Annotated in this window: 423 protein-coding genes, 1 other RNA gene, 9 pseudogenes and 1 riboswitch (2 of these 434 running past the window's edge); of the genes and pseudogenes, 228 read left to right on the forward strand and 205 right to left on the reverse strand. The window is 61.5% G+C overall.

Annotated elements, in window-relative coordinates; all coding sequences use genetic code 11:
• A protein-coding gene (pdxY, locus tag AB4O23_RS04350; RefSeq protein WP_065879229.1) for a pyridoxal kinase PdxY crosses the window boundary here: on the forward strand, positions 1 to 389 show its end. It extends 484 nt beyond the left edge of the window; only the last 389 of its 873 coding nucleotides appear in the window; its start codon lies off the left edge, out of view; its stop codon occupies positions 387 to 389.
• A gap of 131 nt (positions 390 to 520) precedes the next feature.
• On the opposite strand, the gene AB4O23_RS04355 is transcribed toward pdxY, so the two are convergent.
• A complete protein-coding gene (locus AB4O23_RS04355; RefSeq protein WP_017528630.1) occupies positions 521 to 1,006 on the reverse strand; it encodes an acyl-CoA thioesterase in 486 nt (161 codons plus the stop codon).
• A gap of 289 nt (positions 1,007 to 1,295) precedes the next feature.
• Here AB4O23_RS04355 and AB4O23_RS04360 point away from each other — a divergent pair, with 289 nt between their 5' ends.
• Complete coding sequence (locus AB4O23_RS04360) at positions 1,296 to 3,059, forward strand: cation:proton antiporter (RefSeq protein WP_017528629.1); 1,764 nt, start codon at positions 1,296 to 1,298, stop codon at positions 3,057 to 3,059.
• A gap of 22 nt (positions 3,060 to 3,081) precedes the next feature.
• Here AB4O23_RS04360 and AB4O23_RS04365 read toward each other — a convergent pair whose 3' ends face one another.
• The 3 genes from AB4O23_RS04365 to uvrD form a co-directional block, all read right to left on the reverse strand.
• Positions 3,082 to 3,489, reverse strand: a complete 408-nt coding sequence (locus AB4O23_RS04365) for an SMI1/KNR4 family protein (RefSeq protein ID WP_017528628.1) — start codon at positions 3,487 to 3,489, stop codon at positions 3,082 to 3,084.
• 132 nt (positions 3,490 to 3,621) lie between these two features.
• Positions 3,622 to 4,491, reverse strand: a complete 870-nt coding sequence (locus AB4O23_RS04370) for a Tim44 domain-containing protein (RefSeq protein WP_017528627.1) — start codon at positions 4,489 to 4,491, stop codon at positions 3,622 to 3,624.
• 225 nt (positions 4,492 to 4,716) lie between these two features.
• Entirely contained in the window at positions 4,717 to 6,900 is a 2,184-nt protein-coding gene (uvrD, locus tag AB4O23_RS04375; RefSeq protein WP_017528626.1) for a DNA helicase II, read from the reverse strand.
• A gap of 277 nt (positions 6,901 to 7,177) precedes the next feature.
• Here uvrD and AB4O23_RS04380 point away from each other — a divergent pair, with 277 nt between their 5' ends.
• The 3 genes from AB4O23_RS04380 (at position 7,178) to AB4O23_RS04390 (ending at position 11,478) form a co-directional block, all read left to right on the forward strand.
• Entirely contained in the window at positions 7,178 to 10,051 is a 2,874-nt protein-coding gene (locus AB4O23_RS04380) for an EAL domain-containing protein (RefSeq protein ID WP_017528625.1), read from the forward strand.
• 162 nt (positions 10,052 to 10,213) lie between these two features.
• Positions 10,214 to 11,080, forward strand: coding sequence for a transcriptional regulator HexR (gene hexR / locus AB4O23_RS04385; protein WP_003177007.1), 867 nt, complete (start codon positions 10,214 to 10,216; stop codon positions 11,078 to 11,080).
• 200 nt (positions 11,081 to 11,280) lie between these two features.
• On the forward strand, positions 11,281 to 11,478 hold the full coding sequence (locus tag AB4O23_RS04390) for a PA3496 family putative envelope integrity protein (RefSeq protein ID WP_080598153.1): 198 nt from the start codon (positions 11,281 to 11,283) through the stop codon (positions 11,476 to 11,478).
• On the opposite strand, the gene AB4O23_RS04395 is transcribed toward AB4O23_RS04390, so the two are convergent.
• The gene (locus tag AB4O23_RS04395) at positions 11,408 to 12,382 is read right to left on the reverse strand and encodes a LysR family transcriptional regulator (protein WP_017528623.1); all 975 of its coding nucleotides are present in this window, start codon (positions 12,380 to 12,382) and stop codon (positions 11,408 to 11,410) included. The two genes, AB4O23_RS04390 and AB4O23_RS04395, sit on opposite strands and share 71 nt — an antisense overlap.
• A gap of 195 nt (positions 12,383 to 12,577) precedes the next feature.
• Between AB4O23_RS04395 and AB4O23_RS04400 the strand changes: the two genes are divergently transcribed.
• Both AB4O23_RS04400 and oadA read left to right on the forward strand, forming a co-directional pair.
• On the forward strand, positions 12,578 to 13,993 hold the full coding sequence (locus AB4O23_RS04400; protein WP_010565910.1) for an acetyl-CoA carboxylase biotin carboxylase subunit: 1,416 nt from the start codon (positions 12,578 to 12,580) through the stop codon (positions 13,991 to 13,993).
• Between the two features lie 11 nt (positions 13,994 to 14,004).
• Positions 14,005 to 15,813, forward strand: coding sequence for a sodium-extruding oxaloacetate decarboxylase subunit alpha (gene oadA / locus AB4O23_RS04405; RefSeq protein ID WP_017528621.1), 1,809 nt, complete (start codon positions 14,005 to 14,007; stop codon positions 15,811 to 15,813).
• Positions 15,814 to 15,894: 81 nt separating this feature from the next.
• Here oadA and AB4O23_RS04410 read toward each other — a convergent pair whose 3' ends face one another.
• The 3 genes from AB4O23_RS04410 to AB4O23_RS04420 all read right to left on the reverse strand — a co-directional run bounded on the left by AB4O23_RS04410 (position 15,895) and on the right by AB4O23_RS04420 (position 18,953).
• Positions 15,895 to 17,205: an autotransporter outer membrane beta-barrel domain-containing protein gene (locus AB4O23_RS04410; RefSeq protein ID WP_460070073.1), complete on the reverse strand. Its 1,311-nt coding sequence runs from the start codon at positions 17,203 to 17,205 to the stop codon at positions 15,895 to 15,897.
• Positions 17,206 to 17,364: 159 nt separating this feature from the next.
• Positions 17,365 to 18,135, reverse strand: a complete 771-nt coding sequence (locus tag AB4O23_RS04415; RefSeq protein WP_017528619.1) for an amino acid ABC transporter permease — start codon at positions 18,133 to 18,135, stop codon at positions 17,365 to 17,367.
• Positions 18,132 to 18,953, reverse strand: a complete 822-nt coding sequence (locus tag AB4O23_RS04420; protein WP_017528618.1) for an ABC transporter substrate-binding protein — start codon at positions 18,951 to 18,953, stop codon at positions 18,132 to 18,134. Before AB4O23_RS04420 ends, AB4O23_RS04415 begins: the two co-directional genes overlap by 4 nt.
• A 111-nt stretch (positions 18,954 to 19,064) precedes the next feature.
• On the opposite strand from AB4O23_RS04420, the gene AB4O23_RS04425 reads away from it, so the two are divergent.
• The gene (locus tag AB4O23_RS04425; RefSeq protein WP_017528617.1) at positions 19,065 to 19,964 is read left to right on the forward strand and encodes a homocysteine S-methyltransferase family protein; all 900 of its coding nucleotides are present in this window, start codon (positions 19,065 to 19,067) and stop codon (positions 19,962 to 19,964) included.
• Between the two features lie 58 nt (positions 19,965 to 20,022).
• Here the strand turns inward: AB4O23_RS04425 and AB4O23_RS04430 are convergent, their stop codons facing one another.
• Genes AB4O23_RS04430 through AB4O23_RS04440 form a run of 3 tightly spaced genes read right to left on the reverse strand, consistent with a single transcriptional unit; the run spans position 20,023 to position 21,789 of the window.
• Positions 20,023 to 20,700, reverse strand: coding sequence for a GNAT family N-acetyltransferase (locus AB4O23_RS04430; RefSeq protein ID WP_017528616.1), 678 nt, complete (start codon positions 20,698 to 20,700; stop codon positions 20,023 to 20,025).
• 10 nt (positions 20,701 to 20,710) lie between these two features.
• Positions 20,711 to 21,157: a GNAT family N-acetyltransferase gene (locus AB4O23_RS04435; protein WP_017528615.1), complete on the reverse strand. Its 447-nt coding sequence runs from the start codon at positions 21,155 to 21,157 to the stop codon at positions 20,711 to 20,713.
• Positions 21,154 to 21,789, reverse strand: a complete 636-nt coding sequence (locus AB4O23_RS04440) for an FMN-binding negative transcriptional regulator (RefSeq protein ID WP_017528614.1) — start codon at positions 21,787 to 21,789, stop codon at positions 21,154 to 21,156. The genes AB4O23_RS04435 and AB4O23_RS04440 overlap by 4 nt, the downstream gene beginning before the upstream one ends.
• 90 nt (positions 21,790 to 21,879) lie before the next feature.
• On the opposite strand from AB4O23_RS04440, the gene pdxR reads away from it, so the two are divergent.
• Positions 21,880 to 23,433 (forward strand): MocR-like pyridoxine biosynthesis transcription factor PdxR, encoded by a 1,554-nt coding sequence (gene pdxR, locus AB4O23_RS04445; RefSeq protein ID WP_460062399.1) that lies wholly within the window; start codon positions 21,880 to 21,882, stop codon positions 23,431 to 23,433.
• A gap of 35 nt (positions 23,434 to 23,468) precedes the next feature.
• Here pdxR and AB4O23_RS04450 read toward each other — a convergent pair whose 3' ends face one another.
• Entirely contained in the window at positions 23,469 to 23,741 is a 273-nt protein-coding gene (locus AB4O23_RS04450; protein WP_026067317.1) for a hypothetical protein, read from the reverse strand.
• Between the two features lie 8 nt (positions 23,742 to 23,749).
• Between AB4O23_RS04450 and AB4O23_RS04455 the strand changes: the two genes are divergently transcribed.
• Positions 23,750 to 23,980 (forward strand): hypothetical protein, encoded by a 231-nt coding sequence (locus AB4O23_RS04455; protein ID WP_065879233.1) that lies wholly within the window; start codon positions 23,750 to 23,752, stop codon positions 23,978 to 23,980.
• Positions 23,981 to 24,197: 217 nt separating this feature from the next.
• On the opposite strand, the gene AB4O23_RS04460 is transcribed toward AB4O23_RS04455, so the two are convergent.
• The 5 genes from AB4O23_RS04460 to aspA all read right to left on the reverse strand — a co-directional run bounded on the left by AB4O23_RS04460 (position 24,198) and on the right by aspA (position 29,201).
• On the reverse strand, positions 24,198 to 24,377 hold the full coding sequence (locus AB4O23_RS04460) for a hypothetical protein (protein ID WP_217855566.1): 180 nt from the start codon (positions 24,375 to 24,377) through the stop codon (positions 24,198 to 24,200).
• A 14-nt stretch (positions 24,378 to 24,391) separates the two neighbouring features.
• Positions 24,392 to 24,784 (reverse strand): hypothetical protein, encoded by a 393-nt coding sequence (locus AB4O23_RS04465; protein WP_026067316.1) that lies wholly within the window; start codon positions 24,782 to 24,784, stop codon positions 24,392 to 24,394.
• 95 nt (positions 24,785 to 24,879) lie between these two features.
• Positions 24,880 to 25,863: an asparaginase gene (locus AB4O23_RS04470; protein ID WP_065879235.1), complete on the reverse strand. Its 984-nt coding sequence runs from the start codon at positions 25,861 to 25,863 to the stop codon at positions 24,880 to 24,882.
• A 77-nt stretch (positions 25,864 to 25,940) separates the two neighbouring features.
• Entirely contained in the window at positions 25,941 to 27,386 is a 1,446-nt protein-coding gene (locus AB4O23_RS04475; protein WP_017528609.1) for an alanine/glycine:cation symporter family protein, read from the reverse strand.
• 390 nt (positions 27,387 to 27,776) lie between these two features.
• Complete coding sequence (gene aspA, locus AB4O23_RS04480; RefSeq protein ID WP_017528608.1) at positions 27,777 to 29,201, reverse strand: aspartate ammonia-lyase; 1,425 nt, start codon at positions 29,199 to 29,201, stop codon at positions 27,777 to 27,779.
• Between the two features lie 182 nt (positions 29,202 to 29,383).
• On the opposite strand from aspA, the gene AB4O23_RS04485 reads away from it, so the two are divergent.
• The 5 genes from AB4O23_RS04485 to AB4O23_RS04505 all read left to right on the forward strand — a co-directional run bounded on the left by AB4O23_RS04485 (position 29,384) and on the right by AB4O23_RS04505 (position 33,192).
• Positions 29,384 to 30,292, forward strand: coding sequence for a LysR substrate-binding domain-containing protein (locus tag AB4O23_RS04485; protein WP_017528607.1), 909 nt, complete (start codon positions 29,384 to 29,386; stop codon positions 30,290 to 30,292).
• A gap of 343 nt (positions 30,293 to 30,635) precedes the next feature.
• The gene (purE, locus tag AB4O23_RS04490) at positions 30,636 to 31,127 is read left to right on the forward strand and encodes a 5-(carboxyamino)imidazole ribonucleotide mutase (protein WP_003176980.1); all 492 of its coding nucleotides are present in this window, start codon (positions 30,636 to 30,638) and stop codon (positions 31,125 to 31,127) included.
• A gap of 11 nt (positions 31,128 to 31,138) precedes the next feature.
• Complete coding sequence (locus tag AB4O23_RS04495; RefSeq protein ID WP_017528606.1) at positions 31,139 to 32,224, forward strand: 5-(carboxyamino)imidazole ribonucleotide synthase; 1,086 nt, start codon at positions 31,139 to 31,141, stop codon at positions 32,222 to 32,224.
• A gap of 108 nt (positions 32,225 to 32,332) precedes the next feature.
• The gene (locus AB4O23_RS04500) at positions 32,333 to 32,578 is read left to right on the forward strand and encodes a GlsB/YeaQ/YmgE family stress response membrane protein (protein ID WP_005792540.1); all 246 of its coding nucleotides are present in this window, start codon (positions 32,333 to 32,335) and stop codon (positions 32,576 to 32,578) included.
• A gap of 77 nt (positions 32,579 to 32,655) precedes the next feature.
• Entirely contained in the window at positions 32,656 to 33,192 is a 537-nt protein-coding gene (locus AB4O23_RS04505; RefSeq protein ID WP_017528605.1) for a DUF3299 domain-containing protein, read from the forward strand.
• A 57-nt stretch (positions 33,193 to 33,249) separates the two neighbouring features.
• Here the strand turns inward: AB4O23_RS04505 and AB4O23_RS04510 are convergent, their stop codons facing one another.
• The gene (locus tag AB4O23_RS04510; protein ID WP_017528604.1) at positions 33,250 to 34,149 is read right to left on the reverse strand and encodes a D-hexose-6-phosphate mutarotase; all 900 of its coding nucleotides are present in this window, start codon (positions 34,147 to 34,149) and stop codon (positions 33,250 to 33,252) included.
• A gap of 57 nt (positions 34,150 to 34,206) precedes the next feature.
• Positions 34,207 to 34,611: an acyl-CoA thioesterase gene (locus AB4O23_RS04515; RefSeq protein WP_003176975.1), complete on the reverse strand. Its 405-nt coding sequence runs from the start codon at positions 34,609 to 34,611 to the stop codon at positions 34,207 to 34,209.
• Positions 34,612 to 35,020: 409 nt separating this feature from the next.
• Between AB4O23_RS04515 and AB4O23_RS04520 the strand changes: the two genes are divergently transcribed.
• The 9 genes and pseudogenes from AB4O23_RS04520 to AB4O23_RS04560 all read left to right on the forward strand — a co-directional run bounded on the left by AB4O23_RS04520 (position 35,021) and on the right by AB4O23_RS04560 (position 45,981).
• Complete coding sequence (locus AB4O23_RS04520; protein WP_460062409.1) at positions 35,021 to 36,310, forward strand: MFS transporter; 1,290 nt, start codon at positions 35,021 to 35,023, stop codon at positions 36,308 to 36,310.
• Between the two features lie 256 nt (positions 36,311 to 36,566).
• Complete coding sequence (locus tag AB4O23_RS04525) at positions 36,567 to 37,556, forward strand: phosphate ABC transporter substrate-binding protein PstS (RefSeq protein ID WP_017528602.1); 990 nt, start codon at positions 36,567 to 36,569, stop codon at positions 37,554 to 37,556.
• Positions 37,557 to 37,986: 430 nt separating this feature from the next.
• Positions 37,987 to 40,020 carry an ABC transporter permease subunit gene (locus AB4O23_RS04530; protein WP_175404221.1) on the forward strand — a complete coding sequence of 678 codons (2,034 nt, stop codon included), beginning with the start codon at positions 37,987 to 37,989 and terminating at the stop codon, positions 40,018 to 40,020.
• A gap of 15 nt (positions 40,021 to 40,035) precedes the next feature.
• On the forward strand, positions 40,036 to 41,706 hold the full coding sequence (pstA, locus tag AB4O23_RS04535) for a phosphate ABC transporter permease PstA (protein ID WP_017528600.1): 1,671 nt from the start codon (positions 40,036 to 40,038) through the stop codon (positions 41,704 to 41,706).
• A 118-nt stretch (positions 41,707 to 41,824) separates the two neighbouring features.
• A complete protein-coding gene (gene pstB / locus AB4O23_RS04540) occupies positions 41,825 to 42,658 on the forward strand; it encodes a phosphate ABC transporter ATP-binding protein PstB (protein ID WP_017528599.1) in 834 nt (277 codons plus the stop codon).
• Positions 42,659 to 42,728: 70 nt separating this feature from the next.
• Positions 42,729 to 43,490 (forward strand): phosphate signaling complex protein PhoU, encoded by a 762-nt coding sequence (gene phoU, locus AB4O23_RS04545; RefSeq protein WP_135196225.1) that lies wholly within the window; start codon positions 42,729 to 42,731, stop codon positions 43,488 to 43,490.
• 166 nt (positions 43,491 to 43,656) lie between these two features.
• Positions 43,657 to 44,565: a response regulator gene (locus AB4O23_RS04550; RefSeq protein WP_017528597.1), complete on the forward strand. Its 909-nt coding sequence runs from the start codon at positions 43,657 to 43,659 to the stop codon at positions 44,563 to 44,565.
• Between the two features lie 388 nt (positions 44,566 to 44,953).
• Positions 44,954 to 45,254: pseudogene (locus AB4O23_RS04555) on the forward strand (helix-turn-helix domain-containing protein).
• A 55-nt stretch (positions 45,255 to 45,309) separates the two neighbouring features.
• Complete coding sequence (locus AB4O23_RS04560; RefSeq protein WP_068936561.1) at positions 45,310 to 45,981, forward strand: M23 family metallopeptidase; 672 nt, start codon at positions 45,310 to 45,312, stop codon at positions 45,979 to 45,981.
• 3 nt (positions 45,982 to 45,984) lie between these two features.
• Here AB4O23_RS04560 and AB4O23_RS04565 read toward each other — a convergent pair whose 3' ends face one another.
• From AB4O23_RS04565 to phoB, 3 genes are all read right to left on the reverse strand, one after another.
• On the reverse strand, positions 45,985 to 47,325 hold the full coding sequence (locus AB4O23_RS04565; protein ID WP_017528593.1) for a hemolysin family protein: 1,341 nt from the start codon (positions 47,323 to 47,325) through the stop codon (positions 45,985 to 45,987).
• A gap of 201 nt (positions 47,326 to 47,526) precedes the next feature.
• Positions 47,527 to 48,813, reverse strand: coding sequence for a phosphate regulon sensor histidine kinase PhoR (gene phoR, locus AB4O23_RS04570; protein WP_241665008.1), 1,287 nt, complete (start codon positions 48,811 to 48,813; stop codon positions 47,527 to 47,529).
• A 94-nt stretch (positions 48,814 to 48,907) separates the two neighbouring features.
• On the reverse strand, positions 48,908 to 49,597 hold the full coding sequence (gene phoB, locus AB4O23_RS04575) for a phosphate regulon transcriptional regulator PhoB (protein ID WP_003176964.1): 690 nt from the start codon (positions 49,595 to 49,597) through the stop codon (positions 48,908 to 48,910).
• A gap of 155 nt (positions 49,598 to 49,752) precedes the next feature.
• Between phoB and AB4O23_RS04580 the strand changes: the two genes are divergently transcribed.
• Positions 49,753 to 50,130 (forward strand): COG4315 family predicted lipoprotein, encoded by a 378-nt coding sequence (locus AB4O23_RS04580; protein ID WP_017528591.1) that lies wholly within the window; start codon positions 49,753 to 49,755, stop codon positions 50,128 to 50,130.
• A gap of 113 nt (positions 50,131 to 50,243) precedes the next feature.
• Here AB4O23_RS04580 and ubiA read toward each other — a convergent pair whose 3' ends face one another.
• Positions 50,244 to 51,134 (reverse strand): 4-hydroxybenzoate octaprenyltransferase, encoded by an 891-nt coding sequence (gene ubiA / locus AB4O23_RS04585; protein ID WP_017528590.1) that lies wholly within the window; start codon positions 51,132 to 51,134, stop codon positions 50,244 to 50,246.
• Entirely contained in the window at positions 51,134 to 51,697 is a 564-nt protein-coding gene (locus AB4O23_RS04590) for a chorismate--pyruvate lyase family protein (RefSeq protein WP_065879239.1), read from the reverse strand. Before AB4O23_RS04590 ends, ubiA begins: the two co-directional genes overlap by 1 nt.
• 196 nt (positions 51,698 to 51,893) lie before the next feature.
• Here AB4O23_RS04590 and AB4O23_RS04595 point away from each other — a divergent pair, with 196 nt between their 5' ends.
• The 3 genes from AB4O23_RS04595 to AB4O23_RS04605 all read left to right on the forward strand — a co-directional run bounded on the left by AB4O23_RS04595 (position 51,894) and on the right by AB4O23_RS04605 (position 53,714).
• On the forward strand, positions 51,894 to 52,061 hold the full coding sequence (locus tag AB4O23_RS04595) for a rubredoxin (protein ID WP_017528588.1): 168 nt from the start codon (positions 51,894 to 51,896) through the stop codon (positions 52,059 to 52,061).
• A 37-nt stretch (positions 52,062 to 52,098) separates the two neighbouring features.
• Positions 52,099 to 53,247 carry an NAD(P)/FAD-dependent oxidoreductase gene (locus AB4O23_RS04600; RefSeq protein ID WP_065879240.1) on the forward strand — a complete coding sequence of 383 codons (1,149 nt, stop codon included), beginning with the start codon at positions 52,099 to 52,101 and terminating at the stop codon, positions 53,245 to 53,247.
• 191 nt (positions 53,248 to 53,438) lie between these two features.
• The gene (locus tag AB4O23_RS04605; RefSeq protein ID WP_003176958.1) at positions 53,439 to 53,714 is read left to right on the forward strand and encodes an HU family DNA-binding protein; all 276 of its coding nucleotides are present in this window, start codon (positions 53,439 to 53,441) and stop codon (positions 53,712 to 53,714) included.
• 126 nt (positions 53,715 to 53,840) lie between these two features.
• On the opposite strand, the gene AB4O23_RS04610 is transcribed toward AB4O23_RS04605, so the two are convergent.
• The 15 genes and pseudogenes from AB4O23_RS04610 to tssA form a co-directional block, all read right to left on the reverse strand.
• Positions 53,841 to 54,503 carry a hypothetical protein gene (locus tag AB4O23_RS04610; protein WP_017528586.1) on the reverse strand — a complete coding sequence of 221 codons (663 nt, stop codon included), beginning with the start codon at positions 54,501 to 54,503 and terminating at the stop codon, positions 53,841 to 53,843.
• A gap of 13 nt (positions 54,504 to 54,516) precedes the next feature.
• Positions 54,517 to 54,987 carry a hypothetical protein gene (locus tag AB4O23_RS04615; RefSeq protein ID WP_460062421.1) on the reverse strand — a complete coding sequence of 157 codons (471 nt, stop codon included), beginning with the start codon at positions 54,985 to 54,987 and terminating at the stop codon, positions 54,517 to 54,519.
• Positions 54,988 to 55,073: 86 nt separating this feature from the next.
• Positions 55,074 to 55,306: pseudogene (locus AB4O23_RS04620) on the reverse strand (hypothetical protein); the annotation flags it as partial.
• A 152-nt stretch (positions 55,307 to 55,458) separates the two neighbouring features.
• On the reverse strand, positions 55,459 to 56,058 hold the full coding sequence (locus tag AB4O23_RS04625; protein ID WP_017530588.1) for a hypothetical protein: 600 nt from the start codon (positions 56,056 to 56,058) through the stop codon (positions 55,459 to 55,461).
• Between the two features lie 18 nt (positions 56,059 to 56,076).
• On the reverse strand, positions 56,077 to 60,531 hold the full coding sequence (locus AB4O23_RS04630; protein WP_460085227.1) for an RHS repeat-associated core domain-containing protein: 4,455 nt from the start codon (positions 60,529 to 60,531) through the stop codon (positions 56,077 to 56,079).
• A 12-nt stretch (positions 60,532 to 60,543) separates the two neighbouring features.
• Positions 60,544 to 60,978, reverse strand: a complete 435-nt coding sequence (locus AB4O23_RS04635; RefSeq protein ID WP_460062427.1) for a DcrB-related protein — start codon at positions 60,976 to 60,978, stop codon at positions 60,544 to 60,546.
• Positions 60,979 to 60,993: 15 nt separating this feature from the next.
• Positions 60,994 to 62,934 (reverse strand): type VI secretion system Vgr family protein, encoded by a 1,941-nt coding sequence (locus tag AB4O23_RS04640; RefSeq protein ID WP_065879245.1) that lies wholly within the window; start codon positions 62,932 to 62,934, stop codon positions 60,994 to 60,996.
• A gap of 157 nt (positions 62,935 to 63,091) precedes the next feature.
• Positions 63,092 to 65,746 (reverse strand): type VI secretion system ATPase TssH, encoded by a 2,655-nt coding sequence (tssH, locus tag AB4O23_RS04645; RefSeq protein ID WP_135196222.1) that lies wholly within the window; start codon positions 65,744 to 65,746, stop codon positions 63,092 to 63,094.
• Positions 65,739 to 66,782 (reverse strand): type VI secretion system baseplate subunit TssG, encoded by a 1,044-nt coding sequence (gene tssG, locus AB4O23_RS04650; protein ID WP_065879246.1) that lies wholly within the window; start codon positions 66,780 to 66,782, stop codon positions 65,739 to 65,741. The genes tssH and tssG overlap by 8 nt, the downstream gene beginning before the upstream one ends.
• A complete protein-coding gene (gene tssF, locus AB4O23_RS04655; RefSeq protein WP_017526781.1) occupies positions 66,746 to 68,605 on the reverse strand; it encodes a type VI secretion system baseplate subunit TssF in 1,860 nt (619 codons plus the stop codon). The genes tssG and tssF overlap by 37 nt, the downstream gene beginning before the upstream one ends.
• On the reverse strand, positions 68,602 to 69,117 hold the full coding sequence (gene tssE / locus AB4O23_RS04660; protein ID WP_026067178.1) for a type VI secretion system baseplate subunit TssE: 516 nt from the start codon (positions 69,115 to 69,117) through the stop codon (positions 68,602 to 68,604). Before tssE ends, tssF begins: the two co-directional genes overlap by 4 nt.
• Positions 69,118 to 69,189: 72 nt before the next feature.
• Positions 69,190 to 69,678: an Hcp family type VI secretion system effector gene (locus tag AB4O23_RS04665; protein ID WP_017526783.1), complete on the reverse strand. Its 489-nt coding sequence runs from the start codon at positions 69,676 to 69,678 to the stop codon at positions 69,190 to 69,192.
• A gap of 141 nt (positions 69,679 to 69,819) precedes the next feature.
• A complete protein-coding gene (gene tssC, locus AB4O23_RS04670) occupies positions 69,820 to 71,316 on the reverse strand; it encodes a type VI secretion system contractile sheath large subunit (RefSeq protein WP_017526784.1) in 1,497 nt (498 codons plus the stop codon).
• A 2-nt stretch (positions 71,317 to 71,318) separates the two neighbouring features.
• Entirely contained in the window at positions 71,319 to 71,825 is a 507-nt protein-coding gene (gene tssB / locus AB4O23_RS04675) for a type VI secretion system contractile sheath small subunit (RefSeq protein ID WP_017526785.1), read from the reverse strand.
• Between the two features lie 54 nt (positions 71,826 to 71,879).
• Positions 71,880 to 72,896: a type VI secretion system protein TssA gene (gene tssA / locus AB4O23_RS04680; protein WP_017526786.1), complete on the reverse strand. Its 1,017-nt coding sequence runs from the start codon at positions 72,894 to 72,896 to the stop codon at positions 71,880 to 71,882.
• Between the two features lie 395 nt (positions 72,897 to 73,291).
• Between tssA and tagH the strand changes: the two genes are divergently transcribed.
• The 13 genes from tagH to AB4O23_RS04745 all read left to right on the forward strand — a co-directional run bounded on the left by tagH (position 73,292) and on the right by AB4O23_RS04745 (position 90,858).
• The gene (gene tagH, locus AB4O23_RS04685; protein WP_065879247.1) at positions 73,292 to 74,680 is read left to right on the forward strand and encodes a type VI secretion system-associated FHA domain protein TagH; all 1,389 of its coding nucleotides are present in this window, start codon (positions 73,292 to 73,294) and stop codon (positions 74,678 to 74,680) included.
• 55 nt (positions 74,681 to 74,735) lie between these two features.
• The gene (gene tssJ / locus AB4O23_RS04690; RefSeq protein ID WP_017526788.1) at positions 74,736 to 75,245 is read left to right on the forward strand and encodes a type VI secretion system lipoprotein TssJ; all 510 of its coding nucleotides are present in this window, start codon (positions 74,736 to 74,738) and stop codon (positions 75,243 to 75,245) included.
• An 18-nt stretch (positions 75,246 to 75,263) separates the two neighbouring features.
• Positions 75,264 to 76,598: a type VI secretion system baseplate subunit TssK gene (tssK, locus tag AB4O23_RS04695; protein WP_017526789.1), complete on the forward strand. Its 1,335-nt coding sequence runs from the start codon at positions 75,264 to 75,266 to the stop codon at positions 76,596 to 76,598.
• A 6-nt stretch (positions 76,599 to 76,604) separates the two neighbouring features.
• Entirely contained in the window at positions 76,605 to 77,894 is a 1,290-nt protein-coding gene (locus tag AB4O23_RS04700) for a DotU family type VI secretion system protein (RefSeq protein WP_017526790.1), read from the forward strand.
• Entirely contained in the window at positions 77,891 to 81,391 is a 3,501-nt protein-coding gene (tssM, locus tag AB4O23_RS04705) for a type VI secretion system membrane subunit TssM (protein ID WP_068937569.1), read from the forward strand. The genes AB4O23_RS04700 and tssM overlap by 4 nt, the downstream gene beginning before the upstream one ends.
• Positions 81,388 to 82,041: a type VI secretion system-associated protein TagF gene (gene tagF / locus AB4O23_RS04710; RefSeq protein ID WP_017526792.1), complete on the forward strand. Its 654-nt coding sequence runs from the start codon at positions 81,388 to 81,390 to the stop codon at positions 82,039 to 82,041. The genes tssM and tagF overlap by 4 nt, the downstream gene beginning before the upstream one ends.
• The gene (locus tag AB4O23_RS04715; protein WP_065879249.1) at positions 82,042 to 82,761 is read left to right on the forward strand and encodes a PP2C family protein-serine/threonine phosphatase; all 720 of its coding nucleotides are present in this window, start codon (positions 82,042 to 82,044) and stop codon (positions 82,759 to 82,761) included.
• Positions 82,758 to 85,751, forward strand: coding sequence for a serine/threonine-protein kinase (locus tag AB4O23_RS04720; RefSeq protein WP_460062441.1), 2,994 nt, complete (start codon positions 82,758 to 82,760; stop codon positions 85,749 to 85,751). Before AB4O23_RS04715 ends, AB4O23_RS04720 begins: the two co-directional genes overlap by 4 nt.
• Positions 85,751 to 86,455 (forward strand): ABC transporter ATP-binding protein, encoded by a 705-nt coding sequence (locus tag AB4O23_RS04725; protein WP_460062443.1) that lies wholly within the window; start codon positions 85,751 to 85,753, stop codon positions 86,453 to 86,455. The genes AB4O23_RS04720 and AB4O23_RS04725 overlap by 1 nt, the downstream gene beginning before the upstream one ends.
• A complete protein-coding gene (locus tag AB4O23_RS04730) occupies positions 86,455 to 87,639 on the forward strand; it encodes an ABC transporter permease family protein (protein WP_017526796.1) in 1,185 nt (394 codons plus the stop codon). The genes AB4O23_RS04725 and AB4O23_RS04730 overlap by 1 nt, the downstream gene beginning before the upstream one ends.
• A complete protein-coding gene (locus tag AB4O23_RS04735; protein ID WP_017526797.1) occupies positions 87,632 to 89,344 on the forward strand; it encodes a formylglycine-generating enzyme family protein in 1,713 nt (570 codons plus the stop codon). Before AB4O23_RS04730 ends, AB4O23_RS04735 begins: the two co-directional genes overlap by 8 nt.
• Before the next feature lie 82 nt (positions 89,345 to 89,426).
• On the forward strand, positions 89,427 to 90,356 hold the full coding sequence (tagQ, locus tag AB4O23_RS04740; RefSeq protein ID WP_017526798.1) for a type VI secretion system-associated lipoprotein TagQ: 930 nt from the start codon (positions 89,427 to 89,429) through the stop codon (positions 90,354 to 90,356).
• Between the two features lie 124 nt (positions 90,357 to 90,480).
• Positions 90,481 to 90,858, forward strand: coding sequence for a hypothetical protein (locus AB4O23_RS04745; protein ID WP_017526799.1), 378 nt, complete (start codon positions 90,481 to 90,483; stop codon positions 90,856 to 90,858).
• A gap of 53 nt (positions 90,859 to 90,911) precedes the next feature.
• Here AB4O23_RS04745 and AB4O23_RS04750 read toward each other — a convergent pair whose 3' ends face one another.
• The 9 genes from AB4O23_RS04750 to exbB all read right to left on the reverse strand — a co-directional run bounded on the left by AB4O23_RS04750 (position 90,912) and on the right by exbB (position 99,521).
• Positions 90,912 to 92,312: an aminoacyl-tRNA deacylase and HDOD domain-containing protein gene (locus AB4O23_RS04750; RefSeq protein WP_017526800.1), complete on the reverse strand. Its 1,401-nt coding sequence runs from the start codon at positions 92,310 to 92,312 to the stop codon at positions 90,912 to 90,914.
• Between the two features lie 77 nt (positions 92,313 to 92,389).
• Positions 92,390 to 94,465, reverse strand: a complete 2,076-nt coding sequence (recG, locus tag AB4O23_RS04755) for an ATP-dependent DNA helicase RecG (protein WP_017526801.1) — start codon at positions 94,463 to 94,465, stop codon at positions 92,390 to 92,392.
• Between the two features lie 7 nt (positions 94,466 to 94,472).
• Complete coding sequence (locus AB4O23_RS04760; protein ID WP_003176928.1) at positions 94,473 to 95,396, reverse strand: hydrogen peroxide-inducible genes activator; 924 nt, start codon at positions 95,394 to 95,396, stop codon at positions 94,473 to 94,475.
• A gap of 113 nt (positions 95,397 to 95,509) precedes the next feature.
• On the reverse strand, positions 95,510 to 96,040 hold the full coding sequence (locus AB4O23_RS04765; protein ID WP_017526802.1) for an iron transporter: 531 nt from the start codon (positions 96,038 to 96,040) through the stop codon (positions 95,510 to 95,512).
• A complete protein-coding gene (locus AB4O23_RS04770; RefSeq protein WP_017526803.1) occupies positions 96,037 to 96,864 on the reverse strand; it encodes an FTR1 family iron permease in 828 nt (275 codons plus the stop codon). The genes AB4O23_RS04765 and AB4O23_RS04770 overlap by 4 nt, the downstream gene beginning before the upstream one ends.
• Before the next feature lie 3 nt (positions 96,865 to 96,867).
• Positions 96,868 to 97,203 (reverse strand): cupredoxin domain-containing protein, encoded by a 336-nt coding sequence (locus AB4O23_RS04775; RefSeq protein WP_017526804.1) that lies wholly within the window; start codon positions 97,201 to 97,203, stop codon positions 96,868 to 96,870.
• Positions 97,204 to 97,371: 168 nt separating this feature from the next.
• Positions 97,372 to 98,121: a TonB family protein gene (locus AB4O23_RS04780; protein ID WP_017526805.1), complete on the reverse strand. Its 750-nt coding sequence runs from the start codon at positions 98,119 to 98,121 to the stop codon at positions 97,372 to 97,374.
• Entirely contained in the window at positions 98,118 to 98,543 is a 426-nt protein-coding gene (gene exbD, locus AB4O23_RS04785) for a TonB system transport protein ExbD (protein ID WP_017526806.1), read from the reverse strand. Before exbD ends, AB4O23_RS04780 begins: the two co-directional genes overlap by 4 nt.
• Before the next feature lie 6 nt (positions 98,544 to 98,549).
• Positions 98,550 to 99,521, reverse strand: a complete 972-nt coding sequence (exbB, locus tag AB4O23_RS04790) for a tonB-system energizer ExbB (RefSeq protein ID WP_065879252.1) — start codon at positions 99,519 to 99,521, stop codon at positions 98,550 to 98,552.
• Positions 99,522 to 99,710: 189 nt separating this feature from the next.
• Between exbB and AB4O23_RS04795 the strand changes: the two genes are divergently transcribed.
• Complete coding sequence (locus AB4O23_RS04795; protein WP_223494914.1) at positions 99,711 to 100,562, forward strand: SDR family oxidoreductase; 852 nt, start codon at positions 99,711 to 99,713, stop codon at positions 100,560 to 100,562.
• 120 nt (positions 100,563 to 100,682) lie between these two features.
• On the opposite strand, the gene AB4O23_RS04800 is transcribed toward AB4O23_RS04795, so the two are convergent.
• The 6 genes from AB4O23_RS04800 to AB4O23_RS04825 all read right to left on the reverse strand — a co-directional run bounded on the left by AB4O23_RS04800 (position 100,683) and on the right by AB4O23_RS04825 (position 105,991).
• A complete protein-coding gene (locus AB4O23_RS04800; protein ID WP_017526809.1) occupies positions 100,683 to 101,426 on the reverse strand; it encodes a hypothetical protein in 744 nt (247 codons plus the stop codon).
• Between the two features lie 56 nt (positions 101,427 to 101,482).
• Entirely contained in the window at positions 101,483 to 101,863 is a 381-nt protein-coding gene (locus AB4O23_RS04805) for a RidA family protein (RefSeq protein WP_003176922.1), read from the reverse strand.
• Between the two features lie 36 nt (positions 101,864 to 101,899).
• Positions 101,900 to 104,005 carry a bifunctional GTP diphosphokinase/guanosine-3',5'-bis pyrophosphate 3'-pyrophosphohydrolase gene (spoT, locus tag AB4O23_RS04810; RefSeq protein WP_460062457.1) on the reverse strand — a complete coding sequence of 702 codons (2,106 nt, stop codon included), beginning with the start codon at positions 104,003 to 104,005 and terminating at the stop codon, positions 101,900 to 101,902.
• A gap of 60 nt (positions 104,006 to 104,065) precedes the next feature.
• Positions 104,066 to 104,329, reverse strand: coding sequence for a DNA-directed RNA polymerase subunit omega (gene rpoZ / locus AB4O23_RS04815; protein WP_003176920.1), 264 nt, complete (start codon positions 104,327 to 104,329; stop codon positions 104,066 to 104,068).
• A gap of 167 nt (positions 104,330 to 104,496) precedes the next feature.
• Complete coding sequence (gene gmk / locus AB4O23_RS04820; RefSeq protein WP_017526810.1) at positions 104,497 to 105,117, reverse strand: guanylate kinase; 621 nt, start codon at positions 105,115 to 105,117, stop codon at positions 104,497 to 104,499.
• 10 nt (positions 105,118 to 105,127) lie between these two features.
• Positions 105,128 to 105,991 (reverse strand): YicC/YloC family endoribonuclease, encoded by an 864-nt coding sequence (locus AB4O23_RS04825; RefSeq protein WP_065879254.1) that lies wholly within the window; start codon positions 105,989 to 105,991, stop codon positions 105,128 to 105,130.
• Between the two features lie 197 nt (positions 105,992 to 106,188).
• On the opposite strand from AB4O23_RS04825, the gene rph reads away from it, so the two are divergent.
• Positions 106,189 to 106,911 (forward strand): ribonuclease PH, encoded by a 723-nt coding sequence (rph, locus tag AB4O23_RS04830; RefSeq protein ID WP_017526812.1) that lies wholly within the window; start codon positions 106,189 to 106,191, stop codon positions 106,909 to 106,911.
• A 22-nt stretch (positions 106,912 to 106,933) separates the two neighbouring features.
• The gene (locus AB4O23_RS04835) at positions 106,934 to 107,302 is read left to right on the forward strand and encodes a DUF4870 domain-containing protein (RefSeq protein ID WP_017526813.1); all 369 of its coding nucleotides are present in this window, start codon (positions 106,934 to 106,936) and stop codon (positions 107,300 to 107,302) included.
• 58 nt (positions 107,303 to 107,360) lie between these two features.
• Here AB4O23_RS04835 and AB4O23_RS04840 read toward each other — a convergent pair whose 3' ends face one another.
• Complete coding sequence (locus AB4O23_RS04840) at positions 107,361 to 108,140, reverse strand: exodeoxyribonuclease III (RefSeq protein WP_003176915.1); 780 nt, start codon at positions 108,138 to 108,140, stop codon at positions 107,361 to 107,363.
• Positions 108,141 to 108,222: 82 nt separating this feature from the next.
• On the opposite strand from AB4O23_RS04840, the gene pyrE reads away from it, so the two are divergent.
• A complete protein-coding gene (pyrE, locus tag AB4O23_RS04845; RefSeq protein ID WP_460070048.1) occupies positions 108,223 to 108,867 on the forward strand; it encodes an orotate phosphoribosyltransferase in 645 nt (214 codons plus the stop codon).
• 138 nt (positions 108,868 to 109,005) lie between these two features.
• Here pyrE and argB read toward each other — a convergent pair whose 3' ends face one another.
• The 5 genes and pseudogenes from argB to coaBC form a co-directional block, all read right to left on the reverse strand.
• On the reverse strand, positions 109,006 to 109,911 hold the full coding sequence (gene argB, locus AB4O23_RS04850) for an acetylglutamate kinase (RefSeq protein ID WP_003176913.1): 906 nt from the start codon (positions 109,909 to 109,911) through the stop codon (positions 109,006 to 109,008).
• 20 nt (positions 109,912 to 109,931) lie between these two features.
• Positions 109,932 to 111,335: pseudogene (locus AB4O23_RS04855) on the reverse strand (phosphomannomutase/phosphoglucomutase); the annotation flags it as partial.
• Entirely contained in the window at positions 111,326 to 111,526 is a 201-nt protein-coding gene (locus tag AB4O23_RS04860) for a hypothetical protein (protein WP_065879255.1), read from the reverse strand. The pseudogene AB4O23_RS04855 and the gene AB4O23_RS04860, both read right to left, overlap by 10 nt.
• Before the next feature lie 66 nt (positions 111,527 to 111,592).
• The gene (gene dut, locus AB4O23_RS04865) at positions 111,593 to 112,048 is read right to left on the reverse strand and encodes a dUTP diphosphatase (protein ID WP_017526817.1); all 456 of its coding nucleotides are present in this window, start codon (positions 112,046 to 112,048) and stop codon (positions 111,593 to 111,595) included.
• A 5-nt stretch (positions 112,049 to 112,053) separates the two neighbouring features.
• Entirely contained in the window at positions 112,054 to 113,262 is a 1,209-nt protein-coding gene (gene coaBC, locus AB4O23_RS04870; RefSeq protein ID WP_017526818.1) for a bifunctional phosphopantothenoylcysteine decarboxylase/phosphopantothenate--cysteine ligase CoaBC, read from the reverse strand.
• A 163-nt stretch (positions 113,263 to 113,425) separates the two neighbouring features.
• Here coaBC and radC point away from each other — a divergent pair, with 163 nt between their 5' ends.
• Entirely contained in the window at positions 113,426 to 114,100 is a 675-nt protein-coding gene (gene radC / locus AB4O23_RS04875) for a RadC family protein (protein WP_017526819.1), read from the forward strand.
• A 26-nt stretch (positions 114,101 to 114,126) separates the two neighbouring features.
• Here radC and AB4O23_RS04880 read toward each other — a convergent pair whose 3' ends face one another.
• A complete protein-coding gene (locus tag AB4O23_RS04880) occupies positions 114,127 to 115,719 on the reverse strand; it encodes an ABC transporter substrate-binding protein (protein ID WP_017526820.1) in 1,593 nt (530 codons plus the stop codon).
• Between the two features lie 458 nt (positions 115,720 to 116,177).
• On the opposite strand from AB4O23_RS04880, the gene rpmB reads away from it, so the two are divergent.
• A complete protein-coding gene (gene rpmB / locus AB4O23_RS04885; protein WP_003176907.1) occupies positions 116,178 to 116,411 on the forward strand; it encodes a 50S ribosomal protein L28 in 234 nt (77 codons plus the stop codon).
• Positions 116,412 to 116,422: 11 nt separating this feature from the next.
• Positions 116,423 to 116,578, forward strand: coding sequence for a 50S ribosomal protein L33 (gene rpmG, locus AB4O23_RS04890; protein ID WP_003176906.1), 156 nt, complete (start codon positions 116,423 to 116,425; stop codon positions 116,576 to 116,578).
• Positions 116,579 to 116,650: 72 nt separating this feature from the next.
• Here rpmG and AB4O23_RS04895 read toward each other — a convergent pair whose 3' ends face one another.
• A complete protein-coding gene (locus tag AB4O23_RS04895) occupies positions 116,651 to 117,013 on the reverse strand; it encodes a cupin domain-containing protein (RefSeq protein WP_017526821.1) in 363 nt (120 codons plus the stop codon).
• Between the two features lie 229 nt (positions 117,014 to 117,242).
• Here AB4O23_RS04895 and AB4O23_RS04900 point away from each other — a divergent pair, with 229 nt between their 5' ends.
• Both AB4O23_RS04900 and AB4O23_RS04905 read left to right on the forward strand, forming a co-directional pair.
• Positions 117,243 to 118,736 carry an aldehyde dehydrogenase gene (locus AB4O23_RS04900; protein WP_460150401.1) on the forward strand — a complete coding sequence of 498 codons (1,494 nt, stop codon included), beginning with the start codon at positions 117,243 to 117,245 and terminating at the stop codon, positions 118,734 to 118,736.
• 148 nt (positions 118,737 to 118,884) lie between these two features.
• Entirely contained in the window at positions 118,885 to 120,033 is a 1,149-nt protein-coding gene (locus tag AB4O23_RS04905; RefSeq protein ID WP_460070044.1) for an MFS transporter, read from the forward strand.
• 57 nt (positions 120,034 to 120,090) lie between these two features.
• Here the strand turns inward: AB4O23_RS04905 and AB4O23_RS04910 are convergent, their stop codons facing one another.
• A complete protein-coding gene (locus AB4O23_RS04910) occupies positions 120,091 to 121,659 on the reverse strand; it encodes a phospholipase D family protein (protein WP_032883377.1) in 1,569 nt (522 codons plus the stop codon).
• 62 nt (positions 121,660 to 121,721) lie between these two features.
• Positions 121,722 to 123,146, reverse strand: a complete 1,425-nt coding sequence (locus tag AB4O23_RS04915; RefSeq protein ID WP_017526825.1) for an aminotransferase-like domain-containing protein — start codon at positions 123,144 to 123,146, stop codon at positions 121,722 to 121,724.
• A gap of 166 nt (positions 123,147 to 123,312) precedes the next feature.
• On the opposite strand from AB4O23_RS04915, the gene AB4O23_RS04920 reads away from it, so the two are divergent.
• Positions 123,313 to 123,537, forward strand: a complete 225-nt coding sequence (locus AB4O23_RS04920) for a DUF1127 domain-containing protein (RefSeq protein WP_026067179.1) — start codon at positions 123,313 to 123,315, stop codon at positions 123,535 to 123,537.
• On the opposite strand, the gene AB4O23_RS04925 is transcribed toward AB4O23_RS04920, so the two are convergent.
• Positions 123,538 to 124,830, reverse strand: coding sequence for an NAD(P)/FAD-dependent oxidoreductase (locus AB4O23_RS04925; protein ID WP_267863768.1), 1,293 nt, complete (start codon positions 124,828 to 124,830; stop codon positions 123,538 to 123,540).
• 115 nt (positions 124,831 to 124,945) lie between these two features.
• Here AB4O23_RS04925 and AB4O23_RS04930 point away from each other — a divergent pair, with 115 nt between their 5' ends.
• Entirely contained in the window at positions 124,946 to 125,299 is a 354-nt protein-coding gene (locus AB4O23_RS04930; RefSeq protein WP_017526828.1) for a YkgJ family cysteine cluster protein, read from the forward strand.
• An 8-nt stretch (positions 125,300 to 125,307) separates the two neighbouring features.
• Here AB4O23_RS04930 and AB4O23_RS04935 read toward each other — a convergent pair whose 3' ends face one another.
• A complete protein-coding gene (locus AB4O23_RS04935; RefSeq protein ID WP_003176896.1) occupies positions 125,308 to 125,796 on the reverse strand; it encodes an Lrp/AsnC ligand binding domain-containing protein in 489 nt (162 codons plus the stop codon).
• 156 nt (positions 125,797 to 125,952) lie between these two features.
• On the opposite strand from AB4O23_RS04935, the gene dadA reads away from it, so the two are divergent.
• The 6 genes from dadA to AB4O23_RS04965 all read left to right on the forward strand — a co-directional run bounded on the left by dadA (position 125,953) and on the right by AB4O23_RS04965 (position 132,048).
• Positions 125,953 to 127,254, forward strand: a complete 1,302-nt coding sequence (dadA, locus tag AB4O23_RS04940; protein ID WP_065879257.1) for a D-amino acid dehydrogenase — start codon at positions 125,953 to 125,955, stop codon at positions 127,252 to 127,254.
• Positions 127,226 to 127,579: a RidA family protein gene (locus AB4O23_RS04945; protein WP_068935998.1), complete on the forward strand. Its 354-nt coding sequence runs from the start codon at positions 127,226 to 127,228 to the stop codon at positions 127,577 to 127,579. Before dadA ends, AB4O23_RS04945 begins: the two co-directional genes overlap by 29 nt.
• Before the next feature lie 77 nt (positions 127,580 to 127,656).
• Positions 127,657 to 128,730, forward strand: a complete 1,074-nt coding sequence (gene alr / locus AB4O23_RS04950) for an alanine racemase (protein WP_068935995.1) — start codon at positions 127,657 to 127,659, stop codon at positions 128,728 to 128,730.
• Between the two features lie 116 nt (positions 128,731 to 128,846).
• The gene (locus AB4O23_RS04955) at positions 128,847 to 129,395 is read left to right on the forward strand and encodes a cupin domain-containing protein (RefSeq protein WP_003176893.1); all 549 of its coding nucleotides are present in this window, start codon (positions 128,847 to 128,849) and stop codon (positions 129,393 to 129,395) included.
• 182 nt (positions 129,396 to 129,577) lie between these two features.
• Complete coding sequence (locus tag AB4O23_RS04960; protein WP_017526832.1) at positions 129,578 to 129,988, forward strand: c-type cytochrome; 411 nt, start codon at positions 129,578 to 129,580, stop codon at positions 129,986 to 129,988.
• Between the two features lie 137 nt (positions 129,989 to 130,125).
• On the forward strand, positions 130,126 to 132,048 hold the full coding sequence (locus AB4O23_RS04965; RefSeq protein ID WP_460062479.1) for an acetyl-CoA hydrolase/transferase C-terminal domain-containing protein: 1,923 nt from the start codon (positions 130,126 to 130,128) through the stop codon (positions 132,046 to 132,048).
• Between the two features lie 125 nt (positions 132,049 to 132,173).
• On the opposite strand, the gene AB4O23_RS04970 is transcribed toward AB4O23_RS04965, so the two are convergent.
• Positions 132,174 to 132,743: a xanthine phosphoribosyltransferase gene (locus AB4O23_RS04970; protein WP_003176890.1), complete on the reverse strand. Its 570-nt coding sequence runs from the start codon at positions 132,741 to 132,743 to the stop codon at positions 132,174 to 132,176.
• A 58-nt stretch (positions 132,744 to 132,801) separates the two neighbouring features.
• Positions 132,802 to 134,811, reverse strand: coding sequence for a DNA helicase Rep (rep, locus tag AB4O23_RS04975; RefSeq protein WP_017526834.1), 2,010 nt, complete (start codon positions 134,809 to 134,811; stop codon positions 132,802 to 132,804).
• A 255-nt stretch (positions 134,812 to 135,066) separates the two neighbouring features.
• On the opposite strand from rep, the gene AB4O23_RS04980 reads away from it, so the two are divergent.
• A complete protein-coding gene (locus AB4O23_RS04980) occupies positions 135,067 to 136,731 on the forward strand; it encodes a putative bifunctional diguanylate cyclase/phosphodiesterase (protein WP_017526835.1) in 1,665 nt (554 codons plus the stop codon).
• 27 nt (positions 136,732 to 136,758) lie between these two features.
• Here AB4O23_RS04980 and AB4O23_RS04985 read toward each other — a convergent pair whose 3' ends face one another.
• Positions 136,759 to 138,162 (reverse strand): NorM family multidrug efflux MATE transporter, encoded by a 1,404-nt coding sequence (locus AB4O23_RS04985; RefSeq protein ID WP_460150403.1) that lies wholly within the window; start codon positions 138,160 to 138,162, stop codon positions 136,759 to 136,761.
• A 152-nt stretch (positions 138,163 to 138,314) separates the two neighbouring features.
• Between AB4O23_RS04985 and AB4O23_RS04990 the strand changes: the two genes are divergently transcribed.
• Both AB4O23_RS04990 and AB4O23_RS04995 read left to right on the forward strand, forming a co-directional pair.
• Positions 138,315 to 139,235, forward strand: a complete 921-nt coding sequence (locus AB4O23_RS04990) for a LysR substrate-binding domain-containing protein (RefSeq protein ID WP_460062485.1) — start codon at positions 138,315 to 138,317, stop codon at positions 139,233 to 139,235.
• 178 nt (positions 139,236 to 139,413) lie between these two features.
• Complete coding sequence (locus tag AB4O23_RS04995) at positions 139,414 to 141,390, forward strand: methyl-accepting chemotaxis protein (RefSeq protein ID WP_017526838.1); 1,977 nt, start codon at positions 139,414 to 139,416, stop codon at positions 141,388 to 141,390.
• Between the two features lie 41 nt (positions 141,391 to 141,431).
• Here AB4O23_RS04995 and AB4O23_RS05000 read toward each other — a convergent pair whose 3' ends face one another.
• Both AB4O23_RS05000 and AB4O23_RS05005 read right to left on the reverse strand, forming a co-directional pair.
• A complete protein-coding gene (locus AB4O23_RS05000; RefSeq protein WP_017526839.1) occupies positions 141,432 to 142,928 on the reverse strand; it encodes a YifB family Mg chelatase-like AAA ATPase in 1,497 nt (498 codons plus the stop codon).
• Positions 142,929 to 143,080: 152 nt separating this feature from the next.
• Entirely contained in the window at positions 143,081 to 143,341 is a 261-nt protein-coding gene (locus tag AB4O23_RS05005) for an accessory factor UbiK family protein (protein WP_017526840.1), read from the reverse strand.
• 422 nt (positions 143,342 to 143,763) lie between these two features.
• On the opposite strand from AB4O23_RS05005, the gene glnK reads away from it, so the two are divergent.
• The 4 genes from glnK to sutA all read left to right on the forward strand — a co-directional run bounded on the left by glnK (position 143,764) and on the right by sutA (position 146,548).
• Positions 143,764 to 144,102 (forward strand): P-II family nitrogen regulator, encoded by a 339-nt coding sequence (gene glnK, locus AB4O23_RS05010; protein WP_002555808.1) that lies wholly within the window; start codon positions 143,764 to 143,766, stop codon positions 144,100 to 144,102.
• Positions 144,103 to 144,136: 34 nt separating this feature from the next.
• On the forward strand, positions 144,137 to 145,474 hold the full coding sequence (locus tag AB4O23_RS05015) for an ammonium transporter (protein WP_017526841.1): 1,338 nt from the start codon (positions 144,137 to 144,139) through the stop codon (positions 145,472 to 145,474).
• Positions 145,475 to 145,684: 210 nt separating this feature from the next.
• Positions 145,685 to 146,110 carry a secondary thiamine-phosphate synthase enzyme YjbQ gene (locus AB4O23_RS05020; protein WP_017526842.1) on the forward strand — a complete coding sequence of 142 codons (426 nt, stop codon included), beginning with the start codon at positions 145,685 to 145,687 and terminating at the stop codon, positions 146,108 to 146,110.
• A 102-nt stretch (positions 146,111 to 146,212) separates the two neighbouring features.
• Positions 146,213 to 146,548, forward strand: a complete 336-nt coding sequence (gene sutA / locus AB4O23_RS05025; protein WP_017526843.1) for a transcriptional regulator SutA — start codon at positions 146,213 to 146,215, stop codon at positions 146,546 to 146,548.
• Positions 146,549 to 146,742: 194 nt separating this feature from the next.
• Here sutA and AB4O23_RS05030 read toward each other — a convergent pair whose 3' ends face one another.
• Genes AB4O23_RS05030 through lptM form a run of 6 tightly spaced genes read right to left on the reverse strand, consistent with a single transcriptional unit; the run spans position 146,743 to position 151,328 of the window.
• On the reverse strand, positions 146,743 to 147,438 hold the full coding sequence (locus AB4O23_RS05030; RefSeq protein WP_065879264.1) for an HAD family hydrolase: 696 nt from the start codon (positions 147,436 to 147,438) through the stop codon (positions 146,743 to 146,745).
• Complete coding sequence (xerC, locus tag AB4O23_RS05035) at positions 147,435 to 148,334, reverse strand: tyrosine recombinase XerC (protein ID WP_065879265.1); 900 nt, start codon at positions 148,332 to 148,334, stop codon at positions 147,435 to 147,437. Before xerC ends, AB4O23_RS05030 begins: the two co-directional genes overlap by 4 nt.
• Before the next feature lie 2 nt (positions 148,335 to 148,336).
• On the reverse strand, positions 148,337 to 149,053 hold the full coding sequence (locus tag AB4O23_RS05040; protein WP_065879266.1) for a DUF484 family protein: 717 nt from the start codon (positions 149,051 to 149,053) through the stop codon (positions 148,337 to 148,339).
• A gap of 13 nt (positions 149,054 to 149,066) precedes the next feature.
• Complete coding sequence (dapF, locus tag AB4O23_RS05045) at positions 149,067 to 149,897, reverse strand: diaminopimelate epimerase (RefSeq protein ID WP_065879267.1); 831 nt, start codon at positions 149,895 to 149,897, stop codon at positions 149,067 to 149,069.
• A 3-nt stretch (positions 149,898 to 149,900) separates the two neighbouring features.
• Positions 149,901 to 151,148: a diaminopimelate decarboxylase gene (gene lysA, locus AB4O23_RS05050; RefSeq protein WP_460062493.1), complete on the reverse strand. Its 1,248-nt coding sequence runs from the start codon at positions 151,146 to 151,148 to the stop codon at positions 149,901 to 149,903.
• Between the two features lie 9 nt (positions 151,149 to 151,157).
• Entirely contained in the window at positions 151,158 to 151,328 is a 171-nt protein-coding gene (gene lptM, locus AB4O23_RS05055; RefSeq protein ID WP_017526849.1) for an LPS translocon maturation chaperone LptM, read from the reverse strand.
• A gap of 238 nt (positions 151,329 to 151,566) precedes the next feature.
• On the opposite strand from lptM, the gene cyaY reads away from it, so the two are divergent.
• From cyaY to rnk, 3 genes are all read left to right on the forward strand, one after another.
• Entirely contained in the window at positions 151,567 to 151,899 is a 333-nt protein-coding gene (gene cyaY, locus AB4O23_RS05060) for an iron donor protein CyaY (RefSeq protein WP_017526850.1), read from the forward strand.
• Positions 151,900 to 151,901: 2 nt separating this feature from the next.
• Entirely contained in the window at positions 151,902 to 152,120 is a 219-nt protein-coding gene (locus AB4O23_RS05065; RefSeq protein WP_026067180.1) for a DUF1289 domain-containing protein, read from the forward strand.
• A gap of 131 nt (positions 152,121 to 152,251) precedes the next feature.
• Positions 152,252 to 152,665: a nucleoside diphosphate kinase regulator gene (gene rnk, locus AB4O23_RS05070; RefSeq protein ID WP_017526852.1), complete on the forward strand. Its 414-nt coding sequence runs from the start codon at positions 152,252 to 152,254 to the stop codon at positions 152,663 to 152,665.
• Positions 152,666 to 152,675: 10 nt separating this feature from the next.
• On the opposite strand, the gene AB4O23_RS05075 is transcribed toward rnk, so the two are convergent.
• The 3 genes from AB4O23_RS05075 to AB4O23_RS05085 form a co-directional block, all read right to left on the reverse strand.
• A complete protein-coding gene (locus AB4O23_RS05075; RefSeq protein ID WP_065879269.1) occupies positions 152,676 to 155,516 on the reverse strand; it encodes a class I adenylate cyclase in 2,841 nt (946 codons plus the stop codon).
• Positions 155,517 to 155,675: 159 nt separating this feature from the next.
• The gene (locus AB4O23_RS05080; protein ID WP_460062498.1) at positions 155,676 to 155,930 is read right to left on the reverse strand and encodes a TIGR02647 family protein; all 255 of its coding nucleotides are present in this window, start codon (positions 155,928 to 155,930) and stop codon (positions 155,676 to 155,678) included.
• Positions 155,931 to 156,025: 95 nt separating this feature from the next.
• On the reverse strand, positions 156,026 to 156,310 hold the full coding sequence (locus AB4O23_RS05085; protein ID WP_017526854.1) for a hypothetical protein: 285 nt from the start codon (positions 156,308 to 156,310) through the stop codon (positions 156,026 to 156,028).
• A gap of 125 nt (positions 156,311 to 156,435) precedes the next feature.
• On the opposite strand from AB4O23_RS05085, the gene AB4O23_RS05090 reads away from it, so the two are divergent.
• Positions 156,436 to 157,095 (forward strand): glutathione S-transferase family protein, encoded by a 660-nt coding sequence (locus tag AB4O23_RS05090; RefSeq protein ID WP_017526855.1) that lies wholly within the window; start codon positions 156,436 to 156,438, stop codon positions 157,093 to 157,095.
• A 64-nt stretch (positions 157,096 to 157,159) separates the two neighbouring features.
• Here AB4O23_RS05090 and argH read toward each other — a convergent pair whose 3' ends face one another.
• Complete coding sequence (gene argH, locus AB4O23_RS05095) at positions 157,160 to 158,554, reverse strand: argininosuccinate lyase (protein WP_017526856.1); 1,395 nt, start codon at positions 158,552 to 158,554, stop codon at positions 157,160 to 157,162.
• 502 nt (positions 158,555 to 159,056) lie between these two features.
• Here argH and AB4O23_RS05100 point away from each other — a divergent pair.
• The 7 genes and pseudogenes from AB4O23_RS05100 (at position 159,057) to rsd (ending at position 165,471) form a co-directional block, all read left to right on the forward strand.
• Positions 159,057 to 159,803, forward strand: coding sequence for a LytR/AlgR family response regulator transcription factor (locus AB4O23_RS05100; protein WP_017526857.1), 747 nt, complete (start codon positions 159,057 to 159,059; stop codon positions 159,801 to 159,803).
• 138 nt (positions 159,804 to 159,941) lie between these two features.
• Entirely contained in the window at positions 159,942 to 160,883 is a 942-nt protein-coding gene (gene hemC, locus AB4O23_RS05105; protein WP_017526858.1) for a hydroxymethylbilane synthase, read from the forward strand.
• A pseudogene (locus AB4O23_RS05110) lies at positions 160,880 to 161,630 on the forward strand (uroporphyrinogen-III synthase). The gene hemC and the pseudogene AB4O23_RS05110 overlap by 4 nt, the downstream one beginning before the upstream one ends.
• 41 nt (positions 161,631 to 161,671) lie before the next feature.
• Positions 161,672 to 162,799 (forward strand): uroporphyrinogen-III C-methyltransferase, encoded by a 1,128-nt coding sequence (locus AB4O23_RS05115; RefSeq protein WP_460062503.1) that lies wholly within the window; start codon positions 161,672 to 161,674, stop codon positions 162,797 to 162,799.
• Between the two features lie 5 nt (positions 162,800 to 162,804).
• The gene (locus AB4O23_RS05120) at positions 162,805 to 164,046 is read left to right on the forward strand and encodes a heme biosynthesis protein HemY (protein ID WP_017526861.1); all 1,242 of its coding nucleotides are present in this window, start codon (positions 162,805 to 162,807) and stop codon (positions 164,044 to 164,046) included.
• Between the two features lie 234 nt (positions 164,047 to 164,280).
• Positions 164,281 to 164,802 carry a disulfide bond formation protein B gene (locus AB4O23_RS05125; RefSeq protein WP_460150405.1) on the forward strand — a complete coding sequence of 174 codons (522 nt, stop codon included), beginning with the start codon at positions 164,281 to 164,283 and terminating at the stop codon, positions 164,800 to 164,802.
• 210 nt (positions 164,803 to 165,012) lie between these two features.
• Positions 165,013 to 165,471 carry a sigma D regulator gene (gene rsd / locus AB4O23_RS05130; RefSeq protein WP_135196218.1) on the forward strand — a complete coding sequence of 153 codons (459 nt, stop codon included), beginning with the start codon at positions 165,013 to 165,015 and terminating at the stop codon, positions 165,469 to 165,471.
• 53 nt (positions 165,472 to 165,524) lie between these two features.
• Here the strand turns inward: rsd and AB4O23_RS05135 are convergent, their stop codons facing one another.
• Positions 165,525 to 166,202 (reverse strand): FKBP-type peptidyl-prolyl cis-trans isomerase, encoded by a 678-nt coding sequence (locus AB4O23_RS05135; protein WP_065879272.1) that lies wholly within the window; start codon positions 166,200 to 166,202, stop codon positions 165,525 to 165,527.
• 192 nt (positions 166,203 to 166,394) lie between these two features.
• Between AB4O23_RS05135 and AB4O23_RS05140 the strand changes: the two genes are divergently transcribed.
• Entirely contained in the window at positions 166,395 to 167,483 is a 1,089-nt protein-coding gene (locus AB4O23_RS05140) for an AlgP family protein (protein WP_065879273.1), read from the forward strand.
• Here AB4O23_RS05140 and AB4O23_RS05145 read toward each other — a convergent pair.
• Positions 167,480 to 167,947: a TIGR02444 family protein gene (locus AB4O23_RS05145; protein ID WP_065879274.1), complete on the reverse strand. Its 468-nt coding sequence runs from the start codon at positions 167,945 to 167,947 to the stop codon at positions 167,480 to 167,482. The genes AB4O23_RS05140 and AB4O23_RS05145 overlap by 4 nt on opposite strands.
• A 50-nt stretch (positions 167,948 to 167,997) precedes the next feature.
• Here AB4O23_RS05145 and AB4O23_RS05150 point away from each other — a divergent pair, with 50 nt between their 5' ends.
• The 3 genes from AB4O23_RS05150 to AB4O23_RS05160 all read left to right on the forward strand — a co-directional run bounded on the left by AB4O23_RS05150 (position 167,998) and on the right by AB4O23_RS05160 (position 171,202).
• Positions 167,998 to 169,908: an ATP-binding cassette domain-containing protein gene (locus AB4O23_RS05150; RefSeq protein WP_460062507.1), complete on the forward strand. Its 1,911-nt coding sequence runs from the start codon at positions 167,998 to 168,000 to the stop codon at positions 169,906 to 169,908.
• Positions 169,908 to 170,480 carry a mechanosensitive ion channel family protein gene (locus AB4O23_RS05155; RefSeq protein ID WP_003176850.1) on the forward strand — a complete coding sequence of 191 codons (573 nt, stop codon included), beginning with the start codon at positions 169,908 to 169,910 and terminating at the stop codon, positions 170,478 to 170,480. The genes AB4O23_RS05150 and AB4O23_RS05155 overlap by 1 nt, the downstream gene beginning before the upstream one ends.
• Before the next feature lie 89 nt (positions 170,481 to 170,569).
• Positions 170,570 to 171,202 (forward strand): LysE family transporter, encoded by a 633-nt coding sequence (locus tag AB4O23_RS05160; protein WP_017530840.1) that lies wholly within the window; start codon positions 170,570 to 170,572, stop codon positions 171,200 to 171,202.
• Between the two features lie 78 nt (positions 171,203 to 171,280).
• On the opposite strand, the gene AB4O23_RS05165 is transcribed toward AB4O23_RS05160, so the two are convergent.
• Genes AB4O23_RS05165 through AB4O23_RS05185 form a run of 5 tightly spaced genes read right to left on the reverse strand, consistent with a single transcriptional unit; the run spans position 171,281 to position 174,691 of the window.
• Positions 171,281 to 172,021 (reverse strand): hypothetical protein, encoded by a 741-nt coding sequence (locus AB4O23_RS05165; RefSeq protein ID WP_017530841.1) that lies wholly within the window; start codon positions 172,019 to 172,021, stop codon positions 171,281 to 171,283.
• Between the two features lie 3 nt (positions 172,022 to 172,024).
• Positions 172,025 to 172,612, reverse strand: a complete 588-nt coding sequence (gene lpoB, locus AB4O23_RS05170) for a penicillin-binding protein activator LpoB (protein WP_460150407.1) — start codon at positions 172,610 to 172,612, stop codon at positions 172,025 to 172,027.
• 35 nt (positions 172,613 to 172,647) lie between these two features.
• Positions 172,648 to 173,019 carry a YcfL family protein gene (locus AB4O23_RS05175; protein WP_017530843.1) on the reverse strand — a complete coding sequence of 124 codons (372 nt, stop codon included), beginning with the start codon at positions 173,017 to 173,019 and terminating at the stop codon, positions 172,648 to 172,650.
• Between the two features lie 10 nt (positions 173,020 to 173,029).
• Positions 173,030 to 174,427 (reverse strand): COG3014 family protein, encoded by a 1,398-nt coding sequence (locus AB4O23_RS05180; protein ID WP_068935503.1) that lies wholly within the window; start codon positions 174,425 to 174,427, stop codon positions 173,030 to 173,032.
• A 42-nt stretch (positions 174,428 to 174,469) separates the two neighbouring features.
• Positions 174,470 to 174,691 (reverse strand): hypothetical protein, encoded by a 222-nt coding sequence (locus AB4O23_RS05185; protein WP_137220028.1) that lies wholly within the window; start codon positions 174,689 to 174,691, stop codon positions 174,470 to 174,472.
• Between the two features lie 2 nt (positions 174,692 to 174,693).
• Here AB4O23_RS05185 and AB4O23_RS05190 point away from each other — a divergent pair, with 2 nt between their 5' ends.
• Together AB4O23_RS05190 and AB4O23_RS05195 are read left to right on the forward strand one after the other, a co-directional pair.
• Complete coding sequence (locus AB4O23_RS05190) at positions 174,694 to 176,589, forward strand: FTR1 family protein (RefSeq protein ID WP_065879277.1); 1,896 nt, start codon at positions 174,694 to 174,696, stop codon at positions 176,587 to 176,589.
• Entirely contained in the window at positions 176,590 to 177,045 is a 456-nt protein-coding gene (locus AB4O23_RS05195) for a YaiI/YqxD family protein (RefSeq protein ID WP_017530846.1), read from the forward strand.
• A 35-nt stretch (positions 177,046 to 177,080) separates the two neighbouring features.
• On the opposite strand, the gene elbB is transcribed toward AB4O23_RS05195, so the two are convergent.
• Positions 177,081 to 177,746 carry an isoprenoid biosynthesis glyoxalase ElbB gene (gene elbB, locus AB4O23_RS05200; RefSeq protein ID WP_017530847.1) on the reverse strand — a complete coding sequence of 222 codons (666 nt, stop codon included), beginning with the start codon at positions 177,744 to 177,746 and terminating at the stop codon, positions 177,081 to 177,083.
• Positions 177,747 to 177,862: 116 nt separating this feature from the next.
• Between elbB and AB4O23_RS05205 the strand changes: the two genes are divergently transcribed.
• Positions 177,863 to 179,098, forward strand: coding sequence for a sterol desaturase family protein (locus tag AB4O23_RS05205; RefSeq protein ID WP_017530848.1), 1,236 nt, complete (start codon positions 177,863 to 177,865; stop codon positions 179,096 to 179,098).
• Here AB4O23_RS05205 and AB4O23_RS05210 read toward each other — a convergent pair.
• Positions 179,079 to 179,711 (reverse strand): DedA family protein, encoded by a 633-nt coding sequence (locus tag AB4O23_RS05210; protein WP_017530849.1) that lies wholly within the window; start codon positions 179,709 to 179,711, stop codon positions 179,079 to 179,081. The genes AB4O23_RS05205 and AB4O23_RS05210 overlap by 20 nt on opposite strands.
• A 207-nt stretch (positions 179,712 to 179,918) precedes the next feature.
• Here AB4O23_RS05210 and hemB point away from each other — a divergent pair, with 207 nt between their 5' ends.
• Positions 179,919 to 180,932 (forward strand): porphobilinogen synthase, encoded by a 1,014-nt coding sequence (gene hemB, locus AB4O23_RS05215; RefSeq protein ID WP_068935507.1) that lies wholly within the window; start codon positions 179,919 to 179,921, stop codon positions 180,930 to 180,932.
• 18 nt (positions 180,933 to 180,950) lie between these two features.
• Entirely contained in the window at positions 180,951 to 183,173 is a 2,223-nt protein-coding gene (ppk1, locus tag AB4O23_RS05220) for a polyphosphate kinase 1 (RefSeq protein ID WP_017530851.1), read from the forward strand.
• Positions 183,174 to 183,250: 77 nt separating this feature from the next.
• Here ppk1 and ppx read toward each other — a convergent pair whose 3' ends face one another.
• Complete coding sequence (gene ppx, locus AB4O23_RS05225; protein ID WP_017530852.1) at positions 183,251 to 184,753, reverse strand: exopolyphosphatase; 1,503 nt, start codon at positions 184,751 to 184,753, stop codon at positions 183,251 to 183,253.
• 478 nt (positions 184,754 to 185,231) lie between these two features.
• Between ppx and AB4O23_RS05230 the strand changes: the two genes are divergently transcribed.
• The 4 genes from AB4O23_RS05230 to AB4O23_RS05245 all read left to right on the forward strand — a co-directional run bounded on the left by AB4O23_RS05230 (position 185,232) and on the right by AB4O23_RS05245 (position 189,776).
• Positions 185,232 to 185,888, forward strand: coding sequence for a DUF1120 domain-containing protein (locus AB4O23_RS05230; RefSeq protein WP_026067497.1), 657 nt, complete (start codon positions 185,232 to 185,234; stop codon positions 185,886 to 185,888).
• A gap of 172 nt (positions 185,889 to 186,060) precedes the next feature.
• Positions 186,061 to 186,726, forward strand: a complete 666-nt coding sequence (locus AB4O23_RS05235; protein WP_460105754.1) for a fimbria/pilus chaperone family protein — start codon at positions 186,061 to 186,063, stop codon at positions 186,724 to 186,726.
• Entirely contained in the window at positions 186,716 to 189,208 is a 2,493-nt protein-coding gene (locus AB4O23_RS05240; protein WP_460063896.1) for a fimbria/pilus outer membrane usher protein, read from the forward strand. The genes AB4O23_RS05235 and AB4O23_RS05240 overlap by 11 nt, the downstream gene beginning before the upstream one ends.
• Before the next feature lie 136 nt (positions 189,209 to 189,344).
• The gene (locus AB4O23_RS05245) at positions 189,345 to 189,776 is read left to right on the forward strand and encodes a DUF1120 domain-containing protein (protein ID WP_460062518.1); all 432 of its coding nucleotides are present in this window, start codon (positions 189,345 to 189,347) and stop codon (positions 189,774 to 189,776) included.
• A gap of 4 nt (positions 189,777 to 189,780) precedes the next feature.
• Here AB4O23_RS05245 and AB4O23_RS05250 read toward each other — a convergent pair whose 3' ends face one another.
• From AB4O23_RS05250 to AB4O23_RS05265, 4 genes are read right to left on the reverse strand one after another with little or no spacing between them, the layout of a single operon-like run.
• On the reverse strand, positions 189,781 to 190,518 hold the full coding sequence (locus AB4O23_RS05250) for an amino acid ABC transporter ATP-binding protein (protein ID WP_460070035.1): 738 nt from the start codon (positions 190,516 to 190,518) through the stop codon (positions 189,781 to 189,783).
• Positions 190,505 to 191,155, reverse strand: a complete 651-nt coding sequence (locus tag AB4O23_RS05255) for an amino acid ABC transporter permease (protein ID WP_017530858.1) — start codon at positions 191,153 to 191,155, stop codon at positions 190,505 to 190,507. Before AB4O23_RS05255 ends, AB4O23_RS05250 begins: the two co-directional genes overlap by 14 nt.
• Positions 191,152 to 191,820: an amino acid ABC transporter permease gene (locus AB4O23_RS05260; protein WP_010207407.1), complete on the reverse strand. Its 669-nt coding sequence runs from the start codon at positions 191,818 to 191,820 to the stop codon at positions 191,152 to 191,154. The genes AB4O23_RS05255 and AB4O23_RS05260 overlap by 4 nt, the downstream gene beginning before the upstream one ends.
• 17 nt (positions 191,821 to 191,837) lie before the next feature.
• A complete protein-coding gene (locus AB4O23_RS05265; protein WP_017530859.1) occupies positions 191,838 to 192,623 on the reverse strand; it encodes a transporter substrate-binding domain-containing protein in 786 nt (261 codons plus the stop codon).
• A 254-nt stretch (positions 192,624 to 192,877) separates the two neighbouring features.
• On the opposite strand from AB4O23_RS05265, the gene AB4O23_RS05270 reads away from it, so the two are divergent.
• From AB4O23_RS05270 to AB4O23_RS05290, 5 genes are all read left to right on the forward strand, one after another.
• A complete protein-coding gene (locus AB4O23_RS05270) occupies positions 192,878 to 193,573 on the forward strand; it encodes a FadR/GntR family transcriptional regulator (protein WP_017530860.1) in 696 nt (231 codons plus the stop codon).
• A 120-nt stretch (positions 193,574 to 193,693) separates the two neighbouring features.
• Positions 193,694 to 194,023, forward strand: a complete 330-nt coding sequence (gene trxA, locus AB4O23_RS05275) for a thioredoxin TrxA (protein ID WP_017530861.1) — start codon at positions 193,694 to 193,696, stop codon at positions 194,021 to 194,023.
• 234 nt (positions 194,024 to 194,257) lie between these two features.
• Positions 194,258 to 195,517: a transcription termination factor Rho gene (rho, locus tag AB4O23_RS05280; RefSeq protein ID WP_003176825.1), complete on the forward strand. Its 1,260-nt coding sequence runs from the start codon at positions 194,258 to 194,260 to the stop codon at positions 195,515 to 195,517.
• Positions 195,518 to 195,673: 156 nt separating this feature from the next.
• On the forward strand, positions 195,674 to 197,140 hold the full coding sequence (gene ubiD, locus AB4O23_RS05285; RefSeq protein ID WP_017530862.1) for a 4-hydroxy-3-polyprenylbenzoate decarboxylase: 1,467 nt from the start codon (positions 195,674 to 195,676) through the stop codon (positions 197,138 to 197,140).
• Positions 197,140 to 198,108, forward strand: a complete 969-nt coding sequence (locus AB4O23_RS05290) for a CDP-6-deoxy-delta-3,4-glucoseen reductase (protein ID WP_017530863.1) — start codon at positions 197,140 to 197,142, stop codon at positions 198,106 to 198,108. Before ubiD ends, AB4O23_RS05290 begins: the two co-directional genes overlap by 1 nt.
• Here AB4O23_RS05290 and AB4O23_RS05295 read toward each other — a convergent pair.
• The gene (locus tag AB4O23_RS05295; protein ID WP_017530864.1) at positions 198,105 to 198,581 is read right to left on the reverse strand and encodes a hypothetical protein; all 477 of its coding nucleotides are present in this window, start codon (positions 198,579 to 198,581) and stop codon (positions 198,105 to 198,107) included. The genes AB4O23_RS05290 and AB4O23_RS05295 overlap by 4 nt on opposite strands.
• A 274-nt stretch (positions 198,582 to 198,855) precedes the next feature.
• On the opposite strand from AB4O23_RS05295, the gene AB4O23_RS05300 reads away from it, so the two are divergent.
• Positions 198,856 to 199,509 (forward strand): gamma-glutamylcyclotransferase, encoded by a 654-nt coding sequence (locus AB4O23_RS05300; RefSeq protein WP_017530865.1) that lies wholly within the window; start codon positions 198,856 to 198,858, stop codon positions 199,507 to 199,509.
• Here AB4O23_RS05300 and glpT read toward each other — a convergent pair.
• Complete coding sequence (glpT, locus tag AB4O23_RS05305; RefSeq protein ID WP_017530866.1) at positions 199,506 to 200,843, reverse strand: glycerol-3-phosphate transporter; 1,338 nt, start codon at positions 200,841 to 200,843, stop codon at positions 199,506 to 199,508. The two genes, AB4O23_RS05300 and glpT, sit on opposite strands and share 4 nt — an antisense overlap.
• 198 nt (positions 200,844 to 201,041) lie before the next feature.
• A complete protein-coding gene (locus AB4O23_RS05310; RefSeq protein ID WP_017530867.1) occupies positions 201,042 to 202,019 on the reverse strand; it encodes an NADPH:quinone oxidoreductase family protein in 978 nt (325 codons plus the stop codon).
• 150 nt (positions 202,020 to 202,169) lie between these two features.
• On the opposite strand from AB4O23_RS05310, the gene AB4O23_RS05315 reads away from it, so the two are divergent.
• Complete coding sequence (locus AB4O23_RS05315) at positions 202,170 to 202,577, forward strand: flagellar basal body-associated protein FliL (protein ID WP_017530868.1); 408 nt, start codon at positions 202,170 to 202,172, stop codon at positions 202,575 to 202,577.
• Here AB4O23_RS05315 and AB4O23_RS05320 read toward each other — a convergent pair.
• The 5 genes from AB4O23_RS05320 to AB4O23_RS05340 all read right to left on the reverse strand — a co-directional run bounded on the left by AB4O23_RS05320 (position 202,567) and on the right by AB4O23_RS05340 (position 209,993).
• The gene (locus AB4O23_RS05320; RefSeq protein ID WP_137220026.1) at positions 202,567 to 204,588 is read right to left on the reverse strand and encodes an acyltransferase family protein; all 2,022 of its coding nucleotides are present in this window, start codon (positions 204,586 to 204,588) and stop codon (positions 202,567 to 202,569) included. The genes AB4O23_RS05315 and AB4O23_RS05320 overlap by 11 nt on opposite strands.
• 82 nt (positions 204,589 to 204,670) lie before the next feature.
• Positions 204,671 to 205,789 (reverse strand): ABC transporter permease, encoded by a 1,119-nt coding sequence (locus AB4O23_RS05325; RefSeq protein ID WP_017530870.1) that lies wholly within the window; start codon positions 205,787 to 205,789, stop codon positions 204,671 to 204,673.
• The gene (gene rbbA / locus AB4O23_RS05330) at positions 205,789 to 208,512 is read right to left on the reverse strand and encodes a ribosome-associated ATPase/putative transporter RbbA (protein ID WP_065879282.1); all 2,724 of its coding nucleotides are present in this window, start codon (positions 208,510 to 208,512) and stop codon (positions 205,789 to 205,791) included. Before rbbA ends, AB4O23_RS05325 begins: the two co-directional genes overlap by 1 nt.
• Positions 208,509 to 209,474 carry an HlyD family secretion protein gene (locus AB4O23_RS05335; RefSeq protein ID WP_026067501.1) on the reverse strand — a complete coding sequence of 322 codons (966 nt, stop codon included), beginning with the start codon at positions 209,472 to 209,474 and terminating at the stop codon, positions 208,509 to 208,511. Before AB4O23_RS05335 ends, rbbA begins: the two co-directional genes overlap by 4 nt.
• Before the next feature lie 69 nt (positions 209,475 to 209,543).
• Positions 209,544 to 209,993, reverse strand: coding sequence for an EVE domain-containing protein (locus tag AB4O23_RS05340; RefSeq protein WP_017530873.1), 450 nt, complete (start codon positions 209,991 to 209,993; stop codon positions 209,544 to 209,546).
• A gap of 195 nt (positions 209,994 to 210,188) precedes the next feature.
• On the opposite strand from AB4O23_RS05340, the gene AB4O23_RS05345 reads away from it, so the two are divergent.
• Positions 210,189 to 210,338: a hypothetical protein gene (locus AB4O23_RS05345; RefSeq protein ID WP_017253679.1), complete on the forward strand. Its 150-nt coding sequence runs from the start codon at positions 210,189 to 210,191 to the stop codon at positions 210,336 to 210,338.
• A 7-nt stretch (positions 210,339 to 210,345) separates the two neighbouring features.
• Here AB4O23_RS05345 and AB4O23_RS05350 read toward each other — a convergent pair whose 3' ends face one another.
• The 4 genes from AB4O23_RS05350 to AB4O23_RS05365 all read right to left on the reverse strand — a co-directional run bounded on the left by AB4O23_RS05350 (position 210,346) and on the right by AB4O23_RS05365 (position 211,766).
• Positions 210,346 to 210,975, reverse strand: coding sequence for a 5-formyltetrahydrofolate cyclo-ligase (locus tag AB4O23_RS05350; protein ID WP_460150409.1), 630 nt, complete (start codon positions 210,973 to 210,975; stop codon positions 210,346 to 210,348).
• Between the two features lie 58 nt (positions 210,976 to 211,033).
• Positions 211,034 to 211,212: non-coding RNA, 6S RNA (gene ssrS / locus AB4O23_RS05355), on the reverse strand.
• A 30-nt stretch (positions 211,213 to 211,242) separates the two neighbouring features.
• The gene (locus tag AB4O23_RS05360) at positions 211,243 to 211,560 is read right to left on the reverse strand and encodes a cell division protein ZapA (protein ID WP_017530875.1); all 318 of its coding nucleotides are present in this window, start codon (positions 211,558 to 211,560) and stop codon (positions 211,243 to 211,245) included.
• Positions 211,557 to 211,766 carry a TIGR02449 family protein gene (locus AB4O23_RS05365; RefSeq protein ID WP_007982902.1) on the reverse strand — a complete coding sequence of 70 codons (210 nt, stop codon included), beginning with the start codon at positions 211,764 to 211,766 and terminating at the stop codon, positions 211,557 to 211,559. The genes AB4O23_RS05360 and AB4O23_RS05365 overlap by 4 nt, the downstream gene beginning before the upstream one ends.
• A gap of 139 nt (positions 211,767 to 211,905) precedes the next feature.
• Between AB4O23_RS05365 and AB4O23_RS05370 the strand changes: the two genes are divergently transcribed.
• The 9 genes from AB4O23_RS05370 (at position 211,906) to gcvH (ending at position 221,252) form a co-directional block, all read left to right on the forward strand.
• Entirely contained in the window at positions 211,906 to 212,463 is a 558-nt protein-coding gene (locus AB4O23_RS05370) for a YecA/YgfB family protein (RefSeq protein ID WP_015886444.1), read from the forward strand.
• Between the two features lie 20 nt (positions 212,464 to 212,483).
• Positions 212,484 to 213,806: a Xaa-Pro aminopeptidase gene (gene pepP / locus AB4O23_RS05375; RefSeq protein WP_017530877.1), complete on the forward strand. Its 1,323-nt coding sequence runs from the start codon at positions 212,484 to 212,486 to the stop codon at positions 213,804 to 213,806.
• Positions 213,803 to 214,990 (forward strand): 2-octaprenyl-6-methoxyphenyl hydroxylase, encoded by a 1,188-nt coding sequence (gene ubiH, locus AB4O23_RS05380; protein WP_460062531.1) that lies wholly within the window; start codon positions 213,803 to 213,805, stop codon positions 214,988 to 214,990. Before pepP ends, ubiH begins: the two co-directional genes overlap by 4 nt.
• A complete protein-coding gene (locus AB4O23_RS05385; RefSeq protein WP_017530879.1) occupies positions 214,983 to 215,468 on the forward strand; it encodes a DUF4442 domain-containing protein in 486 nt (161 codons plus the stop codon). Before ubiH ends, AB4O23_RS05385 begins: the two co-directional genes overlap by 8 nt.
• Positions 215,469 to 215,477: 9 nt before the next feature.
• Positions 215,478 to 216,695, forward strand: coding sequence for a 2-octaprenyl-3-methyl-6-methoxy-1,4-benzoquinol hydroxylase (locus AB4O23_RS05390; RefSeq protein WP_175404223.1), 1,218 nt, complete (start codon positions 215,478 to 215,480; stop codon positions 216,693 to 216,695).
• Between the two features lie 95 nt (positions 216,696 to 216,790).
• Positions 216,791 to 217,798, forward strand: a complete 1,008-nt coding sequence (locus AB4O23_RS05395; RefSeq protein WP_116078121.1) for an extracellular solute-binding protein — start codon at positions 216,791 to 216,793, stop codon at positions 217,796 to 217,798.
• Positions 217,799 to 217,961: 163 nt separating this feature from the next.
• Positions 217,962 to 219,578 carry an ABC transporter permease gene (locus AB4O23_RS05400; RefSeq protein WP_065879286.1) on the forward strand — a complete coding sequence of 539 codons (1,617 nt, stop codon included), beginning with the start codon at positions 217,962 to 217,964 and terminating at the stop codon, positions 219,576 to 219,578.
• A gap of 156 nt (positions 219,579 to 219,734) precedes the next feature.
• Positions 219,735 to 220,817, forward strand: coding sequence for a glycine cleavage system aminomethyltransferase GcvT (gcvT, locus tag AB4O23_RS05405; RefSeq protein WP_135196210.1), 1,083 nt, complete (start codon positions 219,735 to 219,737; stop codon positions 220,815 to 220,817).
• Between the two features lie 51 nt (positions 220,818 to 220,868).
• Positions 220,869 to 221,252, forward strand: a complete 384-nt coding sequence (gene gcvH / locus AB4O23_RS05410; protein WP_460062536.1) for a glycine cleavage system protein GcvH — start codon at positions 220,869 to 220,871, stop codon at positions 221,250 to 221,252.
• A 126-nt stretch (positions 221,253 to 221,378) separates the two neighbouring features.
• Here gcvH and AB4O23_RS05415 read toward each other — a convergent pair whose 3' ends face one another.
• From AB4O23_RS05415 to AB4O23_RS05440, 6 genes are all read right to left on the reverse strand, one after another.
• Positions 221,379 to 222,521, reverse strand: coding sequence for a DegT/DnrJ/EryC1/StrS family aminotransferase (locus AB4O23_RS05415; protein ID WP_068933704.1), 1,143 nt, complete (start codon positions 222,519 to 222,521; stop codon positions 221,379 to 221,381).
• A 163-nt stretch (positions 222,522 to 222,684) separates the two neighbouring features.
• Positions 222,685 to 222,999 (reverse strand): DUF2388 domain-containing protein, encoded by a 315-nt coding sequence (locus tag AB4O23_RS05420; RefSeq protein ID WP_003176799.1) that lies wholly within the window; start codon positions 222,997 to 222,999, stop codon positions 222,685 to 222,687.
• Positions 223,000 to 223,068: 69 nt separating this feature from the next.
• Complete coding sequence (locus AB4O23_RS05425) at positions 223,069 to 223,515, reverse strand: NfeD family protein (protein ID WP_017530886.1); 447 nt, start codon at positions 223,513 to 223,515, stop codon at positions 223,069 to 223,071.
• 10 nt (positions 223,516 to 223,525) lie between these two features.
• Positions 223,526 to 224,446, reverse strand: coding sequence for an SPFH domain-containing protein (locus AB4O23_RS05430; protein WP_003176797.1), 921 nt, complete (start codon positions 224,444 to 224,446; stop codon positions 223,526 to 223,528).
• Between the two features lie 77 nt (positions 224,447 to 224,523).
• Positions 224,524 to 226,203: a GspE/PulE family protein gene (locus AB4O23_RS05435; RefSeq protein ID WP_267863759.1), complete on the reverse strand. Its 1,680-nt coding sequence runs from the start codon at positions 226,201 to 226,203 to the stop codon at positions 224,524 to 224,526.
• 83 nt (positions 226,204 to 226,286) lie between these two features.
• On the reverse strand, positions 226,287 to 226,625 hold the full coding sequence (locus AB4O23_RS05440; protein WP_065879290.1) for a hypothetical protein: 339 nt from the start codon (positions 226,623 to 226,625) through the stop codon (positions 226,287 to 226,289).
• Between the two features lie 127 nt (positions 226,626 to 226,752).
• On the opposite strand from AB4O23_RS05440, the gene AB4O23_RS05445 reads away from it, so the two are divergent.
• A complete protein-coding gene (locus AB4O23_RS05445) occupies positions 226,753 to 227,223 on the forward strand; it encodes an Lrp/AsnC family transcriptional regulator (protein WP_116078127.1) in 471 nt (156 codons plus the stop codon).
• A 64-nt stretch (positions 227,224 to 227,287) separates the two neighbouring features.
• Here the strand turns inward: AB4O23_RS05445 and AB4O23_RS05450 are convergent, their stop codons facing one another.
• Positions 227,288 to 228,655: a CYTH domain-containing protein gene (locus AB4O23_RS05450; RefSeq protein ID WP_017530890.1), complete on the reverse strand. Its 1,368-nt coding sequence runs from the start codon at positions 228,653 to 228,655 to the stop codon at positions 227,288 to 227,290.
• A 158-nt stretch (positions 228,656 to 228,813) separates the two neighbouring features.
• On the opposite strand from AB4O23_RS05450, the gene argE reads away from it, so the two are divergent.
• The 10 genes and pseudogenes from argE to AB4O23_RS05500 all read left to right on the forward strand — a co-directional run bounded on the left by argE (position 228,814) and on the right by AB4O23_RS05500 (position 239,146).
• Positions 228,814 to 229,962 (forward strand): acetylornithine deacetylase, encoded by a 1,149-nt coding sequence (gene argE / locus AB4O23_RS05455; protein WP_267863758.1) that lies wholly within the window; start codon positions 228,814 to 228,816, stop codon positions 229,960 to 229,962.
• A 135-nt stretch (positions 229,963 to 230,097) separates the two neighbouring features.
• A complete protein-coding gene (argA, locus tag AB4O23_RS05460; protein ID WP_065879292.1) occupies positions 230,098 to 231,399 on the forward strand; it encodes an amino-acid N-acetyltransferase in 1,302 nt (433 codons plus the stop codon).
• Between the two features lie 575 nt (positions 231,400 to 231,974).
• Positions 231,975 to 233,301, forward strand: a pseudogene (locus tag AB4O23_RS05465) (OprD family outer membrane porin).
• 275 nt (positions 233,302 to 233,576) lie between these two features.
• Complete coding sequence (locus AB4O23_RS05470) at positions 233,577 to 234,215, forward strand: peroxiredoxin (RefSeq protein ID WP_015886425.1); 639 nt, start codon at positions 233,577 to 233,579, stop codon at positions 234,213 to 234,215.
• Positions 234,216 to 234,471: 256 nt separating this feature from the next.
• Positions 234,472 to 235,065 carry an NADPH-dependent FMN reductase gene (gene ssuE, locus AB4O23_RS05475; RefSeq protein ID WP_065879293.1) on the forward strand — a complete coding sequence of 198 codons (594 nt, stop codon included), beginning with the start codon at positions 234,472 to 234,474 and terminating at the stop codon, positions 235,063 to 235,065.
• A 93-nt stretch (positions 235,066 to 235,158) separates the two neighbouring features.
• Positions 235,159 to 236,127 carry a sulfonate ABC transporter substrate-binding protein gene (locus AB4O23_RS05480; protein ID WP_068933698.1) on the forward strand — a complete coding sequence of 323 codons (969 nt, stop codon included), beginning with the start codon at positions 235,159 to 235,161 and terminating at the stop codon, positions 236,125 to 236,127.
• A gap of 25 nt (positions 236,128 to 236,152) precedes the next feature.
• Positions 236,153 to 237,301 carry an FMNH2-dependent alkanesulfonate monooxygenase gene (ssuD, locus tag AB4O23_RS05485; RefSeq protein WP_017530896.1) on the forward strand — a complete coding sequence of 383 codons (1,149 nt, stop codon included), beginning with the start codon at positions 236,153 to 236,155 and terminating at the stop codon, positions 237,299 to 237,301.
• Positions 237,302 to 237,310: 9 nt separating this feature from the next.
• Positions 237,311 to 238,099, forward strand: coding sequence for an aliphatic sulfonate ABC transporter permease SsuC (gene ssuC, locus AB4O23_RS05490; RefSeq protein ID WP_017530897.1), 789 nt, complete (start codon positions 237,311 to 237,313; stop codon positions 238,097 to 238,099).
• The gene (gene ssuB / locus AB4O23_RS05495) at positions 238,096 to 238,902 is read left to right on the forward strand and encodes an aliphatic sulfonates ABC transporter ATP-binding protein (RefSeq protein WP_017530898.1); all 807 of its coding nucleotides are present in this window, start codon (positions 238,096 to 238,098) and stop codon (positions 238,900 to 238,902) included. Before ssuC ends, ssuB begins: the two co-directional genes overlap by 4 nt.
• A 28-nt stretch (positions 238,903 to 238,930) precedes the next feature.
• Entirely contained in the window at positions 238,931 to 239,146 is a 216-nt protein-coding gene (locus tag AB4O23_RS05500) for a TOBE domain-containing protein (protein WP_003176783.1), read from the forward strand.
• 128 nt (positions 239,147 to 239,274) lie between these two features.
• Here AB4O23_RS05500 and AB4O23_RS05505 read toward each other — a convergent pair whose 3' ends face one another.
• On the reverse strand, positions 239,275 to 239,904 hold the full coding sequence (locus tag AB4O23_RS05505) for a TetR/AcrR family transcriptional regulator (protein ID WP_460062544.1): 630 nt from the start codon (positions 239,902 to 239,904) through the stop codon (positions 239,275 to 239,277).
• 192 nt (positions 239,905 to 240,096) lie between these two features.
• The gene (locus AB4O23_RS05510) at positions 240,097 to 241,473 is read right to left on the reverse strand and encodes a glutamine synthetase family protein (RefSeq protein WP_003176781.1); all 1,377 of its coding nucleotides are present in this window, start codon (positions 241,471 to 241,473) and stop codon (positions 240,097 to 240,099) included.
• 278 nt (positions 241,474 to 241,751) lie between these two features.
• Between AB4O23_RS05510 and AB4O23_RS05515 the strand changes: the two genes are divergently transcribed.
• The 8 genes from AB4O23_RS05515 to AB4O23_RS05550 all read left to right on the forward strand — a co-directional run bounded on the left by AB4O23_RS05515 (position 241,752) and on the right by AB4O23_RS05550 (position 250,376).
• Complete coding sequence (locus tag AB4O23_RS05515) at positions 241,752 to 241,991, forward strand: hypothetical protein (protein ID WP_080598201.1); 240 nt, start codon at positions 241,752 to 241,754, stop codon at positions 241,989 to 241,991.
• A 79-nt stretch (positions 241,992 to 242,070) separates the two neighbouring features.
• Positions 242,071 to 243,429 carry a glutamine synthetase family protein gene (locus AB4O23_RS05520; protein WP_017530900.1) on the forward strand — a complete coding sequence of 453 codons (1,359 nt, stop codon included), beginning with the start codon at positions 242,071 to 242,073 and terminating at the stop codon, positions 243,427 to 243,429.
• 57 nt (positions 243,430 to 243,486) lie between these two features.
• A complete protein-coding gene (locus AB4O23_RS05525) occupies positions 243,487 to 244,851 on the forward strand; it encodes an aspartate aminotransferase family protein (RefSeq protein WP_017530901.1) in 1,365 nt (454 codons plus the stop codon).
• Positions 244,852 to 245,033: 182 nt separating this feature from the next.
• Positions 245,034 to 246,128 (forward strand): polyamine ABC transporter substrate-binding protein, encoded by a 1,095-nt coding sequence (locus AB4O23_RS05530; RefSeq protein ID WP_026067502.1) that lies wholly within the window; start codon positions 245,034 to 245,036, stop codon positions 246,126 to 246,128.
• A gap of 147 nt (positions 246,129 to 246,275) precedes the next feature.
• A complete protein-coding gene (locus tag AB4O23_RS05535; RefSeq protein WP_017530903.1) occupies positions 246,276 to 247,370 on the forward strand; it encodes a polyamine ABC transporter substrate-binding protein in 1,095 nt (364 codons plus the stop codon).
• 65 nt (positions 247,371 to 247,435) lie between these two features.
• Positions 247,436 to 248,578, forward strand: coding sequence for an ABC transporter ATP-binding protein (locus tag AB4O23_RS05540; RefSeq protein ID WP_460070030.1), 1,143 nt, complete (start codon positions 247,436 to 247,438; stop codon positions 248,576 to 248,578).
• A complete protein-coding gene (locus AB4O23_RS05545) occupies positions 248,575 to 249,495 on the forward strand; it encodes an ABC transporter permease subunit (protein ID WP_017530904.1) in 921 nt (306 codons plus the stop codon). Before AB4O23_RS05540 ends, AB4O23_RS05545 begins: the two co-directional genes overlap by 4 nt.
• A complete protein-coding gene (locus tag AB4O23_RS05550) occupies positions 249,492 to 250,376 on the forward strand; it encodes an ABC transporter permease subunit (protein WP_017530905.1) in 885 nt (294 codons plus the stop codon). The genes AB4O23_RS05545 and AB4O23_RS05550 overlap by 4 nt, the downstream gene beginning before the upstream one ends.
• A gap of 59 nt (positions 250,377 to 250,435) precedes the next feature.
• Here the strand turns inward: AB4O23_RS05550 and AB4O23_RS05555 are convergent, their stop codons facing one another.
• Complete coding sequence (locus AB4O23_RS05555) at positions 250,436 to 252,790, reverse strand: penicillin acylase family protein (RefSeq protein ID WP_460062548.1); 2,355 nt, start codon at positions 252,788 to 252,790, stop codon at positions 250,436 to 250,438.
• Between the two features lie 27 nt (positions 252,791 to 252,817).
• Entirely contained in the window at positions 252,818 to 253,393 is a 576-nt protein-coding gene (locus AB4O23_RS05560; RefSeq protein ID WP_017530907.1) for a DUF6436 domain-containing protein, read from the reverse strand.
• 99 nt (positions 253,394 to 253,492) lie between these two features.
• Here AB4O23_RS05560 and bipL point away from each other — a divergent pair, with 99 nt between their 5' ends.
• Positions 253,493 to 254,434 carry a phospholipase BipL gene (gene bipL, locus AB4O23_RS05565; protein WP_460063900.1) on the forward strand — a complete coding sequence of 314 codons (942 nt, stop codon included), beginning with the start codon at positions 253,493 to 253,495 and terminating at the stop codon, positions 254,432 to 254,434.
• A gap of 105 nt (positions 254,435 to 254,539) precedes the next feature.
• On the opposite strand, the gene AB4O23_RS05570 is transcribed toward bipL, so the two are convergent.
• Entirely contained in the window at positions 254,540 to 255,292 is a 753-nt protein-coding gene (locus tag AB4O23_RS05570; RefSeq protein WP_017530909.1) for a DUF2059 domain-containing protein, read from the reverse strand.
• 131 nt (positions 255,293 to 255,423) lie between these two features.
• Between AB4O23_RS05570 and AB4O23_RS05575 the strand changes: the two genes are divergently transcribed.
• On the forward strand, positions 255,424 to 256,056 hold the full coding sequence (locus AB4O23_RS05575; RefSeq protein ID WP_065879394.1) for a 2OG-Fe(II) oxygenase: 633 nt from the start codon (positions 255,424 to 255,426) through the stop codon (positions 256,054 to 256,056).
• 1 nt (position 256,057) lies between these two features.
• The gene (locus AB4O23_RS05580; RefSeq protein WP_017530911.1) at positions 256,058 to 256,543 is read left to right on the forward strand and encodes a 2-thiouracil desulfurase family protein; all 486 of its coding nucleotides are present in this window, start codon (positions 256,058 to 256,060) and stop codon (positions 256,541 to 256,543) included.
• Positions 256,544 to 256,575: 32 nt separating this feature from the next.
• Here AB4O23_RS05580 and AB4O23_RS05585 read toward each other — a convergent pair whose 3' ends face one another.
• The gene (locus AB4O23_RS05585; RefSeq protein ID WP_460085185.1) at positions 256,576 to 257,070 is read right to left on the reverse strand and encodes a transporter substrate-binding domain-containing protein; all 495 of its coding nucleotides are present in this window, start codon (positions 257,068 to 257,070) and stop codon (positions 256,576 to 256,578) included.
• 134 nt (positions 257,071 to 257,204) lie between these two features.
• On the opposite strand from AB4O23_RS05585, the gene AB4O23_RS05590 reads away from it, so the two are divergent.
• Positions 257,205 to 257,645 carry a DUF4399 domain-containing protein gene (locus AB4O23_RS05590; protein ID WP_017530913.1) on the forward strand — a complete coding sequence of 147 codons (441 nt, stop codon included), beginning with the start codon at positions 257,205 to 257,207 and terminating at the stop codon, positions 257,643 to 257,645.
• A 69-nt stretch (positions 257,646 to 257,714) separates the two neighbouring features.
• Here the strand turns inward: AB4O23_RS05590 and serA are convergent, their stop codons facing one another.
• Entirely contained in the window at positions 257,715 to 258,944 is a 1,230-nt protein-coding gene (gene serA, locus AB4O23_RS05595) for a phosphoglycerate dehydrogenase (RefSeq protein WP_003176761.1), read from the reverse strand.
• Positions 258,945 to 259,148: 204 nt separating this feature from the next.
• On the opposite strand from serA, the gene AB4O23_RS05600 reads away from it, so the two are divergent.
• The 4 genes from AB4O23_RS05600 to AB4O23_RS05615 all read left to right on the forward strand — a co-directional run bounded on the left by AB4O23_RS05600 (position 259,149) and on the right by AB4O23_RS05615 (position 263,336).
• Positions 259,149 to 260,543: an FAD-binding oxidoreductase gene (locus AB4O23_RS05600; RefSeq protein ID WP_065879297.1), complete on the forward strand. Its 1,395-nt coding sequence runs from the start codon at positions 259,149 to 259,151 to the stop codon at positions 260,541 to 260,543.
• Positions 260,544 to 260,554: 11 nt separating this feature from the next.
• Positions 260,555 to 261,220 carry a fumarylacetoacetate hydrolase family protein gene (locus AB4O23_RS05605; protein WP_017530915.1) on the forward strand — a complete coding sequence of 222 codons (666 nt, stop codon included), beginning with the start codon at positions 260,555 to 260,557 and terminating at the stop codon, positions 261,218 to 261,220.
• Between the two features lie 154 nt (positions 261,221 to 261,374).
• Positions 261,375 to 262,301, forward strand: coding sequence for an SdiA-regulated domain-containing protein (locus AB4O23_RS05610; RefSeq protein WP_017530916.1), 927 nt, complete (start codon positions 261,375 to 261,377; stop codon positions 262,299 to 262,301).
• A 120-nt stretch (positions 262,302 to 262,421) separates the two neighbouring features.
• Positions 262,422 to 263,336 carry an SdiA-regulated domain-containing protein gene (locus tag AB4O23_RS05615; protein ID WP_017530917.1) on the forward strand — a complete coding sequence of 305 codons (915 nt, stop codon included), beginning with the start codon at positions 262,422 to 262,424 and terminating at the stop codon, positions 263,334 to 263,336.
• A 36-nt stretch (positions 263,337 to 263,372) separates the two neighbouring features.
• On the opposite strand, the gene rpiA is transcribed toward AB4O23_RS05615, so the two are convergent.
• Positions 263,373 to 264,044: a ribose-5-phosphate isomerase RpiA gene (rpiA, locus tag AB4O23_RS05620; protein ID WP_017530918.1), complete on the reverse strand. Its 672-nt coding sequence runs from the start codon at positions 264,042 to 264,044 to the stop codon at positions 263,373 to 263,375.
• 137 nt (positions 264,045 to 264,181) lie between these two features.
• On the opposite strand from rpiA, the gene ilvA reads away from it, so the two are divergent.
• Together ilvA and AB4O23_RS05630 are read left to right on the forward strand one after the other, a co-directional pair.
• A complete protein-coding gene (gene ilvA, locus AB4O23_RS05625; protein ID WP_017530919.1) occupies positions 264,182 to 265,696 on the forward strand; it encodes a threonine ammonia-lyase, biosynthetic in 1,515 nt (504 codons plus the stop codon).
• Positions 265,697 to 265,739: 43 nt separating this feature from the next.
• Entirely contained in the window at positions 265,740 to 266,153 is a 414-nt protein-coding gene (locus tag AB4O23_RS05630) for a DUF2269 family protein (protein WP_017530920.1), read from the forward strand.
• 100 nt (positions 266,154 to 266,253) lie between these two features.
• On the opposite strand, the gene AB4O23_RS05635 is transcribed toward AB4O23_RS05630, so the two are convergent.
• The gene (locus AB4O23_RS05635; protein ID WP_068938091.1) at positions 266,254 to 266,910 is read right to left on the reverse strand and encodes a histidinol-phosphatase; all 657 of its coding nucleotides are present in this window, start codon (positions 266,908 to 266,910) and stop codon (positions 266,254 to 266,256) included.
• Positions 266,911 to 267,053: 143 nt separating this feature from the next.
• Between AB4O23_RS05635 and AB4O23_RS05640 the strand changes: the two genes are divergently transcribed.
• Both AB4O23_RS05640 and ptsP read left to right on the forward strand, forming a co-directional pair.
• Positions 267,054 to 267,533, forward strand: coding sequence for an RNA pyrophosphohydrolase (locus tag AB4O23_RS05640; RefSeq protein WP_003176750.1), 480 nt, complete (start codon positions 267,054 to 267,056; stop codon positions 267,531 to 267,533).
• A gap of 22 nt (positions 267,534 to 267,555) precedes the next feature.
• Positions 267,556 to 269,835, forward strand: a complete 2,280-nt coding sequence (ptsP, locus tag AB4O23_RS05645) for a phosphoenolpyruvate--protein phosphotransferase (RefSeq protein WP_017530922.1) — start codon at positions 267,556 to 267,558, stop codon at positions 269,833 to 269,835.
• Positions 269,836 to 269,893: 58 nt separating this feature from the next.
• Here ptsP and AB4O23_RS05650 read toward each other — a convergent pair whose 3' ends face one another.
• Positions 269,894 to 270,640: an NRDE family protein gene (locus AB4O23_RS05650; protein WP_017530923.1), complete on the reverse strand. Its 747-nt coding sequence runs from the start codon at positions 270,638 to 270,640 to the stop codon at positions 269,894 to 269,896.
• 122 nt (positions 270,641 to 270,762) lie between these two features.
• Here AB4O23_RS05650 and AB4O23_RS05655 point away from each other — a divergent pair, with 122 nt between their 5' ends.
• From AB4O23_RS05655 to AB4O23_RS05665, 3 genes are all read left to right on the forward strand, one after another.
• On the forward strand, positions 270,763 to 271,545 hold the full coding sequence (locus tag AB4O23_RS05655; RefSeq protein WP_017530924.1) for a sulfite exporter TauE/SafE family protein: 783 nt from the start codon (positions 270,763 to 270,765) through the stop codon (positions 271,543 to 271,545).
• Between the two features lie 80 nt (positions 271,546 to 271,625).
• Entirely contained in the window at positions 271,626 to 272,438 is an 813-nt protein-coding gene (gene lgt, locus AB4O23_RS05660) for a prolipoprotein diacylglyceryl transferase (protein ID WP_017530925.1), read from the forward strand.
• A gap of 52 nt (positions 272,439 to 272,490) precedes the next feature.
• Positions 272,491 to 273,324, forward strand: a complete 834-nt coding sequence (locus AB4O23_RS05665; protein ID WP_017530926.1) for a thymidylate synthase — start codon at positions 272,491 to 272,493, stop codon at positions 273,322 to 273,324.
• A gap of 63 nt (positions 273,325 to 273,387) precedes the next feature.
• On the opposite strand, the gene cadR is transcribed toward AB4O23_RS05665, so the two are convergent.
• Positions 273,388 to 273,828: a Cd(II)/Pb(II)-responsive transcriptional regulator gene (cadR, locus tag AB4O23_RS05670; protein ID WP_017530927.1), complete on the reverse strand. Its 441-nt coding sequence runs from the start codon at positions 273,826 to 273,828 to the stop codon at positions 273,388 to 273,390.
• 85 nt (positions 273,829 to 273,913) lie between these two features.
• Between cadR and AB4O23_RS05675 the strand changes: the two genes are divergently transcribed.
• From AB4O23_RS05675 to AB4O23_RS05700, 6 genes are all read left to right on the forward strand, one after another.
• On the forward strand, positions 273,914 to 276,160 hold the full coding sequence (locus AB4O23_RS05675) for a heavy metal translocating P-type ATPase (protein ID WP_017530928.1): 2,247 nt from the start codon (positions 273,914 to 273,916) through the stop codon (positions 276,158 to 276,160).
• Between the two features lie 15 nt (positions 276,161 to 276,175).
• A complete protein-coding gene (locus tag AB4O23_RS05680) occupies positions 276,176 to 277,039 on the forward strand; it encodes a LysR family transcriptional regulator (protein WP_017530929.1) in 864 nt (287 codons plus the stop codon).
• A 235-nt stretch (positions 277,040 to 277,274) separates the two neighbouring features.
• Positions 277,275 to 278,339 carry a putative 2-aminoethylphosphonate ABC transporter ATP-binding protein gene (locus AB4O23_RS05685; RefSeq protein ID WP_017530930.1) on the forward strand — a complete coding sequence of 355 codons (1,065 nt, stop codon included), beginning with the start codon at positions 277,275 to 277,277 and terminating at the stop codon, positions 278,337 to 278,339.
• Between the two features lies 1 nt (position 278,340).
• On the forward strand, positions 278,341 to 280,053 hold the full coding sequence (locus tag AB4O23_RS05690) for a putative 2-aminoethylphosphonate ABC transporter permease subunit (RefSeq protein WP_065879300.1): 1,713 nt from the start codon (positions 278,341 to 278,343) through the stop codon (positions 280,051 to 280,053).
• 22 nt (positions 280,054 to 280,075) lie between these two features.
• Entirely contained in the window at positions 280,076 to 281,098 is a 1,023-nt protein-coding gene (locus AB4O23_RS05695) for a putative 2-aminoethylphosphonate ABC transporter substrate-binding protein (protein WP_017530932.1), read from the forward strand.
• Between the two features lie 73 nt (positions 281,099 to 281,171).
• Positions 281,172 to 282,305 carry a TIGR03364 family FAD-dependent oxidoreductase gene (locus tag AB4O23_RS05700; protein WP_017530933.1) on the forward strand — a complete coding sequence of 378 codons (1,134 nt, stop codon included), beginning with the start codon at positions 281,172 to 281,174 and terminating at the stop codon, positions 282,303 to 282,305.
• Positions 282,306 to 282,333: 28 nt separating this feature from the next.
• Here AB4O23_RS05700 and AB4O23_RS05705 read toward each other — a convergent pair whose 3' ends face one another.
• Positions 282,334 to 283,701: a GTPase/DUF3482 domain-containing protein gene (locus AB4O23_RS05705; RefSeq protein WP_460062559.1), complete on the reverse strand. Its 1,368-nt coding sequence runs from the start codon at positions 283,699 to 283,701 to the stop codon at positions 282,334 to 282,336.
• On the reverse strand, positions 283,694 to 285,073 hold the full coding sequence (locus AB4O23_RS05710) for a DUF2868 domain-containing protein (RefSeq protein WP_460150412.1): 1,380 nt from the start codon (positions 285,071 to 285,073) through the stop codon (positions 283,694 to 283,696). The genes AB4O23_RS05705 and AB4O23_RS05710 overlap by 8 nt, the downstream gene beginning before the upstream one ends.
• A 69-nt stretch (positions 285,074 to 285,142) precedes the next feature.
• Here AB4O23_RS05710 and AB4O23_RS05715 point away from each other — a divergent pair, with 69 nt between their 5' ends.
• Entirely contained in the window at positions 285,143 to 285,655 is a 513-nt protein-coding gene (locus tag AB4O23_RS05715; protein WP_017530936.1) for a dihydrofolate reductase, read from the forward strand.
• Between the two features lie 76 nt (positions 285,656 to 285,731).
• On the opposite strand, the gene AB4O23_RS05720 is transcribed toward AB4O23_RS05715, so the two are convergent.
• Complete coding sequence (locus AB4O23_RS05720; RefSeq protein WP_017530937.1) at positions 285,732 to 287,123, reverse strand: L-cystine transporter; 1,392 nt, start codon at positions 287,121 to 287,123, stop codon at positions 285,732 to 285,734.
• Between the two features lie 243 nt (positions 287,124 to 287,366).
• Between AB4O23_RS05720 and AB4O23_RS05725 the strand changes: the two genes are divergently transcribed.
• Entirely contained in the window at positions 287,367 to 288,428 is a 1,062-nt protein-coding gene (locus AB4O23_RS05725; RefSeq protein WP_068938094.1) for a phosphorylcholine phosphatase, read from the forward strand.
• A gap of 184 nt (positions 288,429 to 288,612) precedes the next feature.
• Here the strand turns inward: AB4O23_RS05725 and ilvD are convergent, their stop codons facing one another.
• Positions 288,613 to 290,454 (reverse strand): dihydroxy-acid dehydratase, encoded by a 1,842-nt coding sequence (gene ilvD / locus AB4O23_RS05730; RefSeq protein ID WP_003176721.1) that lies wholly within the window; start codon positions 290,452 to 290,454, stop codon positions 288,613 to 288,615.
• 279 nt (positions 290,455 to 290,733) lie between these two features.
• On the opposite strand from ilvD, the gene AB4O23_RS05735 reads away from it, so the two are divergent.
• On the forward strand, positions 290,734 to 292,467 hold the full coding sequence (locus AB4O23_RS05735) for a DUF4153 domain-containing protein (RefSeq protein WP_460070019.1): 1,734 nt from the start codon (positions 290,734 to 290,736) through the stop codon (positions 292,465 to 292,467).
• Here AB4O23_RS05735 and AB4O23_RS05740 read toward each other — a convergent pair.
• Complete coding sequence (locus AB4O23_RS05740) at positions 292,442 to 293,626, reverse strand: MFS transporter (RefSeq protein WP_065879305.1); 1,185 nt, start codon at positions 293,624 to 293,626, stop codon at positions 292,442 to 292,444. The two genes, AB4O23_RS05735 and AB4O23_RS05740, sit on opposite strands and share 26 nt — an antisense overlap.
• A gap of 148 nt (positions 293,627 to 293,774) precedes the next feature.
• Positions 293,775 to 294,971, reverse strand: coding sequence for a class I SAM-dependent rRNA methyltransferase (locus tag AB4O23_RS05745; RefSeq protein ID WP_005792302.1), 1,197 nt, complete (start codon positions 294,969 to 294,971; stop codon positions 293,775 to 293,777).
• A 279-nt stretch (positions 294,972 to 295,250) separates the two neighbouring features.
• On the opposite strand from AB4O23_RS05745, the gene AB4O23_RS05750 reads away from it, so the two are divergent.
• Positions 295,251 to 296,063: an HDOD domain-containing protein gene (locus tag AB4O23_RS05750; RefSeq protein WP_175404224.1), complete on the forward strand. Its 813-nt coding sequence runs from the start codon at positions 295,251 to 295,253 to the stop codon at positions 296,061 to 296,063.
• A gap of 21 nt (positions 296,064 to 296,084) precedes the next feature.
• The gene (mutM, locus tag AB4O23_RS05755) at positions 296,085 to 296,897 is read left to right on the forward strand and encodes a bifunctional DNA-formamidopyrimidine glycosylase/DNA-(apurinic or apyrimidinic site) lyase (protein WP_223494982.1); all 813 of its coding nucleotides are present in this window, start codon (positions 296,085 to 296,087) and stop codon (positions 296,895 to 296,897) included.
• 117 nt (positions 296,898 to 297,014) lie between these two features.
• On the opposite strand, the gene AB4O23_RS05760 is transcribed toward mutM, so the two are convergent.
• The 5 genes from AB4O23_RS05760 to AB4O23_RS05780 all read right to left on the reverse strand — a co-directional run bounded on the left by AB4O23_RS05760 (position 297,015) and on the right by AB4O23_RS05780 (position 301,586).
• A complete protein-coding gene (locus AB4O23_RS05760; RefSeq protein ID WP_065879308.1) occupies positions 297,015 to 297,266 on the reverse strand; it encodes a YfhL family 4Fe-4S dicluster ferredoxin in 252 nt (83 codons plus the stop codon).
• 102 nt (positions 297,267 to 297,368) lie between these two features.
• Positions 297,369 to 297,848, reverse strand: a complete 480-nt coding sequence (gene coaD, locus AB4O23_RS05765) for a pantetheine-phosphate adenylyltransferase (protein WP_065879309.1) — start codon at positions 297,846 to 297,848, stop codon at positions 297,369 to 297,371.
• Between the two features lie 103 nt (positions 297,849 to 297,951).
• Complete coding sequence (locus tag AB4O23_RS05770) at positions 297,952 to 299,547, reverse strand: GMC family oxidoreductase (RefSeq protein WP_017530946.1); 1,596 nt, start codon at positions 299,545 to 299,547, stop codon at positions 297,952 to 297,954.
• Positions 299,548 to 299,584: 37 nt separating this feature from the next.
• The gene (locus AB4O23_RS05775; protein ID WP_017530947.1) at positions 299,585 to 300,130 is read right to left on the reverse strand and encodes a hypothetical protein; all 546 of its coding nucleotides are present in this window, start codon (positions 300,128 to 300,130) and stop codon (positions 299,585 to 299,587) included.
• 28 nt (positions 300,131 to 300,158) lie between these two features.
• Positions 300,159 to 301,586: a coniferyl aldehyde dehydrogenase gene (locus AB4O23_RS05780; protein WP_267863750.1), complete on the reverse strand. Its 1,428-nt coding sequence runs from the start codon at positions 301,584 to 301,586 to the stop codon at positions 300,159 to 300,161.
• Between the two features lie 146 nt (positions 301,587 to 301,732).
• On the opposite strand from AB4O23_RS05780, the gene AB4O23_RS05785 reads away from it, so the two are divergent.
• Complete coding sequence (locus AB4O23_RS05785; protein ID WP_017530949.1) at positions 301,733 to 302,404, forward strand: TetR/AcrR family transcriptional regulator; 672 nt, start codon at positions 301,733 to 301,735, stop codon at positions 302,402 to 302,404.
• 32 nt (positions 302,405 to 302,436) lie between these two features.
• Complete coding sequence (locus AB4O23_RS05790) at positions 302,437 to 303,291, forward strand: sulfurtransferase (protein WP_017530950.1); 855 nt, start codon at positions 302,437 to 302,439, stop codon at positions 303,289 to 303,291.
• Positions 303,292 to 303,347: 56 nt separating this feature from the next.
• Here the strand turns inward: AB4O23_RS05790 and AB4O23_RS05795 are convergent.
• The 4 genes and pseudogenes from AB4O23_RS05795 to AB4O23_RS05810 form a co-directional block, all read right to left on the reverse strand.
• Positions 303,348 to 304,339, reverse strand: a pseudogene (locus AB4O23_RS05795) (hydrolase).
• 71 nt (positions 304,340 to 304,410) lie between these two features.
• On the reverse strand, positions 304,411 to 305,028 hold the full coding sequence (gene rsmD, locus AB4O23_RS05800; RefSeq protein ID WP_017530952.1) for a 16S rRNA (guanine(966)-N(2))-methyltransferase RsmD: 618 nt from the start codon (positions 305,026 to 305,028) through the stop codon (positions 304,411 to 304,413).
• Positions 305,028 to 306,518: a M16 family metallopeptidase gene (locus AB4O23_RS05805; RefSeq protein ID WP_017530953.1), complete on the reverse strand. Its 1,491-nt coding sequence runs from the start codon at positions 306,516 to 306,518 to the stop codon at positions 305,028 to 305,030. Before AB4O23_RS05805 ends, rsmD begins: the two co-directional genes overlap by 1 nt.
• The gene (locus AB4O23_RS05810) at positions 306,511 to 307,866 is read right to left on the reverse strand and encodes a M16 family metallopeptidase (RefSeq protein WP_460085172.1); all 1,356 of its coding nucleotides are present in this window, start codon (positions 307,864 to 307,866) and stop codon (positions 306,511 to 306,513) included. The genes AB4O23_RS05805 and AB4O23_RS05810 overlap by 8 nt, the downstream gene beginning before the upstream one ends.
• Before the next feature lie 232 nt (positions 307,867 to 308,098).
• Here AB4O23_RS05810 and ftsY point away from each other — a divergent pair, with 232 nt between their 5' ends.
• From ftsY to rpoH, 4 genes are all read left to right on the forward strand, one after another.
• Entirely contained in the window at positions 308,099 to 309,490 is a 1,392-nt protein-coding gene (gene ftsY, locus AB4O23_RS05815; protein ID WP_460062572.1) for a signal recognition particle-docking protein FtsY, read from the forward strand.
• Positions 309,487 to 310,158: a cell division ATP-binding protein FtsE gene (ftsE, locus tag AB4O23_RS05820; RefSeq protein WP_460116489.1), complete on the forward strand. Its 672-nt coding sequence runs from the start codon at positions 309,487 to 309,489 to the stop codon at positions 310,156 to 310,158. Before ftsY ends, ftsE begins: the two co-directional genes overlap by 4 nt.
• A complete protein-coding gene (gene ftsX, locus AB4O23_RS05825; protein ID WP_017530956.1) occupies positions 310,155 to 311,177 on the forward strand; it encodes a permease-like cell division protein FtsX in 1,023 nt (340 codons plus the stop codon). Before ftsE ends, ftsX begins: the two co-directional genes overlap by 4 nt.
• A 135-nt stretch (positions 311,178 to 311,312) precedes the next feature.
• Positions 311,313 to 312,167 (forward strand): RNA polymerase sigma factor RpoH, encoded by an 855-nt coding sequence (gene rpoH / locus AB4O23_RS05830; RefSeq protein WP_003176698.1) that lies wholly within the window; start codon positions 311,313 to 311,315, stop codon positions 312,165 to 312,167.
• Between the two features lie 123 nt (positions 312,168 to 312,290).
• Here rpoH and mtgA read toward each other — a convergent pair whose 3' ends face one another.
• Positions 312,291 to 313,013, reverse strand: coding sequence for a monofunctional biosynthetic peptidoglycan transglycosylase (gene mtgA, locus AB4O23_RS05835; RefSeq protein WP_017530957.1), 723 nt, complete (start codon positions 313,011 to 313,013; stop codon positions 312,291 to 312,293).
• 74 nt (positions 313,014 to 313,087) lie between these two features.
• Between mtgA and AB4O23_RS05840 the strand changes: the two genes are divergently transcribed.
• The 4 genes from AB4O23_RS05840 to trmB all read left to right on the forward strand — a co-directional run bounded on the left by AB4O23_RS05840 (position 313,088) and on the right by trmB (position 315,320).
• Positions 313,088 to 313,462: a DUF423 domain-containing protein gene (locus AB4O23_RS05840; protein ID WP_017530958.1), complete on the forward strand. Its 375-nt coding sequence runs from the start codon at positions 313,088 to 313,090 to the stop codon at positions 313,460 to 313,462.
• A 79-nt stretch (positions 313,463 to 313,541) separates the two neighbouring features.
• Entirely contained in the window at positions 313,542 to 313,742 is a 201-nt protein-coding gene (thiS, locus tag AB4O23_RS05845; protein WP_017530959.1) for a sulfur carrier protein ThiS, read from the forward strand.
• Between the two features lie 48 nt (positions 313,743 to 313,790).
• The gene (locus AB4O23_RS05850; protein ID WP_017530960.1) at positions 313,791 to 314,585 is read left to right on the forward strand and encodes a thiazole synthase; all 795 of its coding nucleotides are present in this window, start codon (positions 313,791 to 313,793) and stop codon (positions 314,583 to 314,585) included.
• A gap of 9 nt (positions 314,586 to 314,594) precedes the next feature.
• The gene (gene trmB, locus AB4O23_RS05855) at positions 314,595 to 315,320 is read left to right on the forward strand and encodes a tRNA (guanosine(46)-N7)-methyltransferase TrmB (RefSeq protein ID WP_058426548.1); all 726 of its coding nucleotides are present in this window, start codon (positions 314,595 to 314,597) and stop codon (positions 315,318 to 315,320) included.
• A gap of 140 nt (positions 315,321 to 315,460) precedes the next feature.
• On the opposite strand, the gene AB4O23_RS05860 is transcribed toward trmB, so the two are convergent.
• From AB4O23_RS05860 to AB4O23_RS05900, 9 genes and pseudogenes are all read right to left on the reverse strand, one after another.
• Positions 315,461 to 315,784, reverse strand: a complete 324-nt coding sequence (locus AB4O23_RS05860; RefSeq protein ID WP_003176691.1) for a DUF3392 domain-containing protein — start codon at positions 315,782 to 315,784, stop codon at positions 315,461 to 315,463.
• 18 nt (positions 315,785 to 315,802) lie between these two features.
• Positions 315,803 to 317,005 carry a radical SAM family heme chaperone HemW gene (hemW, locus tag AB4O23_RS05865; RefSeq protein ID WP_460085169.1) on the reverse strand — a complete coding sequence of 401 codons (1,203 nt, stop codon included), beginning with the start codon at positions 317,003 to 317,005 and terminating at the stop codon, positions 315,803 to 315,805.
• A complete protein-coding gene (gene rdgB, locus AB4O23_RS05870; protein WP_026067507.1) occupies positions 317,002 to 317,598 on the reverse strand; it encodes an RdgB/HAM1 family non-canonical purine NTP pyrophosphatase in 597 nt (198 codons plus the stop codon). Before rdgB ends, hemW begins: the two co-directional genes overlap by 4 nt.
• A complete protein-coding gene (locus AB4O23_RS05875) occupies positions 317,595 to 318,029 on the reverse strand; it encodes a DUF4426 domain-containing protein (protein ID WP_017530963.1) in 435 nt (144 codons plus the stop codon). Before AB4O23_RS05875 ends, rdgB begins: the two co-directional genes overlap by 4 nt.
• A gap of 20 nt (positions 318,030 to 318,049) precedes the next feature.
• Positions 318,050 to 318,670, reverse strand: coding sequence for a methionine biosynthesis protein MetW (gene metW, locus AB4O23_RS05880; RefSeq protein WP_003234603.1), 621 nt, complete (start codon positions 318,668 to 318,670; stop codon positions 318,050 to 318,052).
• Positions 318,667 to 319,817 (reverse strand): annotated as a pseudogene (metX, locus tag AB4O23_RS05885) (homoserine O-succinyltransferase MetX). Before metX ends, metW begins: the two are co-directional and overlap by 4 nt.
• A gap of 126 nt (positions 319,818 to 319,943) precedes the next feature.
• Positions 319,944 to 320,531, reverse strand: coding sequence for a YggT family protein (locus AB4O23_RS05890; protein ID WP_065879314.1), 588 nt, complete (start codon positions 320,529 to 320,531; stop codon positions 319,944 to 319,946).
• A 25-nt stretch (positions 320,532 to 320,556) separates the two neighbouring features.
• Positions 320,557 to 321,375: a pyrroline-5-carboxylate reductase gene (gene proC / locus AB4O23_RS05895; protein ID WP_065879315.1), complete on the reverse strand. Its 819-nt coding sequence runs from the start codon at positions 321,373 to 321,375 to the stop codon at positions 320,557 to 320,559.
• 33 nt (positions 321,376 to 321,408) lie between these two features.
• Positions 321,409 to 322,095 (reverse strand): YggS family pyridoxal phosphate-dependent enzyme, encoded by a 687-nt coding sequence (locus AB4O23_RS05900; RefSeq protein WP_217855516.1) that lies wholly within the window; start codon positions 322,093 to 322,095, stop codon positions 321,409 to 321,411.
• Between the two features lie 57 nt (positions 322,096 to 322,152).
• On the opposite strand from AB4O23_RS05900, the gene AB4O23_RS05905 reads away from it, so the two are divergent.
• The gene (locus AB4O23_RS05905; protein WP_017530968.1) at positions 322,153 to 323,187 is read left to right on the forward strand and encodes a type IV pilus twitching motility protein PilT; all 1,035 of its coding nucleotides are present in this window, start codon (positions 322,153 to 322,155) and stop codon (positions 323,185 to 323,187) included.
• Positions 323,188 to 323,335: 148 nt separating this feature from the next.
• Here AB4O23_RS05905 and AB4O23_RS05910 read toward each other — a convergent pair whose 3' ends face one another.
• The gene (locus tag AB4O23_RS05910) at positions 323,336 to 323,971 is read right to left on the reverse strand and encodes a C40 family peptidase (protein WP_017530969.1); all 636 of its coding nucleotides are present in this window, start codon (positions 323,969 to 323,971) and stop codon (positions 323,336 to 323,338) included.
• Between the two features lie 250 nt (positions 323,972 to 324,221).
• Here AB4O23_RS05910 and AB4O23_RS05915 point away from each other — a divergent pair, with 250 nt between their 5' ends.
• Positions 324,222 to 324,650: an NINE protein gene (locus AB4O23_RS05915; RefSeq protein ID WP_017530970.1), complete on the forward strand. Its 429-nt coding sequence runs from the start codon at positions 324,222 to 324,224 to the stop codon at positions 324,648 to 324,650.
• A gap of 142 nt (positions 324,651 to 324,792) precedes the next feature.
• Here the strand turns inward: AB4O23_RS05915 and AB4O23_RS05920 are convergent, their stop codons facing one another.
• From AB4O23_RS05920 to gshB, 7 genes are all read right to left on the reverse strand, one after another.
• Complete coding sequence (locus AB4O23_RS05920) at positions 324,793 to 326,064, reverse strand: dihydroorotase (protein ID WP_065879316.1); 1,272 nt, start codon at positions 326,062 to 326,064, stop codon at positions 324,793 to 324,795.
• Positions 326,061 to 327,065: an aspartate carbamoyltransferase catalytic subunit gene (locus tag AB4O23_RS05925; RefSeq protein ID WP_017530972.1), complete on the reverse strand. Its 1,005-nt coding sequence runs from the start codon at positions 327,063 to 327,065 to the stop codon at positions 326,061 to 326,063. Before AB4O23_RS05925 ends, AB4O23_RS05920 begins: the two co-directional genes overlap by 4 nt.
• Positions 327,066 to 327,089: 24 nt before the next feature.
• The gene (pyrR, locus tag AB4O23_RS05930; RefSeq protein WP_065879317.1) at positions 327,090 to 327,596 is read right to left on the reverse strand and encodes a bifunctional pyr operon transcriptional regulator/uracil phosphoribosyltransferase PyrR; all 507 of its coding nucleotides are present in this window, start codon (positions 327,594 to 327,596) and stop codon (positions 327,090 to 327,092) included.
• A gap of 83 nt (positions 327,597 to 327,679) precedes the next feature.
• Positions 327,680 to 328,117 carry a Holliday junction resolvase RuvX gene (gene ruvX, locus AB4O23_RS05935; RefSeq protein ID WP_017530974.1) on the reverse strand — a complete coding sequence of 146 codons (438 nt, stop codon included), beginning with the start codon at positions 328,115 to 328,117 and terminating at the stop codon, positions 327,680 to 327,682.
• On the reverse strand, positions 328,117 to 328,686 hold the full coding sequence (locus AB4O23_RS05940; protein ID WP_017530975.1) for a YqgE/AlgH family protein: 570 nt from the start codon (positions 328,684 to 328,686) through the stop codon (positions 328,117 to 328,119). The genes ruvX and AB4O23_RS05940 overlap by 1 nt, the downstream gene beginning before the upstream one ends.
• 77 nt (positions 328,687 to 328,763) lie before the next feature.
• Positions 328,764 to 329,669: an energy transducer TonB gene (locus tag AB4O23_RS05945; protein WP_460070006.1), complete on the reverse strand. Its 906-nt coding sequence runs from the start codon at positions 329,667 to 329,669 to the stop codon at positions 328,764 to 328,766.
• 77 nt (positions 329,670 to 329,746) lie between these two features.
• Positions 329,747 to 330,700 carry a glutathione synthase gene (gene gshB / locus AB4O23_RS05950; protein ID WP_065879318.1) on the reverse strand — a complete coding sequence of 318 codons (954 nt, stop codon included), beginning with the start codon at positions 330,698 to 330,700 and terminating at the stop codon, positions 329,747 to 329,749.
• Positions 330,701 to 330,939: 239 nt separating this feature from the next.
• On the opposite strand from gshB, the gene pilG reads away from it, so the two are divergent.
• The 9 genes and pseudogenes from pilG to AB4O23_RS05995 form a co-directional block, all read left to right on the forward strand.
• Complete coding sequence (pilG, locus tag AB4O23_RS05955; RefSeq protein WP_003176671.1) at positions 330,940 to 331,347, forward strand: twitching motility response regulator PilG; 408 nt, start codon at positions 330,940 to 330,942, stop codon at positions 331,345 to 331,347.
• Between the two features lie 46 nt (positions 331,348 to 331,393).
• Positions 331,394 to 331,759: a twitching motility response regulator PilH gene (gene pilH, locus AB4O23_RS05960; protein WP_014720320.1), complete on the forward strand. Its 366-nt coding sequence runs from the start codon at positions 331,394 to 331,396 to the stop codon at positions 331,757 to 331,759.
• Positions 331,760 to 331,771: 12 nt separating this feature from the next.
• Positions 331,772 to 332,296 carry a chemotaxis protein CheW gene (locus AB4O23_RS05965; RefSeq protein WP_017530978.1) on the forward strand — a complete coding sequence of 175 codons (525 nt, stop codon included), beginning with the start codon at positions 331,772 to 331,774 and terminating at the stop codon, positions 332,294 to 332,296.
• A complete protein-coding gene (locus AB4O23_RS05970; protein ID WP_460150415.1) occupies positions 332,293 to 334,344 on the forward strand; it encodes a methyl-accepting chemotaxis protein in 2,052 nt (683 codons plus the stop codon). The genes AB4O23_RS05965 and AB4O23_RS05970 overlap by 4 nt, the downstream gene beginning before the upstream one ends.
• A 174-nt stretch (positions 334,345 to 334,518) precedes the next feature.
• The gene (locus AB4O23_RS05975; protein ID WP_065879319.1) at positions 334,519 to 340,335 is read left to right on the forward strand and encodes an Hpt domain-containing protein; all 5,817 of its coding nucleotides are present in this window, start codon (positions 334,519 to 334,521) and stop codon (positions 340,333 to 340,335) included.
• Positions 340,328 to 340,783, forward strand: coding sequence for a chemotaxis protein CheW (locus AB4O23_RS05980; protein WP_068938098.1), 456 nt, complete (start codon positions 340,328 to 340,330; stop codon positions 340,781 to 340,783). The genes AB4O23_RS05975 and AB4O23_RS05980 overlap by 8 nt, the downstream gene beginning before the upstream one ends.
• Positions 340,784 to 341,109: 326 nt before the next feature.
• The gene (locus AB4O23_RS05985) at positions 341,110 to 341,448 is read left to right on the forward strand and encodes a polymorphic toxin type 44 domain-containing protein (protein WP_080598202.1); all 339 of its coding nucleotides are present in this window, start codon (positions 341,110 to 341,112) and stop codon (positions 341,446 to 341,448) included.
• The gene (locus AB4O23_RS05990; RefSeq protein ID WP_065879320.1) at positions 341,426 to 341,845 is read left to right on the forward strand and encodes a hypothetical protein; all 420 of its coding nucleotides are present in this window, start codon (positions 341,426 to 341,428) and stop codon (positions 341,843 to 341,845) included. Before AB4O23_RS05985 ends, AB4O23_RS05990 begins: the two co-directional genes overlap by 23 nt.
• A gap of 58 nt (positions 341,846 to 341,903) precedes the next feature.
• Positions 341,904 to 342,169 (forward strand): annotated as a pseudogene (locus AB4O23_RS05995) (hypothetical protein); the annotation flags it as partial.
• 81 nt (positions 342,170 to 342,250) lie between these two features.
• Here AB4O23_RS05995 and AB4O23_RS06000 read toward each other — a convergent pair.
• Both AB4O23_RS06000 and AB4O23_RS06005 read right to left on the reverse strand, forming a co-directional pair.
• On the reverse strand, positions 342,251 to 342,880 hold the full coding sequence (locus AB4O23_RS06000) for a LysE/ArgO family amino acid transporter (protein WP_068938099.1): 630 nt from the start codon (positions 342,878 to 342,880) through the stop codon (positions 342,251 to 342,253).
• A gap of 22 nt (positions 342,881 to 342,902) precedes the next feature.
• The gene (locus AB4O23_RS06005) at positions 342,903 to 343,745 is read right to left on the reverse strand and encodes an isopenicillin N synthase family oxygenase (protein ID WP_460062589.1); all 843 of its coding nucleotides are present in this window, start codon (positions 343,743 to 343,745) and stop codon (positions 342,903 to 342,905) included.
• Positions 343,746 to 343,940: 195 nt separating this feature from the next.
• Between AB4O23_RS06005 and AB4O23_RS06010 the strand changes: the two genes are divergently transcribed.
• The 10 genes from AB4O23_RS06010 (at position 343,941) to madM (ending at position 352,067) form a co-directional block, all read left to right on the forward strand.
• Entirely contained in the window at positions 343,941 to 344,633 is a 693-nt protein-coding gene (locus AB4O23_RS06010; protein ID WP_017530985.1) for an NBR1-Ig-like domain-containing protein, read from the forward strand.
• 324 nt (positions 344,634 to 344,957) lie between these two features.
• A complete protein-coding gene (gene mdcA / locus AB4O23_RS06015; protein ID WP_065879323.1) occupies positions 344,958 to 346,628 on the forward strand; it encodes a malonate decarboxylase subunit alpha in 1,671 nt (556 codons plus the stop codon).
• A complete protein-coding gene (locus tag AB4O23_RS06020; RefSeq protein WP_017530987.1) occupies positions 346,629 to 347,462 on the forward strand; it encodes a triphosphoribosyl-dephospho-CoA synthase in 834 nt (277 codons plus the stop codon).
• Positions 347,462 to 347,761, forward strand: a complete 300-nt coding sequence (locus tag AB4O23_RS06025) for a malonate decarboxylase subunit delta (protein WP_014720312.1) — start codon at positions 347,462 to 347,464, stop codon at positions 347,759 to 347,761. The genes AB4O23_RS06020 and AB4O23_RS06025 overlap by 1 nt, the downstream gene beginning before the upstream one ends.
• Positions 347,754 to 348,596, forward strand: a complete 843-nt coding sequence (locus AB4O23_RS06030; RefSeq protein ID WP_460062592.1) for a biotin-independent malonate decarboxylase subunit beta — start codon at positions 347,754 to 347,756, stop codon at positions 348,594 to 348,596. The genes AB4O23_RS06025 and AB4O23_RS06030 overlap by 8 nt, the downstream gene beginning before the upstream one ends.
• Positions 348,593 to 349,351 (forward strand): biotin-independent malonate decarboxylase subunit gamma, encoded by a 759-nt coding sequence (gene mdcE / locus AB4O23_RS06035; RefSeq protein WP_017530989.1) that lies wholly within the window; start codon positions 348,593 to 348,595, stop codon positions 349,349 to 349,351. The genes AB4O23_RS06030 and mdcE overlap by 4 nt, the downstream gene beginning before the upstream one ends.
• Positions 349,345 to 349,941, forward strand: a complete 597-nt coding sequence (locus AB4O23_RS06040) for a malonate decarboxylase holo-ACP synthase (RefSeq protein WP_065879326.1) — start codon at positions 349,345 to 349,347, stop codon at positions 349,939 to 349,941. The genes mdcE and AB4O23_RS06040 overlap by 7 nt, the downstream gene beginning before the upstream one ends.
• Positions 349,938 to 350,837: a malonate decarboxylase subunit epsilon gene (mdcH, locus tag AB4O23_RS06045; protein WP_017530991.1), complete on the forward strand. Its 900-nt coding sequence runs from the start codon at positions 349,938 to 349,940 to the stop codon at positions 350,835 to 350,837. Before AB4O23_RS06040 ends, mdcH begins: the two co-directional genes overlap by 4 nt.
• 67 nt (positions 350,838 to 350,904) lie before the next feature.
• A complete protein-coding gene (gene madL / locus AB4O23_RS06050) occupies positions 350,905 to 351,297 on the forward strand; it encodes a malonate transporter subunit MadL (protein WP_065879327.1) in 393 nt (130 codons plus the stop codon).
• A gap of 5 nt (positions 351,298 to 351,302) precedes the next feature.
• Positions 351,303 to 352,067 carry a malonate transporter subunit MadM gene (gene madM, locus AB4O23_RS06055; protein ID WP_026067508.1) on the forward strand — a complete coding sequence of 255 codons (765 nt, stop codon included), beginning with the start codon at positions 351,303 to 351,305 and terminating at the stop codon, positions 352,065 to 352,067.
• Positions 352,068 to 352,096: 29 nt separating this feature from the next.
• On the opposite strand, the gene AB4O23_RS06060 is transcribed toward madM, so the two are convergent.
• Positions 352,097 to 353,017: a LysR family transcriptional regulator gene (locus AB4O23_RS06060; protein ID WP_017530994.1), complete on the reverse strand. Its 921-nt coding sequence runs from the start codon at positions 353,015 to 353,017 to the stop codon at positions 352,097 to 352,099.
• 144 nt (positions 353,018 to 353,161) lie between these two features.
• On the opposite strand from AB4O23_RS06060, the gene trhA reads away from it, so the two are divergent.
• Entirely contained in the window at positions 353,162 to 353,779 is a 618-nt protein-coding gene (gene trhA / locus AB4O23_RS06065; protein WP_460062597.1) for a PAQR family membrane homeostasis protein TrhA, read from the forward strand.
• Positions 353,780 to 353,822: 43 nt separating this feature from the next.
• On the opposite strand, the gene AB4O23_RS06070 is transcribed toward trhA, so the two are convergent.
• On the reverse strand, positions 353,823 to 354,725 hold the full coding sequence (locus AB4O23_RS06070) for a LysR family transcriptional regulator (protein ID WP_017530996.1): 903 nt from the start codon (positions 354,723 to 354,725) through the stop codon (positions 353,823 to 353,825).
• A 108-nt stretch (positions 354,726 to 354,833) separates the two neighbouring features.
• On the opposite strand from AB4O23_RS06070, the gene AB4O23_RS06075 reads away from it, so the two are divergent.
• The 3 genes from AB4O23_RS06075 to AB4O23_RS06085 are packed head-to-tail and all read left to right on the forward strand — an operon-like array spanning position 354,834 to position 357,364.
• Complete coding sequence (locus AB4O23_RS06075; RefSeq protein WP_460062600.1) at positions 354,834 to 356,075, forward strand: D-amino acid dehydrogenase; 1,242 nt, start codon at positions 354,834 to 354,836, stop codon at positions 356,073 to 356,075.
• A 10-nt stretch (positions 356,076 to 356,085) separates the two neighbouring features.
• The gene (locus tag AB4O23_RS06080) at positions 356,086 to 356,436 is read left to right on the forward strand and encodes a RidA family protein (RefSeq protein WP_137220012.1); all 351 of its coding nucleotides are present in this window, start codon (positions 356,086 to 356,088) and stop codon (positions 356,434 to 356,436) included.
• Between the two features lie 25 nt (positions 356,437 to 356,461).
• Positions 356,462 to 357,364 (forward strand): transporter substrate-binding domain-containing protein, encoded by a 903-nt coding sequence (locus tag AB4O23_RS06085; protein WP_137220011.1) that lies wholly within the window; start codon positions 356,462 to 356,464, stop codon positions 357,362 to 357,364.
• A 68-nt stretch (positions 357,365 to 357,432) separates the two neighbouring features.
• Here the strand turns inward: AB4O23_RS06085 and AB4O23_RS06090 are convergent, their stop codons facing one another.
• Both AB4O23_RS06090 and AB4O23_RS06095 read right to left on the reverse strand, forming a co-directional pair.
• Entirely contained in the window at positions 357,433 to 358,152 is a 720-nt protein-coding gene (locus AB4O23_RS06090) for a 16S rRNA (uracil(1498)-N(3))-methyltransferase (protein WP_065879331.1), read from the reverse strand.
• A 32-nt stretch (positions 358,153 to 358,184) separates the two neighbouring features.
• Positions 358,185 to 359,591, reverse strand: coding sequence for an adenosylmethionine--8-amino-7-oxononanoate transaminase (locus AB4O23_RS06095; protein WP_460062604.1), 1,407 nt, complete (start codon positions 359,589 to 359,591; stop codon positions 358,185 to 358,187).
• Between the two features lie 272 nt (positions 359,592 to 359,863).
• On the opposite strand from AB4O23_RS06095, the gene AB4O23_RS06100 reads away from it, so the two are divergent.
• Together AB4O23_RS06100 and AB4O23_RS06105 are read left to right on the forward strand one after the other, a co-directional pair.
• Positions 359,864 to 360,415: a cytochrome b gene (locus AB4O23_RS06100; RefSeq protein WP_017531002.1), complete on the forward strand. Its 552-nt coding sequence runs from the start codon at positions 359,864 to 359,866 to the stop codon at positions 360,413 to 360,415.
• A 32-nt stretch (positions 360,416 to 360,447) separates the two neighbouring features.
• A complete protein-coding gene (locus tag AB4O23_RS06105) occupies positions 360,448 to 361,026 on the forward strand; it encodes a YceI family protein (RefSeq protein WP_305393829.1) in 579 nt (192 codons plus the stop codon).
• Here the strand turns inward: AB4O23_RS06105 and AB4O23_RS06110 are convergent, their stop codons facing one another.
• Complete coding sequence (locus AB4O23_RS06110) at positions 361,027 to 361,974, reverse strand: LysR substrate-binding domain-containing protein (protein WP_068938106.1); 948 nt, start codon at positions 361,972 to 361,974, stop codon at positions 361,027 to 361,029.
• A 117-nt stretch (positions 361,975 to 362,091) separates the two neighbouring features.
• On the opposite strand from AB4O23_RS06110, the gene AB4O23_RS06115 reads away from it, so the two are divergent.
• Positions 362,092 to 362,463 (forward strand): nuclear transport factor 2 family protein, encoded by a 372-nt coding sequence (locus AB4O23_RS06115; protein WP_017531005.1) that lies wholly within the window; start codon positions 362,092 to 362,094, stop codon positions 362,461 to 362,463.
• A gap of 62 nt (positions 362,464 to 362,525) precedes the next feature.
• On the opposite strand, the gene AB4O23_RS06120 is transcribed toward AB4O23_RS06115, so the two are convergent.
• From AB4O23_RS06120 to ahcY, 4 genes are all read right to left on the reverse strand, one after another.
• A complete protein-coding gene (locus tag AB4O23_RS06120; RefSeq protein ID WP_017531006.1) occupies positions 362,526 to 364,412 on the reverse strand; it encodes a DEAD/DEAH box helicase in 1,887 nt (628 codons plus the stop codon).
• A gap of 221 nt (positions 364,413 to 364,633) precedes the next feature.
• On the reverse strand, positions 364,634 to 365,425 hold the full coding sequence (locus AB4O23_RS06125; protein ID WP_017531007.1) for a substrate-binding periplasmic protein: 792 nt from the start codon (positions 365,423 to 365,425) through the stop codon (positions 364,634 to 364,636).
• A gap of 119 nt (positions 365,426 to 365,544) precedes the next feature.
• On the reverse strand, positions 365,545 to 366,390 hold the full coding sequence (gene metF / locus AB4O23_RS06130) for a methylenetetrahydrofolate reductase [NAD(P)H] (protein ID WP_017531008.1): 846 nt from the start codon (positions 366,388 to 366,390) through the stop codon (positions 365,545 to 365,547).
• A 170-nt stretch (positions 366,391 to 366,560) separates the two neighbouring features.
• Positions 366,561 to 367,970 (reverse strand): adenosylhomocysteinase, encoded by a 1,410-nt coding sequence (gene ahcY / locus AB4O23_RS06135; RefSeq protein WP_017531009.1) that lies wholly within the window; start codon positions 367,968 to 367,970, stop codon positions 366,561 to 366,563.
• A gap of 21 nt (positions 367,971 to 367,991) precedes the next feature.
• A riboswitch (S-adenosyl-L-homocysteine riboswitch) is annotated at positions 367,992 to 368,097 on the reverse strand.
• Positions 368,098 to 368,295: 198 nt separating this feature from the next.
• On the opposite strand from ahcY, the gene AB4O23_RS06140 reads away from it, so the two are divergent.
• The 3 genes from AB4O23_RS06140 to AB4O23_RS06150 all read left to right on the forward strand — a co-directional run bounded on the left by AB4O23_RS06140 (position 368,296) and on the right by AB4O23_RS06150 (position 370,231).
• A complete protein-coding gene (locus AB4O23_RS06140; protein WP_017531011.1) occupies positions 368,296 to 368,685 on the forward strand; it encodes an acyl-CoA thioesterase in 390 nt (129 codons plus the stop codon).
• 114 nt (positions 368,686 to 368,799) lie between these two features.
• Positions 368,800 to 369,687: a formate/nitrite transporter family protein gene (locus AB4O23_RS06145; protein WP_065879334.1), complete on the forward strand. Its 888-nt coding sequence runs from the start codon at positions 368,800 to 368,802 to the stop codon at positions 369,685 to 369,687.
• Positions 369,688 to 369,844: 157 nt separating this feature from the next.
• Complete coding sequence (locus AB4O23_RS06150) at positions 369,845 to 370,231, forward strand: MAPEG family protein (RefSeq protein WP_116078186.1); 387 nt, start codon at positions 369,845 to 369,847, stop codon at positions 370,229 to 370,231.
• Between the two features lie 74 nt (positions 370,232 to 370,305).
• Here AB4O23_RS06150 and mltA read toward each other — a convergent pair whose 3' ends face one another.
• On the reverse strand, positions 370,306 to 371,502 hold the full coding sequence (gene mltA, locus AB4O23_RS06155; RefSeq protein WP_017531014.1) for a murein transglycosylase A: 1,197 nt from the start codon (positions 371,500 to 371,502) through the stop codon (positions 370,306 to 370,308).
• Between the two features lie 128 nt (positions 371,503 to 371,630).
• On the opposite strand from mltA, the gene AB4O23_RS06160 reads away from it, so the two are divergent.
• Positions 371,631 to 372,080 carry a c-type cytochrome gene (locus AB4O23_RS06160; RefSeq protein WP_017531015.1) on the forward strand — a complete coding sequence of 150 codons (450 nt, stop codon included), beginning with the start codon at positions 371,631 to 371,633 and terminating at the stop codon, positions 372,078 to 372,080.
• A 6-nt stretch (positions 372,081 to 372,086) separates the two neighbouring features.
• Here AB4O23_RS06160 and AB4O23_RS06165 read toward each other — a convergent pair whose 3' ends face one another.
• The 5 genes from AB4O23_RS06165 to AB4O23_RS06185 form a co-directional block, all read right to left on the reverse strand.
• Entirely contained in the window at positions 372,087 to 372,482 is a 396-nt protein-coding gene (locus tag AB4O23_RS06165) for a DUF1090 domain-containing protein (RefSeq protein WP_460069997.1), read from the reverse strand.
• 65 nt (positions 372,483 to 372,547) lie between these two features.
• On the reverse strand, positions 372,548 to 374,209 hold the full coding sequence (ligB, locus tag AB4O23_RS06170) for an NAD-dependent DNA ligase LigB (protein ID WP_068938109.1): 1,662 nt from the start codon (positions 374,207 to 374,209) through the stop codon (positions 372,548 to 372,550).
• 98 nt (positions 374,210 to 374,307) lie between these two features.
• On the reverse strand, positions 374,308 to 374,658 hold the full coding sequence (locus tag AB4O23_RS06175; protein WP_017531018.1) for a hypothetical protein: 351 nt from the start codon (positions 374,656 to 374,658) through the stop codon (positions 374,308 to 374,310).
• A gap of 221 nt (positions 374,659 to 374,879) precedes the next feature.
• The gene (gene metK / locus AB4O23_RS06180) at positions 374,880 to 376,070 is read right to left on the reverse strand and encodes a methionine adenosyltransferase (RefSeq protein ID WP_017531019.1); all 1,191 of its coding nucleotides are present in this window, start codon (positions 376,068 to 376,070) and stop codon (positions 374,880 to 374,882) included.
• Positions 376,071 to 376,088: 18 nt separating this feature from the next.
• The gene (locus AB4O23_RS06185; protein ID WP_017531020.1) at positions 376,089 to 377,084 is read right to left on the reverse strand and encodes an ArsR/SmtB family transcription factor; all 996 of its coding nucleotides are present in this window, start codon (positions 377,082 to 377,084) and stop codon (positions 376,089 to 376,091) included.
• Between the two features lie 259 nt (positions 377,085 to 377,343).
• Here AB4O23_RS06185 and tkt point away from each other — a divergent pair, with 259 nt between their 5' ends.
• The 6 genes from tkt (at position 377,344) to fba (ending at position 383,671) form a co-directional block, all read left to right on the forward strand.
• A complete protein-coding gene (gene tkt / locus AB4O23_RS06190; protein ID WP_460062616.1) occupies positions 377,344 to 379,341 on the forward strand; it encodes a transketolase in 1,998 nt (665 codons plus the stop codon).
• Positions 379,342 to 379,507: 166 nt separating this feature from the next.
• Positions 379,508 to 380,563, forward strand: coding sequence for an erythrose-4-phosphate dehydrogenase (epd, locus tag AB4O23_RS06195; RefSeq protein ID WP_460105772.1), 1,056 nt, complete (start codon positions 379,508 to 379,510; stop codon positions 380,561 to 380,563).
• 17 nt (positions 380,564 to 380,580) lie between these two features.
• Positions 380,581 to 381,744: a phosphoglycerate kinase gene (locus AB4O23_RS06200; RefSeq protein WP_017531023.1), complete on the forward strand. Its 1,164-nt coding sequence runs from the start codon at positions 380,581 to 380,583 to the stop codon at positions 381,742 to 381,744.
• A gap of 29 nt (positions 381,745 to 381,773) precedes the next feature.
• Positions 381,774 to 382,001 carry a hypothetical protein gene (locus AB4O23_RS06205; RefSeq protein ID WP_017531024.1) on the forward strand — a complete coding sequence of 76 codons (228 nt, stop codon included), beginning with the start codon at positions 381,774 to 381,776 and terminating at the stop codon, positions 381,999 to 382,001.
• Between the two features lie 61 nt (positions 382,002 to 382,062).
• Positions 382,063 to 382,395 (forward strand): MliC family protein, encoded by a 333-nt coding sequence (locus AB4O23_RS06210; RefSeq protein ID WP_017531025.1) that lies wholly within the window; start codon positions 382,063 to 382,065, stop codon positions 382,393 to 382,395.
• Between the two features lie 211 nt (positions 382,396 to 382,606).
• Positions 382,607 to 383,671 (forward strand): class II fructose-bisphosphate aldolase, encoded by a 1,065-nt coding sequence (gene fba, locus AB4O23_RS06215; RefSeq protein ID WP_003234513.1) that lies wholly within the window; start codon positions 382,607 to 382,609, stop codon positions 383,669 to 383,671.
• 62 nt (positions 383,672 to 383,733) lie between these two features.
• Here fba and AB4O23_RS06220 read toward each other — a convergent pair whose 3' ends face one another.
• Positions 383,734 to 384,027, reverse strand: a complete 294-nt coding sequence (locus AB4O23_RS06220) for a fructose-bisphosphate aldolase (protein ID WP_065879340.1) — start codon at positions 384,025 to 384,027, stop codon at positions 383,734 to 383,736.
• A 761-nt stretch (positions 384,028 to 384,788) separates the two neighbouring features.
• Positions 384,789 to 385,454: a polysaccharide lyase family 7 protein gene (locus AB4O23_RS06225; protein ID WP_065879395.1), complete on the reverse strand. Its 666-nt coding sequence runs from the start codon at positions 385,452 to 385,454 to the stop codon at positions 384,789 to 384,791.
• Between the two features lie 308 nt (positions 385,455 to 385,762).
• Between AB4O23_RS06225 and AB4O23_RS06230 the strand changes: the two genes are divergently transcribed.
• The 3 genes from AB4O23_RS06230 to AB4O23_RS06240 are packed head-to-tail and all read left to right on the forward strand — an operon-like array spanning position 385,763 to position 388,728.
• Positions 385,763 to 387,868: a putative bifunctional diguanylate cyclase/phosphodiesterase gene (locus tag AB4O23_RS06230; RefSeq protein WP_460069992.1), complete on the forward strand. Its 2,106-nt coding sequence runs from the start codon at positions 385,763 to 385,765 to the stop codon at positions 387,866 to 387,868.
• 43 nt (positions 387,869 to 387,911) lie between these two features.
• A complete protein-coding gene (locus AB4O23_RS06235) occupies positions 387,912 to 388,412 on the forward strand; it encodes a M48 metallopeptidase family protein (protein ID WP_017531032.1) in 501 nt (166 codons plus the stop codon).
• Positions 388,413 to 388,431: 19 nt separating this feature from the next.
• Positions 388,432 to 388,728 (forward strand): winged helix-turn-helix domain-containing protein, encoded by a 297-nt coding sequence (locus AB4O23_RS06240; protein WP_065879342.1) that lies wholly within the window; start codon positions 388,432 to 388,434, stop codon positions 388,726 to 388,728.
• Positions 388,729 to 388,801: 73 nt separating this feature from the next.
• On the opposite strand, the gene AB4O23_RS06245 is transcribed toward AB4O23_RS06240, so the two are convergent.
• Positions 388,802 to 389,254, reverse strand: coding sequence for a GNAT family N-acetyltransferase (locus AB4O23_RS06245; protein WP_017531034.1), 453 nt, complete (start codon positions 389,252 to 389,254; stop codon positions 388,802 to 388,804).
• 201 nt (positions 389,255 to 389,455) lie between these two features.
• Between AB4O23_RS06245 and AB4O23_RS06250 the strand changes: the two genes are divergently transcribed.
• The gene (locus AB4O23_RS06250; protein WP_017531035.1) at positions 389,456 to 390,199 is read left to right on the forward strand and encodes a substrate-binding periplasmic protein; all 744 of its coding nucleotides are present in this window, start codon (positions 389,456 to 389,458) and stop codon (positions 390,197 to 390,199) included.
• 4 nt (positions 390,200 to 390,203) lie between these two features.
• Here AB4O23_RS06250 and yccS read toward each other — a convergent pair whose 3' ends face one another.
• The 10 genes from yccS to betI form a co-directional block, all read right to left on the reverse strand.
• On the reverse strand, positions 390,204 to 392,387 hold the full coding sequence (yccS, locus tag AB4O23_RS06255; protein WP_068938112.1) for a YccS family putative transporter: 2,184 nt from the start codon (positions 392,385 to 392,387) through the stop codon (positions 390,204 to 390,206).
• A 159-nt stretch (positions 392,388 to 392,546) separates the two neighbouring features.
• Positions 392,547 to 393,725: a BaiN/RdsA family NAD(P)/FAD-dependent oxidoreductase gene (locus AB4O23_RS06260; protein WP_017531037.1), complete on the reverse strand. Its 1,179-nt coding sequence runs from the start codon at positions 393,723 to 393,725 to the stop codon at positions 392,547 to 392,549.
• A gap of 161 nt (positions 393,726 to 393,886) precedes the next feature.
• Positions 393,887 to 395,224 (reverse strand): ATP-dependent RNA helicase DbpA, encoded by a 1,338-nt coding sequence (dbpA, locus tag AB4O23_RS06265; RefSeq protein ID WP_241665007.1) that lies wholly within the window; start codon positions 395,222 to 395,224, stop codon positions 393,887 to 393,889.
• Positions 395,225 to 395,354: 130 nt separating this feature from the next.
• Positions 395,355 to 396,782 (reverse strand): multidrug transporter subunit MdtD, encoded by a 1,428-nt coding sequence (gene mdtD / locus AB4O23_RS06270; protein ID WP_017531039.1) that lies wholly within the window; start codon positions 396,780 to 396,782, stop codon positions 395,355 to 395,357.
• A 35-nt stretch (positions 396,783 to 396,817) separates the two neighbouring features.
• Entirely contained in the window at positions 396,818 to 397,708 is an 891-nt protein-coding gene (locus AB4O23_RS06275; protein WP_017531040.1) for an alpha/beta fold hydrolase, read from the reverse strand.
• Positions 397,709 to 397,902: 194 nt separating this feature from the next.
• Positions 397,903 to 399,219, reverse strand: a complete 1,317-nt coding sequence (locus AB4O23_RS06280; protein ID WP_460062628.1) for a TldD/PmbA family protein — start codon at positions 399,217 to 399,219, stop codon at positions 397,903 to 397,905.
• On the reverse strand, positions 399,219 to 400,661 hold the full coding sequence (locus AB4O23_RS06285; protein ID WP_460062630.1) for a TldD/PmbA family protein: 1,443 nt from the start codon (positions 400,659 to 400,661) through the stop codon (positions 399,219 to 399,221). Before AB4O23_RS06285 ends, AB4O23_RS06280 begins: the two co-directional genes overlap by 1 nt.
• A gap of 219 nt (positions 400,662 to 400,880) precedes the next feature.
• On the reverse strand, positions 400,881 to 402,575 hold the full coding sequence (betA, locus tag AB4O23_RS06290; protein WP_068938114.1) for a choline dehydrogenase: 1,695 nt from the start codon (positions 402,573 to 402,575) through the stop codon (positions 400,881 to 400,883).
• A 134-nt stretch (positions 402,576 to 402,709) separates the two neighbouring features.
• Entirely contained in the window at positions 402,710 to 404,182 is a 1,473-nt protein-coding gene (gene betB, locus AB4O23_RS06295) for a betaine-aldehyde dehydrogenase (RefSeq protein WP_065879347.1), read from the reverse strand.
• Between the two features lie 86 nt (positions 404,183 to 404,268).
• A complete protein-coding gene (gene betI / locus AB4O23_RS06300; RefSeq protein WP_003176593.1) occupies positions 404,269 to 404,862 on the reverse strand; it encodes a transcriptional regulator BetI in 594 nt (197 codons plus the stop codon).
• Between the two features lie 377 nt (positions 404,863 to 405,239).
• On the opposite strand from betI, the gene AB4O23_RS06305 reads away from it, so the two are divergent.
• Complete coding sequence (locus tag AB4O23_RS06305; protein ID WP_460147572.1) at positions 405,240 to 407,174, forward strand: BCCT family transporter; 1,935 nt, start codon at positions 405,240 to 405,242, stop codon at positions 407,172 to 407,174.
• Positions 407,175 to 407,324: 150 nt separating this feature from the next.
• On the opposite strand, the gene choV is transcribed toward AB4O23_RS06305, so the two are convergent.
• The 3 genes from choV to AB4O23_RS06320 all read right to left on the reverse strand — a co-directional run bounded on the left by choV (position 407,325) and on the right by AB4O23_RS06320 (position 410,362).
• Positions 407,325 to 408,503 (reverse strand): choline ABC transporter ATP-binding protein, encoded by a 1,179-nt coding sequence (gene choV, locus AB4O23_RS06310; protein WP_017531046.1) that lies wholly within the window; start codon positions 408,501 to 408,503, stop codon positions 407,325 to 407,327.
• Positions 408,500 to 409,345 (reverse strand): choline ABC transporter permease subunit, encoded by an 846-nt coding sequence (gene choW, locus AB4O23_RS06315; RefSeq protein ID WP_010207125.1) that lies wholly within the window; start codon positions 409,343 to 409,345, stop codon positions 408,500 to 408,502. Before choW ends, choV begins: the two co-directional genes overlap by 4 nt.
• A 69-nt stretch (positions 409,346 to 409,414) precedes the next feature.
• Entirely contained in the window at positions 409,415 to 410,362 is a 948-nt protein-coding gene (locus tag AB4O23_RS06320; RefSeq protein ID WP_017531047.1) for a choline ABC transporter substrate-binding protein, read from the reverse strand.
• A 572-nt stretch (positions 410,363 to 410,934) separates the two neighbouring features.
• Here AB4O23_RS06320 and AB4O23_RS06325 point away from each other — a divergent pair.
• Together AB4O23_RS06325 and gbdR are read left to right on the forward strand one after the other, a co-directional pair.
• Positions 410,935 to 412,311, forward strand: a complete 1,377-nt coding sequence (locus AB4O23_RS06325) for an L-serine ammonia-lyase (protein ID WP_065879348.1) — start codon at positions 410,935 to 410,937, stop codon at positions 412,309 to 412,311.
• Between the two features lie 438 nt (positions 412,312 to 412,749).
• On the forward strand, positions 412,750 to 413,853 hold the full coding sequence (gene gbdR, locus AB4O23_RS06330; protein WP_065879349.1) for a choline metabolism transcriptional regulator GbdR: 1,104 nt from the start codon (positions 412,750 to 412,752) through the stop codon (positions 413,851 to 413,853).
• A 98-nt stretch (positions 413,854 to 413,951) separates the two neighbouring features.
• On the opposite strand, the gene AB4O23_RS06335 is transcribed toward gbdR, so the two are convergent.
• From AB4O23_RS06335 to AB4O23_RS06355, 5 genes are all read right to left on the reverse strand, one after another.
• Positions 413,952 to 414,215 carry a hypothetical protein gene (locus AB4O23_RS06335; protein WP_017531050.1) on the reverse strand — a complete coding sequence of 88 codons (264 nt, stop codon included), beginning with the start codon at positions 414,213 to 414,215 and terminating at the stop codon, positions 413,952 to 413,954.
• A 224-nt stretch (positions 414,216 to 414,439) separates the two neighbouring features.
• Complete coding sequence (locus AB4O23_RS06340; protein ID WP_017531051.1) at positions 414,440 to 414,931, reverse strand: thioesterase family protein; 492 nt, start codon at positions 414,929 to 414,931, stop codon at positions 414,440 to 414,442.
• A gap of 50 nt (positions 414,932 to 414,981) precedes the next feature.
• Positions 414,982 to 415,947: an L-carnitine dehydrogenase gene (locus tag AB4O23_RS06345; protein WP_065879350.1), complete on the reverse strand. Its 966-nt coding sequence runs from the start codon at positions 415,945 to 415,947 to the stop codon at positions 414,982 to 414,984.
• Positions 415,948 to 416,004: 57 nt separating this feature from the next.
• Positions 416,005 to 416,892, reverse strand: a complete 888-nt coding sequence (locus AB4O23_RS06350) for a beta-keto acid cleavage family enzyme (RefSeq protein ID WP_460150417.1) — start codon at positions 416,890 to 416,892, stop codon at positions 416,005 to 416,007.
• 72 nt (positions 416,893 to 416,964) lie between these two features.
• The gene (locus AB4O23_RS06355; RefSeq protein WP_065879351.1) at positions 416,965 to 417,909 is read right to left on the reverse strand and encodes a choline ABC transporter substrate-binding protein; all 945 of its coding nucleotides are present in this window, start codon (positions 417,907 to 417,909) and stop codon (positions 416,965 to 416,967) included.
• Between the two features lie 193 nt (positions 417,910 to 418,102).
• Here AB4O23_RS06355 and AB4O23_RS06360 point away from each other — a divergent pair, with 193 nt between their 5' ends.
• Both AB4O23_RS06360 and AB4O23_RS06365 read left to right on the forward strand, forming a co-directional pair.
• Positions 418,103 to 419,047, forward strand: a complete 945-nt coding sequence (locus tag AB4O23_RS06360) for a GlxA family transcriptional regulator (RefSeq protein WP_068936247.1) — start codon at positions 418,103 to 418,105, stop codon at positions 419,045 to 419,047.
• Between the two features lie 68 nt (positions 419,048 to 419,115).
• Entirely contained in the window at positions 419,116 to 420,306 is a 1,191-nt protein-coding gene (locus AB4O23_RS06365) for an AAA family ATPase (RefSeq protein ID WP_017531056.1), read from the forward strand.
• A 34-nt stretch (positions 420,307 to 420,340) separates the two neighbouring features.
• On the opposite strand, the gene AB4O23_RS06370 is transcribed toward AB4O23_RS06365, so the two are convergent.
• Together AB4O23_RS06370 and AB4O23_RS06375 are read right to left on the reverse strand one after the other, a co-directional pair.
• On the reverse strand, positions 420,341 to 420,757 hold the full coding sequence (locus AB4O23_RS06370) for a DUF3010 family protein (RefSeq protein ID WP_017531057.1): 417 nt from the start codon (positions 420,755 to 420,757) through the stop codon (positions 420,341 to 420,343).
• A gap of 41 nt (positions 420,758 to 420,798) precedes the next feature.
• The gene (locus AB4O23_RS06375) at positions 420,799 to 421,200 is read right to left on the reverse strand and encodes a lysozyme inhibitor LprI family protein (RefSeq protein WP_017531058.1); all 402 of its coding nucleotides are present in this window, start codon (positions 421,198 to 421,200) and stop codon (positions 420,799 to 420,801) included.
• 219 nt (positions 421,201 to 421,419) lie between these two features.
• Between AB4O23_RS06375 and AB4O23_RS06380 the strand changes: the two genes are divergently transcribed.
• The 6 genes and pseudogenes from AB4O23_RS06380 (at position 421,420) to etfB (ending at position 429,166) form a co-directional block, all read left to right on the forward strand.
• Entirely contained in the window at positions 421,420 to 422,397 is a 978-nt protein-coding gene (locus tag AB4O23_RS06380; protein ID WP_017531059.1) for a dipeptidase, read from the forward strand.
• A 78-nt stretch (positions 422,398 to 422,475) separates the two neighbouring features.
• Positions 422,476 to 423,006, forward strand: coding sequence for a DUF5943 domain-containing protein (locus tag AB4O23_RS06385; protein WP_017531060.1), 531 nt, complete (start codon positions 422,476 to 422,478; stop codon positions 423,004 to 423,006).
• Between the two features lie 15 nt (positions 423,007 to 423,021).
• Positions 423,022 to 425,082, forward strand: coding sequence for a dimethylglycine demethylation protein DgcA (gene dgcA, locus AB4O23_RS06390; protein WP_460062638.1), 2,061 nt, complete (start codon positions 423,022 to 423,024; stop codon positions 425,080 to 425,082).
• 136 nt (positions 425,083 to 425,218) lie between these two features.
• The gene (gene dgcB / locus AB4O23_RS06395; protein ID WP_017530739.1) at positions 425,219 to 427,159 is read left to right on the forward strand and encodes a dimethylglycine demethylation protein DgcB; all 1,941 of its coding nucleotides are present in this window, start codon (positions 425,219 to 425,221) and stop codon (positions 427,157 to 427,159) included.
• Positions 427,159 to 428,380: pseudogene (etfA, locus tag AB4O23_RS06400) on the forward strand (electron transfer flavoprotein subunit alpha). The gene dgcB and the pseudogene etfA overlap by 1 nt, the downstream one beginning before the upstream one ends.
• Positions 428,381 to 428,395: 15 nt before the next feature.
• Positions 428,396 to 429,166, forward strand: coding sequence for an electron transfer flavoprotein subunit beta (gene etfB / locus AB4O23_RS06405; protein WP_017530741.1), 771 nt, complete (start codon positions 428,396 to 428,398; stop codon positions 429,164 to 429,166).
• A gap of 675 nt (positions 429,167 to 429,841) precedes the next feature.
• Here the strand turns inward: etfB and gbcA are convergent.
• The gene (gene gbcA / locus AB4O23_RS06410) at positions 429,842 to 431,137 is read right to left on the reverse strand and encodes a glycine-betaine demethylase subunit GbcA (RefSeq protein ID WP_460147284.1); all 1,296 of its coding nucleotides are present in this window, start codon (positions 431,135 to 431,137) and stop codon (positions 429,842 to 429,844) included.
• A gap of 284 nt (positions 431,138 to 431,421) precedes the next feature.
• On the opposite strand from gbcA, the gene gbcB reads away from it, so the two are divergent.
• Positions 431,422 to 432,522, forward strand: coding sequence for a glycine-betaine demethylase subunit GbcB (gbcB, locus tag AB4O23_RS06415; protein ID WP_017530743.1), 1,101 nt, complete (start codon positions 431,422 to 431,424; stop codon positions 432,520 to 432,522).
• Positions 432,523 to 432,592: 70 nt separating this feature from the next.
• Here the strand turns inward: gbcB and AB4O23_RS06420 are convergent, their stop codons facing one another.
• The gene (locus AB4O23_RS06420; RefSeq protein ID WP_460069985.1) at positions 432,593 to 433,633 is read right to left on the reverse strand and encodes a threonine aldolase family protein; all 1,041 of its coding nucleotides are present in this window, start codon (positions 433,631 to 433,633) and stop codon (positions 432,593 to 432,595) included.
• Positions 433,634 to 433,723: 90 nt separating this feature from the next.
• On the opposite strand from AB4O23_RS06420, the gene AB4O23_RS06425 reads away from it, so the two are divergent.
• From AB4O23_RS06425 to AB4O23_RS06465, 9 genes are all read left to right on the forward strand, one after another.
• Positions 433,724 to 434,452, forward strand: a complete 729-nt coding sequence (locus tag AB4O23_RS06425; RefSeq protein ID WP_065879356.1) for a TraX family protein — start codon at positions 433,724 to 433,726, stop codon at positions 434,450 to 434,452.
• A 170-nt stretch (positions 434,453 to 434,622) separates the two neighbouring features.
• Positions 434,623 to 435,876 (forward strand): serine hydroxymethyltransferase, encoded by a 1,254-nt coding sequence (glyA, locus tag AB4O23_RS06430; protein WP_460085137.1) that lies wholly within the window; start codon positions 434,623 to 434,625, stop codon positions 435,874 to 435,876.
• A gap of 22 nt (positions 435,877 to 435,898) precedes the next feature.
• Complete coding sequence (locus tag AB4O23_RS06435) at positions 435,899 to 437,149, forward strand: sarcosine oxidase subunit beta (RefSeq protein WP_010207084.1); 1,251 nt, start codon at positions 435,899 to 435,901, stop codon at positions 437,147 to 437,149.
• A gap of 15 nt (positions 437,150 to 437,164) precedes the next feature.
• Positions 437,165 to 437,467, forward strand: a complete 303-nt coding sequence (locus tag AB4O23_RS06440) for a sarcosine oxidase subunit delta (protein ID WP_017530747.1) — start codon at positions 437,165 to 437,167, stop codon at positions 437,465 to 437,467.
• Positions 437,464 to 440,481 carry a sarcosine oxidase subunit alpha gene (locus AB4O23_RS06445; RefSeq protein WP_460062643.1) on the forward strand — a complete coding sequence of 1,006 codons (3,018 nt, stop codon included), beginning with the start codon at positions 437,464 to 437,466 and terminating at the stop codon, positions 440,479 to 440,481. The genes AB4O23_RS06440 and AB4O23_RS06445 overlap by 4 nt, the downstream gene beginning before the upstream one ends.
• A gap of 78 nt (positions 440,482 to 440,559) precedes the next feature.
• A complete protein-coding gene (locus tag AB4O23_RS06450; RefSeq protein ID WP_017530749.1) occupies positions 440,560 to 441,192 on the forward strand; it encodes a sarcosine oxidase subunit gamma in 633 nt (210 codons plus the stop codon).
• 10 nt (positions 441,193 to 441,202) lie between these two features.
• Entirely contained in the window at positions 441,203 to 442,060 is an 858-nt protein-coding gene (gene purU, locus AB4O23_RS06455; protein WP_005792124.1) for a formyltetrahydrofolate deformylase, read from the forward strand.
• Positions 442,061 to 442,191: 131 nt separating this feature from the next.
• On the forward strand, positions 442,192 to 443,391 hold the full coding sequence (gene fdhA / locus AB4O23_RS06460) for a formaldehyde dehydrogenase, glutathione-independent (protein ID WP_017530750.1): 1,200 nt from the start codon (positions 442,192 to 442,194) through the stop codon (positions 443,389 to 443,391).
• Between the two features lie 184 nt (positions 443,392 to 443,575).
• Complete coding sequence (locus tag AB4O23_RS06465) at positions 443,576 to 444,148, forward strand: DUF2780 domain-containing protein (RefSeq protein WP_065879359.1); 573 nt, start codon at positions 443,576 to 443,578, stop codon at positions 444,146 to 444,148.
• Here the strand turns inward: AB4O23_RS06465 and AB4O23_RS06470 are convergent.
• Positions 444,145 to 445,032, reverse strand: a complete 888-nt coding sequence (locus tag AB4O23_RS06470) for an acyltransferase (protein WP_065879360.1) — start codon at positions 445,030 to 445,032, stop codon at positions 444,145 to 444,147. The two genes, AB4O23_RS06465 and AB4O23_RS06470, sit on opposite strands and share 4 nt — an antisense overlap.
• A gap of 173 nt (positions 445,033 to 445,205) precedes the next feature.
• Between AB4O23_RS06470 and rloA2 the strand changes: the two genes are divergently transcribed.
• Genes rloA2 through creD form a run of 4 tightly spaced genes read left to right on the forward strand, consistent with a single transcriptional unit; the run spans position 445,206 to position 449,248 of the window.
• Positions 445,206 to 445,706 carry a retropepsin-like aspartic peptidase RloA2 gene (gene rloA2 / locus AB4O23_RS06475; RefSeq protein ID WP_017530753.1) on the forward strand — a complete coding sequence of 167 codons (501 nt, stop codon included), beginning with the start codon at positions 445,206 to 445,208 and terminating at the stop codon, positions 445,704 to 445,706.
• Between the two features lie 9 nt (positions 445,707 to 445,715).
• Positions 445,716 to 446,384, forward strand: coding sequence for a two-component system response regulator CreB (gene creB / locus AB4O23_RS06480; protein WP_017530754.1), 669 nt, complete (start codon positions 445,716 to 445,718; stop codon positions 446,382 to 446,384).
• Entirely contained in the window at positions 446,384 to 447,823 is a 1,440-nt protein-coding gene (gene creC / locus AB4O23_RS06485; protein WP_017530755.1) for a two-component system sensor histidine kinase CreC, read from the forward strand. Before creB ends, creC begins: the two co-directional genes overlap by 1 nt.
• Before the next feature lie 51 nt (positions 447,824 to 447,874).
• The gene (gene creD, locus AB4O23_RS06490) at positions 447,875 to 449,248 is read left to right on the forward strand and encodes a cell envelope integrity protein CreD (RefSeq protein ID WP_460062647.1); all 1,374 of its coding nucleotides are present in this window, start codon (positions 447,875 to 447,877) and stop codon (positions 449,246 to 449,248) included.
• A 118-nt stretch (positions 449,249 to 449,366) separates the two neighbouring features.
• Here creD and AB4O23_RS06495 read toward each other — a convergent pair whose 3' ends face one another.
• The 4 genes in view from AB4O23_RS06495 to AB4O23_RS06510 are tightly spaced (at most 30 nt apart) and all read right to left on the reverse strand, a layout consistent with a single transcriptional unit that may run on beyond the window.
• Positions 449,367 to 449,996, reverse strand: a complete 630-nt coding sequence (locus AB4O23_RS06495; RefSeq protein WP_460062649.1) for a glutathione S-transferase family protein — start codon at positions 449,994 to 449,996, stop codon at positions 449,367 to 449,369.
• Positions 449,997 to 450,026: 30 nt separating this feature from the next.
• Complete coding sequence (locus tag AB4O23_RS06500) at positions 450,027 to 450,215, reverse strand: hypothetical protein (RefSeq protein WP_017530758.1); 189 nt, start codon at positions 450,213 to 450,215, stop codon at positions 450,027 to 450,029.
• On the reverse strand, positions 450,212 to 451,315 hold the full coding sequence (locus tag AB4O23_RS06505; RefSeq protein ID WP_068935664.1) for a PepSY-associated TM helix domain-containing protein: 1,104 nt from the start codon (positions 451,313 to 451,315) through the stop codon (positions 450,212 to 450,214). Before AB4O23_RS06505 ends, AB4O23_RS06500 begins: the two co-directional genes overlap by 4 nt.
• A gap of 17 nt (positions 451,316 to 451,332) precedes the next feature.
• A protein-coding gene (locus AB4O23_RS06510) for a TonB-dependent siderophore receptor (protein WP_135196583.1) crosses the window boundary here: on the reverse strand, positions 451,333 to 452,298 show its end. 1,464 nt of this gene lie beyond the right edge of the window; 966 of the gene's 2,430 nt are visible here — the last part of the coding sequence; its start codon lies off the right edge, out of view; the stop codon is at positions 451,333 to 451,335.

Consider the following 452,298-nt stretch of genomic DNA (forward strand, 5'->3'; position numbering starts at 1 on the left):
CGCTGTTCGATTGCCTGGCCATGGCCAAGGCGCTGCTGGCGCGCGGGCCCAAGGCGGTACTGGTCAAGCACTTGGATTACCCCGGCAAGCTGCCGGATGGCTTTGAGATGCTGCTGGTGACCGCCGATGGCAGTTGGCACCTGCGTCGGCCGCTGCTGGCATTTGCGCGCCAGCCGGTGGGGGTGGGCGACCTGACCTCGGGGCTGTTCCTGGCGCGGGTGTTACTGGGCGACAGCCTGCTGGCCGCTTTTGAGTTCACCGCCGCGGCCGTGCACGAAGTGCTGCTGGAAACCCAGGCCTGCGCCAGTTACGAGCTGGAACTGGTGCGGGCCCAGGATCGCATCGCCCATCCGCGCGTTCGTTTTGAAGCCACGCCGATCGGCCTGTAAGTACACAGAAACCAATGTGGGAGGCGGCTTGCTCCCGATAGCGATGGGTCAGACACCAGATGCAGTGACTGACACTCAGCAATCGGGAGCAAGCCCCCTCCCACATTTTGATGCGGTTTACAGATTGAGCCTTACAGCGCGTCTGCCTTGATTTCCTGGTAGCGCTTTTCCAGCTCCTGGCGGATCTGCCGACGCTGTTGGGCCTGTACGAACCGGCGCTTGTCTTCGCTGTGCTGGGGTTGCAGCGGCGGCACGGCGGCCGGTTTGCGCTGGTCGTCCACGGCGACCATGGTGAAAAAACAGCTGTTGGTATGGCGTACCGAGCGCTCGCGGATGTTCTCGGTCACCACCTTGATACCCACTTCCATCGAGGTATTGCCGGTGTAGTTGACCGATGCCAGGAACGTCACCAGCTCGCCGACGTGGATAGGCTCGCGAAAAATCACCTGGTCCACCGACAACGTCACTACATAACGACCGGCATAACGGCTCGCGCAGGCGTAGGCCACTTCGTCGAGGTACTTGAGCAAGGTGCCGCCGTGGACATTGCCTGAGAAGTTGGCCATATCAGGGGTCATCAATACCGTCATCGACAGCTGGGCGTTTCCGGGTTCCATAGCACACTCACGGGTTGTAGGCATTGGTTGGGGGCGCACCTCTGCGGATGCTGGAATCTTTGCGGCGCCATCCCTTACGGGACGCCAGTGGGCGGCTTGCCGTCACGCCTGGGCCGATCTGTTTCCATATATTGCACTGGCTTTTCGGTAGAAGTCGCGGTGTTAACCTTCAAAAGCCCATCGCAGGGTATTTCTTACGATCAAGGCAGACTTTTCCTTCCGCTCTTTGCGACTGTTCATGCGCGGGTGGACTTGGCAAAAGCGCCAGTACCAGCAAGGAGCCCTCGCCATGCACGCCATCAGCTTTATCCAGGACTTGGCCGTGATCATGCTGGTGGCAGGGGTGGTCACCGTCCTGTTTCACCGTCTCAAGCAGCCGGTGGTGCTGGGTTACATCGTCGCGGGCTTCATCATTGGCCCCCATACCCCGCCGTTCGGCCTGATCCACGACGAAGACACCATCAAGACCCTGGCCGAGTTGGGGGTGATCTTCCTGATGTTCTGCCTGGGCCTGGAGTTCAGCCTGCGCAAGTTGTTCAAGGTGGGTGCCACGGCATTTATCGCAGCCTTCCTGGAAATCATTCTGATGATCTGGATCGGTTACGAGATCGGCCAGTGGTTCGACTGGAACACCATGGACTCGCTGTTCCTGGGCGCCATCCTGGCAATCTCTTCGACCACCATCATCGTCAAGGCACTCAATGACCTGAAGATGAAAAACCAGCGCTTCGCCCAACTGATTTTCGGCGTGCTGATCGTCGAGGACATCCTGGGCATCGGCATCATCGCCTTGCTGTCGAGCATCGCCGTCAGCGGTACGGTGAGTTCCGGCGAGGTGTTCTCCACCGTCGGCAAGCTGTCGCTGTTCATGATCGTTGCCCTGGTCATCGGTATTTTGCTGGTGCCACGTTTGCTGGCCTATGTGGCCAAGTTCGACAGCAACGAGATGCTGCTGATCACTGTACTGGGCCTGTGCTTCGGTTTTTGCCTGCTGGTGGTCAAGCTGGAATACAGCATGGTGCTGGGGGCGTTCCTGATCGGCGCGATCATGGCCGAGTCCCGTCAGTTGATTAAGATCGAGCGCCTGATCGAGCCGGTTCGCGACATGTTCAGTGCCATCTTTTTTGTGGCGATCGGCTTGATGATCGACCCGCAGATCCTGCTGCAATACGCCTGGCCAATCGCGGTCATCACCGTGGCCGTGGTGTTGGGCAAGATGCTGTCCTGCGGCCTGGGGGCGTTTATCGCCGGCAATGACGGGCGCACCTCACTGCGCGTAGGCATGGGGCTGTCGCAGATTGGCGAATTTTCTTTCATCATCGCCGCGCTGGGGATGACCTTGCAGGTCACCAGCGATTTTCTATATCCGGTGGCGGTCGCGGTTTCGGCGATTACGACGCTGCTCACACCGTACCTGATTCGCGGTGCCGACCCGTTGTCATTGAAGATTGCCGCCGTGATGCCCCAGCGAATGAGCCGGGTGTTCGGCCTGTATGGCGAATGGCTGCGCAGTATTCAGCCGCAAGGCGAGGGCGCAATGCTGGCGTCGATGATCCGCAAGATCATCCTGCAGGTGGGGGTCAACTTGGCGCTGGTGATTGCGATCTTCTTCACCGGCAGCTTTTTCGCGGCGCGTATCGGCGGCTATCTGCAGGGCTGGATCAGCGATCCAAGCTGGCAGAAGGCATTGATCTGGGGTGGGGCATTGCTGTTGTCGCTGCCGTTTTTGATCGCCGCGTACCGCAAGCTCAAGGCTCTGTCGATGTTACTGGCGGAGTTGAGCGTGAAGCCGGAAATGGCCGGGCGGCATACCCAGCGTGTGCGCCGAGTGATCGCGGAGCTGATCCCCATTTTGTCGTTGCTGGTGATCTTCCTGCTATTGGCGGCCTTGTCGGCCAGTATTCTGCCGACCAACAAGTTACTGATGCTGATTACGGTGGTCGCGGCAGCAGTAGCGGCCGTGCTCTGGCGCTGGTTCATCCGCGTGCATACGCGGATGCAGGTCGCCTTGTTGGAAACATTGGATAACCACAAGGACACGCCGGAGCACTAATGGGAGCGGATGGGGGCCGTTATCAGCTTTCCAGCCAGACGTCCCGCGCCCAGTGCCACACCGATTCCCAGGTTTCTTCGGTAACGAGTTCTTCCTCGCCGGACCACAACACCACGGTGCCGTCTTCTTCTACGCAGTAGTAGTCGTCGCCGTCCTGGCAGATCGGGATCATGCTGCGATCAACGCCGGCATCCCAGGCATTGGCGGCCACATCCGGCAGGTAGGTGTGGGATTGCGGGTCGGTGATGGTCACCGGCTCCAGGCTGCCGTAGACCACGTCACTGACGGTCAGCAGGAATTCGCGGAAGACAAACGGGATATCGATGAACAGCTGTTCTTCGATTTCTACCAGTTGATCTTCGTCAGGTAGCTCCAGGGGAACCGGGACCGGTTCGTTGGCTTCACGCAGTTGTTCGATGATTTCTTCCACGGCCGGGATCCTCTTGCTAGATGGCGCGGTTAATAGGGGCGTTTTATACAGTAGCTCGCTATAAGTGCAACCGTGAAATAGAAAACCCCGGAACAGGTCCGGGGTTTTGTCAGCACTTGCTCAAGCGACGCATCAGCCGTTCTGGCGGATACCTGCGACCAGCCATGGCTGGTTGTCGCCTTGGGCGCGTTCCATATTCCAGCTCTCGCTGAACACTTCGCCCTGGTCGAAACGCGAAGTCTTCGACACGCCGCTGAAGGTCAGGGTGGCGATAGTCTTGTCGGCGCGATCATCCACGCCTTCCAGCTGTACGCGCAGGTCGTCGATGTAGGTCGACTGGAAGCCGTCGCCCAGGTCGGCGCGTTCGCGCTTGAGGAACTCCAGCAGTTGCGGGGTCACGAACTCGGAGATCTTGTCCATTTCGTTGGCGTCCCAGTGCTGCTGCAGGGACTGGAAGTGGCTGCGGGCCGCTTCGACGAAACGCTCTTCGTTGAACCAGGCCGGTGCGTTGATCACCGGGCGGGCTGCGGCAGGCGCTGACGAACCACCGAAGATCGAACCCATGGCCGGTTTTTGCTCGAACACTTCACGCTGCATCGGCGCGCCGGCTGGAGCCATGTGCTCCTGCTGCTTGCGACGACGGGCGGCGATAAAGCGGAAGACCAGGAAGGCAATGACGGCCATGATCAGGATGTCGAAGATTTGCATACCCTGGAAGCCGCCGCCCATGAACATGGACGCGAGCAGGCCACCGGCTGCGATACCGGCCAGAGGGCCCAACCAGCGCGAAGCCCCGCCGGCCTTCGCCGCGGCGCCAGCAGCACCGGCTGCGCCTGCGGTAGCGGCAGCACCGCCGGCAGCGGTGGATGGAGCCATTTGGCTGGTCTGGTGAGTCGGTGCCGCGCCCGAGCTTTTGCCGCCACCGAAGCGTTTGGCGTTGGCGTCAAGGCTCATCGTCAGGCCGATGCACAACGCCATGGCGATGCTAAGAAAACGTTTCATAAAGGGAATTCCCATTTGTGGATTGCACGCGCGCCATGTTGCACAGGTGTAATGACAGTGGCTAGCGACATAATGTTTCGGGCTTTTGCGTAAGACCAAATCCGAAGGGTCTGTAGGACTAATTACAGATATTGGCCCACGCTGCTCTAAAACAAGGGTGGGCCGATAATCTTCATGTTACGCAGTGTTTCATGATGGCGAGCGAGCGTGCACCCTCACCACAGGTCAGACAGCCTCAAGTTTGGCGTAACCCATCATCAGCCACTTGCTGCCTTCGGCGAAGTTCACCTGCACGCGAGCCTGGGCGCCGGCACCTTCGAAGTTAAGGATCACGCCCTCGCCAAACACCGAATGCTTGACCTGCTGGCCGAGGCTGAACGGGGTTTGCGGAATCTCGGAACCGGCGAACAGGTGGCTGGAGTGCTGCTGCTGGCCCCCGCCGAACGGGCGGCTGACGCTGTTGGAGAGGCGCACTTCCTGGATCAGGCCTTTAGGCACTTCACGTACGAAACGCGAAACCTTGTTGTAGGTCTCGCTGCCGTAAAGGCGTCGGGTTTCGGCGTAGGTCATCACCAGGTTCTGCATTGCGCGGGTGATGCCAACGTAGGCCAGGCGACGTTCCTCCTCAAGGCGGCCGGGCTCTTCCAGGCTCATCTTGTGCGGGAACAGGCCTTCTTCCATGCCCACCAAGAACACATACGGAAACTCCAGGCCCTTGGCGCTGTGCAAGGTCATCAGCTGGATGCTGTCTTCATGCTCATCGGCCTGGGTATCACCGGCTTCCAGCGACGCGTGGCCCAGGAACGCCGCAAGCGGGGTCAGCTCTTCGTCTTCCTCGGTGTTTTCGAACGCGCGCGCGGCGCTGACCAGTTCCTCAAGGTTTTCTACCCGGGCCTGGCCTTTTTCGCCTTTTTCCGCTTCGTGGTAGGCAATCAGCCCGGATTGCTCAATCACCGTCTGGGTCATCAAGTGCAGCGGCATGTCCGCACATTTGGCGGCGAGGTTCTCGATCAACTCGACAAACACACCCAGCGCCCCGGCGGCACGGCCGGTCAGGCCTTTGTTGGCGATCAGCAGGCGCATGGCTTCCCACATCGACACATCGGCATGGCGCGCGTGGTCGCGGATCGCTTCAACGGTTTTCTCACCGATGCCGCGCGCGGGGATGTTGATGACCCGCTCCAGTGCCGCATCGTTGCCGCGGCCTTCCAGCAAGCGCAGGTAGGCCATGGCGTTCTTGATTTCGGCACGCTCGAAGAAGCGCTGACCGCCATAGATGCGGTAGGGGATGCGCTCGCGCAGCAAGGCTTCTTCCAACACCCGCGATTGGGCGTTGGAACGGTACAAAATGGCGATATCGCTGCGCGCGAGGCCGGTCTTCAGCGCGCTTTCAATGGTTTCCACCACATAGCGCGCCTCGTCGTGCTCGTTGAACGCGGCGTAGAGGTTGATCGCTTCGCCTTCGCCGCCGTCGGTCCACAGCTCTTTGCCCAGGCGCCCGGTGTTGTTGGCGATCAAGGCGTTGGCGGCCTTGAGGATACCGGCGGTTGAACGGTAGTTCTGCTCCAGGCGGATGGTCACCGCGTCCGGGAAGTCTTCGGAGTACTGGTAGATGTTCTCGATTTTCGCGCCACGCCAGCCGTAAATCGACTGGTCGTCGTCACCCACCACCATCAGGCTGTCGCCGCCCTTGGCCAGCAGGCGCAACCAGGCGTACTGCACGGCGTTGGTGTCCTGGAATTCGTCCACCAGAATGTGGCGGAAGCGCTTCTGGTAATGGGCCAGCAAACCGGGGTTGTCGCGCCACAGGTCGAGGGCGCGCAACAGCAGTTCGGAGAAGTCGATCACACCGGCGCGTACGCAGGCAGCCTCGTAGGCTTCATAAATGCTGCGCATGGTGGCCAGGAACAGGTCGCCGCTGGCCTGGATATGTTGCGGGCGCAGGCCCTCGTCCTTCTGGCCGTTGATAAACCACTGCGCCTGGCGCGCCGGCCAGCGCTGTTCATCCAGCCCCAGCTCACGGATCACCCGCTTGACCAGGCGTTGCTGGTCATCGCTGTCAAGGATCTGGAACGTCTGGGCCAGGCCTGCTTCCTGCCAATGCGCCCGCAACAGGCGGTGCGCCAGGCCGTGGAAGGTGCCCACCCACATGCCGGCCGGGCTGATGCCCATCAACTGCTCGATGCGGTGGCGCATCTCGGCGGCGGCCTTGTTGGTGAAGGTTACCGACAGGATGGAATGCGGGGACGCGTTCTCGACCTGGATCAACCAGGCGATACGGTGCACCAGCACTCGGGTTTTACCGGAGCCAGCACCGGCCAGGACCAACTGACGGCCAACGGGGGCCGCTACGGCCTGGCGTTGGGCATCGTTGAGGGAGTTCAGCAAAAGAGAGAGATCATCGCGCATCGGCGCATTCTAGGGTGCCGGGGGGTGTCGGGCAAATCCCAATGCCGGGTGGTAGGCGCAAAATATCCGGCGCGCTCTGTGCCGGTCGACATTCTGCTTCGGGTGATGACCGGTCGGTCAAGGGACGCAGCCCGCGCCGGGTCTCGCTCAAGCGGTCTGGCCCCAAGCTTTGCGCGGTGTGACCGGGTAGTTTTTATGATGTGGAGCAGTTTGGCCCGGGCACTTGCTTGTGTATGCTCCGTCGACGTTCGGGCTCACCATTATAAGAACACTGCCTATGACCCTTAACACCGACCTGCACGGCCCCTCCATGGCGCCCGCGCAGGTTATTCGTAAACACTACGCCACTGAGATGGCGGTCGAGCGTACACGCCTGCTGTATCAAGGCTCGCTGCTGCCCACCTTATTAATGCTGGTAAACGGCCTGGTCTGCGCCTGGCTGCTCTGGACCCCCCAGCAATACGTGTTGGACAGCATCTGGCTGGTGTGGCTGCTGGCCTTGGTGGCGATGCGCGTCATTCAGGTGGCGGCCTTCGATTCAGCCATGCCCAGCCGCCAGGCCCAGCCGGTCTGGCGGCGTATGTTCATGCTCGGCTCGGCGGTCAGCGGGCTGACCCTGGCCACCGCCGCGATAGCCCTGGCCCCGGTGAACAGCTTCATGCAGCAAGCCTGGGTGTTCGGCCTGATCGGCGCGGCGACGTTGTCGGCCAGTGTGGCCTACGCGGTGAGCCTGCCGGCCTTTCTGTCCTTTGCCGTGCCGTGCCTGGTGCCGTCCATTGTCTACCTGTTATGGAATGGCGACCCGCAGCAACAAGGCTGGGGCGTGCTTGGCCTGATCCTGTTGGTGTCGCTGAACCTGGTGGCCTGGCAGGTCAACCGCCTGATCCAGCGTGAACTGTTACGGCGTTTCCAGAACCAGGCGCTGATTGAAAACCTGCAACAGGCGCAACAGCGTAGCGAGCAGTTGAATCAGGACCTGGTGCGTGAGGTCGAGCAGCGCCGTCAGGTCGAGCAAGAGCTGCGCAATGCACAAATCGGCTTGCAGGACCGTGTTGCGCAACGCAGCCAAGAGCTGGACGCCGCCAGCCTGGCCCTGAATAAAAGCGAAGCGCGCCTGGCCATGGCCCTGCAAGCCAGCGAACTCGGGCTGTGGGACTGGAACCTGCAAACCGACGAAGTCCACCACACTCAACTCAAAGAGCTGTTCGGCCTGGAGCCGGAATACGTCACCGCCATGCTCGGCCACCTCAAGCCGCGCCTGCACCCCGACGACTTGCCGCTGCTCAAGCGCGCGTTGGTGGAGCACCTTAAGGGGCGTACCGAGGATTACCTGGTGGAATACCGCGTGCGCCATGGCGACGGGCACTGGGTATGGATCGAAGATCGCGGGCGCGCCGTGGAGCGCGCGCCGAGCGGGCGTGTGATCCGCATGCTTGGCACCCGCCGTGACATCAGCGCGGGTAAAGCGCTGGAAGAACAGCAGCGGTTGGCGTCGACGGTATTCGAGGCCGCCAGTGAAGGCATCGTAATACTTGACCCGGATTACGCGCTGATCGCGGTCAACCAGGCCTTCAGTCGCGTCACCGGCTTTGAAATCGACGACATGCTGGGACGCAACGTGGTGGAACTGCCCAGCAGTCGCGACGCTCGGCGCCATTTTCCGGTGATCCGCCAAGCGTTGCTCAGCCATGGCACGTGGCAGGGCGAGTTGGTGGAAACACGCAAGAACGGCGAGCTGTACCCACAGTGGCTTCAGTTGAATGTGGTGCGCGATTTTCGCGGAAACGTCAGCCATATAGTGGGCTTTTTCGCTGATCTGTCGGCGCGGCGCGAATCCGAGGAGCGCATGCGCTACCTCACCCACTACGACGAATTGACCGGCCTGGCCAACCGCTCGCTGTTCCGCGAACGGCTGCGCGAGGCTCACCAGCGCGTCCGGCTGGGCGGGCGCAGCCTGGCGCTGCTGCATATCAACCTCGATCGTTTCAAATTGCTCAACGACAGCCTGGGCCATGAAGTGGCCGACCAATTGCTGCAAAAAATGGCCCGCCGCTTGATCAATGCCTTGCCGGAGGCGGACACCATTGCGCGCTTGTCCGCTGATGAATTCGCCGTACTGTTCGACGCCTATGGCAATCTGTCGAGTCTGGCGCGGGTGGCCACGCGCCTGCTGGCCAAGCTGCGGGTGCCGGTCACCGTGGAGGGGCATGAATTGGTGGTCAGCGCTTCAATGGGCGTAAGTCTGTTGCCGGATAACGCACGGGAAATTTCCGCGCTGGTCAGCCAATCGAACATGGCCATGCAACACGCCAAGCACCTTGGCGGCAATAATTTCCAGTTCTACACCGACAGTTTGCAAGCCAGCACCCTGGAGCGACTGCAGCTGGAAAACCACCTGCGCAAGGCTATCGACGAGCGTCAGTTGGCGGTGTTCTACCAGCCGAAACTGTGCCTGGCCACCGGCAAACTCAATGCGGCCGAAGCGCTGATCCGGTGGGAGCATCCGCAGTGGGGCATGGTGCCGCCGGCAGACTTTATCGGCCTGGCCGAAGAAACCGGCCTGATCGTACCGCTGGGCGAATTCGTGTTGCGGGAGGCCTGCTGGCAGGCCTGTGAATGGCAGCGCCAGGGCTTGGCGCCCATTCGGGTGTCGGTGAACCTGTCGGTGCATCAATTGCGCCAGGGCAAGCTGGTCAGCCTGGTGCGCCAAGTGCTGGAAGAAACCGGCCTGGACCCGCAGTACCTCGAACTTGAACTGACCGAAAGCCAATTGCTCGACAGCGTCGAACATATCATCGCGACCTTCCAGCAATTGCGCGACCTGGGGGTAAAGCTGGCCATCGATGATTTCGGCACCGGCTATTCGTCCCTCAGCTACCTCAAGCGCATTCCCGTGGACTACGTGAAGATCGACCAGACCTTTATTCGTGGGTTGGGGCAGGGGCGCGAAGACGCGGCCATCACCCGGGCGATTATTGCCATGGCCCACGGTTTGGCGCTCAAGGTCGTGGCTGAAGGTGTGGAGGATCTGCAGCAGTTGGATTTCCTGCGGGTGGAGCGCTGTGACGAAGTGCAGGGCTACCTGATCAGCCGGCCGATGCAGGCGGATGGGTTGGCGGATTTGTTACGTAAAAATGCAGATTTTCCCTAGTGGTGCCACGGCCGCCTTTGTGGCTACAAAGCGCCTGCCCTTTGAATCAGAGGGCAGCAGGGCGATTTAGTGATGCGTCGCACGGGCAAAACGGCAATTCTTGTAGTATAACTACAAGCTTGCTACATCCCCTGGCCCTGCCAATAACAAGAGTCCTGCCCTTTGAACCTGTTGCAACATATCGCCCAGTCGCGCCACCTGTTACGCAAATCGGAGCTCAAGGTTGCCGATCACGTGCTGCTTGACCCCGCGGCTGTGATGCACAGTTCCATGGCCGACCTGGCTCACAGCGTGGGCATCAGCGAGCCGACCATCGTGCGCTTTTGTCGCGCCATCGGCTGCTCCGGTTTCCAGGACCTCAAACTCAAACTGGCCCAGAGCCTGGCCGCCGGCGCCAGCTTCGGCCAGTTTGCGATTCACGAAGACGATTCCGTCGCCGATTACAGCCTGAAAATTTTCGACACCACCTTGCACACCCTGATGGAAGTGCGCGAGAAGCTCGATCCGGTGGAGTTGCAAAAGGCTGTGACGGCCATGTCCCAGGCCCAGCGCGTCGAGTTCTATGGGTTTGGTGCCTCCGGCGCGGTGGCGGCGGATGCGCAGCACAAATTCTTCCGCCTGCTGCTCACGGCGGCGGCTTACAGCGACCCACATATGCAGGCCATGTCGGCGGTGACGCTCAAGCCCACCGACGTGGCCATCTGCATTTCCCAGTCGGGCCGCTCCAAGGACCTGCTGATCACCGCCAACCTGGTGCGCGAAAGCGGCGCGTCGCTGATCACCTTGTGCCCGAGCCAGACGCCGCTGGCGGAACTGTCCACGGTCAACCTGGCGATCGATGTGCACGAAGACACTGAGATCTACACGCCGCTGACCTCGCGAATCGCCCATCTGGTGGTGATCGACGTGCTGGCGATGGGCGTGGCCATGGCGCGCGGGCCGAGCCTGGTCAACCACCTCAAGAGCGTGAAGCGCAGTTTGCGCAGCCTGCGGTTGTCGCCAAAATCGGTCAAAGCCCTGGACGACTGATACGGTCAAAATGTGGGAGGGGGCTTGCTCCCGATAGCGGTGGATCAGTCGACATACCCGATACTGGCACACCGTAATCGGGAGCAAGCCCCCTCCCACACTGGGTTCTCCAGCGTGCCCAGAATCTTCATCAGGCTGTCATCGTCGCGTCATCCCCCCAGGCCATCCTGAACTCCCGTAATCGCATTGGGAGACTCCAAATGGCCCGGCCCTACGAAGACAGCAACAGCTGCGTCAAAACCCGTCGTCAGCAGGAAGACCAGCGCCGCATGGCGTTCCGTCGCGCAATCGAAGACCGCTGCGATCAGCGCCAATTGCTCCAAAGCATCAGTGACTATCCGGAACTGCACTGGCAGGCACCCGCGGCTGCCCAGCGAAGCGCTCAGCCAACGCGCTGATCTGCACGCGTTCGCTGCGGATAAAGCCCAGGAACGCATGGGCCACCGGTGACAGACGCTTGGCCTTGGCCTGCACCAGGCACCAACTGCGGTACAGCGGCAGCTCTTCCACCGGCAGCTCCTTGAGCCCGCCGGTGGCCAATTCCATGTTGACCGCGTGGCGTGTCAACAACGCCACGCCCAGGCCGGCGCATACGCATTCGCGCTGCGCCTCGGCCGAGGCCACTTCCACCGTCTGGGTGAAGTGCACACGTTTTTCCTTGAAATACTCCTCGCACGCCAGCCGCGTGCCGGAGCCCGGTTCGCGGATGAGCAGGGTGTAGGGCTCCAGGTCCTGCAGGCGCAGCGGGCCTTGCAGGCTCAAGGGATGATCGAGTGGCGCCACGGCGACGATGGGGTTGTTGAGAAATGGCAGGAACTCCAGGCCCATGTCCTGGGGCACCATGGACATAATCACCAGATCATCTCGGTTGTCGGAAAGCCTGCGAATCACCTGGGCGCGGTTCACCACCGTCAGTTGCAACTGCACCTCCGGATGTTGGCGCTTGAAGGCGGCAAATAGGTGCGGCACGAAGTACTTGGCGCTGGATTCAATGGCCAGTTTCAACTGGCCTTGCAGCGAGCCCTGCATGTCCGAGAGCTGCATATCGAGGTTTTCCAGGCGCCCGAAAATATCGCGGCTGGCTCGCTGCAAGGCTTCGGCGGCCTCAGTCATGTAGAGTTTTTTGCCGACGTAATCGAACAGCGGCTGGCCGATCAGCTCTTCCAGCTGGCGAATCTGCAGGCTCACGGCGGGTTGTGTCAGGGACATTTCCTCGGCCGCCCGGCTGTAGGAGCGCAAATCGCACACTTCATTGAAGATCTGCAATTGACGCAATGTCATGCGCATCAGTGACTTACGCATTATTTGAATCCTCTCTCCCGGCCTAGTCGGCCAACTATAAGTCTTTACTTATACACAGCCCAATAATTATTGATTTTTGTTAATCCCTGCTGGGGCTTAGTGTGTGTCTCGCGACTGTCATGAAACATTTGGTCACGCGCCGACCCGGCTTCAGCGGGTCGAAGAACGCAGCAATTGGCTCAAGGGAATTTCCAAGTGATAAAAAAGATCCTGATCGCCAACCGTGGTGAGATTGCCGTACGAATCGTGCGTGCTTGCGCCGAGATGGGCATTCGCTCGGTCGCGGTGTATTCCGATGCCGACCGCCACGCGTTGCACGTCAAACGTGCCGACGAAGCCCACAGCATTGGTGCCGAGCCGTTGGCCGGCTACCTGAACCCGCGCAAGCTGGTGAACCTGGCCGTGGAAACCGGTTGTGATGCGTTGCACCCCGGCTACGGTTTCCTGTCGGAAAACGCCGAGCTGGCGGACATCTGCGCCGAACGCGGGATCAAATTCATCGGCCCGGCCGCTGAAGTGATCCGCCGCATGGGCGACAAGACCGAAGCCCGTCGCAGCATGATCAAGGCCGGTGTACCGGTGACCCCAGGCACCGAAGGCAACGTCGCCGACATCGCCGAGGCTCTCACCGAGGGCGACCGTATCGGTTACCCGGTGATGCTCAAGGCGACCTCCGGTGGCGGCGGTCGCGGTATTCGCCGGTGCAACAGCCGCGAAGAACTCGAGCAAGCCTTCCCTCGCGTGATTTCCGAAGCCACCAAGGCCTTCGGTTCGGCGGAAGTGTTCCTGGAAAAATGCATCGTCAATCCCAAGCACATCGAGGCGCAGATTCTCGGTGACAGCTTTGGCAACGTGGTGCACCTGTTCGAACGCGATTGTTCGATTCAGCGCCGCAACCAGAAGCTCATCGAAATCGCCCCCAGCCCGCAGCTGACCCCGGAACAGCGCGCCTACATCGGCGACCTGTCGGTGCGCGCCGCCAAGGCCGTGGGCTACGAGAACGCCGGCACCGTGGAGTTCCTGCTCGCCGAGGGCGAGGTGTACTTCATGGAGATGAACACCCGGGTGCAGGTGGAACACACCATCACCGAAGAAATCACCGGGATCGACATCGTCCGCGAGCAGATCCGCATCGCTTCCGGCCTGCCGCTGTCGGTGAAACAGGAAGACATCCAGCACCGTGGTTTTGCGTTGCAGTTCCGTATCAACGCCGAAGACCCGAAGAACAACTTCCTGCCCAGCTTCGGCAAAATTACCCGTTATTACGCGCCCGGCGGCCCCGGCGTGCGTACCGACACGGCGATTTACACCGGCTACACCATCCCACCGTTCTATGACTCCATGTGCCTGAAACTGGTGGTGTGGGCGTTGACCTGGGAAGAGGCCATGGACCGTGGCCTACGTGCCTTGGACGACATGCGCCTGCAAGGCGTGAAGACCACCGCCGCCTACTACCAGGAAATCCTGCGCAACCCGGAATTCCGTAGCGGCCAGTTCAATACAAGCTTTGTGGAAAGCCACCCTGAGCTGACCAACTACTCGATCAAGCGCAAACCCGAAGAGCTGGCCCTGGCCATCGCCGCCGCCATCGCCGCCCACGCAGGCCTGTGAGGACTATAAGAATGAGCAAGAAGATTTTTGTCACCGACACCATCCTGCGCGACGCTCACCAATCGTTGCTGGCCACCCGCATGCGCACCGATGACATGCTGCCGATCTGCGACAAGCTCGACAAAGTCGGCTACTGGTCCCTGGAAGTCTGGGGCGGCGCGACCTTCGACGCCTGCGTGCGCTTTTTGAAAGAAGACCCATGGGAGCGCCTGCGCCAATTGCGCGCCGCGTTGCCCAATACTCGCCTGCAAATGCTGCTGCGCGGCCAGAACCTGTTGGGCTACCGCCACTACAGCGACGACGTGGTCAAAGCCTTCGTCGCCAAGGCCGCCGTGAACGGCATCGATGTGTTCCGCATCTTCGACGCCATGAACGATGTGCGTAACCTGCGCGTGGCTATCGAAGCGGTGAAGGCAGCGGGCAAACATGCCCAGGGCACCATCGCCTACACCACCAGCCCGGTGCACACCGTCGAGGCCTTCGTGGCCCAGGCCAAGCAACTGGAATCCATGGGTTGCGACTCGATCGCGATCAAGGACATGGCCGGCCTGCTGACCCCGTACGCCACCGGTGAGCTGGTCAAGGCGCTGAAAGCCGAGCAGAACCTGCCGATCTTTATTCACTCCCACGACACCGCCGGCCTGGCCGCGATGTGCCAACTCAAGGCCATCGAAAACGGTGCCGACCATATCGACACCGCTATCTCCAGCTTCGCCTGGGGCACCAGCCACCCCGGTACCGAGTCGATGGTCGCCGCCCTCAAAGGCAGCGAGTTCGACACTGGCCTGGACCTGGAACTGCTGCAAGAGATCGGCCTGTACTTCTACGCCGTGCGCAAGAAGTACCACCAGTTCGAAAGCGAATTCACCGCGGTCGACACCCGCGTGCAAGTCAACCAGGTACCGGGCGGGATGATTTCCAACCTGGCCAACCAGCTCAAGGAGCAGGGCGCGCTCAACCGCATGAGCGAAGTGCTGGCTGAAATTCCGCGCGTGCGTGAAGACCTCGGCTTCCCGCCGCTGGTCACCCCAACCTCGCAGATCGTCGGCACCCAGGCGTTTTTCAACGTGCTGGCCGGCGAGCGCTACAAGACCATCACCAACGAAGTGAAGCTCTACTTGCAAGGCGGCTACGGCAAGGCGCCGGGCACTGTGAACGAAAAACTGCGTCGCCAGGCCATCGGCAGCGAAGACGTGATCGATGTACGCCCTGCTGACCTGCTCAAGCCGGAAATGACCAAGCTGCGCGGCGAAATCGGCGCGTTGGCCAAGTCTGAAGAAGACGTGCTGACCTACGCCATGTTCCCGGACATCGGGCGCAAATTCCTCGAAGAGCGTGACGCCGGCACCCTGGCGCCGGAAGTGCTGCTGCCTATCCCGGAAGCGGGCGGTGTGGCGCGCGCCGGCGGCGAGGGTGTGCCGACCGAGTTCGTGATCGACGTGCACGGCGAAAGCTACCGCGTGGATATCACCGGTGTCGGCGTGAAAGCCGAAGGCAAGCGTCACTTCTATCTGTCCATCGACGGCATGCCGGAAGAAGTGGTGTTCGAGCCACTCAACGAGTTTGTCGGCGGCGGCGGTAGCAAGCGCAAGCAGGCCACCGAGCCGGGCCATGTGAGCACCGCGATGCCGGGCAATATCGTCGACGTGCTGGTCAAGGAAGGCGACGTGGTCAAGGCCGGCCAGGCTGTGCTGATTACCGAAGCCATGAAGATGGAAACCGAAGTCCAGGCCTCGATTGCCGGCAAGGTGGTCGCTGTGCACGTGGCCAAGGGCGACCGGGTCAACCCTGGCGAAATCCTGATCGAAATCGAAGGCTGATTACCCAGCCTTCGACACTACCGTTTAAACCTCGGGGGGCATGTGCCCCCTTTTTTTGTCTGTTGTTCAGGCAATGCCGCCTTAGAACGCCATCGCCCATTGCCCCATCAACCCCTGGTTACGACTATGGCTGCCGAACTCGGCGGTGTAGGCCAGGCCCACACGGTGTTCAGCCGACAGCGCCATGTCCAGGCCGGTACGCAGCGCCAGACTGTCGCGGTCCAGAGCGGTGCCGTCGATGGTGAACTCACTGTTGAAGTCCTGACGTTTGTTCCAGGCAAATGACTGGCGAACGCGACTGTTGACGTCGCCATACAGGTGTTTCCATTGGGTGCTCAGGTGCGGTTTGAGGGTCATTTGGTTGCCCAGTGCAAAACCGTGGCTCAAGCGAAGGCCCAAGGTAGTGCTGAGGTTTTGCTGGGTTTGTGCACCCACGTCCAGTGCGCTGTAGCCGCCTTTTTCCCGAAAACGGTCACGCTGATAGCGCTGAAAACCAGCGCCGGCAAAGGGCTCGGCGTGCAAACCGCCCAGGTCCAATTGATAGCCCAACTCTGCGAATACGTTTTGGCTCTGGGCGTTGTACTGGCCCGTGAGATTTTCGCGGCGGTTAATAAAATCGAAATCGACCGTACGCTTGTTTTTCCCGGTATGGGCGCTGTAAAGCGCCCCCAGGCGCAAGGCCAGTGGTCCGTCCTGGCGCACGGCGTAAGCCCCCAGGTGCCAACTGTCCAGATCACCTTTGAAACGCGTGGCGTTCAGTTCGCTGCCGGACTTGCCGGCCACCACGCCGAGTCGCCATGCAGGGTCGATTGACCAGTCGGCACCCAGCAGCAGGCCCTGGCTGCGTTGTTTCAAGCCGGCACTGCCGTGCTGGGCATCGAGCTTGCCGCTATGGCCCAGGCTCTGGACCCATACGCGTCCTGTCTCGCTGGCGTGGTTGTCCAGCAGGCGCAGGGCCGACAACAGGCTGGCGTTCAATTGATTCATGCTGTTTTGAGTGGCGGTGCCCAGGTTGGCGTTCTGGGTGCCTGCCAGTTGCTCAAGCACGGCACCTATCCGACCTGGCTCCAAGGTGCCCAGGTACAGGCCGTAATTCTCAAGGCGGTTTTTTTCCCATTCATGCAGTTCGTCCGAGGCCAGCAGGGTTTGCACCGCGGAGTCCACCACTTTGGCGACGCTCAAACCGTTCCGGCTGGTGGCGGTGTTGGCGAAGTAGAAGTCTTCGGGTGTCGGCAAAGCCGGTTCGAAATGGTGCCTTCCACTGCTCACCGCAGCCGGCTCAAGCCATTCGCTGTCTGGCTCGATGTCGCCTCGTGCCTGCGCGTGTTGAGCGCTGAGCGCGCCGAGCGTCAGGGTGATGGCCATTGCGAGTTGTTTCTTTATGAGCGGCATGTAAACCCACCTCTTGATATATGAGGCGGGGAATTTAGCGGCGTACCGGGGGGATAAATGTCAGCCTGCGAGCCGCTCGTTTGCGGGAGATGTCTCTGGTCTGGCGCGATTAAAAACAATCAGCGATAGGGCGGGTCACGCTCGTTGTTTGGCGGCCGGTCACCCGCGCTTTACATAGCCCTTGCCATAATGACGCTCCATGCGCGCCTGGATCAGTTCCAACCCGAGCGACATCACCCAGTAGATGATCGCGGCCGTGGTGAGCATTTCAATGTAGCGGTAGCTGGAGCGGCCATAGGACTGCGCCAGGAACATCACTTCCCACACGCCCATCACCGAGATCAGGGACGAGTCCTTGAGCATGGAGATGAACTGGTTGGTCGCGGGCGGAATGATGGTGCGCATGGCCTGGGGCAGGGTGACGTGCCAGAAGATCGCACTGTCGCGCATGCCCAGGGCCAGGGCGGCTTCGCGTTGGCCGTGGGGAACGCCCAGGATACCGGCGCGGAAAATTTCGCTCAGGTAAGCGCCATAGTTCAGCGACAGCGCGATGATCCCCGCGACGATGGCGCCCGGCACCAGGCCCAGTTGCGGCAGGCCCAGGTAGATCAACAGGATCTGGATCAGCAGCGGCGTGCCGCGAAAGAACGAGGCGTAGAAACTGGCGATACCGAACGCCACGGCACTTTTCGACAGGCGCCCCAGGGCGGTGATAAAGCCCAGCACCGACGACGCGGCAATCGAGCACAGGCACAAAAACACCGTCAGTGCCGCGCCTTGCAGAAAACCGTTGGGCGCCAAGTGCAGGCCGACCAGGTTGGGCAGCTTGTCGAGGATGATCGAGAACTTCAGGTCAAAGCTCAGGAAGAAACCGGCAAACAGGGCGAACAGCGTCGCCCAGGTCAGGTACAGCCGTATGCGAAAGCTCATCGGCTGATATCGGCGCCGATCCATTTTTGCGACAGCTTGCTCAACGTGCCGTCCTGTTTCAGCTGGGCGAAGACTTCACGCACCTTGCTGTCCCACTGCGGGTCGCCTTTTTCGATGGCCACCGAGTTGGGCTCGGAGTACAGCGGTTCGCCGGCCAGCTTGAAGCGTTTGTCCTGGTTCAGGCGCGGTTGGGCGGTGACCAGGTTGGTGAGGATTGCATCCAGGCGCACGCCGGCGCCCAGGCCCAAGTCCTGGAACGCTACGTTGTCGGTATCGTACGGGGCGATTTGCACGTCCTCGAACGGGTACTGCAACTGCGTGTCTTCGGCGCCCTCGATCACCAGGTTCTTGTTCAGGTAGCTTTCATAGCTGGAGGCGCTGGTAAGGCCGACTTTCTTGCCGCTCAGGTCCTTGGCGCTGTGGATGCGATCGTCCTTGGCATTGACCACGATCACCGCCGGGGAAGCGTAATACTCCACCGGGAAATCAAACACCTCGGCGCGTGCCTTGCTTGGGGTCATCGAGCAGATACAAATATCGTAGCGCCCGCTCCAGCGGCCAGCGGCGATCACGTCCCACGAGGGCGTTTCCAGGCGCAGCTTAACGCCCAGCTTCTGCGCAACGGCCTTGGCCACGTCAACGTCGAAGCCGTCGAGTTGGTTCTGCTCATTGAGAAACGAGAACGGCGGGTAGCTTTCCATCAGCACGCCCACCAGCTCTTTTTTCTGTTCGATGCGGTCCAGGGTCGCGCCGGCGAAGGCCTGGGTAGAGGCCGCCAGTGTCATCAGGCCCAGGGCCAACAGGGATTTAAGTTTCACGGTGACACCTTTAGAAAAAAGAGTTGGTATGAAGCGGATCGAACGTATTAAATAGTTATAAGAACGACTCTCATAGTGAGTTATTTTCATAAGCTTATGAGTAAAAGGCATATGGACGAAAAAACCGTAATTCTCGATGGCGGCATGGGCCGTGAACTGCAACGCCGGGGCGCGCCGTTCCGTCAGCCGGAATGGTCGGCGTTGGCCTTGAGCGAGGCGCCGCAGGCGGTGGAGGCGGTGCACGCGGCCTATATCGACAGCGGTGCCGATGTGATCACCAGCAACAGTTACGCGGTGGTGCCGTTTCATATCGGTGAGGCGCGGTTTGCCGCCGAAGGCCAAGCGCTGGCTGCGTTGGCGGGTGAGTTGGCGCGTCGTGCGGTGACTGCCTCAGGCAAAAGCGTGCGGGTGGCCGGCTCATTACCGCCGTTGTTTGGCTCTTATCGTCCGGATTTGTTTGAAGCGCAGCGTGTGTCTGAGTTGCTCACGCCCCTGGTGCGGGGCCTGGCGCCGCATGTCGACCTGTGGCTGGCCGAAACCCAGAGTTCAATCGTCGAGGCGCGAGCGATCAAGGCCGGTTTACCAGAGGATGGCAAGCCGTTCTGGCTGTCGTTTACCTTGAAAGACGAAGACACCGACGAGGTCCCGCGCCTGCGCTCCGGCGAGCCGGTGGCGGACGCGGCCGAGGCGGCAGCGCAGTTGGGCGTGCACGTGCTGCTGTTCAACTGCAGCCAGCCGGAAGTGATCGGCGCTGCCATCGATGCCGCGCGCGAAACCTTCGAACGCCTGGGCGTGGCGATCCAGATCGGCGCCTACGCCAATGCTTTCCCGCCGCAACCCAAGGAAGCCACGGCCAACGATGGTCTGGACCCGCTGCGCGACGACCTCGACCCGCCCGGCTACCTGCACTGGGCCGCCGACTGGAAAGCCCGCGGCGCCAGTCATTTGGGCGGCTGCTGCGGCATCGGGCCAGAGCACATTGCGGTGCTGGCCCAGCATCTGAGCCAATGATTCACCGCCGATCATATGGGAGAGGGCTTGCTCCCTCCCACAATGGTTTGGTGGGGTGTTAAATCGGGGTACGGCACTCGGCCAGCGTTTTCAGCTGCCCTGAGCCTGCCTGGTTCGCCTCCGACAGCCACTTCTCAAACCCCGCCCCCACCGCTGGCCATTCCGAATCCAGAATCGAATACCAAGCGGTGTCGCGGTTCTGCCCCTTGACCACCATGTGCTGGCGGAACACCCCCTCAAAACTGAACCCCAAGCGCTCGGCCGCATATTTGGAGCGGGCGTTGCCGTTGTTGCATTTCCATTCCAGGCGGCGGTAGCCCTGATCGAATGCGTACTTGGCCAGCAGGTACACCGCTTCGGTGCTTTTGGGCGAGCGCTGCATCGGCGCGCCGAAGGTGACGTGGCCGATTTCGATCCGACCCTGGGCCGCAACAATGGACATCAGGCTGAGGATGCCCTGCACCTCGCCGCTGGCGCGGTCGACCACGCTGAAGAAATACGGATCGCTGTTGGCGGCATGGTTATTGAGCCACGCATCGAACGCGGCACGCTCGGCAAACGGCCCGTAAGGCAAGTAGTCCCACAATTTAGGGTCGGCGCCGGGGCCTTCGAGGGCTTGCCACAGTTGATCGGCGTGGCGCGCGGGGTCGAGTTTTTCCAGGCGGATAAAGCGCCCTTCGAGCAGAAGGGCCGAAGGCGCCGGGGCACCTTTCCAGTGGGCGAGGGAAGTGGACATGCTGCGCTCCTTAAAGACCTTTGCGAAATTGGATGAAACCCGGGCGTTCGGCGATGCGCTCATACAGTTGGATCGCGGTGGCGTTGGTCTCGTGGGTCAGCCAATGCACCTTACAGCAGCCGTCGGCCTTGGCGGTGGCGTAGACGAACTCGATCAGTTTGCGGCCCACGCCGGTGCCGCGTTGCGTCGGGCCCACGAACAGGTCTTGCAGGTAACAGGAATTCTCGATGCTCCAATTGGAGCGGTGGTAGATGAAGTTGACCATGCCCACCGCCTTGCCGGCTTGCCAGGCCAGCGCCGAATGGGTCGGTTCGTTGGCCTCGACCAGGCGTTGCCAGGTGCTCTGGGTCACGGCGTCCGGCAGTTCGGTGTTGTAGAAGGCCAAGTAGGCCTGCCACAGCGGCAGCCAGGCGGCGTAATCAGCGGCGCTGACCTGGCGAATTTCAATCGGGTTCATACGGGCTCCTTGGGAATGAAACGCGCGAGCGTCTGGTCACGCACGTCTTGGCTGGCGGTCAGGCCTTCGCGCACGCCGGCCATATCCGCCGCGCTGCGGTTCTGGCTGAGTTTGCGTTTGCCGATCAAGCGGTCGATCGGCAGGGCGAAGCCGACGATGGCCTTGAGCATGCCGTCGATGTAGTCGGCCGGTGCGTCGCTCACGGCCCAGGGTTGGGCGCGGCCGCTTTCGTGGCGCTCGGTCAGGGCGCTGACCAGCTTGAGCAGGCGTTCGGCGTCGGTGAACACCTCGGCTTTGCCGTAGGCATGCACGGCGATGTAATTCCAGGTTGGCACCACTTTGCCGTGCTCGGCCTTGGCCGGGTAAAACGCCGGGCTGATATAGGCATCGGCACCGGCGAAGATCACCAGGGCATCACTGCCGTTGTGTAAATCGCGCCACTGCGGGTTGGCCTTGGCCAGGTGCCCGTAGAGCGTGCCATTGGGGCCTTCATCCGGGTTCAGTAGCAACGGCAAGTGGCTGGCCTGCAGGCCTTGTTCGCCAAAGGTCACCACCTGCGCCAGGCGCGTGTGCTGGATCAGTTGCTGAATTTCAGGCAAGTCGTCGAGGGCGAAGGCGCGTGGTGTGTACATAAATATTTTCCTTGGCGAATGCCAGCATCCTAGGCAGGCTATTGGTTCGTTGTAAGAGCCATCTGTGGCTCATTTCATAGGTCCAATTTCATGCCCTCTTTACACGCACCTTTGTCGTTCAACCCCGCCGGCATCGAGCTGGACCGCAGCCAGGGCCTGACGCGTCAGCTATACCAGGCCCTGCGCCAGCGTGTGCTGGACGGGCGGCTCGCCAGTGGCACCCGTTTACCGGCAACCCGCGACCTGGCAACCGCGTTGTCGATCTCGCGCAACAGCGTAGTGCGGGCCTATGACCAGCTCTATGCCGAAGGCTTTATCGAAGGGCGGGTGGGCGATGGCACCTATGTGGCGCAGCTACCGACAAGCCGTGATGCGCCAAAAAAATTATCCACAAAATTGTCCACAGGGTTTTCAACAGGCTTATCCCCAGCCTTATCCACAATTTGCAGGAGTTCTTCGCCATCCGACGCAGAAAAAGTTATCCACAGCGCGGCGCTGGAGCGCCTGGAAAGCCATCATTTGCCGCTGCCTCCCACCGGTCCGCCACGGGCTTTCAGGGTGGGCGTACCGGCCTTCGACCTGTTCCCCTTTGAGGTGTGGGCCAAGCTGAATGCGGCTTTTTGGCGTAAACCGAACCTGCAGCAGCTGTGCTACGGCAACCCGGCGGGGGATGAGCGGCTGCGTGGTTTGATCGCGGCTTACTTGCGCAGCTCGCGAGGGATGCAATGCACGGCTGAGCAAATAGTGATCACCAGCGGCGCACAGCAGGCAATCAGCCTTTGTGCACAGCTGCTGGTCGCGCCGGGCGACACGGTGGCGATCGAAAACCCAGGCTATCGTGCGGCCGGGCACGCGTTCGCGATTGCCGGCGCGAAACTCCAGGGTGTGGCGCTGGACAGTGAAGGCATCGACTGCACTGCGCTCAACGCGCTCACCGATTGCCGCCTGGCCTACGTCACTCCCTCGCATCAGTACCCGACGGGCGTGGTCATGAGCCTGGCCCGGCGCCTGGAGTTGCTGGCCTGGGCCGAGCGCAGTGGCGGCTGGATCATTGAAGACGACTACGACGGTGAGTACCGCTACAGCGGTGCGCCGTTGGCCCCCTTGGCGGCGCTCGACCGCAGCGGGCGCGTGCTGTACGTCGGCACCTTCGGCAAGGTCGCCTTTCCCGCGTTGCGCCTGGGTTATCTGGTGCTGCCGCAGGGCAGTGTCCAGGCGTTCACGCGGCGCCGGGCGGTGGATGTGCGGCATTCGGAAGTCAGCACCCAGGCGGTGATGGCCGAGTTTATGGCTGCGGGGCATTTCCAGCGTCACATCCGCCGTATGCGCCGGGCGGCGTTGAGTCGGCGTAACGCGTTGCTGGCCGGCTGGCCCGCCGACGTGCCGGGCATGGGCAGCCTGCCCAGTGTTACGGCGGGGTTGCACCTGACCGTACGCGTCGACAGCCTGGCGCGTGAGCAATGGTTGCTGGCGCAAGCGCGTGAAGCGCAGGTCGAGATCACCGGGTTGAGCAGCTATTGGCTACCGGGCTCGCTCACCCCGGCCGACCAGCGTGCGGGGCTGGTGCTGGGCTTCGCCGCCGTACCCGAGGCGGCGGCCGCTGAGGCATTGGCCCGGCTGCGCACGGCGTGGCAGGTTGAATAATCACACGCGCCACGAACCAAGGCGTGATGAGAAGCCTAACGCCGTGAAGGCTCAAGCTTGAGAAATTCCGCCTGTAGCACCGGGCCGCTGAACTCGCGCAGTTTGGCCGGCTCCACCAGAAAGTCGGCGACGGCCCATGGCGACGGCAGTTCACCGGGGAATACATAATTGGTGTAGTCCGCGCGCACTGCGTCCGGCAGCCAGGCGACCACCGATTCACGCAGCTCGGGCGTTTGCCTGATTGCATACAGCAGGTTTGCCGGTGACGGGTATTGAACCAGTGCCGGGTCGAACAGCGGGCGATACAAAAGGCACTTTGCAGGGCCAGGTCGGCGAGGGTGAACGTGGTGGTTTCGACTTGGCCGGGCACGCTGAAGGTGCCCCAGAACACCTGGCTTCTGACTTGAATGCGCAGGCTGGCGAGGTCCAGGTACTTCGCCTCGGGGTGGTCTTTTATCAGCTCGGTCTTGAGCTGGTTCAGGGCGTCCTGGCGGATGTCAGGGATATCGTCCTGATAGGTTTTGCCGACGTTCAGGTTGTTGAGTGAGGCCAGGTCTTTGAGATGGCGTGCATAAAACTCCAGGTCCGAGGTAGAGGCCTCCTGGGTCAGCCAATCCGGCAGAGCCTCCTGGTACCGGCTTCACGATGGGCGTGCTGGCGGAGACGTCGAAGCGCGTATGGGCCTCGATTGGCAACGTGATCATGGCGCAGGCCTGGTGCGCGAAGAAGTCGTCGGTTGGTTCGTACAAGCGCCACAGCAGGCGTTAATACGGATCGAGGCGGTACATCAGCGTCGGCAGTGACGCGCCCAGTTGCGCCATGGTGTCGAACTTCTGGTAACCGTTGAGCAACGAGTGGCAGAGGATGACGGTTTTCCCGGCGGATTTTCCCACCAGTACGGCGATGAACACTTGGTGGGTATGGGTGATTGTATCGCCGCTCACCAAGTCGACATCGATCAGGCAGGCGCGGCTCTCGAAGCGGTTATTGCGCCGGTTCGCGGGGGCGGGTGAGTGGCCGGGTCGGTGAGCGGTTGCTGCGTGAGAAAGTGCTCGCCTTCGATGCATAGGGTCGGCAACTGAGTGATGGCTTGCCGGGCCAATATGTTGCTGAGGGTTTGATACTGCGGTGCGCCGGCAACGATCCGGTTGTCGACGAGCTTCCACGTCGCAGTGCCCATCAGCGCCGTGTCCGGGTTGATGTTCAGGTCAGGGTATTTTTCGTCCAGTGACTGGCGCAGCAGGTCGGCGGCGACTTCGCTGAGGGAGGGGCCGACGCATAACTGGGTCACCAGTTCCAGAGTCAATTCGTTTTCTTGTGCGTTCGGCGGGGTAGCGCGTAGATCGGTCATGGTGCAGGCCTGTCTTGCCAGTTGATGGAAACGCCCCGAGGCATACGCTCGGGGGGGCTCGATGCTAGGAAAGGGCAAGACAGGGCAGGCGGTGCTTATGTAGCGGGCTGTTCGGTGCCCAGGTCCAGTTCCACCAGGCGGCGCACTTGCGTGCTGGCAAGGCCCGCGCCGAGCAAGGCGTTGAGCTTGCCGAACGCCGCTTCGCGGGTCATGCCGCCACCGGACAACACGCCCACGTCCCGCAGGCGACTACCCGCCTCATACACATCCAGCTCCACACCACCTTCATGGCATTGGGTAATCGCCACGACCACCACGCCCTTGTCCTGCGCATGCTTGAGGCTGGCGAGGAACGCGGGGTTATCGCTGGGGCCGGTACCGCTGCCATAGCATTCCAGGATCAGCGCCTGGATGCCGCTGGCGATCAGCGCATCCAGTTGCGCGGCGGCGATGCCCGGCACCAGCGGCAGCACACCGATGTTGGCCAGGGCTTTGGGCTGGCGGTAATTCAGGGCCTCGGGGATTTGATCGGCCTTGGCCGCGCGGCTGCTGCGTTGCAGCGCTGCGAACGGGTTGCGCCCGAAACTACGGATTTTTGCGCAACGGGTCGGCGCCATCAGCGCGCCGTGGAAGTACAGATGTACGCCGGCCGCGAGGCCTTCACCCAGTGCTTGCAGCGCGCCGGTGACGTTTTCCCAGGCATCGCTGTCGGGCACGCCGGCCGGTAGCATCGAACCTGTGAACACCACCGGCGCCGGCAGGCCCAGCAGTTGGAAAGCCAAGGCCGCCGCGCTGTAGGCCAGGGTGTCGGTGCCGTGCAGGATCAGCACGGCGTCGCAGCCGTCGTCCACGGCTTCAACCACGGCGGTGCGCAGTTGCTGCCAATAGGCTGGGTTCATGTTGGCGCTGTCGATCAGTGGCGACATTTCCCGAAAGCGCCAGGTCGGCACGGTCACATCGGCAAGCTGTTCGCGCATGCGCGCTTCAAAACCGGATGCGGGGGCCAGGCCGTTGGCGCTGGCCTGCATGCCTATAGTGCCGCCGGTGTAGAGCACCATCACGTTGTTGGCTGATTGCATCAAAGAATCTCCTGAACGAAAAACGCCGCCGGGCCCAGAGCATGCCCAAGGCCGGGCGGCGTGTCATCTATCTACACTCAGCGTTGTACTTGAGCGTTCAGTTCAGCGGTTGCAACGGTATCCGGCTTCACTGGGTTGGCAGGCCAGGCCTTGCGATCCAGGTCCAGGTCAGGGAACTGGCTGGAATCGAATACCGGTGTCTTGATGCCCGCTGCGCGCTGGTTGTCGTAGTCGTTCAGGATGCGCATGGCAATCTTGAACAGGAACGCCAGGGCGAACAGGTTGACGAAGGCCAGCAGGGTCATGGTGATGTCGGCAAAGGCGAACACGGTGCTCAGGTTCTCGATGGAGCCCCAGAAGATCAGCACCAGCACCAGCGTGCGGTAGCCGATCAGCACCTTGCGGTTGTTGCCCACCAGGAAGCGCAGGTTGCTCTCGCCCAGGTAGTAGTTGTACATGATCGAGGTGAACACGAATAACGCCAGGGCCACCGAGATAAACATGCGGCCCCAGTCACCGACTACCGCCGCCAGGGAGTTCTGGGTCAGGGCAATGCCGTCGCCTTCAAAACCCGGGGTGTAGAAACCCGAAAGCAGGATCAGCAACGCGGTACAGGTGCAGATCACGAAGGTATCGAGGAACACGCTGAACGCCTGCACCACGCCTTGGGCGACCGGGTGTTCTACCGAGGCCACCGCTGCCACGTTAGGCGCACTGCCCAAACCGGCTTCGTTGGCGAACACGCCGCGCTTGACACCCATGATGATCGCGCTGCCCACCAGGCCACCGAAGGCTTGGTCGAGGCCGAAGGCGCTTTTGACGATGGTCGCGAGCATGGCCGGTACGTGGTCGAATTGCAGCACGATCACGTAGAGGGTCACGGCGATGTACACCAGGGTCTTGACCGGCACCAGCAGGTCGGCGATCGAGGCGATGCGCTTGATCCCGCCGATGAACACCAGACCCAGCAATACCGCCAGGGCCAGGCCGGTGTAGGTGGTGTCCAGGCCGAAGGCGTTGTTCAGCGAGTGGGTCACGGCGTGGGCCTGCAGGCCGTTGAAGGCGAAGCCGAAGGTCACCAGCAGCAGGAACGCCATGACCATGCCCAGCCAGCGTTTGTGCAAACCGTGCTGGATGTAATAGGCCGGGCCGCCACGGTAAGTGCCTTCCGCGTCGGTGCGCTTGTACAACTGGCCCAGGGAGCACTCGATAAAGCTCGAAGACATGCCCACCAACGCGGTGACCCACATCCAGAACACGGCACCAGGGCCACCCAGGGTCACGGCAATGCCGACACCGGCGATGTTACCGGCACCGACGCGGCCGGCCAGGCTGAGCATCAGCGCCTGGAACGAACTGAGCTGATCGGAGCTGTTCTTGAGGCTGTCGCGAAACACCGAGAACATGTGAAAAAAGTGACGCAGTTGAACGAAACGCGAGCGGATCGTGAAATAACCGCCTAGCCCGACAATGAGCGCGATCAGTACTTTCCCTGAGAGGAAGTCGTTGATGACTTCGAGCATGGAGTGTTCCTCGCTGATTTTTTAATGGCAAACGCAGGACGGGTCGACGCATCGCTCAGCACCAGGCAGTGCACGACGTTTCGATGCCAATCCTTTTGCGGGTGTTGTTATTCATGCGCTTTCGCTGCGTGCTGGCCGCTTGGTCGACGGCCGCAGACGCGAAGAGGGGCGGCACTATACCTAGGCGAACGTGATCCGTCTGCCCGTGCCGATTAAAGGTTTCAGCCAAGCTGTTACAGGGGAGGTGGGTTTGCAGGGCGATATTGGATTTTTTATGGGCGTCATTTCACAACCTCGAAGCAAAAAAAAGGGCCTGAAGAACGAGCCTTCAGGCCCTCAAAAGGTGAGAGGTGTCTAGTCCCTCAACCTGGTGAGCGGTGCAACAAACGCTTAGGCCTTCAGCGGGACCAAACGTGGAGCAATCATGTTTTCGGGGCGCAGGATGTCGTCGAGCATGGCGTCGTCGAGCAAGCCTTCTTCGCGCACCAGTTCCAGTACCCCACGGCCGCTTTCGAGAGCGATACGTGCGATACGGGTGGCGTTTTCATAGCCGATGTACGGGTTCAGCGCAGTGACCAGGCCGATGGAATGCTCCACCAGTTCGCGGCAGCGCGCTTCGTTGGCGGTGATGCCGACGATGCAGTGTTCGCGCAGCATGTCCATGGCGCGTTGCAGCAGGCGGATCGAGTCGAAGATCTTGAAGGCAATCAGCGGCTCCATCACGTTCAGTTGCAGTTGGCCACCTTCGGCGGCCATGGTCAGGGCCAGGTCGTTACCGATGACCTGGAACGCTACCTGGTTCACGGCTTCCGGGATCACCGGGTTGACCTTGCCGGGCATGATCGAACTGCCTGGCTGGCGTGCCGGCAGGTTGATCTCGTTGATGCCGGTGCGTGGGCCGCTGGATAGCAGGCGCAGGTCGTTGCAGATCTTCGACAGCTTCACGGCGGTACGCTTGAGCATGCCGGAGAACAGCACGAAGGCGCCCATGTCGGAGGTGGCTTCGATCAGGTCGGCTGCCGGAACCACCGGCTGGCCGCTGATGACCGCCAGGCGCTGTACGGCCAGGGCCTGGTAGCGTGGGTCGGCGTTGATGCCGGTACCGATGGCGGTGCCGCCCAGGTTCACTTCGGTGAGCAGCTCCGGCGCCAGGGTTTTCAGGCGCGCCAGGTCTTCACCCAGGGTGGTGGCGAAGGCGCGGAATTCCTGGCCGAGGGTCATCGGCACGGCGTCTTGCAATTGGGTGCGGCCCATTTTCAGCACGTGGCCGAACTCGACGCCCTTGGCGGCGAAGGCTTGGATCAGGCTGTCGAGGCTGGCCAGCAGCGCGTCATGGCCCAGCAGCAGACCCAGGCGGATCGCGGTCGGGTAGGCGTCGTTGGTCGACTGCGCCATGTTCACGTCGTTGTTGGGGTGCAGGTATTGGTATTCGCCCTTCTGGTGGCCCATGGCCTCCAGCGCGATGTTGGCGATGACTTCGTTGGCATTCATGTTGGTTGAAGTGCCGGCGCCGCCTTGAATCATGTCCACCACGAACTCTTCGTGGAAGTCGCCGCGGATCAGGCGAGCGCAGGCTTCGCTGATGGCCGCGTGCTTGGCTTCGCTGAGCTGGCCCAACTCGCGGTTGGCGTCAGCCGCTGCTTGCTTGACCATTGCCAGGCCGACCACCAATTTCGGGTAATGCGAAATCGGAACGCCCGAGAGGCGGAAGTTGTTCACCGCTCGCAGGGTCTGGATGCCGTAATACGCTTGAGCCGGTACTTCGAGTACGCCAAGCAGGTCTTTTTCTGTACGGAAAGATGCAGCAGAGGACATGACGGAAATCATCTCGATAAGGACCCGGAACTGGCCGGAACGCTGCGAATGCTAGGCTTGTACGAATTTTTGGGCCAATGCTGTTAAACACTGGCCTATGCATAAACGGCATAATGCAAGTGTGACCCGGCTATCATGGCGGGCGTGTGTGCCAAAATGGTGCGTACCCGTGGGAGGCAGTGATGAACCTTGAGAGCAAATGGCTGGAAGACTTCAGTGCCTTGGCCGCGACCCGAAGTTTTTCCCAGGCGGCCGAGCGGCGCTTTGTCACCCAGCCGGCGTTCAGCAGGCGTATCCGCAGCCTGGAAGCCGCGTTGGGCCTGACCCTGGTCAACCGCTCGCGCACGCCAGTGGAGTTGACGGCGGCGGGGCAGCTGTTTTTGGTCACCGCACGCACGGTGGTCGAGCAACTGGGTGAAGTGCTGCGCCATTTGCATCATTTGGAAGGCGGGCAGGGCGAAGTCATGCAAGTGGCCGCCGCCCACTCCCTGGCGCTGGGTTTCTTCCCACGCTGGATCGCGCAATTGCGCAACGAAGGCCTGAACATCGCCACGCGGCTGGTCGCCACCAACGTCGGCGACGCCGTGCACGCCCTGCGCGAAGGCGGCTGCGACTTGATGCTGGCCTTCTACGACCCGGATGCGGCGATGCAGATGGACGCCGAAATCTTCCCTTCGCTGCACTTGGGCAACACTGAGATGCTCCCGGTGTGCGCCGCCGACGCCGCCGGCAAGCCGCTGTTCGACCTGGAAGGCGAGGGCAGTGTGCCGCTGCTGGCCTACAGCGCCGGTGCGTTTCTTGGCCGTTCGGTACACCTGTTGCTGCGCCAGCGCGCGTTGCGCTTTACCACCGTGTACGAAACCGCGATGGCCGACAGCCTCAAAAGCATGGCCCTCGAAGGCCTGGGCATTGCCTGGGTGCCGCAACTGAGCGTGCGCGCCGAACTGGCGCGCGGTGAGCTGGTGGTGTGCGGCGGCCCGCAATGGCATGTGCCGCTGGAGATTCGCCTGTATCGCTGTGCGTTGGTGCGCAAGGCGAATGTGCGGTTGTTGTGGCGAAAGCTGGAAGGTGGCGCGGCGCACAGTACCTGAGCCCAATCTTGGGCCGAATGCAGGGCAAATGCGGGAGAGGCTTGCATCCCGATAGCGGTGTGTCAGGCGATGATTAGGACACTGAACCAGCGCTATCGGGAGCCAGCCCCCTGCCACAGGTTATTGCGCTGTTTCGCTGACTCTTAAGTCAATAAAACCGCCGGTTTGCGCGGTAAGACAGATGGTCATCCCAGGGGCTGTTTATCTGCGTTATTACGGTATACTGCGCGGCCTTCGGCCGGTCCAACCGGCCTTAATTCGTACACCAAGCCACGCCGGATTTCCCGCGTGGCTTGTTGTTTTTTGACGCGCCTGCGGGCGCCCAGAGAGAAGAGGCACGACGATGAGTGCATTGGTTGGCGTGATCATGGGCTCCAAGTCCGATTGGTCCACCCTTAGCCACACCGCCGATATGCTGGAAAAACTCGGCATTCCGTATGAAGTGAAAGTGGTCTCTGCCCACCGCACCCCGGATTTGCTGTTCCAGTATGCCGATGAAGCAGAATCCCGCGGCATCGAGGTGATCATCGCCGGTGCCGGCGGTGCAGCACATTTGCCAGGCATGTGCGCGGCCAAGACTCACCTGCCCGTGTTGGGCGTACCGGTGCAGTCGGCGATGCTCTCGGGCGTGGACTCGCTGTTGTCCATCGTGCAGATGCCGGCTGGCATTCCGGTTGCGACCCTGGCGATCGGCAAGGCCGGCGCGATCAACGCCGCGTTGTTGTCCGCCAGTATCCTGGGCGCCAAGCACCCGCAGTTTCATGCGGTGCTGAAAAAATTCCGTGCTGAGCAAACAGACAGCGTGCTGGACAATCCAGACCCACGTATCGCCTGAGGTTGTTGACGATGAAAATCGGTGTAATCGGTGGCGGCCAACTGGGCCGCATGCTGGCGCTGGCGGGAACCCCGCTGGGGATGAACTTCGCTTTCCTGGACCCGGCGCCGGACGCCTGTGCGGCCGCCCTGGGTGAACACCTGCGCGCTGACTACAGCGACCCGGACCACTTGCGCCAACTGGCCGACGAAGTCGACCTGGTGACCTTCGAATTCGAAAGTGTCCCTGCCGAAACCGTCGCATTCCTCTCCCAGTTCGTGCCGGTGTACCCGAGCGCCGAAGCCCTGCGCATCGCGCGTGATCGTTGGTTCGAGAAGAGCATGTTCAAGGACCTGGGCATTCCGACCCCGGCCTTCGCCGACATCCAGTCCCAGGCAGACCTAGACGCGGCCGTCGTCAGCATTGGCCTGCCGGCCGTGCTGAAAACCCGCACCCTGGGTTACGACGGCAAGGGTCAGAAAGTCCTGCGCACCGCCGCTGATGTGGCCGGCACCTTCGCCGAGCTGGGCAGCGTCGCCTGTCTGCTGGAAGGCTTCGTGCCGTTCACCGGTGAAGTCTCGCTGATCGCCGTGCGTGCCCGTGATGGTGAGATCCGCTTCTACCCGTTGGTGCACAACACGCATGTCAACGGCATCCTCAAGCTGTCCGTGGCCAGCACCGATCACCCGTTGCAGGCCCTGGCCGAAGACTATTCCAGCCGCGTGCTCAAGCAACTGGATTACGTCGGCGTGATGGCGTTCGAGTTCTTTGAAGTCGACGGTGGCCTCAAGGCCAACGAAATCGCCCCGCGCGTGCACAACTCCGGGCACTGGACCACCGAAGGCGCCGAGTGCAGCCAGTTCGAAAACCACCTGCGGGCGGTGGCGGGCTTGCCGCTGGGCTCCACGGCCAAGGTCGGCGAGAGCGCCATGCTCAACTTCATCGGCTCGGTGCCGCCGGTTGAGCGGGTGATGGCAATCGACGATTGCCATGTGCACCACTACGGCAAGGCCTTCAAGGCCGGGCGCAAGGTCGGCCACGCCAACCTGCGTTGCAAGGACCGCGCGACGCTGCAGGCGCAGATCCTCAAGGTCGAAGCGCTGATAGCCGAGCAATAATATGCCTGGCAATGGCGGGAACCATTCGGTCGCCGCCATCCTCTGATTGCAGGATGCCAAAGCCTGACTAGGCTTTGGCATGGCTCACACTAATCAGAGGGAAATGCCATGGGTATCATCGGAACCATCTTTATCGGCTTGATCGTCGGTCTGCTCGCGCGTTTCCTCAAGCCTGGCGACGACAGCATGGGTTGGATCATGACCATCCTGCTGGGTATCGCCGGCTCCCTGGCGGCGACCTACGGTGGTCAGGCACTGGGCATCTACCAGGCCGGCCAAGGCGCAGGCTTCATCGGTGCACTGGTAGGCGCCATTGTGTTGCTGGTGATCTACGGTCTGATCAAAAAGAAGTAATCAGCCGAAAAAGTCCTCTGCGCTGCGCAGGCGCAGAGGGCTAGAATGCTCGGCACTTGTACTTGCCGAGCCTCTCCATGCGCCGTCTTCTGTTAACTCTTCTCCTGCTGGGCTGTGGCCTGGCACACGCCGGTGAACTGCCGGAAACCGACTGGCTCGACCTGATGCCGCTGTCGGACCAAAAAGCCCTCGAGGCCATGCCCGAAATCGACCACAACTCCCCCGAAGCCCAAGGCACCTTTACCGATAAGGGCGGCCTGAAGCAGAGCAAAGGCTTGCCGGCGGTGATGTATTCGACCAAGACCGTGGCGGCCATGAACGGTAAGAACATCCGCATCGGCGGCTACCCGGTGCCGCTGGAGACCGATGCGAAGGGTCGCAGCACGTTGTTCTTCCTGGTGCCGTACCCCGGCGCATGCATCCACGTGCCGCCGCCGCCGCCTAACCAACTGGTACTGGTGCGTTATCCCAAGGGGTTGAAGCTCGATGATATCTACACGCCGCTGTGGGTGACGGGAACGTTGAAGGTGGAGAAGGTGAATAACGACCTGGCGGACGCGGCGTATGCGCTGGATGCGGGGAAAGTGCGGGTGGTGAAGGAGTCCGATCTCTAAGCTCTTGCGCAAAACAAATGTGGGAGGGGGCTTGCCCTCCCACAGTTAGAACGTTATCTACAGGGCGATCGCGGTGATGCTCACGCCCAGGGTGTGGCTTTCGCCGGGAGCCAAGGCCACCACGTCATCCAGCACATTTGCGGTCTCGATGCACAGCATGCCCTGCCAGCCATCGTCGGCCATGTCGTCAAACGCCTTGGCGCGTTCAGTCCAGGGGTTCCAGATCACGGTCGATTTCGAGCCTTGGCTGGTGAGCTGAATGCGGCGCTGCCACTCCTTATCGACGATGTGCAAAGCAGAGGGCGTATTGAGGTAGATGCGGTCGGTTTCGGCGCTGAAGTGCAGCAGGCCCGATTGCATTTTCTCGCTCCAGCCATCTGCGGTATCGATATACGTCGTGCCGTCCAGCCCCTCGACCTGCACGTTGCGTACGTCGCTCACGGCGAAGTAGGTGTGCAGTGCCTGGCTGAGCGTGACGGTGTCGGCACCACGGTTATGGCTGGTCAGGCGGATATGCAGGTGGCTGTCCAGTAACAAGCTCAACTTCAGGTCGACCTGATGAGGCCATCCGGGGAAGCCGCCGGCCGGGACCGGTAGTTCCAGCTCCACCCGCAGCGCTTGACCTTCAATCTTGGTCTCCACCAGCCTCCACATCGCGGTACGCACGAAACCGTGCGCGCCCGCAGGCTGATCACTTTGGCGCATTGCCTTCACGCTTTGCGGGTTGCGGTCGAACACACCAAACCACGGCCAGCACACCGGTACGCCGGTGCGGATGCCCTTGCCTTTCTTGAACACCGCTTCAGGGTTCGGCCAGATCAGCGGCTGCTCGCCCTCGCGCTGGTAACTGAAGATATGCGCGCCCTGTTGGGCTACCTTCAGTTCGGCACCGTTGTGGTGGATGAGCCAGCAGTCCAACTCGTCGATTTTCACGGTTTCAACGTGAGGCATAGGCATACACAGCACTCTCAATGACAGGCAATGGGGCAATGGACCGTCAAAACCCGGCGAGGTTTAACGCGCGCGCGACGGTACCGAACGTGTACGGCCGCTGCCGTCGATGGCGACGAAGACAAACACCGCCTCGGTCACCTTGCGCCATTCGCTGGACAACGGGTCGTCGCTCCACACTTCGACCATCATCTGGATCGAGCTGCGGCCGATTTCCAGGGCCTGGGTATAAAAGGACAGCTGCGCGCCCACCGCTACCGGTACCAGGAACGCCATGCGATCAATGGCCACGGTCGCCACGCGGCCACCCGCGACTTTGCTGGCCATGGCTGTACCGGCCAAGTCCATCTGCGCCACCAGCCAGCCGCCGAAGATATCGCCAAAGCCGTTGGTTTCACGCGGGAGCGCGGTGATTTGCAGGGCGAGATCGCCTTGCGGGATAGGGTCTTCTTGTTCGAGTTCGATCATGCCGGGGGGCCTCTGACCCGTGACGCTTCATGGGTATTTCAAGTGGATAGCCGTCTTGTAGAAAAACGTTTCAGCACCAACCTACACCGCTCGATGCGTTTCTCGTAAGGCGTACTAAAAAGGGAAGCTCTGCCAAATCGGCTGGATGGCACCCAACGACGTTTTGGCACAGCAGCCCCTCAAGACTGCGGGTTCTGCGCTTGCAAGGGCCGAGTATATCGGGACCCTGGCGCCACGACGACCTTCCGAGGCTCATTTGGTCGGTAAATAGACGCTGTATCGGGGCTTTTGCAAGCAACTGTTCTCCTGGCGCTGTGCTTTTACAAGCGATTTGCTATCTTGCCAAGCCCGCCGCCAATCACGGGCGTGCCGTCTTTATTACGCTGATTACTATAAGAGAAGCCTTGCCATGTCCTCCGTGCCCGCAAGCAGTGCGCAATCGTCGCGCCCGCTGACCCGCAACGACTATAAAACCCTGTCGCTGTCTGCCTTGGGCGGGGCGTTGGAGTTTTATGATTTCATCATTTTCGTGTTTTTCGCCACCGTGGTCGGAAAACTGTTTTTCCCGGCCGACATGCCCGAATGGCTGCGCATGATGCAGACCTTCGGTATCTTCGCCGCCGGTTACCTGGCGCGCCCGCTGGGCGGCATCATCATGGCGCACTTCGGCGACCTTCTGGGCCGCAAGAAGATGTTCACCCTGAGCATCTTCATGATGGCCGTGCCGACCCTGATCATGGGCCTGCTGCCGACCTACGCTCAGATCGGCCTGTGGGCGCCGATCCTGCTGCTGCTGATGCGCGTCATCCAAGGCGCGGCGATTGGCGGCGAAGTACCGGGCGCCTGGGTGTTCGTCTCTGAGCACGTACCGCCGCGCCACATCGGCTACGCCTGCGGCACCCTGACCAGCGGCCTGACCGCCGGGATCCTGCTGGGCTCGCTGGTGGCCACGGCCATCAACACTATTTATAGCCCGCAGCAGGTCTCGGATTACGCCTGGCGCATTCCGTTCCTGCTCGGCGGTGTGTTTGGCCTGCTGTCGGTGTACCTGCGCCGCTGGCTGCATGAAACGCCGATCTTCGCCGAAATGCAGCAGCGCAAGACCCTGGCCGCCGAGTTGCCGTTACGCGCGGTGCTGCGTGACCACCGGGGCGCCATCGTGCTGGCGATGCTACTGACCTGGTTGCTGTCGGCCGGTGTGGTGGTGGTTATCTTGATGACTCCTACCGTGTTGCAAACCGTCTACCACTTCAGCCCGACTGTTGCGCTGCAAGCCAACAGCCTGGCCATCGTCACCCTGAGCCTGGGTTGCATCGCCTCCGGCGCGTTGGCCGACCGTTTTGGGGCCGGCCGCGTACTCACGGCCGGTTGCGCGCTGTTGCTGGCGACGTCCTGGACGCTCTATCACAGCCTTCTGAGCCACCCCGACTGGCTCTTTCCGCTGTACGCGTTGACCGGCCTGTTTGTCGGCACCATCGGCGTAGTGCCGTATGTCATGGTCAAGGCCTTCCCGCCGGTGGTGCGTTTCAGTGGTCTGTCGTTTTCCTACAACGTGGCCTACGCCGTGTTCGGCGGGCTGACGCCGCTCGCGGTGTCGCTGCTGATGAAGGAAAGCGCCATGGGCCCGTCCTACTACGTGGCGGCCCTATGTGTGATGGGGATCGTGGTGGGTGGGTACCTTTGGAAGCGCGGGCGTTAACACTGGCCCGATGCCCCTGTGGAGAGGGAGCAAGTCCCTCTCCGCAATCAAGATGTTCCTTCAATGATTGCAGCGTATTTCTAAATTATCGCGTTACCTGCGCATCAACCCGTGTTTCCTCGCCTTTGCGCGCGCTTCTGTCCTTTCTTCCAATGCTGGCCTTTCATCTAATTGTCATATTCCGGACATAGAGTGTTCACACGGCCTACCGATACTTGGCCCCGATCCAACTATCCCTATCTGCTAGGAGTAAGGCATGAAACTGAAGCGTTTGATGGCGGCAATGACTTTTGTCGCTGCTGGCGTTGCGACTGCCAACGCGGTGGCCGCTGGTGTTGACCCGGCAATCCCGGCTTACGTTAAGACCACCGGTGTGTCCGGCAACTTGTCCAGCGTCGGTTCCGATACCCTGGCTAACCTGATGACCCTGTGGGCTGAGGGTTACAAAAAGGAATACCCGAACGTCAACATCCAGATCCAGGCTGCCGGCTCGGCGACCGCGCCACCTGCGCTGACGGAAGGCACCTCTAACCTGGGCCCGATGAGCCGCAAGATGAAGGACACCGAACTGGCTGCCTTCGAGCAGAAGTACGGCTACAAGCCAACCGCTATCCCGGTTGCCGTGGATGCCCTGGCCGTGTTCGTGCACAAGGACAACCCGATCCAGCACCTGACCATGGAACAAGTCGACGCGATCTTCTCCTCGACTCGCCTGTGCGGTGGCAAAGCTGACGTAAAAACCTGGGGCGACCTGGGTGTGACCGGTGACCTGGCCAACAAGCCTGTGCAATTGTTCGGTCGTAACTCGGTATCCGGCACCTACGGTTACTTCAAAGAAGAAGCCCTGTGCAAAGGCGACTACAAGCCTAACGTGAACGAACAACCTGGCTCGGCTTCGGTCGTGCAGTCGATCAGCTCTTCGCTGAACGGCGTCGGTTACTCGGGCATCGGCTACAAGACTGCAAGCGTGAAGACCGTGGCCCTGGCCAAGAAAGGCAGCACCGACTTCATCGAAGATACCGAAGAGAACGCCCTGAACGGCAAGTACCCGCTGTCGCGCTTCCTCTACGTTTACGTCAACAAAGCCCCGAACAAGCCTCTGGCCCCGCTGGAAGCTGAGTTCGTGAAACTGGTGCTGTCCAAACAGGGCCAGGAAGTTGTCGTGAAAGACGGCTACATCCCGCTGCCAGCCAAAGTGGCCGCCAAGGCCCTGGCTGACCTGGGTTTGAAAGAAGGCGGCAAGTAAGCCACCGGTAGAACCGCCTTGAGCCGGCTATCTGCGCGGGCTCAAGGTCAAGGCGGGTCTGCAGGACCTGGACCTCGCCTCCTAATTTTTCAGTCCGCTGCCAGCCCTGCTACGCGGCGGATTTCTTGCGTCACTGCATTGTCATCTTTCTGTCATACAGGATCGCTAGGGTGTGCGCATGAATGATCTGGCCAATTCCACCATGACGACGACTTCTCCTCCCAAGCGCATTGATTTCAATACGCCTGAGCTGCAACGCAAGCGCCGCATTCGCGCGCTCAAGGACCGCCTGACCCGTTGGTACGTGCTGGTGGGCGGCCTTGCCGTCCTCGGCGCTATCACCCTGATCTTCTTCTTCCTCGCCTACGTGGTCGCGCCGCTGTTCCAAGGGGCCTCGTTGACCAAGGAAGACGCGCTCACCCCGGCCTGGATCCAGGATGCCGGCAAGCCGTTGATGATCTCCCTCGAAGAACAGAACCAGGTCGCCATGCGGGTTTCCGACAAGGGCCAGGCGCTGTTCTTTGACATCGACACCGGCGCCGAACTCAAGCGCGTCGACCTGCCGCTGCCGGCCGGTAGCCGCGTGGCGTCCATCGGGGAAGACCAGCCGGGCAGCCCGCTGGTCATCCTCGGTTTGTCCAATGGCCAGTCGCTGGTGTTCCGCCACACCTACAAGGTGTCCTACCCGGACGGCAAGAAGACCATCACCCCGGCGATTGAATACCCCTACGGTGAAACGCCGATTGTGCTGGATGAGGCCGGTCGTCCGTTGGAGCACGTAGCGCTCAATGCCACCGACACCTCCCTGGTGGTGGCCGGTTCGGCGGGTTCGTACCTGAACGTGCTGACCCTGAGCCGCGAAGAAAACATGATGACTGGTGAAGTCACCAGCGAGCAGAAGCGTGTCGAGCTGCCGCAAATGACCGAGCCGGTAAAGGCGATCTTCATCGACCCGCGCCAGCAGTGGTTGTATGTGGTCAACGGCCGAGCCCTGGCCGACGTATTCAGCCTGCGCGACAAGAGCCTCAACGGTCGCTACAAACTGTTGGAAGACGGCAGCGCTGAAATCACCGCCAGCACCCAGCTGGTGGGCGGTATCTCGCTGATCGTCGGTAACTCCAAAGGTGGCCTGGCCCAATGGTTCATGGCCCGTGACCCGGATGGCGAACAGCGCCTGAAGCAGATTCGCACGTTCCAGATGGGCACTGCGCCAATCGTCGAAATCACCGCTGAAGAGCGCCGCAAAGGCTTCACCGCCCTCGATGCCTCCGGCAAATTCGGCGTGTTTCACAGCACCGCCCACCGCACCTTGCTGGTAGACCCGGTGGTCGATGGCCAGGGCGTGTTCGGCCTGTCGCCACGGGCCAACCGTGTGATCGTGGAAGCCGGTGGCAAGCTGCAACCGCTGCTGCTCGACAACCCGCACCCGGAAGTGTCGTGGAGCGCGCTGTGGAGCAAGGTCTGGTACGAAAACTACGACGAGCCTAAGTACGTCTGGCAGTCGACCGCCGCCAACACCGACTTCGAACCCAAAATGAGCCTGGCCCCGCTGACCTTCGGTACCTTGAAGGCCGCGTTCTACGCCATGCTGCTGGCTGCGCCGCTGGCGGTTGCCGCCGCGATCTACACCGCTTACTTCATGGCTCCGAGCCTGCGCCGCAAGGTCAAGCCGGTGATCGAGCTGATGGAAGCCATGCCGACCGTGATCCTGGGCTTCTTCGCCGGCCTGTTCCTGGCGCCGTATGTGGAAGGGCATTTACCCGGGATATTCAGCCTGCTGATGCTGTTGCCGATTGGCATCCTGGTCGCCGGTTTCGCGTTCAGCCGCCTGCCTGAATCCCTGCGCCTGCGCGTTCCCGATGGCTGGGAAAGTGCGATCCTGATCCCGGTGATCCTGTTTGTGGGCTGGCTTTCGCTGTACATGAGCCCGTACCTGGAAACCTGGTTCTTCGGCGGTGACATGCGCATGTGGATCTCCCACGACCTGGGCATCACCTACGACCAGCGCAACGCCCTGGTCGTGGGCCTGGCCATGGGCTTTGCGGTGATCCCGAACATCTACTCCATCGCCGAAGACGCCGTGTTCAGCGTGCCGCGCGGCCTGACCCTGGGCTCCCTGGCCCTGGGCGCCACGCCGTGGCAGACCATGACTCGCGTGGTGATCCTGACCGCCAGCCCGGGCATCTTCTCCGCGCTGATGATCGGCATGGGCCGCGCCGTGGGCGAGACCATGATCGTGCTGATGGCCACCGGTAACACACCGGTGATGGAGATGAACCTGTTCGAAGGCCTGCGCACTCTGGCGGCCAACGTCGCGGTGGAAATGCCCGAGTCGGAAGTGGGCGGCAGTCATTACCGCGTGCTGTTCCTCTCGGCGCTGGTGCTGCTGCTGTTCACCTTCATCATGAACACCCTCGCCGAGCTGATTCGTCAGCGTCTGCGCAAGAAATACTCGTCGCTTTAAGAAAGGTAGAAGTCTGTGAAACAGAACTCCCTGAATGGATGGTTCAAGAGCGGCGCCCCAGGCGTCTGGATCAGCGGTGGCGCGGTGGCCATCGCGGTCATCATGACTATTGGTTTGCTGGCTGTGATTGCGGTGCGTGGTTTGGGCCACTTCTGGCCGGCTGACCTGATCCAGGCCAACTACAACGTACCGGGCCAGGAAAACCATATCGTCATCGGCGAAGTGGTGCAGAAGGAAGAAGTGCCGCGCGAGCGCCTCAAAAGCGCGGGCCTGCCCGTGCCGGACCAAGGTCCGGAATTCATGACGCGTGAGCTGATCAAGGTCGGCAACCGCGACCTGAACGGCAACGACTTCACATGGATTGTCGGCGAATGGTTGAAGGACCAGACCAAGCCTGTGCAGTTGATGGCCATCGAGCGTCGTGAGTGGGGCAACTTCTACGGCACCCTGGTCAACGTCAAGCAGGATGGCAAGGTCATTGCTGAAGGCGAGGCCGCGTGGCCGGAGCTGCAAGCCCGGGTCGAGCGCGTCAACAAGCTGGCCGCGCAGCTCAAGAGCCTGGAAAAAACCGATATCGGCGCGATCAACGCCGGCCTGGAACGCATCCGCCTGCACGGTCGCAAACTGGAACTGGAAGGCAAGCTCGACGCCGCTGCCCAGGCCGATATGGATGCCGACCGTGCTGAGCTGAACGCGCGCTACCAGGACATCGAAGCACGCCTGGCCGACCTGCACGCCCAGTTCAACCGCGACGCGCTGACCGCCCGTGACGGCAACGGCAAGGAAGTGGAAATCGGCATCGGCAAAGTGGTGCACGCTTACCAGCCGAACGCCATGGGCACGATGACTAAGATCGGCTTCTACTTCAGCAAGGTCTGGGAATTTTTGAGCGATGACCCACGGGAAGCCAACACTGAAGGCGGGATTTTCCCGGCCATCTTCGGCACCGTGATGATGACCCTGATCATGGCGATGATCGTGACACCGTTTGGTGTACTGGCTGCGGTGTATCTGCGTGAATACGCCAAGCAGAACACCCTGACCCGCATCATCCGTATTGCCGTGAACAACCTGGCCGGCGTACCGGCCATCGTCTACGGCGTGTTCGGCCTGGGCTTCTTCGTGTATGTATTGGGTGGCTCGGTTGACCGCCTGTTCTTCGCCGAAGCCCTGCCGGCGCCGACTTTCGGTACCCCGGGCCTGCTCTGGGCGTCGCTGACCCTGGCGCTGCTGGCGGTGCCGGTGGTGATCGTGGCCACCGAAGAAGGCCTGGCGCGGATTCCTCGCACCGTACGTGAAGGTTCGCTGGCGCTGGGCGCGACCAAGGCGGAAACGCTGTGGAAGATCGTGCTGCCGATGGCCAGCCCGGCGATGATGACCGGCATGATCCTCGCCGTGGCCCGTGCCGCCGGTGAAGTGGCGCCGCTGATGCTGGTAGGCGTGGTGAAACTGGCCCCGTCGCTGCCGCTGGACGGCAACTACCCGTACCTGCACCTGGACCAGAAGATCATGCACCTGGGCTTCCATATCTATGACGTCGGCTTCCAGAGCCCCAACGTCGAAGCCGCACGACCGCTGGTCTATGCCACCGCGTTGTTGCTGGTACTGGTGATCGCCACGCTCAACCTGTCGGCGGTGTGGATTCGTAACCACCTGCGCGAAAAATACAAAGCGCTGGACAGTTAATTGGACCCCATGTGGGAGGGAGCAAGCCCCCTCCCGCACGGGGCCGCGTAATACGCAGAATTTGAGTCAACCGCTGCGGCGGTTTCACACAATGAATTGGTAGCACAGGGAGCATCCCATGCAACACGAAACCCATTCCCACGGCATCAACATGTCTGCCCTGGGTCGCGACAAGCAGAGCCTGAGCCTGGCCGAAGAAACCGTGGCCATCGAAGTACCGGGCCTGAGCCTGTACTACGGTGAAAAACAGGCGCTGTTCGACGTCAGCATGAATATCCCCAAGCAGCGCGTGACCGCGTTTATCGGCCCGTCGGGCTGCGGTAAATCCACGCTGCTGCGCACCTTCAACCGCATGAACGACCTGGTGGACGGTTGCCGCGTGGACGGCGCCATCAACCTCTACGGCACTAACATCTACCGTAAGGGCGAAGACGTGGCCGAGCTGCGTCGCCGGGTGGGCATGGTGTTCCAGAAGCCGAACCCGTTCCCCAAGACCATCTACGAAAACGTGGTCTATGGCCTGCGCATCCAGGGCATCAACAAGAAGCGCATTCTCGATGAAGCCGTCGAGTGGGCCCTTAAAGGCGCGGCGCTGTGGGATGAGGTCAAGGACCGCCTGCACGAATCGGCCCTTGGCCTGTCCGGCGGCCAGCAGCAGCGTCTGGTCATCGCCCGTACCATCGCGGTAGAGCCGGAAGTATTGCTGCTCGACGAACCCTGCTCGGCGCTGGACCCGATCTCAACCCTGAAAGTCGAAGAGCTGATCTACGAGCTCAAGTCCAAGTTCACCATCGTCATCGTGACCCACAACATGCAACAAGCAGCGCGGGTTTCCGACTACACCGCGTTCATGTACATGGGCAAACTGGTGGAATTCGGCGATACCGATACCCTGTTCACCAATCCGGCGAAGAAGCAGACCGAAGACTACATCACCGGTCGCTACGGCTAGGAAGCTGTGGTTCTGATTGCACTGACGCTGCGGTTCTCCGCACCTTACCGGACGCTCCAAGGACGCCAACATGATTAGCAAAGAAGGCCTTACCCATCACATCTCCGCGCAGTTCAACGCCGAGCTTGAGGAAGTGCGCAGCCACCTCCTGGCGATGGGCGGGCTGGTGGAGAAGCAAGTCAACGATGCGGTCACCGCGCTGATCGAGGCCGATTCGGGCCTGGCCCAGCAAGTGCGTGAGATCGATGACCAGATCAACCAGATGGAACGCAACATCGACGAAGAATGCCTGCGCATTCTCGCCCGTCGCCAGCCGGCGGCCTCGGATTTGCGTTTGATCATCAGCATCTCCAAGTCGGTGATCGACCTGGAGCGCATCGGCGACGAAGCCACCAAGATCGCCCGCCGCGCCATCCAGCTGTGCGAAGAGGGCGAGGCGCCGCGCGGCTACGTAGAGGTGCGTCACATCGGCGACCAGGTGCGCAACATGGTGCGCGATGCCCTCGACGCGTTTGCGCGCTTCGACGCCGATTTGGCGCTGTCGGTGGCGCAGTACGACAAGGTCATCGACCGCGAGTACAAGACCGCCCTGCGTGAGCTGGCCACCTACATGATGGAAGACCCGCGCTCTATCTCAAGGGTCTTGAGCATTATCTGGGTGCTGCGCTCGCTGGAGCGGATCGGCGACCACGCGCGCAATATCTCGGAACTGGTGATCTACCTGGTGCGCGGCACCGACGTACGGCACATGGGCCTCAAGCGCATGAAGGCTGAAGTTGAAGGTTCGGCCGATCAAACCCCTAATGTTCTGGGCGAACCTGACGATAAGTAAGTTGCCCGAGAAATTAACGCCCGGCCTTTGGTCGGGCGTTTTCGTTTGTGGCACCTTAATTTTTGCGAATCGGGTAAAAGAAATTCCGAACGTGACTGCAGAGTTTTGGCAAAATGCCATCAGTCAGGCGTTTTGCGTGCCGAAGTATTTATAGGATGAAGGGTCGATGAGTAAAGTCAGTGTATTGGTGGTGGATGACGCCTCGTTTATCCGCGACCTGGTGAAGAAGTGCCTGCGCAACTACTTCCCCGGGATCAAGCTTGAAGATGCGGTGAATGGCAAGAAGGCCCAGACCATCCTGATGCGCGAGTCTTTCGACCTGGTGCTGTGCGACTGGGAAATGCCGGAGATGTCCGGCCTGGAGCTGTTGACCTGGTGCCGCGAGCAGCCGCACCTCAAGGCCATGCCGTTCGTGATGGTGACCAGCCGTGGCGACAAAGAGAACGTGGTCCAGGCCATCCAGGCCGGGGTTTCCGGTTACGTCAGCAAGCCGTTCACCAACGAGCAACTGCTGAACAAGGTCAAGCAGGCCCTGCACAAGGTTGGCCGTCTCGACGCGCTGGTCGCCAGCGCACCGACCAAGATGAACTCGGCGTTCGGCAACGATTCCCTGAGCGCCCTGACCGGCGGCAAGCCTGAGGCCGTGCGTTCGGCCCCGGTTGCGGCGGTGGCTTCGGCCCCGAGCAAAGGCCTGCTCAACAGCCCACCGGTTCAAGCGCCAGCTGCCGCGCCGGCTGCCGGCCGTGGTCAGGGCCAGTTGCGCCTGTCCAGCGGCACCCAGCAATGCGTGATCAAGGCATTGAGTATCAAGGAAGCGCTGCTGGTGGTGCGTCGCGGCGACGTGTTGCCCCAGGTACTGGAAAGCGCCGTGCTCGATCTGGAACAAGGCGACAACGCCGAAGTGGCGCGCCTCAACGGCTACCTGCACGCAATCGTCGCCTTCGAACCCAAACCCGACAGCGATTGGCTGCAACTGACCTTCCGGTTTATCGACCAGGACGCGCAGAAACTCGACTACATCTCCCGCCTGATCGCACGGGGCACCGCGCAGAAGCATTTTGTGCCGGGTGCGTAAGCGCCTGAATATCGGAAATCGACCGGCTGTCTGATTCCCCATTTCTGGTTTGATTTATATCTGTTTCGATATAGTCTCTCGATAACGCTTCAGCGTTATCGAGCCTTTGCTATGCCTTGAAACAAACGTCCACCGCTTATGCCCGAACCGTCGATTAGGCTTTTTCTTTCCAGGAAAGGAGAGGCCAATGCCAAGGCACAAGGACGTAGTGTTTTTAGGAAGCTCGCTCAAGGATCTCAAAGCGTTCCCACTCGATGCCCGTAGGGCCGTGGGTTTTCAGTTGGACCTCTTGCAGCAGGGCGAACAGCCTTGTGATTGCAAGCCGATGAGAACCATAGGGCGGGATATCGAACTGGCTCGCGCCAGGTTGCAGGAGATAGGTTAAGCCATGACAAATCAAAACATTCACGGTGAACGTTTCAGCTCCGTCTGGGACGCGTTGGAAGATACCCCTCAGCAAGCCGCCAATATGCGGCTGCGTTCAAAACTGTTGTTGGAACTGTGCAAAACCATCCGCGGCTGGGGGCTTTCTCAAAAAAGAAGCCGCCCACAGACTGGGTATCAGTCAGCCCCGCCTCAACGACGTACTCACCGGCAAGATCGACAAACTTTCGCTGGATGCTTTGGTCAATTTGTCGGCAGCCGCGCAGATGAACGTGGATATTTGTTTTAAGGGGCTGCCAGCATAGAGCTGTCATCCACACTTGCTAACCTGCCGCTCAGTCATTTCGGAAGGTTCACACCATGCTCCTTCGCCTTTTACTGTGCTGCGGGCTGGCCTCGGTCACTACCTCGACCTTGGCCATGACCCTCTACAAATCCACCGACGCCAATGGCGTGGTGTTTTTCAGCGACCGGCACACCCCGGGCGCTCAAGCGTTTGAGCTGCATGAGCGCCGAGTCGAGCGTGTAAGACGACCGGTGCTCGACATGCCAAAACCCCTCTACCGACCGCAAGCCTACCGTTACCCCTTACCCTGGCGCGGCGGCCCGTTCCGCCTGACCCAAGGCCCCAACGGCAGCTTCAGCCACACCGACGCCAAGAGCCGCTACGCCATGGACATTGCCATGCCCGAAGGCACGCCGATCATTGCGGCGCGCAGCGGGGTGGTGGTGAAGGTCGAGAACGAGCAGGCGGGGCGCGGCAATGATGCCTCGGGCAATTTTGTGCGGGTGCAGCACGATGACGGCACCCAAGGCGTGTACCTGCATCTCAAGCAAGGGTCGGTCAGTGTGAGGGCGGGGCAGCGCGTGGCGGTGGGGAGCCCGCTGGCATTATCGGGCAATACCGGCAACAGCAGCGGGCCGCACCTGCACTTTGTGGTGCAGCGGGCCACCGAGGCGGGGTTGGTGTCGATCCCGTATGAGTTCAACCAACCCGTCGGCGCATTGCCCAACTTTGCGTTGGGCAATTGAGGGTCAGTCCAGCAGCAGCACCTTGGCCAGCACGATTTTTGGCCCTTTCATCTTTTTGATGATGATGCGCAGGCCTTCGACTTCCAGCACTTCTTCTTCTTCTGGCACGCGCTTGAGCGTGTCGTAGATCAACCCGGCCAGGGTTTCCGCTTCGATGTGGTCCAGGTCCACACCCAACAGGCGCTCCACCTTGAACAACGGCGTATCGCCGCGTACCAGCAGCTTGCCCGGCTGGTAGGCCAGGACGCCGCGCTCGGCCTTGCGGTGTTCGTCCTGGATATCGCCCACCAACACTTCCAGCACGTCTTCCATGGTCAGGTAGCCGATGATCTTGCCGTCGGCTTCTTCCACCAGGGCGAAGTGCGCGCCGCCCTTACGGAACTGCTCCAGCAACTGCGACAACGGCATATGGCGCGACACACGCTCCAGTGGGCGGGTCAGTTCGGCCAGGTTGAACGACTCGGGGAGGTGGTCCAGGGCTGCCAGTTCCAACAGCAGGTCCTTGATGTGCAGCAGCCCCACGAACTCGTTGCGCACCGCGTCATACACCGGGTAGCGGCTGAATTTGTGGCGGCGGAACAGCGCCAGGATCTCTTTGAGCGGGGCGTTGAAGTCCAGGGTCACCAGGTCTTCCCGGGAGTTGGCCCAATCCACCACTTCCAGCTCGCCCATTTCCACCGCCGAAGCCAGTACGCGCATGCCTTGGTCGCTCGGGTCCTGGCCACGGCTGGAGTGCAGGATCAGCTTGAGTTCTTCACGGCTGTAATGGTGTTCATGGTGCGGGCCGGGCTCGCCTTGGCCGGCGATACGCAAGATAGCGTTGGCACTGGCGTTGAGCAGATAGATCGCCGGGTACATGGCCCAGTAGAACAGGTACAGCGGCACCGCCGTCCACAGCGACAACAGCTCAGGCTTGCGAATGGCCCAGGACTTGGGCGCCAGTTCGCCGACCACGATGTGCAGGTAGGAAATCACGAAGAACGCCGCAAAGAACGACACGCCCTTGATCACTTCCGGCGATTCGACGCCCACGGCGCCCAACAGCGGTTCGAGGATGTGCGCGAAGGCCGGCTCGCCGACCCAGCCCAGGCCCAGGGAGGCGAGGGTGATACCCAGCTGGCAGGCCGACAGGTAGGCGTCGAGCTGGCTGTGGACGGTGCGCAGGATCTGCCCGCGCCAGCCGTTGGTGTGGGCGATGGCTTCGACCCTGGTCGAACGCAGTTTGACCATGGCAAATTCCGCCGCAACGAAAAAGCCGTTGAGCAGTACCAGGATCAGAGCAAAAAGGATCATGCCGAAGTCGGCGAAGAGTGTGGCGAAGGTGATACCAGGGGAAGGGTCCATGATGGGGTTTTGCAGGTTCCGTGTGTCAATAAGGGATGGCGGGTGGGCCTGAAAGGCAGGCGCAAGTCGGCCAATGTAGCCGCTGATGGGGCGCTTGCCTAGTGGTTGCTGCCGGGTGGGGTGTGGAATACACCCTCCAAAACGACACAAATCCACTGTGGGAGGGGCCCCCTCCCACATTGGGTCTTGCGTTGTTTCGAGTTATTCGTCATTCCCGACGAGGCGCGCACGGGTCACCTGCGTCGCCGGGAAATGGCAGGTAAACGTACTGCCATGCCCCAGCACGCTGCTGATTTCCAGGCGCGCGCGGTGGCGCAGCAACACATGCTTGACGATCGCCAGCCCCAGCCCGGTGCCGCCGGTGTTGGAGTTGCGGCTGGAATCGACGCGGTAGAAGCGTTCGGTCAGGCGCGGCAAATGCTTGGCGTCGATACCGATGCCGGAGTCCTGCACGCTCAGGTGCGCGCCTTGAGCGTCGGCCCACCAGCGGATGCGGATAGTGCCCTTGTCCTGGGTGTATTTCACGGCATTGAACACCAGGTTGGAGAACGCACTGCGCAATTCACCCTCACTGCCCTTGAGCATCACTGCCGGGTCGGCCTCCAGGCTGATCTGTTGCCCGCGCTCGCCGGACAGGGCCTTGGCGTCATTCTTGATGGTCTGCAACAGGCTTTGCACGGCCACCGGTTGGTTGTCCGACGGGTAATCCGTGGCTTCCAGCTTGGCCAGCAACAGCAGGTCGTTGAGCAGGGTCTGCATGCGCGAACCTTGTTGCTGCATCTGTTGCAGGGCACGGCTCCAGCGCGGGTTGATCTCGTCAACGTTATCCAACAGGGTCTCCAGGTAACCGCAGATCACCGTCAATGGCGTGCGCAGCTCGTGGGAAACGTTGGCGACGAAGTCTTTGCGCATCTGTTCCAACTGGTGGATGCGGGTCACGTCGCGCACCAGCATCAGGTGCTCGTTGTTGCCGTAGCGCGTCAGGTAGAGCTGGATGCGCACGCGGTCATTGGTCGGCGAGGGGATCTCCAGGGCTTCTTCGTAGTTGTCTTGCTCGAAGTACTCCTTGAAGCGCGGGTGGCGTACCAGGTTGGTCACGGGTTGGCCGCTGTCCTGGGGCGTCTTGAGGCCCAGCAGGGTTTCGGCCGCGCGGTTCCACCATTCCAGGTTGCCGTCGCTGTCGAGCATGATCACTGCGTCCTTGAGCGCAGCGGTCGACTCCTGCACCCGATCGATCACCGCTTGCAGGCGCCCGCGCACACGTTGGTCGCGGCGTTGCAGATGGTAGATGCTGTCGAACACCTCGCCCCACAGGCCGTAGCCGTCGGGTGGCGCTTCGTCGGGTTTGTGCTGGCGCAGCCATTCATGCAGGCGCAACAGTTGCTTGAGGGTCCAGCCCAGGTACAGGCCGATGCCGATAGCCAGGCTCCACCCGTAGTAGCCACTGATCAACCCCACCAACAGGCAGCCAGTAATCAACAAAAGCATGTGACGGATCAGGGTGCCATGCCAGTTCTGGTTCACTTGAACATGCGTCCTTGTCAGCTGTTAAGTCAGGCTCTTGAGTCACGAAGCGACGGGCTCAGCCCTTGGTGGAAAAGCGATAGCCGGTGCCGCGCACGGTTTGTACCAGATTCTCATAGGCATCGCCCAAGGCTTTGCGCAGGCGGCGGATATGCACGTCCACGGTGCGCTCTTCCACGTACACGTTGCCGCCCCACACCTGGTCCAGCAACTGGCCACGGGTGTAGGCGCGCTCCTGGTGGGTCATGAAGAACTGCAGCAGGCGGTATTCGGTAGGGCCCATCTCGGCAGGTTTGCCGTCGATGGTCACGCGGTGGCTGATCGGGTCCAGCAACAGGCCGCCGACTTCGATCGGCGCTTCGCCATCCGTCGGGCCGGCACGGCGCAGTACGGCTTTGAGGCGCGCGACCAGCTCGCGTGGAGAAAAGGGCTTGGTGATGTAGTCATCGGCGCCCACTTCCAGGCCCTGGATCTTGTTGTCCTCTTCGCCCTTGGCGGTGAGCATGATGATCGGAATGTCCCCGGTCAGCTCGTCGCGCTTGAGGCGGCGGGCCAGTTCGATGCCGGAGGTGCCGGGCAGCATCCAGTCGAGCAGGATCAGGTCCGGCTTGCGGTCGACGATAATGGCATGGGCCTGCTGGGAGTTCTCCGCCTCCAGGCAGTCGTAGCCGGCCATTTCCAACGCAACGGCGATCATCTCGCGAATGGGCGCTTCGTCGTCAACAATCAGAATGCTCCTGCCAACCATGCTCAAAAATCCTCTTGTCATTTAACTGTCTTGCGCCGCATTAGATAACGGAATTATTGCAGTCGTGTGACAGTAATTTAGTCGCTCGGGCAATTCACGGCACTCTGGACTACCCTTTGGGTCCGAATCCTGACAACCACAAAAGGAAGGTTCCGATGACTTACAGCACTGTTTCCTGGAAAGCCCTGCTGCTATCGGCGGTGATGACACTGCCAGGCCTGGCGTTTGCTGCAGAGCCGGCGATGACTAAAGAGGGGATGTTGGTGGATCACAAGGGCATGACGCTCTATACCTTCGACAAAGATGCCGACGGCAAGTCGGCGTGCAAGGACCAATGCGCGACCAACTGGCCACCGCTGAAGGCTGAATCCACAGATACAAAGACGGGCGATTGGACGGTTATTACACGTGATGACCAGACCAGCCAGTGGGCTTACAAAGGCAAGCCGGTGTACACCTACAAGGACGACAAGAAGGCCGGTGACAAGACCGGTGACGGCAAGGGTGGGGTTTGGCACATCATCAAGCCATAAGCCTGCGGCGCCGCTGAAAGCATCGGGGGGCAAGCCCCCTCCCACATTTGAAATGCGTTCCTCTGTGGGAGGGGGCTTGCCCCCGATGAGGTCCGACCAGGCACTGCAAAACCTCAGCGAACCGCGTAATCCACCACAATCCCGACAAAAATCGCCAACCCCGCCCAGTGGTTGTGTAAAAACGCCTTGAAGCACTTCATGCGGTCCCTGTCGCGGGTATACCAGAACTCCCACGCAAAACAGCCCGCCGCCGCCAGCAGCCCCAGGTGGAACCAGCCGCCCAGCTCAAACCGCACGCCCGCCAGCAACAGGCACACCAGCGCCAGGCCCTGCAACGTGAGGATGATCACCCGGTCGGCATCGCCGAACAGAATTGCGGTGGATTTCACGCCGATCTTCAAGTCGTCGTCGCGGTCGGTCATGGCGTAATAAGTGTCATAACCCACCGTCCACAACAGGTTGGCGATGTACAACAGCCATGCGGTGGCCGGCAGATCACCGGTTTGGGCGGTAAACGCCATCGGCATGCCCCAGGAAAACGCTGCGCCCAGCACCACCTGCGGGTAATAGGTGTAGCGCTTCATGAACGGGTAGCTTGCCGCTAGCGCCAGGCCGCCAAGGGACAGCAGGATGGTGGTGGCGTTGGTGAGCAATACCAGCAGGAAACTGATGCCCATCAGCAGCGCAAAGAACACCAGCGCCTCTTTTGAACTGATCTTGCCGCTGGCCAACGGGCGTTGTGCCGTGCGCTTTACATGGCCGTCGACCTTGCGATCGGCCCAGTCGTTGATCACGCAGCCGCCGGCCCGGGTGAGTATCACGCCCAGCACGAAAATCACGATATTAGCCAGCGACGGCGAGCCCTTGCCGGCAATCCACAGCGCCCACAGCGTAGGCCACAGCAACAGGTAAATGCCGATGGGCTTGTCCATGCGTGTCAACTGAATAAAGTCCCAGGCCCTGGGGTTCAAGCGGTTCAAGGACTTGAGCAAGCGTTGATACATCAGCAGTTCTCCGGATGGTCATGCAGCGCCTGCCAGAAGCCCGGCAGGAAGATCTCCGCCACCAGCACGCTCAGCCCCCCACGGTCGAAGCGCGAGCGGCGGGCCCATAGTTCGTCGGCCTGGTCGGCGGTCGGCAGCCAATGCCGGGGATAACGGCACACTTCGATCGCCCGCCGGGTGAATGCGCGGTCGCAGAACAGCAACTCCCCCAGCGAACGGCTGCCCAGTTCGTCCATATGCAAGCCGTCGCCCTGCAAGGCACTGCGTGATGCGACGCTTCGGGCAAATACCCACGGCTGGCCATGCCCGCGCAAATACACTTCGCGTACCCAGCCTACCGTGGCCGGGGCAAGCTCAAGGGCGGCACACTCATCGTCCCGCAGCGGCTGCCAGCCTTCGAACAGTGGCGTCACGCTGAAGCCATCGTTTGACAGCCGCGTCAGCCGTCGCGTCAGCGAGCCTTCATCGAACAGCCAGGCAAGGGCCAAAGGCGCGGGAAGAGGGCTCAGACGGCTCTGGGTCAGCCATCGGCAAGCATCGGGAAGGGCGATTGAATGCGGCACGGTGAGTCAGTATGGGCGGCAAAAGAGGCGGCGAGCTTACCATGGCACCTTGGACTTTTGCCGGGCAGAACCGGCGCCTTGCGTCGATCAGGCTTGCATCTGGCGCCCCCGATCAGTACAAAACGCCCTGAGCCGTGCGGCAACGCTGGATCCATCGACCGCCGGCCAATCTGCCTGGACCCTGAGGAAGCAAGTAATGAAGAAGTGGCAATGTATCGTCTGTGGCCTTATTTACAACGAAGCAGACGGCTGGCCGGATGACGGAATTGCGCCAGGCACGCGCTGGGAAGATGTGCCGGCCGACTGGCTGTGCCCAGACTGCGGCGTGGGCAAGATGGATTTCGAAATGATCGAAATCGGCTGATCTGAACATTTGAGAAACGTACTACAAGGAGAATGGAATGAACGCACCTGTCGTGATCATCGGCACAGGACTGGCCGGTTACAACGTGGCCCGGGAGTTTCGCAAGCTCGACAGCGAAACCCCCTTGCTGCTGATCACCGCGGATGACGGGCGTTCCTACTCCAAGCCCATGCTCTCCACCGGCTTTGGCAAAAACAAGGAAGCCGACGGCCTGAGCATGGCTGAACCGGGCGCCATGGCCGAGCAGCTCAAGGCCCAAGTGCGCACCCACACGCGTGTCAGCGGCATTGACCCAGGCCACAAGCGCCTGTGGATCGGCGAGGAGGCGGTGGCTTACCGCGACCTGGTCCTGGCCTGGGGCGCCCAGACCGTACAGGTGCCCGTCGAGGGCGATGCGGCTGAACTGATTTTCCCGATCAACGACCTCGAAGACTACGCGCGCTTTCGCACCGCCGCAGCCGGCAAGCGCCGGGTGCTGCTGCTCGGCGCCGGCCTGATCGGCTGTGAATTCGCCAACGACCTGATGCTTGGCGGCTATGAAGTCGACCTGGTTGCACCCTGCGAGCAAGTCATGCCGACCCTGCTGCACCCGGCGGCGGCCGCGGCCGTGCAGGCCGGGCTGGAAAGCCTGGGCGCGCGTTTCCACCTAGGGCCGGTGCTCAACCGTCTGCAACGCACGGCAAACGGGCTTGAAGCCCATCTTTCGGGCGGTAAAGTGATCCCCTGCGACCTGGTGGTCTCGGCCATCGGCCTGCGCCCGCGCACCGACCTGGCCGCCGCCGCCGGCCTGCAAACCAACCGCGGCATCATGGTGGACCGCCACCTCAAGACCTCCCACGCCAATATCTACGCCCTGGGCGACTGCGCCGAGGTCGACGGCTTGAACCTGCTGTATGTCATGCCCCTGATGACCTGCGCCCGCGCCCTGGCCCAGACCCTGGCCGGCAACGCCACCGCCGTCAGCTACGGCCCCATGCCCGTCACCGTGAAAACCCCGGCCTGCCCGCTGGTGGTCTCGCCCCCGCCACGCGGCACCGAGGGTGTATGGAGCGTCGAAGGCCAAGGCGCCGACATCAAGGCCCTGTGCCGCGACGCCAGTGGCCGCTTGCTGGGTTATGCGCTGACCGGCGCGGCCGTGATGGAAAAACTGGCACTCAATAAAGAACTTCCGCCGTTGTTGGCGTAAATACCGGTCGTTCTGTCGGAATAAGCATGTTTTTCACCTCAGAAAGGTCGCCGCGAGACTGGCGCGGCGTCCGGCGGCATGCCATCCTCATTCCCGTCTGCCGCAGAGTAGAGCCTGCGGCGCTTTGGGCGCCGCTCCGTCAGAGAGTGGCACGGACATAACAACAAAAAACCGTCAAAGAGGCTTCACATATGCGTAAACCAGAACTCGCAGCCGCCATCGCTGAAAAAGCGGATCTCACCAAAGAGCAGGCCAACCGCGTCCTCAACGCCGTTCTTGAAGAAATCACCGGCGCCCTGCACCGCAAGGACAGCGTCACCCTGGTAGGTTTCGGCACCTTCCTGCAACGCCACCGCGGCGCCCGCACTGGCAAAAACCCGCAAACCGGTGAGCCAGTGAAAATCAAGGCGAGCAATACGGTTGCGTTCAAGCCGGGTAAATCGCTGAAAGATACCGTTAACGCGTAACGCGCAGTACCGTCTCGAAGGGAGGCGGGGCGGTAAAGAAGATGGGCACGCCGATTGGGTCGGGTGCCCTTTTTTGTTGGGTACTGATGCGTATGCCGGATTAAGCCAGCCCGCCTAATCGCATTCTCAGGTGAATTGAACTAGGAAATAGCCGCCCACATCCCCTTCCTTCAGCTTTTTCGCTCGATTATCGGCGAACACATAGCCGATACCTCCACCGAATATTCCTTCGTGACTAGGGCTGATTTTTGCAATGTCGGCGTCGGTGAGTTGAGCCAAGAAATAGTAGCGAGGGCTTTCATACAAAGGGTCTTGCAACCATGCGGGGCGCCCAAGGGCCTTGCTGATACTCGCGCCACTGTCCAGGTCTTCCAATTCTTCCTCCATTTGTTCGGGAGTGAACGGTTGCTGGGCAATATACGTTCGCGGGATTGGATCAACCAACGCAGCGGGTGTGAGTTCGGAAGTCGCCAGTGCGTGAAGCAGAACTTGACTATGGCCAAGTTGGAGCTTTTCCATCTCGCTTTGTTGATGAACAGTCAACTTTCGTACAGACGATCGTGTGTACGTTTCGTCAGTTCGCTCAACGGAGACGAACACAGTAAGCGCCATCCCGGAGGGTATGAATGGGACGTCCAAGAACGTTGAGGTCATCGTAATCACCGGCAGCATAAGCTGACCGGTCTGCGGGTCTTTAGGCCACAACTCAAGGTCTGTAAGCCACGCACCTCCGCCTATTTGTCCAAGGTTATGGTCTTGCCCTGAGAGGATAATTTGATTGATACCCATAGCCGGTGATCCTTTAGAAACAACCTTTTCGTTTGGCGAATGACGTGGCAGAGCGCCTCGCCGTCCTGGCTTGTTGTTGCGTGATGATGCCGGTTTTGACCAGTGAGTTGTGTATGGCTTGGGACATGAGGCGAATCTCCAGCTTCCCGCGCTTAAGCATTTGATTGGGTCCCATCCCACGAGCGCGCCGCAAACGATTCTCCTCGGCATGCACCATGGCTGGTCTGGCTATGCCGATGCTCTTGCCGCAGGCGCAAGCCCTGCCAATCAAAGCGGGTTTCACCCAACGGATAACCGTTGCTGTCATGTTCGGTTTTAGCGATGCGCCGACCACGTCGTAGTGGTGGTGCAGGCCGCCCGCCGAGCTCTGTTCGGTGAGCAACTGGCCAAGGGCGTCGCGCTCCAGCCGATGGACGATGGGCGCGGGCGGTATCTCGGGAACGACGGCCAAACCACTGCCATACGGGGCCGGAACAGCGGTCACCGCAATCACATTGTCCAGCGGATCGTAGCGGTAGCGCTTGGCGCTGCCATCCAGGTCTTGCTGCTCGGTCAGCCGATCCCCTGCATCCCACGCAAACTCATGGCCAGGCCGACAACCGTGCCCACCACGGCGCCCAGCAGGAAACAACCGAGCCCGCCAGTGGCCACGGTAATCCCGGTGGCGGCAACCACCGCCGCAGTCGCCACTGCCGTTATCGCGATGTTAGTCGCCACTTCCAGCACACCGCCGGGATGTCGGCCATCATCGAAGTATGGGAGAGCGCATCGCCCATGCGGGCGGCCCAGAGTGCGTCAGACATGCGTGGTGCTCAGGGATGTGCCGATTCTATTGAGACTTTCCATAGTCAATCAGCTGCCATCGTGTGGTTAAGGCATGCTCATCAACGTTGTTTTCATGCGCGAATCTTCAAGGCAATCGACAGGCCGTACATTGTCTTTGGAACAACCTTTCTTAGCCGTAGAAGTAATCGAAGAAGCGTTCGAAGTTTTCCTCACCTAGCAACGGGCTCACTTCCTTGGTCAGCAATTTTACAAACTTGGGGGAAAGCTCGTCGTCATCGTTGTAAATGTCAAAAATGTCGAATTTTCCATGAACAATTTCGATAGTTTTGGCGAATGCCAGGAGGAAATCAGCGAGGGAATCGGCAATCTTGAACGGCTTGACGACATCGTAGCTCGCCCACACTGGAGTCCCGGCAGTATCCGTGACGGCGATAACCGGTTTTCCGCCGCCAATGTCATCCATGAAAACCAGATACTGAGCAGGCCAATTCCCATTTACCTGGGTCTTGTTCGAATCGCCGTCCCATTTATAGCCAACTTGGCCGTCTTCCAAAGTGCTCAAGTTGAAGAAGCAGATCGGCGTCAAACCGGTTTCAACTTCAACATCAACTGGCTCACAGTTATCGTAGAAATAGTCGGTTTCTGCCGAGCGCGGTAACGTCTGCGGCCATTTTGCGTTGGCATGGCTGCTTTTTTCGAAGCTACCTTCGATATCGAATTTTTTGTGGACGCGGCGCAACTCTTTAAATGCGTTGTCAAGGGCGCTCATGTTCTTCTCCAATGGAAATTATTTACCGCAGCCGGCTTTTCTGCCGGGTGTTCTAAGACGGTCGATCAATCGGCCTTTGCCTGAGTTGGCATAATTTTTTCGGTGCCCTTGAGGGCTGTTCAAATGTTCATCCACACCACTTGGGTGTCTCGAGTTTTGCAAGAAAACAATGTTCCTCGGGTCACCTTTCCAGGCCTTGCCTAAGGCGCCATTACCTTCGACGCTGTTGATATGGTGACCGGTGTAACCTGCTTTGGACATCTTTGAGTTCAGGCGGGCGTTACTCTTTGTATTTTTGATCAGCTCGCGTTCTTCATCTGTCCAGTTTCGTGAGCCCCCACCACGTAGAACCAGATCCCGTTCTTCGCCCCATGCTCTATTGATTGCCGTACCGCGGCCACCTGCTTTCGGGGTAACGGAAGCCTTGGGTTTGTAACGTATCAAATCCTCAGGATTCAAGCCGTAGGGGTCGATCCAGGTCAGCGGATTTGTTGAGTACAGGTAAAGGTTCAGGCCCCCTGCGAGGCCGATAGGATCGGGGGTAGTGAAACGGCCGATATCCGGATCGTAGAAACGGAATATGTTGTGATGCAAGCCGGTTTCACGATCCAGATACTGGCCCTGAAACCTCAGGTTTTGTTCTTCGATGTAGTAGGGTTCACGGATTTCTTGAACCGTATTTCCCCAAATTTGATAGCTGGCTTGCCAGACGGTCTGGCCTTCAGCTTCAGAGAGCAGTTCGGGCAGGCCGTTGAGATCATTGTGGTAATAGCGAACTTTCTGCTGGGTACCACTGCCATCAACGCGAGCGAGAGGCTCGTGGCTGTCGTCCCCGTATATGTAGAGGCTGGTCTGGGCGTGCTTGTGTTCTTGAAGCAGGCGCAGTCCATCCCAGGTAAAGCGGGTTTCGCTCAACAAATAGCCATTCCCGTCGTAGGTCGCCTTGGCAGTTCTTCGTCCTATAGGGTCGTAGGTCATTTTTACGACAGACCGCTGCCCGCCGTGCTCATTGTGGACCTCAGTCAAGCGATGTTCGGCGTCATAGACAAAGCGTTGGATGCCGCGATTTGCGCTACGTTTTTCGATCATTCGACCAAAACCATCATAACGATAGCGTTTGTCCTGATACGTCAGGACCTTGTTGTGTTGTATCAGTCCTGCACCCGGTTGCGCAGCATCGAGAAGGTTCGCAGCCGCATCATAGGTATAGGTTTCGCGTTGATCCACGAGATTGTCTTGGCTGGCGACCACCCGGTCGGTTGCATCGTAATGCAGCAGGTGCCTGCGTTGGCCGCTCGGCGTCTGTTCGAGCTTGCCAATCAGATTGTCGCTGGGGTCATACTCGAATTGCTTTTGTACCGCAGCAGGAAGTACCGATGCCCGAGCGATCTGGCCTCGTTCGCGGGAGCGCAACCGCCCACAACGGTCATAGTGATGACGCGTGCTGAGATGTCCTTGGGTACGCAGTACTTCGCGGTGCAAGCGGTCGCGCTCGAAGTCACTGATCACCTGGCCGTCGAGATTTATTTGATGGAGGTGCCCACTGCCGTAATGCAAGCGATTGAGCCAACGTCCGTCGGGCAGAAGAGTCTGGCTCAGGTTGCCGAGCTCGTCGTAATTATGTTTCAGGGCGCCAGTCGCGCTTTTCTCTTCGATCAGTTGACCAACGCTGTCGTAGTCAAAGTTGATCGCTTGTTGCCTGCCGGCATGGTCGGTAAATGTGACGGCCTTGAGTCGATCCAGCGAGTCGTAGGTGTATTCCGTTCGTCCATCATCAGTGATCTTGACCCGCAGACGGCCGACGGCGTCGCGCTCAAAGCAATGCACTATGGGTGCTTCGGGAGTTACAGCGACTGATGCCATTCCGCTGCCCAGAGGGGCAGGAATAGTTTCCATCCGTTTGATGTTGTTCAGTGCGTCGTAATGATAACGGCGCACGCTACCGTCCAGGTCCTGTTGTTCGGCCACGCGGTCGTTGGCATCCCAGGCGAAACGGTACCGTTCACCGTTTTCGTTGCGCAGAGCTCTAAGGCGGCCATAGCTGTCGTATTCAAAGTTGACTTGGCGGCCATGCGCATCAAGCCGCTGGCTGACCTGTCCCTGGCGATTGCGTTGATAGTACGTAGAGTGTCCGGAGAAGTCGGTATGCGCGATCAATTGACCGCTAGTATCGCGTTGAAAGTGTTCAATGCGCCCGTCAGGTAGCTGAGTACTCAGCAATAGGCCCCTTGGATCGTAAACAAAGGTTGTGCGCTCACCCAATGCATCGGTGACAGCCTGCAAATAGCCTCTTTCGTCATACTTGAAACGTGTCGGGTAACCTGAACAGTCAATATGTTCAATAAGTTGACCGAATGGGTTCCAGCGCATCCTTTTGCTTTTTCCCGCTGCGTCGATGACCTCCACCAACTGCCCGTGATCGTCATAGCGATACTGCGAAACACGACCCTGCGGGTCCGTTTCAGCAATGCAGTTACCTCGCTGGTCATAACGTAAGTGCCAGGTGTTGCCTTCGCTGTCCGTGCCAGATACTGGTAAAGCCCAATGCTCAAGCCACGTAGTGGATTCGCTGCGGCCAAGCGGGTCAGTCTCGCCGATCAGGTTGCCGGCTTCATCGTAGCTGTATTCAAAGCGACCACCCTGCGGATCGGTGGCACTGAGCAATTGGCGCTCGTCGTTCCACTCGAACAGCCAGGTTTGCCCGAGGTTATCGCTGTACCGAACGATCTGGTGCCGGGTGTTCCAGTGGCGGGTACTGACGCGTTGCAAGCCGTCGGTAATTCGCGTGATACCGGCCTGCAAGTCGTAGTCGAACTGGTAGGCGTCACCTTCGTCGGTCCAGTGCCGGACCACGCGCCATTCCACGTCTTCAACCAAGGCCCATTCGTAAAAACAGCGCAATCCAGCGGGCAACTGGTGCTCCACCATGCGCCCGCCGGCATCGTAGCTGAAGCGCCGCTGCACCTGGCCGGTGGCATCGCGGACCTCAGCCAGGTTGCCGATAGCGTCGTAGCCGTAGCTGACCAGCACTTCGCGGCGCTGGTCGGGGTACAGCCGTTCGAGCCGCACCACGTGGCCTTGATCGCGGATCAACTCCACTTGCACCAGATCGAACGTATCGCGCAGCCGGATCAGCCGCCCGGCGTCGTCATAATCGACGTGAATGCGGTTGTCGTTACGGTCGCCGAGCTGGCTGAGGCGCAGCAACGCCGGGCTGGCAGAGGGTTCAAACAAGCGATACAGCCCGTCATCGCTTTCGATCAGTAACTGCCCATTGAGGTGTCGCCGCACGGCCAGCCCTTCACCGGCACTGAACACCGCGCCACCCAAAGGGATGTAGCCCATGTCGATAGGGCGCCCCTGCTCATCGGTGTACACCAGCGTTTCGCCGCCCTCGGGATGTGGACGAACTTCGACGCACACCTCATACGGCACGCTCCAACCCGCGCCGAACAAACTGCCTGTGCGTTCGTCACGGCTGTTGTAGAAACGCTGCCAATCAATCGGCAGGATGCCAGGCAACACGAAGTCCAACTCATCATCGCCGCCCAACACCTTGGCGCCGGTGGCCGCATGCACCGGGTTCGACGAGCCCATCGCCGCGTTGGCCATCGCCCCCATCGCACTGCTGACGGCCATCGAAGCCGCGCCGCCGATCAACATGCAGGGCAACTTGCTGAAGAACTTGCCCTTGCCGCCCTTGAGCATCAACAAAGCCGTCACCGCCAGCCCGACGCCCGGTGTCTTGCCGCTGCGAATCTCACGCACCACCACCGAGCCGCCGCCAATGGTCACGTTGGAGGAGACCAGCCCCGACGAGACCACCGTTGCATCGCAGGTGCTGCGGTCACCGCTGCGCACCGCCGGTTGGCCATTGATGGTGACTTTTTCCGAACCCTCGGCCAGAAACTGCGGCGGCATCGGCGGATGCTTTGTGCACGTCACCTGATCCAGCGGCTTGGGTTCGGCGCCGGGGGCGGGCGTGGCCACCGTGGGGCGCCACATCTGCGAGAAGAAACTCTCGGCCATGTCCAGGAAGCTGGCTTCCGGCTCGGGCGCGGGCTCTTCCAGCTCAGTGCCGGCGGGTGCGACGTGAGAGGTGATCGCCCCGGCGGCGCGCGCGGCCGGAATGTTATTGGTCAGGGTGTTGGTTGAACCGGTGAGGATGTTCGCCTGTACCGTGGGCGGAAACAGGGCGTTGCTGAAGCTCTCGCATAAATTCGATAAGCCTTTGTCCGCGCCGGTCTTGCTCATGGCCAGGCCGACAACCGTGCCCACCACGGCGCCCAGCAGGAAACAACCGAGCCCGCCAGTGGCCACGGTAATCCCGGTGGCGGCAACCACCGCCGCAGTCGCCACTGCCGTTATCGCGATGTTAGCCGCCACTTCCAGCACACCGCCGAGGATGTCGGCCATCATCGAAGTATGGGAGAGCGCATCGCCCATGCGGGCGGCCCAGAGTGCGTCAGACATGCGGGCAACTCATCAGGAAATAGCGTCGAACGACAGCGAATTTTTAATCAACGCCCAATGCGCCGCCTCGGCATCCCCAAGCTTGTCCGCCTTCACATAACTCAAGGCGAGCATCTTGCGCGTGCCCGGTATCACCAGCGCCAGCTGATACTGGAACACCTCGTCGTTGCCCTTGTTGAACTGGCTGCGCAGCTCGATGCCTTCCACTTCCTGCGCGGCGCCCAAGCGCACGTCCACGCCCGGTTGATAGCGCAGCTCCTGCACTTGTTTTTCCAGGCGCTGGAGTTGGTCGTTGAAGTTGCTGTGCAGGGTTTCGCCGTCGGCCAGCAGGCTGCGGCTGACGATCAGGGATGTGCCCAGCTCAGGGAATTTGAGGATATTGATCGTCGCGTCCTGCAGCTCGCTCGCCGGCAGTTGGAACTGGAATTCGTTGATTCGGTACGTCATGGCAAACGGGTCTCGTCAGGAGCTTTTCGGCGCGGGGAACGCGGCTTTGATATTGGCGTCGATGCTGGCTTTCTGGCCCTGTCCATCGGGCGTGGCGCCAGGGCCGCCGCCGTTATTAAGGTGCAGCACGCCCTTGGTATTGAACTCGGCGTCGCCGCTGGCATAGAAGCTGATGTTCACGCCGGTGAGGTTGATCTGCCCGCTGGCATTCAACTCCAGGATGCTTTCGCCGCAGACCAGGCGCAGGTTTTCGCCCACCTCGATTACATAGCTCTGGCTGATGCTGTCGGTCTTGCGCTGGCCCACCGAGAGGATGTCTTCCTGCTTGACGATGCGCAGGCGGTTGTTGCCGATGGTCACCGTCTCGTTATGCCCAATGCTCTTATTGCGGTCATGCCCCACCGAATGGCTCTCATCCACCTCCACCACAATGTCCTGATTACGCTCGGCATGGATGTACAACTGCTCCAGGCCCTTCTTGTCCTCCATGCGGATTTCATTGAAGTTGGCCGGCGTGCCGCCTTTGCTCGAACGGCTTTTCATGCCGCTCTGGGTCGCGTTCTCGGGCAAATCGTAAGGCACCGTCTGCTCGGCGTTGTACACCCGCCCTGTGATGATCGGCCGGTCGGGGTCGCCTTCGAGGAAGCTGACAATCACTTCCTGGCCGATCCGTGGGATCTGCATGGAGCCCCAGTTCTTGCCGGCCCAGGATTGCGACACGCGAATCCAGCACGAGCTGTTTTCGTTGGATTGGTCGTGACGGTCCCAGTAAAAATGCACCTTCACGCGACCGTACTGGTCGGTCCAGATTTCTTCGCCTTTGGGGCCAACGACCAGGGCGGTCTGCGGGCCTTTGACCACCGGCCGATGGGTGGTGGGCAGGGTGCGGTAGCTTTGTTGCGCGGGGATGCAGGTCAGGCTGCTTTCAAACTGCGCCGAGCCTGAACCGCCGCCGCTTTCCAGGCTTTCCTGGACGATGTAGTAGCGGCAGCCGACGATCAGGTATTCGCGGTTCTGGTCCTGGCGGCTGAAGCCGGTGAGGCTGAACAGATGACCGGAGCCGAGGCCGCGGGCATTGCCGGCGAACTCAATCTGCTCATGCAAGGTTTGCAGGGCTTCGATACGGGTGCGTGCGTAGTGTTCGCCGTCGGCGCTTTGCACGTAGGTGCCGGGGTAGTCGTACAGCGGGTAGTCGCCGGCGGTGTGCGGGCGCGGCATGGCCGAGCGCACGTCGATGCTCGCGCTGGGGCGCTGGAAGTCGTAGTCGTTAAGCTCCAGCGAACCCGGCTGCACCTCCTGCGCCAGGTGCCAGTTGTGCATATGGTCGCGTTCGCGCTGTTGCTCGTCCTTGGGGTAATACGGGATCGACGCATAGCCCGGCACCGTGGTGTGGGCGCCATAGGCGTCGGCCAGTACCAGCACGTGACGGTCCTGTTCATGGCGGAAGTAGTAGTAGATGCCTTCCTGTTCCATCAACCGGCTGACGAAATCGAAGCTGGTCTCGCGGTACTGCACGCAGTATTCCCACTCGCGGTAAGGCCGGCTCAGGGCGTCTTCGAAGTCGGAAAACCCCAGGTCGCGGAACACCTGCTTGATGATCTGCGGGATGCTCAGGTTCTGGAAAATCCGGCAGTCCGAGGTGCGGCTCAGCAGCCAGAACCACGGGCGCAGCGTCACCTGGTAACTGGCGAATTGGCCCTGGTCGATGTTCTGGCTGCAACGCGCGACGATACCGTGGAAGTGCCGTTCGCCGCCGTCCGCCAGTTGCAGGCCGACGCTCATCGGCTTGCCCAGCAACTGGTTGAGGTCGATGTTGGCGTTCAGGGACGTCAGCTGCAGCTCATAGTTGAACAGCCGCCCCAGCTCTTCGCCGCCGCCCATTTCATTGAGCAGCAGCACATCCGGCCCGAGGGGGCTGTTGATCTTGGCCAGGCGTGAGGCTTGGTTGAATAGCATCGGTTAACCCGTAAATTGCTGAATAACTGACGAAACCGAATTCAAGTGTGGGAGGGGGCTTGCCCCCGATGGCGGTGAATCAGTTACCTGCTCTATCCACTGAGACACCGCAATCGGGAGCAAGCCCCCTCCCACATTTGAGCCGTGTTCTGTCAGGTCAATCGTTGAACTGGTAGTGCAATTCGTTATCCCGGCTGCCGATGCACACCCCCGCCAACGCCTTGCCTTCGAGCATGCGCGTGAGGAACTCGCGGCTCATGTCCGGCAGCAGGCTGTTGGTGAGGATGGTGTCGATCATGCGCCCGCCGCTTTCGGTTTCGGTGCAGCGCGAGACGATCAGGTCGACCACCGCGTCGTCGTAGTCGAAGGCCACCTTGTGGGTGTTCTCCACGCGCTTTTTGATGCGGTTGAGCTGCAGGCGGGTAATCGCCTTGAGCATCTCGTCGCTCAGCGGGTAGTACGGGATGGTCACCAGACGCCCGAGCAGGGCCGGCGGGAAGATTTCCAGCAGCGGCTGGCGTAGTGCCTTGGCGATTTCTTCCGGCTCGGGGATGTTCGCCGGGTCCTTGCACACGTGCGAGATCAGCTCGGTACCGGCGTTGGTGGTCAGCAGGATCAGGGTGTTCTTGAAGTCGATCACCCGGCCTTCGCCGTCTTCCATCACGCCCTTGTCGAACACCTGGAAGAAAATCTCATGCACGTCCGGGTGGGCTTTTTCCACTTCGTCCAGCAGCACCACGCTGTAGGGCTTGCGCCGCACCGCTTCGGTCAACACGCCGCCTTCGCCGTAGCCGATATAGCCCGGTGGCGCGCCCTTGAGGGTCGACACCGTGTGGGCTTCCTGGAACTCGCTCATGTTGATGGTGATCACGTTCTGCTCGCCGCCGTACATGGCTTCGGCCAGGGCCAGGGCGGTTTCGGTCTTGCCCACGCCGGAGGTGCCGGCCAGCATGAACACGCCAATCGGCTTGCTCGGGTTGTCGAGGCCGGCGCGCGAGGTCTGGATGCGCTTGGCGATCATCTGCAAGGCGTGGTCCTGGCCGATGATGCGTTTTTTCAGGTGCTGGTCGAGGTTGAGCACGGTTTCCAGCTCGTTGCGCGCCATGCGGCCCACCGGAATGCCGGTCCAGTCGGCGACCACCGAGGCCACGGCCTGGTAATCCACGGTCGGCAGGATCAACGGGGTTTCGCCTTGCAGCGCGGTGAGGCGCTGTTGCAGGTCGACCAATTGCGTACGCAATTGGTCGCTGCCGCTGTCCACCACGCCGGCTTTTTCACGCAGGGTCGCGCGGGTGGCGAGCAGCTCGTCAACCAGGGTTTTCTCTTCGGCCCAGCGGCTTTCCAGCGTGGCCAGGCGCTCGCGCTCGGCGCTCAGCAACGCTTCGCTGTTGCTCTGGCGCGCACCAATGGCGATGCCGATCGCATGCTCGCGGGCGATGATTTGCAGCTCGGTTTCCAGCGCTTCGATGCGGCGGCGGCTGTCGTCCACCTCCGCCGGCACTGCGTGCAGGCTGATGGCGACGCGGGCGCAAGCGGTGTCCAGCAGGCTCACGGATTTGTCCGGCAACTGACGCGCCGGAATATAGCGGTGCGACAGCTTCACCGAGGCTTCCAGGGCTTCATCGAGAATCTGCACCTGGTGGTGTTTTTCCATGGTCGAGGCCACGCCGCGCATCATCAGCAGGGCTTTGTCTTCCGACGGCTCGGCGACCTGTACCACCTGGAAACGACGGGTCAGCGCCGGGTCTTTTTCGATGTGTTTTTTGTACTCGGCCCAGGTGGTGGCGGCCACGGTGCGCAAGGTGCCACGGGCGAGAGCGGGTTTGAGCAGGTTGGCAGCGTCACCGGTACCGGCGGCGCCACCGGCACCCACCAGGGTGTGGGCTTCGTCGATAAACAGAATGATCGGCTTGGGCGAAGCCTGCACGTCTTCGATGACCTGGCGCAGGCGCTGTTCGAACTCGCCTTTCATGCTGGCGCCGGCTTGCAGCAGGCCCACATCCAGGCTGCGCAGCTCTACGTCTTTGAGCGCAGGCGGTACGTCGCCGGCGACGATGCGCAGGGCGAAGCCTTCAACCACGGCGGTCTTGCCCACACCGGCTTCACCGGTGAGGATCGGGTTGTTCTGGCGCCGACGCATGAGAATGTCCACCAGTTGGCGGATCTCTTCGTCGCGGCCCACGATCGGGTCGAGCTTGCCTGTGCGGGCCTGTTCGGTCAGGTCCACGGTAAAGCGCTTGAGCGCTTCCTGCTTGCCCATCGCGCTCGGCGCCATGGCGCCGCTGGCTTCGCCTGGAACTCCGGCATTGAAGCCGTCGCTGGCGCTCAGGGCATTTTCCGGCGAGTCGCCGACGTATTCGTCAAAACGTTCGCTCAGGGCCTCGGCCTTGATCTTGTCGAACTCCGACGACAAGCCCAGCAGCGCATGGCGCAGGCTCGGCGTCTTGAGAATGCCCAGCACCAGATAACCGGTGCGTACCTGGCTTTCGCCGAACATCAGGCTGCCGTACACCCAGCCGCGTTCAACCGCTTCTTCCACGTGGGACGACAGGTCGGTGATCGACGTCGAGCCGCGCGGCAGGCGGTCCAGCGCTTCAGTGAGGTCGCGGGCCAGGCGTGCCGGTTCCAGGTTGAACTGGCGAATGATGCGGTGCAGGTCCGAGTCTTGCAGTTGCAGCAACTGGTGGAACCAATGCGCCAGTTCCACATACGGGTTGCCCCGCAGTTTGCAGAACACGGTGGCGGCTTCGATGGCCTTGTAGGCCACGCTGTTGAGTTTGCCGAACAGTGCGGCGCGACTGATTTCACCCATGCTCTGGATTCCTTGAGGTGGTGGCTTGATCGGCGTAGTGCCGGGCCAGGATTAGGTCGTTGGCGTCATGCTCAGGTTTACCGAGCCAGGTATTGAAGCCCAGGCGAAACTGGCCGTTGAGTTGCAGTGCCGGGACTTCAGGTTGTTGCAAAACCAGGTTCAAGTCCCAGTCCAATTCATGGCCCAGGTACTCGGCCACCCACGCCACCAGCTCGTTGAATGGCTGATGGCCGGGCAGCATGCCCATGTAGTCTTCCAGCGTGAGCGGGCCCAGGCGGATGCGGAATTTATGCTGGCGGTCCCACACATGGCTACCCAGGCAAAAGTCCACGCCCAGGCGGTTGGCGCTTACGCCCACGCGGCTGCGCTCGGGCAGTTCCAGCCATTGGCCGACGTATTCTTCGATCTCCACCGGCAGGCCGAAATACTCGCTGAGAATCGCCTTGAGGCCGTCCGGGTAGCGGGTCTGCGCCGACAGGTGGCCGCTGTAATGCAGCTTCGCGGTGTCGGGAATCAGCCCTTGGTTGAGCAGGCTCGGCATGCCCCGGCCACTCAAGGCGGCGAGGCGCGCGGACCAATAGTCATCGTCCGGGCGGTCGTGGCTGACCGTCGGCCGCGCCTCGGCCCAGGCCCGATAAAACAGGCTGAGCAGGCGATGGTGGAACACGTCCAGGAACTGCTTGCTGGTGCTGTCGGCGTTGTTGCGCTGGCGCTCGCGCACGTATTCGGTGATGTGCAGCGGAAGCGGGCCGTTGGGGCCGCCAAGGCCGAAGAAGAACTGCTCCAGCCGCGCCGGCTTGCCATCGCCAGCGGGGTCGACGGCGGCCAGGGTCGCCGGGGCGAAGGTGCAATCGGCCTGTTGCCCCAGGCGCAGCGGATCATCGGCCAGGCGCAGGGAATGGCCCAGGCGCGGCAGGTGTGGCGATTCGCACTCGATACGCCGCAGCGCCTGGAAGAAATCGTATTCCCAGGGCGCCTGATGCATTGCATCCAAGGTACTCACAGGGTCGGACGACGTCCGGGCTTGGCTTTCCATCGCATGATCTCGCCGCGTTCGGTGGTACGGATCACCGTCTCGGTAAAACTGTTGATCGACACGTAGCGTGCCAGGAAACGTTCCAGCACCGCACCGAGCAGGAACACGCCGGTGCCGCGAAACGCGTTTTCATCGAATTCCAGGGTAATTTCCAGGCCGCGCCCAAACACAATCGGGCCGGGCATCGGCAGGCGTCGCGTCACCGCTTTGCTGCTGACTTCGCGCAGGCCTTCGATCTGCAATTGCAGCGCCGCGTCGTTGCTGTCTCCATACAGGCGCAACAATTCACGCAAGGCGCCCGCGCCCTGGCCCTGCTCGCTCAACGACAGGTAGTTGAGCGACAACTGGCTGATCAGGCGCCAGGCCTTGGCATCATGGGCGTGGCTGGCACGCGGGCGGCTGGGGCCTGCGACGCAACGCACGGCCAGTACCGGCGCGCTGTCGGCCAGGGTGAAGTCGGTCTTGCTGTTGCCCACGCTCATGAACAGCGGCAGGTCGCGATTGGTACACAGCGCGGTCACACCGAGTTGGCGCAGGTCATGGCCATACGGCGCCTGGCGGCTGTCCACCAGGCTGACAAAAGTTTCGCTGCCCACATAGGTCGAGCGCGGGCCATTGCGACGCTGCTCGCTGGACAGCACGCGCGGCTCGCGGCGCACCGTGTAATACGCCTGGTCGCGGCCATAACGCGAAGGGTCGCGTACCGCGTAGAACGGCAAGAACGGTTGCTCCGGCCCGGTGCCATGGCCGGTAAGGCCGGTCAACGAGTGGATCTCGAAATCCATTGGCCGCGTGCGGTCGGCGATGACGTGGTGTTCGTTGACCCGGTCGGACAAGTGGATACGGTCCACGCGCTTGGGGAACAGGTTGATCGCCGGCGTGCAGAACGGCAGGAATTGCGCCGCGCCGACGCTGCCTTCCAGGCTCGGTTCGTGGCGGTCGAACAGCACGATCAGCTCCAGCTCCTGGCCGTCGCAGCGTTTGACCGCACGGCTCAGTTCGGCGAATTCGACGAACAGGTAGCGGTGGGGCAGGGCGAAGTATTCCTGCAACAGCCGATAGCCCTGGAACGCCCGCGCCACCACCGGCATGGCCGCGTCGGCATCATCAAAGCCCCGGGAGCGCAACGCGTCTTGCCCCAAGCGCTCGACCCAATCGCCACCGGGCTTGCGCGCGAACACCGCGCAGGCATTGCCCAGCAATTGTTCGTAGAGGCGGAACGGCTGCTCGTCGGCACCGCTGAGGTACAGCGGCAGGTTGTCCAGATCAAGGCTGTTGAACGGTAATTCTGCGCCGGTGCGCAGGGTCAGGCGCAAGCCGGCCTTGGCTTTCGGTTCGCTGGCGGCCAGGCGCCCGAGTACGGTGGCGGGGTTGCCGAAGTATTCGGCGCTGCTGACCTGCAACGGCCACAATGTCACCGGATGGGCGGTGCGGTACTCGCAACAGGTCTGGGTTTCGCGGCCCAGGGCGGCCCGCAATACGCTGTCGCGCGGCAGCGGGAAACCGCTGGCCAGGGAGCCTTCATCGGGGTCGGTCTGCAGTTGCACCACGGTCATCGACGGGGTCGGCGCCAGGTAGTGCGGGTAGGCGATTTCCAGCAGGTTGTGGGTGAAGGTCGGGTATTCAGCGTCGAGCTTGAGTTGCACGCGCGCGGTGAGGTAGGCGAAACCTTCGAGCAAGCGTTCGACGTACGGGTCGGCGCAGTCCATACCGGACAGGGTCAGCCGACTGGCGATCTTCGGGTATTCCTTGGCGAACTCGGCGGCGCTTTCGCGCACGTGGTGCAGTTCCTGGTTGTACAGCTCCAGCAGGCGCGGGTTCATGGGCGTCTCCGCTGATCGGCGTTCACCACGCGCACATGACCGGACTCCAGGTCCAGGTCGGTTTGCAGCAGCAGGCGCAGCGGCACCGGCTGTGCCCACAGGTCGCCCTCGATCTCGAAACTCAGGGCGTTGTGGTTCATCTCGCCCTGGCCGACACGGGCTTTGACGCGCAGCGTGTGGCGCAGGATGCGCGGCTCGAACGTCGCAATGGCCTGGTAGATCAGGGCTTCCAGGGACTTGATGTCGACGCTGGAGACGCTGCTGCCCGCCAATGCCGGCAGGCCATAATTGACCACCGAGGTGCCGGCCGGGGTGTGCAGCGTGGCATCGGCATCGAGCAACGACGTGGTGTTGAGCAGCCACGCCAGGTCGCGCAGTACCGAGGCTTTCAATTGGGTCAGGGACAGCACGCGTTTGTCGGCGCTTTCCTTCGGGTTGGTCGGGTCGTCGTCGGTCAGCCGGTCCAGCAGGGACGGTTGCAGACGGTCGCGGGAAGCGATTTCAGTTACCACCAAAGCAGCTCCACGGACGGGTTGCGAGAGGGACACAATGGCCGTGGCACCGGGCCACGGCCACAAGGGCTATCAGCGCTTGGTGTTGGAACGGATGTTCCAGCCAAACTTGACCGCGCCGCCGTCTTTGGTGCCGTCGGCTTTCTGCGGCTGGTAGTCGACCATCACTTGGGCGAAGTTCAGGGTGACGTTTTCGGTCAGGCGGTCATCGGTGCCCGAACCGCCGGTGCTCAGCGAAGTCACCAGCACTTCTTCCAGGTTGATCACCATGTACTCGACCTGGCTTTCACCACCGGCCTTGCGCACGGTCAGCTTGACCTTGTCGATGTGTTTGCCGCTGGCGCACAGCATCATCAGGTTGGGCGAAGCCTTGTCGACGTACTTGGTCAGCGACAGGTCCTGGATGTTCACCTTGCCCGCGCCGCCGCCACCGCCTACATGCATGTTGCCGGACTGGGACATGCCCCAGCTCCAGTTCAGCACGTCGATTTCGTCCTTGTGGGCCTTGTCCATGGACTCGCCCTTGATGTCGCCGATCTTGATGAAAATATCAACAGCCATGTTTTCTCCCTGTGTGGCACCGGCCACTTGATTTGGTTTGTGTGGGAGGGGGCTTGCCCCCGATGCAGGCAACTCGGTCTGTCAGTCAAACCGAGATGATGCTATCGGGAGCAGGCCCCCTCCCACAGAAGAGCAAGTTACTTACGCGCCTTTAGCTGAAGGCAGCTTGGACACCAGGCGCAACGACACGGTCAGCCCTTCGAGCTGGTAGTGCGGACGCAGGTAGAACTTGGAGTTGTAGTAACCCGGGTTGCCTTCGACTTCTTCCACGATCACCTCGGCGGCGGCCAACGGGTGCTGGGCCTTGGTGGTTTCGGTGGAGTGAGCCGGGTCACCGTCGACGTAGTTCAGGATCCAGTCCTGCAACCAGCGTTGCATCTCGTCCTTCTCTTTGAAGGAACCGATCTTGTCGCGCACGATGCACTTCAAGTAGTGAGCGAAACGGCAGGTGGCGAACAGGTACGGCAGGCGCGCCGCCAGGTTGGCGTTGGCGGTGGCGTCCGGGTCGTCGTATTCGGCCGGTTTCTGCAACGACTGCGCGCCAATGAACGCGGCGAAGTCGGTGTTTTTCTTGTGCAGCAGCGGCATGAAACCGTTCTTCGCCAGTTCCGCTTCACGACGGTCACTGATGGCGATTTCGGTCGGGCACTTCATGTCCACGCCACCGTCATCGGTAGGGAACGTGTGCGCCGGCAGGTTTTCCACTTCGCCGCCGGACTCAATGCCACGGATGCGCGAGCACCAGCCGTAGTGCTTGAACGAACGGTTGATGTTCACCGCCATCGCGTAGGCGGCGTTGGCCCAGGTGTACTTGGCGCTGTCGGCGCCGTCGGTGTCTTCTTCGAAGGCGAAGGCTTCCACCGGGTCGGTCTTGGCGCCGTACGGCAGGCGCGCCAGGAAACGCGGCATGGTCAGGCCGATGTAGCGCGAATCTTCCGATTCACGCAGCGAGCGCCAGCCGGCGTATTCCGGGGTGGTGAAGATCTTGGTCAGGTCGCGCGGGTTCGACAGTTCCTGCCAGGAGCCCATGCCCATCACGGTCGGCGATGCCGCAGCGATGAACGGGGAGTGCATGGCCGCGCAGACTTTGGACAGCTCGCCCAGCAGCTCGACATCCGGCGGGGACTGGTCGAAGTAGTAGTCGCCCACCAGGCAACCATAAGGTTCGCCGCCGAACTGGCCGTATTCTTCTTCGTACATCTTCTTGAAGATCGGGCTCTGGTCCCACGCGGTGCCTTTGAATTTCTTCAGGGTCTTGTGCAGGTCCGGCTTGGAGATGTTGAGCACGCGGATCTTGAGTTGCTCATCGCTCTCGGTGTTGTTGACCAGGTAGTGCAGGCCACGCCAGGCGCTTTCCAGCTGCTGGAAATCCTGGTGGTGGATGATCTGGTTGACCTGGGCGGTGAGCTTGGCGTCGATGGCGGCGATGATCGATTCGATCGACTTGATCGCGTCATTGGACACCAGGTCGGTCTGGGCCAGCGCCTGTTCAGCCAAGGTGCGCACGGCGGTTTCCACGGCTTCGCGGGCACGCTCGGTCTTGGGCTTGAACTCTTGCATCAACAGCGAGGCGAACTCGCTGGTTTCTTCGGTGGCGCCCAGGTTGAGCGCGCCTTCGCGAACGGTATTGTCGGTCATGATTACTGATCCCCTGCAGGCTTCGGCGCGCTGGCAAGTGCCTGAAGCAGTGCCGGGTCCTTGATCGCCTTCATGATGATTTCTTCAGCGCCGGTCTTGCCGTCCATGTAGGTCAGCAGGTTGGCCAGCTGGGTGCGGGCTTCGAGCAACTGGTTCAGCGAGTCGACCTTGCGGGCCACGGCGGCCGGGCTGAAGTCGTCCATGCTCTCGAAGGTCATGTCCAGGCTCAGGTTGCCTTCGCCGGTCAGCTCGTTGGGTACGTGGAACGCCACGCGCGGCTGCATGGCCTTGAGGCGCGAGTCGAAGTTGTCGACGTCCACTTCAAGGAACTTGCGGTCGGCCACTGGGGCCAGCGGCTCGGCAGGCTTGCCGGCGAGGTCGGCCATCACACCCATCACGAAGGGCAGCTGGACCTTTTTCTCGGCGCCGTAAAGCTCGACGTCGTACTCGATCTGCACTCGAGGCGCGCGGTTGCGCGCGATGAATTTCTGAGAACTTTGCTTCGCCACGTTGCTGCTCCTGGTCGCTTGAGCGACGGTGTTGTTACTGCAAAGCCTGGCGACTTACTCGTCGTCCGGGCCACGCAGGTTTTCAAATTGGGACATGCCATCGGGAATCAGATTGCGCACGATCGCCGCAAAATCGGCGTGCACCAGATTTTTCGCGCGGTTCAACAACACCGGCAGCGGGCTCGAAGGCTCGTGCCGGGTGTAATACGCAAGGATCTTGTCGAGGCTGCGCAACACGTCATCGCGGCTGGCGATGTCGCCGACCGGGCGTGGTGCGGCAGGGGCGGCGAAGTCGACCGAGGGGGCATTGTCGTCACTGACGGCCTCGGGCTCGCTGCTGCTGTCGGTGCCTGGCACCGCTTGATTGAGAATTTGCAGGGCCTGCTTGAGCGGTTGCTTCAACAGGCTCAGGTCCACGCCCTGGGCCGAACCGACCTGGTCGTTGACCTGTTGTTCGATGGCTTCACAGGCCGAACGCGCGGCGCTCAAGGCGTCGCGGGTGGCCTGCAGGAGTTCGGGATCGCTGTCGAGGAACGCGGCATTCAACTGCTGCGCACCCAGTTGTTCGTCCGGGAAACTCATCAGGCCGCTGGCATTCAGGGCTGCGCGCAGGCTTACCGGGCCGAAGGTGCGCGAGCGCGTGAGGATACTTTCGCGCAACAGGCGAATGGTCGCGTCGCTGGTCAAGCCGGCCAGGGCGTTGATACGCACGGTAGGGTCGTTGTCGTCGTCCGCATCCAGGCGCGGGTGCAACTCGGCCCAGTATTCACGCAGGAGCGCATCGATCAACGTCAGGACTTCAGCCAGCCCGGCCACACCCTGGAGGGCGAGGGAGCTTTGCAGCAGGAAATGAGTGATGCGCAGGTCTTTGCTGCGCTGCAACAAGTCGAGGCTTTGCTGCTGGATGCTGCGCCATTCAGGCGGTTCAGCGGGCAGAACGGCGTCGCCCATGCTGCGCTCGGGTTGGCCCTTGGCATCACGCTCAAGCTGGAGAAATTGCGCGTCATACTCCATGTCTTCGCCACAAGGCGAAGTCGCGGAAACGGCGGTGAGCAGCAACGGCACATCCACTGAAATCGATCTCCCTATCAGCCCGTTAGATGACGGGCAATGCATGCATTAGTTGCGCGGTGAACTTTGCATGTTTTCTTGGTCATATAAGCACAGTGCTATTAATGTGCCATCATTGGTATTCAAGAAGTTGTGCATTTTTGGTGTAGTACTTATGCCTTGTCAAGGTAAGCTATTCGCCCTCTGTGACAGATGTGCGGTGCTTAACAACCTGCACGACCAACGGGTCGAACGGCGTACCGGGACAGGATTTTTGTCATAGAGCCCAGTTAAGATCAGCGATCATGCTGGCATCAGCAGGTTGGGGACGGCCGATTGCACGTCCTGATGGGGATTTCTCGGGGAGCGCCGTCCCGGGAATCGACCGCGCGCGAAGTAATCAGCAAGGAGGCAAGATGTCGCTGTGTTTGACTATTACTAGTTATCACAAGATTACCCCAGGGCAGTGCGCCGAAAAGTCCATGAACCAGGGCTCGATGGCGATCGGCCGCAGCTCGGATAATGACTGGGTATTGCCTGACCCAGAGCGCCTGGTGTCTTCCCAACATTGCGTTATTCAATACAAAGATGGCCGTTATTACTTAACCGATAACAGTACAAACGGTGTGGAGTTGGTCAGCGCCGGTATTCGCATGCGCCGGGGTAACAGCGAGCCGCTGCAAGACGGTGAGCTGATCCGCATCGGCGACTACGAGATCCAGGCGCGTATCGACTTCAACGTGCAAGCCGTTGATAGCCAACCGTTTGCCGGTGATTCGCCGAACAGCTTTGAAGCGCTGATGGGCGCCGTGGCCAGCCCGCCGACGCCCGCGCCAATGCCCACCCCGGTGATCGCGCCGCAGTTTCAGGGCGCCTCCTCCATGGACACCCTGCCGGACCTGTTCGACTTCCTCAGCCCCACCGCCGTGCCGCCGCCGACCGTGCCGGATCATGTGCCGTCCCAGCAACACGACTTCCGTGCGCCGACCCCGGTGGTTGTACCGGTGGCCGAGCCTGTGGTTGAAGCGCCGGTGGCCTCCGGTTCAGTGATCCCTGAAGACTGGGACCTGTTCGGCGACGCGCCCGCGCCCGCGCCGGTGGTGAGCGCTGCGCCGCTACCCACGCCGCCGCTGCCCTCACCACCGCCGCCGCCACCTGCAGCGGTGATCCCGCCGCCGCCCGTGGTCGAGCCTGTGCTGCCGGTGGCCGACAGCCAACAACCCGATCTGTTGCAAGCCTTCCTGCGCGGCGCCGGCCTGGACCAATTACGTCTGGACACTGCCCAGGCGCAAGCGCAGATGGAAAACATCGGCCGCAGCTATCGGCTGATGGTCGAAGGCCTGATCGATGTATTGCGTGCCCGCGCCAGTCTCAAGGGCGAGTTCCGTATGCAGCAGACGATGATCCAGCCGGCGGAAAACAATCCGTTGAAATTCGCACCGAATGCCGACGAAGCGTTACTGCTGCTCCTGCGCCACGGCAACCAAGCGTTTATGGCACCGGATATCGCCGTGCGCGACAGTTTCGATGACCTGCGTGCCCATCAACTGGCGGTGATGGCCGGGGTGGAGGCCGCGATCAAGCACCTGCTGGCGCGCTTCGAACCGGCGCAGTTGGAAGAACGCATGGGCAAGCCGGCCGGGCTGTCGAGTCTCTTCAACGGTTCGCGCCAGGCCCAGTACTGGCAGCAGTTCACCGAGCTCTATAGCAATATTTCCCGCGAGGCCCAGGAAGATTTCCAGGACCTGTTCGGCCGCGAATTCAGTCGGGCCTACGAAGAACACAGCGCACGACAGCGTCGCTGAACGCGGCGCGGCAACGGTTTCAACGGATAGCTAAGTACGTCATTGAGGACGCAGGATGATTCCCAGGTTTTTACTCGCAGTCGCCACCGCGCTGCTGCTGACGGCGTGCGCCAAGGAGGCCGCCAAGCCCGACGCCGCCGTCGAGGCAGAAGTGGACACCGCCGCCGTCGAGCTGCATTTCCACGCCATTTCCGGGCTTAACCCCGGCGCCAATGGCCAGGCCGCCCCGGTGCGCGTGCGCATTTTCGAACTGAAAAACGCCGCCACCTTTGGCCGCTCCGACTACTTCGCCCTGGCCGACCGTGCGCAATCGACCCTCGGCCTGGACCTGCTCGACCAGGATGAAGTGATGGTGCAACCCGGCCAACAATTGAGCATTCAGCGCGACCTTGACCCGTCCACGCGCCAGATCGGCTTGCTGGTGGGGTACCGCGAGTTGGACCGCGCGCAATGGCGCACCGTGATCAACGTGCCGCCGCGTCAATACACCGAATACCAGATCAGCCTTGATGTGCGTGCCGTGCGCGCCGACGTCGTGGTTACCCCATCCAGCCCTGCCCAATAAGAAGCAATCGGAGCCCCCATGTCTTGGAACAATCGCGTGGTCTGGTCGGAAGGCATGTTCATCGGAACGCAGCACTTCCAGCAGCATGACCGTTACCTGGAAAACCTGATCGACGCCCGCAGCCGCCCGTTGTCCGCAGGCAGCTGGGGCTTTTCCGAATTGCTGATCGACCAGGGCCTGCTGGCCCAGGGCAAGCTGGCGATCGTCTCGGCCCGTGGCCTGTTGCCCGACGGCACGCCGTTCAATATTCCCCAGGACGACCTGGCGCCGAGCCCGTTGAATGTCGACGACAACCTGCGCGACGGCCTGGTGTACCTGGCCTTGCCGCTCAAGCGCGCCGGCGCGCGCGACACGGTGGACGAAGGCGAAGCCCTGGAAGCCGCACGTTACGTGAGCCAGGTGCGTGAAGTGCGCGACGACAACGCACCGTTCGAAAACCGCGCGCCGGTGGCCGTAGGCTCGCGGGCGTTGCGCCTGCTGACTGCCCAGGATGGCATCAGCGACTACGCCGCCGTCGGCCTGGTACGCATCAAGGAAAAACGCGCCGACCGCGCCCTGGTGCTCGACGACACCTACATTCCACCCGTATTGGACGTGGCCGCGAGCAAACCGCTGAGCGCGTTTCGCAGCGAGCTGCTGGGCCTGTTGCATCAGCGCGGCGAAGCCCTGGCTGGCCGTGTAGTCGCCTCGGGTGCCGGCGGCGCTTCGGAGATCGCTGACTTCATGCTGCTGCAACTGGTCAACCGCGCCCAGCCGTTGATCCGGCATTTCAGCCAGTTGAGCCCGCTGCACCCAGAGCGCTTCTTCAGTGAACTGGTGAGCCTGGCGGGGGAGTTCTCGACGTTTTCCACCTCGGGCCGTCGGCCCCAGGAATACCCGCAGTACCAGCATGACGACCTGGCGTTGAGTTTCGCCCCGGTGATGGCGGCGTTGCGCGAGGCGCTGTCGATGTTGATCGACAGCAAGGCCACGCCTATTCCCATCGTGGAAAAAGCCTATGGCATCCACGTGGCGATGCTGGCGGACAAGACCCTGCTCGACAACGCCAGTTTCATCCTGGTGGTGCGTGCCGATGTGCCCGGCGAAACCCTGCGCGGGCGCTTCGGCCAGCAGAGCAAGGTCGGCGCGGTGGAGCACATCCGCGACATGGTCAACCTGCAGCTGCCGGGCATCGGCCTGGTGCCGTTGCCGGTGGCGCCGCGCCAATTGCCGTACCACGCGGGCAGCACCTACTACGAACTGGACCGGGGCAGCGAGCACTGGCAACAGTTGAGCAACTCCGGTGGTTTTGCCTTCCATATCGCCGGGCAGTTCCCGGGCTTGAACCTGGCCTTCTGGGCGATCCGAGGATAATCCGCGATGCATCCCAATGATGACGACCGCACCCAGTTCATGCCGCGTCCGGGTGGCCGCGCGCCGGAACCTGCGCGTGCTGAACCCGCGCCTTTGTCGATGCCGGCCGCGCCGATGCTCACCGGCAAAAGCCAAGGCCTCAACCCGCTGGAAAGCGCCGCGGGGCCGCTGTTGGCCTTGCTGACGCGCTTGCGCAACACCATCGCCCACCCGGCGCCGGCCAGCCTGCGCGCGCAGTTGCTGGCGTACCTGCGCCAGTTCGAAGAGCGCGCCGAAGCCGCCGGCGTGGCGCGTAACGAAGTGCTGTTGGCGCGTTACGCGCTGTGCACCGCCCTGGATGAGGCGGTGTTGAGCACGCCCTGGGGCAGCACCAGCGAGTGGGGCAAGCAAAGCCTTTTGATCACCGTGCACAACGAAGCCTGGGGCGGCGAAAAAGTCTTCCAACTGCTCGACCACTGCCTGCAAAGCCCACGGGAACGCCTGTATTTGCTGGAGCTGTTGTACCTGTGCATGTGCCTGGGTTTCGAAGGCCGCTACCGCGTGATGAACGACGGACGCAGCCAGTTGGAAGCCCTGCGCGAGCGCACGGCGGCGGCGATTCGCAGCGCCCGTGGCGAGCACGAGCGCGAGCTGTCGCCGCACTGGCGCGGCGTGACCGTGGCGCGGGACCGCCTGGCGCAATTCATGCCGCCGTGGATCGCCGTGGCCATCGGCCTGGCGCTGCTGCTGGCGTTGCTGTTCGTGCTGCGCATGTTGCTGGCGGCGCAGGCGGAACCGGTGTTCAAGAATATCCATGCCCTGGGCGAGATCCCGGTGCAGGCCATCGACCGTCCGGTGGCGCAGCCCAAAGTCATCGAGCGGCCGCGTCTGGCGGGCTTCCTGGCGGAAGACATCAAGGCCGGGCGCGTGGCGGTGGAAGACAAGGTCGACCGCTCCGTGGTGACCATTCGTGGCGATGAGCTGTTCGCGTCCGCCAGCTCCAGCATCGTCGATGACTACCAGCCGCTGATGCTGCGCATCGCCGACGCCGTGCGCAAGGTCAAGGGCCAGGTGCGCGTCACCGGCCACAGCGACAACCGCCCGATTGCCACGCTGCGCTTCCCGTCCAACTGGGCGTTGTCCGAAGCGCGGGCCAAGTCGGTGCTGGAAATCCTGGCGGCCAAGACCGGCCAGGCGGATCGCTTCAGTGCCGAGGGCAGAAGCGACACCGAGCCGCTGGCCACCAACAGCACAGCCGAAGGCCGTGCCCGCAATCGTCGGGTTGAAATCACCGTATTGGCGGAGGGCGTCGAGTGAAGGCGTTTTTCAGTTTCATGATTCGCTGGGTGATCCCGGTGCTGGGCCTGATCGCCCTGAGCCTGATCATCTGGTTTGTCGGGCCGTTGCTCGACGTGCTGGTGCCAGAAGGGCGCCGTTGGGCGCTGATCATCCTGGTGTTCGGGGTGTGGATCGCCTATCGCGTGTTCCGCATCGTCCAGGCCCGTCGCCAGGCTGCCGAAGTCATGCGCAGCCTCGCGGCGCAAACACCGGTCGACCCCAACAGTGTGGCCACCGCCGAAGAGCTGTCGACCCTGCGCGAGCGCATGGACGAAGCCCTCGCGCTGTTGAAAAAAGCCAAGCTCGGCGGTGATGAGCGGCGCAACCTCTATGAACTGCCGTGGTACGTGATCATCGGGCCGCCGGGCTCGGGCAAGACCACCGCGCTGGTCAATTCCGGCCTGCATTTTCCGTTGGCCGCGCAGTTGGGCGCCGGTGCGGTGCGCGGCGTCGGTGGTACGCGCAACTGCGATTGGTGGTTTACCGACCAGGCCGTCCTGCTCGACACCGCTGGCCGCTACACCACCCAGGACAGCAACTCCAAGGTGGATAAAGCCGCGTGGCTGGGCTTTCTCGACCTGCTGAAAAAGCAGCGCTCGCGTCGCCCCATCGACGGCGCATTCATTGCGATCAGCCTGTCGGATTTGCTGCTCGGTACCGACGCCGAGCGCGCCGCCCACGCCGCTGCGATTCGCCTGCGTATCCAGGAGCTGTACACCCAACTGGGCGTGCGCTTCCCCATCTACCTGATGCTGACCAAGCTCGACCTGGTGCCGGGCTTCATGGAGTTCTTCGACAACCTGAGCAAGGAAGACCGCGCCCAGGTGTGGGGCATGACGTTTGCCCTGGACGACGGCAAGAACAGCGACAGCCCGCTGGCCCATTTGCAAAGTGAGTTCGCCGGCCTCGAACAGCGCCTCAACGAACGCTTGGTGGAGCGCCTGCAACAGGAACGCGACCCGGCGCGGCGCGACCTGATCTACGGCTTCCCACAGCAGTTCGGCGCGTTGAAGGATTGCCTGCAAAGCTTCCTCGAAGGCGTGTTCAAACCCAACGCCTTCGAAGAGCGTGCGTTGCTGCGCGGTGTGTATTTCACCAGCGGCACCCAGGAAGGCAGCCCGATTGACCGCCTGATCGGCGCCATGGCCCAGAGCATGAACCTGGACCGCCAGCACCTGGCGCGCCAGAGCGGCACCGGGCGCAGTTACTTCATCGAAAAACTGTTTACCGCCGTGGCATTTGCCGAGCGTGGGCTAGTGGGGGTGAACCCGAAGGTCGAACGGCGGCGCAAGTGGATCGCCCGCGGCGTACTCGCGGCGACGGTGGCGACCGTGGTGGTGGTCAGTGGCTTGTGGTGGGTGAGTTATCGCGCCAACCAGGCCTATATCACCCAGGTCGACCAGAAGGTCGCGCCGCTGGGCCAGACCGTACAGAACCTGAGCCCGGCACAGCGCGAAGTGCTGGCCGTGCTGCCGTTGCTCAACGCGGTGAAAAACCTTGCGGGTGACTCGCCCAACTGGTCAGAGGGCCTGGGCTTGTATCAGGGCGACATGCTCGAAGCCGAGTCCGCCAGCGTCTACCGCAAGCTGCTGATCGCGGTGTTTGCGCCACGCCTGGTGACGCGCATCGAAGAACAACTGCACGGCGGCGGCAACTCGGACTTTCTTTACGAAGGCCTCAAGGCCTACCTGATGCTGGCCGACAGCGAGCATTACGACCCGGACTTCATCAAAGCCTGGATCGCGCTCGACTGGGACCGCAACTTGCCGCGCGACTTGCCGGCCGATCAGCGCCAGGCGTTGACCGGGCACTTGCAGGCGTTGTTCGAGCGCCACCCACCGAATGCGCGCCTCGACCCACGTTTGATCGACGATCTGCGCCGCCAACTGCAACAATTGCCGGTGGCCCAGCGTGTCTACGACCGGGTCAAGCGCCAGAAGCTGCCCGAGGGTATCCCGGACTTTCGCATCAACGAAGCCGCCGGTCGCGACGCCGCGCTGGTGTTCAGCCGCAAGAGCGGCAAGCCGTTGGGCGAGCCGTTGAGCGGGTTTTTCACCGCCAAGGGCTATCGCCAGGCGTTCCTGCTCAGCAGCCTGAACCAGACCGGCACCCTCGCTGAAGAGCAATGGGTGCTCGGCCGTGAGCAGGCCGATCAACAGAACGTGGTGAGCCTGGCCGCCGATGTGCGGCGCCTGTACTTCCAGGATTACCAGCGTCAGTGGGACGCGCTGCTCGCCGACATCGACTTTGTGCCCATCACCAGCGTGGCTCAGGCGGCTGACGTGCTGCGGGTGATTTCCGGGCCGAGCTCACCGCTGAAAAAACTGCTGGTGGCGGTGGCCAAGGAAACCGACCTGCAAGCCGAAGAGCGCCAACTGGCGGCCAAAGGTGTGCCGGTGGAAGGCGGTGTGGACAAGCTCAAGGAGCGCCTTGGCAGCCTGCTCGGCCAGGAACAACCCACCGCCAATGCCCCGCAGGCGGCGGATGATCCGGTGACTGCGCACTTTGCCGAGCTCAACAGCATCGTCAGCAAGAACGAAGGCGAACCGGCGGCCATCGATGGCCTGCTGTCGGACATGAATGCGCTGTATGTACAGGTCAGCGCCATGGTCGGCGCCAGCGGCGACGCCTTGCTCGGCGAGGCCAAGAACCAGGCGTCGGCCGCCGCCACGCGGGTCAGCCTGAATGCCGAGCGCCAGCCGCCATTGGTACAGGGTATGGTCAAGTCGGTGGTCAATTCCACCACCAACAGCATGATGGGCGGCGTGCGTAACCAACTGAACGCGGCCTGGGTCAGCGAAGTGGTCAACGTGTACCGCCAGTCGTTGGCGGGGCGTTACCCGATGTCGCCGGGCAGCACCCGCGACGCCACCCTGGATGACTTCGGCCAGTTCTTCGGCGTGGGCGGGGTGATGGACAACTACTTCCGCAAATACCTGCAACCTTACGTGGACACCTCCGCGCCGACCTGGCGCTGGCAGCCGGGCGCCGCGCAGAAGCTGGGGATTGCGCCGGGTGTGCTGCAAACCTTCCAGCGTGCCGCGACTATTCGCGATGCGTTCTTCAGGTCGGGGGGCACTCAGCCTATCGTGCGTTTCGAGCTCAAGCCGGTGTCGATGGACCCGACCATTACCCAGTTCCTGCTTGACCTCGACGGCCAGCAACTGAGCTACGACCACGGCCCGAGCCGCCCGGTAGCGATGCAATGGCCGAACCCCGGCAGCATTGGCGTGGTGCGTATTTCCATCATGCCGCCGTCGGCCAGTGGCCGTTCCGGCGTGACCCTGGATGGCCCGTGGGCGTGGTTCCGCCTGCTGGAGCAATCGGACCTCACCGCTGGCAACTCGCCGGACCGCTTCAACCTGCGTTTGCGGGTCGATGGCGCGAGCATCGCCTACGAGTTGCGCGCCAACAGCGCCTTCAACCCGTTCAAGAGTCGCGTGATCAGTGGCTTCAGCCTGCCGGAGCGGCTATGACGAGCCTGGGTTTCTACGGCAAGCTGGCCAGTCGCGGGGACTTTGTCAGCCGCGCCTTGCCCCAGAGTTTTATCGGCCCGTGGGACAGCTGGCTCGCGGCGGGCTTGCTCGCCAGCCAGAACAGCCTGGGCGGTGATTGGCTCAATGTGTACCTGGTCAGCCCGTTGTGGCGCTTTGTACTGGCGCCGGGCGTATGCGGGCCGGACGCGGCGACCGGCGTGGTGATGCCGAGTATCGACCGGGTGGGGCGCTATTTTCCGCTGGCGGTGGTGGCTTTGCTCGATCACAACAACAACCCCGCCTCCCTGGTGGGCGGGTCGGACGCGTGGTTCGAGCGGGCTGAAGAGTTGCTGCTCAGCACCCTGGACGCCGGCGCGACATTTGAAGGTTTCAACGACGGCCTCGACCGCCTCGGCGCGCCGACGGCTGAGCCGCGTGCGGTCGACAGCCGTTTCGCCAGCCTGCAACGCATGGCCGCCACCGAGCCCCATGGGCGCATGGCCGCGCTCGCCGAGCAGGCCTGCGAAGGCGCAAGCCTCTGGTGGGGCCGTGGCTCGCAACGTATTTCCCCTGGTTTATTGCGGTGTCAGGGCTTGCCCGCCGCCAGCGATTTTGCGCAGTTTTTGCTCGGACAAGAAGGTGTGGTGTAGATGGGGGCGACGTACAAATCCGCAAGCAAAAGCCATGTAGGCATGGTGCGCCAAGTCAACGAAGACGCGTGCCTGGACCTGCCGGAAAACCGCCTGTGGGTGGTGGCCGACGGCATGGGCGGGCATGCGGCGGGGGACTACGTCAGCAGCCTGATCGTCGACAGCCTGCGCAGCGTGCCGATGGGTCGCTCCCTCGACGAATACTCGGCGGCCTTGCGCAATGACCTGATCCGCATCAACGCTGCCGTGCGCGAAGAAACCGCCAACCGTGGCGTGACCATGATGGGCAGCACCGTGGTGGCGCTGGCCGCCCGTGGCTTGCGCGGCGTGTGTTTGTGGGCCGGTGACAGTCGCTTGTATCGCCTGCGCGACGGCGTGCTGGAGGGCATTTCCCGCGACCACAGTTATGTGCAGGACTTGCAGGACAGCGGCCTGCTCAGCGAAGCCGATGCCCGCACACACCCGCGCGCCAATATCGTCACCCGCGCCGTGGGCGTGGAAGCCCAGCTTGAGGTGGCGGTGCTCGATCTGCTGATCGCCCCCGGTGACAGTTACCTGCTGTGCAGCGATGGCCTGAACAAGACCGTCGAAGATCATGAAATCCGCGACGTGCTCAGCCACGACGCCCCGGATGAAATCGTGCGCAGCCTGGTACACCTGGGGCTTAATCGCGGCGCACCGGACAACATCACCGCCATCGTCGTGAAGGTATCGGTATGAATATCGTGATTCCGGGCTACGACATCGAAGGCGAGATCGGCGAAGGCGCGATGGCCAGCGTATACCTGGCAACCCAGCGCTCGCTGGAGCGCAAGGTGGCGTTGAAGGTGATGGCGGCGGCGCTGGCGGCCGACCCGACGTTCTGCGAGCGCTTCCTGCGCGAAGGCAAAACCCTGGCGCGCCTGTCGCACCCGCACACGGTGACCATCCATGACATCGGCAATGTCGGTGAGCTGTATTACATGGCCATGGAATACCTGCCCAACGGCACGCTCAAGGAACGCATCGCCGCCGGCATGACGCCGGAGCAGGGCGTGACCTTGATTCGCCAGATTGCCTCGGCGCTGGGTTATGCGCATGCCCAGGGCTTGGTGCACCGCGACGTCAAGCCGGCGAACATTCTGTTTCGCGCCGACGGCACGGCGGTGTTGTCGGACTTTGGCATTGCCAAGTCCCTGGATGACCGCACCCAGTTCACCCAGGCCGGTTTTGCCGTGGGCACGCCGAGCTACATGAGCCCGGAACAGGCGCGGGGCCAGGAGATCGATGGCCGCGCCGACCTGTATGCGCTGGGCGTGGTGTTGTACGAAATCCTCGTCGGCAAGCTGCCGTACAGCGGCACCGATGCGCTGTCTACCGCGCTGGCGCACCTGACCGAGCCATTGCCGGAATTGCCGGTGCACCACGGCCGGTATCAGGGCGTGCTGCGCAAGCTGCTGGCCAAGGACCCGGCCGAACGGTTCCCGGATGCGGCGGCATTGCTGCTGGCGCTGGAGCAACTGCCGGCGGATTCGCCGGAAGCCACGCTGGTGCGGCCGCTGCCTATTCCGATGAATTTTGATTTGGCGGGGATCACGCCGCAGTCCATCGAGATCCCCACCGCCAAACCCCAGCCGCAGCCGGAGCGCCAACCGGTGGTGACGCCGACGCAGCACAAGGCTGTGTCCGAACAGCGCCGTGGGCCGGTGTTGGCACTGGCGGCGGTAGCCGTGGCGGTGGCGCTGGCGATTGGCGGCGCGAGTTACTGGTGGTTGAGCGGTAGTGACGAACCGGCAAAACCGCCTGCAGCCGTTGTACCGGCAGCCACGCCGCCGGCCATGCCCCCCGCAGCGGTGGCCGAGGTGGATGGCGGCCAGCGCCCGCTGTTGATGGCCGGTAAAAAGACCCTGTTCCAACGTGTGCTGAGCAAGCCCGGCGCCAAGCTTTCCAGCGAGGCCGGCAGTGCGCCCGGCAAAGCGCTGCCGGCGTTCTCCGTGCTCTACGTGTACCAACGCAAAGACCTCGACGGCCAGCCGTGGGTGCGCGTCGGCGCCGCCACCGATGGGCGCAGCGACGGTTGGTTGCCGGCCGCCCAGGTCAGCGACTGGAAGCAGAGCCTGGTGCTCAAGTTCACCGAGCGCTCGGGGCGTGCGCCGGTGATGTTCCTGCGCCAACCGGGGGAAGTGGAAAAACTGCTCGCCGACCCCGCCGCCGCCAAAGGTGTGCTGGCCAAAGCGCAGAAGCACAGCGACGACAACGGCCAGGTCCTGGCCCTGGAACCGGCTGCCAGCGCGGTGCCGCAGAACCAGTTTTACCTGTTGCCGATCTTCGACTCCAAAGAGAGCTTCGACGAAAACGGCCAGCCGGTGCAGTTGCTCAATATCGCCTCCATCGACCCCGGCAGCAGCGCGGTGGCCAAGCCGGCCACGCCGGTCATCAATGCCAATGCCAATGCCGACGCCTTCCGCACCGCCGTGGTGCTGGTGGTGGATACCACCGTGTCGATGCAGCCCTACATCGACCAGATCCGCGATGTGGTACACGAACTGCAAACCCGTATCGCCGAGCGCGGCGAACTCGATAGCGTCAGCTTCGGCATGGTCGGCTTTCGCAACAGCACCCAGAAAACCCCCGGCCTGGAATACGTGGCCAAGACCCTGATCACTTTGGATCAGGGCCGCGACCCGCAGCGTTTCCTCGACATGGCGCGCCAGGTCAAAGCCTCCAGCGTGTCCAGCCATTCGTTCAACGAAGACGCGTTTGCCGGGGTGATGCAGGCGGTGGATGGCATGGACTGGTCCGGCTATGGCGGGCGCATCATCCTGCTGGTCACCGATGCCGGTGCGCTGCGCAAGAACGACCCGTTTGCCGCCACCCAGATGAACGAGGCCGAAGTGCGTCAGGCCGCGTTGGGCAAGCAGATCAAGATCTACGCCCTGCACCTGCGCACCGATGCCGGCAAGAAAACCCACGCCGGCGCCGAGAGCCAGTACCGCGTGCTCACCGCCGACGCCAACCCGCGGATCGGCGACCTGTACACGCCGGTACCGGGTGGCGATGTGCGCAAGTTGGGCGAGCGTGTCGACGAGATCGGCACCGTCTTCGCCAACTTGGTGCATCAGGTGCGCAGCGATACGCCGCAGCCGGTGCCGTTGCTGAGTGCCGCGCCAAGCCTGGCGGACAAAACCGCGGCGGTCGGGTATGCCATGCACATGGACTTCCTTGGCCGCAAGACCGCGAGCCAGGCGCCGCAACTGGTCAGCGCCTGGACCGCCGATCGCGACCTGACCAACCCGGCGCTGCCGGCGTTCCAGGTGTGTGTGATGCTGACCAAATTGCAGCTCAACGACTTGCAGCAGTCGCTGAAACTGATCGTGGACGCGGCGCGCAAGACCCAGACCTCGCCCAAGGATTTCTTCCAGGAAATCGCCAGTGCCTCGGCCTATATGAGCCGCGACCCGCAAGCCCTGCGCAAGGGCGGCAACCTGGCCGACGGCGGCATCCTCGGCGAATACCTGGAAGGCCTGCCGTACCGCAGCAAATCGCTGAACATGACCCAGGATTTGTGGTTGTCGTTGAGCGTGGCCGAGCAGGAAGACTTTATCGACGAGTTGGATTCGAAGATCCGCCTCTACGAAACCTTCCACAATGACGTGGCCAACTGGGTCCGTTTTGGCGATGCCGAGCCGGGCGATGCGTTGTACCGCGTGCCGTTGTCGACGCTGCCGTAATGCTGAACCTGAGCGCGGTGCACAAAAGACGGGGCGTCGGTAGCCAGCGTTATAGCCTGGTGATCCCGGCGCTGGCGCTGCGCGCGGGCGAGCAAGTGGCGATTGTGGGGCCCAGTGGTTGCGGCAAAAGCACCTTGCTGGACTTGCTCGCGTTGGTGCTGGCGCCGGACCAGGCGGGCCGCTTTGAATTCAATCAGCAGGACATCGGCGGCTTGTGGCGCGCCGGTCAGCAATCGGTACTCGCCGCATTACGCAGCCAGTACTTGGGTTATGTGCTGCAAACCGGTGGGTTGCTGGGGTTTCTCGATGTGCGCGGCAATATCGCTTTGTCCCGCCAACTGCTGGGCTTGAAGGACGATGGCAGCGTGACGCGTCTGGCCGAACAGCTGGAAATCAGCGACCAGTTGGCCAAGAAACCCTCGGCACTGTCGGTGGGGCAACGCCAGCGCGTGAGCTGCGCGCGTGCCCTGGCCCACGCACCGCAACTGGTGCTGGCGGATGAGCCCACCGCGTCCCTCGACCCGCTGAATGCCGAGCGCGTGATGCATGCACTGTTGGCCCAGGCCCGCGAATACCGCGCCGCCTGCGTGATCGCCACCCATGACGAACCCCTGGCCCGCGCCAGTGGCTTGCAGGTGCGGCGCATCAGTTGCCGCCGCGATGCCGACGGCGGCGTCACCGCCACCCTTGGGGAGGCGTGCTGATGCGTATCCCTTTGGTGGCGTCGCTGGCCTGGCAGGATTACCGCAACGATGCCTGGCTGTCGGCCTGTTCGGTGCTGGCGCTGGTGGCGGTGATCGCGCCATTGTTGGTGTTATTCGGCTTGAAATTTGGACTGGTTAGCAGTTTGACCGAACGATTGCAGACCGATCCGGCTACCCGTGAAATTATTCCGCTGGGCGGTGGTCGATTCAGCAGCACATTTATCGCGCAGCTGGGCCAACGCCCTGATGTGGCGTTTGCGCTGCCGCGCACGCGGCAGATCGCGGCGACGGCGCAGGTGGGAACGCTGACCCTGGAGATGCTGCCGACGGCGCCGGGTGATCCCTTGCTGGGCGATCTGGCGATGCCCAAGGGCCTGGACCAGATCGTGCTGAGCCACACCGCCGCCGAAAAGCTGGCGGCACGGCCTGGCGACATGTTGGAAACCCGCTTCGCGCGTCAGGTGGCTGGGCGTGTCGAGGAACAGCGCACGCGGGTGCGGGTGGTGGCGGTGTTGCCGTTGGAAGCCTTTGCCCGAGACGCTTTGTTCGCTGACCTGGGCTTGCTGGAAGCGGCGGAAGATTATCGCGATGGGCGCGCCGTAGCGGCGTTGGGATGGGCGGGGGAAGAGGTGGCCGTGGGCGAGCAGCGCGTGTATCCGGCGTTTCGCCTGTATGCGCGCAGCCTCACTGATGTGGAGACGCTGCGCGTGTTTTTCGCCGGGCAGAACCTGTTGGTGTCGACCCAGGCGAACACCATTGCCCAGGTGCAGTCGTTGAGCCGCAACCTGTCGGTCGTATTCTGGATCATCGCCGGGTTGGCGTTGGCGGGCGCTTTTGCGGCGATCTTCGCCGGGGCCCTGGCCGCTGTGGCGCGCAAGCGTCGGGAATTGTCGGTGTTGCGCCTGTTGGGATTTCCCACCGGTGGGCTACTGTTGTTCGTGGTGCTGCAGGCGCTCTATAGCGCAGGCTTTGCCGCCGTGTTCAGCGCCGGGCTCTATGGCCTGGCCGAGGCGGGGTTGAATACATTATTCGTGCAGGTGCCGGGCGAACACGCCAGTCACCTGCTGGCGCGCCACTACGGCCTGGCCCTGATTGCAGTCCTCGGCGTCAGTGCCGTGGCGGCAGCTTGCGGCGGTTGGCGAGTGGCGCGTATCCAGGCTTGCGAAGGAATCAGAGATGTATAAGTTACTGGGCGCCGCCGTGGCGCTGAGCCTGGCCTCGCTGGCCTGGGCGGATGAAGCAAGCGATAAACTGGACAACCCCAAACCGTTGCCGGACGACGTCAGCCTGCCGCTGCCGTGCGACGGCAATATGGTGTTCCGCTACGCCTACGTGCTGGCCCAGGGCACCCTGGATGACCGTGAGATCAGCCTCGGTTACCCCTTTGCCGAAGGCGAGGCGGGGTATCAGCAGTCGTTTATTTCCGGCTATCGCCGCGATTTCATCAACGGCCAGTTCACCCTCAAGGACTTGCCCAGGGACTGGAACAAAGTCATCGCGCCGCTGATGCCGAAGACCGACGCCAAGACCCCGCTCAAGCCCATGCTGTATTTCATCGGCAAGTACGAAGTTACCGCGCGCCAGTACGCCCAGGTGATGGCCCAGGCGCAGTCCCTGGCCAGTGGCGAGCCGGCCCCGGCCTGCGAGGCGCCCACCGGCATGGCCGGGCGTTTGCCCAAGGTGAAGCTGTCGCGCTTTGAGGCCGAGCGCTTCTCGGCGGTGTACAGCGCCTGGCTGATGAAATACCACCGTGAGTTGCTGCCGGTGAGCGGGCGCGGGACGTCGGCCGAAGACGGCGGCCTGGGGTTTGTGCGCCTGCCTACCGAGGTGGAATGGGAGTTCGCGGCACGCGGTGGCCAGGCGGTGAGCCGTCAGGACCTGGAAGGGCGGTTGTTCCCGCGCCGCGCCGAAGGCAGTGACAGCGACGGCCCGCTGGGCGATTACGCGGTGTTCAACCAGGTCGCCGGCGGCACAGGTCAGGCCGCGCGCTTGATGCCCATCGGCACCAAACTGCCCAACCCGATCGGCATGTTCGATGTGATCGGCAACGCGGCGGAAATGGTCCAGGAATCTTTCCAACTGGTACATGCCGGGCGCCGCCAGGGCACCTATGGCGGCTTCGTGGTCAAGGGCGGCAATTACCTGGAAGGCGAGGGCACGCTGTTTACCGGCATGCGCCGCGAATACCCGTTGTTCGCCGCCGACGGCACCGAACAAAGCAACGAAACCACCGGTTTTCGCGTGGCGATTGGCGCGCTGTCCGCGCCGCGCTCGCGCTACAAGGAGCTGTTCGCGCAGTGGCAAAAGGAAGGGCGCCTGGCGTCGCTGACCGACGCCATCGACGACGCCCAGGACCCCACCAAGCGCCTGGACAGCATCATCGCCGCCAGCGCCGACCCCAAGCTGCAAGCCGAACTGGGCCTGGTCAACGAAGAGCTCAAGCGCAACGTTTCGCTGATCGCCCAGCAACGCGAAGAGGCGGCGGGCAACCTGATTCAGTCTTCCGCGCTGGTGGCCGAGACCATCAGCAACTACAACATTCGCCTGGCCAACCTGCAGAAGAGCCGCCAGCAGGCCGTGGACAACAAGGACCAGGCCAGCGCGCAGTTGTTTGATATGGCCATTGCCAACGGGCGCAGCGCCCTCGACGGCGCGGTCGCGATTTACATCGACAACCTGGCCACCGGCACGCGCTACACCGATGCGGTGATCCAGGCACAGTTTCAACGGATCAAGGAAGAGTTGGATCGCAAGCCCGTGCTCGGTAAGAGCCTGGTCACGCGCGCGACACTATTCGTCAGCCATGTCGGCAATTACCGCAAACAACAGCGGGCCGACCCGGCGACGATCTTGAAGGAATTGCTCGCAGCGAGCGGTCAGCGGTCTTGACCGTTGGTTGCAGCGAGCTTGGAAGGGACTCAGGCGGCGGTTGCCGTGCTGGGCAAGTCAAACTTAGAAGAGAACACAACTTATGCTTTTTTCCCGTAAGGCGGTTTCCAAGCGTCATTTGCTGCTGATCGCGGCCGGCTTCAGCACGGTGCTGACCGGTTGTGCGACATCGCCGGCCTCCAAGGTCGCGTCCAGCACAAAAGTCGAGTACTACCCCAACTGCTACGAGCCGGTACAGCACCTGCGTGCCACCGATTCGAACATGACCAAGTCGGTTGTCACTGGCGCGGCCATCGGCGCTGCCGGCGGTGCCTTGCTGGGCGCCCTGACCGGCGACAAGGAAAAGCGCGGTCGTAACGCCGCGATCGGCGCAGCCGGTGGTGCCCTGGCCGGCGGCGCGGCGGGTTACTACACCGAGCGTCAGAAGCAGATCGCCGATGACAACCAGCGCATCGCCTCCTATGCCGCTGACGTGAACAAAAGCGCTTCCGATATCGATCGCAGCACGGCGTATGCCAAGGCGTCCCAGCAGTGCTACCAGAGCGCGTTCACCAAGCTGGTCTCGGACCGCAAGGCCAAGACGGTCAACGACACCGAAGGCCGCAAGCGCCTGGCGGAAATCGTCGCGGGCCTGAAGGAATCCAATGACCTGATCGTTGCGGTCAATGGCAAGGCTGCCGAAGACCTGAACAACTACACCCAGGCCTACGAGAAAGACCTGCAACAGGTCGGCGTGCAGCGTGCCGACGTGGTCACCGTGGCCAAGGCCGATGTAACGCCTGTCGTGCCGCCGGCCAACAAGAAGAAAGGCACCGGTACCAAGCCGCCGAAGAAGCCGCCGCTTCCAACCGTCCCTACCGAAGCGGTCTCCACCGAGAAAACCTTCCAGACCGCCCAGAACAAGCAGGATGAAAGCAAGAAAGTCGCCAGCGCCGGTAAGGCACAGATCGAAGGCACCTGCCGCGATCCAAACCTGGCCGACTGGGCGCCGGTGCCTTGCCCTAACGTTTGAGTAAGATGTTGCTATAAGCGTTAAACGCCAGCCGATCTGCGCCTAAAGCGCTAGATCGGTGGCGTTCTGCTTGCAATTGGTTACACTGCTGCGGCCACTTAATAATGACACCGAGGCCGCGTGCATGAAATTTCGTCTTCTCTTGTGGGTGCTGGGCCTGATGATGGGCAAAGCCAGCCGCACCAATCCTGCCTTCCAGCAACAGTTGGGTGACAAAGACCTGGCGTTCCAGTTGCAGACCCTCGACGGCAAGGTTGCCCGTCACTTCATCGTCAAAGACCAGCGTATTACCAGCCGCTCAGGGGTTCACCCGGCGCCGGCGTTCGCGATTGCGTTCAAGGATGCGGCCTACGGCTTCGCCACGATGCAGGCGAAGAATAAGCAATTGGCGTTCATGACGGGGATTCAGGACAAGTCGATCCAGATCAAGGGCAACCCGGCGCTGGTGATCTGGTTCCAGGGGTTGACCAAGTATTTGCGGCCGAAGAAAAAGAAGAACTGAGGTTTTTCAATAAAACCGAGTGGCTCCCGATAGCGGCCTGACAGGTTATACATTCAGCCTTGGCTGAACTGAGAGGCCAGCTCTCGCAACAGCACTTCGGCGTCCAGCACCTTGGCGACCACTTCCTCAGCCTTTTCGCGGCTCAAGCCCAGACGCTCCAGCAACGCATCCGGGATGGTTTCATCCGGCCCGGATCCAATCCCGCGGCTGCGCAACAGGCGCACGGCCAGGCACACCAGGTTCGGGTATTCGGCGTATTGGCCGTCGTAGGTCGGGTCGTGCTGGAAGCGCAGGGCGGTGGACAGTTCATCCGGCATGTCCCAATAGCGCATCAGCCAGGCACCGATCTGTTCGCGGCTGATGCCCAGCAGGTGCTGTTCCACGTAGCTGTGGCACAGGTGCGGGTTGACCTCCAGATGGCGGCAGATCAGTGAGAAGTGCGGCGGAAACACGTGGGCCAGCAGCAGGTAACCGAAGTTGTGCAGCAGGCCGGCGAGGTAAGTCAGGCCGGCTTCCGGGCGCTGGGCGCGGGGCATGGCACGGGTCAGGCCTTCGATCACGGCGGCGGTGTAGATCGACTGGTGCCAGTACGGCGTGGCCTGGTGGGGGTGATCTTTGGGCAGGCTCAGGGTTTTGCCCAGGGCCAGGCCCAGCGCCAGGTTGATGACCAGGTCAAAGCCCAGCACGCGGACGATGGCGTCTTCCACCGAGCGGATCTTGCCCGGTGATGCGTAGTACGGGGACGCTGCCCAGCTCACCACTTGAGCCGCCAGCGCCGGGTCGGTTTCGACCACGCCGGTGATGTCGTCGATGGTCGCATTGGGGTCCACGCGCAGCTTGATGATCTTTTGCGCGGTGTCGGCCAGCGGCGGAATCTCGATAGTCGCTTCCAGGCGCTGCTGAATGCGGCGCGCGGTGAACGCCTGCATGGCCTGAGTGATTTCCTCGCGGTCATCGTTGGGGCGGTCGAGGTTGGGGCGGATATTGCTCAGCGGCTCGCCGAACTGCGCGGCGCTGGCCTTGGTGAGCATGGTTTTGAAGGCGTCACTGGCGATTTCCAGCAGTAACCCGGCTTCGCCAGAGTGCACCAGCAGACTCGGCTCGTTGAGCAGGCTGCCTTCGTACAGACATGGCGAACTGGTAAGTGCCGGCAACCCGGGCAGCAGGCTCAGCTCATGCTTGTCCAGCATGCGCCTGACGCGTTCCGGCGGCACCGCCGTGAGGCGGCGGCCGGTGAGTTCGGTGAGGCGGTTGAGGTCGAGCAACTGGTTTTGCGGAAACAGCACCATCAGTGCGCCCACCGCATCTTCCAGCAGCACCGCCTGGACCTTTCGTGCTGGATTCAGGCCCGGATGTTCGATGACTTCCGCGTAGGGGATGGCGAGTTTTGCGAGCAGAGCCCGAATGACCGGCGGGGCGGTCAGTGGGGCTGTGGCGAGAGCAACTTCTGACATGGCCTGATCCAAATTCGTACAGTCACCGAAGTATAACCAGCTTGATACATCTGTAGGTCGCTTAAGTGAGTCAGGCGTCACACTTGGCCGTATTGCTGCCCGTGGCGCAGCCAGCGATCCAGCAGCGGGCTGACGTGATCCGGCCAGCGTTCCAGCAGGGCTTGCGCCGCATCGCGTACGGCAGGCAACAAATCGGCGTCACGCATCAGGTCGGCGACCTTGAATTGCAACAGGCCGGTCTGGCGAGTACCGAGCATTTCGCCGGGGCCGCGCAGTTCCAGGTCTTTTTCGGCAATGACAAAACCGTCGTTGGTCTCGCGCATGATGCCCAGGCGCTGACGGCCGATCTGCGACAGCGGAGGGTGATACAACAATACGCAGTGGCTGGCCGCACTGCCCCGGCCCACGCGGCCGCGCAGCTGGTGCAGTTGCGCCAGGCCCAGGCGCTCTGGGTTTTCGATGATCATCAAGCTGGCGTTGGGCACGTCCACGCCGACTTCAATCACCGTGGTGGCCACCAGCAATTGCAGATTGCCGGCCTTGAATTCGGCCATCACCGCCGCTTTTTCCACTGGTTTCATACGCCCGTGAATCAGCCCGACCTTGAGTTCGCCGAGGGCGCTGGTGAGGTCCTCGAAGGTGGTTTCGGCGGCCTGGCAGGTCAGCTCTTCGGACTCTTCGATCAGCGTGCACACCCAATACGCCTGGCGCCCTTCTGCGCACGCGCCGCGTACGCGTTCAATCACTTCCACCCGCCGGGTGTCGGTGACCAGCACGGTGTTGACCGGGGTACGCCCTGGCGGCAGTTCGTCGAGGATCGAGGTGTCGAGGTCGGCGTAGGCGCTCATGGCCAGGGTGCGGGGGATTGGTGTGGCGGTCATGATCAACTGGTGCGGGTTCATGCGCCCGCCCACGCCTTTTTGGCGCAGGGCCAGGCGTTGTTGCACGCCGAAGCGGTGTTGCTCGTCGATGATCACCAGGGCCAGGTTCTTGAACTGCACTTCGTCCTGGAACAGCGCGTGGGTGCCCACCACCATCGGCGCGCCGCCGGCGATCTGTTCCAGGGCCGCTGCGCGGTTCTTGCCCTTGAGCTTGCCGGCCAGCCATGCCACTTCCAGGCCCAGCGGTTCGAGCCAGCGCTTGAAGGTGATGAAGTGCTGCTCGGCAAGGATCTCGGTTGGCGCCATCAACGCCACCTGATAGCCCGCCTCCAGTGCCTGCAAGGCGGCGAGGGCGGCGACCACGGTCTTGCCGGCGCCCACGTCGCCCTGGATCAGACGCAGCATCGGCTCTTGCTGGCTGAGGTCGTAGGCGATTTCATTGCCAACGCGCTGCTGGGCACCGGTGGGCGCAAAACCGAGGTTGGCCAGGTATTGCGCGGGCAGGCGCGTGGCCTTGGGCATCGCCGGCGCGCGCAGGGAACGCATGCTTTCGCGCAGGCGCTGCTGGGACAACTGATGGGTGAGCAGTTCTTCGAAAGCCAGGCGGTGCTGGGCCCAGTGATGACCCAGGGCCAGTTCGTCGACATCGGCATCGGCCGGCGGGTTATGCAAATAGCGAATCGCGTCATCCAGCGGCGCCAATTGATAATCGCGGGCCAGTTCCAGGGGCAGCCAGTCGGGCAGGCTCTTGGGGCCGAGCATCGTCAGCGTCTGCATGCATAGCTGGCGCAGGCGCTGCTGGGTAAGGCCTTCGGTAAGCGGATAAATCGGCGTGAGGGTGGTGTCTACCGGCGGCGGTTCGTCGCCGGTAATCGCACGGTATTCAGGGTGGTAGATCTCCAGGCCGGACGCCCCGGGGCGCGCTTCGCCGTAGCAGCGTACGCGGGTACCCCGCTTGAGGCCGTCCTTCTGCGCGTTGCTGAAATGGTAGAAGCGCAGGCTCAGGCCGCCGGTGCCGTCCTGCAGGCGCACGACCAGGCTGCGACGCTTGCCCATCACCACGTCGGCGCCGCTGACCGTGCCTTCGACCACCGCATCCTGCCCAGGGCGCAATTGGCCGATGGGTACCACGCGGGTGCGGTCCTGGTAGCGCAGGGGCAGGTGGAACAGCACGTCCTGGAGGTTTTCCAGGCCGACCTTGGCCAACTTCTCGGCCATGGCTTCACCGACACCCTTGAGTGCCGTCACCGACACCTGCGACAACTCGGTCATACGGTTTTCAGCTCGCAGCGGCAGGCGGCTTGGCCACCGAGCATAGGCGGATCGAGTCGGCGAGGATCTCAATCGCTTTGGGCCGCGGGAAACTCGCGCGCCAGGCGATCGCCACGGTACGGAACGGCACCGGCGGCGTCAGTGGGCGCACTTCGATCACGCCGGGGGCGTAGTGATGGCTGTCCACCGCCGACAGCGGCAGGATCGAGATACCCAGGCCGGAGGCGACCATGTGGCGGATGGTTTCCAGGGAGCTGGACTCCACCGTGGTGTGCTTGGCGCCGTCGTTGCCCTTGGTGAGGGTTGGGCAGGCTTCCAGCACCTGGTCGCGGAAGCAGTGGCCTTCGCCCAGCAGCAGCAGGCTCTTGTCGTTGAGCAGCCCGGCGTCGATGGTGGTTTTCTGGGTCCACGGGTGGGAGGCGGGCATCAGCACCTGGAAGGGCTCGTCGTAGAGCTGCAGGGTGAGTACGTCCGCCTCGTTGAACGGCAGGGCGATGATGATCGCGTCCAGCTCGCCGTTGCGCAGTTTGTCGCGCAATACGTGGGTGAAGTTTTCTTCGATATACAGCGGCATCTGCGGGGCAACGCGGTGCAGTTGCGGGATCAGGTGCGGGAACAGATACGGGCCGACGGTGTAGATCGCGCCGACCTTGAGCGGGGCAGTCAGCTGGTTCTTGCCGGCCTGGGCCAGCTCGCGAATGCTCTGCGCTTGCTCCAGTACTTTTTGAGCCTGGGCCACGATACCTTCGCCCACGGGAGTCAGGCGCACGGCGCTTTTGCTGCGCTCGAAAATCAGCACACCGAGTTCGTCTTCAAGCTTTTTCACGCCCACCGACAGCGTCGGCTGGCTGACGTGGCAACGCTCAGCCGCGTGGCCGAAGTGTTGTTCTTGGGCGAGGGTCACGATGTAGCGTAATTCTGTAAGAGTCATAGCGGGCGTCCATGAGGTTGCGGGCCAAGCATACCGGCTGCAATCGATAGACGCACGTTATCAGACACAGTGGTGCTTACGACACCCGCTAATCGGCTGTCGTAAGCAGGGACTCAACTCTGTGGGTACTTGAATGTGAAGGTTTTGGTGAAGGGGGACCACCATTCAGGCACACCGGTTTCCTTGTCGACGTGATGGAAAAACCCCTTGATCTGCGGGCTTTCGTAGCGCAGTACCACGGTGTACGTGCCGGGGCCGTCCATCTTCACGTTGTTGGCATAATGGGCACCGTCTTTGGCGACCATCGGCAGCAGCGTGCCGATCTCCTTGTAGTCCGGCGCGCCTTGCTTGATCAGCGAGTAGGTGATGGTCAGGTACGGTACCCATTCACCGTTGGCCAGGCCGTACTTGTTATCGGCGGTGGCGTGGACGTCGGTTTCCAGGTGTACCGAGTCCTTGCTCATGACCATGCCTGGCGGCATGGGCGCCATTTCGATGCCCACCAGGTAGGACGATGCGATTTCCATGTCATTGGCCTGCACCGGGCCGCCAATCGGGTATTCGCGGGCTTGGGCGAGGGTGGACATGGCCGCGCCGCCGACGAGTATCAACGCGGCGGCCAAGGGTTTGCTCAAAGGTTTCATGGGGTAGCTCCGTGGGAGGTGGAACGTGAGTGAAGCAATCGACTGCCCGTCACCAGAAGCAGCAACGTGACCACCCAGGCAACCAGCTGAACACCCAGCGGTCGATCGGTGTAGCCCACCAGCGCTTGCAGCGCCCTGCCGGTGAGGCTGGCGTCGGACACCAGCCAGGAAGTGTCCCAGAGCTGATAGCCCCAGGCAGGAATCAGGTCGATACCGGCGAGGATCGCGGCGGCGCGTCCGGCCATACCGGCGGCGAGCAGCGCGATCATCCAGGCGGTGATCGAGAACAGGCGCTTGAGGCTGACGGCGATCAGGCCGCGATACAGCAGCCACGACAGGGCTGCGCCGGCGAAGATGCCAAGCACGCCGCCGGCCAGCATCGTCAGTGGGTCGGTGTGGGTCGAGGCGGCAATGCCATACAGGAACAGGACGATCTCGGAGCCTTCGCGCAACACCGCCACGGTGATCACCACAGCGAGCGCCCAGAGTGATTTTTCCCCACGCAGCACCGCATTGCCGGCGCTGCGCAGTTGTGCCGCCAGCTCACGTCCATGGGTGGCCATCCACAGGTTGTGCCAGCCGAGCATGAAGACCGCCACGATCAGAATCGCCGCGTTGAAAATTTCTTGACCGAACCCTTGCAGCGCCTGGGTGATTGCCCCGGTAAACAGCGCCAGAAGGCCCGCACCCAATACGCCTGCGGCGATCCCGCCGCCGATAAACAGGCCGCGTCGCGCCAGCCCCTGGGTGGCGGCCATGACGATCCCGACCACGATCCCGGCTTCCAGCACTTCGCGAAACACAATCAATAGACACGCGAGCATGGCCTACTCCTTCGCCGCGATGGCGGTGACCGTGCCTTTGGCCTGGTCTGGGTGGTAGTCATCGAAGAAGGTGTAGGTGCCTGGGTGCAGCGGGCCGGCGAACACCGTGACGGTGTTGCCGGGAACAATGATTTTTTCGAACTTCATGTCATAGCTTTCGAACTCATCGACGCTCTCGTCATGGCTGGTGAGCTGGATCCGAAAGCGTTCGCCCGCAGGCACTTCGAAGCTTGAAGGGGTGAAGGTGTGGTTTTGAATGTCCAGCGTGACCAGTCGATCGGCCTGGGCGGCGACCGGAAACGCAAGCAGGGCGAGGGTCAATCGGGCGAGGTTGCGCACACCGGCTATCCACTAATGAGAACTGTTCGCGGATGATTGGCGTTGCAATGAAGTGTTACAAGTGAAGATTGGGTGTGCACACAACCTGTTCAATCCCGGTTCAGGTTGAAGGCTGTGCGAGGGGAGGGAGCGGCAACCGTGGGCACCCGAGAGTGCCCACGCAGAGGCTTAGCGTCGACGTTTTTCGATGTTGTACACGAACGGTGCAACGATCTCGATACTGCCACCTTTCAACATGTCAGCCGGTGGCTTGGGCAGCGGTTGGGCACGACGGATCATGTCCAGGGTTGCACGGTCCAGGTCGGCGTTGCCGGAACGGCCCACCAACTCGTAGGACAGTACGTTGCCATCGGCATCGACGACGAATTTCAGGCGGTTCAGGCCTTCCTTGCCACGGGCCTGAGCGCCTGGCGGGTACTTCTTGTACTTCTGCAAGTGCGCCAACAGGGTGCCTTCCCAGGATGCCTTGGCTGCGATCTGCTGCGGCGATGGGCCAGGCACCGGCTGGGCCGATTTTTCAGCGGGCGCCTGGGTTGGCGGCGCGTCGCTCGGTGGGTCCTCGGAAGGTTTTTCCTTGGGCGGTTCGATCTTTTTCTCTACCGGCTTGGGCGGCTGAGGTTTGGGCTTGGGCTTGACCGGCTTAGGCACCTGGATCGTCGGCTTGGGCGCCTCGGCCAGTTTCGGCAAAGGCAACTCTTCTACCGGAGCGGGCGGCTGCGGCGGCGTGACCACTTTCGGCGGGGCCGGCGGCGGTGGCGCGGGCATCGGTGCCAGGTCGATGACCATGGCGGCCGGTGGCAGTTGCACCGTGCGCGGCGCCGACCAGTGGAGCGCGATGGCAATCGCGACGGCATGCACGCCCAGCACGACGGCGAGGCTGGTGCCATAACGCGTCAGTTTGTGGCGCGTCGTGATCATTTCTTGGCTGCCGTCTCAAGTCCGACCAGGCCCACCTTGAGGTAGCCGGCTGCCCGCAAGGCATCCATCACGCTCATCAGGTCGCCGTAATCCACGCCTTTGTCGGCCTGGAAGAAGATCGTCGTGTCCTTCTTGCCTTGGGTCTTGGCGTCGAGCACCGGGCCCAGGGTTTCGGTTTTCACTTCTTCTTCACCCAGGAACAGGCGTTGGTCCGCCTTGACGCTGAGGAAGATCGGCTTCTCCGGCCGCGGCGCGGGCTTGGCGCTGGACGCAGGGAGGTCGACCTTGATATCCACGGTGGCCAGCGGTGCGGCCACCATGAAGATGATGAGCAATACCAGCATCACGTCGATGAACGGCGTGACGTTGATCTCGTGGTTCTCGACGAGTTCGTCGTCGCCTTGATTCAAATGCAGGCCCATGGCCGATTACCCCACTTTCACCATGTGCGGTTGCGAGCTGCGCTCGGTAGGCAGGTGATCGAGGTCGCGGCTGACCAGCAGCAACACTTCTGCCGACGCGTCGGATACCTGGGCCTTGTAGCCGGCAATCGAACGGGCGAAGACGTTGTAGATCACCACCGCAGGGATCGCGGCAACCAGGCCCAGGGCCGTGGCCAGCAGGGCTTCGGCGATGCCGGGGGCAACGACGGCGAGGTTGGTGGTCTGGGTTTTGGCGATGCCGATAAAGCTGTTCATGATGCCCCACACGGTGCCGAACAGGCCGACGAAGGGGGCGGTGGAACCGATAGTGGCGAGTACGCCGGTGCCGCTGCTCATGTTACGGCCGCAAGCCGCTACCAGGCGCTCGAGGCGGAAGCTGACACGCTCCTTGATGCCTTCTTTTTCGCGGGTATTGGCCGACAGGCGCATTTCTTCCAGGGCGTCGTGCACCAACAGGTTGGCCAGTGTGCCTTTTTTGGTTGCGCTTTCACTCGCTTCCTTGAGGGTGGCCGCCTTCTTCAGGTGGACGATTTCAGTGCGCAGACGACGTTTGGCGCCCAGCAGTTCGAAGCCCTTGGCGATCCAGATGGTCCACGTGATGATCGAAGCGATGGCGAGGCCGATCATCACGGCTTTCACCACGACGTCAGCGTTCTGGTACATGCCCCATGGCGACAGGTCGTGGGCCATGCCCAGGGTGTTGTCTTCTTCCAGCACGACGCCGGTGTCTTGCGCGTCGGCGGGCGCGGCCGGGTTGGCGGCATCTGGCGCTGCGACAGGTGCGGCCGGGGCAGCGGCATTTTGCTCGGCGGCAACCGGGGTGGCTGGAGCGGTGGCATCAGCGAATGCGGCGGTCGGCGCCAGCAGTACGCTGAACAGCATCGCAGCAATCGCGCGCCAGGCGCGGGACGGGCTGTGAGGCTTGGTTGGCGAAGCGGGGGTTGTATTACGTGTCATGCTGGCCGGACCTGAGAAGAAAAAATGAGTGAGCGCCCTACCAGACCTAGGACGGTCGAGGACAAATGGGCGGTCATTATTGCAAGTAATTCTTGTTAACAGAAGTAATACAGTAACTTTATTTGTGCTTTTTCTGGCCGCCGGTCCGCTGTGAGGGCTAACCTAGACCTTTGAATACGGAGTTTTGTGATGTCTGCACCTTCTGTTGTGATTGCCGGATGCGGCGATGTGGGTAGTCGGCTGGCTAGCCAATTGCTGGCCTCGGAATGGGAGGTTCATGGCCTGCGCCGCGATATTTCGCGGTTGCCTGAGGGCGTCATCGGCATTGCCGGGGACCTGTTCAAAAAGGACTGCCCCGACACTTGGCCCATCGGCGGCGTGGATTATCTGGTGTATTGCGCCGCTGCGACGGATCACGACGAAGCCGGCTATCGCGCTGCTTACATTCAGGGTTTGAAGCACGTGCTGGAGTGGCTGGAAGACTACGGCCAGGCGCCCAAACACTTGCTGTTTGTGTCCAGCAGCAGCGTCTACGGGCAGCAGAACGGTGAGTGGGTAGATGAAGCCTCGGACACTCAGGCTAAGGGGTATTCCGGACAAGTCATGCTCGAAGCCGAGCAGGTTGCACTGAGCAGCGGCATACCCGCGAGCATTGTGCGCTTGACCGGTATTTACGGCCCGGGTCGCGAATGGCTGCTGACCCAGGTGCGCCAGGGTTACCGTGTGGCGGTGGACCCACCTTTGTATGGCAACCGCATACACGCCGATGACGCTGCGGGGTTGCTGGCGTTTTTGTTGCGTCATGTGGAACAGGGCGGTTCGTTGGACAAGGTCTACATTGGCGTCGACGACGCGCCAGCACCGTTGGCTGAGGTGGTGGCCTGGCTGCGTGACTATCTTGGGGTTACCGAGTGGTCCGAGGACGCCAGTGTGCGCCGTGCCGGCAGCAAGCAATGCAGCAATGCGCGAGCCAAGGCGCTGGGCTGGAAGCCGAGGTATCCGACTTACCGTGAAGGCTACGCGGCGATTCTGAAAGGCTGAAACGCGATCAAAAATGTGGGAGGGGGCTTGCTCCCGATAGCGATAGATCAGTCAAAGAGATGTCGACTGATGCACCGCTATCGGAGCAACCCCCCCACATTTGGATCTGTGTAGGGTTGCTTATTGCTTTTCAAGCAGCCACTGGCGGGGGCCGGGAGTGAACTGGGGCACTTCGTCCGTCCGCGCGGTATTGATCGCCTGGAATATCTCCAGTTGCTTGCCTTTACGCACAAAGATCCAAGGGTTGCCGACGCCGTTGAGCTGCAGCCAGATGCTGTCATAACCGCCGCTCATGGAGGCGCAGTCTCCGGCCAGGCACAGCGAATAGCGATCGACCCCCGGCAGGCCGGCGACTTTGCCGTCCGCCTGGAACTGTACGATAGCGCCGCTACCGAAGCCGTCGCTGATCTTCCAGTCGCCGCCCATATAGGCTGCGTACAGCGCACGTTCGAAGTTGGCACCCAGCGGTGCACCTTCCGGTGCGGGCTCTTTGGCGCGGGCAAACAGCTGTTCGGGCTCGTTATCGTTGGCCACCTGCAGCAGTTGTTTGCCTTTACGCTTGAGTTCGGTGGCGGAGCTGCCGTAGAAGTCCACGCTCCAGGCGCCGGATTTCTCACCGAGCAACTTGCCTTCCGCAACCTCGAAACCGTTGTAGTAGCGTGCCTGGGAGGCCTTGGTATTCACCTCCCATTCGAGGTTCGGGCCAAAGCTCTGCAACGCTTCACGCAAAGGGCCGCCCTTGGCTGCCGCATCGATGGCGACCTGATTGATCCAGGTGCCGCTCACATCCAGGTCGGCAGGGTTGCTGGCGCAGCCGCCGAGCATCAGGGCGAGCAACGAAGTGGCTACAAGCGCTTTGCGCATCATGAAATCCTTTTAAAACGAAGTCGGCGCAGCCTGTTAGAGGCTGCGCCGGGTTTTTACTCGATGACCAGAATCGCGTCCATCTCAACCTGCGCGCCCTTTGGCAGGGCAGCAACGCCGATGGCGGCGCGGGCTGGGTAAGGCTGTTCGAAGTACTTGCCCATGATCTCGTTGACCTTGGCGAAGTGGCTCAGGTCGGTGAGGAAAATGTTCAGCTTGACGATGTCCTTGAACGAACCGCCGGCGGCTTCGGCCACGGACTTGAGGTTCTCGAAGACCTGCACGGTCTGAGCTTCGAAGCCTTCCACCAGCTCCATGGTTTTCGGGTCCAGCGGGATCTGGCCGGACATATAGACGGTGTTGCCCGCCTTGATCGCCTGGGAGTAGGTGCCGATGGCGGCCGGGGCTTTGTCGCTGGTGATAACGGTCTTGGTCATTTATGACTCCTTGTAAGAGATGACTTATCTGAAAGGCTATGCCCGCATGCGGGTAATGCGGATCACACCGGTCAAGGCGCGCAGTTTCTTGATCACGCGGGCCAGGTGCACGCGGTCGTGCACGCTGACCACCAGCTGGACCACGCTGATGCGGCCATCGCGCTCGTCCATGCTGATTTTCTCGATATTGCCGTCAGCGGCGTTGACGCTGCTGGCCAGCAGGGCGATCAGGCCGCGCTGGTGCTCCAGCTCTACTCGCAGCTCGACGTTGAACTCGCCGGTGACATCCTTGGCCCAGGAGAGCTGGATGCATTTTTCCGGGTTGTGGCGGATTTCGGTGATGTTGCGGCAGTTGTCCAGGTGCACCACCATGCCTTTGCCCGCGGACAAGTGGCCGACAATCGGGTCGCCCGGGATCGGCGTGCAGCACTTGGCGTAGCTGAGCACCAGGCCCTCGGTGCCGCGAATCGCCAGCGGGCCTTCCGGGCTTGGCAGCTGTTCGCCTTCGCCGAGCAGGCGGCGGGCGACCACGTAGGCCATGCGGTTGCCCAGGCCAATATCTTCCAGCAGGTCTTCGATGGTCTCCTGGCGATACTCGTGGAGCATTGCTTGCACGCGCTCTTGCGGGATCTTGTCCAGGGCGCTGTCGAAACCGTTGAGCACCTTGTTCAGCAGGCGTTCGCCGAGGCTGATGGATTCGGAGCGGCGCTGCAGTTTCAGCGCGTGGCGGATGTGCGTGCGCGCCTTGCCGGTGACCACGAAGTTGAGCCACGCTGGGTTCGGCCGTGCGCCCGGTGCGCTGACGATCTCCACCGTGGAGCCGCTTTGCAGCGGCTCGGACAGCGGGGCCAGGCGCCGGTTGATGCGGCACGCAATGCAACTGTTGCCGACATCGGTATGCACGGCGTAGGCAAAGTCGACCGCCGTGGAGCCTTTGGGCAGCTCCATGATCCGGCCTTTGGGCGTGAACACGTAGACCTCGTCCGGGAACAGGTCGATCTTCACGCTTTCGATAAATTCGAGGGAGTTGCCCGCGCGTTGCTGCATTTCCAGCACGCCTTTGACCCATTGGCGGGCGCGGGCGTGGGTGCCTTTTGGCTGCTCGTCGCCACTGGATTTGTACAGCCAGTGGGCGGCGATGCCATTGTTGGCCATCTCTTCCATCTCGCGGGTGCGGATCTGGATCTCGATCGGTACGCCGTGCATACCGAACAGCGTGGTATGCAGCGACTGGTAGCCGTTGGCCTTGGGAATCGCGATGTAGTCCTTGAAGCGGCCCGGCAGAGGTTTGTACAAATTATGTACAGCGCCCAGCACGCGGTAGCAGGTGTCGACCTTGTCGACGATGATCCTGAACGCGTATACGTCCATGATCTCGTTGAAGGCCCGGCGCTTGCCGCGCATCTTCTTATAGATGCCGTAGATGTGCTTCTGCCGTCCGCTGACCTCGCCCTCGATCTCGTCGATCGCCAGGCAATGGCTCAGCGACTCTTCGATCTTGTTGACGATTTCCTTGCGATTGCCCCTGGCGCGTTTGAACGCCTGGTAGATGCGCGCCGAACGCATCGGGTGCATGGCCTTGAAACCGAGGTCTTCGAACTCGATACGAATGGCGTGCATGCCCAGCCGGTTGGCGATGGGCGCGTAGATTTCCAGGGTTTCCTTGGCGATGCGCCGGCGCTTTTCGCCGGACAGCACTTCCAGCGTGCGCATGTTGTGCAGCCGGTCGGCCAGCTTGACCAGAATCACCCGGATATCCCGGGCCATGGCCATGGCCATCTTCTGGAAGTTTTCGGCCTGGGCTTCGGCCTTGGTCTCGAAATTCATCTGGGTCAGTTTGCTGACCCCGTCGACCAGTTCGGCCACGGTCTCGCCAAATTGCGAACTGAGCGCTTCCTTGGCGATGCCGGTGTCTTCGATCACGTCATGCAGCATCGCGGCCATCAGGCTCTGATGGTCCATGTGCATGTCGGCAAGAATATTTGCCACCGCAAGAGGATGCGTGACATACGCCTCGCCGCTACGGCGGCGTTGGCCGTCGTGGGCTTGTTCGGCGTAGAAATACGCTCGGCGGACCAGGTTGACCTGGTCGGGGCCGAGGTAGGTCGATAAGCGATCGGCGAGGGCGTCTATGCTCGGCAAAGTGTGAACTCCTGCCGAAGGCTGTGACCCCGCGCCGTGCTACGTCGACCAGGCATAGGCTTAGACGGCCTCGTTGGACTCGTCCTCGAACGCTGCAAACAGCGGTTCGTCTTCAACGATTTCAGCGTTGGCAATGAACTCGTAGCTCATCAGGCCTTCAGCGATTTCGCGCAGGGCCACAACGGTAGGCTTGTCGTTTTCCCACTGGACCAGGGGCTCTTTGCCGCCAGTGGCCAGTTGACGGGCACGCTTGGTAGAGAGCATGACCAGCTCAAAGCGGTTATCCACGTGTTCTAGGCAGTCTTCAACGGTTACGCGGGCCATGGTATTCCTCGGAGCGAATGCAAGATGCGCGCTGCCCGGTTGGGCGAGCGGACTGAGCAGTTTAAAAAATCACCAGCGTTTAGGGAAGCGCTGATTTTTCTCAGGCCCTCGCAAAACCGCTACGAGTGCCAATGTAAAGGCCTTGCAGCGGTTTTGGGAAGGGCCATTCAACCCAGCAGTTCGGCGAGTAATTTGCCGAAACGCTGCTGTTGGCGCTTTTGCTGGAGCTGATTGGCGCGGAAAATCGCCTTTAGATCATCCAGTGCGTGGGAAAAATCGTCATTGATGATCAGGTAGTCGTAGTCGACGTAGTGGCTCATTTCGCTGACGGCTTCACGCATGCGGCCTTCGATGATCTCGTCGCTGTCCTGGCCGCGGTTGGTCAGGCGCTGGTGCAAGGCTTCAAGCGACGGCGGCAGGATGAAGATCGAGCGCGCCTGGGGCATCAGCTTGCGGACTTGCTCGGCGCCCTGCCAATCGATCTCCAGAATCAGGTCGTGGCCTTCGTCCAGGGTCTGCTGCAGGTGGCTTTGCGAGGTGCCATAGAGGTTGCCGAACACTTCGGCGCGCTCCAGGAAGTCACCGTGTTCGATCATCTTCACGAACTCGGTGCGCTCGACGAAGTGATAATGCACGCCGTTCACCTCGCCTGGGCGCATGGCGCGGGTGGTGTGGGAGATCGAAATGCGGATCTGATCGTTGGTGTCGGTCAGCGCCTTGACCAGGCTGCTTTTGCCCGCGCCCGAAGGGGCGGAAATGATGTAAAGGGTGCCGGTGCTATGGGTCATGGAGGTTGCCTTACTCAATATTCTGTACTTGTTCGCGCATCTGCTCGATCAACACTTTGAGGTTGACCGCAGCGGTGGTGCTGCGCGGGTCGAATGCCTTGGAGCCCAGTGTATTGGCTTCGCGGTTGAGCTCCTGCATCAGGAAGTCCAGGCGCCGACCGGCGGCGCCGCCGGACTTGAGCACGCGCCGCACTTCAAGAATATGGGTACTCAAACGGTCGAGTTCTTCGGCGACGTCGCTCTTTTGTGCCAGCAGGACCATTTCCTGCTCCAGGCGCACGGGGTCCAGGTCGGCCTTCATGTCGGTGAAGCGGTCGAGCACCTTCTGGCGTTGGGTGGCAAGCATTTGCGGGACCAGCTCGCGCAGGGTGACGACATCGGCTTCGATCGAAGTCAGGCGCTCGTTGATCAGGCGTGCCAGCTCGGCGCCTTCGCGTTCGCGGCCGGCCTTGAGTTCCTTCAAGCCCTGGTTGAACAGGGCCAGGGCTTCGGCGTTGAGGGTTTGCGGGTCGGTGGCGTCGGCCACCAGCACGCCGGGCCAGGCCAGCACTTCCAGGGGGTTGAGCGCGGCGGGCTGCTGGATCAGGCTGGCGATGGTTTCGGCGGCGGCGACCAGTTGCGCGGCGCGGTCGCGGTCGACCTGCAACGGTTTGCCGGTGGTCTCTTCGGTAAAGCGCAGGGTGCATTCCAGCTTGCCGCGGGATATGCCCTGGCGCAGGGCTTCACGCACGGCGCCTTCAAGGTCGCGGAACGATTCCGGCAGGCGCAGGTGCGGCTCCAGGTAGCGGCTGTTGACCGAGCGCAGTTCCCAGCTCAGGGTGCCTTGGGCGCCGGCTTTTTCGACGCGGGCAAAGGCGGTCATGCTGTGCACCATGGAGGTACCTCGCGTTGCAGTCCCGCAAACACGGGCTGATGGTTAAGAAGGCGCAGGATTGTAGCGCAGTGGGCCGAGCGCGCCCAAACAATGGGCAATAGTTGACCATTCGTAACCGAATTTTTTAGCAGTGCCCCGAATCGGCTCGCGGCTCTATAATGCTCGGCAGATTTTCGTCCCCCGTACAGGTATCCCCTATGAAACGTCCAAGTGGTCGCGCTGCCGATCAGCTCCGCTCGATCCGCATCACCCGCAACTACACCAAACACGCCGAGGGATCCGTATTGGTCGAGTTTGGTGATACCAAGGTGATCTGCACCGTCAGCGTCGAAAACGGCGTGCCGCGTTTCCTCAAGGGCCAGGGCCAGGGCTGGTTGACCGCCGAATACGGCATGCTGCCGCGTGCCACCGGCGAGCGTAACCAGCGTGAAGCCAGCCGTGGCAAGCAAGGCGGGCGTACCCTGGAAATCCAGCGTCTGATCGGCCGTTCCCTGCGCGCCGCCCTGGATATGTCCAAGCTGGGCGATGTGACCCTGTACGTCGACTGCGATGTGATCCAGGCTGACGGCGGCACCCGCACTGCATCCATCACCGGGGCCATGGTGGCCCTGGTCGACGCACTCAAGGTGATCAAGAAGCGTGGCGGCCTGAAGGGCGGCGACCCGCTCAAGCAGATGATTGCCGCCGTCTCGGTGGGCATGTATCAGGGTGAGCCGGTGCTGGATCTGGATTACCTGGAAGACTCGGCTGCCGAGACCGACCTGAACGTGGTAATGACCAGCACCGGTGGTTTCATCGAAGTGCAGGGCACCGCCGAAGGCGCGCCATTCCAGCCGGCCGAGCTGAACGCCATGCTGGCCCTGGCCCAGAAAGGCATGAACGAAATCTTCGAACTGCAAAACGCCGCACTGGCTGACTGAATCGGCCTCAAGGAGAAACGCCATGAATGACACTCAGCCACTGGTACCCACGCCGTCCTACGAGGCGCGCCAAGGGGCGATGCTGTGTCATTTTGCGGCGTTCCTGGGCTTTGTGTTCCCCTTCGGCAGCGTCGTGGGGCCACTGATCCTGTGGCAAATCAGGAAGGAAAAGGATGCGTTCATTGATGATCAGGGCAAGGAGGCCTTGAACTTCCAGATCACCGTGGCCATTGCCTGGCTGGTCTGCATGGTGCTGGCGTTCGCAGTCATCGGGTTTTTCCTGATGATCGCCCTGGCGATTGCGACGGTGGTGATGACGATCATTGGCGGTATCAAGGCCAACAAGGGCATTGCCTATCGTTATCCCTTTACCTGGCGCTTGGTCAAATAGCGAGCACCCACAAAAAAACCGACAGTGATGTCGGTTTTTTTGTGCCTGGAAAAGCACCTCAGATGGTCAGCGTCCAGTCGTAGTCCACGATCAGCGGCGCATGCTGCGAGAAGCGCGGCTGGCGCGGCAAGCGTGCACTGCGAACAAACCGGCGTAGACCTGGGGTCAGCAACTGGTAGTCGAAACGCCAACCCAGGTTGAGCATCTCAGCCTGTTCGTTGTCCGGCCACCAGCTGTACTGGTCGCCTTCGCGGCTGACTTCGCGCAGGGCATCCACATAGCCCATGTTGCCGACAATCTCGTCCATCCAGGCCCGTTCCGGCGCCAGGAAGCCCGGGGATTGCTGGCTGTCGCGCCAGTTCTTGATATCCAGCTTCTGTTGCGCCACGTACAGCGAGCCACAATAAATGTACTCGCGACGTTTGCGCCGCTGTTTGTCCAGGTAACGGGCGAAATCGTCCATTAGCTTAAACTTCTGGTTCAAGTCTTCATCGCCGTTCTGCCCCGAAGGGAGCAGCAAGGTCGCGATGCTGACCTTATCGAAATCGGCTTGCAGGTAGCGCCCGTAGCGGTCGGCTGTCTCGAAGCCGAGGCCGCTGATGACCGCCTTGGGTTGCAACCGCGAATACAAAGCCACGCCACCTTGGGCAGGGACTTCGGCATCGCAGGCATAAAGGAAGTAGCCATCCAGTTGGAAGGCTGGGTCGTCCAGTTCAAAGGCGGAGGCGCGGGTATCCTGCAGGCAGATGACGTCGGCATTCTGGGCTTGCAGCCAACTGAGCAAACCACGCTCGACTGCAGCCTGAATACCATTAACGTTCACACTGATGATCCGCATAAATGGCCCCAAAAATCGCGTGCGTGTATGATACACGCCGTCTACCTAATTAGCTAAATCCGTGGTATCTGAGGCTTTTTTCATGCAGGCGTATCAACGCGATTTCATTCGTTTTGCCATCGATCGCGGTGTTTTGCGCTTCGGTGAGTTCACTCTCAAGTCCGGGCGCACCAGCCCGTACTTCTTCAACGCCGGCTTGTTCAACTCGGGTTCGGCCCTGGCTCAGTTGGGCCGTTTCTACGCGGCGGCCATCGTTGAAAGCGGTATTTCCTTCGACGTGCTGTTCGGCCCGACCTACAAGGGTATTCCCCTGGCCGCCGCAACGGCCGTGGCCCTGGCGGAACATCATGGGCGCGATCTGCCATGGTGCTTCAACCGCAAGGAAGCCAAGGCTCACGGCGAAGGCGGTAGCCTGGTCGGCGCACCGCTGACTGGCGATGTGTTGATCATCGACGATGTCATCACCGCCGGTACCGCGATCCGTGAAGTGATGCAGATCATCGCTTCCCAGGAGGGTGCCAAGGCGGCCGGCGTGTTGATCGCGCTGAATCGCCAGGAGCGTGGCAACGGTGAGTTGTCGGCGATCCAGGAAGTGGAGCGCGATTTCGGCATTCCAGTGGTGAGCATCGTTTCGTTGAACCAGGTATTGCAGTTCCTGGAAGATGACCCGCAGCTCAAGCAGCACTTGCCGGCAGTGCGCGCGTACCGCGAGCAGTTTGGCGTCTGACACAGACCCAATGGTGTAAGAGCGCTTGTGTGGGGGCTTGCTCCCTTCCACAGGCGATCTCCACTTATTTGTAGAGTCAGCGCCCATAGAAAAGGCCCCGCTCAATTCGATTGAGCGGGGCCTTTTTGTGTTTGACGCTTAAGGACGCTTGCGGTTACTGATCAGCGTGCCCACGCCGGTATCGGTGAAGATTTCCAGCAGGATCGCATTGGGAACGCGGCCATCCAGGATCAGTGAGCTGCCAACGCCGCCTTGCACGGCTTCCAGTGCGCAGCGGATCTTTGGCAGCATGCCGCCGTAAATGGTGCCGTCGGCGATCAGGTCGTCTACTTGCTGGGTCGTCAAGCCGGTCAGCACCTTGCCTTGCTTGTCCATCAGCCCGGCAATGTTGGTCAGCAGCATCAGCTTTTCAGCCTTCAGTGCCTCGGCAACCTTGCCCGCCACCAGGTCGGCGTTGATGTTGTAGGACTCGCCATTGGCGCCCACGCCGATCGGCGCGATCACCGGGATGAAGTCGCCTTTGACCAGCAGGTTGAGCAGGTCGGTGTTGATGCCGATCACTTCGCCTACCTGGCCGATGTCGATGATTTCCGGCTGGGTCATTTCCGGCGTCTGACGGGTTACGGTCAGTTTTTTCGCGCGGATCAGCTCCGCATCCTTGCCGGTCAGGCCGATGGCGCTGCCGCCATGGCGGTTGATCAGGTTGACGATGTCCTTGTTCACCTGGCCGCCGAGGACCATCTCCACCACATCCATGGTCTGCGCATCAGTAACGCGCATGCCATCGATGAAGTGACTCTCGATCGACAAGCGCTTGAGCAGGTCGCCGATTTGTGGGCCGCCACCGTGGACCACCACCGGGTTGATCCCCACGGCTTTCATCAACACGATGTCACGGGCAAAGCCGGTTTTCAGCTCGTCGCTTTCCATGGCATTGCCGCCGTATTTGATCACCAGCGTCTTGCCGACGTAGCGTCGAATATAAGGCAGCGCTTCGGACAGGACCTTGGCGGTGTTGGCAGCGGCTTCGCGTTCGAGGGTCATTCAGGGCTCCGGTGCAAAAATCAGAACGGTAATTGGAGATCAGGGGCAACACGTTTCAACTGGGCGTGGAACACGTCCTTGATGCGCTGCAACTCGGCCTCGGTATCCGCCTCGAAACGCAGCACCAGCACCGGTGTGGTGTTGGACGCGCGAACCAGGCCCCAGCCTTTGGCGTAATCGACTCGCACACCATCAATGGAGGTCAGGTTGGCGCCTTCACCCCATTGCGCATCGTGCAGTGCGTCAATGATGCTGAATTTGCTCTCCTCGGTCACATGGATATTGATCTCTGGCGTAGAAATATCGTTCGGGAAGGTCTGAAACAGCTCCTGCGCCGTGGATTCTTCCTTGCTGAGGATCTCCAACAAGCGAGCGGCGCTGTAGATGCCGTCGTCAAACCCGAACCAGCGCTCCTTGAAGAACACGTGGCCGCTCATTTCGCCAGCCAACAGCGCGCCGGTTTCCTTCATTTTCTTTTTGATCAACGAGTGACCGGTCTTCCACATTAGTGGGCGGCCGCCATATTCCTTGATCAGCGGGGTGAGGCGGCGCGTGCACTTCACGTCGAAAATGATCTCGGCGTTGGCATTGCGCGCCACCACGTCACGGGCAAACAGCATCAGCAAGCGGTCGGCGAATACGTTCTCGCCAGTGTTTGTCACTACGCCCACGCGGTCGCCGTCACCGTCGAAGGCCAGGCCCACATCGGCGCCGGTTTCCTTGACCTTGGCGATCAGGTCCACCAGGTTCTCAGGCTTGCCCGGGTCCGGGTGGTGGTTGGGGAAGTTGCCGTCGACGTCGCAGAACAGCGGGACCACTTCGCAATTGAGGGCTTCGAGCAACTGCGGGGCGATCACGCCGGCCGCGCCGTTGCCGCAGTCCACCACCACTTTGAGGCGGCGCGCGAGCTTCACGTCGCCAGTGATTTCATCAGAGTAGCGCTGAAGAATGTCGACTTTCGTGACGCTGCCCGTGCCGCTGGTCAGGTCATTGTTCTTCAGGCGGTCATGCAGGGCCTGGATCTGTTCGTTGGCCAGGGTGTCGCCGGCGATGACGATCTTGAAGCCGTTGTAGTCCGACGGGTTATGACTGCCGGTGAGCATGACGCCGGATTTGCCGGCCAGGACGTTGGCGGCATAGTACAGCGCCGGCGTTGGCACCAGGCCCACGTCGCTGACGTGGCAACCGCTGTCGACCAGGCCCTGGATCAGCTGCTCCACCAACTCGGGGCCGGACAGGCGACCATCACGGCCGACCGAGACGTTGGGCTCGTCCTGGGCAAGGCTCTGGGCGCCGATGGCGCGGCCAATCCAGTAGGCGGTTTCGGCAGTCAGGGTCTTGGGCACCACGCCACGAATGTCATAGGCGCGAAAGATGCTGTCGGGGAACGTCGGGGCTACTCGGGCTGCGGTAGTCATCGCGGGGGGAACTCCATCTGAAAGGGGGCAAGGCTGGCCTGAATGGGGCTGGCCGGCAGGCTCAAACTGAAGGGTATGACGGTGTTTTCGGCAGAGAGTTCGTGGTGCAAAAGTGCCATCGGAGCTTGGGCTTCGTATTTTTGTTTGCGTAACCCGTTGATTTTCAATGGGAAATAACGCTGGTAAATTCCGCGCATTCTTCTTCCTGAAAGCCATGCGGTAGCGTCTGGCCGGACCAAAGGTGCCGGCCAGGGGCGGCGTGGTCAGTGGCTGCCGGAATGCCCAAAGCCGCCAGCGCCGCGTTGGGTCTCGTCGAATTCCTGCACCAATTCGAAGTGCGCCTGCACTACCGGTACCAATACCAGTTGGGCGATGCGCTCGCCGACTGCGATGTTGAACGCGGTCTGGCCACGGTTCCAGCACGACACCATCAACTCGCCCTGGTAGTCCGAGTCGATCAGCCCCACGAGGTTGCCAAGGACGATGCCGTGTTTGTGGCCCAGGCCGGAGCGCGGCAGGATCAGCGCCGCCAGGCCAGGGTCGCCGACATAGATCGACAGGCCGGTGGGGATCAGCAGGGTCTGGCCCGGCTCAAGGAGGGTGTCTTCCTTGAGCATGGCGCGCAGGTCCAGGCCGGCGGAGCCCGGGGTAGCGTAGGCCGGCAGTGGGAATTCGCTGCCGATGCGGGGGTCGAGGATCTTGGCTTGCAAAGCGTGCATGGAAATTAAACCTGGTTCAGCCGTTGGGCGATAAATGAGATCAGCTGTCGGGCAATCTTGCCCTTGCTGGTCTGGGCGAAAAGGGTGGCGTGCAGTTCGCGGTCAATCACGCTGCAGGCGTTTTCCTCGCTGTTGAAGCCGATGCTCGGGTTGGCGACATCATTGGCAACGATCAGGTCGAGGTTTTTGTCTTTCAATTTGCGCGCGGCGTAGTCCAGCAGGTGCTCGGTCTCGGCGGCGAAGCCGACACTGAACGGGCGGTCCGGGCGCGTGGCGATGGTTGCCAGGATGTCCGGGTTGCGCACCATTTGCAGGAGCAGGCCGTCGCCGCTTGTAGGGTCTTTCTTGAGCTTTTGCGGGGCAACCACTTCCGGGCGGTAGTCCGCGACCGCTGCCGAGGCGATGAACAGGTCGCAGGGAATGGCCGCTTCGCAGGCCGCCAGCATGTCCCGGGCGCTGACTACGTCGATTCGCGTGACCCGATCGGGTGTTGGCAAATGCACCGGGCCAGTGATCAAGGTGACGCGTGCGCCTGCCTCGACCGCGGCTTCGGCAAGCGCGAACCCCATTTTTCCTGAACTATGGTTGGTGATGTAGCGCACCGGGTCGATGTTTTCCTGGGTCGGCCCGGCGGTAATCAGCACGTGCTTGCCGGTCAGGGCCAGGTGTTGGAAGCACTCGGCGGCACACAGCGCCAGGTCGGTGGCTTCGAGCATGCGGCCCATGCCGACGTCACCGCAGGCCTGGCTTCCGGAGGCTGGGCCGAACACCTTCAGGCCACGGTTTTGCAGGAGTTGCGTGTTGGCCTGGGTGGCCGGGTCGCGCCACATGGCCTGGTTCATGGCCGGGGCGATGGCGACAGTGGCGTCGGTGGCCAGTACCAAAGTGGTCAGCAGATCATCGGCGATGCCTTGGGCCAGGCGGGCGATCAGGTCGGCGGTGGCCGGGGCGATCAGCACCAGGTCGGCCCATTTGGCCAGTTCGATATGGCCCATGGCGGCTTCGGCCGCCGGGTCCAGCAGGTCCAAGTGAACCGGGTGGCCGGACAAGGCCTGCATGGTCAGCGGGGTGATGAACTCGCTGCCGCCGCGGGTCATGACCACGCGCACTTCGGCACCGTGGTCCAGGAGCCTGCGAACCAACTCTGCGCTCTTGTAGGCGGCAATGCCGCCGCCGACGCCGAGAACGATGCGTTTCCGATACAGACGCTGCATTGGTTTGCCTTTCCAGTTCAGTGAAGCCAGTTCAGTGACGCCTGCGATCTCCCCTCCCCAGGTGAAATCGCATGCAAAAAAGAGGGCCTACGATAACACAGCGCCCGCCCAGCAACAGCGGCGGACGTGGCGTATATGGCGCACATAGGGAGAGGGAGGCGGGATGAGTATTCGCGATTGGCCGGCGGCGGAGCGGCCGCGGGAGAAGCTATTGGAGTGGGGCGCGGCAAGTTTGTCGGATGCCGAGTTGTTGGCGATTTTCTTGCGTACCGGGGTTTGCGGTAAAAGCGCGGTGGACCTTGCGCGTCACCTGTTGGCGCAATTTGGTGGCTTGCGCCCCTTGTTGGAGGCCAGCCAGGCGTTGTTCAGCCAGCAATTGGGCTTGGGGCCCGCCAAGTTTGCCCAGTTGCAGGCGGTGCTGGAAATGTCCCGGCGGCACATGGCCGAACAACTGCGCAGTGAATCGGTACTCGAAAGCCCGATAGCCGTGCGCAATTACCTCAAGGCGCTGTTGCGTCATGAGCCACACGAGATCTTCGGCTGCCTGTTTCTCGATTCAAAGCACCGCGTCTTGGGCTTCGAGGCTTTGTTCCAGGGCACTATCGATGCCGCCGTGGTTTACCCGCGGCAAGTGGTCAAGCGCGCCCTGGCTTACAACGCAGCGGCATTGATCCTGTGTCACAACCATCCTTCGGGAAGTGCGGAGCCGAGCGTGGCTGATCGAAAACTGACCAAAACCCTGCAAGGCGCCCTGGAGGTGGTGGATGTGCGGCTGCTGGATCACATCATCGTGGGGGATGGTGATCCGTTGTCGATGGCTGAATATGGGTGGATATGACCCCGCCCAGTGGGCGGGGCCTGCTATCAGGGCTTGACGCTGGCCTTGGAGAAATCCTGGCGCCCGAACGGGCTTACCTGGTACCCCTGGACGTTCTTGCGGGCCAGGGCAAACGCGGTCGGATGCGCCAACGGTAACCACAACGCCTGCTGCTGGATCTGCGCCTGAGCCTGTTGATACAGCTTGCTGCGCACGCCTTGCTCGCTGGTGGTCTTGCCGGCGCTGATCAGCTTGTCCAGGGCCGGGTCGCAATAACGGGCGAAGTTGGTGCCTGATTTGACCGCCGCGCAGGAGAATTGCGGGGTCAGGAAGTTATCCGGGTCACCGTTGTCGCCGGCCCAGCCCATGAACAGCAAGTCGTGCTCGCCGGCCTTGGCACGGCGAATCAGCTCGCCCCATTCGATCACGCGGATTTCGGCCTGGATGCCGACCTTGGCCAGGTCCGCCTGCAATAATTGCGCGCCCAGGTTCGGGTTGGGGTTCAGCAGGCTGCCGGTGGGGCGAGTCCAGATAGTAGTCTTGAAGCCATCCTTGAGCCCGGCGCGGTCCAGCAACACCTTGGCCCTGGCAAGGTCCTGGGGATAACCCGGCAAGTCCTTGGCGTAGCTCCAGGTATTGGGCGGGTACGGGCCGTTGGCGGCTTCGGCGGTGCCTTCAAACACAGCCTTGAGGTAGCTGGCCTTGTCGAACGCCAGGTTGATCGCCTGGCGCACTTCGGGCTTGTCCAGAGGAGGGTGCTGGCTGTTGATGGCCACGAATGCGGTCATGAAGGCTGCGGTTTTTTCCACCTTGAGCGCAGGATCTTTCTCTGCCTCGCCTACATCCAGCGGCTTGGGCGACAAGGCGATCTGGCACTCGTCGCGGTGCAATTTCTGCAAGCGCACATTGGCGTCCGGTGTAATGGCGAAGATCAAGTTATCCACAGCCGGTTTGCCGGCGAAGTAGTCCGGGTTGGCCTTGTAGCGAACCACCGCATCTTTCTGGAAGCGGCTGAAGATGAATGGCCCGGTGCCGATGGGCTGGCTATTGAGCTTTTCGGGCGTGCCGGCCTTGAGCAGTTTGTCGGCGTATTCGGCCGGGTAGATCGAGGCAAAGCCCATGCTCAGGGCTGCGAGGAAGGTGGAATCGGCGTGATCCAGGGTGAAGCGCACGGTCAGCGGGTCGAGGGCGTCGATCTTCTTGACCAGCGCAGGCAATTGCAGGGATTGGGCGTGAGGGAAGCCACTCTGGGCAATTTTGTGCCAGGGGTTGGCCGGGTCCAGCATGCGTTCGAAGCTGAAGCGCACGTCTTCGGCGGTCAGGCTGCGACTCGGGGTGAAATACTCGGTGCGATGGAATTTCACGTCCGGGTGCAGTTTGAAGGTGTACGTCAGGCCGTCCGGCGACACGTCCCAGCTGTCTGCCAGGCTGGGCACCAGTTTGCCGCTGGCGGCGTCGAAGTCCACCAGGCGGTTCATCAGCACATCTGCCGAGGCGTTGGTGGTGGTCAGCGAGTTGTACTGCACCACATCAAACCCTTCGGGGCTGGCCTCGGTGCAAACGCTCAGGTTGCTGGCGGCAGAGGCCAGCGGCGCGATTAAAAGAGGGGCAAGCAACAGTGGCAGGGCAGCGAGGCGCATGGTCGGTTTCCTTTGCAGATCGAAGGCCCATCTGCGAGTGCAGTCTGGAAAAGCCCTACCGTAGTGGTCTGATTGGCAAATGACTAGCCCATTTTTGCCTGTGCTTTTGGCTCAAATGCTGTTTTGATGGCGCCTCAGAGAGTTTCGCTGTGCGCTTTGCGGCGCGCGCGGGCGCTGAAAATCATTCTGTGCGACGAGCGGTCGGCTATGGCAGCGGCCCCTCCTGGCAACGGTTCAGGCATCAACGGGCGAGATTTACTGCGGTAAAAACATACTCGCTGTTGTTGCACCAAGGTCTTTCTGGTATAAAGCAGCGCTCTTTTCTAGGGGCCCGGTTCCTTCGCTTGTAGGTGTAGCCGGTAAGACCCTAAAGAAACGCGGCGCCTGGCGCCAAATGACTGAGAGATTAAGCGGCCAACCCATGCCGGGTTGGGCATGTGGTTTTAGAGGGCTGAGGCATGTCGAGAGTCTGTCAAGTTACCGGTAAGGGTCCGGTGACTGGGAATAACATTTCCCACGCAAATAACAAAACCCGTCGTCGTTTCCTGCCGAACCTGCAGCATCACCGCTTCTGGGTTGAAGAAGAGAAACGTTTTGTTCGCCTGCGTGTATCTGCCAAAGGCATGCGTATCATCGACAAGCGTGGCATCACTGTCGTGCTGGCCGAAATCCGCGCCGCCGGCAAGATCTAAGGAGCTCTATCATGCGTGAATTGATTCGAATGATCTCTAGCGCCGGTACTGGTCACTTCTACACTACCGACAAGAACAAGCGTACTACCCCGGACAAGCTCGAAAAGAAAATGTTCGACCCGCGCGTTCGCAAGCACGTGATCTACAAAGAAGGCAAAATCAAGTAATTGATTTTCTTCCTTGTGAAAAAAAGCCCGTATCTCACGATGCGGGCTTTTTTTTGCCTGTGTGTTTACTGATCAGGCTTTCTGTTCGAATACCACATAGATCTTGCGGCATGCTTCCAGTACTTCCCAGGTGCCGCTGAAACCGGCCGGAATCACGAAACGGTCACCGGCACGCAGGGTCTTGGCGTTACCCTCGGCGTCACGCAGCACCGACACGCCTTGCACAATTTCGCAGTATTCATGCTCGGTGTAGTTGACCGTCCACTGCCCGACTTCACCCTCCCAGACACCGGCGTTCATCTGGCCGCACGGGCTGTTGTAGTGGTTGTAGACCGTTTGCTCGGGGTCACCCTTGAGGATTTTTTCGGCGGCAGGGCGATAGCGTTCGGGCGCGGTGTTGGCTTGGCTGAAGTCGACGATGTCCTGGATGCTCATGTGCGTGTCCCGTCTGGCCTGCGGTTGGAGAGTCCAAAGTCTATGTTTATTAAAATGAACATCGCAAGGGCGTTTACCGCCGTTATGTCAAATATATTGAAACATCCCCAGCCGCTGGTTTAGGGTGGCAGCTGCCTTGCGCCGAACAGATGGCTGGCGGGCAAGAATGCTTTGAGGCTGCCGGGGCACATCGCCTGGCCCTTATATTCAATAAGAGGAGGACACTCGCATGACCACCCTGACCCGTGCCGACTGGGAACAACGCGCCAAGGATCTGAAAATCGAAGGCCGCGCCTACATCAATGGCGAATACACCGCCGCTGTTTCCGGTGACACCTTCGAATGCATCAGCCCAGTCGATGGCCGCCTGCTGGCCACCGTGGCCAGTTGTGACGCCGACGACGCCCAGCGCGCCGTGGAAAACGCCCGCGCCACCTTCAACTCCGGTGTCTGGTCGCGCCTGGCGCCGACCAAGCGCAAGGCCACCATGATCCGTTTCGCCGCGCTGCTCAAGGCCAATGCCGAAGAGCTGGCGCTGCTTGAAACCCTGGACATGGGCAAACCGATCAGCGACTCCCTCAACATTGATGTGCCCGGCGCGGCGAATGCGCTGAGCTGGAGTGGCGAGGCGATCGACAAGATTTACGATGAAGTGGCGGCCACCCCACACGATCAACTGGGCCTGGTGACCCGTGAGCCGGTGGGGGTTGTCGGCGCCATCGTGCCGTGGAACTTCCCCTTGATGATGGCTTGCTGGAAGCTCGGCCCGGCACTGTCCACCGGTAACTCGGTGATTCTCAAGCCGTCCGAAAAATCCCCGCTGACCGCCATCCGTATCGCGGCCCTTGCGGTTGAAGCAGGTATTCCAAAAGGTGTGTTCAACGTGCTGCCGGGCTACGGCCACACCGTTGGCAACGCCCTGGCGCTGCACATGGACGTCGATACGCTGGTGTTCACCGGCTCTACCAAGATCGCCAAGCAACTGTTGATCCGCTCCGGCGAGTCGAACATGAAGCGTGTGTGGCTGGAAGCCGGTGGCAAGAGCCCAAACATCGTGTTCGCCGATGCCCCGGACCTGCAGGCCGCCGCCGAGTCCGCCGCCGGTGCCATCGCTTTCAACCAGGGCGAAGTCTGCACCGCCGGTTCGCGCCTGCTGGTGGAGCGCTCCATCAAGGATACATTCCTGCCGCTGGTGATCGAGGCCCTCAAAGGCTGGAAACCCGGTAACCCACTGGATCCTGCGACCAACGTCGGCGCGCTGGTGGACACCCAGCAGATGAACACCGTGCTGTCGTACATCGAAGCCGGGCATGCCGATGGCGCCAAGCTGGTGGCCGGCGGCAAGCGTACGCTGGAAGAAACCGGCGGCACTTACGTCGAACCCACAATTTTCGACGGCGTGACCAACGCCATGAAGATCGCCCAGGAAGAAATCTTCGGTCCGGTCCTGTCAGTGATCACCTTCGACAGCGCCGAAGAAGCGGTGAAAATCGCCAACGACACCGTGTATGGCCTGGCCGCCGCCGTGTGGACCGCTGATATCTCCAAGGCGCACCTGACCGCCAAGGCCCTGCGTGCCGGCAGCGTGTGGGTCAACCAATACGACGGCGGTGACATGACCGCACCGTTTGGTGGTTTCAAGCAGTCGGGTAATGGTCGCGACAAGTCACTGCATGCATTCGACAAGTACACCGAGCTGAAGTCGACCTGGATCAAACTCTAAGCAACACCGCCGCTCAAATGTGGGAGGGGGCTTGCCCCGATAGCAGTGTGTCAGGCACCACAAGTGCTGGCTGATCCACCGCTATCGGGGCAAGCCCCCTCCCACACTGTTTTGTGTGTACTCAAGAATTATCCACAGGAGCGTGGCAATGCGTTGGGCGACTTATTTCGCCGTGTTGACCTCGGTACTCAGCGTCGACCTGGCGTTGGGTGTGAGCATGCCGCTGGTGTCCCTGCGCCTCGAAAGCTGGGGTTACGGCAGTTTCGCTATCGGTGTGATGGCGGCGATGCCGGCCTTTGGTGTGCTGTTGGGTGCCAAGGTTTCCAGTCGCCTGGCCTCCTGGCTCGGCACCGCCAACCTCATGCGTCTGTGCCTGTGGGGCGGTGCGGTGTCCATCGGGTTGTTGGCGATTCTGCCCAGCTACCCGGTATGGCTGGTGCTGCGGTTGATGATCGGGGTGATCCTCACCCTCGTGTTTATCCTTGGCGAAAGCTGGATCAACCAGTTGGTGGTGGAGCAGTGGCGTGGCCGACTGGTGGCGCTGTATGGCTGCAGTTATGCCTTGAGCCAGCTCTCGGGCCCCCTGCTGCTGGGTGTGATCGGCACCGATCATGACTACGGGTTCTGGGTCGGTGTGGGCCTGTTGCTGGTGGCCCCGCTGGCCTTGCTGGGTCGCACCGGCGCGCCCAGTGCGGAGTCGTTAAGCGTGACGTTCGCCGACCTCTGGCGCTTTTGCCTGAGTTTGCCGGCGATTGCCTGGGCGGTGGCGCTGTTCGCTGCGTTCGAGGCGATGATCCTGACGCTGTTGCCGGTGTATTGCCTGCAACAGGGCTTCACCGCCGAGATCGCCTTGGCGATGGTCAGCACGGTGGTGGTCGGCGATGCGCTGCTGCAATTGCCCATCGGTGCGCTGGCGGATTACCTGCCGCGCCGCACGTTGTTCCTGAGCTGTGCGGTGCTGCTGCTGGCGTCGAGCCTGGCGGTTCCGCTGTTGATGCACACGCTGCTGATCTGGCCGATATGGGTGCTGTTCGGCGCCAGCGCAGGCGGGTTATTTACCTTGTCGTTGATCCTGATCGGCGAGCGCTACCGTGACGATGCGCTGGTGCGCGCCAATGCCCACATTGCACAGCTGTGGGGCATCGGTTGCCTGATCGGCCCGCTGGTGGCGGGCGCCGGCAGCCAATGGATCAGCGGGCATGCATTGCCGTTTTTCATGGCGGCTGGGGCGCTGGGCCTAGTGCTGCTGTTGCTGCGCCAAGGGGCATTCGGCACCGCCCAGCCAGCCACGCCTTGAAATGCAATCAACTGTGGGAGGGGGCAAACCCCCTCCCACAGTTGATTCATTGTGTTTCTAAAGCATGCGCTCCAGGCCGACGGAAGTAGCGAACCAGGCATTGAACCTGCGCCACCAACTGCCCGGTTCGCGCGTGAGGGTATGCAACTGGCCGTTATCCTCGGTCACCCACACCACCTGGCCATCCTGCAATTTCGCCTCATAGCTCAGGGCTGGCGCCATGCCTTGCAGCGCCAGGTTGCGTACATGCTCCGCCAGCTCGGGGCTGTCGACCAGCACGCCGACTTCGGTGTTCCACAGCACCGAGCGTGGGTCGAAGTTGAAGGAGCCGATAAACGACTTGGTGCGATCAAAGATCATTGCCTTGCTGTGCAGGCTTGAATCCGAGCCCCGGAACGAACCGCGACGAAACAGGTGCGGCCCACTGCCGGCGCTGGGGTCGCCCGGCTGGCGGCGCAGTTCGTAGAGTTTTACCCCGTGCTCCAGCAGTGCCTTGCGATACGGCGCATAACCGCCGTGCACGGCCGGCACATCGGTGGCCTCCAGGGAATTGGTCAGCAGGCTCACCGACACGCCGGCGTCGGCGCGTCCCGTCAGATACACCAGCCCCGGCTGCCCCGGTACGAAATACGCCGAGATCATCATCAACTCGTGGTGGACGCCCTCAAGCTCCGGCCCCAGTTGGGTGGTCAGCAAAAGCTGCGGGTCCGGGTCGGCCTTGGCCAGCACCTTGCTCGGCGCATCCCACAGCGCCTGGTTCCAGGCCCAGATCAGCTCACGGCGCCAGATGTCCATGCGCGGCTGGGTCTGGTAGGTGCGCAAGCGGTTGTACAGCGCGTGATTCTGCTGGCGCGAGTCGGCCAGCGACGCTTGCAGGCGCACGCGTACAGCGGCCAGGTCGCCTTTTGAAGGGCGGCTTGAGACAAAGTCATCGATGGGTTTGCTCAGCGCGCTGTTCCAGTACTGATCGAAACTGTGCCCGAGTTGCTCGGCCACCGGCCCGACGCTGAGCATGTCGATATCGGTGAAGTTCAGGTTGGGCTCTGCGTCGAAATACTCATCTCCCAGGTTGCGCCCGCCGACGATGGCCACGCTGTTGTCCGCCAGCCACAGTTTGTTGTGCATGCGCCGGTGTTGCAGCGACAGGTTGAACAGGCGGCCCATCGCCCGCGTAACACCGGTGCTGCGCCCCAGGTGCAACGGGTTGAACAGGCGGATCTCGATCTTGGGGTGGGCGGCGAGGGTGGCGATGATCTGGTCGAGCCCGTCGCTGGTGGTGTCATCCAGCAGAATGCGCACGCGCACGCCACGATCGGCGGCCTTGAGCAGTTCATCCACGAGCATGCGCGTGCTGATGCCGTCGTGAACGATGTAGTACTGCAGGTCAAGGCTGGTCTGGGCGTTGCGGATCAGTTCGGCGCGGGCCATGAAGGCTTCGCTGCTGTTGGGCAACAGACGAAAGCCCGAGCGGCCCTGATAAGGCGCGGCCTGGGCCAGGATCGAGCGCCCGAACGAGGACTGAGCGGCCGGCAGCGCATCGCTGGGGATGCGCGGGGTACTCACGCCGGCACAGCCACCCAGCACCAGGGCTCCCAACAGGCAAAACGGTAATAGCCGTCGAATCATCAAGGGAGTCGCTTCCAGGTCAGGGCGGTTGTCGATATAGGACGGCTATTTCTCGCGAAAGGTCAGTCCGACGATTGCGCCAGCATTTTGCTCGCGGCGGCGCCTACCTTGCGCACGGCTTCTTCAATCTGCGGGGTAGGCTTGGCGCTGTAGTTCATGCGCAGGCAGTTGCGGTACTTGCCGGACGCCGAAAAGATACTGCCCACCGCCACCTGTACGCCTTGTTCTATGAGTATGCGGTTGAGCTTGAGGGTGTCGAAGCCGTCCGGCAGCTCTACCCACAGCATAAAGCTGCCTTGCGGCCGACTGGCGCGCGTGCCGGCGGGGAAGTAGCGGCTGACCCAATCGAGCATCAGGTCGCGATTACGCTGGTATTGGGTGCGCATTCGCCGCAAATGCGGTTCGAAATGGCCACCCTTGAGAAATTCGGCAATCGCGATCTGCGGCTGTGTGGCCGTCGAGCCGGTGCTGATGTATTTCATGTGCAGCACCCGTTCGAGGTAGCGCCCGGGGGCAACCCAGCCAATGCGCAGGCCCGGCGCCAGCGTTTTCGAAAATGAGCTGCACAGCAGCACGCGGCCATCTTCATCGAAAGATTTGATGGTGCGCGGGCGTGGGTAGCTGTAGGCCAATTCGCCGTATACATCGTCCTCTATGATCGCTACGTCAAAGCGCTGGGCCAAGGTCAGCAGCGCGCGTTTGCGCGCCTCCGGCATGATGTAGCCCAAGGGGTTGTTGCAGTTGGGGGTCAGCTGGATGACCTTGATCGGCCATTGTTCCAGGGCCAGCTCCAGAGCTTCCAGGCTGATGCCGGTAATCGGGTCGGTGGGGATTTCCAGGGCTTTCATACCCAGGCCCTTGAGGGTCTGCATGGCACCGTGAAAGCTGGGCGAATCCACGGCGACGATATCGCCGGGCTCACAGATGGCATGGATGCTGGCGGACAGCGCCTCATGGCAGCCGGTGGTGATGACGATGTCTTCGGCGGTCAGCTGGCAACCGGAATCCAATGACAGTCGGGCGATTTGCTCGCGCAGTTCCATACAGCCAAGAATATTGTCGTAATACAGCCCCGGCAGGTCCTGGCGACGGCTGACGCGCGCCAGGCTGCGCAGCAGCGGTTTGAGGGTGGGCGACAGTACATCCGGCATGCCGCGGCCCATCTGTATGACGTCTTTGCGCGGCACGGCGCGAATCAGTTCCAGCACCTGGTCCCACTGGGATATTTCCACCGGGCGTTGTGCCGGGCGGCCGACCTCAGGCAGGGCGGGCAGCTCACGGCCAACGGGCACGAAGTAGCCGGATTTCGGCTTGGGCATGGCCAGGCCGTTATCTTCCAGCAACCGATAGGCCTGCTGAACGGTGCTCAAGCTGACCCCATGTTCCACACTCAACGCCCGTACGGACGGAAGCCGGTCACCGGGGCGGTAGAAGCCCTGTTCGATGCGCGTGCCCAACAATTCGGCGAGGTTGACGTAAAGCGTCATGGCGGTCGCTCCCAAGAGACCAATACAGATGCAGGGAAAATACAGGATTCAGCCGCCGTCAGGCAGTATCTGTATGGATTTAATAAAAATAGGTTGAATCTGTAATGCTCTGGCCCGTTCGCCCATGCTCGTCACTCAAGGCAACACACCACTGAGGGGCAGCAAAATGAACGGTATGAGCGATGTGCGGCTGGCGTTACACAGTCAGGAGCTGGAGGCGGGACAGGAGCGCGCGATGGCCGCGCCGGCGAATAGCCGTTGGAACCTGTTCTGGCACCGTCGGCACACGCGCAAGGCTCTGCTGACCCTGACCCGTGAGCAACTGCGTGACATCGGCTTGACCGCTGAGCAGGCACGCCAGGAAGGGGTTAAGCCTTTCTGGCGCAGTTGATCAGACCAGCTCTTTGAGGCGGTGCCAGAGCATCCCCAGGGCCAGCAGCGGCGAGCGCAGGTGCTTGCCGCCGGGGAAGGTAATGTGCGGCACTTGGGCAAACAGATCGAAACGCCCCTGCTGCTGGCCGCTGATGGCTTCGGCCAACAACTTGCCCGCCAGGTGCGTGGCGTTGAGACCATGGCCGGCGTAGGCCTGGGCGTAATACACGTTGGGCTGGTCGGCCAGACGGCCGATCTGCGGCAGGCGGTTGGCGCCGATGCCGATCATGCCGCCCCATTGATAGTCGATCTTCGCGTCGGCCAGTTGTGGGAAAACGCGCAGCATTTTCGGTCGCATATAGGCGCCGATGTCCTGCGGGTCGCGGCCGGAATAGTGGCAGGCGCCGCCAAATAACAGGCGGCGGTCGGCGGACAGGCGGAAATAATCCACCGTCACGCGCTGGTCACACACGGCCATGTTCTGCGGCAACAGGTTGGCGGCCTGCGCTTGGCTCAACGGCTCGGTGGCGATGATGTAACTGCCGGCGGGCAGTACTTTGCCGCTCAAGTGCGGGTTGAGGCGATTGAGGTAGGCGTTGCAGGCCAGCACCAGGGTCTTGGCGCGCACATGGCCGTGCGCGGTGTGCACCCTGACCTCAGGGCCATAGTCGATACGGGTGACGTCTGATTGCTCAAACAGCCGCACGCCCAATTGCCCGGCGGCAGCCGCTTCGCCGAGCGCCAGGTTCAGCGGGTGCAGATGGCCCGATCCCATATCAATCATGCCGCCCACGTAACGCTCGGAGCCGACCACGCTGCTCATCTCGCTGGCTTGCAACAGGCGCACCGCATGGCGATAGCCCAGGCTGCGCAGTTCTTCGGCGTCTTCGGCCAGGCCTTGCAGGTCGCGGGGCTTGTTGGCGAGGTCGCAGTAGCCCCAGGTCAGGTCGCAGGGAATCTGAAAGCGCTCGACGCGCTCGCGCACGATCTCCACGGCTTCCAGCCCCATCAGCTTCATCTGGCGTACGCCGTCGGTGCCGATCACGTTGGCGAACTGGTCCAGGCCGTGGCCGACGCCGCGAATCAGTTGGCCACCGTTACGCCCGCTGGCGCCCCAGGCGATCTTGCGCGCCTCCAGCAACACCACGCTGAAACCGCGCTCGGCCAGCTCCAGGGCGGTGTTGAGCCCGGAGAAACCACCGCCGACCACGCATACATCGGCAGTCACTTCACCGGTCAACGCCGGGTAATCCGGTTGCGGCACGCTGCTGGCGGCATAGTAGGACGCGGTGTGCCGGGCGCTGGCGGTCATGGGGACGCTCCCTGTTTGGAAAATTTGACGCAGGATACAGCGGTCGGACGACGCTGTCTGCGCGCGGCGTTTTGCGTCAGAATCCAGGTCTATTCGCCCTCCGGTACCTGTTTCGATGAGTTGCAACAGTCAGAAAATCAGCGCGCTGCGCCGTCAGATTCCTTCGTTCGAATGCGTACCCGGTTGCCACGACTGCTGTGGGCCGGTAACGACGTCGCCCGAGGAAATGTCACGCCTGCCGCGTAAGACCGCCGCCGAGCAGGACGCGGCGATGGATGAGCTGAACTGCGTGCACCTGGGGCCCGCCGGCTGCACCGTGTATGACGAGCGGCCGTTGATCTGTCGGTTGTTCGGCACCACCAAGACCTTGCCGTGCCCTAATGGGCGGCGACCGGTGGAGTTGATCCATCCACGGGTCGAAAAGCAGATTCATGAGTACATGGCCAGTACCCGGCAAGTGCTGGTGTAGCGGTCCAGTCAGTCCGGAATTGGCAGGTTCAGGCTCTCTTTGACTTCTTCCATCACGATATAACTCTTGGATTCGCGCACGTGGGGCAGCTTGAGCAGGATATCGCCCAGCAACTTGCGGTATGAGGCCATCTCGGAAATCCGCGCTTTCACCAGATAGTCGAAGTCGCCGGAGACCAGGTGGCACTCCAGCACATGGGGCAGTTTCAGCACGGCGCGGCGAAACTCCTCAAAGGTATCGCCGGACTTGTAATCCAGGCTGATCTCGACAAACACCAGCAAACTGCCTTTTAAATGCTGCGGATTGAGCCGCGCGTTGTAGCCCATGATGATCCCTTCGCGCTCCAACCGACGCACCCGCTCAGTGCAAGGCGTGGTCGACAGCCCGACCTTTTCCCCCAGTTCCGTGAACGAAATTCGCCCGTCGGTCTGCAGGATACGCAGGATGTTGCGGTCGATCTTGTCCAGCTCCCGCTTGGTCTGGGTGTTGGTACGCATAGGGGATACGCCTCTGTAAAAAGGTTTTTTGCCGAGAATTGTCGCCAAATATAGGCATTTATATAGTGAAATGCACTGGCGATTGCTTTTTATACTGCGCTCATCATTGCTCGAAACAACACACGTCAGCGGCCAGGCCGCGATGAGGATATAAAAATGCGCGTTCTGGTCTTGGGTAGCGGCGTCATTGGTGTGACCAGTGCCTACTATTTGGCTCGGGCCGGTTTTGAGGTCGTGGTAGTCGACCGCCAGCCCGCCGCCGCCATGGAAACCAGTTTCGCCAATGCCGGCCAAGTGTCTCCCGGCTATGCCTCGCCCTGGGCCGCGCCGGGTGTGCCGCTCAAGGCCATCAAGTGGTTGCTGCAACGCCACGCGCCGCTGGCGATCAAGGCCACCGCCGATATCGATCAATACCTGTGGATGGCGCAGATGTTGCGCAACTGCACGGCCAGTCGCTATGCCGTGAACAAGGAGCGCATGGTGCGCTTGTCCGAGTACAGCCGCGACTGCCTCGATGAATTGCGCGCCGAGACCGGCATTGCCTACGAAGGCCGTAGCCTCGGGACTACCCAGTTGTTCCGCACCCAAGCCCAATTGGATGGCGCCGCCAAGGATATCGCGGTGTTGAAAGAGTCCGGTGTGCCGTTCGAACTGCTCGATCGCGCCGGCATTGCCCGCGTTGAGCCGGCCCTGGCCAGCGTCACCGATATCCTCGCCGGTGCCCTGCGCCTGCCTAACGACCAGACCGGCGACTGCCAGATGTTCACCACACGCCTGGCCGAGATGTGCAAACAGCTGGGTGTGGAGTTCCGCTTCGAACAGGACATCCAACGCCTTGACCAGGCCGGTGATCGCATCAACGGCGTGTGGATCGACGGCAAGCTCGAAACCGCCGACCGCTACGTGCTGGCCCTGGGTAGCTACTCGCCAAAACTGCTCAAGCCGCTGGGGATCAAGGCACCGGTGTACCCGCTCAAGGGCTACTCGCTGACCGTGCCGATCACCAACCCGGCGATGGCACCGACGTCGACCATCCTCGATGAAACCTACAAGGTCGCGATCACCCGTTTCGATAACCGCATTCGCGTGGGTGGCATGGCTGAAATAGCCGGTTTTGACCTGTCGCTTAACCCTCGTCGACGTGAAACCCTGGAGATGATCGTCAACGACCTTTATCCTCAGGGCGGCGATTTGGCCGAGGCCAGTTTCTGGACCGGCCTGCGTCCGACCACACCCGACGGCACACCCATTGTCGGTGCCACACCGTTCAGGAACCTGTTCCTCAATACCGGCCATGGCACCCTCGGTTGGACCATGGCGTGCGGTTCCGGTCGCTTGCTGGCCGACCTGATGGCCAGGAAAACCCCGCAGATCAGCGCCGCAGGCCTCGATATTTCCCGTTACGGCAACCACCAGGAGTCCGCAAAACATGTCAATCCAGCGCCAGCTCACCAATGAGCGCATGAGCCAGATCGTTGTCCACAGCGGTACCGTGTATCTGGCAGGGCAGGTCGGCGACGACATGAGCGCCGGGATTGAACAGCAAACCCGTGAGACCCTGGCCAACATCGAGCGTTTGCTGGATTTGGCCGGTACGGACAAGACCAAGTTGCTGTCGGTGACGATCTACCTGAAAGACATTGACGCCGATTTCGCCGGCATGAACGCGGTGTGGGACACGTGGTTGCCTAAAGGCGTCGCCCCGGCCCGTGCCACGGTTGAGGCCAAATTGTGCGAGCCGCAAATCCTCGTAGAGCTGTCCGTCGTGGCCGCGCTGCCTTAAACACGATCCCTCTTACGGTGCCGATGCTGTCTGTCGGTACCGTTTTTTTTCACTCCGCTGCCTAGAAGCCTGCCGCCATGCGTCCAGCCCGTGCCCTGATCGACCTCCAAGCCCTGCGCCACAACTACCAATTGGCCCGTGAAGTCACCGGGGCCAAGGCCCTTGCCGTGATCAAGGCCGATGCCTACGGCCATGGCGCCGTGCGCGTGGCCCAGGCGCTGGAAGCCGAGGCCGATGGGTTCGCCGTGGCATGCATCGAAGAGGCGTTGGAGCTGCGCGCCGCTGGCATTCGCGCGCCAGTGTTGCTGCTGGAAGGTTTTTTTGAAGCGGATGAGCTGGGGCTGATCGTCGAGCATGATTTTTGGTGCGTGGTGCATTCGCTGTGGCAACTGGATGCGATCGAACAGGCCACGCTGAGCAAGCCCTTGACTATTTGGCTCAAGCTGGACTCGGGCATGCATCGCGTGGGCCTGCATCCCAAGGATTACCACGCGGCTTATCAGCGCCTGCTGGCCAGCGGTAAAGTCGCGAAGATTGTGCTGATGAGTCACTTTGCCCGCGCCGATGAGCTTGATTGCGCCAGCAGCACCGAACAAGTGGCGGTGTTTGAAGCGGCGCGCCAGGGTCTGGCGGCCGAAGTCAGCCTGCGCAATTCACCCGCGGTATTGGGCTGGCCAAATGTGCTCAGCGACTGGGTACGCCCGGGCATCATGCTGTACGGCGCCACCCCATTTGGTGAAAACCAGGCTCTGGCCGCGCGCTTGCAACCGGTGATGACCCTGGAATCGAAAGTGATCTGTGTGCGCGAACTGCCGGCTGGCGAGCCGGTGGGCTACGGCGCCCGGTTCGTTACGCCCAAGCCGATGCGTATCGGCGTGGTTGCCATGGGCTACGCAGACGGCTATCCGCGTCACGCGCCCACGGGTACGCCGGTGCTGGTGGCCGGGCAGCGCAGCCAGTTGCTGGGGCGTGTGTCCATGGACATGCTGTGTATCGACCTGACGGATGTGCCTCAGGCTGGCCTTGGCTCCACGGTAGAGCTGTGGGGCAAAAATATCCTCGCCAGCGACGTCGCGGTGGCCGCTGACACCATCCCCTACCAGATCTTCTGCAACCTGCGCCGGGTGCCAAGGCTCTATTCCGGCGCTTGACCGCCGCGCACGAACACAGCTGCCTGGGATTTAGGCCCAAGTGTTGTAAATACTGAACGCTGTCGCCATGATAACGGCCAATTACAACAACGCCTGAATCCTAGGAGGCTCCCGCATTGGACGTCGGCGAACGACTGCAATCCATCCGTAAGCTGAAGGGTCTTTCCCAGCGTGAACTCGCCAAGCGTGCGGGTGTCACCAACAGCACCATTTCGATGATCGAAAAAAACAGTGTCAGCCCCTCGATCAGCTCCTTGCGCAAGGTGCTGGGCGGCATCCCCATGTCGATGGTCGAGTTCTTTTCCGAGGAGATCCTCCAGGAAATTCCGACGCAGATCGTCTATAAAGCCAATGAGCTGATCGACATCTCCGACGGCGCGGTGACCATGAAATTGGTAGGTCGGGCGCACCCTAGCCGGGCCATCGCGTTTCTCAACGAAATCTACCCGCCGGGCGCTGATACCGGCGAAGAAATGCTCACCCACGAAGGCGAGGAAACCGGGATTCTGGTGGAGGGCCGTTTGGAGTTGGTGGTCGGACTTGAAACTTTTGTGCTCGAAGCCGGCGATAGCTACTACTTTGAAAGTACCAAACCCCATCGTTTTCGCAATCCGTTCGACGTACCGGCGCGGCTAATCAGCGCAGCCACACCCGCGAACTTTTAAGAATAGAGGCGTCCTGCCAGCGTTGCAGAGGCTCCCACAGCAGTATTCCGCGAGACTGAATCTCCCTTTATTTAATAGGGTTGTTTCGGCCAGGCGGGCTAACCGTTATACTTTCGCCGCCTGCGAAACCGTGGCCGCAGGCGTGAATAGCCACCATTGAGGGTGAACGCGTGAACCTAATTATGAAAATGCTGGCTGCACCAGCAACCGTACTGGCCCTATGGGCTGTCAGCGCTCAAGCTGCGACCAATGATGAAATTGCCAAACGCCTGGAGCCTGTCGGCCAGGTTTGCGTCCAGGGCCAGGAGTGCAAGGGCATGGAAGTCGCCGTTGCAGCGGGCGGTGGCGGCGCGAAAACGCCGGACGAGATCATCGCCAAACACTGCAATGCTTGCCACGGCACTGGCCTGCTGGGCGCGCCGAAAATCGGCGACAAAGCCGCCTGGAAAGAGCGCGCCGACCACCAGGGCGGTCTCGACGGCATCCTGGCCAAGGCGATCACCGGGATCAACGCCATGCCGCCCAAAGGCACCTGCGCGGATTGCTCGGATGACGACCTCAAAGGCGCTATCAAGCAGATGTCTGGGTTGTAATCAGTCAATCTTCGCCAAAAATGCCGCTTACGAGCGGCTTTTTTGTACCTGTCATTCAGGTTTTGCGCTGTTCATTGCAGCAAAGACCCGGCAAGCTCGGTCGAACCCCTATTCATGGAATGTTCGGGAGCAGTCGGATGGTGCAGTTGTGTTCAATCGAGCAAGCAGTTGACGACGTACTGGCGCGCTTGCCGGCGCATATCCACATGGGCATGCCGCTGGGCCTGGGTAAGCCCAACCTGTTCGTCAACGCGCTGTACCGGCGAATCGCCCAACTGCCGGAGCGCGCGCTTACGATTTACACCGCCCTGAGCCTTGGCCGGCCAACCCTGGGTGACGGGTTGCAGAAGCGCTTTCTCGAACCCTTCATCGAGCGGGTGTTCGGTGACTATCCCGAGCTGGATTTCCTCGCCGACATGCATAAAGACAGCCTTCCAAACAACATCCACGTACGGCAGTTCTTCATGCAGCCCGGCAGTTTGCTGCACAGCACGTCGGCCCAGCAGGATTACGTCAGCAGTAACTACAGCCACGCCGCCCGCGATATCAATGCCGCTGGCTTGAATCTGGTTGCACAATTGGTGGCCAGCAGCGCCGAGCATCCGGACCGCCTGAGCCTGAGCTGCAACCCCGATATCAGCCTTGACCTGCTGCCGATGATCGAAAAGCGCCGCGACGCGGGCGAAACCATTTTGATCGTCGGCCAGGTCCACACCGACTTGCCCTACATGCCTGGCGATTCCGAATTGGGCATGGATGCGTTCGACTACCTGATCGATGCCAAGGACAGCACCACGCTGTTTTCCACGCCGAATATGCCGGTGGGGTTCCAGGATCATTTCATCGGCCTGCACGCCAGCACCCTGGTGCGTGATGGCGGCACCTTGCAGATAGGCATCGGTTCCATGGGGGATGCGCTGACCGCCGCCTTGCTCGCGCGCCAGGCCGACAACGAAGCCTACCGCCTGCTGCTGACGGACCTTGATGTGTACCAGTGGGCGCCGCTGATCAGCCGTGAAGGCGGTGTCGATCCCTTCGCCCGTGGCCTCTACGGCTGCAGCGAGATGTTCGTCAACGGCCTGCTGGTGCTGGCGGATGCGGGGATTGTGCGACGCAAGGTTTATCCGGATGTGGCGACTCAGGAGCAGGCCAACGCCGGCTTGCTGGACGATGCGGCGCAGCCCGATGGGGTGTCGATACACGGTGGTTTCTTCCTGGGCCCCCGCAGTTTTTACCAGCGCTTGCAGGAAATGACCCACGCCAAGCGCCTGCAATTCAACATGACCCGCATCAGCTACATCAACGAGCTGTACGGTCAGGAAGAACTCAAGCGTTTGCAGCGCCAGGATGCGCGGTTTATCAACAGCGCAATCATGGTGACCTTGCTCGGCGCGGGCGTCGCGGACCAGTTGGAAGACGGTCGCGTACTCAGCGGCGTGGGCGGGCAATACAATTTTGTTGCCCAGGGCCATGCATTGGACGGTGCGCGCTCGATCCTGATCTTGCGCAGCTGGCGCGAGTCGGCGGGGGAGGTCAGTTCCAATATCGTCTGGGACTACGGCCACTGCACCATCCCCCGGCACCTGCGGGATATCGTCATCACCGAGTACGGAATTGCCGACTTGCGGGGGCAGACGGACGCCAAGGTGATCGAAGCACTGCTTACTATCAGCGACTCACGCTTCCAGGCCGACTTGATCGAGCAGGCGCAAAAGGCCGGCAAGTTACCCAGGGGCTTTCAGTTGGATCCACGTTTTGCCGACAACACGCCGGAGCGCCTCAAAGGCATTCAGGCGCGGCATAAACGCTTGTTCCCGGAGTACCCGTTGGGCAGTGATTTCACCAATGAAGAGCGGGACTTGTTACGGGCGCTGAACTGGCTCAAGAGTAAGTTCAAGCTGACGGAGGTGCTTGAGCTGGGCAAGGCCGCGCTGGATGCTCCGGAGCCGGAGGCGTTTCCCAGGCATCTGGAGCGGATGCGGCTGGATAGGCCGGAGGGGCTGAAAGAGGATCTCTATCAGCGCTTGTTGCTGGCGGGCTTACAAGCAACCGCGCACTGAAAACCAATATAAAACCAAATGTGGAAGGGGGCTTGCCCCGATAGCAGTGGGTCAGCCAATACATTTGGTGACTGATACACCGCTATCGGGAGCAAGCCCCCTCCTACATTTCAAGCGGTGTTGCCTCAGATAAAGGTGACAACCCCACCTGCCAGCGACTTCACCCGCGCCAGCGACTCAACCCGATAGCCCTGCGCATCCAGCTCCGCACGGCCACCCTGGAACGACTTCTCGATCACGATCCCCAGGCCCGCAACGGTCGCGCCGGCCTGCTTGATGATCGAAATCAGCGCCTGGGACGCCTTGCCGTTGGCCAAAAAGTCATCGATCACCAACACGCGGTCGCTGCTGGTCAGATGACGCGGTGAGATCGCCACGGTGCTCTCGGTTTTCTTGGTGAAGGAATACACCGTCGCCGACAGCAGGTTTTCGGTCAGGGTCAGCGACTGCTGCTTGCGCGCAAAAATCACCGGTACGCCCAGGTTCAGGCCGGTCATGATCGCCGGGGCGATACCCGAGGCTTCGATGGTGACGATCTTGGTGATGCCCGAATCCTTGAACAGCGCGGCGAATTCGTCGCCGATCAGTTTCATCAGCGCCGGGTCGATCTGGTGGTTCAAAAAGGCGTCGACCTTGAGTACCTGATCGGAAAGCACGATGCCTTCTTCGCGAATTTTTTTGTGCAGTGCTTCCACGGAAAGCTTCCTCTAATGGCGCGGTGCGCGCCGAAAGTAGATTAAAAAGTAGTCGATTCTAGCGCTTTAGCATTGCGCGTATATCCGCCAGGGCGGTATTGCCGCGAACGGCCTTCACCTCGGTCGGGGTGTCGTCATTGCCTTCCCAGGCCAAGTCATCCGGCGGTAGTTCGTCGAGGAACCGGCTGGGGGCACAATCGATGATTTCGCCGTATTGCTTGCGCTTGGCGGCAAAGGTGAAGGCCAGGGTCTGACGCGCGCGGGTAATGCCCACGTAGGCCAAGCGCCGTTCCTCTTCGATGGTGTCGGCTTCAATACTGGAGCGGTGCGGGAGGATTTCTTCTTCCATGCCCATGATGAACACGTAGGGAAATTCCAGACCCTTGGAGGCATGCAAGGTCATCATCTGCACACCTTCGGCGCCGTCTTCCTCTTCTTGCTGGCGCTCAAGCATGTCGCGCAGCACCAGCTTGCCGATGGCGTCCTCGACGGTCATTTCGCCGTCTTCGTCTTTTTCCAGGGTGTTCTTCAGCGCTTCGATCAGGAACCAGACGTTGCCCATGCGGTAATCCGCGGCCTTGTCGCTGGAGCTGTTGGTGCGCAGCCAGTTCTCATAGTCAATGTCCATGACCATGCTGCGCAGGGCGCTGATCGGGTCTTCCCCGGCGCATTGTTCGCGCACCTTGTCCATAAAACGCTTGAAGCGCGACAGACGATCGGTGAAGCGTGTGTCCAGGTGTTCGCCCAGGCCGATTTCATCGGTGGCGGCGTACATCGAGATCTTGCGCTCGGTGGCGTAGTTGCCGAGTTTTTCCAGCGTCGTCGAACCGATCTCCCGACGTGGGACGTTGATCACCCGCAGGAAGGCGTTGTCGTCGTCCGGGTTCACGATCAACCGGAAGTAGGCCATCAGGTCTTTTACTTCCTGGCGTCCGAAAAAACTGTTGCCGCCCGACAGGCGATACGGCACCTGGTGGTGCTGCAATTTCAGCTCGATCAGCTTGGCCTGGTAGTTGCCGCGATACAGGATCGCAAAGTCGCTGTAGGGCCGGTCGGTACGCAAGTGCAGGCTGAGGATTTCCACGGCCACGCGCTCGGCTTCGGCGTCTTCGTTGCGGCAACGGATCACGCGGATCTCATCGCCATGGCCCATCTCGCTCCACAGCTGTTTTTCAAACTCGTGGGGGTTGTTGGAGATCAACACGTTGGCGCAACGCAGGATGCGGCTGGTAGAGCGGTAGTTCTGCTCCAGCATCACCACTTTCAGGGACGGGTAGTCGACCTTGAGCAGCATCAGGTTTTCCGGGCGGGCGCCGCGCCAGGCGTAGATCGATTGGTCATCGTCGCCCACCACGGTGAACTGGTTGCGCGTGCCGATCAGTAGCTTCACCAGCAAATACTGGCTGGCGTTGGTGTCCTGGTATTCGTCCACCAGCAGGTAGCGCACCTTGTTCTGCCACTTTTCAAGGATGTCGGCGTGTTCCTGGAACAGCTTGACCGGTTGCAGGATCAGGTCATCGAAGTCCACCGCGTTGAACGCCTTCAGCGTGCGTTGATAGTGGGTGTAGACGATGGCGGCGGTCTGTTCCTTGGGGTTGCGTGCGTTTTCCAGGGCTTGGGCGGGCAGGATCAGGTCGTTCTTCCAGGCGCCGATCATGTTCTTGATCTCGTCAACGCCGTCGTCGCCCGCGTATTCCTTCTGCATGATGTCGGTCATCAGGGCTTTGACGTCGGTCTCGTCAAAAATCGAGAAACCCGGCTTGTAGCCCAGCCGCGCATGCTCCTTGCGGATGATGTTCAGGCCCAGGTTGTGGAACGTACACACGGTCAGGCCCCGACCCTCGCCACCCTTGAGCAGGGTGCCGACACGCTCTTTCATCTCGCGCGCGGCCTTGTTGGTAAAGGTCATGGCGACGATGTACTGCGCGCGGATGCCGCAGTTCTGGATCAGGTGCGCGATCTTGCGGGTGATCACGCTGGTCTTGCCGGAGCCTGCGCCGGCGAGCACCAATAGAGGGCCGCCGACATAGTTCACGGCTTCTTGCTGCCGGGGATTGAGTCGGGACATACAGAGTTCAGGGAGTCGTTGTTCAAAAGGGCGGGCATTTTAACAGGCTGGCGAGATTCTGCTGCTCTGGATCGACGGTGTGACGTACCACTCGATCTAAATTTGCCGCTTTTGCTACTTTGCCGCAGGATGTATTAGTTTTTAAGACAATTGCTTACAGCCTGCGTATTTGATAACCCCTGTCATTGGTGATTGTCAGGTCGCACGTCATAATGCCCGCCGCCAACGAATTTTTGCAGAGTCTAGGGAGCTAGCTTGTCTACGCCTGTCGAACCCTTGCGTTTGCTGCTATTGGCCGATGCGCCTGAGTGGGCAGCTTTGTTGCGCGAGTGCCTGGCGCCGATGGGCGAAGGGGCTGTGCTGATCAGCGCACCCAACTGGGACTCGGTGAGTCGTCTGTTCGATGACGACCAAAGCGCCGTGCTATTGACCACGCCCAGCCTGCAGCCCGGGCCTGGCCGTTGCAGCCTGCCGTGCGTGTTGCTGCTGGAAGAGGAGCCGTTGGTAGCGCCGTTGGGCGTCAGTGATTGGCTGATCCATGATGGATTGGACGCCGACACTGTGCGCCGTTGCCTGCGCCATGTGCGCGAGCGTGGTGTGCTGGAAAACACCCTGCAGCGCCTGGCCGAGCAAGACCCGCTCACCGGTATCGCCAACCGCCAGGGTTTCCAGACCCTGCTGGCCGCGCGGCTGGCCGAGAACGAAGGTCGCGGCCTGGCCCTCGGTCACCTGGACCTCGACAATTTCCGTCACGCCAACGACGCCCTCGGCCACCAGGCCGGCGACCGGTTGATCCTGCAGGTGGTCTCGCGGCTCAAGAACCAGCTTGAGGTCGGCGACCAACTGGCCCGCCTGGGCAGCGATGAATTTGCGCTGTTGATCGACACCCGCCGTGCGCCCCAGCGCGCCGAATGGATGGCCGAGCGCATTACCGAAGCGATGGCCGAACCTTACTGGGTAGATGGCGAAAGCCTGCTGATCGGTTGCAGCCTGGGCGTGGCGCATGCCCGTGCGCGCGCCGGCGCCGACCCGCTGATGTGGCACGCCCATATCGCCATGCAGCAAGCCAAAAGCACTCAGGGCTGCACCTTTCATATCTTCAACGAACGCATCAACCGCAATGCGCGCAGCCTGGCCGACCTGGAAAGTGAACTGCGCCGTGCCCTGCGTCGCGATGAGTTGGAGTTGCATTACCAGCCACGCCTGGATCTGGACGATGGGCATATCGTCGGCCTTGAGGCCCTGGTGCGCTGGCGCCACGGCGAACGCGGCCTGTTGCCCCCCAGCGAATTCGTGCCCCTGGCCGAACAGAGCGGCCTGATCGTACCGCTGGGCTACTGGGTGATCTCCCGGGCCCTGCGCGACATGCAAGACCTGCGCGAACGCGGCCTGCCGCCGCTGCACATGGCGGTCAACCTGTCGTTCCGCCAGTTCCAGGACAGCCAGTTGCTCTCCACGCTCAGCCGGCTGATCAGCGAGCGCGGCGTGGAGGCGCAGTGGTTGGAGTTCGAGCTGACCGAAACCGCCGTGATGCGCCGCAGTGACCTGGTCAAGCAGACCATGGATGCCCTCGGTCGCCTGGGTGTGCGGTTTTCCCTGGATGACTTCGGTACCGGTTTCTCATCGTTCGTGCACCTCAATAGCTTGCCGATCGCCTTGTTGAAGATCGACAAGAGCTTTGTCGGCGGCATGGAAGAGCGCGAAGAGAACCGCAAGCTGGTACACGCGATGATCAACCTGGCACACAATCTCAACCTGGAAGTGGTGGCCGAAGGCGTGGAAACCCCGGAGCAACTCGCGTTGCTGAGGCTGTTTGGCTGCGACCAGGCCCAGGGTTACCTGATCAGCAAACCGTTGCCGCTGCCGGAGTTGGTGGAGTACTTGAAGTTCGACAAGGGCCAGCAGGCGTTACTGGGTTGAGCTGTAAACCCAACCCAAGTGCCCGCGCTAGTCAGGTTGCATGGCTGGGAATTTCGCGTGTACTTGCGGTTCCTGGCGAATCATTCGCTTCATCTTCGCTTCAAACGCCCAAGTCAGGCTGACCGCTGCACACGCCAGGCCCAACGCCAAACCCCACCACACACCGGTCGGCCCCCAGCCCAGGGTGAAGGCCATCAGCCAGGCCGAAGGCGCGCCGATCAGCCAGTAGCATCCCAAGCCCACCAGAAAGGTGGTCTTGGCATCCTTGAGCCCTCGGATGCAGCCCATGGCGATGGTCTGCACGCCATCGAACAGCTCGAACCAGGCCGCGACGGCCAACAGGCTGACTGCCAGCACGATCACGTCGTGGAACGCCGGGTCGTCATGGTCGAGGAAGAGCCCGATCAAAGGGTCGGAAAACAGCCACAGCACGGCGGCAAATCCCAACATCACCGCCGCGCCAAAACTGATCCCCACTCGCCCCGCCATGCGCGCTTGCAGCAATTGCCCGGCCCCATAGTGCTGGCCGATGCGCATGGTCACCGCGTAGGACATGCCGGCCGGAACCATGAACGCCACCGAGACAATTTGCAGGGCGATCTGATGCGCCGCCAACTGCGTACTGCCCATGGTACCCATGCACAGCGCGGCAAAGGCGAACAACCCGACCTCCACCGCGTAGGTGCCGCCAATCGGCAGGCCCAGGCGCCACAATTCGCGCAGATAGTGGGTGTTGAGGCGCAGCAGGCCGTTGCTCAGCGGGTAGGCAGCGTAGGCGCGGTTGCTGCGGATGTACCACATCAGCGCCAGCGCCATGCCATTGGCGACGATGGCGGTGACCAGGCCGATGCCCATCAAGCCGAGTTTCGGCAGGCCGAACATGCCTTCGATCAGCGCGTGATTGAGCAGGTAGTTGAGCACCGTGCCGCCGAGGCTGATCACCATCACCGGGGTGACCTTGCCGATGGCACTGGTGAAGCCGCGCAAAGCCATGAAGCTCAGGTAGCCGGGCAAGGCGAACGGCAGCACCGTGAGGAACTGTCCCGCCGACTGCACGTTGGTTTCGGTCTGGCCGAACATCAGCAGCACCGGTTTGAGGTTCCATAGCAGCAAGGCCGCCGCCAGGGCCATCAGCCAGGCAAGCCAGAGCCCGGCCTGGGTCAGGCGGGTGGCGCCTTCGATATCGCCGGCGCCGTGACGGATAGCGACCAGCGTCCCCACGGCGGCAATCACGCCGATGCAGAAGATCGACACGAACGAATAACTCGCCGCGCCCAGGCCGCCGCCAGCCAGGGCTTCCGGGCTCAGGCGCGCCATCATCAAGGTGTCTGTCAGCACCATCAACATGTGCGCCAACTGCGAGGCAATCAGCGGCCCTGACAGCCGCAGAATGGCCCAGAGTTCGGTACGTGCCGGATGCTGCATGATCATCACGCTCAACAAATCAGAGGGTTGGGAGAGGGTTGATTCTCGGCGCTCTGCGCCCAATGCACAAAGGGATAAAAGCGATCGTTCGCATGATTAAAACTCATGCCTGATTGATTCTGGTAGGGTTCGGGCATTGCGCTGTCGGAGCTTTCAACATGTCTCGTCGTCTTCCTCCTCTGTATGCCTTGCGCGCATTTGAAGCGGCCTCCCGGCACCATTCCTTTACTCGCGCCGCTGAAGAGCTGTCGATCACCCAGAGTGCGGTGAGCCGGCATATCCGCACCCTGGAAGAACATTTCGCCTGCCGCCTGTTTCAGCGCAGCGGCCGCAATTTGCAGCTCACCGAAGCCGCGCGCCTGCTGTTGCCCGGCGTGCGCGAAGGGTTTGCCGCACTGGAACGGGCCTGCCACACCCTGAACGCCGAAGACGACATTTTGCGCATGAAGGCGCCGTCGACCCTGACCATGCGTTGGTTGTTGGCGCGGCTCAGTCGCTTCCGGGCGTTGCAGCCGGGCAATGAGGTGCAACTGACCAGCGCCTGGATGAGCGTGGATGAGGTGGATTTCAACCAGGAGCCTTTCGATTGCGCGGTGCTCTTGAGCAACGGGCATTTTCCAGCGGATTGGGAGGCCTGCTATCTGTTCCCCGAGCTGTTGATTCCGGTTGGCGCGCCGAACTTGTTGAGCGACGGGCCTTGGGATGTAAACCGCCTGGCCAGCGCCGAGTTGCTGCACCCCACGCCAGACCGTCGCGACTGGCGCAGTTGGCTGGAGCGCATGGGGTTGTCGTCCCAGGTTTCGCTCAAGGGCGGGCAGGTGTTCGATACGCTTGAGCTGGGCATGATCGCCGCCGCCCGTGGTTACGGCGTGTCCATGGGCGACCTGCTGATGGTGGCCGAAGACGTGGCCCAGGGGCGTTTGAGCCTGCCGTGGCCGACCGCGGTGGCCAGTGGGGAAAATTACTACCTGGTGTGGCCGAAAACCCGTCCCGGTGGTGAACGCTTGCGGCGCCTGGCGGATTTCCTTCAGGGCGAAGTGCAAGCCATGGTCCTGCCGGCGGTCGAGCGCCTCGATTGAGGGGGTTGCAGGCCTGGCGCGCAACCGTTTGCGTGATACCCCTGCGACTCGCTCAAGTATTGCCGAGCGCCGCCGAAGTAGGTGTGTTGGCACCATCGTCCTCCAACGTTTCCCACCAGATAATTTGCCGAGCAGCGCTATGAGATCAGGATGATCCTGGCCTCGGCCAGGAGCAGTCATGTCTCAACCTCGCGCCCGGATCGCCTCCCAGTTAGGCCTCGCATTAGCCTTGATTCTGGCTGTCGTCATCAGCGGCAGTACCGTTTTCGCCCTGCGGTCCCTCGATGCCGCCAACCTCGATACCCGCGAGGAGCACCTGGCCAGCGAAGCGCGTTTGCTCGCCGACCAGCTCAATACCTTCCACAGTACGTTGCGCGAAAGCACCCAGCGCCTGACGGGGTTGTTTGAGAAGCGCTTCAGCGCCGGGCTGTCAGTGCAGGCCGATCACCCGGTCACCGTGGCCGGGGTGCAGACGCCGAGCCTGTTGCTGGGCAGCGAAGTGCTCAACAACAACTTCACCGAAGTAGACGAGTTCAAGCAAATGTCCGGCGGCGTGGCCACGGTGTTCGTGCGCAGCGGCGACGACTTTATCCGCGTCAGCACGTCCCTGACCAAGCAGGACGGCAGCCGCGCGATCGGCACCGTGCTTGATCGCCAAGGCCCGGCTTACCAACGTGTTCTCGGTGGCCAGGCCTATATCGGGCGAGCAGTGTTGTTCGATCGGTCCTATATGACCCAGTACAGCCCTGTACGCGACGCCGGCGGCAAAGTGATTGCCGTGCTGTTCATCGGGTTTGACTACACCGACGCTCAGGCCGCGCAGTTCGAAAACCTCAAGCGCTTCCGCATCGGCCAGACCGGCTCCCTGGCGTTGCTCGACGAGCAGAAGCGCTGGCTGGTACCGCCGGCGGGTGTACAGGCGTTGGATCAGGCGGTGCCGGTGATGTTGGATCTGGCCAAGACCCCTGGCAAAGGCCGCTTCTGGAGCGACAAGAACGAAGATTTCTACAGTGTTTCGGTACCCTTCGACGGTGGCCCTTGGGCCGTGGTTGCGAGCATGCCGAAAGCTGAAATCCGCGCGGTTACCTGGGCGGTCGGGATTCGCCTGGTGATCGGCAGCGTGCTGGCGATGCTGCTGGCGGTGGGTGCCACGGTGTGGCTGCTGCGCAGCAAGCTGCAGCCGCTGAGCGACCTGGTGCGCCAGGCCGAAGCCTTGGGCGCGGGTGATTTGAGTGCACGCCTGAACGTGTCCAGCCATGACGAAATTGGCCAACTGGCGCGCAGTTTCAACCAAATGGGTGAAGCGCTGTCGACCATGGTTTCCCATATCCGCAAGGCAGCCGAAGAGGTCAATAGCCGTGCCCAGGCGCTGTCCGGTTTGTCTGGCGGTGCTTATGACGGCATGGAACAGCAGTCCGGCGAGATCACCAGCATGGCCGGCGCGGTTGAGGAGTTCAGCGCCACGTCGCTGAATATCGCCGACAATATGGGCGCCACCGAGCGCCTGGCCCAGGAAAACGCGCAACAAACCCGTATCGGTCGCAACTCGATGCAAGAGGCGTCGTCGTCCCTGGAACACATCGCCACCGCCCTGAACAGCACCGCGTCCGTGATCAACACCTTGGGCCAACGCTCCCAGGAGATCGGCGGAATCGTCGGCGTGATCACCTCCATCGCCGAGCAGACCAACCTGCTGGCGCTCAACGCCGCCATCGAAGCCGCACGGGCCGGTGAACAGGGTCGCGGTTTTGCCGTGGTAGCCGACGAGGTGCGCAACCTGGCGTCGCGTACCCGCGAAGCCACGGATGAGATTTCCGGGATGATCCAGAGCATCCAGAAGGAAACCGGCAATGCCATCAGCACCATGGAGCACGGCAATGCGCTGATGCAGGAAGGCCTGTCGCGCAACGCCGACGTGGCCTCGGCCCTGGCACGTATCGACGAGCAAAGCCGCTCGGCCGGTCAGCAGTTCGCAGCGATTACCACCGCGACCCAGGAGCAAAGCAGCACCGCGACCTTGCTCAGCAGCAACTTGCAGAGCATCGCGCTGGCCAATAGCGAGCAGCGTGAAGTGGTGTCGAATTTGGCGATTACCGCTAAGGAGTTGGAAACGTTGGCGGCGGGCCTGCGCCATGAAGTGGATCGGTTCCGCTGAGATTACGCTGTGCAAAATGTGCGAGGGGGCCTACGCCAGACTCAAGTGATTGCTGGGGGCCGGTATTGCAAGGCCTCCTTGAGATGATCGCGGGTGATCGCCTGCACCTGATCCAAGTCCGCCAGAGTGCGTGCCACCTTGAGTAGCCGATGTGCTGCGCGCAGCGACAACGTCAGCCGCTCGCAGGCACCCTCCAGCCAGCTTTCATCGGCTTTCAGCAATTGGCAGTGCTCGCGCAGGCTCGGTAGATCAAGGAAGGCATTGGCGCAGCCCTGGCGCCGTTGCTGACGGTCCCTGGCTTCGGCCACGTGGGCCGAGGCTGTAGCCGTCGTGTCACCGGCCTGCCGGGTTGGATTCAACGCGGTTGTTTCACGTGCCACGGTAAGGTGCAGGTCGATTCGATCCAACAGCGGCCCGGAGAGCTTGTTTCGATACCGCTGGATTTGCTCCGGCGTGCAGCGACAGCGCCCACTGGGTTCGCCCATATAGCCGCAAGGGCAGGGGTTCATGGCCGCCACCAGTTGGAAGCGCGCCGGGAAACTCACTCGGTCGCGAGCGCGGGAAATCACGATATGTCCCGACTCCAGTGGCTCGCGCAGCACCTCCAGTACTTTGCGATCGAACTCTGGCAATTCATCCAGGAACAACACCCCGTGATGCGCCAGGGTAATTTCCCCTGGCTGCGGTTTCGAGCCGCCACCCACCAGCGCCGGGCCTGAAGCGGAATGGTGCGGCTGGCGAAACGGCCGGTGTGGCCAGTGGCTCAGCGGCGCGAGGCTGACCACCGATTGGATCGCCGCCACTTCCAGAGCCTCCTGTTCGCTCAGTGGCGGTAGCAAACCGGGCAGGCGGCTGGCGAGCAAGGTCTTGCCGGTGCCCGGTGGCCCGCTGAACAGCAGGTTATGCGCACCCGCCGCTGCGATCAGCAATGCACGCTTGGCGGCGAGCTGGCCCTGCACTTCGCTCAAGTCTGGGTAGGGCTTGTTCAGGTACAGCAAGCCATCGGATTTGTAGGGCTCAATCGGCACCTGCCCATTCAAGTGCGCTACCACCTGCAGGAGGTGATCCACCGCTATCACCTTCAACCCGCAAGCCAGGCAGGCCTCCTCGGCATTCGCCCGCGGCACTATCACGGTGCGCCCGGCCTTGCGCGCCGCCAATGCGGCTGGCAACACACCTTTGACCGCGCGCACTTCACCGGACAGCGCCAATTCGCCCAGGCATTCGACCTCATCGAGCATCAACGCCGGTACCTGCACGCTGGCCGCCAGAATCCCCAAGGCGATGGCCAAATCAAAGCGCCCGCCGTCCTTGGGCAGGTCGGCGGGCGCGAGGTTGAGGGTGATGCGGCGCGAGGGATATTGCAGGGCACTGTTGAGGATGGCGCTGCGCACGCGGTCCTTGCTTTCCTTGACGGCGGTTTCGGGCAGGCCCACCAGGGTCAGGGAAGGCAAGCCATTGGCCATGTGCACTTCTACGGTGACGGCGGGGGCTTCGACGCCGACCTGGGCGCGGCTGTGGACAATGGCGAGGGACATGCTCGTTCCTTGAAATGGGGGGCCGCTTCCTGCGGTTTTTCAAGGGTAGACGAGGTGGGGAAGAGCGAAGCGCGGAGGTTTTACAGAACGTATCCAGAGAAAAAGGTGACGCGCGTGTGGAGGGAGCCAGCCCCCTTCCACACGGGCTGCGTTTATTCAGCGGGTGGTGTTAACCGCGCTTCCAACTCCGCGACTTTCGCTTCCAGGCTCTCCAGCCGCGCACGCGTGCGGGCCAGCACCACCATTTGGCTATCAAACTCTTCTCGGCTTACCAGGTCGAGCTTGCTGAAGCCACTTTGCAGCAAGGCCTTGAACTGGCTTTCGATTTCATTGCGGGGCAGCGGGGTTTCGCCGCTGAACAGGCGAGAGGCATGGCCGCTCAGGGCGTCGAGGAGGTCTTTGGGCGCGAGCATGGGAAATATTCCGGAAAACTGTTGGCGGGCAGTGTATCACGCAGCGTCTATAGTCTTTTTCACGGCCTGCGGCGCACGCTTTTCGCGCATCGCGCCGGACGGCGGCGCACTGTTTTCGTGCGCATTGCGGCCGCCAGACAGCCCTGCGGGTGGGCTTAAGTGGGCAATGGACTGATTTCAGTGGTTTTTACGGAGCTGGCAAGGTTTCTGCTTAGACGATCATGACCCATGCACTGATGCAGTCGCTGTGACGAATGCAGTGCGCCGACGGATCAGGGGTACAGGTTTCGTCACCAGTGGTTAGCTGGCGTCGCAATGGCAACTGCCCTTGCGACGATGCGTTACAAAGCCAGGCACTGCGCTTAGACTTGAGACGGGTTTGTTTTCCTGGGGCAAGTCCACCAATTCGGGAGAGAGTTTTCATGAAGCTAGTCACTGCCATCATCAAGCCGTTCAAGTTGGACGATGTACGCGAGTCACTGTCCGAGATCGGCGTGCAGGGCATTACCGTTACTGAGGTCAAGGGCTTCGGTCGGCAGAAGGGTCACACCGAGCTGTATCGCGGCGCGGAATACGTAGTCGATTTCCTGCCGAAGGTGAAGATCGATGTCGCCATTGACGACAAGGATCTTGACCGGGTTATCGAGGCGATAACCAAGGCGGCCAACACCGGCAAGATCGGTGACGGCAAGATCTTCGTGGTCAATCTGGAACAGGCGATTCGCATCCGTACCGGCGAAACCGATACCGACGCAATCTAAGCCGCCAAACCCCAACGCCCCAGGAGAAAACAATATGACTCTGCGTAAATTCGCAGGGCTCGGAGCCCTGTTGTCCATCGTAATGCCAAGCCTGGCCATGGCGGCAGACGAAGTGGCTGCTCCAGTCCTCAACTCCGGCGACACCGCCTGGATGCTGACCGCCACCGCACTGGTGCTGTTCATGACCATCCCGGGCCTGGCGCTGTTTTACGGCGGCATGGTCCGCTCCAAGAATATTCTGTCGGTGATGATGCAGTGCTTCGCCATCACTGGCCTGATCAGCATCCTGTGGGTCATCTACGGTTACAGCATCGCGTTCGATACCACCGGTATGGAGCAGGGCGTAGTCAACTTCAATTCCTTCTTCGGCGGCATGGGCAAGGCGTTCCTGGCGGGTGTCACTCCGGCCAGCATCACCGGGCCTGCGGCGCTGTTCCCGGAAGCGGTGTTCATCACTTTCCAGATGACCTTCGCCATCATCACCCCGGCGCTGATCGTCGGTGCGTTCGCTGAGCGTATGAAGTTTTCCGCAATGCTGATTTTCATGGGCATCTGGTTCACGCTGGTCTATGCGCCGATCGCGCACATGGTCTGGAGCGGCAACGGTGGCCTGATGTGGGACTGGGGCGTGCTGGACTTCGCCGGCGGCACCGTGGTGCACATCAACGCCGGTGTGGCCGGCCTGGTAGCTTGCCTGGTACTCGGCAAGCGCAAGGGCTTCCCGACCACACCGATGGCCCCGCACAACCTCGGTTACACCCTGATCGGTGCGGCCATGCTGTGGATCGGCTGGTTCGGCTTCAACGCCGGCTCGGCTGTGGCGGCCAACGGCACTGCGGGCATGGCGATGCTGGTGACTCAGATTGCAACTGCCGCTGCGGCGCTGGGCTGGATGTTCGCCGAGTGGATCACTCACGGTAAGCCAAGCGCACTGGGCATCGCCTCGGGTGTGGTGGCTGGCCTGGTCGCGATCACGCCGGCCGCCGGCACCGTGGGCCCGATGGGCGCACTGATCATCGGCCTGGCGGCGGGTGTGGTGTGCTTCTTCTGTGCCACTACTCTCAAGCGCAAGCTGGGCTACGACGATTCCCTGGATGCCTTCGGCGTACACGGCATTGGCGGTATTCTCGGCGCGATCCTTACCGGTGTATTCGCAGCCCCTTCTCTGGGCGGTTTCGGCACCGTGACTGATATCGCGGCTCAAGTCTGGATCCAGTGCAAAGGCGTCGGTTTCACCGTGATCTACACGGCCATCGTCACCTACATCATCCTGAAGGTGCTGGACATGGTCATGGGCCTGCGTGTCAGCGAAGAGGAGGAGGCTGTTGGCCTCGACCTGGCGCAACACAACGAACGCGGCTACAACTTGTAAGTACGCGAAAAAAAGATGCCCGGCTTGCCGGGCATTTTTTTGTCTGGCGTTTGTCAGTCATAACAAGCTGTGCCGGTTTTGCGTCGAGTTTGTGATAGGACGCACACGGCACTTTTTAGCGTGCGAATGTCTTACAGGCATGTAGGCGTATTCGGCACTTTGTTTTTTCCCAGAGCGCGCTAGAATGCGCGCCGATGGGCGGAGAACTGTATGTGGCAACAGACCCTGATAACCCTGCGGGCCAAGCCTCGGGGCTTTCACCTGGTAACCGATGAGTTGCTTGCCGGCCTGCCTGAGTTGAAGGCGTGTCGTGTGGGCCTGTTGCACCTGTGGTTGCAGCACACTTCGGCCTCGTTGAGTGTCAACGAGAATGCCGACCCGGCGGTTCGCCGTGACTTTGAGCGTTTTTTCAACTCGCTGGTGCCGCAAGGCCGGGCAGGTTTCGAGCACAACGACGAAGGTCCGGATGATCTGCCGGCGCATTTCAAGGCCAGTCTCCTGGGCTGCCAGCTGAGTTTGCCGGTGAAGGCCGGCCGCTTGGCGATGGGGACCTGGCAAGGTGTTTATCTGGGCGAGCACCGTGATCATGGCGGTGCTCGTAAAGTCCTCGCCACCTTGCACGGTGATGAGGCATAGGCCACTGGTTATCCGGTGGACGTTGATTTTTTTCCGGCAGCCTCGACAGAGGATGAAGCTGGGCTATAACTAATCTGCTTTTCGCAAGTCATGAGGTAGAACATGAGCGACGATGATCTGGAAAACGACGACCTTGAAGTAGGTGAGGACGACGAGGCTGAAGACGGTCTTGATGCGGCAGCAGTTGACGACGTTGCTGAGGACGCCGATGAAAGTGGTGGCGACGACGCCGCGCCCAAGGCCAAAGGCAAAGCCAAGGCTGCTGTTTCGGTAGATGAACTGCCGAGCGTTGAGGCCAAGAACAAAGAGCGCGATGCCCTGGCCCGCGCGATGGAAGAGTTTCTTGCCAAAGGCGGCAAAGTGGTCGAAGTCGAGCCCAATGTGGTTGCCGACCCGCCCAAGAAGCCGGATAACAAGTACGGCAGCCGACCTATCTAAGCTCTGCCACCTGCTTGTCAGAAAACGCCCGCCGTCGCTGCGGGCTTTTTCATGGCTGATGATTTATCCGGGCCTTGTGGTGTTCTAACTGTGGGAGGGGGCTTGCTCCCGATAGCGGCAGGTCAGTCGACTCCTCCATCGACTGTCACTCTCCTATCGGGAGCAAGCCCCCTCCCACATTTTGATCGACAGTGTTACTGCCAACTCTGCAGCAACGCAGGCAACTCCGTCAGGCTACGAATTTCTGCATCCGGGCGCTTTGATGCTTCCCACACTTTGCCCGTCGGGTTAAACCACACCGCCCGCAACCCGGCCAGCTGTGCCCCGGCGATGTCATCCCCAGGGTGATCGCCTACATGCACTGCCGCACCGGCGTCCACGCCACCGCGCTGCAACGCCTCTTCAAACAAGCGCGCATCCGGCTTGGCGATGCCGATATCTTCGGCACGTAGCGCGAAGTGAAAATAGTCCGCCAGGCCCACGCGCTGCACATCCGCATTGCCGTTGGTGATCACCCCCAGCAAAAAGTGCTGGCGCAGGGCTTTCAACATGGGCTCGGCTTCAGGGAATACGGTGAGTTGATGGCGCGCATCAATGAACGCCTCAAAGCACACATCCGCCATTTCCCTGGCCTCAGGCTGTGGATAACCCGCCTCTTCAAACGCGTGGATCAGTACGCGGTGGCGCAGGAGGCTGATGCGGTGTTTCAGCTCGGGGTGACGCTGCAGCACCTGCTGGCGCAGGCTGGCGAAATGTTCCAGCGGCAGGTCGCCCACCTTGGTGGCGTTAATCGCCAGCCATTCGCGCATCGACGCTTCGGCGCTGATGATGACCGGTACGTTGTCCCAGAGCGTGTCGTCCAGGTCGAAGGTGATCAGCTTGATACTCATGAGTCGCCGCCCTTGATGCGTTTGGCCCGTGGATGGGCGCTGTCATACACCGTTGCCAGGTGTTGGAAGTCCAGATGGGTGTAGATCTGGGTGGTCTTGATATCGGAGTGGCCGAGCAGTTCCTGCACGGCGCGCAGGTCCTGGGACGACTCCAGCATGTGGCTGGCAAAAGAATGCCGCAGCATATGCGGGTGCAGGTTCTGGCCCAGTTCGCGTTCGCCGGCGGCCTTGACCCGCACCTGGATCGCACGAGGCCCCAGGCGCCGGCCTTGCTGGCTGATAAACACCGCATCGTCCTTGGGGTTGGCCAGCGCTCGCAGCGGCAACCACAGTTGCAACGCTTCGCGGGCCTTCCTGCCCACCGGCAGCACGCGGGTTTTGCTGCCCTTGCCCAGCACTTGCACCAGGCCGTCCGCCAGGTCCAGTTGGTCGATGTTCAGGCCGGTAAGCTCCGACAGGCGCAGGCCCGAGGAATAGAACAGCTCAAGGATCGCCTGGTCGCGGTGGGCGAGGAAGTCATCCTCCACGGCGCCATCGAGCAATTGCAGGGTGCGGTCGGTGTCCAGGGTCTTGGGCAGGCGTCGCTCGCCCTTGGGCGGAGACAGGCCGTTGGCCGGGTCGTGGTCGCACAGGCCTTCGCGGTTGAGGTAGTGATAAAGCCCACGTACTGCCGACAGCAGGCGCGACAGACTACGGGAAGACTGACCTTGCTGATGCAGGCGCGCGATCAGGCTGCGCAGGCTTTGGATATCCAGGGCTTTCCAACTGGTGACCTGTTGTTTTTCGCAGTACGCCAGAACCTTGTTCAAGTCCCGGCGGTAAGCTTCCAGCGTATGGGGCGACACTTGGCGCTCATTGCGCAGATGCGCGCAGTAAGCGTCCAGTTGTCGTTCCATGGTTAGCGCACCGCGCGCAGGGCGGTGGTGAAGCGTGGCAGGACGCGGCCCAGCACTTCGGCTATGTAAGTCAGAAACAGTGTGCCCACCGAGCTTTTGTAGTGCGCAGGATCGCGGCTGGCGATGGCCAGTACGCCATGCAAGCCTTGATGGCTGAGGGCGACCACGGCGGTGGAGCCGATCTGCTTGCGCTGTTCGGCGCCAAACAGGAAGTCCAGCTCATGCTCGCGCAGGGTGCCGCTGATAGTCTTGCCCTCGGACAACAGCCCGCCAATCGCGGTTTGCGCTTCGCTGCCGCTGACCCAGCGACCCACCGGCATCGGGTTGTCGCTGAACAGGATCAGGCTGACAAACGGCACCTGGAAGTCCTGGCGCAGGCTGTCTTCCACGGCAATCACGGTTTCTTCCAGGCTGGTGGCATCCATCAGGCCAAGAATCAGTCGACGGGTCTTTTCGAACAGGCGGTCGTTGTCGCGGGCTACTTCCATCAGGTGCGAGAGCTTGTGGCGCATTTCAATGTTGCGCTCGCGCAGGATTTTCATCTGCCGCTCCACCAGCGACACGGTATCGCCGCGCTGGTGGGGTATGCGCAGCGCCGGCAGCAGTTCTTCGTGTTCGACGAAGAAGTCCGGGTTAGCCTCAAGGTACGCCGCGACAGCAGCGGCCTCCAGACTTTCGCTTGGGGTAGCTTGGGCGGGTACTTGAGGCTTATCGGTCATTAGCTTGGCTCACTCATAAACGGACCTGTCCTTCGTATACACGCGAGGCCGGCCCGGTCATCAGCACCGGGTGGCCAGGGCCTGCCCATTCGATGGACAAGCGTCCACCGGGCAGGTCGATCAGCAGCGGCGAATCCATCCATCCCTGGCTGATCGCGGCCACGGCAGCGGCGCAAGCACCGGTGCCGCAGGCCTGGGTTTCGCCGGCACCGCGTTCCCATACGCGCAATTGCGCGCGGGAACGGTCGATCACCTGCAGGAAGCCCACATTGACCCGTGCCGGAAAGCGCGGGTGGTGTTCGATCTTCGGGCCCAGTTCATGCACGGGAGCATTGTTGATGTCGTGGACCCGCAGCACGGCGTGGGGGTTGCCCATGGACACGGCGGCGATGTCCAGCGATTGGCCATCCACGTCCAGTGCATAACTGACGGCCTGCTCACTGGCCTGGAACGGAATATCCGCCGGCACCAGGCGCGGCTCGCCCATGTTGACGCTGATCTGGCCGTCGTTGCGGATGTCCAGTTCGATCACGCCGCTCTTGGTCTCGACGCGGATCTGGCGCTTGGCGGTCAGGCGCTTGTCCAGCACAAAGCGCGCGAAGCAGCGGGCACCGTTGCCGCACTGTTCCACTTCGGAGCCGTCGGAGTTGAAGATCCGGTAACGGAAATCCACCTCCGGGTTGCTCGGTGCCTCGACGATCAGCAACTGGTCAAAACCAATCCCGGTATGCCGGTCGCCCCACTGTTTGGCGTGTTTGGGCAGGATGTGCGCGTGCTGGCTGACCAGGTCGAGAACCATGAAATCATTACCCAGCCCGTGCATCTTGGTAAAACGCAGCAGCATGGCTTACTCCGGCAGCAGGCTTTCGCCAGCATACAACTCGGCTACCGTCTCGCGGCGACGCACTTCAAACGCTTGATCACCGTCCACCAGCACCTCGGCGGCACGCCCGCGAGTGTTGTAGTTGGAGCTCATGACAAACCCATAGGCACCGGCCGAATGCACGGCCAGCAGGTCGCCTTCTTCGAGGGCCAACTGACGATCCTTGGCCAGGAAGTCGCCGGTTTCGCAGATCGGGCCGACAATGTCATACGCGCGCGCTTCGCTGTTGCGAGGCGCAACGGCCGTGACGTTCATCCAGGCCTGGTACAGCGCCGGACGGATCAGGTCGTTCATCGCCGCATCGACGATGGCGAAATCCTTGTGTTCGGTGTGCTTGAGATACTCGACCTGAGTCAGCAATACACCGGCGTTGGCGACGATATAGCGGCCCGGCTCGAACATCAGCGTGAGGTCGCGGCCTTCGATGCGCTCGCGTACGGCAGCGATGTAGTCGGCAATCAGCGGCGGCTGTTCGTCGCGATAACGTACGCCCACACCGCCACCGAGATCGATGTGGTGCAGATAGATGCCACATTCGCCGAGGCGGTCGATCAGCGCCAGCAGGCGGTCGAGGGCATCGATGAACGGCGGCAGGGTGGTCAGTTGCGAGCCGATATGGCAGTCGACGCCCAGCACTTCCAGGTTCGGCAACTGCGCGGCGCGGATGTACACGTCCTCCGCGTCGGCAATGGCGATGCCGAATTTGTTCTCTTTAAGACCGGTGGAGATGTACGGGTGGGTGCCGGCATCGACATCCGGGTTGACGCGCAGGGAGATCGGTGCGCGGACGCCCATCTCGGCGGCCACGACTTGCAGGCGCTCCAGCTCGTCGGTGGACTCCACGTTGAAGCAATGCACGCCGACTTCCAGGGCGCGGCGCATGTCTTCGCGGCTTTTGCCGACGCCGGAAAATACGATTTTGTCAGCCTGGCCGCCGGCGGCCAGTACACGTTCCAGCTCGCCACGGGACACGATGTCGAAACCGGCGCCCAGGCGCGCCAGGACATTGAGTATGCCGAGGTTGGAGTTGGCCTTGACCGCGTAGCACACCAGGTGAGGTACGCCGTTCAGCGCGTCGGAGAACGAGCGATATTGCGCTTCGATATGCGCACGGGAGTACACATAGGTCGGCGTGCCAAAACGTTCGGCAATCGCGGACAACGCCACGCCTTCCGCGAACAGCTCGCCGTCCCGGTAGTTAAAAGCGTCCATGGAGTTCCCTTATTCGAAGGTGTCGTGCTTATGCGCTTTGGATGGCTTTTGCGACGATTGCGCCTGTTCATTCGGGTCTTTGCTGTCATCGGGCAGGTACAGCGGGCCTTTTTGACCACAAGCACTAACGAGGCAAGCGACCGCGACGAGCGCAGCAAGGGAAGAGATCAGGCGCTTCATGGCGAAATCCTTGAATATGCATTAATTGCGCCCGAGTATACCGACCACCCGCCAGCTTGCCTATGCGCTGGAATACCCGTCCGGCGGGGGTTTGCCGACACGACTGAGAAGCGGACTACGCTGGTTGGGGATATTTCACGCCGTCAATCGCGTTGAAATCGGTATCCTTTGCAATCGGCGAAGCTCGCCCGTATCGTGCGGCGCTTGAGCAAAACCAGACACTTTTGAGGTTGCCACAATGAGTTTGACCGAAGCCCGTTTTCACGACCTGGTGGATGCCACCCAGGAGAAGCTGGAAGATATTTTCGACGACAGCGACCTGGATGTGGATCTGGAAAACTCGGCCGGCGTGCTGACCGTCAAATTCGAAAGCGGCCAGCAATTGATCTTCAGTCGCCAGGAGCCTCTGCGTCAGCTATGGCTGGCGGCGCGCTCAGGCGGCGTTCACTTCGACTACGACGAAGAAAGCGGCAAATGGCAGTGCGACAAGAGTGAAGAGTTGCTGGGTGAGATGCTCACGCGACTGGTGCAGGAATACACCGGCGTCGAGCTGGATTTCGACGAGATCTGATGGTGAGTGAGCCTGCAACCGTACGCCCGCCCAAGCCGCTGTTCAGCAATGTCAGCCCGGCGGTGCCCTCACCTTGTATCAGTTTGTGTCGGCTGGATGAGCAAAAAGTCTGCCTCGGCTGCTTCCGGCATGTGGAAGACATCCGCGAATGGCGCTCCGCCGACGATGCCCGGCGCCGAGTGATCTGCGCGCAGGCCGCGCAGCGCAAGGCAAACGCCTGAGGCTGTCTTGTTTATTTGTGACGCTGTGGTAGTGTCCGGGTACGCCTCAACTCATCGAGGCCCGTGAGAACCCCGCCTTTTCCTGGCGGGGTTTTGCTTTTTTGTGCAGAAAAAAGGAGTCTGCCTGAATCATGACCACCGCACCGTCCATCATCCTCACCCGCCTTGACGTGCAGCGTCTGGAGCAATTGATCGACCGCTTGGGCGACGAATTTCCCGGCGTCGAAGCGTTGCAAGCCGAACTCGACCGCGCCGAAGAGGTGGTGGGTCACGATGAAGTGCCTGCGGGTGTCGTGACCATGAACTCCAGTGTGCATTGCCGGGAACAAGGCAGCGGCAAGGATTACCACCTGACCTTGGTCTACCCCAAGCACGCGAATGCCGACGAAGGCAAGATTTCGATCATGGCGCCAGTCGGCAGCGCCTTGCTCGGCCTGCAAGTGGGGCAGCACATCGATTGGCCGGCACCCGGCGGCAAGACCCTCAAGCTTGAATTGCTCAGCGTCGAAGGCCAGCCCAAAGACGGCGGCGCGTTTCCTCTGTGAAGGCGTCGCGCTAGATCTGGCTTAACGCCTCGTTGAGCGACAGTTCCAACTCGGCTTTATAGCGCAGGTACAGGTTGCTCGGGCTTTGCACGTCACCGAGCAGGCCCGACAGGTCGAGGTCGGTGATATAGCAGCGGTAGCGCTCGGTCTCCCGGCGCTGCCCGATGATCTCTTGGGCGACCACGGCAAATAGCTGGTCGCCGAATTCCAACTCACAAAACTCCCGCTGATTACAGTACAAGGTAATGCCTACCTGACCAGGCGAGGCCTTGCCGATAATCGCCTGCACGTCGTAAAACGGTTTATTCGCCGGGTTTTGCGGCGCCGGCCGAGGTTCGATGCTGCGTGCGCGATTGCCGCCAGACGGCAACAGTTGGTAATACAGGGTTTGCACCGCACCCGTCGGCTGTTGCGGGTCCAGCGTGGAAAGCGCGTCGCGACGGTAAATGATCGACTGAAGGAAGCGCTGCAGCGGTGCCAACAGGCTCTGCTCATCATGAAACGGCAGGCGCTGCTGCCAGAGCGCGTTGAATTCATCCAGTACATACAGCTCGGCAAAACCTTCATTGACCCGGTAAAACACTTGCACGCAGTCGGGCATGCCCATGGGCAGCAAGAGTGCCAGGTCATGGTCTTCCAGGGCCATGGCGTCCAAGTGCAGCGGGCTGTAGCTGGCCAGCTCTTCGCTGAGGTAGGCGATCAATGCGTCCCGGGTCGCCAGTGACACGTGGGTGGCTTGGCCCGGTATCAATTCCATCACGTGATAATGCTGCTGCACCTGCAGCAAATAGCGGTGGTTGGACTGGCCCAGCAGCAGGTGCTGCGCGGTCTCGAAGATTTCTTCCACGCGTTGGGCAATGAACTGCGCGCGGTTGTGACAGAAGCAGCGCACCCGCAACCGTGGCAGGTGGTCCGGCGGCAATTGGTTGAGGTAATCACGCAGGCAGTCTAGCAAGGCGTGCGGGCCGTCGTAGCGGCTGACCATGACCTCGTTCCAGCTGTTGAGCGTGACCTGGTCCAGGGTCAGCACCAGGTTGTCGCGCACTCCGGCGTAACTGAGGGAGTCGGTGCGCTCGGTGGTCATCAGAATGTTCAGGTCACGGTGATGCTTGAGCGGGTCGACGCCGACGTTGATCAGCAACAACACTTCCTCGGGCACCGCCGAGCGCAGCAGGCGGACTTCATCGACGCTGCTCAGGGGCAGGGCGACAGTCTGTTGCAGGCTGCCCAGCAGGTTGAACAGCTCGAACTCGGTCATGTCGCTGGTGCCGGGATGCAGCGCCAGGCGCGTGCTGCTGTCGATCACGCCATTACGATGGCACCAAGTGAGCATCTCCAGCAGGTCGCGGCTGCGCTTGATCGGTGCAAAGTGCTCCCATTCCAACGCGGTGAGGTTGCCGTTGTAGAGGCCCCAGTGGTGTTGGCCGGGCTCCTTGCGATTGGGCGAATGCACCAGGGTCAGGGTGTCTTCGGCCAAATCCGGGGCTATACCGGGGTTGATGAATTCGACTTTGCCCGCCTTGCGCTCGAAGGCCGCATACAGGCGTCGCCCAAGTACATTGAGGTCGCGCTTGTTGATCAGGCTGACGGTTTGCTCGGTGCGAGCGAACTGGGTCAGGAAGCGGTAGCTGTAGTTCAGTTCAGCGACCAGGGCGCGGCGTTCAGAGGCGACCTGGCGTACTTTCCACTGGCTGCGGCTGTCCAGCAGGGCCAGTTGGCGCTGGTCCCAGCCCCATTCGTGGGCCAGTCGCTCCAGCAGCAAACGCTGCCAACTGGGGGTGCGCTGACCGGCGCTGAGTTTGCGGTTGACCTTCAGATACAGCGCGCGCCGCACCAGCTCCAGGCGCTCGGGCTCGTTGCGCGCCTTGAGGTATTCCTCAATGCGGCGGTACACCACGATGTACGGGTCCAGCTCATCCAGATCCACCTGATTGGCAAATACCGCCCGCTTGAAACGCAGGCTCAGGCACTGCACGTTCGGGTGTTCGCTGGCGTAGACCTCGGTCAACAGCAGCTTGAGCACCGACTTGTAGGGCGACTCGATGCCCTTGAACAGTTGCCACAGCCCAGCGCCGATGAATTCGCCCGGAGGGATGCGCGCCAGGTGGCCGAGGTCGAGGGTTTCATCAGCGCGGATAAACCGCTTGGAGATCAGCGTGTGGGTAAATTCGGAGTACCGGCGTTCTTCGTACACAGGCACCAACCACCAAATCGGCGTGCGCCCGGCCAGCCAGATGGCGGTGCGGTAGAACTCATCCAGCAACAGGTAATGCTGGGTGGTGCCACAGTCATCGGAGCTCAGTTGGGTATCGCGCTCGCCCAGCACAAAGCGCGTCGGCTCGATCAGGAAGAAGTGCGCCTCGGCGCCCATGCCCAGGGCCCAGGTTTCGAGCAGTTGGCATTTCTTGCGCAGTTCGGCCAGTTCGCTCTCACCCAGACCGGGGGCATGGCACACCCACACGTCCATATCGCTCTGGTCCGCCTGCGCCAACGTACCAAGGCTGCCCATCAGGAACAGGCCATGGATCGGCCTGGGCTGATTGACCGGGCGCGGCTTGTAAGAGAACGAACGGGTCAGGCGCTGAGCTTCGGTAAGGGCCTGGGCGTCGGGTTCGAAATTGGACAGGCCGGCTGGCGTGCTGCCTGACACATAACCGGGCAGCAGCGGGTGATTGACGTGGAAAAACAGCGGCAGCAGGGTCAACACGCTTTGCTGACGCGGCGTCAGCCCCTCGACGGCCCTCGCCATGCGGCCTTCATTGAGGGCCATGAAGCGCGCACGCAATTGGCCCAGCACCTTGCGGTCGATGCCTTCGTCCAGGTCGGGGCGGATTTCATGGGTGCGGGTCATGTCGAACTCGGTGGCTCGCAGGCCCGACGTGGGCGGCCGTGTAGGAGTTTACAGACAGTAGCGTAGGAGGTTTAGAGGGAAATGGTTTTTGGCGTCAATTTTCATCCCGGCAAAGCCCTCGGAATCCGCAGGAGGCGGACTCCATGGGCGGGATGAGTATCAGGCGGCTTCTTTGGTGCTGGCAGTGGTCAGAATCGTCAGCAGAGTTTGGGCCTGCTCGGCGGCGTCCCGGTCAAGGCTGGTCAGGTAGCCTCCGTCCGGTTGATCGATCAGTCCTTTGGCATGGAGGCGCTTGGCAGCGGCGATGGCAGTGGGAGCAGCGGTCTGGTGGACTTTCAGACCTTCCTTGGTGCTGTCCAAGGGAAAGAGTACAAGGATTTCCAGTTCGGCAACCAACTCAGGGGTATACGACATAAGGACTCCAGACTTTCTAAAATTTATTAGAGGCTAGCAGGCCATAAGGTGAACGCACTTTGCCGAACTGTCCAGCGTGTTGCTGCGTGCCGGGATTATTCCTTTTCAGGCGGCAGCTCAGGCAGTGCCCGCAGCGCTGTTTCATACCATTCGGTATTGAAGGCGCGGTCGTCGTCCAGCATGGCGTCGATTTCGAACGCCAGCACGTGAGCCATGAGATTCAGGATTTCTTCACGGTCATAACCCACCAGGGTCAATTTGTTGAAAGTGGCCTTGGCCGCCGGCGGGTTGTCGCTTTCGATCTGGTTTTCGATCGCTTCGATCAGCGTGGTTTCGGTGAATTCTTCTTCGTCGTTGTCGATATCGGTCGGCTCGCTCATGGCAGGCTCCTCAAGGAAAGGGCGCCAGTCTACCCCCATTCAGCCAGGTGATGCTGCTGGTCAGGTCGGCGGCTTGGATCTATAACTCTTGCAGCCAACCCCGCACACGGCCTGGAGGCTTTGCGATGCTCAAGCTTTACGGATTTTCGGTCAGCAACTACTACAACATGGTGAAACTGGCGCTGTTGGAAAAAGGGCTGCCCTTCGAAGAAGTGCCTTTTTATGCCGGGCAAACCCCCGAAGCCCTGGCAATCAGCCCGCGCGGCAAGGTGCCGGTGCTGGGTGTGGAGCAAGGGTTTATCAACGAAACCAGCGTGATCCTCGAGTACATCGAGCAGACCCAGCAAGGGCCCGCGCTGCTGCCGGCTGACCCGTTCCAGCGAGCCCAGGTGCTGGCGTTGTGCCGGGAAATCGAGCTGTACATTGAGTTGCCTGCACGGGCGTGTTTTGCCGAAGCGTTTTTCGGCATGCAGGTGCCAGAGGCGATCAAGGAGAAGTCCAAGGCTGAATTGCTGCTGGGCGTCGGTGCTTTAGGTCGGCACGGCAAGTTCGGGCCTTTTGTGGCCGGGGAGAGCTTTACGATTGCGGACCTGTATTTCATGTACAGCATGAACCTCGCCTTAGGCGTGGGCGAGAAGCTGTTCGGGATGGATTTGCTGGCTGAGTTGCCGAAGGCGAAGGGGTTGCTTGCGCGCCTGAATGAAATGCCCAACGCGCAGAAGGTGGAGGCGGGCAGGCAGGCGGCGATGCCGGCGTTCATGGCGATGATTGCGGCCAAAAAGTAAATGAGGAGCGTCGTAAGACGAACTAAATGTGGGAGGGAGCAAGCCCCCTCCCACATTGTTTGGTTTAGCGGCTGGCGAGCAACGCCTGGCCGCGCACCACCGCTGCCTTCACCTGAGCCGGCGCCGTGCCGCCCACATGGTTACGGGCATTCACCGAGCCTTCAAGGGTCAGTACGGCAAACACATCCTGCTCGATCTGGTCACTGAACTGGCGCAGTTCTTCCAGGCTCATTTCCGCCAGGTCCTTGCCGGTGTCCACGCCGTATTTCACGGCATGACCGACGATTTCATGGCAGTCACGGAACGGCAGGCCGCGACGCACCAGATAGTCCGCCAGGTCAGTTGCGGTGGAGAAACCGCGCAATGCCGCTTCACGCATGATGGCGTGCTTGGGCTTGATCGCCGGGATCATATCGGCAAAGGCACGCAGTGAGTCGCGCAGGGTATCGGCGGCGTCGAACAGCGGCTCCTTGTCTTCCTGGTTGTCCTTGTTGTAGGCCAGGGGCTGGCCTTTCATCAGGGTCAGCAGGCCCATCAGTGCGCCGAAGACACGGCCGCTCTTGCCACGCACCAGTTCCGGCACGTCGGGGTTTTTCTTTTGCGGCATGATCGAGCTGCCGGTGCAGAAGCGGTCCGGCAGGTCGATGAACTGGAATTGCGCGCTGGTCCACAACACCAGCTCTTCGGAGAAGCGCGACAGGTGCATCATCGCGATGCTGGCGGCGGCGCAGAATTCGATGGCGAAGTCACGGTCCGACACGCCATCCAGGGAGTTGCCGCCGACGGCGTCGAAGCCCAGCAATTGCGCGGTGTATTCGCGGTCGATCGGGTAGGTGGTGCCGGCCAGCGCGGCACTGCCGAGGGGCATGCGGTTGGCGCGCTTGCGGCAGTCCACCAGGCGCTCGTAGTCGCGGCTGAGCATTTCGAACCAGGCCAGCAGGTGGTGGCCAAAGGTTACCGGTTGCGCGGTCTGCAGGTGGGTGAAGCCGGGCATGATAGTGCCGGACTCACGTTCGGCCTGCGCCAGCAGGCCTTGTTGCAGGCGGGTGATTTCAGCCAGGATCAGGTCGATTTCATCGCGCAGCCACAGGCGGATATCGGTGGCCACCTGGTCGTTACGGCTACGACCGGTGTGCAGTTTCTTGCCGGTCACACCGATGCGATCGGTGAGGCGGGCCTCGATGTTCATGTGCACGTCTTCCAGGTCGACGCGCCAGTCGAACGTACCGGCTTCGATCTCACCGCGGATGGTGGTCAGGCCGTCGATGATGCTGTCGCGCTCGGCATCGGTCAGTACGCCGACCTTGGCCAGCATCGTGGCGTGGGCGATGGAGCCCATGATGTCGTGGCGGTACAGGCGCTGGTCGAAGGTGACGGAGGCGGTGAAACGGGCGACGAAGGCGTCGACGGGTTCACTGAAGCGGCCGCCCCAGGACTGGTTGGTCTTGTCGGTGCTCATGGGTTCGCTCGTGGTCTGCTTAATAGAGAGGCATGGAAGTGTGCCGGCGATAATAACAGGGTTGCCCGTGGAGGCGGTGCTGCGGGTGGTCGGCATTTTTATTTGTGCAAAGGATGGCTAAGTGCCTTGCCGTCGAACGCGTCCAGGACGAGACTGGAGACAGGGACGAATTGAAACGATATTTGACGATTGAGCAATGTCGTCGCAGTGAGCGTCTACAGTGGACTGATAGTGTGTGAATGCACCAAAGTCGGGTAATGCGGTCAGAACCTGACTATCCATTTAACAGGGGGGTATTCGGATTGTGTATCAGCAAACCCTACGACGATGCCCGACGGCGGCAGGCCATGGGCGCCCTTGAACCGGTCCGGGTAAATTTGGGTGCCGCTGTCGGGGCACTTTTTGCCGCTCGCGCTAGTCTTAGCGTGGATCGCTGTGACGCAAGTCACCGCACCTGTCTACGCTATCCTTGTGCGAGACTCACGCAGGAATCCAGCGCAATATGAATGTCCTGATCGTTGATGACGAACCCCAAGCCCGCGAGCGACTGAGCCGTTTGGTCAGTGAACTCGAGGGTTATACAGTCCTTGAACCGAGCGCCACCACCGGTGAGGAGGCGTTGACGTTGATCGACAGCCTGAAGCCGGATGTGGTGTTACTCGATATCCGCATGCCTGGCCTCGATGGCCTGCAAGTCGCTGCTCGCCTGAGTGAGCGCGAATCGTCCCCGGCGCTGGTGCTGTGCGCCGCTCACGAAGAGTTTGCCGAACAGTCGCTTGAAGCCAGCGGCGTGAGTTTTGTGAGCAAGCCAGTGACAACCGAGGCCTTGCTCAAGGCGTTGAAAAGAGCCGAGCGTCCCAATCGCGCCCAACTCGCTGCCCTGACGCAGCCCGCCGCCCAAAGCGGGAACGGGCCGCGCAGCCATATCAGCGCACGTACACGCAAAGGTATCGAACTGATCCCCCTTAACCAGGTGGTCTACTTCATTGCCGATCACAAATACGTGACCCTGCGCCATGAGGCTGGCGAAGTGCTGCTCGATGAGCCACTCAAGGCGCTTGAGGATGAGTTCGGCGATCGCTTCGTACGTATCCACCGCAACGCGCTGGTGGCTCGCGAGCGCATCGAACGCCTGCAACGCACCCCGCTTGGGCACTTTCAGCTGTTTCTCAAAGGCTTGAATGGTGACGCCTTGATCGTCAGCCGACGGCATGTCGCCGGCGTGCGCAAAATGATGCAGCAGCTTTAGCCTGAGGGCTGTGGCGATGGGTGCATTCCTTATCCCGGTGCGACGTGGCCAGGGAGGCCCCGCACTTGCTGATTCAAATCAAGGCGTATTTGCCTGAGCTGTTATTATCTGCCGTATCTATTCAGTACGGATTGATCCATGTCCTCTCGCGAAATCCGCATCGCCACCCGTAAAAGTGCGCTGGCCTTATGGCAGGCCGAATACGTCAAAGCACGCCTCGAGCAGGCTCACCCGGGCCTCAAAGTGTCTCTGGTGCCCATGGTCAGTCGCGGCGACAAGCTGCTCGACTCGCCGCTCTCGAAAATCGGCGGTAAGGGCCTGTTCGTCAAGGAACTGGAAACCGCGCTGCTGGAAAACGAAGCCGATATCGCCGTGCACTCGATGAAAGACGTGCCCATGGACTTCCCGCAAGGCCTGGGTTTGTTTTGCATCTGCGAGCGCGAAGACCCGCGTGATGCCTTTGTTTCCAACACTTACCAATCCCTGGATGAATTGCCTTTGGGCAGTATCGTCGGCACCTCCAGCCTGCGTCGCCAGGCTCAGTTGCTGACCCGTCGCCCGGACCTGCAGATTCGCTTTCTGCGCGGCAACGTCAACACCCGTCTGGCCAAGCTGGATGCCGGCGAGTACGACGCGATCATCCTCGCCGCCGCCGGCTTGATCCGTCTGGGCTTCGAAGACCGCATCACCTCGGCCATCAGCGTTGAAGACAGTTTGCCGGCGGGTGGGCAGGGTGCCGTGGGCATTGAATGCCGCACCGCCGATACTCAAATACATGCGCTGCTCAAACCGCTTGATCACCCCGACACCGACGTGCGCGTCACGGCCGAGCGCGCCCTGAACAAACACCTGAACGGTGGCTGCCAGGTGCCGATCGCCTGCTACGCCGTGCTCGAAGGTGAAAACCTGTGGTTGCGTGGCCTGGTGGGTGATCCGGACGGCGGCACGCTGTTGACCGCCGAGGTACGTGGGCCACAGTGCGATGCGACGGCCTTGGGTATTCAGGTGGCCGAAGCGCTGCTGGAAAAAGGCGCCGGCACCATTCTGCAAAAAGTCTACGGTGAGGCCGGTCCACAGTGAGCGGTTGGCGAGTGCTGCTGACGCGCCCGGCCGAGGAGTCGAAGGCCCTGGCGTCGTCGTTGTCCGAAGCTGGAATCTTCAGCAGCAGCTTGCCCTTGTTGGAGATCGAGCCGTTACCCGTTACCGCTCAACAGCAGGCAGTCTTCCATGACCTGGGTCGCTACTGCGCGGTGATTGTTGTCAGCAAGCCCGCCGCGCGCCTGGCCGTGCAACGGTTGGATCAAGCATGGCCGTCACTGCAATGGTTCAGCGTCGGCGCTGCCACCGCGCAAGTACTGGCCGACAAAGGCCTGGATGTTAAGTATCCCCCTACTGGCGACGACAGCGAGGCCTTGCTTCAATTGCCTGCGTTGCGCGAGGCTATTGCACGGCCTGGTGCGCGGGTGTTGATCCTGCGTGGCGAGGGCGGTCGAGAGCTGCTGGCGCAGCGTTTGGGCGAGAGAGGTGCTAGTGTCGACTATCTGGAGTTGTACCGCCGTTTCCTTCCGGCTCTATGACGACGGTGTATTGATGCGACGCATCCAGTTGGAACGCTTGAACGGCCTGGTGGTCAGCAGTGGGCAGGGTTTTTCGCACCTGCACGCCCTGGCAGGCGCCGATTGGCCAGCGGTGGCGCAGTTGCCGTTGTTCGTGCCCAGCCCGCGGGTCGCCGAGATGGCACGGGCTGCTGGCGCAGAAAAAGTTGTGGATTGTCGCGGTGCGAGTGCCGCGGCTTTGTTAGTGGCGTTGCGCAGCACTGCCCCCTGAGGCCGGCCGCTCCCACTCTCTGATACGCAAAGGACGGATACGTGAGCGAAACAGCCTTGCCTAAAGATGAAGCCCAACCCGCACTTGATGCGCCGGTTGAGTCACCGGTCCCTGCGCCGCGCCGTGGCAATGGCCTGGCAATGGTTGCCCTGTTGCTGGGTGTCGCCGGCGTTGCCGCCGGCGGTTGGGGGATCTGGCAGGTCCGTGCCCTGCAAGCCAGCAGCCAACAACAGCTGGGCCAGGTGCAGACCCTGGATGACCAGTCCCAATCCCTCAAGCAGAGCCAGCAGCAACTGGCCGCGCGCCTGGCCCAATTGCCGCCCGCCGATGAGCTGGAAGAACGTCGCCGCCTGGTGGCCCAACTGCAGGGTGACCAGCAGCGCCTCAGCCAGCGACTGGAAACCGTGCTGGGTGCCAGCCGCAAGGATTGGCGCCTGGCCGAGGCCGAGCATCTGATTCGCCTGGCGAGTTTGCGCTTGTCCGCCCTGCAAGATATCAACAGCGCCCAGGCACTGGTTCAGGGCGCCGATGAAATTTTGCGTGAGCAGAGCGATCCTGGCGCCTATGCGGCTCGTGAACAATTGGCCAAGAGCCTGGCCGCCCTGCGCAGCACCGAGCAGCCTGACCGCACCGGGCTTTATCTGCAATTGGCCGCCCTGCGTGATCAAGTGGTGCAGCTGGCGGCCATCGCGCCTGAATACCAACTCACCGAGCCTGCCTCCGAGGGACGCCTGAACACCGACACAGATAACCGGTGGGGCCGGTGGTGGGAGCAGATTTCGCGCTACTTCCGCATCGACTTCAACCCTGACGACAACATCCGTCCGCTGCTGGCCGGTCAAGGCTTGAACCAGGTGCGCCTGGCCTTGAGCCTGGCCTTGGAGCAGGCGCAGTGGGCAGCGCTCAATGGTGAGGCGGCGGTGTATAGCCGCTCGCTGGGCGAGGCACGCAGCGTGTTGCAGGACAACTTCAACCAGGACAACCCGCAGAGCAAGGCGATGCTGGCGCGTATTGCCGAGCTTGAGCCCAAGGCTGTCTCGGTAGTGACGCCGGACCTGGCCGCCAGCCTGGCCGCGGTGCAGGCCTATCTTGAACGTCGTCATTTGTCTGCGGACGAAGCCAAGGCGGCGGCCGGCAAGCCGGCGGCCACGTCGGCGAAGCAGGAGTAGAGCCGATGAAGCGTTTCTATGTGATCCTGGTGCTGGCGATTGTGATCGCCCTGGCCCTGGCGGTGGGCGTTTCAAAACACACCGGCTACGTGCTGATTACTTATCCGCATGTGCTGCATTACGAGTCGAGCCTGTGGGCGACCTTGGTGGCGGTGTTTGTCATCGGCCTGGCGATCTACCTCATTCGCGTATTGCTGAGCCTGCTGGGCACCTCGGGTGGCGTGGTCAACCCGTGGTCGCGGCGTAACCGCAGCCGCCGCGTACAGATCGCCATCGAACAAGGTCAGATGGACCTCGCCGAAGGCCGCTGGGCCGCCGCCGAACGGCACCTGCACCGGGCCGCCGAGGCCGAGCGCCAGCCATTGCTGTACTACCTCGGTGCGGCACGGGCGGCGAATGAGCAGGGTCGTTATGAGGAGTCGGACGGTTTGCTTGAGCGTGCCCTGGAGCGCCAGCCCCAGGCTGAATTGGCGGTTGCGTTGAGCCATGCGCAGCTGCAATTGGACCGTGGCGATACGGACGGCGCACTCACCACCTTGCAGGCGATGCACGAGCGGCATCCCCATAACGCTCAAGTGTTGCGTCAATTGCAGCGTCTGCACCAACAGCGGGGCGACTGGTCATCGGTAATCCGCCTGCTGCCCCAGTTGCGCAAGGACAAGGTGTTGCCTGCCACTGAACTGGCTGAGCTGGAGCGTCGCGCCTGGGGTGAAAACCTGACCCTGGCGGCCCAACGCGAAGAGCAAGGCGAAGCGGGTTTGCAATCTCTTGAGCGAGCCTGGCAGCAACTCACCGCCGCCCAGCGCCAGGAGCCGCAATTGATCCTGGCCTATGCCGAACAGCTGCGCCAATTGGGCGCCGACGCCACGGCGGAGGAGGTGTTGCGCGGTGCGATCAAGCGCGGTTATGACAGCCACCTGATCCGGCTCTATGGGCTTTTGCGTGGCAGCGATCCGGCCCGCCAATTGAAGTTCGCCGAAAGTTGGCTCAAGGATCACCCAGCCGACGCCAGCCTGCTGCTGACGTTGGGCCGCTTGTGCCTACAAAACAGCTTGTGGGGCAAGGCGCGGGACTATCTGGAAAACAGCCTGCACGTGCAGCGCAATCCGGAGGCGTGTGCCGAGCTGGCGCGCTTGTTGGCCCAGTTGGGCGACACCGAACGTAGCAACCAGCTGTTCCAGGAAGGCCTGGGGCTGTTGGATAACCGCTTGCTTGCATCTGCGCTGCCAGTCCCTTCCCGGGCTTGATGTAGGAAAGGAGCCGAGTTGAACTCAGATTCATCTGCGAACCAGCCCTGATAAATCGTGAAAACGCGATTTTAAGGGCTTTGCAGCAAACTCCTACGTTCTGTTGCTAGAAGTCCTCCTCCTTCTGGTGGGATGTCCTAACGCTTTAACGGAATAGTCTCCTCTGGCACGTATTGAAAGCGGTCAGGCCTTTCCTCTACCGTAACGACCTATCTTTTGCGGTGCGGATAAAGCATGTCTTTGGCCCCTTCACGCTCCTTGTTTTTCCTCGCGTTCATGGCGGGTGCGCTGACATTGGGCGCGTCCTTTTATCTAGAGTTCGGTGCATCGTTGCGCCCCTGCTTCCTATGCCAGATGCAGCGCGGGTTTCTGGCCGTCTTCACGCTGATCAATCTGGTCGCGACCCTCCACAACCCCCGGCGCGTGGCCATCTACCTGTACGGGCTGGCGGGCATGACCTGTGCGTTACTGGGCGCTGTCACCGCAGTGCGGCAGATGCTGTTGCAAAATGCCGCACCGGGCCAGGCCGCCGATTGCTGGCCCAGCCTGAGCCACATGATCGAAAACCTGTCGCTGTGGCAGGCGTTGCAATCAACGGTCAAAGGCACGGTGGATTGTGTTGAAATCAACTGGACCCTGTTTGACTTGAGCCTCCCCGAATGGAGTTTGCTGTTCTTCCTCGGGATGTTCGCTCTGGGCGTCATGCACTTTTCACACTTGTTTTTCAGCCGGCATGTACGCCAGGTCGGGTACTGAATGCCGCGCGCAGATTGTAGGGCGGGATTAAACACTTGTATGAACTTTCTCTCCTGCGTACCTTGAAGCCATGGTCATGCGGGCATAATCTGGCCCGCACGCATTATCGAAACCGTTTGTCCGAGTCGGCTATGCCCCGCAGCTGTTTTATCTTTAAGCATTAGGGGGGGCATCAGGCGGCAGCGCCCCTATTAGGGAAGAGAGATCATCATGTTGGAAAGTTGTCAGAATGCTCAGGAACGCTGGGGTGGGGTGCATAAGCTGATCGACACATGGTTGAAGGCACGTCACGAACTGATTCGGACCTTTGATACTCTCGGCGCAAAGCCCGAGGCATTGGCTAAGAATCGCGAACCGCTACAAGATTTCTGTGGCGTGTTGGTGGACTATGTGTCGGCAGGGCATTTCGGCGTCTATGAACAACTGACCAAGGAGGCGCAAGCCTTCGATGATCAGCGTGGCCTGAAGCTGGCCGAAACTATCTACCCGCGTATCGATGTCATCACCGAGAAGCTGTTGGCGTTCACCGACCTGTGTGATGCCGGTGAGTGTGTCGCCGAAAAATTCAAAGAATTGGGTGCGCTGCTCCACGAGCGTTTCGAGCTGGAAGACTGTCTGATCGAAGTGCTGCACAACGCCCACAAAGAAGAACCCGCCACTCAGGCTTGAACCTTGAGGGCGAAGTAAAAAACGGTGCGCATGGCGCACCGTTTTTTATTGGGTCAATGGCGAGTACCGAGCAATTCGATCTCGAATACCAATGGCGTATAGGGCGGGATCAACTCGCCGGCACCGTCGGCGCCATATGCCTGTGCCGAAGGAATCACCAGGCGCCATTTCGCGCCCACCGGCATCTGCTGCAAGGCGCTGCTCCAGCCGCTGATCACACTGTCCAGGCGAAACCATTGGGGCTGGGTGCTCTGATCGAATACCGTGCCATCGGGCAACCGACCTACGTATTTCACCTGGACCTGGTCGCTGGCGGACGGCTTACTGCCGGAGCCAGGGGATAGCTCGGTGAGCAGGATGCCATCCGCCAATTCGCGCACCCCTTTTGATGACTTTTCCCTGGTCAAAAACTGCTGTTCGGCTGCCAACGCTTTTTCACTTTCAGGCGCCGGCGCGTCGGCTTCATTTTGCGCTTCGTGCTGGGCAAGAATCTGTTCGATGCGTGCGTTATCCAGTGCCAGCGGCTTGCCTTGATAGGCTTGCTTGAGGCCGTCGATCAGAGCTTGGATCTGTAGGTCCGGGACTTCCTGGCGCAGGCGTTCACCGAGGCTGGCACCCAGGCTGTAGGCGAGGTCGTGCTGATTCTGTTCAGGGTTTTTTGCGGGCGCTTGCTCGTTCGCATTGGCGACAGAAATCGCCAAGCCAAGCATAAGAAAAAGGTAACGCGACATGGGCATTCTCCCGCCGAAAGTGCGACGGATTATGCCAGTGTGAAGGGATAAAAAGTGCCGCGTATTTTCGTTATATAAATAAGAATTTTCGTACGGTGCAACGCAAGGCAAACGATACTGTCAACATGCGCTAGCGGCGGTAAGAGCAGAGGGCTAGTATGAGCCGCACCCACGTCAGCCAGGAGGTAAACCATGTCGGCCAAACAGAAGCCTGTTAATACCCCGTTGCACTTACTCCAACAACTGTCGGGCAGCCTGCTCGAACATCTGGAAAGCGCTTGTTCCCAAGCCTTGGCCGATGCAGAAAAACTGCTCGCCAAGCTGGAAAAACAACGCGGTAAAGCGCAAGAAAAGCTGCACAAATCCCGTACCAAACTGCAAGACGCCGCCACTGCCGGCAAGGCCAAGGCACAAGCCAAAGCCAAAGATGCTGTCAAAGAACTTGAGGACCTGCTCGACGCCCTCAAGGATCGCCAAGCCGAAACCCGCGCCTATATTTCCCAACTCAAGAAAGATGCCCAGGAAAGTCTGAAACTGGCCCAGGGCGTTGGCCGTGTGAAAGAAGCTGTAGCGAAAGTGCTGGGCGCGCGTACACCGGCAAAAGCTGCCGCGGTGAGCACGGCAAAAAAGCCAGCCGCTAAACCCGCTGCTAAAACTGCTGCCGCCAAACCAGCCGCGAAGCCAGTTGCTAAAACCGCTGCCGCCAAACCAGCCGCGAAGCCAGTTGCTAAAACCGCTGCCGCCAAACCAGCCGCGAAGCCAGTTGCTAAAACCGCTGCCGCCAAACCGGCTGCGAAGCCAGTTGCTAAAACCGCTGCCGCCAAACCGGCTGCGAAGCCAGTTGCTAAAACCGCTGCCGCCAAACCGGCTGCGAAGCCAGCTGCCAAAACCGCCGCTGCCAAACCCGCCGCGAAGCCGGCTGCCAAGACCGCCGCTGCCAAACCAGTCGCGAAGCCAGCTGCTAAAACCGCTGCCGCCAAACCCGCCGCGAAGCCGGCTGCCAAAACCGCCGCTGCCAAACCGGCCGCAAAGCCAGCTGCTAAAACCGCTGCCGCCAAACCAGCCGCGAAGCCAGCTGCCAAAACCGCCGCTGCCAAACCGGCCGCAAAGCCCGCTGCGAAACCAGCCGCCAAGCCAGCCGCTAAACCTGCTGCCGTCAAACCAGCACCGGCCAAGCCAGCAGCTCCAGCGACCCCGGCAGCCACCACCGCTCCAACCGCATCGGCCAGCAGCACGCCTGCACCGGTAGCGCCAAGCACCACCCCAACCAGCGCTTCCTAAGTGCCGGTGGCCACGACGCGCAACTGCTGCAGCGCGTCGTGGTCAAGGTTGGCGGCATCCTCAGCCGCCAGTCCTTCCAGCCATCTCTGTTGATCGGCACCCTCGTTTGATGGCCATTGCTGTGCCAGAACATCGAGGCGCATCAACAATTGCCGTTCCGCATCCAGTTCCAGGGCTTTGACCCTTTCACGTAACGCGGCCAGTCGTTCATCCTTCCCCGCCATGGCTCGCCATTGCACACGCACCTGTCGCAACGGTTCGATCACCTGCGCCTGCCAGGGCCTGGCGATCTGCTGGAGCGCCTCTATACGCTCGGCCGTCAGCGCCACCCCGCGTTGTTCCAGCCAGGCCCCACAAAGCAGCAGGCACACATCCGCCCCTTGTTCCTGCAGGCTCAGGCAGGCGGCTTCGACGCCCGGGCGGGCATAGGTCGAGAGGGCAAAGCTCCACAGGTCAGCGCACATATTCACACCCAAGCCAGCGGCCAACGAAGCTGGTAGACTCCGCCGCCATTATGATCCGACTTCAAAGCCTAACATTACAGCGTGGCCCGCAACGTCTTCTCGAAGACGCCGAGCTGACCCTGCACGCCGGTCACAAAGCCGGCCTGATCGGTGCCAATGGCGCCGGTAAATCCACGTTGTTTGCCCTGTTGCTGGGTGAACTGACCCCGGACTCCGGCGACTGCCTGCTGCCGGCCGACTGGCGCATCGCCCATATGCGCCAGGAGATCGACACCCTGGACCGCATCGCGATCGACTACGTGCTCGATGGCGACCTGCGTCTGCGCCAGGTGCAACACGACCTCGCCGAGGCCGAGAAAGCCCAGGACGGCGCCGCCCAGGCCCGGTTGCACTCGGAGCTGGACAGCGCCGACGGCTATACCGCCGATGCTCGCGCCCGCAAGATGCTTGCCGGCCTTGGCTTTACCAACGAACAAATGGATCGCCCGGTCGCGGACTTCTCCGGTGGCTGGCGCATGCGCCTGAACCTGGCGCAGGCACTGATGTGCCCTTCGGACCTGTTGCTGCTCGATGAACCGACCAACCACTTGGACCTCGATGCGATCCTGTGGCTGGAAGATTTCCTCAAGAACTACCAGGGCACTTTGTTGCTGATTTCCCACGACCGGGATTTCCTCGACGCCGTGGTCGACAACATCGCCCACGTCGAACAGAAGAAAATCACGCTCTACCGTGGCGGCTACTCCGCGTTCGAACGCGCGCGTGCCGAGCGCCTGGCCCAGCAGCAACAAGCCTACGAGAAACAGCAGGCGCAGCGCGCGCACATGGAAAGCTACATTGCCCGGTTCAAGGCCCAGGCCACCAAGGCCCGCCAGGCCCAGAGCCGGATCAAAGCGTTGGAACGCATGGAGGAGCTGTCGGCGGCCCACGTCGATTCGCCGTTCGATTTTGTGTTCCGCGAGTCGGTGAAAATCTCCAGCCCGCTGTTGGACCTGTCCGATGCTCGCCTGGGCTACGGCGACAAGACCATCCTGGAGAAGGTCAAACTACAGCTCACGCCAGGTGCGCGTATCGGCCTGCTGGGCCCGAACGGCGCGGGCAAGTCGACGCTGATCAAGAACCTGTCGGGCGAACTCGAACCGTTGGCCGGCCGCTTGACCCGTGGCGAGAACACGGTGGTGGGCTACTTTGCCCAGCACCAGTTGGACTCCCTGGACTCCAAGGCCAGCCCATTGCTGCACCTGCAACGCCTGGCGCCGACCGAGCGCGAGCAAACCCTGCGGGACTTCCTCGGTGGTTTCGATTTCCGTGGCGCGCGTATCGATGAGCCGGTGCTGAACTTCTCCGGCGGCGAAAAAGCCCGCCTGGCCCTGGCTCTCATCGCCTGGGACCGGCCGAACCTGCTGTTGCTCGACGAACCGACCAACCACCTGGACCTGGAAATGCGCCTGGCGCTGACCATGGCCTTGCAGGAGTTCAGCGGTGCGGTACTGGTGGTGTCTCACGATCGCCACTTGCTCAAGAGCACCACCGATAACTTCCTGTTGGTGGCCGACGGCAAAGTCGAGGAATTCGATGGCGACCTGGACGACTATGCACGCTGGCTGACGGATTACCGTCTGCGCAATGCGCCGGCGAGCAACACCCCGGTCAACCCGGACAAGACCGACAAGAAAGCCCAGCGTCAGGCCGCCGCCGCGTTGCGTCAGCAACTGGCGCCGCACAAGCGCGAAGCCGACAAGCTGGAAGCCGAGTTGGGCAAGGTGCATGAGCGCCTGGCCAAGATCGAAGCCAGCCTGGGCGACAGCGCCGTATACGAGGCGGCACGCAAGGACGAGTTGCGTGACCTGCTGGCCGAACAGGCCAGGCTCAAGGTGCGCGAAGGCCAATTTGAGGAAACCTGGATGGAAGCCCTCGAACTGCTCGAAACCCTGCAAGCGGAGCTGGAGGCGCTGTCCTGATGGAAGCGTTACAGCTGCCGCTACCGGCGCAATGGATAGAACCGGTATGGATCGGCGTGCAAATCCTGCTGATCCTGTTGGCCGGTTACCTCGCGCAGCGCTTCGTTGCCAAAGGCCTGACGCGCCTGGGCGAGCGTTACCCGTTCCCGCCGCAATTGCTGATGCCGCTGCGGGGTGGCTTGCGCTGGCTGATCATGGGCAGTGCGCTGATCTTCGTGCTGGGCCGCCTGGGCGTGTCCGCCACGGTGCTGTGGACGGCGCTGTCGGGGTTTGTCGCGGTCGCCGCCGTGGCGTTCTTTGCCATGTGGTCGGTGCTGTCCAACCTGTTGTGCGCCATCCTGATCTTTACCGTCGGGCCGTTTCGCCTCGGTGACATCGTCGAGCTGGTGGATACCGTCGACAAACCCGGCGTAAAAGGCCGGGTCGTGGCGATCAATCTGCTCTACACCACGCTGATCGAGGTGGAAGCGGCGGGCACCGACAGCGCCATTGTGCAGGTGCCTAACAGCCTGTTTTTCCAGCGCTCCGTGCGGCGTTGGCCTGGCACCCACGTGTTTCCGGGCGATCGCTAGTATTCACATCTTGTAAAAATCTATAGCCAGCCCTCGGTCGGCGGAGTTAGCTTAAGGCCACAACAGCAAACTCCCCTCCGAGGTGTGCAATGGCGCTCGATACGTGGCTGGCCTTTTTCCTGGCCAGCTGGATCATTTCCCTTTCTCCTGGCGCCGGCGCTATCGCTTCGATGTCCAGCGGCCTGCAATATGGTTTCCTGCGCGGCTACTGGAACGCCATTGGCCTGCAACTGGGCCTGGCGATGCAGATTGCCGTGGTGGCCTGTGGGTTGGGAGCCATTTTGGCGACGTCGTCCACGGCGTTCTATGCGATCAAATGGTTTGGCGTGGCCTATCTGGTGTACCTGGCCGTCAAGCAATGGCGTGCGCTGCCCATGGACATGAGCGATGACGCGACCCCGCGCCCCGTGGGCAAGCCGATGGCGATGATGTTCCGCGGCTTTCTGGTCAACGCCAGTAACCCCAAGGCCCTGGTGTTCATGCTCGCGGTACTGCCGCAGTTCGTGAACCCGCAGGCGCCGTTGCTGATCCAGTACCTGATGTTGGGCGCGACCATGATTAGCGTCGATATGATCGTGATGGCCGGGTACACCGGGCTGGCATCGAAGGTGTTGCGCCTGTTGCGCACGCCCAAACAGCAAAAACGCATGAACCGTACGTTTGCCGGGTTGTTCGTGGGGGCTGCGGGCTTCCTTGCCAGCTTGCATCGCGCAACGGCCTGACTGACGAAACCGAATCAAAATGTGGGAGGGGGCAAGCGCCCTCCCATATTGGTTTTGTGTTGCCTGGAGGACTACCGCTCAGCGCAATATCTTCGGCGCTTCATCCCGTGGCAGGTTGTTGCGCAGCACTGGCTGGCCGGGGTCTTGGTAGCCGCCGCCCAGTTGTTCCGCCAATTGGCGCGCCACATCCTCACCCAACGCTTTCGACACTTCTTTGACCACCCGCGGCCGGTTGAGGCTCACGCGCACGTCGCGGCTGTTCACCAACTTGGTGTCCTGGCCTTCACCCATGGCGGTAAACGCCGAGGTGATTTCGAAGGTGCGTGTGTTGATCAAACTGAAGTCCGCCACCAGGGTCAGGCCCAGCACCGCCGAGTAGCTGTTGGTGTGGTCCAGGGCGTTGATGTCCTGGGTGAAGTCGATGTCCGACAGCGTGCCGAACAGCACGTAATCCGCGCCTTTGAAGTGACCGGCCTTGATGCGCTTGATCACGTCATAGACGTCACCCTTGGCATCGGCGGTGTAGGGCGTGCCTTGCACCAGTTGGAACTGGCGGGACTTGAGGATCTCGCCCTTGATGTCACCGCTGAACTTACGCAGCTCGGTCTGTTCGATGTAGCTGGTACGGCTTTCATACTCGCTGTAGTTCGAGGCGCCGCTGGCGTGGTAGCTGCTTGCCTGGAAGTTGTTGCTGGCCGAGACCTGGTGGATGTATTCCTCGACCCGCGCCTCGTAGGCCAGGTCGGTCACCGCGATCTTCGGCGCGGCCGAGGCGCCAAAGGCGCACAACAGGCCGATCATGCCTATCCATGCACGCATTGCTTAGCGCTCCGTAGTCTTGCGGATTTCTTTTTCGTCCATCCACTCGGCCAGGTCGCTCTCGACGTCGATCAACTGCAGGCTGAATTTGTAAAAGACGTCCTTGTAGTCCGAGCTGCGCTTGACGATGGAGCTGATGGAGCCTTCCAGGCGGTACTTGGCCGCGACCATGTTGCCGGTCTTGCTCACAGTGGTCTTTTTGTACAGGCCGCTCTGGTTCTGCAGCTTGAGCTGGTCAACCTGGCTCTGCATGTCGGTGTTGTCACTGGCAAAGCGTGCGGTGCCGGTCTTCATCAGCTGGGTTTTGATCGACGTGGTGATCTCACGGGTGTCGATGTACTCGCTGGTCTTGTTCTTCACGTCGTACACCTGGACTACCGGGCGGCCGTGCAGGATGCCGGATTGGGCCAGGGAGCGGGTCATGCTTTCGGCGATCATCTGCAGATCGGTGGAACCGAACTCATTGGTCACCGTTTCCACGGCCTTGGTGTCGCCGTAGTTAATGTTCTTACTGCCCAGTACCGGCGAAGTATTGGCGCAGCCGCTGACCAGTACGGCAACCACGGCGAGAATCGAAAAGCGTGCAAACATGGGGAAATCTCTCTGGCGCTTAAGAAGGGGACGGCTCAAGGGGTTTTGACTTCAAGACGGAAATCCGCCGCCTGGGGCAAGTTGGCGATGGCCGGCAGGAACGTCGCCTGGTTGGCGTACAGGTTCAGCACTTTCCAGGTGTCTTCGTCGCCCACCGGGAAACCGTCGGCACCCAGCCAGGCGAAGCGGTAATACATCGTCTGGTTGCTGCTGGTGATGTTGCTCAATTGCACCTTGGCGGTGAGGAAGCCGTTTTCGCGCGCAACGCGAATGGCGCCGACCGCGATGCCCTTGAACTTGCCCATCACCACGATTTTGCTCGCGGCGCTGCCGGGCTCCGGCGGCGGCGGGGTGGCGCAGCCGGCGAGCAGGACCAGCGCCAGGGCGCCGAGGATGAAGTGACGCATAGCGTGCTCCTTACGGTTGTTTGAGGGTGGCAATGGCCTGGGGCGGTGTGCTCGGTATGACATGGGCCGCGAGGCCGCCGGCGAATACTTGATTGCCGACCACGCGCAGGGTGATCACTTGGTAGCGCTGGTCGGCCTTGACCGTCACCAGCGTGCCACCCAAGGCATTGGGCAGGCTGACTTGATGCTCGCCGTGCTTGAGGCGCAGGCGGGTCACTTGGGTCATGTCCGGCAGGGTGCGCCAGGTGCGGGTGTCGGCGCCTTCGGTCACGGCCGAGGCGATGCCCAATACCAGGCCGGCCATGGGGTTGGTCTTGTTCAAGTTGTTTTGTGCCACGCCGCGGGTCACCGCGCGCACGGTGGTCCGCAGGATGATCCCCGGCATGTCATCACGCAGTGCGCGACGCGACATGGCGGTGGTGCTGTTGAGCGCAGTGAGGTTCTGTTGCTGTCCATCGACGCCGATCTGGGCAAAGGTGGCGGTGGATGTATCGGCCTTGATCACCGGGAACGACAGCGGGGTAATCACCAGGTTGCCGTTGATCGGGATCGGCAGCGGCAGGCGGATCGAGTCGCGGGCCGGGGCCAGGCCGCTCTGCACCACAATCAGCACCTCGGTTTCATTGGCGCCGACCTTGGATTTGTCCAGATCCAGCAAGGCCTTTTCCAGCAACGGCGTATTCGGGCGTAGCTCGGCGGCCTTGCGGTAGCCGGGGGCGGCCAAGTCTTTTTCGCCGAGGGCCTCGTAGATGAAACCTGCCAGGTAATGGCTGAACGCACTCTGGTAGCTGTTTTTGAGGCCGACCACTTCCGGCGCGTTCAGGGCTTGCACCGGGTAACCGCTCAGGTCTTTCATCTGGGTGGTCACGCCTTCACGCTGGGCTTCGTCCTCGCGCTTGAGGTATTCCTTGTCGCGCAGGTCGGCGATCACGGCTTCGCGTTCGTGGGTCTTCTTGATCTCGGTACGCGCGCCGTCGAAGTCATTCAGGGCCAGCAGGTTGAGTGCCATCTGCGTGGTCAGCATGACTTTTTCGTAGTCATAGCCTTCGTAGCGACGCACCTTGTCGTTGGCCAGGAAACTGCCGAACTGGGACAGGTACTTTGCGCTGTCGAACTTGACCGACTCTTCCCACTTATAGACTTGCAGGTCGGCGCTGCGCCAGGCGGTCTGGCTGCCGGTCAGGTCGCCCTTGGCCCGCAACAACTCGCCCTTTTCGAAGAAATAGAGCAAGTCCTTGTCTTGGCTGGTGTTGTTTTTTTCCAGCAGGGTCAGGGCGCCGTCGACATTGCCGGTGGCCAATTGCTGGTTAGTGGCTTGCAGCTCGGTGTCGTAGCTGCGAAACATCGAGCAGCCGCTGAGCAACGTCACCGCCGCGAGCGCGAGCGGAGTTAAGGCGCGAAATGCCATGCAGCTTCTTCCCTGAAAGTGATCAACCGATATGGTGATTCCTCATAAAGACGAGGAACGAAAATTCCCTTTCGCACTAACAGGGCGCGGCATTATAAGCGCCATTACTGGCAAAACAATGGCTTTTTGCTGTGTTGTTCGCGGTAAAAATGCCACTACTGCGCCTAAAATCTCAGCGCGCGCACGCGCCAAATCACATACGCCTTGAGTCAAAGCCCTTAAAGCTGAACAATATGTTACTTCTTGTTTCCCTTTGAGATTCATTCATGACTGCCCCCTTCCGTTTTCTCGTCTGGCTGTTGTTGCCGGCGTTGATGTCGTGCAGCGTCAACCTGTTGGCCGCAACTGCCGAGGGCGCCCCCCAGGCACTGCATTTGCTGGACTACATTGGTGCTGACTACCCGCCAACGGTGGAGGCGGGCAAGGTGGTGGATGATTCGGAATACCGCGAGCAGGTGGAGTTTCTCGGGGTATTACAGGGCCTGGTGGCGGACTTGCCGCAAAAACCCGAGCGTGCCGAGTTGGTAAAGGGCGTTGATGAATTGCTGGCGGCGGTCACCGCCCACCAGGACGGTGCGACCGTTGCCCGCCAGGCCCGTCAGTTGGGCGCCAAGCTGGCGGTGGCGTATGAGGTCAGCCAGGCCCCGGCCATCACGCCCGACCCCACGCGGGGTGCGCCGCTCTACGCCCAACAGTGTTCGGTATGCCACGGCACTACCGGTGCCGGTGATGGCCCGGCGGGCGTAGGCCTCACGCCGCCTCCCGCGAACCTGCACGATGCCGCACGCCTGGACCGCCTGAGCCTCTACGCGATCTACAACACGTTGGGCCTGGGTGTCGAAGGCACCGACATGCCGTCCTTCGCCGACCAGTTGGACGACCGCCAGCGCTGGGACCTGGCCACCTACATTGCCGGCTTCACGGCCGACCCCGCTGCGGCGAAAAGCGAGCAGCCCTTCAATCTCGCCGACTTGGCGCGCCAAACCCCCAACGAAGTGCTGGCCGCGCAGGGGCCCGACGCCGCTGCAACCTTCCGTGCCCAGCGTGCGCAACCGCCGCAGGTCAAGCGTGGCCCTGCGCAGTTGCTCGACTACACCGCGACGACGTTGGACAAGAGCCTCGCCGCGTTCCGTAACGGCGATCACGAGCAAGCCTACGACCTGTCCGTAGCGGCCTACCTGGAAGGCTTCGAGCTGGTGGAAAGCTCGTTGGACAACGTCGACGCCAACGTGCGCAAGGACACCGAGAAGGCCCTGATGGCCTACCGGCAGTCGTTGCAGGACGGCTTGCCGATCGAGCAGGTGCAGCAACGCCTGGACGTGGCCAAGGGCAAACTTACCGAGTCCGCCGGTTTGCTGGGCAGCGATGGCCTGAGCTGGTCGTTGAGTTATATCTCGGGCCTGCTGATCCTGCTGCGCGAAGGTCTGGAAGCGATTCTGGTGCTGGCGGCGATCCTGGCGTTCCTGCGTAACACCGGCCAGCAGTCGGCGGCGCGCAGCGTCAACGCGGGTTGGGGGTTGGCGCTGCTGGCCGGTTTGGCCACCTGGGCGTTGGCGGCCTATGTGATTGACGTGAGCGGCGCCCAGCGCGAACTGCTCGAAGGCTGCACCGCGCTGTTCGCCAGCGTCATGGTGCTGTGGCTCGGCGTATGGATGCACGACCGGCGTCACGCCGCCGCGTGGCAGGACTACATCAAAAGCAGCCTGGTCGGCGGCGGTGGGCGTTTTGGCTTTGCGCTGCTGGCGTTCTTCTCGGTGTATCGCGAGCTGTTCGAGGTGATCCTGTTCTACGAGACCCTGTGGCTGCAATCCGGCCCGGCCGGGCACAACGCGGTGCTGGCGGGTGGCGCCACCGCGCTGGTGCTGTTGGTGGGCCTGGCATGGATCATCCTGCGTGGTTCGGCGAAGCTGCCGCTGGCGTTGTTCTTCGGTATCAACGCTGCACTGCTGTGCGCGCTGTCGGTAGTGTTTGCCGGGCATGGCGTCAAGGCGCTGCAAGAAGCCGGCATCTTCGGCACACGGCCGGTGGCGTTCTTTGACTTCGATTGGCTGGGCATTCACGCCGATGCCTATTCGCTGAGTGCGCAGGCCGTGGCGATCCTGGCGATTGTGGTGTTGTATGGCCGCAGCCGCCTGGCGGAGAAACGCCGGGTGGTGGCGTAGGTGCGCGTATGGATCGATGCTGACGCCTGCCCTCGGGCAGCCAAGGACCAGGTGGTGAAATTCGCCCTCAAGCGCCAGTTCGAGGTGGTGCTGGTGGCCGGGCAGAGCCAGATCAAGCCGAGTTTTGCCTGCGTGAAGCTGATCGTGGTGCCCAGTGGCCCGGATGCGGCCGATGATTACTTGGTAGAACACGCCGTGCCGGGTGAGCTGGTGATCTGCAGCGATGTGCCGTTGGCCGACCGGCTGGTGAAGAAGGGCGTCACGGCCCTGGACCCTCGGGGCAAGGAGTTCAGCCCCGCGAACATGAGCGAGCGCCTGGCGGTGCGTAACCTGTTCACCGACCTGCGCGAGCAGGGCCGGATGGGCGGTGGCCCACCGCCCCATGGGGAGAAAGACAAACAGGCGTTCGCCAACTCGCTGGACCGCATCCTCACTCAATTGATGCGCCCGGCCTGAGCCCGCTCATTACCATTTAGTGCTCTGTCAGTTGATCAGTCGTTCTCGTGGGTCAGCTCCAGCACCCGATCCACCAGCTTGTTGATGCCCGACGCCACCTCACTGATGTTCTTGCCGAGCATATAAGCCGGCGTGCTCACCAGCTTGCGCGCCGTGTCTTCGACGATGTCTTCAACCGTGCATTCCTGGTGCGTGGCGCCCATCTTGTCCAAGGCGGCGGCGGTGTCGGGACAGTTGCCGATAGTGCAGGTCACGCCCGGGCCGTAGATTTTTGCGGCCAGGGCCGGCGCGATGCAGATCAGCCCCACGGGTTTGCCGGCTTCGGCAAAGGCTTCGGCCAGCGCCAATACCTGCGGATTAACGCTGCAACCGGCGCCTTCCCCGGCGAAATTCGACAGGTTCTTCGCCGCGCCAAACCCGCCGGGCACGATCAGTGCGTCGAACTGGGTGACGTCGGCCTCGCCGATGTTCTTCACGGCGCCGCGGGCGATGCGTGCCGACTCCACCAGTACATTGCGCGACTCGGGCATTTCTTCGCCGGTGAGGTGGTTGATGACGTGCAGTTGCGCAATATCCGGCGCAAAACATTCCACCTGAGCGCCGCGCTGGTCCAGGCGCAGCAGGGTGATTACGCTTTCATGGATCTCGGCACCGTCGTACACGCCGCAGCCGGAAAGGATCACTGCAATCTTTTTGCTCATGGGCATTTCTCCTGAGGTCTTGGCGCTAAATGTCTACTAATTTGTAACCTGTTGCCAATGGGATCTCGCGCGGCTGCACCTAATCTTGATGTAACAAAAATAGACCGGACCAGACCATGGACTTCGTGCCTTACGCGGTACCGTTTTTCATCGCCTTGATCGTGGTGGAGCTGCTCCTCGACCGCTGGCGGGGCCAGCGCAACTACCGGGTAGCGGACGCCATCAACAGTCTCAGTACCGGCGTGCTGTCCACCACCACCGGGTTGTTGACCAAGGGGGTAGGGCTGCTGACTTACGCATGTGCCCTTAAATACCTGGCTGTGGTTGAACTGCCCGCCCAACGTGCATGGACCTGGGTGTTTGCCTTTGTGTTCTATGACTTCTGCTACTACTGGCTGCACCGCATGGGCCACGAGCGCAATATTTTGTGGGCCGCGCATTCGGTGCATCACCAGAGCGAGGACTACAACCTCAGCACCGCCCTGCGCCAGACCAGTACCGGTTTCCTGCTGAGCTGGATTTTCTACCTGCCCCTGGCCGTATTGGGCGTGCCGTTGGTGGTATTTATCAGCGTGGCTTCGCTCAACCTGCTGTACCAATTCTGGGTACATACCCGCCACGTGCCCAAGCTCGGCTGGTTCGAGTGGTTCTTTGTCACACCGTCCAATCATCGGGCCCACCATGCACAGAACGCTCTCTACATGGATCGCAACTACGGCGGGGTGTTCATTCTTTGGGACCGGCTGTTCGGTACGTTCCAGGAAGAAGACGACAACGAACCGGTGATTTTCGGCGTGACCACGCCCTTGGCCAGTTGGAACCCGCTGTGGGCCAACCTGCAGTTTTACGCGCAGCTGTGGAGTGATGCGCGGCGCACCGAACGCTGGCGGGACAAGCTGCGCATCTGGTTTATGCCCACCGGCTGGCGCCCGGCCGATGTAAAGGCCAAATACCCGTTGGCCAAGCCGGACCTGAGCCAGTTCCGCAAATTCGACGTGCCGCTGGAGGCGCGCCAACAGGTGTATATCGCCCTGCAGTTTGCGGTGTATGTGGGGTTTGGCAGCTACTTGATGAATTTTGGCGAGGGGCTGCACAGCTCAGCGCTGGTCCTGGGCTGGAGTGTGATGGCACTGGGGCTCTTTACCCTGGGCGTGGCCCTGGAGAACCGGCCGTGGGCGTTGAAGGCCGAGTGGGCACGCCTGGCGCTGAATGTACCGCTGGTATGGCTGGCACCGCTGGTAGGGCTGTGGCCGGCCAGCCACTTGGGCTGGCTGGGTTTGTCGAGTTACAGCCTGCTCAGCGTGATCGGTCTTTACTGCTGCCGGGGCCGGGTTACTCGGCTGGCGTCTTAGGCGTTTGCACCGGGGCCGGTTCGGCGAGCTGGGCCTTGGCGTCGGCACAGGCCTGGCGGGCGATACGCGCGTTTTTGAAACGGCGGCGCAGCCACAGGCCGAAGCCCAGTAACAGCAAGGCTCCCAGTACCCACAGCTCGTATTTCTTGACGCTGCCGAGCATGCCTTCAAGGACCGCGCCAAAATGGTAGGCCGCAGCGCCCAGCGCGGCGGCCCAGATCGCGGCGCCGATGCCGTTGAGCACTAGATAGCGCAGCGGTGGGTAGCCGGAAAGGCCAATCGCCACCGGCATGACGGTGCGCAACCCGTACACAAAGCGGAAGCTCAGCACCCAGATATCCGGATGTTTGCGGATATGTTCCAGGGCCTTGTCGCCCATCAATTGCCAGCGCGGCTTGCGCGCCAACAGCTTGCGGCCATGCTTGCGGCCCATGTAGTACCAGAGCTGGTCGCCGGCGTAGCTGCCAAAGAAGGCAACGACCACCACCAGGTTGATATCCATGTAGCCACGGAATGCCAGGAAGCCTGCGAGAACCAAGATGGTTTCGCCTTCAAAGAAGGTGCCCAGGAAGAGGGCAAAGTAGCCGAAGTCATGCAGAAATTGTTGAAGCATGGTCTGGGTGCTGGCGAAATGAACGCGCAGCCTACGCCTTCGTGAACATTCATGAAAGTATCGAGATGTGTCACGAAGTGAACAATTCCTACATAAACGACGAATGCGACTACAGGTCGCATCGTTAAGCACAACTGTAATACCTTCGTCATAATGGCCGCTTATAACTGCAACGCTCGCCCGTAAAACCGGGCTCAGGAGTCTGTCGTGAGCTTTACCCCTGCCAATCGTCTGTTCCCTGCTACCCGGCTGCGTCGCAATCGTCGTGATGATTTTTCGCGCCGTCTGGTACGTGAAAACGTACTGACGACGAATGATCTGATCCTGCCGGTTTTCGTGCTCGATGGTGAGAATCGGCGCGAAGCCGTGGCGTCGATGCCGGGGGTGGAGCGTTTGACCATCGATTTGCTGCTTGAAGAAGCGGCGAACTGGGTCGAGCTGGGGATTCCGGCGTTGGCGCTGTTCCCGGTCACGCCTTCGGAACTCAAGTCCCTGGACGCTGCCGAAGCCTGGAACCCGCAGGGCATTGCGCAGCGCGCCACCCGTGCCTTGCGCGAGCGTTTCCCGCAACTGGGGGTGATCACCGACGTGGCGTTGGACCCGTTCACCACCCACGGCCAGGATGGCATTCTCGACGAAGACGGTTATGTGCAGAACGACATTACCGTCGATGCGCTGGTCAAACAGGCCCTGTCCCACGCTGCCGCGGGCGCCCAGGTGGTTGCACCGTCGGACATGATGGACGGCCGCGTCCAGGCGATTCGCGAAGCGCTGGAACTGGCCGGCCACGTCAACGTGCGAATCATGGCCTATTCAGCCAAGTACGCCAGCGCCTATTACGGCCCGTTCCGTGACGCGGTGGGCTCGGCCCTCAACCTGGGCCAGGCCAACAAAGCCTCCTACCAGATGGACCCGGCCAACAGCCATGAAGCCTTGCACGAAGTCGCGGCCGATCTGGCCGAAGGCGCCGACATGGTAATGGTCAAGCCGGGGATGCCCTACCTGGACATCCTTTGGCGGGTCAAAGACGAATTCAAGGTGCCGACCTTTGTCTATCAGGTCAGCGGCGAATACGCCATGCACATGGCTGCAATACAAAATGGATGGTTGAGTGAAGGGGTGATTCTTGAATCCCTGACGGCCTTTAAACGTGCCGGGGCCGATGGCATTCTGACTTACTTTGCCGCCCGCGCCGCCCAATTGCTTAGAGAGCAACAATAGCCCTCACAGGAACACTCGATGAATACCGAAGGACTCTCCGAAGTTGCAGTAAAAGACGCTCACCCGGTGATTGAACAAGTCGCCGAAACCCCACCGGAGCTGGAGCCTGCGCCGCCTGCCGCGGTGGCCGAGCCGCCCGTGCCGGCCCCGGTGGTCACGGTGACCAACCTGGATGACAGCAGCCTGTACATCCATCGCGAGCTGTCACAACTGCAATTCAACATCCGCGTGCTGGAGCAGGCGCTGGATGAGTCCTATCCGCTGCTGGAACGGCTGAAATTCCTGCTGATTTTCTCCAGCAACCTGGATGAGTTCTTCGAAATCCGCGTGGCCGGTCTCAAGAAGCAGATCACCTTTGCCCGTGAACAGGCCGGTGCCGATGGCTTGCAACCGCACCAGGCCCTGGCGCGCATCAGCGAGCTGGTGCACGGCCATGTAGACCGCCAATACGCAATTCTTAACGACATCCTGCTGCCGGAACTGGAAAAACATCAGGTTCGTTTTATCCGTCGCCGCCACTGGACCACCAAGATCAAGACCTGGGTGCGCCGTTATTTCCGCGACGAGATCGCGCCGATCATCACCCCCATCGGCCTCGACCCAACGCACCCGTTCCCGTTGCTGGTGAACAAGAGCCTCAACTTCATTGTGGAATTGGAAGGTATCGACGCCTTCGGTCGCGATTCCGGCCTGGCGATCATCCCGGCGCCGCGCTTGTTGCCACGGATCATCAAGGTACCGGAAGAGGTAGGGGGGGCTGGCGACAACTATGTATTCCTGTCGTCAATGATCCACGCCCATGCCGATGACCTGTTCCAAGGCATGAAGGTCAAGGGCTGCTACCAGTTCCGCCTGACCCGTAACGCCGACCTGGCGCTGGACTCCGAAGACGTCGAAGACTTGGCCCGCGCCCTGCGCGGCGAGCTGTTCTCGCGGCGCTACGGCGATGCGGTGCGCCTGGAAGTGGCTGACACCTGCCCTAAACACCTGTCGGACTACCTGCTCAAGCAGTTCAACCTGGGCGAGACCGAGCTGTACCAGGTCAATGGCCCGGTGAACCTGACGCGCCTGTTCAGCATCACCGGGCTGGACAGCCACCCGGAGCTGCAATACACGCCGTTCACCCCGCAGATCCCGAAACTGCTGCAAAACAGCGAGAACATTTTCAGCGTGGTGAGCAAGCAGGACATTCTGCTGCTGCACCCGTTCGAGTCCTTCACCCCAGTGGTCGACCTGCTGCGCCAGGCCGCCAAGGACCCGCACGTTCTGGCCGTGCGCCAAACCCTGTACCGCTCCGGCGCCAACTCGGAAATCGTCGATGCGCTGGTGGACGCCGCGCGTAACGGCAAGGAAGTCACTGCGGTGATCGAGCTGCGTGCGCGGTTCGACGAAGAGTCCAACCTGCAACTGGCCAGCCGCCTGCAAGCGGCCGGTGCGGTGGTGATCTACGGCGTGGTCGGCTTCAAGACCCACGCCAAGATGATGCTGATCCTACGCCGCGAAGCCGGTGAGATCGTGCGTTACGCGCACTTGGGCACCGGCAACTATCACGCCGGCAACGCCAAGCTCTACACCGACTACAGCCTGCTGACCTCCGACGACGCCTTGTGTGAAGACGTCGGCAAGCTGTTCAGCCAGTTGATCGGCATGGGCAAGACCTTGCGCATGAAGAAACTGCTGCACGCGCCGTTCACCCTCAAGAAGGGCATGCTCGACATGATTGCCCGCGAGACCCAGTTTGCCCTTGAGGGCAAGCCGGCGCACATCATCGCCAAGTTCAACTCGCTGACCGATCCGAAGATCATCCGCGCGCTGTACAAGGCCAGCCAATCCGGCGTGCGTATCGACCTGGTGGTGCGCGGCATGTGCTGCCTGCGTCCAGGCATCGTTGGCGTGTCGCACAATATTCACGTGCGTTCGATCATCGGCCGCTTCCTGGAGCACACCCGGGTGTTCTACTTCCTCAACGGCGGCGAAGAGCAGATGTTCCTCTCCAGTGCTGACTGGATGGAACGCAACCTCGATAAGCGCGTGGAGACGTGTTTCCCGGTAGAAGGCAAGAAGCTGATCATGCGGGTCAAGAAGGAGCTGGAAAGTTACCTCACCGATAACACCCACAGCTGGAGCCTGCAGTCGGACGGCCGCTACGTGCGCAACACGCCGACCGGCAACCAGAACCCCCGCAGCGCCCAGGCGACGTTGCTGGAGAAACTGGGTAGCCCGATTCTGGCGGTGAACTAAGCCCAGACACGGTCTGGAACATGTGGGAGGGAGCAACCCCCCTCTCACATTTGGTTTACGGTGTTGTTTGGATCGAGTCAGCGCACGTTCAGCGTGAACCCCACCCGCGTCAGCCATTCCGCTTCCTGGGCGAAGTCCGCCTGGGTCAGCTGGTTTTCATCCAGCCAGCCTTTGGGGAACATCACATCCAGGCTGTCGCCATCGGCGCGCAGTTTGACCTGGGGCATTTCCTGGGTGCCACGGATGTGGTGGAACAGGATCGCAAAGCGCAGCAGCGCGCACAGGCGAATCAGCTTGATGCCTTCATCACCGAACTCAGCGAATTTGTCCTTGGGGATATTGCGACGGTGGCCGCGCACCAGCAGCGCGAGCATCTGTTGGTCTTCCCGGGAGAAACCGGCCAGGTCGGAGTGCTCGATCAGGTAGGCGCCGTGCTTGTGGTAATGGTAGTGGGCGATATCCAGGCCCACTTCATGCACCTTGGCGGCCCAGCCCAGCAGTTCGCGCCATACGCCGTCTTCCAGGTCCCAGTCCGCGGCCACCTGATCGAAGGCGTGCAGGGCTTTGCGCTCCACGCGCATCGCTTGCTCCAGGTCGACGTGATAACGCTCCATCAGCGAGCTGAGGGTGCGCTCACGCACGTCTTCGTGGTGATGGCGGCCGAGCAGGTCGTAAAGCACCCCTTCACGCAGTGCGCCGTCACAGTGGTCCATGCGTTGCAATTCGAGGGCGTCGAAGATCGCCTCGAGAATCGCCAGGCCGGCCGGGAAAATGGTACGACGGTCGGGCTTTATACCGTCGAAGTCGATTTTCTCGGCATCGCCCAGCTTGAATAGCTTGCGTTTGAGCCAGGCCAAGCCTTCGGCGTTGACCTCGCCGGTGCCGTGGCCGCCGGCCTTGAGTGCCAGGCCAATGGCGCGAATGGTGCCGGACGAGCCGATGGCTTCATCCCAGGTCAGGCGGTGCAGGGCGTGCTCGATGCTCATGATCTCCAGCCGTGCCGCCGTGTAGGCCTGGGCATAGCGCGCCGGGGTGATCTTGCCGTCCTTGAAATAGCGTTGGGTGTAACTGACGCAACCCATCTGCAGGCTTTCGCGCAGCAGCGGTTCGAAGCGCTGGCCGATGATGAACTCGGTACTGCCGCCGCCGATGTCCGCCACCAGGCGCTTGCCGGGGGTATCGGCCAGGGTGTGGGATACGCCGAGGTAGATCAGGCGCGCTTCTTCGCGGCCGGAGATGACTTCTACCGGGTGCCCGAGGATTTCTTCGGCGCGGCGGATGAATTCGCCACGGTTGCGCGCTTCACGCAGGGCGTTGGTACCGACAATGCGCACGGCGCCCAGGGGCATGCCGTTGATCAACTGGGCAAACCGCTTGAGGCAATCGAGCCCGCGCTGCATCGACTCTTCATTGAGCTGGCGTGCGTCGTCGATCCCGGCGGCCAACTGCACTTTTTCGCCGAGCCGCTCAAGGATGCGGATCTCACCGTTCTGGGCCTTGGCCACGACCATGTGAAAGCTGTTGGAGCCCAGGTCTATGGCGGCGATCAGGGACAGATTCTTGGCTTGGGATTGCGGCATGGTTTGGGGGTCTCGGTCGATAACCTGACCATCGTGCCACGATCGACCGCTGGAGCCAACGCGTTGTGCTGGGTGAATCATCTTATCGGTGTCTGTGCGTAGGATTTGCCAGGGGTGTAGGGCGAGTTACTTTGGAAGTAGTGAATGGTTTCCAGAGTAAGTAAGGGAAAATGAAAGTGTAGTGCTTATAATGCGCTGTTCGACTTTCCCTACGCGTGCGCCGATTTTTTATTTGAAATATTTCATTCTGGGCTACGTGAGCGCTCATTGAGGCGTACAACGATTTTTCCCCGTTCTGACGATAATCAAGGGGCTTTCTTGTTTTTTGTGAATCACTAAAAGGTGAGACTGCGCCACGGCAATGATGCCGTGGTGTTATTTGTTTGTGGCTTTTTACGTCAGGGATTGTGTCTTGGGGAAGCGGAGCTTCCGGCCCTTAATAAATAGTGCCTGTTAATTTTCTAATAACGGGTAAAGCATGAAAAAAGTATTTGGTTTGGCAATGGGTCTTACGTGTCTGGTCGCCAGTGTGGGCGCTTATGCCACGACCACCCCGACCGGTAATCTGATCGTTAAAGGTACGATCTCGCCCGCTGCTTGCAATATCAGCATCGGCGCCGGCGGGATCATCGACTACGGCACTATCCGGGCCGCGGAATTGTCCTCGACGAACTTCAACCCGCGTGAAGAGCGCACCACTGCGCTGTCGGTCAATTGCGGCCATACCCCTGCAAGGTTCGGCCTGACCGTCACTGACCTGCGGGCCGGCACCAAGGTCGCGGGTATATTGGGCGCCGGTTACACCGAGGCCCAGAACTATGGCCTGGGCGCACCGGGCGGCAGGCGTACCGGCGGTTACTCGGTGACCCTCAGGAACCTGAGCTCCGGCGCTGTGGCGCTCGCCCCGATCGTGCGCTCGAGCACTGCCTCCGGCTGGTTCGCCGGCGACGGCAAGGTCTCCCAGGCGCCGAGCCAGCATTCCTGGCGCAGCGGCAGCGTTATCGCACCTGCTGCGATCTCCCAACTCAACGGTGTTATTGCGGTACGGGCGGTGATCAATCGCGCCAGCGCTTTGGACCTTACCGGCAATGTGGCGCTGGATGGTCACGCCACGCTGGTATTGAATTACATCTAAGCGCGTGAATAACAGTCGACAGTAACTTCGGTAGTCAATGAACTCCTGGTGTGCTGTTGGCTGTTTTTAATGTGTTCAAAAACTGAGTGCCTCATTGTTTGTTTATTAATGTTCCAGGGAGAACTCGGTGAGCAGTTTTTCAAGAGTAGTTTCTTGTCTGTCGTTTTGTGTGATGTTGCTGTTGCAGGGTTCAGTAAGTGCCGATGGCATGCTGCCTGAAACAACGGTCGTGATTCTTTATGAGGACGATGGCGAGGCCACTATCAATATCAAGAACACGGACTCCGGGCCGGCGTTGTTGCACTCCGTTATTGAAAATGTGCCCGAAGATCCTGAACCCCTATTGATTGTTACCCCGCCCATCGCTCGCGTAGAGGCTGGAGACACGCAACTGGTACGGTTTATCAGCACCTTGAAGACGCCGCTCAAGACCCAGCGTCTGAAACGTGTTTCGTTTGAGGGCATTCCCCAGGCGCGTGCCGCTGGCGGTGCGACCATTGGTATCACCTTGCGCCAGAATCTGCCGTTGATTTTGCACCCCGCAGGCTTGCCTCGGCATCAGGCGCCGTGGGAGCTGCTCAAGTGGAAGCGTCAGGATGATCGCTTGAGCGTGCATAACGACAGTGCCTATGTGGTGCGGCTGGGGTTGGAGGTGCAACTGAACCCGTTGAACCAGACGGGTTTGCTGCCGCGCAGCTATATCCTGCCCGGTGAAGTGCTGGTGCTCCAGACCGAAGGCGCGCTGTCCAAGGTTTCCTCGGTGGTACTGCAGCCGGCCACGTTGTTCGGCTTTGCGGTCGATCACTACCAGGCGGATGTGCTGGGCCATGAAGGTTAAGGGGGCGCTGACCGGTGTGAAGGTGCGCCACCCAGGGTTGTTCATGGGGTTGGCGACGCTGTGGGCAGCCCCAGGTTTCGCTTCGGCGGTTGAGCTGGGAGAAGGGTTTGATCTTGCGGCCTTGGCCAGCTACGGCATCGACCCGAAGGTCTCGGACTACTTTCGCAGCGCGGCGCGTTTTCGCGAGGGTGCGCAGGTGGTGGGGCTGCGGGTCAACGGTAACCCTCTGGGGTTGGTCGAGGCGCGTTTCGACTATCAGGGGCAGCTGTGTTTCACGCCGGGCCTATTGGAAAAAGCCGGTTTGAAAGTGCCCTCGGCCATCGTGCAGTCGGGTATCTCGGCCGAGCAGGCGTGTCACGATTTTGTCGGTGAGTTCCCGACCACCCTCATCAGGTTGCAGCCGAGCAGTGAAGAGGTGGCTTTGATCGTGCCCACGCACTCCCTGCGTGAGCCTGAATGGCAGGCGGGGAGCTTTGCCGACGGCGGTGGGGCGGCCTTGCTCAACTACGATGTGCTGGGGTTTGATGCGCGCTCAGACAGTGGCCACAGCCGTTTTGTCTCGGCTTACACGGAGGCGGGGTTCAACCTGGGCAACTGGGTGGTGCGCAGCCGGCAATTCTCTATCTCCGATAACGGTAAAAGCCGCACCCACCATGTGCAGGCTTACGCCCAGCGTGATGTGGCCGCCTTGCGGTCGACGTTCCAGGTGGGGCAGATTTCCACCAGAAGCCCTGTGTTCGGTGGGGTTCAGTTGTCCGGCCTGCAGCTGTTTCCCGACGGTATCTCTCGCATGGGTGCCGATAAAGGGGTTGTCGTGGAGGGTTTGGCCCACAGCCAGGCCCGTGTAGAGGTGCGCCAGTCCGGAGCGCTTATCCATACCACCCTGGTACCTGAAGGCCCGTTTAGTCTGACAGGCCTGCCGTTGCTCAACGGCACCAGTGACCTTGAAGTCAGTGTGATCGGTACAAGCGGCGGCACGCGCAGTTTCGTGGTGCCGGCGGCGTCTTTTGGCGCGGCTGTCGTCATCACCCCGGGTTTTGACTTCGCCCTTGGCCGGGTGCGAGAACAACAGGTCGGTGGCAAGGAGCCGCCAGTCGTTGCCATGGGCAGCGGCACCTGGGGCCTGGGCAGGCAGTCATCCGTGGGTTTTGGCCTGTTGAGCACGGATGAATATCAGTCGGCCGGTGGCACCTTGAGCAGTGTGTTTTTCCAGCGGGTTACCGTCGCCGCCCGGCATACCTTGTCGCGCGATCGCGAGGGCGGTGTTGAGGGCAGTCGTAGTGCGCTGTCCTTGAGCAGCCCGCTGGCGGCCAAGGTTGACATGAGCCTGAGCGCGACGACCCAGACCCAGGGTTATCGCGATGTGATCGAGGCTGGCCGATCCCTGAAAAAAGACGATCTGCAGACGCGCTTCCAGCATCAATACACTGCGGGATTCAACTGGGCTGACCCGGTCATGGGCGCCTTTTCGGTCAGTTATTCGCGCAGTTCACAGTTTGACGGCCAGGTTGCCGAACATGTCTTCGCCTCATGGGCCAAGGGCTTCAGGCAGGTCGATGTGGCCCTGATCGCCGATTCTCAGGTGGGCGCCTCGCGTCGACGCAAGCCCGCAGGCCGGGCACGCAGCGCGAGTGATGAGGTGTCACCGCAGGGGCTGTCCTTGCGCCTGCAAGTCACGATTCCCCTTGGCGACGATCGCCGCCTCACGACCTACGCCAGCCGCCGCAATGGGCGGGCTGATAGCGGGGCGGCGTTGTCCGAACGGGTCAACGACTACGTGAACTATGAAGTGGGCGTGGAGCGAGACGTGCGGGATCGTCAGCAAGCGGTCCGCGCCAACCTGGACGTAATGCCGCGTTACACCCGGGTGGGCCTGGGGATGAATCGCACCCCCACGAGCACCAGCTACAGTGGGCAACTGCAGGGCGCGGTGGTGGCTCACGAGCGCGGCCTGACCTTTTCTCCCTACGCGGTTCAGGACACCTTCGGTGTGCTTTCGGTGGGTGATGTGTCGGCGGCCAAGGTCTCAACGCCGCAAGGCCCGGTGTGGACCGACTACCGTGGGCACGCGGTGATTCCTGGCTTGCCGGCCTACACCACCAGCCATCTGGAAGTGCAGACCCAATCCCTGCCCAAGCGGGTCGACCTCAAGAACGGCACCAAAATCCTCGCGGTCGGGCGCGGTTCATTCAATACCGTTGATTTCCCGGTGGTGAATGTTCGCCGGGTATTGCTTGAGGTCCAGGATGAACACGGCCGGCCATTGCCTCAGGGCGCCTCGGTGTTGGGGCCGGACAACAGGTTCCTGACCAGTGTGGTGGGGGATGGCCTGATTTTTCTGAACGATATGGATGACGGGCAAACCCTCAGCGTTTCGCTGCCGAACGCCTCTCGCCCCTGTGTGCTGCAACTGAACCTAGCGTCGCAACCCCAAAAGGACACGCTTTATGAAACGGCTTCGGCGGTCTGTCGTGCGCAGTAACGCGGTTGAACGACCTGCGCGCAAGGTGCGCGCGGCACTTGGCTACGTGCTGTTGGCTTTGTTGGGGATGGCTGCCAGGGAGGGAGTGGCGCAGGAGTGTCGTCTTTCGCTCAGTCAACCGAAGGTGGATTACGGCGTGCTCAGGCGCACAGAGCTGCTGGATGAGCAAACCAGCGGCCGCAACATCGTCCTGGGCAAGCGAACCCTGCAACTGAGCGTCTTGTGCGCCGAGCCGGGCACGGTTGCCTTGCGTTTTACCGGCGCCCCGGCGGGTGCGCAGGGCTTTCGATTCGGCCGCCACGGCAGCTTTACCCTGGCGCTCAAGAACGCCCAGGTCGACGGTCGCGCGGTAGAGTTGAGCGCGGCGCAACCGACAGACGTATCGGCCGGCGGGCTGCTGTTGCCCGGCCAGGTGGTGATCGCCAAAGCGGGCGGAACACCACTGGCCGGAAAACGCTTTTCGGCTCAAGTGCACATCGACACCTATTTGCCGCCCGATGCCGTTTCCGTGCGCCAGGAAACCCAGTTCGAGGGGCAGGGGCACTTTGAGTTACTGCCAGGCGGCTGAGGGTTCAGGCAAGCAGATCGCCGGTGCCAATAAAATTGGCCAATTCGGCGGTTCTCGGGTTCGCGAACAAGGTCTTGGGATCGCCGACTTCATGCACCTTGCCCTGGTGCATGAACACCAGCTTGTCCCCCACTTCCCGGGCGAAGCGCATTTCATGGGTCACCATGATCAGCGTCATGCCGTCCTTGGCCAATTGGCGCACCACGCTGAGCACTTCATTGACCAACTCCGGGTCGAGGGCCGAGGTGATTTCATCGCACAGCAGCACCTTGGGTGACATCGCCAGTGCGCGAGCGATAGCGACGCGCTGCTGCTGGCCGCCGGACAGACGATCAGGGAAGGCGTCGAATTTCTCGCCCAGCCCAACGCGTTCCAACATCTGCTTGGCCAACTGGGCGGCCTTGACCTTGGGCATTTTCTGCACCACCTGCGGCGCGAGCATCACGTTTTCGCCCACGGTCAGGTGCGGGAACAGGTTGAACTGCTGAAATACCATGCCGACTTTTTGCCGCAGGCTGCGCAGGTCGGCGCGCGCTGCGTCGAGGTATTCGCCGTCGACTTCGATAACCCCATCGTTGATCGATTCCAGGCCATTGAGGGTACGCAACAGGGTGGACTTACCCGATCCGCTGCGCCCGATGATCGCCACCACCTGGCCTTCTTCAACGGTCAGGTCAATGCCTTTGAGTACGTGATGGTCGCCGTAGTACTTATGCAGGGCGGTAATTCTAAGCAGAGGCATGCAGTCTCCTTTCCAGGTAGCGCGCACTGAGGGACAAGGGGTAGCAGAGCAGGAAGTAACCGAGGGCCACCAGGCCATAGACCATGAAGGGCTCGAAGGTCGCGTTGGCGAGCATGCCGCCGGTCTTGGTCAACTCGGTAAAACCGATGATAGAGGTCACAGCGGTGCCCTTGACGACCTGCACCGAGAACCCCACCGTCGGCGCGACTGCGATGCGCAGCGCCTGCGGCAGGATCACGTAGCGCAATTGCTCAAGCGGGTTCAGGGCCAGGCTGGCGGAGGCTTCCCACTGCCCATGGGCGATGGAGTCGACGCAGCCGCGCCAGATTTCGGCGAGATAGGCGCTGGTAAACAGCGTCAGGGCAATCGCCGCCGCCAACCAGGGCGAGATATCCACCCCCAGCAAGGCAACGCCGAAGAACACCAGGAACAGTTGCATCAATAGCGGCGTGCCCTGGAACAGCTCGATATAGGTGCGCGCAACATTGCGCGCGAAGGCTTTGCGGCTGATGCGCAAGGTCATCACCAGCAGGCCGATCACGCCGCCGCCGATAAACGCCACCAGTGACAGCAACAGCGTCCATTGCAGGCCGGTGAGCAGGTTGCGCACGATGTCCCAGAACGAAAAATCACTCATCGGCTGTTCCTCATCACAAAACGACGGCCGATCCAGTTGAGCAACTGGCGAATCATCAATGCCATGCACAGGTACACCAGGGTAGTCAGGGCATAGGTTTCAAACGCGCGAAAATTGCGCGATTGGATAAAGTTGGCGGCAAAGCTCAGCTCCTCGGTGGCGATCTGTGAACACACCGCCGAACCGAGCATGACGATGATGATCTGGCTGCTCAGTGCCGGCCACACCTTGCCCAGCGCGGGCAGCAGCACCACGTGGCGGAATGCTTCGAAGCGCGTCATCGCCAGGGCTGCGGCGGCTTCCAACTGGCCACGCGGGATGGCCTGGATACCGGCGCGGATGATTTCGGTGGAGTAGGCCCCCAGGTTGATCACCATCGCCAATACGGCGGCTTGCCACTCGGTGATCTTCAGCCCCAAAGACGGCAGGCCGAAGAAGATGAAAAACAGCTGCACCAGAAACGGCGTGTTCCGGATCAATTCGACATACACGCCGAAGCACCAGGCGAACGGCTGGATCTTCCACGCTCGCACCACTGCGCCGACGGTGCCCAGCGCCACCCCCAGGATCGCGCCGATAGCCGTCAGCTCAAGGGTGAACAGCGCGCCGCGCAACAGCAGGTCGGTGTTGGCCAGCACCGGTACAAAGTCAAATTGATACGCCATGGGTCAGCTCCGTCGTATCAAAGGTCGGCGGGCAGCGGCTCTTTCAGCCATTGCATCGCGTTCTTTTCCAGGCTGCCATCGGCCTTGGCCGCGACCAGGATCTGGTTGACCTTCTCCAGCAACGCCGGCTCGTTTTTGTTCACGCCCACGTATACCGGTGAATCCTTGAGCTTCACCTTCAGCGCCGGTACGCGTTTGGGGTTGCGCTCGCTGATCGCGACCATCACCACGTTGCCGCTGGCGATCAGGTCAACCTGGCCGGCCAGGTAGGCGGCGATGGTTGAGTTGTTGTCTTCGAAGCGCTTGATGGTGGCTTCCTTGGGCGCCACGGCGGTCAGCTCGATGTCTTCGATGGCGCCACGGGTCACGCTGATGGTCTTGCCCTTGAGGTCGTCAGTGCTGCTGATGGCAGCGTCAGGCGGGCCAAACACGGCCAGGTAGAACGGCGCGTAGGCCTTGGAGAAATCAATGACCTTTTCCCGCTCCGGGTTCTTGCCCAGGCTGGAAATCACCAGGTCGACCTTGCCGGTGGTGAGAAACGGGATGCGGTTGGTGCTGTTGACCGGGGTCAGCTCCAGCTTGACCTTGAGCTGGTCGGCCAGCAGCTTGGCGGTGTCGATGTCCAGGCCACGGGGTTTCATGTCGGGGCCGACCGAGCCGAACGGCGGGAAGTCCTGGGGCACGGCAACCTTGAGGGTGCCACGGGCGACGATGTCGTCCAGACCGTTGGCCTGGGCGGGAGCCTGGCTGAGCATCAGGCTGGCAAACAGGGCAGTGAGCAGGGCGCTGTAGCGCTTGGTCATGACAACTCTCCGAGAAGGGCGAAGGGATTTCTACAAATGCTCAGTGCACAGCCCATGCCAGCACCCTCGCAATCGTCTGCAAGGCCGGGATTTGTTGAGGTCGGGTGGTCTTACTGGTCTGAACAGTTCCTGGCCGTTTCGCACCCTTTTCGAGCGTTGGCAAAACCTTGCGAGCCCCTTTGGGGCGTGGCTTGCCGCCGGCCGCGAATAGCTTTACAACTAGCCGCTCAGTTGTCTGGAACCTTGAGTTTTTTATGAATTCCATCGCCCAAGCCGTACCGGAGGCGGCCCTGCAGGCCATCCGCAAACTGATCAAGGAGCAGGGCTTTGGGCCGGGCGATGCGCTGCCGTCCCAGCGCGAACTGGCACTGCAGTTGGGCGTGAGCCGGGCGTCGTTGCGTGAGGCGTTGTCATCCTTGAGTGCCTTGGGCGTGGTGAGCGTGCAGCCGGGCAAAGGCGTGTTCGTGCAGGCGGCGGACGAATCGCCGGGGTTTGCCTGGCCTTTCGCGGCCCAGGCTACGCCATTGGATATTTTCCAGTTGCGCTACGCCCTTGAAGGGTTTGCGGCGGGGCTGGCGGCAGTGACCTTGACGATTGATGAACTCGACAGCCTGGAGGATAACGTCGAGGCAATGCGCAAGGTGCTCAAGGCCGGTGACTTCGAAGCGGCCGCGCGGCTGGACTTCGAATTCCACCAGCGCATCCTGATGGCCAGCGGCAACCAGGCGATGGTGAGCATTCTGAGTGCCAGCGCGGAGGTGTTTTTGGAGAGCCAGAAACTACCGTTCATCCGGCCGGAGCGGGCCATGGAGACTTGGCAGGAACACCGCAAGATCCTGCGCGCCCTGGCCCGGCGCGCCAGCGCGGCGGCGCAGAAAACCATGCAGGAACATGTACGTAATGCGGCATTGCGTACAGGTATTGCCTTTGTGACGCCAGTGACGCCCTGATCGGCTCATACCCAAACTCATGCGCCTCTATAGCAAGACTCCATCAGAGGCGGCTTCCTGAACGGGGGAAGGGCGGCTATGATGGGCAACGTTTTTTTTGCTTACAATCCGGAGACATCCATGAGCAACGATCTTATCAAGCACGTCACCGACGCGACCTTTGAGGCCGAAGTACTCAAGGCTGCTGGCCCGGTGCTGGTTGACTACTGGGCTGAATGGTGCGGCCCTTGCAAAATGATCGCTCCGGTTCTGGACGACATTGCGACCACTTTCGAAGGCAAGCTGACCATCGCCAAGCTGAACATCGACGACAACCAGGAAACCCCGGCCAAGCACGGCGTGCGCGGTATTCCTACGCTGATGCTGTTCAAGAACGGCAACGTCGAAGCCACTAAAGTGGGCGCGCTGTCGAAGTCCCAGCTGCAAGCTTTCCTCGACGCCAACATCTAAGCGTCGTCAAAAAAGCCCCGCAAATCGCGGGGCTTTTTCGTAAAACAGGGCTAGACGCTCCGAAACTCAGGTGGTACATTCGGCCCCGCACTGGTTTCTCCACTGCCCCCTGCAAGCCGTCGCCGACGCACTCCTTTTCGATTAGTACGCGATCCTGTCGCCTTCTCCGCGGCGCGGCCTCATTAAGCCAAAAGCTTAATTTCCCCCCTCCATAAATGATTACGTCATTCCTATATGAATCTGACTGAACTCAAGCAAAAGCCGATTACCGACCTGCTCCAACTGGCCGAAGAAATGGGCATAGAAAATATGGCCCGTTCGCGCAAGCAGGACGTGATTTTCTCCCTGCTCAAGAAGCACGCGAAAAGCGGCGAGGAAATCTCCGGTGATGGCGTGCTGGAGATTCTCCAGGACGGCTTCGGCTTCCTCCGCTCCGCAGACGCTTCCTATCTCGCCGGCCCAGACGATATCTACGTCTCGCCGAGCCAGATCCGTCGTTTCAACTTGCGCACCGGTGACACCATCGTTGGCAAGATCCGACCTCCGAAGGAAGGCGAGCGCTATTTCGCCCTGCTCAAAGTCGACACGATCAACTTTGATCGTCCGGAGAACGCGAAAAACAAGATTCTCTTCGAGAACCTGACCCCGCTGTTCCCGACTGTGCGCATGAAGATGGAAGCCGGTAACGGTTCCACCGAAGACTTGACCGGCCGTGTGATCGACCTGTGTGCGCCCATCGGTAAAGGCCAGCGTGGTTTGATCGTCGCACCGCCGAAAGCCGGTAAGACCATCATGCTGCAGAACATTGCAGCGAACATCGCGCGTAACAACCCTGAAGTTCACCTGATCGTGCTGCTGATCGATGAGCGTCCGGAAGAAGTGACCGAAATGCAGCGTACCGTGCGCGGCGAAGTGGTTGCCTCGACGTTCGATGAGCCGCCAACCCGCCACGTGCAGGTTGCCGAAATGGTGATCGAGAAGGCCAAGCGCCTGGTCGAACACAAGAAGGACGTGGTGATCCTGCTCGACTCCATCACCCGTCTGGCCCGTGCCTACAACACCGTGATCCCGAGCTCCGGCAAGGTATTGACCGGTGGTGTCGATGCCCACGCCCTGGAGAAACCGAAACGTTTCTTCGGCGCCGCGCGGAACATCGAAGAAGGCGGCTCGCTGACCATTATCGCCACCGCGCTGGTTGAAACCGGCTCGAAGATGGACGAAGTGATCTACGAAGAGTTCAAGGGCACCGGCAACATGGAATTGCCTCTGGACCGTCGCATCGCCGAAAAACGCGTGTTCCCTGCGATCAACATCAACCGCTCCGGCACCCGCCGCGAAGAGTTGCTGACCGCCGACGACGAACTGCAGCGCATGTGGATCCTGCGCAAGCTGCTGCACCCGATGGACGAAGTAGCTGCCATCGAGTTCCTGATCGACAAGCTGAAAACCACCAAGACCAACGACGAGTTCTTCTTGTCGATGAAGCGCAAGTAATACGCCGCTGTTGGTCCGAAAAAATGGCGCCCCCTGGGGGCGCCATTTTTTTTGCGCGTTTTTTAAACGCATTCCGCGCTCAAATGCACGTCGATAAGCTGCCAGCTGCCCTCAGAGCAGGTAGGATGTACGCCTATTTTACGGGTGGCATGGTTAATGAAATTCAAGGATCTTCGGGATTTCGTGCAGCAACTTGAGCAGCGCGGAGAGTTGAAACGTATCCAGATGCCGATTTCCCCGGTGCTGGAAATGACTGAGATTTGCGACCGCACCCTGCGTAACAAGGGCCCGGCGCTGCTGTTCGAGAACCCGACCGGCTACGACATTCCGGTGCTCGGCAACCTGTTCGGCACCCCCGATCGCGTGGCTTTTGGCATGGGCGCCGAGTCGGTCAGCGAGCTGCGCGAGATCGGCAAGCTGTTGGCCTTCCTCAAGGAGCCCGAGCCACCCAAGGGCTTGAAGGACGCTTGGTCGAAGCTGCCGATCTTCCGCAAGATCATTGCCATGGCGCCCAAAGTGGTCAAGGACGCGGTGTGCCAGGAAGTGGTCATCGAGGGCGATGACGTCGACCTCGCCATGCTGCCGGTGCAGACCTGCTGGCCCGGCGATGTCGGGCCACTGATCACCTGGGGCCTGACTGTCACCAAAGGCCCGAACAAAGATCGCCAGAACCTCGGTATCTATCGCCAGCAAGTGATCGGCCGTAACAAGGTGATCATGCGCTGGCTGAGCCACCGTGGCGGTGCCCTGGATTACCGTGAATGGTGCGAGAAGCACCCGGGCAAGCCATTTCCGGTCTCCGTGGCCCTGGGCGCCGACCCGGCCACCATCCTCGGCGCCGTGACCCCGGTGCCGGACAGCCTGTCCGAGTACGCCTTCGCGGGCCTGTTGCGCGGTAACCGTACCGAGTTGGTGAAATGCCGTGGCAACGATCTGCAAGTGCCGGCCACTGCGGAAATCATCCTTGAAGGCGTGATTCATCCGGGCGAGATGGCCGATGAAGGCCCTTACGGCGACCACACCGGCTATTACAACGAAGTCGACAGCTTCCCGGTGTTCACCGTGGAGCGCATCACCCACCGCATCAAACCGATCTACCACAGCACCTACACCGGTCGTCCGCCGGATGAACCGGCCATTCTCGGCGTGGCGCTCAATGAAGTGTTCGTGCCGATCCTGCAAAAGCAATTCCCGGAAATCACCGATTTCTATCTGCCGCCCGAAGGCTGCTCTTACCGCATGGCCATCGTGACCATGAAGAAGTCGTACCCAGGGCATGCGAAGCGGGTAATGCTCGGTGTGTGGTCGTTTTTGCGACAGTTCATGTACACCAAGTTCGTTATTGTCACCGACGACGACATCAATGCCCGCGACTGGAATGATGTGATCTGGGCCATCACCACGCGCATGGACCCCAAGCGCGATACGGTGATGATCGACAACACCCCGATCGACTACCTCGACTTCGCGTCGCCGGTGTCTGGCCTGGGTTCGAAGATGGGCCTGGACGCCACCCACAAATGGCCGGGTGAAACCACTCGCGAGTGGGGCCGGGTGATCGTCAAGGATGAAGCCGTGACCGCGCGCGTCGATGCGATCTGGAAAGAATTGGGAATAGATTGATGCGTGTGACCCTGCAACCTTCCGGCGCTGTGCTGGAGCTGATCCCAGGCGAGCGAATCCTCGAAGGCGCGCGTCGCCTGGGCTACGAATGCCCCCAGGCGTGTCGCAATGGCGTATGCCATGTGTGCGCTGCGTTGCTGGTGGAGGGCAGGGTGCGGCAAGCCGATGAAGTGCGTGACCATGGCGAGTTCTACACGTGCATCGCCGAACCGCTGGAAGACTGCATTGTGTTGTGGGACGGCGTGTTGGCGCCGGGAGAATTGCCGTTGCGCAAGTTGTCATGCCAGTTGAGTGAGTGCGTTGAGGTAGGGGGCGATGTATGGCGCGTGCGCCTGCTTGCGCCTGCCGGCAAGCTCGTGCGTTACCACGCGGGGCAATACCTGATGATCGAACGGGAAAACGGCGAGAAGTCCGCCTTTTCCCTGGCCTCGGCGCCCCATGCAGGCCGCGAGCTGGAACTGCATGTACTGGCCCGCGAAGACAGTGCCCGCAACCTGCTGGAGCAACTGCAACGTAACCGGATGGCCCGCATCGAGCTGCCATTTGGCGATACCCACCTGGCCGAGCTGCCGGACGGGCCGCTGGTGTTGATCGCCGCCGGCACTGGCATGGCGCAGATGCACAGCCTGATCGAACATTGCCGGGCTTCGGGCTTCAAGCACCCGGTGCATCTGTACTGGGGCGTGCGTCGCCCGGAAGATTTCTATCGGATCGAACATTGGGAACAATGGCGGCAACTGCCCAACCTGTTCCTGCACAAAGTAGTCAGCGATTTGTGCGGCTGGGAAGGGCGCTGCGGCTTATTGCATGAAGCGGTGTGTGAAGACATTACCGACCTCAAGGGCGTGCATGTGTATGCCAGCGGTTCACCGGCGATGATCTATGGCACCCTGGATGCGCTGGTCGACGCCGGCATGGATGCGCACCAGATGCGCGCCGACGTATTCGCCTACGCGCCGCGCCCTTAGAAACGCACGCCGGCGGTCAGCATCGCCGCATTCAAACCCAGCAGCACCAACTCACTGGAGACGGGGCCGAAGTTCACCCCCACGGCAGGGATGATCGCCGGCGCTACGCCAAAACGGTTGAGCGGGATTTTGTCGCGGTACTTGCCGCGATAGCCCTGCAGTGCGCCTGCGGTCACCTTCACGTAGAGCGGTGAATCGGCGATGTCATAGCGTTTGCCGGCGTAGACGTAATACGAGCGCTGGCTGAACGAGTTGCGAAACGTCGCCCCGCCATACACCAACCCCGATGCTTCGTTACGCTCCAGGTTGATCAAATCCTGATGATTGTTGTGCTTGGGATCCGGCGAAAAGTGCCGGGTGTAAAGGCTGGTTTGTGCGTACCAGAAGCCTTTGTCGTCTTGAGTGGTCGCGTCGGTAGCCAGGGCGGCAGTGGCCTGCAGCAATAGCAGCAAACCGGAAAAAAGATGTTTCATGCATCGACCTCGGTAGTCGTTTGAATGGGCGGCTAGTGTGGGTCGCTAAACCCGTGCAGTTTGGCGGGTAATGGCCGGAGGGGCCTGAACCTGCGCTGAAAATATTGCCGCCTATGCTTATGCATTTAAGGTATTACTTCTGTAGGAAAAATCTCATTAGGCTATAAGTAGACGGAAGGCGGTTTTTTTACGCCATACGGTTCCAGCGCTTCGGTTCGATTACGGTAAAGTTGCTTACAACTGGTAACACTCAGGAGGCGCACCGCTTTTCGCCATGACCGCCATAGAAACCGATCTTCTGCAATTGGCTTACCCTCCGCGGCTCGATCTGGGGCCGCAACTCACTCACGAACAGTTGATGAGCTCGATGCAGGCCACCATGGGCCGGCATAAAGGTGGGCCGGTCTGGCTATTTGCGTACGGTTCGCTGATCTGGCGCCCTGAATGTTCATCGAGCGAGCGTGTGCGTGCGCGGGTCCATGGCTATCATCGCGGCTTGTACCTGTGGTCTCACGAGCATCGGGGGACGCCGGAATTGCCGGGGTTGGTGTTCGGTCTGGACCGCGGCGGCTCGTGCAGCGGGTTTGCCTACCGCTTGCCGGAAGACCAGTTGGAGGCCTCGCTTTACGCCTTATGGCAGCGCGAGATGCCTTACCCTTCCTACCGGCCGCACTGGCTCAGCTGCCGCCTCGAAGATGGCAGCCAGGTGCAGGCTTTAGGGTTTGTATTGGAGCGGCACTTGCCCAGCTACGCCGGTAACTTGCCGGATATCGTGCTCAACCATGTGCTGCAAAGCGCTTGCGGGCGTTACGGCACCACTCGCGATTATGTCGAGCAGACCGTGAACGCCCTGCGCAGCCACGCCATGCCAGATAAGAATCTGGAGGCGCGGCTCAAGCGTTGTGCCAAGGGTTGCCCAGGCGATTAACGCGCCGAGCTGACGCTATTGGTGTGCCACAGCGTCGGGACCAGGAAGGCGATCGCCAGCAGGCACGCGCCGATCAACAGGACGAAACCGCCGTCCCAGCCGAAATGGTCCACGGTGTAGCCCATGGCCGCGCTCGCGGCCACCGAGCCGCCCAGGTAACCGAACAGCCCGGTGAAGCCCGCAGCCGTGCCGGCGGCCTTCTTCGGTGCCAGCTCCAACGCCTGCAGGCCGATCAGCATGACCGGGCCGTAGATCAGGAAACCGATGGATACCAATGCGATCATGTCGACCATTGGGTTGCCCGGCGGGTTGAGCCAGTACACCAGGGTCGCCACGGTCACCAGCGCCATGAACACAATGCCGGTCAGGCCGCGGTTGCCACGGAAGATTTTGTCCGACATCCAGCCGCATAGCAGCGTGCCCGGTATGCCCGCCCACTCATAGAAAAAGTAGGCCCACGACGACTTGTCGACCGTGAAATGCTTGGCTTCCTTGAGGTAGGTAGGGGCCCAGTCCAGCACGCCGTAGCGCAGCAGGTAGACGAAGACGTTGGCGAAGGCGATGTACCACAGCATTTTGTTGCGCAGCACGTATTTGACGAAGATTTCCTTGGCGCTGAATTCTTCTTCATGGCTGGCATCGTAGCCTTCCGGGTAATCGTTCTTGTACTGTTCGATAGGCGGCAGGCCCACCGATTGTGGGGTGTCGCGCATGGTGATGAAGGCAAACGCCGCCACCAGCAGGGCCACGGTGGCCGGGACATAGAATGCTGCATGCCAGTCGTTGAACCATGCCATGCCCAGCAGGAACAGTGGGCCGATCAAGCCGCCGCCGACGTTATGCGCCACGTTCCATACCGACACCACGCCGCCGCGTTCTTTCTGCGACCACCAGTGCACCATGGTCCGCCCGCTTGGCGGCCAGCCCATGCCCTGGGCCCAACCGTTGATGAACAGCAAGATGAACATCATGGTCACGCTGGAGGTGGCCCAGGGCGCGAAACCGAAAATGAACATCACACCCGCCGACACCAGCAGGCCGAAGGGCAGGAAGTAGCGCGGGTTGGAACGGTCCGACACCAGGCCCATGAGGAACTTGGACAGGCCGTAGGCAATCGCGATGGCCGACATCGCCAGGCCCAACTGACCCCGGGTGTAACCCTCGTCGATCAGGTAAGGCATGGCCAGGGAGAAGTTCTTGCGCAGCAGGTAGTAGCCGGCATATCCGAAGAAAATACCGGCGAAGATCTGCCAGCGCAGGCGTCGGTAGGTGCTGTCTATTTTTTCTTCAGGCAGGGGCGCCTGGTGTGCGGCAGGGCGAAAGAAAGCAAACATTCAAGAGCTCCAAATTTCTTGTTTTGACTGCGGATGCGAATGTTACAGTTTCGTTACCGAAAATAGCATCGCCTCTTGGCGGCAAACACAGGAAATGAGAGCAATTGCATGTTCTCTTACGAACATGTCGCGAATAGGTAAGACGTGGTCGGTATCGAGTTCTGCAGGGCCCTGGAGATCCAAATGTGGGAGGGGCGCTCAGCGGGTCTGGACGACCACCTTGCCCACCGCCTTACGCTGCCCCAGATCATTGATAGCCTGCGCGGCCTGTTCCAGCGGATACACCTGCGACACCAGTGGCTTGAGCTTGCCCTCGCCATACCAAGTGAACAGTTGCTGGAAGTTCGCCGCATTATCCTGCGGCTGGCGCTGGGCGAACGAGCCCCAGAACACCCCCACCACCGCCGCACCCTTGAGCAGCGCCAGGTTCACCGGCAGCTCGGGAATGCGTCCGCTGGCAAAACCCACCACCAGCAAACGGCCATTCCAGGCAATGGCGCGGATGGCCTGGTCGAACAGGTCGCCGCCGACCGGGTCGTAGATCACATCGGCACCGTTGCCGTCGGTGAGGCGCTTGATCTCGTCCTTCAGGCTGGTTTCGCTGTAATTGATCAGTTCATCGGCACCGGCGGCCTTGGCCACGGCGAGTTTGTCGGCGCTGCTGGCGGCGGCGATCACGCGAGCGCCCATGGCTTTGCCGATTTCCACGGCGGCCAGGCCCACGCCGCCGGAGGCGCCGAGTACCAGCAGCGTCTCGCCGGGTTGCAGGTTGGCCCGCTGCTTGAGCGCGTGCATCGAGGTGCCGTAGGTCATGCTGAAGGCGGCAGCGGTATTGAAGTCCATGCTCGGCGGGATCGGCAGCACGTTGTAGCCCGGCACCGCGACCTGTTCGGCAAAGCTGCCCCAGCCGGTGAGCGCCATGACCCGGTCACCCACTTTCAGATGGCTGACCTTTTCCCCCACCTCGCTGACCACGCCCGATGCTTCGCCGCCCGGTGAAAACGGAAAGGGTGGCTTGAACTGGTATTTGCCTTCGATGATCAGCGTGTCCGGGAAATTCACCCCTGCTGCGTGCACATCCAGCAGAATTTCATTCTTCTTGATCGCCGGGCTGGCTGTCTCTTCCAGCACCAGGGTTTCGGCGGGGCCGAAGGCTTTGCACAGCACAGCTTTCATCGGGCTATTCCTTTTGGTGTAGTGGCCGATAAGTGTAGAAGGGTGCGCCCCCGGGTCAACGAGCATGCCCCGACCTGATAAGTCGCCATAAGCTTGTACTCAGCCTTGCTAGCGTTATGCTACCCGGCAACCGAATTCGAGGAATGAACTGTGAAAGCGTGGATCCTGTTGATGCTGGCCCTGACCCTGCCGATGGCAGCCCAGGCCGAAGAAGCCAAAGAAGGCGAGGCGCCGAAGGTCAGCTATATCAGCCTGAGCCCGCCTTTCGTGGGTAACTACGGCCTGGACGGCACGGCGAAACTCAAGGTGTTCAAGGCCGATATCGCCTTGCGCGTGACCGGTACCGAAGCCGCCGCCGCCGTCAAAGCCAACGACGCGTTGATTCGTAACCAATTGGTGGCGCTGTTCACCCAGCAGACCAACGACGCTATGAGCACTGTCGAAGGCAAAGAGAAACTGCGTCAGGAAGCCCTCAAGCAAACCCAGCAAGTAATGAACGACGAAACCGGCAAGCCGGTAGTGGAAGACCTGTTGTTCAACAACCTGATCATTCAGTAGCCGGCGGCGTCACACCCCAGATCTTCAGCAACGCTGCGCTGAAGGATGGCTCGAGCACGCGGTTGCCGTGGCCGCTGAGGTGGTTTGAGTCAAAAAACAATGGCTTGGCGTTTGCGTCATAGGCCGAGCAGATCGGGCCGGGGCACAGCAGCGGTAGCGGATCCCAGGCGTGCAACGCCGGATAGCTTGCCTGCAGCTGTTGCAACAACGCCATTTGCGGCGCGCGGAGCCGTTCAAGTTGGTCCCGCGCCATCGTCAGGCCAGGCGCGCAGACGGGGTTCATGCGGTTGAACGCATCCGAGCAGCGGTTGGGCGCGGCCTTGAACAGCGGCTTGGGCGCATCGATCAGCACAGTCAGCTGCGCGTTCTGCAAACGGCTTAACAGCGCGTCGGCGGCCAATCGCGCCGCTTCAATGTTATCGGCCGTCAGTTCGCCCAAAGCGTCATCGACCATGGCGGCCTCACCTTCGCGCCACGCCCGTCCGGCCAGCTCCGGCATGCGCAGCGAGGCGAGGAATACCACGTCGCCCGGCTTGGCGCGGGCCAAGATCTCCTGGAGTTGGGCTTCTCGCAACGCCGCGCAATGTGCAGGGTCCGGGCCGATCAGGCTGGCGACGCCGCAACCGCCTTGTTCGTACTCCGTCACGGTTACCCCCAGTTTGAGCGAGACGAGCTTGAGCAAGGTGCGGTAGGCCGCGGTATGCGAATCCCCCATGACGAACAATTGCCGTCCCTTCAGGCGTGGGTCGTCGAGGCGGGCAAAATCTTCCTGGGGATAATGTTTGTAGGCGTACCAGGTATAGGTATCGCGGGTCTGGCTGAGTGACAGCGTCGATGGGTTGACCGACACCCACAGCGCACCCAGCCACATCGGGCCGGTGACACTCAAACCGGCCGCAAACGTGAACCCCGCCTTGCGTTGCACCGCCGAGTGGCCGCTACGGATCGGTGTTTCTATCCAGTGATAGGACGCTGCCGCAAGCAGCGCCACCAGCACCGGGTAGAGCCACTGCACGATCAGCAGCTCCATCCCGACGGTCCAGCGCAGGAACACCGCGACCGGCCAGTGCCACAGGTACAGCGAATAGGACAGCCGGCCGATATACGTCGCCAATGGAGTTTGCAGCACGCGCTGCAACGCACCGGGCGAGCTGTCGGCGCGCAATACGATCCCCGCGATCATTAACAGCGAGCCGGCCACGGTGACCATGGCCCAGGGGTAGGGAAACTGCCGGGGTTGGGCGAACAGGAAACCGACCATCACCAAGCCCAGGCCACCGATCAACAGGGCAGGGGCCAGCCGATTGAGGCGGGGCGTGACATCGCGGGTGCCGATGGCTTGAAACAGGATGGCGCCGGCGGCCAGCTCCCAGAAGCGCCCAGGCAACAGGTAAAACGCCGACAGCGGCGCGACCTTTACCTGATACGCGCCGATGATCATCGAGGCAATCGCCAGCAGCGGCAGCACTGCCCAGGCAAACCCGACCCGTTGCCGATAACGCAGCCATATAAAGAACAGCGCGGGGAATATCACATAGAACTGTTCCTCAACCCCCAGTGACCAGGTATGCAGGTAGGGGTTGAGTTCGGCGCTGGGCGAGAAGTAGGTGTCGGTGTTCCAGGCCAGCACCAGATTGCTCAGGCCAAAAAAGGCCGCCAGGCCCGTGCGATTGATCAGCTCGCTGAGCCAGTATTGCGGCATGAACATCGCGCTAAGCACAACACTCACACACAGCACGGTCAGCAATGCGGGCATGATGCGTAGCAATCGGCGCCGGTAGAAGTCCGCCAGGTAGCGGCCCAAGCTCAGGTCGCGGCGCTCCCATAGCGACTGGCTGATCACATACCCGGAAATCACGAAGAACATATCTACACCGGTAAAACCGCCGGGCAACAGGCTGAACACGTCCAAGTGGAAGACGATGACGCTGAGAACCGCAATGGCCCGCAGGCCATCGATGGCCGGTTTGTAGGTGCTGGCGAACTGGGACACGCGAAGGTCCTTGGGCATGAGCGAGCCCCGGATTCTGCCAAAGCCTGCGCCGGGTGACGACTAGCCGTTCGGACAGGTATGCGACCAGGTGTTTACCCGATCAGGACGCCAGGCTTTTGCGGAACCTGGCCAGTGCCACGGCAAAAAACAGCAAGCCAATCGCGGCCAGCGCCAGCAAATCCGGCCACACCACGCTGACGCCCGCATCCCGGAACAGAATCGCCGCGCTCAGGCTCACAAAATGCGTCGACGGCGAGCCCTGCATCACCCACTGCAACCATTCGGGCATGCTGTCCAGCGGCGTACTGCCGCCGGAGAGCAGCAGCATGGGGATGATCACCGGGATCGCCAGCAAGCCGAATTGCGGCGTCGAGCGGGCGAGGGTGGCGAGGAAGATCCCCAAGGCGGTGCTGGCAAACAGATACAGCGCGGTCACCAGCAAAAACAGGCTCAGCGACCCGGCCAGCGGCACGCCAAGCAAACCTTTGACCACCACCTCCAGCGACACCCAGGTGCACAGCACCACCACCAGCATGTTGCTCCAGATTTTTGCCAGCATGATTTCCAGCGCGGTCAGCGGTAGCACCAGCAGGTGATCGAGAGTGCCGTGTTCGCGCTCACGCAACAGTGCGGTGCCGGTGAGTACGATGGCGAGGATGGTGATGTTGTTGACGATCTGGATCACCGCCAGGAACCAGCCGCCTTCCAGGTTGGTATTGAATAACGCGCGGGTGGTCAGCCGTGCCGGGGACTGCCTGGCGGCGTCGGCCTGGCCGCTGTAGTCAAGCCACTCGCGCTGGAAGATGCGCCCGATGTAGCCGGCGCCCATGAAGGCCTGGCTCATGGCCGTGGCATCCACGTTCACCTGCACGCCCGGCTCGCGGCCTGCCAGTAGGTCGGCCTGGAAGTTGGCCGGCACATTGACCACAAAGGTGTACTGGCCACTGTCCATCACCTTGTCCAATTGGTCATAGGCCAGGGGCACCGGTGGGTGGAATTCCGGCGGTTGCAGGGCCTCGGCCATCTGTCGTGAGAGCGCGCTGTGATCCTCATCGACAAACGCCACGCTGGCGTTGTGCACGCCAATCACTGAGCCGGCGGCGGGCATGTAGATGGCGACGGTGAAGGCGTAGAACAGAAACAGCAGCAGCACGCTGTCGTGGCGCAGGCTGGTGAGTTCCTTGATCCCCAGGCGCAGGATGTGCGTGAACTTATGCATCACACCTCCTGCTTCTTGAGCATGACCAGACTCAGCCCGGTGAACCCGACGAAAAACCCGAACAGCGCCAGGCACTGCGGCCACAGTTGGCGCAGGTCCAGGGCCTTGGTAAAGGTACCCACCGCGATATCCAGGAAGTGCCCGGCCGGAAACAGCGTGCCCATCAGCGCGGCCGCGCCCTCCAGCGAGGAGCGCGGCACGATCAGCCCGGAAAACTGGATGGTCGGCAGGCTGGTGATGATCATGGTGCCGAGGATGGCCGCGATCTGCGTGCGGGTGAACGCGGAAATCAGCAGGCCCATGCTGGTGGTGGCCAACACATAGAGCAGGCCGCCAAACGCAAGCGTCAGGCCGCTGCCCTTGAATGGCACACCCAATAGCCACCGGTTCATCGCCACCAGCAGCGCCAGGTTGACCAGGCTCACGGCCAGGTACGGCGCTTGTTTGCCCAGCAGGAATTCCAGGCGCGTCAGCGGCGTGGCGTAAAAGTTGGTGATCGAGCCCAGTTCTTTCTCGCGCACGATGCCCAAGGCGGTGAGCATCGCCGGGATAAACGCCAGGATCAGCGCCATCACGCCGGGGCCGATGGCGTTCACACTGACCACGTCCTGGTTATAGCGAAAGCGGGTCTGCAGCTTGGCGCCGGTTTGGGTGCTGCGCGGCAGGCTGCTCAGTTCGGCCAGTTGCTGCAGGTTGCTCTGATGCACGGCTTCTACATAGTTGCGGCTGGTTTCTGCGCGAAACGGCATGCCACCGTCGAGCCAGGCGGCGACCGTGGGTTGGCGCCCGGCATAAAGGTCGCGGCCAAACCCCGGCGGGATCTCCAGGGCCAGTTTGATTTCCGAGCGCTGCAGGCGCCGGTGTAATTCTTTGGCGTCTTGGATGGGCGCTTGCTCGGCGAAGTAGCGCGAGCTGCGAAAGGCCTCCAGGTAGGCGCGGCTCTGCGGAGTCTGGTCTTGGTCGTAGACGGCGAAGGCGAGGTTTTCCACGTCCAGGGAAATGCCGTAGCCGAAGATCACCATCATGAACATCGCCCCGAGCAGGGCGAAGGCCATGCGCACTTTGTCGCGCAGCAACTCTTTGCCTTCGCGGCTGGCCACAGCCAGTAGTCGAGACAGGCGCAAGCCGTGTTTGCTGATGGGCGGTGGGCCTGTTTCGCTGACGGTGTCGGCTGGCGCCGTGGGTTTGGGGCCGGGTTCGCCTTGAGCCTGTTCCAGGCACGTCACGAACGCGGCTTCCAAGGTGTCGCCATGGAACTGCCGCTGCAAGGCATCAGGGGTATCGCAGGCCAGTACCTTGCCCGCATGCATCAACGAGATGCGGTCGCAGCGCTGGGCTTCGTTCATGAAATGGGTGGACAGGAAAATGGTCACCCCTTGCTCGCGCGACAATTGGACCAGCAGCCGCCAGAAATCATCCCGCGCCGCTGGGTCGACACCCGATGTGGGCTCATCAAGGATCAGCACTTCCGGGCGATGCAGCACGGCGACCGCCAGGGACAGGCGTTGGCGCAAGCCCAGGGGCAATTCGCTGGAGGGTTGCTCGGCCACCGCGCCAAGGTCAAAACGCTGGATCAATTCATCAATGCGCGGGCCGCTGTCGGCCTTGGGCAGGTCGAACAGTTGCGCGTGCAATATCAGGTTCTGGCGCACGCTGAGTTCGCCATACAGCGAGAAACTCTGTGACATGAAGCCCACGCGTTTACGGGTGGCCAGGTCCTTGGCGTTCACTGGGTTGCCCAGCAGCGTCGCACGGCCTTCGGTGGCGGGCATCAGCCCGGTGAGGACTTTCATGGTGGTGGTCTTGCCGCAGCCGTTGGAACCGAGGAAACCGAAAATCTCACCCCGGCCGATGGCAAAGCTGACCTTGTTCACCGCCGTAAAATCACCGAAACGCAGCGTCAAGTCATGCGCTTGGATAGCGATATCGCTGCTGGCGCCTACGCGCGGCGGTATCACCAATGGCTGGTTGCCATGCGCGCTGTCGCCCTGAAAGTGGGTGAAGGCTTCGTCCAGTTTGCCGCTGGGCGTCACTGCCGCCAGTTCGTGGCTGAGGCCGTCGGCGATCAGTTTGCCGCGGTCGAGCATCAGGCAATGTTCGAACTGCTCGGCTTCCTCCATGTAGGCCGTGGCCACCAGCAGTGTCAGTTGCGGGCGCCCACTGCGTACGGTGTCGACCAACTCCCAGAAGCGACGACGCGACAGCGGGTCGACGCCGGTGGTGGGTTCGTCGAGGATCAGCAAGTCCGGGTCGTGGATCAGCGCGCAGCACAGGCCGAGTTTTTGCTTCATGCCGCCCGAGAGTTTGCCCGCCGGGCGCTCGGCAAAGCGCGCCAGGTCGGTGGCCAGCAGCAGGTTGTGCATGCGCTGGTTGCAGTCGGCTGTAGACAAGCCGAACAGGGTGGCGAAGAAGCGGATGTTCTCGCTGATCGACAATTCGGGATACAGGTTGCCGCCCAGGCCCTGAGGCATAAAAGCAATGCGCGGGTAAAGGTTGTTGCGGTGTCGTCGGTCGTCAATGGCGCCGCCGAGCACCTCCAGTTGCCCTGTCTGAAGCTTTTTGACCCCGGCGATCAGCCCCAGCAGGGTTGATTTGCCCGCCCCGTCCGGGCCGATCAGCCCGCAGCGTGTGCCGGCGGGCAGGCTGAACGCGATGTCGAGCAGCGCCTGTTGTTGGCCGTAACGGTGCTGGATGCCCGTGGCGTGCAGCGCCAGGCCGGTCATTGCAGGTTGGCCGGCCAATCGATGTCGGCGGTGCGCACGTAGCCGGCACCCGGCATGCCGGGCTTGGCCTGGGGTACGGCGCTGGGTTGGGTCAGGCGCAGTTTGACGCGAAATACCAGTTTTTGGCGTTCATCGCGGGTTTCCACTTCCTTGGGGGTGAATTGCGATTTGGCGGCGACAAAACTGATTTTCGCCGGCAGCGGCTGGTCGGGCAGGGCATCGAGCAGAATCCGCGCGTCACTGCCGACGGTCAGGCGGCCCGTGACGGAGGCGGGCAGGTAAAGGTTCATGTACTGATCATTTGGGTCGATGAGCAGCAACACGCGTCCACCCGCGCCGAGCACTTCGCCGGGTTCGGCCAGGCGCAGCTGGATAACGCCGTCGATGGGCGCGCGCAGGCTGCTGTCGTCGATTTCACTGGTGAGCTGGGCGACCTGGGCCTGGGCGGCACCGATGGCGGCCTTGACCGAATTGACCTGGGCTTGGGCAGCGATCACGGCGGCGTTGCCGGTGTTTTGGCGCGCTTGCTGCTGGTCGATCAATTGGCTGCTGGCGAAGCCGCGCTTGTACAGCTCTTGGGTGCGCTTGAGTTCCTGGCTGGCCAGCAGTTGTTCGCTTTGGCGCAGTTGCACATTGGCTTGGGCGGCGGAGAAGTTTTCCTTGGCGCGCAGCACTTCGGCTTCGGCCTGGGCGCGTTGGGCCTCCAGGGTGCGGGTGTCCATGCGCGCAAGCAGTTGGCCCTTGAGTACCTTGTCGCCTTCATCCACCCGCACGTCGGCCAGACGCCCGGGGATCTTGGCAGCGATCTGCACTTCGGTCGATTCCAGACGGCCATTGCCCATGCTCAGGCCAGGGGGCAGGCGGTCCTGGATGGAACGCCAATAACCAAAGCCGCCGGCGCCCAGCAACAGGGCGATCAAGGCGATGGCGAAAACGCGGGAGGTGTGATGGTTCGTCGACATGGCGGCTTCCTGCGGCATTAGCGTCCTAGTTTGAGCGGTTTGCCCCGAGCAGGGCTTGATGCCGGTCAGCTAAAGCAGGTTGATCACGGCGGCCCATTGCTCGGGCGTCACGGCCATCACCGACAGCCGGCTGCCTTTTTGCACCAGGGGCAACTCGGCGAGGGCGGTTTGCTGTTTCAGGTAACCCAGGCCCAGCACTCGGGGAAACGTCTGGACATGCGCGACGGTGATCGCGCTCCAGGGGTTTTTCTGCGCGGTGGCCTTGGCGTCGAAATAATGGCTGTCCGGCTCCAGCGCGGTTGGGTCCGGGTAGGCTGCCTTGACGATTTTGCCGATGCCGGCAATACCCGGCTCAGGGCAGCTGGAATGGTAGAAGAAGAACTCGTCACCCACGGCCATGGCCCGTAGAAAGTTGCGCGCCTGGTAATTGCGCACCCCATCCCAGCGGGCTTCGCCGAGGGTTTCCAAGCCGTTGATAGAGAGTTCCTCGGGCTCGGATTTCATCAGCCAGTAGGCCATTTTTGGGCTCCTGAAAAAGGCAGTGGGCAAGTTGTCTGGCAATTTGATGACAAACCGACAGTCGGTTGGCGTCAAGGTTTGCGTGTTGGTTCACGTTATCGCAGAATGCCGGGATTTTAAGCTTGACGCAGCTGCAACGGACTACTTTGGAACGTTGTTGTCATCGTGTACGAGGTGCCTGAAGGGGGGCAATCGATGCAACGTAAACCGGATTTACTATGGATTTTGGTGATTTTGTTTGGTCTGGGCGTCGTGACCACCGGGTATGCGCAAAGCTTGTGGTCGAACAAGACCGATGCACCGGTGGAGCTGACTCAACAGCAGTCGCAACCGTTCAAGCGTTAACCCTTACTCAAGACGCCGCTGCTTCCAGCGGCGTTTGTGCCACATACCACCGCTTATCGGTGACGGTGCCCGCCAGCGGCACATCCCAACTGGCCTGTGCCAATCGATTGACCTTCTGACATTCATGGGCCAGGCCCAATAGCGTCGGCTTGCGCCAGCGTTGACGGCGCGCCAGGTAGGCCAGGCTGCGGTCATAGAAACCGCCGCCCATGCCCAGGCGCCCACCGCTTTCATCGAACCCCACCAATGGCAGCAATACCAAGTCGAGCGCCCATACCTGGCGTTGGCATTTGGCATTGCCCCGTGGTTCCAGAATGCGAAAGCGATTGGGCAGCAGCTTTTCCCCAGGCCGCACGCGCTGGAACACCATCTTGGTTCGCGGCCAGGCGCTCAGTACCGGCAGATAGGTAGCCTTGCCTCGGCGCTGGGCGGCACCCAGCAACAGGCGCGGATCGATTTCACCGTCCGTCGGCAGATACAGGGAAATATGCTTGGCCCGGCGAAACAGCGGGTGCTGTGCCAGTTGCCGATACAGGTCATGGGCGGCCTTGCGCTGCTCGCTCGGCGTGAGGGCGCGGCGGGCCTTGCGCAACATGCGTCGAAGGTGCGGACGTGAAAGCGGCGCAGGTTCGGTCATGGGGTTTGGGCTCATAAAACAATGCCAGTCCGGAGACTGGCATTGAGTTTGGGAATTCAGGCTCCCCGACAGAGCCGCTGTCGACTTAGCCCTTGAACCCGAAAGTTCAAGGTGGAAGATGCAGTAGGCTTTAAGGCTTTCCGTCTAGCGGACATGCACACCAGCCCAACGTGCAACTTCCAGGGTAGTGCGAATCGGCTCAGGGACATCGCCGACTGGCAAACACGCCAGGGAGTGGGGCGAGTATACCTTAAACACCGGCAGCAATCAGCCCTTGGGTGCGTCCGAATCGCTGGACAGCACCAGATCCACGCGTTCAAGCAGGTCACGCACTTGCTCGCGGGTCGAACCGTTGGCCTGTACATCCGGGCGTTCCTGCTTATGCAGCAGGTCGTGGGTAATGTTCAGCGCGGCCATCACGGCAATACGGTCGGCGCCGATCACTTTGCCGCTGCTGCGGATCTCACGCATCTTGCCATCCAGGTAGCGGGCGGCGCTCACCAGGTTGTTACGCTCTTCCTGGGGGCAGATGATCGAATATTCTTTGTCGAGAATCTGCACGGTGACGCTATTGCTTGAACTCATGAGTCTTGCTCCAGGGCCTTCAGGCGCGAAATCATCGATTCGACCTTACGCCGGGCGATTTCGTTTTTTTCAATGAGGTGAGCGCGTTCCTCGCGCCAGGTCTTTTCCTGAGCTAATAGGAGTCCGTTTTGACTCTTAAGTTGCTCGACCCGAGTAATTAGCAATTCGAGTCTGGCCATCAGCGCTTGCAGGTCGGTGTCTTCCATTGGGTTCCACTGGATTTTGTCTGATGAATGGCAACTGCAGGATAAACGATCTGACGCCCTCGATAGTCTTGGTACGTCTGCCGGTGCTAGGATACAGCGCTCCATTCTAGACATTGCGCCGTCTGGCGCCTAGCTCACCATGCCCATTCAGAACTCCCCGTACGATGCTTTTTCCAAACTGCTGAGCACCAGCGGCCATCCATGCTCGCCTGCCGAACTGCACGGCGTGTTGTTGGGCCGCAGTTGCACCGGTGTCGGCTTCGATGCCGACAACTGGCTGGCCGATGTGGCCGAGCTGCTGGAAACCGAACCGACCGACAACGTGCGTAACGCGCTGATCGGCCTGCAAGAGATGGTCAAGGGCGAGCTGACCGGTGATGACGTCACCGTGGTCTTGCTGCTGCCGACCGACGACGCGCCGCTCACCGAACGCGCCGCCGCACTGGGCCAATGGTGCCAGGGCTTCCTCCATGGTTTCGGCGTGAACGCCGGCGGCCTGGAGCTGAGCACCGACGCCAAGGAAGTGCTGCAGGACCTGGCCGCTATCTCCCAAGTGCAAGATGCCCTGGAAGAGTCCGAAGACGGTGAAGGCGACTACATGGAAGTCATGGAATACCTGCGCGTCGCACCCTTGCTGCTGTTCACCGAGACCAAGAAGTCCGCTGAGCCTGCCGCACCCAAGCCTTCGCTGCACTGAGAAAGGAAGCCCATCTGCCCATGATCCATATCCCCAAAGCGGAATACACCCGGCGCCGCAAGGCGCTCATGGCGCAGATGGAACCCAACAGCATCGCGATCCTGCCGGCCGCCGCCGTGGCGATCCGCAACCGCGATGTCGAGCATGTGTACCGCCAGGACAGCGACTTCCAGTACCTGAGCGGCTTCCCCGAACCGGAAGCGGTGATCGTGCTGATGCCCGGGCGCCAGCATGGCGAGTACGTGCTTTTCTGCCGTGAACGCAACGCCGAACGCGAACTGTGGGATGGCCTGCGCGCCGGTACCGAAGGCGCTATCCGCGATTTTGGCGCTGACGATGCCTTCCCCATCACCGATATCGACGACATCCTGCCCGGCCTGATCGAAGGCCGCGACCGGGTGTACTCGGCCATGGGCAGCAACGCCGAATTCGATCGCCACCTCATGGAGTGGATCAACGTGATCCGCTCCAAGGCCCACCTGGGGGCGCAACCGCCGAACGAATTCGTTGCCCTGGATCATCTGCTGCACGACATGCGCCTGTATAAATCGGCGGCGGAAGTGAAAGTGATGCGCGAGGCCGCGCGGATTTCCTGTGCGGCCCACGTCAAGGCGATGCAGGCCAGCCGCGCCGGTTTGCATGAGTTCAGCCTGGAAGCCGAGCTGGATTACGAATTCCGCAAGGGCGGCGCGAAAATGCCCGCCTATGGCTCCATCGTCGCCGCCGGGCGCAACAGCTGCATCCTGCACTACCAACAGAATGACGCACCGCTCAAGGACGGCGACCTGGTGCTGATCGACGCCGGTTGCGAGATCGACTGCTACGCCAGCGACATCACCCGCACCTGGCCGGTCAATGGCAAGTTTTCACCTGAACAGAAAGCGATCTACGAGATTGTGCTGGCCTCGCAAGAGGCCGCCTTCATGCAGATCGCACCGAACAAACACTGGAACCAGGCCCATGAGGCGACGGTGCAGGTCATCACCGCCGGGTTGGTGAAGCTGGGGTTGCTGCAGGGGGACGTCGACCAACTGATCGCCGACGAAGCCTACAAACCCTTCTACATGCACCGCGCCGGCCACTGGCTGGGCATGGATGTACACGATGTGGGCGAATACAAAGTGGGCGGCGAATGGCGCGTGTTGGAAGCCGGTATGGCACTCACCGTGGAGCCGGGCATCTATATTTCTGCGGACAACCAGAACGTGGCAAAGAAATGGCGGGGCATTGGCGTGCGCATCGAGGATGACGTGGTAGTGACCAAGCAAGGCTGTGAAATCCTGACCGGCGGCGTGCCCAAGACCGTCGCCGAGATCGAAGCCCTGATGGCGGCTGCACGATGAGCCGGGTCAACCTGGCGATCATCGGCGGCGGCCTGGTGGGCGCCAGCCTGGCGCTGGCGTTGCAGGCCGGGGCCAAGGCCCGGGGCTGGAAGATTGTGCTGATCGAACCGTTCGCACCGGGTGACAGCTACCAACCCAGCTACGACGCACGCTCGTCGGCGTTGTCGTTTGGCGCCCGCCAGATTTATCAGCGCCTGGGTGTGTGGCAGGCTATGTCCCCGCGCGCCGAGCCGATCAAGCAAATTCACGTATCGGACAAAGGCCGCTTCTCCACCGCGCGCTTGTCCGCCATGGAGGAGGGCGTGCCGGCGCTGGGCTATGTGGTAGAAAACGCCTGGCTCGGCCAGTGCCTGTGGCAAGGCCTGGACAAAGACGTGGTGAGTTGGCGCTGCCCGGCGGAAGTCGCGCGCATGGAGCCGCTGCCCGATGGCTATCGCCTGACCCTCAACGATGAAACCGTACTCGAATGCGACCTTGCGGTACTCGCCGATGGCGGCCGCTCCGGCTTGCGCGAGCAATTGGGTATCGGCGTGAAAACCCGGCCGTACAACCAAAGCGCGCTGATCGCCAACATCACCCCAAGCGAGTCCCACAACGGCGAAGCCTTCGAGCGCTTTACCGATGAAGGCCCGATGGCCTTGCTGCCGCTGCCGGACAACCGCTGCGCGCTGGTCTGGACCCGCATCGGCATGGACGCCCAGCGCCTGGCGGCCCTCGACGAGCGCAGTTTCCTGAATGAATTGCAGGGCGTGTTCGGTTACCGCCTGGGCACGTTGAAACAAGTCGGCGCGCGACATCTGTATCCGCTGACCTTGGTAGAAGCCGAAGAGCAAGTACGCTCGCACCTGGCGATCCTCGGCAATGCCGCCCACAGCCTGCACCCGATTGCCGGGCAGGGGTTCAACCTGTCCCTGCGCGATGCGAACGCTTTGGCCGAAGCCCTGCTGGCCGGGCCGGCGGTGCCGGGCGACCTGGCCACATTGCAGGCTTATCGCGAGCGCCAACGCCTGGACCAGAAGTTGACCGTGGGTTTCTCCGACCAAGTCACGCGCCTGTTCGGCAGCGCGCAACCGTTGGTGGCATTGGGTCGCAATATGGGCCTGCTGGGCCTGGACCTGTTGCCGCCGGCCAAGCGCTGGTTCGCCCGTCAGGCCATGGGCCTGGGTACGCGTCCCGATGCTTAAGTGGCTGATCGAACGGCTGGGCAAGGCGCGGCTGTTGCGCTGGGTCATGACCCTGTACCCGCCGTACCTGGGGGCCGGGGTCAGCGTGCAGCACATGAGCGCTGATTTTCGTCACGTCAAAGTGCGCATGGGCCTGGGCTGGTACAACCGTAATTACGTCGGCACGCAGTTCGGCGGCAGCCTGTACTCGATGGTCGACCCGTTCTACATGCTGATGCTGATGGAGAACCTGGGCCGCGACTACATCGTGTGGGACAAGGCCGCGAGCATCGACTTTATTTCTCCGGGCAAAGGCCCGGTGTACGCCGAATTTTTTATCGACGATGCGTTGTTGGATGAAGTGCGTCGGCAGACCGAAGGCGGCGAGAGGTATTTGCCGCACCTCAAGGTCCAGATTCATGACGGCGCCGGCACGCTGGTGGCGCGTGTCGACAAAACCCTTTACGTGCGGCGCAAGCCGCCAGCGAGACAGGCTTAAAGCATGGACATGCGCGCAGATGTGCTGATTGTCGGGGCCGGAATGGTCGGAAGCGCCCTGGCGCTGGCGTTGCAGGGCAGCGGCCTGCAGGTGCTGCTGCTCGACGGCAGCCCGCTGAGTGTCAAACCGTTCGACCGGGATGCGGCCTTCGAACCCCGTGTGAGCGCCTTGTCGGCGGCCAGCCAGCGCATCCTCGAACGCCTTGGCGTATGGGAAGGCATCGTCTCGCGTCGCGCCAGCCCTTATGGCGAGATGCAAGTGTGGGACGGCAGCGGCACCGGGCAGATCCACTTCTCGGCGGCCAGCGTACACGCCGAAGTACTCGGGCATATCGTCGAAAACCGCGTGGTACAGGACGCCTTGCTTGACCGCCTGCACGACTGCGACCTGGGTTTGCTGGCCAATGCGCGGCTGGAGCAAATGCGTCGCTCCGGCGATGACTGGCTGCTGACCCTGGCCGATGGCCGTACCTTGCGCGCGCCGCTGGTGGTCGCCGCCGACGGCGCCAACTCCGCTGTGCGCCGCCTCACCGGTACGGCGACCCGTGAATGGGACTACCTGCATAACGCCATCGTCACCAGCGTGCGCAGCAGCCAGCCGCACCAGCGCACCGCCTGGCAACGCTTTACCGATACCGGCCCGCTGGCGTTTTTGCCGCTGGAACGGGACGGGCAAGAGGATTGGTGTTCGATCGTCTGGTCGACCACGCCGGCTGAATCCGAACGCCTGATGGCGTTGGATGACCCAAGCTTCTGTCGTGAACTGGAGCGCGCTTTTGAAGGGCGCCTGGGTACGGTCGTCAATGCCGACCCACGGGTTTGCGTGCCGTTGCGTCAACGTCACGCCAAACGCTACGTGGCCGAGGGGCTGGCATTGATCGGCGATGCGGCTCATGTGATCCACCCGTTGGCTGGGCAGGGCGTGAACCTGGGTTTCCTTGATGCGGCGGTGCTGGCCGAAGTGTTGTTGTCGGCGACCGAACGCGCTGAGCGTCTGGCGGATGTGAAAGTGCTGAGCCGTTACGAACGCAGGCGTATGCCCCACAACCTGGCGCTGATGGCGGCGATGGAAGGTTTCGAGCGGTTGTTCCAGGCCGATCAACTGCCGTTGCGCTGGCTGCGCAATGCCGGCTTGAAGATGGTCGACCAGATGCCCGAAGCCAAGGCGGTGTTTGTGCGCCAAGCCTTGGGCTTGACCGGCGATCTGCCGGAACTCGCCAAGCCCTGAGGGGTTTGTGCAACATCTGGTAACGCCTCCGTTGAGCGTTACCAAATGTGAGTCCTTATCATTTGCTCTCTTTTTGCAAATGAGAGACCGCACCCATGTTGGCACCCAAGCGCCTCCTGACTGTCCTGGCACTCACCCTCATCGGCAGCACCAGCGCCGTGCAGGCAGCCGACGAGGTGGTGGTCTACTCCTCGCGCATCGACGAGTTGATCAAGCCGGTGTTTGACGCCTACACCCAGAAGACCGGTGTGCAGGTGAAGTTCATCACCGACAAGGAAGCCCCGTTGATGCAACGCATCAAGGCCGAGGGCGAAAACGCTACCGCCGACCTGCTGCTGACCGTGGATGCCGGCAACCTCTGGCAAGCCGAGCAGATGGGCATCCTGCAACCGTTCACCTCCCCGGTGATCGACAAAAACATCCCCTTGCAATACCGCTCATCCGCTCACGCCTGGACGGGTTTGAGCCTGCGCGCGCGGACCATCGCCTATTCCACCGCCCGGGTAAAGCCGGAAGACCTGACGACCTACGAAGCCCTGGCCGACAAGCAATGGGAAGGTCGCCTGTGCCTGCGCACTGCCAAGAAGGTCTACAACCAATCGCTGACCGCCACCCTGATCGAAACCCACGGCGCGGCCAAGACCGAAGCAATCGTCAAGGGCTGGGTGAATAACCTGTCCACTGACGTGTTCTCCGATGACATCGCCGTGCTGGAAGCCATCAACGCCGGGCAATGCGACGTGGGCATCGTCAATACCTACTACTACGGTCGTTTGCACAAGCAGAAGCCGGACCTGGCGGTGAAGCTGTTCTGGCCGAACCAGGGCGACCGTGGCGTGCATGTGAACCTGTCGGGCATCGGCCTGACCAAGCACGCGCCACACCCGCAAGCGGCCAAGGCGCTGGTGGAATGGATGACCACGCCTGAAGCACAACAGATTTTTGCCGACGTGAACCAGGAGTTCCCGGCCAACCCGGCAGTGCCGCCTTCGGCCGAAGTGGCCACGTGGGGCAAGTTCGTCGCGGACACCTTGCCGGTGGAAGTGGCGGGTAAGCGCCAGGCCGAGGCGATTCGGTTGATGGATCGGGCGGGCTGGAACTGAATACAATCTGCAGGACGCCGCAGTTCTGAATGTGGGAGGGGGCTTGCTCCCGATGGTGGTGGATCAGTCACTGATGAGTAGACTGACACTCCGCCATCGGGAGCAAGCCCCCTCCCACATTGGAGTGTGGTGTTTTTCGAGTTTATTTACTGAGAGCTGACCCTTGGCCCACCCCGCCCAACGCCGCTGGTACCTGCCGGTGTTCACCGTCGCCGCCCTGGTGCTGCTGCCGCTGAGCGTGCTGTTGCTGTCCTGGCAAAGCATCGACCTACAGATCTGGTCCCACCTCTGGGAAACCCAGATGCCACGCCTGTTGGGCAATACCCTGACGTTGGTGGTGGGCGTCGGCATAGGGGTAACGCTGCTGGGTGTCAGCCTGGCCTGGCTGACCAGCCTTTGCGAATTCCCCGGGCGGCGGTGGCTTGACTGGGCGTTGATGCTGCCGTTCGCCATCCCGGCGTATGTGCTGGCCTTCGTATTCGTAGGCCTGCTGGACTTTTCCGGCCCGGTGCAAACCCTGCTACGCGAGTGGTTCGGCACGGGCTTGCGCCTGCCACGCGTGCGGTCCACCAGTGGCGTGATCATTGTGCTGGTGTTGGTTTTTTACCCTTACGTTTACCTGCTGGCGCGTAGTGCATTCCTGGCCCAGGGCAAAGGCTTGATGGAAGCCGCGCGCGTGCTGGGGCAATCGCCGTGGCAAGCGTTCTGGCGTGTGGCCCTGCCCATCGCGCGGCCGGCGATTGGCGCCGGGGTCGCCCTGGCGTTGATGGAAACCCTGGCAGATTTCGGCGCAGTCTCGGTGTTCAACTTCGACACCTTCACCACCGCCATCTACAAGACCTGGTACGGCTTTTTCAGCCTGTCCAGCGCGGCGCAACTGGCTAGCCTGTTGCTACTGGTGGTGATGCTGGTGCTGTACGGCGAACGCCGTGCCCGTGGGGCCAGTCGGCCCGGCAATGAGCGGCCACGGGGCAAGGCGTTGTACCACCTGACGGGGTTCAAGGCGGCAGCGGCCAGCATGTGGTGTGGCCTGGTGTTCGCGTGTGCCTTTGTGATTCCCGTGCTGCAACTGATCGCCTGGTTCTGGCAGCGCGGCCGCTTCGATCTGGATGAGCGTTATTCGGGCCTGATCATCCATACCCTTTACCTGGGCGGCATCGCGGCGCTGATCACGGTGAGCGTGGCGCTGATGCTGGCGTTTGCCAATCGACTGGCGCCGACCCGGGCGATCCGTTCCGGTACCGGCCTGGCCAACGTCGGCTACGCCTTGCCGGGCTCGGTGCTGGCGGTGTCGATCATGCTGGCGTTCAGCTATTTGGACCGCGAAGTGGTGGTGCCGCTGTCGGGTTGGCTGGGCGGCGCGGGCAAGCCGTTGCTGCTGGGCAGCCTGTCGGCGCTGGTGCTGGCGTATCTGGTGCGTTTCCTGGCGGTGGCCTACGGGCCGCTGGAAAACAGCCTGGCACGTATCCGTCCATCGTTGCCCGAGGCGGCACGCAGTCTGGGCGTGAGTGGCCCGCGACTGTTTTGCAAAGTGTATCTGCCGCTCTTGCTCCCCGGCACCTTGAGCGCCGCGCTGCTGGTGTTTGTCGATGTGCTCAAGGAAATGCCCGCCACCCTGCTGATGCGCCCGTTTGGCTGGGACACCCTGGCGGTGCGCATCTTTGAAATGACCAGCGAAGGCGAGTGGGCGCGGGCTTCTTTGCCGGCGCTGACATTGGTGTTGGTCGGCCTGTTACCGGTCATCGGGCTCATTCGACGCTCCGCCCGCTCCATCAGTTAGGTGTCAGTCCTACGGCTTGCGGCTACAATGCGCGGCATTCGGTGCGCTCCGTCTTTCGGATCGCGTTGTTGTTTGTGGCTGTAGCCCTTGTAATTCAAGGGGTTCAGCCGGTACAGCGACGCTGCGCACCCTCGCCACGCCCGGAAGGAGAAACCCATGGGACAGCGTACGCCTCTGTATGACCTGCATCTCGCCCTTGGCGCGAAAATGGTCGATTTTGGCGGTTGGGATATGCCTCTGCACTACGGCTCGCAAGTTGAAGAACACCACCAGGTTCGACGCGACTGCGGGGTGTTCGACGTATCTCATATGACCGTGATCGATGTCACAGGCCCCCAGGCCAAGGAATGGCTCCAGCACCTGCTGGCCAATGACGTTGACCGTTTGCATGGCAGCGGCCGTGCGTTATACAGCGCCATGCTCAACGAGAGGGGCGGCGTGGTGGACGACATGATCGTATATCGCACCGAGGCCGCTTACCGACTGGTGGTCAACGCCGCCACCCGCGACCAGGACATGGCCTGGATGCAGGCCCAACTGGGCAGCTACGACGTGCAGATGCATGAGCGGCCCGAACTGGCCATGCTGGCCATTCAAGGCCCCCATGCCCGGCAGAAGATTGCCGAGCTGGTCACCCAGTCGCGCAGCAGCCTGATTCACCAGCTCAAGCCCTTTGAAGGCCAGGCCGATGGCGACTGGTTTATCGCTCGCACGGGGTATACCGGCGAAGACGGCTTGGAGATTGTCCTGCCTGCCGATCAGGCCCCCGGTTTTTTCAACGATCTGGTGGGCGCCGGTATTTCACCTATCGGCCTGGGCGCACGGGACACGCTGCGCCTGGAGGCTGGCATGAACCTGTACGGCCAGGACATCCACCAGGATGTTTCGCCCCTGGCGGCCAACATGGCCTGGAGCATCGCCTGGGAGCCGGCTGGGCGTAATTTCATCGGCCGCGCTGCGTTGGAAGCAGAGCTGGCGGTGGGGGTGCAGTTCAAATTGGTCGGGCTGGTGCTGGAAGAACGCGGGGTTTTACGCGCTCACCAGGTGGTTCGTATCGCCAATGTTGGCGAAGGGGAGATCACCAGTGGTAGTTTCTCTCCTACGCTGAGCAAATCCATTGCCCTGGCGCGTGTACCGACGGCGACTGCCGATCGGGCCGAAGTGGAAATCCGCGGCAAGTGGTACCCGGTTCGGGTAGTCAAACCGACCTTTGTGCGCCATGGCAAAACCTTGATCTAACTATTTCCGGCAGGCCGAAGGCCGCTGACATTTTTCTTGAGGACACAGACTATGAGCAATATCCCGGCCGACCTGCGTTTCGCCGAGAGTCATGAATGGGCCCGTCTGGAAGCTGACGGCACCGTGACCGTCGGGATTTCCGACCATGCCCAGGAAGCGTTGGGGGATGTGGTATTTGTTGAGTTGACCGAAGTCGGCGCCACGTTCGAGGCTCAAGGCCAGGCAGGCGTGGTTGAGTCGGTGAAGGCCGCTTCGGATATCTACTCGCCAATTGCTGGCGAAGTGATTGCGGTTAACGACGCGTTGAGTGGTGAGCCTGAACTGTTGAACACCGACCCTTACGGCACCTGGATCTTCAAACTCAAGCCAAGCAACCCGGCTGACCTGGAAAAACTGCTGGATGCTGCCGGCTACAAAGCGGCCATCGGCGAATAAACGCAAGACCCGTGTGGAAGGGGGCTTGCTCCCGATGACGGAGTGTCAGTTCACTGATCAGTAACTGATCCACCGCCATCGGGAGCAAGCCCCCTCCTACATTCAGCCGAGGTCAGCCGTGATTGTTCAGTTTGCGCTCAGGACTGCTTTTACCGCCGCCACCGACCGTTCCACATCTGCCTCCGTCATTGCGGTAAACATCGGCAACGACACAATCAAACGCCCCACTTTCTCCGCCACCGGGAACATCCCTTCCTTGAACCCCTGTGCCCGATACAGGCTCAGCAGGTGGATCGGCGGGTAGTGATAGCCAATGCCGACACCGTGGGCCTGCATCTGCTCCATAAACGTAGCGCGAGCGGGCAGGCCATCCTGACGCTCCGGCAGCACCAGCTGGAACAGATGCCAGTTGCTGTTTTCGAAATCCGCCGGCGGCAGTTGCGCGCCGTATTTCTCTTCAAAGTCGCTGCCGAAACACTTGAAGTAATGCCGCGCCAGGTTCTGTCGGTGCGCGGTGATCTTCTCGATATGCGCGAATTGCCCCAACCCAATGGCGGCGGCGATATCGGTCATATTGAACTTGCCACCCAGTACATCCACATCCAGGCCATCGAAGCCGCTGCGGGTCACGCCTTGCAGACGGTACTTTTCTGCCAGGCGCGCCTCCTCGGCGTTATTCAATACCAGGCACCCGCCCTCGGAGGAGGTGATGTTCTTGTTGGCCTGGAAGCTGAATGACACGAAATCCCCGGTGGCGCCGATGCGCTCGCCATCCCAGCTGGAGCCCAGGGCTTGGGCTGCGTCTTCGACGATACGCAGGTTGTACTTGTTGGCCAGTGCGTAAAGCATCGGCATATCCAGGGGCAGGCCGGCCAGGTACACCGGGATAATCGCCTTGGTGCGCGGGGTGATCGCGGCTTCGACCTGGGCCAGGTCAATATTGCGGGTCACCGGGTCGATATCGGCAAACACCGGTGTGGCGCCCACCTCCAGAATCACATTGGCCGTGGCCACCCAAGAGATCGGCGTGGTAATGACTTCATCCCCAGGCCCGATACCGGCGATACGCAGGGCAATCTCCATGGTGCAGGTGCCCGAGTTGAACGTACGCACCGGTCGACCGCCAAAATACTCCGACAACTGCGCCTCGAACGCCTGCACTTTTGGCCCGCTGGTAATCCAGCCGGAGCGCAATACATCGCCAACCGCCGAGATGGTGGCTTCATCGATGGTAGGTTTGGAGAATGGCAGAAAGGGCTGTTGGCTCATAACGACGAAGGCGTCCGTTCAGATTGGCGATGAGTGAGGGGCTTATCAGTGCAGGCATGGTTGCACGGCATGACTGAATATAGCCTGTCGCCTGTGAATGAATCGTCACTTCGCGGGCAAAAAAATGCCGCTTCACAGCGGCATTTTTTTCAGCGTATGGCTATCACTCGGTGACAGCGTTCTTCGCGAGGATGGCGTTGGCCAACTCCATATCCGTGGCTTGCAGGCCAGGGTTGTCGGCGCGCACTTTTTGCATGGCGGCTTCCAGGTACGGGCCGCGGATGCCGCCGTCGCTGGCAACAAAGCTGCCTGCGTCGTCTTGTGCGGCAACCACCAGCTTGTGGTCCTTGAAGGTCAAGTACGTCGAGCCAGTGGTGGCGCCCGACGAGATGACATTCCGCCAGAAACTGTCGGCCATGGCTGAACCGACAGGAAGGGAAAGCACAGCGAGGGTTGCGACAGCATATTTGAGACGCATGATGGGTGACTCCGGTGGGGTTATCTGTGGGTTTTGATTGTAGATAGCCCGGTCGAGTTCCATCACTGACTAAACAGTTTCAACCTTTAAGATCACTCCGTCCTGGCCAACTACGCGCACTTGAGTACCTACCGGGGTGTCGGGGCCGGTCACCATCCACACGCCATCACCGACTTTCACCTTGCCGCGCCCGTCCACAATTGCCTGGTGCACCATGAAGGTGCGACCCACCAGTTCCGAGCCGCGTTCATTCAGCCCAGGCTGGTCACTGGCCTTGGCGCTGCTGCGTTGGCGTTTCCACCAATACACGGCCGTCAATATCGACAATACGGCGAACAACAGCAGTTGCCATTCCAGGCCGAGGGGCGGCACCAGGAACTTGATCACCCCCACGGCCGCCGCCGCGATACCCATCCACAACAGGTAACCACCGGCGCCGAATACCTCAAGAATCAACAGCACCGTGCCCAGTGCCAACCAATCCCAAAATGACAGGTGCTGCAGGAAATCCCACATGGTGCTGGCCTCAGCCTTTCTTGTTATCGAACGTTGCCTTGACGATCTCGCCGATACCGCCGACCGCACCGATCACTTGGCTGGCTTCCAGCGGCATCAGGATGACCTTGCTGTTATTGGCCGAAGCCAGCTTGCCCAGGGCGTCGATGTATTTTTGCGCAACGAAGTAGTTGACCGCCTGCACGTTGCCCGATGCGATGGCTTCAGATACCACCTGGGTTGCGCGTGCTTCCGCCTCGGCCTGACGCTCGCGGGCTTCGGATTCAAGAAACGCCGCCTGGCGGCTACCCTCAGCCTCAAGGATCTGCGCCTGTTTCTTGCCTTCGGCGGTAAGGATCGCAGATGCTCGCAGGCCCTCGGCCTCGAGGATTTGCGCCCGCTTGATGCGCTCCGCTTTCATCTGGCCGGACATGGCAGCCATCAGGTCGGCAGGCGGGCTGATGTCCTTGATCTCGATACGGGTGATCTTGATACCCCACGGCGCGGTGGCTTCATCCACGGTTCTCAGCAGTTTTTCGTTGATACCGTCACGCTGGCTGAGCATGGCATCCAGCTCCATGGAGCCGAGTACCGTGCGGATATTGGTCTGCAACAGGTTGCGGATGGCGTGTTCGAGGTTGTTGACCTCGTAGGCGGCCTGGGCCGTATTGACCACCTGAAAGAAGCACACGGCGTCGATCTGCACGGTAGCGTTGTCGGCGGTGATCACTTCCTGGGGCGGGATGTCCAGCACGCTTTCCATCACGTTGATCTTGCGACCGATACGGTCCATGACCGGGATGATGATGTTCAGGCCAGGTTTCAGCGTGTTGGTATAGCGGCCAAAACGCTCGACCGTCCATTGATAGCCCTGGGGCACTACCTTGAAGCCCATGAACAGGATGGCGATGGCCAAGCCCACGAAAAGAAGCAGTACGGTTCCGATCTGCATAGCGATTCCCTATCTGATGGTGTCAGTGAAACGACGTTCGGCCGATTGTAACGGTGTTGTCACTGAGAAGAACGGTTTCAAAGCGCTGCAATCAAAGGATTTGTTACCGACCCCCCCGGCGTCACCCGCAAGACCTCCGCCAGGGTGGTCAGCCCCGCGTTTACTTTGCCCATGCCGGCCATGCGCAGGTCACACATGCCGTGGGCGATGGCAGCCTGACGCAAGGCCTGCACGTCGGTACCCGCTGTGATCAGCGGCTTGAGTGTGTCGTCCAGCACCATGATTTCGTAGACCCCGGCTCGGCCCCGATACCCGCTGTTTCGGCACTCGGTGCACCCCACGGCCTCGTACACCTCGCCCGCCGCCTGTTTACAGTGAGGGCACAACACACGCACCAGTCGCTGCGCCATGACCCCCAGCAAGGTGGCCTTGATCAAATAATGAGCAATGCCCAGTTCCTGCAAGCGGCTGATGGCGCTGGGTGCATCGTTGGTGTGCAGCGTCGACAGCACCAGATGCCCGGTCAGGGCGGCCTGGATCGCCATCTCCGCGGTTTCCTGGTCGCGTATCTCGCCGATCATGATGATGTCCGGATCCTGGCGCAGCAGGGCGCGGATGCCACTGGCAAAGGTCAGGTCTATGTTGTGCTGCACCTGCATTTGGTTGAACGCCGGTTCGACCATTTCGATGGGGTCTTCCACCGTGCACAGGTTGATCTCGCGGGTCGCCAGTTGCTTGAGCGTGGTGTAGAGGGTGCTGGTCTTGCCCGAGCCGGTAGGGCCGGTGACCAGGATGATGCCGTTGGCCTGGCGGGTCATGGCGTGCCAGCGCTGCTGGTCTTCACTGGACAGGCCCAACTGGTCGAAGTCTTTGAGCAGTACCTGCGGGTCGAAGATCCGCATTACCAGTTTTTCGCCAAAGGCGGTGGGCAGGGTCGACAGGCGCAACTCCACTTCCGCTCCCGCCGGGCTTTTGGTCTTGACCCGGCCATCCTGGGGTTTGCGTTTTTCCGCCACGTTCATGCGGCCCAGGCTTTTCAGGCGGCTGACTACCGCCATCGTCACCTGCGGCGGGAATTGATAGACGTCGTGCAGCAACCCGTCAATGCGAAAGCGCACCCGGCCCTGCTCGCGGCACGGTTCGATATGGATATCGCTGGCGCGCTGGGCGAAGGCGTACTGCAACAGCCAGTCGACGATGTTGACGATATGCGCGTCGTTGGCGTCCGGCTCCTGGTCGCTGGCGCCGAGGTTGAGCAGGTCGAAGTTGCCGGGCACCGGCACTTTTTGATCCGCGCCGCTGACGGACTTCGCCAAGCGATAAAACTCGCCGATACAGCGCTGGATCGCCTGGGGGTTGGCCACTACGCGTTTGATCGAGCGCTTGAGCACCTGCGCCAGCCCGGCTTCCCAGCCGGTCACGTGGGGCTGGGCGCTGGCCACGGTGAGGGTGTGTGTGTCCACCGCTATGGCAAGGATCCCGTGACGCTGGGCAAACCCGTGGGACATCAGCGGGACTACCGCGGCCACGTCGATGTTCAGCGGGTCAATGCGCAGATAAGGTTGCCCTGCATGCCGGGCCAGCCACTGCGTGAGGGTTTCCAGGCACGGGCCATGGGCGGCGATGCACTCCAGTGGATGCAGGGTGCTGTCGGCCGGCAGCGCCGATACGCGCCTAGCGATGTCGGGTGTAATCAGCCCTGCCTCGACCAGGGCCGGCAGTAACGCATGCAGTTCCAATCGCTGATCAACAGCCATGAAGGTCTTCCTGGGTAGCCTCGGATGTAAACCCAGGCTAGCCAGCCCCCGACAATCCTCCTCCGGCCATGTATTACAGACTTTTACTGCGCGGCCGCCAACAGCGCTTGAGCCCCCACGGCATCAGCCGGCCACAGGTGTAGCGTGCACACGCTGATCAGGTTTCGAATCTTTTCACCGATCACCTGAGCCCTATGCCAGCTCAGGCCGTCCATCACGATATCGACATTCAGCAGGCCGTCTGCACGGGTCACGGTGACCTGGCTGGGCGTCAAAAACTGCAAGGCAAAAAAGTTGAGTATCCGACACAGCACGTCAGGCTCGGCCTCGGCGACGATCTGGTAGTGCGCCTGGCAGTGGGCGGTGTGGGTGGCCCACGCATCAACGCGGGTGACAGGCTGGGTGGTTTCGACGGCGTGCATGCGGGCTCTCCAGATTCGACTGGAGAAATTTTTACATTCGCTGCGGGAGATTTCTTATCTAAAGTGAGCCTTAATTGGGTTTAATTGAGTTAATCAATTCAAGATAGTCACCATCAAAGGTATTTTTATGCACAGCGAGTTGGACGCCTACGACCGTCGCATCCTGGCCTTGCTGCAAGAGGACGCTTCGCTCTCCAGTGCGCAGATCGCCGAACAGGTCGGCCTGTCCCAGTCACCGTGCTGGCGACGTATCCAGCGGCTCAAGGAGGAGGGCGTGATTCGCCGCCAGGTCACCTTGCTGGACCGCAAGAAAATTGGCCTCAACACGCAGATTTTCGCCGAGGTCAAACTCAACGCCCACGGTCGATCCAACTTCACCGAGTTCACCGAGGCAATTCGCGGCTTTCCGGAAGTGTTGGAGTGCTATGTGCTGATGGGGGCGGTGGATTTTCTGCTGCGCATCGTGGCGTCGGACATCGAGGCGTACGAGCGGTTTTTCTTCGATAAGTTATCGATGGTGCCGGGGATCCAAGAGGTCAACTCGATTGTGGCGTTGTCCGAGATCAAATCCACCACCAGCCTGCCAATATTGCGCTGACAGGCAGGGCCTCATCGGGGCAAGCCCCCACATTTATGTAGGAGGGGCTTGCCCCGATGGGATATCACAGGCGCAGAAGGGTCTTCCAGGCACGGTTCTGATACACCGCAATCGCCTGATGCATGCGCGCATCCAGCGACTCATCGGTGATCGGCTGGTTGGCCAGTTGCACCAACTTGTTCAGCTCGCCATACAAACGGTCCAGTTCCGGGATGTCTACCACCTGACGCGCATGATGCAGCCAGGCCTGGATGCGCTCGATACGCGGCAGTTGTTCAGCCAGGTCTTCCGGTTGTTGCTGGTAGCGCGGCAGTTGCAGGGCGACGGCGTCGTCGGCCAGCAGGCGCGGCAGCCAATTGGTGATTTGCGCGGCGCCCTGGCGGTTGCCGCGCACGTTGCGCTCGGCAGTCCAACTGCGGGCGAGCAGCCAGCGCGAGGTGTTCAGTGAGAACAGGCCCCAGCGCACGTCCTGCAGCTCTTCGGCGAACTGCTCAGGCGCGGCTTTGCGGATGTCTTCGTCGTCATCACCGGCCTGTACCAGCGGGCGCCAGTCTTCCAGCAAGGCATCCAGTGCGCTGCGCAGTTCGCTGGTGGATTGGCGCGGGGCGGCCTGGCCGAGGCTGCCGATCAGGGCGCGTAATTCACCGAGGTTGTCGACCCAGTCTTGCAGCAGGCGCCAGTGGCCATTGAAACGGTATTGCTCGGCCAGGCGCTGACTGCTGCCCAACAGGTGCCACATGATCGCGGCGAAGGCGTCGTCCAATGGCATTTCGGCCTGGATCTGCGGCGCCGGCAGGCTCAGGGAGTAGCTGCCTGCGTCGTACAGGCGGTAGCCGCGCTCGGCCTTGCTGATATCGCACGGCATCAACGCCAGGGTCGCGGCCAATTCGGCGGCCAGTTCCAGCAGGGCGGCGGGTTCGCCTTCACGCAGTTCCAGCTCCAACTCGCAGATCTCTTCCTTCTGCTTGCCGACCACCACGTGGCCCAGGTCCAGGGCGGCTTCGATGACCACTTTGGTCTTGCCACGGCCCCAGGCGATTTCGGCGCGTTCGCGCACGAAGTCGGTGGTGAAGATCGGCTTGAGGGACTTTTTATCCAGCTCGGCCAGTTGCTCGGGCCAGCATTCGCCGTCGAGTTTCTTCACGTCGAGCTTGGCTTTGGGCAGGTCCCAGTTGTACTCGTTGCGTTCCGACAAACCGGCAACACTTTGGCCGCGGGTCTTGAGGGTCTGGATGATCTCGTCACCGTCCTTGCGCAAACGCAGGGCGACTTTGGCCTGGGCCAGGTCGCGCTCGGGGGTGTCGAAATACTGGTTCATCAACTCACGGCGTTCCCAGCCACTTTTGTTGCGTTTTTTCAGTAACGGGTGCTCACGCAGCGCGGCGAGTGTTTCGCGGCTGACGCGGAGTTTGATTTCGGTTTCTTTCTGCATGGCCGGAAAATCCAGGATCGGGAGCGCAGCCGGGGAAAAAGGTGGCTGCCAAGATCGTGCAGTGTACAGGACTGAGCCCGGCAACGTGCCGCAACGGTTTATTGTGTCCAGCGGATGGTTCTATAGTGGGGCTCATCCGGGAAGTTGGGAGACCGCGCATGCCATTACCCTCCATGAAAGAGCAATTCGCCGCGCTGATTGCCGCGCCTTCGGTCAGTTGTACCCAAGCGTCTCTCGACCAGACCAACCGCCCGGTGATCGATTTGCTCGCCGGTTGGCTGGGCGATCTGGGGTTTGCCATCGACATCCAGCAGGTCAGTCCCGGCAAATTCAACCTACTGGCAAGTTTCGGCAGTGGTCCTGGCGGCCTGGTGCTGGCGGGCCACAGCGATACGGTGCCCTATGACGCAGCCCTGTGGAAAACCGACCCGCTCAAGCTGACGGAAGTCGATGGTCGCTGGGTAGGATTGGGCAGTTGTGACATGAAGGGCTTTTTCGCCCTGGCGATTGAAGCGGTGTTGCCGTTGCTGGACCAGCCGTTCAAGCAGCCGTTGCTGATTCTCGCCACCTGCGATGAAGAAAGCTCCATGTCCGGTGCTCGGGCCTTGGCCGACGCTGGACGCCCGCTGGGCCGCGCGGCGGTGATCGGCGAACCGACCGGGCTCAAGCCGATCCGCCTGCACAAAGGTGTGATGATGGAGCGCATCGACATCCTTGGCCAAAGCGGCCATTCCTCTGACCCGAGCCTGGGCCATAGCGCCCTTGAGGCCATGCATGATGCCATCGGCGAACTGCGCGGCCTGCGCCTGGCCTGGCAACGTGAATATCGCAACCCGCAATTCAGCGTGCCGCAGCCGACCCTGAACTTCGGCTGTATCCATGGTGGCGATAACCCCAATCGCATCTGCGGCCAGTGTTCCCTGGAATTCGACCTGCGGCCCTTGCCGGGCATGGACCCGCGGATGCTGCGCGCCGCCATCCGGCAGAAGCTCGAACCCCTGGCCGAGCGCCATAAGGTCAAGATCGACTATGCGCCGCTGTTCCCCGAAGTGCCGCCGTTCGAACAACCTGAAGACGCCGAACTGGTACGGGTGGCGGAACGTTTGACCGGTCATCGTGCCGAAGCAGTAGCGTTCGGGACCGAAGCGCCTTATCTTCAGCGCCTTGGTTGTGAAACCCTGGTATTGGGCCCTGGCGATATCGCTTGTGCTCACCAGCCGGGCGAGTACCTCGAAATGTCACGCTTGACGCCTACAGTGCGTCTATTGCGGGAGCTGATCGAGCATTACTGCTTGAAACCCGCATAAATTAACCCCGGTCTGTTCGTACATAAAAGGAGAGTGAGCGTGTCGCCAAGCCTGTTCCGACGATAACCATCAGCCCGCTGTGCGCTTTCACGGTTCATCCTTTTTTGGCTGCTTTTTATTACAGGCCCAGGTGTTATGCCCGAATACGTTAATTGGCTTCGTCACGCGTCCCCCTATATCAATGCCCACCGCGACTGCACCTTTGTCGTCATGTTGCCCGGCGATGGTGTGGACCATCCGAACTTCGGCAATATCGTCCACGACCTGGTGCTGCTGCACAGCCTGGGCGTGCGCCTGGTACTGGTCCATGGTTCGCGCCCACAGATCGAAGCGCGTCTTGAAGCACGCGGCCTGATCCCGACCTACCACGAAGGCATGCGCATCACCGATGCGGCGACGCTGGAGTGTGTGATCGACGCGGTCGGCCATCTGCGGATCGCTATCGAAGCGCGCTTGTCGATGGACATGGCCTCGTCGCCGATGCAAGGCTCGCGCCTGCGGGTGGCCAGCGGCAACCTGGTGACCGCGCGCCCGATCGGCGTACTCGAAGGCGTGGACTACCACCACACGGGCGAAGTACGCCGCGTCGACCGCAAGGGCATCAACCGCCTGCTGGACGAGCGCTCCATCGTGTTGTTATCGCCCCTGGGCTATTCGCCCACCGGTGAGATTTTCAACCTGGCCTGCGAAGACGTCGCCACCCGCGCGGCCATCGACTTGGGGGCCGACAAGCTGTTGCTGTTCGGCGCCGACCTCGGCCTGATCGATGAAAACGGCCGCCTGGTGCGCGAACTGCGCCCGCAACAAGTGCCGGCCCACTTGCAACGCCTGGGCAGCAGCAACTACCAGGCCGAACTGCTCGACGCGGCGGCCGAGGCTTGCCGGGGTGGAGTAGGGCGCAGCCATATCGTCAGCTACGCCGAGGACGGCGCCCTGCTCACCGAACTGTTCACCCGTGATGGCGGCGGTACGCTGGTCGCCCAGGAGCAATTCGAACAGGTGCGCGAGGCGGCGATTGAAGATGTCGGCGGCCTGCTCGACCTGATCAGCCCGCTGGAAGAGCAGGGCATCCTGGTGCGGCGTTCACGGGAAGTGCTGGAGCGCGAGATCGAACAGTTCAGCGTGGTCGAGCGCGAAGGCATGATCATCGCCTGTGCGGCGCTGTACCAGATCGCCGATTCAGACGCGGGTGAGTTGGCATGCCTGGCGGTGAACCCGGAATACCGCCATGGCGCGCGGGGGGATGTGTTGCTGGAGCGCATCCAGGCCCGTGCGCGGGCGCAGGGGTTGAAAACTTTGTTCGTACTCACCACGCGCACCGCCCACTGGTTCCGCGAACGGGGGTTTGTGCCAAGCAGTGTGGACCGCCTGCCGTCGGCGCGTGCTTCGCTGTACAACTATCAGCGTAATTCGAAGATCTTCGAGAAAGCCTTGTAAAGCCCTCCCCTCCGACCACCGAGCAGGCTCGCGTAAGCACCGACCTGCTCGGCGGCTCGGTCTTTCACGTTACAACTGAAATTTAAGCATTCTTGATCTCACGCCGATAACGGGATGGCGACTGTGGGTAGATTGCGGTCGGCAAAGAAATTATTAGTGACACAAAAACTGTAACAAATTGACTGGAGGATGTGCGTTTCGCCATGATGGCGTCGCCTTTTTGATCATGGGTGACGTATGTAATGGAGCGTCCACACTAATCGATCTAAAAAAGTGCTGACAAATACCCTTTAGGAATGAGCTTATGGAACGGTTGGTCTACCCTGACTGCTCCATGTCACGCAAAGGCTTATTCCCGAATCGTATGAAAAAAAATGAAATAATTCTTTTTGGGTGTATGAAAAACTCATTACCCTGCAAGGACCAAATCAACTGTGATTAGACGAAGGTAGTACACACACAAGGTTACGATTGACTTGCCAGTCACTATCCGGCGCTAATCGCGCATCTGTGGATCGAGGGCGTCAGACCCGAGACCGAAGAAATACAAAAATTAGAAATGAGAGGAGCGGTACATGAAGAAGTCCACCTTGGCTTTGGCTGTAGCTTTGGGCGCAATCGCCCAGCAAGCAGGCGCTGCCGGTTTCATCGAAGACAGCAAGGCCAGCGTCAGCTCTCGCACCTTGTATTTCGACAATGATCAGCGTGATGGCGGTGCTGACCAGCGCGAGACGGCGACAGGCCTGAAATTCAACTACCTGTCCGGCTTCACTCAGGGCGTGGTTGGTTTTGGTATCGATGCCCAGGCATTGGTGGGTTTGCACCTGGACGGCGGCCGTGGTCATCACCCAAACAGCAACTCCTTCGTTCCAAGTGATACCGATGGCTCTGCCGTCAGCAGCTGGAGCAGCGCCAGTGCCAACGTCAAGGCCCGCTTCTCCAAGACTGAAGCCCACCTGGGTGGCGCGCTTGCACCGAACCTGCCGATTCTGATCGCCAGCGACGGTCGTCTGTTGCCGCAAACCTTTGAAGGCGGCACCGTCACTTCCAAAGAAATCGACAATGTGACCTTCAATGCCGGTCAGCTCGAACACGCCACTGGTCGTGCTTCCAGCAACAGCACAGAGCCTGGCCGTTAACGGCGGTACTCAGGAAAGCAACAAGTTCCGTTTTGGCGGCGCTGACTGGAAGGTCACCAAAGACCTGACCCTGCAGTACTACTACGCGAACCTGGAAGATTACTACAAGCAGCACTTCCTGGGCGCCGTGCATGTGTACCCGATCAGCGAAGGCCAGTCGTTCAAGACCGACCTGCGCTATTTCGACAGCAGCTCCGATGGCAAGAACGGTGATGCAGGCTACCGCTTCAACAACAACGGCGGCTATGCGAAGAACACCGGCGAGGTTGATAACAAAACCTGGAGCGCCATGTTCACCTACTCGTTGGGTGGCAGCGCATTCATGGTTGGTCACCAGCGCGTCAGCGACGATGGTGGTTTTGTCTGGGTAAACCAAGGCAGCGTGGTAGACGGCCGAGGTCGTAACGAAGGTGCTGGTGGCTCCAGCTTCTATCTGTTCACCGACAGCATGATCAACTCGTTCGTTCGCGCGGGTGAAAATACCACCTTCGGTCAGTACTCTTATGACTTTGCCGCACTGGGTGTTCCAGGCCTGAAAACCTCGATCGCTTACCTGCATGGCGATAACATCAAAGCTGCCAACGGTGGCAGTGATCAGTCCGAGTGGGAACGCGATATGCGTATCGACTACACCATTCAGCAAGGTGCGCTGAAAGGTTTCGGTACCACCCTGCGTCATGGTGCTTACCGCGGCAGCGGTACCGGTATCCAGGACCAGGATCAGACGCGTCTGATCTTCAACTACACCTACAGCTTCCTGTAAGTCTGGTTAAGGAAAACCTCGCGTTATCGCGAGGTTTTTCTTAATGTTGCATCAAGTCGAGCCAACCCCCGCAAGCCCTTCCTGAACCCCTCTTTGTACAGCGTCTCAAGGCCTTCTCGAACCTTGGAGGCGATATTGCACCCCGCCCTTTCTCGCGTCCAATGAACACATTTTTAATATTCTTTTATCGTCTAGATAAATCGATATTTATTCTTTTTAAATCAGCGTCAATCCATGCACAGTGGGCTCCATAAGCACTCATCAGGAGCCACACCATGAGCCTAAGACTGGGCGATATCGCCCCCGACTTCGAACAGGATTCCAGCGCCGGCAAGATTCGTTTTCACGAATGGCTTGGCGACAGCTGGGGTGTGTTGTTTTCCCACCCGGCGGACTTCACACCGGTATGCACCACCGAGCTGGGCTTTACCGCCAAGCTCAAGGACGAGTTCGCCCAGCGTGGCGTCAAGGCCATCGCACTGTCGGTCGACCCGGTGGACTCGCATCACAAGTGGATCGAAGACATCAACGAAACCCAGAACACGGTGGTCAACTTCCCGATCCTGGCCGACGCCGACCGCAAGGTCTCGGACCTTTACGACCTGATCCATCCCAACGCCAGTGACACCCTCACCGTGCGTTCCCTGTTCGTGATCGACCCGAACAAAAAGATTCGCCTGACCATCACCTACCCGGCGAGTACCGGCCGTAACTTCCACGAAATCCTGCGAGTCATCGACTCGCTGCAACTGACCGACAACCACAAGGTCGCCACCCCGGCCAACTGGCAGGACGGCGATGAAGTGGTGATCGTGCCGTCGCTCAAGGACGAGGAAGAGATCAAGAAGCGCTTTCCAAAGGGTTACAGGGCAGTGAAGCCGTATCTGCGGCTTACCCCACAACCTAACCGCTGACGCGGGACCTCTGTGGGAGGGAGCAAGACCCCTCCCACAGGTTGACCGCATTTCAACACTCACATTGCAGGGGTTTTCAGGCCGTTTTTACGGCCTTTTTTTTCGCCTGGCGGTTTATGAACCGTATATGCACTTAAGGAATAAACAAATGAAAAAATAAGATTTATAGATATATAAATCTGCTGATAAGGTCTGTCACATATTGGCGCCATCGCCCACCCAGCGAACCGCCGGCACTTGCTCAAGGAATTCCCGCATGTTGGTCGTCACACTCGGAGGCAGCCCCAGCCAGCGTTCCCGCTCCGGGGTCTTGCTGGAAAAAACCCGTCAATGGTTGCAAGGCAAAGGCGTTGAGGTGGTGAGTTACCAGGTACGGGACTTCCCGGCCGAAGACTTGCTGCATGCGCGCTTCGACAGCCCCAGGGTTATCGATCTGTTGCAGCAGGTGGCTAACGCCGATGGCCTGGTAATCGCCACGCCGGTGTACAAGGCCTCGTTCTCCGGCGCGCTGAAAACCCTGCTCGACCTGCTGCCCGAACGCGCCCTGGCCCACAAGGTCGTGTTGCCGATGGCTACAGGCGGCAGCATCGCCCACATGCTGGCGGTGGACTACGCCTTGAAGCCGGTGTTGTCGGCCCTCAAAGCCCAGGAGTTGCTCCACGGCATTTTTGCCGAAGACAGCCAGATCGCCTATGGCGAAGGCAGCGTGCAGGCGCAATTGGTGCCGGTGCTGGAGCAGCGTTTGCACGAAGCGCTGGAAACCCTCTACAGCGCCATGGCCCGCCGCCCGAAACCGCTGGACCCACATGTGCTCAATGAGCGTTTGTTGACTGCTCGCTGGAGCATCTGAGCCTTACCCATTTAAGAAACACTCACCTTACTCAGCCGCCAACGGCCAAGCAGGTGCAGCCAAAACCCTCATCGCATAATTGGAGAGAGCGCCATGCGCACTGTCATCTTGCGTCGTGGTCTGGTCGCACTGTTTGCTGCGGCTGTGTCCTTCGGCGCCATTGTTCAAGCCCAAGCTGCCGAGACCTTGCGGATCGGTTATCAGAAATACGGCACGTTGGTGCTGCTCAAAGCCAAGGGCACCCTGGAAAAACGCCTGGCTGCCCAAGGCGTACAGGTGCAATGGACGGAGTTTCCCGGCGGCCCGCAGTTGCTCGAGGGCTTGAACGTCGGCTCCATCGACTTTGGTGTTACCGGCGAAACCCCGCCGGTGTTCGCCCAGGCCGCCGGCGCCGACCTGCTTTACGTGGCCTACGAGCCACCGGCACCGACCAGCGAAGCGATCCTGGTGCCCAAAGACTCGACGATCAAATCGGTGGCCGAGCTCAAGGGCAAGAAAATCGTGCTCAATAAGGGCTCCAACGTGCACTACCTGCTGGTGCGTGCCCTGGAAGACGCCGGTCTGAAATACACCGACGTACACACCGTATTCCTGCCGCCCGCCGATGCCCGCGCCGCGTTCGAGCGTGGCAGCGTGGACGCCTGGGTGATCTGGGACCCGTACCAGGCCGCCGCCGAGAAACAACTGCAAGCGCGCACGCTGCGCGACGGCACCGGTATCGCCGATAACCACCAGTTTTACCTGGCGACCAAGCCGTATGCCGAGCAACACCCGCAGGTGATCAAGGCGCTGATCGAGGAAGTGCGCGCGGTGGGCGAATGGTCCAAGGCCAACCCACAGGAAGTCACCGAACAAGTCGCGCCGCTGCTTGGCCTGCCGGCTGACATCACCCTGACCTCGGTGAAGCGCCAGGGCTATGGCGCGCTGTTCCTGACCCCGGAAGTGGTTGCCGCCCAGCAGAAAATCGCCGACAGCTTTTACCAACTCAAATTGATCCCCAAGCCCTTGAGCATCAAGGACGTGATCTGGACGCCATCCGCTGCCGTGGCCAAAGCGCCGTAATCCGACTTCTTCAGGAGACAACTCCATGAGCCTCACTATTTTCTGGTTCCTGCCTACCCACGGCGACGGCCATTACCTTGGCACCGCCGAAGGCGCTCGCGCCGTCGACCACGGTTATTTGCAGCAAGTGGCCCAGGCCGCTGACCGCCTGGGTTTCGGTGGAGTGCTGATCCCCACCGGGCGTTCCTGCGAAGACTCGTGGCTGGTGGCCGCGTCGCTGATCCCGGTGACCCAGCGTTTGAAATTTCTGGTCGCCCTGCGCCCCGGGATCATTTCCCCAACAGTGGCCGCGCGTCAGGCCGCGACCCTGGATCGTTTGTCCGGTGGTCGCGCGTTGTTCAACCTGGTCACCGGTGGTGATCCGGACGAGTTGGCCGGCGATGGCTTGTTCCTCAGCCACGAAGAGCGCTACCAGGCTTCGGTCGAGTTCACGCGCATCTGGCGTCGTGTGCTGGAGGGCGAAACCGTGGATTACGATGGCGAACACATCAGCGTCAAAGGCGCCAAATTGCTTTACCCACCGATCCAGCAACCGCGCCCGCCGTTGTACTTTGGCGGTTCTTCCGAAGCCGCCCAGGACCTGGCCGCCGAGCAAGTGGAAATGGTGCTGACCTGGGGCGAGCCACCGGCCGCGGTTGCCGAGAAGATCGAACAAGTGCGGGCCAAGGCGGCCAAGCTCGGGCGTACCGTGCGCTTTGGCATTCGCCTGCATGTGATCGTGCGCGAGACCACCGACGAAGCCTGGAAAGCCGCCGACAAACTGATCTCCCATCTGGACGACGACACCATCGCCCGCGCCCAGGCCTCCCTGGCGCGCTTCGATTCGGTTGGCCAGCAACGCATGGCCGCGTTGCACGGCGGCAACCGCGACCATCTGGAAGTGAGCCCCAACCTGTGGGCCGGCGTCGGCCTGGTGCGTGGTGGTGCGGGTACGGCGCTGGTGGGTGATGGCCCGACCGTTGCGGCGCGGGTCAAGGAATACGCCGCGCTGGGCATCGACACCTTTATCTTCTCCGGTTATCCACACCTGGAAGAGTCGTATCGGGTCGCTGAGCTGCTGTTCCCGCACCTGGACATCGAGCGTCCGGAACTGCCGAAAAGCGCCGGCTATGTGAGCCCGTTCGGCGAAATGGTCGCCAACGATATCCTTCCCAAAGCGGCGTCACAGAGCTGAGGTGGCGTTATGAATTATGAAAAATTGAGCCATCGCGTGGCGCCTTGGGCGCTGCCGGTTTTATTGCTGGCGGTGTGGCAGTTGTCCGTGTCGGCGGGCTGGTTGTCGACGCGCATTCTGCCGGCCCCGAGTGCCGTGATTGAAGCGGGGGTGCATCTTGTGGCCAGCGGCGAAATCTGGACCCACCTGGCCATCAGCGGCTGGCGCGCGGGCCTGGGCTTTGTGATCGGTGGCGGCATCGGCCTGGCGCTGGGGTTTATCACTGGCTTGTCGACGTGGGGCGAGCGCCTGCTGGACAGCTCGGTGCAGATGATCCGCAACGTGCCGCACCTGGCGCTGATCCCGCTGGTGATCCTGTGGTTCGGGATCGACGAGACCGCAAAGATTTTCCTGGTGGCCCTCGGTACGTTGTTCCCGATTTACCTCAACACCTACCACGGCATCCGCAACGTCGACCCGGCGTTGGTGGAAATGTCGCGCAGCTATGGCTTGTCCGGGTTCAGCCTGTTCTGGCAAGTCATCCTGCCGGGCGCCCTGCCGTCGATCCTGGTGGGCGTGCGGTTTGCCCTGGGCTTTATGTGGTTGACGCTGATTGTGGCGGAAACCATCTCCGCCAGCTCCGGCATCGGCTACCTGGCGATGAACGCACGTGAGTTCCTGCAAACCGACGTGGTGGTGCTGGCCATCGTGATGTACGCCATTCTCGGCAAGCTGGCCGACCTGGCGGCACGTGGCCTGGAACGTGTGTGGCTGCGCTGGCACCCGGCGTATCAAGTGAATAAAGGCGGTGCGGCATGACAGCTCAACAACCTCCGCGCCTGCTTAAAGGGATCCCCCTGGCAGTGCGCAAATTGCGCAAATCATTTGGCGCACGGCACGTGCTCAAAGAGATTGACCTGCACATTCCGGCAGGCCAGTTCGTGGCCGTGGTCGGCCGCAGTGGTTGCGGCAAAAGTACCTTGCTGCGCCTGCTGGCCGGCTTGGACAAAGCCAGTGGCGGCGAGCTGCTGGCCGGTTCCGCAGCGCTCGGCGAAGCAATTGAAGACACGCGGTTGATGTTCCAGGAAGCGCGCTTGTTGCCGTGGAAAAAAATCATCGACAACGTGGGCCTGGGCCTCAAGGGCGACTGGCGCCCCAAAGCGCTGCAAGCCCTGGACGCGGTCGGCCTGGCGGAGCGCGCCAATGAATGGCCGGCGGCATTGTCCGGTGGCCAGAAGCAACGCGTGGCCCTCGCGCGCGCCCTGATCCACCAACCGCGCTTGCTGTTGCTCGATGAGCCGCTGGGCGCGCTGGATGCCCTGACCCGCATCGAGATGCAGCAACTGATCGAAAACCTGTGGCGCCAGCACGGCTTCACCGTGTTGCTGGTAACCCATGACGTCAGCGAAGCCGTGGCGATTGCCGACCGGGTGATCCTGATCGAAGACGGCGAAATCGGCCTCGACCTGATCGTCGACCTGCCACGCCCACGGGCCCGTGGCTCTCATCGCCTGGCGGCGCTGGAGGCCGAAGTGCTCAACCGTGTGCTGTCGTTGCCCGGCGCTCCGCCGGAACCCGAACCTGTTTCACCGCTGCCTACGCAATTGCGTTGGGCTCAATAACTCACTTGTCCCACGAAGGAAGAACACCATGACCATTAAAGCCATCAACGTGCGTAACCAGTTCAAAGGCACCATCAAGGAAATCGTAGTCGGCGACGTGCTGTCGGAAATCGATGTGCAGACCGCCTCCGGTATCGTCACTTCGGTGATCACCACCCGCTCGGTCAAAGAGCTGGAACTGGTGATCGGCAGTGAGGTGATTGCCTTTGTGAAGTCCACTGAGGTGTCGATCGCCAAGTTGTGAGGGGTGTCGGTCTTGAGGCCGTCATCGGGAGCAAGCCCCCTCCCACATTTGAGTGCATTCCAGAGTTGAAACGCGGTCAATGTGGGAGGGGGCTTGCTCCCGATGAGGCCTACCGGTCACCGCAAGGCTCAGCGCTTGGGCAAATAGGCTGGCAGGTAGAGCCCCACATACGCATCAAACACCCGCATCCCTTCCTCCGCCATACGCGGCGTAATCTGCCCATGCTGATGCACCGAGCGCGCATACACGCGGTCACTCAGTTCCAGCGCCAGGGCGAACACATCCACGTCGGCTGGCAACCTCGGCACTTCAAAGTGGCGGTTGAACACGGTCAGCATCAGATGTCCCAATTCCAGATCGTGCTGGCGGTCGGCCTGGGTGACTTCGGTGAGGCCATGCTGGGCCAGGATCAGCTGGCGGGCGGCGGCGTCATGTTCATAGATAGTCAGCATGCGCTGTTCGACGATACTGGACAGGTCTCGCCAAGTGTTGAGCGCCTCATGTTCGATGGGCGCCTCAATGGCCGCGCGGAAGGCCGCATGCACATCGGCCGTCAACGCCTCCAGTAACGCCGGCACGTTGGCGAAAAAGTGGTACACCGACGACGGCGGAATCTGCGCCCGTTCGGCCACGCTGTAGATCGACAAACTGTCCACGCCTTCGGCGGCCAGCAAGGTGCGGGCGGCATCAAGGATTGCGTCGATACGTGCCTGGCTGCGGGCGCGGGGTTTGCGAGTGGCGGCGGGGCGGGTGGTCATGGAAGTCTCCTACAAGGCAGCGGGCATTGTATGAGCAGGGAGATTTAACTGCATTCACAAATCAAAGTGTGGGAGGGGCGGTGCGACGATTCGACTTGCTCCCGATGAGGCCACCTCGGTATCCCAAAAGAAACCCATAAAAAAACGCCACTGACCAAAGTCAGCGGCGTTCCCTTTTACTGCTTCAACCGCTTACACGGTATGCAGGTACCAGTTGTACTCAAGGTCGGAGATGGAGTGTTCGAACTCTTCCAGCTCACTTTCCTTACAGGCGACGAAGATATCGATGTATTTAGGATCGATGTACTTGGCCATCACCTCGCTGTCGTCCAACTCACGCAGGGCATCGCGCAGGTTGTTCGGCAGGCTTTGCTCGTTCTGCTCGTAGCTGTTGCCTTCCACTGGAGCGCCCGGTTCGATCTTGTTGGTCAGACCATGGTGCACGCCTGCCAGGACCGAAGCCATCAGCAGGTAAGGGTTGGCGTCGGCGCCGGCCACGCGGTGTTCGATACGTACCGCGTCGGACGAGCCGGTCGGTACGCGAATCGCTACGGTGCGGTTGTCCAGGCCCCAGCACGGCGAGTTCGGCACGTAGAACTGTGCGCCGAAACGACGGTAGGAGTTGACGTTGGGGCACAGGAACGCCATCTGGGCGGGTAGGGTCTCCAGCACACCGCCGATCGCGTGACGCAATGCGGCGTTCTGCTCGGGATCCTCGCTGGCGAAGATGTTCTTGCCGTCCTTGTCCAGGATCGAAATATGCACGTGCAGCCCGTTGCCTGCCTGGCCTGGGTAAGGCTTGGCCATGAAGGTGGTGTCCATCTCATGGTCGTAGGCGATGTTCTTGATCAGGCGCTTGAGCAGTACCGCGTAGTCGCAGGCCTTGATCGGGTCGGCCACGTGGTGCAGGTTCACTTCGAACTGCGCCGGGGCACTTTCCTTGACGATGGCGTCGGCCGGGATGCCTTGCTCCTTGGCACCTTCGAGGATGTCCTGGAGGCAGTCGACGTATTCGTCGAGGTCGTCGATCAGGTAAACCTGTGTCGAATGCGGGCGTTTGCCGGAGATCGGCGAGCGGGGCGGTTGTGGGCGGCCGTTCACGTTCTCCTGGTCGATCAGGTAGAACTCAAGCTCGAAGGCAGCGCAGATGGTCAGGCCCATGTCATCGAACTTGCTGACGACTTGGCGGAGCACTTCGCGCGGATCGGCGAAGAAAGGTTCACCTTCAAGTTCGTGCATGGTCATCAGCAGTTGCGCGGTAGGGCGCTTTTGCCAGGGCTCATTGCACAGGGTGTCGGGGATTGGATAACAGATTCGGTCAGCATCACCGATGTCCAGGCCCAGGCCGGTGCTTTCCACCGTCGAGCCGTTGATATCCAGGGCAAATAAAGAGGCAGGCAGGTTAATGCCCTTCTCGTAAACCTTGTGGAGGCTGGTGCGTTCGATGCGCTTGCCGCGCACCACACCATTCATATCCGCAATTAGAAGGTCTACGTACAGAACCTCAGGATGATCCTTAAGGAACGCGTTCGCTTCGTTAAGCTGAACGGCACGCGGGGGTACCGACATGATGCAACACCTTTGTTGTTAAAAATATCAATCATTGATCTTTTCTGGTTTCAGTCAACCCGAACGGCATGCCGAAGTCAAGCGAGGCCTTTTTTGCCCTAAAAAAGCGCTCCGCAGGCTTTTTTGGGGCTTTTTAGGGCGGTTTTTTGGGTTTGATGGGCTTGGGACTCGCGGGCTTGAGCGGGCCGTGTTGTATTTTTTACGGGGGTGTTGTGTAAAAAAATGAACAAGGCTAAGCTCGATTCAAACCCATAACAGCAATAATACCGGGGTGCTTCATGTTTCACCTGCCGCCATTCGGCGTCTCTGCCTGCTTGCGCCAGGCTTTGTCCGCAGTTCATTCATCCCGTGTGAATACCCACGCTCCGGCCAATATTCTTGACGGCCTGTCCGACCTCTTCCTTGCCCTCGCCACCGCCGATGAACGGCCCTCATCCGTTGCGCCGATCAAGATTGCGCACAACTTTGGCGTGAGGAATGCAACGCTGCAGCAAATGGCAGGTAAGCTCCTACCCTGAACGAAAAAACGACGCGGATGCTGCGTCAACCAACGCCTGGCCTTTAATGGATGCCAGGAAACCCAGCCCAGAGGCATTTATGAGTAACAACCTCGACCAGCTCACCGATTGGTTGAAAGACCACAAGATCACAGAAGTCGAATGCATGATTGGCGACCTCACCGGCATCACCCGGGGCAAGATCTCGCCGACCAACAAATTCATCGCCGAAAAGGGCATGCGCCTGCCCGAGAGCGTGCTGTTGCAGACCGTGACCGGCGACTATGTCGAAGACGACATCTATTACGAACTGCTCGACCCGGCCGACATCGACATGATCTGCCGCCCCGACCAGAACGCGGTGTTCCTGGTGCCCTGGGCCATCGAGCCGACCGCCCAGGTGATCCACGATACCTACGACAAGCAAGGCAACCCGATCGAGCTGTCGCCGCGCAACGTGCTCAAGAAAGTCCTCAAGCTCTACGCCGACAAAGGTTGGCAGCCCATCGTGGCGCCGGAGATGGAGTTCTACCTGACCAAGCGCTGCGAAGACCCGGACTTCCCGCTGCAACCGCCGATCGGCCGTTCCGGGCGCCCGGAGACGGGTCGCCAGTCCTTCTCTATTGAAGCCGCCAACGAATTCGACCCGCTCTTCGAAGACGTCTACGACTGGTGCGAACTGCAGGAGCTGGACCTCGACACCCTGATCCACGAAGACGGCACCGCGCAGATGGAAATCAACTTCCGTCACGGCGACGCGCTGTCGCTGGCCGATCAGATCCTGGTGTTCAAGCGCACCATGCGTGAAGCCGCGCTCAAGCACGACGTGGCCGCCACCTTCATGGCCAAGCCGATGACCGGCGAGCCCGGCAGCGCGATGCACCTGCACCAGAGCATCATCGACATCGCCACGGGCAAGAACGTCTTCTCCAATGAAGACGGAAGCATGAGCCAGCTGTTTCTCAACCACATTGGCGGCCTGCAGAAATTCATCCCTGAATTGCTGCCGCTGTTTGCCCCTAATGTGAACTCGTTCCGCCGCTTCCTGCCCGACACCTCGGCGCCGGTGAACGTGGAATGGGGCGAAGAAAACCGCACTGTCGGCCTGCGCGTACCGGATGCCGGCCCGCAGAACCGCCGTGTCGAGAACCGCCTGCCGGGCGCCGACGCCAACCCGTACCTGGCGATTGCCGCCAGCCTGCTGTGCGGCTACATCGGCATGGTCGAAGGCCATAACCCGAGCGCGCCGGTGGTTGGGCGTGGTTACGAGCGGCGCAACCTGCGCCTGCCGTTGACCATCGAAGACGCCCTGGAACGCATGGAAAACAGCAAGACCATCGAGAAATACCTGGGTCAGAAATTCATCACAGGCTACGTCGCGGTCAAGCGGGCCGAGCACGAAAACTTCAAGCGCGTCATCAGTTCGTGGGAGCGGGAATTCCTGCTCTTCGCCGTCTGATGCGCCGGGCGTGCGGCTCGCGCCGTGCGCCCCTCACCGAAATTTGAGGAGATTGGTATGTCCAGCAACAACCCGCAAACCCGTGAATGGCAAGCCTTGAGCAACGATCACCATCTGGCGCCGTTCAGCGACTTCAAGCAATTGAAAGAGAAAGGCCCACGGATCATCACCAAAGCCCACGGCGTGTACTTGTGGGACAGCGAAGGCAACAAGATCCTCGACGGCATGGCCGGCCTGTGGTGCGTGGCAATCGGTTACGGTCGCGATGAACTCGCCGACGCCGCCGCCAAGCAAATGAAAGAACTGCCGTATTACAACCTGTTCTTCCAGACCGCTCACCCGCCCGTGCTGGAACTGGCCAAAGCCATTTCCGATATCGCGCCCGCCGGCATGAACCACGTGTTCTTCACCGGTTCCGGCTCCGAAGGCAACGACACCATGTTGCGCATGGTTCGCCATTACTGGGCGATCAAAGGCCAACCGAACAAGAAAACCATCATCAGCCGCAAGAATGGCTACCACGGCTCCACCGTGGCCGGCGCCAGCCTGGGCGGCATGACGTATATGCATGAACAGGGCGACTTGCCGATCCCGGGCATCACCCACATCGCCCAGCCGTACTGGTTTGGCGAAGGCGGCGACATGAGCCCCGACGAGTTCGGGACCTGGGCCGCCAACCAGTTGGAAGAAAAAATCCTGGAGTTGGGCGTGGACAACGTCGGTGCCTTTATTGCCGAGCCGATCCAGGGCGCCGGTGGCGTCATCGTGCCGCCCGCCACTTACTGGCCGCGCATCAAGGAAATCCTCGCCAAGTACGACATCCTGTTCATTGCCGACGAAGTGATCTGCGGGTTCGGCCGTACCGGTGAGTGGTTCGGGAGCGATTTCTACGACCTCACGCCACACATGATGACCATCGCCAAGGGCCTTACCTCGGGTTACATCCCCATGGGCGGCCTGATCGTGCGCGACGACGTGGTCGCCGTGCTCAATGAAGGCGGTGATTTCAACCACGGCTTCACCTACTCCGGCCACCCGGTGGCGGCGGCGGTGGCCATGGAAAACATCCGCATCATGCGCGATGAAAAAATCGTCAGCCGCGTTCACGATGAAACGGCACCGTATTTGCAAAAGCGTTTGAGGGAATTGGCGGATCACCCGTTGGTGGGCGAAGTTCGCGGCGTGGGCATGCTCGGTGCAATCGAGCTGGTTCAAGACAAGGCCACCCGCAAGCGTTATGAAGGCAAGGGCGCGGGCATGATTTGCCGCACTTTCTGCTTCAACAACGGCCTGATCATGCGCGCCGTGGGTGACACCATGATCATTTCGCCGCCGCTGGTGATCAGCAAGGCCGAAATCGATGAGCTGGTGACCAAGGCGCGTACGTGCCTGGACCTGACTTTGGCGGCGTTGCAGGGCTAAGTGCTAGGCTCAGTGCGCGGTGCATTGAGCAGTTACAAATGTTGGGGGCTCTGGTTGAAAGCCGGCCCCTGAACTTGCCAGACTGTCGCCCTGTTTTGTTGCCCTCTGGAAGGGCCGCTGAACATAAAAAAACGTGGCCCAAAAAAGAAAAATTGGAGCATCACCAAATGAAGGCATTAGGTTTGAAGAACGCCGGCAAGACCCTCCTCGCCTTGTCCCTGATGGGCGCAATGGCGGGCGGCGCCCAGGCAGCCGATAAAGTGCTGCACGTCTACAACTGGTCCGACTACATCGCACCGGACACCATCGCCAACTTTGAAAAAGAGTCGGGCATTAAAGTGGTGTATGACGTCTTCGACAGCAACGAGACCCTCGAAGCCAAGTTGCTGGCAGGCAAGTCCGGCTACGACATCGTCGTACCGTCGAACAACTTCCTCGCCAAGCAGATCAAGGCCGGTGTTTACCAGGAGCTGGACAAGTCCAAGCTGTCCAACTACAGCAACCTGAACACATCCCTGCTTAAAGCCGTGTCGGTCAGCGACCCGGATAACAAGCATGCCTTCCCGTACATGTGGGGTTCGATCGGCATCGGCTACAACCCGGAGAAGGTCAAGGCCGCGCTGGGCGTGGACAAGATCGACTCCTGGGATGTGCTGATGAAGCCTGAAAACATCGCCAAGCTGAAAAGCTGCGGCGTGAGCTTCCTCGATTCGCCGACCGAAATGCTGCCGGTGGCGCTGCACTACCTGGGCCTGCCGACCGACACTCAGAAGAAGGCCGATCTGAAGCAGGCTGAAGACCTGTTCCTGAAAATCCGTCCTTCGATCGGCTACTTCCACTCCTCCAAGTACATCTCGGACCTGGCCAACGGCAACATCTGCGTGGCCGTGGGTTACTCGGGCGACATCCAGCAGGCCAAGTCCCGCGCGGCTGAAGCCGGTGGCAAGGTCAAGGTTGCCTATGACATTCCGAAGGAAGGCGCCGGTAGCTTCTTCGACATGGTCGCCATCCCTAAAGATGCCGAAAACGTCGACGCCGCCTACACGTTCCTCAACTACCTGCTCAAGCCTGAAGTGATGGCCTCCATCACCAACAGCGTGCGTTTCCCGAACGGTAACGAGAAGGCCACCGCACTGGTCGACAAAGACATCACCAGCGACCCGGGCATCTACCCACCAGCCGATGTCCAGGCCAAGCTCTACGCGATTGCTGACTTGCCGGCTGCGACCCAGCGTGAAATGACACGCAGCTGGACCAAGATCAAATCCGGTAAATAAGCCGTGCTACCTGTGGAAGGGGGCTTGCTCCCTTCCACACATAAAATGACAGAAAGTTTTGCCGGATCGGTTTATCGAGGGTAAGTTGCGCGCCGGTTTTGTTGCCGGGCAACAACTTTGGGCCCAACTATTTAAGAGGACCTCCACGTGCCAATTTCTTTATTTCGCCAAGCCATGCTGGTGGGCGCGGGTATCACGCTGGCGTTGAGCGTGCAGGCCGCACCGACGGTGCATATTTATAACTGGTCGGACTACATCGGTACCGACACCCTGGCCAACTTCGAAAAGGCCACCGGTATCAAGCCCGTGTATGACGTGTTTGATTCCAACGAAACCCTGGAAGGCAAACTGCTGGCCGGGCGTACCGGCTACGACGTGGTGGTGCCGTCCAACCACTTCCTCGGCAAGCAGATCAAGGCCGGGGCGTTCCAGAAACTCGACAAGTCATTGCTCACGAACTACGCCAACCTCGACCCGGCACTGCTCAAGCGCCTGGAAAAGAACGACCCGGGCAACCAGTACGCGGTGCCGTACCTGTGGGGCACCAATGGCATCGGCTACAACGTCGACAAAGTGAAGCAAGTGCTGGGTGTCGACAAGATCGATTCCTGGGCCGTGTTGTTCGAACCGGAAAACATGAAGAAGCTGGCCACCTGCGGCGTGTCCTTCATGGACTCGGCGGATGAAATGCTGCCGGCTGTACTCAACTACATGGGCCTGGACCCGAACAGCACCAACCCGGCGGACTACAAAAAGGCCGAGGAAAAGCTGCTGAAAGTGCGGCCCTACGTGACCTACTTCCACTCATCCAAATACATCTCGGACCTGGCCAACGGCAACATCTGCGTGGCCGCCGGGTTCTCCGGCGATGTGTTCCAGGCCAAGGCCCGTGCGGCCGAGGCGGGCAAAGGCGTGAACATCGCCTACGCGATTCCCAAAGAAGGCGGCAACCTGTGGTTTGACGTGTTGGCGATCCCCAAGGATGCCGCCAACGTCAAAGAGGCCCACGCCTTCATCAACTATTTGCTGCAACCTGAGGTGATCGCCCAGGTCAGTGATTACGTCGGTTACGCCAACCCTAACCCTGGGGCGGACAAGCTGATGGAGCAATCGATACGCACCGACGAAGCGGTTTACCCACCGCAGGCGGTTCTCGAGCGGACATTCGTCAACTTCGAGCTACCCCCGAACGTGCAGCGTTTAATGACCCGTAGCTGGACCAAGGTCAAGACGGGCAAGTAAGGCTCAAACTATCCAAGGCTGGCCCGCATTGGGCCGGCTGCACAGTTTTTTTGGGAGTTTCGTAAATGGCAGTTGCCTCCGGCGCCTATAAGAAAGCCCTCGAGGGCGACCAGACACCGAAGAAGGTGCTGGTCAAAATCGACCGGGTCACGAAGAAGTTCGACGAGACGATTGCCGTGGACGATGTGTCCCTGGAAATCAAGAAAGGCGAGATCTTCGCCTTGCTCGGCGGTTCGGGTTCGGGCAAGTCCACCTTGCTGCGCATGCTCGCAGGCTTCGAGCGCCCGACCGAAGGCCGCATCTACCTCGACGGTGTGGACATCACCGACATGCCGCCCTACGAGCGGCCGATCAACATGATGTTCCAGTCCTACGCCCTGTTCCCGCACATGACCGTGGCGCAGAACATTGCCTTCGACCTGCAACAGGACAAGATCCCCAAGGCCGAGGTCGACGCCCGCGTGGCCGAGATGCTCAAGCTGGTGCAGATGAGCCAGTACGCCAAGCGCAAGCCGCACCAGTTGTCCGGTGGCCAGCGCCAGCGGGTTGCCCTGGCGCGCTCCCTGGCCAAACGCCCGAAGCTGCTGCTGCTCGATGAGCCGATGGGCGCACTGGACAAGAAGCTGCGTTCGCAGATGCAGCTTGAGCTTGTCGAAATCATCGAGCGCGTCGGCGTGACCTGCGTGATGGTGACCCACGACCAGGAAGAGGCCATGACCATGGCCGAACGCATCGCGATCATGCACCTGGGCTGGATCGCGCAGATCGGCAGCCCCATCGATATCTACGAAACCCCCACCAGCCGCCTGGTGTGCGAGTTCATCGGCAACGTCAACATTTTCGACACCCAGGTGGTCGACGACGCCGAAGGCCACGCGGTGCTCAAGTGCCCGGACCTGGACCGCGACATCTACGTGGGCTACGGCATCGCCACCTCGGTGGAAGACAAGTCGGTGACCTACGCCATTCGCCCGGAAAAGCTGCTGGTCACCACCGAAATGCCGACCTGCGAACACAACTGGTCCAGCGGCAAGGTGCACGACATCGCCTACCTGGGCGGCCACTCGGTGTTCTACGTAGAGCTGCCGAGCGGCAAGCTGGTGCAGTCCTTCGTCGCTAACGCCGAACGCCGTGGTCAGCGGCCGACCTGGGGTGACCAGGTCTACGTGTGGTGGGAAGACGACAGCGGCGTGGTACTGCGCTCATGAACATGAAGAAGCTCAAGCGGCGCTTGCACCGCATCGTCCCCAGCGGCAAGCAGGTGGTCATCGGGATTCCGTTCCTGTGGCTGTTCCTGTTTTTCGCCTTGCCGTTTTTCATTGTCCTGAAAATCAGCTTTGCCGAAGCCGACGTGGCGATCCCGCCGTATACCGAGATCTACACCTACGTTGAGCAAAAACTGCAGGTGGTGCTGAACCTGGCCAACTACCAGTTACTGGCGGGGGATGAGCTGTATATCTCCGCCTACCTGGGCTCGCTGAAGATGGCCTTTTTCAGCACGCTGCTGTGCCTGCTGATCGGCTATCCGATGGCCTACGCCATTGCTACCGCGCGCAAAGAAATGCAGACCGTGCTGGTGCTGCTGATCATGATGCCGACCTGGACCGCCATTTTGATCCGCGTGTATGCGTGGATGGGCATCCTCAGCAACAACGGTTTGCTCAATGGCTTCCTGATGTCCATGGGGCTGATCAACGAGCCGCTGCAGATCCTCAACACCAACATCGCGGTGTATATCGGCGTGGTTTATTCATACCTGCCGTTCATGATCCTGCCGCTGTACGCCAACCTGGTGAAGCACGACCAGAGCCTGCTTGAAGCTGCATCGGACCTGGGTTCGAGCACGTTCAACAGCTTCTGGAAGATCACCGTGCCGCTGTCCAAGAACGGCATCATCGCCGGTTGCATGCTGGTGTTTATCCCGGTGGTGGGCGAGTTCGTGATCCCTGAACTGCTCGGCGGCCCGGAAACCCTGATGATCGGTAAAGTGCTGTGGCAAGAGTTCTTCAACAACCGTGACTGGCCGGTGGCGTCTGCCCTGGCGGTGGTGATGCTGGCGATCCTGATCGTGCCGATCATCCTGTTTAACCGCAGCCAAGCCAAAGAGATGGAGGGCAAGATATGAAGCGCGTCAGTTTCTCAAGCTTCATGCTGGTGGCGGGGTTGTTGTTTATCTACCTGCCGATGCTGATCCTGGTGATCTACTCGTTCAACGAATCCAAACTGGTGACGGTGTGGGGCGGTTGGTCGATCAAGTGGTACGTGGGCCTGCTGGACAACACCCAACTGATGGGCTCGGTGGCGCGCTCCCTGGAGATCGCCTGCTACACGGCGGTGGCCGCGGTGGCACTGGGTACATTGGCGGCGTTCGTGCTCACGCGCATCAGCCAGTTCAAGGGCCGCACGTTGTTCGGCGGCCTGGTGACCGCGCCGTTGGTGATGCCCGAAGTGATCACCGGTCTGTCGCTGTTGCTGCTGTTCGTGGCCATGGCGCAACTGATCGGCTGGCCCCAGGAGCGTGGCATCGTCACCATCTGGATCGCCCACACCACGTTCTGTGCGGCGTATGTGGCGGTGGTGGTGTCGGCGCGTTTGCGTGAGCTGGACCTGTCGATCGAAGAAGCGGCGATGGACCTGGGCGCGCGGCCGTGGAAGGTGTTCTTCCTGATCACTATCCCGATGATCGCGCCGTCGCTGGCCGCCGGCGGCATGATGTCGTTTGCGTTGTCCCTGGATGACCTGGTACTGGCCAGCTTCGTGTCCGGCCCGGGCTCCACTACCTTGCCGATGGAAGTGTTTTCGGCCGTGCGGCTTGGGGTTAAACCCGAGATCAACGCGGTGGCCAGCCTGATTCTGTTGGCGGTGTCGCTGGTGACCTTTCTGGTGTGGTTCTTCAGCCGTCGTGCCGAGGAACACCGCAAGAAGGCGATCCAGCAGGCGATTGAAGAAGCCGCTGCCGATGGCTGGCAGCAGCCGGACAAGCGTCGGGCGCCAGCGCCGGTCTAACTGACGGAGCAGGCGCAAACTGTGGGAGCAGGCTTGCCCCCTCCCACAGTGTTGATCCGTTATCGAACTGGCAGCAGTTTCAGCGTGCCCCGAGTATTCGCCGTGATTTCCTCTTCGGTGAAATGCGCCTGTTCGTAACCGCCTTCGATGTAGGTTTCGGCCTGGTCGCTGTAGTGGCGATCAAACGGTACACCGCTTTGTCCCACTGGGTTGATGGTCAGCGCATGGGCCGCGTCGGCGAAGTCGATCAGGCGGCGGGTCGAGGGGCCGTAGGTCACCGGCCACGGTGCGGGGCCGATCGCGGCCGATTGGTTGTTTGGCACCTCGTGGCTGCCGGGGGCCGGGAAGGGGCCGACATTGACGATCAGGTCCAAGGGCTTTTGTGAACCCAGTGGGTGGCCATGGGTAAGGGTGTGCGCCTTGCCCCATTGCCATTGGGCGGGGTCGTCGCCGAAGGTGGCCTTGAGGTGCGCGAGGCTGTTGTCCCAGGCGAGCTTGACGGCGTCGGCGCGTTTGCCGTCCCACCAGGGCGAACTCGGGTCGGCGGCCAGGCGCGGTAAGGCGGCGTCGATTGCCCGGGTGCCGAGCAAGGTCTTGAACAGGTTATCGCCCAGTTTTGGGTGGAAGGCCGCATCCGCCAGGTTGAACAGGAACTGGTTGAACAGCGTGGCGCTGATGGAGTCCAGCGGGTAATCGCCTTTCCAGGCGGCCAGTTGTTCCACCAGCTTGAGTTGCGACGGGTCCTTGACCACCTCGCGCAACACCGGCAACAGCGGCGCCAGCAAGCGCGGGCCGAAGGCGGTCGTGGTGCCCAGTTGCAAGGCTTGGCTGTTGTTTACATCCCACTTCACGCTTTTATCGCTCAACTGCGCGTTCAACTGCTGGCCCCGGTCGGCCAGGTTGTAGTAGCCGGGGATCTCCATGCGGCTGGGCGATACCGGTTGGGCATTGGCCGAAACCACATAGCCGCGCGCCGGGTTTTCTTCCTGGGGGTTGGCGCTGAAGGGGTAAAAGCCCAGCTTGTCGGCCTGGGCGGTGCTGCCGTCGAGGATAAACCCAGGGTTGGCACCGGCCGGGCGGATCGGCAGTTGCGCCGCGGCCCACCAGCCGATATCGCCCTTGGCATTGGCCCACACAATATTCAGCCCCGGCGCAGAGACCTTGGCCGCTGCGGCCCGGGCCTTGGCCAGGGTATCGGCGCGGTTGAGCTGGTAGAAACCTTCGAGGATCGGGTTCTGGGTGTCGAGGAATGCCCACCACATCGCGATTGGCGTGTTGCCGGCGTTCTCGCCGAGTACGTCATTGATGATCGGCCCATGGGGCGACTGACGCAGCGTGAGGGTGACCGGGGCCTGGCCCTTCACCGCGATCTGTTGCGCGCTGCTGGTCATGTCTACCCACTGGTCGTGGTACCAGACCTGATTGGGGTTGGCCGGGTTGACCTTTTCGGCGATCAGGTCAAGGTCGTCGTTCTGGAACATGGTCAGGCTCCAGCCGAAGTCCAGGTTGTGCCCCAGGAACGCCACCGGCACCAGCGCGTTGTGATAGCCATACAGCTCGAAGCCCGGCGCCGACAGCTGCGCTTCGTACCATACCGACGGCACTGAAAAGCGAATATGCGGGTCGCCCGCCAGCAAGGGTTTGCCGCTTTTGGTGCGGCTGCCGCTGATGGCCCAGGCATTGCTGCCTTCGAACTGCGGCAAGCCATTGTCGGCCAGGGCCTGGTCGCTCAGGGCGGCTATCGCGCCCAGGGTTTGCCAGTCACCGGCAGCCAGGTTCAGCGCGCCCTTGGGTTGCCAGCCCAGGTCGAAGACGTTCAGGTACTCGCTGCCCAACTGGTCGCGGACGTAAGTCAGCAATGGCTCGGTACGAAACGCGGCGGCAAAACTGTAGGCCAGGTAGCCGGCGACGCTGATGGTGTCTTCGGCGGTGAACCGGCGTTTGGGAATGCCCAGCACGTCGAACTCCATGGGGCTGGCGTGGCTGTCCTGATACTGGTTTATGCCGTCCAGGTAGGCTTGCAGGGCTTCCCATGCGGGGGACTCATGGTCCATGTGTTCCACGTAGCTCAAGGCGCGTTCACGAATGCGCAGGCTGCGAAACAGCTTGTCGGTTTCCAGCAGCTTGGGCCCCAGCACCTCGGCCAGTTCGCCACGGGCCAGGCGCCGCATGATCTCCATCTGGAACAACCGGTCCTGGGCGTGCACGTAGCCCAGCGCGCGATACAGGTCGGCCTCGTTCTCGGCGCGGATGTGCGGCACGCCACGGTCGTCGTAGCGCACCGTGACCGAGCCTTGCAGGTTGGCCAGCGAAACCGTGCCCTGGCGGGTGGGTTGCTTGCTGTACACGTACCAGCCGGCACCGAGGGTGATCAGCACCAGCAGCACCGCGAGAACCCGCAAGACGCGCTTCATGGACTTTCCTTACAGAGAGTGGAGTGACTAACGAGCTTCAGGCCACGAACAATAGCAGCCCACCGCCAGGGTGTGCGTGGCATTCACGTCGCGCCCCGTTCCAAGGGCTTTGAGGATCGGCTCGATGAAGCTGTTGCTCGAATTGCACGTCAGCCCTTCGCTGTAGGGCCCGAAATACGCAAGCTTGCCGCTGCGATCCCAGATGCCCACGGCGGGGCTGGCGGGCACTTGATCGGCGCCGGGCAGGGTTGTGAGGGTTTTCATGGTGCGCAGGTTATCGGGCAGTTGGCCGTGGCTGCCGGGCTTTTGCAGGGCATAGAACTCAACGCCCTGGGGCGCGTACTGCTCGATCAGTTCGCCCAGGTGCTGCTGGTTGCCGACATTGCATGGGCAGGCCGGGTCCCAGAAGTGCACCAGGCGAATCGGGCCTGGCCCGGCGAGGTCGGCGGGCAGTTTCAAGGGGTCACCGGAAAACACCGCCGTGTGCTCGCTGAACGCACGCAGGTAGCGGCCCTGGAACCAGTTATATGCCGCCCATAGCACGCCGGCGCAGAGGATCAGGACCAGGCTGGCGAACAGGGCGTTACGGTAGGGCGGTCGCATTCAGATCTATCCTCGAAGGTCGCGTAGCTTGCCATGCTTGCCCTGACAGATGAATATCGCAGCTCGATATTCATCTTCGCCGTCAGTCTGGAAGCCTTTATGCCCGTCACCTTTGACCCCGATCATCTGCGCGACAGCTTGCGACCCCTGGTGGATGCGCAGCCGCTCAGCGCCGAGGCGCGGGTGTATCAGCGTTTCTACGGCTTGGACCTGGCCGCGCGCAAAGTGCCGGCCGTGAGCCGCCTGGGGCGTTTGGAGGTTGACGGGTTCGCGGTGGTGGCGCAGGTGTGGTGGCCACCCGCTCCGGTGGCGACGATGTTCATGTTCCACGGCTTCTACGACCATATGGGCCTATACCGCCACGTAGTGGACTGGGCGCTGGACCAAGGCTTTGTGGTGATTGCCTGCGACCTGCCGGGCCATGGTTTGTCCAGCGGCGCACGGGCCAGCATCGATGACTTCGCGGTGTACCAGAACGTGGTGCAGGCGCTGTTCGCCCAGGTCGAGGCGCTGCACCTGCCGCAGCCCTGGCACCTGTTCGGGCAGAGTACTGGCGGCGCGGTGGTGGTGGATCATTTGCTCCACCACGGCGCCGACAGCCCGGCGCAGGGCAAGACCTTCCTGCTGTCGCCGCTGGTGCGTCCGCGTGCCTGGGGCTGGTCCCAGCTGAGTTATTACCTGCTGCGGCCGTTCGTCAACGGTATCGCCCGGCGATTCAGCGAGAACACCAACGATCCTGAATTCAAGCCGTTTTTGGAAGCCGACCCGCTGCAACCGCGCCAACTGCCCACCGCCTGGGTGGGTGCGCTGTTGCGCTGGATCAAGCGCATCGAAGCCGCGCCGCGCAGCCCACGGCGGCCGATAATCGTGCAGGGCGAGGAAGATATGACGGTGGACTGGCAGCACAATTTGCAGGTGCTGCGGGGTAAGTTTGATCAGCCGCAGGTGTTGATGCTCAAGCGCGGTCGGCACCATTTGGCGAACGAGATTCCCGAGATTCGCGATGAATATTTCAGCTTTCTCACGGATCAATTGAAGTAACACAGTCCAAATGCGGGAGGGGGCTTGCTCCCGGTAGCAGTGTGTCAGGCAAACATTTTTTGCTGATCCACCGCTATCGGGAGCAAGCCCCCTCCCACATTTTTATTACTGCGTCAGGCTTGAGGTGCTTTGGCCAACCGCAAGACCTGCGCGAATGGCGGCCAACGCCGCCTGGTAATACGCCTTGCCTTCCGGCGACTCCGCAAACGTCGCGAATTCTTCCAGCTCGGGGTCAGACAAGTCTCGATAGACGTACAGCAACGTGTTGTTCAGGTCGTTGCCAATCTGCTGCATCAAGCGTTCGCGCTGCCCATTCAACATGCCTTGTGCCTGGCCGCCGCCCAGTAGGCCGGGGATCATCTGGCTCAAGCTGTCTGCGGCCACGCCGGCAATCGCCAGGCTCACTTCGGCGCCGGCTTCACGGGCAGGCAATGCCTGGGCCAGGTGGCCGATGATCAGGCTGCGGGTCGCGTCGGCTTCGATCTTCGGCAGGCCCTGAGCGTTTTTTGCCAGTTGGTCGCGGCGGGTGGCGAGCAACTCGGCGGCGACAATCTTGCGGCCCAATGGCGATTGGAAGAACGCCAGCGCAGGCTTTGGGTCCGCCAGGTTTTTGCGCAACTGCGCCTCGGCGCGTTGGTCCATGGCCTGGGCGGCAAAGCGCTTGTTGCTGTTGTCCACCAACGCCTGATACACCGCCGGCGGCAGGCTATTGCGGTAGCGCTGCTGGGCCGCACTGAGGGCGTCATTGAAATGCGCACGTTGTTCGGCCCAGCCGGCGACCTTGTACAACTGGTCATGGCCGTCTGCCCAGGCGGGCAAAACGCAGAACATCAGCAAGGAAAAAAACAAACGACGCATATGGACTCCTGTCAGTCGGCCACTATTGTCCGTGTCGGGCGTAGGATTTGTCGAGAAGTCCTATCAGTCACCTGACTAAAGTGTATTCAGACGCTCGACGGCGCTGTCGGATTTGAAGACGTATGGATACTATGCGCGCCATGCAAATGCCCCTTGATCATCCCCTGCTGCAACGCATCGTCGACGACCTGGCCGAAAAAGGTTGGTCGCAGCAGAACGGCTTCCTGCCCCAGGCTCTGACCCTGGAACTGGCGGCTGAGTGCCGTAAACGTGCGGTCGAAGGTGAGTTGGCGCCGGCAGCGGTGGGGCGTGGGCCGGCCCAGGAGATTCGCGAAGGTATTCGCGGCGACCACATCCAGTGGCTGGAGGCGGGCGACGCCGCCGTCTGCGACCGCTACATGGCGGTGATGGACAGCCTGCGCCTGGCGATGAACCGGGGTCTGTTCCTCGGCCTGGAAGATTTCGAAAGCCATTTCGCGATGTACCCGCCGGGGGCGTTTTACCTCAAGCACCTGGATCGTTTTCGCGACGATGACCGGCGCATGGTCTCGGCGGTGATCTACTTGAACGATGCCTGGTTGCCGGAACACGGCGGCCAGTTGCGCATGTACCTCAAGGACGGCGTCGAATACGACGTGGTGCCCAGCGGCGGATGCCTGGTGGTGTTCCTGTCGGGCGAAGTGCCCCACGAAGTCATGCCTGCCACGCGCGAACGCCTGTCCCTCACCGGCTGGTTTCGCCGGCGCGGCAATGAGCCCTTTTGACATGCAAAAGATCCTGGTCAGCCGCTGCTTGCTCGGACACAAAGTGCGCTACGACGGCGGCGCCAGTGGGCCGTTCGATCAACTGGCCGTGTGGCAAGCCGAAGGGCGCGTGATTGCGATCTGCCCGGAAGTGGCAGGCGGTTTGCCGACGCCCAGGCCTCCTGCCGAGATCCCCGGTGGGCAGGGCATCGATGTGTGGGACGGTCGGGCCCAGGTGCTGACCGCCGAGGGCGAAGATTTCAGCGCCGCCTTCCTCGACGGGGCCCGGCAGGCGTTGGCATTGGTGCAACGGCACGGCATCCGTATCGCCATCCTCAAGGCCAACAGCCCGTCCTGCGGCAACCTGCTGACCTATGACGGCACCTTCAGCGGCGTGAAGGTCACTGGCGAAGGCGTCACGGCGGCGCTGCTCAAGCGCCACGGTGTACAGGTGTTCAGTGAGCTGGAGTTGCCGGCGGCGGCGGTGCATCTCTCAAGTCTTGAGTAAGTGGGAGGGCAAGCCCCCCACCACTTTAGGATCTACTCAGACTTATCCACCGATGTTGTTCCTTCAAGCCACTTCTGCGCCAGCGCCTTCAGCCGGCCATCATCCTTTACCCGCTTCAACGCGCCGTCCAAGCTGCTCTTGAACGCCGGGTTGCCCTTCTGGAACGGGATCGCCAGCTCGGGTTTCTCGTGATAAGCCTCGCTGAAATCGAACTGATTCTCTAGCTCGGCAGTCTTAGCGATATGGTTGATGGCCACGTCGTATTTGCCGCTTTCTACACCGGCAAGCAGGTCGGCCTCATCGGTGGTGATAAACGAGGAGCGTACGTCCATTTCCTTGGCCAACTGTTCACCCAGCTCCACTTCAAAGCCGGTGAGCTTGTCGCCTTCCTTGAAGTTGTAGGGCGGGGTGTTGGCTTCAAGGACGATGCGCAGCTCACCCCGATCATTGACGTCGTCGATCAGTTCGGCATGAGCCAGGGGGCTCAGCAGGGGAAGCAACAGTAACAGGTCAGGCGAAACGCGCATGGTCACTCCTAAAGAATTCGAATGTGCGAGGCGCCGTTCCGCATCGCTTTGCTATGGTGGTGAGTGCCTTGGACAGCAATTTGTCGCGAAGTTGTCATAACCCTACAGATTTCACAGAAAAACTGGAGAAGCGAATGAAAGCCTTTTTGACCCGTGCAACCGTTGGCAGCCTGCTGCTGGGGGCCTCGCTGTTGGCCAACGCCGCCGATGTTCCGCATACCCCTGCGCCGAAGGGGGCTGAGGTGTTTATCGTATCGCCCAAAGACGGTGCCACTGTCGACAAGACGTTCACCGTCAAATTCGGGGTAAAAGGCCTGGACCTGGAGCCGATCGACAAACAAGTGCCAGGGGCTGGTCACCATCACCTGCTAGTTGACCGGGACGTGCAATCGCTCAAGGCGGACGAGGCTATTCCAGCCGATGCGACCTCCATTCACTTCGGCAAGGCCCAAACCGAAACCGAACTGACCTTGACCCCCGGTAAGCACACGCTGCAATTGGTGGCCGGGGACAACGTGCATCGCCAATTCGAGCCCACGGTCGCCTCCAAAGTCATCACGGTGACCGTCAAGTAAGCGTTATTCGGACAAAAAAATGGGAGGCCCCTGCGGGTCTCCCATTTTTTGTGCCGCGCTTTTAAAGCGTTAGAACAACACGCGGCTACGGATAGTGCCGTTGATGTGCTGAAGCTTCTCTTGCGCCAGGTCCGAGTATTCGGCGTCTACGTCGATTACCACGTAGCCGACCTTCTCGTTGGTCTGCAGGAACTGACCGGAGATGTTGATGCCGTTTTCCGCGAAGACCTTGTTGATCTCCATCATCACGCCAGGAATGTTCTGGTGGATGTGCAACAGGCGGTGCTTGCCAGGGTGAGCCGGCAATGCCACTTCCGGGAAATTCACGGACGATACCGAGGTACCGTTGTCGCTGTACTTGACCAGCTTTTCCGAGACTTCCAGACCAATGTTGGCCTGGGCTTCAGCGGTGGAGCCGCCGATGTGCGGGGTCAGGATCACGTTGTCCAGGCCACGCAGCGGGCTTTCGAAGATGTCGTCGTTGGAGCGCGGCTCCACCGGGAACACATCGATGGCGGCGCCGATCAGGTGCTTGTCCTTGATCGCATCGGCCAGGGCGTCCAGCTCGACCACGGTGCCGCGTGCAGCGTTGATCAGAATGCCGCCTTTCTTGATCGCGCGGATTTCCTTCTCACCAATCATCCACTGGGTCTCAGCGGTTTCCGGAACGTGCAGGGTCACGATGTCGGACATGCCCAGCAGCTCGGTCAGGCTCGACACTTGCGTGGCGTTGCCCAATGGCAGCTTGGTCAGGGTGTCGTAGAAGAACACCTGCATGCCAAGGCCTTCAGCCAGTACCGACAACTGAGTGCCGATCGAGCCGTAACCGACGATACCCAGCTTCTTGCCGCGGATTTCGAAGGAGTTGGCCGCGCTTTTGATCCAGCCGCCACGGTGGCAGGAAGCGTTCTTCTCGGGAATACCGCGCAGCAACAGGATGGCCTCGGCCAGCACCAGCTCCGCAACGGAACGGGTATTGGAATACGGTGCGTTGAACACCGCGATGCCGCGCTCGCGTGCTGCGTTGAGGTCGACCTGGTTGGTGCCGATGCAGAAACAGCCCACTGCCACGAGTTTCTTGGCGTGATCGAAGATCTCTTCGGTCAGCTGAGTGCGGGAGCGAATGCCGATGAAGTGCGCGTCGGCGATCTTTTCCTTGAGCTGGGCTTCCGGCAGAGAACTGGTGATGTACTCAATGCTGGTGTACCCGGCGGCTTTCAGAACGTCGACAGCCGATGGGTGGACGCCTTCCAGAAGAAGGAACTTGATCTTGCTCTTATCGAGAGAAGTCTTGCTCATCTGCGTAAACCTGTATCCCGGAGAAAATTGGCAGGGAATCGGATCGCTTAAGCTGACCCGGACGGCAGGAAAGCCGTCACCGCAGAAACGCCCTTGGGCTCTGTCCTGCGGGGGCGGTATGCTAGCATACGCGCCCCGCTAACACTCATTCCTGCGACGTGAAGCGTTCTCAGGATGACCATGAATTGTTCGAGAGTTCTGTCGATGACCCATCCTGCCCTGATTGATGAGCTAAAGACCCTGGTTGAGCCCGGCAAAGTGCTGACCGACGCAGACTCCCTGGAGGCTTACGGCAAGGATTGGACCAAGCACTTCGCACCCGCGCCCACCGCCATCGTCTTCCCCAAGACCGTTGAGCAGGTCCAGGCCATTGTGCGTTGGGCCAATGAACGTAAGGTGGCGCTGGTGCCATCGGGCGGTCGCACCGGCTTGTCAGCAGCCGCTGTGGCGGCCAATGGCGAAGTGGTGGTGTCCTTCGACTATATGAACCAGATCCTCGACGTGAACCTCACCGATCGCACCGCCGTGTGCCAGCCGGGCGTGGTCACCAAGCAATTGCAGAACGTCGCCGAAGAAAACGGCCTGTACTACCCGGTGGATTTTGCCTCGTCCGGTTCCAGCCAGATCGGCGGCAACATCGGCACCAATGCCGGCGGGATCAAGGTGATTCGCTACGGTATGACCCGTAACTGGGTGGCGGGCATGAAGGTCGTCACCGGCAAGGGCGATGTACTGGAACTGAACCGCGATCTGATCAAAAACGCCACCGGCTACGACATGCGCCAGCTGTTTATCGGCGCTGAAGGCACCCTGGGGTTTGTGGTCGAAGCCACCATGCGCCTGGATCGTGCGCCGAAAAACCTCACCGCCATGGTGCTGGGCACCACCGATTTCGACTCGATCATGCCGGTGCTGCACGCCTTCCAGAGCAAGCTGGACCTGACGGCCTTTGAGTTCTTCTCGGATAAGGCCCTGGCCAAAGTCCTCGGTCGTGGCGATGTGCCTGCGCCGTTCGAAACCGAGTGCCCGTTCTACGCGTTGCTTGAATTCGAAGCCACCACCGAAGAAGTCGCCAACCACGCCCTGGAAACGTTCGAACATTGCGTCGAGCAGGGCTGGGTGCTGGATGGCGTGATGAGCCAGAGCGAAACCCAGCTGCATAACCTGTGGAAGCTGCGCGAGTACATCTCCGAGACCATCTCCCACTGGACGCCCTACAAAAACGACATCTCGGTTACTGTGTCCAAAGTGCCGGCGTTTTTGCGGGAAATTGACGACATCGTCGGCGAACACTACCCGGACTTCGAAATCGTATGGTTCGGCCACATCGGCGACGGCAACCTGCACCTGAACATCCTCAAGCCGGAAAACCTGAGCAAGGACGAGTTCTTCGCCAAATGCGCCACCGTCAACAAGTGGGTGTTCGAGACCGTCGAGAAGTACAACGGCTCGATCTCCGCCGAGCACGGCGTGGGCATGACCAAGCGCGATTACCTCACCTACAGTCGCTCACCGGTTGAAATCGAATACATGAAGGCCGTGAAAGCGGTGTTCGACCCTAACGGGATCATGAACCCAGGCAAGATCTTCGCTATTTAAGGAGTCGTTCCATGAGCTACCAGCACAAATACGTCGACGGCACCAACGTCCACTTCCCGGTGGGTAAAGTGGTGTGCATTGGGCGTAACTACGCCGAACATGCCAAGGAACTGGACAACCCGGTACCGACCGAGCCGTTGCTGTTCATCAAGCCGGGCAGTTGCGTGGTGCCGCTGGAAGGTGGTTTCGCCATTCCGACCGAGCGCGGTTCGGTGCATTACGAAGCGGAAATCGCGGTATTGATCGGCAAGCCGCTGTCGAACAAGCCAAGCCGTGAAGAAGTGCTGGACGCCATTTCCGGTTTCGCCCCGGCGTTGGATTTGACCCTGCGCGACAAGCAGGCCGAGTTGAAGGCCAAGGGCCTGCCGTGGGAAATCGCCAAGTCCTTCGATGGCGCGGCGGTGATCGCACCTTTTGTGGTGAGCAGTACCTTTGCCGACGTGACCGACATCGGCATCCGGCTGACCATCAATGGTGAAGTGCGCCAGGACGGCAACAGTTCGCAGATGCTCAACCCCATCGTGCCGATGATTCAGCACATGGCCGGCTGCTTCTCGCTGCAGGCCGGCGACGTGATCCTCACCGGCACCCCGGCTGGCGTGGGCCCGCTGAATGTGGGCGATGAGCTGGTGCTGGAACTGGCCGGCGTGAATCGCTTCGAAAGCGTCGTTCGCTGATTAACATGTGGGAGGAGGCGTGCCCCCTCCCACCTTGGCTGGGTGTACACCTTTGCATTTTTTTCACACGCCATCCGGATAATCCCCAGCCTCGACCGCGCGGGCCCGTTGATCCTGTGCTATCACCTACGCTGACTTTCCGGAAAAGCGCCCAATGGCCGTGTCCCTGCCCTCCGCCACACCCAAGCTGCGTTCTCGTTTCGCCCTGCGCTGGTATTCCTGGCTGTTTCTGGCGGGCGTGATCGTCTATGGCGTTTCCTGGGCCATGCATTGGGATGATCGCGGTGTGCTGTGGGTATTGGAGCGATTTGAAACCTCCACCGAACGCAGCGAAAGTGTGTGGCTGCCGGACTATCACGCCGTCATCGATGCCAAGGTGCTGCCGGGCATGGAGAAGGATGAGGCCTCGGACGTCTCTTACAACCCGCAGACCAAAACCCTGTTTTCCGTCATGGGCAAAAACCCCTTCCTCGTTGAGTTGACCCTGCAAGGCGATGTGCTGCGCAAAATGCCACTTAATGGCTGGAGCAACCCGGAAGGGGTGACAGTCATGGAAAATGGCCTGCTGGCGGTGGTCGACGAGCGTGATCACAGCCTGACCATTGTTAAGGTCGACGCCACCACCCAGCACTTGAACAAGGCCGATTTCCCGAGTTACGACCTGGGGCCGTCCAAGGATCAGAACAAAGCGTTCGAAGGCGTTACATGGGACCCGCGCAACCAGCAGTTTGTATTGGGCGAAGAACGCCCGCCGGCGTTGTTCACCTGGAAAAGCGACGGCAGCCAGACCCTGGTTGGCGCCAAGCAAAAACTGGCCAGTGAAGAACTGGACATGCGCAACCTCTCGGCCCTGGCCATCGACCCGCGCACCGGCCACCTGCTGGTGCTGTCGGCCGACTCGCACCTGCTGCTGGAGCTGAACGAGAAGGGCGAACAAGTCAGCTTCATGACCCTGCTCGGCGGTTTCAACGGCCTCAAGAACACCATCCCGCGCGCCGAAGGTGTGACCATGGACGAGAACGGCACCCTGTACGTGGTCAGTGAGCCGAACCTGTTCTATCGTTTCGAAAAGCAGAAGTAGCACACCGATTACGTCGAATACGTCTCCAGTTGCGGCATTCGCCAGACAGACGGGCGCGTTTAAGTTTAAATTCAGACAGGCGTGATATTCATTCGCCACTTTTGATTTTGAGCCCGCCCAATGCGTCGACTAGCCCGCCCCAAACCCATTCTCATTGTGCTTGCGCTGATCGCCCTGATCGGCGCCGGGGCCGTGGCGCAGCATTTTCGCCTGTTCGAGCGTGCCTGGTTCAACTGGCAGGCCTGGCGCCAGCCGACGGATGCGCGTTCCATTGGCCTGGCGGATTACCGCGTGGACTTGCAAGCCCAGGTGATCGAGGGGCTCGACGATGATGTCTCGGCCCTCACCTATGACCCGGTGCGCAAAAGCCTGTTTACCGTCACCAATAAAAACGCCGAACTGATCGAGCTGTCCCTGCAAGGCAAGATCCTGCGGCGTATTCCCCTGGTGGGCTTTGGCGACGCCGAGGCGGTGGAATTTATCAGCGACAACATCTACGTCATCACCGACGAGCGTCAGCAACGCCTGATCAAGGTGCATGTCGACGACGATACCCGCTTCCTCGATGCCGCCGATGCCGAACAAATGACCTTGGGCGTGCACGTCGGCGGTAACAAGGGATTTGAAGGGTTGGCCTATGACTCGGCGGGCAAGCGCCTGTTCGTGGCCAAGGAGCGCGACCCGATGCTGATCTACGAGGTTCACGGGTTTCCCCATTTCAAACCGGAAAAAACCTACTCGGTGCACGTGATCAACAACCCCAAGCGTGACGCCGGGCTGTTTGTGCGCGACCTGTCGAGCCTGCAATACGACGAGCGCAGCGGCCATTTGCTGGCGCTGTCGGATGAGTCGTTCCTGGTGTTGGAGCTGGATATCGACGGTCGTCCGCTGAGCAGTCTTTCTCTACTCAACGGGCGTCATGGCCTGAGCAAGCGCGTGCCGCAGGCCGAAGGGATCGCCATGGACGACGAAGGCACGTTGTACCTGGTCAGTGAGCCGAACCTGTTCTACGTCTTCAAGAAACCCAACCCCTGACACACCGCCGAGCAAAAGTGTGTGAGGGGGCTTGCATCAGGCCTTGAGGGTTTTGACGCCTTCAGCGGTGCCCAGCAGCAGCACATCCGCCGGGCGCGCGGCGAACAGGCCATTGGTGACCACGCCGACAATCGCATTGATCTGCGTCTCGAGCTTCACCGGATCGGTGATCTGCATGTTGAACACGTCGAGGATGATGTTGCCGTTGTCGGTCAACACGCCTTCGCGGTATACCGGGTCACCGCCCAGTTTCACCAGCTCGCGGGCCACGTGGCTGCGGGCCATGGGGATCACTTCCACCGGCAGCGGGAAGGCGCCGAGTACCGGCACCAGCTTGCTGGCGTCGGCGATGCAGATAAAGGTCTTGGCCACGGCCGCGACGATCTTCTCGCGGGTCAGGGCCGCGCCGCCGCCCTTGATCAGGTTCAGGTGTTCGTCGCTTTCATCGGCGCCGTCGACGTAGAACTCCAGATCACTCACAGTGTTGAGTTCGTATACCGCAATGCCGTGGCCTTTGAGGCGCGCCGCGGTGGCTTCGGAGCTCGCTACCGCGCCATCGAACGCGCCCTTGTGGCGGGCCAGCGCATCGATAAAGCAGTTGGCGGTGGAGCCGGTGCCGACACCGACGATGCTCTTGTCGTCGAGTTTGGGAAGGATTAAATCGACAGCGGCCTGGGCCACTGCCTGTTTGAGTTGATCCTGGGTCATGCGGGCTCCGGAACGGGCGGGGAGTTATCGAGGGGCGCGAGTATAACCCAACAAAACCTCGGGATTCGTGTGGTCGTGCGGCCAAAAGCCGGGTTAGACTCCTCGGCCCTGCCCAACCCGCCCAGTGATGCTTTCCGATGCTCGAACAGTACGTCAAAAAGATTCTCACCTCGCGCGTTTACGACGTTGCCGTGGAAACACCGTTGCAGACCGCCCGCCAGCTCTCGGAGCGGCTGGGCAACAAGGTCTGGCTCAAGCGCGAAGACTTGCAGCCGGTGTTCTCGTTCAAGATTCGCGGTGCCTACAACAAGCTGACCCAGTTGAGCGCCGAAGAACGTGCGCGTGGCGTGGTCACGGCGTCGGCGGGCAACCATGCGCAGGGCCTGGCCCTGGCGGCCAAGGTGCTGGGGGTCAAGGCCACGATCGTGATGCCCAAGACCACGCCCGAAATCAAGGTCGAAGGCGTGCGCTCGCGTGGCGGCAAAGTGGTGTTGCACGGTGATTCCTTCCCGGAAGCCCTGGCCTACTCGCTCAAACTGGTCGACGAAAAAGGCTACGTCTACATCCACCCTTACGATGATCCACACACCATTGCCGGGCAGGGCACCGTGGCGATGGAGATCCTGCGCCAGCACCCGGGGCCGCTGGATGCGATTTTTGTTCCGGTGGGCGGCGGCGGGCTGATCGCCGGCATCGCGGCATATGTGAAGTACCTGCGCCCCGAGATCAAGATCATCGGCGTAGAGCCGGACGACTCCAACTGCCTGCAAGCGGCCATGGCGGCGGGCGAACGCGTGGTCTTGCCGACGGTGGGTATTTTTGCCGATGGCGTGGCGGTGGCGCAGATCGGCCAGCACACCTTCGATATCTGCAAAGACTATGTCGATGAAGTGATTACCGTGAGCACCGATGAAATCTGTGCGGCCATCAAGGACATCTACGACGACACCCGCTCCATCACCGAGCCTGCGGGCGCGTTGGGTGTGGCGGGCATCAAGAAGTACGTGGAGAGCCGTGGTGTCAGCGGCCAGACCTTCGTCGCCATTGATTCCGGGGCGAATGTCAACTTCGACCGCCTGCGCCACGTGGCTGAGCGCGCCGAGTTGGGCGAAGGCCGCGAAGCCATCATCGCCGTGACCATTCCCGAACAACCGGGCAGCTTCAAGGCGTTCTGCGAGGCCGTGGGCAAACGCCAGATCACCGAATTCAACTACCGCTATCACTCCGGCAGCGAGGCGCACATTTTTGTCGGCGTGCAGACCCACCCGGAAACCGACCCGCGCAGCGCGCTGATCGCCAGCCTCACAGAGCAAGGCTTCCCCGTGCTGGACCTCACGGAGAACGAGCTGGCCAAGCTGCACATTCGCCATATGGTTGGCGGGCATGCGGCGCACGTCAGCAACGAAGTGGTGTTTCGCTTTGAGTTCCCGGAGCGTCCGGGGGCGCTGTTCAACTTCCTTAACAAGTTGGGCGGGCGCTGGAACATCTCGATGTTCCACTATCGCAACCACGGCGCAGCCGATGGCCGTGTGGTGGCCGGCCTGCAAGTGCCGGCGAGCGAGCGTCACCTGGTGCCGGCGGCCCTGGAGGCGATTGGCTACCCGTACTGGGATGAAAGTGATAACCCGGCCTATAAACTGTTCCTCGGTTGAGCGACTACGCTGATTAGGGCGCGGCCTTTAAGGAAGACGACACATGGAAACCCTGATCACCCTGAAAGTTATCCACATCGCGGCCACCGTGGTGTTGCTGCTCAGCGGCCTCGGCCTGGCGCTGCTGGCCTGGCGCAAACGCAGCGCCGGCGCGGCGGTGACCGTGCAACGCCCGTGGGCGTTCGTGTGGTTGTTGATGGGCATATGCGTGGTGAGCATGCCGTTCACCGGCTGGTGGCTGGTGCACCTGACCGGCTGGCCGCTGGGGCAAACCTGGATCCTGGGCTCCAGCATCCTCTACACCGTCGCGGCGTTGGCCTGGTTCTGGCTGGTGGCGCGGCTTAATCGCCTGCGTAAGGGGGAGGGCGGCAGCTTGAATTTCACCCTGGTGCTGGCGGTGGTCAGCCTGCTGGGGTTTGTGGCGATTGCGGGGTTGATGGGGGCTAAGCCGGTTTAAGGCTTGAGACCGAGTTGCCTGCATCGGGAGCAAGCCCCCTCCCACATTTGAATGTATTCACACCTCAAAGTGTGGGAGGGGGCTTGCCCAGATAGGGCCATCAGCTACGCAGCGTAATCACCGGCCAACCCCGCTTCTCGGCCTCGGCGCGCAAATTCGGGTCCGGATCCACCGCCACCGGGTGGGTCACCTGCTCCAGCAGCGGCAGATCATTCATCGAATCGCTATAAAAATAGCTGTCTTCCAAGCTATGCCCAGTCTCTTCGAGCCAACGATTCAAGCGCGTCACCTTGCCCTCGCGAAAGCACGGCACATCGGTACTGCGCCCGGTATAACGGCCATCTTGCATCTCGCACTCGGTGGCGATCAGGGTTTCGACACCCAGGCGTGCGGCAATTGGCGCGGTGACGAAACGGTTGGTCGCGGTGATGATCACCAGCTTGTCGCCGGCGGCGCGGTGTTTGGCCAGCAGTTCCACGGCCTTGGGCAACATGATCGGTTCGATGCAGTCGCGCATATAGTCGTTGTGCCACTCATCCAACTGGGTCATCTCGGTGCGGCCAAGGATTTCCAGGCAGAAGTTCAGGTAGGCGGCGTTATCCAGGCGGCCGGCAAGATAGTCCTGATAAAACTCGTCGTTGCGAGCCTTGTAGGCTACCGCGTCGAGAATCCCGCGTTCGCACAGGTAATCGCCCCACGCGTGGTCGCTGTCACCGCCGAGAAGGGTGTTGTCCAAGTCGAATAAAGCCAGGCGCATTGCAGTTACTCGCTGAAAAGTCTGTAAAAAGGCGTCCAGAATACGGTCTTTTCACAAGAGTGCACATAAGCTAAGAAGCCTCGTTGCCGCTGGAACAACCTTTGTGGAACAATGCGGCGACATGCGTTTGCGAGGTTGTTGCCGTGATCGACCCCGATGGTTTCCGTCCTAATGTCGGCATTATTCTTACGAATGACGCCGGACAGGTGCTATGGGCTCGCCGAATCAACCAAGATGCCTGGCAGTTTCCTCAAGGCGGAATCAACCCCGATGAAACCCCTGAAGACGCCTTGTACCGTGAGTTGAATGAAGAAGTCGGCCTTGAGCGTGAAGATGTGCAAATTTTGGCCTGTACCCGTGGTTGGTTGCGCTATCGTTTGCCGCAACGCCTGGTACGTACTCACAGCCAACCGCTGTGCATCGGCCAGAAGCAAAAATGGTTTCTCCTGCGCCTGATCTCTAACGAGCAGCGGGTGCGGATGGATTTGACCGGTAAACCGGAGTTCGATGGCTGGCGTTGGGTCAGCTATTGGTACCCGCTGGGCCAGGTGGTGACATTCAAGCGCGAGGTTTATCGTCGCGCTCTCAAAGAGCTTGCCCCGCGCCTTTTAGCGCGCGACTGACGACGGAGTTCGACCCCGAGCCATGCTCAATACGCTGCGCAAGATCGTCCAGGAAGTTAACTCCGCCAAGGATCTCAAGGCGGCGTTGGGGATTATTGTGTTGCGCGTCAAGGAAGCCATGGGCAGCCAGGTCTGCTCGGTTTACCTGCTGGACCCAGAGACCAACCGTTTTGTGCTGATGGCCACGGAGGGCTTGAACAAGCGCTCCATCGGCAAGGTCAGCATGGCGCCCAATGAAGGTCTGGTTGGCCTGGTGGGGACGCGTGAAGAACCCCTGAACCTTGAAAACGCGGCCGATCACCCGCGTTATCGCTACTTTGCCGAAACCGGCGAAGAGCGTTACGCCTCGTTCCTCGGCGCACCGATCATTCACCACCGCCGCGTTGTCGGCGTGTTGGTTATCCAGCAGAAAGAACGCCGCCAGTTCGACGAAGGTGAAGAAGCCTTCCTCGTGACCATGAGCGCGCAGCTCGCCGGCGTAATTGCCCACGCCGAAGCCACCGGGTCGATCCGTGGCCTGGGCCGCCAGGGCAAGGGCATCCAGGAAGCCAAGTTCGTCGGTGTGCCGGGTTCACCGGGCGCCGCCGTCGGTACGGCCGTGGTCATGTTGCCGCCGGCCGACCTCGATGTGGTGCCGGACAAGTCCGTCGACGACATCGACGCCGAGATCAAACTGTTCAAGACCGCCCTGGAAGGCGTGCGCGCCGACATGCGCAACCTGTCGACCAAGCTGGCGACACAACTGCGCCCCGAAGAGCGTGCGCTGTTCGACGTGTACCAGATGATGCTCGACGACGCGTCGCTGGGTAATGAAGTCAAGACCGTGATCAAGACCGGCCAGTGGGCCCAGGGCGCACTGCGCCAGGTGGTGACCGATCACGTCAACCGTTTCGAATTGATGGACGACGCCTACCTGCGCGAGCGCGCCTCGGACGTGCGCGACCTTGGCCGCCGGTTGCTGGCGTACCTGCAGGAAGATCGCTCCACCAACCTGGTCTACCCCGACAACACCATCCTGATCAGTGAAGAACTGACCGCTACCATGCTCGGCGAAGTGCCCGAGGGCAAGCTGGTGGGCCTGGTCTCGGTACTCGGTTCGGGTAACTCTCACGTCGCGATCCTGGCCCGGGCCATGGGTATTCCGACGGTGATGGGCCTGGTTGACCTGCCGTACTCCAAGGTCGACGGCATCGACATGATCGTCGATGGCCATCGTGGCGAAGTGTTCACCAACCCCAGCGAAGTACTGCGCAAGCAATACGCCGAGGTGGTTGAAGAAGAGAAACAACTGGCGCTGGGCCTCGATTCATTGCGCGAGCTGCCGTGCGTGACCACCGATGGCCACCGTGTGCCGCTGCTGGTCAATACCGGCCTGTTGGCTGACGTGGCCCGCGCGCAACAACGGGGCGCCGAAGGGGTGGGGCTGTACCGCACCGAAGTGCCGTTCATGATCAACCAGCGCTTCCCGAGCGAGAAGGAGCAGCTGGCGATCTATCGCGAGCAACTGCAAGCCTTCCACCCGCTGCCGGTGACCATGCGCAGCCTGGACATCGGCGGCGACAAGTCACTGTCGTATTTCCCCATCAAGGAAGACAACCCCTTCCTCGGCTGGCGTGGCATCCGCGTGACCCTCGATCACCCCGAGATTTTCCTGGTACAGACCCGCGCCATGCTCAAGGCCAGCGAAGGCCTGAACAACCTGCGCATTCTGCTGCCGATGATCTCCGGCACCCATGAGCTGGAAGAAGCCCTGCACCTGATCCACCGCGCCTGGGGCGAAGTGCGCGACGAAGGCGCCGACGTACCGATGCCGCCGATTGGCGTGATGATCGAAATCCCGGCGGCGGTGTACCAGGCCAAGGAATTGGCGCGGCAGGTGGACTTCCTGTCGGTGGGCTCCAACGACCTGACCCAATACCTGCTGGCCGTGGATCGCAACAACCCACGGGTGGCCGACCTTTACGACTACCTGCACCCGGCGGTGCTGCAAGCCCTGCAACATGTGGTGCGCGACGCCCATGCCGAAGGCAAGCCGGTGAGTATCTGCGGCGAAATGGCCGGCGACCCGGCGGCGGCGGTGCTGTTGATGGCGATGGGTTTTGACAGCCTGTCGATGAACGCCACCAACTTGCCGAAAGTGAAGTGGATGCTGCGCCAGGTTGAACTGAGCATGGCCAAGGACCTGCTGGCCGAGCTGATGACCATTGACAACCCGCAAGTTATCCACAGCTCGCTGCAGTTGGCGCTGAAGAATTTGGGGCTGACACGGATGATCAACCCGGCGTCTGCGAAAACCTTGTAACCGACGCTGATCAAAATGTGGGGGGCTTGCCCCCTCCCACATTCTTTTCAGGGTGTGGTTATAAATTGAGTTCGACCTCGCCCAACCGCCCACCCTGCGGCCCGAAACTGCGCTCCACCATCCGCCGTGTCCCATCGGCATTCACAATCAACGCCGTACTGGCCCGTGTTCCATAACTGGGGCTGGCGATAAACACGCTCGACAGCAGACTCTCGGTGGCCAGGCCCACGCCGGTATCCGGCAGCTCGGCAAACGGCGCTGTCTGCGGATCGCTCAGAACCTCCAATAGCGCTTCGGGCTGCGGATCGGTCAGCAATTCGCTCAGCGCGGCTTTGGCCTTAAGCAGTTTTGGCCAAGGCGTGTCCAGCCCTGCGTTGGATAACCCATACACGCCCGGTTTCAACTGCGTGGGCTCGGTGTGATTGGCGTTGTAGTGCCACAACTCATCCCGCGTCCCCACCAGCAGGTTGAACCCGGCATATTCAATCGAACGGCCGTTAACCTCGGCCAAATAATCCTCAATCGACAGCGAACCACTGAGAAACCGCGCCACCAATTCCCCGCGAGACTTGCGTGCCGGCGGCTGATGCGGATCACGGATATTGGTCAGGGCCGCAAATCGCCCTTCGGCATTGACCCCCAACCAGGTGCCGCCCGCTTCCAGATCGCGGCCGGCATAGACATGGGGCGCGTCCTCCCACTGGGCCAAGGGCAGGCTGGGGCGTGCATAAAACTCATCACGGTTGGCCGCGACGATCAGCGGTTGGGCGTGGCCCGGCCGCCAGGCGAAAACAATCAGGCACATCAGGCGATTTCCCTTTGTGTTTTTTTGCCACTCTACCCACTCAACCGCAGGCGTTCCATCGTATCCAGTTGGGTAGCACGCCTTCCATCCGTTAACATGCCGGACTTGATTCGGGGGCTCCCATGGAATTTCTGCTGTATTTGCTGCTGGGCGCCTGCGCGGGCGTGCTCGCGGGGCTGTTCGGCGTGGGCGGTGGGATTATCATTGTGCCGGTGCTGGTGTTCAGCTTCACCGCGCAGGGCTTCGACCCGCAGGTGCTGACCCATCTGGCCGTGGGCACGTCCCTGGCGACGATCATTTTTACTTCGGTCAATGCCGTGCGTGAGCACCACCGACGTGGCGCGGTGCGTTGGCCGATCTTCCTGTGGATGACGGTAGGCATTTTGATCGGCGCAGGCTTCGGCGCGCTGACGGCCGAGGCGATTTCCGGCCCGCACTTGCAGAAGATCATTGGCGTGTTCGCGCTGATCGTGGCCCTGCAATTGGGCCTGGATTTCAAACCCAAGGCCAGCCGCACGGTGCCGGGCAAGGTCGGGCTGACCCTGGCCGGTACGGTGATCGGCTGGGCCTCGGCGATTTTCGGCATCGGTGGCGGCTCGCTGACCGTACCGTTCCTGACCTGGCGCAGCGTGCCCATGCAACAGGCGGTGGCCACCTCGTCGGCCTGCGGCCTGCCGATCGCCCTGGCGAGTGCATTAAGTTTCATGATTCTGGGCTGGCACGACCCGCTGTTGCCCGCTCATAGTCTGGGGTTCGTGTATTTGCCGGCGCTGCTGGGCATTGCCTTGACCAGCATGGTGTTTGCGCGCTTTGGCGCACGCCTGGCGCACCGGTTGTCGCCACGCCTGTTGAAGCGGCTGTTCGCCGGCCTGCTGTTCTGCGTCGGTATAAACTTTCTGATTTAACGGCAATAGCTGTAACGCACGCTTAATCGCGCCCGGGCATGGTCCGGTCGCTATCACGAATGAGTTAACGAGGAGTCGCAATGCTGCCTTACCCGCAGATCGACCCGGTGGCCCTGGCCATCGGTCCGCTGAAAATCCACTGGTACGGGTTGATGTACCTGATCGGCATCGGCGGTGCCTGGCTGTTGGCGTCTCGGCGCCTGAACCGTTTCGACCCGACCTGGACCAAGGAGAAACTCTCCGACATGGTGTTCTGGCTGTCGATGGGGGTGATTGTCGGCGGGCGTCTGGGGTATGTGTTGTTCTACGATCTTCCGGCGTATATCGCCAACCCGATGCTGATCTTCGAAGTGTGGAAGGGCGGCATGGCGTTCCACGGTGGCTTCATCGGTGTGATGATCGCCGCCTGGTGGTTTGGCCGGCGCAACGGCAAATCGTTCTTCGAACTGATGGATTTCGTCGCGCCATTGGTGCCGATCGGCCTGGGCGCCGGGCGTATCGGTAACTTCATCAATGCCGAGCTGTGGGGCAAGCCGACCGACGTGCCGTGGGCCATGGTCTTCCCGCCGTTCAGCGACCCGGCGCAACTGCCGCGCCATCCGTCGCAGTTGTACCAGTTCGCCCTGGAAGGTGTGGCGCTGTTCCTGATCCTTTATCTGTTCTCGCGCAAGCCACGCCCGACCATGGCGGTGTCCGGTATGTTCGCGTTGTTCTACGGGATCTTCCGCTTTATCGTCGAGTTCGTGCGTGTGCCGGACGCACAGCTGGGCTACCTGGCGTGGGGCTGGTTGACCATGGGGCAGGTGCTCAGCATGCCGATGATTCTCGTGGGCCTGGGCCTGCTGTGGTGGGCGTACAATCGCCCGCAACCGTTGAAGAACACCGCGCTTTGAATTCGAACGCCGGGGCCTGCGAGGTCTCGGCTTCAACGATACAGGTAATGATATGAAGCAATATCTCGAGCTGCTGAACGACGTCGTGACCAATGGCCTGACCAAGGGCGATCGCACCGGCACCGGCACCAAGGCTGTGTTCGCCCGTCAGTATCGGCATAACCTGGCCGACGGTTTCCCGCTGCTGACCACCAAGAAGCTTCACTTCAAAAGCATCGCCAACGAGCTGATCTGGATGTTGAGCGGCAATACCAATATCAAGTGGCTAAACGAAAACGGCGTGCGCATCTGGGACGAATGGGCCACCGAAGACGGCGACCTGGGCCCGGTATACGGCGAACAGTGGACCGCCTGGCCGACCAAGGACGGCGGCACGATCAATCAGATCGACTATATGGTTCATACGCTCAAGACCAACCCTAACAGCCGCCGCATCCTGTTCCACGGCTGGAACGTCGAATATCTGCCGGACGAAACCAAGAGCCCCCAGGAAAACGCGCAAAACGGCAAGCAAGCCCTGCCGCCGTGCCATTTGCTGTACCAAGCATTCGTGCATGAGGGGCATCTGTCGATGCAGTTGTACATTCGCAGTTCCGATGTGTTCCTCGGCCTGCCGTACAACACGGCGGCCCTGGCCCTGCTCACCCATATGCTGGCCCAACAGTGCGACCTGATCCCCCACGAGATCATCGTCACCACCGGCGACACCCACGCCTACAGCAACCATATGGAACAGATCCGCACCCAGCTGGCGCGCACGCCGAAGAAGCTGCCGGAACTGGTGATCAAGCGTAAGCCTGCGTCTATCTACGATTACAAATTCGAAGATTTTGAGATCGTGGGCTACGACGCCGACCCAAGCATCAAGGCCGACGTCGCGATCTAAAGCCGGTCACGGCTCAAGTGTGGGAGCAAGCCCCCTCCCACATTTGAACTGCGTTCGCTTGAATTAATGGCCATGGCTTCTGCCCACATGCGAAGGCTCAGCCTCGCTGGCCTGCACACTTCCGCTGACCTCCAGCCGTTGCAAAATCCCGCACTGCTCCCCACCCCCACAGCGCTGGCGCAGGTCCAGCAGTTGCTCCTGCAACGCCAACAGCCCATCGATCCGCGCTTTTACGTGATGGATGTGTTCGTCGATCAACGCATTCACGCTTTCGCACTGGTCCTGAGGGCTGTCGCGCAGGCTGAGCAGGCTGCGGATTTCTTCCAGGGTCATGTCGAGGCTGCGGCAGTTACGGATAAAGACCAGCCGTTCGGTGTGCGCCTGGGTGTACACGCGGTAGTTGGCGTCAGTGCGTGCCGGGGGCGGCAGCAGGCTTTCTTTCTCGTAATAGCGGATGGTTTCCACCGGGCAATCGGTGAGTTTGGCCAGTTCGCCGATCTTCATCGCAGCAATCTCCAAATGGGTGCTTGACCCTATAGTGGCTACAGGGTCTTTACTTGGCAACAGGCACCTTTATGGACGCGACCTGATGAGCGATTCCCTGCACACCCCACACAAACACGACCATGACCACGGCGAGAAGAAGCTGACGCCCGTGCATAACCACGGCCACGGCGGCGCCTGTTGTTCCGGCACGCCGGCCCCTGCGGTGGTGCAACTGAGCGAAGCGCCTACCGCCGGCTCACGCCTGAGCACATTCCGTATCGAGGCCATGGACTGCCCCACCGAGCAAACGCTGATCCAGAACAAACTGGGCAAGCTGGCCGGCGTGCAGCAGTTGGAATTCAACCTGATCAACCGCATCCTCGGCGTCACCCATGACCTGCCGAGCACGGCGCCGATCATCGACGCGATCAAATCCCTCGGCATGCAGGCCGACCCGATTGAACAAGGCACACCGGCCGCCGAGCCGCCCGCCAAGAAACACTGGTGGCCGCTGGCGTTGTCCGGCGTAGGGGCGTTGGCGGCCGAAGTACTGCACTTCACCAACGCTGCGCCCACGTGGGTGATTGCCATCGTGGCGCTGGTGTCGATCCTCAGCGGCGGCCTCACCACCTACAAAAAGGGCTGGATTGCCCTGAAAAACCTCAACCTGAACATCAACGCGTTGATGAGCATCGCTGTCACCGGCGCGGTGCTGATCGGCCAATGGCCGGAAGCCGCCATGGTGATGTTCCTGTTCACCGTGGCCGAACTGATCGAAGCCAAGTCCCTGGACCGTGCGCGCAATGCCATCAGCGGCTTGATGCAGATGACGCCGGAGCAGGCGACGGTGCGACAGGCTGACGGCAGTTGGGCGGAACAGGAGGTCAAAAACGTCGAAATTGGGGCTATTGTGCGGGTAAAGCCAGGCGAGCGGATTGGCTTGGACGGGGAGGTCACGGCGGGTCAATCCACCATTGACCAAGCGCCGATTACCGGCGAAAGCCTGCCGATTGAAAAGACCGTGGGCGACAAAGTCTTCGCCGGCACCATCAACCAGGCCGGTTCCCTGGAATACGCCGTGACGGCAGCGGCCAACAACTCGACGCTGGCGCGGATCATCCACGCCGTTGAGCAGGCCCAAGGGGCCCGCGCACCGACTCAGCGCTTCGTTGACAGTTTTTCCAGGGTCTACACCCCGGCGGTGTTCCTGTTTGCCCTGGGCGTGGCGGTTATCCCGCCGCTGTTCATGGGCGGTATGTGGTTCGACTGGGTCTACCGCGCCCTGGTGCTGCTGGTGGTCGCATGCCCCTGCGCGCTGGTGATTTCCACCCCGGTGACCATCGTCAGCGGCCTGGCGGCGGCGGCGCGCAAAGGCATCCTGATCAAGGGCGGCGTGTACCTGGAAGGCGGTTACAAGCTCGACTACCTGGCGCTGGACAAGACCGGCACGATTACCCACGGCAAGCCGGTGCAAACCGATTACCTGGCACTGTTCCCCAACGTTGAAGACCACGCGCAGGCCTTGGCCGCGAGCCTGGCCGGGCGGTCGGACCACCCCGTGTCGCTGGCCATCGCCAACGCGGCTGTGGATAAACACCTGCCGACCCACACGGTGGATAACTTCGAAGCCCTGGCCGGTCGGGGTGTGCGCGGTGATATCAATGGCCAGACCTACCACTTGGGCAATCACCGTCTGGTGGAAGACCTTGGCCTGTGTTCATCGGCGCTGGAAGAAAAACTCTTCGCCCTGGAGAAACAAGGCAAGTCCGTGGTGCTGCTGCTCGACAAGTCCGGCCCGCTGGCACTGTTCGCCGTGGCCGACACGGTCAAGGACAGTAGCCGCGAAGCCATCCAGCAACTGCACGAGCTGGGCATCAAGACCCTGATGCTCACGGGCGACAACACCCATACCGCCCAGGCGATTGCGGCTCAGGTGGGCATCGACCAGGCCCAGGGCGACCTGTTGCCCACCGACAAATTGCACGCCATCGAAACCCTCTACAGCCACGGCAGCCGCGTGGGCATGGTGGGTGACGGCATCAACGACGCCCCGGCGCTGGCCCGCGCCGAAATCGGCTTTGCCATGGCCGCCGCCGGCACCGACACCGCCATCGAGACCGCCGACGTGGCGCTGATGGACGATGATTTGCGCAAGATCCCGGCTTTCATTCGGTTGTCGCGGCAAACGTCGAGTATCCTCAAGCAGAACATCGCCCTGGCGTTGGTGATCAAGGCCATCTTCCTGGCAGTCACGTTCCTGGGCATGGCCACCATGTGGATGGCCGTGTTCGCCGACATGGGCGTGAGCCTGCTGGTGGTGTTCAATGGCCTGCGCCTGTTGCGCAAATGAGGATGAGAGGGTGGTGTGCTGAGTGCTGAGCTGAAGGCGTTTTTCATGGTCGCCCGCCTGGGCAGCATCACCCAGGCGGCGAAAAAACTCGGCCTCAGCCAGCCCACGGTTACCACCCAGATACGCAACCTGGAAAGTCATTACGGCGTCGAGCTGTTCTACCGTGGCGGCCGCCGCCTTACCGTCAGCGACGAGGGCGCGCGGCTGTTGCCGATGGTCAAGGCGCTGTTGCAGCAGGAAGCGGATATCGAATTTTTCCTGCGCAACAACGGCCAGGTCCAGGGCGCCTTGCGCATTGCGGCAACGGCGCCGTATTACATTCTTGATCTGGTCAAAGCCTTTCGCGAGCGCCTGCCGCAAGTGGACGTGTCGGTAGAAATCGGCAACTCCCAACAAGTCCTCGAAGCGTTGGACGAATACCGCGTCGATGTCGCCGCCTCGTCGCAGTTGCTCGAAGACCCGCGCCTGATCCGCCGTGTGCTCGGTACCGACCCCCTGGTGCTGGCGGTGCACCGCACTCATCCCCTGGCCCAGCACGAGCATGTGCCGTTGACCGCACTGGCCGGGCACACGTTGTTGATGCGCGAAGCCGGTTCCACGACACGGCGCCTGACCGAAGAGATGTTGCAAGGGGCCGGCGTCAGCTGCGGCCCGCTGCTGGAAATCGGCAGCCGCGAATCGATCCGCGAGGCCGTGCTGCGCAATATCGGCATCAGCATCATTGCCCGCCAGGAAGTGCCTCATGACCCGCAACTGCGGGTGCTGACCTTGGAGAATGCGCCGCAGATCGCGGAGTATCTGTACTGCCTCAAAGAGCGCAAAGCCGCGCGGCTGCCGGCGGCGTTCCTCGGGTTGGCGCAGGAGATGTCGCCGCTCTGAAGCGTTGTGGTGGCCTTTGGGCCAATCGGGAGCAGGCCCCCCTCCCACATTTGAAGGTATTCACACATCAAAATGTGGGAGGGGGCTTGCTCCCGATAGCGGCACACCAGGCAAGCCCTTCCACAAGTCCTACACAAATCCACCAATACCACTATTGCTCCCTTTTGCCTTCCTGCCACACGAGCGACGCATTGCCTGCCTAGCATGGCCTTCATCCGTTTGATGAGGTGCCACCATGAACACAGCCCTGAGCCAACCCGGCGCGCCGATGAAGGTGCGCGGTATCCAGAAACGCTTCGGCGCCTTTAACGCGCTGGACAACGTGTCTCTGGATGTCGCCGCCGGCGAGTTGGTGTGCCTGCTGGGGCCGTCCGGTTGCGGCAAGACCACGTTGCTGCGCTGCATCGCCGGCCTGGAGCGCCAGGACAGCGGCGAGCTTTACCTGGGCCACCGCGATGTTTCCCTGCTGCCGCCGCAGGCCCGGGACTACGGTATTTTGTTCCAGTCCTACGCGCTGTTTCCCAACCTCACCGTCGAAGCGAACATTGGCTACGGCCTCACCGGCAGCGGCCGCGATGAAGCGCGCAAGCGCGTCGGGCAGATGCTCGAACTGGTCGGCTTGCTGGGCAGCGAAAAGAAATACCCAGGCCAACTCTCCGGCGGCCAGCAGCAGCGGGTGGCTCTGGCCCGCGCCTTGGCCCCGGCGCCGTCATTATTGTTGCTCGACGAGCCCATGTCGGCCCTCGATGCCCGCGTGCGTGAGCACCTGTGCACCGAGCTGCGCCAACTGCAGCGGCGCCTGGGCATCACCACCTTGATGGTCACCCATAATCAGGACGAGGCCATGTTGATGGCCGACCGCATCGCTGTGATGAACAACGGCAAGGTCGAGCAATACGCCACGCCCCAGGAGATTTACGACCGCCCGGCCACGCCGTTCGTGGCGGAGTTTGTCGGCCAGGGCAACTGGCTGCCATTCAGCCGCAGCAGCGCCAGCCATGCCCAAGTCGGCGGGATGAACATGCGCCTGGCCGATGATGCCGGCGGGGCCAGGTCCGGTCGTCTGTTCTGCCGCCCGGAAGCCATCAGCGTGAACCCCCCTGTGCATGAAGAAAACCTGTTCCCGGCCAAGGTGCGCGAGATCACCTTCCTCGGCAATCGCTGTCGCATGAGCTTTGAGCTGGAGCAATTGCCCGGTCACCCGCTGCTGGCCGAGCTGGCTCCCGAAGCCATGCCGCGCCTGGGCGCCCAGGACATTTGGGTGGCCCTGCCGCCACGCAGCCTGCAGGTGTTTGCCTGAGATGGCCGTTGATATGACATTGCCGATACCGCGTGAGGTGTCGCGCGCTGAAAGGGGCGATCGCCTGTTTGTGGTCGGCGGCAAGGTGCTGTGGCTGTGCCTGTTGGGCATCGCGGTGTTGATGCCATTGCTGGCGATTTTCTGGCGTGGTTTCAGCAGCGAGGCCGGGCAGGGCGGCGGCCTGATAGCGGCGCGGGAGCTGCTGAGCAGCGCGAATTTCCATTGGCTGTTGGGCAACAGCCTCAAAGTTTCCCTCAGCGTTGCGGCCATCGTCGTACCGTTGGCCTACCTGTTTGCCTACGCCCTGCAACGCACGATGATTCCCGGCAAGGCCATCTGGCGCGGCCTGTCCCTGCTGCCGTTGATGGCGCCATCGATGCTGCCGGGCATTGCGCTGGTGTACCTGTTCGGTAACCAGGGCCTGCTGCGCGGGCTGCTTGCAGAGAATGTCTACGGCTTCTGGGGGATTGTTTTGGGGGAGGTGATCTACACCTTCCCACATGCGCTGATGATCTTGCTGTCGGCGCTGTCGCTGGCGGATGCGCGGCTGTTCGATGCGGCCTCCAGCATGGGCGCCAGCCCGGCGCGGGCGTTTCGCAGCATCACCTGGCCGGCCACACGCCAGGCGGTGTTTGCCGCGTTTTGCCTGGTGTTCACCCTGACCATCACCGACTTCGGCGTGCCCGTGGTGGTGGGGGGCGACTACCAGGTGCTGGCGCTGGAAGCCTACAAGGCGGTGGTGGGCCAGCAGCAGTTCGGACGCGGCGCGTTGATCGGCATGGTGTTGCTGCTGCCGGCGCTGTTCAGCTTTGGTGTGGATGCGTGGTTACGCCGGCGGCATGGCGACGCCATGAGCGGCCGTGCTCAGGTCTTCCAGCCGGCGCCGTCGCGCCTCAGGGATGGCTGCTACCTGGCGATCGTCCTGCTGATTTGCGCGGTGTTGTTGCTGGTGTTCGGCATGGCGGTGTATTCCTCGCTGGTGAAATTCTGGCCGTACAATCTGTCGCTGTCGCTCAACCACTACCGGTTTGAAGACACGGCGGGCGGCGGTTGGCTGGCCTATCGCAACAGCCTGACCCTGGCGCTGTGTACCGCATTGGCCGGCAGCGTGCTGATTTTCACCGGCGCCTACCTGATGGAAAAGACCCAGGGCCAGAAGGGCCTGACCCTGGCGCTGCGCCTGCTCAGCTTTGTGCCGATGGCCGTGCCGGGGTTGGTGTTGGGGCTAGGCTACGTGTTTTTTTTCAACCTCAACGGCAACCCGCTGCATGTGTTCTACGGGACCATGACCCTGCTGGTGGCGTGCACCATTGCTCATTATTTGACCACCGCGCAGATGACCGCCACCACGGCGCTGCGCCAACTGGACGCCGAATTCGAAGCCGCCGCGCTGTCGCTCAAGGCGCCGCTGTACCGCCACTTTTTGCGCGTCACCGTGCCGATCTGCCTACCGGCGCTGCTGGATATCGTGCGCTACCTGTTTGTGTCGGCGATGACCACCGTGTCTGCCGCGATCTTCCTCTACAGCCCCAGCACCATCCTCGCCGCCGTCGCCGTGTTGAACATGGACGACGCCGGCAATGTGGGCGGTGCGGCGGCCATGTCGAGCCTGATCCTGTTCACTTCGGCCGGTGTCTCGCTGCTGCTGGCGTGGGCCTCACGTGGCGCGTTGCGCCGCTCCCAAGCCTGGCGCCAGAGCGCGCCGGGCCAATAAACATCCTGAAAGGAGATGCTCCATGTTCAAGCCCCTGGCCCTGGTCGTTGCCGTGCTTAGCGCATTCAGTCTGAATGCCTTCGCCAAGACCGAGCTCACCGTGTACACGGCCCTCGAAGCCGAGCAATTGAAGACCTACAAAAAGGCCTTCGAACAGGCCAACCCCGACGTCGAGATCAAATGGGTGCGCGACTCCACCGGCATCATCACCGCCAAACTGCTGGCCGAAAAAGACCGCCCGCAGGCTGACGTGGTGTGGGGCCTGGCCGCCTCCAGCCTGGCGATCCTCGACCAGCAGGGCATGCTCGACAACTACGCACCCAAGGACCTGGACAAGATCGGCAAAAACTACCGCGACGCCGCCAACCCACCGGCGTGGGTCGGCATGGACGTGTGGGCCGCGACCCTCTGTTTCAATACCGTCGAAGCCGAGAAGCAGGGCCTCACCAAACCGGTGAGCTGGCAAGACCTGACCAAGCCTGAGTACAAGGGCAAGATCGTCATGCCTAACCCGGCGTCCTCGGGCACCGGCTTTCTGGACGTGAGTGCCTGGCTGCAGACCTTCGGCGAGAAGCAGGGCTGGCAGTACATGGACGACTTGCACCAGAACATCGGCCAGTACGTCCACTCCGGTTCCAAGCCGTGCAAGCTGGCGGCTTCCGGCGAGTTCCCGATTGGTATTTCGTTCGAATACCCGGCCGTACAGCTCAAGCGCCAGGGCGCACCGCTGGACATCATCCTGCCGAAGGAAGGCCTGGGTTGGGAGATCGAAGCCACGGCGGTGATCAAGGGCACCGCCCACGCCGAGGCCGCGAAAAAACTCGCCGACTTCTCCGCCAGCCCCGCAGCGATGGAGCTGTACAAGGACAACTTCGCCGTCCTCGCGCAGCCGGGTATCGCCAAGCCGCAAACCGAATTGCCGGCCGATTACGAGCAGCGGTTGATCAAGAACGACTTTGCCTGGGCCTCGAAGCATCGCGACAGCATCCTGGCTGAGTGGCGCAAGCGTTATGACGGCAAGTCGGAGAAGGTGGCCGGTCAGTAAGGTTTTCGTTAGGGCTGATGGCCTCATCGGGGGCTTGCCCCCGATGACGGCTTCGAATTCAGGACATCACTTCATGACACACCACAGCGACCTGCTGATAGTCGGCGCCGGCATCCTCGGCCTGTCCCACGCCTATGCCGCCGCCAAGCGCGGCCTAAAGGTCAAGGTGTTCGAGCGCAGCGCCACGCCGTTGGGCGCGTCAGTGCGCAACTTCGGCCAGGCATTGGTCACCGGCCAGCCGCCTGGGCCGATGCTCGACCTGGCACGGGAAAGCCGCGAAATCTGGGGCCATTGGGCGCAGGTGGCAGGCCTGCAACTCAAGCGCAAGGGCGCGTACCTGTTTGCCCGCACCGAAGCCGAAGAGCACCTGCTCGAAGCTTTCTGCGCCGGGCGCGCACGGCAGCACGGCTACAACGTCGAGCTGTTGCAAGGCGCGGCGCTGAGGGATCTGTATGGCGGCCAGTTTCGTCATCACCGCGCGGCGCTGCATGGCAAGGACGATCAGCAACTGTATTCGCGCGAAGCCATCCCGGCGCTGATCCACTACCTGAGCCAGCAGCTTGACGTGGAGTTTCATTTTTCCACCCTGGTGCGCGACGTCGAGCCGGGCCAGTTGCACAGCACGGCGGGGAGTTTTCGCGGCAAGCAGATCATCGTGTGCTCCGGCCACGATTACCAAACCCTGCTGGCCGAGGCGCTGGCCGAACTCAACCCGCACGTCTGCCGCCTGCAAATGCTGCGGGCCCGGCCGGCGCTTAACCTGAACCTGCAACATGCGTTGCTCACGGGCCTCAGTTGCGTGCATTACGGCGCCTTCGCCGACCTGCCGGAAGCCGCGCCGGTGCAGGCGCAGATCCTGCGTGAAGCCCCGCACCTGCAGGCGCACGGGATTCACCTGCTGATCAGCCCGACGCCCCATGGCGAACTGATCATCGGCGACTCCCACGACTACGGCAGCGATGCGTCGCCGTTCAATGCCGAGCAGGTCGATGACTGGATGATTGAACTGGCCGAGCAGACCTTGGGCTGCACGATCCAAGTGGTGGAGCGTTGGCAGGGTGTGTATGGCGCGCGCGGGCCGGGGCCGTTCTCGTTCGTGCGCGTGGCGCCAGGCGTGAGCGCGGCGTTGATGCACACTGGGGTGGGCATGAGCGTGGGGCCGGCGATGGCCGAGCGCAATATCCGCGCGTTATGGGGCGAGGCGTGATGCATCGGGAACAGGTGATGGCAGCCGATCAGGATTCGTCCAGGCGCTGAGCCAATGCTTCGATCTGTTCCTGACGCTCGACCTGGCTCAGTCTGGCGTGAGGGTTGAGGGACGACCACTGCGGATGGGCGCGGGCCTTGTGCAGCGCGTCCGGCAACTTGCCTTCACGCCAGGTTTTGTCTTGGGGCGTGTCGACCTTGATGCTGTGCATCGCCGCGTGGCCGCGCAGATTCAGGGCTTTGAGCAATTGGCGTTGGCGCAGGGCGAGCAGGCGCAGCACGCTGTCGTCGACGGTCAGCTCGCGCTGGCCTTTGATTTTGCCCAGCAGGCGGCTGCCATAACCGCGCGCGGTTTGCAGCGCGCCCCCGGCGATGGCACCGGCTAAGGCGGCAGCGCCCAGCGTCAGGCCACCGACCAGCAGGTCTACGCCGGCACCGGCCGCCGCGCCGGCCGCGATCCCACCGCCCACGCGCACGCCGAGTTGCTTGAGGGTTTCCGGGTTGAACAGGTCATCGCCCCAGCGGCCGTCGAGCAGCGGTAGATCGCTGGCGGCAGCGTCCTGCGGGCGGAACCCGAACAGCTTGAGCAACGCCTCCACGCATTTTTGTTCGCGCTGGCGCACGGCTTTACGCAACTCGCTGATGGCTTGCGGCTCATCTTCAGTGACCACGCTGCGCCGGCACGCGGCGCAATCGATCAACAGCTCGGCAATCAACTGCGCGGCGCTTTGCTGGCGGGCCTGGCGTTGGGCTTCTTGATCCAGAATCAAGCGTTCCAATTGCGGCCGTGCGTTTTCCAGCAACAAGGCGAGGCTTTCATACAGGCGCCGCTCGCCGTCTTGCGGCGGCGCCACGCTGTCAAACCGCACCAGTGCATGCAGGCCAAGGCGGGCCAGGGCTTCGCGCCACTCCGGTTCGCGGTGCCCGCTGCTGCTGACGAAATTGAGCACCGGCAGCAGCGGTTTGCCGCAACTGGCCAGTACTTGCAGCTCATCACGGTACTTGGCCAGCACCGGCTCGCGGGCGTCGATCACATACAGGCCGGCATCCGAGGCCAGCAGTTGGCGCAATACCTTGGCCTCTTGCTCGAAACGCTGGCGGGCTTCGCTGCCTTCGAGGAACCGTGAGAGGCGCGCCGGGCCATCCAGGCGTTCGCCGGGGCGGTCGAGGCGTTCCAGGTAGTCGAGCAGGGCGATGGCATCTTCCAGGCCGGGCGTGTCGTACAGCTCCAGCAGGGCTTGGCCCTCCACCGACAAGCGCGCGCCTTCCACATGCCGCGTGGTGCTGGGGCGATGGGAGACCTCGCCGAAGCCCACATCGCGGGTCAGCGTGCGCAGCAGCGAGGTCTTGCCCACATTGGTGTGGCCGACCACGGCGAGTTTCAGCGGTTTAGTCATGACCGGTCTCCAGCCAGTTCAGCGGCGCGCAGTCGGCAAACGGCAGCTGCAACTGTTGCAGCGCGGTGTGCCAATCGCCCAGGCGCTCGGCGTCCAGCGCCTGGCCCGGTGGCGCTTGCAGCAACCACACGCGGGTGGCCCCGGCACTGCGCGCCAGTTCGCCGATCAGCGCCAGGCTGCCGCGATCCGGCGAGCGACGAGGGTCGCAGGCAATGGCCAGGCGCGCGGGCGGGAAGCGCGTGAGTTGCTCCAGCAGTTTGTGACGCGATTCGCGGCTGTCGAGAATGCCGGCGTCTTTTACGTTGCCGGGCAATGTGGGCGGCCAGGGGCGTTGATCGTCCAGTTCGATCGCCACCACCAGCGCGCCGTCGCTTTGCAGTTCGCTCACGCCGCCGCTGACGGGGTGCAGGTGTTCCGGGGCGGCGTCGTTGACCCCGAGGCGTTCGCTGCTCGGCATCAAGCGTTCGCGCAATTGGCTGTAGCCGGGCAGGTTCAGGTCCAGGCGCAACGCGGCACGCCCGCGTTTCCAGCGCCATAGGCACAGCAGGGCGAGGATCAACCTTGGCAGCAGGCCATAGACCAGCAACACGCCCACCAGCCAGGCGGCCCAGGCTTGGCGGGCGTTTTCGATAGTCAGTGCCGAGTCGCCGCTGGCGCGGATCATCTCGACGGTCGGCACGTTGAAGCCGAGCCAGGCAGGCAGGGTGCCGAGGGCTTGGGTGACGGCGACAAAGGTGTCGGCGCCGAGGATGGTGGTTTCCCACACGAAGCCGTAGCGCCTTGTGGCAAGCAGCGTCAGCAGGATCACCAACGCACTGAGCAACGCCAGCAGCCATAGGCCGTTGACCAGCGCGCCGACGGCCCAGCGATTGAGCTTTTGGCGCTGCAACAACAGCACTAACGCCGGCGCCAGTTGCGCGGCCTTGGCGTCACGCGCCAGTTTTTCGCTGAGCCATAGCCACAGGCGGCCGAGACTGGCGCTGTGCTCGCCGGCAAACAGCAGGCCCAGGGCCCAACTGAGCAGCAGGATCAGGTTCAAGCCGAGCAGGCTGCCCAGGGCCCAGAACACGTTCACCGGGGCCTGGCCGTTGCCCAGCGCGGCAAAGGCCAGGCCGGCGCCGCTGACAACGGCAACGATCGCCAGCAACACCAGCGCCAGCCGCGCACCTTGCAGCCAGCGGGTGAGGGCGGCGCTGAGGCCATCGCGCTCGGCCAAGTGCAGGGCGCGGTGCTGGATGCGCGCCGGCAGGTCGCCGCCGGCCGTGCGGGCCAGTCGGTTGGCTTCCTGGTCTTCCAGGGGGTCGGCGTGTTCTTCACGCAGGCGCACGGTTTCTGTCAGCCAGAGTGTGTGCAGGGGAGTCAGTGCAGTCACGCGCCGTCCTGTTGAGCAAGTGAGGTTGGAGCATAACCGCTGGCTTGCAGCTCTGGTATTCTCGTCGCCATGAAAAAAACTCTCCCTTTAAGCCTGATCGCAGCCCTCGGTGAAAACCGTGTGATCGGCGTCGATAACCGCATGCCCTGGCATTTGCCGGGGGATTTCAAATATTTCAAGGCCACCACCCTGGGCAAGCCGATCATCATGGGGCGTAAGACCTGGGATTCCCTGGGCCGACCCTTGCCGGGGCGCTTGAACCTTGTGGTCAGCCGTCAGACCGACCTGGTGCTGGAAGGTGCGGAAGTTTTTCCGTCACTGGACGCGGCGGTCGAGCGGGCGCAAGCCTGGGCGCTGGAGCAGGGCGTGGATGAACTGATGCTGATCGGCGGTGCGCAGTTGTATGCGCAGGGGTTGGAACAGGCGGATCGCCTGTATCTGACGCGGGTGGCGCTGAGCCCTGAGGGCGATGCGTGGTTTCCGGCGTTTGATGCGAACCAGTGGACGCTGGTTTCCAACCTGCCGAACCCAGCTGAAGGTGATAAGCCGGCCTACAACTTTGAGGTTTGGAAGAGGGCCTAAAAGCATCGGGGGCAAGCCCTCCCACATTGAAATGCATTCCAAATGTGGGAGGGGGCTTGCCCCCGATAGCGGTCTATCAGGCCTGCGCTAACTCCGCATGCTCATCGGCCTCCAGCAACGCTTTATCCGTCTGCCCCATGATCTGGCTGGTGATCGCCCCGGCCGTCATCGAACCATTCACGTTCAAGGCCGTGCGGCCCATGTCGATCAGCGGCTCCACGGAAATCAGCAGCGCCACCAGTGACACCGGCAAGCCCATCGCCGGCAGCACGATCAGCGCGGCAAACGTCGCACCGCCGCCCACGCCCGCCACACCGGCCGAACTCAGGGTCACAATGGCCACCAGGGTCGCGATCCACAGCGGGTCCAGTGGGTTGATGCCCACGGTGGGCGCCACCATCACCGCCAACATCGCAGGATAAAGACCGGCGCAACCGTTCTGGCCGATGGTCGCGCCAAACGAGGCGGCGAAGCCGGCGATGGACTGCGGGATGCCCAGGCGACGGGTTTGCGCTTCGATGCTCAGCGGAATCGCCGCCGCACTGGAGCGGCTGGTGAAAGCAAAGGTCAGCACCGGCCAGACCTTACGGAAAAACCGCAGCGGGTTGACCCCGGCCAGCGACAGCAGCAGGCCATGCACCACGAACATCAGGCCCAGAGCCAGGTACGACACCAGCACAAAACTGCCGAGCTTGATGATGTCTTGCAGGTTGGAGCCGGCGACCACTTTGGTCATCAGCGCCAGCACGCCATACGGGGTCAGCTTCATCACCAGGCGCACCAGGCGCATCACCCAGGCTTGCAGGGTGTCGATGGCATTGAGCACCTTCTGGCCCTTTTCCACGTCGTCCTTGAGCAGTTGCAGCGCGGCAACCCCCAGGAACGCGGCGAAAATCACCACGCTGATGATCGACGTCGGCTTGGCCCGGGCCAGGTCGGCGAACGGGTTGGCCGGCACGAACGAGAGCAGCAACTGCGGGATATTCAGGTCGGCGACCTTGCCCGCGTAATCACTTTGGATTACTTGCAAGCGCGCCATTTCCTGGGTGCCGGCCACCAGGCCGTCGGCGGTGAGGCCGAACAGGTTGGTCAGGCCGATGCCGATCAAGGCCGCAATCGCGGTGGTGAACAGCAGCGTGCCGATGGTCAGGAAGCTGATCTTGCCCAGGGACGCCGCGTTATGCAGGCGTGCCACCGCGCTGAGGATCGAGGCAAATACCAGCGGGATCACGATCATTTGCAGCAATTGTACGTAGCCGTTACCGACCAGATCGAACCAGCCGATGGAGGCCTTGAGCACCGGGTTACCGTCGCCATAGATCGTGTGCAACGCCGCGCCGAACAGCACGCCCAGCACCAGGGCGAACAGCACCTTCTTGGCCAGGCTCCAGTTAGTACGGCGGGTTTGTGCCAGGCCCAGCAACAGGGCCACGAACACCAATAAATTGAGAATCAGGGGCAGATTCATTGAAGCTCCGTTGAGAAGGCAGCCAATCGCGTGAGCCTGCGATTGCGAACCGGGAAGCCTAACAGCTTGAAATATAATGATTTAATACCGATATGGAATGGCGACTGTCGTTTTTGGAATAAGTGGTTGGCGCTCAGGCGTATGCCGCTGGCGGGATCAGGACGCGTACTGTCGTGCTCGACACGGGAACTGTCACAGGGATTTGTTAGCGTCGATGTCTTTCACTTGAGGGAGACAACGCCTATGAAGCTCGCGCCGAAACTACTGGTATCCGCCGCACTTTGCCTGGGGCTCGCCGGCCAGGCGTTTGCCGCCACCGAGTTGAAACACTGGCCGGCACCCGCCGCCAAGCAACTGAATGAAATGATCGCCGCCAACGCCAACAAGGGTAACTTCGCGGTGTTCGACATGGACAACACCAGCTATCGCTACGACCTCGAAGAGTCCCTGCTGCCCTACATGGAAAACAAGGGCCTGATCACCCGCGAGAGCCTTGACCCTTCGCTCAAGCTGATGCCGTTCAAAGACACCGCCGACCACAAAGAGAGCCTGTTCAGTTACTACTATCGCCTGTGCGAAGTCGATGACATGGTCTGCTACCCGTGGGTGGCCCAGGTGTTTTCTGGCTTCACCCTCAAGGAACTCAAGGTTCAGGTGGATGAGCTGATGGCCTCCGGCAAGCCGGTGCCGGTCAGTTATTTTGAAGGCGACGCGGTGAAGACATCCGAGGTGCAGCCGCCCAAAGTCTTCACCGGCCAGGCCGAGCTGTACAACAAGCTGATGGAAAACGGCATCGAGGTGTATGTGATGACGGCCGCTTCCGAGGAGCTGGTGCGCATGGTCGCCGCCGATCCGAAGTACGGCTACAACGTCAAACCCGAAAACGTCATCGGCGTGACCACCCTGCTCAAGGACCGCAAGACCGGCGAGCTGACCACCGCCCGCAAGCAGATCAGCGCCGGCAAGTATGACGAGAAGGCCAACCTCGGCCTGGAACTCACCCCCTACCTGTGGACCCCGGCAACCTGGATGGCCGGCAAACACGCAGCGATCCTCACCTACATCGACGAATGGAAAAAACCAGTGATTGTCGGCGGTGACACACCGACCAGCGACGGCTACATGCTGTTCCACGATGTGGACGTGGCCAAGGGCGGCGTCCACCTGTGGATCAACCGCAAAGACAAGTACATGACCCAACTCAACGGCATGATCGCCAAGCACGCGGCGGCGCAGGCCAAGGAAGGGCTGCCGGTGACGGCGGATAAAAACTGGGTGATCGTGAAGCCGGAAGATATCCAGTGACCATGGATGTAAGCCGGTAAATGTGGGGGCTTGCTCGCGAATGCGGCCGGTCAGTAACAGATGAGATGACTGACCCAACGCTTTCGCGAGCAAGCCCGCTCCCACATTTTGATCTTCAGCGTCCTGAGTTTTTCTCCAGGCAAAAAAAGCCCCGCACCTGGCGGGGCTTTTTTATGCGCGAAGCTTACAGGCCGTCGAGCATGGCTTTGTTGCGTACCGCACCCTTGTCGGCGCTGGTGGCCAACAATGCGTACGCCTTCAGCGCGGTAGTCACTTTGCGCGGACGCTTCTCAACCGGCTTCCAACCTTTTTTGTCCTGCTCGACCCGGCGTGCCGCCAGTTCTTCATCGCTGATCAACAGGTTGATCGAGCGGTTCGGAATGTCGATCAACACCTTGTCGCCATCCTGCACCAGGCCAATCGCGCCGCCGGCAGCGGCTTCCGGCGAAGCATGGCCGATCGACAGGCCCGAGGTGCCGCCGGAGAAGCGGCCGTCGGTGAGCAGGGCGCAGGCTTTGCCCAGGCCCTTGGACTTCAGGTACGACGTGGGGTACAGCATCTCCTGCATACCCGGGCCGCCTTTCGGGCCTTCGTAGCGGATGATCACGATGTCGCCTTCCTTCACTTCGTCAGCGAGGATGCCGCGGACCGAGCTGTCCTGGCTTTCGTAGATCTTGGCGCGGCCTTCGAAGACGTGGATGGATTCATCCACACCGGCGGTTTTGACCACGCAGCCGTCGAGGGCGATGTTGCCGTACAGCACGGCCAGGCCGCCTTCCTTGGAGTAGGCGTGTTCGACACTGCGGATGCAGCCGTTTTCACGGTCGGCGTCCAGGGTGTCCCAACGGGTCGACTGGCTGAACGCGGTCTGGGTCGGAATGCCGGCCGGGCCTGCCTTGAAGAAGGTGTGCACGGCTTCGTCGTCGGTCTGGGTGATGTCCCACTTGGCGATGCCTTCGGCCAGGGACGTGCTGTGCACGGTCGGCAGGTCGGTGTGCAGCAGGCCGCCACGGGCCAGGGAGCCGAGGATCGAGAAGATCCCGCCGGCGCGATGCACGTCTTCCATGTGGTACTTCTGGATATTCGGCGCGACCTTGCACAGTTGCGGCACGTGACGGGACAGGCGGTCGATGTCGCGCAGGTCGAAATCGATCTCGGCTTCCTGGGCCGCGGCCAGCAAGTGCAGGATGGTGTTGGTGGAACCGCCCATGGCGATGTCCAGGGTCATGGCGTTTTCGAACGCCTTGAAGTTGGCGATGTTGCGCGGCAACACCGACTCATCGTTCTCGCCGTAGTAGCGCTTGCACAGCTCGACGATGGTACGGCCGGCCTGCAGGAACAGCTGCTCGCGGTCGCTGTGGGTGGCCAGCGTGGAACCGTTGCCCGGTAAGGCCAGCCCTAAGGCTTCCACCAGGCAGTTCATCGAGTTGGCGGTGAACATGCCGGAGCACGAACCGCAGGTCGGGCAGGCGCTGCGCTCGTATTCCGCGACCTTCTCGTCAGATGCGCTGGAATCGGCGGCGATGACCATGGCGTCGACCAGATCGAGGCCGTGGCTGGCCAATTTGGTCTTGCCGGCTTCCATCGGGCCGCCGGAAACGAAGATCACCGGGATGTTCAGGCGCAGGGCGGCCATCAGCATGCCGGGGGTGATCTTGTCGCAGTTGGAGATGCACACGATGGCGTCGGCGCAGTGGGCGTTGACCATGTACTCCACGGAGTCGGCGATGATCTCGCGGCTCGGCAGGGAATACAGCATGCCGTCATGGCCCATGGCGATGCCGTCGTCCACGGCGATGGTGTTGAATTCCTTGGCCACGCCGCCGGCGCGTTCGATTTCGCGGGCGACCAGTTGGCCCAGGTCCTTGAGGTGGACGTGGCCCGGTACGAACTGGGTAAACGAGTTGGCAATCGCGATGATCGGCTTTTTGAAGTCGTCATCTTTCATCCCCGTGGCACGCCACAGCGCGCGCGCACCGGCCATGTTGCGGCCGTGGGTGGATGTTTTCGAGCGGTAATCTGGCATGGAGCACTCCGGGCGGCTAATCGGTATCAAAGGGGAGTGAGCTTCTATTGACGTCTGGAACACCCGAAAAATGGCACTGGTGTCCGGAAGTTGCCGCAAACGTTACGGGATCGCCGTGCGCAGTGGCCTTGAGCTCATAAACCCGCCGGGGGATGACTGGCGATGAATAGGGCCGATTCTACACCGCTGGCGGCTGGAGGGAATGGGGCAATACTCAGCGCCGCCGGCTTTGTTTAGACTAGCGGCCCTTTGCCCTCACCTCGCTCCAAAGGAATTGGAATGCCCGCTATTCACCGTTTTCTAGGGTTCTACCTGCTGATCGGCCTGATCCAGGGAATCGTCTGCTATTACGCCGGACAACTGCATCGCTTGAGCGAGACGCTGTTTTTTGTCACCGGCACCGTTGTGTTGGTAGGTGGTACGGCCTTGCAGTTGCTGGGCGAAAAAGCCCGACATTGGCGCTCATTGCTGCCTACGCTGGCGTTTACCTTGCTGATGGGTGGCATGACGCTGTGGGTCTGCCAGGGCCTTGACCCTGAGGGCAATCCTCGCTGGGCGATCAATTCGTGGGTCATCAGCCTGGTGGTGTTGAGTTATGTCTGCGCCACGTTTCTGTTCGCCTGGCCTGCGGCCAAAGGCGAGCGCTGGCGTTATGAAGCCCTGTTCCTGCAAGCCTGGAGCAGTGTGTTTATTGTGCTGTACGCCCTGATTCTGGTGGCGGTGTTCATGCTGTTGCTCAAGCTCTGGGGCCAACTGTTCCTGATGCTGGGCATCGAGTTTTTCGAGCATCACTTCTGGAGCAAGCTATTCCTGTGCTTCAGCCTGCCGCTGGTGTTCGCCCTGGGGATGTACCTGGCGGCGCGCAGCGAGAAGGTTATCGGCCAGATGCGCGGCATGTTGTTGAGCGCTTGTGGTCTGTTGTTACCGTTGATCGCGCTGATCAGCGTGTTGTTTACCCTGACCTTGCCCTTCACCGGGCTGTCGCGGATTTGGGCGACGGGCTACTCCACCCCGATTCTGCTGGTGCTGACCGGGGCGCAGTTGTTCCTGCTCAATGGGGTTTTCCAGGATGGCGTGCAACCCCGCCCGTATCCCAAATGGTTGACGCACTTTATCGAGTTGAGCCTGCTGTGCCTGCCGATACTCGCAGGGTTAGCGTTTTACTCAAGCTGGCTGCGGGTCGAGCAATATGCCTTGTCGCCACTGCGCTTCATCGCGCTGGCACTGGCCGTGCTGTGCGGCTTGTATGGCCTGGCGGCGGTGTGGGCGGTGGCCTTGCGCTCGCCGGTCTGGCTGGGCAACTTGCGGCTGACCAACCCGGCCCTGGCGTTGCTGTTCTGTGGGCTGCTGGTGCTGATCAACACGCCGCTCCTGGACCCGGTGCGCCTGAGCGTCGACGATCAGGTGCGGCGTTTGCTCGACGGACGCATCAAGGCTGAAGCGTTTGATGCGCATAACCTGCGATTCGGCTTGGAGAAGGCGGGCCAGGAGGCCTATGCGAAGTTGCAGGTCGACCTGGACCAGGAGCGCATCCTGAACCCGGAGTCACGCCGCGCCCTGCGCGAGCGCATGGACGACACCTCGCTGAGTTTCAGCGAACAGTACGAAAAAGAACGCGCCCAGCGGCCCAAGCCCAAACTGGAATGGATCGGGCCGCAGCCCAAAGACAGCGAACAGTTCGCCGAACTCAGCCTGGACACCGACTCACCCTGCGAGCCCGGCTGTGTACTGTGGGCAGTGGACCTCGATGAAGATGGCCGGCCCGAAGTGCTGGCAATACCCCGCACCAGCTACCGCCACGACTTCAAGCCACCGCGCATTTTTGTGCAGGACAGTAAGGGTGAATGGGACGATCGCGGCCCCTTGCTGTGGACGCAACTGCCGGACGGAGCCGTCGACACTGAAACGCTGATCCACGACATCCGCGCGGGGAAGGTCTCGTTGGCCAAGCCACGTTACCTGCAATTGGAGTCCAGCGACATGTTGCTCACCCCAGTGATTCGGGAGCGATAGTCGCGCCTGCTCGGCGATTGGTTACCAGCCCCCATAGGCTGAACCCGATGAAACTGAAGGCGATGGCCAGCAGCAGATGATTGTCCGCCTGGGCCAGTGCCGCGCTGCTGACGGCGGCGGTGAGGAACATAATGCTGTTTCCCGCCGAGGCCGCCGTACCCGCACGGCTGGAAAACAACAGCATTGCGGCAGAAATGGCGGCGGGCCGAACCAACGTGACGGCGAGGGCGCTGATCAGCATCGGGATCAGCAGGGTGACGGTGGTGATGGCATCCAGGCTTAGGATCAGCGTCAACAGTACGCCGGCGATGCAGAGTAAGCCGAGACCGATATTGATTTGCCGGGACAGCGAAATACGCTTCTGCCAATACGACGCCGCCACACCGCCGAACAGATAAGCCCCGCCGTACACCATCAGCACCAGCGCATATTGGTATGCCGATAGCTTGAGTGTGTCCATGAAGATCAGCGGCGTCACGCTGATCAGGGCGAAGTAGCAGGCGAACACCAGCGCGGCGATCCACCAATAGCGCAGGAAATCGCGATTGGCGGCCACCGCCTTGAGTGTGCTGGTGATCGATACCGACGGGTGGTTCGCACTGGCGGATCTGGACGGCAGGATGCAAAACGCATGGATCAACATGCCCAGCGCCATCAAGGCGAAGCCGTAGAAGCTGCCTTGCCAATCGAAGGTGGTTTGCAGCCAGGAGCCGATCAGCGGTGACAGGGCGACAAAGGAACCGCTGAAGGTCATGTAATAAAGGCGTACTCGGGCCCGGTCCTGTTCCTCGAACAGGTCTTCCACCAGTGCGTGTCCCAAGACGAAGAAACCGCAACCCATGGCCTGGACTGAGCGAAACAGCAGAAAACTCAGGTAGTCAGGCGCCATTGCGCAGCCTATAGCGCCCAAGATCGATAGCGTGATGCAGCCAAGCAAAACTTCCTTACGGCCCCATTTATCCGAGAGTGGGCCGGCGACCAGTTGCGAGATCGAAAACACCAACGTGAACAGGCTGATCGACAGCGCGATGTCTGCGCTGGGGGTGTCGAACCTGGCTGCCAGGGCGGGGAAGGAGGGTAGAAGGATATTGATCGGGAAGAAGCTGATCAGGGAAATGCAGGTGATGAGGGTGAAGCGGGAGAGGGTGGACCCAGACATTGTTTTTATTTTCCGGAGTAAAACCAGAAACCGATACTAGTCCGCGAAAAGTGGAATTCAATCAAAAGTGATGTGGGAAATTTCCGGAAATCACGCACTTTAAATGTGGGAGGGCTTGCCCCTCCCACATTTACATCTGCGCTTGATCTCAGCTGTTAGGCAACAACCGGCACGTAATGCTCTTGATGTACCGCGTCTCCACGATCGCCGGGTGCACCGGATGGTCCGGGCCCTGGCCGCCGCGTTCGAGCATCTGGATGTTGCGGTCCAGGTGGCGGGCGCTGGTGAGCAGGATGTTTTGCAGGTCGTCTTCCGGCAGGTGCATGGAGCACGAGGCGCTGACGAGGATGCCGTCTTTGCTGAGCAGGCGCATGGCTTGCTCGTTGAGGCGGCGGTAGGCGCCTTCGCCGTTTTTCATGTCTTTTTTGCGCTTGATGAAGGCCGGTGGGTCGGCGACGATCACGTCGAAGCGTTCTTCGCTGGCTTTCAGTTCTTTAAGCGCTTCAAAGACGTCGCCTTCGATGCAGGTCATCTTCTCGGCAAAGCCGTTCAGCGCGGCGTTGCGCTCTACGCCGTCGAGGGCGAAGGCCGAAGCGTCGACGCAGAACACTTCACTGGCACCAAAGGCGGCGGCTTGCACGCCCCAGCCGCCGATGTAGCTGTACAGGTCGAGTACTCGCTTGCCTTTGGCATACGGCGCCAGGCGGGCGCGGTTCATGCGGTGGTCGTAGAACCAGCCGGTTTTCTGGCCCTGGATCACCGGGGCTTCGAATTTCACGCCGTTCTCTTCCAGCGCAACCCACTCCGGCACCAGGCCGAACACGGTTTCGACGTAGCGGTTGAGGCCTTCGGCGTCGCGCGCGGCGGAGTCGTTCTTGAACAGGATGCCGCTTGGCTTGAGCACTTGGGTCAGTGCGGCGATCACGTCTTCTTTATGCGCTTCCATGGTCGCCGAGGCGATCTGTACCACCAGGATGTCGCCGAAACGGTCGACCACCAGGCCCGGCAGCAGGTCGGAATCACCGTAGACCAGGCGGTAGAACGGCTTGTCGAACAGCCGGTCACGCAGGGACAGGGCGACGTTGAGGCGGTGCACCAGCAGCGACTTGTCCAGCGGCAACTTGATGTCGCGCGACAGCAGGCGCGCGCAGATCAGGTTGTTCGGGCTCATGGCCACGATGCCCAGGGTCTTGCCGCCGGCTGCTTCCAGGATAGCCTGGTCGCCTGCCTGGAAGCCGTGGAGTGGGGTGGCGGCCACGTCGATTTCGTTGCTGTAGACCCACAGGTGGCCGTTGCGCAAACGACGATCGGCGTTGGCTTTGAGACGCAGGCTTGGCAGGGACATGACGTCGCTCCGGAAAAAAGAGCGGGAGTATACCTGTTGCGGCACGGTTCATGTGGGAGCTGGCTTGCCTGCGATGCGGGCGCTGCGGTGTATCTGACGTACGGTGTCGATGCTATCGCGGGCAAGCCCGGCTCCCCCACTGGGTCTGCGTCCAATCCGGTATTTGAGGTGTCGGTCAGCTTTGCTTAGGGGTTAGAATCCTCGCCTAGCCCAGAGTGTGTACTTATGTCCCAAGAGCTTTCCGCCGAACAGATCCAGCAGGCCCTGCAGGGCATCAGCGTGCCCCCTCAGCCGCAAATCATGGTGGATTTGCAGATGGAGCAGTACATGCCCGACCCGGACCTGGAGGTGATCGCGCGGTTGATCTCCCAAGACCCGGGCCTCTCCGGCGCGCTGCTGAAAATCGTCAACTCGTCGTATTACGGGCTGAGCAACAAGATTGCTTCGATCCAGCGTGCGGTGAACCTGCTCGGCAGCCGTTCGATCATCAACCTGATCAACGCCCTGTCGATCAAGGGCGAGATGAGCGATGACACCATCGTCACCCTCAACCGCTTCTGGGATACCGCCCAGGATGTGGCCATGACCTGCCTGACCCTGGCCAAGCGCACCGGCGCCCAGGCAGTCGACGAGGCCTACGCCCTGGGGTTGTTCCACGATTGCGGCGTGCCGCTGATGCTCAAGCGTTTCCCCCAATACATGACCGTGCTTGAACAGGCTTATGCCAACGCGGGGCCCGAGAGCCGCATAGTCGATACCGAAAACACGGCGTTCAACACCAACCATGCGGTGGTCGGCTACTACACGGCCAAGTCCTGGCGCCTGCCGGAGCATGTGACCGACGCCATTGCCAACCACCACAACGCCCTGGCGATTTTCAGCGATGAGTCGACGCGCAATCCGCAGCTGAAGAATCTGCTGGCGATCCTGAAGATGGCCGAGCACATTTGCTCGTCCTACCGGGTGCTGGGCAACCAGGCGGTCGATCATGAGTGGGCGGCCGTCGGCCCTCTGGTGCTGGACTACGTGGGCCTGTCGGAATACGACTTCGAGAGCATGAAGTTGTCGATCCGCGAGCTGGGCGCGCACTGACCCTTCCTTCAAGAGGTACACATGCCCGAGTTACCCGAAGTCGAAACCACCCGGCGCGGGATCGCGCCGCACCTGGAAGGCCAGCGCGTCAGCCGTGTGGTGGTGCGTGAGCGCCGCCTGCGCTGGCCGATCCCGGAAGACCTGGATGTGCGCCTGTCCGGGCAGCGCATCGTGCTGGTGGAGCGGCGCGCCAAGTACCTGCTGATCAACGCCGAAGTCGGCACCTTGATCAGCCACTTGGGGATGTCGGGCAACCTGCGCCTGGTGGAAATCGGCATGCCGGCGGCCAAGCATGAGCATGTGGACATCGAGCTGGAATCGGGCCTGGCCCTGCGCTACACCGACCCACGGCGCTTCGGCGCGATGCTCTGGAGCCAGGACCCACACAACCACGAGCTGCTGATCCGCCTGGGGCCGGAGCCGTTGACCGAGCTGTTTGATGGCGAGCGCCTGTTCCAGCTGTCCCGTGGGCGGTCGATGGCGGTGAAGCCGTTCATCATGGACAACGCGGTGGTGGTGGGCGTGGGCAATATCTATGCGACGGAAGCGCTGTTTGCGGCCGGAATCGACCCGCGTCGCGCCGCCGGCGGTATTTCACGCGGGCGTTATTTGAAGCTGGCGGTCGAGATCAAGCGCATCCTGGCGGCGGCTATCGAGCGTGGCGGGACCACGTTGCGGGACTTTATCGGCGGCGACGGGCAGCCGGGGTATTTCCAGCAGGAGCTGTTCGTCTATGGCCGCGCAGGCGAGGCGTGCAAGGTCTGCGGGACAGAGTTGCGCAATGTGGTGCTGGGGCAGCGGGCGAGTGTGTTTTGCCCTAAGTGCCAGCGCTGATTGCTATGTGAAGGCTGATATAGCCATTGGGGGCAAGCCCCCTCCCACACTTGGAATGCGTTGCAAATGTGGGAGGGGGCTTGCCCCCGATGAGGCCCTTACAGGCACCAAAGAACCTCAAGCCTTACCGGTAATGTTCCGATACTTCTCCATCAACTGCTCGTGCGTCTCCGGATGGGCTTCATCCAGTGGAATGCAATCCACCGGGCACACCTGCTGGCACTGAGGTTCGTCATAGTGGCCGACACACTGGGTACACAGGTTGGGGTCGATCACGTAGATCTCCTCACCTTGGGAAATAGCAGCGTTCGGGCACTCGGGTTCGCAGACGTCGCAATTGATGCAATCGTCGGTGATGATCAGGGACATGGAAACTCCTGCCAGGGCACTCGGCCAAGGCATCTGAAAACGAATGCGCGCAATTGTGCCGCATTGGCGCGCGCAGTGCGAGCAGGCGCCGATTAAGCGGTCTTACTTCTTGAAGCGCAGCGTCAGCGCATCCGCCACGGCCGGGTGGACGAACTTGGTGATATCTCCGCCCAAAGCGGCGATTTCACGGACCAACGTCGAAGAAATGAACGAATAACGCTCAGACGGCGTGAGAAACAGGCTCTCAACCTCCGGCGCCAGTTGCCGGTTCATGTTGGCCAGCTGGAATTCATATTCGAAGTCCGACACCGCGCGCAGGCCACGCAGGAACACGTTGGCGTTCTGCTCCTTGGCGAAATGTGCCAGCAGTGTCGAAAAGCCCACCACTTCTACGTTGGGCAGGTGCTTGGTGACCTCTCGCGCCAGCTCCACGCGCTGCTCCAGGGGAAACAGCGGGTTTTTCTTGGGGCTGGCCGCGACCGCGATGATCACATGGTCGAACAAGCGAGAGGCGCGTTCGACCAGATCGCCATGGCCTTTGGTAATCGGGTCGAAGGTACCTGGGTACAACACTCGGTTCATCGCGTCGTCCTGGCGGAGTCCGTTGGGGAACCGGATGGTATCGCAGCCATCCCGGTCGGCCAAGTCGACTTATGTAGATAGAGGCCGCGAATCGAACGTTTTTTCACGCTGTTTTCAGACGTTCGGCCAATGCGCTGGCCAGTTGTGCGGTCAATCCGTAGACCGATAATTGCGGGTTGGCCCCAATACTGGTGGGGAACAGCGAGCCATCGTGGATCGATAGATTGCGTAATTGGTGATGACGACCGAGGCTGTCGGCCACCGCGTTTGTCGGGTCTTCACCCATGGCGCAACCGCCCATCACATGAGCGCTGCCCAGGCAGGTGCGGTGCAGTTCCAGGTTCAAGCCGTCGATCAAGGTACGCGCTTCGGCCAAGGTTTTTACGTAGCGCGCATCGTGGTGCAGCGGTTTGACGGACTTGGCGCCCGCCGCGAACTGGATCTCGGCCATGCTGTGAAACGCCCGGCGCAGGCCGTCCCACGCATAGGGCGACACCTGATAGTCGAGCACCGGCGTGCCGTCGCCGCGCAGTTCCACGTTGCCGCCGGGGCTGTCGGGGTGGAAGCCGTCGCGCAGCAGCGCGAGCATGGCGTGGGTGTTGGGCAGTTGGCTCATGTCCAGGGCGTTTTGCGTGCCGTAGCCCCCCAGCAAGGTGCTGGCCAAGGCCGGATGCAAGGGGGGCGCCTCAAGCTTGTAGGACATTTTGCCAGTGGTGCCATCCTGCCACTGGAAATGGTCGGAGTAGATGGACTGTGGCGCGCCGTAGAACGGGTTGATCACCTCGTCGAACAAGGCGGCGGAAAAATTCACCAAGTGCAAAAAGGTGCGCTTGCCCAGCCGCGAGTGCGGGTCGGGTGCGTCCGAGCGCATCAGCAGCGCCGGGCTGTTGATGCCGCCGCCCGACAGCACGTAGTGCTTGGCCTTCACGGTAATCTTGCGCCCGGTGGGGGCTACGCAGCGCGCGTCCATCGCCAGGCATTCCAGGCTGCTGATGCGGTCGCCGCTGTAGTTCAAGCGTTCGGCGCGAGCCAGGTACAGCAGCTCGCCGCCTTTTTCCAGGGTGGATGGGATGGTGGTCACCAGCATCGATTGCTTGGCGTTGACCGGGCAACCCATGCCGCAATAGCCCAGGTTGAAGCAGCCACGCACATTGCGCGGGATCACATGCCAGCTGTAGCCCAGTTGCTCGCAGCCCTTGCGGATCACGTCGTTGTTAGCGTTCGGTGGCACGGCCCAAGGCGCGATGCCCAGGCGTTGTTCCATCTTCTCGAACCACGGCGCCATCTCGGCACTGCTGTGGCCTTTGACCGCATATTCGCTGGCCCAGTGGGCGAGGGTGGCGTCCGGGGTGCGGAAGCTGGAGGTCCAGTTGATCAACGTAGTGCCGCCCACGGCCCGGCCCTGCAGGATAGTGATCGCGCCGTCCTTGCTCATGCGGCCGATACCCTCCTGGTACAGGCTGGTGTAGGCCTCGTCCTCGAGCAACTTGAAGTCGCTGCTGGTCTTGAGCGGGCCTTCTTCGATCAGCAGCACCTTGTAGCCGGCGGCGCTGAGGATCTCGGCGGTGGTGCCACCACCTGCGCCGCTGCCGATGATGGCCACGTCGGCTTCCAGGGTCAGGTCGTTATCGAGGGCGGCGCCGTTGTGGGTTTTCCAGCCACGGGCAAGGCCTTCGCGGAACAGATCGGGTACGGGCATCAGGGTCGTCTCTTGTTTTTATTGTGGGGGATGCGAATCAGATCTTCGGCGGGCCGGGATAGCCGCAATGGGCCCACGCGGCCGGTTGGAAGTACCAGGCCATGATCACCAGTTTGAGCAGTGAGCCCTGGCCCATGCGCAGCAGGTTCAGGTAGCTGTTCTCCCAGCGGTGCAGGAAGTTGCGGATCTGTTCGCTGTCGGCGTTTTCCCAACTGCCCCAGATGCCGGTCAAAGGGCCGCGGGTGATGCCCATGCTCAATACGTCGAACAGTTGCTGCGTGAGCTTGAACATCTCGGGCGACAGGTGCTGCAGGCTGAAATCGAGTTTTTTCAGGGTGTCTTCGACGCCGCTGGCGATTTGCTGGGCACTGGCGACGCCCTCCAGCAACACCGGGATCACCGCGCGCAGAAACGGCAGATCGCTACTGCGCAGCAGGGCAAAGCCGCTGGCCGGTGTGCTGCTGGAGCAGCCGCTGAGGCTGGCGCCCAACCCGGCGGTGGCTAGGAAGGCGCTGGCGCACAGGCCGATTTTCAAGACGCCGCGCCGCGACAGCACGGGTGTTTCAGTCAGGCTAGGGTTCATTGTTATTGTTGTCCCGTGGGTGGCGGTATCAGCGAACGAATAACGTCTGGATCAACTTCTGGATGGATTTACCGTAGGGCGGGTAGATCAACTTGGCGGCGTTCAGGCGCTGTTTCACCAGCACACCCTTGGCCTTGCTGAAGGTCAGGAAACCTTCGTGGCCGTGGTAATGGCCCATGCCCGAAGGGCCGATGCCGCCGAATGGCATGTCGTCCTGGGCCACGTGCAGCAGCGTGTCGTTCAGGCAGACGCCGCCGGAATGGGTTTCGTGAAGGACGCGGTTCTGCTCGCCCTTGTTGTAGCCGAAGTAGTACAGCGCCAGTGGGCGAGGGCGCTGGTTGATGTAGGCAAACGCCTGGTCGATACCGCGATAGGGCACGATCGGCAGCACGGGGCCGAAGATTTCATCTTGCATCACCGTCATGTCGTCGCTGACATTCAGCAACAGGCTGTGGGCCATGCGCCGTGCCTGGCCTTGGTCGTACAGCGCAATCAGGGTGGCGCCTTTGTCGGTGGCGTCCTTGACGTAACTGTTGAGCCGCGCCAGTTGTCGCTCGTTGATGATGGCGGTGTAGTCCGGGTTGTCCGCCAGTGTCGGATAAAACCCGCGAACCGCTTTGCTGTAGGCCTCGATAAACCCATCGACGCGGTCTTCCGGCACCAGCACGTAGTCCGGCGCCACGCAGGTTTGTCCGGCATTCAAGGCTTTGCCGAAGGCAATGCGCTCGGCGGCGTCCTTGAGCGGCACATCGTCCGAGACGATGGCGGGCGACTTACCGCCCAGTTCCAGGGTGACCGGCGTGAGATGTTCGGCCGCCGCGCGCATCACATGCTTGCCGATGCTGGTGGCGCCGGTGAACAGCAGGTGATCGAAGCGCAGCCTGGAAAACGCCATGCCCACTTCGGCCTCGCCCAGCACCACGCACACCAGGTCTTCGGGGAAAATCTTCGCCAGCAGCGTTTTGAGCAGCTCACCGGTGGCCGGGGTGGATTCGCTGAGCTTGAGCATCACCCGGTTGCCTGCCGCCAACGCGCCGACCAGCGGCCCAATGGCCAGGTACAGCGGATAGTTCCACGGCACAATCACGCCAACCACGCCCAGCGGCTGATAAATGACTTTGGCTGACGCGGGTTGGAAGGCAATGCCTACAGAGCGGCGGGACGGTTTCATCCAGCCTTTGAGGTGTTTGCTGGCGTAGTGAATGCCGTGCAGGCTGGGCATCAATTCGGCGAACAGGGTTTCATCCGCGCTGCGGTGGCTGAAGTCCTGGCTGATGGCGTTGATCAGCGCCTGGCGCTCGTTGCTGAGCAGGTCACGCAGGGCCTTGAGCCATTGCTGACGCTGCCCGGCCGGTGGCATCGGGTTGGCCGCATAGGCGCGACGTTGTGCGTCGAACAGGGTCTGGAGTTGATCCAGCGCCTGGGAATCTTGCAGGTAGGCAACGTTGGCAGACATGGCGCGGCACCGATTGTTATTGGTCTGCCTGGATTTTTAGAGTCATTGCTCTAAATTGTCAAATAACATTGCAGCAACATGCAGATTTATCCTGGCAAGGATAGGCCGTAAGATGCTCTATCCCGTGTATAGAAGCTGATTCCCCTATGGCACCACGAGTAAAGACCAGCGAACGCATTGTGCAAACCAGCCTGGAGCTTTTTAACCAGCAGGGCGAGCGCAGTGTCAGCACCAACCATATCGCCGCCCATATGGAAATTTCCCCGGGCAACCTGTACTACCACTTCCCCAACAAGCAGGCGATTATCGCCGTGCTGTTCCGTGAATACGAAGCGCTGGTGGACAGTTTCCTACGCCCGCCCCAGGGGCGCGGTATGGTCGTGGAAGACAAGCGCTTTTACTTGCAGGCCGTACTGGCCGGTATGTGGCGCTACCGTTTTTTACATCGCGATCTTGAACACTTGCTGGAAAGCGACCCTGAACTGGCCACCGGCTACAGGCGGTTTTCCCAACGTTGCCTGACCCAGGGGGGCGCCATTTACCGAGGGTTTGTCGATGCCGGCATCCTCAATATGAACCCCGTGCAAACCGAAGCCCTGACCCTCAATGCCTGGATTATCCTCACCTCCTGGGTGCGGTTTTTGTGCACTACCAATGAAAACTCCGCGCACCTGAGTGCCGAAGCCATCAAGCGCGGGGTGTACCAGGTGTTGGTGTTGGAGGCGGGTTTTGTCACGCCCCAGGCCAAAGAGGCGGTGGATGCACTGTTCAAAGAGTTTTACGTGCCGTTGAACCAGGCACTGGAAGAAGTGAAGTAGCGCTTTCCCACATGCATTCGTAGGAGTTCGTCATGCCGCTTGCCCAACTGATCAGCCCCCAGCAATTGGCCGAACGCCGCGAGTGCGGTGCCTTGGTGATTCTTGATTGCCGCTTTGCCCTGGAAGATCCGGATTACGGTCGTTGCAGCTACGCCGAAGGGCATATCGAAGGCGCGCATTATGCCGACCTGGATCGCCATCTCAGCGGGCCGGTGACCAAGGGCGTGACCGGCCGTCACCCTCTGCCGGACGCGAACACATTCGCCGAGCAACTACGGGCCTGGGGTATCAGCGCCGACACCGATGTGGTGCTGTACGACGACGGCCCCGGCGCTTATGCCGCCCGCGCGTGGTGGCTGCTGGCCTGGCTGGGCAAGCGCGATGGCGTGTTTATTCTGGACGGTGGCCTCAAGGCCTGGCACAGCGCTGGTTTCCCATTGAGCCTGGACGCGCCGGTAATCGCGACGGGAAGCTTTGTCGGCAAGCCGGACAATCACCTGCTGCTGGACGCCGAGCACCTGCAAAAACGCCTGGGCCAGCCGGGCCTGACTTTGATCGACGCGCGCGCACCCGCGCGTTTTCGCGGCGAAGTGGAGCCCATCGATCCGATTGCCGGGCATATCCCCGGTGCGCAATGCGCGGCGTTCAACGAAAACCTCGGCAGTGATGGCCGCTTTCTGCCGGCCGAGCACCTCAAGCAGCGCTTTGCCGCGCAATTGCAGGGGCGCTCGCCAGAGGACCTGGTGGCGTATTGCGGTTCCGGGGTGACGGCCTGCCATAACCTGTTTGCCCTGAGCCTGGCGGGATACCCGTTGGGCAAGTTATATGCGGGGTCGTGGAGTGAGTGGATTACTGATCCGGCGCGGGCAATTGCTACGGGCGACTGAGTTTTCAGCCGTGTAAACCCAATCCAAATGTGGGAGGGCAAGCCCCTTCCACATGTTTAACCGTGTTGTGCCCTAAGCCATTGGGGAATGCGCCGCTCAAGGTAGTAGCCGGGGCGTTTCAGTGAGCCATCGACGAAGCCCACGTGCCCACCTTTGGCCGTCAGTTCAAACTCGGTGCACGCCGACAGTTCGCTGGCTTGCGGCAGGCTGTGCGCAAACACGAACGGATCATCCGCCGCCTGGATAATCAGCGTCGGCGTACGGATGGCGCCCAGGTAATAGCGGCTCGACGCCTGGCGGTAATAGTCCTCGGCACTCAAAAAGCCGTGCAGCGGCGCGGTCACCCGGCCATCGAAATCCCAGAACGTGCGCATCTTCTCCAGTGAGCCCAGGGCGCCCAGGGTTTTCAGGCCTTCTTCCCGGCCATCCTGTAGAAACTGGTGCTGCTTGACGCGGATATACGCCAGCATCTCGCGCATGAAGTGCTTCTGATACACCCGCGAAAAGCCCAGCCCGATGCGGTCTGCGCACTGGTCCAGGCGAAACGGTACCGACACCGCCGCAGCGCCTTGCAGCCCGGACGTTTCGCCGGTTTCGCCCAAATGCTTGAGCAGCACATTACCGCCCAGGGAATAACCCACGGCATACAACGGTGCCAACGGCCGCTTGGCGCGCAGATGGGCAATCGTTGCCGCCAAGTCTTCGCTGGCACCCGAGTGATAGCTGCGGTCAATAGGTTCGGCTCGCCGGAGCAGCCACGCCAGTTCAGCGCCACGCTGGCCCAGCCTTGAGCACCGAGGACTTTTTGCAGGCCGGCCACGTAGGGCGAGTTGGATGAACCGGTCAACCCATGCAGCACCAGCACCAACGGCGCTTGCACGTCATGGGGGCCATGCCAGTCGAGGTCGAGAAAGTCGCCATCGTCCAGCCACAGGCGTTCGCGTTGACGCTCGATAGGGGTGGAGGGACGCCACAGCGGCCCCCACAGGGTTTGCAGGTGGGGGTTGCCGAGGCCGAAGGCGGGTTTGAAGTGGTCAGACGGGTTCATGAACATCTCTTTGTGGCGGGCGAGCAAGCTCGCCACGACAGCCGGCTTGCCTGACAGCCCGCTCGCTGGGCTTATTCGGCACTCTCGACCAAACGATGCCACAGCGCGTAATACACCCGCCCGGACTTCTGCTCCCGATGCAGGCGCCACGCACCCGGCAAGCCCAGGCTGGACGGCGCGGTCTCGCTTTCGGTGTAGACCCACGCATCCGGCGCCAGCCATTGGCGCTCTTCCAGCAGCGTGCACACGGTAGGCAACAGGTTCTGGTTGAACGGTGGGTCGAGGAACACCACGTCGTATTCGCTGGCCGCCTGGGTTTCCAGGTAGCGCAGCGCGTCGGCGGTTTGCACCTGGCCGTTGGTGCAACGCAAGGTGCCCAGGTGTTCCTTGAGGCTGGACACCGCCACATTGCTCGCATCCAGCGCCTGGGCCTGCGCCGCACCACGGGACAGCGCTTCCAGGAACAGCGCGCCACTGCCGGCAAACGGGTCCAGCACCTTGGCGCCCGCGATATATGGTGCGAGCCAGTTGAACAGGGTTTCACGCACGCGATCCGGCGTGGGGCGCAAGCCCACGACGTCAGGGAAGCTCAGCTTGCGGCTGCCCCATTCACCGCCAATGATGCGCAGTTGGCCCACACCGTTGTGTACGTTGTGGACAGGTTTTTTCGGGCGAGATGAACTGGCCATTAATGCTCCGGAACCCCGAGCGGCTGCTCGGCGGGTTTGTCAGTGGGGGGCGGTAGTGGCTTTTGCGCAATCGTCGGGCCGGCGGTCACGATGACCATCTTGTCGGCGCTCAAGTGTTTGTTCAAGGCAGCCTTGACCTGCTCTACGGTCAGGGCCTGGGATTGTTTCATGAAATCTTCCAGATAGCTCAGCGGCAGGTTGTAGAAACCCATGACGCCCAACTGGCCGACGATATCGGCGTTGCTCGCGGTCGACAGCGGGAAACTGCCGGCCAGCTCGCGCTTGGCGTCATCCAGTTCTTTCTGCGTCGGGCCGGTCTTGAGGTAATCGGCCAGCACCTCCTCGACCAGGCGCAGGGTGCCGCCACTCATTTCGGCGCGGGTTTGCAGGTTGATCATGAACGGGCCGCGCACCTGCATCGGCGAGAAACTTGAGTACACGCCGTAGGTCAGGCCGCGCTTCTCGCGCACCTCGCTCATCAAGCGGGTGCCAAAGCCACCGCCGCCAAGGATCTGGTTGCCCAGGGACAAGGCTGCGTAGTCCGGGTCGGCGCGGTCGATGCCCAACTGGGCGAACAGTAGGTGGGTCTGCTTGGACGGGAATTCGATACGGCTCAGGCCTGCCTTGGGTTCGGTCGGCTGGGCGATTTTCGCCAGGGCCGGGCCTTTGGGCAGCGACGCGGAGACCTTGGCCGTCATGGCCTCGGCTTCGGCGCGGGTCAGGTCGCCCACCACTGCAATCACCGCATTGCCGGCGGCGTACGCCTTGGCATGGAACGCGTGCAGCTGCGCCTGGGTAATCTTCGGCACGCTTTCAGGCGTGCCTTCGCTCGGGTGCGCGTAAGGATGGTCGCCATACAAGCGCTTGAACAGCTCCAGGCTCGCCAGTTTGCCGGGGTTTTGCTTTTGGTATTCGAAGCCGGCGAGGATCTGGTTTTTGATGCGCGCCAGGGAGTCGGCGGGGAAGGTCGGCTGGCCGAGCACCTGGTCAAACAGCGCCAGGGCGGCTTCGCGCTTGTCGCTCGCGCTTAGGCTGCGCAGGGACACCAGCGCCATATCGCGGTAAGCGCCATTGCCGAAGTCGGCACCCAGGCCCTCGAAGCCACTGGCGATCTGGCTGACATCCTTGCCCGGCACGCCTTCGTTGAGCATGGCGTTGGTCATCAATGCCAGGCCCGGCACATCGCCGTCCTGGCTGCTGCCAGCGGCGAACAGGATGCGCACGTCGAACATCGGCAGCTCATGGGCTTCGACGAACAGCACCTTGGCGCCTTCGGCGGTGGTCCAGGTTTGCACGTCGAGCTTGCGGTTGGTCGGCGCCTTGCCGTCCAGCTCTGCCAGCGATTGCAGTTTTTCGGCTGATTGCGCCTTGTCCAGGGCCTGGCTGGCGACCGACTCGCTGGGGCGCAGGAGATACACGGCGCTGGCGGCGATCAATGTAACGGCGATCAGGCCGGGCAGGATCAGGCGGCTGCTTTTGCGATCACTCATGAGCGGTCTCCTCAGGCAGAACATGGGCGACGCTCAGACGTTCGCGGGTGAAATAGGTGCGTGCGGCCTTCTGGATATCTTCCGGGGTCACGCTTTGCAGGTCGGCCAACTCAGAATCCATCAGCTTCCAGGACAGGCCAACGGTTTCCAGGGAGCCGATGGCCGTGGCCTGGCTGGTGATCGAATCGCGCTGGTACACCAGGCCGGCAATGACCTGGGCGCGGATACGCTCCAGTTCTTCGGCGGTCGGCGGCTTGGCCTTCAACTCTTCCAGCAGGCGCCACAGGCCGGCTTCGGCTTGGGCGACGGTTTTTTTCTTTTGTTGATTGGGGGTGGCCGTCAGCATGAACAACGTGTCGCCACGGGTGTAGGCGTCGTAGTTGGTGGAAGCGGCGGAGACCAACTCTTCACCGCGTTCCAGCTGTTCGGAGATGCGCGCGCTGTAGCCGCCGTCCAACAGGGCTGAAATCAGGCGCAGGGCCTGCACCGAGCGCTTCTCTTCGGCAGTGGCCAGGCCGGGCACGTTGAAACCCAGGATCACGCTGGGCAGTTGGGTCTGCACATGCAGGGTCAGCAGGCGTTCGCCGGGTTCGGCCAGCTCCATCGGGATCTTGGCCGGAGGAACGTCACGCTTGGGGATCGGGCCGAAGTAGCGCTGGGCCAGGCTTTTTACTTCGTCCGGGGTCACGTCGCCGACCACCACCAGGGTGGCGTTGTTCGGCACATACCAAGACTGATACCAGTGGCGCAGCTCTTCGACTTTCATGCGGTCCAGGTCGGCCATCCAGCCGATGGTTGGCGTGTGGTAACCGCTGGCCGGGAAAGCCATGGCCTTGAAGCGCTCAAAGGCCTTGGACATCGGGTTATCGTCGGTGCGCAGGCGGCGCTCTTCTTTAATAACCTCGATTTCGCGGCTGAACTCGTCGGCCGGCAGGCGCAGGCTGGCCATGCGGTCGGCTTCGAGTTCAAAGGCCACGCCCAGGCGATCACGGGCCAATACCTGGTAGTAGGCGGTGTAGTCGTCGCTGGTGAACGCATTTTCTTCAGCGCCCAGGTCACGCAGGATCAGCGAAGCTTCGCCGGGACCGACTTTGGCGCTGCCCTTGAACATCATGTGCTCCAGGGCGTGGGACAAGCCGGTCTGGCCCGGGGTTTCGTAGCTCGAACCGACTTTGTACCAAACCTGGGAAACCACCACCGGGGCACGATGATCTTCGCGGACGACGACCTTGAGGCCGTTGTCCAGCGTGAATTCATGGGTGGGTTGTGGGTCGGCGGCCAAAGCTGAAAGGGGCAGACAAACTGTGCTGAGCAGCAGGCCTGCGGCGCGGCGGGCTAGAGCATTCATTCGTTTTTAAACCTGTTGGGCTGCCCGCTTGGTCTTAGCGTCGGCGGGCGAGGAGGTGCTAGGATACTGGTCCGACTTAAGGACGGCCACTGCGGCTGTCTTGTTAAGGCTCTATTTAGGCCTTACAAAATGTTGCGCATGAACGAGCTGGCTAAAAAACAGTCTGTTACGCATCGTATTTTATTTACCGACGCGCCCCTTGGCGCGTCGCTACCTTGAGATAGCCGTCTCCATGTTTGGTTCCAACGACGACAAGAAGACCCCAGCTGCGGCTGGCGAGAAGAAAGGCCTGTTCGGATGGCTGCGCAAAAAGCCGCAGGAAACCGTCGTCGAACAGCCGCAGGTTCAAGCTGAACCGACCCCTGAACCCGTAATCGATGCCGAACCGGTTGCCGAAGCGCCGGCGCCGGTGGTGTTGCCGATGGCTGAGCCGGTGTTGCAGCCGGTCGCCGAGGCCGCACCGGAGCCCGAGCATACGCCATGGCCGCAGTTGCCGGTGGCCGAAGAGCCGGTCGCTCTGGTTGAGGATGTGCAGGCCGAGCACGTGGTGCCGCCGATTCCAACGGTGATTGAACCGGAGCCGGTAGAACACGTCGTGGTTCAAGCGCCGCCGGTCGTTGAAGTCCCCGCGCCTCTGGTTGCCGCACCTGCTGTCGTCGAGCCTGCGCCCGTCGCGCCATCAACCGAAACCGGCAAGACCGGCTTCTTCGCCCGCCTCAAGCAAGGCCTGAGCAAAACCAGCGCCAGCATTGGCGAAGGCATGGCCAGCCTGTTCCTGGGCAAAAAGACCATCGATGACGAACTGCTGGAAGACATCGAAACCCGTCTGCTCACCGCCGACGTGGGTGTAGAAGCCACCGCCGTGATCATCCAGAGCCTCACGCAGAAGGTTGCGCGCAAGCAGTTGACCGATGCCGACGCACTGTACAAATCCTTGCAGGCCGAGCTGGCTGCGATGCTCAAGCCTGTTGAAGCACCGCTGGTGATTCCCCCGAAAAAACCGTTTGTGATCCTGGTGGTGGGCGTCAACGGCGCCGGCAAGACCACCACCATCGGCAAATTGGCCAAGAAGCTGCAACTGGAAGGCAAGAAAGTCATGCTGGCCGCCGGCGACACCTTCCGCGCCGCTGCCGTCGAGCAGTTGCAAGTGTGGGGTGAGCGCAACAAGATCCCGGTGATCGCCCAGCACACCGGTGCCGACTCCGCTTCGGTGATCTTCGATGCCGTGCAAGCCGCCAAGGCGCGCAACATCGACGTGCTGATCGCCGACACCGCCGGGCGCCTGCACACCAAAGACAACCTGATGGAAGAGCTGAAGAAAGTGCGCCGCGTGATCGGCAAGCTTGACGCCGACGCGCCCCACGAAGTGCTGCTGGTGCTCGACGCCGGCACCGGCCAGAACGCCATCAGCCAGGCCAAGCAATTCAACCAGACGGTGCAACTGACCGGCCTGGCGTTGACCAAGCTCGACGGCACGGCCAAAGGCGGCGTGATCTTTGCCCTGGCCAAACAGTTCGGGTTGCCGATTCGTTATATCGGCGTCGGTGAAGGCATCGACGACCTGCGCACCTTTGAAGCCGAACCCTTTGTACAGGCACTGTTTGCCGAGCGGGAGCGTTCATGATTCGATTCGAACAGGTCGGTAAACGCTATGCCAACGGGCATGTGGGCTTGCATGAGCTGAGCTTTCGAGTGCGTCGCGGCGAGTTCTTGTTTGTGACCGGCCATTCCGGCGCCGGCAAAAGTACCCTGTTACGCCTGCTGCTGGCCATGGAACGCCCCACCACTGGCAAACTGCTGCTGGCAGGCCAAGACCTGGCCACCATCAGCAATGCGCAGATTCCGTTCCTGCGCCGTCAGATCGGCGTGGTGTTCCAGAACCACCAGTTGCTGTTCGATCGCACCGTCTTCAACAACGTTGCGTTGCCGTTGCAGATCCTGGGGTTGTCCAAGGCCGAAATCATCAAGCGCGTGGATTCGGCCCTGGAGCGCGTGGCGCTGTCGGACAAGACCGACCTCTACCCTGGCGATCTGTCCACGGACCAGCAACAGCGCGTCGGCATTGCCCGCGCCATTGTCCACCGCCCGGCCTTGCTGCTGGCCGACGAGCCCACCGGTAACCTCGACCCGCGCCTGGCGGCCGAGATCATGGGGGTGTTCGAAGACATCAACCGCCTGGGCACCAGCGTACTCATCGCCAGTCACGACCTGGCGCTGATCGCACGTATGCGCCACCGCATGCTGACCCTGCAACGCGGTCGCCTGATCGGTGACGGGGAGGCCGGCGTATGAGTGCCACACGCAGCCCTAAAGTATCCGAACGCGTGGCGCCCAAGCCGGCCGACCCGCAACCGAAAAAGAAAAAACACGACGACGATGACGGCCCGGACTTCAGCACCCTGCTGCGCGCCTGGATCGAAAGCCATCGCGCCAGCCTGATCGACAGCCTGCGCCGCCTGGGCAAACAGCCAATCGGTAGCTTTTTCACCTGCCTGGTGATGGCTGTGGCCTTGAGCCTGCCGATGGGCTTGTCGCTGTTGCTCAATAATGTGGAACGCCTGGGCGGCTCCTGGCAACGTGCGGCGCAGATTTCGCTGTACCTGAACCTGGACGCCAGCACGCAGCAGGGCGAAGCGTTGCGCGACGACATCAAGAACATGCCCGGCGTGGCGGATGCCGAGTACGTCAGCCGCGATCAGGCGCTTGAAGAGTTCCAGCAACAGTCCGGCCTGGGCGAGGCGCTCAAGGAGCTGCCGCAGAACCCGCTGCCGGGCGTGGTGCTGGTGACGCCGAATGAAGTCGACAAACCGGCCCTGGAAGCCCTGCGACAAAAACTCGCAGAGCTGCCCAAGGTGCAACAGGCGCAACTTGATCTAGTCTGGGTAGAGCGCCTGGCCGCGATCCTCAAGCTGGGTGACCGTTTTGTGTTCGGCCTGACGGTGTTGTTGGTGTCTGCATTACTTTTGGTGATAGGTAATACCATTCGTCTTCATATTGAAAACCGTCGCACCGAGATAGAAGTGATTAAACTGGTCGGCGGCACGGACAGCTATGTGCGTCGGCCTTTTCTGTACATGGGCGCGCTATATGGCTTCGGTGCTGGGATTTTGTCCTGGGGAGTGCTGGCATTTGGCCTGAACTGGCTGAATGACGCGGTTGTCGGGCTTGCTGGCTTGTACGGCAGCGATTTTGCCCTGGCCGGCGTGCCGGTGGCCGATGGTCTGAGTCTCTTGCTTGGCGCGGTCTTGTTGGGGTATATCGGTGCGTGGATCGCGGTGGCGCGGCATTTACGCGAGCTGGCGCCGAAGTAGTTTAGTTAATGTCAGATTAATGTGGTTTCGTTTGTATTGGCCGTATCAGCGGTTTAGGGAACTTGTCCTACGGTTCCCAGGTCAATTTTCGCAGTGCTGAACTGCACGAGTTATGTGAGTCGGAGGTTTTTTCGTATGACCACTTCTTTGCAACCTGCTTATGCCTTGGTCCCGGGTGCGAACCTTGAGGCCTATGTGCACACGGTCAACAGCATTCCCTTGCTGACGCCCGAGCAGGAGCGTGAACTGGCCGAGAGTCTCTACTATGAGCAGGATTTGGGGGCGGCTCGGCAGATGGTGCTCGCCCACCTGCGTTTTGTCGTACATATCGCCCGTAGCTACAGCGGCTACGGCCTGGCCCAGGCTGACCTGATCCAGGAAGGCAACGTTGGCCTGATGAAGGCGGTAAAGCGCTTCAACCCTGAAATGGGTGTGCGCCTGGTGTCGTTCGCCGTGCACTGGATCAAGGCGGAAATCCACGAGTTCATCCTGCGCAACTGGCGCATTGTGAAAGTCGCGACCACCAAGGCCCAGCGCAAATTGTTCTTCAACCTGCGCAGCCAGAAGAAACGCCTGGCGTGGCTGAACAACGAGGAAGTCCATCGCGTGGCTGAAAGCCTCGGTGTGGAGCCTCGCGAAGTGCGCGAGATGGAAAGCCGCCTGACCGGCCATGACATGGCCTTCGACCCGGCTGCCGAAGCGGACGACGACAGCGCCTTCCAATCGCCGGCCAACTACCTGGAAGACCACCGGTACGACCCGGCGCGTCAACTGGAAGACGCCGACTGGAGCGACAACTCCAACCACAACCTGCACGAAGCCCTGGAAGTGCTGGACGATCGCAGCCGTGACATCCTCTACCAGCGCTGGCTGGCGGAAGAAAAAGCCACGCTGCACGACCTGGCCCAGAAGTACAACGTGTCGGCCGAGCGGATTCGTCAGCTTGAGAAAAGCGCGATGAACAAGTTGAAACTGTCGATCGCCGCTTAACGGGCGACACGATCAAACGGTGGGAGGAGGCTTGCTCCCGATAGCAGAGTGTCAGTCCACATCCACGTGGCTGACCTACTGCAATCGGGAGCAAGCCCCCTCCCACATTTGTTTTGTGTCGTGTCAGTCGGACCAGGGTGCTTTGCGAGCGTTGTTCAGTTCCGCGAGATAGCCGTCCCCACCTAACTGGCTCATCTGCTGGCGAATCCACGCCGCGCGCCGTGCCACGTACGCCGTTGGATGGCTGGCGCTCCACACCCGCGGATTAGGCAATACCGCCGCCAGGTAACTGGCTTGCTGCCGCGACAGCCCCTTGGCACTCACCCCAAAATGGTGCCGCGCCGCCGCTTCGGCACCAAACACCCCTTCATCCCATTCCACGCTGTTGAGGTACACCTCAAGAATCCGCTGCTTGGGCCACAACACCTCGATCAGTCCGGTGAACCACGCCTCCAGGCCTTTGCGCAAATAACTGCGACCGGCCCATAGGAACAGGTTTTTCGACACCTGTTGGCTCAACGTACTGGCGCCGCGAATCGATCCGCCACGCTCGTTGTGCAGGATCGCCGCCTGGATCGCGCCGAAATCGAAGCCCCAGTGCTGCGGGAAGCGCTGGTCTTCACCGGCCATCACCGCGACTTTGAGGTCATCGGAAATCTCGTCCCACGGCACCCAGGTGCGTTGCAGGTCGATAGGCTCACCGTCGAACCAGGATTCGACCTTGCGTTCCACCATCAGCGCAGTGAACGGTGGCGGGACGACACGCAACAGCAGCACCAGCAAGACACTGCCAATGGCAAACCATTTCATGACGTTGAGACAGCGTTTGAAGAGGAGACGCAGCATAGAGATGGCTTGGCCGAACCCGTTGAGCGGGCCATTATACAGACCCTGCCCGATGAGTCTGACTGGAGTTCCTCATGCTGCGTAGCTTTCTGATGCTGGCTGCCTTTTTCGGCTTCACCGGTGTGGCCCTCGGCGCCTTCGCCGCCCACGGCCTGAAAAACCGCCTGAGCGCCGAATACCTGGCAATCTTCCACACCGGCGTGACGTACCAACTGGTGCACACCCTGGCCCTGTTCGGCGTTGCGTTGCTGGCGGCGCACCTGCCGGGCCGCCTGGTGACCTGGGCGGGCATCGCGTTCGTGGTCGGCATCCTGCTGTTCTCCGGCAGCCTGTACGTGCTGACCCTGACCGGCATCAGCAAACTCGGCATCATCACGCCGTTCGGCGGTCTGGCCTTCCTGCTCGGCTGGTTGCTGTTGGGGCTGGCCGCTTGGCGCTTGCAGCTGTGACCGCTTGACGCTTGGAGCTGACCTTCATGCCCCAATCGGGCTAGAATGCTGGCCCCTAAAAACGATGGCGGCCCGTGGCATGCGCATTCAGTTGAACGGCGAACCCTTTGAACTGCCCGACGGTGAAACCGTTGCGGCCCTGCTGACCCGCCTGGACCTGACCGGGCGTCGCGTCGCAGTGGAGCTCAACCTGGATATCGTCCCGCGTAGCCAGCACGCCGAGACCGCGCTGAAAGAAAACGATCAGGTCGAAGTGGTCCATGCCATTGGCGGCGGCTAGTCGCCTCCCCGGATTCTGCAGAACCTCACCCCATTACGAGGATTTCCCATGAGCATCGTTCGTAGCGACAAGCCTTTCGTCCTGGCCGGTCGTACCTACCAGTCCCGTTTGCTGGTCGGCACCGGCAAGTACCGCGACATGGAAGAGACCCGCCTGGCCATCGAAGCCTCGGGCGCCGAAATCGTCACCTTCGCCGTGCGTCGCACCAACCTCGGCCAGATCGAGGGCGAGCCGAACCTGCTCGAAGTGCTGTCACCGGACCGCTACACCTTTTTGCCGAACACCGCCGGTTGCTACGACGCCATCGAAGCCGTGCGCACCTGCCGCCTGGCCCGCGAGCTGCTCGACGGTCATAACCTGGTGAAGCTGGAAGTGCTGGCCGACCAGAAAACCCTGTTTCCCAACGTGATCGAAACCCTCAAGGCCGCCGAGACCCTGGTCAAGGAAGGCTTTGACGTGATGGTCTATACCAGCGATGACCCCATCATTGCACGTCAACTGGCCGAAATCGGCTGCATCGCAGTGATGCCGCTGGCCGGTCTGATCGGCTCCGGCCTGGGTATCTGCAACCCTTACAACCTGCAAATCATCCTCGAAGAAGCCAAGATCCCGGTGCTGGTGGATGCGGGCGTGGGCACTGCCTCCGACGCGACCATCGCCATGGAACTGGGCTGCGACGCGGTGCTGATGAACTCGGCCATCGCTCATGCCCAGCAACCGATCATGATGGCGCAAGCCATGAACCACGCCATCGTCGCGGGCCGCCTGGCCTACCTCGCCGGGCGCATGCCGAAAAAACTCTACGCCAGCGCCTCTTCGCCGCTGGATGGTCTGATCAAGTAAGAGCCATTGATGACTGAATCAAACGAAACGCCGAACACCCTGGAAGCAGGCGACGAGTCCAAGCACCGTCGCATCAAGAGCTTTGTGATGCGCGCCGGTCGCATGACCGAAGGCCAGCAAAAAGGCCTGGAGCAAGGCACGCCGCTGTTCGTATTGCCGCTTGCCGACGCGCCGGTGGATTACGACCAGGTGTTCGGCCGTTCGGCCCCGCGTTCCCTGGAAATCGGCTTCGGCATGGGCCATTCCCTGCTGGAAATGGCCGCCGCCGCGCCGGACCAGGACTTCATCGGCGTGGAAGTACACCGTCCGGGTGTCGGTGCTTTGCTCAACGGCGTGCTGACCCAGGGCCTGACCAACCTACGGGTTTACGACTGCGACGCGATCGAAGTGCTCAACCGCTGCATCGCCGACAACAGCCTCGATCGTCTGATGCTGTTCTTCCCCGACCCTTGGCACAAAGCCCGTCATCACAAGCGCCGCATCGTCCAGGCGTCCTTCGCCGAACTGGTGCGCAGCAAGCTGAAAGTGGGCGGCATTCTGCACATGGCCACCGACTGGGAGCCGTATGCCGAATACATGCTGGAAGTGATGAACGTCGCCCCTGGCTACCGCAACCTGGCAGAGGACGGCAAATGCGTGCCGCGCCCGGCTGAGCGTCCAATCACCAAGTTCGAGCGTCGCGGTGAGCGATTGGGGCATGGGGTTTGGGATTTGAAGTTCGAGAAGTTGGCTTAACTCGCCACTGACTTGTAATGCAATCAAATGTGGGAGGGGGCTTGCTCCCGATAGCGGTGTGTCAGCCAAAGATTTGGTGGCTGACACACCGCTATCGGGGGCAAGCCCCCTCCCACATTTGTTATGTGTTGGGTTTGAGATCAGCGGCGGTCAGCCACTACCCCAATCAACACCAGCACCACCACCAGCACCGGCGCCAGGCTGTAGTTGTTGAACTGGCTCAACCCTCGCACAATCCACGGCGTGGCGTAGATCAGCGCGGCACCGCTGCCGATCATGCATAGCAGGGCCATCAGCGGCACGCGCAGGGCGCCGGCAATGCTGCCCAGGCGCGCTTCGACCCAGCCCTTGATGTCGGCGCCGAACAGCACCAGCAAGCAGCCGACGAGGGCCAGGGAGATTTCCGACAGGTTGCTACGGCTCCAGCGGGATACGGTGGCGAGCAGGTCGAGTACCAAATCCATTCGATTTCCTTAAGAGCGTCAGCTCAAAAACTTCTGCAGCAGGTCATTGAGAAAGAGTTGCCCGCGGTCGGTGGCCGCCAGGCGTGACGGTTCGACCTGCATTAAGCCACTTTGTTCTGCCTCGCGACGCGCCTCGTCAAGGCTGGCCAGGTCGAGGCCGGTACGTTCGGCATAAAGCCTGGCGTCGACGCCGTCGGTGAGGCGCAGCGCGTTCATCAGGAACTCGAAGGGCAGCTCGTCGTTGGTCAGTTCCTTCGCACCGACCTGGAAGCTTTTGGCCGGGTTGAGGTAGTCCTTTGGTGCGCGGGTTTTCCAGGTGCGCACGATACGCCCGTCCGGATGGCTGAGCTTGCCATGGGCGCCGGCGCCGATGCCGATAAAGTCGCCGAAGCTCCAGTAATTCAGGTTGTGCCGTGCCGGGCGGCCCGGTTGGGCGTAGGCCGACACTTCGTATTGGGCGTAACCGTGCTCGGCCAGCAGTGCCTGGCCAGCTTCCTGAATGTCCCACAGGGTGTCGTCTTCCGGCAGCGCGGGCGGCTGGTTCCAGAACACGGTGTTGGGTTCCAGGGTCAACTGGTACCACGACAAATGTGTGGGCTTGAGTGCGATGGCCTGGCGCAGGTCGCTCAGGGCGTCGTCGAGGGACTGGTCGGGCAAGCCGTGCATCAGGTCCAGGTTGAAGTTATCGAACCCGGCCTGGCGCGCCATGCCGGCGGCGCGAACGGCCTCATCGCCGTTGTGGATGCGGCCCAGCGCCTCGAGTTTTGCCTGTTGGAAGCTCTGGATGCCGATGGACAGGCGATTGATCCCCAGTTTGCGATACGCCACGAACTTTTCTTGTTCGAAGGTGCCGGGGTTGGCTTCCAGGGTAATTTCGATATCGCCGGCAAACGGGATGCGCGCTTCCACGCCCTCGAGCAGGCGGCCCAGTGCCGCTGCGCTGAACAGGCTGGGCGTGCCGCCACCAAAGAAGATCGAGCTCAGCTCCCGCCCGTAAACGGCGTGCAGGTCCTGGTCCAGGTCAGCCAGCAAGGCGTCTACGTACTCTTCTTCCGGAAGCACTGCGCTTGCGGTATGGGAGTTGAAGTCGCAATAGGGGCATTTGCGCACGCACCACGGGATGTGGATATACAGCGCCAGGGGCGGCAGTACTGGCAAGGCCGCCCGAGGTGGTTGCGCGCCGCCATGGATCAGCGCCAGCGCCGGAGTGTCGTGGGTCATTTCAGGCCCAGGCGTTGGCGCAGCAGATCCATTGCACGGGCGCGGTGGCTGATCTGGTTCTTGTCGGCCGGGCTCAGTTCGGCGCTGGAGACATTGCGCTCCGGCACCCAGAACAGCGGGTCATAGCCAAAACCATGCTCGCCACTGGCCGCATGCAGGATGCGCCCGTGCCACAAACCTTCGCAAAGGATCGGCAGTGGGTCGTCCGCATGGCGCACCAAGGCCAGCACACAGACGAACTGCGCGCCGCGCATCACGTCCGGCACGTCCTTGAGAGCGTCGAGCAGCTTGGCGTTGTTGGCGGCATCGCCTTTGCCGTCGGCGTAACGGGCCGAGTAGATGCCAGGGGCGCCGCCGAGGAAGTCCACGGCCAGGCCAGAGTCATCCGCCAACGCCGGCAGGCCAGAAATGCGCGCGGCATTGCGGGCCTTGAGGATGGCGTTCTCGACAAACGACAGGCCGGTCTCTTCGGGCTCCACCTGGCTGAACTCGCCAATTGAGCGCAGTTGCACGGACTCGCCGAGCATGGCCTGCAGTTCTTTGAGTTTGCCGGCGTTGTGGCTGGCCAGTACGAGTTGTGTGAGCGTCATCAGTTGGCCGGGAACAGTTCTTGGTTGAATTGGAAACCGTGGGCTTTGCCACCGGTTTCGACGTTGATGGTGAACGTCTTGTATTCGCGCTGCGTCACGGAGTAGGGCGCCAGGTAGCTGATCCCGCCTTTCTCTTCGATTTGCTTGAACGTCAGGATCTCGCTTTTACCACCCAAGTCCTTGATGGTCCCGGTCACCTGCGCGGCGACTGGGGTCACGCCCTTGATCACGGTCACATTGATCAAGCCCTTTTCCTTGCTGCGCACCACGCCGATTTTCTGTGCAGTCTCTGGCGGCAGGAAGCTTGAGGTAAAGGTGTTGTAGTGAACCGTGATGTCACCGAAGTCTTTCTTGCGATTCGCGTCGATAGTGTCCGCAGCCATGGCGTTGGCGCCCAGGCACGCAGTCAGTAGAAAAATAGCCAGACGACTCATGAGCGTCCCTCTTGAAATGATTAGACGGCAATCTTGTGGTCGGTCAGGCCAGGGCTGCTGACCCGGTAGATACCGATTTCGCCCAACAGGTTGGGCCATAGCTTACTCGCCCAGCCGTGGCGATGCTGTTGATCGACGGCCAGGCGGTTGATCACCTTGGCTTCACGCTCGCCACATAGCGCTTCGAAGTCTTCAAAGGTGCAGAAGTGGATGTTCGGCGTGTTGTACCAGGTGTAGGGCAGGAAATCCGATACCGGCATGCGGCCCTTGGTGGCCAGGTACCAGCGGCAGCGCCAGTGCCCGAAATTGGGGAAGGTGATGATGCACTGGCGGCCTACGCGCAGCATTTCGTCGAGGATCCGGTCCGGGTAATGCACCGCTTGCAGGGCCTGGGTCATCACCACGATGTCGAAGCTGTTGCTGGCAAAGTTGCCGAGGCCCTTGTCCAGGTCCTGCTCAATGACGTTGATGCCCTTGGCCACGCACTGGGCGATGTTGTCCGGATCGTTTTCCAGGCCGTAGCCGGTGACTTGCTTGTGGTCGCGCAGCCAGCTCAGCAGTTCGCCGTCGCCGCAGCCCAGGTCGAGCACGCGGCTGCCGGCGGGGATCCAGTCTTGGATGATGTCCAGGTCGGCTCTCATGGCGTTCTCACAAGCGAAATACGGTTCATGTAGTTACTGAACGCCTGCAGGTAGCGTGGGATCGGAATCAGGAAGGCGTCGTGGCCTTGCGGTGCGTCGATCTCCAGGTAGCAGACGTCTTTCTTGGCGGCCATCAGGGCATCCACCAGCTCACGCGAGCGCGCCGGTGAGAAGCGCCAGTCGGTGGTGAATGACATCACGCAGAACTTGGCTGTGGCGTGCTCGAAGGTTTTCGCCAGGTCATCGTCGTGATTGGCAGCCGGGTCGAAATAGTCCAGGGCCTTGGTCATCAGCAGGTAGGTATTGGCATCGAAACGCCCGGAAAACTCCTCGCCCTGATAGCGCAGGTAGCTTTCCACCTGGAATTCGACGCTGTGGAAGTCGTAGTTGAGCTTCTCGCTCTTGAGGCCACGGCCGAATTTCTCGCCCATGGAATCGTCGGACAGGTAAGTGATATGCCCGACCATCCGCGCCAGCATCAAGCCGCGCTTGGGGATCACACCCGCTTCCTGGAACGAGCCGCCGTGGAACTCGGGGTCGGTAAGGATTGCCTGGCGCGCCACTTCGTTGAAGGCGATGTTCTGTGCCGACAACTTGGGGGCCGAGGCGATGGCCAGGCAGTGGCGCACTCGATCCGGGTAAGTGATGGTCCATTGCAATGCCTGCATGCCGCCCAGGCTGCCGCCGATCACCGCCGCCCACTGGTTGATGCCGAGCAGGTCGGCCAGGCGCGCCTGGCTGTGCACCCAGTCTTCCACCGTGAGCACGGGGAAGTCGGCGCCGAATGGCTTGCCGGTTTCCGGGTTGAGGCTGCTGGGGCCGGTGGAACCGTTGCAACCGCCGAGGTTGTTCAGGCTGACCACAAAGAACTTGGTGGTATCGATGGGCTTGCCGGGGCCGATGCAGCTGTCCCACCAGCCGGGCTTGCGCTCGTCGGCAGAGTGGAAACCGGCGGCGTGGTGATGGCCGGACAGGGCGTGGCAGATCAGCACGGCGTTGCTCGCCGTGGCATTCAATTGGCCGTAGGTTTCATAGATCAGGTCGTAGGCTGGCAGCGAGCGACCGCAGGCCAAGGCCAGGGGTTCGCTGAAGTGCGCCACTTGCGGCACGACCAGTCCAACAGAATCGGGGGGAAGGCAGCTGGCATCGACCCTGCTCTCGTTTAAATGAGGCGTAAGTCTAAAGAGCGGGAACCCCAGCGGCAAGCAAAGGCCCGCACGGAGCAAAATGTGGGAGCGCGGTGCGCGACTTGCTCCCACATTTGTTCCGCGTGTCAGATCAAGCCAAACAGCTCTTTAGGCATGAACGCATAGAATGCCAGGCGCGGAATCACCCAGCTCTGGATCAGTTGGATCGCGATAAACGCGAAGATCGGCGAGATATCCAGGCCGCCCAGGTTGGGGATCAGGCGACGGAACGGCGCCAGCACCGGCTCGGTGATCTGGTACACCAGTTCTGCCCCAGGGCTGCGGCTGCCGGGTGCGACCCAGGAGAGGATCACGCTGATGATCATCGACCAGAAGATGATCTTCAAAAACAGCGAGAAGATACCGATCAGCGCCCACGGCAACAGCAGCACCGTGAAGGCCTGGTAGCCATTTAGCATCAAGACCACCACAAACAGCAGGATCTGCAGCAGCAGTGCCAGCACCAGCGACGACATGTCCAGGCCGAACATGCTCGGCACTATGCGGCGCAGTGGCTTGAGCAGCGGCTGGGTGGCTTTCACCACGAACTGGCACAGCGGGTTGTAGAAGTTCGCCCGCACCAGTTGCAGGATAAAACGCATCAGCACGATCAGCAGGTACAGGCTGCCCAAGGTCTGGATGATGAAGATCAGGGCGTCATTGAGTCCAAGCATCATGTATTCCTTCGTAGGGAGACGACTATTTGCCCAGCTGCTCGGCCATTTCGGCCGAACGATGCGCCGCGGCACCCAGTGCTTTTTCTACCAGGGCTTCAAAGCCCCCGGCCTGGAACGATTCGATCGCAGCTTGCGTGGTGCCGCCCGGTGACGTTACGCGACGGCGCAACTCGGCCGCGTCCACATCGCTTGTGACGGCCATCTTCGCCGCGCCCAGGGCGGTTTGCTCGGCCAGTTGCTCGGCAACTTCCTTGGAGAGCCCCAGCTTCACGCCGGCGGCGGTCATGGCCTCGATCAGCAGGAAGAAATAGGCCGGGCCGCTGCCGGACACGGCGGTGACCGCGTCCAGTTGCTGCTCCTGTTCCAGCCACAGGGCAATGCCCACGGCGGACAGCAACTCCTGGGCCTGCTCACGCTGTTCGGCGCTCACTTGGGCGGTGGCGTACAGGCCGCTTACACCCTGGCGCAGCAGCGCCGGGGTATTGGGCATGCAGCGCACGATCGGCTGGGCGCCGAGCCAATTGTTCATGCTGGCGCAGGTGATGCCGGCGGCAATGGACACCACCAGTTGGTGCGGCTGCAGGCTCGGGCGCAGGCTCTCGCACACGGCCTTCATGGCCTGCGGCTTGACCGCCAGCACGATCACGTCGACGCCCTGGATGGCCTCGGCATTGTCGGCGAAGGTGTTGATGCCATGTTCGGTGCTGATGCGGGCGCGGGTCTCTTCACCCGGATCGCTGGCGCGGATCTGCGTGGAGTCCAGGCCCTTGGCCCGCAGGCCGCCGATCAGGCTGGCCGCCATGTTTCCGGCGCCGATAAAGGCAATACGCGTGTTGCTCATGACAGGTCCTTACTCAGAGGGAAGTCAGCCATTTCATGGCTGGCCGTAGTCGCGGGCACCAAACAGGGCGGTACCGATCCGCACCCAGGTGGCACCCTGGGCGATAGCCGACTCAAGGTCGTGGCTCATGCCCATGGAAAGTGTGTCGAGCGGCAGGTTCAAACGGGCTTGCAGGTCGCACACGGTGGCGAACGCCGCATCTTGCTCGGCCCGATCTTCTGTCGGCTCGGGAATCGCCATCAAACCGCGCAGCTTCAAGTGCGGCAGGGCGCTGATCGCGTTGGCCAGGGCCGGCAGGTCGGCGGGCGTGCAGCCGGACTTGCTGGCTTCGCCACTCACGTTGACCTGAATGCAAATGTTCAGCGGCGGCAGCTCGGCCGGGCGTTGTTCGGACAGGCGTTGGGCAATTTTGAGGCGGTCCACGGAATGCACCCAGTCGAAGTTCTCGGCGATGGCGCGAGTCTTATTCGATTGAATGGGGCCGATGAAGTGCCAACTCAAGGGCAGGTCGGTCAATTCGGCCTGTTTACCCAAGGCTTCCTGCAGATAGTTCTCGCCAAAGTCGCGCAGCCCGGCGGCATAGGCTTCGCGCACAGCTGGCGCGGGTTTGGTCTTGCTCACGGCCAGCAGGTGGATGCTGTTTGCGTCACGTTGCACGGCCTCGGCCGCGGCGCGGATGCGCCCGCTAACCTGGCCGATATTGTCTGCTATCGTCGACATTCAAGATGCGCCCGTGGATATGGAGTCCGCGGCATTCTACTGGAAATGGAAAGCCCTATGGATATCACTGAATTGCTTACGGTTGGGGTGCGCCGGGGCGCCTCCGACCTGCATCTGTCGGCTGGCCTGGTGCCCATGCTGAGAATCGATGGCGAGGTTTGGCCCCTGGATTGGCCGGTGCTTTCATCCCGGCAAGTTGCGGACTTGTTAAGCCCTTTGCTCAACGAGCACCAACAAAACGATTTCGAAACATCTCTTGAAACGGATTTTTCCTTCGAGCTGCCCGGCGTGGCGCGGTTCCGGGCAAACGTGTTCCAGCAGGATCGCGGCATGGGCGCAGTGTTTCGCGCCATCCCGGCCGAGGTCCAGAGTTTGGAGAACCTGGGCTTGGGCGATGTATTCCAGCGTATCGCCCGGTTGCCGCGCGGCCTGGTACTGGTGACCGGGCCTACCGGCTCCGGCAAGTCCACCACCCTGGCGGCGATGATCGATCATCTCAACCAGCACCGGCGCCAGCACATCCTCACGTTGGAAGACCCCATCGAATTTATCCACAGGCCGAAAACCGCGCTGATCAATCAACGCCAGGTACACCGTGATACGCACAGCTTTGCGGCAGCGCTGCGCTCGGCACTGCGCGAAGACCCGGATGTGATCCTGGTGGGCGAGTTGCGCGACCTGGAAACCATTCGCCTGGCGTTGACGGCGGCAGAGACCGGGCACTTGGTGTTCGGCACCTTGCACACCACCTCGGCGGCAAAGACCGTAGACCGCCTGGTGGATGTGTTCCCAGCAGGTGAAAAAGCCATGGTGCGTTCGATGCTGTCGGAGTCGCTGCAAGCCGTGGTGTCCCAGGTACTGGTGAAGAGGCTCGGCGGCGGGCGCGTGGCGGCCCATGAAATCATGCTGGGCACACCAGCCATTCGTAACCTGATCCGCGAGGACAAGGTGGCGCAGATGGTCTCGGCGATCCAGACGGGCGGGGCGCTGGGGATGAAAACGCTGGATATGAGTTTGAAGGCGCTGGTCACGGAGGGAGTGATCAGCCGTGAAGAGGCGCGAGAGAAAGCGCGGGTGCCTGGGGATATCTGAGGGTTTGTGAACGACAAAAATCAAATGTGGGAGGGGCGGTGCGACGATTCGACTTGCTCCCGATAGCGGTGGATCAGTCAGCTTATTTGTAGCTGACTCACTGCCATCGGGAGCAAACCCCCCACATTTACGGCGTTTCAGCTTTGGATCAGCGCTGCACTACCCGCAAGCTGTTCTGCTCTTTGGGCAGAACCCGCTTGGCAATCACGTAGTTCTTGTCCCAGAACGGTTTTTTCAGGGTGTCGATGCTTACCGACTTGCCACGACGCGGTGCGTGAATGAAGCGGTCGTTGCCCAGGTAGATGGCAACGTGGTTCACCTGGCGGCTCTTGAGTTTGAAGAACAATAGGTCGCCGGGTTTCAGATCCTTGCGGTCAACCTTCTGCCCGTGGCCAGCGGCCATGGCATTGGAGGTGCGTGGCAAGTCCACGGCGGCGACGTCGTTAAACGCATATTTCACCAGGCCGCTGCAGTCGAACCCTTTACTTGGGCTGCTGCCGCCCCAACGATAAGGCGTACCGAGCACATTTACAGCGCGGCTGAGGACGTTGCTGCTTTGCTTGGTGTTGACTGCCATCAGGCCTGGGGCTGTTTTACCGTGGGCCTTGCTCAGTTGAGTCGGGCGGCTGACGGTCGGCTTTACCGATTTGGCAGTGCTTGGGGTGCTGTGGACTTTAGGGGTAAAACCGTTAACGTTCGGAAGTCGTTGCTCACGATTGGTGGCGTGGGCGGCCAGTGGCATTAATAGGCAAATGGTTAGCCATGTCTTGAAAAATGGTCGCATTAGGCGTGGCTCTTATGGGTTTGCGCGCAACTTTATAACAGCTTTTTGTGTCGTTCTCAGGCCGTTTGTCGACTGAACCTTGGGGTCAAAACCCGGAAAAACGCGACGATTCGCCGCAATTGTCCTACACAAGTCAGGTGGCATAAGGCTTTCAGGGCAGTGAAGATACCATTTGCCGTACGTCGGGCGCGCGTAAAAAAGTCACAAAGAAAGTGAAAAAATTTATCTATCGAAGCAAAAGAGGTACGCCATGAACACCTATCAACAGGTTGGTCCGCAGCAAGACACCCACAGCAAGGTGATCGGTTACCTATTGTGGATTTTCGGTTTTACCGGGGCGCACCGCTTTTATTACGGTAAACCCGTTACCGGTACGATCTGGTTTTTCACCCTTGGCCTGTTGGGTATTGGCTGGTTGATCGACCTGTTCCTGATCCCGGCCATGGACCGTGAAGCCGACCTGCGTTTTACCGCCGGGCCCATCGAATACAACGTGGCCTGGATCCTGTTGGCGTTTCTTGGGGTGTTCGGTGTGCATCGCATGTACCAGGGCAAATGGATCTCCGGCCTGATCTACCTGCTGACCGGCGGCTTGTTCCTGGTGGGGGTGCTGTATGACTTCTGGACGCTGAATACGCAGATCTCGATTCGCAATGCCGAGCGCAATGGCGGACGTTGACTCCAGAAGCCTACACATAACCAACTGTGGGAGGGGGCTTGCTCCCGATTGCGGTGCATCAGTAAACAATTAAGTGACTGATACACCGCTATCGGGAGCAGGCCCCCTCCCACATGGTTACTGTGCTCGCTCTAGACTGATTTTAGGCCTGGTAGCTGATGCGGCCGTCTACCAGCGTGTAACGCACCGTCGCCGGCAATGCATGGCCGATGAACGGGCAGTTCTCGCCCTTGGACAACCAGTGTTCGCCGGCAATCGTGGAGCTTGCCGGATCAAACAGCACCAGGTCCGCCGCCGCACCCACCGCCAGCTTACCCGCCGGCAGGCGCAAGGCTTCGGCCGGGCCGGCGCTCAGGCGCGCCAGCAATGTCGGCAAGTCCAGCAAGCCATCTTCCACCAGCGTCATCGCCAACGGCAGCAACAGCTCGACGCTGCTGATACCCGGTTCTGTCGCGCCAAACGGCGCCAGCTTGGCGTCGCGCTCGTGGGGTTGGTGGTGGCTGGAGATCGCCGAGACCACACCCGACTTCACCGCCGCGCGCAAACCGTCGCGGTCGGCCAGGGTGCGCAGCGGCGGCTGCACGTGGTACAGGCTGGAGAAGTCGATCAGCGCCTCATCCGTCAGGATCAACTGATACAACGCCACATCCGCCGTCACCGGCAGGCCACGGGCCTGGGCCTGGGCAATCAGGGCCACGCCTCGGGCGCTGGTCAGTTGGCTGAAGTGCGCACGCACGCCGCTTTGTTCCACCAGCAGCAGGTCGCGGGCCAGGGCCACGGTTTCGGCGGTTTCCGGAATGCCCGGCAGGCCGAGGAAGCTGGCCACGGCGCCTTCATGGGCCAGGCCGCCTTCGGCCAGGTCGCGGTCCTGGGAGTGGAAGATCACCGTTAGATCGAAGGTGGCCGCATATTCCAGGGCGCGGCACAGGGTGCGGGTGCTGCGAAAGCTCTCCAAACCGTTGCCGAAGGCCACGCAACCGGCGTCGCGCAGCGCAATGAGCTCTGCAAGCTGTTCGCCTTCCAGGCCTTTGCTCAGGGCGCCGATGGGGAACACTTTGCAATTGCCAGCTTCACGGGCACGGTCGAGGATCAGCTCGGTCACCGCCGAGGTGTCCAGGATTGGCTTGGTATGCGGCGGGCAGCACAGGCTGGTCACGCCACCGGCCGCGGCGGCGCGGGTTTCGCTGGCGATGCTGCCTTTGCGGCTGTAACCGGGCTCGCGCAGGGCGACGTTCAGGTCCACCAGGCCAGGCGCGGCGACCAGGCCTTTGGCGTCGATGGTCTGGCTGGCACTGAAGCCGCTGGGGGCGGCACCGAGGGCAATGATCTTGCCGGCTTCCAGATGAAGATCGGTCACTTGATCCAGGCCACTGGCCGGGTCGATAACGCGAGCGCCAATAATGCTGAGCTTCACTGGGCGTTCTCCTGCTCGAATTGACGTTGCGCGGTTTGCCCGCTCATGGCCATGGACAACACTGCCATGCGCACGGCGATGCCGTAGGTGACCTGGTTGAGGATCACCGACTGGTTGCCGTCGGCCACTGCCGACTCAATCTCCACCCCTCGGTTGATCGGGCCCGGGTGCATCACGATGGCATCCGGCTTGGCCCCGGCCAGGCGTGCGGTGGTCAGGCCGAACAGGCGATAGAATTCACCTTCGCTCGGCAGCAGGCCACCGGCCATGCGCTCGCGTTGCAGGCGCAGCATGATCACCACGTCCACGCCCTTGAGGCCTTCGGCCATGTCGGTGTAGACCTTCACGCCGTATTGCTCGATACCGATCGGCAGCAGGGTCTTTGGCGCGATGACGCGGATGTCGGGGCAACCCAGGGTTTTCAGGGCCAGCATGTTCGAGCGCGCGACACGCGAATGCAGGATGTCGCCGACGATGGCCACCGAGAGGTTTTCAAAGCTGCCCTTGTGCCGACGAATGGTGAGCATGTCGAGCATGCCCTGGGTCGGGTGGGCGTGGCGGCCGTCGCCGCCGTTGATGATCGCCACTTGCGGGCACACGTGCTCGGCGATGAAATGCGCGGCGCCGGAGTCGCCATGGCGTACCACGAACATGTCGGCGGCCATGGCTTCCAGGTTGCGCAGGGTGTCGAGCAGTGTCTCGCCCTTGCTCGCCGACGAGGTGGACACGTTCAGCGTGATCACGTCGGCCGACAGCCGCTGGGCCGCCAGTTCAAAGGTGGTACGGGTGCGCGTGGAGTTCTCGAAGAACACGTTGCAGATGGTTTTGCCGCGCAGCAGTGGGACTTTCTTCACCGCCCGGCCACCGACTTCGAGAAACGAGTCGGCCGTGTCGAGGATTTCGGTGAGCAGTTCGCGGGGCAAACCGTCGAGGGACAAGAAGTGTTGCAACTGGCCCTGAGCATTGAGCTGCAGCGGGCGCTTGGCATCTAGAGGCGTCATCGCGGGGACTCTTTACAAGGCGGTTTAAAGGGCAAGGTCTTGCAGTTCGAGTTCGAGCGGCGTGGGACCGGACAATTTTACCCGTTGCCGGGCGGCAAGCGACAGCGTGGCGCCGACCACATCCGGGCTGATCGGCAGTTCGCCGGCGTCCAGGTCCAGCAGGCAGACCAGCGTGATGCTGGCCGGGCGGCCGTAGTCGAACAGCTCGTTCATGGCGGCGCGGATGGTGCGGCCGCTCATCAGCACGTCGTCGATCAACACCAGATGCTGGCCTTCGATCTCGAACGGCAGGGCGGAAGGGCGCACCTGCGGGTGCAGGCCGTTCTGGCTGAAGTCGTCGCGGTAGAAGGATACGTCCAGGGTGCCCAGGGGCGAATCGCTGTCCAGTGCCTCCAGCAGCGCCTGCGCCACCCACACACCGCCGGTGCGAATGCCGATAAAGCGCGGCTCGCTGATGCTGCGGTGTTCCAGGTGCGCCTTGAGGCGTGTCGCCATCTGGGCGATCAGTTCGGTGGGATTCGGCAGGCTCATGGTGGCTCCTTCAAACGCCTTGCGCGGCGGGTGGCCTGCAAGGTCCGGGCTCAAACGTAAAAAGACGCGGCAAGCCGCGTCAGTCAGGATTCAAATAACGCCGTGTTTTCATCCAGCCAACCTTGCAACAGCAGCGCGGCCGCGATAGCGTCCACGGGGTTGTCGCGGTAGCTGCCCTTTTGCCCGCCACGGTCACGTCGCTCACCCTTGGCTTCGAAGGTGGTCAGGCGTTCGTCGTGGGTATAGAAGGGAATGTTGTAGCGGCCGTTGAGGCGGCGGGCGAACTTTTCGGCGCGCAGGCACATGTCGCTGGGGGTGCCGTCCATGTTCAGAGGCAGGCCGACCACCACCGCATCGGGTTTCCATTCGTTGATCAACGCTTCGACCTGATTCCAGTCCGGTATGCCGTTCTGGGCCTTGAGGGTGCACAGTTCGCGGGCCTGGCCGGTGATGACCTGGCCGACCGCAACGCCGATCTGTTTGGTGCCGTAGTCAAAACCCAGGATCAGACGCAAGGCCATCAGGCGTGCCCTGCCTGGCTGGTCAACAAACTAAGGTTGACTCGCAGCTTGGCGGCGGCCGCTTCAAGGCGCAGTTCGCTGGCGGTGTTGAACAGGATGTCGGCGTCGAACGGGCAGGTCAGCCAGGCATTACTGGCCAGTTCGGTTTCCAACTGCCCGGCTTCCCAGCCGGCGTAACCCAGGGTGATGACGCTTTGCTCGGGGCCCACGCCATCGGCAATCGCAAACAACACGTCCTGGGAGGTGGACAGCGACACACCGTCCAGGTCCACCGTGGCCTGGAACTTGGGCCCGGTGGGGTGCAGCACAAAACCTCGATCAGTCTGCACCGGCCCGCCGATGTAGATCGGCACATGCTGGCAACGGGCCGGCGGCTCTATCTCGGGGCGCAACTGCTCGAGGATATCGGCCAGGCTCAGCTCCTGCGGGCGGTTTACCACCAACCCCATGGCACCATTGGCCGTGTGCTCGACGATATAGGTCAAGGTCTGCGCAAAGTTCGGGTCGGCCATGTGGGGCATGGCAATCAGGAATTGGTGCTTGAGGTAAGTCGGGCTGACATTTTTCATGTCCGCTAGTGTGGCGTTGGAGGGGCGAACTGACAAGCTGGAGTTCTTGTGTTGTGCGCTCACTACACAGGCAGCGGTCAGTTGCTGGAGAGCCGATCGCCCTTGGCGAATTTCCAGGTGCGGATGATTTCCAGACGGTCCACGTCGTTCAAGTCCCCGGTAAACGGGGCGAACGGCGCGGCCAGGCGCACGATGCGCTGGGCGACCTGGTCCAACAGCGGCTGGCCGGAGGATTCCAGCACCTGTACCTCATAGAGCGAGCCATCGCGGTTGATCGACACCAATAGCCGCAAGTTGCCGTAAATCTGTTGGCGACGGGCCTCGTCCGGGTAATTGAGGTTGCCGATACGCTCGACCTTCTTGCGCCACTCGTCCTTATACCAGGCGCCTTTATCGCGCATGGTGGAGGCGGCGTTCAGGCGGTAGATGCGTGGGCGCTTGGCGTACAGCTGCTGTTCATTGGCCAGTTCGGCTTCCAGGCTGGAGATCTGGTCGGACAGCTGCGAGCTGTCAAACGTCGGCGCTGGCTTCACCGGTTCCGGCTGCGGCTCGGTCTTGGTTTTTTCGCGCTGGACCGGCGCTTTTTGCGGTTTGGGCGCGACGGTGGCCACCGCTGGCTTGGGCGTGGCCTGCTTGATTTCGGGCTTGGGCGCCGGAGGTGGCGTGACTTTGTTGACCTTGTTGTCCTGGAACGGCGCCACTTCAGTGGTCTTGGGGATGGCTTTCTTGTCCAGGGTGCCGCTGCCCTGCTGGTTGTCCTGGGCGAGAAAGTCTGCCTTCTCAGGCTTTTTTTCGCTTTTGAACGTGGCGAGGGTGATTTCCAGGGTCTTGGTGATCTGCTTGGGCTCGACCATGGTGAACCCCACGCCGAGGAGCACGGCCAGGTGAATCAGCGCGGCCAGAAACAGGGTAAAACCGAGCCGATCAGCCGGGCGCACGCCGCTGTGGGAGAGTTCGGGAGGCAGATTGGACGGGAGTGTCATGACAAAAAAACCAACATCGCGCGTTTCACAGGTCGCGCATGATAACGCAATGTTGGTGCGTGTCCGGCTGTTCTATGTCACTTGGCTTGTAGCTTGCGCTCAATGGCGGCCATCAGCATTTCGCCGATGTTCGTGCCAAATGCATTGTCGATCTCACGGATACAGGTGGGGCTGGTGACGTTGATTTCGGTGAGGTTCTCACCAATTACGTCAAGGCCTACAAACAGCAAGCCCTTTTCCCGCAGCGTCGGGCCAACCTGGCTGGCGATCCAGCGGTCCTTGTCCGACAACGGCCGCGCTTCGCCACGACCGCCTGCCGCCAGGTTGCCACGGGTCTCGCCCGCTGCCGGGATGCGCGCCAGGCAGTAATCCACCGGCTCGCCGTCGATCATCAGGATGCGCTTGTCGCCATCCTTGATTGCCGGCAGGTAGGCCTGGCCCATGATCTGCTGGGTGCCCAGGGCGGTCAGGGTTTCGAGGATCACCGACAGGTTCGGGTCGCCGGCGCGATGACGGAAAATCGAGGTGCCGCCCATGCCGTCCAGCGGCTTGAGGATCACATCGCCATGCTTGGCGGCAAATTCACGCAGCACATCGGCGCGGCGGCTGACCACGGTCGGCGGCGTGCACTGCGGGAACAACGTGGCGAACAGTTTTTCGTTGCAGTCGCGCAGGCTCTGCGGCTTGTTGACGATCAGCACGCCGGCGCGCTCGGCCTGCTCCAGCAGGTAGGTGGAGTAGACAAATTCCATGTCGAACGGCGGGTCCTTGCGCATCAGGATCACGTCCAGATCGCTCAACGGGCTGTCGATCTCGTCTGAAAGCTCAAACCACTTCTCGGGGTTGGCGAACACCTGCAACGGGCGCATGCGTGCGCGGGCCTCGCCGTCGCCCTGGTACAAGTCGCGCTGTTCCATATAGAACAGGGTCCAGCCGCGGGCCTGGGCGGCCAGGAGCATGGCCAGCGAGCTGTCCTTTTTATAGGAGATGCTGGCGATAGGGTCCATGACAATGCCGACGCGAACGCTCATGGGGGATTTCCTCTAGCAAATTAGGGCGCATAAAAGTGGCGTCAGAGTGGCGCTGCAGTTGTTGTGGGTCAAGGAAAAACCACCGGGCGAGTGCCTCGATAGATTGCTCTTCGAGACTGTGCTAAAAAGGCTGCCACGGCGCAGCAGCCCTTGAATTCCAAGGCCTGCGGGGCTCATCCTGTGCAACATCAGGCAGTACGCACCGAAAACCGATTCGCTGTGGCGATGGTAGAGCAGATATGGAACAGCATTCCAACGCCTTGAGAGTGATGGTGATCGACGATTCGAAAACGATCCGCCGCACCGCCGAGACGCTGTTGAAGAACGTGGGCTGCGATGTCATCACGGCCATCGACGGTTTCGATGCCCTGGCCCGGATTGTTGATCATCACCCGCACATTATCTTTGTCGACATCATGATGCCGCGCCTGGATGGCTATCAGACCTGCGCCTTGGTGAAGAACAACCCGGCGTTCAAGTCGATCCCGGTGATCATGCTGTCCTCCAAGGACGGCCTGTTCGACAAGGCCAAGGGGCGCATCGTCGGTGTCGATCAGTTTTTGACCAAGCCTTTCAGCAAGGAAGAACTGCTGAGCGCGATCAAGGCCTACGTGCCGGGGTTCGCCGCAGTTGAACAAGCACACTGACGTCGCCTTACAAGGGCCGGCGCCGACCAATGTAATGGGGAAAACCATGGCACGTGTTCTGATCGTCGACGATTCGCCGACTGAAATGTACAAACTGACCGGCATGCTGGAAAAGCACGGCCACCAGGTCCTCAAGGCCGAAAACGGCGCCGATGGCGTAGCCCTGGCCCGCCAGGAAAAACCCGATGCGGTCCTGATGGACATCGTGATGCCGGGCCTCAATGGCTTCCAGGCCACCCGCCAATTGTCCAAGGAGCCGGAAACCAACGGCATCCCCATCATCATCATCACCACCAAAGACCAGGAAACCGACAAGATCTGGGGCGCGCGCCAGGGCGCCAAGGACTACCTGACCAAGCCGGTGGACGAAGAAACCCTGATCGCCACCTTGAACAAGGTACTGGCCGGCTGACGGCACGCCATCATGACCGAGTCGCAAACCGCCTTCGAGCTGTTGCTGGACATCGACCGCCGCTGCCGCCTGTTGGCCGCCGACCTGCCGTCCCAGGAAGCCCGCCTGCAGCGCTGGAGTGGTATCGGCTTTCGCCTGGGTGAGCATTGTTATGTGGCGCCGATGGGCGAAGTCGCCGAGGTGCTGCACGAGCCGCGCTGCACGTTGATGCCGGGCGTCAAGGCCTGGGTCAAAGGGGTGGCCAACCTGCGCGGGCGCCTGCTGCCGGTGATGGACCTGGGCGGTTTCCTTGGCCTTGCGCTGTCCAAGGTGCGCAAGCAACGCCGGGTGCTGGTGGTGGAATACAACGATCTGTTTGTCGGGCTGCTGGTGGACGAGGTGGTGGGGATGCAGCATTTCGCACAAGACGCCTTGCTGGCCAATGCCAGCCCCGGCGCGCCGTTTATCCAGGGCCGGTTTGACGGCGACCCGTCCTGGCAGGTCTTCAGCCCCTTCGCTCTGGCCCGGGCCCCGGGTTTCTTGGATGTCGCCGCATGACCACCGTTACCCCACCCAAACCCCAGACCGGCTCGCGCAGCCGCTCACAGATCATCGTGCTGTTTATCGCGTTGATCGTGTTCATCATGCTGTTGTTTGCCAACTTCGCGTACCTCAACACCCAGTCCACCTACGACAAACAGTACATCGGCCACGCCGGTGAACTGCGTGTGCTGTCGCAACGTATTGCCAAAAACGCCACCGAGGCCGCCGCCGGCAAGGCTGCCGCCTTCAAACTGCTGGGCGATGCGCGCAACGACTTCGCCCAGCGTTGGGGCTACCTGAAAAAAGGCGACCCGGATACCGGCCTGCCGGCCGCGCCCGGTGCGGTACGCGCCGAAATGCGCGCGGTGCAGACCGACTGGGAAGCACTGCTGAAAAACACCGACGCGATCCTCGCCAGCGAACAGACCGTGTTGTCCCTGCACCAAGTGGCCGCGACCCTGGCCGAAACCGTGCCGCAATTGCAGATGGAGTCGGAAAAAGTCGTCGACATCCTGTTGCAACGCGGTGCACCGGCCAGCCAGGTGGCGGTTGCCCAGCGCCAGTCGCTGTTGGCCGAGCGTATTCTGGGCGCGGTCAATACGGTGCTGGCCGGTGACGAAACCGCCGTGCAGGCCGCCGATGCCTTTGGCCGTGATGCCGCGCGCTTCGGCCAGGTGCTCAATGGCATGCTCAACGGTAACCCGGGCCTGCGCATCACCCAGGTCGAAGACCGCGACGCCCGCGCGCGGCTGACGGAAATCGCCGAGCTGTTCGAGTTCGTCTCAGGCTCGGTGGATGAAATCCTCGAAACCTCGCCGCAGCTGTTCCAGGTGCGCGCCTCGGCGAGCAATATTTTCAACCTGTCGCAAACCCTGCTCGATGAAGCCTCGCACCTGGCCACCGGTTTCGAGAACCTGGCCAGCGGGCGCAGTTTCGACACCATCGGCGGCTATGTGCTGGGCCTGCTGGCGTTGACCTCGATTATCCTGATCGGCCTGGTGATGGTGCGCGAGACCAACCGCCAACTGCACGAGACCGCCGAGAAGAACGAGCGCAACCAGAACGCGATCATGCGCCTGCTCGATGAAATCGAAGACTTGGCCGACGGCGACCTCACCGTGACCGCCTCGGTGACCGAAGATTTCACCGGTACCATCGCCGACTCGATCAACTACTCCGTGGACCAGCTGCGTGACCTGGTCGCAACGATCAACCTCACCGCCGGGCAGGTGGCCGGCGCGGTGCAGGACACCCAGGCCACCGCCATGCACCTGGCCCAGGCCTCGGAGCATCAAGCCCAGCAGATCGCCGAAGCCTCCACGGCGATCAACCAGATGGCCCAGTCCATCGACCAGGTATCGGCCAACGCCGCTGAGTCGTCGGCGGTGGCGGAGCGCTCGGTAGAAATCGCCAACAAGGGCAACGAGGTGGTGCACAACACCATCCACGGCATGGACAACATCCGCGAACAGATCCAGGACACCGCCAAGCGCATCAAGCGCCTGGGTGAATCGTCCCAAGAGATCGGCGACATCGTCAGCCTGATCGACGACATTGCCGAACAGACCAACATCCTCGCCCTCAACGCGGCGATCCAGGCGAGCATGGCCGGCGATGCCGGGCGCGGTTTCGCAGTGGTGGCCGATGAAGTGCAACGGCTGGCCGAACGCTCGTCGGCGGCCACCCGGCAGATCGAGACCCTGGTGCGGGCGATCCAGGCCGACACCAACGAAGCGGTCATCTCCATGGAGCAGACCACCACCGAAGTGGTACGCGGCGCCCGGCTGGCCCAGGACGCAGGCGTGGCGCTGGAAGAGATCGAAGGCGTGTCGAAAACCCTGGCGGCGTTGATCCAGAGTATTTCCAACGCGGCGCAACAACAGACCTCGTCGGCGGGGCAGATCTCCCTGACCATGAACGTGATCCAGCAGATCACCACCCAGACGTCGTCCGGTTCCACCGCTACGGCGGAAAGCATCGGCAATTTGGCGAAGATGGCCAGCCAGTTGCGCCGGTCGGTGTCGGGTTTTACCCTGCCACCGCCCAAACAGGCTGATGATTGAAACGCGATCCAAAGACCACCACAGCCCAATGTGGGAGGGGCTTGCCCCCGATAGCTGACTGTCAGTTGATATTTCTGTAGCTGACCCGCCGCCATCGGGAGCAAGCCCCCTCCCACACGGGTTCTCCACCAGCCTGGAGATCCAGGCAACCCACGAATTCCAAGCGGAGCAGTTATGGTTGACCGGCACGACTACGTGGCCCTCGAATGGGTCAAGGGCGACATTGCCGAAACCCTGAAACAGGCCCGTTCGGCGCTGGACGCGTTTGTCGAAACCCATGACGACGACGTGATCAGCCAGTGCCTGGCCGGTATCCACCAAGTGCACGGCGCGCTGCAAATGGTCGAGTTCTATGGCGCGGCGCTGCTGGCCGAAGAAATCGAAGCGCTGGCCCTGGCGCTTAAAGCCGGGCAGGTCGGCCAGCGCGACGAGAGCATCCGCCTGCTGCAACAGGCCCTGGGTCAACTGCCGCTGTACCTCGACCGCGTGCACAGCGCCCGCCGTGACTTGCCGCTGGTCGTCCTGCCGCTGCTCAACGACCTGCGCAGCGCCCGCGGTGAAAGCCTGTTGTCGGAAACCAGCCTGTTCAGCCCCCAACTGCTGTCGATTGCGCCATTGCCCGACGAAACCCTGGCCCAGCGCGCGGCGCCCAACCTGCATGAACAACTGCGCCAATGGCACCTGTTGTTGCAACAAGCCCTCGCCGGGTTGCTGCGTGAAGACCACGGCCCAAGCAACCTGGAAGACATGGCGCGGGTGTTCGCGCGTCTTGAAGCCCTGTGCCAAGGCGCGCCGTTGTTGCCTTTGTGGCAAGTCACCTCGGCGCTGGTCGAGGGCATGCTCACCGGTGTGGTCGCCAACAGCCCGGCGCTGCGCAGTTTGCTCAAGGCCAGCGGCAAGCAACTCAAGCGCTTGCTGGCTCAAGGCATTGGCGGTATCAACCAACCAGCGCCGGATGACCTGCTCAAAAGCCTGTTGTTCTACGTGGCCAAAGTCACCCGACCGACGCCGCGCATGCAAAGCCTCAAGGAACGCTACGGCCTCGATGAGGCATTACCCGACAGTGCCGTGGTTGACGCCGAGCGCGCCCGCCTGGCCGGGCCGGACCGCAATGCCATGGGCTCGGTGCTCGGTGCGCTGTGCGAGGAACTGGTGCGCGTCAAGGAACGCCTCGACCTATTCGTGCGCAGTGACCGCCAGCACACCGGCGACCTCGATGCGCTGCTGGCGCCGTTGCGGCAAATTGCCGACACCTTGGCCGTGCTGGGCTTCGGCCAGCCACGCAAAGTGATTATCGACCAGTTGGCGGTCGTGCTGAGCCTGGCCCAGGGGCAGCGCGCGCCCAACGACGCGATACTGATGGACGTGGCCGGCGCGCTGCTCTACGTGGAAGCCACGCTGGCCGGAATGGCCGGCACCGTCGAGCCGGAAAGCCGCGAAGAAAGCCGCCTGCCCACCACCGACCTGACTCAGATTCACCAGTTGGTGATCCGCGAGTCCTGCCAATGCCTGAGGCAGGCCAAAGAACTGGTGATCGACTGCATCGAGGCCGATTGGGACCGCCAGCGCCTGGAGTCCCTGCCGGAGCTGCTGAGCCAGGTGCGCGGTGCGCTGGCGATGATTCCGCTGCCGCGCGCGGCGAGCCTGATGCGTGGCTGCACCGACTACGTCGGCGAACAGTTGATGATCAACGAACGTCCGCCGTCCGAGGCGCAACTGGGGCATTTTGCTGACGTGATCAGCAGCCTGGAGTACTACCTCGAACGTATGCTCCAAGACCCCGACGCCGCCGGTGAGCGGGTGCTGGAGCTGGCCACCCAAAGCCTGGCGGCGCTGGGCTACCTGCCGGCGGAGAAACCCTGGCGCCAGGCACTGGTGGCGCCCGATGGCGCGTTGTCCAGCGAGATCACGCCCAGCCAGTCCCAGTTCGATGCACTGGCCAACCCCACGTCGCGCCTCAACCCGCCGGCCTTGCAGCGCCCCGGTAGCCTGCTGCCGCCGCCGGCCGATGAAGTGCCTGTCGACGATGAGCTGCGTGAAGTGTTCCTCGAAGAAACCGCCGAAGTCCTTGAGGTGCTGCACCGCCACCTGCCCAACAGCGCCGACAAAACCGCCCAGGGCGAAATGCGCCGTGCCTTCCACACCTTGAAAGGCAGCGGCCGCATGGTGCGCGCCCTGGTGCTGGCGGAGCTGGCCTGGGCCGTCGAAAACCTGCTCAACCGTGTGCTGGAACGCAGCGTGGCCCTTGGCCCGCAGGTACAACAGGTACTGGACGAAGCGGTGGCCCTGCTGCCGGAACTGATCGCTGACTTTGCCGGCGACGACCAACACCAGCGCAACGAAGTCGATGCCCTGGCCGCCCGCGCCCACGCTTTGGCCAGCGGTGCCGCCGAGTCGACCGCCGAACCCCACGACCCGATGCTGTTGGAGATCTTCCGCAACGAAGCGCAGAGCCACCTGGACAGCCTCAACCACTTCCTGCAACAGGCTGCCGAACACGTGCCGCTGCAAGTCAGCGATGAGTTGCAGCGTGCCCTGCATACCCTCAAGGGCAGCGCCTACATGGCCGGCGTGTTGCCGATCGCTGAACTGGTCCGCCCGCTGGATCACCTGACCCGTGAATACAAAGCCCATCGCCTGCCGCTGGACCTGGACGAAGTGGAATTGCTGCTTGAAGCCGAAGGCCTGTTCCAACGCAGCCTGCGCCAGCTGGACCGCGACCCGTTGGTGCCGATCAAGGGCGCGCAAGACCTGATCAACCGCACGCAAGCCTTGCTCGACCATCAACTGGCAGCGCTGCTCGACGCCCCCAACACCGGCCTGCGTATCAAGCGCGACCCACAACTGATCGCCAACTTCCTGGCCCAGGGCATGGACATTCTGCTCGACGCCGAAAGCCTGCTGCGCCGCTGGCAACAACACCCCGGCCAGCGCCAGGAACTCACCGCGCTGCTGGACGAATTGACCACGCTGGGGGAGGGCGCGCACATCGCCGATCTGCACCCTATCGATGAATTATGCGAAGCGTTGCTCGACCTCTACGGCGCCGTCGAAGAAAGCAGCCTGGCGGTCGGCGAGCGGTTTTTTCATGAGGCCGAACAGGCCCATGAAGCGCTGATCAACATGCTCGACCAACTGGCCGCCGGCCAGGAAATCAGCCCGGCGCCGGCTCGTGTGCAGGCCCTGCGCGAATTGCTGGACGGTGCCCTCGACCCGTCCGCCACCGGGTTGATCAAAAGCGACGGCAGCCGTGCGCTGAGTATCGCCGAGCTGGGCGCCGCCACCGCGCAGTTGAATCACCAAACCAAGCTGGACGACGAGATCGTCGAGATCTTCCTCGAAGAGGCGGTGGACATCCTCGACAGCGCCGGGCAGGCCCTCAAACGCTGGTTGCTGGAACCCGAAAACGCTGCGCCGTTGTCCTCGTTGCAGCGCGACCTGCACACCCTCAAGGGCGGTGCGCGTATGGCTGAAATCGGCCCGGTGGGCGATCTGGCCCATGAGTTGGAATGCCTTTACGAAGGCCTGGTGGACCGTCGCTACAGCTACTCCACCGAGCTGTCGCAAGTACTGATGGCCAGCCATGAACGCCTCGCCTTGCAATTGGAGGAACTGCACCGCCAGCAACCCCTGAGCGACAGCGCCGAACTGGTCGCCAAACTGCGCGCGATACGCCAGAGCAGCACGCCCATGGCCCAGGCCGAGGCGCCGCCTGCAACAGGCGCCGACCCTGAATTGCTGGAGATCTTCCTCGAAGAAGCCGCCGACATCCTCGATAGCTCAGGCAGCGCACTGCTGCGCTGGCAGGCCGAGCCTGCCAGCCGCCAGGAAGTCGAAACCCTGCTGCGCGACCTGCACACCCTCAAGGGGGGCGCGCGCATGGTCGAGATCGGGCCGATTGGCGACTTGGCCCATGAGCTGGAATTTCTCTACGAAGGGCTGTCCGCCGGCTCGCTTGCGCTGTCCCCGGATTTGTTTGCGTTGCTGCAGGGCTGCCATGACCGCCTGGCGCAAATGGTCGACGCCGTGACGGATGGCTTGCCGGTGGGCTCGGTGGACAAGCTGATCGAACGCATCAAAAGCCTGGTGCACCCCAGTGATGAGCCGCCCGTGCCGGTAGCGTTGCCCGCAGGCAAGGCCGAAGCGGTGGTTGATCCGGCTGCCGATATGGTGAAAATCTCCGCCGAGCTGCTGGACGACTTGGTCAACCTGGCCGGCGAAACCTCGATTTTCCGGGGGCGTATCGAGCAGCAAGTGAACGATGCGCGCATCGCCCTGCATGAGGTCGAGACCACCATCGAGCGCATGCGCGACCAATTGCGCCGCCTCGATACCGAAACCCAGGGCCGTATCCTCAGCCGTCAGCAGGCCGAGGCCGAGCGCCTGTATGAAGAATTCGACCCGCTGGAAATGGACCGTCATTCCCAGTTGCAGCAACTGTCCCGCGCGCTGTCCGAATCGGCCTCTGACCTGCTCGACCTCAAGGACACTCTCGACCGGCGTAACGAGGACGCGCACGACCTGTTGCAGCAACAGGCGCGTATCAACACCGAGCTGCAAGAAGGCTTGATGCGCACGCGCATGGTGCCGTTCGAACGCATGCTGCCACGCCTCAAGCGCATCGTGCGCCAGGTGGCGGGCGAGTTGGGCAAAGACGTGGAGTTCATCGTCGGCAATGCCGAGGGTGAAATGGACCGTAACGTGCTGGAGCGCATGGCGGCGCCGCTGGAGCACATGCTGCGCAATGCCGTGGACCATGGCCTGGAGTCGCGCGACGTTCGGTTGGCGGCGGGTAAACCAGAGAAGGGTCGCATCACCCTGGACTTGACCCACGAAGGCGGCGATATCGTGTTCGACATGCGCGACGACGGTGCCGGCGTGCCTCTGGAAGCGGTGCGGCGCAAGGCGATCAAGCGCGGCCTGCTGGCGCCCCATCAAGAGATGAGCGACCGCGACGTGTTGCAGTTCATCCTGCAGCCGGGGTTTTCCACCGCCGAAAAAATCACCCAGATTTCCGGGCGTGGCGTGGGCATGGACGTAGTGCACGAAGAGGTGCGCCAACTCGGTGGCTCGATGGTGATCGACTCGACGCCGGGCGCCGGCGTGCACTTTCGCATTCGCCTGCCGTTTACCGTGTCGGTCAACCGTGCGCTGATGGTGCAATGCGCGGACGAGCAATACGCGATCCCGCTCAACACCATCGAAGGCCTGGTGCGGGTGCTGCCCCATGAATTGGCGGGGCACTATCAGCAGGACCCGCCGTGCTACGAATATGCCGGCCAGCGCTACGAATTGTTCTACTTGGGCGACCTGCTGCACACCGGCGGCCGCCCGAAATTGCTGGGGCAATACCAGCCCGTGCCGGTGTTGCTGGTGCAGTGCAATGAGCGGCACGTGGCGGTGCATGTGGATGCCATGGCCGGTACCCGCGAAATCGTGGTCAAGGGCCTGGGCCCGCAGTTTTCCGGGGTGCAGGGGTTGTCTGGGGCGACCATCCTGGGCGACGGCCGCGTGGTGTTGATCATCGATTTGCTGGCGCATATTCGCGCGCGGCCACCGGCCTTGCCGGCGCAGGCGGTGGATGCGCCGCTGATCCTCAACGACCCGCTGAAAAAGCGCCCGCTGCTGGTGCTGGTGGTGGACGACTCGGTCACCGTGCGCAAAGTCACCAGCCGCCTGCTGGAGCGCAACGGCATGAACGTGCTCACCGCCAAGGACGGCATCGACGCCCTCGCCGTGCTTGAAGAACATACCCCGGACTTGATGCTGCTCGACATCGAAATGCCGCGCATGGACGGCTTCGAAGTGGCGATCCAGGTGCGCAACGACCCGCGCCTGATGCGCCTGCCGATCATCATGATCACCTCGCGCACCGGCCAGAAACACCGCGACCGCGCCATGGCCATCGGTGTTAACGACTACCTCGGCAAGCCGTATCAAGAGTCGGTGCTGCTGGAAAGCATCGCCTACTGGAGCAAGTCACATGCTTGACCACCGCACCAGCCAACTCACCGGCCTGCTGCTGCCCCTGGCCGACCGGCACCTGATACTGCCGAATGTCGCCGTGGCTGAGCTTATCGACTTTCAACGCGGCGAACCGGCCAGTGACGCACCGCCGTGGTACCTGCGCCAAGTCACCTGGCGGGATCGACAAATCCCGCTGATCAGCTTTGAAGCCGCATGCGGTGAGGCCAGCGTGACCGGCGAACGCTCGCGGATCGTGGTGTTGAACGCCTTGGGCGCGCGGCCGACGTTGAAGTTCATTGCGCTGGTGATCCAGGGGATTCCGCGCTCGTACAAGCTCGATAGCGAATTGAGCTACGTCGACGTGCCGTTGTGCCCACTGGAACTGGCGGCGGTGCAGGTGGGCGAACAAGTGGCGAAGGTGCCGGACCTTATGGGGTTGGAAGCGCTATTGGTCGAGTCCGGCTTGGCCTGACCCCTCATTCTCAATCCCAGTGAATATCAAAATGTGGGAGGGGGCTACCCCGATGGCTGACTGTCAGTTGATACTTCTATACCTGAACCACCGAAATCGGGGGCAAGCCCTGTCTTACATTTGATCCTCTGTGTTTGACAGGCCGTCGCGACCCTTGCCGCCCAAAAATGTCGGAACTGAATGTTATTTGTGTAAGTAATTTCTTTAACAGGATTGGGCCGGTTTTCTGGCCTGAGTGGGATGCTAGGTTCGGCGCTTCCCTATGCCAGTAAGGACACGCAAATGGCTGTGCCGTTAATGCCTCCCGGTGTTTCAATGTTTGAAATATGGCGATTGCCAAGTGCAAGCGCATCCATCTCAGGCCGGGTTCGGCGTTCGCCTATTCTTGGTTTTATTCGCAGGTCAGAGCTGCAGGGCCGTGGAACTACAAGAAGCAAGGGCGTCAATACGAGGCTTTTGGTAACTTCAATTACGGTGCTACAGGTACGGTACTGGGGATTCTCGAGCATGTTCTGTTGTGGGCGGCAGGCGTGGCTCAAACATTCGCAAAAACCACCAAGTCGGAGTTTGGATCATGGTGGGGCGATAACCCTTTTGGCGATGATCCTCGCGATCAATATTGGATAGGGAGGGGGGTTGGATATGCAGTTTCTCAGGGCTACTAAGAGCCTCTTACCTGTCCTGCGTAACTGCCTTCTGGTGGCCTGCCTGATATACATCGGAGCCAATTGGATCATGTCCTCCGGTACGCCGAAGCTGGACGAAGTGGTTTTGAAACGCTCCTTGGGCAACGGCGGCTCAATTTATGGCGCGCGTGACGGGCAGGGCGGGGCGACAGTGGGGTTTTCCTACAGGTACTACGTTCATAAGGACCTGGGCAGTGATCAAGAGATACTGACGGCACTGGTCTCGGCACATCCATTTCTAAAAACCAAGGAGCCTGATGTTCAAGTGACCCAGGCGGATGGAGCCATCCGCCTCATTGTCCGTGGGGAGGTTTATGAGTACCGCAGCTACCCGCTTGAAGGCTTGGGGGCTGTGAGCATAGACATGAGGTTGTAGGCCTGCGCCTGCTGGCTTCGGATTTTTCCTGCAAGATTTTGGGCTGTGCGTGAACGTGGACGCCGGTAATGCCCAGTTGTCGTTCGCCAGCCGTTTCGACCTGGCTTACAACGCCACCCATGCTCTTGCACTCACCGCCTTGCGAAACGCTATCTGGTCTTTCAATGTCTGGTTCACACCACCGAAGTAAGTAAGGTGGCGGTAAGGTTGTTGGCCCTGTGTCATGAGCGTCGAAACCTGGCCCTGCTAGACCAGTTGATTGATAGTGCGACGGTGCTGCTGAATAACGTGAAGAATCTGTTGACTGGCCATGAGTGGAGATAGCGCGGTTCGTTCAGACACCGCCAGTACCACATGAAATGGTGTTCTTTTTTTGAGCTCAATCAATCCGCGAAAACCGCTCGCTCAATGCAGCGCCAGAAAATCGGCAATCAACATTCCTGCCAGGTAGACCATCAAAATTGCCACACCCGCATCCAATAGACGCCAGACCTTTGCCGAACGAAACAGCCCCGTCAACCGTTGACATCCCAACGCCAAAACCACAAACCACACCAGAGACGCGGTCATCGCTCCGCTGGCAAACGACGCTTGTTGGCTGACGGGCTTTGCGGCACCAATAGAGCCAATCAGCACGACGGTATCGAGCCAGGCATACGGATTGGCAAACCCAAGTATTACGGTCGTGCGTAGCAGTCCCCGTTGTGAGTTGAGTGCGCCCGGACTCTCTGGCGTCGACCGGTTACGAGCACACGCCAAAAACCTCTGCCAGCCGAACCACAACAGATAGGCCGCTCCCGATAACAGCAGAAGCGCCACCAGACCGGGCTGACTGTCGAGCAACGATCCCAACCCCAATACCCCGAGACCGATAAGAATGATATCGGCGAACACGCATACGGCTACCACCCCCCAGATAGGACCGCGACTGACACCCTGGCGAATGACCAGCGTGTCCTTTGGTCCAGGCGCGGCGAACAGTCCGATGCCCAATAGCAGACCTTCGAGATAAAGGGCGTTGAGGTCAGGAATCATTAAGTGCTCGGTCGCCTGGGTATCAGGTCAATTGAAGGGGGTGATTGCCGAAACCGGTATGGCGTGCATTGACGGTGGCTTTCAAGTCGATCGGCTGATGGCGGAAAAAACCTGTCAGTTCCTGCTCCGCATCAGGGTTGACGAAGTAAATAAGAGAGCTGCGTGCCGTTGATGTTCGAGGCGTCAGAACCGCGTGGTATGCAGCGGGAATCGCGTAGTCTGAGAGCTCGGTCAGTAACGATCCGGCCAGGATTGCAATCTCGTTCTCTAGGAGGCGTACTGGCTCCAGTGAGCTGCCTCGAACCAGAACGAGGCCGTCACGAGTCGGCTTGATAAACGACAGCAAATGTCCATCTTCGTGAGGGTCCTGAGCAAACCGGCGCTCATCGGATCCGGTGTTGGCTCCATAGACACACAGTTGCAGGTAGGACGCTGCACGCAAGGAAGACAACGGAGTGGCCCCGAACTCCGCGCAAACTCCGTCCATCAGTTCCTGTGCTAGCTCGCTGATCTGACGTTCAAAAGCATCAACGGCAGCAAAAAACTCACTTCGTATGAACTCAAAAGCCTTTCGTTTTGATGAATGCGCAGGCCAGTAACAAAATCGCTCACACAGATCTGGCTGATCCTCAATGCTCGAGTACTCGGCGCCAAAGGGGAAAAATCCGTCGGTGTCTTTTGCGAAGGAAAACGAGGTCTTGGTGGCTGTCGATATTGCGGAGTATTCATCAACGATTTTTTTGTAATTCTGCAGCATGGCTTCTGATATTTGCAGGCTGCCGAAGCCTGTTCGAACAATGGATTCACAGCACGCTTTGATGTGGGTCGTGGCTATATCCAAGGTAGATGTAAAGGAATGCAACAAACACTAGGTTCGCAAGCATGCGAGAAACTACGACACTGGATATGACCGATTAAAAGGGACCCATCCATGTCCTTCACAACATCGCCAGCAGATGGCGATTGTGCATGACTCAAAACACGTGGCGGCGGACAGGTTGTCTTTTTTGGCGGACAAAGACATCACGTTCACCCAAAGAGTGGGAACTGAAAACTGCGCATGAACATAAAAACGCGAGATACCCTCAAGTCACTGATTGCGCGGCGCGGCCGAGAGTTGGGCAAGCCCCTGACGAGGTTGGCCAAGGAGGCGGGGATCTCCAGGACCTACCTGTACGGTCTGGCGAATGGGGCGTCCAAAGACCCGTCGGTACGCACGCTGATCAAGCTGGCCAAGGCATTGCAAGTTTCTCCTCTGTTGCTGTTTCGCTACTTTGCTGACCTGACAGGTGCGCCCGCAAATGCTTGCTCGATGGCTATGACCAATCGAGCCATTGGTGTTCATGATCCGCAGGACGTCGCAGTGTTCAATGCCGATGTCACGATGCCTGATCAAACTGTCGTAATGCCAGGGGAGGTGTTTCAGAAAACCTGGGAGATTCAGAACCTGGGCACACGCCCATGGCGCGGGCGACGACTGGTGCGTGTGGACGGGGAATATGTGATTGCTCGCCGGGCTGATGCACAAGGTCAGTTGGAGGTCGTGCTGGACACTCACCTGCGTAGCTTGCACAGCGAACTCCCCATTGCCGATACGCTGCCGGGGCAGCCCGTGCATATCAGTGTGGAGTTTGCGGCCCCCAGGGAAACCTGCACGTTGGCTTCAATCTGGAGAATTGAGGATGCGCAGGGAAAACCTTGCTATGGGCCTGCGTTCATTTTGCATGTGTTGGTCAACGTTATGGCGCGTTGAACGTTGCGGACAGTGTTGGTGCATAGCGCTCTGGAGCAGGTCAGCCCTTCGCCGCAAAAGGTCCCGAACAGGGGCTGATCATTCCCTCTTTGGGACCGCTATCCCACCAACACCACTGAGCAAAATGTGGGAGGGAGCTCGCTCCCGATAACAGTGGATCAGCCACCAGATGTAGTGACTGACTCACCGGCATCGGGAGCAAGCCCCCTCCCACAATTCGATCTTCGTTACTCCAGGCGTAACGGTCTGCTACTGAGCTTGATTGATGGCCCCCTGAATCACTCCTAAGGTAAGCCCCACGACAGCAAACCCCGTGGAGTGACCATGACAACAACAATAAACCCCGACTCGCGCTGGACGCGGCGGCGCGACGAGAAGCAGCGGCGGCTCGGGCTGGTCAAACAATACGCAGAGGGCGCGGTGTTGCCCAGCGACAGGATCGTCGAAGCGCTTGAGGCGCTGATCCTGCCCGGCGACCGTGTGGTGCTGGAAGGCAACAACCAGAAGCAGGCCGACTTCCTCTCTCGCTCCCTGGCCAAGGCCGACCCCGCCAAGCTCCATGATTTGCACATGATCATGCCCAGCGTCGGGCGTTCCGAGCATCTGGACCTGTTTGAAAAGGGCATCGCGCGCAAGCTGGACTTTTCCTTCGCCGGCACCCAATCCCTGCGCATCAGCCAGTTGCTGGAAGACGGCATGCTGGAAATCGGCGCGATCCATACCTACATCGAACTCTATGCCCGCCTGGTGGTGGACCTGATCCCCAACGTCGTGCTTTCCGCCGGTTTCATGGCCGACCGCGCCGGCAATATCTACACCGGCGCCAGCACGGAAGATTCGCCCGCGCTGATCGAGCCGGCGGCCTTCAGCGATGGCATCGTCATCGTGCAGGTCAACCAGTTGGTGGACGACGTCAGCGACTTGCCGCGCGTCGACATCCCCGCCAGTTGGGTGGATTTTGTGGTGGTGGCCGACAAGCCGTTCTACATCGAGCCGCTGTTCACCCGTGACCCACGCCATATCAAACCGGTGCACGTGTTGATGGCGATGATGGCGATCCGTGGCATCTACGAAAAACACAATGTGCAATCGCTCAACCATGGCATCGGCTTCAACACTGCCGCCATTGAGTTGATCCTGCCCACCTACGGCGAGTCCCTGGGCCTGAAGGGCAAGATCTGCCGCAACTGGACCCTCAACCCGCACCCCACGCTGATCCCGGCGATTGAAAGCGGTTGGGTGCAAAGCGTGCATTGTTTCGGCACTGAACTGGGCATGGAAAACTACATCGCCGCCCGGCCGGATGTGTTCTTTACCGGTCGCGACGGCTCGATGCGCTCCAACCGCATGTTTTGCCAACTGGCCGGCCAGTACGCGGTGGACCTGTTTATCGGCGCCACCCTGCAAGTCGACGGCGACGGTCATTCCAGCACCGTGACCCGTGGCCGTCTTGCCGGTTTCGGGGGGGCGCCGAACATGGGCCACGACCCGCGCGGCCGTCGCCACGGCACCCCGGCCTGGCTGGACATGCGCCACGACGATGCGCCCGAAGCCCTGCTCGAACGCGGCAAAAAACTCGTGGTGCAGATGGTCGAAACCTTCCAGGAAGGCGGCAAACCCACCTTCGTCGACACTCTGGATGCGGTCGAAGTGGCGCGCAAAAGCGGCATGCCCCTGGCGCCGATCATGATCTACGGCGACGACGTGACCCACCTACTGACCGAAGAAGGCATCGCTTACCTGTACAAGGCGCGCTCCCTGGGAGAGCGCCAGGCGATGATTGCCGCCGTTGCCGGAGTGACCGCCATCGGCCTGCGCCACAACCCCAAGGACACCGCACGCATGCGCCGCGAAGGCTTGATCGCCTTGCCCGAAGACCTCGGCATCCGCCGCACCGACGCCACCCGCGAGTTGCTGGCCGCCAAGAGCGTGGCCGACCTGGTGGAATGGTCCGGTGGCTTGTACAACCCGCCCGCCAAATTCAGGAGCTGGTAAATGCGCGCCCTCAAACTGCACTCACTGAGCCTCGCCGAGCGCCTGGCGGATATGGCCGTCGATGCACTGATTGACGAAGCCGACCTGTCGCCCAAACCCGCCCTGGTGGACCGTCGCGGCAACGGCGCCCACAGCGATTTGCACTTGGGCCTGATGCACGCCTCGGCGCTGTCGCTATGGCCGATGTTCAAGGAAATGGCCGAGGCGGCCATTGAATTCGGCGAGGTCGGTTTGCCGCTGCGCGAAGCCCTCGGCCGCATCGGTCGTGAAGGCGAGCAGGCGATGCTCACCACCACCCAAGGCGTGAACACCCATCGCGGCGCGATCTGGGCACTTGGCCTGCTGACCGCCGCGGCAGCCCTGCAACCGCGCGCCATAACGCTGAATGCCGCCAGATTAGCCCTGCTCAACGACCGGCATGCGCCCCAACCAATGAGCCACGGCGCCCAGGTCGCGCAACGCTACGGCGCACGCGGTGCCCGTGAAGAAGCGCAATTGGGCTTCCCCGCCGTGACGCAACGCGGCCTGCCGCAACTGCACAAAAGCCGCCGCCAAAACGTCGGTGAACAGAACGCTCGCCTCGACGCCTTGCTGGCGATCATGACCGAGCTGGCCGACACCTGCGTGCTTTACCGCGCCGGCACCGACGGCCTGCGGGCGATGCAACACGGCGCTCAAGCGGTGCTCGACGCCGGCGGCAGCGCGACCCTGGCCGGTCGCCGCCAGTTGCACGAACTCGACAACCAACTCTTGGCCCTGAATGCCTCCCCCGGTGGCGCCGCCGACCTGTTGGCCGCCTGCCTGTTTATCGACCGCCTCGACGGAGCGTTGTGATGGAAACCTTGTCCTTTGAATTCCCCGCCGGGCAACCGCCCAAAGGCCGTGCGCTGGTGGGTTGCGTCGGCTCGGGCGACCTGGAAGTGCTGCTGGAGCCGGGCACGCCCGGCACGCTGACCATCCAGGTACAGACCTCGGTGAACGGCGCGCAGCAACGCTGGCAGCACCTGTTTGAACGAATTTTCCAGGAGCAGACGCCACCGGCATTGAACATTGATATCCACGATTTCGGCGCCACCCCCGGCGTGGTGCGCTTGCGCCTGGAGCAGGGTTTCGAGGAGATCGGCCATGACTGACTTGCTCGCCAAACACAGCTTTGTCGAACTCGGTGCGCGCCAGCGGGCCAAGGCCTTGCTGGACGCCGGTTCCTACCGTGAACTGCTCGACCCGTTCCAACGCGTCATGTCGCCCTGGCTCAGCCGCCAGGGCGTGGTGCCCCAGGCTGACGACGGGGTGATCATCGCCAAAGGCAACATCGACGGCTTGCCGGTGGTGGTGGCGGCCATCGAAGGTAACTTCCAGGGCGGCAGCCTGGGTGAGGTGGGTGGCGCCAAAATCGCCGGTGCACTGGAACTGGCGGCCGAAGACAACCGCAACGGTATCCCGACCCGCGCCGTGCTGCTGCTGGAAACCGGCGGCGTGCGCTTGCAGGAAGCCAACCTGGGCCTGGCCGCGATTGCCGATATTCATGCGGCGATTGTCGACCTGCGCCAGTACCAGCCGGTGATCGGCGTGGTGGCGGGCAGCGTTGGCTGCTTTGGCGGCATGTCCATCGCGGCCGGGTTATGCAGCTATCTGGTGGTGACCCGCGAAGCGCGCCTGGGCCTCAACGGCCCGCAAGTGATCGAGCAGGAAGCCGGGCTGCAAGAATACGACTCCCGTGACCGGCCGTTTATCTGGAGCCTTACCGGCGGCGAGCAGCGCTTCAACAGTGGCCTGGCCGACCGTTATGTGGCCGACGATGTGGCACAGATCCAACAGACCGTCACCGCGCTGCTGCACGAAGGCTTGCCTGCCCAGCAGCGCAGCCGGCAGGCCGACTTGTACCTCGCGCGCCTGGCCGAATTGGACGCCACGGCGCAAATCGATCCGGCGACGGTTCGCGACCTGTATGAGGGAGAACGCTCATGAGAGGTTTGCAGTGGTTCAACGCATTGAGCGCTGGAGCGACGCCTGTCGAAGGGTTGCCGGCTTCGCTGAGAGTCGCCGATGGCCAGGCAGGACGTTTTATCGCGGTGGTCACGGATGAGCACAATCGGTTCCCCCGCGCACGTAATGGCGAAGTCGGCTTGCTGGAAGGCTGGGGCCTGGCCAAAGCGGTGGATGAAGCCATTGCCCGTGGCGACAAGCGCCCGATCATCGCCATCGTCGATGTGCCGAGCCAAGCCTATGGCCGTCGCGAAGAAGCCCTCGGTATCCATCAAGCCCTGGCCGCCGCCGCCGATGCCTACGCTCGCGCGCGCTTGGCCGGGCACCCGGTGATTGCGCTGTTGGTGGGCAAGGCTATGTCCGGTGCGTTCCTCGCCCACGGCTACCAGGCCAACCGCCTGATTGCCCTGCGTGACCCCGGCGTGATGGTACACGCCATGGGCAAGGCCTCGGCCGCGCGGGTGACTTTGCGCAGTGTCGAAGAGTTGGAAACCCTGGCCGCCAGCGTGCCGCCGATGGCCTATGACATCGACAGCTATGCCAGCCTAGGTTTGTTGTGGGAGACCTTATCGGTGAGCCGGATTGAACAACCGACGCCGGAGGATGTGGCGCGGGTCCGCGATTGCCTGGCGGCGGCGATCAAGGATATTACCGCTACCGATTTGAGCGGGCGCCTTGGCGCACCTCATCGCGCCGCCTCCAGCCACGTGCGCCAGCTGTTGCGGGAGCAATGGTGAACGCCCATGACCTGCTCTGGGGCATGACCCCGGCGCACCTGCCCGCCGATGCTCCGGCCTGGGCGGTGGACGCGATCAGCGCCGGGCAACCGGTGGTGGTGCGTCGCGCCCTCGCCGAGCCGGGCCAGGTGGCGGTGGGTGTGCGCGGGCGTTTGCGCGAGCAGCGGTTTGCCGCCCACATGCCGATTGCCGCCGTGCGTCGGCGTGTGGTGCCCGAAGCGCTGCGCGGCGTGATCTCGCCCCGTGTTTTGCCCGCATTGCAGGCGCTGGAGCAACTGCGGCCGGTTCTGGCGCAGGCCAGCTGGGGTGTCAGCGGCAGCGCCGGTTTTGAGCTGGCCACCGGCATTGAAGCGCTGCATGCCTTGAGTGACCTGGATTTGATCCTGCGCGCCCCCGAGCCGCTGGCGCGCGACAGCGCCCGAGACCTGCTGGCGAGGTTGGACAAGTCGGTATGCGCGGTCGACCTGCAACTGCAAACCCCGTTTGGCGCGGTGGCCTTGCGTGAGTGGGCTGGCCCCTCGCGGCGGGTGCTGCTCAAGACCGCCGGCGGCGCGCACCTTGTGCTCGACCCCTGGCAGGCGGTGGCATGAGCAGCCTGCTGGTCTTCCCAGGGCAGGGCGCGCAACGGCCGGGCATGCTCCGGTCATTGCCTGCCCAGGTGTTGGATGAAGCCAGCCAGGCCTTGGGCGAGGACGTTCGCCGGCTCGATGACGCACAGGCCCTGGCGTCGACCCGCGCGGTTCAGCTGTGCCTGTTGATCGCCGGCGTCGCCCATGCGCGCCTGCTGCAACACACGCCGGACTATGTGGCGGGCCTGTCCATCGGCGCCTACCCGGCGGCGGTGATCGCCGGTGCGCTGGACTTCGTCGATGCGGTCAAACTGGTCAGCCTGCGCGGTGAACTGATGCAACAGGCTTATCCGCAGGGCTACGGCATGACCGCGCTTATCGGCCCGCAGTTATCCACGGTCGAACAGCTGCTCGCCGACGTCCACAGCGCGCAAACGCCGGTATACCTGGCCAATATCAATGCCGATAACCAGACCGTGATCGCCGGCAGCGACGCCGCCATGGCACGTGTCGCCCAGCGCATCAAGGGCAACGGCATCGCCAAGCGCCTGGCTGTCAGCGTGCCATCCCATTGCGCACTGTTGGAGCAACCGGCCCAGGCACTGGCCCGAGCGTTCGTCGCGCTCAAGACGCCGCGCATCACCTACCTGAGCAGTACCCGTGCGCGGCCGATCCACAACCCCGAGCAATTGCGCGACGACCTGGCCTTCAACATGTGCCGCATCGTCGACTGGCGCGGCACCGTGCAAAGCGCTTACGAGCGCGGCGTGCGCCTGCAAATCGAACTGCCCCCGGGCGCCGTGCTCACTGGTTTGTCACGGCGCGTATTTGAACAAGGTACGGTGATCGCCTGCGAAGGCGCGCGCCTGGACACCTTGCAGGCCCTGCTGCAAGAGGAGGAGCGCCGCCACCGATAAAGCATCACCCGAGGCTTTCGAAGCACAAAAACAACAATTTCGATCGAGCACTTTGAGGACAACAACAATGATTATTTACGGTGTGGCATTTTTGGCGCTATGCACATTGTTCGGCCTGTTTATTGGTGAGCTGCTGGGTAAATGGATGGGCATTCCGGCCAACGTCGGCGGGGTAGGTATCGCCATGTTGCTGTTGATCGGGCTGGGCAGTTATCTGGCCAAACGGGGGCTGTTTACCGGTAAGTCGGAGCAAGGCGTGAGCTTCTGGGCCGCGATTTATATCCCGATTGTGGTGGCCATGGCTGCCCAGCAGAACGTGTATGGCGCCATCAGCGGCGGGCCCATGGCGATTCTGGCCGGTACGCTTGCGGTAGTGCTGGGCTTTGCCCTGGTGCCGGTGCTGTCGCGCATCGGCAATCGTGAGCCGAGTGCAGCTGTTCCCACCAAAGACGCCGGGTGATCGCCATGTACGAATCCATGATGAAAGTGATCACCGGCTACGGCCTGATCAGCGGTTTTGCGGTGATCGGCCTGACCATGTGGGTGTCCTACTGGATCTCCGACACCTTCACCAAAGGCCGCCTGCACGGTTCGGCCATCGCCATTCTGCTGGGCCTGGTGCTGTCGTATGTGGGCGGGGCCTTTACCGGTGGCTCCAAGGGTGTGGTGGATATTCCGTTGCTGTCGGGTATCGGCCTGTTGGGCGGCGCGATGCTGCGGGACTTCGCCATCGTCGCCACGGCGTTTGGGGTCAGTGTCGATGAACTCAAGCGCGCGGGCTACGTGGGGGTGCTGGCGCTGTTCGTCGGCGTTGGCTCATCGTTTGTGGCGGGTGTCGGCGTGGCCATGGCGTTCGGTTACACCGATGCCGTGAGCCTCACCACCATTGGTGCGGGCGCCGTCACCTACATCGTCGGCCCGGTGACGGGCGCGGCGATTGGCGCCAGTTCCGAAGTGATGGCGTTGTCGATTGCGGCGGGGTTGATCAAGGCCATTCTGGTGATGGTGATGACCCCGTTCGTGGCGCCGCTGATTGGGCTCAACAACCCGCGCAGCGCGGTGATTTTCGGCGGGTTGATGGGCACCTCCAGCGGTGTGGCGGGCGGGCTGGCGGCGACCGATCCGAAGCTGGTGCCATATGGCTGTTTGACGGCGGCGTTTTATACGGCGCTGGGCTGTCTGCTGGGGCCGTCGTTGTTGTTTCTGCTGATGCGGGGGTTGGTGGGCTGACCTCGGGGCTTGCTCCCGATGGCGGAGTCTCAGGCTGGCACCTGCCGATTGGCATACATCCGGCACTCCGCCAACAACGCCAGCAAGTTCGGGTCACGCTCCTTGGCCTTCAAGAACACCACGCCAATATGCTGCTGCAACCGATACCTGGCTTGCAGCGGTATCAGCTTTACGCGGTTCTCATACACCGCCGCAATCCGCCCCGGCAGCAGTGCATAACCCACCCCCGAACTGACCATGCTCAACAGCGTGAAGATGTCATTGACCTGCATCGCCACCTTCGGCTCGAACCCCGCTTGCTTGAACACCCGGTTGCCGTCCTGGTGGGTGGCGAAGCCTTGGGTGAGGGTAATGAAGGTGGCGTCGCGCACCTCGGCCAGATCGATTTCCTGGGTGCGGTCCAAGGGCGAGTCGGCCGGCGTGGCGAGGAAGATGTCATCGCTAAACAGTGCGATCTGCTCGCAATCGGGGTCGTTGGCATGTTCGTCAAGGGAGATGAGGATCGCGTCGACTTCCATGTTCTTGAGCTTGTAGAGCAGGTCGAAATTGGAGCCCAGGATCAGGTCGATGTTGAGCTCGCTGCGGCGAATCTTCAGGCCCATGATCAGTTGCGGCACGGTCTTGACCGTCAGCGAATACAGCGAGCCGAGTTTGAAGCGTTCAGCCGAGAAACCAGCGGCTTCGCGAGTGAGGCGCACGCTGTCGACCACATCGGCCACCAGTTTCTGCGCGCGCTCTTCGAGCACGTAGGCGCTTTCGAGCGGGGTGAGGTTACGCCCTTCATGTTTGAACAGCGGGCAACGCAGGGCGTTTTCCAGCGAATGAATGGCGCGGTGCACGCTGACATTGCTGGTCTGCAGCTCGGCGGCGGCGCGGGCCAGGTTGCCGGTGCGCATGAACGCCAGGAAGATCTCGAGCTTTTTGAGGGTGAATTCTTCGTCGATCAGCATGGCCGTGGGCTCTTGTTCGAATGCGGTCGATTGTGCCCGCAAAACCGTGCGGCGTCGCCGGAACGTCACACGGCGCTTGCACTCTGATGCGCAAGGCTGGAGGCTTGCCGCCAGCCGTCAACGGTTACAGGAGGTCAGTGACACATGTATCACGGGGAACGCTTCAACGCCTGGAGCCATTTGCTCGGTGCAGTCGCGGCGTGCATTGGCGCTGTGTGGATGCTGGTGGTGGCGAGCCTGGATGGCAGCCCCTGGAAGATCGTCAGCGTGGCGATCTATGGCTGTACGCTGATGGTGCTGTACAGCGCGTCGACCGTGTACCACAGCGTGCGCGGGCGGCGAAAAGAGATTATGCAAAAGGTCGATCACTTTTCGATCTACCTGTTGATCGCCGGCAGTTACACACCGTTTTGCCTGGTGACGTTGCGCGGTCCGTGGGGCTGGACGTTGTTCGGCATTGTGTGGGGGCTGGCGGTGATCGGGATTTTGCAGGAGATCAAGCCGCGCTCCGAGGCGCGCATCTTGTCCATCGTGATTTACGCGGTGATGGGCTGGATCGTGCTGGTGGCGGTCAAGCCGCTGATCGCCGGGCTGGGTATGGCAGGGTTCACATGGCTGGCGGCGGGTGGTGTGCTGTACACCGTCGGTATCATTTTTTTTGCCTTGGAGGATCGCCTGCGGCATTCCCATGGGATCTGGCATTTGTTTGTGATCGGCGGCAGCCTGCTGCATTTTGTGGCGATCATGCATTACGTGCTTTAAGTGTGGGAGGGAGCAAACCCCCTCCCACCGATCTACGGTGTCCTTAGAGGCGCTCCAATAACTCACACGCCCGCTTACCGAAGATTTCCAGCAACTTGGCCAACATATGCGGCGGCGGCTCGTTGGCGCGGGTCAGGGCATACAAGGTGATCGGCAGCGGCGGGGTGAGTGGGCGGATGCAGGTGGTGGCCGTCGAGGCGCCCAACGCGGTGAATGGGTCGATCACCGTTAAACCGGCACCCGACTCCACCATCGCCCGCGCCAGCGAATAGGTTTGTACCGAGATCGTCACCCTCGGCGCCGGCTCAACACTTTCCAGGTAGCTGTCGAGTTTCGCCGCCAGCGGGTCGGCGCTGGACAGGCCTATCAGCGGCGCCCCCGCCAGGTCGGCCAATGGCAACGGCTGATGCAGCTCGGCGTCTGGCCAATAGCCTTTGGAGGCCAGCGCCACGAGCACGCCGTTGGCCAGTGTTTGGGTGGTAAGCCCCGGATGACCGGAAAAGTTGAGGGTCAGCGCCAGGTCGATCTCGCGCATCAACAACTTTTGCACCAACTCGCGGCTATGGTCGCTGGACAACTCGCAGGCCATGTCCGGGTAATCGCGTTTCCACTCCAGAATCGCCGGCGGCAGCAGCGACAGGGCCAACGCCGGGGTTGCCCCAATGCGCACACTTTGCCCCGGTGCGCGGCGCAAGCTCTTGGCCAGGCGCCGCACGCCTTGCAGGCTCGCGGTGACTTTCTCCACTTCACCTTCCAGCGCCAGGGCTTCCGGGGTGGGCTGCAATTTGCCACGCACGCGCAAAAACAACGGGAAGCCCAGCTGCAGCTCGGCGTGTTGCAGCACCTTGGTCACCGCCGGTTGCGACACGTGCAACAACTGCGCGGCGGCGCTGATGGAGCCGGTCTGGCGTATGGCCTGGAAGATTTCGATATGACGCAAGCGCATGGCGAGTCCATAACCTTTGTTTATAGGTGGCCCATCTTTATTGATTGTCGGGGTCCTGTCACCTGGGCCTACGCTTGGCTTCTCTTCAATCAACGGCTGGGGGCTGGGATGGCCAGGCAGGTTTGCATCATCGGTGGTGGGGTTATCGGCTTGGCCAGTGCGTATGCGCTGGTGCGGGCCGGCCATGAGGTGACGGTGATCGACGCACGCGACACGCTGGGCAGCGAAACCAGCTTCGCCAATGGCGGGCAACTGTCCTACCGCTATGTCGCGCCGTTGGCGGATGCCGGCGTGCCGCTGCAAGCGCTTGGCTGGCTGCTGCGCGGTGACTCGCCATTGAAGCTGCGTCCACGGCTCGACCCGCAGCAATGGCGTTGGATGGCGGCCTTCATGGGTGCCTGCCGCAGTTCGGTGAACCAACGCAATGCGGGCCACCTGCTGCGCCTGGCGTCCCTGAGCCAAAGCACTTTGCAGCAATGGCGCGAGGACGACTACCTAGACGGCTTCGACTGGCGCCGCAACGGCAAGTTGGTGACCTTTCGCAACGCCGGCAGCTTTAAACATGCACGCAGCAAAGTCACCGATATCCTGCAGCAGCAGGTGCTCTCGGCCGCCGATTGCACACGCCTGGAGCCGGCGTTGGCGGGCAGTGGGTTTGTCGGCGGGATTTATACGCCAAACGAGGAAGTCGCCGATTGCCATGCCTTCTGCCAGCGTTTGGCGGCGCGGCTGGAGGCGTCCGGGCGCTGTCGCTTTGTGTTGGCGCGCAAGGTCACCGGCGTTCGCCGTGCAGGGGGGCTGGTACAGGCCATCGAGCTGGGCGACGAGGTGATGCCGGTCGAGCACCTGGTATTGGCGGCGGGGCATCGCAGCGCCGAACTGCGGCTGCCGGGCCTGGCGCTGCCGCTGTACCCGCTCAAGGGCTACAGCCTGAGCGTGCCGATCGGCGCGCGGCACCAGGCGCCGAGCGTGAGCATCACCGACTACGACCGCAAGGTCGTCTACGCGCGCATCGGTGAACAACTGCGGATCGCGGCCATGGTGGATATCGTCGGCTTCGACGCCGGCCTTGAGCCCAAGCGCCTGGCGCTGATCAAACGTCAGGCTCTAGAGACCTTTCCTACGGCTGGTGACTATGACCATGCAGTGGAATGGGCCGGTATGCGCCCGGCCACGCCAACCGGTGTGCCGCTGATCGGCGCCAGCCACTATCGCAACCTGTGGCTGAACCTCGGCCACGGCGCCTTGGGTTTTACCCTGGCCTGCGGCAGCGGCCAGTTGCTCGCCGAACTGATTGGCCAGCGCAATCCTTCCATTGATATGCAGGGCCTGACGCCCCGCGCCGCTTGAGGATGCCCCCATGAGCATTACCCGAATCAGCAGCAATGAACGTCTCAGCGGTGCCGTCACCTTCAAGGATCTGGTGTTCCTGTCGGGCCAAGTACCGGGCGAGGGCCAGGACATGGCGACCCAGACCCGCGAAGTGCTGGCCAAGATCGATGCACTGCTGGCCGAGGCGGGCAGCGACAAGAATCACCTGCTCAATGCGACCATTTACCTGAAGGACATCGGCAGCGGTTTCGCGCCGATGAACGAAGCGTGGTCCGCATGGCTGACACCGGGGATGGCGCCCACACGGACCACCCTGCAAGCCGAGCTGGCGCGACCCAGCGTGCTGGTGGAAATCAGCGTGATTGCCGTACGTAAATAACTTCACATTGCCACGGAGAATAACAATGAAAAAGATCCTGTTGACCAGCTGCACCCTGGGGCTTTTGCTGGGCGCGCAGGCACATGCGAATGAACCGGCGCTGGACGGTACGTTGAGCAAGATAGCCAACACCCGGTCCATCACCCTGGGTTATCGCGATGCGTCGGTGCCGTTTTCCTATGTGGGCGATAGCAGCGGCAAACCCATGGGGTATTCGGTTGACCTGGCGAGCAGGATTGTCGAGCGTATCCAGCAGAAAACCGGGGTCGCGAACCTTAAGGTGAACTACACCCTGGTGACCTCCCAGACCCGCATCCCGCTGGTGCAGAACGGCACCGTGGATCTGGAATGCGGCTCTACCGGGGTGACCGCCGAGCGGCAGAAGCAGGTGGCGTTTTCCTACGGTTTTATTTACGTGAAGGGCCAATTGCTCACGGCCAGGGACAGCGGCATCAAGGGCTTTGCCGACCTGGTGGGCAAGAACGTGGTGACCACGGCGGGGACCACCAACGAACGTTTCCTCAAGAGCTACAACGCCGAGCACAAGGCCAATATGTTTGTGATCAGTGCCAAGGACCATGGCGAGGCGTTCAAGATGCTGGAGACGGGCCGCGCGGTGGCGTTCTATATGGACGACGCACTGCTCTACGGCGAGCGCGCCAAGGCCAGGGACCCGCACCACTGGGTGGTGGTGGGCGAGGAGCAATCGCGCGAGATCTACAGCTGCATGGTGCGCAAGGACGACCCGCAGTTTCTCGCGGTGGTCAACGAGACCCTCGGTGAGCTGTACCGCAGCGGTGAAATCAACGGGATTTACCAGCGCTGGTTTGAACAGCCGATTCCGCCCAAGGGCTTGAACCTGGAATTCCCGATGACCAGCGAGTTGAAGGCAATTATTGCCAAGCCGGTCAGTGATCCGGTGGAGTAAGAAGTGGTAACCCGATCAATGTGGGAGGGGGCCCCCTCCCACATTTGGATTGGGTTTACAGCGCGCGGTTAGAAGTCGCCCCACAGTTGTTGCGCGACTGCCAGCGCAACTACCGGCGCGGTCTCGGTGCGCAACACGCGCGGGCCGAGGCGAGCAGCATGGTAGCCGGCGTCTTGAGCGGTTTGGACTTCATTATCGGTCAGCCCACCCTCGGGACCGATCAGGAACGCCAGGCTCGAAGGCTTGGCATGGCTGACCATCGGCTCGGCCACCGGGTGCAGCACCAGCTTGAGGTCGGCCTCGGTCTGCTTCAGCCAGTCCGCCAGCAACAGCGGCGGGTGAATCACCGGCACCGTCGAACGCCCGCATTGCTCGCACGCGCTGATCGCCACCTGGCGCCAGTGCAGCAGGCGTTTGTCGGCGCGTTCGTCCTTGAGGCGCACTTCGCAGCGCTCGCTGAAAATCGGCGTGATCGCGTTGACGCCCAGTTCCGTGGCTTTCTGGATCGCCCAATCCATGCGCTCGCCCCTGGACAGGCCCTGGCCGAGGTGGATGTGCAGCGGCGATTCGGTCTGGCCTGCGAAGTGTTCCGTCAGTTGCACGGTGACGCGTTTTTTACCGACCTCCAGCAACGTGCCGCAAAACTCTTGCCCGGAGCCGTCAAACAATTGCACGGCGTCACCTTCGCCCATGCGCAGCACGCGGCTGATGTAATGCGCCTGGGCTTCGGGCAGTTCAACGTCGCCGAGGCTCAGTGGGGTGTCGGTGAAAAAACGGGACAGTCTCATTTCGGTTCTCTGCAAAATTCAGGTAGGAGCGATCAGCCTGGGTCGCGATAGCCCGGGTGGAAGTCTTTTGGCACGGCGACGCTGACCTTGCTGTTGGTCGCGATATCGATGCCTTCACTGGCAACTTGCGCCAAGAAGTCGATCTGCTCCGGCGTAATCACATACGGCGGCAGGAAATACACCACGCTGCCCAACGGGCGCAACAGGGCGCCGCGCTCCAAGGCATGCTCGAACACCTTGAGGCCACGGCGTTCCTGCCATGGGTAGGCGGCCTTGGTGGCCTTGTCCTGGACCATCTCGATGGCCAGCACCATGCCGGTCTGGCGCACTTCAGACACATGCGGATGATCGACCAGATGCGCGGTGGCCGTGGCCATGCGCTGGGCCAGGGCCTTGTTGTTTTCGATGACGTTGTCTTCTTCGAAAATATCCAGGGTCGCCAAAGCCGCCGCGCACGCCAGCGGGTTGCCGGTGTAGCTGTGGGAATGCAGGAAGGCGCGCAGGGTCGGGTAGTCGTCGTAGAACGCGTCGTAGACATCATCGGTGGTAACCACCGCCGCCAGTGGCAAGTAGCCGCCCGTCAGGGCCTTGGACAGGCACAGGAAGTCCGGACGAATACCGGCCTGTTCACAGGCGAACATGCTGCCGGTGCGGCCGAAGCCCACGGCGATTTCGTCGTGGATCAGGTGCACGCCGTAGCGGTCGCAGGCTTCGCGCAGCAGCTTTAGGTAGACCGGGTGGTACATGCGCATGCCACCGGCGCCCTGGATCAGCGGTTCGACGATCACGGCGGCGACGCTGTCGTGGTTGTCCGCCAGGGTCTGTTCCATGACCTGGAACAGGGTGCGCGAATGTTCTTCCCAGCTCACGCCTTCGGGGCGCAGGTAGCAATCGGGGCTCGGCACTTTAATGGTGTCGAGCAGCAGCGCCTTGTAGGTCTCGGTAAACAGCGGCACGTCACCCACCGACATCGCGGCGATGGTTTCGCCGTGGTAGCTGTTGGTTAACGTGACGAAGCGCTTTTTGTTCGGCAGGCCGCGGTTGAGCCAGTAGTGGAAGCTCATCTTCAGCGCGACTTCGATGCACGACGAGCCGTTATCGGCATAGAAGCAGCGGGTCAGGCCCTCGGGGGTCATCGCGACCAGGCGTTCGGACAACTCGATCACCGGTTGGTGGCTGAAGCCGGCGAGGATCACGTGTTCCAGTTGGTCGACCTGGTCCTTGATGCGCTGGTTGATGCGCGGGTTGGCATGCCCGAAGACGTTGACCCACCAGGAACTGACGGCATCGAGGTAGCGCTTGCCTTCGAAGTCTTCCAGCCAGACGCCTTCGCCGCGCTTGATCGGGATCAGCGGCAGTTGCTGGTGGTCTTTCATCTGGGTGCAGGGATGCCACAGCACCGCGAGGTCGCGTTGCATCCACTGGTTGTTCAAGCCCATCGGTGATCTCCTCGAAGCGGTCCTGCGGGCGGCGCAGGTGAAACAATCGCGCAAGCCTATGCAATGGACGGCTGTGTCACAACCCATTACGCATGAATTGGCAGTAAACACAGGACGGACTGTCACGTTTCTTCTGGATAGTCCTTAATCATTGGTTAATTTACTGTTCATACCCTCAAGATCACATTTCTCGATATTTCAAAGCGAAATTTTCCGCTTTAATTCGATAGGTAAACCGCTAGTCTTGGCGCAGCTCTTTCGGGATTAAGTTCATGCAGTTACGCAATTCACCGGCCCGCTATGGCTGGGTCAGTATGGTTTTGCACTGGGGCGTGGCCCTGGTGGTGGTTGGCCTGTTTGCCCTGGGCCTGTGGATGGTTGGCCTGGACTACTACAGCGCCTGGCGCAAAGACGCGCCGGACCTGCACAAGAGCATCGGCATTACGCTGTTTGCGATCATGCTGGTGCGCATTGTCTGGCGGCTGGTCAGCCCACCGCCGCCGCCATTGGCCAGCTACAGTCGCTTGACCCGGATCGGCGCGGCATTCGGCCATGGGTTCCTGTACCTCGGGCTGTTTGCAGTGATGATTGCCGGTTACCTGATTTCCACCGCCGACGGTGTCGGTATCCCGGTGTTTGGCTTGTTTGAAATTCCCGCCGTGGTTTCCGGTCTACCGGACCAGGCAGACACCGCCGGCGTGGTGCATTTGTATCTCGCCTGGGTGTTGGTGGTCTTCGCCGGCTTGCACGGCGTGGCTGCGTTGAAACACCACTTTATCGATCGCGATGCGACCCTTACGCGAATGCTGGGGCGCAAAGCCTGATGTTCAACCTCGACTCACAAGGAATAGAAAGCATGTTGAAAAAGACCCTCGCTGCTCTGGCAATCGGTACCGCGCTGCTGTCGGCAGGCCAGGTAATGGCCGCTGACTACAAGATCGACAAAGAAGGCCAGCACGCCTTCATCGACTGGAAAATCAGCCACCTGGGCTACAGCTACATCCACGGTACCTTCAAGGATTGGGATGGCACCTTCAGCTGGGATGCCGCCAAGCCTGAAGCCAGCAAAATCGCAGTCGACGTGAAAACCGCCAGCCTGTGGTCCAACCACGCAGAACGTGACAAGCACATCGCCAGCAAGGACTTCCTGGACGTCGCCAAGTTCGCTGACGCCAAGTTCGTATCCACCGCGGTTAAATCCACCGGTGAGAAAACTGCTGACGTGACCGGCGACCTGACCTTCCACGGCGTCACCAAGCCAGTGGTCTTCAAGGCCACCTTCAACGGTGAAGGCAAGGACCCATGGGGCGGCGAACGTGCCGGCTTCAACGCCAAGACCACCGTTAACCTGAACGACTTCGGCATCAAAGGCCCAGGTCCGTCCTCGCAGACCGTTGACCTGGACATCTCGCTGGAAGGCGTGAAGCAGAAGTAATCAGCTTCTCTGCGTTACTGTCAAAGCGCCGACCTCAGGGTCGGCGTTTTGCTGTGTGCAGGATGCCAGGCTGTCTTGATAGAGGGCGATCTGGTTCTTGAGCCAGTGATGCAGATCGCTCAGCGCTGCCGAAGGTTTGCGGCCGGCAGGCCACACCAGGTAGTAGCGTGAGGCGTGCGCCGGCTCGACCTCTGTCAGCTTGACCAACTCCCCGCGTTGAAGCAGCCCATGGGCAATCGAGCGTCGGGTCAGTGCGACGCCGTGCCCAAGCCTGACGGCTTCGAGCATTAACGTGGAGTCGGTGAACTCCAGCGAAGCGTGAGGGCGTACCCCTTCCACGCCAGCGGCGCCAAGCCAGATGGGCCAGCTTTCACTGGCGTGCAACAGCGGCAGCTCGAGGACGGCTTGCGCCGTGTCCGGCAGGACGCCGTGGTTGAAGTCGCGCGCGGCGACCACCAGCAACGAATCCCCCATCAAAGCCTCGCAATGCACATCCGGCCACTGGCCGTGGCCGAAGCGGATCGCGCCATCGAGTGGGCCTTGCCCGAAATGGCTGAACTCCATGCTTGAATCCAGTCTCAGGTGCAACTCGGGGTGAGCGGCCCTGAAGTCATGTAAACGCGGGAGTAACCAATGCATGGCATAGGAGGGCAATACTGAAACGGTTAACTGCGGGTGTTTGGTTTTCGCCAATAACTTTTCGGTTACCCCGGCGATCTCGCCCAGTGCCTGTCTGATCTGGTAGGCATACACGCGGCCCTCATCAGTCAACGTCAGCGAGCGTTTGCTGCGAATGACCAGCGCCAGGCCCAAATACTCTTCAAGCGAGCGGATTTGATGGCTGACGGCACTGTGGGTGACGTGCAGTTCGAGCGCGGCCAGGTTCACCTTGCCCAGCCTGGCCAAGGCCTCGAAGGCACGTAACGCCGCGAGGGGAGGGAGTTTCAATAGGTGAATTCCTTTCACGTAAAAGCCTAATAATAGCCGCTATACCTGAAACGAGTGGGCTACCGATAATGGCGCGAAGTTATTTATTCAACTAACACCGTTCTCGGAGTTGTGCTCATGATTGAGGAAATTCAAGCGTTTCTGAAAGACTACTTTAATGTCTTACAAACCCAGGACTTGAAAAAGTTCGATCACGTATTCCATCGTGGCTGCGTGTTATACAGCGCGCAGAATTCAGTGGTGGTGGTTCGACCGTTCGAGGAATACCGGAGCATGGTTGAGGGGCGTGAATCGCCGCGGGCCGGCGGTTTTCCGCAACTTGATGAAGTGTTGATGATTGACGTGATGTCGCCGGAAATGGCCATGGTCAAAGTACGTTTGCGCTTGTTCAATAACCTGATGGTGGACTACTTGAACTTGATGAAAGTGGAGGGGCGCTGGATGATCTTTGCCAAACTCTTTCACAAGGCCGGTGAAGTAACGGCTTAATAAGCCAAGCGCCGCATACAAAAACGCCCCAAACAGTCGGGGCGTTTTTTGTATGGAAAAACTCAGCGGTTGCGGGTCAGCAGCGCTGGTTTTTCACCACGAGGACGGCCTGGCAACTGATCCAGTTGCTCGGGTGTCGGGAAGCGGTCGGCTTTCGACTCCTTGTGGATGATTTTGGGGGCTGGGCCGCCGCGCGGGTTCTGCACCGCTGGCTCGGACGAACGAGGCTGGTCGTCACGGGCCGGACGGCGGTTGTTGCTGCGCGAATCTTCGCGACGAGCCTGGCCGTCACGCGGTGCGCCGTTACGCGGGCCGCTGCGTTTGGCAGGTGGCGTACCGGTGGTGCCGCCGCTGCTGTTGCGTGGGCCGTTCTGACGAGCGCCCTGAGGCTGGCCGCTGCGTGGTGCCGCGGCGCCTGCGCCCTGTGCCGGTGCGCCTGGACGACGACCACGGCCCTGTGCCGGTTTGGCCTGGGGCACGTAGTCAACGCGGTTACCGAAGTTATCCACGTCGTCGTCGAGGAACTCGTCCGGCGCGCGGTCGGCGGCTGCGCGTGGCGGCTGGCTCGGCTGGCGCTGTTCGCGTGCCGGGGTGCCTTCGCGTGGTTTCTGCTCACGGGCTGGGCGTTCGCCACGGCCGTTGGTTGGCGCTTTGTCTTTGCCGCCCTTGTCTTTGCCCTTGTCGCGACGACCACCGCCACCACCGCCGCCGTTCGGGCCATCGCCCTTCGGCCCGCGTGGGTTGCGTGGGTTACGCACATCGGGACGTTCGCGTACTTCAGGCTTCTCGGCCTCTACCGCGCTGGCATCGAAGCCCATCAGGTCGCCGTCGGCGATTTTCTGCTTGGTCATGCGCTCGATGCTTTTGAGCAGTTTTTCTTCGTCCGGGGCTACCAGGGAGATGGCTTCACCCGAACGACCGGCACGGCCGGTACGGCCGATACGGTGCACATAGTCTTCATCGACGTTCGGCAGCTCGAAGTTGACCACGTGCGGCAGCTGGTCGATATCCAGGCCGCGGGCGGCGATGTCGGTGGCCACCAGGATACGCACGGAACCGGCCTTGAAGTCGGCCAGGGCTTTGGTGCGTGCGTTCTGGCTCTTGTTGCCGTGGATGGCGACGGCGGTGAGGCCGTGTTTGTCCAGGTATTCGGCCAGGCGGTTGGCGCCGTGCTTGGTGCGGGTGAACACCAATACCTGCTCCCACGCGCCATGGGTAATCAGGTGGGCCAGCAACGAGCGCTTGTGGCTGGCGGCCAGGCGGAAGACGCGTTGTTCGATACGCTCGACCGTGGTGTTCGGCGGCGTGACTTCGATGCGTTCCGGGTTGTGCAGCAGCTTGCCGGCCAGGGCGGTGATGTCCTGGGAGAACGTTGCCGAGAACAGCAGGTTCTGACGTTTGGCCGGCAGGCGGGCGAGGACCTTTTTCACGTCATGGACAAAGCCCATGTCGAGCATGCGGTCGGCTTCGTCCAGCACGAGGATTTCCACGTGGGACAAATCGACGCTGCCTTGGCCGCACAGGTCGAGCAAACGACCGGGGCACGCTACCAGCACGTCAACACCACGGGACATGGCCTGAACCTGCGGGTTCATGCCGACGCCGCCGAAGATGCAGGCGCTGACGAACTTCAAGTCGCGGGCGTACAGCTTGAAGCTGTCATGCACCTGGGCGGCCAGTTCGCGGGTTGGGGTCAGGACCAGTACGCGCGGTTGGCGCGGGCCGTGACGCTGGGATTTGTCCGGGTGACCGTTGGGGAACAACCGCTCCAGGATCGGGAGGGCGAAACCGCCGGTTTTACCAGTACCTGTCTGAGCCGCAACCATGAGGTCGCGACCTTGCAACACGGCGGGAATGGCCCGCTGTTGCACCGGAGTAGGCTCGGTATAGCCCGCTGCCTCGATGGCGCGGACTAAAGCCTCGGAGAGACCGAGGGAAGCAAAGGACATGAGTAATCCTGTTTTAGTTAGGGCTTGGCCCAAAGGGATAATCTTGCCGGGCGTGAATGGCGCTTAGGGGAGCGCAACCCCGTCCGGTCCTGCTGCGCCTGGCGGGCACTCCACCGGCTCGCGCGGGCTGAAAGCTGCGCTGTAGCGGGGTTGGGTGCCTTTTTCAAGACCTCAGCGGCCGGGCGTGAGCCTGGCGGAAAGGCCGGAGTATAACAGAGCAATCACTGTGCGCTGCTTTCCTGCTGCTCAACGGTGTGTCCTGAGGCCGTAATATCGGGGATTGCGCCATATTTTTCACTCAAGATGGCGTAGGCCGGTTCCTGTTTAAAGCGTTTGAGTTCGGCGGCGAAGCGTTGCGCCAGCAGGTCCATGCCCGCGCCACGGCGCACGGCGAGGTATTGCTGCTGGCGGCTGATAACGATCGGCGCCTGGCTGACCATACCCTCCAGGCCCATGGCCTTGATCACATGCTGGCCGACCCGCCGGTCGGTAATGACCAGGTCAATGCGCCCCAGCAGCAATTTGCCGAAGTTCGCCTCGTGACTGGGTGCCGGCTCACGCTTGAACAATGTGGAATCGCTGAAAGGCGCGCCATACAGGTAGCCCGGCGAGGTGCCCACCGACAGGCCTTGCAGGTCGTCGAGGCGGCGGGCCAGGTGAGGGCGCGCGTTGGCATAGAACAGCACAAACTCGACCTCTGACAGCGGTTCGCTGGGGTACAGCAACAAAGCGTCGCGGTCGTGGCTGTGGAAAATATCCAGCGCGCCGTCGGCCTGGCCTTGCTCAAGCATGGCCAGGCAACGCTTCCAGGGAAGGAATTGCCATTGCACCTCTACGCCAAGGCGCTGGAACACGATCACCGTGGCTTCATAGTCCAGCCCATGCATGACGCCCTGCTCGTCATACACATACGGCGCCCAGGGCTCGGTGACAATGCGCAATTTCTCGCCATAAGCGGCCAGGCTCAGGCAAGTGAAAAGGGCAGCGGTCAATAACTTCAGGATGACGGGCATGCCTGAGGTTACGACGCCGCTGCGCTAAAGAGAAGCTCTGGCGCACGCCTGTGCGGGCGAGGGCGCGCAAATAAAAAGGCCCTCGTATTGACGAGGGCCCGGGTACCGCAGGGCAAGCCTCAGCGGGGCAGCTTGAGGTTGTTCCAGATAGCAAGGCTCGGCTCAGCCTGGTTCAGGGTATAAAAGTGCAACCCTGGCGCGCCGCCTTGCAGCAGGCGCTCGCACATTTCGCTGATGACCTGTTCGCCGAATGCCTGGATGCTCTTGACGTCGTCGCCGTAGGCTTCCAGTTGCTTGCGTACCCAGCGTGGGATTTCGGCGCCGCAGGCATCGGAAAAACGTGCCAGCTTGCTGTAGTTGGTGATTGGCATGATGCCCGGCACGATCGGGATATTCACACCCAGTGCCCGCACACGCTCGACGAAATAGAAGTAACTGTCGGCGTTGAAGAAGTACTGCGTGATCGCACTGTCGGCGCCGGCGTTGGCCTTGCGCACGAAATTCTTCAGGTCTTCTTCGAAGTTACGCGCCTGGGGATGCATCTCCGGATAGGCTGCTACTTCGATATGAAAGTGGTCGCCGCTTTCTTCGCGGATGAAGCTCACCAGGTCATTGGCGTAGCGCAACTCGCCGCTGGCCATGCCCATGCCGGACGGCAGGTCGCCACGCAGGGCGACGATGCGCTTGATGCCGGCTGCCTTGTATTGAGTCAGCAGGCCGCGCAGGTCGGCCTTGCTGTCGCCCACGCAGGATAAATGCGGAGCGGCGGGAACTTTGACTTCGCTTTCCAACTGCAACACGGTGTTGATCGTGCGGTCACGGGTCGAACCGCCGGCGCCGTAGGTGCAGGAAAAGAAGTCGGGTTGGTAGCTGGCCAACTGCTTGGCAGTCGCCATCAGTTTTTCATGCCCAGCATCGGTCTTGGTCGGGAAGAACTCGAAGCTGTAGCGACGGTCTTGGGACATGGTCGTATCCTTGGAAACTCAAAAAACCGGAAAGTGTTCACCGTCAATGTGGGAGCGGGCTTGCTCGCGAAGGGTCGTGTCAGTCGACATAAATTAACAACTGACACTCCGCCTTCGCGAGCAAGCCCGCTCCCACACAAGCTCGCTCCGACAGGGAGAGAGCGGGCTACTTAGTAACGGTAAGCATGCGGCTTGAACGGGCCTTCAACCGTCACGCCGATGTAGTCGGCCTGGGTCTTGGTCAGTTGAGTCACCACGCCGCCGAAGCCGCGGACCATCTCCAGGGCCACTTCTTCGTCGAGTTTCTTCGGCAGGACTTCCACGGTCAGGCGCTCGGCTTTCTGGGCCGGCGACAGGTCGGCGTATTTCTGGCCGAACAGGAAGATCTGGGCCAGTACCTGGTTGGCGAACGAGCCATCCATGATGCGGCTTGGGTGGCCGGTGGCGTTGCCCAGGTTAACCAGACGGCCTTCAGCCAGCAGGATCAGGTAGTCGTCGTTCTGTGGGTCGAAAGCGCCGGCACCGGTACGGTGAACCTTGTGTACCTGTGGCTTCACTTCTTCCCATGCCCAGTTCTTGCGCATGAAAGCGGTGTCGATTTCGTTGTCAAAGTGACCGATGTTGCAGACAACGGCGCGCTTTTTCAGGGCCTTGAGCATGTTCGCGTCGCAAACATTCACGTTGCCGGTGGTGGTCACGATCAGATCGATCTTGCCCAGCAGAGCCTTGTCGATGCTCGCTTCGGTGCCGTCGTTGATACCGTCGATGAACGGCGAAACCACTTCGAAACCGTCCATGCAGGCCTGCATGGCGCAGATCGGGTCGACTTCGGAGACTTTAACGATCATGCCTTCCTGACGCAGGGACTGGGACGAACCCTTGCCCACGTCACCGTAGCCGATCACCAGGGCTTGCTTGCCCGACAGCAGGTGGTCGGTGCCGCGCTTGATGGCGTCGTTCAGGCTGTGACGGCAGCCGTACTTGTTGTCGTTCTTGCTCTTGGTCACCGAGTCGTTGACGTTGATGGCCGGGATTTTCAGCTCGCCCTTGGCCAGCATGTCCAGCAGGCGGTGCACGCCGGTGGTGGTTTCTTCGGTCACGCCGTGGACGCGGTCGAGGATGGCTGGGTACTTCTTGTGCAGCAGCTCGGTCAGGTCGCCGCCGTCGTCGAGGATCATGTTGGCATCCCAAGGCGCGCCATCCTTGAGGATGGTTTGCTCCAGGCACCACTCGTACTCTTCTTCGGTCTCGCCTTTCCAGGCGAATACCGGGATACCGGCGGCAGCGATAGCGGCAGCGGCCTGGTCTTGAGTGGAGAAGATATTGCACGACGACCAACGCACTTCGGCACCCAGGGCAACCAGGGTTTCGATCAGCACGGCAGTCTGGATGGTCATGTGGATGCAGCCGAGAATCTTCGCGCCCTTGAGCGGTTGCTCTGCGGCGTACTTGCGACGCAGGCCCATCAGGGCAGGCATTTCGGATTCGGCGATAAAGGTTTCGCGACGGCCCCAGGCAGCGAGGGACATGTCGGCGACTTTGTAGTCGGTGAAATCTGCAGGCGTGATTACAGCGCTCATAGAGAGCCTCCATTCGTAGTGTGCGAATGGGCGCCGTTGTGCGTTTAGTATCCAGCTGGACGACCAGGCCGGACAACGCCCCATCCGAGCCTGACAGGCCAAGCCTGCTGCAGCGCCCCTCGGACAGGTGGCGGGAGAACGGTATCAATTGAAGATGACCGTTTTGAAGCGGTGGCGATTATAGCTGTGTGCGCCGGACTTCCCAAGCCTTTCTGTCGGCGGCATGAAGATCGCTCATGGGCTTGATAGGTAATGGCTCATAGAGCTTGGGCCTGGGCTCTGCCATGATGTTGCCCATCATTTCGCAAGACGCTTTGGAGTGACCATGAACTTCCACACCCGCAAATGGGTAAAACCTGAAGACCTCAACCCCAACGGCACCCTGTTCGGTGGCAGCCTGCTGCGCTGGATCGACGAAGAAGCGGCGATCTACGCCATTGTCCAGTTGGGCAACCAACGTGTGGTGACCAAGTACATCTCCGAAATCAACTTCGTCAGCGCCTCGCGCCAGGGCGACATCATCGAGTTGGGCATCACCGCCACCGAATTTGGTCGCACCTCCATCACGCTTACCTGTGAAGTGCGCAACAAGATCACCCGCAAAAGCATCCTGACGGTTGAGAAAATGGTCTTCGTCAACCTCGGCGAAGACGGTTTGCCGGCACCTCATGGGCGTACCGAAATCAAGTACGTCAAAGACCAGTTTCAGGAATAACCCCATCGCGCGTTGATTGTTTGCCGAATCATTGCGCATGGAAATTACCTGGCCACTGAACAGCCATCGCTGGGGCGTGTCGTAGCTACAGGCACCCCTTGGATTCTGGACCTCATGGCCACACACGAAGACGGCAACACCCCCAACCTGTCGCAGGAAGAGCAGCAGGACGTGGACAAGAGCCAGCCGCCTCGGGCAGCGGTGCTGCATGAAATCATCCGTACCCAGGGCGACCAGGAGCTTGAGCGCAATGTCGCCGCCCTATGGTGGTCGGCATTGGCGGCGGGTCTTACCATGGGCCTGTCGTTGATGGCCATGGGGCTGCTCAACTCACGCCTGCCGGACGCTGAAGGCTTCAAGGTCATCGCCAGTTTTGGCTATTGCGCGGGCTTTTTGGCGGTGATCCTGGCGCGTCAGCAACTGTTTACCGAAAACACCCTCACCGCCGTGCTGCCCGTGATGAGCAAACCCACGCTGGCCAACTTCGGGCGCCTGTTGCGGCTATGGACGGTGGTCTTGGTGGGCAACCTGTGCGGCACACTGTTGGTCGCTTACGTGATGCTGCACCTGCCGATCTTCGATACCAAGACCGACCTGGCCTTCCTCGAGATCGGGCGCAAGGTCATGGAAAACCATCCTGGCCAGATGTTCGCCAAAGGCATCGTCTCCGGTTGGATGATCGCGACCATGGTGTGGATGATCCCGTCGATGGAAAGCGCCAAGATGTGGATCATCATTCTGATCACTTACCTGATGGCCTTGGGCGACTTCACCCATATCGTGGTGGGTTCAGCGGAAGTGTCCTACCTGGTGTTTGCCGGCGAACTGCCGTGGAAGGATTTCTGGCTGGTGTTTGCCGGCCCGACACTGGCGGGCAATATCATCGGCGGCAGCTTTATCTTTGCCCTGATCAGCCACGCGCAGATCCGCAGCGAAGGCAGCCTGCCGGGCAAGAAGGCTGCAGACCCGAGGCATCCGCAGCAGATTGACAAGAACCAGTGAATGTCAGGCGTGGCCCGGGGCGGTCCGGTTGTGCGCTTGACCCTCATGCGCGCGATCGAACCTTTCGGCGCGCCACGGCTCCTAGCGGGTAGGTGCGATGTCTGATGTTTAGTGCTAAAACTCTAATTGCTGCATAAAACTACATAAGGAATGAGTGATGACGGTTGCTTTCTGGTGTGTGTTAATCGCCATTTTTCTGCCTTACCTGTGTACAGGTGTGGCCAAGTTCAGTGACGGCAAATTCGGCGCGCGTGATAACCACGACCCTCGGGCTTTTCTGGACAACCTCGAAGGGGTTGCCAAACGTGCCCACAGCGCACAGCTCAACAGCTTTGAAGTGACGCCGGCGTTCGCGGCGGCGGTGATTATCGCCCACCTGGCCGGCACCGCCGAACTGGTGACCATCAACGTGTTGGCCGTGCTGTTTATCACCAGCCGCCTGCTGTACATCATTTGCTACCTGGCCGACTGGGCGATATTGCGTTCGCTGGTGTGGACGGTGGGCATGGCCTTGATTGCGAGTTTCTTCTTTGTCTCGATCTAAGGTCTGATGCAGGCCCAGTGTGGGAGCCCGCTCACCACACTGGGCCTGCTTCACATTTTGACTTTCAGTGTCTGTCAGCTCCCGGCGGGTGCATCCGGCACCTGCGGCAACGCCGCGCCTTTAGGCCACAACATCCAGATTTGCCCCTGCTGCTTCATGTTCCCCGCCAGTTCACCCGCGGCTTCGCCGGTGCCCCAGAACAAATCCGCGCGTACTTCGCCGGTGATTGCACCGCCGGTATCTTGCGCGGCGACAGGGCGTGCCAGTGGCGTGCCGTCGGGCTTGGTAGTCGACAGCCACAACAGGCTGCCCAGCGGAATCACCTTGCGGTCCACCGCCACGCTGTAGCCGGCGGTGAGTGGCACGTTCAGCGAACCGCGCGGGCCTTCGTTGCTGTCAGGGCGAGCACTGAAGAATACGTAGCTGGGGTTGCTGGCCAGCAACTGCGTAATTCGCTCCGGATGCGCCTTGGCCCAGGCGCTGATCGCGCCCATGGTCACGTCTTCTTTCTTCAGCTCGCCTTGTTCCACCAGCCAGCGGCCGATAGGACGATACGGGTAGCCGTTCTGGTCGCCATACCCGACGCGCAGTTGACGCCCACCCTTGAGCTGAATGCGGCCGGAACCCTGGATCTGCAGGAACTGCAGGTCCATCGGGTTGGTCAGCCAGGCGATCGGTTTGGCGGTGGAGCCTTGGCCGTTGATGGCGCCGGCGTCGTCATAAGGTTTGAGTACACGGCCCTCCAGGCGGCCACGCAGGCGTTTACCCTTGAGTTCGGGGTAGATGCTTTCCAGGTTGACGATGATCAGGTCGTCCGGCACGCCGTACACCGGCACATTTGCTGTGGCGGTCTTGGTCAGGCTGCCGGGATAGACCGGTTCGTAGTAGCCGGTGATCAAGCCGTTCGGGGTATCGTCGGCCGAGCGCAGGCCGAACACATCCAGGCGCTCCTTGAGAAAACCCCGCACGGCTGGCGCATTGCCCGGCACCGTGGCCGCCGCCGCGCAGGTCGCGCCCCATACAGGGTCGGCCTTGAGGCGCTGGCAGGCACTGCGCCAGGATTCAAAACCCGCTAGCAGGTCGCTGTCGGACACCGCCGGCAGGGCCTCCCATGCCGCGCTCACATAGGTGGCGACGGCGTGGGGTTTGGCGGGTTCAACAGAGGGGGTTTGTTTACCGCTATCCTTGCCCGCGTCGCAGCCGGCCAGCAGTGCGATCATCGGCAGAGCCCACGCCAGGCGGCGGCTCCAGGGGTTCAACGAGAGGTTCATGCAAGCGATTCCTGAAGTGGTCGCCCGCGCCGTAGCGCCGAGGGGCAACCCTTATTATTAATAGGGCTATTGGTGTTTACGGACGGGGCGGGGATACTGGCCACCGTTTCCCGTGACCCTGAGCCACCATGACTTGTAAAAAAATGACGGTTGTACTGCTGGCCTGCCTGGCATTGTCTGCCTGTGGCGGCGTTGATCCGAATTCGCCGCTGGGCCAGCGCAAGGCGATCTTCAAGCAAATGCTCAAGACCGCTGAAGACCTGGGCGGCATGCTGCGCGGGCGCATCCCGTTCGATGGCGCGAAATTCGCCGAAGGCGCGGTCAAGCTTGACGCGCTGTCCCATGAACCGTGGCAGCACTTCCCGAGCGTACGAGAAGAAGATCACACCAGCGCCAAGGACGACGTGTGGCAAAAACAGGCGCAGTTCCAGCAACTGGCCCGCGACCTGGAAGCGGCCACCGGTGAATTGGTGATCGCCAGCCAAGTTCAGCCCTACAAGGCCAGTAACCTTTCGCCTGCCATACAGAAAGTCGAAGATGCGTGCAGCGCTTGCCATAAACAATTTCGAGACCATTGACCGGGTTTACTGGTCGAGTTCTTCCACGGCGTCCTGCAGTGCTTTGCGGGACTCGGCGAGTTTGTCTTTGCGTTTGTTGATCTTGTCGGCATCGCCCTTTTTCATCGCCTTGTCGAGGTCGGCCTGGCGGCGGCTGACTTCATGCTTGGCGTCGAGCACCTTGTTTTCCCACTCCTTTTTCAAGGAGGCGTCGGTGCAGTGGGCGGTGACTTCGCTCAGGGCTGTTTCCAGGCCTGCCTGTTGTTCGCTGTTGCCGTGAGCCTTGGCTTGTTCGATCTGGGTGGTGATGGCTTGGCGCTTGGCGGCACAGCCAGTGAGTGGGGAAGCTTCCTCGGCTGCCAGCAGAGGGGTGGCCATAAAGCTTGCGACGGTCAGTAGGGCAAAAGGGGCTAGACATTTCATGTGGGGCTCCGGGGTCGTAAATGGCAGGGTGAATTCTGCCGTGGTTTGAAGGTGGCTGGGTGCGGTCAAAACCCGTCTATTCCGGCCACGTGTAATGTTTCGGCCAGCGCCTGTACCTGCGGGTCGCGAAAAAAAGCACTCAGTTGCGCTGCGCGACCTGGGCCTATGCCATCGATAGCCAGCCAGGCCTGGGTGTCTCTGGCGGCCAGCGCCTGCCAGTCGCCCTTGAGGTTGTTGCGTGCCGCAGGCGGTACGCCCATAGCTTTGAGCCATTGTGCAAAGGGCCGTTGTCGCGCGCTAGCGAGGCTGTCGAGCAGCCGCGCGCGGCTTTGATCGCCGAAGCCGTCAATGTTAGCAAGCTCTGCCGCATCCAGGGTCAACCAATCGAGAAAGCCTGCGATTAGACCCGCCTGGATCAAAGCGTTCCACGTTTCGCGGCCCAAGTAGGGCAAGGCCAGGCCCTGGTTGCCACTCAGCCAGGTGAGGCGCGCCAGCAACTGGTCTTCGCAGCCGGGGTCCAGTTGCCAGCAACTCAAGGCATGGAAGTCGCGAGGGTCGGGTACTGCAAGGTCGAGCCGGGTGGCATTGCGCAAAATTACCTGGTCCAGGCGAGGGATCACCTGCCCCGCGAGGCTGATGGACACCTGGTCGCCGGGGCGTATATCCAGCGCCTGCCAGCGTTTCAAAGAGCCGGCGCTGACCCGGCTGATCTGCCGGTCATCCAGCCGTACCGGCTCCAATTCCAGAATGGGTGTAATGCGCCCGGTTCGACCGATCTTGAACCGCACCTTGCGCACCAGGGCCAAGGCTTTGGAGGCCGGGTACTTCCAGGCTACAGCCCAGTAAGGCGCACTGGCCCGCCAGCGCTCGGCGGGCGCGCGCGATGCCTGGTGCAACACAACCCCGTCGCTGGCGAAAGGCAGTGGGTGGTTGTACCAATAAGTACGCCAGTGCGCGGCTTCGGTGATGTTCTGCACGGGGTGGCTGTAACGCTGACTGTCGGTGAAACCCCAGCGTGCCAGCGTGGCCAGACGCTCGCTGAACGCCGTAGGGCCTTCGGGCCAGGCCCAGACAAACAGGCCGATGCCGGCGGCGTCGGTATCGCTCAAATGTTTACGGTTCAGCAGCCCGGATACTTTGCTGCGAGCATTGCGCCCGCCCTGGGCCGATTGCACATGGTCGTTGAGGCGCCAATAGAGTTCGCCTTGCAGCACCAGGTCGATGGGTTCCGGCAGTTGCTGGACAATGCCCGGGATCTTGCGCGCGGAGGCGGACCAGTCCTGGCCGAGCACCCCATCGCCGCGACTGACCACCTGCTTCAAGCGGCCCTGGCGATACACCAGCGTCACCGCTACGCCGTCGACCTTGGGTTGAATCCATACGTCCTGGCGGGTGCCCAGCCAGGCGCCCGCCGCCTGTTCATTTGGCAGTTTTTCCAGGCCGGTATGCGCAATTGGGTGAGGCACGGTACCCCGTGAGCTGGCCAGCGGGTTGCCCGGTGCCGCGCTGGTCGGGGCGAAGCACTCGCGCCAATGGGCCAGGCGCTGGCGAGCCTGGTCGTAGAGTTCATCATGGACAGGCGATTGGCCGAGACGGTGATAACTGTCATCCCACAGGCGGATCTGTTCGGCCAGGGTGCTGACCTGTGTCCGGGCTTCGTCCGGGCAGGCTTCGGCCCAGACCCGGTAGGGTAACGCGATGAGTAAAAGGGCGATCAATAAGCGCATCGTGAGCATCCTTGCTCGGAAGGGGCGCCCAGCCTAAATGAACTCCTCAGGCATAAAAAAGCCCCGGCAGTGCGGGGCTTTTTGCGAGGTGTTTCTGCTTACTTGAACAGACCGCCCAGGGCTTTCACGGCATCCGGCTTATCAGCCTTGGCTTCCTGGGTTTGCTGCTTGGCGTCGGCCTTGGCCTGGGCTTCGGCGAGTTTGTCACAACCTTTGTTGATCTGGTCTTGCGCTGCTTTGAAGGCCTTCACTTTCAAGGTGTCTTTGCTGGCTTCGGCCGCATCGATCTTGGTTTGCAGGTCTGCGGATTGTTTCTGGCAGTCGCCGGAATTGCCGCCACCCAACTGGGAAGTCAGGGCGCCGCTCAGTGCGCTCAGGTCAGCGGCGTGGGCCGGCAGGGCGAACAGGCTGAGCAAAAGGGCGGCGGGGGCGAGCGTGGAGATGCGCATGAAAAACCTCAATGTTCGATTGCCTGCACGCTGATGAGTCCCGGGCGGGCGCAGCGCAATATCCAAATTAGGTTAAGGGGCCCGAGAGGGCGCGGATTCTAGTGGGCCATTATTTAGCCTGCAAGGTTTGGATCCAAAAAATGTGAACATCACCGCGAAACACCGGGCAATAAAAAGCCCCGCCGGGCGAACCCGGCGGGGCTTTGGGGTGCGGCGAGCGATTACAGGCCGGCTGCCGTGCGCAGGTCGTCGGCGCGGTCGGTTTTTTCCCAGGTGAAGGTGGTGAAGGTGTCGTCACCGACGGTTTTCTGCGCAGGGGTACGGCCGAAGTGGCCGTAGGCTGCGGTTTCCTGGTACATCGGGTGCAGCAGGTCGAGCATGGTGGTGATCGCATAAGGGCGCAGGTCGAAAACCTCGCGCACCAGTTTGACGATCTTGTCATCGCTGATCTTGCCGGTGCCGAAGGTATTCAGCGAGATCGATGTAGGCTGCGCTACGCCGATCGCGTAGGAAACCTGAATCTCGCAACGTTCGGCGAGGCCGGCCGCCACAATGTTCTTGGCCACGTAACGACCGGCATACGCTGCGGAACGGTCAACCTTGGACGGGTCTTTACCCGAGAACGCACCACCGCCGTGACGGGCCATGCCGCCGTAGCTGTCGACGATGATTTTGCGACCGGTCAGGCCGCAGTCACCCACTGGGCCACCGATGATGAACTGGCCGGTCGGGTTGATGTGGAACTGGGTGTCCTTGCTCAGCAGTTCGGCAGGCAGCACGTGCTTGACGATCAGCTCCATCACGCCTTCACGCAGGTCGGTGTAGGAAACGTCCGGGTTGTGTTGGGTCGAAAGAACCACAGCGTCGATACCGACGACTTTTCCGCCTTCATAACGGCAGGTTACCTGGGACTTGGCGTCCGGGCGCAGCCATGGCAGCAGGCCGGATTTACGCGCTTCGGCCTGACGCTGCACAAGCTGGTGCGAGAAGGTGATCGGCGCCGGCATCAGCACTTCGGTTTCGTTGCTGGCGTAGCCGAACATCAGGCCCTGGTCGCCGGCACCCTGGTCTTCCGGCTTGGCGCGGTCGACACCCTGGTTGATGTCCGGGGACTGCTTGCCGATGATGTTCATCACGCCGCAGGTCGCACCGTCGAAGCCGACGTCGGAGCTGTTGTAGCCGATGTCGGTGATCACGTCACGGACGATCTGCTCCAGATCAACCCAGGCCGTAGTGGTCACTTCACCCGCGATGATTGCTACACCGGTTTTCACCAGAGTCTCGCACGCCACGCGGGCGAACTTGTCTTGCGCAATGATGGCGTCCAGCACCGCATCAGAAATCTGGTCGGCGATTTTGTCCGGATGCCCTTCAGACACGGACTCGGAGGTGAAAAGGGAGTATTCGCTCATCTCGATGTTTTCCTGATATTACCGATGGTGAGTGTCGCCAGCCGGTCGCTGAAAGTGGCGGACCTGGATCTGGAAACCATTACGTAAGCCTATATAGAGGCTTTCCCCGGGAACGAGCCCCGCAGCGGTGGCCCAACGGGCCAGATCGTCCTGTTCAAATCCCAACCAGAGATCACCGCAGGCCTCCCTGGCCCAATTCTGGTTGTGGCTGCATAAATCCGTAACCAGCAGGCTACCGCCGGGGTGCAGCAACCCGGCCATTTGCTTGAGCGCGTCGGCAGGGGCGGCGAAATGGTGCAAGACCATGTTCAGCACCACGCAGTCGGCCTTGATCGTCGTGCTGTTGAGCGCGTCAGCCAACTGCAGGCTGACGTTGCCCAGTGCCTCGCGTTCGCACAGCTGGCGCGCCAGTTCGAGCATGGCCGGGCTGTTATCCAGCGCAGTGACCTGCTGGAAGCGGCGCGCCAGTTCCGGCAGGAAACCGCCATCCCCTGGGCCGACTTCCAAGGCAGTTGCCCCTTCACTGAAGCTCAGCTTGTCCAGCAGTGCCAGTACGCTGTCGCGGTATTGGGCAAGACCGGCAATCAGGTCTTGCTGGGCGCGAAATTTCTCGGCCACCCGTGCGAAAAAGTCTTGGCTCGCCGCTGCGCGCTGCCCATGGACCTGGCTGATGCGCGACTGTACGTCGCCGGGCAGGCTCAGGTTGTCGACTTCTTCAAGCAACGCGGCATGCAGCTTGCCGCCGAGCAAGTCGGTATGGGGCAGGGCGCGGCGGTAGAAAATTGCATTGCCCTCGCGGCGAGTGGCCACCAGGTCGGCCTGGGACAGCACCTTCAAATGGTGGCTCATGCCCGATTGGCCGATGGCGAAGATCTTCGCCAGTTCCAATACGCCGAAGGAGTCATTGGCCAGTGCGCGTAAAACGTTCAAGCGCAGCGGGTCTCCAGCGGCCTTGCACAGGGCTGCCAGTTCATCGCCGTCGTCTGGACGTAGTGAGGGCACGGGTAGGTTCATAAGGCCAGCAGTCTAGTGACGGGCGGGCATACCCGCAAGGTCAATATCAAAAAGTTTTGATATTGATCGATAAGTGGCGGTTATAAGCAGCCGCTATACCCTCTAGACGAACGGGTGTCCGGTTTCTGCAAGGGAATGCCGGGTAAACCGCAGGAAAAACACCCTCAAGTGACTATCTGTCATTGCCCGCAGGCGGTGGCTGAGGGAAAATGCCGGTCCTTTTTTCCGTTTCTTTATTCAAGCCCCCAGGAGATCAGCGATGCCCAGCCGTCGTGAGCGTGCCAACGCCATTCGTGCCCTCAGCATGGATGCCGTGCAAAAAGCCAACAGCGGCCATCCCGGTGCCCCGATGGGCATGGCGGATATCGCCGAGGTACTTTGGCGTGATTACCTGAAACACAACCCGAGCAATCCGTCGTTCGCCGACCGCGACCGCTTCGTGCTGTCCAACGGCCACGGTTCGATGCTGATCTACTCGCTGCTGCACCTGACCGGCTACGACGTCACCATCGACGACCTCAAGAGCTTCCGCCAGTTGCACAGCCGCACCCCGGGCCACCCGGAGTTCGGCTACACCCCAGGCGTCGAGACCACCACCGGTCCCCTGGGCCAAGGCCTGGCCAACGCGGTTGGCTTCGCGCTGGCGGAAAAAGTGCTGGGCGCGCAGTTCAACCGCCCTGGCCACGATATCGTCGACCACCACACCTACGTGTTCCTGGGTGATGGCTGCATGATGGAAGGCATCTCCCACGAAGTCGCCTCCCTGGCCGGTACCTTGGGCCTGGGCAAGCTGATCGCCTTCTACGATGACAACGGCATCTCCATTGATGGCGAAGTCGAAGGCTGGTTCACCGACGACACGCCAAAGCGTTTCGAAGCCTACAACTGGCAGGTGATCCGCAATGTCGACGGCCACGATCCGGAAGAGATCAAGACTGCCATCGACACCGCCCGCAAGAGCGCGCAGCCGACCCTGATCTGCTGCAAGACCACCATCGGTTTCGGTTCACCGAACAAGCAAGGCAAGGAAGACTGTCACGGCGCTCCACTGGGTGACGCGGAAATCGCCCTGACCCGCGAAGCGCTGAAGTGGAATCACGGCCCGTTCGAAATCCCGGCCGACATCTACGCCGAATGGGACGCCAAAGAAAAAGGCCTGGCCACCGAAGCCGAGTGGGACCAGCGTTTCGCGGCCTACTCCGCCGAATTCCCTGAGCTTGCCAACGAACTGGTCCGCCGCCTGGCAGGCGACCTGCCTGCCGACTTCTCGGAAAAAGCCTCGGCCTACATCGCCGAAGTCGCGGCCAAGGGCGAAACCATCGCCAGCCGTAAAGCCAGCCAGAACACCCTGAACGCTTTTGGCCCGCTGCTGCCTGAGTTCCTCGGCGGTTCGGCCGATCTGGCCGGTTCCAACCTGACCCTGTGGAAGGGCTGCAAAGGTGTCTCGGCCGAAGACGCCAGCGGCAATTACATGTACTACGGCGTGCGCGAGTTCGGCATGAGCGCCGTCATGAACGGCGTGTCCCTGCACGGCGGCCTGGTGCCTTACGGCGCGACCTTCCTGATGTTCATGGAGTACGCACGTAACGCCGTACGCATGGCCGCGCTGATGAAGAAGCGTGTGATCCATGTGTACACCCACGACTCCATCGGCCTGGGCGAAGACGGCCCGACGCACCAGCCGGTCGAGCAACTGACCAGCCTGCGCACCACGCCGAACCTGGACTGCTGGCGCCCAGCCGACGCGGTGGAATCCGCCGTGGCCTGGAAGCACGCCATCGAGCGCAAGGACGGCCCGTCGGCGCTGATCTTCTCGCGTCAGAACCTGCAACATCAGGTGCGCACCGACGCGCAGATCGCTGACATCAGCCGCGGTGGCTACGTGCTCAAGGATTGCATCGGCGAGCCGGAGTTGATCCTGATCTCCACCGGTTCCGAAGTGGGCCTGACCGTTCAGGCTTACGACAAGCTGACCGCCCAGGGCCGCAACGTGCGTGTGGTGTCCATGCCGTGCACCAGCGTGTTCGAAGCCCAGGACGCCGACTACAAGCAATCGGTGCTGCCGTTGCAGGTCAGCGCGCGTATCGCCATCGAAGCGGCGCATGCCGACTACTGGTACAAGTACGTGGGCCTGGAAGGCCGCGTCATCGGCATGACCACCTACGGTGAGTCGGCGCCGGCGCCAGCGTTGTTCGAAGAGTTCGGTTTCACCCTGGAAAACATCCTGGGCCAGGCTGAAGAACTGCTGGAAGACTAAGGCTGTAGATTGAGGTGGCTGTGCTGGCCTCTTCGCGAACAAGCCCGCTCCCACATTTGATCGGGTTCACACAGTTGCAATTGTGAACCCATTCAAGTGTGGGAGCGGGCTTGCTCGCGAAGGTGGTGGCACATTCACCCCTTCACCCAAGTTGATCGAGAACCCCATGCCCCAACCGCGTCCCTACAAAGTTGCACTCAACGGCTACGGCCGCATTGGTCGTTGCGTCTTGCGTGCTCTGTTCGAGCGAGGGGGCGCCGCCGGGTTTGAAATTGTTGCGATCAACGATTTGGCCGACATGGCCAGCATCGAATACCTGACACGCTTTGACTCCACCCACGGCCGCTTTCCCGGCGAAGTGCGGGTTGACGGCGATTGTCTGCATATCAACGGCAACTGCGTGAAAGTACTGCGCAGTGCCACCCCCGAGGGCATCGACTGGGCGGCGCTAGGCGTCGACCTGGTATTGGAATGCTCAGGTGCCTACAACACCCGTGCCGATGGCCAGCGTTTTCTCGACGCCGGAGCACCGCGTGTGTTGTTTTCCCAGCCGATGGCCAGCGAGGCGGATGTCGACGCCACCATCGTCTATGGCATTAACCAGGATTGCCTGACCGGCAGTGAGCTGCTGGTGTCCAACGCTTCCTGCACCACCAACTGCAGCGTGCCGCTGTTGCGCCTGCTGGATCAGTCGATTGGTATTGATTACGTGTCGATCACCACGATTCACTCGGCGATGAACGACCAGCCGGTGATCGACGCCTATCACCATGAAGACCTGCGCCGCACACGCTCGGCGTTCCAGTCGGTGATCCCGGTGTCCACCGGCCTGGCCCGTGGCATCGAACGTCTGCTGCCGGAACTTGCCGGGCGAATCCAGGCCAAAGCCGTACGGGTGCCGACGGTGAACGTCTCCTGCCTGGATATCACCTTGCAAACCGTCAGCGACACCGATGCCGTGGAGGTCAACCGGATCCTGCGCGACGCCGCTACCAGCGGCCCGCTCAAAGGCCTGCTGGCCTATACCGAGTTGCCCCACGCCAGTTGTGATTTCAACCATGACCCGCATTCGGCGATCGTCGATGCCAGCCAGACCCGCGTTTCCGGCCCGAGGCTGGTGAACATCCTGACCTGGTTCGACAACGAATGGGGTTTTGCCAACCGAATGCTCGACGTTGCGGAACATTATCTGCATATCGCCTCTAAACAACCTCAACAGTAATTCAGGAACTGCGACCCATGACCGTGTTGAAGATGACCGACCTCGATCTGCAAGGTAAGCGCGTACTGATTCGCGAAGACCTCAACGTCCCCGTCAAGGACGGTGTAGTCACCAGCGATGCGCGAATCCTGGCCTCGCTGCCGACCATCAAGCTGGCCCTGGAAAAAGGCGCGGCCGTGATGGTCTGCTCCCACCTGGGTCGCCCGACCGAAGGTGAGTTCTCCGCCGAAAACAGCCTCAAGCCGGTGGCCGACTACCTCAGCCGTGCCCTGGGCCGCGACGTGCCGCTGGTGGCTGATTACCTGGGCGGCGTGGACGTGAAGGCCGGCGATATCGTGCTGTTCGAAAACGTGCGCTTCAACAAAGGCGAGAAAAAGAACAGCGACGAATTGGCCCAGCAATACGCGGCCCTGTGCGACGTATTCGTGATGGACGCTTTCGGTACCGCTCACCGTGCCGAAGGCTCGACCCACGGCGTGGCCAAGTTCGCCAAGGTTGCGGCAGCCGGCCCACTGCTGGCCGCTGAACTGGACGCACTGGGCAAAGCCCTGGGCGCACCGGCGCAACCGATGGCCGCCATCGTGGCCGGCTCCAAGGTGTCGACCAAGCTGGACGTGCTTAACAGCCTGAGCCAGATCTGCAACCAACTGATCGTCGGCGGCGGCATTGCCAATACGTTCCTGGCCGCAGCCGGTCACCCGGTGGGCAAGTCGCTGTACGAACCGGACCTGCTCGACACCGCCCGCGCCATCGCCGCCAAGGTCAGCGTGCCATTGCCGGTCGATGTGGTTGTTGCCAAGGAATTCGCTGAAAGCGCCGCCGCCACCGTCAAGCTGATCGCTGACGTAGCCGACGACGACATGATCCTGGACATCGGCCCGCAAACCGCGGCCAACTTCGCTGAACTGCTGAAAGCCTCCCAGACCATCCTGTGGAACGGCCCGGTCGGCGTATTCGAGTTCGACCAGTTCGGCAACGGCACCAAAGTGCTGGCCAAGGCGATTGCCGAAAGCTCGGCCTTCTCCATCGCCGGCGGTGGTGACACCCTGGCGGCCATCGACAAATATGGCGTGGCTGACCAGATCTCCTACATTTCTACCGGTGGCGGCGCGTTTCTAGAATTCGTCGAAGGCAAGGTCCTGCCTGCGGTGCAAATGCTGGAAACCCGAGCCAAAGGTTAAGGCACGTGATCAGGAAAAGGAGCATTCCCATGATCAAGTCGTTGGCACTGGTGATTGCAGCGGGCCTGTTGGCCGGCTGTGGCAGCACGCCAAGCGCGGCGCAGGAGGCGAGCAAGCCTGCGCCCGCACAGGATAAAAACTGCTATCAGGCTGACTGGCAAGCCGAGACCATGCCGGTGATCAACAAGCGCATCGGCAACGAACGGCTGGAGAAATACGACTCTGCGCCCAACGGTCAGGAACAGGGTTGCCCTTGACGGGTCTGATCAACTAACCGACAGCAGTGGCGGCCTTTGGGCCGTCGTTCGAGGATTGGCAATGAAAGGCGTTTTCGCCCTGGCGGCACTGGCCCTACTGGCTGGTTGCAGCAGCATGAACATGTTCAATAAGGCAGAACCTGCCGATAAGTGGACCACCTGGACCTGCGACAGCAAGGCCGAGGTCAACTGGCGTTTTGCTAACCAGGCCCGTTCCGAGGTGGATGTACGCCTCGGCGGTTCCGACCAGGTTTACCGTCTTAAACAGGACGTTGCCGCCTCGGGCGTGCTGTACAGCAACGACCAGTTGGCGTTTCACACAAAAGGTGAGGAAGGCCTGGTTTACTGGGTTGCCACCGACGATTTGATCGGGCGTGGCTGCAAGGCCCAATAAGATTTCAAATTTGATGAAATCCAAATGTGGGAGGGGCTTGCCCCTTCCTACATTAAATCCGGTTCCAAAGTGGCATAGGTGGTGGGCCGGACACTGCAATAACGATTCAGCGGGCCAGGCATGCAAAACCTGACCGGCAATAACTTGAATAGCAGCCGCCGCTACGGCAGGCTTGCACGATTAACGACCCTCGACCGGGAGAGACAACACAATGGCACTTATCAGCATGCGTCAAATGCTGGACCACGCAGCCGAGTTCGGCTACGGCGTCCCAGCCTTTAACGTCAACAACCTTGAGCAGATGCGCGCCATCATGGAAGCCGCTGACAAGACCGACTCCCCAGTGATCGTCCAGGCTTCGGCCGGTGCGCGCAAATACGCCGGTGCCCCGTTCCTGCGTCACCTGATCCTCGCCGCGATTGAAGAATTCCCGCACATCCCGGTGTGCATGCACCAAGACCACGGCACCAGCCCTGACGTGTGCCAGCGCTCCATCCAACTGGGCTTCAGCTCGGTCATGATGGACGGCTCCCTCGGCGAAGACGGCAAGACCCCCACCGACTACGAATACAACGTACGCGTGACCCAACAAACCGTAGCCATGGCTCACGCCTGCGGCGTTTCGGTTGAAGGCGAGCTGGGTTGCCTGGGCTCCCTGGAAACCGGCATGGCCGGCGAAGAAGACGGCATCGGCGCCGAAGGTGTGCTGGATCACAGCCAAATGCTGACCGACCCGGAAGAAGCTGCGGACTTCGTCAAGAAAACCCAGGTCGACGCCCTGGCCATCGCCATCGGCACCAGCCACGGCGCCTACAAGTTCACCAAGCCGCCCACCGGCGACGTACTGGCCATCGACCGCATCAAGGAAATCCACAAACGCATCCCCAACACCCACCTGGTGATGCACGGCTCTTCCTCGGTACCGCAAGAGTGGCTGGCGATCATCAACCAGTACGGCGGCGACATCAAAGAAACCTACGGCGTACCGGTTGAAGAAATCGTCGAAGGCATCAAGCATGGCGTGCGTAAGGTCAACATCGACACCGACCTGCGTTTGGCCTCCACCGGTGCCATGCGTCGCCTGATGGCCACCAACCCGAGCGAATTCGACCCACGTAAATTCTTCGGTGCTACCGTGACCGCGATGCGTGATGTGTGTATCGCACGCTATGAAGCGTTTGGTACTGCCGGCAATGCCTCGAAGATCAAGCCGATCTCGCTGGAAGCGATGTACCAGCGTTATTTGAAAGGTGAGTTGAACGCTAAGGTGAACTGAGCCTCAGGTGTTTAAAAAGAAGCCCGCAGCGATGCGGGCTTCTTTTTGTGGCCGGATTTTGATCAGCTTGGCGGTGAAGTATCGAACCCTCGCTGTTCAACCACCCGAAACACATCACTCACATCCTGCACCAGAATGCGCGCGGTATTGGCCACGTTATTCAAGTCGCACTCTGCAAAGTCCGGCAGGCTGGAGCAGGCCATCAGGTTGAGGTGTTCGAGGGCGGCGTTGAGGCGTTCGCGCAGGCAGGCGTGGAGGTCGAGCAATGGGGCGTCGCTGTCGATGAGGAGCACTGGGTAATCGGTGGCGGTTTCGGTGCAGGGCGTGAAGCGGCGGGGTGGGAGTTGTTGAACCATGGCAAATATTCCTCGTATCTAAAAGGACTACCGCCGTTCGCTGCGAAACGAATGGGTGGTAGCTGTGTGCGGGTTCGCAGACCGAGGATACGAGGAACCCGGCAGACCCGAAGGTCTCCCACACACAGCCACCATAAAACAGACGTCGGGCGCAGATGCACTCGTCATTGTATTCATGATGCTTGGTTACACACGTATCGTTAGGGCTGCGAAACCCTATCGCCATTCAATGCCAGCGACGGGGCGAGCTATAAGCGTCGACTTGGCATGCCGCAACGGTCGTGTAGGACGAGCGCAGCGTCTTCAGGCAAAGTAGATCAACTGTGGGAACCGCGCTTGTCCGCGATGGCTCCCACAGGGGTTGAATGGTGTGTTTAAGACGTCGGCGTTATTTGCGAATCGTCCTTGGGACTACCGGGACAATTCACGCAAGATCAATACCCAACCGCACAAACGTCACCTGTTTTAATCGCCAAAAACTATAGTCCACTGTTAGTTCTCACAGTTGTTTATGGCGATAGGCGCGCGATGCTAAGGCGGTAAAGCATCACTGACGGGAGCGATAGTGCATGAGCACTCGCAAACCGGTCGCTCCAATGTGGCCACCACCGGGTCGGTTTCCCCCGCCACGCGAGCCCGAGCTAATGCCGATAACGCCCAAAGCCTCAGCGCCGGTTCCTCGCGCGCCTGCAAAGCCACGCTCAAAGGGATAGGCGCTGGGTTCTCTGGTTGCATTGAGTTCCGTTTACAGGGGACGACGTTTATTCGTGATCAATATCCAACTTTTCAAATACCACCTTCGCGCCTTCCTTGCTGTCCCCACTGTTGTCCTGCACATACGCGCCCGCCTTGAAGTACAGCGGTTTGTCGCCCCACGCCGCGCCGATGCGCTCGTTCCATTCGCTGTCGGCGGCGTACACGCTGAGCAGCCCGGCTTTGTTGAGGTTGATTACATAGGTGAAGCTTTTCTCCAGTGGCACATTGGAGGCGACGATGATCACGCGACTGGTGTCTTCATCCGGGCGCATGCGCACTTTGGCGACGATATTGCCGGTCTGAGTCTTTTCCTTGAACTGGTATTCGAGCTTGATCAGTGGCCTTTGGCTGTCGTAGGCGTGGATCTGCCCGATGACGATCTTGCCGCTGGAGGGCACTTGGTTGACCGCCAGGGTGGCGCGCAGGAAGTTGTCGGCTTCGGGGTAGGTCCAGTTGCGCAGACGCCCGTCAGCGTAGGTTTCGCGCAGTTCGCTGCGCGGGTAGATGGCGTTTTCGGTGCGGGTGCCGGTGACGGGGGTCCAGAATTGCACGTTGCTGCCTTCGGCCTGGAAGTACTGGTCGTTGAAGCCGCTGAGCAGTTTCGGTGTTTCGATAGTCGCGGGGGGCGAGCCGACCGGAATGCTCAGGTTCCAAGTGGAGAGGTCGATCATGGTGTTGGCCTTATACAGGGGGTGAAGGCTTTGGCCCGAGGGCCTTACAGGTTCTTTATAGGCGGTGGTCAACCAGTTGTTAAACATTTACTGGCAATTTATTGGCGCCAAGGGAATGCCAAAAAGCCATGTTTCCCATGAATCGTGGCTTGTAGAGGGTGACCGTTAGTCGGCTGACTGAACTTTGGCGCAATGATGGCATCCACGTCACTTCTGATTTTCAGGATCCAGGGCTAGAGTGAGGCCTTGATGTTTGTCCGGGTTTTCTGTCAGAAGTGACCGGAGTAGACCTAAGGAAGAGTCCCAGCATGGAATGCGCTCCACATCACGGCGATGGCAGTTCGGTTCTTCTGGTGGTCGATGACTACCCGGAAAACCTGATCAGCATGCGCGCACTCTTGCAATGTGATGACTGGCAGGTGGTCACCGCAGCGTCCGGCGTGGAAGCCCTAGAGTTGTTGTTGTCCCACGAAGTCGACCTGGTATTGCTGGATGTGATGATGCCCGGCATGGACGGCTTCGAAGTCGCCCGCTTGATGCGCGGCAGCCAGCGAACGCGCATGACGCCGATCATCTTTTTGAGTGCCAACGCCCAGTCACCCGCGGCGGTGCTGGAAGGCTATGCCAGCGGCGCCATTGATTACCTGTTCAAGCCCTTCGACCCGCATATCCTCAAGCCCAAGGTCCAGGCTTTGCTGGAGCATCAGCGTAATCGCCGGGCGTTGCAGCGCCTGAGCCATGACCTGGAATCCGCCCGCGCCTTCAATGCCTCGGTATTGGACAACGCCGCCGAAGGCATCCTGGTCGTCAGTGAGGAGGGCGTGATTGCGTACGCCAACCCGGCGATTTCGCGCCTGCTCAATGCCACGATCCACGAGTTGCAAGGCCAGGAGTTCCTGAGCTTCCTGCAAAAGCCACACGTGCCGGTCTGGTCGGACTCGCAAATGCACGCCGGTTACTGCAAGGGCGAAACCTGGCGCCTGCATGATGCGATCCTGCGTACCGGGCGCGGTCAGCAAGTGTCGGTGGCCTTGTCCTGCGCGCCGTTACCCGCGGAGCAGAAGGCCATGGTGGTGACGGTGTTGGACATGTCTGAAGTGCGCCATTTGCACCAGCAGTTGGAGTTCCAGGCCGTGACCGACCCGCTGACCGGGTTGCTGAACCGGCGTGGTTTCTACCAGGCGGTAGAAAATACCCTGTTGCGCGTCGAGCGGACCGAGCAGTCCCTGGTGTTGTTGTACCTGGACCTGGATGGCTTCAAGCGGGTCAACGACTCCCTGGGCCATGATGCCGGCGACCGTGTACTGCGTTGGGTTTCCGAGCAACTGCAGGGGTGTCTGCGTTCCTACGACATTATTGGCCGCATGGGGGGGGATGAATTTACCGCGTTGCTGGAGTTGGAGTTCCCGGAGCAGGCCGCGAAAATTTCGGAAAAGTTGATCGAACGGGTGTCCGTGTGCCATCAGGTCGACGGTTTGGATGTGATGCTCGGCGTGAGCATTGGCATCGCAACCTACCCCGATTGCGGCGCGGATTTGAACGGCCTGTTGCGTGCCGCCGACATCGCCATGTACGAAGCCAAGCGTGCGGGGCGTCAGCAATATCGCTATTACGATCAGGAAATGAACGGCCGCGCCCGCTCCCGCCTGATGCTTGAAGACAGCGTGCGCACGGCCATTCAAAACAAGGATTTCGTCCTGGTCTACCAGCCCCAGGTTTCCCTGGCGGACGGGCGTTTGCGCGGGGTTGAGGCGCTGTTGCGGTGGCAGCACCCCAGTGTCGGCGATGTGCCGCCGGGGTTGTTCTTGCCGTTGCTGGAAGAAGCGCGGCTGATCAGCCAATTAAGCGCATGGATCTACCAACAGGCCGCTGCCCAGCGTCAGGCGTGGCAAGCCACCTTCGACGATGACCTGGTGTTGAGCGTGAGCCTGAGCAGCAACCAGTTCAATATGCCCAACCTGGTGACGCAACTGCAGCAGGTGCTGGAGCGACATGGGTTACAGGGGCGTCAGTTGGAGGTGCAAATCAGCGAAGACAGCTTGATGAGCAACCTGGAAGCATCTGCCAAGCAGCTCAAGTTGCTGCGCCAAATCGGCGTGCGCATCGCCCTGGATGACTTCGGTTCGGGCAGCTGTTCCCTGGCCCACCTGCGCGACCTGGCGTTCGACACCCTCAAGCTCGACCCGCAATTGGTCGCGCGCCTGCCCGGCTCGGCCCGCGACGCGGCGATGGCGCGCAGCATTATCGAGCTGTGCGCGCATTTTGAGGTGCTGGTGGTGGCCGAGGGCGTGGAAACCCAGGAGCAAGCCAACTGGCTCAAGGCCCAGGGTTGCCCGTTTGTCCAGGGGGCATGGGCGGCGCCACCGCTGATGGCCTCGGAAGTAGCCGACTGGGCGCGCGCCCGCCTGCGTTGAATTCGCTACACTGACGGCCATTCGAACCTTGTTGCAGACCTCAATGACCGCGCTGAAATACCTCCAGGCCTACCCGCCCGCTCTTCAGGAACAAGTGCGCCAACTGATCGCCAAGGACCAGTTGGGTGCCTATCTGGACCAGCGTTACCCCGAACGCCATGCCGTACAGAGCGATAAGGCCCTGTACGCCTACGCCTTGGCCTTGAAGCAGGAGCACCTGCGCAACGCCCCCGCCATCGACAAAGTGCTGTTCGATAACCGCCTGGACCTGACCCACCGCGCCCTCGGCCTGCACACCACGATTTCGCGGGTGCAGGGCGGCAACCTGAAGGCCAAGAAAGAGATCCGCATTGCCGCGCTGTTCAAAGAGGCGGCACCGCAATTCCTGCGCATGATCGTGGTACATGAGCTGGCGCACTTCAAGGAATCGGACCACAACAAGGCGTTCTACAAACTCTGCGACTACATGATGCCAGGCTACCACCAGGTGGAATTCGACCTGCGCGTGTACCTCACGTATCGCGACCTGCAGGGTAAACCCTGACCGCACAAGGCGACCCACCATGGAAGTGAGCAAGACCAAAAGCAGTTTCTATCGCCGTCTGTACGTGGCGTACCTGATCGACAGTGGGCTGGCCAGCAGCGTCCCGGCGTTGACCGACGTCACCGGCATGCCCCGACGCACGGCGCAGGACACGATTGCGGCGTTGGCCGATCTGGATATCGTGTGTGAATTCGAGCAGGAGGAAGGTGCCCGCAACCATGCCGGGCAGTATCGGATTCGTGATTGGGGGGCGATTGATCGGCGTTGGATCGAGGGTAATCTGGCGGCCATCAAACAGGTTTTGGGTTATCCCTGACGTTTTGCGCTGAACCGGCTGGCGCCATCGGGAGCAAGCCCCCTTCCACATGTGAGGGGGGAGATGTGGCCCCTCAAGCGCGCCGCATACCGATATGAGGGATGTCATCCTCAAGGTATTCCTCACCCGCCACCACAAACCCGTACTTCCCGTAATACCCCTGCAAATGCGCCTGGGCTGACAGAAAAATCGGCGTTTCGGGCCAGATCTCTTTGATCTGACGCAGAGTTTCTTCCATCATCTGGTGCCCCAAACCAGTACCGCGTGCCGCTGGCGCAACGATCACCCGGCCGACCACTACGTCACCGCCCTGGGATTCCGGGTCCAGCAGGCGCAGGTAGGCCACCAACTCATCATTTTTCCAGGCCATCAAGTGGTGGGTATCGCCAGCCAGGTCCTGCCCGTCGATGTCCTGATAAACGCACTTCTGCTCGACAACGAAGACTTCGCTGCGCAAACGCAGGATGGCATACAGCTGCTCCTTGCCCAGGTCGCTGTGATGTTTGCAAACCCAATCGACTGTCATGGTGTGGTCTCACGTAAATGTCTGTGCTGGATAGTAAGCGCGGTGGGCGGCGGTGTCTAAATCAACTATTTTTGTGAATGAAATCAATTTGCCATCATTGAGTGCGTTCACCGGCCGTTTCTTTGTGTAATCTGAGCTAATGTTAGAGCCTCAGGCATTGCCTGAACCAAGGCCATTGCCTGCCCGCCAAGGACTTTGAGCATGCTGCGACTCTCTCGTGCCGTTGCGTTGATTGGAGTGTTGTTGCTGGCGGCGCCTGCGTTTGCAGAGCGTCTGCGCCTGCGTTTGGTTGCAGATGCCTGGCCCCCCTTTACCGATGCCACGTTGATCAACGGCGGGCTGGCGACCGATATCGTCAGCACCGCCCTGGCCCGTGCGGGTTATGCCAGTGAGTTTGAACAGGTGCCGTGGGCTCGGGCGCTGATGGGCGTGGGCGACGGGCGCTATGACGTGCTGATCAACGCCTGGTACGACGATGCCCGCACGCACCTGGGAGAGTTCTCCGGCGAGTACCTGGTCAACCGCGTGCGGTTTATCAAGCGTCGCGACGACCCCATCGAGTATCAGAACCTTGAACAATTGCACGACTACCCCGTCGCCGTGGTGCGGGGGTATGCGTATTCAGCAGCGTTCGATGGGGATACGCAGTTACAGAAAGTCCCGGTGCATAACTTCGCCATGGCCGTGCGCATGCTGGCGGCGCAGCGGGTGCGGCTGACGGTGGAGGATGAATATGTCGCGCGCTATTACTTGTCCCGCGAATCGCCCAAAGTGCGCAATGCGGTGGAGTTCCTGCCCAAGCCGCTGAGTGAAAACAGTCTGCATATCCTGGTAAGCCTCAAGCACCCCGAGCACGCGCAGATCGTGGCCGGGTTTGATCGGGAGATTGCCAGGATGAAGGCCGATGGCAGCTATGCACGGTTGATGAGTGCACATGGGATGTAGCGGCCTAAGCCGCGCTGGTGTCCTTGATCAAATGCGCCGCCAACGTACGCAGCGGCCCCAACTGCCGGCAGATCAACGCCAACTGCGTCTGCACCAGTCGCTGCCCTTCATCTATCTCATCCGGCATCTGCTCCAGGTCCGCGGCCAGGGCTTCCTCGGCATCGCTCTGGATCGCAATGGGTTGCTTGTTGGCCAGCCCCGTGGCGATCTCATCGATGCTCGCCGCGAGGGTCTTGCCCGCGCCGTCGATCAGGTGTTCGTGCACCTCGGCCGGCAGTTGCGTGTCGCGGTGCGCGCCGAGCCCTGACAAGTAGCTGAGCAAGGTATGGGACAGCACCAGGAAACGGAAACCCACGTCCGCTTCCTTACGGAAATGCCCCGGCTCCATCAACATATTGGCCAGGGTGGTCGACAGTGCCGCGTCGGCGTTGTGCGCGTTGCGCCGGGCCAGGCGATAAGCCAGGTCGTCGCTCTTGCCGGCGGCATATTGCTGCATGATCTGGCGCAGGTAGATGCTGTTGCAGGTCAGGGTGTTGGCCAGCACTTTGTTCAGGCGGCGGCCCTGCCAGTCCGGCAGGAACAGGAACACCGCCAGGCCGGCGATCAGGCTGCCGAGCAACGTGTCGAGCAACCGTGGCAAAAACAGCCCGTAGCCATCGCCCACCTGATTGAAGCAGAACAGCACCATCAAGGTAATGGCCGCGGTCGCGAGGGTGTAGCGCGTGGTGCGGTTGATAAAGAACACCAGGCCTGCGGCGATGGCGAACATCGATTGCACCAGCGGGCTGGGGAACAGGTCGAACAGCGCCCAGGCCACGGTGAGGCCGATGGCGGTACCGATGATCCGCTGGCCAAGCTTGCGCCGGGTCGCACCGTAGTTCGGCTGGCACACAAACAGGGTGGTCAGGATGATCCAGTAACCCTGGGACGCGTGAATGACATGCAAGGTGCCGTAGCCGATGCTCAGCGCCAGGGACAGGCGCAGGGCATGGCGAAACAGCAGCGACGTCGGCGTGAGTTGCGTGCGCAGGCGCGTCCACATTTCCTTGAGGTTGCGCGGGGCGCGGTCCAGCAGGTTGCTATCGGTGGCGTCGGCCAGGGCGTCGGGGTTGCTGGCGTCGCCGAGCAGGCGGTCGAGCGTCGACAGGTTGGCCGCCAGCGCCCGCAGCGAGCGCAGCAGGCCGCGCCAGGCCGGGTTGCTCTGGATGCGCAGGTGTTCCAGCGAGGCGTTCAGGTCACTGAGGGCCTCGGCGAAGCTGTCGCCATAGATGAACGGCTGGCGCAACTGGATCGACTCGGCCAGGGCCTGGCAGGCCTTGCCTTGCTGACGCAACAGGCGCTGGCAGCGGAACAGCACATCGCTGTGGAAGAACGCCTCGGCCAGGGCGTTGTAAGGGTAATGGGATGAGCTGGCGCGTTCGTGGATGTCCTGGGCCAGGAAGTACAGTTTGAGGTAGCGACTGACCTTCGAGCCCGGTCGACCATTGCCCACGCGGTGCAGGATGATTTCCTTCGCGGCATTCAGCGCAGCCACGACTCGGCCGTTTTGCTGGGCCAATTCCAGGCGCCGTGCTTCCACATCCAGTTGGCGGATCGGTTCGAACAACGACGATTTGAGCTTGAGGTAACGCCCCAACTCGCGGAACAACCGCGCCAGGCTCTGCTGCACCGGCTGGTTGGAAAACAGCGCCTGCCACAGCACCGACAACGCGCCGTACCAGGCGGCACCCGCCACCAACAGCAGTGGCTCGTGCCAGAAATCATTCACGGCACCACCGCGCTGGTCCACACCGATCATGGTGTACACCGACAGAATCAGCGTGGCCGATGCAATCGCCCCATAACGTTCGCCCAAGGCGCCGAGCATGGTCAGGCCGAACGTCGCCAGGGCCAGGGAAATGGCGAACATCCACGGGTAGGGGAACAGCAACTCCACCGACAGCGCGGCGATGCTGAAACACACCAGCGTCACCGCCAGGGCATTGAGGCGGCCTTGCCAGCTGTCGTCGGTCTCGGCCAGGGCGCTGGCGATAATCCCCAGGAACAGTGGGATCAGCAGGGTCATTTCATCCTGGTACCAGCACAGCGCCATACTGCCGGTAAGGGCGATGAATACCCGAATGCTGTAACTGAATTTATCCAGCGCCCACAGGCGCCGCATGGACTGCTTGAACGAGGTCGATGACATGAAGTCTGGAGTCTTCCGGAGCGATGCCGCTAAATTGAGCTATCAAGGACGCCACGGCAAGGGTGGCGATCACATCCCCGCGCAAATATTTCCCAGGCACGCCGCAAATCAAAATGTGGGAGGGGGCAAGCCCCCTCCCACATGTTTTACCGTGCTGTGTCAGACGTATTGCGCGGCCGCGTAGCCCGAAGCCCACGCCCACTGGAAATTGAACCCGCCCAGGTGACCGGTCACGTCCAGCACCTCGCCGATAAAATACAGCCCCGGGCTTTTCAGCGACTCCATGGTCTTGGACGACACTTCCCGCGTATCCACCCCACCCAGCGTCACCTCGGCGGTGCGATAGCCTTCGGTACCCGCCGGCACCAGCTGCCAGCTCCCCAGTTTTTGCGCGATGTCGGCAATTTCGGCGTGGGTGTATTGCTTCATCGGCTTGGACACGAACCAGGTTTGCGCCAGCAGGTTGGCCATCTTCTTGGTGAAGATTTCACCCAGCAAGGTTTTCAGCTCGCTGTCCGGGCGCTCGGCTTGTTGCTGTTGCAGCCAGGTGTGGGCGTCGTGGTCGGGCAGCAGGTTAATCTCTACGGTGTCGCCGGGTTCCCAGTAGGACGAAATCTGCAGGATCGCCGGCCCGCTCAGGCCACGGTGGGTGAACAGGATGTTTTCGCGAAAGCTCTCGTTGTTGCAACTGACCAGGCAGTCCACGGAGGTGCCCGACAGCTCTGCGCACAACTCCTTGAGCTGATCGGTGATGGTGAACGGCACCAGCCCCGCGCGGGTGGGCAGCAGTTCATGGCCGAATTGCCTGGCCACCTGGTAACCGAAACCGGTCGCGCCCAGGGTTGGGATCGACAAACCACCGGTGGCGATCACCAGGGATTCACACCGCAGCTCGCCCAAGGTGGTCTGCAATTGGTAGCCGCTGTCGAGCCTGGCAATTTCCTCGATGGAGGTGTCCAGGTGCAGGCTGACGCCGGTCTGGATGCACTCATCGAGCAACATGCCGAGGATGTCGCTGGACTTGTTATCGCAGAACAGCTGGCCGAGCTTTTTCTCGTGGTACGGCACGCCGTGCTTGGCCACCAGCCCGATAAAGTCCCACTGGGTGTAGCGGGCCAGCGCGGATTTGCAGAAGTGCGCGTTGTGCGAGAGAAAGTTGGCCGGCTCGGTGTACAGGTTGGTGAAATTGCAGCGGCCACCGCCGGACATCAGGATCTTTTTGCCGGCCTTGTTGGCGTGGTCGATCAGCATCACCTTGCGTCCACGCCCGGCGGCGGTCAGCGCGCACATCAAGCCTGCGGCGCCGGCGCCAATGATCACAACTTCGGTCGAGCGCACAGCAATGTCCTCATACAAATTCTGATGTGAAATACAGTCAAATGTGGGAGGGGGCTTGCTCCCGATTGCGATGTATCAGTAACAGATGTACTGACTGACACACTGCTATCGGGGGCAAGCCCCCTCCCACATTGGATCTCCGATAAATTTGGAGGTCCGTGTTACAGGATGCGAACGCGCAACGAACGGCCCTTGATCTTGCCGTCATTCAGCCGCTGCAACGCCTGTTTGGCGATGCCACGCTCCACAGCCACGAAGGCCTGGAAATCAAAGATCGCGATCTTGCCCACCTGGGCGCCCGGGATGCCGGCTTCGCCAGTCAACGCGCCAAGAATGTCACCTGGGCGAACCTTGTCTTTACGCCCGGCGGCGATACACAAGGTGCTCATCTGCGGCAGCAACGGGCCACCGCCTTGCGGCTTGAGGTTGTCCAACTGGTCCCAGTTCAGCGGCGATTTCTGCAACTGCTCGATGGCCTGGGCGCGGTGGGCTTCGGACGGCGCGACCAGGCTGATGGCGATGCCGGTCTCACCGGCGCGGCCGGTGCGGCCCACGCGGTGGATGTGGATTTCCGAGTCGCGGGCCAGTTCGACGTTGATCACCATGTCCAGCGCATCAATGTCCAGGCCGCGAGCGGCAACGTCGGTGGCAACCAGTACCGAGGTGCTGCGGTTTGCGAACATCGCCAGCACCTGGTCACGGTCGCGCTGCTCCAGGTCGCCATGCAGGCCGACGGCGGAAATGCCCTTGGCCGTCAGGTGATCCACGGTTTCCTGCACTTGCTGCTTGGTAAAGCAGAACGCCACGCAGGAGGCCGGACGGAAGTGCGCGAGGACCTTGGTCACCGCGTCCATGCGCTCTTGCGGCGAGATCTCGTAGAAACGCTGCTCGATCTGGTCGTCGGAGTGGAACGCTTCGGCTTTCACTTGCTGAGGCGCACGCATGAACTTGGAGGCCAGTTGCTTGATGCTCACCGGGTAAGTGGCCGAGAACAGCAGGGTCTGGCGGCGCGGTGGGGTCTTGCTGATGATGTCTTCGATGGCGTCGTAGAAGCCCATGTCGAGCATGCGGTCGGCTTCGTCGAGGATCAGGGTGTTCAAGCCGTCGAGTACCAGCGAGCCCTTGCGCAGGTGTTGCTGGATGCGGCCCGGGGTGCCGACGATGACGTGGGCACCGTGTTCCAGGGACGCGATCTGCGGGCCGAGGGACACGCCCCCGCACAGGGTCAGCACCTTGATGTTGTCTTCGGCGCGGGCCAGGCGGCGGATTTCCTTGGCAACCTGGTCGGCCAGCTCACGCGTCGGGCACATCACCAGCGCCTGGCAGCCGAAGTAACGCGGGTTGATCGGGTTCAACAGGCCGATACCAAATGCAGCGGTCTTGCCGCTGCCGGTCTTGGCCTGGGCAATCAGGTCCAGCCCTTTGAGGATCACCGGCAAGCTTTGCGCCTGGATCTGCGTCATCTCGACATAACCCAGCGAGTCGAGGTTAGCCAGCATGGCGGCGGACAAGGGCAAAGTATTAAAAGCGGTGGCGATGGTAGTCACGGGGCTGGCTCTGCAAAACAAAATGTCGCGCAGTGTACCAGCCCTGTGGGAATTTCCCTGCAAGTTCTAGACGAGACGCCGGTCAATGCTCGATATGCTGCTCTGGGCTGGCCGCGCGTTTGCCGTCTGTTGGCGACAGTTGCAGGAAGATCCCCGCGGCCAGCATCGCCATGATGCCCACGGTGAGGAAGGTCAACTGGAACGCGCCGAGCACCGTGCTCACGCCGTCGTTGCCGGTTTCTGCGGTAAAGCCGCCGAGCAACGCGCCGGCGCATGCCACGCCGAGGCTCAGGGACAGTTGCGCCACGACCGACAGCAAACTGTTGCCGCTGCTGGCCTGGGCGTCGTCGAGGTCGATCAGGGTGACGGTATTCATCGCGGTAAATTGCAGCGAGTTGATGGCCCCCAAAACCGCCAGCATGCCCAGCAGCAACGGGTAGGGCGTGTGCTCCGTAACCAGCCCCATGCTGGCCAACATGATCCCCAACGCCAGGGTGTTGCCGGTGAGCACCACGCGGTAACCCAGGCGCTCGATCAGCGGGCGGGCGATGGACTTGGCAAACATCGCCGCCGCCGCCAGAGGCAACATGCTCATGCCGGCCTGCGACGGCGAATAACCCAGCGCCACTTGCAACAGCAGCGGCACCAGGAACGGCAGCGCACCACTGCCCAACCGTGCGAACAGGTTGCCCAGGATGCCCACCGCGAAAGTGCGCGTCTTGAACAGCACCGGCGAGAACAGCGCATTGTCGATATGCCCGGCGCGCAGCCAATACGCCGCCAGGCACGCCAGCCCGCCGAACAGCAGTAACATCACCCGCAGGTGCGGCAGGTGCAGTTCGCCCAGGCCTTCCATGGCGATGGTGATCAGCACCATCGCCGCGCCAAACAGCAAAAAGCCCGCGCCGTCGAAGCGTGTGCGCTCGCTGCCGCGCAAGTCGGGGATGAATTTCCACACGGCGTAGCAGCCGATCATGCCCACCGGCAGGTTGATCAGGAAGATCCAGTGCCAGGTCAGGTATTGCACCATCCAGCCGCCCATGGTCGGGCCGAGCAGGGGGCCGAGCAGGCCGGGGATGGTAATGAAGCCCATGATTCGCACCAGTTCGGAGCGGGGGTAGGCGCGTAACACCACCAGCCGCCCGACCGGCAGCATCAACGCACCGCCCAGACCCTGCACCACCCGTGCACCCACCAACATGGTCAGGCTGCTGGACAAGGCGCACAGCAAGGAGCCGATGCTGAACAGCATGATCGCGCCAAAGAAGATTTTCTTGGTGCCGAAGCGGTCGGCGATCCAGCCCGATGCCGGGATCAGCAACGCGACGGTGAGCATGTAGGCGATCACCACGCCTTGCATGCGCAGCGGGTTTTCCGCCAGGTCTCGGGCCATGGCCGGCAGCGCCGTGTTCAGAATCGTCCCGTCCAGCGACTGCATGAAGAAGGCGATCGCTACCACCCAGGGGAGCCAGCGGGCGGTCTTGGCATCGAGAGGGGCGCGATTCGGCATGGGATCCCTTTTGTTAGCAGGCTATGTGTCGGCGATTATGCGCCATCCGCCTCTGCTTTTCCCACTGGCGGTTCGTCTAAGTCCGACAACGCCGCGTGCTCGCCCACCAAAAAATTCAACAGCGCACGATGCACCGCCAACGCGGCTTCGCGGGACTCCAGATCAAGCAAGTGGCCAGTGTGCTCGGCGACGGCGAAGCTGCTGCGCCCCACGTACTGCTTGAACAACCGGGCATCGGCGGCCGGCGTGTATTGATCCAGCGCGCCATTGAGGAAATGCACCGGCGTTTCAATCTGCCTGAGTGCTGGCAAGTAGTTGCCATCCCCCAACGCCAGCACCTGATGGATATGAAAGCGCGCCTGGCGGTACTCGGTGGTGGCCATGTTCGCCAGGTGACGATGGTTGTTGCGCTTGAGACGCGGCGACAGGTATTGGCCCACCGTCTCATTGAGCAAGTGGCCGACGGCGGATTTGTCATCGGCCTCGATCAGCACGCGCACGCGCTCCACATAGTCGAGCATCGCCGGGTTGAGGTTGGGCGCCAGGGCCATCACCACCGAGCTTTCGATGGAGGGCGGGTTATGCGCCAGGGTCAGCAGCGTCGAGATGCCGCCCCACGAGGCCGACACCAGGTGGTTGACCTCAAAACGCTCGACCAGGGCGCGCAGCATCTGCACTTCGTCGTCCTTGGTTACCAGGTCCAGGTCGGTGTTGTACTCACGCGAATAGCCGGAGAACGGCAGATCAAACAGCAGCACATTGAAATGCTCCGCCAGGCATTTGCTGGTGCGGGCGAAGGAGCGCGTGGTCGACAGTGCGCCGTTGACCATCAGCACGGTCTTCTTGTGCGGGTCGTTGCCGAGTTGTTCGACGTGGACGTTGTAGTGTTTGAACAACTTTTGTATGACCAAACTTCCATGGTTCATCGCAGCACTCCCTGTGGTGTGGCGGTATGCCATTAACCCTTATAACGAGGTTTTTTGCAGGCGACAACAGGCCGCCCATGCACGCGGGGGGGAAGAGAATTGACTGAAGGAAGGGCCGAAACCGAGCTGTCTGAAATTAACGCAATACGGTGTGGGAGGGAGAGCAAGCCCCCTCCCACAGGGATTTTTGGTGTTTAAAGGGTCAGGGTCAGGCGCTTGATCAAGGCACCGGGAAGCAGATTGGATGAAGTATTGCGCTGCCCATAGGTGCTGGCCGACAGCAGCAGCTCGCGTTCCGCCGTCAGCGCTTCCAATTGCGAACCCAGCAAGCTGTAGACGCTGTCATCAAAGCGCATGGTGCTGATCGGCGCCTTGATTTTGCCGTCCTCTACCCAGAATGTGGCGAAGCGCGTCATGCCGGTCAGGCGCGCCGCCGGCAGGTCGGAGTAATTGAGGTACCACAGGTTGCTGATGTACAGCCCGGTGCCCAACTGTTTGAGGATATCGGCCTGGGCCAGGCTGCCCGCCGCCATCTGCAAGGCGCTGGGGGCTTCGTCGCTGCTGGCGCCGTTGGCGCTCAGGCCATACTCGGCGGCGCTGCGCGAATTGACCAGTCGGCCGTCGGCCTTGCCGGCGTTAATCAGGGTCACATCGCTGCGCGGGTAGCCTTCCGTGGAGAACGCCTGGCTCAGGGAGCCGCTGATCTGTTCATTCACGGTCACCAGCGGGCTCAGGTGCTGCTCACCGGCATACAGTCGTTGCAATGAGCTGCCCTTGCTGGCGATGGCTTGGGCGGAGAACCCACCCCAGGTGATGATGCCGATGATTTCTTCCAGCGCGGCCGGCGCCAGATAGGCGCGGTACTCTCCGGGCGGCAATGGGTGCAGTGGGCGGTCGAGGAACACCAATTGCTCGCGCGCCTGCTGCAAGCGCGCGGCGAACTCGGCGCTGTCCCAGGTGTGCCCGGCGTAGCTGGCTTTGACCGCTTCGCCATTGGCATGGAACAGGCTGAAATCGAAGTTGAAGCTATTGGCCTGGTGCCAGCCGAACGCGCCGTCGGAGCTGGCAAAGCCACGGCTGATCGGGCCGGCGGCGTAGATGCCGACCAGGTCTACGCCGGCGGCGGCCTGGCTGATGTCTTCCAACACCTGCGCCAGTTGGGGCAGTGGCCGCGCCTGTTCATTGCTGCTTTGCCAGGCGTTGTGGTTGAGCAACAGGTACGGGTCCGGCGGCAACAACGGCAAGGTTTCGCGCAGTTGCTGCAAGCCCTCGGCGAGGCGTTGGCGGTCCAGTTGCGGCTCGCCGGCCAGGGTAATGCCCAGGTCGGCATGCCGGCCGTTATTGATCAGTTTCAGGTTGAGGCTGGCCTGCTGCACCTGGCCGACCTGGCGTACCTTGGCATGGTTGAAGCGCACGAACTCAGAGGCTTCCGCCGCGTAGCCGAGGTGAAATTGTTCCTTGTCGGTGACGGCCTGTTTGAGCCACTCCACCAGCGCCTTGAAATCATTCATCAGGCATCTCCCCCAAATACGTCGACATTGCTGAATACACAGGCCGGCGATGCATGGCCGACGCGGATCACCTGGTTGGGCTCGCCCTTGCCGCAATTCGGCGTGCCCAACACCTTGAAGGTGCTGGCGTCGCCCACGGCGCTGAGCTTGCGCCAGAACTGCGCGGAAATGGCGCGGTAGTTGGGGTTCTTCACCACACCCTTGAACTCGCCGTTTTCGATCAACTGGCCCCATTCGCAGCCGAATTGGAACTTGTTGCGTGCGTCATCAATGGACCATGAGCGGTTGGTCGACATCAGGATGCCGTTTTCGATGCCGCCCACCAGTTGTGCCAGGCTCTTGTCGCCCGCTTCGATATTCAGGTTGGCCATACGGTCGATCGGCGGGCGGTTCCAACTGCTCGCACGGCTGTTGGCCACGCCGCCCAGCCCGGCGCGAAATTGCGACAACGCCCCACCCAGCGGCTTGAGCAGCAGCCCCTCGCGGATCAGGAATTGCTTGCTGGCGCGGGTGCCGTCGTCGTCGTGGCTGTAGCTGGCGAGCTGCTCGGGAATGTCCGGGTCGAAGGTCACGTTGAGCAGCTTGGAGCCGTATTGCAGATGGCCGAAGTCGCTGGCCTTCACAAAGCTGGTGCCGGCGTAGTTGCGCTCGTCACCAAGAATGCGGTCCAGTTCCAGCGGGTGGCCGATGGATTCGTGGATCTGCAGGATCATCTGGTCGGGCATCAGCAGCAGGTCGCGCGGGCCCTGGGGTGTGTTCGGCGCCAGCAGCAGTTGCAGGGCTTCGTCGGCCACTCGTGGCGCCGCACCGACCAGGTCGAAGCGGTTGATCACATCAAAGCCGCCCTGCTGGCCGAAGTTGGTGCCGCCGAGGGTGCGGGTCTGGCTGTCGCTGCCATCAAAGGCGGTGACGTTGACGCCTGGGAATACAAAACGCTGGGCCTGACGCAGTACGGCGCCGGCGGTGTTCAGGTAGATCTGCTCGACGTGGGTCATGCCCAGGCTCACGTCCCAGCTCACCAGGCGCTCGTCCCTGGGCACGGCGGCCGACGCGTCGCCCAGCAACTGGTAGCAATCGCTCAAGGACGGGAAGGGCTGGCCGAGGTCGGGCGACAGGTAATCGGCGACGTCGCTGGACACCTGTTGCTCGCGCAGGTCGAGCAACGCGTGGGGTTTGATGCGCCGGGCCTGCTGCTCGGCGCGCTTGAGGGCGGCTTGCAGGCCGGCAAGCGAGATATCGTTGGTCGCGGCGTAGGCTTCAACCCCGTTAAGGCGCACGGTGAGCATGGCGCCTTCGTCGTGGCTCAGGTGCGGCGGTTCGGCGACGTTCTTGCGTACCGACAGGTAGTGGCCGGATTCGCGGACGTAGCGCAGGGAGAAAAATTCGGCGGCGGTGCGCAGGGCACTGAAGTGTTTTTTGAGTGTGGCGTGGTGGTCGAACATGGGGCCTTCCTTGTGGGCGGCTCAGCGCGGGCAGGCAAACAGAGTAGGCCTGGGCTGGGGGCTGATCAAGGAAAGTGTAAAGGCAGGGGTGTGGTTTCTGGTCGGGCCTCATCGGGGGCAAGCCCCTCCCACATTTGACTGTGTTTACACATCTGAATGGGTGAACACAGTCAGTGTGGGAGGGGGCTTGCTCCCGATAGCGGCGCCACGGTGTATCAGTTACTGCGCAATCTCACGCAACGGCTTGCCACGCACCGGCGCATCGCCCGCCACGTAGTAGTCGGCGGTGCTGCGCGGCAGTGGCTTGCGCCCACGAATCTTGTCGGCGATTTTCTCGGCGATCATGATCGTCGGCGCGTTCAGGTTGCCGGTGGTGATGATCGGCATGATCGACGCATCGACCACACGCAGGCCTTGCATGCCATGCACGCGACCTTCGCCATCCACCACGGCCATCTCGTCGGTGCCCATCTTGCACGAGCACGAAGGGTGGAACGCAGTCTCGGCGTGCTCGCGGATGAACCTGTCCAGTTGCTCATCGGTTTGCACCTCGATACCGGGGCTGATTTCGCGGCCACGGTACGGGTCCAGTGCCGGTTGCTGCATGATTTCACGGGTCAGGCGGATGCCATCGCGAAATTCCTGCCAGTCCTGTTCGGTGGCCATGTAGTTGAAGAGGATGCTCGGGTAGTCCCGTGGGTTCTTCGACTTCAGCTGGATACGGCCACGGCTCGGCGAACGCATGGAGCCCATGTGCGCCTGGAACCCGTGCTCTTTCACACCATTGCTGCCGTTGTAGTTAATCGCTACCGGCAGGAAGTGGTACTGGATATTCGGCCATTCGAATTCTTCACGGGTACGGATAAAACCGCCCGCCTCGAACTGGTTGCTGGCGCCGATACCGGTACCGTTGAACAGCCATTCGGCACCGATGGCCGGCTGGTTGTACCAGAGCAGCGACGGGTACAGCGACACCGGCTGGGTGCACGCATATTGCAGGTACAGCTCAAGGTGGTCCTGCAGGTTTTCGCCCACGCCGGGCAGGTCGTGAACCACCGGGATGTCGAGGCTTTCCAGCAATTTGGCCGGGCCCACGCCGGAGCGTTGCAGCAATTGCGGCGAAGCGATGGCGCCGCTGCACACCAGTACTTCCTTGCGTGCACGGGCTTCAACGCGCTCTTCGGCGGCGCCGATCAGGTAACGCACGCCCACCGCGCGCTTGCCTTCGAACAACACCTTATCGGTGAGGGCGTGGGTGACGATGGTCAGGGTCGAGCGCTTTTTAGCCGTGTCCAGGTACCCGCGTGCGGTGCTGGCGCGACGGCCGTTGGGCGTGACGGTACGGTCCATCGGGCCGAAACCTTCCTGCTGGTAGCCGTTCAAGTCTTCGGTACGCGGGTAACCGGCCTGCACGCCGGCTTCGACCATGGCGTGAAACAGCGGGTTATTGCCGGCTTTAGGCGTGGTCACGCTGACCGGGCCATCGCCGCCGTGCCAATCGTTGGGGCCGATGTCGCGGGTTTCGGCCTTGCGGAAATACGGCAGGCAGTCGAGGTAGGTCCAGTCTTCCAGGCCCGGCAGTTTCGACCAGTTGTCGTAGTCCATGGCGTTGCCACGGATGTAGCACATGCCGTTGATCAGCGAAGAGCCACCCAGGCCCTTGCCGCGACCGCATTCCATCCGGCGGCCGTCCATGTGCGGCTCCGGATCGGTTTCGTAGGCCCAGTTGTAGCGACGGCCTTGCAGCGGGAACGCCAGCGCGGCGGGCATTTGGGTACGGAAATCGAGACGGTAGTCCGGGCCGCCGGCTTCCAGCAGCAGGACGGTGACGCCTTCGTCTTCGGTCAGACGGGTCGCCAGGGTGTTACCGGCGGAGCCGGCACCCACAATGATGTAGTCGTATTCTTGGGACATAAATGCGCCCTCTTTGGAGTGTGGTCAGCAAGGGCCTCATCGAGGGCAAGCCCCCTCCCACATTTGGAATGCGTTTCCCTGTGGGAGGGGGCTTGCCCCCGATGGCGGCCTCAAAGGCAATCAGGACTCGGGTCTTAGAACACCGAGGCGTAGTCGCCCAGCTCAACCTGTACCGATTTGATGCGAGTGAAGTTGTTCAGCGAGCTGATGCCGTTCTCACGGCCCACGCCCGACTGCTTGTAGCCACCCACCGGCATCTTCGCGTCGGACTCGCCCCAGGCGTTGATCCAGCAGATACCCGCTTCCAACTGATGAATCACGCGGTGGGCGCGGTTCAGGTCCTTGGTGACCAGGCCGGCGGCCAGGCCGAAGTCGGTGTCGTTGGCGCGGCGGATCACTTCTTCTTCAGTCTCGTAGGTGAGGATGCTCATCACCGGGCCGAAGATTTCTTCGCGCACGATCACCATGTCGTCGGTGCAGTCGGTGAACACGGTCGGTGCCACGAATGCGCCTTTGGCCAGGTCGCCCTCGGTCAGGCGGTCGCCGCCGCACAGCAGGCGGGCGCCTTGCTCTTTGCCCTTGGCGATATAGCCCAGCACGCTTTCCATATGGGCAAAGCTGACCAGCGGGCCGAAGTTGGTGTTTTCGTCTTGCGGGTTGCCGATGCGAATGCGCGCCACGCGCTCGACGATCTTGGCTTCGAACGCCGCTTGCAAATGCTTGGGCACGAACACGCGGGTGCCGTTGGTGCAGACCTGGCCGGAGCTGTAGAAGTTGGCCATCATCGCGGTGTCGGCGGCGCGGTCGAGGTCGGCATCGTCGAAAATGATCAGCGGGGACTTGCCGCCCAGCTCCATGGTCACGTCCTTGAGCGACGAACTCGACGCGCTGGCCATGACTTTCTTGCCGGTGTCGGTGCCGCCGGTGAACGAGACTTTCTCGATGCGCGGATGCTCGGTCAGCCAGGTGCCGACTTCACGGCCGCTGCCGGTCAGCACGTTGAACACGCCCGCCGGTACGCCGGCTTCGGTGTAAATCTCGGCCAGTTTCAGGGTTGTCAGCGAGGTGACTTCGCTGGGCTTGAAGATCATCGCGTTACCGGCCGCCAGCGCCGGTGCGGATTTCCACAGGGCGATCTGGATCGGGTAGTTCCACGCGCCGATACCGGCGACCACGCCCAGTGGCTCGCGGCGGGTGTAGACGAAGGCGGTGTCGCGCAGCGGGATCTGCTCGCCTTCGATGGCCGGCACCAGGCCTGCGTAGTATTCCAGCACGTCGGCGCCGGTGACGATGTCGACGTACTTGGTTTCGGAGAAGGCTTTACCGGTGTCCAGGGTTTCCAGGGCGGCCAGTTCATCGTTGCGCTCGCGCAGGATGTCGACGGCACGACGCAGGATGCGCGAACGCTCCATGGCGGTCATGGCGGCCCAGATTTTCTGGCCTTTTTCGGCGCTGACCACGGCACGTTCAACGTCGTCTTTGGTGGCGCGTTGCACTTGGGCGAGAACTTCACCGTTAGCCGGGTTGATGGCTTCGAAGGTGGCATCGCTGCCAGCGTCGCTGTAGCCGCCGTCAATGTAGAGTTTTTGCAGGTCGAAACGGGCCATAAAGTCCTCGCAAGTGCATAAGTGGTTGGCGTTACCCGCCGCACAAGGGGCGGCGGACGTTCAGGGGTTGAGCGGTTATAGGTGCTCTAACTCACCTGCTTGGCCAATTGGAAATCCATGTATTCGTGAGCGATGCGTTGCGCCTGCTCCGTATCGAAAGCGTCTCCCGACAGGGCACCGCGCAACCACAAACCGTCGATCAGGGCCGCCAGGCCTCGGGCTGCGCTGCGTGCCTCGGGCAACGGCAGCGTGCGGCGGAACTGGCAGCACAGGTTGGAATACAGACGCTGATCGTTGATCCGCTGCAACCTGTGCAAAGACGGGTGATGCATGCTGGAGGCCCAGAAGGCCAGCCAGGTTTTCATTGCCGGGCCGTTGACCTGGCTGGCGTCGAAGTTGCCGGCGACGATCACCTGGAGGTGAGCGCGTGGGCTGTCGTCTTTCAACGCCTGTCGACGGGCGTGGATGTTTTCCATCAGCACGCTCATCAAGTACTGCATCGTCGCTGCGATCAGGCCGTTCTTGTCCCGAAAGTAGTGACTGATGATGCCGTTCGAAACGCCGGCCAAACGGGCGATCAACGCAATGCTGGCATCGCCCATCCCGACCTGATCGATGGCCGTCATCGTGGCTTCGATCAATTGCTGGCGGCGTATGGGTTGCATACCGACCTTGGGCATGTAGCACCTCTCCTTAGGCCTGCCGACGGGCGATCACGTCCATCGGCTTGAAGGCCAGTCTATTTTGTTTTGATTGAACGTTCAATCAACAAAGAATAAGCTCTGCGACAAATCGTCGCTGCTGGCAGGTATTTCCTACTTGAAAGACAGCGACATCTGACACCTGGAAAACCCCGCAAACGCCCTATGCACCGCCTCGGCGGGGGCAGGGATTTTCGGGCTGTCTTTATAACACCCGTCCGTCGACTGCCGAAAAATCGATGGCGCGGGATAACCGTTGCCTTGTGTTTCTCTCTCGCACTGCCTGGAGCATCTGCGCCATGAGTTCTGCCTCTCTAATAAAGACCCCGCCGGAAAAGGTGCGGGTCAACGGTTGGGTGTTCTACACCTCCACCGCGCTGATTCTGTTGTTGACCGCCATCCTGATCATCGCCCCGCAGGAGGCCGGGCGCATGCTCGGCGTCGCCCAGGCCTGGCTTTCCAAAAGCTTCGGCTGGTACTACATGGTGGTGATCGCCGCTTACCTGGTGTTCGTGGTCGGCCTGGCGTTTTCGTCCTACGGCAAGTTGAAACTGGGCAGCAAGGACGACACCCCGGACTTCAGCTACGGCGCCTGGGCCGGGATGCTGTTTTCGTCGGGCATCGGCATTTCGCTGCTGTACTTCGGTGCGTCCGAACCGTTGGACCACTACTTCAACCCGCCCGAAGGCGCGGCGGCCAGCAATGGCGCGGCACGCCAGGCATTGCAACTGACCTTCCTGCATTGGGGCCTGCATGGCTGGGCGATCTACGCCCTGGTCGGCCTGGCCGTGGCGTACTTTGCGTACCGCCACAACCAGCCGCTGGCCTTGCGTTCGGCGCTGTACCCGCTGGTGGGCGAGCGGTGGGTGAAGGGCGCGACCGGCCACGCGGTGGACGGTTTCGGCATGTTCGTAACCCTGCTGGGCCTGGTGACCAACCTGGGGATCGGCGCGATGCAGGTGTCGTCCGGGCTGGAAAACCTGTTCGGCATGCAGCACAACAACACCAACCTGTTGATCGTGATCATCGTGATGAGCACCGTGGCGACCATCGCCGCCGTGTCGGGGGTGGAGAACGGCATTCGTCGCTTGTCCAACCTCAACATCGTGCTGTTCAGCGGTTTGCTGATCTTTGTGCTGTTGTTCGGCCCCACCCTGCACTTGCTCAACGGCCTGGTGCAGAACACCGGTGACTACCTCAACGGCATCGTGCTGAAAACCTTCGACCTGTATGTGTACGCAGGCGATGGCGACAAAACCGAGCGCTGGATGGGCCTGTGGACCCTGTTTTACTGGGCCTGGTGGATTTCCTGGGCACCGTTCGTGGGCATGTTCATCGCGCGTATTTCCCGTGGCCGCACGGTACGTGAACTGGTGGCCGGCGTACTGCTGATCCCGCTGGGCTTCACCCTGGCGTGGCTGTCGATCTTCGGTAACTCGGCGCTGGACCTGGTGCTGAACCAGGGTGCGGTGGCGTTGGGCAAGACCGCCCTGGAACAACCCTCCATGGCGATCTACCAACTGCTGGAACATTACCCGGCGTCGAACATTGTTATCGGTGTGTCGATCTTCGTGGGCTTTGTGCTGTTCCTGACCCCGGCGGATTCCGGCGCGGTGATGATGGCCAACCTTTCCTGCAAAGGCGGCAACGTAGACGAAGATGCGCCGCACTGGCTGCGGATCTTCTGGTCGGCGGTGATCACCCTGGTGACCATCGGCCTGTTGTTTGCCGGTAACTTCGAAGCCATGCAGACCATGGTGGTGCTGGCGGGGCTGCCGTTCTCGGTGGTGTTGATTTGCTTTATGTTCGGTTTGCACAAGGCCATGCGCCAGGATGTGGCCATCGAACAGGAGCAGGCGCAATTGGCTGAACGTGGGCGCCGTGGTTTCAGCGAGCGCTTGACCGCCCTGGACCTGCAACCGAGCCAGGCCACCGTGCAACGCTTTATGGACAAACACGTGACGCCGGCGCTGGAAGAGGCCGCGACTGCGTTGCGTGAGCAAGGGCAGGATGTGCAGACGCTGCTGGGTAAATCCAAGCGTTGCATTGGCGTGCGCATCGAGATGGAGGAGGGCAACCCGTTTGTCTACGAAGTGAGCCTGGATGCTTACTCGGCGGCGCCGAGCGACGTGCCGGAAGAAGAACGCATCCGCTATTACCGGGCCGAGGTGTACCTGCACAACGGGCCTCAGGAGTACGACCTGATGGGCTTCGCCCAGGAACAGATTACCCGGGACGTGCTCGATCAGTTTGAAAGCCATCGGCAGCTCCTTGGCCGGGTCTATAGCTGACAGTTGAGCTTGGCAGTGCTTTAAATGTGGGAGGGGGCTTGCTCCCGATGGCAGTGTGTCAGTCAGTACCGCTGTTACTGATACACCGTCATCGGGAGCAAGCCCCCTCCCACATTGACCCTGTTTCTTCAGTGGGTTTTGCAGTGTGGGTCAGCCCAGGTTTTTGCCCAGCAGGGCATGGTAGAGCTCACTGTCGCCCAGAATTCCCACCACCTTGTTGTTGTCGTGCAACACCAGCTTGTTTCCCGTCTGGTAACGAATCTGCAACGCATCGCGCATGCCGATATTGGAGTCCACCAGCGTCGGCACGCGGCCCAAACCTTCCACGGCTTGCCCCGGTGCCCAGTTCTGCAGGTTCATCACCACGCCATTCTGGCGCGCGCCCTGAATGGTGTTGCCTTCGGCCAGGTCCAGCCATGAGTCGCCGCCCGGGTCCAGGCATACCGAGCCGTTGACGCGCGTGCAGTTGTCCAGCGTGCGCATCAGGCTGCGGCCGCACAGTACGTTCAGCGGGTTGGTATGGGCGACGAAGGTGCGTACATAGTCGTCCGCCGGGTTCAGCACGATCTCTTCCGGCACGCTGTACTGGATGATCTTGCCGTCTTTCATGATCGCAATACGGCTGCCCAGCTTGAGCGCCTCGTCGAGGTCGTGACTGACGAACACGATGGTTTTGCTCAGCTTGCGTTGCAGCTCCAGCAGTTCGTCCTGCAAGCCTTGGCGGATCAGCGGGTCGAGAGCGGAGAAGGGTTCGTCCATCAGCAGGATGTCGGCGTCCATCGCCAACGCGCGCGCCAGGCCGACGCGCTGCTGCATGCCGCCGGACAGCTCATCGGGCTTCTTGTTGCGCCATTGGGTCAGGCCCACCAGCTCCAGTTTCTCGTCCACCAGCTTGCGCCGTTCTTTCTCGGGGCGGCCCTGCATTTCCAGGCCGAAGCTGATGTTTTCGCGCACCGTCAGCCAGGGCATCAGGGCGAACTTCTGGAACACCATGGCGATGCGCTTGGTGCGCATCATTTTCAGCTCGGCCGGGGTGCACGAGGCGATGTCGATCTGGCGACCTTCATGCTCCACAAACAGCTGGCCACGGCTCACGGTGTTGAGGCCGTTGATGCAGCGCAGCAAGCTCGACTTGCCGGAGCCCGACAGGCCCATCAGCACGCAGATCTCGCCTTTCTCGATGTCCAGGCTGGCTTTTTCAACGCCGACGATCTGCCCGGTCTTTTTCAGAATCTCGTTACGGCTCATGCCCTGGTCCAGCAGCTTGAGCGCTTCGCGTGGGTCTTTGGAGAAGATCACGTCGACTTTGTCGAATCGGATAATGCTCATGCATCACCCCCTACTTTAGCGTCGGGTTGTTTGCAGATGCGGTCGAGCATGATGGCCAGCAACACAATCGCCAGGCCGGCTTCGAAGCCCAGGGCAATGTCGGCGGTGTTCAGTGCGTTGACCACCGGCTTGCCGAGGCCATCGGCACCTACCAGGGCGGCGATCACCACCATCGACAGCGACAGCATGATGCATTGGGTAATGCCGGCGGCAATGCTCGGCATGGCGTGGGGCAGTTCAATGCGCGAGAGCAACTGACGGCGCGAGCAGCCAAAGGCCTTGCCGGCGTCCATCAACTCTTGCGGTACATCGCGGATACCCAGGTAAGTCAGGCGGATGGGCGCGGCAATCGCGAACACCACCGTGGAAATCAAACCAGGCACCACACCCAGCCCGAAGAGGGTCAGGGTAGGGATGAGGTAGACGAAGGTCGGTACGGTCTGCATCAGATCGAGCACCGGCCGCATCATGGTGTAGAACATCGGTTTGTGCGCGGCAACAATGCCCAGCGGCACGCCGATGACCACGCAGACCAGCGTGGCGAACAGCACCTGCGCGAGGGTCTCCATGGTTTCCTGCCAGTACCCCAGGTTGAGGATCAGCAGGAAGGAGGCGATGACAAAAACAGTCAGTCCCCATTTACGTTGAATAAAGTGAGCCAGCAGCGCAATCAGACCGATCAATGCCAGCGGATTGAACCAGGTCAGCGCAAACGTCACGCCGTGGATCATCGTTTCCAGTGTCGATGCGATTGCGTCGAAGTAGTTGGCGCCGTGTTGGGTCAACCATTCGACGAAGGCAGCGATGTACTGGCCTAGTGGGATTTTCTGTTCAGTCAGCATGGTAGTGAATGTCCACATGCGAAGAGGGAAACGTCCCGGGCCAGCGCACCGGCCCGGGGTCAGCAGGTATTACTTGGCGAGGTAAGCTTTGACTGCATCGAGCCCTGGTTTGCCATCAACGGTGGTGACACCGGCGAGCCAGGTGTCGAGCACTTGCGGGTTCTTTTTCAGCCAGGCCTTGGCGGCGGCGTCGGCCTTCATTTTGTCGTCCAGGACGTTACCCATCAGCGTGCTTTCCATGTCCAGCGTGAACACTAGGTTTTTCAGCAACTGACCCACGTTGCTGCATTCCTGGGTGTAGCCCTTGCGGACGTTGGTGTAGATGGTGGCCTGACCGTAGTTGGGGCCGAACGAGTCGTCACCGCCGGTCAGGTACTTCATCTTGAAGCGGGTGTTCATCGGATGCGGTTCCCAGCCCAGGAACACGATGGCCTGGTCGCGCTTGGAGGCGCGTTCGACCTGGGAGAGCATGCCGGCTTCGCTGGACTCGACCACCTTGAAGCCGGCGGTTTTGAGGCCGAAGGCGTCTTTGTCGATCAGCGTCTGGATGGTGCGGTTGCCGTCGTTACCTGGCTCGATGCCGTAGATCTTGCCACCCAGCTCATCCTTGAATTTGGCGATGTCGGCGAAGTCTTTCAGGCCTTTGTCGTACAGCGCCTGTGGGACCGCCAGGGTGTACTTGGCGTTCTCCAGGTTGGCGCGCACGGTTTCCACGGTGCCCGCATCACGGTACTGCTTGATGTCGTTTTCCATGGTCGGCATCCAGTTGCCGAGGAAGATGTCCATGTTCTTGCCGTCAGCCAGTGACTTGTAGGTCACCGGTACCGAAATCATCGTGGTGCGCGGCTTGTAGCCCAGGCCCTTGAGGATTTCGCTGGTGGTCGCGGTGGTGACGGTGATGTCGGTCCAGCCGACATCGGAGAAGTTGACGGTCTTGCACTGTTCCGGTTCTGCAGCGTGCGCCATGACTGGCAGACTCAGCATGGCGGCCAACAACAACGAGGGTGAACCTTTCATCTGGGTAGACTCCTGTGTTTTTTCTGGCGGCCTTCGCCGCGCTTTATAAGTGTTGCGGTTGGAGCGTGCGACAACAGCTCTGCCACGGTGCCTTGCAAACGAGTCGAGACTGATCATGTACCAGTGAAAATCTGACGCCTACAGGGTGCGTCGTATCCAGTACAGGGAGGGTCGTATCCAGTGTTGGTGACGTCGTTTACAGCTTTTTCCCAAGGTAAAACCACGGGATTTGCTCATCTGCACCGCAAAAAACGGCCAAAAACAGTGTTCGCACGCAAGCGACGCTGGTGAGCATGGATGCGTCGGTGTGAGACGCCGTGACGGCAGATAAAACCTTGATGATGCTGCCATCTGGGCCTGTAGCTCGCGTAACCCTTTCTTGATCCCAATTTCGGCGCCGGCTGTCCATATCCTGCGTTGCTGCTCCTCGCCATAGCGGAGCTATGACTCGTCGCAGCGCCTTGGCTATGAACAGCCGGCATCCGAACTTGGGCTCAATAAAGGGCCACGCGAGCTACGAGCGTAGCAGCTCACTGTTGCCCGGTCCGTGCTTATCGAGGAGTTCCACGTTAATGGCTATCAGCGTTTTCGACCTGTTCAAGATCGGCATCGGGCCTTCGAGTTCTCACACCGTCGGCCCCATGCGCGCCGCGGCGTTGTTCGTCCAGGCACTGCGTGGGCGCGAATGGTTGGAACAGGTTCGGCGTGTCGAAGTTCAGCTGTACGGCTCATTGTCGGCCACCGGCATCGGCCATGGCAGCGACACCGCCACCATCATGGGCCTGATGGGCGAATGGCCGGACGCGATCGACCCCTCGCAAATCGGCCCACGCATCCATACCCTGCGCGAAACCGACACCCTGCTGCTGGACGGGCGTTTGCCGGTGCCGTTTGTGTGGGCCCGGGACATGCGCCTGCTCGATGAAAACCTGCCGTTCCATCCCAACGCCATGACCCTGGTGGTGTATGGCGATGACGGTGAGCTGCACCGCGACACTTACTACTCGGTGGGCGGCGGTTTTGTGGTGGATGAAGCCCAGGCCCAAAGCGGCGTGGCGGACATGGACCGCACCGAACTGCCCTATGACTTTTCCAGCGCCGTGGAGCTGTTGCACCTGTGCAAGACCCACAACCTGCGCGTCGCCGAGTTGATGCTGGCGAATGAAAAGGTCTGGCGCTCCGAAGAAGAAATCCGCAGCGGCTTGATGAAACTCTGGCGTGCCATGCAGGACTGCGTGGAGCAGGGCCTCAAGCACGAAGGCATCCTGCCTGGTGGCCTGAACGTGCGCCGTCGCGCGGCCAAGTTGCACCGCAGTTTGCAAGAGCTGGGCAAACCCAATGTGATCGGCTCGACCCTCAGCGCCATGGAGTGGGTCAACCTGTTCGCCCTGGCGGTCAACGAAGAAAACGCCGCCGGTGGGCGCATGGTCACCGCACCCACCAATGGCGCGGCGGGCATCATCCCGGCGGTGCTGCACTACTTTATGAAGTTCAGTGAAGAAGTCACCGAGGCCAATGTGGTCGACTACCTGCTCGGCGCGGCGGCGGTAGGGATCCTGTGCAAGAAGAACGCTTCGATCTCCGGCGCCGAAGTCGGCTGCCAGGGTGAGGTGGGTTCGGCGTGCGCGATGGCTGCGGCGGGGCTCGCGGAAATCCTGGGCGCCACGCCGGAGCAACTGTGCAACGCCGCCGAAATCGGCCTGGAACATAACCTCGGCCTGACCTGCGACCCGGTGGGCGGGTTGGTGCAAGTGCCGTGCATCGAGCGCAACGCAATCGCGGCGGTCAAGGCGATCAACGCCGCGCAAATGGCCCTGCGTGGCGACGGCCAGCACTTTATCTCCCTGGACCGGGTGATCCGCACCATGCGCGATACCGGCGCAGACATGCATGACAAGTACAAAGAGACGTCGCGGGGTGGCTTGGCGGTCAGCGCGGTTGAGTGCTGAGACCGGGTCGCCTGCATCGCGGTGGTTCAGGCGACACTGCTCATAAAGTGAACACCCAAGCCAAAAGCGCCACCTTTTAGCGCGTCGCAAACAGATAAGTAGCTCCCAAACGATTTCCCCTCGACCTTCTGTCGCCCGTGCTTTGGGTGACAGACCCGTCCCACCCCCCTCAAAGCGCCTTCCCACAAGTGCTACCGATCTGCTCACGCACTGTGGCGAGCCTGCTCCTACGTCGTTTTCAGGCTATATCCCGCACATCCCGCGCGGGCTTATATAGACGCGTCAACAGGTCGTTTTCAGGATTTATTGAATACGCATTCAATTTTAGGCACGGCATTTGCTCTATCCATTCAAAGCCTCTCTTCTTTACAGATGAAGAGCGCAATAACAAGAGCCTCGCCTGAGGCCATCACCCGCTTTGTGTGAGGAGATACCGCGATGACGTCGTTCAACTCAGGGGCCCAACCCCAGAACCGTGCGCCTCAATCCATCGGCTTTTTGCTGCTGGACAATTTCACGCTGATTTCCCTGGCGTCGGCAGTCGAACCGCTGCGCATGGCCAACCAGTTGTCCGGTCGCGAGCTGTATCGCTGGACCACGCTGAGTGTGGATGGCAACCAGGTCTGGGCCAGCGACGGTCTGCAAATCACTCCCGATGCCTCCATGCACAAAGCCCCGGTGCTCGACACCGTCATCGTATGCGGCGGCGTGGGGATCCAGCGCACCGTCACCCGTGAACACGTGTCGTGGCTGCAAAGCCAGGCGCGCCAGTCCCGTCGCCTCGGCGCGGTGTGCACCGGCAGTTGGGCCCTGGCCTGCGCCGGTCTGCTCGACGGATTCGATTGCAGTGTGCATTGGGAATGCCTGGCCTCGATGCAGGAAGCCTTCCCCCGTGTATCGATGAGCACCCGCCTGTTCACCCTCGATCGCAACCGCTTCACCAGCTCCGGCGGCACTGCGCCGCTGGACATGATGCTGCACCTGATCAGCCGCGACCACGGTCGTGAACTGTCGGCCGCCATCTCCGAGATGTTCGTGTACGAACGCATCCGCAACGAACAGGATCACCAGCGCGTGCCGCTCAAGCACATGCTCGGCACCAACCAGCCGAAGCTGCAGGAAATCGTCGCGCTGATGGAAGCCAACCTGGAAGAGCCGATCGACCTGGACGAACTGGCGGTGTACGTCGCCGTGTCGCGTCGCCAGTTGGAGCGCCTGTTCCAGAAATACCTGCACTGCTCACCGTCGCGCTACTACCTCAAACTGCGCCTGATTCGTGCACGGCAGCTGCTCAAGCAAACGCCGATGTCGATCATCGAAGTGGCGTCGGTGTGCGGGTTTGTGTCCACGCCGCACTTCTCCAAGTGCTACCGCGAATACTTCGGTATTCCGCCACGCGATGAGCGCGTGGGTTCCAACACTGCCCAGCAGGTGGCGATGATGCCGATTCCGCAGGCGCTGGTGCTGGCGCCGTTGGCGGGGCCGATGTCGGCGTTGAGCCAGGCGCGCAATGAGTCGACGTTTGCCAGCGTAAGGCTTTAAACCGAGTTGACCGCATCGCAGGCAAGCCTCCTCCCACACTGGACCATGGACGGACGCGGTCAAGTGTGGGAGGGGGGCTTGCCCCCGATAGCGATCTGTCAGGCGCCAGAGTTCTGCTTGAACTGCATCAACGCCGGCAACAACTGCTTATCAATCGCCTGACGCACCGCCGGCAAAATCGTCGCGCTACTGGTGTACATCTGCTCAACCATGCCCTTGAGCGCCTTGGCCCGTGCTTCGCTCAAGCCGCGCACGGCGCACTCGCAGGCCTGTTCGGCGCTGGCGCCGCTGGACACTTCGAAACCCAACGAGCGCAGTTGGTCCAACAGGTCATTCTGGTCAATCAAATCCGCGTGCATCATGACGTTTATCCTGTGAGGGGAGCGGGGTCTGAGCTGGATTCTGGTAGCCGCCCAGGCACGCGGCAAGGGCAGAATGCGCGAATGCCTCGGATGGCTATGAGCGTGTCGTTTTCGGGCCATGTACCGAACGCACTTACCGGCACACTGAACCCAGGCCCACAGCTTGAAGGTTTGGTCACCCTCGGGATGTACAGCTCACACAAGGCACCTCTGCCCCGATCCAGTCACGGCTGGATCGGGGCTTTTTTTGCCGGTAAACCGATGGCCCGGCCGAGCAGGGCAGGCCTTGGCAGGTCGGCTTGTTCAGCGCTGATGGCGTTGAGTCTTTCCAGCGTAGCCTCACTGAACGGCGTGGCATGCGGCCCGGCAAGGTCGACGTGCAACAGCATCTGCTCATTGCCCGCGAGGGACTTCCCATCACCCGCCAGGTGCAGGCTGTGATAGAGGTGCAGGCGCTTGGCGTCGTGGGCGATCAGTTGGGTATGTACCTCAACCTCGGCGCCGAGTTTCACTTCGTGCAGGTAGTTCAGGTGCAGCTCCAGGGTGAACAGCGAGTGGCCGCTGGCTTCGCGGTTGTCGCTGTCCAGGCCCAGGGTGTCCATCAGCGCGTCGGTGGCGTAGCTGAAAATCAGCAAATAGAACGCGTCGCGCAGATGGCCGTTGTAGTCGACCCAGGCGGGCTGGATTTTTGTGGTGTAGGTGGTCAATGCAGGCATGAGTCCGTACTCGGTCGAAGGTGGGAGGGAGCAAGCCCCCTCCCACAGGGTTATTCAGCGAAGCTCATGCCGTGCTTGGCTTTGGTGGTTTTCACCGCCTCCAGTACCGCCAGCAGGCAATCATCACGATAGCGCTCCAGCGCCGAAATGCTGTGCGTGCCCAACTGGTCACGGGTGCCATCGACCACCTCGTCGATCAATTTGTCGGTCAGTTCCGGCGCCGGCAAATAGGTCCACGGCAACTGCAACGCCGGGCCGAACTGCGCCATGAAGTGGCGCATACCCGCATCACCGCCCGCCAGGGTGTAGGTGAGGAAGGTGCCCATGAACGACCAGCGCAACCCGGCGCCAAAGCGAATGGCATCGTCGATTTCGCCGGTGGTGGCCACGCCGTCATTGACCAGGTGCAGCGCCTCGCGCCATAGCGCTTCGAGCAGGCGATCGGCGATAAACCCCGGGACTTCCTTGCGCACATGCAGCGGGCGCATGCCGAGGGATTCATACACCGTGATCGCCGCCTGGATCGCCTCCGGTGCGGTATTTTTACCGCCCACCACCTCCACCAATGGCAGCAGGTAAACCGGGTTGAACGGGTGCCCGACCACACAGCGTTCCGGGTGGGTCGAACCCTCATAGAACTCGCTCGGCAACAGGCCCGAGGTGCTCGAACCGATCAACGCATTCGGTTTGGCCGCTGCGCTGATCTTGCCGTGCAGTTCCAGCTTCAGCTCCAGGCGTTCGGGGGCGCTTTCCTGGATGAAGTCGGCGTCTTTTACGCACGCCTCAACCGTCGCCACAAAGCGCAGGCGGTCCTGGGACGCGCCGGGCGCCAGGCCCTGTTTCTCCAAGGCGCCCCAGGCATTGGCGACGCGTTTGCGCAGCGCCGCTTCGGCGCCGGGGGCCGGGTCCCAGGCCACTACATCCAGGCCATGGGCCAACGCGCGGGCTACCCAGCCGCTGCCGATGACACCGCTGCCGAGGGCGGCGAAGGTTTTGATTTCTGTAATAAAGCGCATGGCACATTCCTAAAGAGTTCGGTGATCCCCTGTGGGAGGGGGCAAGCCCCCACATTTTTAGCCGCGTTTGGTCAGGCCCATCCTGATTCGGCCTTCGGCCGGGCTCAGCACCCGCGCGCCCAACCGGCTGAGGATTTCCCCCGCGCGTTCCACCAGTTGACCATTGGTGGCAAGCACGCCCTTGTCCAGCCACAGGTTGTCTTCCAGGCCGACCCGCACGTTGCCGCCCAGCAGCACCGCCTGCGCCGCCATCGGCATTTGCATGCGGCCGATGCCGAAGCCGACCCACACCGCGTCGGCGGGCAGGTTGTCGACCATGGCTTTCATGGTGGTGGTATCGGCCGGCGCGCCCCATGGGATGCCCAGGCACAGTTGGAACAGCGGGTTGTCCAGCAGGCCTTCCTTGATCATCTGCTTGGCGAACCACAGGTGGCCGGTGTCGAAGATTTCCAGCTCGGCCTTTACGCCCAGTGCTTGGATGCGTTTGGCCCCGGCACGCAGTTGCGCCGGGGTGGACACGTAAATGGTGTCGCCATCGCCGAAGTTCAGGGTGCCGCAGTCCAGCGTGCAGATTTCCGGCAGCAGTTCTTCGACATGCGCCAGGCGCGTCAACGGGCCGACCAGATCGGTGTTGGGGCCGAACTCCATCGGGTTCTCGCCGCCACCGATCTCCAGGTCGCCACCCATGCCGGCGGTCAGGTTGACGATGATGTCGATGTCGGCCTCGCGGATGCGCTCCATCACTTCGCGGTACAGCGCCACATCGCGGCTGAACCTGCCGGTTGCGGGGTCGCGCACATGGCAATGGACCACGGTGGCGCCGGCCTTGGCCGCTTCAACCGCCGCTGCGGCGATCTGTTTGGGGGTGACCGGCACGTGCGGGCTTCTGCTGGTCGTGTCGCCAGCACCGGTGAGTGCGCAGGTGATGATGACGTCGTGGTTCATGAGTCGGTTCCTTACAGGCGTGGTGGTGCCGTTCGCAGCCGTACTAGGCTGCGAAGCGGTGATTCAAAAGGGTTATTGGCGGGTCAATTGCAGGTTTGCCGCGGCCGGTTTGCCATCGAAGGTGGTCACGCCTTCCAGCCAGCGCGCCTGGTCTTGCGGGTGCTCCTTGAGCCACTGCCTGGCGGATTCCAGGGCATCTTTGTGATCCAGCAGCGGCTGCATCATCCGGCTCTCGTCGGCGGCGGTGAAGGTCAGGTTGGTCAGCAGTTTATGTACGTTGGGGCACTGTTCGGCGTAGGTGGGCGATGTTACGGTCCAGACGGTGGCCATGCCTTCGTTCGGGCCCAGGGCGTCTTCGCTGCCGCTGAGGTAGGTCATCGCGACGTTGACGTTCATCGGGTGCGGCGCCCAGCCGAAGAACACCACGGCTTCCTTGCGGCGCACGGCGCGGTCCACGGCAGCGAGCATGCCGGCTTCGCTGGACTCCACCAGCTGGAACTTGCCCAGGCCGAACTGGTTCTTGGCAATCATCGCCTTGATCTGCGTATTGGCGCCCGAACCTGGCTCGATACCATAGATCTTGCCGCCCAGTTCTTTCTCGAAGCTGGCGATGTCGGCGAAGGTCTTCAGGCCCTTGTCGGCCAGGTACGTGGGCACGGCGAGGGTGGCGCGGGCGTCTTGCAGGCTGGGTTTGTCGAGAACCTTGACCTGCTTGGCATCGACGAAGGGGCTGATGGTCTGGGTCATCAGCGGGTTCCAGTAGCCCAGGAACAGGTCCAGGCGCTGGTCGCGGATGCCGGCGAAGATGATTTGCTGGGAGGCGCTGGTCTGTTTGGTCTGGTAGCCGAGGCCGTCGAGCAACACTTGGGTCATGGCGCTGGTGGCGATGACGTCGGTCCAGTTCACCACGCCCATGCGCACATTCCGGCAGGATTGCGCGTCGGCGGCGAATACGCTGGTGCTCAAGATGGCGCTGGCGCTGAGTGCGAGCACGCAGCGGCGGATCAGTCGGTTCATGGTGGGGCCCTCGGCAGGTCGTTATTGTGGGGTCCGGCGTCTTTGTGCGCCGTGAGGCCAAGTTACGTACCTTCGCAGCCGACAAAACGCACGGCGGCGACCGGCTCTTGCACTGGAGCGACCTGTCCCCTTGAATCCGCGGGTGAACGGGAGTATCACAGTGCCACGCTGCCCGTATGACGAGAGCGCCACCATGTCCCAGGATTTCTACTTTCTGCTGATGCCGGGGTTCTCGGCCATCGGGTTTATTTCCGCGCTGGAACCGCTGCGGGTGGCCAACCGTTTTCGCGGCGAGCTGTACCGCTGGCATGTGTTGAGCGCCGACGGCGGCGCGGTGCTGGCGAGCAATGGCATGTCGGTCAACGCCGATGCCGCGCTGGAACCGCTGAAAAAAGGCGCGACCTTGCTGGTGGTGGCCGGCTTCGAGCCGTTGCAGTTTGCCACCTCCGCGCTGGAGCACTGGTTGCGGCGCCTCGATCACGACGGCGTGACCCTCGGGGCCATCGACACCGGCGCCTGCGTGCTCGCCGAAGCGGGCCTGCTCGATGGCCATCGCGTGACCCTGCATTGGGAAGCCATCGACGCGTTCAAAGAATCTTATCCACAGCTGACGGTGACCCAGGAACTGTTCGAGATTGACCGTCGCCGCATCACCTGCGCCGGCGGCACCGCGTCCATCGACCTGATGCTCGACCTGATCGCCCAGGCCCACAGCTCGGAGTTGGCCATTCAAGTGTCCGAGCAATTCGTGCTCGGCCGTATCCGCCCGCGCAAAGACCATCAGCGCATGCAGATCGCCACGCGCTACGGCATCAACAACAAAAAACTGGTGCAGGTGATCGGCGAAATGGAACAGCACACCGAACCGCCGCTGAGCACGCTGGCGCTGGCTGAAGCGATCAAGGTTACCCGGCGCCAGTTGGAGCGCTTGTTCCGTCTGCATCTGAACGATACGCCGAGCAACTTCTACTTGGGCCTGCGCCTGGAAAAAGCCCGGCAACTGCTGCGCCAAAGTGACCTGAGTGTGCTGGAAGTGAGTATTGCCTGTGGGTTTGAGTCGCCGTCGTATTTCACGCGCAGTTACCGAGCGCGGTTTGCCAAATGCCCACGGGAGGATCGGCGACGGGAGGTGGTTTGACGGGCGATTATAGTCAATTATACTCAGCGCTATAATTTATAGCGTTTTGAATAATTGAGTATAAAGCCATGTCCAAGCACAGCGGTTTTGTGTTCCGCCGTCCCGCCCTGGCAAGCAGCATTGCCGATGGTCTGGTGGGCGCCGGTATTCAGGATTTCACCTCCGGGCTGTTCCTTGCGGCGCCGCGTCGCACCGGCAAAAGTACATTTTTGCGCGAGGATCTGATCCCTGAGTGTCAGCTGCGAGGTTGGCTTGCCGTGTACGTCGACCTGTGGGCCGACAAAGACAAAGACCCGGCGGAGTTGATCGCCAGTGCTATTGCCGCCGCCCTGGTGCCCTATGAAAAAGGCATTCGCAAACTGGCCAAGAACATTGGCATCGAGAAACTGAGCTTTCTGCGTACCTTGTCCTGGGACTTCAGCAAGCCCCAATTGCCCGTCGGCGCGACGTTGACCCAGGCCTTGGAGTTGCTGCACAGCGCTGCCGAAAAACCCGTGGTGCTGGTGATTGACGAAGCGCAGCACGCGTTAAGCAGCGATTCGGGAATCAACGCGATGTTCGCGCTCAAGGCCGCCCGGGATCAGCTCAACCAAGGCCGTGACGAGGACGGCAGTGGCTTGCACCTGGTGTTCACCGGCTCCAACCGCGACAAGCTGGCCCATCTGGTCCTGGGCAAAAGCCAGCCGTTCTTTGGCTCCAGCATCACGCCGTTTCCGCTGCTGGGCAAAGCGTTCACCCAAGCCTACACCGCGCACCTTAATGCCCACCTGGCCACGACCAACCAGTTCAAGGCGGCGGATATCGACGACGCCTTCGAGCTGGTCGGCCGCCGCCCCGAGATGCTGCGCACCATCATCGGCGAGGTCGCCTTGGAGTTGGGCGAGGCGAGCAATCTGGGCGAATTGCTGCACAGCCGCGCCGAATTGCTGCGCGCCGGTGTATGGACCGAATTCGAAAGCGCCTGGAACGCGCTGACCATCCCGCAGCGTGCAGTGCTGCAGGTGATGGTGGAGCGCTTGCACGGCAATCAACCCTTTGCGCCGTTTACCGACAGCACCATTACGGCGGTCAGCAAGGCACTGGAGGATATGGGCAGCGATGTGGTGCCGGGTACCCAGACTATTCAGGCCTGTATCGATGCCTTGCGTGACAAGGAATTGGTATGGAAGTCGAGCCGGGGCGGCTACGCGCTGGAAGACAAGGCGTTCGGGGATTGGCTGCTGTACAAGCGCCCTACACCCCAACTGAAAACAACCTGAATCCAATGTGAACCGGGTCTGACTGTGGTGTGGCTTACTTTTTCATCAGTACCGAACAGGCTGCTTTATAAGCCTCATGCTGATACTTGTTCAGCGTCGCCGGCAGTTCAAAACCGTGCTTCTTGTTCTGCGCATTGATCGTCTGCGGCGACAGCAGCGTCACCTCGACCGCCTCCAGCAGCTGAAACACGCCTTCAATCTTGAACGTGGTCGGCCCGCCGGCGAATTCGCCTTTCTTGCTGCGCTTCTTGATCGCGATGCGAGTGATGGCGTTGGCCTGCACAAAGGCCTTCACCTGGGCGGCAAAGGCTTTGACGTTGGCCGCTTCGTCGTCATCTTCCAGCGCGATTTTCTTGGTGGCCAGGGCGACATGGGTCAGCGCCTGGTTGTCCAGCGAGGCGACGGCGATGATGGCTTCGCTGCCTTTGATTTCGATACCGCAGATGCTCATGAATGGCCTTGGTTCAGATTAAAAGTGGCAGGGATTGTCGCTTATTCCTGCCCAATCGACTCCAAAAACTCCGACCGCTCATCGCTCATGCGCGCCAGGCAATCATTTTGCGCAATCGCATACGCCTTGGTGCCGGTCACCGCCGGGAAGGTGTCCACGGCGCAATCGGCGTCACGCAGTTTTTCCCACTTCTGCTGGGCGTCCTTCAGACGAGCGGTAATGTCCGCCAGCTTGGTCTTGTCGCTGCCGTAGGTCGAAGCCATGCGTTCGAGCAGGCCCTGATAGTTGTCTTTTAACAACTGTTCAGCGGTGGTTTTGTTGTAGGAGGCGCATTCCAGGGTTTGTTTGTCGTTTTCGATGCCATCGCACGGCGTGCTGTCGGTGTCTTCGGCCGCGTGGACGCCGGTTGCGATGAGTGCCAAAGCCAGGAAAATCGATTTCATTGCGCCGTCTCATATCAGGTAATGGCCGAATTCTGGCTCAAGCGTAAGACAAATAACAGCCGCTAGTCAGACACCTCTTAACACCCTTTGTCGCGGATTGACGCTTTCGGCAATTCCCCTGTCGTTTTTGCACCCGGCTCGGTCGGCCCCTGGGCATATGCTGGCCCCAAAGCGCCGGCAGACGATTCGGCGCATGAATCGCCAATAAGGGGACGCCTGATGAGCCCAGCCGAGTTGCACGCCGACAGCATCGTTATCGACGGGCTGATTATTGCCAAGTGGAATCGCGACCTGTTCGAGGACATGCGCAAAGGCGGCCTCACCGCCGCCAACTGCACCGTGTCGGTGTGGGAAGGCTTCCAGGCCACGATCAATAACATCGTCGCCAGCCAGACCCTGATCCGCGAGAACAGCGACCTGGTGATCCCGGTGAAAACCACCGCCGACATCCGTCGCGCCAAAGAGCAGGGCAAGACCGGCATTATTTTCGGTTTCCAGAATGCCCACGCGTTTGAAGACCAGCTCGGCTACGTCGAGATCTTCAAGCAGCTCGGCGTCGGTGTGGTGCAGATGTGCTACAACACCCAGAACCTGGTGGGCACCGGCTGCTATGAGCGTGACGGCGGCCTGTCGGGCTTCGGACGTGAGATCGTTGGCGAGATGAACCGCGTCGGCATCATGTGCGACCTGTCCCACGTGGGTTCCAAGACCAGCGAAGAAGTCATCCTCGAATCGAAAAAACCGGTGTGCTACTCCCACTGCCTGCCGTCGGGCCTTAAAGAGCACCCGCGTAACAAGTCCGATGAAGAACTCAAGTTCATTGCCGACCATGGCGGTTTTGTCGGTGTGACCATGTTCGCGCCGTTCCTGGCCAAGGGCATCGATTCGACCATCGACGACTACGCCGAAGCCATTGAATACACCATGAACATCGTCGGCGAAGACGCCATCGGCATCGGCACCGACTTCACCCAGGGCCATGGCCAGGATTTCTTCGAAATGCTCACCCATGACAAGGGCTACGCCCGCCGCCTGACCAGCTTCGGCAAGATCATCAACCCGCTGGGCATCCGCACCGTGGGCGAGTTCCCCAACCTCACCGAGACCCTGCTCAAGCGCGGCCATCCTGAGCGCGTGGTGCGCAAGATCATGGGCGAGAACTGGGTGAACGTCCTAAAGGACGTCTGGGGCGAATAAGCCACCGCTCGCTTGATCCTTCACCCGTCGCCATTCGCGCGGCGGGCATCAAAACGAATTTTCTGGAGTTAAGTTTCCATGGCCAAGATCGCCCCGCAATTGCCAATCGAAGTCGACAGCGAAACCGGTGTCTGGACCTCCGACGCCCTGCCGATGCTGTACGTGCCGCGCCATTTCTTCGTCAACAACCACATGGGCATCGAAGAAGTACTGGGCGCCGACGCCTACGCCGAGATTCTCTACAAGGCCGGCTACAAGTCCGCCTGGCACTGGTGTGAAAAAGAAGCCGAGTGCCACGGCCTGGAAGGCGTCGCGGTGTTCGAGCACTACATGAAGCGCCTGTCGCAACGCGGCTGGGGCCTGTTCAAGATCCAGGACATCGACCTTGACAAAGGCACCGCCAGCGTCACGCTTGAGCACTCGGCATTCGTCTATGTGTACGGCAAGGTCGGGCGCAAGGTCGACTACATGTTCACCGGCTGGTTTGCCGGTGCCATGGACCAGATCCTGGAAGCCCGTGGCAGCAAGATCCGCACCGTCGCCGAACAAGTCTACGGAGGCTCCGAAGAGGGCTTTGATTCTGGTTTGTTCACCGTCAAGCCGTTGTAAGCCGAGGACCGTGCCATGGCTTTCGAAGCAATGTTCCAGCCGATCCAGATCGGCAAACTGACTATCCGCAACCGCGTACTCAGTACTGCCCATGCCGAGGTGTATGCCACCGACGGCGGCATGACCACTGACCGCTACGTGAAGTACTACGAAGAGAAAGCCAAGGGCGGTATCGGCCTGGCGATCTGCGGCGGCTCCTCGGTGGTGGCCATCGACAGCCCCCAGGAATGGTGGAGCTCGGTGAACCTGTCCACCGACCGCATCATCCCGCACTTCCAGAACCTGGCCGACGCCATGCACAAGCATGGCGCCAAGATCATGATCCAGATTACCCACATGGGCCGTCGCTCGCGTTGGGACGGCTTCAACTGGCCGACCCTGATGTCGCCGTCCGGCGTGCGCGAGCCGGTGCACCGCGCTACCTGCAAGACCATCGAGCCGGAAGAGATCTGGCGCGTGATCGGCAACTACGCCCAGGCTGCGCGCCGGGCCAAGGCCGGCGGCCTGGACGGTGTGGAACTGTCCGCGGTGCACCAGCACATGATCGACCAGTTCTGGAGCCCGCGGGTCAACAAGCGTACCGACGAATGGGGCGGCAGCTTTGAAGGCCGCATGAAGTTCGGCCTGGAAGTACTCAAGGCCGTGCGTGCCGAAGTGGGCGATGACTTCTGCGTGGGCATGCGCCTGTGCGGCGACGAGTTCCATCCGGACGGCCTGTCCCACGAGGACATGAAGCAGATCGCCAAGTACTACGACGACACCGGCATGCTCGACTTCATCGGTGTGGTGGGCTCGGGTTGCGACACCCACAACACCCTGGCCAACGTGATCCCGAACATGAGTTACCCGCCGGAGCCGTTCCTGCACCTGGCGGCCGGCATCAAGGAAGTGGTCAAGGTCCCGGTGCTGCACGCGCAGAACATCAAGGACCCGAACCAGGCCACGCGGATTCTGGAAGGCGGCTATGTGGACATGGTCGGCATGACCCGTGCGCACATCGCCGACCCGCACCTGATCGCCAAGATCAAGATGGGTCAGATCGACCAGATCAAGCAGTGTGTCGGCGCCAACTACTGCATTGACCGCCAGTATCAGGGCCTGGACGTGCTGTGCATCCAGAACGCCGCGACCTCCCGTGAATACATGGGCGTGCCGCACATCATCGAAAAATCCACCGGGCCCAAGCGCAAAGTCGTGGTGGTCGGTGCCGGCCCAGCCGGGATGGAAGCGGCGCGCGTCGCCGCCGAGCGTGGCCACGACGTGACCTTGCTGGAGAAAAAAGAATTTATCGGCGGGCAAATCACCACGGCTTCCAAAGCGCCGCAGCGCGACCAGATTGCCGGCATCACGCGCTGGTTCCAGCTGGAACTGGCGCGCTTGAAAGTCGACCTGCGCCTGGGCGTGGCGGCCGATGCAGACACCATCCTGGACCTGCGTCCGGACGTGGTCGTGGCGGCGGTCGGCGGGCACCCGTTTATCGAGCAGAACGAACACTGGGGCGCCGCCGAAGGTTTAGTGGTGAGCAGTTGGGACGTGCTCGACGGCAAAGTCGCGCCGGGCAAGAACGTGCTGGTGTACGACACCATCTGCGAATTCACCGGCATGTCGGTGGCCGACTTCCTGGCCGACAAAGGCTGCCAGGTGGAGATCGTCACCGACGACATCAAGCCGGGCGTTGCCATTGGCGGTACGTCGTTCCCCACCTACTACCGCAGCATGTACCCCAAGGAAGTGATCATGACCGGCGACATGATGCTGGAGAAGGTCTATCGCGAGGGTGACAAGCTGGTGGCGGTGCTGGAGAACGAATACACCGGTGCCAAGGAAGAACGGGTGGTCGACCAGGTGGTAGTGGAGAACGGCGTGCGTCCGGACGAGGCCATTTACTACGGGCTCAAGGAAGGCTCGCGCAACAAGGGCCAGATCGACGTCGAAGCGCTGTTCGCGATCAAGCCGCAGCCGTGCCTGAGCGAGGCGGGCGAGGGGTACTTGCTGTTCCGCATCGGTGACTGTGTGGCGCAGCGTAATACCCACGCCGCCATCTATGACGCCCTGCGCTTGTGCAAGGATTTCTGACCCGACTGGGTTCAAATGTGGGAGGGGGCTTGCCCCCGATGGCGGAGTGTCAGTTGATACAGCTGTAGCTGACCCACCGCTATCGGGGGCAAGCCCCCTCCCACATTAGTTTTGTGTGGTCTGTGGGAGCTTCACCATGTTGAACACCTTGCTGCCTATTCTCCTGTTTGCCGCCCTGGGCCTCGCCGTCCTCGGCGCCCTGCGCCGCGTGAACATGTGGCGCCGTGGCCGCGCCTCCAAAGTCGACCTGCTGGGCGGCCTGCTGGCCATGCCCAAGCGCTATATGGTCGACCTGCACCACGTGGTCGCCCGCGACAAATACATCGCCAATACCCACGTCGCCACGGCGTTGGGTTTTGTGCTGTCGGCGCTGCTGGCGATCCTGGTACACGGTTTCGGCCTGCAAAGTCGCATTCTTGGCTACGCGCTGCTGTTGGCGTCGACATTGATGTTTGTCGGCGCGATCTTCATGTACCTGCGCCGCCGCAACCCACCCGCGCGCCTGTCCAAAGGCCCCTGGATGCGCCTGCCGAAAAGCCTGCTGGCGTTCTCGGTGAGCTTCTTCCTGGTGACCTTGCCGGTGGCCGGGATTCTGCCGGCGGACTTCGGCGGCTGGTTGCTCGCGGCGCTGCTCGGTGTGGGCGTGCTGTGGGGCGTGTCCGAGATGTTCTTCGGCATGACCTGGGGCGGGCCGATGAAACACGCCTTCGCCGGTGCCCTGCACCTGGCCTGGCACCGCCGTGCCGAGCGCTTCGGCGGCGGCCGTTCCACCGGTTTGAAGCCGCTGGACCTGAGCGATAAAACCGCGCCCCTGGGGGTGGAAAAACCCAAGGATTTCACCTGGAACCAACTGCTCGGCTTTGATGCCTGCGTGCAGTGCGGCAAGTGCGAAGCGGCGTGCCCGGCGTTTGCCGCCGGCCAGCCGCTGAACCCGAAAAAACTCATCCAGGACATGGTGGTCGGCCTGGCCGGTGGCACCGATGCCAAGTTCGCCGGCAGCCCGTACCCTGGCAAACCGATCGGCGAGCACGGCGGCAACCCGCACCAGCCGATCGTCAATGGTTTGGTGGACGCCGAGACCCTGTGGTCGTGCACCACCTGCCGCGCCTGCGTGGAAGAGTGCCCGATGATGATCGAGCACGTGGACGCCATCGTCGACATGCGCCGCCATCTCACCCTGGAAAAAGGCGCCACGCCAAACAAGGGTGCCGAAGTCCTCGAAAACCTGATCGCCACCGACAACCCCGGCGGTTTCGCGCCGGGCGGTCGCCTGAACTGGGCGGCGGATTTGAACCTGCCGTTGCTCAGCGACAAAGGCAGTTGCGACGTGCTGTTCTGGGTCGGTGACGGTGCCTTCGACATGCGCAACCAGCGCACCCTGCGCGCTTTCGTCAAGGTACTGAAGGCGGCCAAGGTCGACTTCGCCGTACTCGGCCTGGAAGAACGCGACAGCGGCGACGTGGCGCGACGCCTGGGCGATGAAGCGACCTTCCAATTGCTGGCTTCGCGCAATATCCAGACCCTGGCCAAATACAGCTTCAAACGCATCGTCACCTGCGACCCGCACAGTTTCCATGTGCTGAAAAACGAATACGGCGCCTTCAACGGCAACTACCTCGTGCAGCATCACAGCACCTTCATGGCCGAGCTGATCGGCGACGGTGCGCTGAACCTGGGCCAGCACAAAGGCAACAGCGTGACTTACCACGACCCGTGCTACCTGGGCCGTTACAACGGTGAGTACGAGGCGCCGCGCCAAGTGCTGCGTGCGTTGGGCATTGAGGTCAAGGAAATGCAGCGCTCGGGCTTCCGTTCGCGTTGCTGCGGCGGTGGCGGCGGCGCGCCGATCACCGACATTCCCGGCAAGCAACGGATCCCGGACATGCGCATGGAAGACATCCGCGAAACCGGCGCCGAACTGGTGGCCGTGGGTTGCCCGCAATGCACCGCGATGCTTGAAGGTGTGGTCGAACCCCGCCCATTGATCAAAGACATTGCCGAACTGGTGGCCGACGCCTTGCTTGAAGAACCCACACCGGCGAAAGCGCCTAAACGTGAACCAGCGGAGGTGCACTGATGAGCGACATTATCCGCCGCGACCCCCGTGCCGAATGGATCGCCCGTAACCGTCTGCACCCGCTGCACGCGGCGATGCAGCCGGCGCAACACAGCTGGATGGGGCCTAACGGCGTTGTCCGCAAAAACGTGCATGGCGTGGGTTTTATCGGCCCCAACGGCATCAAGCGTATCGACCGCAGCGGCGCCCAGCAGGGCGGCGCGGCCAAACGCAGCGCTGCGGTAGAGGTGCAATTGCCGCTGCATCAGGTGCCGGCGCCTGCGTTCTACATCAACGTAGTGCCGGACATGGTCGGCGGCCGCCTGAGCAGTCACGACCGCGACCTGCTGGGCCTGGCGCGGCAACTGGCCGGTGACGACGGCGCGGTGTTGGCGGTGGTGTTTGGTGAGCACAAGGAAAGCGCGTTCGCCACCGCCGGCGTCGACCGCCTGCTGGTCCTCGAAGGTCACGAATTCGAAGGTTATTCACCTGAGCAACGCGTGCAGGGTCTGCGCGCTGTGGATAACCAGTTCAACCCGCGCCACTGGCTGTTGCCCGACAGCCGTAGCGGCGGGGGCGAGTTGGGTCGGCGTTTTGCCGCCAGCCTCAAGGAACGCCCAGCCACACGGGTGTGGCAGATCAAGGGCGAGGAGTGCATCGGCCGCGCCGGTGCGGGCCAGCAAGACGTGGCGCGGCCATTACCGCGCTTGATCCTGGCTGCCGTGGAATGCGCCGATCCGGTCAGCGAAACCCGCCACGAAGTACTGCCCGTGGAGTTATCCACAACCCTGGCCCGCAGCCTGCCGCGTATCGAAGACCTCGGCGCGGTGGCGGTGGACCCGGCGGCGATCCCAATGGCCGAGGCGGAATTCATTTTTTCCGGCGGCAATGGCGTGAAGGACTGGGCACTGTTCCACCAGACCGCCGCCGCGCTCGGCGCCACCGAAGGCGCCTCGCGGGTCGCGGTGGACGATGGCTTTATGGCGCGTGACCGGCAGGTGGGCGCCAGTGGCACCTGGGTGACGGCGCGGGTATATGTGGCCGTGGGGATTTCCGGGGCGATCCAGCACCTGCAAGGCATTGGTGCCTGCGACAAGGTGGTGGCGATCAACCTCGACCCCGGTTGCGACATGATCAAGCGTGCCGACCTGTCGGTGATCGGCGAAAGCGCCGCGATACTGCAAGCCTTGATCGATGCGGTCGAGGCTCTACCGCAACGGCGCCAAGCGCGATGCGGCTTAAGCAAAGGATATGGCCATGACGACCAATGTAATCAGCCTGGTGTCCATCGGTGCCCACCCCACCTCGGGTCGCCCACGGCGCGCGGAGCAAGATGCGCGTGCCGTGGAATTGGGCCTGCAGATGGCTGGGGATAAGTTGCAGGTGCTGCACGCCGGCAACATCGCCGAACCCACGTTGCGCAGCTACCTGGGCATGGGGCTGCCACACCTGCATGTACTCGAACAACCGGCCGGTGCCGACGCATTGCCGGTGCTCAGCGACTATTTACGCGAGGCTGGTGCGCAGGTGGTGCTCACCGGCAGCCAGGCGGAAACCGGCGAAGGCTCGGGCATGCTGCCGTTCCTGCTGGCCGAGCAATTGGGCTGGCCGTTGATTGTGGGGCTGGCTCAGGTCGAGTCGATCGAAGGTGGCGTAGCCCACGTGCTGCAGGCCTTGCCGCGCGGTCAGCGGCGGCGCTTGAAGGTACGTTTGCCGTTTTTGGCGACGGTGGATAACGCGGCGCCCAAGCCCCGGCAAAGCGCGTACGGCCCGGCGCAACGCGGTGAGCTGGCGGCCCATGAAGTTGAAGTTGAAGAAGACGAGTTATTCACAGGCGCGGTGCTGCAACCGGCCAAGCCTCGGCCCAAGCGCCTCAAGGTGATCAAGGCCAAGAGCGGTGCCGACCGTATGAAAGCCGCCACGGCCAAGGCCAGCGGCGGCGGTGGGCAGGTGCTCAAGGGGCTGAGCCCCGAAGAGGGCGCGCAAGCCATTCTCAAGCTGCTCATAGAAGAGGGCGTCGTCCGCTGATCCACCGTGGGAGGGGCAAGCCCTCTCCCACAGGGTTGTGGAGTTTACCCACAATGCCTGTTGATCCGCCTGTGGATAACCTGTTCGCGGCTGCCCACAGCCTATATGAATCAAGCGCTCCAGCCCCCCGTACAAAAAATAACCAGGCTAACTCACGGTTTTTCATGGGTTTTTCCCCAGCGCACGGCGCAGACTTGCCCCCAAAGTCTGTTGGCGCTTCTGTGGATAAGATGTTTGCTGTCGCGTGCAGCCCTTATAAAAAAAGGCTTGCAGAGCTTTGATCATATTTTGATCAAATAAGCAGTTTTAACCGTTTGATGGTCCGCAAAGCCTCGGTTTATGACGCTTCCAGCGGGTTTTCCACAATGCCGCCGAAGTTGCCCCCAAAGTCTGTTGGTGCTTCTGTGGATAAGGTGTTCGCGCACCGCTGTGACCCACGTTATTCGTGGGTTACAAGCAATTGATCAATAAGTGATCAGGCGCAATGGAAACCCTGAAACTTGAATAAGTCACGGATTTTCTTCAGTTAATTTTTGCGCAGGGAAGCAGTTGCCCACAATTGCTGTGGGTGGCTCTGTGGATAAGTTGTTGGGTAACGGCTGCAGGCCAGGGTTAAACAGGGCTGTGAGGGCTTTGGCTGTTTTTTGTACAGCCAGAGCCCCGACAGTCGCGGCCTCACTCGTGGGCGGCTATGCCTTTGAGGTAAGGCGCGGGCGCCGCACCCAGGTTGCTCAGCATGCGTTCGCTGTACCAGTCCACAAAGTTCACCACGCCGAACTCATAGGTCTTGGAGTACGGGCCAGGCTGGTAGGCGGTGGAGTTGATGCCGCGCTGGTTCTCTTCGACCAGGCGACGGTCCTGGTCGTTGGTGGCGTCCCACACCTGGCGCATGCGCTCCACGTCATAGTCCACGCCTTCGACGGCGTCCTTGTGGACGATCCACTTGGTGGTGACCATGGTTTCCTGGGCGCTGATCGGCCACACGGTGAACACAATGATGTGATCGCCCATGCAGTGGTTCCACGAGTGCGGCAGGTGCAGGATGCGCATCGAGCCCAGGTCCGGGTTCTTGATGCGACCCATGAGCTTGGCGCAGCCTTGTTTGCCGTCCAGGGTCATCGACACGGTGCCTTTGAGCAGCGGCATGCGCACGATGCGGTTACGCAGGCCGAAGCTGGCGTGGGCGTAAGGGATTTTTTCGGCATCCCAGGCGGCGGCGGAGGCGGCGACGTGGTCCTTGAACGCCTGGTCGGCGCGTGGGTCGGTGACGTCATCCCATTCCAGCAGGGTTTTCAGCAATTCCGGGTGCGAGGCATTGCAGTGGTAGCACTCGCGGTTGTTTTCCAGCACCAGTTTCCAGTTGGCTTTCTCGAACAAGGTGGTTTGAATGGCCACCTTGGTGTTCTCCATGTCGTACGGTTCCATGTAATGGTTCAGTGTCGACAGGAAGTCATCGATGGCCGGCGGGTTCTCGGCCAGGCTGATGAAGATGTAGCCGCCGGCGGTCTTCACGTTCACCGGTTTAAGGCCGTATTGCTTCATGTCGAAGTCGGCGCCCATCTCGGTGCCGGCGAACAACAGGCGGCCGTCCAGTTCGTAGGTCCACTGGTGGTAGTGGCAAACGAGCTTGGCGACCTTGCCCTTGTCGCTGGTGCACAGGCGCGAGCCACGGTGGCGGCACACGTTGTGAAACGCATGCACCACGCCGTCGGCGCCACGGATCACGATGATCGGGTTCTTGCCCACTTGCAGGGTCAGGTAGTTTCCCTTGGTGGGGATCTCGCAGGTCATGCCAGCGATCAGCCACTCTTTCTGGAAGATCTCCTGCATGTCGATATCAAACAGCCGCTCATCAGAGTAAAACGGCTGCGGCAGCGAAAAGGTGCGCTCGCGCTCTTGCAGCATCTGCGCGGTGGCCTTGCGTGCGGGTTCCAGCGGATCGCCCAAGCTTAAGGTTGCGGTGACGTCCATCGTGTATGTCCTCATGGCCATTCTGTGTGGCCGGCGAATAGTGGCTACGGTTGTTGCAATGCAAGGCGTAAAGAAAGCGTTGTCGTTGGCAGCGAGTGTGGGCCTGCGGTTGCCTCGAACCTTATCCATGGGCGACATGGCCCAATCTGATCCCGACGCGCAAGCCCCGGTAGTTGGGGGCTGGTCGCGATAAGTATGTGAATGTCGCAGATAGGTAAATGGGTGGTTCTCGCGTTACGCAGAATCGCCACCATAAAGCCGAACATCGGCAGTGGAGAATCAGCATGTCCAACAGCTTCCTGAATCCGGTAACCACCCAGACCTGGGCCAATGGTCGGCACATCGTCCGTTGCGTCAAAGTCATCCAGGAAACCTGGGACGTGCGCACCTTTTGCTTTATGGCCGACCAGCCGATCCTGTTCTTTTTCAAGCCGGGGCAATTCGTCACCCTGGAGCTTGAGATCGAAGGCCAGCCGATCATGCGCTCGTACACCATTTCCAGCTCGCCTTCGGTGCCTTACAGCTTCTCGGTGACCATCAAGCGCGTACCCGGCGGCAGGGTTTCCAACTGGCTGCACGACACGCTGCACGAAGGCCAGGAGCTGGCGGTACACGGCCCGGTCGGGCTGTTCAACGCCATCGACTTCCCAAGTCCGAAAGTGTTGTACCTCAGCGGCGGCGTGGGTATCACCCCGGTGATGTCCATGGCGCGTTGGTTCTACGACACCAACGCCAACGTCGACATGACGTTTGTGCACAGCGCCCGCTCGCCCAAAGACATCATCTACCATCGCGAGCTGGAGCATATGGCCTCGCGGATCGACAACTTCAGCCTGCACCTGATCTGTGAAAAGCACGGCCTGGGTGAACCCTGGGCCGGTTATCGCGGTTACCTGAACCACAAGATGCTCGAACTGATGGTGCCGGACTTCCTGGAGCGCGAAGTGTTCTGCTGCGGTCCGACGCCTTACATGAGCGCAGTCAAGCGCCTGTTGGAAGCCGCCGGTTTCGATATGGCGCGCTATCACGAGGAATCCTTCGGCGCCACGCCACCGGAAGCGCGGGCCGATGCGGTGGAGCAAGCCGAACAAGCGGCGGATGCGCCGGAAGTCGACCTGGCGGACCTGCATCAGGTGGAGTTCATTGCGTCGGGCAAGAGCATCCGCGTAGCACCGGGCGAAACCGTGCATGCGGCGGCGGCCAAGCTCGGGTTGATGATCCCCAAGGCCTGCGGCATGGGCATCTGCGGCACCTGCAAGGTGATGAAACTGGGCGGGGAAGTGGAGATGGAGCACAACGGCGGGATCACCGAGGAAGACGAGGCCGAGGGGTACATCCTGTCGTGCTGCAGCGTGCCGAAGGGCGACGTGCGTATCGAGTTCTAACAGCGGGTACCGCCCAATGTGGGAGGGGGCAAGCCCTTCCCACAGGTTGATTTGCGTTCATCCGTGAGGGTCAGGCGCCCATGACTTCGCGAATGTCCGCCGCCAGTTCCCGCACGCGTTCTTCTTCGGTGTCCCACGCACACATGAACCGCGCGCCGCCTTTACCGATGAAGGTATAGAAGCGCCAGCCCTTGGCCGTCAGCGCGGCAATAGCCGGTTCCGAGAGTTGCAGGAACACGCCGTTGACCTGTACCGGGAACATCAGCTCCACGCCGGGAATGTCCGCCACCAGGCTGCTCAGCAGTTGGGCGCAGTGGTTGGCGTGGCGGGCGTGTTTGAGCCAGGCGTCGTTTTCCAGCAGGCCCACCCATGGGGCCGACAAAAAGCGCATTTTCGAGGCGAGCTGGCCGGCTTGTTTGCAGCGGTAATCGAAGTCTTCGGCCAGCGTGTGGTTGAAGAACAGAATCGCCTCGCCCACGGCCATGCCGTTCTTGGTGCCGCCAAAACACAGCACGTCTACCCCGGCTTTCCAGGTCAGATCGGCCGGTGAGCAGCCGAGGAACGCGCAGGCGTTGGAAAAACGCGCGCCGTCCATGTGCAGGTTCAGGCCCAGTTCTTTGCAGGTGGCGCTGATGGCGCGGATTTCTTCCGGGGTGTAGACGCTGCCGACTTCGGTGGCCTGGGTCAGCGTGACGACGCGCGGCTTGGGGTAGTGGATGTCCTGGCGCTTGAGGGCGATCTCGCGGATCGACTCCGGGGTCAGCTTGCCGTTTTCGGTGCGCGCGGTGAGCAGCTTGGAGCCGTTGGAGAAAAACTCCGGCGCGCCGCATTCGTCGGTTTCGACGTGGGCGGTTTCCGAGCAAATCACGCTATGGTAGCTCTGGCACAAGGATGACAGCGCCAGCGAGTTGGCGGCGGTGCCGTTGAAGGCGAAGAACACTTCGCAGTCGGTTTCGAACAGGTTGCGGAAACCGTCGGCGGCGCGGTGGGTCCACTCATCATCGCCATAGGCGCGTTGATGGCCGTGGTTGGCTTGTTCCATGGCGGCCCAGGCTTCCGGGCAGATGCCCGAATAGTTGTCGCTGGCGAATTGTTGGCTCTTGTCAGTCATGGCCCATTCCTGTGGTCGATATTGGTGCGCACTTTAACCAACATTGGCTGGGGTGCGCACGCGCTGTAAATGCAAAGTCAGTGGGGAATTATGCACGCTACTGCAACGATGCCTGTCGGACGTGTCCGCGACGGCGCTTTGGATCTGCTCAAGTGGCTGGCGCTGGTGTGCATGGTGCTGGACCACCTGCGTTATGTCGGTTTGAGCCTCGATGGCTTGTATGTGCCGGGGCGCCTGGCGTTCCCGTGGTTCTGCCTGGCGATTGCGGCTAACGTGCAGCGGGTGCGAAATACGCCCTTGGCCGGGCACTGGCGCTACCTGGGCTGGTTGCTGTTGTTCAGTGCGCTCAGCGAAGTGCCATACCGGTTGTTTATCGAGGATGCCGATACGTTGAATGTGCTGCCGACTCTGGCGCTGGGTTTGCTGGTTGCCAGAGGATGGCAGCAGAAGGCGCCTGTTGGTCGGGGGTTGGCGCTGATTGCGCTGTTGCTTGCGGGTGTGTTCAGCGCGCAGTTGATGTTCGGTTTATTTGGTGTATTGCTGCCGTTGGCCATGCTGCTGGTGTTCACCCGCCCTTGGTATTTCTGCCTGCTACCGGGCCTGGTGTGCGTGGCCGCCAACCAATGGCAAACCCTGCTCAATAGCGGCACGCCGGTGGCGCTGTTGGGGTTGGTCGCATGCCTGATCGCGCCATGGGTGGGTTTGGTCTTATTGCGACACGCCAAACATGTCGCGCCACCGCCCATGCGCCGCTGGGCGTATGCCGCTTATCCACTGCATTTCCTCCTGCTGCTGCTCGCCCGCCAGATCATCGCCTGACCCCCTCCCACACACGGCCTGTTCCACATTTGTTCTGCGTCGCAGAGGGAATGTCGTAAACGCACCTTTGCGTGGCGTCCGTAGGCATTTGACCTGCCTGCGCCAGCCCTACCATCGCATCAAAGGGCCCTGCACGGGCCTCAACAATACGAAAGGCTGGGAGAGACGCGATGTTCAGCAAGAAAGACCAGATCCAGGGTTATGACGATGCACTGCTGGCGGCGATGAACGCCGAGGAGCAGCGTCAGGAAGATCATATCGAGCTGATCGCGTCAGAGAACTACACCAGCAAGCGTGTGATGGAAGCGCAAGGCAGCGGCCTCACCAACAAATACGCCGAAGGCTACCCGGGCAAGCGCTACTACGGCGGCTGTGAGCACGTGGACAAGGTCGAGGCCCTGGCCATCGAACGCGCCAAGCAGCTGTTCGGCGCCGATTACGCCAACGTGCAGCCGCACTCCGGTTCGTCCGCCAACAGCGCCGTGTACCTGGCGCTGATCAATGCCGGCGACACCATCCTGGGCATGAGCCTGGCCCACGGCGGTCACCTGACCCACGGCGCCAAAGTGTCGTCCTCGGGCAAGCTGTACAACGCGGTGCAATACGGCATCAACACCGATACCGGCCTGATCGACTACGACGAAGTCGAGCGCCTGGCCGTCGAGTGCCAGCCGAAAATGATCGTGGCCGGTTTCTCCGCCTACTCCAAGACCCTGGACTTCCCACGCTTTCGCGCCATCGCCGACAAAGTAGGCGCGTTGCTGTTCGTGGACATGGCCCACGTCGCCGGCCTGGTCGCCGCCGACCTGTACCCGAACCCGCTGCCGTACGCCGACGTGGTCACCACCACCACCCACAAGACCCTGCGCGGTCCACGGGGCGGCCTGATTTTGGCCAAGGCCAACGAAGCGATTGAAAAGAAACTCAACGCCGCCGTATTCCCCGGCGCCCAGGGCGGCCCGCTGATGCACGTCATCGCCGGCAAGGCCGTGTGCTTCAAGGAAGCGCTGGAGCCAGGCTTCAAGGCCTACCAGCAACAAGTGATCGACAATGCCCAGGCCATGGCGAGCGTGTTTATCAAACGCGGCTACGATGTAGTGTCCGGCGGCACCGATAACCACCTGTTCCTGGTCAGCCTGATCCGTCAGGGCTTGACCGGCAAAGAGGCGGACGCCGCCCTCGGTCGCGCTCACATCACCGTCAACAAGAACGCGGTGCCGAATGACCCGCAGTCGCCGTTCGTGACCTCGGGCCTGCGTATCGGTACCCCGGCGGTGACCACGCGTGGTTTCAAAGTGCCGCAGTGCATCGAACTGGCCGGCTGGATCTGCGACATCCTCGACAACCTCGGCGACGCCGATGTCGAGGCCAACGTGGCCAAGCACGTGTCTGCCCTGTGCGCTGATTTCCCGGTTTATCGCTGAGCGCGGTTTTGGAGTAATGACTATGCAACGCTACTCGGGCTTCGGCCTCTTCAAGCACTCCCTCAGCCATCACGAAAACTGGCAGAAGATGTGGCGCACGCCGACCCCGAAAAAGGTCTACGACGTGGTCATCGTCGGCGGTGGCGGGCATGGTCTGGCGACCGCGTACTACCTGGCCAAAGAGCACGGCATCACCAACGTGGCCGTGGTCGAAAAAGGCTGGTTGGGCGGCGGCAACACCGCGCGCAACACCACCATCGTGCGCTCCAACTACCTGTGGGATGAGTCGGCGCACCTGTACGAACACGCGATGAAACTGTGGGAAGGCCTGTCCCAGGACCTCAACTACAACGTGATGTTCTCCCAGCGTGGCGTGTACAACCTGTGCCACACCTTGCAGGACATCCGCGATTCCGAACGCCGGGTGAGCGCCAACCGCCTCAACGGCGTGGACGGCGAACTGCTCAACGCCAAGCAAGTGGCCGACGAGATCCCGTACCTGGACTGCTCCAAGAACACCCGCTACCCGGTGCTCGGCGCCACCGTGCAACGGCGCGGCGGCGTGGCCCGTCACGATGCCGTGGCCTGGGGCTTTGCCCGCGCCGCTGACGCGCTCGGCGTGGACTTGATCCAGCAGACCGAAGTGATCGGGTTCCGTAAGGAAAACGGCGTGTGCATCGGTGTGGAAACCAACAAGGGTTTTATCGGCGCCAAGCGCGTCGGCGTGGTCACCGCCGGTAACTCCGGGCACATGGCCTCGCTGGCGGGCTTTCGCCTGCCGATCGAATCCCACCCGCTGCAAGCGTTGGTGTCGGAGCCGATCAAGCCGATCATCGACAGCGTGATCATGTCCAACGCCGTGCACGGTTACATCAGCCAGTCCGACAAGGGCGACCTGGTGATCGGCGCCGGTATCGACGGCTACAACGGCTACGGCCAGCGTGGTTCGTACCCGGTGATCGAGCACACCATCCAGGCTATCGTCGAGATGTTCCCGGTGCTGTCGCGGGTGCGCATGAACCGCCAGTGGGGCGGCATCGTCGACACCACGCCGGACGCCTGCCCGATCATCTCCAAGACCCCGGTGCCGAACATGTTCTTCAACTGCGGTTGGGGCACCGGTGGCTTCAAGGCCACCCCAGGCTCAGGCAACGTGTTTGCCGCCAGCCTGGCCAAGGGTGAAATGCACCCATTGGCCGCACCTTTTTCCATCGACCGTTTCCACAACGGTGCGCTGATCGACGAACACGGCGCTGCGGCCGTCGCCCACTAACAGGAGAAATCCCCTATGTTGCATATCTTCTGTCCTCACTGTGGCGAACTGCGCTCCGAAGAGGAATTCCACGCCGCCGGCCAAGCGCACATCCCGCGCCCGCTGGACCCGAATGCCTGCACCGACGAGCAGTGGGGCGACTACATGTTCTTTCGCGATAACCCGCGTGGCCTGCACCACGAGCTGTGGATTCACGCCGCCGGCTGCCGTCAGTATTTCAACGCCACCCGCGACACCCTGACCTACGAAATTCTTGAAACCTACAAGATCGGTGAGAAGCCTCAGTTCACCGCCAAGGCCTCTGGAGAGAAGGTATGAGCCAGATCAATCGCCTGTCCAACGGTGGCCGGATCGACCGTAATAAAGTCCTGACCTTCAGCTTCAACGGCCAGAGCTACAAAGGCTTTGAAGGCGACACCCTGGCCGCAGCCCTGCTGGCCAACGGCGTCGACATCATCGGCCGCAGCTTCAAGTACTCGCGCCCACGCGGTATCTTCGCCGCCGGCGCCGAGGAGCCGAACGCGGTGCTGCAGATCGGCGCCACCGAAGCCACGCAAATCCCTAACGTGCGCGCCACGCAACAGGCGCTGTACCAGGGCCTCGTCGCCACCAGCACCAACGGCTGGCCGAGCGTCAACAACGACATGATGGGGATTCTCGGCAAGGTCGGCGGCAAGCTGATGCCGCCGGGTTTCTACTACAAAACCTTTATGTACCCGCAATCGTTCTGGATGACTTACGAGAAGTACATCCGCAAGGCGGCGGGCCTGGGCCGTTCGCCCACCGAGAACGACCCGGACACCTACGATAACTTCAACCGTCACTGCGACGTGCTGGTCGTGGGCGCAGGCCCTGCGGGTTTGGCGGCTGCACTGGCGGCTGCACGCAGCGGTGCCCGTGTGATCATCGCCGATGAGCAGGAAGAGTTCGGCGGTTCCTTGCTCGATTCTCGCGAAAGCCTCGATGGCAAACCGGCCACCGAGTGGGTAGCCAGCGTTATCGCTGAACTCAAAGCCCTGCCGGACGTGGTGCTGTTGCCCCGCGCCACCGTCAACGGCTACCACGACCATAACTTCCTGACCATTCACGAGCGCCTCACCGACCACCTCGGTGATCGCGCGCCGATCGGCGTAGTGCGTCAGCGTATCCACCGTGTACGTGCCAAGCGTGTGGTGCTGGCCACCGGTGCGTGCGAGCGTCCGCTGGTGTACGGCAACAACGACGTGCCGGGCAACATGCTGGCCGGCGCGGTTTCCACCTACGTGCGTCGCTATGGCGTGGCGCCGGGTAAAAAACTGGTGCTGTCGACCAACAACGACCACGCCTACCGCGTTGCGCTGGACTGGCTGGATGCCGGCCTGCAGGTGGTGGCGGTGGCGGATGTGCGCCACAACCCACGCGGCGCGCTGGTGGAAGAAGCCCGCGCCAAAGGCATTCGGATCCTCACCGGCAGCGCTGTGGTCGAGGCTCGTGGCACCAAGCGTGTGAGCGCTGCGCGTGTCGCCGCGATTGACGTCAAGGCACACAAAGTCACCAGCCCCGGCGAGTGGCTGGACTGCGACCTGGTCGCCAGCTCCGGCGGCTACAGCCCGGTGGTCCACTTGGCTTCGCACTTGGGTGGCAAGCCGACCTGGCGTGAAGACATCCTCGGCTTTGTACCCGGTGAAGCCCCGCAAAAACGCGTGTGCGTGGGCGGCATCAATGGCGTCTACGGCCTCGGCGATTCCCTGGCCGACGGTTTTGAAGGCGGCGTGCGCGCCGCCAGCGAAGCCGGTTTTGCCCCGGTCGAAGGGACCCTGCCAAAGGCCCTGAGCCGGCTGGAAGAGCCGACCCTGGCGATTTACCAGGTGCCGCACGACAAGCCGACCGCACGTGCGCCCAAGCAATTCGTCGACCTGCAAAACGACGTCACCGCGGCCGCCATCGAACTGGCGACCCGCGAAGGTTTCGAGTCGGTCGAGCACGTCAAACGCTACACCGCGTTGGGCTTCGGCACCGACCAGGGCAAGTTGGGTAACGTCAACGGCCTGGCGATTGCTGCACGTTCGCTGAACGTGACCATCCCGCAGATGGGCACCACCATGTTCCGTCCCAACTACACGCCGGTAACCTTCGGCGCGGTGGCGGGCCGTCACTGTGGGCACATCTTCGAACCGGTGCGCTACACCGCGCTGCAAGCCTGGCACGTGAAGAACGGCGCCGAGTTTGAAGACGTCGGCCAGTGGAAACGCCCGTGGTACTTCCCACGTAACGGTGAAGACCTGCACGCCGCCGTGAAACGCGAATGCCTGGCGGTGCGCGACAGCGTCGACCTGCTGGACGCGTCCACCCTCGGCAAGATCGACATTCAAGGCCCGGATGCCCGCGAGTTCCTCAACCGCATCTACACCAACGCCTGGACCAAGCTCGATGTGGGCAAGGCGCGCTACGGCCTGATGTGCAAGGAAGACGGCATGGTCTTCGACGACGGTGTGACCGCCTGCCTGGCCGATAACCACTTCCTGATGACCACCACCACCGGCGGCGCGGCGCGCGTTCTGCAGTGGCTGGAAATCTACCAACAGACCGAATGGCCGGACCTGAAGGTGTACTTCACCTCGGTCACCGATCACTGGGCCACCATGACGTTGTCCGGCCCCAACAGCCGCAAGCTGCTCAGTGAAGTGACTGATATCGACCTGGACAAGGACGGCTTCCCGTTCATGACCTGGAAGGAAGGCCTGGTGGGCGGTGTACCGGCACGGGTGTTCCGTATCTCGTTTACCGGTGAGCTGTCGTATGAAGTGAACGTGCAGGCCGACTACGCCATGGGCGTGCTGGAAAAAATCGTCGAGGCCGGCAAGAAATACAACCTGACCCCGTACGGCACCGAAACCATGCACGTGCTGCGGGCCGAGAAGGGCTTCATCATCGTCGGCCAGGACACCGACGGCTCGATGACCCCGGACGACCTGAACATGGGCTGGTGCGTAGGCCGTACCAAGCCGTTCTCGTGGATCGGCTGGCGCGGGATGAACCGTGAAGACTGCGTGCGCGAAGAGCGTAAGCAGTTGGTGGGGCTCAAGCCGATCGACCCGAACGTGTGGCTGCCGGAAGGCGCGCAGTTGGTGTTCGATCCGAAGCAGACGATCCCGATGAAGATGGTGGGTCACGTTACCTCAAGCTATGCGCATAACTCCCTGGGCTACTCGTTTGCCATGGGTGTGGTCAAGGGCGGCTTGAAGCGCATCGGTGAGCGGGTGTTCTCGCCCCAGGCGGATGGCAGCGTGATCGAGGCGGAGATTGTGTCTTCGGTGTTCTTTGACCCGAAAGGCGATCGCCAGAACATCTGATAGACCGAGTTGCCTGCATCGGGGGCTTGCCCCCGATGAGGCCATCAGCCTCAAAACAGAATTCAAAACAGGTGCTTTATGACAGCAGCCAATGTTTACCAACAACGCCCCACCTCCGGCGCCAAGGCCGAGTCGTCGCTGCACCATGCCGACCTCGCCAGCCTGGTCGGCAAGGGCCGCAAGAACGCCGGCGTAACGGTGCGTGAAAAGAAACTCCTGGGTCACCTGACCCTTCGTGGCGATGGCCATGACGCCGCGTTCGCCGCTGGCGTACACAAGGCCCTGGGCATCGAACTGCCCGGCGCACTGAGCGTCATCGTCAAAGGCGACACCAGCCTGCAATGGCTTGGCCCTGACGAGTGGCTGTTGATCGTGCCGAGCGGTGAAGAGTTCGCCGCCGAGCAAAACCTGCGTGCCGCCCTGGGTGACTTGCATATCCAGATCGTCAACGTCAGTGGCGGCCAGCAGATCCTTGAACTCAGCGGCCCGAACGTGCGCGATGTGCTGATGAAGTCCACCAGCTACGACGTGCACCCCAACAACTTCCCGGTGGGCAAGGCGGTGGGCACGGTGTTCGCCAAGTCGCAACTGGTGATCCGTCACACCGCTGAAGACACCTGGGAACTGCTGATTCGTCGCAGCTTCTCGGACTACTGGTGGTTGTGGCTGCAAGACGCCTCGGCCGAATTTGGCCTGAGCGTTCAAGCCTGAGGAATCGCCGATGAGCCGCGCACCCGATACATGGATTTTGACCGCCGACTGCCCCAGCGTGCTCGGCACGGTGGACGCGGTTACCCGCTACCTGTTCGAGCAGGGTTGCTATGTGACCGAACACCACTCGTTCGATGACCGCCTCTCTGGCCGGTTTTTTATTCGGGTGGAATTCCGTCAGCCCGACGGCTTCGACGAGCAGGCGTTCCGCGATGGCCTGGCCACGCGCGGCGAAGCCTTTGGCATGATCTTCGAGCTGACGGCGCCGAACTATCGGCCAAAAGTGGTGATCATGGTCTCCAAGGCCGATCACTGCCTCAATGATCTGCTGTACCGCCAACGCATCGGCCAGCTGTCGATGGACGTGGTCGCGGTGGTGTCCAACCACCCCGATCTCAAACCTTTGGCCGACTGGCACCAGATTCCCTACTACCATTTCCCCCTCGACCCTAACGACAAACCGTCCCAGGAGCGTCAAGTGTGGCAAGTGGTGGAAGACACCGGCGCGGAACTGGTGATCCTTGCGCGTTACATGCAAGTGCTGTCGCCAGAGCTATGCCGAAAGCTCGATGGCAAGGCCATCAACATCCACCACTCGTTGCTACCGGGGTTCAAGGGCGCCAAGCCGTACCACCAGGCATACAACAAGGGCGTGAAACTGGTGGGCGCCACCGCGCATTACATCAACAACGATCTGGACGAAGGCCCGATCATCGCCCAGGGCGTGGAGGTGGTGGACCACAGCCACTATCCCGAGGATCTGATTGCCAAGGGGCGGGACATCGAAGGGCTGACATTGGCGCGGGCGGTGGGGTATCACATTGAGCGGCGGGTGTTTCTGAACGCCAATCGCACGGTGGTGCTCTGACTGACGCCATCGGGAGCAAGCCCCCGATGAGGCCCTTACAAACAACACAAGCAACAGCATCTGTACCCGAGCACTTAACGCGCTGCCCCAAGGGCAACGCAGTTCCATAAAAACAACAGCGAGGTGAAAGCATGTCTGGTAATCGTGGTGTCGTGTATCTCGGCAACGGCAAGGTCGAAGTACAGAAAATCGACTATCCCAAAATGCAGGACCCCCGTGGCAGGAAGATTGAGCACGGCGTCATCCTGCGCGTGGTCTCCACCAACATCTGCGGCTCCGACCAACACATGGTGCGCGGCCGCACCACCGCCCAGACCGGCCTGGTGCTCGGTCACGAGATCACCGGTGAAGTGATCGAGAAGGGCAGCGACGTCGAAAACCTGAAAATCGGCGACCTGGTTTCGGTACCCTTCAACGTGGCGTGCGGCCGCTGCCGTTCGTGCAAAGAGCAACACACCGGCGTGTGCCTCACCGTTAACCCGGCACGTGCCGGCGGTGCCTACGGCTACGTCGACATGGGTGACTGGACCGGCGGCCAGGCCGAATACGTGCTGGTGCCGTACGCCGACTTCAACCTGCTGAAACTGCCGGATCGCGACAAGGCCATGGAGAAAATCCGTGACCTGACCTGCCTCTCCGACATTCTCCCCACCGGCTACCACGGCGCCGTCACTGCCGGCGTTGGCCCAGGCAGCACCGTGTACATCGCCGGTGCCGGCCCGGTCGGCCTGGCCGCTGCCGCTTCCGCCCGCCTGCTCGGCGCGGCGGTGGTGATCGTGGGTGACGTCAACTCCATCCGCCTGGCCCACGCCAAGGCCCAGGGCTTTGAAGTGGTCGACCTGTCCACCGATACCCCGCTGCACGAACAGATCGCCGCACTGCTCGGCGAGCCGGAAGTGGACTGCGCCGTCGACTGCGTAGGTTTTGAAGCGCGCGGCCACGGCCACGATGGCGTCAAGGCCGAAGCCCCGGCCACCGTGCTCAACTCATTGATGGGCGTGGTACGCGTGGCCGGCAAGATCGGTATCCCTGGCCTGTACGTCACCGAAGACCCAGGCGCTGTCGACGCTGCCGCCAAAATGGGCAGCCTGAGCATCCGCTTCGGCCTGGGCTGGGCCAAATCCCACAGCTTCCACACCGGGCAGACGCCAGTGATGAAGTACAACCGCCAACTGATGCAGGCGATCATGTGGGACCGCATCAACATTGCCGAAATCGTCGGCGTGCAGGTGATCAGCCTGGATGACGCGCCACGGGGCTATGGCGAGTTCGATGCGGGCGTGCCGAAGAAGTTTGTGATTGATCCGCATAAGTTGTTCAGTGCGGCGTAACGCGGCGGAAAAATGAAAAGGGCGGCCTACGGGTCGCCCTTTTTTGTGTCTGCCGCTTAGCCTGCAACCGCTGAGCTATACGCCCCCTCCCACATGGATTTTGTGGTGCCTGGAGAGGCCCGGAACAATGTGTCGGATACCCAGTCCAACGCCTGCTTTCGCCCTATATCCAGAGGTTGCCCCCATGAAAATTTCACGCGGTTTCGCCCTTTCCTGCCTGCTGGCCATGGCCGCCGGCCCGGTGTTCGCCGCAGGCTTCAGCCTTGGCGATGCGGCGAACGCCATTGCCGGCATGCAGGGCGGGAACAATAAAGCCGCTGCCGCTGCGCCGTCGTCCGAGACGGCCGACCTGTTGACCGCGTTGACCTCGCAATTGAATGTCACCCCCGAGCAAGCCATCGGCGGCACGGGCGCGATGCTGGGGTTGGCCAAGAACCAACTGGGCGGTAATGACTACTCGCAACTGGCCAAGAGCGTGCCCGGGCTGGACAAGCTGTCCGGCGACAATGCACTGGGCAGCCTCGGCGCCTTGAGCGGCTTGCTCGGCCAGACCGGTGGCAGCAAGACCAGCGGCCTGGATGGCCTGCTGGGTAACGTGAAAGACACCAACGACCTGAACACCGCGTTCAGCGCCCTGGGTATGGACGGCGGCATGATCAGCCAGTTTGCACCCGTGATCCTGAGCTACCTGGGCAGCCAGGGCACCAGCAGCTCAGTGTTGGGCAAGTTGGCCCAGGCCTGGGGCACCGGCAGCTAAATACACTCCGCGCGCGACGCTTGGATGCGTGCATCCTTCTCCTGCCAGAGCTGGTTGACCCAGTTCTGGACGGTCTGGCGAAACGCCGGATCATTTTCGTAGTCCCCTTGCCACAATGCCGGGTCAAGCTCGCGGGTGCGGATATCGATGATCACCTTCGGCACCGCGCCGCTGATCAAGTCCCAGAAACCCGGAATTTTCTGCTGCGGATACACCACGGTGACGTCGAGGATCGCATCCAGCTGTTCACCCATCGCCGCCAGCACAAACGCCACGCCGCCCGCCTTGGGCTTGAGCAACCGCGTGAATGGCGAACCCTGCTGTTTGCGCTTGGCCTCGCTGAACCGTGTGCCTTCCAGGTAATTGACCACTGTGACCGGTTGGCGCTTGAACAGCTCGCAGGCCGCTTTGGTGATCTTCAGGTCCTGCCCGGCCAGCTCCGGGTATTTGGCCAGGAACGCCTTGGTGTAGCGCTTCATGAAGGGGTAGTCCAGCGCCCACCAGGCCAGGCCCAGGAAGGGTACCCAGATCAGCTCTTTTTTCAGGAAGAATTTGAAGAACGGCGTGCGTCGGTTCAGCGCCTGGATCAGTGCCGGGATATCCACCCAGGACTGGTGGTTGCTGATCACCAGGTAGCTGGTGTCGCCACGCAGGTTCTCGCCGCCGCGAATATCCCATTGGGTCGGGATGCACATCGCGAAGATCGCCTTGTCGATCTCGGCCCAGGTTTCGGCGATCCACATCACCGCCCATGACATGTAGTCGCGAGAGCGACCCGGTGCCACCAGCTTGAGCAGGGCGAACACCATCAAGGGGCCGATCAGGATCAGCGTATTGAGTAACAGCAGCAGTGTGACCAGACAGCCGGTGAGCAGGCGGCGCATAAGCAACTCTTGGAAGGGTGTGGGCGGGCCATGATAAGAGAGCCGGGCCCGCAGGCCAAATTGCAAACCGACGGACGAATATTTCACCCGGTGCCCGTTATGCTCGGGCCAGCTAACTAAGTGCTGCCTTTGCGGTCTAGAATCCGTCTACTTCTTTCCGAGGACATCCCTTCGTGAAACTGCTATTTGCCTCGCTCGTCCTGGTTGCCCTGCCCGTCATGGCCGCCGAGCCGACCCTCTACGGTCGCTACGAATACATCCAGTTGCCGGAGATCGGCGAAACCTTCAAGGCCAAGATGGACACCGGCGCGCTGACCGCCTCGCTGTCGGCCCGTGACATCGAAACCTTCACCCGTGATGGCGATGACTGGGTGCGCTTCCGTCTCGGTGGCAAGGACGCGTCCAACAAGGTCTACGAACACAAGGTGTCGCGCATCAGCAAGATCAAGAGCCGCGCCGACGAAGACGACGACAAGGACGAGGCCAGCGTGACCAAGCGCCCGGTGGTCGACCTGGAAATGTGCCTGGGCAACGTCAAGCGCACCGTCGAGGTCAACCTCACCGACCGCAGCAGCTTCAACTACCCGCTGCTGATCGGCGCCAAGGCCCTGCGTGAATTCGGCGCTGCGGTAAACCCGGCTCGTCGGTACACTGCCGACAAACCGGACTGCTGACGGACCAAAATGCCCCACATCCTGATTGTCGAAGACGAAGCGGCGATAGCCGACACGCTGATATTCGCCCTGCAAGGCGAGGGCTTCACCACCACCTGGCTGAGCCTTGGCCAGGCGGCGTTGGAGCATCAGCGCCAGGCCCCGGCCGACCTGATCATCCTCGACATCGGCCTGCCCGACATCAGCGGTTTTGAAACCTGCAAGCAATTGCGCCGCTTCAGTGAAGTGCCGGTGATGTTCCTCAGCGCCCGGGACGGCGAGATCGACCGCGTGGTGGGGCTGGAGATCGGCGCCGACGATTATGTGGTCAAGCCGTTCAGCCCACGGGAAGTGGCGGCGCGGGTGCGGGCGATCCTCAAGCGGGTCGGCCCCGGTGCCGCGCCGGCGCTGTTCCAGGTCGACCTGGAACGCATGCAGATCCACTATCGCGGCCAGCCCCTGAACCTGACCCGTCACGAATTCCGCCTGCTGCAAAGCCTGCTGGACCAACCCGAGCGGGTCTTCAGCCGCGAGCAATTGCTGGACGCGGTGGGCGTGCCGGCCGATGCCGGTTACGAGCGCAATATCGACAGCCATATCAAAAGCCTGCGCAGCAAACTGCGGGCCGTGGCGGCGCAGGCTGAGCCGATCCAGACCCATCGCGGCCTCGGCTACAGCTATAGCCCGAGCAACAGCTGATGCGCCTGGGGCTGCGGATTTTCCTGGTGTACGCGCTGTTTATCGGCCTCACCGGTTACTTCGTGCTCAGCACGGTGATGCAGGAGATCCGCCCTGGCGTGCGCCAGTCCACCGAAGAAACCCTGGTGGACACCGCCAACCTGCTGGCCGAGATCCTGCGCGAAGACGTGAAGAACCGCACCCTTGGCCAAAGCCACTGGCCGCAGGTGCTCAAGGCCTACGGCAATCGTCAGCCGGGCGCGACCATCTGGGGCCTGCCGAAAAACCAGGTCAATCACCGTATCTACGTGACCGACGCCAAGGGCACGGTGTTGCTCGACTCCAGCGGCGACGCGGTGGGCCAGGACTACTCCAAATGGAACGACGTGTACCTGACCCTGCGCGGCGAATACGGTGCGCGCTCCACCCGCAGCAACGCAGATGACGCCACGTCGTCGGTGATGCACGTGGGCGCGCCGATCCGCGACAACGGCCATATCATCGGCGTGGTCACCGTGGCCAAGCCCAACAGCTCGTTGCAACCCTATGTCGACCGCACTGAGCGGCGCCTGCTGTGGTACGGCGCCGGGTTGGTGATCCTGGGTTTGCTGTTGGGCGCGTTGTTGTCGTGGTGGCTGAGCGTGGCCTTGCGACGCCTGACCGCCTACGCCGAAGCGGTCAGCGAGGGGCGACGGGCCGAGTTGCCGCATTATCGCGGCGGTGAGTTGAAGCAGTTATCCACGGCGGTGGAGCACATGCGCACGCAACTGGAGGGCAAGGCCTACGTCGAACATTACGTGCACACCCTGACCCACGAGCTGAAAAGCCCATTGGCCGCGATCCGTGGCGCGGCGGAACTGCTGCAGGGCGATATGAGCCGCGAGCAGCAGCAGCGCTTTGTCGGCAATATCGACAGTGAGAGTGCGCGCCTGCAACAGTTGATCGAGCGCCTGCTGAACCTGGCGCAGGTGGAGCAGCGCCAGGGGTTGGAAGAGCAGTCGAGCATCGCGCTGGGTGCCTTGGTCGACGCGGTGCTCAAGGCTCAATGCGCACGAATCGAAGGGGCTGGGCTGCGTGTGGAGCAGGCGATTGCGGCTGACGTGAAGGTGTTCGGCGAACCCTTCCTGCTGCGCCAGGCCCTGGGCAACCTGCTGGAAAACGCCCTGGACTTCACACCGCCCGGCGGTCTGTTGAAGTTCAGTGCGCAGACGCTGCACAACGATGTGCAGGTTAGCCTGTTCAACCAGGCCGCACCGATTCCCGACTATGCATTGCCGCGCCTGAGCGAACGTTTTTATTCGCTGCCACGCCCCGCGAGCGGGCGCAAAAGCACGGGCCTGGGCCTCAATTTTGTCGAAGAGGTGATGAAGCTGCACGGCGGCGCGTTGCAGATCGGCAATGTGCCGGGCGGCGTGCAGGTGGTGCTGCATCTCCACACAGTCTCCACATTGCCCACATAAAACACCCACATGCGCGGCTCACTCTGCCCTCATCAAAACAGGGAGAGACCCATGAACCGCAGCCTGCTTTTCAAACTTGGCGCGATTGCGCTGCTGATCCTGCTGTTGCTGATTCCGTTGCTGATGATCAACGGCATCATCAGCGACCGCCAGCAACTGCGCGACGGCGTATTGATGGACATCGCGCGCAGCTCCAGTTACGCCCAACGTATTACCGGGCCGGTGATGGTGGTGCCGTATCGCAAGACCGTGCGTGAGTGGAAGCTTAATGAAAAGCTCAACAAGCGCTACGAGGTCACCCGTGAAGAGCGCGGCCGCCTGTACTTCCTGCCGGACCGTTTTGAACTCGACGGCAAGGTGCAGACCGAACTGCGCGCACGCGGCATTTACCAGGCGCGGTTGTTTCATGCCGATAACCGCATCGCGGGGCGTTTCGAGCTGCCTGCACAGTTGGGGATCACTGAAAACTTTGCCGACTACCGCTTCGAACCGGCCTTTCTGGCGGTGGGCATCAGCGACATTCGCGGCATTGAAAACTCACTGAACCTTGAGCTTGGCAGCCAGCGCCTGGAGTTCTCGCCGGGCTCGCAAGTGGATTGGCTGGGCGAAGGCGTGCACGTGGCGCTGCCCGAGCTGGACAGTAAAAAACCGGCCGTGGTGGACTTCGCCTTCGACCTGCGCCTGCAAGGCACCGAGCAACTGCAAGTGGTGCCGGTGGGCAAGACCAGCCAGGTGTCACTGGCCTCCAACTGGCCGCACCCCAGCTTTATCGGCAACTTTCTGCCGACACAACGGGCGATCGACGAGAAGGGGTTTACGGCCAACTGGCAGACCTCGTTCTTCTCAACCAACCTCGAACAAGCCCTGCAAACCTGCCTGGACGCACAAGGCTGTGATGACTTCAACAGCCGCAGCTTCGGCGTGAACTTCATCGACCCGGTGGACCAGTACCTCAAGAGCGACCGCGCGATCAAATATGCGCTGCTGTTTATCGCCCTGACCTTTGCCGGCTTCTTCCTGTTCGAAGTGCTCAAGAGCCTGGCGGTACACCCGATTCAATATGCACTGGTGGGGGTGGCCCTGGCGTTTTTCTACCTGTTGCTGTTGTCGTTGTCCGAGCACCTGGGGTTTGCCTTGGCGTACCTGATCTCGGCGAGTGCCTGCGTGTTGCTGATCGGGTTTTACGTGTGCCATGTGCTGCGCAGCGTGACCCGTGGCCTGGGGTTCTCGGCGGGGTTGGCGGCGTTGTATGGCTTGTTGTACGGGCTGTTGAGCGCCGAGGACTATGCGTTGCTGATGGGCTCGGTGTTGCTGTTCGGCCTGCTGGGCACGGTGATGGTGCTGACACGTAAGCTCGATTGGTATGGCGTGGGCAAGCGCAAGGGGGTTGAACCGTTGGCGTTTGATCTGGAGGCAGTGCAATGATCGGGTTGCGCGAGGATCAGCAAGAGGGGGCGCAGTTGGCCGCAAGGATCGTCACCTTCCTCACGACCACCATCGCCCACTGTGGCAAGCCCCCTCTCACATTGGCTCGGCGTGAATGTCAGATCGGCGGCTGGGTCTGCTGCATCGAAGGCCGCTGGCTGACCTCGGCGTACCAGGCGGCAAGCTGTGGGTTGGCCGACCGCCAGGGCATGTCCGGATGGCGAAAATCCAGGTAACCCAAGGCGCAGGCCGCGCTGATGGCGGCGATGTCGAAATGGCTGGCCAGTTCGGCAATGGCGTCCTGCTCCAGCTCGGCGAGGGTGCGGTTGATCTTGTTGCGCTGTTCGTCGAGCCACTGGTCCCAGTGTTTTTCCACCGGGCGCAGGGCGGTTTCGTAACGTACCAGCACGGCGGCGTCCATGATGCCGTCGGCCATGGAGGCCAGGGTCAGGCGACGCCAGCGCGCCGAGCCGTCGCGGGGGATCAGTGGGTTGCCGACGTGCTGGTGGTCGAAGTAATCCAGGATCACCCGGCTGTCGTGCAGCACGCTGCCGTCGGCCAGGCGCAGGGCGGGGATCTTGCCCACGGGGTTGCCTTGTATCACCTGGGCATCCGGGGTTACCGGGGTCGGCACGCAGGCGTGCAGGCCCACGCGGTCCTGCTGGCCGGTTTCGAGCAGCAACACGCGGACTTTGCGCACGAACGGTGAAGCGGGGTTGTGGAACAAGGTCATGCTGGGCGCGGACATGGGCATTCCTCTCAATGGGCTGTGGCTAGCCTAGAGGGTTGCGCGCCGCTTGAACAACCCCCAAACGCCTATCACAGCAGGCACGCCCAACCCCACCCAACTGAGCGAATCCCACAGCCCATCCCCCAGCAACGCCGCGCACAGCCCGGCGGCGCTGAGCAGGCCAACCCCCAGCGGCAGGCCAAACACCTTCCAGAAGTTCGACTGGCGCGGCTTCATGCCTTGCCTGCCTTGCGCCGCGCGATCCACAGGTAAACGCCACTGCCGAGCACGATGATGGTCAGCACGTCCAGCACCGCCCACAGGATCTTCATCGGCATGCCGCCGTAGTCACCAAAGTGCAGCGGCTGGGACAGGCCCATGGCGTCCATGTACCACGGCCGTTCGGCGATGGCGGTGACAGCCAGGGTGCGGGCATCGATCAGCACCGGGGTGAGCAAATGCGACGTCAGGTGGGTGCCGCCTTTCATGAATACGGCGTAGTGATGCTCGCTGGAAAAGCGCGTGCCGGGGAAGGCAATGAAGTCCGGCTGCATGCCGGGCGCCGCCTTGGCGGCGATGCTCAGCAGGTCGCTGGCGGGTGCGCGTTGGGTCAGTGGCGGGGCGTTTGTGTAGGGCGCGATCATCGCGCTGAGGCTGTCCTGGCGCCAGGCGGCGATGATCAGGTCGGCGCAGGCGCTGATCACGCCGGTCACGCCCACCACCAGCGCCCAGGTCAGCGTGACCACGCCGATCAGGTTATGCAGGTCGAGCCAGCGCAGGCGGGTGGACTTGTCCCGGCGCACGGTGGCGAACTTCAAGCGGCGCATGAACGGCAGGTACAGCACGGTGCCGGAGATCATCGCGAGCACAAACAGAACACCCATGAACGCCAGCCATAACTTGCCCGGCAGCCCGGCAAACATATCCACATGCAAGCGCAGCAGGAACAGCGTGAAGCCGCCGTTGGCCGCCGGCATTGGCACCGACTCGCCGGTGCGCGCATCGAGCATGAAGGTATGGGACGCATTGGGCTCGGTGCCGGCGGTGGCGGCCATGATTGCGATCACGCCGTTCTTGTCATCCTCGTCCCAGGCCAAGTACTGCAGCGCCTCGCCGGGGCGTTGGGCCTGGGCCTTGGCCACCAGTTGCTCAAGGTTGAGCTGCGGCGTATCGGCGGGCATCCGCGCCAGTTCGGGCTCGTTGCCCAGCAGGTGATCGATCTCATGGTGAAACACCAGCGGCAGGCCGGTGAGGGCGAGCAGCAGCAGGAACAGCGTGCAGATCAGGCTGGTCCAGGTGTGGATGAAGGACCAGCGGCGGATGGTTTTGCTTTTCATGTTCTAGCCTTGGCCATTTACCACTGGTAGGTGGCGCTGGCGACGACGCTGCGTTGGTCGCCGAAGTAGCAGTAGTTGCCATCACAGGTGGACAGGTAATCCTTGTTGAACAGGTTGGTGGCGTTCACCTTCACCGACGCGCCCTTCAGGTTGTTGTCGAGGCGGCCGAGGTCGTAGTGCACCGCGCCGTCGAACACGGTGTAGGCGTTGGCCTTGCCCAGCCAGGTATTGGCCTGGTCGCCGTAGGTGTTGCCGGTATAGCGGGCGCCGAAGCCGATGCCAAAGCCGTCGAGGATGCCGGTGTGCCAGGTGTAGTCGGTCCACAGCGAGGCTTGCTGGTTGGGCATCAATTGCAGACGGTTGCCTTGGTTGATGCCTTTTTGCACCTCGGACTTGGCCAAGGTGTACGCGGCGATGACCTTGAGGTTCTCGGTCACATCGGAGACCGCTTCCAGTTCCAGGCCTTTGACTTTCACTTCGCCAGTCTGGCTGTTGATTTGCTGGCCCCCTGGGCCGATGGTGGTCACCTGCACGTTCTTCTGGGTCAGGTCATAGACGGCCGCGCTCAACAGCGTATTGCTGCCGGGCGGCTGGTACTTGACCCCCAGTTCCCATTGTTTGCCTTCGGTCGGTTTAAACGTGGTGAGCGCATTGGTATCGGCGTTGCTCGCCGGTTGGAACGACTCGGCGTAGGACAAGTAAGGCACGAAGCCCGAGTCGAACACATAGCTAAGTGCCGCGTTGCCACTGAAGTGTTTGATGCGGTCAGTGTTGGTCGCATCGCTGTCATTGAAGTAGGTAGTGCCCTGATGCACCCAGTCTTCACGACCGCCCAGCGTCAGACGCCACTGGTCCAGGGCCATCTGATCCTGAACGTAGAGGCCGGTTTGCACGGTTGTCTGGTTGTAGTCGTAAAACGGCCGGACATCGGTGGGGCGCAGGGTTGGCTGGGTATTGATCGGGTTGAAAATATTGGTCCCTGA

It is taken from the genome of Pseudomonas sp. H2_A10 (assembly GCF_054680085.1).

Coding starts and splice junctions, on each gene's coding strand:
- dapF (WP_065879267.1), bottom strand. CDS start 149,897: ATGCTGCTGCGTTTTACCAAGATGCACGGGCTGGGTAATGATTTCATG.
- ftsY (WP_460062572.1), top strand. CDS start 308,099: ATGTTTGGTTCCAACGACGACAAGAAGACCCCAGCTGCGGCTGGCGAG.
- pilG (WP_003176671.1), top strand. CDS start 330,940: ATGGAACAGCATTCCAACGCCTTGAGAGTGATGGTGATCGACGATTCG.
- ilvA (WP_017530919.1), top strand. CDS start 264,182: ATGCTCGAACAGTACGTCAAAAAGATTCTCACCTCGCGCGTTTACGAC.
- mtgA (WP_017530957.1), bottom strand. CDS start 313,013: ATGCTGCGTCTCCTCTTCAAACGCTGTCTCAACGTCATGAAATGGTTT.
- AB4O23_RS04520 (WP_460062409.1), top strand. CDS start 35,021: ATGTCCTCCGTGCCCGCAAGCAGTGCGCAATCGTCGCGCCCGCTGACC.
- AB4O23_RS04435 (WP_017528615.1), bottom strand. CDS start 21,157: ATGAACCCGATTGAAATTCGCCAGGTCAGCGCCGCTGATTACGCCGCC.
- AB4O23_RS04595 (WP_017528588.1), top strand. CDS start 51,894: ATGAAGAAGTGGCAATGTATCGTCTGTGGCCTTATTTACAACGAAGCA.
- AB4O23_RS04760 (WP_003176928.1), bottom strand. CDS start 95,396: ATGACTCTTACAGAATTACGCTACATCGTGACCCTCGCCCAAGAACAA.
- AB4O23_RS04505 (WP_017528605.1), top strand. CDS start 32,656: ATGCGCCGTCTTCTGTTAACTCTTCTCCTGCTGGGCTGTGGCCTGGCA.
- AB4O23_RS05685 (WP_017530930.1), top strand. CDS start 277,275: ATGAACACAGCCCTGAGCCAACCCGGCGCGCCGATGAAGGTGCGCGGT.
- dgcA (WP_460062638.1), top strand. CDS start 423,022: ATGGCTTTCGAAGCAATGTTCCAGCCGATCCAGATCGGCAAACTGACT.
- tagH (WP_065879247.1), top strand. CDS start 73,292: ATGTCGCTGTGTTTGACTATTACTAGTTATCACAAGATTACCCCAGGG.
- AB4O23_RS06100 (WP_017531002.1), top strand. CDS start 359,864: ATGCAGTTACGCAATTCACCGGCCCGCTATGGCTGGGTCAGTATGGTT.
- AB4O23_RS05150 (WP_460062507.1), top strand. CDS start 167,998: ATGATCCGACTTCAAAGCCTAACATTACAGCGTGGCCCGCAACGTCTT.
- AB4O23_RS05255 (WP_017530858.1), bottom strand. CDS start 191,155: ATGAGTGATTTTTCGTTCTGGGACATCGTGCGCAACCTGCTCACCGGC.
- rpiA (WP_017530918.1), bottom strand. CDS start 264,044: ATGACCCAGGATCAACTCAAACAGGCAGTGGCCCAGGCCGCTGTCGAT.
- phoR (WP_241665008.1), bottom strand. CDS start 48,813: ATGCTTTTGTTGATTACTGGCTGCCTGTTGGTGGGGTTGATCAGTGGC.
- AB4O23_RS04700 (WP_017526790.1), top strand. CDS start 76,605: ATGCATCCCAATGATGACGACCGCACCCAGTTCATGCCGCGTCCGGGT.
- AB4O23_RS04500 (WP_005792540.1), top strand. CDS start 32,333: ATGGGTATCATCGGAACCATCTTTATCGGCTTGATCGTCGGTCTGCTC.
- ilvD (WP_003176721.1), bottom strand. CDS start 290,454: ATGCCAGATTACCGCTCGAAAACATCCACCCACGGCCGCAACATGGCC.
- ruvX (WP_017530974.1), bottom strand. CDS start 328,117: ATGGCCTTGCGTCTGATCCTGGGTTTTGACTACGGCACCAAACAGATC.
- AB4O23_RS04725 (WP_460062443.1), top strand. CDS start 85,751: ATGCTGAACCTGAGCGCGGTGCACAAAAGACGGGGCGTCGGTAGCCAG.
- gbdR (WP_065879349.1), top strand. CDS start 412,750: ATGACGTCGTTCAACTCAGGGGCCCAACCCCAGAACCGTGCGCCTCAA.
- AB4O23_RS06380 (WP_017531059.1), top strand. CDS start 421,420: ATGAGCCCAGCCGAGTTGCACGCCGACAGCATCGTTATCGACGGGCTG.
- AB4O23_RS05840 (WP_017530958.1), top strand. CDS start 313,088: ATGCTGCGTAGCTTTCTGATGCTGGCTGCCTTTTTCGGCTTCACCGGT.
- AB4O23_RS04390 (WP_080598153.1), top strand. CDS start 11,281: ATGGCCCGGCCCTACGAAGACAGCAACAGCTGCGTCAAAACCCGTCGT.
- AB4O23_RS06025 (WP_014720312.1), top strand. CDS start 347,462: ATGGAAACCTTGTCCTTTGAATTCCCCGCCGGGCAACCGCCCAAAGGC.
- AB4O23_RS05905 (WP_017530968.1), top strand. CDS start 322,153: ATGGATATCACTGAATTGCTTACGGTTGGGGTGCGCCGGGGCGCCTCC.
- AB4O23_RS06345 (WP_065879350.1), bottom strand. CDS start 415,947: ATGCGCTTTATTACAGAAATCAAAACCTTCGCCGCCCTCGGCAGCGGT.
- AB4O23_RS05075 (WP_065879269.1), bottom strand. CDS start 155,516: ATGACCCGCACCCATGAAATCCGCCCCGACCTGGACGAAGGCATCGAC.
- AB4O23_RS05480 (WP_068933698.1), top strand. CDS start 235,159: ATGCGCACTGTCATCTTGCGTCGTGGTCTGGTCGCACTGTTTGCTGCG.
- purU (WP_005792124.1), top strand. CDS start 441,203: ATGAGCCGCGCACCCGATACATGGATTTTGACCGCCGACTGCCCCAGC.
- lpoB (WP_460150407.1), bottom strand. CDS start 172,612: ATGTTTGCACGCTTTTCGATTCTCGCCGTGGTTGCCGTACTGGTCAGC.
- radC (WP_017526819.1), top strand. CDS start 113,426: ATGAGTATTCGCGATTGGCCGGCGGCGGAGCGGCCGCGGGAGAAGCTA.
- AB4O23_RS05610 (WP_017530916.1), top strand. CDS start 261,375: ATGGCCGTGTCCCTGCCCTCCGCCACACCCAAGCTGCGTTCTCGTTTC.
- AB4O23_RS05270 (WP_017530860.1), top strand. CDS start 192,878: ATGAATTCCATCGCCCAAGCCGTACCGGAGGCGGCCCTGCAGGCCATC.
- AB4O23_RS06365 (WP_017531056.1), top strand. CDS start 419,116: ATGTCCAAGCACAGCGGTTTTGTGTTCCGCCGTCCCGCCCTGGCAAGC.
- ubiH (WP_460062531.1), top strand. CDS start 213,803: ATGAGCCGGGTCAACCTGGCGATCATCGGCGGCGGCCTGGTGGGCGCC.
- AB4O23_RS05655 (WP_017530924.1), top strand. CDS start 270,763: ATGGAATTTCTGCTGTATTTGCTGCTGGGCGCCTGCGCGGGCGTGCTC.
- AB4O23_RS05155 (WP_003176850.1), top strand. CDS start 169,908: ATGGAAGCGTTACAGCTGCCGCTACCGGCGCAATGGATAGAACCGGTA.
- dbpA (WP_241665007.1), bottom strand. CDS start 395,224: ATGCTGGCTAACCTCGACTCGCTGGGTTATGTCGAGATGACGCAGATC.
- AB4O23_RS06095 (WP_460062604.1), bottom strand. CDS start 359,591: ATGGGCTTGAACAACCAGTGGATGCAACGCGACCTCGCGGTGCTGTGG.
- AB4O23_RS04805 (WP_003176922.1), bottom strand. CDS start 101,863: ATGACCAAGACCGTTATCACCAGCGACAAAGCCCCGGCCGCCATCGGC.
- rbbA (WP_065879282.1), bottom strand. CDS start 208,512: ATGACCGGCCTGGCGCTGCACGCCACGGGCATCCAGCACCGTTACGGC.
- AB4O23_RS05925 (WP_017530972.1), bottom strand. CDS start 327,065: ATGACGCCTCTAGATGCCAAGCGCCCGCTGCAGCTCAATGCTCAGGGC.
- AB4O23_RS05295 (WP_017530864.1), bottom strand. CDS start 198,581: ATGAAACATCTTTTTTCCGGTTTGCTGCTATTGCTGCAGGCCACTGCC.
- rsmD (WP_017530952.1), bottom strand. CDS start 305,028: ATGGCCAGTTCATCTCGCCCGAAAAAACCTGTCCACAACGTACACAAC.
- bipL (WP_460063900.1), top strand. CDS start 253,493: ATGCCCGTCACCTTTGACCCCGATCATCTGCGCGACAGCTTGCGACCC.
- alr (WP_068935995.1), top strand. CDS start 127,657: ATGCGTCCAGCCCGTGCCCTGATCGACCTCCAAGCCCTGCGCCACAAC.
- AB4O23_RS04605 (WP_003176958.1), top strand. CDS start 53,439: ATGCGTAAACCAGAACTCGCAGCCGCCATCGCTGAAAAAGCGGATCTC.
- trxA (WP_017530861.1), top strand. CDS start 193,694: ATGAGCAACGATCTTATCAAGCACGTCACCGACGCGACCTTTGAGGCC.
- lptM (WP_017526849.1), bottom strand. CDS start 151,328: ATGAAGCGCCTGATCTCTTCCCTTGCTGCGCTCGTCGCGGTCGCTTGC.
- AB4O23_RS04425 (WP_017528617.1), top strand. CDS start 19,065: ATGGACGAAAAAACCGTAATTCTCGATGGCGGCATGGGCCGTGAACTG.
- AB4O23_RS05335 (WP_026067501.1), bottom strand. CDS start 209,474: ATGTCGACGAACCATCACACCTCCCGCGTTTTCGCCATCGCCTTGATC.
- AB4O23_RS05520 (WP_017530900.1), top strand. CDS start 242,071: ATGAGTAACAACCTCGACCAGCTCACCGATTGGTTGAAAGACCACAAG.
- ftsE (WP_460116489.1), top strand. CDS start 309,487: ATGATTCGATTCGAACAGGTCGGTAAACGCTATGCCAACGGGCATGTG.
- AB4O23_RS04470 (WP_065879235.1), bottom strand. CDS start 25,863: ATGCAATCAGCCAACAACGTGATGGTGCTCTACACCGGCGGCACTATA.
- AB4O23_RS05545 (WP_017530904.1), top strand. CDS start 248,575: ATGAACATGAAGAAGCTCAAGCGGCGCTTGCACCGCATCGTCCCCAGC.
- aspA (WP_017528608.1), bottom strand. CDS start 29,201: ATGTCCTCTGCTGCATCTTTCCGTACAGAAAAAGACCTGCTTGGCGTA.
- phoB (WP_003176964.1), bottom strand. CDS start 49,597: ATGGTTGGCAGGAGCATTCTGATTGTTGACGACGAAGCGCCCATTCGC.
- AB4O23_RS04515 (WP_003176975.1), bottom strand. CDS start 34,611: ATGATCGAACTCGAACAAGAAGACCCTATCCCGCAAGGCGATCTCGCC.
- AB4O23_RS06175 (WP_017531018.1), bottom strand. CDS start 374,658: ATGCGCATCTCCACGCTCGCCCCCGCCGCCCTTTTGCTCAGCCTGTTC.
- AB4O23_RS04625 (WP_017530588.1), bottom strand. CDS start 56,058: ATGAGCGCCCTTGACAACGCATTTAAAGAGTTGCGCCGCGTCCACAAA.
- exbD (WP_017526806.1), bottom strand. CDS start 98,543: ATGGGCCTGCATTTGAATCAAGGCGACGACGAACTCGTCGAGAACCAC.
- madM (WP_026067508.1), top strand. CDS start 351,303: ATGTACGAATCCATGATGAAAGTGATCACCGGCTACGGCCTGATCAGC.
- rho (WP_003176825.1), top strand. CDS start 194,258: ATGAATCTGACTGAACTCAAGCAAAAGCCGATTACCGACCTGCTCCAA.
- pdxR (WP_460062399.1), top strand. CDS start 21,880: ATGCCCTCTTTACACGCACCTTTGTCGTTCAACCCCGCCGGCATCGAG.
- AB4O23_RS04945 (WP_068935998.1), top strand. CDS start 127,226: ATGTCAATCCAGCGCCAGCTCACCAATGAGCGCATGAGCCAGATCGTT.
- ppk1 (WP_017530851.1), top strand. CDS start 180,951: ATGAATACCGAAGGACTCTCCGAAGTTGCAGTAAAAGACGCTCACCCG.
- ftsX (WP_017530956.1), top strand. CDS start 310,155: ATGAGTGCCACACGCAGCCCTAAAGTATCCGAACGCGTGGCGCCCAAG.
- AB4O23_RS05570 (WP_017530909.1), bottom strand. CDS start 255,292: ATGCGTCGTTTGTTTTTTTCCTTGCTGATGTTCTGCGTTTTGCCCGCC.
- AB4O23_RS05205 (WP_017530848.1), top strand. CDS start 177,863: ATGGACTTCGTGCCTTACGCGGTACCGTTTTTCATCGCCTTGATCGTG.
- AB4O23_RS05210 (WP_017530849.1), bottom strand. CDS start 179,711: ATGCTTCAACAATTTCTGCATGACTTCGGCTACTTTGCCCTCTTCCTG.
- AB4O23_RS05365 (WP_007982902.1), bottom strand. CDS start 211,766: ATGGAAGACACCGACCTGCAAGCGCTGATGGCCAGACTCGAATTGCTA.
- AB4O23_RS05120 (WP_017526861.1), top strand. CDS start 162,805: ATGAAGCGTTTCTATGTGATCCTGGTGCTGGCGATTGTGATCGCCCTG.
- AB4O23_RS06245 (WP_017531034.1), bottom strand. CDS start 389,254: ATGACAGTCGATTGGGTTTGCAAACATCACAGCGACCTGGGCAAGGAG.
- AB4O23_RS06160 (WP_017531015.1), top strand. CDS start 371,631: ATGACTTGTAAAAAAATGACGGTTGTACTGCTGGCCTGCCTGGCATTG.
- AB4O23_RS06185 (WP_017531020.1), bottom strand. CDS start 377,084: ATGAACCTACCCGTGCCCTCACTACGTCCAGACGACGGCGATGAACTG.
- AB4O23_RS04665 (WP_017526783.1), bottom strand. CDS start 69,678: ATGGCTGTTGATATTTTCATCAAGATCGGCGACATCAAGGGCGAGTCC.
- purE (WP_003176980.1), top strand. CDS start 30,636: ATGAGTGCATTGGTTGGCGTGATCATGGGCTCCAAGTCCGATTGGTCC.
- metK (WP_017531019.1), bottom strand. CDS start 376,070: ATGAGCGAATACTCCCTTTTCACCTCCGAGTCCGTGTCTGAAGGGCAT.
- AB4O23_RS05945 (WP_460070006.1), bottom strand. CDS start 329,669: ATGACACTCCCGTCCAATCTGCCTCCCGAACTCTCCCACAGCGGCGTG.
- tssG (WP_065879246.1), bottom strand. CDS start 66,782: ATGGAAAGCCAAGCCCGGACGTCGTCCGACCCTGTGAGTACCTTGGAT.
- AB4O23_RS05030 (WP_065879264.1), bottom strand. CDS start 147,438: ATGAGTATCAAGCTGATCACCTTCGACCTGGACGACACGCTCTGGGAC.
- AB4O23_RS05445 (WP_116078127.1), top strand. CDS start 226,753: ATGCACAGCGAGTTGGACGCCTACGACCGTCGCATCCTGGCCTTGCTG.
- AB4O23_RS05505 (WP_460062544.1), bottom strand. CDS start 239,904: ATGACCACCCGCCCCGCCGCCACTCGCAAACCCCGCGCCCGCAGCCAG.
- AB4O23_RS05290 (WP_017530863.1), top strand. CDS start 197,140: ATGCGTGTGACCCTGCAACCTTCCGGCGCTGTGCTGGAGCTGATCCCA.
- AB4O23_RS05860 (WP_003176691.1), bottom strand. CDS start 315,784: ATGGATTTGGTACTCGACCTGCTCGCCACCGTATCCCGCTGGAGCCGT.
- AB4O23_RS04355 (WP_017528630.1), bottom strand. CDS start 1,006: ATGGAACCCGGAAACGCCCAGCTGTCGATGACGGTATTGATGACCCCT.
- rpmB (WP_003176907.1), top strand. CDS start 116,178: ATGTCGAGAGTCTGTCAAGTTACCGGTAAGGGTCCGGTGACTGGGAAT.
- AB4O23_RS05310 (WP_017530867.1), bottom strand. CDS start 202,019: ATGAAAGCTGTGCTGTGCAAAGCCTTCGGCCCCGCCGAAACCCTGGTG.
- ssuC (WP_017530897.1), top strand. CDS start 237,311: ATGAATTATGAAAAATTGAGCCATCGCGTGGCGCCTTGGGCGCTGCCG.
- AB4O23_RS05230 (WP_026067497.1), top strand. CDS start 185,232: ATGAAAAAAGTATTTGGTTTGGCAATGGGTCTTACGTGTCTGGTCGCC.
- AB4O23_RS05890 (WP_065879314.1), bottom strand. CDS start 320,531: ATGCTTGGACTCAATGACGCCCTGATCTTCATCATCCAGACCTTGGGC.
- AB4O23_RS05875 (WP_017530963.1), bottom strand. CDS start 318,029: ATGAGTCGTCTGGCTATTTTTCTACTGACTGCGTGCCTGGGCGCCAAC.
- ssuE (WP_065879293.1), top strand. CDS start 234,472: ATGTTGGTCGTCACACTCGGAGGCAGCCCCAGCCAGCGTTCCCGCTCC.
- hemC (WP_017526858.1), top strand. CDS start 159,942: ATGTCCTCTCGCGAAATCCGCATCGCCACCCGTAAAAGTGCGCTGGCC.
- AB4O23_RS05415 (WP_068933704.1), bottom strand. CDS start 222,521: ATGAGCCAACAGCCCTTTCTGCCATTCTCCAAACCTACCATCGATGAA.
- AB4O23_RS06350 (WP_460150417.1), bottom strand. CDS start 416,892: ATGAACCACGACGTCATCATCACCTGCGCACTCACCGGTGCTGGCGAC.
- AB4O23_RS06425 (WP_065879356.1), top strand. CDS start 433,724: ATGCACGCTACTGCAACGATGCCTGTCGGACGTGTCCGCGACGGCGCT.
- AB4O23_RS05780 (WP_267863750.1), bottom strand. CDS start 301,586: ATGTCTGCCAACGTTGCCTACCTGCAAGATTCCCAGGCGCTGGATCAA.
- creD (WP_460062647.1), top strand. CDS start 447,875: ATGAACCGCAGCCTGCTTTTCAAACTTGGCGCGATTGCGCTGCTGATC.
- AB4O23_RS05745 (WP_005792302.1), bottom strand. CDS start 294,971: ATGTCCCTGCCAAGCCTGCGTCTCAAAGCCAACGCCGATCGTCGTTTG.
- AB4O23_RS04635 (WP_460062427.1), bottom strand. CDS start 60,978: ATGACGTACCGAATCAACGAATTCCAGTTCCAACTGCCGGCGAGCGAG.
- AB4O23_RS06275 (WP_017531040.1), bottom strand. CDS start 397,708: ATGAACCATGGAAGTTTGGTCATACAAAAGTTGTTCAAACACTACAAC.
- AB4O23_RS06360 (WP_068936247.1), top strand. CDS start 418,103: ATGTCCCAGGATTTCTACTTTCTGCTGATGCCGGGGTTCTCGGCCATC.
- AB4O23_RS04985 (WP_460150403.1), bottom strand. CDS start 138,162: ATGATCATGCAGCATCCGGCACGTACCGAACTCTGGGCCATTCTGCGG.
- AB4O23_RS05320 (WP_137220026.1), bottom strand. CDS start 204,588: ATGCCCAAGGACCTTCGCGTGTCCCAGTTCGCCAGCACCTACAAACCG.
- AB4O23_RS04475 (WP_017528609.1), bottom strand. CDS start 27,386: ATGCTCGAAGTCATCAACGACTTCCTCTCAGGGAAAGTACTGATCGCG.
- exbB (WP_065879252.1), bottom strand. CDS start 99,521: ATGACACGTAATACAACCCCCGCTTCGCCAACCAAGCCTCACAGCCCG.
- AB4O23_RS04370 (WP_017528627.1), bottom strand. CDS start 4,491: ATGAAACGTTTTCTTAGCATCGCCATGGCGTTGTGCATCGGCCTGACG.
- AB4O23_RS04895 (WP_017526821.1), bottom strand. CDS start 117,013: ATGAGCATCCAGGACATCGTCGACTTCAGCCAAGCCAACACCGCGCCC.
- argE (WP_267863758.1), top strand. CDS start 228,814: ATGCCATTACCCTCCATGAAAGAGCAATTCGCCGCGCTGATTGCCGCG.
- AB4O23_RS04825 (WP_065879254.1), bottom strand. CDS start 105,991: ATGGTGCACAGCATGACCGCCTTTGCCCGCGTCGAAAAAGCCGGCGCC.
- AB4O23_RS05435 (WP_267863759.1), bottom strand. CDS start 226,203: ATGGCTGTTGATCAGCGATTGGAACTGCATGCGTTACTGCCGGCCCTG.
- madL (WP_065879327.1), top strand. CDS start 350,905: ATGATTATTTACGGTGTGGCATTTTTGGCGCTATGCACATTGTTCGGC.
- AB4O23_RS05525 (WP_017530901.1), top strand. CDS start 243,487: ATGTCCAGCAACAACCCGCAAACCCGTGAATGGCAAGCCTTGAGCAAC.
- rpmG (WP_003176906.1), top strand. CDS start 116,423: ATGCGTGAATTGATTCGAATGATCTCTAGCGCCGGTACTGGTCACTTC.
- AB4O23_RS06495 (WP_460062649.1), bottom strand. CDS start 449,996: ATGTCCGCGCCCAGCATGACCTTGTTCCACAACCCCGCTTCACCGTTC.
- AB4O23_RS06145 (WP_065879334.1), top strand. CDS start 368,800: ATGGCCACACACGAAGACGGCAACACCCCCAACCTGTCGCAGGAAGAG.
- AB4O23_RS06470 (WP_065879360.1), bottom strand. CDS start 445,032: ATGCGCCGCCTGCTCACCGGCTGTCTGGTCACACTGCTGCTGTTACTC.
- AB4O23_RS04465 (WP_026067316.1), bottom strand. CDS start 24,784: ATGACCGATCTACGCGCTACCCCGCCGAACGCACAAGAAAACGAATTG.
- AB4O23_RS05580 (WP_017530911.1), top strand. CDS start 256,058: ATGCAAAAGATCCTGGTCAGCCGCTGCTTGCTCGGACACAAAGTGCGC.
- AB4O23_RS06150 (WP_116078186.1), top strand. CDS start 369,845: ATGACGGTTGCTTTCTGGTGTGTGTTAATCGCCATTTTTCTGCCTTAC.
- trmB (WP_058426548.1), top strand. CDS start 314,595: ATGACTGAATCAAACGAAACGCCGAACACCCTGGAAGCAGGCGACGAG.
- AB4O23_RS04880 (WP_017526820.1), bottom strand. CDS start 115,719: ATGCGCCTCGCTGCCCTGCCACTGTTGCTTGCCCCTCTTTTAATCGCG.
- metW (WP_003234603.1), bottom strand. CDS start 318,670: ATGAGAGCCGACCTGGACATCATCCAAGACTGGATCCCCGCCGGCAGC.
- AB4O23_RS04485 (WP_017528607.1), top strand. CDS start 29,384: ATGAACCTTGAGAGCAAATGGCTGGAAGACTTCAGTGCCTTGGCCGCG.
- AB4O23_RS04565 (WP_017528593.1), bottom strand. CDS start 47,325: ATGGACCCTTCCCCTGGTATCACCTTCGCCACACTCTTCGCCGACTTC.
- AB4O23_RS06225 (WP_065879395.1), bottom strand. CDS start 385,454: ATGATCGACCTCTCCACTTGGAACCTGAGCATTCCGGTCGGCTCGCCC.
- AB4O23_RS06200 (WP_017531023.1), top strand. CDS start 380,581: ATGACCGTGTTGAAGATGACCGACCTCGATCTGCAAGGTAAGCGCGTA.
- AB4O23_RS04960 (WP_017526832.1), top strand. CDS start 129,578: ATGAAAATGCTGGCTGCACCAGCAACCGTACTGGCCCTATGGGCTGTC.
- AB4O23_RS04495 (WP_017528606.1), top strand. CDS start 31,139: ATGAAAATCGGTGTAATCGGTGGCGGCCAACTGGGCCGCATGCTGGCG.
- AB4O23_RS05650 (WP_017530923.1), bottom strand. CDS start 270,640: ATGTGCCTGATTGTTTTCGCCTGGCGGCCGGGCCACGCCCAACCGCTG.
- AB4O23_RS06355 (WP_065879351.1), bottom strand. CDS start 417,909: ATGAACCGACTGATCCGCCGCTGCGTGCTCGCACTCAGCGCCAGCGCC.
- mdtD (WP_017531039.1), bottom strand. CDS start 396,782: ATGCCGAATCGCGCCCCTCTCGATGCCAAGACCGCCCGCTGGCTCCCC.
- rph (WP_017526812.1), top strand. CDS start 106,189: ATGAAACGTCCAAGTGGTCGCGCTGCCGATCAGCTCCGCTCGATCCGC.
- AB4O23_RS04715 (WP_065879249.1), top strand. CDS start 82,042: ATGGGGGCGACGTACAAATCCGCAAGCAAAAGCCATGTAGGCATGGTG.
- etfB (WP_017530741.1), top strand. CDS start 428,396: ATGACGACCAATGTAATCAGCCTGGTGTCCATCGGTGCCCACCCCACC.
- AB4O23_RS06240 (WP_065879342.1), top strand. CDS start 388,432: ATGGAAGTGAGCAAGACCAAAAGCAGTTTCTATCGCCGTCTGTACGTG.
- AB4O23_RS05990 (WP_065879320.1), top strand. CDS start 341,426: ATGCAGTTTCTCAGGGCTACTAAGAGCCTCTTACCTGTCCTGCGTAAC.
- AB4O23_RS05190 (WP_065879277.1), top strand. CDS start 174,694: ATGACTGCCCCCTTCCGTTTTCTCGTCTGGCTGTTGTTGCCGGCGTTG.
- AB4O23_RS05810 (WP_460085172.1), bottom strand. CDS start 307,866: ATGAATGCTCTAGCCCGCCGCGCCGCAGGCCTGCTGCTCAGCACAGTT.
- AB4O23_RS05970 (WP_460150415.1), top strand. CDS start 332,293: ATGACCACCGTTACCCCACCCAAACCCCAGACCGGCTCGCGCAGCCGC.
- ssuB (WP_017530898.1), top strand. CDS start 238,096: ATGACAGCTCAACAACCTCCGCGCCTGCTTAAAGGGATCCCCCTGGCA.
- AB4O23_RS04770 (WP_017526803.1), bottom strand. CDS start 96,864: ATGCTCGCGTGTCTATTGATTGTGTTTCGCGAAGTGCTGGAAGCCGGG.
- phoU (WP_135196225.1), top strand. CDS start 42,729: ATGATTAGCAAAGAAGGCCTTACCCATCACATCTCCGCGCAGTTCAAC.
- AB4O23_RS05005 (WP_017526840.1), bottom strand. CDS start 143,341: ATGCTCGCGCCCAAAGACCTCCTCGACGCCCTGAGCGGCCATGCCTCT.
- cyaY (WP_017526850.1), top strand. CDS start 151,567: ATGAGTTTGACCGAAGCCCGTTTTCACGACCTGGTGGATGCCACCCAG.
- AB4O23_RS04510 (WP_017528604.1), bottom strand. CDS start 34,149: ATGCCTATGCCTCACGTTGAAACCGTGAAAATCGACGAGTTGGACTGC.
- creC (WP_017530755.1), top strand. CDS start 446,384: ATGCGCCTGGGGCTGCGGATTTTCCTGGTGTACGCGCTGTTTATCGGC.
- choW (WP_010207125.1), bottom strand. CDS start 409,345: ATGCTGACTGAACAGAAAATCCCACTAGGCCAGTACATCGCTGCCTTC.
- fdhA (WP_017530750.1), top strand. CDS start 442,192: ATGTCTGGTAATCGTGGTGTCGTGTATCTCGGCAACGGCAAGGTCGAA.
- AB4O23_RS04765 (WP_017526802.1), bottom strand. CDS start 96,040: ATGAAACCTTTGAGCAAACCCTTGGCCGCCGCGTTGATACTCGTCGGC.
- mutM (WP_223494982.1), top strand. CDS start 296,085: ATGCCCGAGTTACCCGAAGTCGAAACCACCCGGCGCGGGATCGCGCCG.
- AB4O23_RS05635 (WP_068938091.1), bottom strand. CDS start 266,910: ATGCGCCTGGCTTTATTCGACTTGGACAACACCCTTCTCGGCGGTGAC.
- AB4O23_RS05020 (WP_017526842.1), top strand. CDS start 145,685: ATGTGGCAACAGACCCTGATAACCCTGCGGGCCAAGCCTCGGGGCTTT.
- AB4O23_RS06085 (WP_137220011.1), top strand. CDS start 356,462: ATGAAAAAGATCCTGTTGACCAGCTGCACCCTGGGGCTTTTGCTGGGC.
- AB4O23_RS04720 (WP_460062441.1), top strand. CDS start 82,758: ATGAATATCGTGATTCCGGGCTACGACATCGAAGGCGAGATCGGCGAA.
- AB4O23_RS05585 (WP_460085185.1), bottom strand. CDS start 257,070: ATGCGCGTTTCGCCTGACCTGTTACTGTTGCTTCCCCTGCTGAGCCCC.
- AB4O23_RS06090 (WP_065879331.1), bottom strand. CDS start 358,152: ATGAGACTGTCCCGTTTTTTCACCGACACCCCACTGAGCCTCGGCGAC.
- AB4O23_RS04610 (WP_017528586.1), bottom strand. CDS start 54,503: ATGGGTATCAATCAAATTATCCTCTCAGGGCAAGACCATAACCTTGGA.
- AB4O23_RS05850 (WP_017530960.1), top strand. CDS start 313,791: ATGAGCATCGTTCGTAGCGACAAGCCTTTCGTCCTGGCCGGTCGTACC.
- AB4O23_RS04920 (WP_026067179.1), top strand. CDS start 123,313: ATGAACGGTATGAGCGATGTGCGGCTGGCGTTACACAGTCAGGAGCTG.
- AB4O23_RS04600 (WP_065879240.1), top strand. CDS start 52,099: ATGAACGCACCTGTCGTGATCATCGGCACAGGACTGGCCGGTTACAAC.
- AB4O23_RS04750 (WP_017526800.1), bottom strand. CDS start 92,312: ATGTCAGAAGTTGCTCTCGCCACAGCCCCACTGACCGCCCCGCCGGTC.
- AB4O23_RS06285 (WP_460062630.1), bottom strand. CDS start 400,661: ATGTTCGACCACCACGCCACACTCAAAAAACACTTCAGTGCCCTGCGC.
- AB4O23_RS05975 (WP_065879319.1), top strand. CDS start 334,519: ATGGTTGACCGGCACGACTACGTGGCCCTCGAATGGGTCAAGGGCGAC.
- AB4O23_RS06125 (WP_017531007.1), bottom strand. CDS start 365,425: ATGCCCGTCATCCTGAAGTTATTGACCGCTGCCCTTTTCACTTGCCTG.
- elbB (WP_017530847.1), bottom strand. CDS start 177,746: ATGAGCAAAAAGATTGCAGTGATCCTTTCCGGCTGCGGCGTGTACGAC.
- AB4O23_RS05600 (WP_065879297.1), top strand. CDS start 259,149: ATGACCCATCCTGCCCTGATTGATGAGCTAAAGACCCTGGTTGAGCCC.
- AB4O23_RS06500 (WP_017530758.1), bottom strand. CDS start 450,215: ATGAAGCCGCGCCAGTCGAACTTCTGGAAGGTGTTTGGCCTGCCGCTG.
- ppx (WP_017530852.1), bottom strand. CDS start 184,753: ATGCCGCAATCCCAAGCCAAGAATCTGTCCCTGATCGCCGCCATAGAC.
- AB4O23_RS04900 (WP_460150401.1), top strand. CDS start 117,243: ATGACCACCCTGACCCGTGCCGACTGGGAACAACGCGCCAAGGATCTG.
- AB4O23_RS06020 (WP_017530987.1), top strand. CDS start 346,629: ATGCGCGCCCTCAAACTGCACTCACTGAGCCTCGCCGAGCGCCTGGCG.
- gcvT (WP_135196210.1), top strand. CDS start 219,735: ATGGGACAGCGTACGCCTCTGTATGACCTGCATCTCGCCCTTGGCGCG.
- AB4O23_RS05555 (WP_460062548.1), bottom strand. CDS start 252,790: ATGAAGCGCGTCTTGCGGGTTCTCGCGGTGCTGCTGGTGCTGATCACC.
- AB4O23_RS05980 (WP_068938098.1), top strand. CDS start 340,328: ATGCTTGACCACCGCACCAGCCAACTCACCGGCCTGCTGCTGCCCCTG.
- AB4O23_RS05940 (WP_017530975.1), bottom strand. CDS start 328,686: ATGAAAAATGTCAGCCCGACTTACCTCAAGCACCAATTCCTGATTGCC.
- AB4O23_RS05420 (WP_003176799.1), bottom strand. CDS start 222,999: ATGCGTCTCAAATATGCTGTCGCAACCCTCGCTGTGCTTTCCCTTCCT.
- AB4O23_RS05515 (WP_080598201.1), top strand. CDS start 241,752: ATGTTTCACCTGCCGCCATTCGGCGTCTCTGCCTGCTTGCGCCAGGCT.
- serA (WP_003176761.1), bottom strand. CDS start 258,944: ATGAGCAAGACTTCTCTCGATAAGAGCAAGATCAAGTTCCTTCTTCTG.
- AB4O23_RS04905 (WP_460070044.1), top strand. CDS start 118,885: ATGCGTTGGGCGACTTATTTCGCCGTGTTGACCTCGGTACTCAGCGTC.
- AB4O23_RS06320 (WP_017531047.1), bottom strand. CDS start 410,362: ATGAAAGGTTCACCCTCGTTGTTGTTGGCCGCCATGCTGAGTCTGCCA.
- xerC (WP_065879265.1), bottom strand. CDS start 148,334: ATGGAACGACAACTGGACGCTTACTGCGCGCATCTGCGCAATGAGCGC.
- AB4O23_RS04800 (WP_017526809.1), bottom strand. CDS start 101,426: ATGCGCAAAGCGCTTGTAGCCACTTCGTTGCTCGCCCTGATGCTCGGC.
- AB4O23_RS05040 (WP_065879266.1), bottom strand. CDS start 149,053: ATGACCGATAAGCCTCAAGTACCCGCCCAAGCTACCCCAAGCGAAAGT.
- AB4O23_RS05340 (WP_017530873.1), bottom strand. CDS start 209,993: ATGGCCTACTGGCTGATGAAATCCGAGCCCGAGGAACTCTCTATCAAC.
- AB4O23_RS06030 (WP_460062592.1), top strand. CDS start 347,754: ATGACTGACTTGCTCGCCAAACACAGCTTTGTCGAACTCGGTGCGCGC.
- AB4O23_RS04580 (WP_017528591.1), top strand. CDS start 49,753: ATGACTTACAGCACTGTTTCCTGGAAAGCCCTGCTGCTATCGGCGGTG.
- AB4O23_RS05630 (WP_017530920.1), top strand. CDS start 265,740: ATGGAAACCCTGATCACCCTGAAAGTTATCCACATCGCGGCCACCGTG.
- gbcA (WP_460147284.1), bottom strand. CDS start 431,137: ATGGACGTCACCGCAACCTTAAGCTTGGGCGATCCGCTGGAACCCGCA.
- AB4O23_RS05125 (WP_460150405.1), top strand. CDS start 164,281: ATGTCTTTGGCCCCTTCACGCTCCTTGTTTTTCCTCGCGTTCATGGCG.
- AB4O23_RS05900 (WP_217855516.1), bottom strand. CDS start 322,095: ATGTCGACGATAGCAGACAATATCGGCCAGGTTAGCGGGCGCATCCGC.
- AB4O23_RS05715 (WP_017530936.1), top strand. CDS start 285,143: ATGAAAAAAACTCTCCCTTTAAGCCTGATCGCAGCCCTCGGTGAAAAC.
- AB4O23_RS04380 (WP_017528625.1), top strand. CDS start 7,178: ATGACCCTTAACACCGACCTGCACGGCCCCTCCATGGCGCCCGCGCAG.
- AB4O23_RS04910 (WP_032883377.1), bottom strand. CDS start 121,659: ATGATTCGACGGCTATTACCGTTTTGCCTGTTGGGAGCCCTGGTGCTG.
- dut (WP_017526817.1), bottom strand. CDS start 112,048: ATGCACGCTTTGCAAGCCAAGATCCTCGACCCCCGCATCGGCAGCGAA.
- gshB (WP_065879318.1), bottom strand. CDS start 330,700: ATGAGCGTTCGCGTCGGCATTGTCATGGACCCTATCGCCAGCATCTCC.
- AB4O23_RS04360 (WP_017528629.1), top strand. CDS start 1,296: ATGCACGCCATCAGCTTTATCCAGGACTTGGCCGTGATCATGCTGGTG.
- AB4O23_RS04395 (WP_017528623.1), bottom strand. CDS start 12,382: ATGCGTAAGTCACTGATGCGCATGACATTGCGTCAATTGCAGATCTTC.
- AB4O23_RS05760 (WP_065879308.1), bottom strand. CDS start 297,266: ATGTCCCTGATCATCACCGACGATTGCATCAATTGCGACGTCTGCGAA.
- AB4O23_RS05470 (WP_015886425.1), top strand. CDS start 233,577: ATGAGCCTAAGACTGGGCGATATCGCCCCCGACTTCGAACAGGATTCC.
- AB4O23_RS06375 (WP_017531058.1), bottom strand. CDS start 421,200: ATGAAATCGATTTTCCTGGCTTTGGCACTCATCGCAACCGGCGTCCAC.
- AB4O23_RS05450 (WP_017530890.1), bottom strand. CDS start 228,655: ATGCAGAAAGAAACCGAAATCAAACTCCGCGTCAGCCGCGAAACACTC.
- yccS (WP_068938112.1), bottom strand. CDS start 392,387: ATGTCATCGACCTCGTTCAAGCAGTCCATGCGGCGCCTGTGGGCGCTG.
- AB4O23_RS05145 (WP_065879274.1), bottom strand. CDS start 167,947: ATGTGCGCTGACCTGTGGAGCTTTGCCCTCTCGACCTATGCCCGCCCG.
- ptsP (WP_017530922.1), top strand. CDS start 267,556: ATGCTCAATACGCTGCGCAAGATCGTCCAGGAAGTTAACTCCGCCAAG.
- AB4O23_RS06325 (WP_065879348.1), top strand. CDS start 410,935: ATGGCTATCAGCGTTTTCGACCTGTTCAAGATCGGCATCGGGCCTTCG.
- AB4O23_RS04835 (WP_017526813.1), top strand. CDS start 106,934: ATGAATGACACTCAGCCACTGGTACCCACGCCGTCCTACGAGGCGCGC.
- AB4O23_RS06335 (WP_017531050.1), bottom strand. CDS start 414,215: ATGATGCACGCGGATTTGATTGACCAGAATGACCTGTTGGACCAACTG.
- AB4O23_RS06420 (WP_460069985.1), bottom strand. CDS start 433,633: ATGACTGACAAGAGCCAACAATTCGCCAGCGACAACTATTCGGGCATC.
- mdcA (WP_065879323.1), top strand. CDS start 344,958: ATGACAACAACAATAAACCCCGACTCGCGCTGGACGCGGCGGCGCGAC.
- argB (WP_003176913.1), bottom strand. CDS start 109,911: ATGACCCTCGAACGCGAAGCCGCTGCCAACACCGCCAAGGTCCTGTCC.
- tssJ (WP_017526788.1), top strand. CDS start 74,736: ATGATTCCCAGGTTTTTACTCGCAGTCGCCACCGCGCTGCTGCTGACG.
- AB4O23_RS05160 (WP_017530840.1), top strand. CDS start 170,570: ATGGCGCTCGATACGTGGCTGGCCTTTTTCCTGGCCAGCTGGATCATT.
- AB4O23_RS05265 (WP_017530859.1), bottom strand. CDS start 192,623: ATGACCAAGCGCTACAGCGCCCTGCTCACTGCCCTGTTTGCCAGCCTG.
- AB4O23_RS05605 (WP_017530915.1), top strand. CDS start 260,555: ATGAGCTACCAGCACAAATACGTCGACGGCACCAACGTCCACTTCCCG.
- AB4O23_RS06280 (WP_460062628.1), bottom strand. CDS start 399,219: ATGAATGATTTCAAGGCGCTGGTGGAGTGGCTCAAACAGGCCGTCACC.
- AB4O23_RS05430 (WP_003176797.1), bottom strand. CDS start 224,446: ATGCAGATCGGAACCGTACTGCTTCTTTTCGTGGGCTTGGCCATCGCC.
- AB4O23_RS05345 (WP_017253679.1), top strand. CDS start 210,189: ATGCAACGTAAACCGGATTTACTATGGATTTTGGTGATTTTGTTTGGT.
- AB4O23_RS05560 (WP_017530907.1), bottom strand. CDS start 253,393: ATGCGACCGCCCTACCGTAACGCCCTGTTCGCCAGCCTGGTCCTGATC.
- AB4O23_RS04965 (WP_460062479.1), top strand. CDS start 130,126: ATGGTGCAGTTGTGTTCAATCGAGCAAGCAGTTGACGACGTACTGGCG.
- AB4O23_RS05770 (WP_017530946.1), bottom strand. CDS start 299,547: ATGCCCGTACCCGATCTGTTCCGCGAAGGCCTTGCCCGTGGCTGGAAA.
- pyrE (WP_460070048.1), top strand. CDS start 108,223: ATGCAGGCGTATCAACGCGATTTCATTCGTTTTGCCATCGATCGCGGT.
- AB4O23_RS06385 (WP_017531060.1), top strand. CDS start 422,476: ATGGCCAAGATCGCCCCGCAATTGCCAATCGAAGTCGACAGCGAAACC.
- pilH (WP_014720320.1), top strand. CDS start 331,394: ATGGCACGTGTTCTGATCGTCGACGATTCGCCGACTGAAATGTACAAA.
- AB4O23_RS05690 (WP_065879300.1), top strand. CDS start 278,341: ATGGCCGTTGATATGACATTGCCGATACCGCGTGAGGTGTCGCGCGCT.
- AB4O23_RS05080 (WP_460062498.1), bottom strand. CDS start 155,930: ATGTCGTATACCCCTGAGTTGGTTGCCGAACTGGAAATCCTTGTACTC.
- AB4O23_RS06505 (WP_068935664.1), bottom strand. CDS start 451,315: ATGAAAAGCAAAACCATCCGCCGCTGGTCCTTCATCCACACCTGGACC.
- tssK (WP_017526789.1), top strand. CDS start 75,264: ATGTCTTGGAACAATCGCGTGGTCTGGTCGGAAGGCATGTTCATCGGA.
- AB4O23_RS05500 (WP_003176783.1), top strand. CDS start 238,931: ATGACCATTAAAGCCATCAACGTGCGTAACCAGTTCAAAGGCACCATC.
- glnK (WP_002555808.1), top strand. CDS start 143,764: ATGAAGCTAGTCACTGCCATCATCAAGCCGTTCAAGTTGGACGATGTA.
- AB4O23_RS05675 (WP_017530928.1), top strand. CDS start 273,914: ATGAGCGATTCCCTGCACACCCCACACAAACACGACCATGACCACGGC.
- AB4O23_RS05665 (WP_017530926.1), top strand. CDS start 272,491: ATGAAGCAATATCTCGAGCTGCTGAACGACGTCGTGACCAATGGCCTG.
- AB4O23_RS06120 (WP_017531006.1), bottom strand. CDS start 364,412: ATGTCCTTTGCTTCCCTCGGTCTCTCCGAGGCTTTAGTCCGCGCCATC.
- AB4O23_RS04745 (WP_017526799.1), top strand. CDS start 90,481: ATGAAATTTCGTCTTCTCTTGTGGGTGCTGGGCCTGATGATGGGCAAA.
- AB4O23_RS05735 (WP_460070019.1), top strand. CDS start 290,734: ATGCCCGCTATTCACCGTTTTCTAGGGTTCTACCTGCTGATCGGCCTG.
- ahcY (WP_017531009.1), bottom strand. CDS start 367,970: ATGAGCGCTGTAATCACGCCTGCAGATTTCACCGACTACAAAGTCGCC.
- AB4O23_RS05510 (WP_003176781.1), bottom strand. CDS start 241,473: ATGTCGGTACCCCCGCGTGCCGTTCAGCTTAACGAAGCGAACGCGTTC.
- betI (WP_003176593.1), bottom strand. CDS start 404,862: ATGCCCAAGGTCGGTATGCAACCCATACGCCGCCAGCAATTGATCGAA.
- tssF (WP_017526781.1), bottom strand. CDS start 68,605: ATGAACCCGCGCCTGCTGGAGCTGTACAACCAGGAACTGCACCACGTG.
- mdcE (WP_017530989.1), top strand. CDS start 348,593: ATGAGAGGTTTGCAGTGGTTCAACGCATTGAGCGCTGGAGCGACGCCT.
- AB4O23_RS05140 (WP_065879273.1), top strand. CDS start 166,395: ATGTCGGCCAAACAGAAGCCTGTTAATACCCCGTTGCACTTACTCCAA.
- AB4O23_RS05360 (WP_017530875.1), bottom strand. CDS start 211,560: ATGAGTTCAAGCAATAGCGTCACCGTGCAGATTCTCGACAAAGAATAT.
- dgcB (WP_017530739.1), top strand. CDS start 425,219: ATGTTGAACACCTTGCTGCCTATTCTCCTGTTTGCCGCCCTGGGCCTC.
- AB4O23_RS05915 (WP_017530970.1), top strand. CDS start 324,222: ATGAACACCTATCAACAGGTTGGTCCGCAGCAAGACACCCACAGCAAG.
- AB4O23_RS06230 (WP_460069992.1), top strand. CDS start 385,763: ATGGAATGCGCTCCACATCACGGCGATGGCAGTTCGGTTCTTCTGGTG.
- coaD (WP_065879309.1), bottom strand. CDS start 297,848: ATGAACCGAGTGTTGTACCCAGGTACCTTCGACCCGATTACCAAAGGC.
- AB4O23_RS05910 (WP_017530969.1), bottom strand. CDS start 323,971: ATGCGACCATTTTTCAAGACATGGCTAACCATTTGCCTATTAATGCCA.
- AB4O23_RS05015 (WP_017526841.1), top strand. CDS start 144,137: ATGACTCTGCGTAAATTCGCAGGGCTCGGAGCCCTGTTGTCCATCGTA.
- AB4O23_RS06105 (WP_305393829.1), top strand. CDS start 360,448: ATGTTGAAAAAGACCCTCGCTGCTCTGGCAATCGGTACCGCGCTGCTG.
- AB4O23_RS05705 (WP_460062559.1), bottom strand. CDS start 283,701: ATGACTAAACCGCTGAAACTCGCCGTGGTCGGCCACACCAATGTGGGC.
- AB4O23_RS04915 (WP_017526825.1), bottom strand. CDS start 123,146: ATGACGCTTTACGTCAACCTCGCCGAATTGTTGGGCACGCGCATCGAA.
- AB4O23_RS05385 (WP_017530879.1), top strand. CDS start 214,983: ATGCTTAAGTGGCTGATCGAACGGCTGGGCAAGGCGCGGCTGTTGCGC.
- tkt (WP_460062616.1), top strand. CDS start 377,344: ATGCCCAGCCGTCGTGAGCGTGCCAACGCCATTCGTGCCCTCAGCATG.
- AB4O23_RS05235 (WP_460105754.1), top strand. CDS start 186,061: ATGTTGCTGTTGCAGGGTTCAGTAAGTGCCGATGGCATGCTGCCTGAA.
- AB4O23_RS06250 (WP_017531035.1), top strand. CDS start 389,456: ATGCTGCGACTCTCTCGTGCCGTTGCGTTGATTGGAGTGTTGTTGCTG.
- thiS (WP_017530959.1), top strand. CDS start 313,542: ATGCGCATTCAGTTGAACGGCGAACCCTTTGAACTGCCCGACGGTGAA.
- AB4O23_RS05590 (WP_017530913.1), top strand. CDS start 257,205: ATGAAAGCCTTTTTGACCCGTGCAACCGTTGGCAGCCTGCTGCTGGGG.
- epd (WP_460105772.1), top strand. CDS start 379,508: ATGCCCCAACCGCGTCCCTACAAAGTTGCACTCAACGGCTACGGCCGC.
- AB4O23_RS05615 (WP_017530917.1), top strand. CDS start 262,422: ATGCGTCGACTAGCCCGCCCCAAACCCATTCTCATTGTGCTTGCGCTG.
- AB4O23_RS05000 (WP_017526839.1), bottom strand. CDS start 142,928: ATGTCCCTCGCCATTGTCCACAGCCGCGCCCAGGTCGGCGTCGAAGCC.
- AB4O23_RS04630 (WP_460085227.1), bottom strand. CDS start 60,531: ATGTCTGACGCACTCTGGGCCGCCCGCATGGGCGATGCGCTCTCCCAT.
- AB4O23_RS05325 (WP_017530870.1), bottom strand. CDS start 205,789: ATGCATAAGTTCACGCACATCCTGCGCCTGGGGATCAAGGAACTCACC.
- AB4O23_RS05775 (WP_017530947.1), bottom strand. CDS start 300,130: ATGAACCCTAGCCTGACTGAAACACCCGTGCTGTCGCGGCGCGGCGTC.
- AB4O23_RS06060 (WP_017530994.1), bottom strand. CDS start 353,017: ATGCTGATCGACGAAGAATTCACCCTCAAAAAGCTCGAGATCTTCCTG.
- AB4O23_RS04780 (WP_017526805.1), bottom strand. CDS start 98,121: ATGATCACGACGCGCCACAAACTGACGCGTTATGGCACCAGCCTCGCC.
- AB4O23_RS05790 (WP_017530950.1), top strand. CDS start 302,437: ATGCCGCTTGCCCAACTGATCAGCCCCCAGCAATTGGCCGAACGCCGC.
- AB4O23_RS04860 (WP_065879255.1), bottom strand. CDS start 111,526: ATGCGCGGAATTTACCAGCGTTATTTCCCATTGAAAATCAACGGGTTA.
- AB4O23_RS04550 (WP_017528597.1), top strand. CDS start 43,657: ATGAGTAAAGTCAGTGTATTGGTGGTGGATGACGCCTCGTTTATCCGC.
- tssH (WP_135196222.1), bottom strand. CDS start 65,746: ATGGGTGAAATCAGTCGCGCCGCACTGTTCGGCAAACTCAACAGCGTG.
- rep (WP_017526834.1), bottom strand. CDS start 134,811: ATGTCCCGACTCAATCCCCGGCAGCAAGAAGCCGTGAACTATGTCGGC.
- AB4O23_RS05100 (WP_017526857.1), top strand. CDS start 159,057: ATGAATGTCCTGATCGTTGATGACGAACCCCAAGCCCGCGAGCGACTG.
- gcvH (WP_460062536.1), top strand. CDS start 220,869: ATGAGCAATATCCCGGCCGACCTGCGTTTCGCCGAGAGTCATGAATGG.
- gbcB (WP_017530743.1), top strand. CDS start 431,422: ATGTCCAACAGCTTCCTGAATCCGGTAACCACCCAGACCTGGGCCAAT.
- AB4O23_RS05785 (WP_017530949.1), top strand. CDS start 301,733: ATGGCACCACGAGTAAAGACCAGCGAACGCATTGTGCAAACCAGCCTG.
- tagQ (WP_017526798.1), top strand. CDS start 89,427: ATGCTTTTTTCCCGTAAGGCGGTTTCCAAGCGTCATTTGCTGCTGATC.
- choV (WP_017531046.1), bottom strand. CDS start 408,503: ATGAGCATTATCCGATTCGACAAAGTCGACGTGATCTTCTCCAAAGAC.
- lysA (WP_460062493.1), bottom strand. CDS start 151,148: ATGGACGCTTTTAACTACCGGGACGGCGAGCTGTTCGCGGAAGGCGTG.
- AB4O23_RS06450 (WP_017530749.1), top strand. CDS start 440,560: ATGACAGCAGCCAATGTTTACCAACAACGCCCCACCTCCGGCGCCAAG.
- AB4O23_RS05965 (WP_017530978.1), top strand. CDS start 331,772: ATGACCGAGTCGCAAACCGCCTTCGAGCTGTTGCTGGACATCGACCGC.
- AB4O23_RS04440 (WP_017528614.1), bottom strand. CDS start 21,789: ATGTACACACCACGCGCCTTCGCCCTCGACGACTTGCCTGAAATTCAG.
- AB4O23_RS04995 (WP_017526838.1), top strand. CDS start 139,414: ATGTCTCAACCTCGCGCCCGGATCGCCTCCCAGTTAGGCCTCGCATTA.
- AB4O23_RS04415 (WP_017528619.1), bottom strand. CDS start 18,135: ATGAGCTTTCGCATACGGCTGTACCTGACCTGGGCGACGCTGTTCGCC.
- rsd (WP_135196218.1), top strand. CDS start 165,013: ATGTTGGAAAGTTGTCAGAATGCTCAGGAACGCTGGGGTGGGGTGCAT.
- AB4O23_RS06115 (WP_017531005.1), top strand. CDS start 362,092: ATGATTGAGGAAATTCAAGCGTTTCTGAAAGACTACTTTAATGTCTTA.
- AB4O23_RS05175 (WP_017530843.1), bottom strand. CDS start 173,019: ATGCGTCACTTCATCCTCGGCGCCCTGGCGCTGGTCCTGCTCGCCGGC.
- dadA (WP_065879257.1), top strand. CDS start 125,953: ATGCGCGTTCTGGTCTTGGGTAGCGGCGTCATTGGTGTGACCAGTGCC.
- sutA (WP_017526843.1), top strand. CDS start 146,213: ATGAGCGACGATGATCTGGAAAACGACGACCTTGAAGTAGGTGAGGAC.
- ubiD (WP_017530862.1), top strand. CDS start 195,674: ATGAAATTCAAGGATCTTCGGGATTTCGTGCAGCAACTTGAGCAGCGC.
- AB4O23_RS05575 (WP_065879394.1), top strand. CDS start 255,424: ATGCGCGCCATGCAAATGCCCCTTGATCATCCCCTGCTGCAACGCATC.
- trhA (WP_460062597.1), top strand. CDS start 353,162: ATGTATCACGGGGAACGCTTCAACGCCTGGAGCCATTTGCTCGGTGCA.
- lgt (WP_017530925.1), top strand. CDS start 271,626: ATGCTGCCTTACCCGCAGATCGACCCGGTGGCCCTGGCCATCGGTCCG.
- AB4O23_RS06075 (WP_460062600.1), top strand. CDS start 354,834: ATGGCCAGGCAGGTTTGCATCATCGGTGGTGGGGTTATCGGCTTGGCC.
- AB4O23_RS06465 (WP_065879359.1), top strand. CDS start 443,576: ATGAAAATTTCACGCGGTTTCGCCCTTTCCTGCCTGCTGGCCATGGCC.
- tssC (WP_017526784.1), bottom strand. CDS start 71,316: ATGACCGACAATACCGTTCGCGAAGGCGCGCTCAACCTGGGCGCCACC.
- AB4O23_RS05135 (WP_065879272.1), bottom strand. CDS start 166,202: ATGTCGCGTTACCTTTTTCTTATGCTTGGCTTGGCGATTTCTGTCGCC.
- AB4O23_RS05085 (WP_017526854.1), bottom strand. CDS start 156,310: ATGAGCGAGCCGACCGATATCGACAACGACGAAGAAGAATTCACCGAA.
- mltA (WP_017531014.1), bottom strand. CDS start 371,502: ATGAACCTCTCGTTGAACCCCTGGAGCCGCCGCCTGGCGTGGGCTCTG.
- AB4O23_RS04930 (WP_017526828.1), top strand. CDS start 124,946: ATGAGTTGCAACAGTCAGAAAATCAGCGCGCTGCGCCGTCAGATTCCT.
- AB4O23_RS04795 (WP_223494914.1), top strand. CDS start 99,711: ATGTCTGCACCTTCTGTTGTGATTGCCGGATGCGGCGATGTGGGTAGT.
- AB4O23_RS04990 (WP_460062485.1), top strand. CDS start 138,315: ATGTCTCGTCGTCTTCCTCCTCTGTATGCCTTGCGCGCATTTGAAGCG.
- AB4O23_RS05165 (WP_017530841.1), bottom strand. CDS start 172,021: ATGCGTGCATGGATAGGCATGATCGGCCTGTTGTGCGCCTTTGGCGCC.
- betA (WP_068938114.1), bottom strand. CDS start 402,575: ATGTCCCAAGAATACGACTACATCATTGTGGGTGCCGGCTCCGCCGGT.
- ssuD (WP_017530896.1), top strand. CDS start 236,153: ATGAGCCTCACTATTTTCTGGTTCCTGCCTACCCACGGCGACGGCCAT.
- AB4O23_RS05695 (WP_017530932.1), top strand. CDS start 280,076: ATGTTCAAGCCCCTGGCCCTGGTCGTTGCCGTGCTTAGCGCATTCAGT.
- uvrD (WP_017528626.1), bottom strand. CDS start 6,900: ATGCGCGATGATCTCTCTCTTTTGCTGAACTCCCTCAACGATGCCCAA.
- AB4O23_RS05250 (WP_460070035.1), bottom strand. CDS start 190,518: ATGCCTCTGCTTAGAATTACCGCCCTGCATAAGTACTACGGCGACCAT.
- AB4O23_RS06205 (WP_017531024.1), top strand. CDS start 381,774: ATGATCAAGTCGTTGGCACTGGTGATTGCAGCGGGCCTGTTGGCCGGC.
- pepP (WP_017530877.1), top strand. CDS start 212,484: ATGATCCATATCCCCAAAGCGGAATACACCCGGCGCCGCAAGGCGCTC.
- AB4O23_RS05395 (WP_116078121.1), top strand. CDS start 216,791: ATGTTGGCACCCAAGCGCCTCCTGACTGTCCTGGCACTCACCCTCATC.
- tagF (WP_017526792.1), top strand. CDS start 81,388: ATGACGAGCCTGGGTTTCTACGGCAAGCTGGCCAGTCGCGGGGACTTT.
- AB4O23_RS04735 (WP_017526797.1), top strand. CDS start 87,632: ATGTATAAGTTACTGGGCGCCGCCGTGGCGCTGAGCCTGGCCTCGCTG.
- AB4O23_RS04925 (WP_267863768.1), bottom strand. CDS start 124,830: ATGACCGCCAGCGCCCGGCACACCGCGTCCTACTATGCCGCCAGCAGC.
- AB4O23_RS05370 (WP_015886444.1), top strand. CDS start 211,906: ATGCCCATTCAGAACTCCCCGTACGATGCTTTTTCCAAACTGCTGAGC.
- glpT (WP_017530866.1), bottom strand. CDS start 200,843: ATGTTTGCTTTCTTTCGCCCTGCCGCACACCAGGCGCCCCTGCCTGAA.
- AB4O23_RS06165 (WP_460069997.1), bottom strand. CDS start 372,482: ATGAAATGTCTAGCCCCTTTTGCCCTACTGACCGTCGCAAGCTTTATG.
- hemW (WP_460085169.1), bottom strand. CDS start 317,005: ATGACCCACGACACTCCGGCGCTGGCGCTGATCCATGGCGGCGCGCAA.
- AB4O23_RS05720 (WP_017530937.1), bottom strand. CDS start 287,123: ATGAATCTGCCCCTGATTCTCAATTTATTGGTGTTCGTGGCCCTGTTG.
- AB4O23_RS06220 (WP_065879340.1), bottom strand. CDS start 384,027: ATGGTTCAACAACTCCCACCCCGCCGCTTCACGCCCTGCACCGAAACC.
- rpoZ (WP_003176920.1), bottom strand. CDS start 104,329: ATGGCCCGCGTAACCGTTGAAGACTGCCTAGAACACGTGGATAACCGC.
- AB4O23_RS04730 (WP_017526796.1), top strand. CDS start 86,455: ATGCGTATCCCTTTGGTGGCGTCGCTGGCCTGGCAGGATTACCGCAAC.
- AB4O23_RS06435 (WP_010207084.1), top strand. CDS start 435,899: ATGCAACGCTACTCGGGCTTCGGCCTCTTCAAGCACTCCCTCAGCCAT.
- rpoH (WP_003176698.1), top strand. CDS start 311,313: ATGACCACTTCTTTGCAACCTGCTTATGCCTTGGTCCCGGGTGCGAAC.
- AB4O23_RS05725 (WP_068938094.1), top strand. CDS start 287,367: ATGAAGCTCGCGCCGAAACTACTGGTATCCGCCGCACTTTGCCTGGGG.
- rnk (WP_017526852.1), top strand. CDS start 152,252: ATGACCACCGCACCGTCCATCATCCTCACCCGCCTTGACGTGCAGCGT.
- AB4O23_RS04525 (WP_017528602.1), top strand. CDS start 36,567: ATGAAACTGAAGCGTTTGATGGCGGCAATGACTTTTGTCGCTGCTGGC.
- mdcH (WP_017530991.1), top strand. CDS start 349,938: ATGAGCAGCCTGCTGGTCTTCCCAGGGCAGGGCGCGCAACGGCCGGGC.
- AB4O23_RS05260 (WP_010207407.1), bottom strand. CDS start 191,820: ATGGCGTATCAATTTGACTTTGTACCGGTGCTGGCCAACACCGACCTG.
- AB4O23_RS05425 (WP_017530886.1), bottom strand. CDS start 223,515: ATGTGGGATTTCCTGCAGCACCTGTCATTTTGGGATTGGTTGGCACTG.
- recG (WP_017526801.1), bottom strand. CDS start 94,465: ATGACCGAGTTGTCGCAGGTGTCGGTGACGGCACTCAAGGGTGTCGGT.
- argH (WP_017526856.1), bottom strand. CDS start 158,554: ATGAGCACCGACAAGACCAACCAGTCCTGGGGCGGCCGCTTCAGTGAA.
- argA (WP_065879292.1), top strand. CDS start 230,098: ATGCCCGAATACGTTAATTGGCTTCGTCACGCGTCCCCCTATATCAAT.
- cadR (WP_017530927.1), bottom strand. CDS start 273,828: ATGAAGATCGGCGAACTGGCCAAACTCACCGATTGCCCGGTGGAAACC.
- AB4O23_RS05805 (WP_017530953.1), bottom strand. CDS start 306,518: ATGAGTGATCGCAAAAGCAGCCGCCTGATCCTGCCCGGCCTGATCGCC.
- glyA (WP_460085137.1), top strand. CDS start 434,623: ATGTTCAGCAAGAAAGACCAGATCCAGGGTTATGACGATGCACTGCTG.
- AB4O23_RS05540 (WP_460070030.1), top strand. CDS start 247,436: ATGGCAGTTGCCTCCGGCGCCTATAAGAAAGCCCTCGAGGGCGACCAG.
- ubiA (WP_017528590.1), bottom strand. CDS start 51,134: ATGTATCAACGCTTGCTCAAGTCCTTGAACCGCTTGAACCCCAGGGCC.
- betB (WP_065879347.1), bottom strand. CDS start 404,182: ATGGCCCGTTTCGACCTGCAAAAACTCTACATTGACGGCGGCTACAGC.
- AB4O23_RS06140 (WP_017531011.1), top strand. CDS start 368,296: ATGAACTTCCACACCCGCAAATGGGTAAAACCTGAAGACCTCAACCCC.
- AB4O23_RS05240 (WP_460063896.1), top strand. CDS start 186,716: ATGAAGGTTAAGGGGGCGCTGACCGGTGTGAAGGTGCGCCACCCAGGG.
- AB4O23_RS05300 (WP_017530865.1), top strand. CDS start 198,856: ATGACCGCCATAGAAACCGATCTTCTGCAATTGGCTTACCCTCCGCGG.
- proC (WP_065879315.1), bottom strand. CDS start 321,375: ATGAGCAACACGCGTATTGCCTTTATCGGCGCCGGAAACATGGCGGCC.
- AB4O23_RS06040 (WP_065879326.1), top strand. CDS start 349,345: ATGGTGAACGCCCATGACCTGCTCTGGGGCATGACCCCGGCGCACCTG.
- AB4O23_RS04935 (WP_003176896.1), bottom strand. CDS start 125,796: ATGCGTACCAACACCCAGACCAAGCGGGAGCTGGACAAGATCGACCGC.
- ligB (WP_068938109.1), bottom strand. CDS start 374,209: ATGCGCTTATTGATCGCCCTTTTACTCATCGCGTTACCCTACCGGGTC.
- gmk (WP_017526810.1), bottom strand. CDS start 105,117: ATGACCCATAGCACCGGCACCCTTTACATCATTTCCGCCCCTTCGGGC.
- AB4O23_RS06235 (WP_017531032.1), top strand. CDS start 387,912: ATGACCGCGCTGAAATACCTCCAGGCCTACCCGCCCGCTCTTCAGGAA.
- AB4O23_RS06340 (WP_017531051.1), bottom strand. CDS start 414,931: ATGCCTGCATTGACCACCTACACCACAAAAATCCAGCCCGCCTGGGTC.
- AB4O23_RS05185 (WP_137220028.1), bottom strand. CDS start 174,691: ATGAATCTCAAAGGGAAACAAGAAGTAACATATTGTTCAGCTTTAAGG.
- AB4O23_RS05180 (WP_068935503.1), bottom strand. CDS start 174,427: ATGGCATTTCGCGCCTTAACTCCGCTCGCGCTCGCGGCGGTGACGTTG.
- metF (WP_017531008.1), bottom strand. CDS start 366,390: ATGTCCCAAGACCGTCGCTACAGCTTCGAGTTCTTCCCGACCAAGACC.
- fba (WP_003234513.1), top strand. CDS start 382,607: ATGGCACTTATCAGCATGCGTCAAATGCTGGACCACGCAGCCGAGTTC.
- AB4O23_RS06000 (WP_068938099.1), bottom strand. CDS start 342,880: ATGATTCCTGACCTCAACGCCCTTTATCTCGAAGGTCTGCTATTGGGC.
- AB4O23_RS06070 (WP_017530996.1), bottom strand. CDS start 354,725: ATGCGCTTGCGTCATATCGAAATCTTCCAGGCCATACGCCAGACCGGC.
- AB4O23_RS06010 (WP_017530985.1), top strand. CDS start 343,941: ATGAACATAAAAACGCGAGATACCCTCAAGTCACTGATTGCGCGGCGC.
- AB4O23_RS04840 (WP_003176915.1), bottom strand. CDS start 108,140: ATGCGGATCATCAGTGTGAACGTTAATGGTATTCAGGCTGCAGTCGAG.
- coaBC (WP_017526818.1), bottom strand. CDS start 113,262: ATGCAGCGTCTGTATCGGAAACGCATCGTTCTCGGCGTCGGCGGCGGC.
- AB4O23_RS04560 (WP_068936561.1), top strand. CDS start 45,310: ATGCTCCTTCGCCTTTTACTGTGCTGCGGGCTGGCCTCGGTCACTACC.
- AB4O23_RS05390 (WP_175404223.1), top strand. CDS start 215,478: ATGCGCGCAGATGTGCTGATTGTCGGGGCCGGAATGGTCGGAAGCGCC.
- AB4O23_RS05090 (WP_017526855.1), top strand. CDS start 156,436: ATGCTCAAGCTTTACGGATTTTCGGTCAGCAACTACTACAACATGGTG.
- AB4O23_RS04640 (WP_065879245.1), bottom strand. CDS start 62,934: ATGCTATTCAACCAAGCCTCACGCCTGGCCAAGATCAACAGCCCCCTC.
- AB4O23_RS04410 (WP_460070073.1), bottom strand. CDS start 17,205: ATGCCGCTCATAAAGAAACAACTCGCAATGGCCATCACCCTGACGCTC.
- AB4O23_RS06370 (WP_017531057.1), bottom strand. CDS start 420,757: ATGAGCATCTGCGGTATCGAAATCAAAGGCAGCGAAGCCATCATCGCC.
- AB4O23_RS06445 (WP_460062643.1), top strand. CDS start 437,464: ATGAGCCAGATCAATCGCCTGTCCAACGGTGGCCGGATCGACCGTAAT.
- oadA (WP_017528621.1), top strand. CDS start 14,005: ATGAGCAAGAAGATTTTTGTCACCGACACCATCCTGCGCGACGCTCAC.
- AB4O23_RS05350 (WP_460150409.1), bottom strand. CDS start 210,975: ATGACCGAACCTGCGCCGCTTTCACGTCCGCACCTTCGACGCATGTTG.
- AB4O23_RS06440 (WP_017530747.1), top strand. CDS start 437,165: ATGTTGCATATCTTCTGTCCTCACTGTGGCGAACTGCGCTCCGAAGAG.
- AB4O23_RS06080 (WP_137220012.1), top strand. CDS start 356,086: ATGAGCATTACCCGAATCAGCAGCAATGAACGTCTCAGCGGTGCCGTC.
- pstB (WP_017528599.1), top strand. CDS start 41,825: ATGCAACACGAAACCCATTCCCACGGCATCAACATGTCTGCCCTGGGT.
- AB4O23_RS06210 (WP_017531025.1), top strand. CDS start 382,063: ATGAAAGGCGTTTTCGCCCTGGCGGCACTGGCCCTACTGGCTGGTTGC.
- AB4O23_RS05700 (WP_017530933.1), top strand. CDS start 281,172: ATGACACACCACAGCGACCTGCTGATAGTCGGCGCCGGCATCCTCGGC.
- creB (WP_017530754.1), top strand. CDS start 445,716: ATGCCCCACATCCTGATTGTCGAAGACGAAGCGGCGATAGCCGACACG.
- AB4O23_RS05740 (WP_065879305.1), bottom strand. CDS start 293,626: ATGTCTGGGTCCACCCTCTCCCGCTTCACCCTCATCACCTGCATTTCC.
- AB4O23_RS05550 (WP_017530905.1), top strand. CDS start 249,492: ATGAAGCGCGTCAGTTTCTCAAGCTTCATGCTGGTGGCGGGGTTGTTG.
- AB4O23_RS05985 (WP_080598202.1), top strand. CDS start 341,110: ATGGCGATTGCCAAGTGCAAGCGCATCCATCTCAGGCCGGGTTCGGCG.
- AB4O23_RS04430 (WP_017528616.1), bottom strand. CDS start 20,700: ATGTCCACTTCCCTCGCCCACTGGAAAGGTGCCCCGGCGCCTTCGGCC.
- AB4O23_RS05440 (WP_065879290.1), bottom strand. CDS start 226,625: ATGCACGCCGTCGAAACCACCCAGCCTGTCACCCGCGTTGATGCGTGG.
- pyrR (WP_065879317.1), bottom strand. CDS start 327,596: ATGAGCCTGCCGAATCCCACCGAACTGATCGCCCAGATGGCGACACGC.